This window comes from Streptomyces coffeae (assembly GCF_016741875.1).
GTDB classification, from domain to species: Bacteria; Actinomycetota; Actinomycetes; order Streptomycetales; family Streptomycetaceae; genus Streptomyces; species Streptomyces coffeae.
The window spans coordinates 56,538-493,083 of record NZ_JAERRF010000004.1 but is presented as its reverse complement, the minus strand read 5'-3'; the positions used below and the strand labels follow the sequence as shown (position 1 = coordinate 493,083).

Here is a 436,546-nt window from a genome sequence, read left to right as displayed (position 1 = left end):
ACTGTCCGGCGAATGAGCCGGAGGGCTGTGCAACCCGGGTGTCACCAGGGTCCGTTCCCCGCCGCGGCGATCGCGGCGGAGAACGGGCCCGGTGTTGTGATCACCCCTCCTCGAGCCGGGTGTCCTCGGGCCGGGTGAGCGGGATGCCCGCCCGGTACTCGACACCGTGCTCCGGTGGGATCGGCTCGCCGGTCTCCGCGTCGGTGCAGTACGCGGTGAACACCTCCGCCTCGCTCAGCGGCCGGAGCCAGCCGTCGTGCAGCGCCCAGCCGCGCACCCGGTCCCGCGCCCCGGGCAGTGAGCTGCGCAGCACGATGCCCCCCGGGCTCCGGGTGGCGATGCCGCAGGCCAGCACGGTGCGGAAGACCTGAGCGCCGGGCTCGGCCGCGCGCGCCGGGCGCTCTCCCCGCGCCTCGGCGTGCACCACCGCGACCAGCGAGGTGCCGCCCGCCGGGACGCTGCACACCAGATGGTGCACACCGAGCCCCGCCGCCTCCAGCACCGCGCGCAGCGCGGCGGCGGCCCGCTCGGCCGCCGCGCCGGCGATGCCGTCACCGGCGCCCGCCCGGGAGAGCAGGGCCGTGGCGTACTCCAGGGTGGCTCGCTCCTCGGCCGCGCCGATCAGGCGCGGCACCAGACGGTCCATCGGCTGTCCGTCGTAGGTCACGGTGCCGCCCGCGGCCGCCGTCTCCGCCGTGTAACGGGTGCGGGCGGCCGGGGTGTCGGGGTCGAGCCGGGCATCCGCGCAGAACTCCGCGTAGCCATCCGGATCGAAGAGGGCGACCGCCGTGTGTACGCCCTGCGCGGCGAGCGCGCGCAGCAGCCCCTCCATCTGCCGCACATAGTGGGGGTGGTCGTCGAACGTGAACGACGCATAGCGCCGCATGGCCGTGAAGTCCCGCTCGTCCGCCAACAGCGCCACGGTGCTGGGCACTTCTCTCCGCAGCGCCCGCCGCGCGGTGAGCCGCTTCGTCCTCCCCCGGCCGCCGCCGGGCCCGGCCCGGTGCCTGCCCCGTCCGCTCCGCTTCCTGCCGCCGTGCCTGGTGTGCGCCATGACTCCCCCTCAGCGCCCGTGGGTCAATGCTCACTCACCGTAACCGGGGCCACTGACAACGCTCCGTCGCCGCGGTCGCGGACCAGGTGCCGCTGGGCGCCGCACATCGCGGCCAGCCCGGCGCCGAAGCCGAGCCAGCCGAGGGGGCCCGCGGCGATCGCGGCGGTCACCGCGAAGGGGCCCACGCTGCGCTGCACGGCCTGGGCCAGACCGTGCACTCCGAGGTAGGCGCCCTGTGCGCTGGGCGGGGCGAGGGCGACGGACAGCTCCCAGGAGATGGTGGCGTGCAGCATCTCCGCGACGGTGAAGGCGGTCGCGGCGAGCACCAGCGCGGCGACCGCGAGCCAGGTCGCGCCGACGGTCGAGGCGGCCAGCGCGGCGCCGCCGAGGAGGAAGGCGCCCGCCAGCGGCCCCAGTGTGGCGCGGGCGGTGTGCGGGGTGGCCCCGAACCGCGCCAGCGGGACCTGGAAGAGCACCACGAGCACGTTGTTGAGGACGAGCAGCAGGGGCACCAGCTCATGCGGTGCATGGGTGGCGGTCGCGGCCCACAGCGGCAGGCCGATCTTGAAGACGGAGTCGTCGAGGAAGAGGACGGCCTCGGTGGCGGTGAAGGTGAGATACCCGCGGTCGCGCCAGGGGTTGGGGGGCGCGGCGGCGGGTGCGGTCCGCCGCGGCGTCTGGTGCTTGGTCCCTTCACCCCGGGGATGGGACGAGGCCACGACGCGTGTGGCCGAGGGCGGTTCGGCGCAGCCGAGGGTGATCAGGGCGGAGGCGACGAAGGAGAGGGCGTCGCCGATGAGGAGCCAGCGGTAGACGGCGAGGGAGCCGCCGGTGAGCGCCGCGGCCGCGATGAGTCCGCCGACGGCCCAGCCGGTGTTGGAGGCGGTGCGGTTGATGGCCTGGTAGCGGGCGCGGTCGGGGCCCGCGACACGGGTCGCGTAGAGCTTGGTGAGGACGGCGGAGGCGCGGTCACCGACGCTGCCCAGGGAGGCGATGGCGAGCAGCAGGCGCAGATCGGTGGTGGTGAGGAGGGCCAGCGAGGCGACGGCGCGCACCAGTTGGACGGCGATCAGCAGCGGGCGCAGCGGGACGCGGTCGGCGAGCGCGCCGCCGAGGGGCGGTCCCGCGATACCGACGGCGCCGGACACGCCGAGCAGCAGGCCGATTTCGGCGGTGGTGAGCCCGGCGGCGTAGGTGAAGTAGAGGGCGGCGGTGGCACCCCACAGTCCCGAGCCGACCCGGTCGACGAAGCTGACGACCAGCATCCGGCGGCCGTCCCGGCCGCCGGGGATGCGCTTGCCGAGCGGGATGCGCTCGGCGGGTGTGGTGCGCCTCCATGGCTTGCTCACCTGGTTTCCCCCTGAAGCGAGTTGACCCGTGGTCACGCGGTGACACGAGTTGACACGAGTTTTTGTATCGGTACAGAATGTTTTCTGTGGCGACACAATATGAGATCACTGGCACCACGGCCAAGGGAATCGCCTCATCGATCGAACAGGGCGTCGTGGACGGGGCGTTGGTTCCCGGCACCGCGCTGCCCCCGGTGCGCCGCCTGGCCGAGCGGCTCGGCGTCAGTCCCGGCACGGTCGCGACGACCTACAAGGAGCTGCGCCGCCGCGGGATCGTGATGACGCACGGGCGGGGCGGCACGGTGATCGCCGAGGCCCCCGCGGTCGCCTCACGCCGTCCGCCGCCGGTGCCCGACGGGGTGCGCGATCTGGCGGGCGGTCATCCCGATCCCGCGTTCCTGCCCTCGGCGCTGCCGTCCGCGCGGCTCTCCCCCGGCATCCGGTCGCACCGCGCCCGGCCCCGGCTGGCCGGACTGGAAGAGCTGGCCGGCGGCTGGTACGAGCGCGACGGCGTCCCGAGCGAGCACATCACCTTCGCCCAGGGCGCGCTGGACTGCATCGCGCGGCTGCTGTCGGTCGAGCTCACCCCCGGTGACGCGGTGGCCATGGAGGACCCCGGCTATCACCATCTGCTCGATCTGGTCCCGGCCTTGGGACTGCGCACCGTGCCGGTGGCGGTGGACGACGAGGGGATCCGGCCCGACGCGCTGCGGGCGGCGCTGCGGTCGGGGGTGCGCGCCGTCGTGTGCAGTCCGCGCTCGCAGAATCCGTACGGCGGCTGGTTCACGGAGGAGCGGCGGGCGGCGCTGCTGGAGGTGCTGGACGGCACGCCCGAGGTGCTGGTCATCGAGGACGACCACGCCGCGGACATCGCCGGGGTGCCGCTGCACAGCCTCACGACCGGGGGGCTGGCGCGATGGGCCCAGGTGCGTACGGTCTCCAAGCACCTGGGGACCGATCTGCGCTGGGGCGCGCTCGCCTGCGACCGGACGACGCTGGCACGCCACGACGGACGGCTGCTGCTGACCTCGGGCTGGGTCAGCCATGTCCTCCAGGAGACGGTGACCCGGCTGATGACCGACCCGGAGACCCGGGCCCTGGTCGACGGCGCGCGCACCGCCTGCGCGCTGCGGCGCGAGGCCCTGCTCACCGAGCTGTCGGCCCGTGGGATCGCCGCGCACGGGGCGAGCGGGATGAATGTGTGGGTGCCGGTCCGGGACGAGGCGGCCGTGGTCAACGGACTGCGGACACACGGCTGGTGGGTGGCCGCGGGGGCCCGGTTCCGGCTGGCGTCCGCGCCGGGCGTACGGATCACGACCGCGGGTCTGGCGGCCGCCGACGCGGGGCCGCTGGCGGCGGATCTGGCGGCGGTGCTGGGTGAGTCACAGGCGACGTACGGCGGATAGGTCCGCCGTACGTCGCCCCTGACCGCCGTACGTCACCCCTGTCCCGTCGGGCCGACCGCCGGGATCGCGGCTGTCAGCCGGTCTGTGTCCGCTTCTCCCGGGCCAACCGCTCGTAGAAGTACAGCAGTTCCGCGTTGTCCACCGAGCCGGGGTTGACGGCCTTGTCCATCGAGGTGCCCTGGAGGAGGCGCTTGACCGGGACCTCGATGCGCTTGCCGGTGAGGGTGTGCGGTACGCCCGGCACCTCGATGATCTCGTCGGGGACATGGCGCGGGGAGAGGTTCGCACGGATCGTCCGCTTGATGCGGTCGCGCAGCCCCTCGTCCAGCGTCGCGCCCGGCGCGAGATGGACGAACAGCGGCATCCAGTAGCCGCCGTCGGGCTGCTCGACACCGATCACCAAAGACTCGCGGATCTCGGGCAGCCGCTCCACCGCCTCGTAGATGTCGGCCGAACCCATCCGCACGCCCTGCCGGTTGAGCGTGGAGTCCGAGCGGCCGTGGATGACCACGGTGCCGCGGTCGGTGAGGGTGATCCAGTCGCCGTGGCGCCAGGCGCCGGGGAACATCTCGAAGTAACTGTCGCGGTAGCGGCTGCCGTCGGGGTCGTTCCAGAAGCGCACCGGCATCGACGGCATGGGCTGGGCAACGATCAGCTCGCCGACCTCGTCGACCACCGGCTTGCCCTGCGCGTCCCACGCCTGGAGGTCGGTGCCCAGGCCCGGGGCCTGGAGTTCACCGATGTACACCGGGAGGGTGGGTACGGCCCCGGCGAAGCAGCTGCACACATCGGTGCCACCGCTGACCGAGGCGATCCACATGTCCTCCGCCACCTCGTCGTGGATCCAGCGGAAACCGTCGGGCGGCAGCGGGGATCCGGTGGTGGCGACGCACTGCACACGGGAGAGGTCGAAGTCGCGGCCCGGGTGGACCCCGGCCTTGCGGCAGGCCATGACGTACGCGGCGGAGGTGCCGTAGAGCGTGGTGCCGGTGCGCTCGGCCACCCGCCACTGGGCGGCGGTGTCCGGGTAGCCGGGGCTGCCGTCGTAGAGGACCACCGTGGCGCCCACCAGCAGGCCGGACACCAGGAAGTTCCACATCATCCAGCCGGTGGAGGTGTACCAGAAGAAGCGGTCGGCGGGCCCGAGATCGCAGTGCAGGCCCACTTGCTTGAGGTGCTCCAGCAGGATGCCGCCCTGGGACTGCACGATCGCCTTGGGCAGTCCGGTGGTGCCGGAGGAGTAGAGCACCCACAGCGGATGGTCGAAGGGCAGCGGTGCGAAGACCGGCTCGACCGCTTCGCTCACCACCGCCTCCCAGTCGAGCGCGCCCTCCGGGGCCGGGGTGCCCAGCAGCGGGATGTGCACGACGGCGCGCAGGGTGGGCAGCTCGCGGCGCAACTCGGCGACGGTCTCGGCGCGGTCGTGCGTCTTGCCGCCGTAGCGGTAGCCGTCGACCGTGAACAGGACCACCGGCTCGACCTGCTGGAAGCGGTCCAGGACGCTGCGAGCGCCGAAGTCGGGGGCGCAGGAGGTCCATACGGCTCCGACGGCGGCGGTGGCGAGGAGGGCGATCGTGGCCTGGGGGATGTTGGGGACATAGCCGCTGACCCGGTCACCGGGGCGAACGCCCAGGCGGCGCAGCTCGGCGGCGACCGCGCCGACCTGGCCGCGGAGCTCCGCCCAGGTGACGGGGGTGACCTCCTGCGTCTCGTCGACGTGGAGGAGAGCGGGGGCGTCGGCGCGGGCCGGGTCCTCCCCCGCGCGCAGCGCGTGCTCGGCGTAGTTGAGGGTGGCGCCGGGGAACCAGCGGGCGCCGGGCATGGCGGGGTCCGCGAGCACTGTCTCGTACGGGGTGGTGAAGCGCACCTCGAACCACTCGGCGACGGCCGCCCAGAAGGTCTCCAGCTCCGCCACGGACCAGCGGTGCAGCGTGGCGTAGCTCGGGGCCGGGTCGTCCGGGGTCGCGGCGGGCGCGCCGTGCCGCTCGGCGGCCCAGGTGTGGAAGCGGGTCAGCTGGGACCGGGCGACCCGGTCCGCTCCGGGCTGCCACAGGGGCCTGGGCAGGGGGTCGGAGTGCGCTGAGGTGTTCATGTGTGTCGGCTCCCGGGCTGTCGGCGTGGGCCACGCTGCCCACGTCGTCCACGTCAACTGTGCGACGGCGTCGTGGCGGTCTGGTCTGGTCTCGTCCGGACTGATGCGTGCAGGCGGTGTGTACGGTGTGTGCGCTCTGTGCGGTCTGGGTCGGCTCGTCGGTGTCCGTGCAGGACGATGCCATGTGATCGATCCCCGCACCAGGGGCGCCACTCCACATCCGGCCGGGAAGGAGTGTGGCCGGACCACGGTGAACGGCAGCTGAACTGTGGTCTGCACCGGCTCCGTCAGTGGCAGGGTGAGCAGTATGGATGCGCGTGACCTGGTGCGGTCGGGGAAGCTGGTGCGGTCGGTGAAGGCGGTCGGTACGGCGCGGGGGCTGCGGTCGCTGCGGGCGGCGTGGCAGCGGCGGCGTTCGGACGCGGTGGGGCTGCCGCGGCGGGGCCCGGAGCTGGCCCGGGTGCCGGGTGTGGTGACCGGGGCGGATCCGCAGCCCGGCGGCGGCGTGGTGCGGTTCGCGCGGTCGTCGCTGCGGGTGCGGGTGACGACGGGCGGCGCGGTGTTCTGCGGCTGGGACGGGGCGGCGCCGGAGCCGTCGTACGCGCTGGTCCGGGGCTGCCCGGAGGTGGATGACCGGGCGGTGCTCGAGCCGGACACGGTCGGCGGCTGGCGGGTGGTGTCCGAGCGGGTCACGGTGGCGGTCTCCCGGCTGGGCGCGGTGGAGGTGCGGACGCCGGGCGGCGTGATGCTCCGCCGCGATCTTCCGCCGCGCTGGTGGGAACCGGCCGCCGCGGTGGCCGGATCGGCACCGGAGGAGCGGGACGGGCACGGGCCGGACGGGGAGCGGCCGGCCGGCGTGGGCGCCCGCTGGCAGCAGCGGTCCGAGGTGGCGGCGGACGCCCGGTTCTTCGGGCTCGGCGGGCGGTCGTCGGGGCCACGGCTGCGGGACGGCCGGTACCGGCTGTGGAACACCGACCCGGGGGGCGCCTTCCGGCCGGGTGACGATCCGCTCTCGCTCACCGTGCCGGTGCAGCTGGTGGTGGCGGACGCGGGCACCCATCTGGTGTTCCACGACAACTCGTGGGACGGCTCGGTCACCCTGCGGGAGGGCGAGGAGGGCGAGGGTTCCGGCCATGACCGTCCGGGCGGCTGCTGGACGCGGATGGAGGGCGGCCCGCTGCGCTACTGGGTGATCGTGGGCACCCCGGCGCGGGTGATGCACAGCTGGGCGTCGCTGACCGGCACCCCGGCGGTCCCGCCCGCCTGGGCGCTCGGCCATCACCACGCCCGGTGGGGCTTCGGCAACGCGGACGAGGTGCGCCGGGTGGTGGCCGGCTACCGGGAGCGCGGGCTGCCGCTGTCCGCGCTGCATCTGGACATCGACCACTACGCGGGGAACCGGGTGTTCACGGTGGACACCGAGCGCTTCCCCGATCTGCCCGGTCTCGCCACCGAGCTGCGGGGCGAGGGCGTACGGCTGGTGTCGATCGTCGATCCGGCGGTGAAGGCGGAGCCGGGTGACGCGGTGTACGACAGCGGCTCGGCGGCCGATGTGTTCGTACGCGACGCCCTGGGCCTGGAGGTGCGCGGCGAGGTGTGGCCGGGTGAGTCGGTGTTCCCGGACTTCACCGATCCGCGGGTGCGCAAGTGGTGGGGCGCGCTGTACGCGGAACGGCTGGCGCAGGGCTTCTCCGGGGTGTGGCACGACATGAACGAGCCGGTGTCGTTCGGCGCCTTCGGCGGGACGACACTGCCGCGCTCGGCCCGGCACACGCTGGAGGGCCGCGGTGGCGACCACCGGGAGGCGCACAACGTCTACGGTCTGACGATGGCGCGGGCCGGTTATGAGGGTCTGCGCGAACTGCGGCCGGAGGAGCGGCCGTTCCTCTTCTCGCGCTCCGGCTGGGCGGGATTGCAGCGCTACGGGGGCAGCTGGTCGGGGGACGTGGCCACCGGCTGGCCGGGGCTGCGTGCCTCGCTGGCCCTGGTGCTGGGGCTCGGTCTGTCGGGTGTGCCGTACTCGGGGCCGGACATCGGCGGGTTCACCGGCTCCCCGTCGCCCGAGCTGTATCTGCGCTGGTTCCAGCTGGGCGCGTATCTGCCGCTGTTCCGCACGCATTCGGCCCTTTCGGCGGGGCGCCGGGAGCCATGGGAGTTCGGGCCGCGGGTCCTTCGGTTCGCGGCGGCGGCGCTGCGTGAACGGCAGCGGCTGCACCCGTACTTCCTGACCCTCGCCCAGCTGGCGGGACGTACCGGTGCGCCCTATGTGCGGCCGGTGTGGTGGCGCACGCCCAAGGACCGTGCGCTGCGCGACTGTGAGGACGCCTTTCTGCTGGGCGACGCACTGCTGGTGGCGCCGGTGCTGGAGGAGGGTGCGGAGCAGCGTACGGTGCGGCTGCCGCGCGGCCGCTGGTACGACACGGTGACCGGGGTGGCGTACGAGGGGCCGGGCCGGGCGGTGCTGGACGCCCCGCTGTCGCGGATCCCGGTGCTGGCGCGGGCGGGCTCCGTGGTGCCGGTGGCGGGTGCCGACGGCGGGGTGGAGCTGGAGGTGTGGACACCGTGTCCGGGGCGCAAGGGCGGTGGCGGGGTGCTGGTCGAGGACCGGGGCGATGGCTGGGAGAAGACCGAGGTGGTGCGGTTCTCCACCCGGCTGCGCGCGGGCGAGGTGCGCGTGGAGCGGGAGGACGGGGCCGAGGTGGGCCATCCGGTGCGGGTACGCGGCCACGCACCGCGGAACGGGAGCCGGGGGCGCCGCTGAGCGCTCCGCGGGAACTGCCGCGAGGTGCCGTCGTTCGTCCGCGGCTGCGTCGTGGCCGGCCGCGCCCACGCGGCGGAGCCGCACATCGACACAGCCCCGCGCCCCTTCGGGGCAACCGAACCGCACCGGACGTCGGCGAGGCCGCTCAGGCCCTGTCCGGCGGATCGTGTCGGGCCCCTCGAAGATCCACCAGGCAGGGTCCAGGGGCAACGGGGCGCGCGGCGGCCGGGGTTGCCCGGGGCGCAGGCGGGCTGGTAGAGCATGGCCATGCCGAAATGTGCTGCCGCGCTGCGCGCCCTCGCCCTGCCCCTCGCCGCCCTGATGGCCCTGGCCTCCTCCGGTCCGGCGCAAGCGAAACCCGATCCGAAGGCCCCCGAGGAGTTCGTGGCGCTGAGTGATGTGGATCCGACGATCCTCCAGGAGATCCGGTACCTCACACCGCACAACTTCACCGGTGATCCGGTCGACGGCTATCGCCGCCCGATGTGCATCCTGACCCGTCCGGCGGCCGAGGCGCTCCACCGGGCGCAGACACGGCTGCTGAAGCGCGGTGACACGCTGAAGGTGTACGACTGCTACCGCCCGCAGCGCGCCGTGGACAACTTCGTGGAGTGGGCGAAGGACCTCGACGACCAGCGGATGAAGGATGAGTTCTATCCGCGGGTCGACAAGACCCGGCTGTTCGAGGACGGCTATATCGCCGAGAAGTCCGGACACAGCCGGGGCAGCACGCTGGATCTGACGATCGTGAAGCTGCCCGCGAAGCCCACCCGGCCGTATGAGCCCGGCGAGCAGCTCACGCCCTGCTACGGGCCGCGGAAGGAGCGGTTCCCGGACAACTCGGTGGACATGGGCACCGGATACGACTGCTTCGACACCCTCTCGCACACCATGGATCCGCGGATCACGGGAGCTCAACGGGCGAACCGGATGCTGCTGAAGACCACCATGGAGAAGCTGGGCTTTGTCAATCTGGCCGAGGAGTGGTGGCACTACACCTACAAGCCGGAGCTGTTCCCGGACACCTACTTCGACTTCCCGGTGGCACGCCGGTCGCTGACCGGCCACTGATGGTCCCGGTCTCTTCCGGCGCGTGACGCGTCCGAGGTTCCCCGTGGCACACTTCTGACGTACCGTCAGTTCAGTTGCGCCACTGTCCGCTGGACCGTCTGCCGGGAGGGGCCGTGTCCCATACCCGAACACCGGTGGTCACGGGGTGGTTCACCCCGGACGACACCACCGCATTCCGGCTGCTGGGCACCCGCTGCCGCCGGTGCCGCACCGTGTACTTCCCGCGCGAGGACGCCTTCTGCCGCGCCCCCGGCTGCCCGGGCACCGCACTGGACGAGGTACCGCTGTCCCCGCGGGGCCGGATCTGGTCGTACACCGACGGCCGCTACCGGCCGCCCGCCCCGTATCCCTCGGACCCCGACCGTCCCTGGCGGCCGTACACCCTGATCGCCGTGGAACTGGCGGCCGAGGGGATGGTGGTGCTGGGGCAGGGCGCGCCCGGGGTGACCGTGGCAGATCTGGCCGTGGGCATGGAGGTCGAGGTGGTGCCCGGGGTGCTGGCCGAGGAGGACGGGCGGACCCTGACCACCTGGCACTGGCGGCCGCTTCCCGAGGAGGCTTCATGACGGGCGATGTGGCGGTGCTGGGCGCCGGAATGCACCCGTGGGGCAAATGGGGCCGTGACTTCACCGAGTACGGGACGGCGGCCGCCCGCGCCGCGCTCGAGGACGCCGGTCTCGAGTGGTCCGCGGTCCAGTCCGTGGTCGGGGCGAACACCCTGCGCTGCGGCTATCCCGGACAGGTGGCGGGCGCGACCTTCGCCCGGGCGCTGGGCTGGCAGGGCGCCAAGGTCACCAGTGTGTACGCGGCGTGTGCGTCCGGTGCGCGGGCGATCGACACCGCCCGTGCCCAGATCCTGTCCGGGATGGCGGACACCGTTCTGGTGGTGGGCGCGGACGCGGCACCCAAGGGCTTCTTCGCACCCGCGGGCGGTGAGCGCCCCGATGACCCGGACTGGCTGCGCTTCCGGGTGCTGGGCGCCACCAACCCCGCCTATTTCGGGCTGTGGGCACGCCGCCGGATGGCGGTGTACGGCGATACGCCCGAGGACTTCGCACGGGTCAAGGTGAAGAACGCGGCCGCCGGGGCCCTCAACCGTTACGCCCGCTACCGCTCCCCCGTGACCGCCGAGGACGTGGCCGCGTCCGCGGTGGTCGCCGATCCGCTGCGGCTGCTGGACATCTGTGCCACCTCCGACGGGGCGGCGGCGCTGGTGCTCGGCAGCATGGAGACGGCGCGGCGGCGCGGGGCGCGGCGGCCGGTGCGGATCCGCGCGGTGTCGTCGGTCTCCCCGCGCTATCCGCGGACCGCGCTCGATCTGCCGGACATCGCCACCGACTCCGCCCCGACGGCCGGCCCGGGACCCGATCCGTTCCGTCCGTCCATCGCGCGGGCGGCCTACGAGGAGGCCGGGCTCGGACCGGAGGACCTGTCGCTGGCCGAGGTGTACGACCTGTCCACGGCACTGGAGTTGGAGTGGTACGAGGACCTGGGGCTGTGCGGCGCCGGGGAGGGGGCGAAGCTGCTGCGCGAGGGCGTTACGGCGCTGGGCGGGCGGATCCCGGTCAATCCCAGCGGCGGTCTTGCGTCCTTCGGGGAGGCGGTCCCGGCCCAGGCCATCGCCCAGGTGTGTGAGCTCACCTGGCAGTTGCGCGGCACCGCGGGAGACCGCCAGGTGGCGGAGGCACGGGCCGGAATCACCGCGAACCAGGGGCTGTTCGGGCACGGCTCATCGGTGATCGCGGTGTGCTGAGGGACCGTGGGCCGCGGCTGTCCGGCGTCCGGCCGTGACGGACACCGTTGCCGTTCATCACCTTGACGCCGCATAACCTCGGAGCAACACTTCTGCGGTGTCCGTCGGCGTCGCCGCGCGCAGGCTCCACCACGCTCACCCCCCATGGGCGATTCCGATGCATCCGCACGCTCGAAACGACCCAGCACGGAGGACCGGGGCACCGCGTCCCGGGCGAGGTCCTAGGAGCCGCCATGAGCAATGGGGACATCTTCACCGGTGAGGTCATCGGCACCGCGATACTGATTCTCTTCGGAGCGGGCGTCTGTGCCGCCGTCACCCTGAACCACTCCAAGGCCAAGGCCGCCGGGTGGATCGTCATCGCCTTCGGCTGGGGCTTCGGCGTCCTGGCCGGGGCCTACACCGCGGCGCCGCTCTCCGGCGCCCATCTCAACCCGGCCGTGACCGTGGGCGTCGCCGTCGACACCGGCGACTGGGACAAGGTGCCGCTCTACATCATCAGCCAGTTGATCGGCGCCGCCATCGGCGCGGTGCTCGCCTGGCTGCTGTACTACGCCCAGTTCGCCGCCAACGCCGAGGAGAAGAACGCGCAGCCGACGCTGGGTGTCTTCTCCACCATCCCCGAGATCCGCAATCCGGTGGCCAACCTGGTCACCGAGATCATCGCCACCGCGGCCCTGGTGCTTCCGCTGCTCGCCTTCGGCAAGGTCGACGGGATCGGCATCGGCCCGGTGCCCGGCAGAGGCGGCGACGGCACGGTGATCTACGGATCCGGTATTTCCATCCTGCTCGTCTCCTTCCTGGTGGTCGGGATCGGCCTGTCCCTGGGCGGGCCGACCGGCTACGCCATCAACCCGGCGCGCGACCTCGGCCCGCGCCTGGCCCACGCCCTGCTGCCCATCCCCAACAAGGGGACCTCGGACTGGGGTTACGCCTGGATCCCGGTGGTGGGTCCGCTGATCGGGGCCGTGCTCGCGGGTCTTGTCTTCAACGCAGCCTTCTGACCGAAGGAGACGCCATGCCGAACCGCTCGGACACCTATGTCGCCGCGATCGACCAGGGCACCACCTCCAGCCGCTGCATCATCTTCGACCAAGGCGGCCGGATCGTCGCCGTCGACCAGCGCGAACACCGCCAGATCTTCCCCAAACCGGGCTGGGTGGAGCATGACGCCACCGAGATCTGGGCCAAGGTGCAGGCCGTGGTGGCGGGCGCGCTCGCCAAGGCCGGGCTGCGCGCCGACCAGCTGACCGCGCTGGGCATCACCAACCAGCGCGAGACGACCGTGTTGTGGGATCGCGCCACCGGCAAACCAGTGCACAACGCGATCGTCTGGCAGGACACCCGCACCTCCGCCCTGTGCACCGAACTCGGCGGCGAACACGGCCAGGACCGCTTCCGGGACACCACCGGACTTCCGCTGGCCAGCTACTTCTCCGGGCCCAAGGCCGCCTGGCTGCTGGAACACGTACCCGGGCTGCGCCGCCGCGCCGAGCTCGGCGAGATCGCCTTCGGCACCATCGACTCCTGGCTGATCTGGAACCTCACCGGCGGCACCGATGGCGGGGTGCATGTCACCGATGTCACCAACGCCGGGCGCACCCTGCTGATGGACCTGGAAACCCTCCAGTGGGACAGCGCGATCCTGTCGGCGATGAGCATCCCCGAGGCGATGCTCCCGGAGATCAGGTCCTCGGCCGAGGTGTACGGCACGGCGGTGGGCCAGCTCGCCGGGGTGCCGGTGGCCTCCGCCCTCGGTGACCAGCAGGCCGCGGTGTTCGGCCAGACCTGCTACGGCGTCGGCGAGGCCAAGAACACCTACGGCACCGGGAGTTTCCTGCTGCTGAACACCGGAGACCGCCCGGTGCCGTCCAAGAGCGGACTGCTGACCACGATGGGCTACCGGCTCGGGGGTGAGCGGCCCGTCTACTGTCTGGAAGGTTCGATCGCCATCACCGGGGCGCTGGTGCAGTGGTTCCGCGACCAGTTGGGCATCATCCGCTCGGCCGACGAGATCGAGCCGCTGGCCGCGAGCGTGTCCGACAACGGCGGGGCGTATATCGTCCCGGCGTTCTCCGGGCTGTTCGCCCCGTACTGGCGCTCCGACGCGCGCGGGGTGGTCACCGGTCTCACCCGGTACGTCACCAAGGCGCATCTGGCACGTGCCGTACTGGAGGCCACCAGCTGGCAGACGCGCGAAGTGGTCGACGCGATGTACCAGGACTCCGGGGTGCGGATCACCACCCTCAAGGTCGACGGCGGGATGACCGCGAACGGGCTGCTGATGCAGCACCAGGCCGATGTGCTCGGTGTCCCGGTGATCCGTCCGGTGGTCTCCGAAACCACCTGTCTGGGCGCGGCGTACGCGGCCGGGCTGGCCACCGGGGTGTGGCAGGACCTCGACGAACTGCGCTCCCACTGGCAGCGGGACGCCGAGTGGTCCCCGCGGATGGGCGCGGAGGAGCGGGAGCGCGAGTACGGCAACTGGCGCATGGCGGTGGAGCGCAGCTTCGGGTGGCACAAGGAGGACCGGGACGCCGAAGCGTAGGCCCTTCCCCACCGCGCCACATGGCGACGGCCCGTACCCCGCACGGCGGGGTACGGGCCGTATCGCTCCTGCGCCGCGCGGACGTCCGGCTAGCGCTGTGTGGCCGAGGCCAGCATCGCGTGCTCGACGACCGAGATGAGCACCTCTTTGGCGGACTCCCGCTCGCGGGCGTCGCACAGGATGACCGGGGTCCCGGGGTCGAGATCGAGCGCATCGCGCACCGCCTCCTCGGGGTAGCGCTCGGCGCCCTCGAAGCAGTTGACGGCCATCGTGAAGGCGATACCGCGCCGTTCGAAGTAGTCGACGGCGGCGAAGCAGTCCTCCAGCCGCCGGGTGTCGGCCAGCACCACCGCGCCCAGCGCGCCGGTGGCCAGTTCGTCCCACAGGAACCAGAAGCGGTCCTGTCCGGGGGTGCCGAAGAGGTAGAGGACGAGGTCCTCGCGGAGGGTGATACGCCCGAAGTCCATGGCGACGGTGGTGGTTGTCTTGCCCTCCACCCCCGCGATGTCGTCGACCGGGCGGCCGGCCTCGGTGAGGAGTTCCTCGGTGCGCAGCGGTTTGATCTCGCTGACCGCGCCCACCAGGGTCGTCTTGCCCGCGCCGAATCCGCCTGCCACAAGTATCTTCAGCGTGACCGGTTCGACGATGGGAGAGCGGCCTAGGTCAGAGTGCCCGTAGACCATTGATCACCTCGCGCAGAATCCTCTCGTCCGGCAGTTCCGCCGGAGGTACGGGCCGGGACACTCGGACGAGTGCCGCGTGGAGCAGGTCACCGATGAGTACACGGACCACCCCGACCGGAAGGTCGAGTTCGGCCGCCAGCTCGGCGACGGACTGTGGGGTGTCGCGGCTCATTTCGACGATGTCGATGTGCTCCGGGGACAGCGTCTGGTCAGTGACGGTCCGGTGGCTCACAGCGTCGGCGACGACGACCGCGATCAGATCGAGCTTTCCCTCCGCGGCGCTGCGGGTGCGTCCCCGTGTCATCGCATAGGGCCGGACCACCGGCCCCGCCGCGTCGTCGAACCAGCGGCCGGTCTGTTCCCCGCCTCGGGTCATGTCCCCCGGCCTCCGTCACCCGCCGGATCGCGGAGCGGAGCCCAGATGGGCCCCCACCCGCTTCACCAGCAGCGTCATCTCGTAGGCCACTTGACCGACATCGGAGTCGGCGTCGGCGAGCACCGCCAGGCAGCTGCCGTCGCCCGCGGCGGTGACGAACAGGAAGGCGTCGTCGAGCTCGACGATGGTCTGCCGCACCCGGCCGGCGTCGAAGTGGCGGCCGACGCCCTTGGCGAGGCTGTGGAATCCGGAGGCCACGGCGGCCAGATGCTCGCCGTCCTCCCGGGACAGATCGCGCGAGCCGCCGGTGGGCAGGCCGTCCCCGGAGAGCACCAGCGCCTTGCGGATGCTGCCCACCCGTCCGACCAGTTCGTCAAGCAGCCAGTTGAGTTCGCCCGACGTCCCTGCCGAGGCGTTCCCTGCTGCGGCGTTCGATGCGGTCATCGACCGTCCCCCTCATATGTCGTTCCTGGTGCTGTGTCCTGCGCGCCGGGACCGCTGCCCGTCTGACGCCGACCGCGCTGCCACCCCCGCTGGAGGGAGGCCATGGTGGCCCGGGCCTGTTCGGCCTCCCGTTGGGGATCGGTGTCCGCAGGGTACCTTTCCGCCTCGTCACGCGGCGTGGGGTCGTTCCTCAGCTGCGGAGCCAGGTTGGCCTGCCGGACGCGCTTGGGCAGTCCGGATGCCGAACGCTGCGGCGGTGCCGGGCGTTCGGGCGTCCGCTCCCCCGCCCAGGACGGGGCGCGGTCCTGACCCTGCCCCGGGATGTGCCCCGATCCGTACCCCTGTCCCGGCCCCTGTCCCGGCCCCGGTGCCTGTCCCCGTGTGACCGGGGCCGTTCCGCTGTCCGGGCCAGGTCCGGTGTCCGGGCCCGGCCGTTCGGCCCGGGAGGGCTGATCGACGCTCTGCGGGCGGGCATGCCGGCCGCCCGGGGTGCCTTCGACCGGGCGGCCGTGGTCGGAGACCAGCACCGGCGGGACACGGCGGGGCAGCGGGGCGGGACCACCGCCGTGGACCGGCGGCGGTCCGGCAGCGGGCTGGTGCCGCTCGGCGTCGGGGGCGGGTCGCTGGCTGGGCAGTCCGCGGGCCCGGAAGATCCCGCCCAGCTCGTCGTCCTCCTCGGTCTCTGCGGTCGCCCCGGTCTTCTCGGTCTGCCCGGTCTTCTCGGTCTGCCCGGCCGGGAAAGGCGAGACCGGCGCCTCGAGTTGGGCGGGTCCGCCCCGCGGCGGCCCGGTCGGTGCCGTGAGCTGCCGGAAGGCCGCGGAGGAGTCCTCCAACGGGGCGGTCCGCTGCTGGACTGCCTGGAGCCTGGTCTGGGGACCCGGCCGGTCGTAACCCTGGCCGCGGCCGCGGTCGTCGGCATCCTCACCGGGGTCGTTCTCGCTGAGCAGCCTGCCGGGGATGAGGACGACGGCGGTGGTGCCGCCGTACGGCGAGGGCTGGAGCGAGACGCGGACGCCCTGGCGCTGGGCGAGCCGGCTGACCACGAACAGACCGAGCCGGTCGGTGTCGGACAGCTCGAACTCGGCGGTCTCGGCGAGCCGGAGGTTGGCCTCCATGAGCGCCTCGGACGTCATCCCCAGACCGCGGTCGTGGATCTCCAGGGTGAAGCCCTTGGCGACCCGCTCGCCGTGCACCTGGACGGCGGTGTGCGGCGGGGAGAACACGGCGGCGTTCTCCAGCAGTTCGGCGATCAGGTGGGTGAGGTCGCCGACGGCCGGGCCGTTGACCGCGAGCCGCGGCATCCGGCGGACCTCGATCCGCTCGTAGTCCTCGACCTCGGCGACGGCGGCGCGCACCACGTCCATCAGCTGGATCGGCTTGCGCCACTGCCGGGAGGGTGCGGCGCCGGACAGGATGACCAGGCCCTCGGCGTGCCGCCGCATACGGGTGGTCATATGGTCCAGGCGGAACAGATCGGCGAGTTCGTCGGTGTCCTCGGTGCGCCGTTCCATGGCGTCGAGCAGGGTGAGCTGGCGGTGCAGCAGTACCTGGCTGCGGCGCGCGAGGTTGACGAAGACCTCGGAGACGCCCTGGCGGAGCTCGGCCTGTTTGACGGCAGCCTCGACGGCGGCCCGCTGGAGGGTGTTGACAGCCTGACCGACCTGGCCGATCTCATCGGGGCCGTAGTCGAGCCGGGGCGCCTCGGTCTCGATATCGACCTTGTCCCCGGCGCCGAGGCGGCGCATCACACCGGGCAGCCGGACGCTGGCGACCTCCTGGGCGTCCTTGCGGAGCCCGGACAGGTCACGGACCAGGGTGCGGCCGATGCGGAACGAGACGAAGACCGAGACGACCAGGGCCAGCAGACCGAGGATGCCGGCCGCGCCGGCCTTGAGCAGCACGCTGTTGGCGACCGGGTCGATACGGTCCTGGAGCCGGTCGGTGGCCTCGTCGCCGAGTCGGTCGTAGTCGTTGAGGACCGGCCCCGCGGCGGCCTCCCAGTGCTCCTGGTCCAGGGCCTTGATGGCCGCCTTGGGGTCCATCGAGGAGAGGATCTTGCCCTCGGCGACCCGCAGCGCGGCGGGGGCGGATTTGGTGCGCCGGTAGTCGGCGAAGACCTTCTGCTCCGAGGCGGGCAGGACCGGGAGGTTGGTGTCGTAGAGCAAGGTGCGCTCGGCGATGAGGTCGGAGATGGCCTTGAGGTCGGCCAGGGTCATCTTGCGCGCCGTCAGGGAGGAGACATACAGGGCGTCCTCCCGGGAGAGGGCCTCCCGGGCGCGGATCATCGCGACCAGTGCCCGGCCCTGCTTGTCCAGGTCGGTGTCGGGCACGGCATGCAGCGAACTGCGGAAGTTGTAGCAGAGGTCGACGAGTTGGTTGTAGTACTCATATGCTGCGATCCGGGTGATCTCGTTGTCCTCGACCTTCCGGCGCAGACTGTCGAGGCCGTCGGCCGCCTTGAGGATCGCGCCGAGCTGGTCCCGGGAGTCGTCGTTCATCAGGTCGCGCACATCGCCGTCAGAGGCGGCGTCCCGCAGGGTGTTGAGGACCTGGTCGGTCTTGCGCTGCTGGGTGTGGAGCACGGGGAGCGCGTCCGACCGGCGGGGATCCGCGAGCAGGATGAGCGTCTGCCGCCGCTCCTTCTGGACGGCGTGCACCGCGTCCTCCGCCGGCTGGCCCGCCTCGTCGATGATGTCGGACGCGTCCAGCAGCTGCATCGCCTCACGACCCGTGATCACTGTAGCGAAGGCCCAGATTGCCGTCAGTGAGACAAGCGGCACCAGCAACAGCGCCACGATCTTCCGGCGGATGGACTTCCCGCGAAAGCGCATGGCCTCCCCAACGTCAACCCCCTTGCGCGGGGGCGGTGTTCGATGTTCCGACAACGAGCGGGCGCGAGCCTACTACTGCAATATGGCCGTCTCGAAGAGCTGTCCGGTAGATGCAGTGATCCCCCCACCCCTGTTGATCAGGAGTTGTCGGGCCATTGTCCGACTTACCCCCCGGGGCTTGGCACCGACCTGCCGATCATCGGGTGCCCCTGGCACATGAGGCTTGGCCGGTTTTCCTCTCCCCACGGTCCGCGGAGGGGAACTTCCGGTGTCCGCCGTTCGTGACGTTACGGGGGACATCAACGGGGCATACGTCCCAAGTACCGCTATCTGGGACGGCGGGGCGGGGCGGCCGCAGGAAAGGGGTGAGCGCGTCATGGACGTCATGCACGACGCGATGGACAAGGATCGCGACATCCCGGCGCGGGCGGTCCGGCCGCTGTGGACCGAGGAACCGGCCCGCCGGAGGCGGCTGCCCGACCCCGTCCGTACGGCGGCGGTGCGGGCGGTGATCATCGTGGCGGTGACGCTGGTGCAGGCGATGGTGGCGGTGCTGTGCACGTTCGCGGGGTCGTGGTTCGCCTTCCCCGCCGTGCTCGCCACGGTGGCGAGCACGGTGGTGGCCACCTGGGGTGTGCTGGATGTGTGGGTGACCCGCCAGGTCTGGAACCAGCGCTACGGGGTGGTCTCCCGGCCCAGCAGCACGGCGCGGGAGCTGCGCCGTCAGCGCCGGGAGGCCCGCAGGGCGGGGCGGGTCACCTCCCGGCCGGCCGCGGAGCGCGGGCGAGCTCGCGGCGCAGCCGCATAAAGGGCCGGGGCCGGTTGACGCCGAGGACGGCGGTGGTGCTGCCGTCCCGTTCGTAGACGGCCAGGAGTCCGGCGCCGGGGTCGGCGGGGTCGCCCTCATCGATGCGGACGGTGTCACCGGGTTCGCGCCGTCCCGCGTACTGGATCCGGGCGCCGTACTGGTCCGACCAGAAGTAGGGCAGCGCGGTGTACGGCTCGACGGTGGATCCGGCGAGCAGATTGCGGGCGGCCACCGCGCCCTGTTCCATTCCGCTGGTCCAGTGCTCGGCGCGGACGGTGCGTCCGGTGCCGGGCCGGGCGAGACGGGCCACGTCCCCGACGGCCACCACATTGGGCAGCGCGGTGACACAGCCCTCGTCGCACAGCACCCCGTCGTCGAGTTTCAGGCCCGAGCCCTCCAGCCAGCCGGTGACGGGTCGCACTCCGATACCGACGATCACCACATCGGCGGGGAGCACCCGGCCGTCGGCGAGCTCCACACCGGTGACCCGGTCGGTCCCGCGCAGGGTGGCCACCTGGGTGCCGCACAGCAGGGTCACCCCACTGTTCCGGTGGAGCGCGGCGCAGGCCCCGGCCAGTTCCTCGCCGAGCTGTGGGACCAGCGGCAGCGGAGCGGCCTCGACCACGGTGACGTCCAGTCCGAGGGCGGCACAGGAGGAGGCGACCTCGGCGCCGATGAACCCGGCGCCGATCACCACCGCGCGGGCGGCGCCCGCGCGCAGCTCGGCGCGGAGCCGGGCGGCGTCGTCGAGGGTGCGCAGGGTGTGCACCCCGGGGAGCGCGGTGGCGCGCAGGGTGCGGGGCGCGGCACCGGTGGCGATCACCACCCCGTCGGTGCCGAGGGTGCGGCCGTCCGCGAGGCGCACCTCGCCCGCGGCGGGGTCCAGCACCTCGGCCCGGACACCGAGCAGCCACTCGGCGTCCAGCTCGGCCTCGTCCTCGGGGTCGGTCAGGGCGAGCGGACCGGGATCGCCGTCCGGGCCGCCGGGGCGGGTGAGGAATTCCTTGGACAGGGGCGGGCGGTCGTAGGGGCGGTGGCGCTCCTCACCGACGATGACCAGCCGCCCGTCGAAGCCGTGGGAGCGCAGGCCCCGCGCCGCGTGCAGTCCGGCGAGCGAGGCGCCGACGACGGTGACCGTCCTCATGCGACCGCTTCTTCCTGGACCGCGCGGACGGGCTCGCCGGGAACGGTGTGCACCGTGGGGTGGACATAGAGCATTCCGTCGACGACCGTGACAGCGTGGGTCCGTACGGGCTTGCGGGCGGGCAGGCAGGTGGGCTCGCCGGAACGCAGATCGAACAGCGCGGCGTGCAGCGGGCATTCGACATAGCAGCCCTCCAGCCAGCCTTCCGAGAGGGAGGCGTCCTGGTGGCTACAGGTGTCGTCGATGGCGTAGAACGCGCCCTCGGAGTGGAACACGGCGATCGGCCCGCCGATCTCACCGGCCTCGACACGCACCGACTCGCCCTCCGGCAGGTCCTCGATACGGCAGACGGGAATCATTGGCCCCCCTCACGTTGATCGGTATCATGCGTTCTGAATGGCGCATCGAATAGCGCGATGCGCAACAGAATCCAGATCAGGAAGGCAGCCGTCAAGAGTTCCCCGTCAAGGGGCCCCACGCGAAGCCGCCGGATGGTGAGATCAGACCCATGACGAACACGACCGAGGACCGGGCCGAGGAGAAGCGGGGGGCCTCCGGGGCAGTGCAATCGGTGGACAGGGCGGTCAGCGTCCTGGAGATCCTCGCCAAGCTGGGCGAGGCCGGAGTGACCGAGATCGCCGAGGAGCTGGGGGTGCACAAGTCGACCGCCTTCCGGCTGCTCGGCGTGCTGGAGAACCGCGGGCTGGTCGGCCAGGAACGAGAACGGGGGAAGTACTACCTGGGCGCGGGGGTGCTCAGACTCGCGGGCGCCGCCGCCATCCGCCTGGACATCTCGCAGGAGGGCGCCCCGGTGTGCCGGGCGCTGGCCGACGAGACCGGGGAGACCGCCAATATCGCCGTGCTGGACGGGGACGCGGCGGTCAACATCATGCAGGCGCGCGGCGCCGCGGCGGTCACCGCCTTCAACTGGCTGGGCCGCCGGACCGCGCTGCACGCGACCGCGAGCGGCAAGGTGCTGCTCGCCCATCTGACCGGCGAGCGGCGGGAGCGGCTGGTGACGCGGAAGCTGCCGCGGTTCACCGAGCACACCATCACCACCTCCGCCGAGCTGCGGCAGCAGCTGGAGACGGCCGCCGAGCGCGGCTTCGCCTACTCCTGCGAGGAGCTGGAGATCGGGCTGAACGCGGTGGCCGCCCCGGTGCGCGGCCACGACGGTGTGGTCATCGGGGCGATCGGCGTCTCGGGCCCGGCCTACCGGATGGCTCAGAGCCGGCTGCCCGACCTGGCCGAGTACGCCGTGAAGACGGCCGAGGAACTGTCCCGGAGGATGGGCTTCCCCGGCTGAGCACGGGAAGAAAAACCACCACCCGCACGAGGGGGCCGGATTCGTCCGGCCCCCTCATCGTCTTCGCGGAACGCCCCGCCGGGAGCGCCCGTCCGCAGCCATGCCCTCCCGGGTCAACGCTTCGCTCCAGGTGGTTTGCGCGTACCTCTTGACCGCGCGGGGGAACCACTTTCAGGATGTCCCCCATCGCGCAACACGCCGCGCTATACGCAACTCGAGGGTAACCAAGAGCGGTTGAACCGGTCGGTTTCCCCCCATATCGAGTCCGCCATGCCAGCTCCCCACGCCCGGTCCCTGCGAGCGCAGGAGAACAGAGGAGTGAGCCATGCCGCAAGAAGCCCGCGCCGTCGTCGCGGTCAAAAAGGGCGCCCCCGTGGAGGTGGTGCCGATCATCGTGCCCGATCCCGGCCCCGGTGAGGTGCTCGTGGCCGTCCAGGCGTGCGGGGTGTGCCACACCGATCTGCACTACCGGGAAGGCGCGATCGGTGACGAGTTCCCGTATCTGCTCGGGCACGAGGCGGCGGGGACCATCGAGGCCGTGGGCCCGGGCGTCGCCGGGCTCGCCCCCGGCGACTACGTCGTCCTGGCCTGGCGCGCCCCCTGCGGCGGCTGCCGCTCCTGCCGCCGGGGCCGTCCCTGGTACTGCTTCGACAGCCGCAACGCCGCCCAGCCGATGACGCTCGCCGACGGCACCCCGCTCAGCCCGGCCCTGGGCATCGGGGCGTTCGCCGAGAAGACGCTGGTCGCGGCGGGCCAGGCGGTCAAGATCGACCCGTCCGCGCGCCCCGAGGCGGCGGGCCTGATCGGCTGCGGGGTGATGGCCGGGTACGGCGCGGCCGTGCACACCGGCCAGGTCGGCAACGGGGACACGGTGGCCGTCATCGGCTGCGGCGGGGTCGGCAACGCGGCCATCACCGGGGCTTCGCTGGCCGGGGCGCGCCGGGTGATCGCGGTGGACATCGACGACAAGAAGCTGGACGCGGCCACCCGCTTCGGCGCCACCGACACCGTCAACTCCCGCGGCACCGACCCGGTCGAGGCGGTGCGCGAGCTGACCGGCGGCTTCGGCGCCGATGTGGTCATCGACGCGGTGGGCCGCCCCGAGACCTACCGGCAGGGCTTCTATATGCGCGACCACGCCGGGGTGCTGGTGCAGGTCGGTGTGCCGGACCCGGAGATGCGGATCGATCTGCCGCTGATCGACCTGTTCTCCCGCGGCGGCGCCCTCAAGTCGTCCTGGTACGGCGACTGTCTGCCCAGCCGGGACTTCCCCGTCCTGGTCGACCTCCACCTCAGCCGCAAGCTGGACCTGGAGGCATTCATCAGCGAGATGATCGCGCTGGACGAGGTGGAGCCGGCGTTCGCCAAGATGCAGCGCGGCGAGGTGCTGCGGTCGGTGGTGGTCCTGTGAACGGGGAGGCCCGCAACAGCCAGCGGCGCGTGGTCATCGTGGGCGCCGGTATCGTCGGCTGCTCACTGGCCGACGAGTTGACCGCCCGCGGCTGGAGCGAGGTCACCGTCCTGGAGCAGGGGCCGCTGCTGGCCCCCGGCGGTTCGACCTCGCACGCGCCCGGACTGGTCTTCCAGACCAGCCCCTCCAAGACCCTCACCGACTTCGCCGCCTACACGGTGGAGAAGTTCTCCGCCCTCGAGGTGGACGGGCTGTCCTGTTTCAACCCGGTGGGCGGACTGGAGATCGCCACCAGCGAGGAGCGCTGGGCCGATCTGCACCGCAAGGCCGGGCTCGCCGCCTCCTGGGGGGTGCGGGCCGAACTGATCGGCCCCGCGCGCTGCGTGGAGCTGTGGCCCCTGCTGGACCAGGACAGGATCCTCGGCGGTCTGCACACCCCGGACGACGGACTCGCCCGCGCCCTGCTCGCCTCCCGCGCCCAGATGGAGCGGGCCACCGAGCGCGGCGCCCGCTTCCTGGACCGGCACACCGTGACCGGGATCGAGCAGGAGGACGGCCGGGTCACCGGCGTGGTCACCGACCGGGGCCGCTTCGACGCCGACCTCGTGGTGTCCGCGGCCGGATTCTGGGGCCCGCTGATCGGCGCGATGGCCGGGGTGCCGGTTCCGCTGCTGCCGCTGGCCCACCAGTACGCCAAGACCGCGCCGCTGCCGGAGCTGGCCGGCCTCAACGACCCGCGCACCGAGGCGAACCGGCCGATCCTGCGCTTCCAGGACCGCGATCTGTACTACCGCGAGCACACCGACCGCCTCGGCATCGGCTCCTACGCCCACCGGCCGATGCCGGTCGACGCCGCCGAGGTGCCCGCCTACGACGACGCCCCGGTGATGCCGTCCTCGCTGCCGTTCACCGAGGAGGACTTCGCGTCCAGCTGGGAGGACAGCGTCGGACTGCTCCCCGCGCTCGGCGCGAGCCGGGTCGAGGAGGGCTTCAACGGCGTCTTCTCGTTCACCCCCGACGGGATGCCGGTGCTCGGCGAATCCCGTGAGGTGCGCGGCTTCTGGCTGGCCGAGGCGGTGTGGGTCACCCACTCCGCGGGCGTCGCCAAGGCCGTCGCCGAGTGGATGACCGACGGGCGGCCGTCCACCGATGTCCACGGCTGCGATCTGTACCGCTTCGAGGACGCCCAGCGCTCCCCCGCCTATGTGGCCGAGCGCGGTGCCCAGAACTTCGTCGAGGTCTACGACGTCATCCACCCGCTGCAACCCATGGAGTGGCCCCGCCCGCTGCGGGTCAGCCCCTTCCATGTGCGCCAGCGGGAGCTGGGCGCCTCCTTCCTGGAGGGCGGCGGCTGGGAGCGGCCGCACTGGTACACGGCCAACGCCCCGCTCGCCGAGGGCATCGAACTGCCCCCGCGCGACGCCTGGTCGGCCCGCTACTGGTCGCCGATCGCCGCCGCCGAGGCCAGGGCCACCCGGGAGCGGGTCGCGCTGTACGACATGACCCCGCTCAAGCGGCTGGAGGTCAGCGGACGCGGCGCGCTCGCCTTCCTCCAGCGGATGACCACCAACCAGCTGGCGAAGAAGCCCGGTTCGGTCACCTACACCCTGCTGCTGGACGAGGCCGGGGGGGTGCGCAGCGATCTGACCGTCGCTCGGCTGGCGGCGAACCGCTTCCAGGTGGGTGCCAACGGCGGTCTTGACCTGGACTGGCTGCTGCGCCACGCGCCGGACGACGTGCATATCGCCGACATCACCCCCGGCACCTGCTGCGTCGGGGTGTGGGGCCCGCTCGCCCGGGACCTGGTCCAACCGCTCACCCGCGATGACTTCTCGCACGGCGCGTTCGGCTACTTCAAGGCCCGGCAGACCTACCTCGGCCATGTCCCGGTCACCGCGATGCGGCTGAGCTATGTCGGTGAACTGGGCTGGGAGCTGTACACCACCGCCGATATGGGCCTGCGGCTGTGGGACACGCTCTGGGAGGCGGGACAGGAGCACGGGGTGATCGCCGCCGGGCGCTCCGCCTTCAACAGCCTGCGGCTGGAGAAGGGGTACCGCGCCTGGGGCCATGACATGACCACCGAGCACGACCCGTACGAGGCCGGGGTCGGCTTCGCCGTCCGGATGGACAAGGGCGACTTCATCGGGCGGGCCGCGCTCGAGGGCCGCTCCGAGGAGACCGCGCGGCGCAGGCTGGCCTGTCTCACCCTGGACGATCCGGCCGCCCTGGTCATGGGCAGCGAGCCGGTGTTCGTCGACGGCGCGCCCGCCGGCTATGTGACCAGCGCCGCCTACGGCTACACCGTCGGCCGCACGGTCGCCTACGCCTGGCTGCCGGCCGCGGCCGCCGTGCCCGGCACCGCCGTGCACATCGAGTACTTCGGCGAGAAGGTCCCCGCGACCGTCGCCGTCGAGCCCCTCTTCGACCCGCGGATGGCGCGGATCCGCCGCTGACCTCCCGGCGTCCGTGTCCCATCGACCTCTTCGACCCCGCGGCCGACCGCCGCGCACGCCTGAGGAGAACCCCATGACTGTGGCTCCCGAATCCCCCGCCGCCACATCCCCCAGTCTGATCACCACTCTCCCCGGCCACTGGTACACCTCTCCCGGCATCTTCCGCCAGGAGCAGGAGCACCTGTTCGAGGCCCTGTGGTACTGCGCCGTGCGCAGCGCCGATCTGGACCGGCCCGGAGCGTTCCGCACCGTGCAGGTCGGCCGGGAGAGCGTGCTGATCACCCGGAACCGCCGTGGTGAGCTGCGTGCGTTCCTCAACGTCTGCCGCCATCGCGGCGCCCGGCTGTGCACCGAGGAGTCCGGCACCGTGCGGCGCTCGCTCCAGTGCCCGTACCACGCCTGGACCTACGACCTGGACGGCAAACTCACCGCCGCCCCCAACCTCCAGAAGATGCCCGACATCGACCGGGTCGAGCGCGGGCTGATCCCGGTGGCCCTGCGCGAATGGCTCGGCTACGCCTGGGTGTGCCTGGCCGACGAACCACCCTCCTTCGAGGAGACGGTGATCGGGTCGGTGGCCGAACGCCTGGGCGAGGCCGAGGCGGTGGAGCGCTACGACGTGGCGGCGCTGGCCCTGGGCCGTCGGATCAGCTACGACATCCGGGCCAACTGGAAGCTGATCGTCGAGAACTTCATGGAGTGCTACCACTGCGCGACGATCCACCCGGAACTGACCGAGGTGCTCCCGGAGTTCGCGGACGGTCTGGCCGCGCAGTACTTCGTCGGCCACGGCGCGGAGTTCGCCGCGGAGGCCGAGGGCTTCACGGTGGACGGCAGCGCGGGCTTCGACCGGTTCGCCGGAATCGCCGAGGAGCAGGACCGCCGCTACTACGCGATCACGGTGCGCCCTCAGGTGTTCATCAACCTGGTGCCCGACCATGTGATCGTCCACCGGATGTTCCCGCTCGCCGCCGATCGCACCCTGGTGGAGTGCGACTGGCTCTACGCACCGGACGTCGTGGCCGCCGCCTCCGACCGAGATCTGTCGAAGTCGGTCGAGCTGTTTCACCGCGTCAACACCCAGGACTTCGACGCCTGTGAGCGCACCCAGCCCGCCATGGACTCGCGGGCGTACCGGCGCGGCGGAGTGCTCGTCCCCAGCGAGCACCACATCGGCGCGTTCCACCAGTGGGTGACCGACCATGTCCCGACCCCGACAGCGGAGGAATGCCCGTGACTGATCTCTTCATCGGTGGCCAGTGGACCGAAGCGATCGACCAGCGGACCAGGGAGATCCGGTGCCCCGCCGACGGCTCGCTGGTGGCGGTCGTCGACGAGGGCGGTGCCAAGGACGCGGCCGAGGCGGTGGCCGCCGCCCGGCAGGCGTTCGACCAGGGGCCGTGGCCCCACACCCCGGCGGCCGCCCGCGGCGATCTGCTGCTGCGTGTGGCGGATCTGCTGGAGCGGGACAAGGCCGGACTCGCCCGCGCCGAGTCCCTGGACACCGGCAAACGGCTGGCGGAGAGCGAGATCGACATCGACGATGTCGCGGCCTGTTTCCGCTACTTCGGCACGCTGGTGCGCACCGAGGTGGACCGGGAGGTGGACACGGGTCTGGAGCACGCCGTCAGCCGGGTGGTCCATGAGCCGGTCGGGGTCTGCGCCCTGATCACCCCGTGGAACTATCCGCTGCTGCAGACCTCGTGGAAGGTGGCGCCCGCGCTCGCCGCGGGCAACACCTTCGTCCTCAAGCCCAGTGAGCTGACGCCGAGTACGGCCATCGCCCTGATACGGCTGCTTCAGGAGGCGGGACTGCCGGGCGGAGTGGCCAATCTGGTGCTGGGCCCGGGGCCCGAGGCCGGGGCGCCGCTGACCGACAACCCCGATGTGGACATGGTGTCCTTCACCGGGGGGCTGCGGACCGGGCGGCGGATCATGGCCGCCGCGTCCGGCACGGTGAAGCGGACCTCGCTGGAGCTGGGCGGCAAGAACCCCAATGTGGTCTTCGCCGACGCGGACTTCGAGACGGCCGTGGACTACGCGCTCACCGCGGTCTTCCTGCACTCCGGACAGGTCTGCTCGGCCGGTGCCCGGCTGCTGGTGGAGGACTCGCTGCACGACGCCTTCGTCGACGAGGTGGTGCGCCGCGCGAAGGCGATCCGGCTGGGCGGTCCGTTCGACGCAGGGGCCCGGACGGGTCCGCTGATCTCGGCCGCGCACCGGGCCAAGGTCGAGGCGTATGTGGCGGCCGGGATCGCGGAGGGGGCGCGGCTGCGCTGCGGTGGGGCCCGGCCGGAGGACCCGGCTCTGGCGGACGGCTTCTACTATCTGCCGACCGTGTTGGACGACTGCCACAGCGGTATGTCGGTACTGGCCGACGAGTCCTTCGGGCCGGTGCTCACGGTGGAACGTTTCGCCTCCGAGGACGAGGCGGTACGGCTGGCCAACGACACCATCTACGGACTCGCGGGTGCGGTGTGGTCCGGCGACGAGGGGCGGGCCCAGCGGGTCGCGTCCCGGCTGCGGCTGGGCACCGTATGGATCAACGACTACCACCCCTATCTGCCGCAGGCGGAGTGGGGCGGGTTCAAACAGTCGGGGGCCGGACGGGAGTTGGGGCCCAGTGGTCTCGCGGAGTACCGCGAGACCAAGCACATCTGGCGCAACACCCGTCCCCGTCCCCAGGGCTGGTTCGCCTGACATTGGAGTCCGTTCATGTCCCCTTCCCAGGACGACGCCGAACTCGCGGAGTTCGGCTACCGTCCCGAACTGAAGAGAACGCTCGGCAACTTCCACACCTTCGCCGCCGGGATCAGCTACATCTCCATCCTCACCGGCACCTTCCAGCTCTTCTACTTCGGCTACGGCCAGGGCGGGCCCGCCTACTGGTGGTCCTGGCCGATGGTCTTCGCCGGACAGCTCATGGTGGCGCTCTGCTTCGCCGAGCTGGCCGCCCGCTATCCGGTCGCGGGCTCGGTCTACAACTGGTCCAAACGGCTGGGCAACGCCCATGTGGGCTGGCTGGCCGGGTGGATGATGCTGGTCGCCTCGATCGTCTCGCTGGCCGCGGTGGCCCTGGCCTACCAGCTGACGCTGCCGCAGATCTCCTCGTCGTTCCAGTTCATCGGGGACGGCAGCGGGCAGTACGACACCGCGACCAACGCGGTGCTGCTGGCCGCGGTGCTCATCCTCTTCACCACCCTGGTCAACGCCTTCGGGGTCAAGCTGATGGCCCGGATCAACACCGCGGGTGTCTTCCTCGAACTCATCGCCACCGTGGTGCTGATCGTGCTGTTCGCCGTCCATGTGGTGCGCGGCCCGGAGGTGGTCACCGAAACCGCGCACACCGGCTCCGGCCAGAGCCTGGGCTATCTGGGCGCCTTCCTCACCGCTTCACTGGCCTCCGCGTATGTGATGTACGGCTTCGACACCGCCGCCTCGCTCGGTGAAGAGTCCCTGGACCCCTCGCGCAACGCGCCCCGCGCGATCCTGCGCGCGCTCATCGCCTCGTTCGTGCTCGGCGGGCTGATCCTGCTGCTGGCGCTGATGAGCGTGGGCAGTCTGACCGGTGAGGGGCTGTCCACCGACGGACTCCAGTACATCGTGCTCGACGTCCTGGGCTCGACGGTCGGCAAGGCGATGCTGTGGTGTGTGCTGATCGCGGTGACCGTGTGCGCCCTGGCCGTGCACACCGCCGCCGTCCGGCTGGCGTTCGCGATGGCGCGGGACAACAACCTGCCCGCCGCCTCGCTGATGGCCCGGGTCAGCCCGCGGTTCAAGACCCCGGTGCTGCCCGCGGTGATCGTGGGGGTGCTCTCCCTTTGCGTCCTGGCCGTCAACATCCGCCAGCCGCAGATCTTCTCGGTGGTGACCAGCATCGGCATCATCATGATCTACCTGGCCTATCTGCTGGTGACCCTGCCGATGCTGGTGGCGCGGTTGCGCGGGCGGTGGACCCCGGCGGGCGAGGGGCGGTTCTCCCTCGGCCGGTTCGGACTGCCGGTCAATCTGCTCGCGGTGATCTGGGGCGCGGGGATGATGCTCAACCTCGCCTGGCCGCGGGACGCGGTCTACAACGCGGCTCCCCCGCACCACTGGTATCTGCGCTGGGGCGCGTTCCTCTTCGTGGGCACCGTCGCGCTCGGCGGCTTCGCCTACTACTGGTTCGTCCAGCGCCACCGCACGGGCGTACTGGCCGAGCACGCGGCCGTGGACGACTCCGAGCCGTCCGCCACCCCGGTCCCCGCCATCAGCGACTGAACGGAACGGTAAGGAGGAGAAGGCATGGAAGGCATGGAAGGCATGAAAGGCATGGACGAGTTCGACTATGTGGTCGTCGGCGGCGGTACGGCAGGCAATGTGGTCGCCGCGCGGCTGAGCGAGGACCCTTCGGTCACGGTGTGCCTCCTGGAGGCGGGCCCCTCCGACGTCGGCGACGACAACGTACTGCGGCTGGACCGCTGGATGGGGCTGATGGAGTCCGGCTACGACTGGGACTATCCAGTGGAGCCGCAGGAGTCCGGCAACAGCTTTATGCGGCACGCCCGCGCCAAGGTGCTCGGCGGCTGTTCCTCGCACAACTCCTGTATCGCCTTCTGGGCACCGGCCGAGGACCTGGACGAGTGGGCGGCGGGCGGCTGTACGGGGTGGAGCTCGCCGGAAACGTTCCCGCTCTATCGCCGTCTGGAGACCAACGACGCGCCCGGCGACCACCACGGCCGCGGCGGTCCGGTCACCATCCGCACCGTACCGCCCAAGGACCCCTGCGGGGCGGCGTTGCTGGAGGCATGCGCGGAGGCGGGCATCCCCACCGCCCCGTTCAACACCGGCACCACGGTGGTCCGCGGCGCCCACTGGTTCCAGATCAACTCCGATGAGAACAACACCCGTCAGTCCTCCTCCGTCGCCTATCTCCATCCGATCATGGGGAAGCGGCCCAATCTGGAGATCCGCACCGGGGTGCAGGCGAAGCGGCTGGTGCTGGAGGAGAACCGGCGCTGCACGGGCGTCGACTGCCTCTCCCCCGATCTGATCCACACCCTCCGGGTGCGGGCACGGCGGGAGGTGATCGTCTCCTGCGGCGCCATCGACTCCCCGAAGCTGCTGATGCTCTCCGGGATCGGACCGGCGGACCATCTGCGCGCGTTCGGCATCGAGGTGGCCGTGGACGCGCCGGGCGTGGGAGAGAACCTCCAGGACCACCCGGAGGGCGTGATCATGTGGGAAGCGAAGCAGCCCATGGTCACCAGCTCCACCCAGTGGTGGGAGATCGGCATCTTCGCGGACACCGAACCGGGCCTGAACCGGCCGGACCTGATGTTCCACTACGGCTCGGTGCCGTTCGACCTGAACACCTACCGGCGGGGCTATCCGACCTCGGAGAACGCCTTCTGCCTCACCCCCAATGTGACGCGCGCCCGGTCCACCGGCACGGTCCGGCTGCGCACCCGCGACTTCCGCGACAAACCCCGGGTGGACCCGCGTTACTTCACCGATGAGCACGACATCCGCGTCATGACGTACGGGCTGCGGCTGGCCCGGAAGATCGCGGCCCGGCCCGCGCTGGCCGAGTGGGCGGGCGCCGAACTCGCCCCGGGTCCGGAGGTGACCACCGACGAGGAGCTGTTCGGCTATATCCGCGACACCCACAACACCGTCTACCACCCGGCGTGCACGGTGAAGATGGGAGCCCCGGGCGACCCCTCGGCACCGCTCGACCCCCAGCTGCGGGTGAAGGGGGTGACCGGACTACGGGTCTGTGACGGCTCGGTGATGCCGCATCTGGTCGCGGTCAACCCGTGCATCACCACGATGATGATCGGCGAGAAGTGCGCCGAGATGATCAAGCAGGGGGTCTAGGTTCCGTCGTCAAAGGGGGCGTCCGGCCGCGAGCGGCGTCTGGTGCGGTGACTCGCAAGGCGGAGGGTCGCGTGATGCGTACTTGCGTACCGAGCATCGTAGCTGGTCAGCGGGCAGAAGACAGCCCCGCCCATACGCAACGGGGGCGTACGCACAGACGGGGCAGCCGACGCACTGAGCCTTGCTTGAGCCGTCCTCAGCGGGTCGGGGGCACTCGTTCGGGACCGCAGCGGCTATGCCGAACGCCAGGACTGCTAGTTGCGCTTCCTGGTGAGCCGCGCGATCAATCCGGCGTTTTCCGCAAAGACCCTGCGGCTGAAGGCTTCCAGCTCAGGGTCACGCACCTTCCACGAGTGTTCGCGGGCATGGTCCAGGTAGAGCGTGCACGCGTCGTCCCCGTCCGGGCTGCCGGGGATCCCGCACCATGTCAGGGACTCGAACCGCATCGTTCCGTCCGGTGTCCAGCGCGCCCACAGTCCTTCTCGCGGCTTGTGCTTTTCCCAGTCCCATACGAAGGCGGCGTGTCCGTCTTCGTGCCAGACGCCAAGCTCACACCGGACCGTGTCGGGGGCATAGGCAAGGTCGCTGTCGGTGACCCGCTTCTGTCCGGCGAGTATGGCTATCAACAGTTCGGTGAGCGGCACTTCGGCCGTGGCCGTGCACTGACGCATAGGGGTACTTCCGTTTGTCGTAGGGAAGCCCCGTCCGCGCGCCACGGGGGCAGCACACGGACGGGGCGGCCGACTCGCTGAGCCGTCTTGCTCGCCGTCACTCAGCGGGCCGGGGGTTTCACGCGTGGGCCAGGCACGCAGGGCAGGTGACGGCGCGCTGCCACTCGTAATTTCCCGTTCAAGCGTCTTCCGGTCCTTCATTGCCACGCTCCCGCCTCGAAATGGTACGGGCGTGTGATGTGCTCCCGGTACTCCAGATGGTCAGGGTTGGCCTTGAGGTGCTTTGCAGCCCACGCCGTACCCTCTTCGGACTCTTCTGTCGTCGGCCCGCTCTCGTCGCACGTCTTGCATTGCATGGTGGACATGATCGGTTCCGATTCCGGCCGGAGATCGGGCCGGATCGTAAATTCGCGGAAACGGTAGGTGGCTCGAGTCATGCCCGACCCCTTCCGGCGCGAACGCTCCTCTTGTTGTGGTCGGGGTGCCGCTTCAGCAACACGTCGCAGTCGGTGACCTTGCTCATGTACCGCGCTTTACGCGCCGCTTGCTTCTCGCGCTCAAGGCGGGCGCACTCCGCACAGTTGGTCGTCATGACGCGCCCACCGCGCGCCGTGCTTCTTCCAGCCGTCGCGCTATCGGGCATGACTGCTCGGGCGTGCAGGTCTCGCACTCTGCCCTGTGCATGAGATACGCCGACTGAAGCTGTTCACGGTCAGCGGTACGAGGGTGTTCGGAGACTTCGCGCTCAGGCACGGCAGACCACCGCCGGGCGAAGATCTTCGGGGCGTGCCTGCCATTCCTTGCCCCCGTGCCGGGGCCTGAGCATGGCGTACGGTCCGCCCCGGCCCATGTAGACCCCCAGGCGGTCGGTGGCCGTATCTCTCACCAGCGTCCCCACGTTCGGGTGACCGTGGCTAATCTTGCTCACGGCTGCCTGTCCTTTCTCTCTGGTGTGCAGGTGGCCCGCGCCCCCGGACGTTCGCCCGTCGCGGGGGCACCCTGCTGGGCGCGTTGCACGTGTCCCATGAGCTTCGAGGCAGCCGATCCCCGACAGAACCGTGAACGGGGAACCCCGCAAGCGACTTTGGGGAACCCCGTTACAGAGAACTTACGCGCCTGTTCCGCCCACATTTTGAAACCTAGTGTCGCGAGCCATATCGATATCGATTTTTCGCGTTGGGCTGCTGCCCACATGAGCAGGTAGCGCAGGTACACGCTGTCCGCATCAGCTGGGAATGGCTCGCTTCCTTCCCACGCCCGGAAATCCGTGGTGAAAATCCGCGCTGCCTCAGGATGCTCCGAGAGCACCGCCAACACGTCTGAACGGTCCGGAGCATCGACCGTCAGCAGTGCGGCAATACGACTCTCTACGGTCCCCGTGACGCGTCGGCGTCCTCTCCTCTGCGCCATGGTTCAGCGCACCCCCCCCAACGGGCTCGTGCCATAGCGCGGGCAGCCGTTGAACGGTCGGTGCCGCTCATGCTTGCTCCCGCCGTTTCCGCATCGGGTAGTACCGTCTTGATGACTGCCCCGGCACCCCGACCGTCACCGTGGCCACCGTGGGCGGTCTGGCGACGGTCACCCAGCCGTACGCCACCACCTCCGGCAGCCCGTACACCATCACCGCCAACTACAACGGCGACGTCAACTACGCGGCCTCCGCGGGCAGCACCACGCAGCAGGTGACCAACTAGCCGGCAGGAGGGCCGAAGCGGCGCGCGGGGCCCTGTCCGCCGCATCGGCTCATTCCTTCGGATCGGCGGTGTCCGCGGGCCCGGCGGTCTCCGGCCGCTTGTACATCCGGGTGGCCGTGATCTGGCCATGCACCTGCTCGCCCTCGGGGTCACGCTCGGGCAGACCCGGCCGCAGATGCTCCTCGACGCTGATGTACTTCAGCCCGGCCCGCAGATCCGCGTCATTGCGCAACCGGATCACCAGCGGGAATTCGGCCAGCGCCGTGGTGTCGAACAGGCCCGTGGTGTACAGCAGCTGTACACCCAGGGCGTCCGCGACCGCCCGCTGGAGCTCCAGCAGATAGGTGGCGTTGGCCCGGCCGATGGGGTTGTCGAGAAAGAGCGTGCCCGCGTGGCGGTGCTTGTCCCGGCCGCGGTCATTGCTGCGCAGCGCGGCCATGGTGCAGTACAGGGCGATCGCGGCGGTCAGCAGCTGACCGCCGGAGAACACATCGCCCATCTGCCCGACCGGCACCCGCTCGGCCCGCAGCACCGCGTCCGGCTTGAGGATCTCGACCGCCACACCGCGCGGCTGGAGCGCCGCCTGAACTCCGCGCAGGAGGAGGGACATTCCGTCCCGGCGCAGATCGGAGTTCTTCTTCACGGCGGAGCGGGTGGCCTCGTCGATGACCTCGCCCAGCCGCTCCGTCAGCGTCGCCTGGTCCGGGTCGTCGAAGCGGATCCGCAGGAACTCCTGGCCCGACCACTCGCCGAGGCCCTCCGGGAGCCGGGAGAGCCGCTGGGCCGAACGCAGCGTGGCCAGACAGGATTCGACCAGGCCGCGCAGCCGGTCGACGATGCTGTCGCGGTTGCGCTCCAGCTGCTCCAGCTCGTCGGTCAGCACCCGCAACCGGGGGGCGAACGCCTCGGCCCAGGCCGCGGCGTGCTCGGGCAGGGCCGCCGCGGGCAGTTCCCGGATCTGCTGGCGGGCCGGGGTGCGCACCTGCTCGTAGCGGGTGGAGTTGGCGTGCCGGACGAGGACGTCGCTCGCCTCCCGGACGGCCGACTCGGCCTGCGAGAGATCGGCCGCGCAGCCGCGCAGCGAGCGGCGCGTCTCGGTCGCCGCCTGGCGGGCCTCGGTGAGGTCCCCGGTGTACGGCTCGGGGCGCTCCCCCTCGTCCTCGCCCGAGCCCGGTCCGTCGCGCAGCAGGTCCCGCAGCAGCGCGGCGGTCTCGTCGAAGCCACCCGCGGCGTCCTCGGCGGCGCGGTGGGAGCGCAGCAGCTCGGCGTGGACGGTGCGGGCGGTGTCCAGCGCGTCGGTACGGGCGGCCAGTTCGGTGGTGGCGGTGCGCAGCAGCTCCTTGGCCCGCTCGGCGTCGGCCGGGACCATCTCCTCGGGCAGCTCGGTGTGCGCGTCGCCGTCGTCGGCGGGCGCGAGCCGCTCGGCATCGCCACGCAGCCGTCCCAGCTGCTCGCTCGCCGCCGACGCGCGCGTCTCCAGCATCTGGACCAGCGATTCGGCGCGGGCCGCGGCGGCCTGGCGGGAGGGGCCGTCGGCGCCGTCGGTGCCCTCCAGAAGCTGCGCGGCGCGGGTGCGGACCTTGTTGGTGAGCCGGTCGAGGGCGGCGAGAGCCGCGCTCTCGTCGCTTTCGGCGCGGGCCTGTTCGGCGCGGAGGTCGGCGCCCACGCCGACCTTCTCGTACACCTGGGAGGCGGCGCGGTACGCCTCGCGGAGCGCGGGCAGCGAGGCGGTGGGCGGTTCGGTGTCCTCGCCGAGGTCGTCGGGCGCGCCCGCGATCTCGGCCCGCTCGGCGCGCAGGGCGCGGGCGGTACGGCGCGCGTCGTCGGCCGCGCGCTGGGCCGCGCGCCGGTCCTCGTCGGCCGCGCGGGCCCGGTCCACACAGGCGTCGGCCCGCTCCTCCGACTCGGCGGCCTCGTCGGCCAGTTCGCGCAGCCGGGTCTGCCAGGCGGCGCGTCGGCGCAGCCGGTGCGCCAGACCGGCCAGCGCGTCGGCCACGCGGCGGGCGCGCTGGGCCGCCTCCTGCCGCTCGTCGCGGACCCGGGCCGCCTCGGTGGCGGCCTCGTCGGCCTCGGCACGGGTCGTCCGTAGCTCCACCAGCTCCCGCTGTGCGGTGTCGGCGGACTCCCGCGCCTCCTCGGCCGCGGCCGCCAGCTCGGCGAGCCGCCCCTGCGGGCAGCCGGTGCGCCAGGACGCGAGCCGCGCCGACAGCGCACGGTCCCCCGCCAGCCGGGCGGCGAGCGCTCGAATCTCCTCGTCCCGCGCGGTGGCGCGGGCGCGCAGCTCCCGCCGCTCGTCGTCGGCGGCGCGCTCATCGTGCATCGCCGGGTTCGGCGGCACCAGGAACACTCCGCTGTCCTGTGCCCCCGGCGCGGGCGTCGGCGCGAGCAGCGCGGCGGCGGTGCCGACGGCCACGGCGGACCGCGGCAGCAGCGACGCCTGTCCCAGCACCTCGCGGGCGCGGGCGTGGGTGTCCGGGTCGGTGATCACCACACCGTCCACCAGCTCGGGGCGGGCCGCGAGTACGGCGGCGTGGTCGACGGGGTCGACGGCCTGGGCGAGATAACGCCACCCGGGGAGCGCCGGAATGCCGTGCTCACCGAGGAACTCGACGGCCGCCAGCACATCCGGGCTGGGCGGCAGCAGCCCGCCGTCGCCGAGCGCGCCGAGGATCCGTGAGTCATCGGCGGCGGCGGTGCGCAGCTCGAACAGCTGCCGCTCGGCGGACGCGACGCCCTCGTCGAGCAGCTCGCGCAACGCCTCGGCGTTCCGGTCCAGCTCCTCGGCGGTCAGCGGCCCTTCGGGGCGCGGCAGTGCGGGCGCGGGCCGCTCCTGCCGCGGGCGCGGAGCGTCCGCGGCGTCCTCCCCCAGCTCGGGATCCCAGCAGTCGGCGTCGTCGGCGGAGGTGTCGGGCGTATCGGGGTTCTCGTCGTCTGCGGACTCCTGACCGTCGGCTCGGGGTGCGGGCGGCGGTACGGAACCGGAGCCGGAGTCGGACGTCTGCCGCTCGGTCCCGCCCTCGACATCGGCCGAAACCCGCCCGGTCGGCCGCGACTCGGCGGCCACCGCACGACGGCGACGGCGCTGCTCGCCCTCGCCCCCGTCCCGCTCCTCGGCCTCGTTCCCGTTCTCGACCCGGACGGTCACCCGCGCGGGCGGAACGGACTCCGCCGCCAGGGTGCGGCTGCCGCCCTCCCTCTGAGCGGGAGGGCGGCCCTCGTGGCCCCATGAGTCGGCCTCCGGGGCGGACGTCCCGGCCGGGTGGGCGGCAGCATGGGCACGGGGGCCGCCCGGATCCGTGCGGTCCGCGCCGTCCGTGCCCGACGGGCCGCTGTCCTGGCCGGTTCCGGCCGCACGGGCGTGCTGGTCATCGACGTCCCGTCCCCCGGCCGGGGTCAGGTCCGGAGCCATCGGATCCACCGTCGCGGTGGGGACGTCACCGTCCGGATGCACGCCACGGTCGGTCGGCCCACCCGTCCCCGGCGCCTTCACGCCGCCCTCGTCCTCGGCGTAGGTGGGGGACTCGGCGCGGAAGGCGTCCGGGAGTTGGGCAAGCCCCAGCATGTCGTCCGCGTCGGGATCGTCGACCGGGACCGTGATCCACCCGGCCCGGCCGGAGTCGGCGGCCAGCGGGCGGTGGGTGCCGCGGGGTGCGGGGACGGGGGCCGACGGCTGGGGCAGGCCGAGCAGATCGACCAGGCGCTGTTCGGCGCCGAGCGCCTCCGCCGTACGCCGCTCCCCCTCGTACGCCGACTCCGCGGCCCGCGCCGCGTCCGCCGCGCGCGCGGCGGCCAGTTCGGCGCGGGCCTGTTCGGCGGCGGCCGACCTGGCCTGGTCGGCGGTGCGGCGAGCCGTCTCACGGGCGGCGTCCCAGGCCGCGGCCGCGGTCTTCTCCGCGTCGCTCGCGGCGAGCGCGGCGCGGGCCGGGTCGGCGTCCGGGGCGGAGTCGTCGAGCCATCCGGCCCGCACGGCCTCGGCGGTCTCCTGCTCGACCTCGGCGAGCCGCTGCCGCAGATGCTCCGCGTCGCTGCGGGCGCGCTGGGCCGCGGTGGCGGCGGAGGTGGCGTCGCGGTGGGCGGACTCGCCGGTCTCCTGGAGGGCGGCGGAGCGCTCCTCCTCCTCGTTGGCCACCCGTTCGCCGTCCTCGGCCGCCGCGTGCAGGGCGCGTACGAGGTCGGCCGCGGCCTTCGCGCGGGCGGCGAGGGCGGGGGCGGCGTCCCGCTCGGCCTCGCGGATGGCGGCGGCCACGCGCGCGGAGCGGTCGGCGGCGGCGCGATGGCGCAGCACCGTCTCGGCGGCCTGCCAGGCGGAGTGCAGAGTGCGGGCGTCGTTCAGCTCCCGGCGCTGCGCGGCGGCGCCCTTCTCGGCGGCGGCCAGCGCCAACGAGGCGTGGCGGTAAGCGAGTTCGGCCGCGACGAGGTCGCTGCGGCCGCGCGCCGTCTCGGCCTCGGTGACGGCGTGTGCGGCGGAGGCCACCTGCTGGGCCAGCTCGGCGGCGCGGCCACGCTCCTCCGCGCCCCGCGCGGAGAGGCGCCGGGCGAGCGTACGGGTGCGGCGCTCGGCGCCCGCATGCACACCGCGCGCCTGCTCACGGCGGTCTGCGGCCTCCGCGATCCGCGAGAGCAGATCCAGCGAACCAGCGGTGAAGTCCCGTTCGGCCATCAGCTCAGCGCGGCGGCCCAGCTTGTGCGCGAAGCCGTGGACAAGATCGGCGAGCCCGTCGGTGTCGCGGGTGTCGGTGACGGCGCGCAGCAGCAGATCGGTGAAGTCGGAGTCGTTCTTGACAGCGAAGAGCCCGGCCGCCTCGCCCTCGTCGGCGTTCATCTCCCGCTGGTAGCGGAAGAGTTCGGGGTCCAGACCGAGGTCGCCGAGGTGTTCGTTCCAGCGCTCGTGGATCTCCACCCAGACCGCGTCCAGATGCGGATACGCCTTGCCCGCCTCGGTGAGCGCGTCGCGGAACCCCTTCATGGTGCGGCGGCGGCCGCGGGCGGTGGAGGCGCCCTCGGCGACGGGCCGCACCGCGGCGGACTCGGCGACGGGCAGCGAGTCCAGGCTGAGTCCGGGGCCGGGCCGGAAGGAGTACCACGCCTCGGCGAACTTGCGCGGATCGTTGGAGACCTGACGGCCGCGCCACTCGCTGACCTTGCCGACCACGACGGTCTCACCGGTGACGGTGTGCTGCCACTCCAGGGCGACATGGCCGCAGTCGTCGGCGAGCAGGAACTTGCGCAGCACACCGGAGCTGGCGCCGCCGAGGGTGTTGCGGTGGCCCGGCAGCATCACCGAGAAGATCAGCTTGAGCAGGACGGACTTACCGCCGCCGTTCTCCAGGAAAAGCACGCCCGCGGGGGCCGGGCGCCGGGGCGGGCCGACCGGCTCCTCCTCGAAGAACTCCGCCTGGGTGGGCGCGGGGCTGGGCACCGGCTCGCCGACTCCGCGCAGGTCCAGCACGGTGTCGGCATAACGCGCACCGGCCGGCCCGATGGAGTAGAGGCGGACCCGGGACAGCTCGTACATGGCGGCAGGACTCTCGTTGTCGTCAGGGTGGCGGGTGGATCGTCAGTCGTCAGTCGTCAGTCGTCAGTCGTCAGTCGTCAGTCGTCAGGAATGGAACGGCAGACCGGCGTCCGCGACGAGGTCGAGGTCGTCGGTGTCATCGGGCGGCAGCAGGGTCGCGCTCCCGTCGCCGACGGGCACGACGCCCAGCTCCAGCAACTCGGTCATGGCGGCACCGGCCGCCATGTCGCGCACCTGGAGCTGGTAGCGGGCGGTGGTGCGGTACGCGCCCCCGGCGTCGTCCCCGGTGCGCTGGAGGAAACCGGAGTCGACGAGGAAGGCCACGGCCTTGCCGACGATGCCGGTGGTCGAACCGGCCAGTCTGCGCGCGTCCTTGGTGGCGCCGGTGGCGCTGCGCCGCGCGTACACCCGCCAGGCGGCCTCCAGGCCGGGCGCGTCGGTGGCGGGATCGGTGTTGTCGCCCTGCTCCTCGGCCCGCTCCTCCAGACGGCGGCACGCCTGGCGGACGAAGGCATCGACCCCGTTGACGGTGATCCGGCCGATGTAGCCGTCGTCGGCGAGGTCCTCGGGGCGGGGGAAGGCCAGGGCGGCGACGGCGAGATGGGCGAGGCCGTGCAGAAAGCGGTCGGCGGAGTCGGTGTTGGCGCGGCGGGCGTAGTCGCCCATGCGGACGGCGAAGACGGAGTCCTCGGCGGCGGTGACGGCCATCCCGGCGCGGGCGGACACCTCCAGCACGATCAGGCCGAGTCCGGCGGCGACGGCGTCGGTGAGCCGGGCGAAGGCCGGTTCGTCGCGGTGGCGGCGGAGCAGCTCGGCGTACTCGACGTCGCGCGCGGGCAGCAGCTTGGGCTGGAGCCCGAAGGCCACCAGCCGCGCGGCGTCGGCCGCGTCGGCGGGGGTGACCCCGCCCGGCGCGCCGCCGGGCGCCGGTGCGGGGTCCGGCTGCGCCGCCTCGTCGAGGGCGTCGTACTCGGTCACGGGTGAAGCTCCTTGCGCGGGGCGTACTCACGGTTGACGAAGGACACGGCGGCCCGTCGGGCGTCGCGCGGCATCAGGCCACCTCCGCCCGGTCCGCGGCCATACCGGCGGCGTCCAGCAGAGCCGTGCCGACGATGAGGTCGGCGCCGCCGAACTCCGGGTCGTCCAGCTCGGTGCCGTCGTCGACGGCGAAGAGCAGGCGCTGCTCGCCCTGGCGGTACGCGGTGCCGACCGGAGGACTCGCGGCGTGCACGGCCAGGAGGGCGATGAGGTACGGGAGGTCGGCGTCGCGGCGGCGGGCGTCGGCGAGGAGGCCCGAGAGGCGGCGGGGGGCGTCGGCCGGGAGGTCGAGCAGCTCCATGGCCGTCGCGAGCTGTTCCTCGCTGAAGCGGCTGTCGTCGGGGGTGGCGATCAGATCGGGCTCGGGCATCTCCGCGCCGAGGTGCTCCCGCTCCACCGGCGGGGTGAGCAGCATCTCGACCAGGTCGCCCATCCGCACCGAGGTCGGGGTGCGCAGGCCCGCGCCGCGGGCGAAGAAGGCGTCGGTGACCCGGCCCGCGCGCTCCACGGGGAGCGGGAGCAGCGGGGCCAGCAACTGTCCGTAGAGGTCGAGTCCGGCGCGGGCGGCGGGCGTGGCGAACGCCTGGCGGTCCTGCTCGGCGCGGAACAGCGGCCCGGCCTCCAGCAGCCGGGACTGGAGCTGGGTGTGACGGCGGATGCAGTCCTTGACGATGTCGACCAGCTCGGCGGCGCGCCGCTTGTGCTCGGAGTCCCGTCCAGAAGCAGCCTCGTCGCGCGCCTTGCGGATGTTGGTGAGGATCGCGTTCTCGTGGCGGTAGCGGTCGGCGACGTGGTCGAGCGCCTCGTTGATCATCTCGGGGACGGTGCTCAGCCAGTCGACCGCGCGGACGTTGCGCCGGGTGGCGTCGAGGGTGCGGCGCAGGGTCTCCGAGTACTGGACGGTGCGGTAGCGGGCCTGCTCGGCGGCGAGTTGGGCGTCGGCGAGACGGCCGCGGCTGATCAGCACCTCCAACTTGACCTCGGCGGCGATCTGGGCGCTGGTGACATCCGTGTCGAGGGCGCCGACCAGAACGTTGACCGCCTCGTCGGTGGTGCGCAGATAGACGGTGCCGCCGGGTCCCGGCACCTCCTCGATCAGCTTGAAGTCGTAGTCACGCCGGACATATGCGCCGTCGGGGCCGAAAGTGCCGTAGACCGCCCGGAAGCCGCGGTCCACACTGCCGACGTTGATCAGGTTCTCCAGCACCCAGCGGGCGACGCGCTCGTGCTCGGCGGCGGGGCGCGGGGGAGCCTGGGCGGCGATCCGGGGCAGCAGCTTGGCCACTATCTGGTCGTGGTCGGCTCCGGTGTCGAAGTCCATGTGGAGCGTGACAAGGTCGATGGCGGCGAGGGCGACCTCGGCCATCGCGTACACCCCGTACTCCCCCGCCAGATTGGCCTTGCGCGCGTCGAGGTCATGCAGCGGCGCGGTGCACGCGAGCGCGCGCAGCCGCCGGGCCAGGCCCTCGTCGGCGGCCGGGCCCGGTGCCGGGCGAGCAGGCCCGGCATGGCCGTTGAGCTGGGGCGCAGCGACCCCGGGGGGTGGAGATGTCACGTCGCACAGAGTAGGCCGTCGCACCGACAACGGACGAAACGGCACGGAGATCCCGCTATGACGCGGAGATCCCCCGCCGGTTGCGTACGCGGGTGCACGCATGCATGCGCGTCCACGCGCGCGATACCGGCGCGTCTCCCGCGACTCACCGGCCCGTCAGTCTACGGCCCCGTGACCGGGTGGTCCGTCCTTGGACAGCCTGCGCAGCGCGGCGGGATCAATGGGTGGCTCCTTCGGAGATGCGCAGATCCGTCCCGGTGTGCGCCCCCGTGGTGACGAGGACGCGGAGCGCCTCGGCGGCCGTGGCGACGGGCAGCGACGGCTGGTCCCGGTCCACGACCTGTCCGGGGGCGTACGGGAGGTGGACGAAACCGCCGCGCATCGCCGGCCGCCGGGTGGCGATCAGATGCGCGAGTCCGTAGAAGACGTGATTGCACACGAAGGTGCCCGCGGTCTGCGACAGGGCGGCCGGGATCCCGGCCGCCCGCACCGCGGCAACACACGCCTTGACCGGCAGTGGCGCGAAGTAGGCGGCGGGGCCGCCCGCCACGACGGGTTCGTCGATCGGCTGCTGTCCGGCGTTGTCGGGTATGCGGGCGTCGTCGACGTTGATCGCGACCCGTTCGACGGTGATCCGGGAGCGGCCGCCCGCCTGCCCGACGCACAGCACCAGATCGGGGTCGGCCGCCTCCACCGCGGCGGCCAACTCCTCGAGAGCGGTGCCGAAGACACAGCTCAGCCGCGCGGTGATGAGATCCAGGCCGGGCGGCGGAGCGGCCGCGACCAGGGAGACGGCCTCCCACGACGGATTGACCTCCTCGCCCCCGAAGGGTTCAAAACCGGTGAGCAGCACCCGGGTCATCAGAACTCTCCCTGATCAGAAGGCGAACCGGTCAGAAGACGAACCGGTCAGAAGGCGAAGAGCGAGATGATGGCGATGTTGCAGACCAGCAGCGCACCGGCGGTGGGGATCTGTGCCTTGATGGGCCCGTACTGGTCCTTGAGTTCCAGCAGCGCGGCGGGCACCAGGTTGTAGTTGGCGGCCATGGGGGTCACCAGCGTTCCGCAGAAGCCCGCGAGCATGCCGACGGCGAGCACCACGGGCGCGTCCCCGTGCATCTGCTCGATGAGTACGGGCCAGCCGATGGCGGCGGTCATCACCGGGAAGGCCGCGAAGGCGTTGCCCATGATGGTGGTGAACAGGGCCATGCCGATGCAGTAGACGGCCACGGCGATGTACTTCTGGCCGTCCGGCAGCAGCTGTTCGGTGATCTTGCCGACCTGGTCGCCGACCCCGGCCACCTGGAAGATGGAGCCGAGTACGGCGAGCAGTTGGGGCAGCAGCAGCGCCCAGCCCATGGACTCCAGCAGCGACCGCCCGGCGTGCAGCGGCACGGCGGGCCTGCGCTCGCGGACCACGACCATGGCGACCAGCAGCCCCGCGACCGCGCCGAAGCCGAGGCCGAGGATGGTCTCGCTGCCTTCTTCGAGCACCGGGGTGCCGCCGATGTGCCAGTGCTTGACGGCCGAGGCGCAGATGACGGCGACCAGCGGGATGGTGAGCGCGGGGATGAACAGCCGGTTGCCGAGCCGGGCGGCGGAGGCGACACGCTGTTCGGTGGTGGTGGTCCGCGGGACCCCGCGTCCGGTGAGGTTCAAGCCGCCGAGGCAGACCATGGCGAGGACGGCGACGCCCAGCGGCTCGGCGGGGGCCTTCTTCTCGGTCACCCAGGAGCTGTAGAAGAAGCAGGCGCCCAGCAGTCCCCAGAAGGCGGCGGAGCCATGGCGCTTGGGATTGCTGCGGTCGAAGGCCATCTGTGCGGCCATCGCGAGGAAGACGGCTCCGACGAGCCAGAAGAACCACTCGGCCTTGATCACTTGGCCTCCTCCACGGCGCGGCTGCCCACGGCAGCGGACGGTCCGCCCGAGGCGGCGATCTGGCTCTCCAGCGAGCGGTCCAGGCGCAGCAGCCGGGAGCCGTGGATCAGGAAGGCGCAGACGGCGGTGGGGATGGCCCACAGCGCGAGCTGCAACGGTTCCAGGTGGGTGTGGTAGGTGGAGTTGACGAAGCCGGTGATCAGCAGGATCGAGCCGATGGCCAGGAAGCAGTCCTCGCCGAAGAACAGCCCGACGGTGTCGGAGCTGGCGGAGTAGGAGCGGATCCGCTCGCGCACCTTCTCCGGCAGCGGACCGTGGCGCCGCTCGGCGGCGCCTTCGGCCATCGGCGCGACCATGGGGCGCACGCTCTGGGCCGGGCCGCCGATGCTGATGAGGCCGAAGGCCGCGGTCAGCTGGCGCAGCGCCAGGTAGAGCGCGAGGAACCGGCCGGTGGTGAGCTTGCCCAGTTTGCCGATGAGGGTCCGGGCCTGCTCCTGGAGCCCGTGGCGCTCCAGGAGGCCGATGACCGGGAGGGTGATGACGAAGATCGTCACCGAGCGGCTGGAGGCGAAGCCGTTGCCGAAGGCCGCGAGGACCTCCTGGGGCGACAGCTTGCCCAGCAGCCCGGTGGCGATACCGGCGACCCCGACCACCAGCAGGGGATTGCGTCGAGTGGCGAATCCGAGGATCACCACCAGAACGCCAAGGAGAACGATCATGCGCCCCGCCTTCCGCGTGCAGGACCCCACGACGGCGTACGGAGCACGACGGCGTGAGGAGAACGCACCGGAGGCTAGATGTTCGTTCAACGATCCGACAAGAGTCTGAAGCCGACTTGTTCTCGTTCCGTCGGATCGTCCATGGCGGCGCAGGCCCTAGGCGCGGGCCACCTTCTGCGCGTAGGCCTCGACCAACTGCCGCTGGGAGTCGTCCAGATAGGAGGCGAGCAGCCGCTCGGCCTCCACCGCGTCCCCGGCCTGGAGCACCTCCAGGATCTGCCGGTTGCGGACCAGGTACGGCGCGTGGAAGCGGCGGGGGTCGGCCATCACATGGAAGACCAGCCGCAGCTCGGCCAGGACGGCGCGCATCAGCTCGTCGGCGCGCGGGCTGCCCGCGAGGCCGACGATCGCCTGGTGGAAGCGGATGTTGGCGGTGGACAGGTCCTGCCAGGACCGGTCCTGCACGGCGCGCTCACCGGCCGCCACCGCCGCCTCGACCGCCTCCAGCGGGTACGGCGGCTCCCCCAGACCGCGCAGCGTGGCGCATTCGACCAGCCTGCGCAGCCGGTAGAGGTCGTTGAGGTCGTCGACGGTCACCACCCGGACGAAGACCCCGCGGTTGAGCTCGTGCACCAGCAGCCGTTCATGGGTGAGCAGCCGGAACGCCTCGCGCAGGGTGTTGCGGGAGACGCCCAGGGCGCCCTTGACGCTGTCCTCGGACAGCCGGGTGCCGGGCGGGAAGAAGCCCTCGGCGATGCGGTCGCGGAGGATGTCCGCGACCCGCTCCGCGGTGCTGGTGCGGCCCAGCAGCGCCCGGTCGGCTTCCAGTCCCGGGACCCCGGAGCCCTCCGAGACGTCCGACGCCTGCGCAAGCCGACGTTCCGCGCCTTGCGTCCCGTTGGCCCCGTTGTCCCCATTCGCCACTTTTGCTCCTCTTTGCGGCTTCGCGCATTCCGTATCGCGAGAAGTCAAGCCCAGAAACAAGAACGGGACAACAACACTCTTGTCGGATCGTTCAACGATCGCCTACCTTGACGCTCAACCACATCGCCCGCGTACTCTCCCCCACCCGTACGCGATCCGCACGCCCGAACGGACGGATATGACCGCACCCTTGGCGAACTCGTCGATCGATCTCAACGCCGACCTCGGCGAGGGCTTCGGCCGCTGGCAGCTCACCGACGACGAGGCCCTGCTGTCCATCGTCACCAGCGCCAATGTCGCCTGCGGCTTCCACGCGGGAGACCCGTCGACCATGCGCCGGGTGTGCGAGCTGGCGGCCGAGCGCGGTGTCCGCGTCGGGGCCCAGGTCTCCTACCGGGACCTGGCGGGCTTCGGGCGGCGTGCCATGGACGTCCCGCCGCGCGAACTGGCCGATGAGATCGCCTACCAGATCGGCGCGTTGGAGATCTTCGCCCGCGCCGCCGGATCGCGGGTGTCCTACGTCAAACCCCATGGCGCGCTGTACAACCGCTGTGTGCACGACGAGGCGCAGGCCGCCGCCGTCGTCGAGGGCGTACGGCTCGCGGCGGGCGGACCGCTGCCGGTGCTGGGCCTGCCCGGCTCCCGGCTCCACGAGGCGGCCCGCGCGGCCGGACTGCCGGTGGTCGCCGAGGCCTTCGCCGACCGCGCGTACACCGCGGCGGGCACCCTGGTACCGCGGACCGAGCCCGGCGCCGTGGTCTCCGACCCCGGCACGGTGGTCAAACGCGCCCTGGGCTTCGCCCGCGACAACGCCGTCACCTCCGTCGACGGCCGGCGGATCGAGGTGGCGGTGGGCTCCTTGTGCCTCCACGGCGACACCCCCGGCGCCGCCGACCTCGCCCGCCGGGTGCGGAGCGAGCTGACGGCCGCCGGCGTACGCGTGGCGGCGTTCACGTGACCCTCCGGAGCCTGCCCGTCGGCGACCACGGGCTCCTCGTCGAACTCGGCAGCGGCGACGCGGCCGAGGCGCTCCACGCCGAGCTGCTGCGCCGGGTGGCCGACGGACGGCTGCCCGCGGTGCGCGAGATCGTGCCCGCCGCCCGCACCGTGTTCCTCGACGGCCTCGAGAACCCCGGCCACCTCGCCGCCGAGCTGCCCGGCTGGGACATACCGCCCCTCACCCGCGGCGACGGCGCCACCCTCGAGATCCCGGTGGGCTACGACGGCCCGGACCTCGCCGAGGTCGCCGGGCTCTGGGGAGTCACCCCCGAAGAGGCCGTACGCGTCCACAGCGGTACCGAGTTCCGCGTCGCCTTCTGCGGATTCGCGCCGGGCTTCGGCTATCTCACCGGGCTGCCGGAGCGGTTCGCGGTACCGCGCCGCGCCACCCCGCGGACCAAGGTGCCGGTGGGCTCGGTCGCGCTCGCGGGCCCGTACACCGGCGTCTATCCGCGCTCCTCCCCCGGAGGCTGGCAGCTCATCGGCACCACGGACACCGTGCTGTGGGACGCCGCGCGCGAACCGGCGGCACTGCTGACGCCCGGCACCCGCGTCCGCTTCGTCCCGCGGGAGCCCACGGCGGTCCCGCGGGAGCCCACGGCGGGGGAAGGGGGCGGGGCATGACCGACAGCGCCTTCGCGGTGGAACGGGCAGGCGCCCTGACCACCGTCCAGGACCTGGGCCGGACCGGCCACGCCCATCTCGGTGTACCGCGCTCCGGCGCCCTCGACCAGCCCGCCCACCGGCTGGCCAACCGCCTGGTGGGGAACGCCGACGGAGCCGCCACCCTGGAGACCACGCTGACCGGCTGTGCGGTACGGCTGCGCCGCACGGCGACCGTGGCCGTCACCGGCGCGCCGTGCCCGGTCACGGTCGACGGCCGCCCCGCCGCATGGGGCGCGCCCGTGCGGGTACCGGACGGTGCGCTGCTGGAGCTCGGGGCCGCCACCCATGGCGTACGCAGCTATCTGGCGTTCGACGGCGGGGTCGGGGCCGAACCGGTGCTCGGCAGCCGCGCCACCGATGTGCTCTCCGGGCTCGGTCCGGCTCCGCTCGCGGACGGTGCGGTGCTCAGCCTCGGGCCCGCGGGGGAAGCGCCGCCCGGGGTGGACGGGGTGCCCCACCGGGGCGTACCGCGGGAGCTGGTGCTCCCGATGGTGCTCGGCCCGCGCGACGACTGGTTCACCCGCGCGGGGCTGCACACGCTGACCACCGGTGACTTCCGGGTCTCGGCCGCCAGCAACCGGATCGGGCTGCGGACCGAGGGCCCCGCCCTGGAGCGGGCGCGGGACGGTGAACTGCCCAGTGAGGGAATGGCGCTCGGCGCCATCCAGGTGCCGCCCGACGGCCGTCCGGTGCTCTTCCTCGCCGACCATCCGACCACCGGTGGCTACCCGGTCGTGGGGGTCGTCCCGGAGCGGTGCCTCGCCGCCGCGGCGCAGGCCGCGCCGGGCACCCCGGTGCGGTTCACCCCGCTGGGCCGGGTCTCGTGGGGGCGGCCGAACCCGGCGTAACGCACATAGTACACATAACCCCCATGGCCGTCGCGACCGTTCAGCGGGCGGCGCGACGGCCTCCGGCGTGTGCCACGGCCCGCTCCCGGGTCCGCTCGGCGTTCCTGGCCCGGCGCTGTCCCCGGCGGCGCAGTGCCCGGCGCTCCTCCTCACCGGTGCCGCCCCACACCCCGTGGGTCATCCCGGTCTCGAGCGCGTACTCCAGGCACGCCCGGGTCACCGGGCAGTGTCCGCAGACCTGCTTGGCCCGTGCCTCCTGCTGCTGGGCGGCAGGACCGGCGACCCCCACCGGGAAGAACAGCTCGGGATCCTCGTCCGTGCACGCGGCGTTCCGCCACCACTCCATGGCTGCCCCTTTCCGTGATTTCGGTCGTGTGCTGTGCATTCGGTTCCGGCTGCCCGTCCTCGGCCTCGCCGCACACGGTCCGCGGGGCGGGCGCCCGTGGTCACGCGGGCGCATCCGGACGGGTTCGATACGTCTCGGGTTACCGATGCCCGCCACCGCAAACGGTCTTGAACGCGCCATACGTCACAACGGGGGAATCAACCTACTCACGGCTCCCGCTGCCGCAACCCCTCGGTCACGCAGTTCTTCGGGCAATTCTTCGAGCACTACCTCAGTCGCGCAGTTCCGCCGGCAGCCGGACGGCCGGCAGCAGGACCTCCTCGCACGGCCCGAGCACCCCGTCGCGGGCCACCGAGGGGCAGCTGAACGCGTTCGGGTGGTCGACGGTCGCCCCAGGCCGCGTCACTCCGCCGGGGGCCCGTATCCGCCGCCGCCCGGGGTGCGGACGACGAGGATGTCGCCGGTGCCGACGTCCGCGGTATCACGGCCGTCGAGGTGCTCGGCGGAGCCGTCCGCGCGCTCGATCAGATTGGCGCCGAGCCCGCCCGGCTCACCGCCCGCCATCCCGTACGGGGCCACCCTGCGGTGGCCGGTGAGCAGGGCGACGGTCATGGGCTCCAGGAAGCGGATGCGGCGGGTGACGCCGTGGCCGCCGCGCCACCGGCCGCGGCCGCCGCTGCCGGTGCGGATCCCAAAGCTCTCCACCCGCACCGGATAGCGCCACTCCAGCACTTCGGGGTCGGTCAGCCGGGAGTTGGTCATATGGGTCTGCACCGCGTCCGCGCCGTCGAAGCCGTCGCCCGCGCCGGAGCCGCTGGCCACGGTCTCGTAGTACTGGACGCGGTCGTTGCCGAAGGTCACGTTGTTCATCGTGCCCGAGCCCTCCGCCTGCACGCCGAGGGCCGCGTAAAGCGCCCCGGTGACGGCCTGTGAGGTCTCCACATTGCCCGCGACGGTGGCGGCCGGATGGACCGGCGCCAGCATGCAGCCCTCCGGGATCCGGACGTCGAGGGGTTTGAGACAGCCGCTGTTGAGCGGGATGTCCTCGGCCACCAGGGTGCGGAACACATAGAGCACCGCGGCCATCACCACCGAGCTGGGCGCGTTGTCGTTGCCCTGCCGCTGCGGTGAGGTGCCGGTGAAGTCCAGGACGGCGCCCCGGGCCGCGCGGTCCACGGTCACGGTGACCTGGATGACGGCGCCGCCGTCCGTCTCGTAGCGGTACGCACCGTCGCCGAGGGCGGAGACGACCCGGCGTACGGACTCCTCCGCGTTGTCCTGGACGTGGCCCATGTAGGCGTGCACCACGTCCAGACCGAACTGGCCGATCATCCGGCGCAGTTCCTGGATGCCCTTCTCGTTGGCGGCGATCTGGGCGCGCAGATCGGCGAGGTTGGCGTCCGGGGCGCGCGATGGATACGGCCCCCCGGTCAGCAGCTCACGGGTCTCCCGCTCGCGCAGCACACCGTCGCGCACCAGCAGCCAGTTGTCGAAGAGCACCCCCTCCTCCTCGATGGTGCGGCTGAAGGCGGGCATGGAGCCGGGGGTGATCCCACCGATCTCGGCGTGGTGTCCGCGCGAGGCGACGAGGAAGAGCAGACCGGTGCCCGCCTCGTCGAAGACCGGGGTGACCACGGTGACGTCCGGCAGATGGGTGCCGCCGTGGTACGGGTCGTTGATGGCGTACACATCACCCGGCCGCATCGTGTCCCCGTTGCGGCGCAGCACCTCCTTGATGGACTCGCCCATGGAGCCCAGGTGCACCGGGATATGGGGGGCGTTGGCGATGAGATTGCCCTCGGCGTCGAACAGGGCGCAGGAGAAGTCGAGCCGCTCCTTGATGTTGACGGAGTGGGCGGTGTTCTCCAGGCGCAGACCCATCTGTTCGGCGATGGCCATGAAGAGGCTGTTGAACACCTCCAGCATCACCGGATCCACCTCGGTGCCCACGGCCACCGTGCGCGGACGGGGCCGGACCCGGGTGAGCAGCAGATGGCCGCGTTCGCCCACGGCCGCCTGCCAGCCGGGGTCGACCACGGTGGTGGCGTCGTCCTCGGCGATGACCGCGGGTCCGGTGACCCGGTCCGACGGGCGCATCCGGGCGCGTTCGTACAGCGCCGTCCGCTGCCAGGTGCCTCCGGTGAACATCCGCACGGTGGCGACGGGCGCCACCTCGCCCTCCCGGGGCGGCTGTTCCACCGCGTGGCCGCCGGTGGGCCCGGCCGCGCCGGTCGCCTCCACCGACACCGCCTCGGCCACCAGCGGCTTGTCCATGGTGAAGGCGTAGCGGGTGCGGTGGGCGTGGACGAACTCCCCGGCCATCGCGGGGACGGTGTCCAGGGGGACGGGGAGGGTGGAGTCGGTGCCCGCGTAGCGCAGATGGACCCGGGCCTCGGTGGTCACGGTCTCCTCCGGGACCCCGTCGGCGAGCAGTTCGGCGCGGGTCCGCTCGGCGAGCCGGGTACACAGCTCGCGCACCCGGGGCAGCGACTCCTCGGACAGCTCGGCCTCGACGGCGTGTTCCCGCATGGCGGTGGCATCCGCGACCCCGATGCCGTACGCGGAGAGCACACCCGCCAGCGGCGGCACGATCACCGTGCCGATGCCCAGCGCGTCGGCCACCGCGCAGGCGTGCTGACCGCCCGCGCCACCGAAGCTGGTGAGTGCGTAGCGGGTGACGTCGTGGCCGCGCTGTACGGAGATCTTCTTGACCGCGTTGGCCATGTTGAGGACCGCGATGTCCAGGAAGCCCGCGGCCACTTCCTCCGGGCCGCGCCGGTCGCCGGTGGCCTCGGCGATCTCCTCGGCCAGCCGGGCGAACCCCTCGCGGACGGTGTCCGCGTCCAGCGGCTGGTCGGCGTGCGGGCCGAACACCGCCGGGAAGTGGTCCGGCTGCACCCGGCCCAGCATCACATTGGCGTCGGTCACGGTCAGCGGGCCGCCGCGGCGGTAGCAGGCGGGACCGGGGACGGCACCGGCCGAGTCCGGCCCCACCCGGTAGCGCCGTCCGTCGAAGTGCAGCACCGAACCGCCGCCCGCGGCCACGGTGTGGATGTTCATCATGGGCGCCCGCATCCGTACCCCGGCCACCTCGGTGCCGAAGACCCGCTCGAACTCGCCCGCGTAGTGCGACACATCGGTCGAGGTGCCGCCCATGTCGAAGCCGATGACCCGGTCGTGACCGGCCTCCTCGGACGACCGCGCCATCCCCACCACACCGCCCGCTGGCCCGGACAGCACCGCGTCCTTGCCGCGGAAGTGGGCGGCCTCCCGCAGCCCGCCGTTGGACTGCATGAACATCAGCCGGATACCGCGCAGTTCGGTGGCCACGTCCTCGACATAGCGGCGCAGGATCGGCGAGAGATACGCGTCGACCACGGTGGTGTCGCCGCGCGACACCAGCTTCATCAGCGGGCTGACCTCGTGGGAACAGCTGATCTGGGTGAAGCCCAGCTCCCGGGCGGCGGTGGCCAGCGCCTGTTCGTGCGCGGTGTGGCGGTAGCCGTGCAGCAGCACGACGGCGGCGCTGCGGAAGCCGTCGCGGTGCGCGGTGCGCAAGCCCTCGGTGGCGGCGGCGAGGTCGAGCGGCCGTACGACGCCGCCGTGGGCGTCCACCCGCTCGGGGATCTCGATCACCCGGTCGTAGAGCGCCTCGGGCAGGACGATCCGGCGGTCGAACAGCCGCGGCCGGTTCTGGTACGCGATCCGCAGCGCGTCCCGGAACCCCTCGGTGACCACGAGGACCGTCGGCTCGCCCGTGCGCTCCAGCAGGGCGTTGGTGGCGACCGTGGTGCCCATCTTGACGACGGCGATCCGGTCGGCCGGGACCGGCTCCCCGGCCGTGAGCCCGAGGGTCTGCCGGATTCCGACGACGGCGGCGTCCTGGTGGCGCTCGGGGTGGTGGGACAGGAGTTTGCGGGTGACCAGACGGCCGTCGGGGCGTTTGCCGACGACGTCCGTGAAGGTCCCGCCACGGTCGATCCAGAACTCCCAGCGACCCGTCATCCTGCCATTGTCGCAGCGTGGGGTGGGGTGGGGCGGGGTTTGCCGGGCGGCGGTGCGGTGCCGGGTGCGGTGCTGGACGCGGTGCCGGGCGCGGAGACGGGTGCGGTGCTGGACGCGGTGCCGGGTGCGGAGACGGGTGCGGTGCTGGACGCGGTGCTTTCGGCGTTGTGGCGCGGTTCGCCGCCCAGGGCGGCGAGCGCGGCGAGGGCCGCCTGTTCGTCCCGGCTTTCGAGGAGGTGTTCGGTGCCCATCAGCCGATGCCGCCACTCCAGCGCCGCGAGGGCGAGCAGTCCGGGCAGCAGATCGGTGCAGCGGTCCGCGACCCAGCGGGTGCCGCGGGTCGCCAACCACCACGCGGCCGCGGCGGCCGAGGGGGTGGGGCCGTCGAGGACGAGCGACGGCCGCTCGCCCATGGCGATGCCGCGGGTGGTGAGCGCGGTGTGGAACTCCCGGGCCAGCAGCCGGTGGCCGAGTTCGCTGGGGTGCAGCCGGTCCACGCTCCACGCCCGCCGGTCCGCCACCCAGGAGTGCTCGCCCAGCTCCACATGGATCGTCTCGTACCGCGCGGACAGGGCACGGACCACCGTGTTCACGGCGCCCATCCGGCGCCCCAGCGGACGGGCGAGCGCGGACGGCAGCCCGAGCATCCGCCCCGGGTCGGGCAGACAGGCGGTGAGCACCACGGCGCCGTCCGCGCGGAGGGCGCCGATCGTGTGGTCGAGGGCCTGGGCGACGCGGTGGATGTCGAAGGAGTCGCGCAGTGTGTCATTGCCGCCGACCACGACGGACGCCAGATGCGGACGGGCCCGGCGGGCGGCGGGCAGCTGCTCCTCGGCGACATCGGCGGCCAGCGCGCCACTGCGGGACACATTGACCAGCTCCACCTCCGCCCCGCCCCGCGGCCCGGCCGCCTCCGCCAGCAACGCGGCCCACCCGCGCCACCCGCCCCCGGCCGCCGGATCCCCGAGCCCCTCGCTCAGCGAATCTCCGAGCGCGGCGAACCGCACGGGCCCGCGGGCGGTGTCCCCCGCGGCGACGGCCGAGGATCCGGCACCCGGCGCGCACGCGGCACCCGCAAGGCGCCCGGACCTCGCGGTGTGCGGCGTCGCGGCGGGCTCGGCGGCCGGGGAGAATCCGGCGCCGGGGCTGAGGGCCGGAGATGGGGCGAGGGGCGGCAGGGGGCACAGGGCAGGGGCGGTCCCGGGCTCGGCGGCCCAGGAGGATGTGGCACCCGGAACGAGAGCCGCGGACGGGGCGGCGGGCGGCAGGGTGCGCAGGGCTGTGCCCGTTTCGGGTTCACCGTCCGGGAGGGGCTCGGGCCCCGGAGCCGGTGTTCGCGTGGGGGCGGATGCGGGCTCCGGCGGATCCGCGACGGTCACGGGCGCGGGCTCCGTCGGCTCCGTCGACCGTCCGGCGTCCGGCCGCCGCCCCTCCCCCGCCATGGCGCGGGACGCGCTCACCGCACACCGCCCATGGCCTCGTGGGCGGGCCGGTTGGCCGTGGGGCAGTGCGCCACCGGGCCGTACCCGGGCCGGGGCGCGGCCGGGTCCGGGGCGCCGTCGCACGCGACACCGTCGGATACCTCGTGGTGCGCCGGAACGCCGACCGCCGGCTCGCCCTCCCCCACCGGGGCGGCGTCGAGCGGCGCGTCGTGGGCGGCCAGGAAGGAGGCGACCGCGGCGGGCCAGCCGTAACGCTCCGCCCGGGCCCGCGCCGTGGCGCGGCGCAGCGGCTCCGAGCGGTCCAGGATCCGTTCCACCGCGTCCGCGAAGGCCGGTCCGCTGTCGGCCGCCGTCACACCCGCCGCTCCGACGATGGCTGGGAGCGCGGAGAGCTCACTGACCACCACGGGCGAACCGCATGCCAGCGCCTCCAGCGCGGCCAGTCCGAAGGTCTCCGCCGGGCCCGGCGCCAGGACGACGTCCGCGCTGGCCTGGAGCGCGGCGAGGTCGGCACGGTCCGCGACATGGCCGAGGAAGGACGCCGGAAGCCCTTCGGTACGGGCACGGGCCTCCAGCCGTCCACGGAGCGGGCCGTCGCCCGCGACCACAAGCGCCGCCGGGATCCCGCGCCGCCGGAGTTCGGCGAGTGCGTCGAGGGCGCGGCCCGGGCGCTTCTCCGGTGACAGGCGTGAGGCCAGCAGAAGCAGCACCGCGGCATCGCCCCGGTGGCGGTCGCGCAGCCGTGCGTCATGGTGGGCGGGGTGGAAGTGCTCCAGGTCAACGCCCAAGGGGGCGCGTACGACATTCCGCGCGCCGATCCGTACAAACTCGCGCGCCGCCCACTCCGTCGTACACACGATCCGCGCATACGCCCGTGCGGTCCGCCGGTTGAGCCGGTCGGCGGCGCCCTGGGCGAACGCCTCCGGCACACCCCAGGTGCGCAGCACGGCGTCCGCGCTCTCGTGGGAGACCATCACGGCGGGAACGCGGGCGCGCCGCGCCCACTCCCCCGTCCAGCGCAGCGTGGTGCGGTCGGAGACCTCCAGCCGGTCGGGAGCGAGCGACTCCAGCAGGGCGCTCAGCCGACGCCGGTCGGTGAGGACGCGATAGCCGCCGGTGCCGGGGACGCACGGCCCGGGGAGGGTGATCACCCGTCCCTGGCGGGTGTCTTCGTCGGAGGCGCGCTCGCCCGGCACCACCAGCACCGGTTCATGACCGGCTGCCCGGTAGCCCGCGCCCAGCTCGCGCAGCGCGGTGCGGAGGCCGCCGGAGGCGGGGGTGACGAAGTTGGCGAGCCGGACGATACGCAGCGGGTGCTGGGTCCGGGGCTGGATCTGGTCGCCGGTCATGCCGCCACCGCCGTACGGGTCATCAGCACGTCGGCGTAGTGGTCGACCAGCTGGTCGACGACGGCTCCCCAGGTGCGGCCCTCGACCGCGTCCCGGGCGGCACGTCCGAGCGACGCGCGCAGCCGGGCGTCGGCCGCCAGCAGCGAGACGGCGTCCCGCACCTCGGTGGAGTCGCCGGGCGGCACCAGCAGTCCGGTCCGTCCGTGGTCGACGAGGTCGAGCGGGCCGCCCGCGGCGGGCGCGACCACCGCGACACCGCTGGCCTGCGCCTCCTGCACGGTCTGGCAGAAGGTCTCCTGCGGTCCGGTGTGGGCGAAGACGTCCAGCGACGCGAAGATGCGGGCCAGTTCCTCGCCGGTGCGGCGGCCGAGGAAGCGGGCCTGGGGCATCGCCGCCCGCAGCGCGGGCTCGCTCGGCCCGTCCCCGACCACGACCACCCGCACACCGGGGAGGGAGCAGAGCGGGGCGAGCAGTTCGACGTTCTTCTCCGGGGCGAGACGGCCGATGTAGCCGACGATCAGCTCGCCGCCGGGCGCGAGGGCACGGCGCAGCTCGGGGTCGCGGCGGGACGGGTGGAACCGCTCGGTGTCCACCCCGCGCGGCCACAGCCGGATCCGCGGCACCCCGTGCTCCTCGAGGTCGCGGGCGGCGGCGGTGGAGGGAGCGAGGGTCCGGTCGGCCGCGGTGTGCACGGCCCGGATCCGCCGCCAGGCCGCGTTCTCCCCCGCGCCGAGGTAGGTACGGGCGTAGCCGCCCAGATCGGTCTGGTAGACGGCGACGGCAGGTATCCGCAGCCGCAGCGCGGCCGTCATCCCCCGCGCCCCGAGCACGAAGGGGCTGGCGAGGTGGACGAGGTCACTGCCGTGGGAGGTGATCGCGGTGGCGAGGCGGCGGCTGGGGAGCGCGACGCGCACCTGCGGATAGCCGGGCAGCGGGAGGGACGGAATACGGACGACGGGGTACGGATGCGACCGGTCGAGCTCCCCCTGGCTCTCCGGTGGCTCGTCACCGGAGACGGCGGGTTGCCCTCCGGGCGGACCGGCGGGGGCGATGACCATCGGCTCGTGACCGAGCCGGTGGAGGTGGTCGGCGGTCTGGAGCGTGCAATGAGCGACGCCGTTGATGTCGGGCGGGAAGGATTCAGTGACGATGGCGACTCGCATACCGGTGTTGTCGGCGTACGAAGGGTGGCCCCGGCATCGAGCACGTTTCGTGCCGTGGAACGTCCCATGAGCGTTGGCCCTCACGGCCCGCGGAAGGGGTGGGTGGCCCCGGTCATGGCCCGCCATCACCGGACGAACCCACCCGAAGCCGAGCCGCGCGGTGCGCGGTTTTCCTCGGCGGGGCAGGTGACATGTGCGACTCGCGAGGGCACGCATGGTGACGACGCGAGGAAAGACGCACGGCCCGCCGACGAGGTTGCCTGCCCCGGCCCGACACACGTCCGGGCCGGAGGGCCCACCGGGATCGCGCCGGGTGGCGTCGGCGCCATGCGCCGGAAGGCGGCGTCCGGATTGCCGTGGGCGGCCACCGGCGCCCCGTCGCCGCGCCGCGGCGCGGGCGACCGAGCGGACCGGGCCCGGCGCGGACTGCGGCCAACCCGCCGGAACTCCGCGCAGACGCCGACCCCGCCCACCGGGTTGCCTGCCCCGGCCGGGCTCACGTCCCGCCGGAGGGCAACGCTGGGGTCGCGGCGGGTGACTACAGGCACCCCGCCCGCCCCGACGCACCAGCACGCTAACCCTCCCGCCAGGGCCACCGGACACGTCAGAGCCCGGGACGGCAGCGGCACGGTGGCTCCGAGACCACCCAGGCGACTCCGCCCGGCGGGGCCTGTCGGGGTCGGGCCGCGGCGCAACGGGCGAATGCCGCCTGGGGCGAGGTGGCCTTGGGCCATGCCAGACCCCCCGACTCACACGACGAGCTCGGTCGCGGACAGCGGCGCCGACGACAGCGAGGTGACTCGCCCGTGCCGCACACGGATCGCGACCCCACGCGACCCCAACGGATGACGGGCACCGCGGCGAGGCCCGTGCCGGACGGTGTCGGACCCGACCGCCGGACGGACAGGCCGCAAGCGTCGCGGGCGCCGACGACGGCGGGCGAGGTGGACCCGGGGCAGGCGGACGCCGGGCGTCGGTCAGACGCCGGCCGCGTCGGGGCCGATGCGGCTGCGGACGGCGGTTTGCACGTCCGCCTCCTCCGCGGGGTCGGTGGCCAGGCGGCGGAGCTGCTCCACGACGCGGGCGTCGGCGGTGGCGGCGTGGTGGGCGGCTACTTCGCGGGTGCTCTCCTCGCAGTCCCAGAGGCACTCGACGGCGAATCCCGCGGCGAATGACGGATCGGTGGCGGCGAGGGCTCGGGCGGCGCGGCCGCGGAGGTGGGACGAGGCGGTTTCGCGGTAGATATGGCGCAGGACGGGCGCGGCACAGGTGATCGCCAGGCGTCCGGCGCCGTCGACGAGGGTCCACAGGGCCTGGGCGTCGGGGCCGTCGCCACGGACCGTGCGGCGGAGGGCGGAGAGGACGAGGGGGGCGTCGTACTGGCCGCCGCGGCAGGCGAGCATCGCGGCGGCGGCGTCGCCGAGGGCGTCGGGGCGGTGGGCCCAGACGCGGGCGTGGTCGAGGGCGGTGATGCTGCGCATCCGCTCGAAGGCGGAGAGGGCCGCCTGGGAGACCAGTTCGGTGGCGTCCGGCTCGGTCACGGCGAGTTCGATCAGGTCCAGCACCTCGGGATCGCCGGTCTCCGCGAGGTGCCGCAGGGCCGCCGCGCGGGCCGCGTCCGGGGCGGAGGCGGCGGCGGCGAGCAGCTCGGGCCGGTCCTCGGGGCCGGCGACGGCGATGAGGATACGGGCCGCCGCGTCCGGGGTACGGGCGCTCGGCCGCAGGTCGTGCTCCTGCTGGGCCCAGCGGAGGACGTCGTGGACGCTCCAGCCGGGGCGCGGGCCCGTGGGCCGCAGCTGGCGCTGCCAGCGGTCGAAGGAGCCCCGCTCCTGCGCGGCGCGCACCCGCTGTCCGTACCGCGGGTCGTCGGCCCACAGCCGCCAGGGCCGGGGTTCATAGGCGCCGCGCATGGCGGCGGCCAGTTCGGCGTCGCCGTCGGGGCCCTCGGGGAAGCGGGCGAGGATCGCGGGGGCGAGGGCGCGCAGCCCGGTGTCGTCGTCGCGCAGGGCCAGCTCGTCCAGGGCCCATTCCCAGTTGGACCCGGCCGCGGCGTAGCGGCGCAGCAGCCGCAGGGCGTCGAGCCGGTCGTAGGAGGCGAGGTGGCCGAGGACGGCCAGGGCCAGCCCGGTGCGCTGCTCGTCGGTGTCGAGCAGGTCATCGGGGTGGAAGAGATGCTGTTCGATCGCGTCGAGGCCGGCGTCGAGGTCGAGACAGAGCCGGGCGTAGTAGAGGGAGCGGTTCTCGACCTGCCAGTCACGGCGGGGGTCGCGCAGCACGCAGTGGTGCAGTGCCGCGAGCGCCTCGGCCCGCGGCGCCGCGAGGGCGTGCAGGGTCCCGTCGCCGCGGCCTCTCTGGAGGAGGCCGAGCAGGGTGCCGCTGGGCGCTATGTCTGGATCGAACATGAGGTCAGCATCCGGTGCGGGAGGTTCGCTGGCAACGGGATTTCCGTCGTCCGGCATTCTTGCCGGAGTCCGGGTGCGGTATGCCTGCTGGACGCCCGGACTGTAGGGATTCCCTGAGCGTCGCAGCCTACCGGAACCAATTCTTCCGGCGGATGCGGGCGAAATGTCCCAGGACAGCCGCTGGCATATGCCAGAAGCACCACCGGATCGGGTATTGCCAAACCGGTTACGGGATGTCGCAGCCTGTGCAACAGTCGTAACCGGTCCAGCCCCATGAATCCGGCCGCGCCGCGCCCGTATCGGAGAACGTCATGCCGCCCCCCCGCTCCGCGGACCAGCCCGCAGTCCAGCCGCCCCGGCGCGGCACGGTCGACGCCCTCATCTCGCAGACCGAGCGGCTCCGTGGCCGGGTCGACGCCGTCCGCAGAGACACCTCGGTCGATCTGGACGGGGACCACGACCCGCAGCTGCGCTGGCAGCGCGCGCTGTGCGATCTCGCCGTCCACCATCTGGACGACCTCGGCCAGCATCTGGGCCAGCTGCGCGAGGGGCTGCCCGCGGACCAGCCGGAGCGGCCCGGGGCGCGGACCGTACCCGGGCCCCGCACCGAGGAAAGCGGCACCGGGGCCGCGGGCGAGGCCGCCGCGGAGCCGGGCGGCACCTCCGCCGCGCGCGGTTCGCTGCTCAGCCGGGTCGGCAGCGCGGAGTGGAATCTGCTCACCGACGAGGTGATCTGGTCCGAGGAGCTGTGCCGGATCTTCGGCCGCACCCCCGAGGACGGCGGACTCACCCTTGACGAGCTGCCCTCCTGGGTCTTCTCCGAGGACCAGCAGGCACTGACCGCGATGGTCACGGACTGTCTGGTGGACGGAAAGCCGATCGACGGGGAGTTCCGCGTGGTGCGCGCGGACGGCGCGGTCCGCACCATCCATATGGCGGGCGAGCCCGTCTTCGACGCCGACGGCAGCACCGCGTCCATGTGGGCCGTGCTCCGGGACGTCAGCGAGCTGCGCCGCAGCCAGCGGGCGGTGCGCGAGACCCAGGACTCGCTCCAGCGCCAGCGGTACGCGGCCCGCACCGAGCACCGGCTGGCGGTCGAGCTCCAGGAGGCCGTGCTGCCGCCCTGGCGCGGTTCGCTGCGCCTCCCGGACAGCACCGCCCCGGGGGCACCGGCCCAGGATCCCGGCCTCGACGGCCTCGACCTGGCCGCGCACTACCTCCCCTCCGAGACCAGCGCGCGGATCGGCGGCGACTGGTACGACGCGCTCGAGCTGCCGGACGGCCGGACCCTGCTGAGCGTCGGCGACCTCACCGGCCATGGGGTCGCCGCGACCTCGGGGATGGCGATGCTGCTCGGCGCCGTCCGCGGCATGGCGGTCGCCGGGATCGAGCCGGGACCGCTCATGGGGCGGCTCAACCAGCTGCTCGGGGTCTCCTCGCAGCCCGCGCTGGGCAGTGCCGTCTGCGGCCGGTACGACCCGCGCACCCGCACCCTGGTGTGGGCGCAGGCCGCGCACCCCGCCCCGCTGCTCTTCCGCGGCGGGAGGGGGCGCGCGCTGACGCCGCCGGGCGGAGTGCTGCTCGGCGCCACCACCGGAGCCGCGTACACCCAGGCCGAAGAACGGCTGGAGCCCGGCGACCTCCTGCTGCTGCACACCGGCGGCCTCGCCCAGGACGCCGAGGACGCCACCGAGCGGCTGCTCACCCTCGCGCCACGGTTCGCCGCCGCCCGTGGCGCACAGGACTGCGTACGGACGGTCGTTGAGGCGTTCGGTGACGAGCGCCGTGAGGGCGACGCCTGTGTACTGATCGCCAAAGTCGGCTCCTAACGATCAGACACTCCACCGGCACTCCACCAGCACTCCACCTCTGCTCAACTCCGCGCGACGGGAACGGCGTTGATCCTCAGAGCCAGTGGGGCGGCGGTTGCTAGACCGCCGCGCTCCTGGCCGTGTCGCCCGCCCCTTTCACTCCAGGACCCGCCCCCTTCGCTCCCTTGGTGGCGGTGCTCTTGGGCAGCGCCTGCTGGATCTCCTCCCGCAGCTCCCGGATCGGCCGGGAGGACGCGTACCGGGCGGTGAGCCCGTACATCTCGCGCAGCCGGTCCCAGGTGCGGTGGGAGGAGTTCTGCTCGATGGTGTCCAGCGCCTGTCGTGCGTGGCGGTCGCCCTGTGCCGGGTCGTCACCGATGAAGCAGGCCGAGGCGATGGAGATGTGATCGAAGATCTGCGACCGCTGACGGCCGCCCTCCCGCATCCGCAGCGCCTCCTTGGCGTGGCGTTGGGAGAGCGAGGCGACCGAGGGGTCGTGCTCGGCGAGGGTGCGGTAGATCAGCCCCTGCATCCCGTGCATATCCGCCTCGTTGAACAGCTGCATCCAGCTCGGCGACGGTCCGCGGTCCCGGTCCGAGACAAACAGCTCCTCCGCCTCGCCCAGGGTGCGGCGCACCGCCTGGCCGTGCCCCATCGACGCCTGTGCCCACGCCTCGATGGTGCAGAACATGGCGCGGGTACGGGGCAACGCCTCGTCGCCCGCACCGGACTTGGCCAGCTGCATCAGCTCCAGGGCGTCCTGCGGGCGGCCGATGTGCACCATCTGGCGGGCGGCCCGGGACAGCGCCTCACTGGCGCGCGGGCGGTCGCCGCCCTCCCGGGCCGCGTGCGCCGCCATCACGAAGTACTTCTGGGCGGTGGGTTCGAGGCCCACATCATGGGACATCCAGCCGGCCAGCACGGCCAGATTGGCCGCCACCCCCCACAGCCTGCGCTGGAGGTGCTCGGGGTGGTGGTGATAGGCGAGCATGCCGCCCACCTCGTTGAGCTGGCCCACCACGGCCTTGCGCTGGAGTCCGCCGCCACGCGCCGCGTCCCAGGCGCGGAAGACCTCCACCGAGGTCTCCAGCGCGTCGATCTCCTGGGAGCCCACGGGGGCGGCTTCATAACGGTCGAAGCCCGCCGGCTCGGCGGACAGGGGCTGGTCGGTACGGGGGGCGTCGGAGGCGAGGGTGGGGTCGGAGAGCAGCCAGTCGCTCATGGCACCTGTGATGGCGGATCCCGCGGCGAGCGCGGCGCCCGCACCCACCAAGCCGCGTCGGTTGAACATAAGGTCCATTCCCGTGAATTCGGTGAGGACCGCGGCCGTGGACTCGGGGGGCCAGAACAGCCCATCGGCGGACTGCCCCTTTCCCGCGCGCCCCCCTCGTCCGAACCCGAGGTCCTCGATGGTCACGACACGACCGAGACGCTCGGTGAACAGGGCCGCCAGCACCTTGGGCACGGGATCGCGCGGCGTCTCGCCGGTGTCGATCCAACGCCGCACCCGCGAAGTGTCGGTCGCCAGCTGCGGATGGCCCATGGCCGCCGCCCGCCGGTTCACGAGCCTCGCGAGCTCGCCCTTGGACCAGCCGGCGAGGCCGAACAGGTCCGCAAGACGGGTGTTGGGTTCCCTCGTCACGTCAAGCCCCCAGGTTCCTCGGCTGGCTCGACAGTAACGGTCCCGTCACGGGCCGTGCGACTATTCGCCAGGGTTCGCCAGGGTCCGCCAGATGGTGTGCCACCTGCGCGCGGGTGTGGTGTAGAAGCGCGTTACCCGGCCCGGTGGCGGCTCGAGCGAAATCGACCGCATTCCCCAGGGTGCGGCCCCGTCACGGGGCCGGGAGCGTACGCATTCGTCGGCACACGAAGGGATCTGTCTCGCCCATGTACGCAGCATCGTCCTCCGTGTCCGTCCCACCCCGGCCGTACCGGCGGCAGCTGCCCGGCACTGGGCCGTACCTCGATCCCTCCCACAGCGGCCGCGCCCGGCGGACCGCCGCCCTCGGCCACGTGCCGCCCCGCGGGAGACTCGACGTGTCCGGTCCTCAGGGTGCGCAGCTGCGCACCGCGATCGCATCGGTCCATCGCATCTGTCCGGAGTTCAATCCGGTGCAGGTGCTGCGGCGCAGCGGACGGAGCGTGCTCCTGGTGGGCACCACCGGCCGCACCACCGCGGTCGCCAAGTGCCTGCTGGACCACTCCCCGGCGTGGGCCGAGCGGTTCCGCCGGGAGATAGCGATGTACCGGGCGTTCGTGCGCCAGCGGCCGCCCGTACGGGTGCCCCGGCTGATCGCCGCCGACCCGGACAACTGCGCACTGGTCATCGAGCGGATGCCCGGCCGCGTCGCCGCCTCGCAGCGCCACCCCATGGAGCCGCCGCAGCGCACCGACATCCGGGCCGCGCTGAGCGCCATCTGCCGGATCAACCAATGGCGGCCGCCCGCGGACCTGTTCGACGCCCCGCTCGACTACGCGGCCCGACTGTCGCGCTACCACGAGCTGGGGCTGCTGACCGACCGGGACATGGGCGACCTCCAGAAGCTGCTGCTGGGTCTTTCGCACGCCCCCGGGCGGCAGGCGCAGGGACAGTTCTGCCACGGTGACGCCCTGTTGAACAACGTCCTGCTGTCCCCCTCGGGCGCGGTGCTGCTCGACTGGGACCACGCGGGCTGGTATCTGCCCGGATATGACCTGGCCACACTGTGGACGGTGCTGGGCGACGCCCCGGTGGCCCGACGGCAGATCAGCCAGCTGGCGCAGGCGGCGGGCCCGGCCGCGCGGGACTCCTTCCTGGTGAATCTGATGCTGGTGCTGACCCGGGAGATCCGCCAGTACGAGACCGCCGTGCAGCGCACCATGCACGACCCCACCCCCGTGGCGCCGGGCGCGATCCCGGCGGGCGAGGAGCAGCGGTTGCTGCTGCGCCGGCTGCACGACGACTGTGCGCTGGCCCGGCGAGCGGTACGAGCCGCGGTCGGTACGCGGTGAGCCAACGGCGCGTCACCGGTCTGGACCGGTGACGCGCCGCAGGCGGCTGACGTGCGAACACCCGTCTGGGCGCATCTGATTGACGGATGGCCTGGCAGCGGATACCTCTGAGTGGCCCGGCTCGTGCTCGGCCCGCCTTGAGGAGGCTGCCATGCCAGGATCCGCACAGGACAGCGCCCACGACTCGAACAGACCGGCATCCGGCCCCAGCCGGCGAACCACCGTGCGGGCCGCGGGTGCCGCGGCGTCCGCCACCTTTCTGCTTCCCCTCGTCTCCGCGACCCCGGCCGCCCATGCCGATCAGCCGCGGCCGAGTGGCGGCGACAGCCTTCAGCGGGCCTTCGCGGCGGCAGCCGATGAGCACGGCGTTCCGCTGAGTGTGCTGCTGGGTGTGGCGTATCTCCAGTCGCGTTGGGACGGCCACGGCGGGGCGCCCAGTGTCACCGGTGGCTACGGCCCGATGCATCTCACCGACGCGCACACCGCGCTGGCCCGTACCCCGCACCACAGTGAGGGCACCGAGGACGCGCGCGGTGATCTCGCCCGTCCGTTGGGGGTCCCCCGCATCACGGTGCCCGAGCCGCGCCAACTCCCGGCGCGGCTGCGTACGGTGAGCCGGGCGGCGAAGCTGACCGGCTTGTCCGCGGAGGCCCTGCGCAGCGACATCACGGCCAATGTGCGAGGTGGGGCCGCCCTGTTGGCCGCCGAGCAGAGACGGCTGGGACTGCCGCTGAGCGAGGACCCGGCCGACTGGTACGCGGCGGTGGCGGCGTACCCGGGCGCGGACCACACCGCGGCGGCGGCCGCCTTCGCCGACGAGGTGTACGAGGTGATCCGCGGCGGTGCGGCGCGGACGACCGGCGACGGCGAGCGGATGGCACTCGACGCGCACCCCGAAGTCGCCCCCGCCAGACGGCAGTTGCGCACGCTCGGGCTTCCGTCGCCCGCGCGCGATCCGCAGGTCGAGGCGCCCAAGAACGTGTCCTGCGAGTGGATCCCGGCGCCGTACGAGCAGTTCGGGGACAACGACTACGGCAACCACGACCTGGGCAACCGCCCCGAGTCCCAGCGCATCGACTACATCGTCATCCATGACACCGAGGGCCCCTGGGACACCACCATCAAGCTGGTCCAGGACCCCACCTATGTCTCCTGGCAGTACACCCTGCGCTCCTCCGACGGCCATATCGCCCAGCATGTGCCGCTCAAGGACGTCGCCTGGCACGCGGGCAACTGGTACGTCAACGCCAAGTCGATCGGGCTGGAGCACGAGGGCTTCCTGACCGCGCCCGACGCCTGGTACACGGAGGCGATGTACCGCGCGTCGGCCCGTCTGGTGCGCTATCTGGCGCGACGGTTCGACATCCCGCTGGACCGCCAGCACATCCTGGGCCATGACAACGTCCCGGGGACCACCACCGCCACCATCAGGGGCATGCACACCGACCCGGGCCCCTACTGGGACTGGGCCCACTACTTCACCCTGCTCGGCGCGCCCTTCCGGCGCACCGCGGGTGCCTGGGGCGGACTGGTGACCATCCGCCCGGACTACGACACCCACCAACCGGTGTACACCGGCTGCGACAAGCCGGGGCAGCCCTGTGCCCCGCACGGTTCCTCCGCGGTGCGGCTGCACACCGCGCCCAGCGATGACGCACCGCTGGTCAAGGACATCGGGCTGCGTCCGGACGGCTCCGACTCCACAACGGGGGTCAATGACACCGGCGCCCGCGCCACCACCGGCCAGCAGTTCGCGGTCGCCGGGCGGGAGGGCGACTGGACGGCGATCTGGTACCTGGGCGGGCAAGCGTGGTTCCACAACCCCAAGCGACAGCCCACCGCGGTGCACGCCAAGGGTCTGGTGGTCACGCCCAGGGCGGGGGCCACGGAGGTTCCGGTGTACGGCCGGGCCTATCCGGAGCAGGAGGCGTATCCGGAGGGGGTGCCGGTGCAGGCGGTTTCCCCGCTGCCGTACAAGCTGCTCGCCGGGCAGTCGTATCCGCTGGGGCTCAGGACACCGGGCGAGTATCTGTGGGCGACCACCTTCGATCCGGCGAGCCACCAGGTGGTGCGCGGCCAGGACGTCTACTACCAGATCCAGTTCGGGCACCGGGTGGCGTTCGTCCGCGCCGCCGATGTCACGGTCCGCCGATCCGGGAAGTGAGACCGACGGGGCGTCAGACGCGGTCGGCGCCCCGTGCCGGGCCTGCCGGGTCTGCCCTCGGCGCCGGTCGTCAGCGCTGCTGGAACATCTCCGCGGGCAGCGGCTTGAGCAGCCGGTAGAGGTCGTCGGTGATGGGGCGGTCCCAGCTGGCGATGGTGACCAGCACACCGTCGTCGCGGTCGAACTGGGCACAGGAGATCCGGCCCTCGGAGACCTTGATCCGGCGCACGATGAGCAGGTTGTCCTCGTGCATCACCGGGCTGTCCTCGATGTCGACCACATGCACCGGCTCCTCGTTCCCGAGGGCGGCGAGCAGCTGGGTCACCTCGAAGGGGACCTGGCCCTCTTCGACCTCGCGGGCCGGGGAGCCCTCGGGCAGATTGCCGATGATCATCGCCGGGCCACGGCCGCCGAACAGGTCGTAGCGGAGGAAGACACCCTGGCAGCTGCCGTCCGGCGCGGGCAGCAGCCCCGCCCCGAGATCGCCGGGCCAGTCCCCCGGATCCATGGCGAGGACATCGAAGTCCGGCCCGGTGGGCGTGGCGGCGCTGCGGCGGCGGAGGAAGGACATGCGGATATGGTACGTGCCCGCTCGGCGTTCCCCCTGCCGGGGAACGTACGCATCGGATGCGCGGCCCGTCGCCTACGGGGGGCTCCTCGGGGCCGCTGAGCGGCCCCTGAGCCCCGCGGCGACGCCCCCCAAGCCCGGCTGCGGCCGACGCGACGCGGGCGGCCGGGTCGGCCCGCGGGCCAGTGCGGCTCGGCTGCCGGAACCTGGGCGGAGCTGTCAGGGGCCCGGATCAAGGCCCCGTGGCCGCCGGTGGTCCGGCCCGGCCGGGCCGTCAGTGGTCGGATCGCTGCGCCGGGGGCCGGGTGGCGGCGAGGCCCAGGAGTTTTGCCAGCCCGGTGCGGTCGGTGCCGACCTTGCGGTAGACGCCGGAGAGTAACCGGGCCACATCGCGGTCGTTCAGCCCCGTCTCCTCACAGATCCGCTCGTCCGTCCAGCCCTGGGCGGCCCGCTCGGCGACGGCCTGCTCCTGGGAGGTGAGCGGGCTGGTGTGGTCGACGCGGAGCTGCATGGGGCGCAGCCCCGCCGCGGACAGCTCGTCGCGGGCGCGGGTGGCCAGCGCCTCCGCTCCGCATTGGACCGCGCCCTCGAGACCGCGGTAGAGCCGGTCGCCCGCTTCCTGGGGCAGGCCGATGCGGCGCAGCGCGGCGCCGTGGTCGACCAGTGCCACGGCCAGGTCGTAGGCGGACGGTGAACGCTCGAGATGGCCGACGGCCTCGGCCAGCAGCTTGATCCGCTCCGATCCGTGGGCCACGGCCGCCGCGGTGTGCAGGGCGCGTCCGATGGCGGAGTGGGTGCCGAACTGGCGGGCGCGGCGCACCGCGTCGTCGGCGACCTCGGCCGCCTCCCGCGGTTCGGTGAGCGCCAGGGCCTGGGAGAGGTGCAGCTGCCAGGGGCACCAGGCGGGGTTGCGCATCCCGCGCCCGTCCATCCGGCGGCCGACCTCGGTGAGCTGGTGGCGGGCCTCGCGGTGCATATTGGCGGCGAGCAGCAGTTCACCGCGGACGGCGGGCACATCGGGGCAGAGCACGGCCTGCGGCAGGATCTCCCCGCCGTGTCCGGCCGCGAACTCCTGCGCCTCCTGGACCCGGCCGCGGCAGATCAGGGTTTCGATGAGGGTGCCGACGGCGGTCCAGTGGGCGGGTGTCGAGGAGCCGACCAGATCGGCGATCCTCATCCCCTCGCGGGCCAGTTCCTCCGCCTCGTTCAGCGCGCCGCGGCGATAGCGGGCGTAGCCGAGGAGGGTGATGCCGAACGCCAGGTGGGACCCGCGCCAGCCCTTGCGCTCGCATTCCGCGATGCCTTTGTTGAACAGGTCCTCCGCGCGTCCCGGCTGGTCGCAGTGGAGGAAGATCAGCGCGACCAGGATGGGGACCTCGAAGCCCCAGTCGTCATCGGTCCAGCTGAGGCCGTCGCCGAGGGCCTCCTCTGCGTAGTACAGGGCGGTGGCGGCGGGTTCGCCGCGGGTCATCGCGTCCCAGGCGCGCAGTCCCAGCAGATAGCGCTCGGCCATGCCGCGGCCGGTGAGGTGGTCGGCCAGCCGGGCGAGTCTGCGGGAGCGGGCGGGCGACTCCTTCTCGTCCGCGCGGAACATGTTCCACATGAACTGTTCGGTCTGCATCCGCAGCCGGGTGCGGGCGCTGGTGGCCCGCCCGGCCTCCGCGGCGACGATCTGCGCGGCCTCCTCCATACGGCCGCTGTGGCCGTACGCCTGGGCCAGCCGGTAGGTGATGGCCTCGCGCAGATCCGTGTCGAGCGCGGGTTCCTCCAGCGCGGCCCGCAGATGGTTGACGGTGACGGAGGGCTCGGTGAGCTGGGCGGAGCAGCCCAGTTCGTAGAGGACGGCGGCGCGCTCCTCGAGGGCGGGCGGCTCCCGCAGCGCCCTGGCCAGGCAGCGCCGCCCGGCGTCGGGTGCTCCGGCGCGCAGATACTCGCGGGCCGCGGCCCGCAGATGGCGCACCACCCACGGGTCGCTCTCGGGGTGCATCTCCAGCAGATGGCGGCCGGCGGCGGTGGATCCCAGTCCGGCGCCGAGGACGACGGATGCGGCCTGTCCGTGCATGGCCACCCGCAGCGCGCCGGGGATCGCCTGGTAGATGGCGGTGGCGATGCGCGGGTGGAGGTATTCCAGGGGCTGCTTCCCCGGACCGCCACGCGGCGGGGCGAGGATACGGGCGTCGACGAGCCGCCCCACCACATCGGCGGCCTCGGTCTCGCTGAGCCCGGCGACACTGGCGCTCAGGCCGGGGGTGGCCTCGATCCCGAGGACGGCGACGGCCCAGGCGAGGCGTACGGCGGCGGTGCCGAGCCGGGTCAGCCGGTCGTTGAGCCCGCTGTCCTTGGCCGAGGAGACCAGTTCGCGCAGCGCGGGCAGATTCTCCGACTGCGGTTTCAGCTCACGGTCGCGGATCTTGGCGGTGAGCTCGATGACTTCGAACGGGTTGCCACCGGTCATCGCCCAGCATTCGCGGCAGAAGGAGTCGTCGGCCTCCTCGCCGAGGACATCGCGGACGATCCTGCCGACTCCGCTCGGGGTGAGCGGCACCAGCACATGCGGCCGTGAGCCCTGGCGCTCGGTGAGCCCGCGGACCCCGGCGGCTTCGGCGGACAGGTCCTCCGGGCGGTAGCCGACGGCGAGCAGCAGGGGCAGGTCCACGGTGCGCGGCGCGAACCGGGTGAGCCAGTCCAGGGATTCGGTGTCGGCCCAGTGGACGTCGTCCAGGATCATCACGACCGGGGCGTATTCCACCGCGAAGCGGGTGACCAGCCAGTCGAGGCCGTCGCGGACGCCCTGCGGATCGGGTGCGCCACTGCCCTCGGAGACCACCAGACCGACCGCGGGTGCCACGATGTCGTACCAGCCGCCCAGGATCCGGCGGTGCTCCTCCTCGCCGGTGGCCGCCAGCACGGGCTGGAAGAGCTGGCGCACCACATGGAAGGCCGCGCCCTGTTCGTGTTCGCCGCCGCGCGCGGACAGTACGGTGCAACCACGGGCGACGGCTCGGCGCCGCATCTCCGCGAGCACCGCGGTCTTGCCCACGCCGCCCGGCCCCGCGAAGGCGATCACGCCTCCGGCGCGCGTCCCGCAGTGCTCCCCGGCACGCGTACCGCACAGGTCCGTCAACGCCTCGTCCACCGCGCCGAGTTCGCTCTCCCTTTCCAGCAGTGTCAGGCGCGCCTGGTTCTGTCGGCTCATGTCCTCCGCCACGTTCTTCCCCTCCGGCAGGTAACGCCGAGCGTAGCGCGTCTGGCACGCTCCGTAGCCCCCGCTCCGGCGTTTTCCCCATGGCATTGCCACGGGCACGCACCATTTCAACTCGTCCTCTATCGATGGCACGTTTCGCAGGCGAGGATGGCCGGATTCATCGGGTTGCCCCGGTGCCGTGATGCCCTGTGGTATATGCGGCGCGGGTGATCCACTTCATGGAGGGGGGCGGTTTCGCATCATGACCACACGCGCTTCGCGGTCTCACGCCCGGCAGTCGGCACTGCTGCGACGGGCGGCCCTTTTCGACTTCCCGGCCTCCGCCGGCCTCAGCCCGGATGCGGAGGCCGCCAGACTGCACACCGTCCAGTGGCTGGCGCGGTTCGGTGTCTTCGAGGGGGCCGAGGACGCCGCGGAGTACGACGCGCTGCGCTTCGACGTGCTGACGGGGCTGTTCTACCCCGGGGCCAGGGGCGCGGATCTCAATCTGGGCAATGACCTGGTCGGCTGGTACTTCGTCTTCGACGACCAGTTCGACGGTGAACTGGGCCACCGCCCGGAGGCGGTGGCACGGCTGGTGGGCGATGTCGTCCGGATCACCGAGGAGCCCCTGGACACCCCGGACGCGCGGGAGGCGCCCGGGGACGGGTACGAGCGGCCGGGCGGGCCGCTGCTGGCCGGCTTCCGCGACCTGTGGCGCCGGATCAACTCCGGCCGCTCACCGGTGTGGCGGGCACGTTTCCGCCATCACTGGCTGGAGTATCTGCACTCGTACCACCGCGAGGCCCTGGAGCGCACCGGTTCCGGTGGCGGTATGCCGCGCTCGGTGGACGCCGTGCTCGCGTTACGCCGCCACTCCATAGGAGTGCAGCCGTGTCTGGACCTCAATGAGCCCTTCGGCGGCTACACCCTCCCCGACGCGCTCCACGGCGGCCATCCACTCGCCAAGATGCGGGAGGCCACCGATGACGTGGTGGTGTTCACCAACGACATCGCCTCCCTGGACAAGGAGTTGGCGGCCGGGGACGTACACAACAGCGTGATCGTCCGGCGGGAGCGGACCGGTGGCGATCTGGAGGACGCGGTGCGCCATATCGCCAACCTCGCCAACGCCCGCTACCGCTGGTTCGAGAAGACCGCGGCCCGGCTGCCCAGGATGCTCTCCCGGGCCGGGGTGGGTCCGGACGTACGCCGGAATGTGCAGTCCTACGTGGACGGCATGCGGAACGTGATGAACGGCAATCTGGGGTGGTCGCTGCGGACGGCCCGCTACGACGAGCGGGGCATCGAGGCGGTGAGCCGGGGACGGCAACGTCCGTGGGCGGGCCTGGCCGAGTCGGACGCGCTGGTGCACGCGGGGCGCACACCGGGCTGACGCTCACCACCGGACTCACGGACGGACGGGTCGGTGCGCACGGCGGCAGGCCGTGCGCACCAGACTTTCTCCAGGGAGAAACACCTACTCGGCGGCGCGGTGGCGGCGGTGATGGCGGGCCACCCGGGCGCGGTTGCCACAGGAGGGTTTGCACCACTCCTGCCGGGCGTGCTCCTTGACGAAATAGCGCACACAGCGCGGTGCGGGGCAGGCCCGCAGCCGCTTTCGCTCCTCCCCGCCCAGCAGTGCGATCGCGTCCCCCGCGAGCGCCGCGAGCAGCCGGTCGCGCTCCGGCGCCGCGTCCGCCCGGACCGTACGCACCGCGGGCGCGCCCCCCTCGGGCCACTCCAGCCGCGGCGCCCCCGGGGCCGCGCGGGCCGCCGCGTTGAGCCGGCCGAGCGCGCCGGTGTCGACGGGCCCGGTCGTCCCGGTGCGTACGGCGTGGGCGAACAGGGTGCGCACCGCGGCGCGCAACTCCGTGACGGCGGTGAGGGTTTCGGGGTCGGCGCTGAAGGCGCGGGCGTCCAGGGCGTCGCCCAGCGGTCCGGTGTGCTCCCGCACCCATGCGGTGAGTCCGTCGGTGGTCTCGAGGTCATCGGCGACGCCTCCCTTGCCGTCGTGGTGGATGGTGACGACGAGGGCGACGGAGAGCCGTGGTGCGGACATGTGTTAATGCTAACCTCTCGCTTTATCCATTAGCTGAGGTCTGGGGGAATCGTATGGACCACAACGAGGTGCGCACCGAAGTCCTGGCAGGACATGGGCGGTTGCGCGGTCTGCTGACCGGTCTGACGGAGGTTTCGGTACGCGAACCGAGCGAGTTGCCCGGCTGGAGCCGGGCGCATGTGCTCTCCCATGTCGAGGGCGTGGGGCGGGCGTTCGCCCGGCAGGTGCGCTACGCCCTGAAGGGCGAGCTGGTCGAGGTGTACGACGGGGGCCGCCCGGCCCGGGACGCCGCGATCGAGGCGGGTGCCCCGCGTTCCGTCGACGCGCTGCGCACCGCGGTGGCCGACGCGCTCGCGGAGGCGGAGGACGCGTGGGCGGCGGTGGGACCGCGGGACTGGGCGCGGCCCGTGCGCCACCGCGACAGCGATGTGGCGGCCGTGCTGCGGGCGTGGTGGCGGGAGTTGGAGATTCACACCGTGGACCTCCGGCTCGGCCGGGTCCCTGGGGACTGGCCGCGTGCGTTCTGTGCCCATGCGCTGGACTTCCTGGCCCCGCGCGCGCCCGAGGGCGTCCGGCTCACCCTGGAGGCCACCGACGGGCCGGAGCGGCGGGAGCTGGGGGCGGGAGCGCCGCTGACCGTCCGGGGCCGTCTCGGCGATCTGACGGCGTGGATGGCGGGGCGTGAGGTCCCCGGACCGCTGGACAGCGGCTCCACGCCGCTGCCGGAGCTGGCGCCCTGGCCGTAACGCCGGACACCACCGGCCGGGCCGCCCGGCGGCCCGGCCACGGTCCGTTGCTCGAAGCGCGAGGCTCAGGCCGTGTCCGACGGACCCCATCGGACCCGCGCCGCCAGGCACCTCTCCTGCGGCTTGCGTTCCTCCCCCAGCCACCGCTGGGGGACTCCGCACCGGAATCCGCGGGCCGCTCCGCAACGGTCCGCCGACGGGGCCTACGTGAGGTCGAACTCGCCGTCCCGCGCGCCCAGGACGAAGGCCCGCCACTCGGCCGGGGTGAAGATCAGCGCCGGGTCCTCGGGGCGCCGGCCGTGGCGCATCGCGATGAACCCCTCCACAAAGGCGATCTCCACATCGCCCACGCCCTGGCTGCTGGAGCGCCACTGGGCGCCCGTGAGGTCGAGGTCGGGCTTCTCCCAGCCGGAGGTGAGGGGGTGTTCGGTGGTGGTGATCTCGGCCACGCCTGGCTCCTCCCGGATCGTCGTCCGCGCCCCACCCTAGCGACCGTGGGCCGGTGCCGGACAGGCCACGAAAGAAGTACGCTCAACCGGGGGGCGGCGCGTCCCCCACCACCCACATGGAGAAGAACTGGGAGCCCCCGCCGTAGGCGTGGCCGAGCGCCGTGCGCGCCCCCTCGACCTGGTGCTCCCCCGCCTCGCCGCGCACCTGGAGCGCGGCCTCGGCGAAGCGGATCATGCCGGAGGCCCCGATGGGGTTGGTGGACAGCACCCCGCCCGAGGGATTGACCGGCAGCTCGCCGTCCAGCTCGGTCACCCCGGACTCCACCAGCTTCCAGCCCTCGCCCTCGGCGGCGAAGCCCAGGTTCTCCAGCCACATCGGCTCGTACCAGCTGAACGGCACATACATCTCCACGGCGTCGATCTGACGGCGCGGATCGGTGATCCCCGCCTGCCGGTAGACATCGGCCGCGCAGTCCCGCCCCGCGCGCGGGGAGACGCAGTCCTTGCCCGCGAACAGGGTGGGCTCGCTGCGCATGGCACCGCCGTGCATCCAGGCGGGCGGACGCGGCGCGCGGGCGGCACCGGCGCGGTCGGTGAGCACCATGGCGCAGGCGCCGTCGGAGGAGGGGCAGGTCTCGGAGTAGCGGATGGGGTCCCACAGCATCGGGGAGGACCGCACCTTCTCCAGGGTGAGCCCGTGCTCGTGCAGATGGGCGTAGGGGTTGCGCAGGGCGTTGCGGCGGTCCTTGTAGGCGACGAGCGAGCCGGTCCCGGCGGGCGCCCCGGAGCGCCGCATATACGCCCGCACATGGGGCGCGAAGAAGCCGCCCGCCCCGGCCAGCAGCGGCTGCTGGAACGGCACCGGCAGGGACAGCCCCCACATGGCGTTGGACTCGGACTGCTTCTCGAAGGCGAGGGTGAGCACGGTCCGGTGGATCCGGGCGGCCACCTGGGCGGCGGCGACCAGTGCGGTGGAGCCGCCGACCGAGCCCGCGGTGTGGACGCGCAGCAGGGGTTTGCCGACCGCGCCGAGCGCGTCGGCGAGGTACAGCTCGGGCATCATGACGCCCTCGAAGAAGTCCGGGGCCTTGCCGATGACCACGGCGTCGATGTCCGCCCAGGTCAACTCGGCGTCCTCCAGGGCCCGCAGGGCTGCCTCGCGGACCAGTCCGGCGAGGGAGACGTCCCGGCGGGCGGCGGTGTGCTGGGTCTGGCCGATTCCGACGACGGCCACCGGCTCCTTGCTCACTGCGGGTCTCCTTCCAGGACCGCCACCAGGTTCTGCTGGAGGCAGGGGCCCGAGGTGGCGTGGGCCACGGCCCGGTCGGAGCCGCCGCGGTGGATGGCGGCGGCGGCCTCTCCGAGCCGGATCAGCCCGGCGGCCATCATGGGGTTGGCGGCCAGCGCACCGCCGGACGGATTGACACTGACGTCCTCGCCGAGCCGCAGCTCACGGCGGAGGATCACCTCCTGCGAGGTGAACGGGGCGTGCAGCTCGGCGGTGTCCACGGGCGCGTCGAAGGCGCCCGCGCGCTCGGCGGCCAGCCGCGCGGAGGGGGAGCGGGTGAGATCGCGTACGCCCAAGGCGTGCGGTTCGACGCGGTGGTCGATGCCGCGGATCCAGGCGGGGCGGCGGCACAGCCGGCGGGCGGTGTCCCCGGCGGCGAGCACGACGGCGGCCGCGCCGTCGCCGATCGGCGGGCAGTCGTGGCGGCGCAGCGGCCGCACCAGATACGGGGTGTCGAGCAGCCGCTCGGGCCCGGCCGAACCGGCGAGCTGGGCATGGGGGTTGTCCTCGGCGGCGCTGCGGGTGCGGGCAGCGACCCCGGCCAGCGCACGTTCGTCGGTCTCCCCCGCGTCGATGAGCGCCTGCGCCTGGAGGGCGGCCAGCGAGACCGAGTCCGGCCACAGGGGCGCCAGGTAGTACGGGTCGAGCTGACGGGTGAGCACCTCGCGCAGATCGCCGGGCGAGGACTTGCCGTAGGAGTAGACGAGCGCGGTGTCGGCCTCTTCGGTGAGCAGCTTGGTCCATGCCTCGTACAGCGCCCAGGCGCCGTCCATCTCGACATGGGACTCGGAGATCGGCGGCCAGGCGCCGACGCCGTCCAGGGCCATGGTGAACGAGAAGGCGCGGCCCGCCAGATAGTCGGAGGAGCCGGAGCAGGTGAAGCCGATCTCCCCGGCGGTGAGCCCGACGTCGTCCAGCACCCGGCGCAGGACGGGCAGCAGCATCTCGACCTCGGACACGTCCGCGGTGTCGGGGCGGTGGTCGCTCTGCGCGAAGGCGACGATGGCAACCTCTCGCATCTACAACAGCTCCTTGTAGGTGTCGTAGTCGGCGTCGGGTTCGCCGGTGGGCCGGTAGTGGTCGGGGTAGCGGCCGTCCTCGGTCCATACGGGCGCCACCCGCAGCCCCATCCGCACCTGGTCGTAGGGGATGCCCGCGATACGGCCGTGGAGGGCGAGTCCGGCGCCGTCCAGGGCGATGTGCGCGTAGACGTACGGCACCTCGATGTCCAGGTTCTTGGCCTTGATGTTCACGATGCAGAAGGTGGTGACGGTGCCGTGCGGGCCGACCTCCACCTGTTCGGCGGTGGCGACCCCGCAGGTGGGGCAGGCGCCCCGGGGCGGAACATAGACCTTGTGGCAGGACGGGCAGCGCTCCCCGACGGTCCTGCGGTCGGCGAGGGCGGCCAGGAAACGGGACTGGGCGCGGCCGGGCGCGTAGGTGTAGTCCAGCCGCGCGGGCGCCACGATCCCGCGCACGGGGTCGGTGAACGCACCACGGTGCGAGGCGGGTTCACTCGCCTCGGCCGCACCCGTTTCCGGTGTGAAACAGGCGATGTCGGTGATGGCGCCGGTGCGTTCCGGGGCCCAGCGGATCCGTACCCGCATCCCGGTGTGCACGGCCTCGGGCCCGGGTGCGTCGAGGGCGTGCAGCAGGGCGGTGTCGGCGCCGTCGAGCCGTACCAGCGCCCAGGCGAAGGGGGTGTCCAGAGGCTGGCCGCGGCTCGGCGACGGGTTCCAGGCCCAGGTGGTGACGGTGCCGGTGGGGGCGACCTCGACCAGGTCGCGCAGCTCGTCGGCGGTGACCGGATCGTATTCGACGGGCGGTACGAGCACCCGGCCGTCGGTGGTGCGGACCCCGAGCACGGTGCGCTCGCGCAGCCCGGTGAGGAAGGCGCTCTGGACCGGTCCGAGGGAGCGGGTGAAGGGGAACTCGACGACCAGGGGGGCCTGGAGGGCCTCGGAGGACGGAGCCGGGGTCATGGGTGGGTCTCCTTCTGTCCGGCGGTCCGGACCGGTCGGATGCGCATCGGCCGCGCACGGGAGCGCGTAGCCGCTGGTCAGGCCCGCCGGTAGACCGGTGGCCGCTTCTCTGCGAAGGCCTTCGAGCCCTCCTTGGCGTCGGCGGTGTCGAACACCGGCCAGCCGCGCTCGAGTTCGGACCGCAGCCCCTCGGTCTCGGTCATCCCGGCGGTCTCGTAGACGGACTCCTTGACCGCCTCGACGGCCAGCGGACCGTTGGCGTTGATCAGCGCGGCGATCTCCAGTGCCTTGTCCAGCGCCGCGCCGTCCTCGACGACATGGCCGATCAGCCCGATCCGCGCGGCTTCCTCGGCGGCGTAGGGGCGCCCGGTGAGCAGCATCTCCAGGGCGTGGGTGCGCGGCACCTGCCGGGCCAGCCGCACCGTGGAGCCGCCGATGGGGAAGAGTCCGCGGCGCACCTCGTAGAGGCCGAAGGTGGCACCGTGCCCGGCGATCCGGATGTCGGTGCCCTGGAGGATCTCGGTGCCGCCCGCGACACAGTGGCCCTCGACGGCGGCGATCACCGGTTTGCGCGGCCGGTGGTGGCGCAGCATGGCCTTCCAGTGGAGGTCCGGGTCCTCCTTCAGGCGGGCGCGGTAGTGGTCTCCGGCCATCCGGCCGCCGCCCGCGAGTGCCTTGAGGTCCATTCCGGCGCAGAACACACCGCCCGCGCCGGTGAGCACCACAGAGCGCACGGAGTCGTCCGCATCGGCCTCGAGCCAGCCGTCGTACAGCCCGACCAGCATCGGCAGCGAGAGGGCGTTCTTCGCCTCGGGGCGGTTGAGGGCGAGTACGAGGGTGGCGCCGACGCGCTCCACCACGAGGTGTTCGGTCCCGCTTGTCACGGCAGTCCTCCCGTCTCGACGCCAACAGGTTGCAGGAGCCGGGGTGCGACTTCAAGAGTTAGCTGACGTCTCGTCAGATTTCTTGGCCGCGGCTCTTCCCACCTCTCCCCCGCGGGTCTGTAATGAGCGCCGAGCCCGCCCGGTACCAGGTCAGGAGGAGCCGTGGAGTACAACCTTGCCGACCTGTTCGAGTCGATCGCCGACACGGTGCCCGGCCGGGAGGCCCTGGTGTACCTGGACCACCCCGGCACCGGACGGGAGCGGAGGCTCGGCTATGCGGGGCTCGACGAGGCGGCCAACCGGATCGGCCACCATCTCCTGGACAGCGGGATCGGACCCGGTGAGCATGTCGGGCTCCATCTGTACAACGGTGTGGAATACCTTCAGACCGTCCTGGCCTGTCTGAAGATCCGCGCGGTGCCGGTGAATGTGAACTACCGCTATACCGAGGAGGAGTTGGTCCACCTCTACCGCGACGCCGACCTGGCCGCACTGGTCTTCGATGCCGAGTTCGACGAGCGGGTGGCGGCCGCGGTGCCGAGGACCGACACCCTGCGCCACCTGCTGCGGGTCGGCGGGGGCGACGGCCCGGGTCCGGCGTCGGCCGTGCCGTTCGCCGAGGCCGAGGCGGCGGGTTCGGCCGCACGCGGTTTTGCGCCGCGCTCCGCGGACGACCGCTTCATCATCTACACCGGCGGCACCACCGGGCTGCCGAAGGGGGTGATGTGGCGTCAGGAGGATCTGTTCTTCTCCGGACTCGGCGGCGGCGCTCCCAGCGGTGAACCCATCGGCCGCCCGGAGGAATTGGCCGAGCGGGTGGCGGCGGGCGGCGAGGGCCTGGTCTTCTTCCCCGCCCCGCCGCTGATGCACGGCACCTCCACCCTCACCACGTTCGTCGCCCTCCACTACGGGCAGAAGGTGGTCCTCCACCGCAAGTTCACGCCCGAGGAGGTGCTGAGGACGGTCGAGAAGGAGCGGGTCACCAGTCTCTCGCTGGTCGGTGACGCGATGCTGCGCCCGCTGATCGACGCGCTGAGCGGGCCGCTGAAGGACATCGACCGCTCCTCGCTGATCACCGTCAGCAGTTCGGGCGCGATCCTGTCGGACACCGTCCGCACCCGGTTCGCCGAACTGGTGCCGCACGCGATGCTGCTCAACAACTTCGGCTCCTCGGAGTCCGGTTTCAACGGTACGGCCACCGAGGACTCCGGCCCCGAGAAGGGCTTCCGGCTGCGGGTCAACACCCGTACCACCGTGGTCGACCCGGTGACGCTGGAGCCCGCCGCGCCGGGTGTGCCCGGCCGTCTCGCCCAGCACGGCCATGTGCCGCTCGGCTACTACAACGACCCGAAGAAGACCGCCGAGACCTTCTTCGCGGCGCGCGGTGAACGCTGGGTGCTGCTCGGGGACATGGCGACGGTCGACGAGGACGGTGTGGTCACGGTCCTGGGACGGGGCTCCCAGTGCATCAACACCGGTGGTGAGAAGGTCTATCCGGAAGAGGTGGAACAGGCCCTCAAGGCCCATCCGGACGTGTACGACGCGCTGGTCGCGGGGGTCCCGGACGAGCGCTGGGGCAACCGGGTCGCGGCCGTCGTCCAGCCCCGGGACGGGGTGACGTCGCTGACCGCCGACGCGGTCAGGGAGCACTGCCGCACCCGGCTCGCGGGCTACAAGATCCCCCGTACCGTCGTCTTCACCGACCGGATCCAGCGCTCCCCCAGCGGCAAGGCCGACTACCGCTGGGCGCGGGCCACGGCCGCCGCCACGACGACGACCGACGCCTGAACGTCCCTCTTCTCAGCGGGTGGTGGCCGTCGAACGCTCGCACACCGACGGCAGCGAACGCCCCAGAGCGGCCGTGTGCAGGGCGTCCAGCCGCTTCTCATGGACCGTGACCACCGCCCCGGCCGTCAGCCGTCCCGCGCAGGAGGGGGCGGTGCGCGCGGGGGCCGAGTCGGCGATGGCCCGCACCAGTTCGCCGTTGATCCGGTTGATCTTCAGCCGGACCTGGGAGAGATCCGGGCGCTCGGTGGGCGCCTGCGACGGATCGGCGTCCCAGCGGCGGTAGAGGCCACGCTGCACCAGCTTGCTCGCCTCGATCTGGTCGCGGAAGATCCGTACGGTCCCGGCCGGGTCGGCACCCAGCTCCGTGGCCTGCCGGGCGACCGCGTCCAGCACCTGCTTCTCCCGCGCGGGGTCGTCGATCGGGCTGTCCGTACCCCACTTGGCGGCGGCGACCTCGTCCGCGATCAGCAGCCGCTCGGCGGACAGTCCGGCCAGCGGCAGCAGCCGGGAGGGGGCCGCGGCGGGACGGTCCGGCGCGGTGGCGGCCGGGGCCGCGACGGCTCCGGCCGCCCCGGTGGCCAGCACGGCTGTGGTGAGGGCCGCGATCAGCGCACGGCGGGGGGCACGGGGGGAGGGTCGCACGGGTGAACCTCTCTCGGCGGACGTTCGGTCTGCGGGGCTCTACTGTTCCAGGAACGCGCCGACGGCGGCCAGGAACTCCTCGGGGCACTGCTGGTGGACCAGATGGCCCGCGTCGATGGTGACCAGACGGCAGTCGGGTATTCGCTCGGCCATGTCGGCCAGCAGCTGTTGCGGGATATGGCTGGCCGGTCCGCCGCCGATCACCAGCGTCGGGGCGGTGATGGCGGCGAGCCCCTCGGTCCAGCCGGGGTCGGGGGCGTTGCGCGCTTGGGTGAACTGGGTCTTGACGGCCCAGTCGAAGACCAGCCGCCCCGCGGGCCGCGGCGGCACCGGGAGCGGCGGGTCCTGGGGCAGCAGCGGCGGGGCGTCCTCCAGCACCAGCCGCTCCACCAGGTGCGGATGGCTCTGGGCGAGGAGATAGGCGACCACCCCGCCGTAGGAGTGGCCGATCACGGTGACGGAGTCCAGGCCGAGCGCCGCCAGGAATCCGGCGACGTCGTCCCGCACCGGCTCCAGGGCGTAGTCCCCCGGCCAGTCGCTCGTACCGTGTCCGCGCAGATCGAGCGCGTACACCCGGCGGCCTGCGGCGAGCCGCGGCGCGACGGTGAGCCAGTCGACGCCGCCCTCGCCGAGGCCGTGCAGCAGCAGGACGGCCGGGTCGCCCGTGGCGCCCCACACCCGGTACGCCAGCTCGATCCCGTCCACCTCGACCGTGTCAAGTGTGTGCATACGGCAGAGGATACGGCCGGATTACCCGTGGTCACATGGGGCGCACATGTCCTTCCCAGTACGGTTCACGCAGCCGCCGCTTGTAGAGCTTGCCGTTGGGGTCGCGCGGCATCTCGGCGATGAACTCCACGGACCTGGGGCGTTTGAAGCCCGCGAGCCGCTGGGCGCAGTGGGTGAGGAGCTCTTCGGCCAGCGCGGGTCCGGGCGCGTGTCCCTCGGCGGGTTCCACGATCGCCTTGACCTGCTCGCCCCAGTCGTCGTGCGGTACGCCGAAGACGGCCGCGTCTGCGACGGCGGGGTGGGTGAGCAGCGCGGCCTCGATCTCGGCGGGGTAGATGTTGACTCCGCCGGAGATGATCATGTCGATCTTGCGGTCTCGGAGGAAGAGATAGCCGTCCTCGTCGAGGAGTCCGAGGTCGCCCACGGTGAAGTAGTCGCCGATGCGGTTCTTGCGGGTCTTGTTCTCGTCCTGGTGGTAGGAGAAGCCTCCGGTGCTCATCTTCATGTACACGGTGCCGACTTCGCCGGCCGGGAGCCGCTCGCCGCTGTCGTCGAAGACGGCCAGTTCGCTGATGGGCCACGGTCTGCCCACCGTGCCGGGCTTCTTGAGCCAGTCCTCGGCGGTGGCGAAGGCGCCGCCGCCCTCGCTCGCCGCGTAGTACTCCTCGACACAGCGGCCCCACCAGTCGATCATCGCGCGCTTGATGTGGTCGGGGCAGGGCGCGGCCCCGTGAATCGCGTGGCGCATCGAGGACACGTCGTAGGAGCGCTGGACCCCTTCGGGGAGGGCCAGCAGCCGGTGGAACTGGGTGGGAACCATATGGGTGTGGGTGCAGCGGTGGGTGTCGATGAGCCGCAGCATCTCCTCGGGCGTCCAGCGGTCCATGACCACCAGGGGATGGCCGATGTGCAGGGAGGAGGCCGCGAATTGGAGCACGGCGGTGTGGTAGAGCGGTGAGCACACCAGATGGACGTGGTCGGGCACCTCGGCCCGGGGGGCGATGCCGAAGAAGCGGAGGAAGCCACCGAGATGGCTCTCCTCCGGGAGTTTTCCGGTCAGCGGACGCCGGATTCCGCGCGGGCGGCCGGTGGTGCCGGAGGTGTAGTTCATCACCCAGCCCAGTTCGCGGTCGGCGGGCGGCCGGCCCGACTGGCCGTTGAGCAGGGCGGGGTACGGGCGGAACCCCTCGATGACGCCCACGGCGTAGCGGCGGTCGGCGGGCATCCCGGCCTGGTCCGCGGCGGCGGTGGCGCGCTCGGCGTACCGCTCATGGGCGATCAGCACCTTGGCGCCGGAGTCGGCCACGATCCAGGCGATCTCGGGGCCGACCAAGTGGTGGTTGACGGGGACGAGATACAGCCCGGCCTGGGTGGCGGCGAGGGCGGCGGTGAGGAACTCGGGCCCGTTGGGCAGCACAACGGCGAACGCGTCGCCGCGCCGCAGCCCGGTGGCGCGCAGTCCGCCGACGAGGCGGTTGCACGCGGTGTGCAGCCGCCCCGCGGTCCACTCCTCGCCGTCGGGGGCCACCAGGACGGTACGGTCCGGCTCCTGTGCGGCCTGGGCCCAGAAGCCGTGCGGGATCTCGCTCATCGGTCCTTCGCCCTCCTCACGGCCGTCCGGTCAGGCCCGTCCGGCGATGCGGTTGATGCGGTCGATGGCACGCTCGAATCCTCGGGTCAGGTCGTCGACGACGGCCTGGACACTGCGCGTGGTGGTCATCCGCCCGACGATCTGACCGACCGGGGTGCCGAGCAGCGGTTCCACCTCGTACTTCTGGATGCGCGAGACGGCCTCGGCGACCAGCAGCCCCTGAAGCGGCATGGGCAGCGGATCCGGCCCGTCCGGGTCCTCCCAGGCGTCCGTCCACGCGGTGCGCAACTGGCGGGCGGGTTTGCCGGTGAGGGCGCGGGAGCGCACGGTGTCACCGGATCCGGCCGCGAGCAGTTTGCGGGTGAGGGCGGCGGAGTGCAGTTCGGCCTCCTCGGTGGTGAGCCAGACCGAGCCGAGCCAGACGCCCTGGGCGCCGAGCGCGAGCCCGGCGGCGATCTGTTCACCGCTGCCGATCCCTCCGGCGGCGAGCACGGGCAGCGGATCCACGGCGTCCACCACCTCGGGGGTGAGCACCATGGTGGCGATCTCGCCGGTGTGGCCGCCCGCCTCGTAGCCCTGGGCGACCACAACATCGAGCCCCGCCTCCTGGTGACGGCGGGCATGCCGGGCGCTGCCCGCGAGCGCGGCCACCAGGGTGCCGTGATGATGGGCGCGGTCGACCACATCGGCGGGCGGTGAACCGAGCGCGTTCGCCAGCAGTTTGACCGGATAGTCGAAGGCCACGTCGAGCTGGCTGCGGGCCACCTTCTCCAGCCAGCCGGTGATCCGCCAGCCGGACGCCTCGCCCTCGGCCAGCTCCGGCACCCCGTGCGCGGACAGGGTGTCCGCCACGAACCGGCGGTGGCCCTCGGGGATCATTCCCTCGATATCGGCCTCGGTCACCCCCTCCACCTGGCGGGCGGGCATCACCACGTCCAGGCCGTAGGGCAGTCCGCCGGTGTGCCGCTCCATCCAGTCCAGATCGCGCGCCAGGTCCTCGGCCGCGCCGTAGCGCACCGCGCCGAGCACCCCGAACCCACCGGCCCGGGTGATCGCCGCGGCGACGGCGGGGAACGGTGTGAAGCCGAAGATGGCGTGTTCCACGCCCAGCCGTGTGCTCAGCTCCGTTCTCATGGGCGGCAGGATGCCGCAGGGCGCCGGACGAGGGAAGAGTTTTTCTGACGGAACGTCAGATCAGATGGAATCAGGCCGGGGTGGGCTCGCCGTCAGGGACGCCCGGTCAGACCTCGGCGCGCTCCAGCACGGCCATGGCCGCGTTGTGCCCGGGGATTCCGCTCACCCCGCCGCCGCGTACCGCGCCCGCCCCGCACAGCAGCACATTGGGGTGCCGGGTCTCCACGCCCCAGCGGCCCGCCCCCTCCTGCGCATAGGGGAAGGCCAGGTCCCGGTGGAAGATATTGCCGCCGGGCAGCCGCAGTTCACGCTCCAGGTCCAGTGGACTCTTCGCCTCGATACACGGCCTGCCGTCGGCATCGGTGGCCAGACACTCCGTCAGCGGCTCGGCGAGATGGGCGTCGAGCTGCGCGAGGGTGGCCTCCAGCAACGCGGCACGGGTCGCGTCGTGGTCCGCCGTGAACAGCCGCGCCGGGGTGTGCAGTCCGAACAGGGTCAGCGTCTGGTAGCCCTGCGCGGCGAGTTCGGGGCCGAGGATCGACGGGTCGGTGAGCGAGTGGCAATAGATCTCCGACGGCGGGCGGTGCGGCAGTTCCCCCGCGGCGGCCTGCCGGTAGGCGTCCTCCAGCGCGCCGTACCCCTCGGCGATGTGGAACGTCCCGGAGAACGCCTCGCGCGGATCGGTCCGCGGATCGCGCAGCCGGGGCAGCCGCCGCAGCAGCATGTTCACCTTCAGCTGCGCCCCCTCGGCGGGTGGGGTGGGCGGCTGCTCGCCCAGCAGCCGGGCCAGCTCCCGCGGGGCGGCCCCCACCAGTACGTACCGGGCGGCGGCCACGCCCTCGCCCGCATCGCCCGCGTAACTCACCTCCGCCGCTGTGCCGTCGGTGGCGATCGCGGTCACCTCACGTCCGGTCTCGATCCGCGCGCCCGCCGCGCGGGCCGCGTCCGCGAGCGCGTCGGTGAGCGCCCCCATCCCACCGACCGGTACGTCCCAGTCACCGGTGCCGCCGCCGATCACGTGGTAGAGGAGGCAGCGGTTCTGACGCAGCGACGGATCATGGGCATGGGCGAACGTGCCGATCAGCGCATCGGTGAGGACCACACCACGGACGAGGTCGTCCTCGAACGCGGCCTCGATCGCCTCGCCCACGGGCCGCTCGAACAGCGCCTCCCACGCCCGGTCGTCCCCGATCCGGGCCCTGAGCGCCTCCCGGGTGGGCAGCGGTTCGGTCAGCGTCGGGAAGACCCGTTCGGCGACCCGCTGGGTCATCCCGTAGAAACGCTGCCAGGCGGCGAACTCGCGCTCGGAACCGGTCAGCCGCGCGAACGCCTCCCGGGTGCGCCCGCCGCCCGCGGTGTCCACCAGCAGCCCGGTCGGCCGCCCGTCCCGCACCGCCGGGGTGTACGACGACACCGCGCGTTTGCGCACCGCGAACCGCAGGCCCAGGTCGTCCACGATCCGCCGCGGCAACAGGCTGACGAGGTAGGAGTAGCGCGAGAGCCGTGCGTCCACCCCGGCAAACGGCCGCGTGGACACGGCCGCTCCCCCCGTCCGCCCAAGCCGCTCCAGCACCAGCACACTGCGCCCGGCGCGAGCAAGATAGGCGGCGGCGACCAGCCCGTTGTGACCGCCGCCGACGATGACGACGTCATACGCATCGTGGTGAGGCATGCCCTCTGCCTAACACGCAACGATCTCCAGGGCCAGACCGCCGGTGCGGCGGGGACGGCCGGTGGGGGTGGGTACCGCCGGTGCGGCGGGTGCGGCAGGCACGCCCCTGTACGCCGGGTACGGCGGTGCCCGGCCGTCACACCCCCGCCCCACGGCGGGGCCCGAACGGGGCCGGGTGCGGCGGCGGGTCAGCAGCCGCGTGGGGTCAGCCGTAGGCGCGGGGCTCCGCGCATGCGGGGTGGTGCGGCTCGGCGACCGCGGGGTGGCGGTCGAGCTGTTCCAGGCAGTGGGCCTCGTCCATACGGCTGGCCACCGTGTCGGGGTGGCTCGGGCCCAGCACGCGGGTCCGGGCGCGGGCGACCCGCCGGTATCCGGCCAGCGCGTCCGACCATAGGCCCAGCCAGCCGAGCGCCACGGCCACCTCCCGCTCGCTGACCAGGGTGTCCGGATGGTCCGGGCCGAGGGCGCGCTCGCGCAGGGCACAGACCTCGCGCGCCTCGGCGAGCGCCTCCGACCAGCGGCCGAGTCGGCCGAGGTTGACGCCGAGGCCGTGCCGGGCGCGCAGGGTCTCCGGATGTGACGGGCCCTGGGCGCGGGTGCGGTCGGCGACGAGGGCGCGGTAGACCATCAGCGCCTCCGGGGCACGGTGCAGACGCCCCAGGCTGATCCCGACCTCGTAGCGGGCGGCGAAGGTGTCGGGGTGGTCCGGGCCGAGCGTCCGGGTGCGGGCCGCGGCCACCTCGCGGTAGCCGCTCAGCGCCTCCTCCCAGCGGTCGAGCCGACCGAGGGCGTACGCCACCTCGGAGCGGGTGACCAGGGTGTCGGGGTGTTCGGCGCCCAGCACCCGGGTCCGGGCGGCGGCCACCTCGCATGCCATCCGGTGGGCCTCCTGATGGCGGCCCAGACGGCCCAGGTTGAAGGCGAGGTTGTGGCGGCAGCGCAGGGTGTCGGGGTGCTCGGCGCCCATCGTTCGCTCACGGGTGGCGAGGACGGCGGTGTAGATCCCGTGAGCCTCGGTGTGATGGCCGAGGCGGCCGAGGGTGAACGCGGTCTCCTGCCGGGCGGCGAGCGTATCGGGATGGCCGGGGCCCAGCACCCGTTCGCGGGCCGCCGCGACCTCGGCGTACGCGCGCAGCGCCTCGCCGGGGCGGTCCAGACCGCCCAGGGCGAACGCCATCTCGTAGCGGCTGGCGAGGGTGTCGCGGTGGTCGGGGCCGAGCAGCCGCTCGCGCTCGGCGGCGACCGCGCGGTGCAGCTCGGCCGCCTCCTGCCAACGGCCGAGCCACCCCAGCCGCAGTCCGGCCTGGTGCCGCTCACCGAGCCGGTCGGCCTCGGGCCCGTGCCCGTACGCGTCACCGGGCGGACCCGGGGGCGCGGCGTACACCACCGCGGGCGGGCCCGCCCAACGGCCGTCGGCGGGAACGGCGTGTCTCGCGGCGGGCCATGACATAGGCGGGGCCTGTGCCCAGGCGGCCGAGCTCGCGCCACAGCCGTCGGGCGATACGGGCAGCCCCGGTGAAACGGCACCCGGCGGGGCGGGCGGACCCGGCGGCACGGCGGGCACCGCGTGGGGGCCGGTCCAGGCGCCGGTGAGGGCCGCGGGCGGGTCCGCCGGGGTCGGCAGCGCCGCGTCCGGGCCACCCGCCCGCGAACCGATGGTCATCCTCAGGGCCCAGGCCGGAAGCCGTGGCCCCGGCCCCCGGACGACGTCCCCACCGGGCGCCGGGAACCGAGCGGTCCGCGCCACGGCGATCCGCTCGGCGAGGTCGGAGGCGTCGCGCGGGCGGCGCTCCGGGGTCTTGGCGAGCAGATCGAGCACCACCCGCTCGAACCGCTCCGGCAGTTCGGGGCGGTGGCGTCTCGGCGGGGCGGGCGGGGTGTCCCGGTGGCCGACCAGGATCGCCCAGGCGTCGCCGAGGTCGAACGGCGGTGCCCCGGTGGCCAGTTCGTAGAGCACACAGCCCAGCGAGTACAGATCGCTACGGTGGTCGACGGCACCGCCCACGATCTGCTCGGGCGACATGTAGTGCGGTGTGCCCATGGCCACGCCGGTGCCGGTGAGCCGGGAGGTGAGGCCGATGTCCTGGCCGGGGCGGGCGATACCGAAGTCGCAGAGCTTCACACTGCCGTCGGCGAGCCGCATGATGTTGGCCGGTTTCAAATCCCGGTGCACGATGCCCTGTTGATGGGTGTAGGCGAGGGCCGCGGCGACCTGACCGGCGATGTCCAGCACATCCGGCACCGGCAGCGGATGGTGCTTGTTGTCGTCCAGCAGCTGGCCGAGGTTGCGGCCCTCCAGTAACTCCATGACGAGGAAGAGCACGCCCTCGTCCTCGCCGAAGTCATGGACCACGGTCACCCCGCGGTGCTGGAGCGCCGCGGCGACCCGCGCCTCGCGCCGGAAGCGCTCGCGCAGCACACCGGTGACCGCCTGGTCGTACTGTGGCCCCAGCGGTTTGAGGCATTTGACGGCGACACGACGGCCGAGCGCCTCGTCCCGCGCCCGCCACACCTCGCCCATTCCCCCGCGCCCGATCAGGTCCAGCAATCGGTACCGGCCCTGGATCAGCCTGGTGTCCGCCATTCTCCCCCTGCCTTCGGCGGAAGGTGCCCCCTTCCACCGCCCCCGTGGAAGCCGGCCGCGCGTCTCGCCGCGCCCGGCCCGTCCCCGCCGTCCAGTATGGCCGCGTTTCTGCGGAGTTTGTAGGGCGAGGGCCGGGTGCCGGGGCCGAGCCGCTCCATGGCGCGCAGGATGTGTTGGGGCGGAAGCTGCCAGCGCGCCTGGGGCGGAATGCAGCGCAGCGCCCTGCCCGTCACCTTCAGCCGCCGGGTGACAACGGCGGGAGCGGGCGCGGGACGGCCGTACAGGGCGTGGGCGTACGAGGGCAGGGAGGCATAGGCCAGCGCGGCGAAGCGCCCCCAGATCGCCTCGCGCGCCGGGACCAGCAGGGCATGGACCGGAGGTCTGCGCAGAAAGGCGTCCACCTCGCGGGCCTCGGGGGAGGCGGTGAGCCGGGGGCGCACCATGGTGAAGTACGCGGCCAGTTCCGCGGTGTCGGCGGGAACGGCGGCGGGGTCGAGGCCGACCAGCCGGGCGGCTTCGGTGTTCTCCGCCACATAGTCGTCCGCCTGGGCGCCGGTGAGCGGATAGCCGGAGCGCCGCACCACATGGAGGTAGGAGTCGATGGCGGCGCAGTGCACCCACAGCAGCAGATCGGGCTCGTCGACACCGTGCCGGGCGCCGGTGGCGGGATCGGTCAGGGAGAGCCTGCGGTGGATGCCGCGGACCCGGGCCCCGGCGCGCTCGGCGGCCTCGGTGGTCCCATAGGTGATGGTGGCGACGAAGCGGGCGGTGCGGATCAGCCGCCCCCAGGCGTCCTCGCGGAAGTCGGAGTTCTGGGTGACACCGCGGACCGCGAGCGGGTGCAGCGCCTGGAGGTACAGGGCGCGCACCCCCGCGATCCACATCATCGGGTCACCGTGCATCTGCCATGTCACGGAGCGCGGGCCGTACAGCCCCGCGTCGGTGCCGTGGACGCCGTGGGAGCCGGACAACGGGGCCGCCATGACCACCACCTCCTGCGGGCCAGGCTATCCCCGGCCCGGCGGGCCGGACCTCGGCGCCTGGTGGGACCACACCATCGGTCACGACGCGTTGCGGAGCACCGAATGACGCCCCCGTCTGAGTTCATTGCCGCGATGGCGACTTCCTGGTGGCCGCGGCCCAGTCGTATGCGAGCAGATACCGAAACCGGCGGTTGCTCGGCTCCGCGTCCTTCTCCCCGACCGCTGCCGTCCAGTGCCGACAGGTGGCCATCACGAACGCCCGAACCGCTTGCTCGTCTGCCTCGCGCCAGCTCGTGAAGTTGCCCAACCACGCCAGGGCCTCGGTCGGAGACTGCTCGCACTCCATGAGCCGTACCGCGGTGTAGGCCGGGTCCACCCAGGCCGGGCCGATCGCGGGCATGGCCCAGTCCACCACGTACGCCTTGCCCGCATCGCTGTTGATCAGAATGTTGTGCGGGTTCGTATCGGTGTGCAGCAGACAGGTGCCCGCCAGGCGCTCGGCCTCGCCGGGCTCGAGAAAATCCTCGAGCCGGTCCGCCAACTGCGGAATGGGGAAGCCGGGGGTCGGCAGGTTCTGCATGCGCTGGAGCGTGAAGGTGACGGCGTCCATATCCGCGGATCCGGGGCCAAGGTCGGCGTGCTGGCCGGGAACATGCGTGAATGCCAGTGCCAGCCAGCCTCCCGCGTCAAACCGGTGGCGGATGGTGGGACTGATACCGCCGACGGTGGGGTTGATCTGCTCCTCGCAGCGGAGTGCCGCCATCCCGTCCACGTCGCTGTGGCGGACACCCCTGAGGAAGAGGGTGCCGTTTGCAGTGGTGAGAATCAGGGCGACGGCGCAGTTCAGGCCCTCCGCGACGGTCTCCGCTGCGGCCACCGCTCCCGTGCGATCCTCCACCGCGGTGCGGAACTCGCCCGGAAGGTCGTCCCACTCAATGCGCTCGATCACGCCTTCTCCCTCGGGTGCGGGATCGGGGTGCCGATTGCCCGACACCCCTTCCGGCTTCTTTTCTACTGGGTGGCGCCGCACTTGCGACAGCGGTTCTTGCCGCTCCAGCCCACCCATTCGTGGTTGCAGTTGCTCAGGGTCATTCGTCCTCCTCAGGTCGGTTCCTGCATTGACATCCCGTCCGGCTCCGTCAGTGGCCAGGCGGGGGTCTGGAGGGTGGACCGCTGGGACCGTCTGTCCAGTACGGGGCCCAGGCCACCCAGCGGCCCACCCCGGTCTACGGGGTGGCCTCCCGGGCCTGCCGAGTGGCCGCGTTGTACGCGGCGAGTAGGCCCCCGCCGGTCTCGCACACAGCCCCGGGCGTCCGGCACGCCAGGCAGCACGCGGCGTGCTCGATCGCCGCACGCCACTCCTCCTCGGCCGCGGGCAGGGCCGCGCTCTGCCGCCCGTCCATCAGACGCCCGGGCCGCGGCGCAGCGCGTCGAGAAGTACCAGCGGGTCGTGCCGCCGGTACTCGGGGGCGTGGCGGGCGCAGGCGTACACGGCGCCACCGATACTGCCGCCTTCCGCACCGACGAGCACCGGTTCGTCGGTCGGCAGCTGACAGCGGACGCAGAGCTGGCGCCCTTCGACGCGGGGGCCGTGTTCGATGTGGTCGGCGGCGGCAAGGGCTTCCCGGAGCAGCCGGGTGTCGGTCAGGTACCGGCCGGGGCCGAGCGGTACGCGCCAGTGGGTGTTGCCCTTGTGGGAGGGCTCGGTCCAGTCGACCGGTGGCACGCCGAGGTAGGTCACTTCGTCGGCCAGTTCGCAGAGGACGCGAGTTCCGCGGAGGTGCCAGCCGGCGGCAGAGCCAATGGCGATGAGCCAGTAGAGGGTGCCGTAGCTGTCTTGGATGACGGCCCCGGTATCGTCGCTGAGGAGTTCGAGGCCGCGTTCCCCCACGGGCGGCGAGACGCGGACCGCGTCCCACCACTTCCCTACGGGTAACGCCTCGACGCCCCCGGAGGGCGGGGGTGTCCACAGCAGGTCTGCGGCCTTCATAGGGGTGCCTCCGACAGTGCGTCTCGCCTCTTGCGTCCAGACAAACGCGCACACCACGCCGCCGTCCCCACCGCATGCATCACACGCTGCGCCTATGCAGAACCTGCATACGCATGCGAATGGGCCGCTACTGTGGGTATCTCCTTATTGAGCCACGCCACCGCAGACCGGGACCGTGTATGGGGCAGTTAGCGCAGCATTCCAGCGCAGGTGAAGCCATCTCTGCCGCTCGCCGCGCACGTGGGTGGACCCAGCAGCAGCTGGCCGATATGTGCGGGTACAGCCAAAGCACCATCAGCCGCCTGGAACGCGGCCGGCAATCAGCACGCGACGTCGATGTTCTCGCGCTCGTCGCCGACCGGCTCGGTATGGCCCCCTCCCAAGTCGGGCTGGCCGGGAACACACCACACAATGCTGACGTGAATCGACGCGACTTCCTGGGCACAACCACCGCAGCAGCAGCCGGTCTTGCCATCCTTCCCGCGGCCAGTTCCACGACCCGTCGCCCGGTCAATCCAGCCGTTGTTGGCCACCTCCAGCAGCTCCGCGCCACGCTGGTCCAATCAGACGGGCTTTACGGACCACACGCCGCGATCAGCGCCGTTCACGACCACCTCGCGGTCATCGAGCAGCAACTGCTTCCCGCGGCGCGGAGGCCCCTCCGACGGGAGATCCTCCAAACTGGCGCTGAGTGGGCCGAGTTCGCTGGCTGGCTCTACGAGGATCTCGGCCGCCCCGAGGAAGCCTTATGGTGGTCCGACCGGGCGATGGAATGGGTGCAGGAAGCCGACGACCCCGTACGGCAAGCCTTCATTCTGATGCGCAAGGCACAGCAGTCCGTCGGGCTCGGGCAGCAGCAGCGGGCCGTCGGCCTGGCGTCGGCCGCCCTGCGAGTACGCGGCGATGTACCCGCACGTATCCGTGCTTCTGCCCACCTCCAGGCAGCACATGGTCATGCCCTCATTGGAGGCGAACTGCCAGCCCTCCGAGCGCTCGACGCTGCCCAGACCCTTGTCGAGGGAGACGAGACGGTAAGCGATCAGCTTGGCGGCTACTGCAACCACGCATACGTCCATGCTCAGCGGGCAACGTGCTACCTCAAGCTCGGCAAGCCGACGGACGCTGTGACCACCTACCAGCAAGCCATCGACCACTGGCCAGCCATTTACCAGCGCGAGCGGGGCCTACATCTGGCCCGGCTCGCTACCGCGCACGCCGCCGACCGGGCCCCGGACGCAGCCTGTGCCACTGCCATGGCAGCGCTGGAGATCAGCCGAGAGACGGAGTCCCGCCGCACCACTGCAGAGCTCCGCCGAGTCGTCACCGGCCTGGCGCCGTGGCGCCGTAACGCAATGGTGCGAGAGCTGTCCGAGGCAGTCGCAGCAGTGTGACTAGGCTGCCCGGAATCAGGATCTGTCTGGAGGACCCCATGCACATCAGCGAGCTGGTCGGCGCGGACGAGTGGCACAAAGTCGATGGACGGCCGTTCGTCGTCTACAAATACGCGGCCACGCTGGACGGCCGGATCGCCGCGGCGGACAGCACCAGCCAGTGGATCACTAGCGCCGAGTCCCGTGCAGAAGTCCACGCGCTACGCGCAGCCTGCCAGGCAACTGTCGTCGGGTCCGGCACCCAGCAGGCCGATAACCCCCACCTCGCGGTGCGTTCGATGAAGGATGACCCCAAGCTGAAGGTGGCCGTACCGGTTAATGAGCAGCCGTGGCGCGTGATCGTCGACACCAACGCCCGGACCCCGGCTGATGCCCGGGTCCTCGATGATGCCGCACCCACGATGATCGCCGTCGCAGAGGACGCTGACGCATCCCACCTGGACGACGTGGCCACCGTCGTAAGGCTGCCCCGAGCACAGGTCGGCGTGGACGTGGAGGCGCTGCTCCGTGAACTGCACCAGCGCGGCGTGCGTGGGATGTTCCTTGAGGGCGGCCCTACTCTCGCCGCGTCGTTCGTGTCGGCTGGCCTGGTCGACCGCATCGTTGCCTACGTCGCCCCAGCGCTCCTTGGCCGCGGTAAGAGCGGACTTGAAGGCGGCACCATCGAGACGATGGACGACATCCTTCGATGTGAGTTGGTGGACGTAGCGCGGTCTGGCCCAGATGTCAGGTTGATCGCGCGCCCGCGCACCTGATCGGCACCTACCGAGAACATGACGAGCGCCCCCTCCGGCCAGGCCAGAGGGGGCAATCGATCATCCAGAGCCGACGCCGGTCCGGCGCAAGTGCGGCCGGTGGGCGTCAACGTCGGGCCGGACTCCGGCGCCGGGACGCCGGCCGGGACCGGGTGCGTCACCGGTCACGGGTCTCCCTGCCCGCCAGGAGTCCGGCCACGCGACGTCGTCGATCGCCAGCCATGGCGCGGCGGCGACTGCAGTCGGCGTAAGCCCCGTGAACGCCTTGACGTCGCGGTGCAGATGGGGCTGGTCGACGTAACCGCTCTCGGCCGCGACACCGGCGGGAGGAAGACCCGCCGCGAGCAGATGGGCCGCATGGTCGAACCGCACCAGCTGGGCGGCCCGTTTGGGGGTGATGCCGAGCTGCCCGCGGAAACGCGCCCACAGGCGCTTGCGGCTCCAGCCGACCTCCTCCGCCAGGCCGTCGATACGCACCCGGCCACGGCCGGCAACCGTCCGCCTCCAGATGTGGGCGACCTCCGGATCGACCCGCAGACCGTCCCCGGTCCGCCGGCGGACGACGTCCGCCACCATCGCGAACCGCTCGCCCCACGACCCGGCGGTACGCAGCCGCTCCTCGATGCGCACGGCGTCGCGGCCCCAGACGTCCGCCAAGGACTCCACGCTCCCGCCGGCCCCGGCCGACGAGCCGAGCACCGCGGCCGCCACACCCGGCTGCAGCCGGATCTGCAGGCACTCGCCCACCAGGCCGGACGCCCGCAGCTCCCCGGGAGCCAGGCCGATCACGACACTGCCGCGTCCGTGCCGGCCCTGGGTGTCGCAGACCAGGCCGCGATCGTCGCTCAGATCGATGAGCAGGGTGACGGACGGATGCGCGACCATCGCGATATCGACGGGTGCGGCGACACGCTGGCGGAATCCGGCCATGCTGATGCCGGGCAGCCGGTCCGAGGGCACCGGTACCGCGATCTCCACGCCCGACCACACGGGTGGTACGTACCGCGACGACACGGCACCACTCTAGGCCGGGCCTGCCGACGCGGTTCCGGAGCAAGGGGTCACGAAGTCCAGCAGCAGCCGGCCCACTGCCTCGGGCGCTTCCAGCATGGGCATGTGACCAACGCCCGGCAGCATCTCGACCCGCACGTCCGGCACGATGTCGTACTGGCGCGCCGACGCCGGATCCCACCGGGGATCGGCAGCGCCGAAGACCACGAGCACCGGGAGCCCGAGGGCGGTGAGCCGCTCGGGCACGGACTGCTCGGCGAGGTACGCGGAGTTCTCGCGCAACACGTCGCGGAACGCGCGGTAGGTGGTGCTCCGCAGGTCGGCGACCATGCCGGGCGGAATGGCCGCAGGGCCGGCGAGCGTGGCACCGATGCTCTTGCGGAGCATCGCGTCCGAACGCCGCCGCCACAGCAGCGGCCCGAAGGGCGGTGCCAGCAGGGCGCGGAGGATGGCCGGCTGTGGCAGGAGCGCATCGAGGCGCGGGCCGGTGCTGATCATCGCCAGCGAACCCACCAGGTCGTGGCGCTGCTCCGCGAGCGCGGTGGCGACGTATCCACCGCTGGAGTGGCCGACCACGGTGACGGCGCGCAGCCCGAGTTCGTCGAGCAGCGCCGCCACGCGGCCCGCCTGGGCCGCAACGTCGTAGGACCTGGCGGGCGGGGACTGGCCGCAGCCGGGGAGGTCTATCCGGACGACATGATGACGGGCGGCGAGGGCGGGGACCACCGGTCCCCAGGAGGCGCCCGAGGCTCCGGACCCATGGATGAACAGCAGTGGCGGCGCGTCCCGCGGTCCGTCGCGGTCCACATGCATCGGCTGCGCGGGCTGTGCGTCGTGGTCGGTCATAGGGCGATGGTGCGGGGGCGGCGGCTGCCGGTCTTGTACGAATGTCGCGAACGGCCGGCGGCGGGCGCGGCCCCGCATCCGCCCCACCCCGGCGGCACGCCGCACCAGGCCGGCTGTCCCTTCTCACCGGGTGACGACCGCTGTGCACATCACCAGGGCACTACGCCGGCGTCATCGAAGAACTGGCCGGTCGGGCCGTCGTCGGGCAGGATCGCGAGTTTGATGGCGATCGCCGCGCCCTGTTCGGGGGTGCGTACACCGTGGAAGCCGTTGAGGTCGGTCGCGACGTAGCCGGGGCAGCCGGCGTTGATCAGGATGTTCGTGCCGCTCAGGTCCCGGGCGTACTGGAGGGTGACGGCGTTCAGGAACGTCTTCGACGGCGCGTACGCGACGGCCACCGGACCCGTCCTCTGCTCAGCAGTGGTTCCTGACTGCAGGGTGAGGGAGCCGACACTGCTGGACATGTTCACGATCCGAGGTGAAGGAGAGCGGCGCAGCAGCGGCATCATCGCGTTGGTGACACGGATGACGCCGATCACGTTGGTCTCCACGACCGTCCGGATGGTGGCGGGATCGATCCGGGTGGGCTCCTGCGGCATGTGGCCGGCGATGCCGGCGTTGTTGACGAGCACGTCGAGGCGCCCGGCCTGTTCCTCGATCAGCCGTGCGGCGGCGATGACGCTCGCGTCGTCGGTCACGTCCAGTGGTACGCCGAACGCGTCGACGCCGGCCGTACGCAGTCGCTCCACTGCGGCCTTACGGCGCTGATCGTCGCGGGCACCGACTCCGACGCTCCAGCCGAGGGCGCCAAGGCCCGCGGCGATCTCGTAGCCGATTCCCTTGTTCGCGCCGGTGACCAGCGCAATTGTTCGTTCACTCATGGGGACCATGCTGCCCTCGGACTCCGGCGGGGGGCCAAGACCGATCGGGTGGGCAACGATACCGTCCAGGTATTGATCCGGGGTAGCGTGGCCGGGTGGAGACCCGGGAACTGCGATATTTCATCGCTGTCGCTGAAGAGCTGCACTTCGGGCGCGCCGCGCAGCGGCTCGGGATCGCGCAGCCGCCCCTGTCACGGGCGATCCAGCAGCTCGAACGCCGGCTCGGGGTAACGCTGCTGGATCGGACCAGCCGCACCGTCACGCTGACCGAGGCCGGTTCGGTGCTGATGACCGAGGGCCGGGCGGCCCTCGGCACGGTCGACGCCGCTGAGCGCCGGACCCGCCACGCCGCCCTTTCCGCGACCGGGCGTCCCGGCCTGGTCCTGGTGACGAAAGCCAGCGCGTCCCGCGAACTGCTGGCGGAACTGCTCGACGCGTACGCCGCCGAACCCGGCGCGGTCGCCGTCGACGTCATCCTGTGCGGCCCGGCCGAGCAGGAACGACTTCTGCGTGAGGGCCGGGCCGATGTGGCGCTACTGCACCGGCCGTTCGACTCGACGGCCGGGTTCGACACCGAAGAGCTCAGCACGGAGGGCCAGGTCGTGGTCCTGCCGGCCGGGCATCCGCTCACTGTCCGGGCCCATGTGCACATGGCCGACATCACCGGGCTGCCGGGCCTTCCGCTGCCACGTTGGCCTGGCCCGGACGGCGCCTACCTGCCCGGCCCCGGCCCGCGGGTCCGTGACTTCGCGCAGTTGTTGCAGCTCGTCGCGCTCGGCCGGGCTTGCGCGGTCTCACCGGAGTCGTGCCGAGCCCAACTGCCCGGTGACCTCGCCGCCGTGCCCGTGCTGGACGCGCCGAAAGTCACCACCGTGATCGCCTGGCCACCGCACAGTCGGTCCAGAGCCGTCGCCGACCTTGTCCGCACCGCGACACGTCTCCAGTAGTTCTCAGACCTGTGGTCACATCGGCTCAGCGCCGCACCCTCGGCATCCCCAGTCCGATCCAGGAGATGATCTCCCGCTGGACCTCGTTGTTGCCGCCTCCGAAGGTGAAGACGACGCTGCTGCGGTAGCCGCGTTCCAGTTCGCCGTGGAGCACGGCGCCCGCCGAGCCCTCCTTGAGTGGCCCCGCCGAGCCGACGATCTCCATCAGCCAGGCGTAGGCGTCGCGGCGCGCCTCGGAGCCGTAGACCTTGACGGCGGAGGCGTCCTGCGGGGTCAGGGTCTCGCGCTGGAGGGCGTCCACCATCTGCCAGTTGAGCAGCTTCATGGCGTCCAGCCGGGTGTGGGTACGGGCCAGCCGGGCGCGGACCCAGCCGAGGTCGATCACCCGGCGGCCGTCGGCGAGCTTGGTGTCGGCCGCCCACTGCTGGACGCCGCGCAGGGCGCGGATGGCCATGGTGCCGTGGGCGGCGAGGGTGACGCGTTCATAGTTGAGCTGGGTGGTGATCATCCGCCAGCCCTCGTTCTCCTCTCCGACCCGGCGGCCGACCGGCACCCGGATGTTCTCGTAGTAGCTGGCGGCGGTGTCGTGGGAGGCGAGGGTGGTGATGGGGGTGCAGGAGTAGCCGGGGTCGTCGGTCGGCACCAGCAGGATGCTGATGCCCTTGTGGGGTTTGGCCTCGGGGTCGGTGCGGACCGCGAGCCACACCCAGTCGGCGGTGTCGCCGTTGGTGGTCCAGGTCTTCTGCCCGTTGACGACGTAGGTGTCGCCCTCGCGCACCGCGCGGGTTTTCAGCGAGGCCAGGTCGGTCCCGGAGTCGGGCTCGCTGTAGCCGATCGCGAAGTCGATCTCGCCGGAGAGGATCTTCGGCAGGAAATACGCCTTCTGCTCCTCGGTGCCGTAGCGCATCAGCGTGGGCCCGACGGTGTTGAGCGCCATGAGCGGCAGCGGTACGCCCGCCTGGGCCGCCTCGTCGAAGAAGATGAACTGTTCGACCGGGCCGAGGCCGCGTCCGCCGTACTCCTGGGGCCAGCCGACGCCCAGCCAGCGGTCGTCGCCCAGGCGCCGGATGGTCTCGCGGTAGAACCGCTTCTGCCCGGCGGGATCGGCGTAGCGGGCGTAGGCATTGTCGGGGACCAGCTCGGTGAAGTAGGTCCGCAGTTCGGCGCGCAACCGCCGCTGCTCAGGGGTGAATTCGAGGTCCACGGCCCCTCCTCGAGTCTCACGTGCGCCGCGACGGCGGCCTGGGAGTGTCCTGGGATCGAGGGGCACGGTAGAACGTGTTCCACCAATACGGAAGGGGCCGGACCGACAGGATCCGACGGTCCGTCAGTTCGCTGCCGGCCATCGCGACGCCGGTTCTGTCCCACCTCCTCCGCGAGGTCCCCGGTGGTCGACGTTCAGTCCTGGTCCGCACGGGGCGGCACGGGAGCGTTCTCGGACGGCACGGGAGCGCTCTCGGGCGGCTCGGCGGCATCGCGGGGCGACTCGGCGGCATCGCCGGGTGGCACGGCAGCCTCGCCGGGCGGGGTCTCGGTCCGCGACGGGTCGGCGTCATTGCCCGGCCGTACGATCCGCACCGGCTGCCCCGGGCGCCAGGTGCGCAGCACCAGTCCGGAGTCGTCCACGGAGGTGTACACCACCTCGGCCACCTCGGCACGGAAGAGGTGGAAGGGCTCCGGGGGGTGGACCGCCTCGGCGTAGCGGGCGATGACCTCGGGGTCGGTCACCTCGACCGCCCGCCCGCTGATCCGTGCGTCGCCGTCGAGCATTCCGTCGTCCGGACCAGGGTTGGCCTGGAGCGAGAACCGCGGGTCGCGGCGCAGATCCAGCGCCTTGCGCGACTCCGGCAGCATGCCGAGCCACATCTCGCCGTCGCCGAAGGCCACTTCGAGCGGGGTCAGCCGCGGAGCGCCATCCTTGCGCAGGGTGGCCAGCACATGGTGGCGGTACTGCCCGAAACGGTCCTGCACGGTGGCGGCGAATCCAGGCTCCGCCGACCGGAATCCGGACCAGCTGATGGTGAGGTCGGGTGTCATGGTGCCCATGCTGCCGGGCTTACCCGACGTCTCCTGTCCGAATTTCCGGGCCTTCATCTCCCGCGCCTGCTCGACCGGCACACGGACGTTCCACTCGGTACCGGGCAGCGGAAAGGCGACCCAGTCGCGGGCGTAGGACGGGGGGCGGCCGCCCTTGCGCTTGGTGAGCAGCGCGGTGGGTTCATGGGCGGCCCGGCGCAGCAGCGCGGGGGTGCTGGTGGACTTGTTGTTGCCGCGGGTCTGCGCGGAGGAGCAGCCGGCGTGGTACGCGACGGGCAGGGCGCGGTCGCCGATCAGCAGACAGGGCGGCCGCAGCCCCAGCCGGGCCAGTGCGTCGGCCGCCGTGCGGTAGCGCCCGGTGACGGTGTCGGACTGACCTGCGGCATGGCTGAGTACGAGGCATTGGCTGACCAGTTGGAGGGTGATGACCACCCCGAGCGCGATGGCCATGTGCCGGGGCGACTTCGCGATGCGCACCACGCGGAACACCAGCCCGGCGATGGGCAGCGCGAGCAGCGCATAGGAGGGCATCAGGAAGCGCGGGGCGGAGTAGTCGATGAGCAGCAGATAGGGCACGGCGAGCGCGCCCGCGCAGATCACGGGCAGCAGCGTCGTCGGCAGCCCCGGGACGCGGCGGGGATCGGGCCGCCCCAGCCCGACGCGGACGCGGGTGCGCTGCCGCTGATGCTCCCGTAGCGCGGCGATCACGGCGGCGGTGGTGAGCAGCGGCAGCGCGAGCCACCACACGGTCAGCTCCGGGTGGCGCAGTGGCATTTCGCAGGGGCGGCACAGCTGGGGCCCGTTCAGGCTGCGCAGCGCGGCGCCGACGGCGAAGTGGAGGCCCATCCCGCCCTCGACATCGCTGGATTCCGCCAGCCGCTGGGCGATGCCCCCGAAGCGCTCGTACGCCTCGCCGATCCACTGGGCGGCGCCGAGCAGCAGTCCGCCGGCCACGGCCGGCAGGGCGGGCCGCCAGGCGCGTACGGCGATGGCCCAGACGAGCAGGGGCAGTCCGAGCCAGCCGCCGTCGGGGGTGCGGACGAGGGTGGCGCCCGCGAGGACGGCGGCCAGCCACCAGCGGGCGTTGCGGTCGGCGGGGACACGCAGGAACCACCCGACGGCGGCCACGGCGCCCAGCGCCACCCACAGGTTCGGCATCACCGCCGGCCCGCTGATCATCGTGATCCACAGTCCGGAGAAGAGCAGGGCGGCCAGCGCGACCGTGGTCCGGGGCAGCAGCCGGGTCCAGACCCGGAAGGAGGCGTAGAGCGCGAGCGCGGAAAGCACCGTCAGGAGTGCCCGGAGCACCGGAATGGAGGAGGTCGCGGCCACGATGGGGGAGACGAGCAGGCTGATGCCGCGCGAGCGGGGGGCACTGAAGAAGGCGGGCGGATTGCGCGGGTCCACCTGGGAGACGTAGACGGACTCGTCCCAGCCCAGCGCATGGCCGGTGTGCGGGATGACCACGGCGAGCTGGGCCACGGCATAGCCGAGGGCCACGAGGCCGAGCCAGGGCACAGGGCGCCGGTACCGCGGCGGCTCAGGCGTATGCGGGCGTGGGCGCGCGGCATTGGCCGCCGGTGCGGCAGTATTCTCCATGCGCGCACCATATGATGTCTATGTACCATTTCCGGCCTATTAGGCCGTTCGGCTCCATGTCCAAGGGGTGCCATGTCAGCGCCGGATCCGTAGGCTGTTTGAGCGGTGAACAGCCCCCACCCGGCGGAGGACGGACACACCCATGAAGATGCTCATCAACGTCGCCGAATCGGTGGTTTCCGACGCACTGCGCGGCATGGCCGCCTGCCATCCCGAGCTGACGGTGGACGTCGAGAACCGCGTGATCGTCCGGCGGGACGCGCCGGTCGCCGACAAGGTGGCCCTGGTCTCCGGGGGCGGATCGGGACACGAGCCGCTGCACGGCGGATTTGTGGGGCGCGGCATGCTCGACGCGGCCTGCCCCGGCGAGGTTTTCACCTCCCCCGTGCCCGATCAGATGGTGCGCGCCGCGGCCGCCGTGGACAGCGGCAAGGGCGTGTTGTTCGTCGTGAAGAACTACACCGGCGACGTCCTCAACTTCGACATGGCGGCCGAGCTCGCCGAGGACGAGGGCATCCAGGTGGCCAAGGTCCTGGTCAACGATGACGCGGCGGTGACCGACAGCCTGTACACCGCGGGCCGCCGCGGCACCGGCGCCACCCTGTTCGTGGAGAAGATCGCGGGCGCCGCCGCCGAGGAGGGCATGCCGCTGGAGCGGGTGGAGGCCATCGCCCGCCGGGTCAACGAGCTGTCCCGCAGCTTCGGGGTGGCGCTGAGTGCCTGCTCCACCCCCGCCAAGGGCGGTCCCACCTTCGATCTCCCGCCCGGTGAGCTGGAGTTGGGCGTGGGTATCCACGGTGAGCCGGGCCGTGAGCGCAGGGCCATGATGACCTCCCGCGAGATCGCCGACTACGCGGTGCACGTGGTACTGGAGGACCTGCCCCCGGACAACCCGGTGCTGGTACTGGTCAACGGCATGGGGGCGACCCCCCAGCTGGAGCTGTACGGCTTCGCCGCCGAGGTGCACCGGGTGCTCGGCGAGCGCCGGATCGCGGTGGCACGTACGCTCGTCGGCAACTACGTCACATCACTCGACATGGCGGGCGCCTCGGTCACGCTCTGCCAGGTCGACGAGGAACTGCTGCGGCTGTGGGACGCGCCCGTACGGACCGCCGGGCTGCGGTGGGGCTGCTGACGGGCCGACCGACCCCCGTACGTACGCTGTCGCCGTTCGCTATCGACCGAGGAGGCGTCTGTGTCCAGCAGTGAACCCGCCGTCGAACACGTGCTCGACACCCCTTTCTTCCACCGCTGGCTCACCGCCGCGGCGGCGTCCGTGACCCGTGACGCGGCCCGGCTCACCGAGTTGGACTCCGCGATCGGCGACGCCGACCACGGCACCAATATGCAGCGCGGCTTTGCCGCCGTGGCGGAGGCGCTGGACAAGGAGCGGCCGGGCTCCCCCGGGGCCGCCCTCATCCTGGCCGGACGCCAGCTGATCTCCAAGGTCGGCGGCGCCTCGGGGCCGCTGTACGGCACGCTGCTTCGCCGTGCGGGCAAAGCCCTGGGCGACGCCGAGGAGATCACCCCCCAGCAGCTGACGGACGCGCTGCGGGCCGGGGTGGACGCGGTGGCGCAGCTCGGCGGTGCCGCGCCCGGCGACAAGACGATGCTGGACGCGCTCTTTCCCGCCGTCGAGGCGCTGGCCGGCGGGGGGTCGTTCGCGGCGGCGGCCGAGGCCGCCGAGAAGGGCGCCCTGGCCACCACACCGATGCTCGCCCGCAAGGGCAGGGCCAGCTATCTGGGCGAGCGCAGCATCGGCCACCAGGACCCGGGTGCCGCCTCGTCGGCGCTGATCGTCGCGGCTCTCACGGAGGCCGCCCGATGAGCGGGGAATCCCAGGAGAAGCGAGTCGGCATCGTGCTGGTCTCGCACAGCGCCGCGGTCGCGGAGTCCATAGCGGAGATGGCGGCCGGGCTGGCCGGCGGCACCGACGCCCCGGTGCGCGCCGCCGGAGGCAACCCGGACGGCGGACTGGGCACCAGCCCGGAGCTGATCACCGAGGCGGCCCACGCGGTGGACCAGGGCGCGGGTGTGGCGGTGCTGGTCGACCTCGGCAGCGCGGTGCTGGCCGTGAAATCGCTGCTGGCCGAAGGCGACGAACTGCCCGAGGGCGCGCGGCTGGTGGACGCGCCCCTGGTGGAGGGGGCGGTCGCGGCGGTGGTCACCGCGTCCACCGGGGCGGATGTGGACGCGGTCGCCCAGGCGGCCTCGGAGGCGTACGACTACCGCAAGGTCTGATACCGCGAGATATCGGGGCGGTGGCCTCCGGGTGGGTACGCGGGCCCCGGGGGCGCCGCCCGGCGCACCAGCGGATACCCCATGCCTCCTTCAACAAAAAGCAGCGTATTAGTGCGCCGGCTCCTTTTCTTCACGCCCGCACATCCGGGGGCGTCTCCCCGTTCTACCGCCGACGGTTCGTCAAGGGGAACACTCTTCCGGTTCTGTCGAAGATGTGACTAGAATGCGCACGTCCGCGGGGGACAGGTTGGCGGCACTCAAGGGGAATTCATGGGCGCATATCAGTGGGCCCTCTCACCATGCGCGGAAATGTTTCGACCACGGCGGCCGATCTGTTTAGTCATGCGTCTGACCTGCGGCCACGAACAGCGCGCGGTATCTCGGCCGATGGTCGTCCGCCCTGTGGAACGCATCCCGTAACAGGGCCCGAAGCCGACCGTCCGGCGATCCGCCATTCAGCACGATTCCGCGGCTTCCGCATGTGTGTTTTCCCTCTCTCACTCAACCGATTTCATATTCAGGCGTGGAGGAGCCTCATGACCACACCCACGCTCACCCCCGACTTCTTGGATACCGACACCATCCGCGGTGCGGTGGAGCGCGTTCTCGACGAGTTTCTGGCCACCAAGTCCCGTAGCCCCGCACCTCCCCGACTACCCTCGCTCGCCGGGCTGCTGGGGGATTTCCTGTCGGGCGGAAAACGGATTCGGCCGCTACTGTGCGTCACCGGCTGGCGGGCCGTCGGCGGCGGCGGTGACCCGGGCCCGGTGTTACGCGTGGCGGCCGCTCTGGAGATGTTCCACGCCTTCGCGCTCCTCCACGACGACGTCATGGACGACAGCCCGGTCCGCCGCGGCCGTCCGACGATGCACCGCACGCTGGCCGGGCTGGGCGCCACCCATCCGGGCCCGGAGCGGATCGAGCGCTCCGGCGTCAGCGGCGCGGTGCTGCTCGGCGATCTCGCGCTGCTGTGGTCGGACGAGATCCTGCACACCGCGGGGCTCACCCCGGTGCAGCTGGCCGCGGTGCTGACGCCGCTCACCACCATGCGCACCGAGGTGATGTTCGGTCAGTTCCTCGACCTGTGCGCCACCGGCACGCTCACCGACGACGTCGAGTCCACCCTCACCGTCAACCGCTACAAGACCGCCGGCTACACCGTGGAGCGCCCGCTGCACATCGGCGCCGCCGTGGCGGGCGCCGGGCCCGAGGCCATGGACGCCCTCACCCGCTACGCCCTGCCGCTCGGCGAGGCGTTCCAGCTCCGGGACGACCTGATAGGGGTCTTCGGCACCCCGGAGTCGACCGGCAAGTCCCCGCTGGACGATCTGCGCGCGGGGAAGAACACCACCCTCACCGCTCTGGCCCTGCGCGCCTCCGACCCCGTCCAGGACGCCCAACTGCGCGAACTGCTCGGCGATCCGCTGCTGGACGAGAAGCAGGCCGCCATCGTCCGGGAGATCTTCGAGGCCACCGGCGCCCGGGAGACCGTGGAGCGGATGATCGAGGACCGCAGACAGCGGGCCCTGCATGCGCTGGACGCCGCCCCGTTCACCCCGGACGCGGTCACCGCGCTGCGCCGGCTGGCCCGGATGACCACCGTGAGGACCTCATGACCACCGACCTCTTCACGGCCGGGCCCGCCGACCTCGGCACGTCCAGCCTGCGCCCGTACCGGCAGGAGTGCACCCGCCGGTTCGCCGAGCTCTTCGACCGCCGTATCGGTCACCGGCCGGTCCCCCGGATCCTGACCCCCGAGGAGCTGCGCGAGGTCATCGCCGCGTGCAACGCGGCCGTGGCGCCCCTGGGCAAGACGGTCTCCGACGAGCGCTGGATCTCCTATATGGAGGTGGTGTGCTGGTCCCAGAGCGACCGTCACCTACGGGACACGGAGGCGTTCAAGGCCGTCTGCGTCCTCAACTGCGTGACGTTCGTCTGGGACGACATGGATCCCGCCCTGCACGACTTCGAGCTGTTCCTGCCCCGGCTGCGCGCGATCTGCGAGCGCTACTACGACGAGGAGGACGCCTGGTTCGCGTACGAGGCCGCCCGCGCCTTCGTCACCAGCGACCACATGTTCCGTGACTCGCCGCTCAAGGCGGCGCTCTGCGGGACCTCCCCGGAGCAGTACTTCCGCTTCCGGATCACCGACGTGGGCGTCGACTTCTGGATGAAGATGTCCTATCCCGTCTACCGGCACCGGGAGTTCACCGAGCACGCCAAGACGGGCCTGGCCGCCCGGATGACCACCCGGGGTCTCGCCGTCGTCAACGACTTCTACTCCTACGACCGCGAGGTCTCGCTGGGGCAGATCACCAACTGCTTCCGGCTGTGCGACGTCTCCGACGAGGGCGCGTTCAAGGAGTTCTTCCAGGACCGGCTGGACGACATCGCCGAGGACATCCGGTGCATCCACGCGTTCGACGAGGTCAGCCGGGACATCCTGCTGGACCTGGTGTACGGCAACTTCATCTGGACCACCGGCAGCGAGCGCTACCGGGCGGCCGTGAACCACGTCAACTCGCGCATCCAGTAGGGCGCCGCACAGGAAGGACTCTTCACATGAGGACCGCGCAGCGCACGGTCACCCGCGACTGGCAGGTCGCCACCGCCCCCGGCGGGCTCCCGCTGATCGGTCACGCCCTGCAACTGGCCCGGCGCCCCCTGGGCTTCCTGTCCTCCCTGCCCGCCCACGGCGATCTCGTCGAACTCCGGCTGGGCCCCCAGCGGGTCCAACTGCCCTGCCATCCCGAGCTGGTCCAGCAGGTGCTCCTCAACGGACGCGTCTTCGACACCGGCGGTCCGGTGAAGGACAAGGCCCGGCAGATCCTCGGCAACGGCCTGATCACCGCCGGACGGGCGGACCACCGACGGCAGCGGCGGCTGGTGCAACCCGCCTTCCACACCGCCCGGGTCGAGGGCTACGCCGAGGTGATGCGGCATGAGTGCGAGGCGGTGGCCGGATCGTGGACCACGGACCGGGTGGTCGACGTCAGCCGGGAGATGCAGGCGCTCACCACCAGGGTCACCGCCCGCGCACTGTTCACCACCGATATGGCGCCGCACGCCGTGGCCGAGGTCCAGCGCTGTCTGCGGACCGTCGTCCAGGGCGCGTACCACCGGGCGATCGACCCCACCGGACTGGTCTCCCGGCTTCCGCTCCACGCCAACCGCGCCTTCGCAACGGCCCTGACCCAGCTCCACCGGCGCATCGACCAACTGATCGCCGACTACCGGGCCACCGGCGGCGACCGCGGCGATCTGCTCTCCGCGCTGTTCGCCGCCCGGGACGAGGAGACCGGCGAACGGCTGTCGGAACGCGAGGTCCACGACCAGGTGCTGACCCTGCTACTGGCCGGGATCGAGACCACCGCCGCCGCCCTGACCTGGACCTGGTTTCTGCTGGGCCGGAACCCGGCGGCCGAGGCCCGGCTGCACGCCGAGGTCGATCAGGTGGTGGGCGACCGGCCCCCTGGCCACCCCGATGTGCCCCGACTCGGCTACACCCAGCGGGTGTTCACCGAGGCGCTCCGGCTGTTCCCGCCCGCCTGGATCATCACCCGCACCACCACCGAGAGCACGGAGCTGGCCGGGCGCCGGCTGCCCCCGGGGTCCGATGTGCTGATCAGCCCCTACATGCTGCACCGCGACGGCAGGCTGTTCCCCCGGCCGGAGTCCTTCGACCCCGACCGCTGGCTTCCGGAGCGGGCCAAGGACGTGACGCGCGGGTCCTATCTGCCGTTCGGCGCCGGAAGCCGGAAGTGTGTCGGCGATGTCTTCGGCATGACCGAGGCGACCCTCGCGCTGGCCACCGTCGCCCGGCGCTGGCGGCTGCGCCCCGTGCCCGGCACCAGACTCCGTCCCCGGCCGCAGATGAGCCTCACCTCCGGCCCGCTGGCGATGATGCCGATGCCGCGCTGAGGACCCGGCTGACGCCTCCTCACGGGCCGCGGCGGCACCCTGCCGTGGCCCGGTCTCTGTCCATTATCCCTCTCCGACCACGGGAAATGGGGGTCTTTCCCCAGTCCCGCGATTTCAAACATGAACCGGAGAGAGTTCCCCGTTTAGTGTTAGGGTTTCCGCTCATGGGCGACCGTGTGAACAAGGTGACTCCGTTGCGCCGCGATGCGCAGCGCAACCGCGAGATGCTGATCGCAGCGGCCCGGGAAATCTACGCCGACCAGGGCGTGGACGCACCGCTCGATGACATAGCCCGGCGTGCCGGAGTCGGCAGCGCCACCCTCTACCGCCGGTTCGCCGGCCGGGCCGAGCTCATCGAAGCCGTCTTCGGCGAGTCTCTCAAGGACATTCTGCGGGCCGCGCTGGAGGCCCGGCAGAGCATCGACGCCTGGGGCGGACTCGTCTCCTACCTCGAGCGGATCTTCACCCTGCTCGCCACCGACCGGGGCACCAACGACCTGATGACCACCAACATCCAGGGTGTGCCCTCGCTCGACAGCCTCCGGGCGGAACACCGCAAGACCATCGATGTCCTCCTCCGGCGTGCCCAGAAGGACGGGGCGGTCCGGACCGACATCACCGCCGAGGACTTCCTCTTCCTCACTCTCATGCTGGGCCGCACGGTCCCCGGCGCGGCGGCCGCGTCCCCCTCGGCCTGGCGTCGCTATCTGGCCCTGCTCCTCGACGCCCTCCGCCCCGAGGCGGCCGGTCCCCTCCCGGCCCCGGCGCTCACCCAGGAGCAGTTCGCCACCGCCGTAAGCCACCTGGGCAGAACCCGCCGCGCCCGCCAGGCGCGCACCGAACACTGAGCGCTCCGCGGGAAGTGCCGCGAGGTGCGGTCGTTCGTCCGCGGCTGCGTCGTGGCCGGCCGCGCCCACGCGGCGGAGCCGCACATCGACACAGCCCCGCCCCTTCGGGGCACAACCGAACCGCACCGGACGTCAGCGAGGCCGCTCAGGCTCTGTCCGGCGGAACTTCGCGAGCCCGGCGGGCCGGTGTCATGGCCGCCAGGCGCACACCGCGGCAGCGAACTGTGGCGTCCCACCACATACGCCGCTGACCTGCGCCTTCCTACGGTGTGGCGGTCGGCTCGGCCGCGCCGGTGCTGGTGACCGCGCTGCGGCTGGTCCAGGGGTTCGCGTCCGCGTTCGAGTCCTGGGGCTGGCGGGTGCCGTTCCTGCTGTCCGGGGTACTCGTACTGGTCGGCTTGTGGATTCGTCTCTCTGTCGATGAATCACCGGTCTTCCAGGCGGCGTTGGCCCGGGCCGAGGCCCGGAAGGCGGAAGCCCGGAAGAACGCCGAGGCCGGACGGCAGCCGGACGCGGCCGAGAAGACGCCGCTGGTCGGCGTCCTGCGCCAGCACTGGCGGGATGTGCTGATCACCATGGGCGCCCGGATGGCCGTCGGACCGGATCGGGCGGCGCCCGGTGTATCTGCTGGGGGCGGCGGGCGTGGGCGGCTGGGCCTTCCCGTTCCTCCTCCTCATCGACACCCGGAACTTCGGGGCGCCGCGGGGGCGGTGGACGCGGCGGAGCGCGCGCGCCCCGTTCGGCCTCGGCCCCGTAACGCGCGCGTCTGGTCACGCACGTGTACGGACGCGGGTCCCGGACGGTCCGGGGCCCGCGTCGTGACGTCCGTACTCCATATCGGCGTTCAGCGGGCCGAGGCCAGCCGGTGCAGCCGCAGCGCGAGCTGGATCTCCAGGGAGCGGGACGGCGACTGCCAGTCGGGGCCGAGCAGTCGCCCGACCCGCTCCAGCCGCTGGGCGACCGTGTTGACGTGGACGTGGAGTTCGTCCTTGGTACGGGCCGGGCTCATCCCGCTCGCGAAGTACGCGTCCAGGGTGCGCACCAGGTCGGTGCCGCGGCGGGCGTCGTAGTCCAGGACCGCGCCGATGGTGCGGTGGACGAAGTCCTGGACCCGGGCGCCGTCCCGCGCGCCGTCGCGGGTGGCGCCCAGCAGCAGTCCCAGGAAGCCGAAGTCCTCGGCGGCCGCGCCCTGTCCGGCCCGGCCGAGCACCCGCAGCGCGGCCAGACAGCGCCGCGCCTCGGCGTAGCCGGAGGCGACCTCGCCGGGCCGGGCGGCGGGCTCGGGCACCGGAGCGGAGGCGCCGACGGTGACCGGCGCGCGCAGCGCCGTGCCCAGCTGGCGGGCGGTCCGCCGGGCCAGGGCGTCGGCGGTGTCGCCCTCGGCCAGCGGCAGCAGCAGCACGGTGCCGCCGTCGCGGGCGGCGGCCAGGCCGTGCCCGGTGGCGGCCAGATGGGAAGCGGCGGACCACAGGCGCTGCCGGTCGGCGGCCTCCTCGGCGGGCGCGCCACCGCCCGGACCCACGACGCACGCACCGGCCGTACCTGCCGTGGCGGGCGCGTCGAGGCCCGCGGCGAGGACCACATGGGGCGCGTCCAGGTCCGCCCGCAGCCGGGCGGCGCGCTCGCGCAGCAGCCGTGGCTCGCGGTCGGGGGTGTCGAGGAGGTCGTCCAGCAACTCGCCGCGCACCCGCTGTTCGGCCTCGCCCGCGGAGCGCCGGGCGAGCTGGAGCAGCGAGGTGACCATCGCGGCCCGCTCCAGGGTGCGCTGGTCCACCGGGTCGAGGCCGGGGTGGCCGTGCAGCACCAGCGCGCCGAGCAGTTCGCCGCCCGCGGAGACGGCGGCGATCCAGTCCTCACCGTGCCGGACCGCGTGGCCGTCGGACCGCGAGCGGTCCACGGCCGCCGCGGGCGCCCGGTCGGCGTCGACGAACTCCACCGAGCCGCTGAGCACTTCGGCCACCGCGTCGGCGACATCGTGCACCCCGCCGCCGCGCAGCACCAGTTCGGTCAGCCGGTCATGGACGTCGGAGGCGCGCTCGATCACCCCGCTGCGGTCCCGGATGATCTCGTTGGCGGCCTCCAGTTCGGCCAGCGCCGTACGGGTCTCGGCGAGCAGGTTGGCCGTGTCGAGCGCCACGGCCGCGTGGGCGGCGAACGAGGCGAGCAGCGCGATCTGCTCCCGTTCGAAGACCCGGGCCCGGCGGTCGGCCGCGAACAGCACCCCGATGACACCGCTGCCGAGCAGCAGCGGCACCCCGAGGATGGCGACCAGACCCTCGTCCCGGACGCCCGCGTCGATGGAGTGGGTGTGCTGGAAGCGGGGGTCGTCGAAGTAGCTGTCGGTCACATAGGAGCGGGCGGTCTGAGCCACCAGCCCGCCGAGCCCCTCCCCCATGCCGACCCGCAGCTGCTGGAAGCGGGCCGAGACCGAGCCGTCGGTGACCCGCATATAGGTGTCACCGGCCGTCGGGTCGTGGAGCGTCAGATAGGCCACCTCGGTGCCCAGCAGCGAACGGGCGCGCTGGACGATGGCCTGGAGCACCGCGTCCAGATCGCGCAGCCCGGCGAGGTCATGCGCGGTCTCGAAGAGCGCGGACAGCTCGGCCTCGCGGCGCCGCCGTCCCTCCAGCTCACCGCGGACGCGGAGGGCGAGCAGCTTGGCGCGGTCCAGCGCCGCGAGCCGCCCGGCCGGGGCCTTTTCGGCGCGGGCGCGCAGCCCCGGGCGTTCGTACGCCTCGGGGGGCGCGCCGCGCGCCAGCAGTTCCAGGTACGGGGTCTCCGGCTGATCCTCGGCCATGGTCCCAGGGATACTCCCGCCGGGTGCGGCGGCGCCAGCCGTCGGACGTGCGGAAAGGCGGTCCAGCGCCCTGGTGGGGAGCTCTCCGGGCGGGCTTCCGCTCGGTGCGCGTCCACTCCGTGGGCTTCCGCTCCGTGGGCTTCCGTTCAGTGGGCGGTCCATCCGCCGTCCATGGTGAGCGAGGCGCCGGTGATGAAGGAGGTGTGCGGACCGCACAGATAGGCGACGGCCTCGGCGACCTCCTCCGGTTCCACGAGCCGCTTGACCGCCGCGTCGGCGAGCATCACCTCGCTGATGACGCGCTCCGGGGAGATCCCGTGGGCCTCGGCCTGGTCGGCGATCTGCCGTTCGACGAGTGGGGTGCGCACATAGCCGGGGTTGACGCAGTTGGAGGTCACCCCGTGGGCGGCGCCCTCCAGGGCGGCCACCTTGGACAGCCCTTCGAGCCCGTGTTTGGCGGCCACATACGCCGCCTTGTAGGGGGAGGCGCGCAGACCGTGCACGGAGGAGATGTTGACGATCCGGCCCCAGCCCTGGCCGTACATATCCGGCAACGCGCCCCGCACCAGCCGGAAGGGGGCCTCCAGCATCACCGTGAGGACCCGGGAGAAGACCTCGGGCGGGAAGTCCTCGATGGGGCGGACGAGTTGGAGCCCGGCGTTGTTGACGAGGATGTCGGTGCCCGCGGCGGCCCGTTCGGCGGCGTCGAGGTCGGTCAGGTCCAGGGCCCATGCCTCGACGGTGCCCGGCCCGGCGGGGCCGGCGGCCACCAGCCGGGCCAGCCCCTCGGCGTCCAGGTCGACGGCGCGTACGGTGGCGCCCGCGGCGGCCAGCCGCAGGGTGCACGCCCGGCCGATGCCCCCGGCGGCGCCGGTGACCAGTGCGGTGCGGCCGGTCAGATCGAGGGCGGCGGAGCCGGAGGGGATGGGAGCTGAGGGGGTGGCGGCGCTCATGAGCGGCAGACTAGACAGCGACCGCGCCCGCACCGATGTGGCCGGGGCACATACTTCGGTCCCCGGTGATGGGCGGTCACTCCGCGCCGACGGGCTCGAACCAGGTCGGTCCGTCGCCCAGCGCCTCCTTGATCCGGATCAGCGAGAAGTCCTCCATCGCGGGCAGCGCGTCGAGCGCGAACCAGCCGACCTCCAGCGACTCGTCGTCGTTCACCCGCGCCTCGCCGCCCACGGCCCGGCAGCGGAAGCAGACATCCACGAACTGGCACTGGTCGCCGTTGGGGTACGTCATCGGGTCCAGGGTGCGGACGAGGACGATCCGCTCGGGCACACAGCGGACCGCGGTCTCCTCCTCCACCTCGCGCACCACGGCCTCGGCGGGCTGTTCGCCCGGCTCGGGGATGCCGCAGATGATCACCCAGCGGCCGTTGTCGGCGCGGCGGCCCAGCAGCACCCGGCCCTCATCGTCGAAGACGACCGCGCTCACGCCCGGCAGATACAGCAGCTGGTGGCCCGCGGTGGCCCTGAGGTCACGGATGAAGTCGGGGATCGCCATGCGGTGAGGGTATCGGGCGGGCCAAGGCCCCGCCCCGGCGGTCACGCCCGCGCACCGAGTGTCCGTTTCACTACTGACACATCGTTTCTGCGCACCATATACACATACCTCAGTACAAGCGCTACCGTTCCCGGTGTCATGGCCCGCATCCGGTCTCCGGCCGTGGTCGCGGTGCCGTCACGACGGGGGGTTCGACGGATGACGTCATCAGTGGTGGGACCGGTCGTGCAGGGAGAGCAGGGACAGCACAGACCGGCCCGCGGCAGCACACCCGACATCGCGGGCGCGGCGGTTCTGGGCGGCTGCGCGGTATGGGCACTCATCGCGTCCGTGGGACGGACGGCCCGCCCCGAGGGGGTGCTGCTCGCCGTACTGGCGGTGGCCGCCGGATACGCCTGCGGCCGGATCGCCGGATCGCTGCTGCCGGTCGCCGCCACGACGGCCGCGGCGCTCGCGGGGTTCGGCCTGGCCTGCGCCACGACGGCGGGACTGCCCGGTCATGAGGGCGTGGACGCCGCGCAGTGGACCCTGGCCACCGGTGCGGCCTGCTGTGCGGCATGGGCGGCGCGGCCGGTCCTCCTGCGCTCCGCCCTGTGGCTGCTGGCCCTGGCGATCGCGGTCACCGCCACGGTGGGTGGCGGGACGGCGGGCGGGCTGGCGAGCACCGCCGTACTGCTGTGTTCGTTCACCGCCGCCCGGCTGCGGCAGCGGCTGCTGGGCCTGGCGGGTCTTGCGTTCATCGCCGCGGTGACCGTCGGGGGCTGCTGGGCGGTGGCGGCGAACGCCGTCCCGGGCGGACTGCCACCCGCGCTGCGGCAGCAGCTGACCGAGCACCGGGTACGGCTGTGGCAGGACGCCGCCCGGATCGCCGGGGAGAACCCGGTGCGCGGGGCGGGCCCGGACCGCTTCACCGAGCTGAGCCCCACCGCCATGGAGGCGCCGGACCCGCGGACCACACCGCACTCGGCCCCGTTGCAGCAGGCGGCGGGCGAGGGGGTACCGGGGGTGGCCCTGCTGGGCGCGGCCTTCGGCTGGATGCTCTACGCGCTGTGGCGCTCCCCCCGGTCCACCCCGGTGGTGCTGACGGCCGCGGCGGCGCTCACGGCTCTGGCCGTCGAGGCGTCCTTGGGCAACGCGCTGAGCTTTTCGCAGGTGACGGCGGGTGCGGGACTGCTCGCCGGACTGGCCACGGCCAGCCGCCCGGACCATGCGCCGACGCCGCCTCCGTAGGCCCTGTCCTGCCGATCTTCGCGGGCCCGCGACGCCTGGCACCGCGCCTCGCCGCGTTGTCGGGATCTTCCGAGTACGCCCAGTACGAGGACGACCCTCCGCCTTGCGATCCACGGCACCAGACGCCGCGGGCTGATCCACGAAGATCGACAGGACAGGACCTAGCCGGCCGAAGCGCCGGTCAGACCTGTGAGGCGGGCTTCGCGATCATCCGCAGCCGCTGGCGGATCACCCACACCGCGGCCTCCGCGTCGTCCACCGTGACCGTGAAGACGCGTCCGTCCCCGAGGCGGACCACCAGGCCCTCACCGCGCCGCACCACCACCGCCGTGCCCTTCTCGGGCCGCCAGCGATAGCCCCAGCCGCCCCACTGGCAGGGGGTGACCCGGGAGGCGACATCGACGTCGACCACTTCCCTCAGCGGAATGCGGCGGCGCGGCAGCCCCATATGACCGCAGCGGATCTCCAGGGTCTCCGCGTCGATCCGGACCGCCACATGGACGAAGGCGATGGTGCCGAAGAGCATCAGCAGTCCGGCGGCGACACAGCCGATGACCGACATCAGGAGCGGAGCGATACCGGAACCCCACGGGGACGCGACGGCAAGGTCGATACCGAGCGCCAGACACGCGGCGCCCGCGGCGGCCAGCACCCACTGCCCACGGTTGTGTGCATGCCCGGTCCAGACCGCGGGCGGCTCCCCGGCCGGGGTCCGCTTCCCGTGCTGGTGGTGGTGCCTCATAGTTGGCAGGGTACTCACGTTCCGCTACCGCGGCACCAGATCACACCGTTTCCGCCGGTGGAAGCGGGTTTTGATCAGCCGCGCACGGTGCTGACGGGTGCCAGCAGAGTGCCCTCGGCGTACGCCAGCGCGGCCCGCGGCAGCTCCTCCTCGCGCCCGCTGTGGATGACCGTGAGCCCGCCGCGCGCCGAAACGTCCTGGTCGGTCGGCAGCGGATCGGCACCGATCCGGCGCAGCGCCTGGGCGGCGACGGGCCCGGCGGATCCGAGCAGAACCAGCGCGGGGGCGTCCGGCTGCTGCACGGCGGTCCGGATGCGGTCGGCGACCAGCTCGTAGTGGGTGCAGCCGAGGACGACGGTGGTCACATCGCGCGGGGTGCGCTCGGCGGCGACGGCCACCGCCTGGTCGATGGCGTCGAAGTCGGCGTACTGGACGGCGTCCGCGAGACCCGGGCAGGCCACCGGGGTCACCTCGACCCCGGCCGCGAACTCGCGGATCAGGTTCTCCTGGTACGGGCTGCCGGTGGTGGCGGGCGTGGCCCAGATGGCGATCGGGCCGCCCCCGGCGGCAGCGGGCTTGATCGCGGGCACCGTGCCGATGACCGGCAGCGCGGGCTCCAGCTCGGCGCGCAGCGCGGGGAGCGCGTGGACGGTGGCGGTGTTGCACGCGACGATCAGCACATCGGGGTCATGTGCGGCGGCGGCGCGGGCGCAGGCCAGCGCATGCTCGGTGACGTCCTCGGGAGTGCGCGGCCCCCACGGCATGCCGTCGGGGTCGGAGGAGAGGACGAGATCGGCGTCGGGCCGCAGACGGTGCACCGCGGCGGCAGTGGCCAACAGGCCGAGTCCGGAGTCCATGAGCGCGATCTTCACCCGGTCACTTTAATGGATCGGCCCCGTTGGCCCGTCGCCCGGGCACCGCTTCGGGCAGACTGCGGCGGGTGAGCGAGCTGACGTGGATCGCCGCCGCGGCCCTGGCCGCTTGGCTGTGGCTGCTGCTGGGCCAGGGGTTCTTCTGGCGTACGGACGTCCGGCTGCCCCGCACCGGCCCGCCGGAGTCCGGCACCGACGACGAGCCCGGCTGCTGGCCCTCGGTGGCCGTGGTGGTGCCCGCGCGGGACGAGTCCGCCGTGCTTCCGGTGAGCCTGCCCTCGCTGCTCGCCCAGGACTACCCGGGGCGGGCCGAGATCTTCCTGATCGACGACGGCAGTTCGGACGGCACCGGCAAGGTGGCCCGCGAACTGGCCGACGCCTGCGGCGGACTGGCGCTCACCGTCGACTCCCCCGGCGAACCGGAGCCGGGCTGGACCGGCAAGCTGTGGGCGGTCCGGCACGGGATGGCCCTCGCCGCGCGGCGCGAGGAGGCCGGGACCGGTGCCGCCGAGTATCTGCTGCTGACGGACGCCGACATCGCCCATGAGCCGGATTCCCTGCGGAAGCTGGTGCGGGCGGCCACGGCGGCCCGGCTCGACCTGGTCTCGCAGATGGCCCGGCTGCGGGTGGCGACCGGATGGGAGCGGCTGATCGTGCCCGCGTTCGTCTACTTCTTCTGCCAGCTGTACCCCTTCCGGTGGGTCAACCGGCCCCGGGCGCGCACCGCGGCGGCCGCGGGCGGCTGTGTACTGCTGCGCCGGGAGGCGGCCAAGCGGGCGGGGATCCCGGAGACCATCCGGCAGGCGGTCATCGACGACGTGGCGCTGGCCCGCGCGGTCAAGCGGTCCGGCGGTGCGATCTGGCTGGGCCTTGCCGAACGGGTCGACAGCGTCCGGCCGTACCCCGGTCTCGGCGACCTGTGGCGGATGGTCGCGCGCAGCGCGTACGCCCAGCTGCGCCACAATCCGCTGCTGCTGGCGGCGACGGTCGCGGGGCTCGCGGTGGTGTACCTCGCGCCGCCCGCCGCCGTGTGCGCCGGGCTGCTGACCGGAAGCGCCGTTCCGCTGGCGCTGGGCGCGGCGGCCTGGGCGCTGATGGCCGGGACGTACATCCCGATGCTGCGCTACTACCGGCAGACGCTCTGGCTGGCGCCGCTGCTGCCCCTGACGGCCTTTCTCTATCTGCTGATGACCGTGGACTCGGCGCTGCGGCACTACCGCGGGCGGGGCGCGGCCTGGAAGGGGCGCACCTACGCCCGCCCCAGCGCCGCGCCCTGAGCGCCGCACCCGCCCTGACGGCCCCACTGCCCGCGCGGGGAGCTCATTTGCGGCCGGGTGTCCAGTTCATCCCCCACCCGTAGGCGTAGTCCAGGGTGCGCTGCGGGCTGACACCGCGCTCCGGCACCAGATAGCGGGCCTCGCGCTGGACGACGAGGTCGCCGCCGTTGTTGGTGATGAGCGCCAGGGCGCAGACCGGGGACGGGACGGTGCACTCGTCGAGCGAGAAGTCCACCGCCGCGCCGAACTGCGGCTGGAGGGTGACCGTGGCGTTGAGGTTGGCGAAGCTGCGCGCGCCCTCGTAGATGGTCACGAACACCAGGATGCGGCGGAACGCGTCCTTGTGGTCAAGGTTGATGGTGAGGTTCTCGCCCTGCGCCCGGGCGCCGGTCCGGTCGTCCGCGTCGAGCTGGATGAACGGCGGCTGGTGCAGGGAGCCGAAGGAGTTGCCGAGCGCCTGCACCACGCCCTTGCTTCCGTCGGACAGCTCGAAGAGGCAGCCGAGGTCCAGGTCGAGGTCGCTGTGCATGGCCATGGCCTTGCCCAGCTTGGCGCCCCACCCCTTGAACTGCTTGTGGATCTGCCAGTTGAGGTTGACCCGCATCGCACCGGAGGTGCCGCCCTGCTTGGTGAGCGAGACGGACGGGGCCTGCTTGGTCAGCGTGACCTTGCTGAGGTTCACCGGCGCTCCGGGAGCCGCGGGGGCCGGGGCGGGCGGCGCCGGGGGCGCGGGCGGCGGGAAAGCCGCGGAACCGCCGCCCATCGGCGGCGGCGGAGGGGGCGGGTAGGCGCCGACGGGCGGAGCGGGAGTCGTGGGCGGAACCGGCGGCGCGGCGTACGGGGACGCGGTGGGAGCCGGAGGCGCGGCGGGAGCCGGGGCGGCCGTCTGCTGGGGTTCGTCGACGCTGATCCCGTAATCGGTGGCGAGCCCGGCGAGCCCGCTGCCGTAACCCTGGCCCACGGCGCGGAACTTCCAGGTGCCCTGCCTCCGGTAGAGCTCACCGAGGACGAAGGCCGTCTCGACGGTGGCGTCCTGGCTGTCGAAGCGGGCGATCTCCGCGCCGCCCGAGGCATCCACGACCCGGATGTTGAGGCCCGGCACCTGGCCGAAGCTCCCGCCGTCGGCGGAGCCCGCGAGCACCACGGTCTCGATCTCGGGCTCGACCGTGGACAGATCGACCGCGAGGGTGTCGGTCACCGTGTCCCCGGCGGTGCGTTTGCCCTCGTGGCGGACGGCGCCCGAGGAGTGGGTCGCCTGGTTGTAGAACACGAAGTCCGCGTCGGAGCGGACCTTTCCGGAGACCAGCAGCAGCGCCGAGGCGTCCACATCCGGTACGCCCGGGCCGGTGCGCCAGCCGAGCTCGATCCGCACCGACGCCGCCGGCACCGGTGTATTGCCGCCCTTGGACATCGACATGTCGTCCCCCTGCCTTTCTGTTCACGCAGCTGCGGGCCAGTCTGCCCTGCGCCACTCTTCCGTGTGACACCGGAGTCCGACCGCGGGTAACCCGCTGAAAACGCGCTCTTTACGCGATCTCAACGCACCACGGCGACCGATTTTCCCGGGTTAGCAATGATTGATGCGCCGCGACGCCTCCCAACACTGAAAACAACCCTCCTACCGGACTCCCCAATGAGCACATCGTGGGCTTAACTTATGGGCTATGACCTCCCCCCGCAGTACCTACGGCGGCGGCTACTACTCCTCGCCGTCCTTCCCGGACACCCCCATCTACGACAGCCTCGTCGCCGAGCGGGGGACACCGCAGATCGCGCCCATCAGGGTGCCGTCCGCGTACGACACCGGAAGTCACCTTCCGGCCCTGCCCCCGGCGCTGCCCGCGCTGCCGGCCGGTCCTTCGCACCACACCCCGCCGCCCGGCTACCAGCAGCCCGCGCCGCAGCCCATGGGGTTGCAGCAGGCGCAGACGCCGTACATCCCGCCGCAGGCGGGTCCGCGCGGCTACCCGGGTGCGCAGCCCCAGCGCCCGGCGGCGCCCTCGCCGATGGGATACGACGCGATGCGTCCGGCGATGCAGCGCCCCGCGCCGCGTCCGGCCCCCGCGCCGTCCCCGTATGACGACCCGTACGGACGTCAGCAGCAGTATCCGGGCGGCCGGCCGCCGCAGCCGGGAGGCGGCTACTGAACATCTTCGGGAGGTGAGCGGCCGGGCCATGGTGCCCGGCCGAGGGAAGGATCGGGCCGGACGGGCATTCCCCGTCCGGCCCCTGTTCTGGGGGCCGTTCGGCCCCTCCCGGATCGGTTCGGTCCCGGCGATCCTGGACAGGCTGTTCCACGAGCCACCCCATATGCGGGGACGGACCGGGCTCTCACCCCACTGCGGTGATGAGCGACATCGACCGGCCGCCCCCGTTCCGCGTGGGGCGCGAGGCAGGAGGGGAGCCTGCCTCACGCCCCACGCGAGGGTCGGCGGCCGGCGCGGCGGCGGCTCCGGTGTGCGCCCGGGGCTCACTGCCCGGTGCCGCGCTCCTTCATCCGCTCGGCGATGACCGCGGCCTGGATCCGCCGTCCCACACCCAGCTTCGACAGGATCGAGGAGATCCGGTTCTTCACCGTCTTTTCGGCCAGGAACAGCCGTTCGGCAATCTGCCGGTTGGTCAGTCCGTCGCCGATGAGCTCGAGGATCTCCCGCTCTCGCGGTGAGAGCCGTTCCAGCTCGGGGGGTCCGCTGGGCTCCGGTCCGCGCAGCCGGGCCATCACCCGCGCGGTGGCTCCCGGGTCGAGCATGGACCGCCCGGCGGCCACCGTACGGACGGCCGAGACCAGGTCGGAGCCGTTGATCTGCTTGAGCACATAGCCCGCGGCCCCGGCCATGATGGCGTCGAAGAGCGCCTCGTCGTCGTCGAAGGACGTGAGCATCAGACAGGCGAGTCCGGGCAGCCGGGTCCGCAACTCCCGGCAGACCTCGATCCCTTCGTGGTCACCGCCGTCGCCCGACGAACCGAGCCGTACGTCGAGCACGGCGACCCGGGGCCGTACGGCGGGGGCACGGGCGATGGCCTCACGGGCGTTCGCCGCCTCGCCGACCACCCGCAGATCGGGCTCGGCGTCGAAGAGGTCGCGCAGTCCGCGCCGCACCACCTCATGGTCGTCGAGCAGAAAGACCCCGATGGGCTCGGCGGCTGTGGCGGCGGGGCCGTCGGGGCCGGTGGGATCGGCTGTCTCGGGCACTGCACTCCTCACATGGCACGCGGGGCGCCGGTCGTGATCCAGCTGCCCAGCTTTACGGCCTGACGCGCGGAAGCGTAAGGGCCGTTCGGCCCTCAGGACCGCTTCTCGGCCGCCAACGGGGTGATGACCTTCCGCAGATCGGCCTCGCTCAGCGGCCGCAGCGCCCGAGCCGCGATCCGCCCCTTCCGGTCGAGGAACACCGTCGAGGGGATGGCCTGCGGGTTGACGCTGCCCCGGGGGAAGGCGAGCACCAGCTTGCCCATCCGGTCGTAGAGGCTGGGATACGGCACGTCGTACTTCTTCTCGAAGGCACGGGCCGCCTCCCGGCTGGGGTCGCGGGTGTTGATCCCCACGAAGCGGACCCCCTTGGCCCTGGTCTCCTCGGCCACCGTGGTCAGGCCCGACGCCTCGGCCCGGCACGGCCCGCACTGGGAGGCCCATATGTTGACCACCACGACCTCGCCCCGGTAGGCGGCGGTGTCGAGCGGTGTGTCCTCCAGGGTCCTGCCCGACAGCCGGAGGGGCTTGCGCTCGTCCGGGGAGATCCGGCTGAGCCCGCCGCTGTCCGCGGAGCCGGACGGTGTGGAGCCGGAGCCCTCGCCACCGCAGGCGGACAGGGTCAGGGCCGCGGCCAGCAGGGGAACCCCGTGGCGCAGAAGGTGACGGATGCTCATGTGATCAGCTTGGCACGCCCCGGCCCAGGGGCCCGGCGGGGGTTCCGGCTGCCGTGGCCCCGTCGTCAAAGGGGACCCTAGGGCGTCATCCCCCCGGCGTACGGTCCGTACAGGTCCAGCAGCCGGGTCCGGGCGCTCTGCAACCGGCGTCCGATCACCTGGGCGCAGGCCAGCGCGAGGGCGTAGCCGAGCTCGGGGTCCTCGTCGCACAGCCGGCGCACCGCCTCCGCGTCGAACTCATGCGCCCGCACCGGGCTCAGCGCCTCCGCCCCCAGATGCCAGGTGTCCGGGGGGAACAGCCATGACCAGCCGATGAGCTCCCCGGGGCCGAGGGTCTCGATCACCGCGGCGCGACGTCCGGGGACATGCAGATCGAGGGTGACCGCGCCGGTGCGGATGATCCAGAAGCGGTCGGCCTTGCGGCCCTCCTCGAAGATGCGGCCGCCCGAGGGGAAGGACACATCGCGGGCGAGCGCCATCACGCGCTCGCGGTGCTCGGCCTTCAGCGCGCTGAGAAGTCCCATCATGACCTCACCCTGCCGTCTCCGCTTCCGCCTCGCGCCTCGGCGGTGACCGTGCGTATACGAGGTGTCTGATCCAGATCGGTATGCCGGTGAACGGCTTTCGACTCACCTATACCCATTTCCGGTCAGGTTTCCGATAGGACACGTCATTTTTGATCGGCGACGGTGTTGGCGGCCCATCGGCCCTACCCTCGGCTGCTTCACCGACCCTGTGATGTCGCTCGTCCTCGTCAAAACGGGAGGCACTGGTGCTAGCCGACCCTCGTCGTCGGTCCGCCAACCGAGCCGGAGACCACCTGCTGAAGCGCCGTTTCACCGCCGGCGAGCTGCCCCGGCTGCGGGTGCAGGTCGAGGAGTGCGCGGCCTGGGCCGGGCTGTGCGAGGCCCGGCGCGGAGACTTCGTCCTGGCCGTCGACGAGATCGCCAGCAACGCCATCGAGCACGCGGGCGGCACCGGATCGCTGCTGCTGCGGCGGGTGGGCGATGAGCTGGAGTGCCGGATCTCCGACTCCGGCCCCGGCTTCTCCGAGGACCTCATCCCGCAGATCCTCCCGGGGCTGGACGGCGCGACCAGCGGCCGCGGGCTGTGGCTGACCCGGCTGGTCACCGACCGGTTCGCGGTCAGCGCGGGGGCCGTGGGCGCCGTGGTGACTCTCGCGATGAGGCTGCGATAGCCCGGCCGGGGCGGACCCGGCCGCTCCTCCGCAGCGCCGCGGCCGGGCTCGCGCGCTTTTCGCGGCTACCCGCGTTTTCCAGGGACACGAGGGAAAGAACTCATCCATGCGCTGACATGAGAGGCGGTGGGCACGGGTGGAACTTCCCGTGGTCGTCGGGGTCGACGGTTCGGACAGCGCCTCCGGCGCGCTGGACTGGGCGGCCGGGATGGCCGCGCTGCGGGGGACCCCGCTGCGTATCGTCCACGCTTCACTGTGGGAGCGGTACGAGGGCTGTCTGCCCGCGTCGTCCGCCGGTCGGCCCACCGAGCGGCTCCGCGGTGAGACGGTGCTGGCCACGGCGGCCGAACGGGCCGGGCGCCGGGCACCGGAGCTGAAGGTGATGACCGACCTGGTGACCGACGACCCGGTCACCGCGCTGCTGCGGGCCGGGCAGAGCGCGGAGGCGGTGGTCGTCGGATGGCACGGACGCGGTGAGTTGGCGTCGCTGCTGCTGGGCTCGGTGGGGCTGGGCATCGCGGCGCGCGCGCACTGCCCGGTGGTCGTGGTGCGCGGCCGGGCGGAGAGCGTACGGGGCGGGGTGCACCGGGTGGCCGTGGGGATCGCCGAGCGTGAGCCCCCGGGCGCGCCCGGACGCGTACCGCCGCACTCCCCCGCCGTCGCCTTCGCGCTGCGCGAGGCGCGGCTGCGCGGCGGAGCGCTTGAGGCGGTGCACGCCTGGCGCTGCGCGGGCCCCGACGACCACGGCCCGCGCGCGGCGCGCAGCGCGGAACACCGCGCGGGGCGCGGTGAAGAGCGTGAGGGCCAGGGCGTGCGCCGGGGGCGCGATACGGCGCGGGACGGCCACGACGGGCGCGCGGACCATGCCCGGCACGCCACCGGTCTGCTGGCCGAGGCGCTGGGCGGCGCGGCCGGGCGGCCCCCGGTGCCGGTGACACACCGCGCGGTGGAGGCCCCGGCGCGCAAGGCGCTGCTGGACGCCTCGGCCCGGGCCGATCTGCTGGTCATGGGTGCCCGGCGGCGGCAGGGGCACTTCGGAATGCAGCTCGGTCCGGTCAACCACGCCGTACTGCATCATGCGCACTGCCCGGTGGCGGTGGTTCCGCAGAACTGACCACCCGATCCGTGGAGCTGACCAGCCGTCAGCGGGTCTCCGCCGCGACCGCCGTACGGGCCCGCTCGCCCGATGGTGACCGCGCGTCGATGCCGCGGATGCCGGAAGCCCGGCCGACCCGAGCCGGGCGCGGAGAGGGACCGGGTCCCCCGCGCGGTGCGCGCGGGGCCCCGGTGCCAGGCGTTCGTGCCCCGCGCGGTGCGCGGGCCGCGCGGACACCCGGCGCCCCGAGGTGTCCGGGGCCCGGCATCCGGCCCCGTGGCCGAGTTCCGCCGATCGCCGCCCGGGGCCGCACCGGGCCCCGATATCCTGCTGGTGAGCGGCTCATGGGGGGTATGGAGGCCAAGTGTCGGGCACTGCGGATCACGGACGCCATCCGGCACTCCCCCAACTCCGTCTCGATCAGCTCCTCGACGAGCTCCAGGCGCGGCTGGACGCCGCCCGGGCCACCCAGGGGCGGATGCACAGCCTGCTGGAGGCGGTGCTCAGCGTCGGCCGCGAACTGGACCTGGAGCAGGTGCTGCGGCGGATCGTGGAGTCCGCCGTGGTGCTGGCCGACGCCGAGTACGGCGCGCTGGGCGTGGTCGACCGGCACCGGCTCTCCCAGTTCCTGCCGGTGGGCATATCCGAGGAACTGGTCCACCGGATCGGCCCGTTACCCAGCGGCCACGGTCTGCTCGGCGAGCTGATCCGCCATCCGCAGCCGCTGCGGCTGACCGATCTGTCGGAGCATCCGGCGAGCCACGGCTTCCCCGAGCACCATCCGCCGATGCGCTCGTTCCTGGGGGTGCCGATCCGCGTCCGCGACGAGGTGTTCGGCAATCTGTATCTGACCGAGAAGCGCGGCGGCGCCCAGTTCGACCCCGATGACGAGGCGGTGCTGACCACCCTGTCGGTGGCCGCCGGGATCGCCATCGACAACGCCCGGCTGTACCACGAGAGCAGACGGCGCGAACAGTGGCTCGAGGCACTGGGGGTGATAACCCGTACGCTGCTGGCGGGCACCCCGGCCAACCAGGTGCTGAGCCTGATCGCCCGGCTCGCCCTCCAGGTGGCCCTGGCCGACTCGGCGGCCGTCCTGCTCCCCGTCGCGGGCACCGACAGCCTGATGGTGGAGGTGGCCGAGGGTCATGACGCGGAGCGGGTCGGGGGTCTTGTGGTCCCGGCCGACGGTTCGCTGGCCGGGCTCGCGGCGCGCACCGGCCGTCCGGCGGTCGCCACCGACGTCCGGGTGGACGCGCGGGCCCGGGCCTGGCCGCTGCCCGACCAGGAGAGCGAGTTCGGCCCGCTGGTGGCCGTCCCGCTGGTGGCGAACGAGCGCTCCTCCGGCGCGCTGCGGCTGTGCCGGCTGGCCGGGCGCCCGCCCTTCGACGACAACGAGGTCGAGCTGCTGTCCGGGTTCGCCGCGCAGGCGGCCCTCGCCCTCGAACTGGCCCGGCACCGCGCCGAGTCCGAGCACATGGCGCTGCTCCAGGACCGCGACCGGATCGCCCGTGACCTCCATGACCTGGCCATTCAGCGGCTGTTCGCGACCGGGCTCACACTCCAGAGCACGGGTCGGCTCATCGAGCGTCCGGAGGCGGCGGAGCGGGTGGGCCGGGCGGTGGACGACCTGGACGAGACCATCAAGATCATCCGCTCCACCATCTTCGCCCTGCGTACCGTCGGGGACGAGAACGGTGAACCGGCCACCCTGCGGCGGCGGCTGGTCAAGGCCGTCCGATCGGCCTCGGACGCGCTGGGGTTCGCGCCGTCGCTGCTGATGGACGGCCCGGTCGACACCGATGTGCCGGACGACCACGGCGACCAGTTACTCGCGGTCCTGGCCGAGGCACTGAGCAACACCGTCCGGCACTCCCACGCCCAGCGGGTGGACGTACGGCTCACCGTAGACACTGGCACCAACACCGGGATCACCCTGATGATCACCGACAACGGAGTGGGTCTGGGCGGTGCCACCCCCCGCGGCGGACTGGTCAATATGCGCTCCCGGGCCGAACTGCTCGGCGGCACCCTGCGGATCGAGGCCCCCGAGGCGGGTGGCACCCGGCTGATCTGGCAGGTTCCGCTGCCCCTCGACGGCCCGCCGGTGGAGCGGAAGCCATGAGCCCGTGATATTGCTCTCTCTTCACTGAATGCGCGCATATCCCGCCCGGCATACGGTATTTACGGACGGGGAAGGGGGGTGTGACCTATGAGGATGATCCGGGGACTCTGGCGCTGGCGCCACAATCCGCTGCGCCGCAGCACCGACCTCGTGGAGGCCACCGCCACGCTGATCGCCGTCCTGCTGATGCTGACCGTCGCCCCCACCGTCGGTGTCGTGGCGGGCTCCATCGCCCATGACGCCCTGGTGAAGGCCGCGCGGGAGCAGCGCGCCCAGCGGTATCTGATACTGGCCACCGTCGTCAAGGTGCTCCCCCATCCCCCCGTGGACTCCGACCCCGAGACCTCCTCCGCGCGGGACGCCCACCGCCGCGTCTTCGCCCGGTGGACCGGCCCGGACGGCAGCAAGCACCGGGGCCCGCTGGGCACCCACCCCGGTGCCGACCCCGGTGAGCGGTTCCATCTGTGGACCGATGAGCACGGCCGTCCGCGCGGCCGCCCGCTGGACACGGCCACCGCCGCCACCCATGCGGTGCTGGCCGGAATCGGCGCCACCGCGGTCACCGTCGGCCTGGTGGACGGCACCCGGCGGCTGGTCGTATGGCGGCTGATGCGGCGGCGTTACGCGGAGTGGGACACCGCCTGGGCCCGAGCCGGACAGGACTGGGGCCGGGCCGACGCGGGCAGCTGAGCGCGCCGCATCGACGTGCGCCCGATGCCGCCGTGTGCCGCGCGTAGACGATTTGTCATCACGACACCAAGTCCACGCGGGCCTCATGGGGAGGTCAACTCATCGCGCCCCACGCACGCTACGGTGGGGCATTCACATGCGCAGCGCCACAGTCGCGAGTCGCGCACATCCGGCTTGACCACGAGGTGGGGGCACAACAGCACCATGGCACAGGGCTCGGTCGTCCAGGTGACACACAGCGGAACGTCGCGGTGGCGGCGCCGCACCGGAGAGTACGCCTCCCTCACCGCGGCCCTGGAGGCCGCGGGCGACGGCGATGTCCTCTCCATCTCGCCCGGCACCTACCGCGAGAATCTGGTGGTGGGCCGGGCCGTCACCCTGCGCGGGCCCGAAGGCTCCTCGCGCGGATCGGTGCGGATCGCCCCGGCCGACGGCGTCGCGCTGACGATCGGAGCCTCCGCGGTGGTCCAGGACCTGTGTGTGGAGGGCCAGGACGCCGCCGCCCCCGCGCTGCTGGTCGAGGACGGCACCCCTGAGCTGATGGATCTGCGGGTGGCGACCCGCTCGGCGGTCGGCATCGAGGTACGCGGCGGCGCCCGGCCCACGGTGCGCCGCTGCACCGTCGACAACCCCGCGGGCATCGGAGTCAGTGTGCTGGACGGCTCGGGCGGGGTGTTCGAGGAGTGCGAGGTGGTGGCGGCCGGGCAGTCCGGGGTGGCGGTGCGCGGCGGCGGCCGTCCCCGGCTGGACCGCTGCCGGATCCACCACGCCTCGGGCGCCGGGCTCACCCTGACCGGTGAGGGCAGTTCGCTGGAGGCCGTCGGCTGCGAGGTGTACGAGATCCGGGGCGCGGGGGTGCAGGTCTCCGCGCGCGCGACCGGTCATCTCACCGACTGCCGGGTGCACCGCACCACCTCCGACGGGGTGAATCTGGACACCGACGCGGTGCTGACCCTCGCCGACTGCGAGATCCATGACATCCCGGAGAACGCGGTCGACCTGCGGTCGCGTTCGGTGCTCACCCTCACCCGCTCCACGGTGCGCCGGTTCGGGCGCAACGGCCTCTCGGTGTGGGACCCGGGCACCCGGGTGGACGCCAACCAGTGCGAGCTGCACGAGAGCACCGGTGACTATCCGGCGGTGTGGGTGAGCGACGGTGCCACCGCCGTACTCGACTCGTGCCGGCTGCGCGACGTTCCCGACGCGCTGTTCGTCCTGGACCGCGGCTCCCGGGTGGACGTCGTGGACAGCGATCTGTCCCAGGTGCGGAACACGGCGGTGTCGGTGAGCGACGGCGCCATCGCCCAGCTCGACGACTGCCGGATCCGGGAGGCGGCCACGGGCGCGTGGTTCCGTGACCACGGCAGCGGCGGCACCCTCGCCAACTGCACCATCGACGGCGCCTCGACCGGGGTGATCGTCACCAAGGGCGCCGATCCGACCGTGGAGCGCACCACGGTCTCGGGGCCGACCGAGGCCGGTTTCTACGTCTCCGCCCAGGGCCGGGGCACCTTCCACGGCTGCCGGGTGACGGGCAGCGGCGGCTACGGCTTCCACATCATCGACGGCTGCCGCACCACCCTGACCCGGTGCCGCACCGAGCGGTGTGCCCGCGGCGGTTTCGAGTTCTCCGAGGAGGGCCCGGTCGTCGAGGACTGCACCAGCGACGAGAGCGCGACCAAGGCCCTCCCCTCCGCCCCGGCCGCCCTGGCGCTGCCCCCGGCCACCTCGCCCGCGCGGGAGACCGTCACCTCCACGGCCGGGCTGCTGGGCGGCGTTCCCGCGCCGCGCCCCACCCAGACCGCCGTACCCGCCGCCGAACCGCCGGTCGAGGTCCGTCCGTCCACGGCCGTGCTGGGCGAACTCGACGCCCTGGTGGGGCTGGAGAGCGTCAAGCGCGAGGTGCGGGCGCTCACCGACATGATCGAGGTCGGACGGCGCCGTCAGCAGGCCGGGCTCAAGGCCGCCTCCGTCCGCCGCCATCTGGTCTTCACCGGCTCCCCCGGCACCGGCAAGACCACGGTCGCCCGGCTCTACGGCGAGATCCTGGCCTCGCTCGGGGTCCTGGAGCGCGGCCATCTGGTGGAGGTCTCCCGGGTGGATCTGGTCGGTGAGCACATCGGCTCGACGGCGATCCGCACCCAGGAGGCGTTCGACCGGGCGCGCGGCGGGGTGCTGTTCATCGACGAGGCGTACGCCCTCTCCCCCGAGGACTCCGGGCGGGACTTCGGCCGGGAGGCCATAGACACCCTGGTGAAACTGATGGAGGACCACCGTGAGGCGGTGGTGGTGATCGTCGCCGGGTACACCGTGGAGATGGAGCGCTTCCTGTCCGTCAACCCCGGTGTGGCGTCCCGGTTCTCCCGCACCATCACCTTCGGCGACTACGCCCCCGAGGAGCTGCTGCGGATCGTGGAGCAGCAGGCCGAGGAGCATGAGTACCGGATCGGCGACGGCGCGGCCGAGGCGCTGCTGAAGTACTTCACGGCGATCCCCAAGGGCCCGGCGTTCGGCAATGGCCGCACCGCCCGGCAGACCTTCGAGGCGATGGTGGAGCGGCATGCGGGCCGGGTCGCCCAGCTCGCGGACCCGACCACCGACGATCTCACCCTGCTCTATCCGGAGGATCTGCCGGAGCTGATCTGACCGGCGTCGTCGTCTGACCGGCGTTCTCCGGGGAGGAGCAGCTCTGTTCCGGGAGCCGGGCCAGCAGTCCGGCCCGCTCCCGGTCGAAGAGGGGGTCGGCCTGGTACTCCGAATGCCCCAGGATCGGTGCGGGCAGCGGGTGTTCAGGGGTACGGCCGTAGGCGAGCGGATCCTTCAGGGCACCGCGGTCGACCTGCGGGCCGGGGCCGTCGGGCAGCCGGATGGGCCCGCCGATGGGGTCGGTGTAACGCCACAGATTGCGCCAGCACCGCACCTCGCCGTGGAGCGAGAGCAGTGGGGCGGGCCCGAAGTAGGCGGGGAACCAGCGGCCGTACAGCCGCTCCAGCGGTGAGCCGTAGGTGAGCAGCGCGACCTGACCGCGGGTGCGGGGGTCCAGCTGCCAGACCGCGGCGGCGGCCAGCACACTGCCCTGGGAGTGGCCGGAGATGACCAGCCGCCCGCCGTAGGTGCCGGTCCAGGTCTGCATCCGCCAGGTCAGATCGGGGACGGCCCGCTCGGCGTAGCAGGGGGGCGCGAAGGGGTGGGCGGCGCGCGGCCAGAAGGTGCCGACGTCCCACAGGATGCCGATGGTGCGGCGGGCCGAAGGGCTGCGGTAGGCGCGGCGGGCCCAGGTGACCATCATCAGGAAGGCCAGCCCCATCATCCAGGAGCCGATCGCCTGACAGGTCTGGGCGGCGGCGTCCACCGGGCCGGGGGTGCCGTCGGCCGCCCGGCCGGGGACCTCGCCGGTGGCCCAGGCCCCGGTGACGGCCAGGCCGCCGGCCAGCAGGGTGCACAGGGCGATCGGGCCGACGATCCAGGGCGCGGAGTCGGTGACCCCGGCACGGGCGATGGTTCCGGCGATCCGGCGGGTGCGCACCCCGTCGGGCCGCTCCCCCGGATAACCGTCCATGATCGTCGGGAGCAGCCCCTTGCGTACCCGCCAGACCCGGACGGTGAAGACCAGGACCAGGACCAGCAGCGCGAGCAGCAGGACCGGTATGGCGGTGGCCAGCCAGGACAGCAGCACGGGCGGGGCGACTTCGGGCCGCCCGCCCATGCCCGGGGTGGCGCCGCCGTCCAGCCAGTCGGCGATCCGCTGGGCGACGCCTCCGGCCAGGACGGCGCCGAGTCCGCAGGCGAGGGTGGCCACGGCGGGTCCGGCGAGCCCGTACAGCGGGGTGCGCCCGGCGGGGGCGGCCCGGTAGAGGGCGAGGGCGCAGCCCGCGATGGCGAGGATGAGCAGGCCCTGCCCGATCGCGATGACGCAGAAGGTCTGGTTGCCCGGCAGCTTTCCGTGGGAGACCCAGCCGGGGCGGGACCATCCGGCGTACAACGAGGAGAGCACGAGCACCCCGAGTGCGGTGCCGGGCAGCGCGGTGATGGTGATCCGGTCCAGTGTGTTGTCGACCTTGCTCTCACTGCGGCCGCGGTGGCACACCACGAACACCACGGCGACCGCGACCGCCGTCAGCAGGGCCAGCAGCGCCCAGCCCGCGGCGTCCAGCAGCCCGCTGCCGCCGGGCCTGCGGTCCTGGGTGGCGGCGGCGGTGGTCAGGGCGGCGGCGATGGTGAGGAAGCCCGCGGCGGTGTGCGCGGCGCGCAGCCGGGCGACGATCCTGCGGCCGTACCAGAAGCCGGGCAGGCACAGCCCGGGGCGGTTGCCCGCCTCGGGGGCGGACTCGTCGACCGAGTGCTCCAGCGGGGCTTGCGACTCGTAGGCGCTCCAGGTGCGGTTGGACAGGTACCACAGCAGCCCGGTGAGGGCGGTGGGGAGCACGGCGGCGAGGGCGAGCCTGCGGCCGGGCCTGCTCCACCAGCCGTGGTTCCCGGGCGCCATGAAGCCGAGCCAGGACTTGGCGTCGGCGCAGGCGTCGGCGCCCCCGCACTGCCAGGCGACCAGGTCGAGGGCCACCTCGCAGACCCCGGCGATCAGCGTCACGGTGAGGCTGAGCGCGACCAGCCGCACCAGGAGACCGTAGCCGCGCACGGTCCGCTCGCTCCGGTCGGCGGCGGGGCGCATCCAGTGGACGAGGTTGGCGACCATGAACGGCAGTAACAGCAGCCACAGGGCGCGGGAGCTGTTGCCGGAGGTCAGATTGGACCAGACGTACGCCTCACGGACCGGGCTCTCGCGGTCCTCCCGGGGGCGTGTCTCGGCGTCGGCGTCGTCGGTCCTGCGGTGGACTCCGGCGGTCTCGTCGCCGGTGACCCGGACGGTGCGCGGGTCGCCCAGCATCTCCTGGGGAGTGGTGCCGCCGACGCCGTGGACCAGCAGCTCCAGATCGGGTGGCGGTCCCGCGCCGCGGATCTCCCGGGCGCTCTCCAGCCGCTCGGCCGCGGCCGCCGTCCGAGCCGTGTCCGCCGCTGCCGTGTCCGTCGCGCCGTCCGGTGTGCTGCCGCCCACGGTCGATGTCACCGCGCCCCCCGATTCCGGTGATGCCACCGTGTCCCCCGATCCCGGTGTGGTCGATCCCGGTGTGATGCCGTTCGTTCCCGTTCAGGATTCTTCCCAGCGGTCCGGGGACCGGACCCCGACAGGCCGGGCGTGGCGAAATCGTAATGCTCGTGCGCTCCGGTGATCGGGTGTCCCGGGCTCGTGCGAAGATGAGCCCGCGGGCCGTGCGCGCCGACGGGAAGGAGACGAGGCAGGGTGAGCGACAACCAGAACCTCCTCGCGGAGCAGCGGCGTGCCCTGATCCTGGACGAGGTCAGACGGCGCGGTGGGGTGCGGGTCAACGAGCTGACGCGCAAGCTCAATGTCTCGGACATGACGGTCCGTCGCGATCTGGACGCGCTCGCCCGGCTGGGCGTGGTGGAGAAGGTGCACGGCGGCGCGGTGCCGGTCGCCGAGGCGAGCACCTACGAGCCGGGGTTCGAGGCCAAGTCGGGCCTGGAGCTGAGCGCCAAGGAGGACATCGCGAAGGCGGCGGCCGCGATGGCCACGCCGGGCACCGCGATCGGTCTCGCCGGTGGTACCACGGCCTTCGCGCTGGCGCAGCAGCTGCTGGACGTCCCGGATCTGACCGTGGTGACCAACTCGGTGCGGGTCGCCGATGTCTTCTACAACGCGCAGCGGGCCGCGACGGCCGGTGGGCCCGGCCCGCGTCCGGGCGCGGCCACGGTGGTGCTCACCGGCGGGGTACGGACCCCGTCGGACATCCTGGCGGGGCCGGTGGCCGACGCCGCGGTGCGCTCGCTCCACTTCGATGTGCTGTTCCTGGGCGTGCACGGCATATCGGTGGAGGCCGGGCTGTCCACGCCGAACCTGGCCGAGGCGGAGACCAACCGGCACTTCGTACGGGCCGCGCGGCGGGTGGTGGTGATCGCCGACCACACCAAGTGGGGCATGGTGGGCCTGAGTTCGTTCGCCACGCTGGACCAGGTGGACGCCCTGGTGACGGACTCGGGGCTGCCGGAGGACGCGCGGGCGGAGATCGCGGAGTATCTGCCGGAGTTGGTGGTGGCGGGCGAGGCCAACGGAGCCGCAGACATCTGACGGGTCGACAGTTATCGTGTGTCCATGACACACCGGCTGCGTTCCGTCGGGCTGGAGTACGCCGAGACCGCCCCGCTGCGGCTGGTCTTCGTCGCCGAGGCCCAGGCCCCGCCCGGGGCAGTGTTCACGGCCCTGGCCGACACCGAGGGCTGGCCCCGGTGGTTCCGTCAGGTGAGCGCGGCGCGGGCCACGGACGGCGGCGAGGGCCGCGAGATCCGGCTGCGGGGCGGTGTCCGCTTCCGCGAGACGGTGATGGCCGCGGAACCCGCGAAGCGCTACGCCTACCGCATCGACGAGACCAACGCCCCGGGGCTGCGGGCGCTGTTGGAGGAGTGGACCCTGGCCCCGTCCGGCGGCGGCACCATGGTGCGGTACGTCTTCGCGCTGGACGGCCCGCCGCCGCTGCGCTTCGCCGCGCGGCTGGCGCGCCCGGGGGTGGGGCGGACGTTCCGCGAGGCGGTCCGGACCCTGGACCGCCTCCTGGCCGACGGGTAGCGGCTGGCGGCTAGCGACTAAGCGGCCTCGCTGAAGTCGGGTGCGGTTCGGGTTGCGCCCCGAAGGGGCGCGGGGCTGTGTCGATGTGCGGCTCCGCCGCGTGGGCGCGACCAGCCACGACGTAGCCGCGGACGACTGACGGCACCTCGCGGCACTTCCCGCGGAGCGCTCAGCCGGACCAGCGGCCGGTGGTCAGGAAGACATCGATCGTCTTCGCATAGGGCTCGATGTCGAGCCCCTGCTCCGCCAGCCAGCCATCCGAGTAGTACTTGTCCAGATAGCGGTCGCCCGGATCGCACAGCAAGGTCACCACACTGCCGGTGCGCCCGGCCTCGACCATCTCCGCGACGATCCGCAGCGCGCTCCACAGCCCGGTCCCGGTGGAGCCGCCCGCCTTGCGCCCGATGGCCTGCTCCAGGGCGCGCACCGCGGCGACGCTCGCCGCGTCCGGGACCTTCATCATCCGGTCGATCGCGCCGGGGACGAAGCTGGGCTCCATCCGGGGGCGGCCGATGCCCTCGATCCGTGAGCCGCGGTCACTGGACGCCTGGTCGTCCTGGTGCACCCAGCCGTCGAAGAAGCAGGAGTTCTCCGGGTCGGCGACGCACACCCGGGTGTCGTAGCTCATGTAGTGGACGTAGCGCGCGATGGTCGCCGAGGTGCCGCCGGTGCCCGCGGTGGCCACCACCCAGGTCGGTTCGGGGTAACGCTCCAGCCGCAGCTGCTGGTAGATCGACTCGGCGATGTTGTTGTTGCCGCGCCAGTCCGTGGCACGCTCGGCGTAGGTGAACTGGTCCATGTAGTGGCCGCCGGTCTCCACCGCGAGGGCGGCGGACGCCTCGTACATCGTCCGCGGGTCGTCCACGAAATGGCATCGGCCGCCATGGAATTCGATCAGTCGGCACTTCTCCCGGCTGGTCGTGCGCGGCATCACCGCGATGAAGGGCACCCCGATCAGCTTCGCGAAGTACGCCTCGGACACGGCGGTGGAGCCGCTGGACGCCTCGATGACCGGCTTGCCCGGCCGGATCCAGCCATTGCACAGCCCGTACAGGAACAGCGAACGGGCCAGCCGGTGCTTGAGGCTGCCGGTGGGGTGGGTGGACTCGTCCTTCAGATAGAGGTCGATCCCCCACCGCTCGGGCAGCGGAAAACTCAGCAGATGGGTGTCGGCGGAGCGCTGGGCGTCGGCCTGCACCTTGCGGACGGCCTCCTTGAGCCACTCCCGGTAGCCGTGGTCGCTGCGGTCCACGTCAACCGTGTCGATGACCCCCCGTGTTGTGCTGTCCACGCTGCTCCTCGTACTGGTGCCCGGCCCGGGTCGCGCGATCGGGCCACTTCGATCCTAAGTGGACCCTGGTGCGCCCTGGTGCGCCGGGCCGGTCACGTGCACACTGCGCAACAGGGAGAATGAGAGGCAGCGGCACGCGTGCCAGTCGGAGCCACCGGGGAGGCGGTCGTCATGGCCGATACCGAGTTCAATGCCAGAGGGGTGCGGATCGAGCGGTTCCTACGCTCGGTGACGCGCGCCGGGCAGGTCCTGATCAAGGACGGCCGGCTCCAGCTGCTGACCAGTTACGGCCGCGAGATCGACAGCGCCCCGGTCCAGTCGGTCCGCGCGAGCAAGCCGTGGTTCGTGGACGGCGACCAGGCCATGGCCACCGTGAACGGCACCCGTTACCGCCTCACCCTCGGCGAGCAGGACACCGCCGCCAAGTCCACCGGGCCCGCCGCCGCCAGCCGCTTCCTGGACGCGGTGCGGTCCGCCCGGGGGCACGGCCGGAAGAAGTGAACCGGCCGAGTTGCGCATGCGCGCGCAGGGGCCGACCCTGGACGAGTATCAGTATCACTGAGAGTCAACAAGCGGTGACGCTGAGAACCGGCCCACCGGTCGCGCGCAGCAGCCACCACTGCTGAACGTGTTCGTCGCCCGCACCTGAATCAGGCTAGCCCCAACTTCTTCAGGGAGTCGCAGCCGTGATCAGTCGTCCTAGCAGGCATTGCACGGTGGAGCTGCAAGCCCTGCCGTCGCGGATCGGTCAGGTCCGCAGAATCGTGTCGGCGCAATTGCGCTACTGGCATCTGGATCCGCTCATCGACCCGGCCGCGCTCGGTGTCACCGAGCTGCTGACCAACGTGCACCGGCATGCCGAGCCGGAGAAACAATGCACGGTGGAGATCGTCCTGATGCTGGACCGGCTCACCGTCTCGGTCCGCGACCAGGATCCCCGGCTGCCCCGCCTCCGCACCATCGACCCCGTCTCCACGCACGGCAGGGGGCTGGCCCTGGTCGCGGCGGTGAGCCAGAGCTGGGGCATGCACGCCCGTGACGACGGCAGCGGCAAGGTCGTGTGGTTCACCCTCGCCGTGCCGCAGCCCACCACCGCCGCTACGTCGCCGTTCGCGGTGTACGGAGCGGGCCGTACCGCGCCGCCGCGCGGTGTGGACCTCACCCGGCCGGTCCAAGCCCCGGTCGGCGCCCCGGCACCGGCCTCGGATCCCGTCCAGGCTCCCCCGGCCCAAGCCCCGGCACCCGCGTCCGCGGTGCGGGAGCGTACGCCCGCCGCCCGATCGGCCGTATCCCACTGAAGAAGCGATCCGTCCCGCCGCCCGGGAAGCGGGACGGACCCGAGAGCGACTGCCGGACGGGACCGGCGCCCCGCCGGGCCGCGGTCAGCCCGCCCCAAGGCCCGTCTGCAAAGAGGCCGCCCTGCTCCCCACACCTGGCACGGCGCCCCCAGCCACCGCTGGGAGGTGCCCCGCGTTGTCGAAAGGCGCCCGAGCACGCCCAGCACGAGGGCGATCCGCCCCGTGCGGGCCTCCCCCAGCCACCGCTGGGAGGTGCCCCCGCACCAGAGCCGCTCACGGCCGGGCGCCCCCCTGTGACGACGGACCCTAGGCCCGCGGTCCGAACCGCTCGTCCAGGACCGACAGCCGCCGCCAGTACTCCTCGCGGGTGTCATCACCCGGAGTGTAGGCGCTGGAGTTCTGTACCTACTAGTGTGTACAGTGCGTTTATGACCACTCCGGAACGCCTGATCGAGAGCACTCGGGAGCTCCTCTGGGAGCGCGGCTATGTGGGCACCAGCCCCAAGGCCATCCAGCAGCGCGCGGGCGCCGGCCAGGGCAGCATGTACCACCACTTCAGCGGTAAGCCGGATCTGGCGCTCACCGCCATCCGCCGCACCGCCGAGGAGCTGCGCGCCGTCGCCGGGTCCTGTCTCGACAGCCCTGGGGGCGCGTACGACCGCGTCCGCGCGTATCTGCTGCGGGAGCGCGAGGTGCTGCGCGGCTGTCCGATCGGACGGCTGACGATGGACCCGGACGTGATGGCCGACCCCGAGCTGCGGAAGCCGGTCGACGAAACCCTCGACTGGCTGCGCGGGCGGCTGGCGGAGGTGCTCGCCGAGGGGCGCGAGCGCGGGGAGTTCACGGCCGGTCTCGCCCCGGAGCCGATCGCCGCGACGGTCGTCGCGACGGTCCAGGGCGGCTATGTGCTGGCCCGCGCGGCGGGATCGGCGGCGCCCTTCGACAGCGCGGTGGAGGGGCTGCTCACCTTGCTGGCGGCGTTCAAGGCGCCTGTGTGACCCGCCTGCTCACGGCGCTTGGGTGAGGTGCCCGCCGACGGCGTCCCGGTGAGGTCTGCTCACGGCTCCCGTGCGAAGCCTGCTCACGGCGCGCGTCATGGTGCCCGCTCATGGCGCCCTCAAGGCGTCCGTTTTCCCATCCCGGTAAAGGAATTCCTCATCGTGGAGATCACCCGAAATCCCCGCCACAGCGAGCGCGGCCCCGCGGACCGCTTCACCGGTTCCGTCTGGCTGGACGAGATCGCGGCACCGGCCGAGCCCTCACGACTGCGGCTGTACAGCGTCCACTTCGCCCCCGGCTCCCGCACCGCCTGGCACCGCCATCCGCACGGCCAGGTCCTCCATGTCACCGAGGGACGCGGGCTCGTGCAGTGCGAGGGCGGCCCGGTCGAGGAGATCCGAGCCGGGGACACCGTATGGATCGAGGCGGACGAGAAGCACTGGCACGGCGCCGGGCCCCGGACCTTCATGACCCATCTCGCGCTGGTGGAGGCCGCGGAGGACGGGACGACGGCCGTATGGGAGGAACTCGTCGGCGACGCCGCGTACCCGGCCGTCTGAGCCGGACCGGCCGATCCGCTCCCCGCCGTCCACCCTCCGACAGGAGTTCACCCATGTACGCCATGCAGTACCGGATCACCCTGCCCGCCGACTACGACATGAAGATCATCCGCCGCCGGGTGGAGACCAAGGGCCCGCTGCTGGACGACTTCCCCGGGCTCGGCCTGAAGGCGTACGCCATCAGCGAGCGCGGGGTGGACGGCGCGGCGGTGAACGCGTACGCGCCGTTCTATCTGTGGGCCGCCCCCGACGCCATGCACCGCTTTCTGTGGGGCCCCGGATTCCAGGGCCTGGTCCAGGACTTCGGGCGGCCGGTGGTCGAGCACTGGGCGGGGCTCGCCTTCGCGCGGGGCCCGGCCGCGACCGCCGTACCGCGGGCGGCCACCCGGCGCACCGAGCCGGTCCCCGCCGGTGCCGACCCGGCCGCGGCCGTCGAGGGCGCGCTCACGGAGCTGCGGCGGCGGGCGGGCGCGGACGGCGTCCACACGACGGCCCTCGCGATCGACCCACGCGGATGGGAGCTGGTCCACTTCACGCTCTGGGAGGACTCCGCGCCGCCCTCGGAACCCGGTGACCGCTACCAGGTGCTCCACCTTTCGGCGCCCGGCCTGGACACGCTGCCCGAAGGGCGGCAGTGGTGACCGCCGTCCGTACGGTGCTCGGCGATGTCTCCGCCACCGAGCTGGGGATCTGTGATGCCCACGACCATCTCTTCATCCGCAGCACGCGTTGCCCGGCCAGGAGCTGGACGACGCGGACGCGGCCGAGGCCGAGCTGCGCGCCTTCCGCGCGGTGGGCGGCGGCACGGTGGTGCAGTGGACGCCCTACGGGCTGGGGCGGAGGGCCGGGCGCCTGCCCGCGCTCTCCCGGGCCACCGGCGTGCGGCTGGTGGCCGCCACCGGGATGCACCAGGCCGCGCACTACCGGCCGGGCACGGTCGAGGACGTCCGCGAACGGCTCGCCGAGCTGTTCGTCGAGGAGCTGACGCGGGGCATCGGCGGCAGCGGCCCCAGGGCCGGTCTGATCAAGGTCGCCGGGGGCTTCCACGGCCTCGACGCCCACGCCCGCCACACCATGACCGCCGCGGCCGACGCCCACCACCGCACGGACGCACCGATCGCCGTCCACCTGGAGCTGGGGACGGCGGCGCTGGACGTCCTGGACCTGCTGTGCGGGGAGTTGGACGTACCGCCGCACCGGGTGCTGCTCGGCCATCTCAACCGCTCGCCCGATCTTGTGGTCCACCGGCAGGCGGCGGCCGCGGGCGCCTTCCTCGTCTACGACGGGCCGTCCCGCGCCCACCACGCCACCGACTGGCGCCTTCCCGACGCGCTCACCGCCCTCGTGGAGGCGGGCCACGCCGGGCAGTTGCTGCTGGGCGGAGACACCACGACGGCCGGGGCGCGTTCGGTGAACGGCGGCCCCGGTATGCCGTATCTGCTGCGCCGCCTGCGCCCCCGGCTCGAACTGGCCCTCGGCGCACAGGTGATGGCCCGGATCCTCACCGAGAACCCGGGCCGCGCACTGGCGGTGAACTGGCCCGCCTGATGCGCGGCCGGCACCGCACCTCGCCCCGGGCCCCGGAACCCGCTACGCCGCGCCCAAGGCCGCCAGCGGGTCGTCGAGCACCTGCTGCCAGGCCAGTTCCGCCGCGCCCACCAGGCTGTTGTGGTCCAGGGTGCACGGCAGGATCGGGACGCCCCCACTACGTCCCCACAGGCTGCGCTCGGCCACCATGGACCGCAGCCGCTCCGGATCGGCCTCCAGGAGTTCGCAGTGCAGCCCGCCCAGGATGATGCGGTCGGGGTTCAGGATGTTGACGAGCCCGGCCAGGCCCAGGCCGAGGCGGTCGATGAGCAGCTCGGTCGCGGCGCGTACGGACGGGTCGGCGTACCCGTCCCGGAGCAGGTCGCGGGCCTGCTGGAGCAGGGAGACCTCGGGGCCCGGTGCGCGCCCGGCCGCGGTGAGGAAGGCGAGCGGGTCGGCCTCGATGTCCAGACAGCCGCGGCTTCCGCAGTGGCAGGGCTGCCCCTCGGGGTTGACGGTCAGATGGCCGACCTCGAGGGCCAGCCCCGCACTGCCCGTGTGCAGCCGTCCGTCGAGGACCAGCGCACCGCCGACGCCCCGGTGACCGGTGCCGACGCACAGCAGATGAGCGGCGCCGCGGCCCGCGCCGTGGCGGTGTTCGGCGAGGGCGGCGAGGTTGACATCGTTGCCTGCCAGGCCCTCGACCGGCTCCCCGGCGGGGTTGGTGACACCCACCGCGGCCAGGCTGCGGGTGAACAGCTCGCGCACCGGCGCGCCCGCGGGCCAGGCGACGTGCAGCGGGTTGAGGGCGGTGCCCTCCGGCTCGGCGACAGCGGACGGGACAGCCAGCCCCGCACCCACACATCGGCGGCCGGATTCCCGCAGCAGCTCGACCCCGGCCTCGACCACCGCGTCGATGACATGCGCCGGGTCGGCGGGGACGGTCATGCACCCCGGGGCGGTGGCCACGATCGTGCCGCCGAGTCCGACGAGCGCCGCGCGGAAGCCGTCGGCGTGCACCTGGGCGGCGAGCGCGACGGGGCCGCGCGGGGCAATCTCGAGGCGGTGCGAGGGCCGTCCCTGCGCCCCGGCGGATCCGAGCGGGCGGGAGTCGACCTGGATCAGTCCGAGCGCCTCCAGTTCGGCCGCGACGGCTCCCGCCGTCGCGCGCGTCACCCCGAGCTCGGCCGTGAGCACCGCGCGGGTGGGGGCGCGGCCGGTGTGGACGAGCTCCAACGCCGGTCCAAGAGCGCTTCGGCCGCGCTCAAGCCTTGTCCGTGTCTGGGTCACGGTCCTATTCTCACTTTGTGCCGACACTAAACAAAACATGGACGGCCGCTTCGGGGATGCCGCCTTCCGTCACCACGGATCGTGACCTCGCCCGACTCCGGGCCGCCCTCACCGTGTTCTTCGCCCTCGACGGCTTCGTGTTCGCCGGATGGGTGGCGCGGATTCCCGAGATCAAGGAACAGACCGGCGCGTCGGAGGGCGCGCTCGGACTGGCCCTGCTGTGCGTATCGGCGGGCGCCGCGGCCACCATGATGGCCACCGGTCGGCTCTGCCGCCGCTTCGGCAGCCATACCACGACGGTCGCCGCGGCCGCCCTGTTCGCGCTGAGCGTCGCGCTGCCGCCGCTGACGCACTCCGTACTCGCCCTGGGGCTGGTGCTGCTCGTCTTCGGCACCGGGTTCGGCGGGCTCAACGTCGCCATGAACAGCGCGGCGGTCGACCTCATCGCCGCTCTGCGCCGTCCGATCATGCCCAGCTTCCACGCCGCCTTCAGCCTCGGCGGTGTGATCGGGGCGGGACTGGGCGGGCTGATCGCCGACCACCTCTCCCCCGTCCGTCACTTGGCGCTGCTGGCGGCCGTCGGGCTGGTGCTCACGGTGGTCGCCGGACGGGCGCTGATATCCCTCCCGGCGCCCGCGCCGAAGCAGAAGACGCCGAAGCAGAAGACGACGGAGCAGAAGGCGCCGAAGCAGAAGACGACGGAAACCCCATCGACCTCGCCCGAGCGGCCGAAGGCGGCGCGCCGCCTCGTCGCCGTCTTCGGCCTGATCGCCCTGTGCACGGCGTACGGCGAGGGCGCGATGGCCGACTGGGCGGCGCTCCATCTGCACCAGGACCTCGACGCCTCCGCGGGACTCGCCGCGGCGGGCTACTCGGTGTTCGCCCTGGCGATGACCGTCGGACGGCTGTCCGGCACGGCACTGGTCGAACGGCTCGGCCGCACACGGACGTTGGTCCTGGGCGGGTCCACGGCGTCGGCCGGAATGCTGCTGGGCTCGCTCGCCCCGACGATCTGGGCGGCCCTGCTCGGCTTCGCGGTCACCGGGCTCGGCCTGGCCAACATCTTCCCGGTCGCCATCGCGCGGGCGGGCGCGCTGACCGGGCCGGGCGGCGTTGCCGCCGCCTCCACCCTCGGCTATGTGGGCATGCTGCTCGGCCCGCCGACGATCGGCTTCCTCGCGGACTGGCTCTCGCTGTCCGCCGCGCTCACCACGGTCGCGGCGCTGGCGGCGGTGTCGGCCGTCATCGCCTACGGAACGCGCAACGCCGCCCGTGCGACGGGGAGCTGAGCCTCCGTTACCCAGCCCGCCCCCTCCGGTCCACCGCCCGGCACACATCTGCCGGGCGGCCCGGTTGTCGGTGGCCCCTGGCAGAATCCCGACATGGACATCAGTGAGCTGATCGACAGCCTGAACCGCGAGGGACACCTGCTGGCCGACGCCGCGGCCGCGGCCGGGGCCGACGCCCCGGTACCCACCTGCCCCGAGTGGCGCGTCCGCGACCTGCTGAGCCATCTGGGGCGGGTGCACCGCTGGGCGACCCGGATCGTCACCGAGGGCGTGACGGAGCCGTCGCAGGCGACCTTTCCCCCCGAACCCCAGCTGGACGGCGACGCGTTGCTGGAGTGGTTCCGCGAAGGCCATCGCACCCTGGTCGAGGCGCTGCGCACCGCCGATCCACAGCTGAAGTGCTTCACCTTTCTGCCCGCACCCTCCCCGCTGGCATTCTGGGCCCGGCGACAGGCCCATGAGACGGCGATCCACCGGGCCGACGCCGAATCGGCGCGGGGCCTGGAGCCCTCGTCCGTCACCTCGGCCTTCGCCGCCGACGGACTCGATGAGCTGCTGGCCGGATTCCATGCCCGGGAGCGGAGCGGGATGCGTACGGACTCCCCGCGCACCCTCCGGCTGCGGGCCACCGACCATGACGCGGTGTGGACGGTGTGGCTGTCCGACGGGGTTCCCCGCACCGAGCGCCATGACGACGGGATGGCGGACTGCGAGCTCTCCGGGCCGGTCGCCACGCTCTATTTCGCCCTGTGGAACCGGCTGCCACTCAGCGCGCTGAGCACCACCGGCGATCCGGAGCCGGCCCGGCTGTGGCAGGAGCGCGGGGCCATCTGAGAGTGAGCGACGACATCGGAAATGGAGTTACCGGTGAGTAACAAAACATGTTAGCTTCCCGCCATGTCTCGTCGATCGCTGTCCGCACGGACCCTGCGCCACGGAATGAACATGTGGCCGCCCTACCTCTTCGCCGGTGTGCGGGTGCTGCACCTCGCCGACGACTGGAGCAACGCACGGGTCCGGCTGCGGCTGCACCGCCACAACCGCAACTATGTGGGCACCCACTTCGGCGGCTCGCTGTTCGCGATGGGCGACCCCTTCTGGATGCTGCTGACGATGAACCGCCTCGGGCGGGACTACATCGTCTGGGACAAGGCCGGGGAGATCGAGTTCGTCTCGCCGGGCCGCGGAGACGTCTTCGCCGAGTTCAAGCTCACCGAGGACCGGCTCGACGAGATCCGCGCCGCCACGGCGGACGGCGGCAAGGCGTTGCCCTGGTTCGAGAACGATGTGGTCGCCGCCGACGGTACGGTCGTGGCACGCGTACGCAAGCAGCTCTATGTGCGCCGTAAGCGTCATGAGGAGCACCCGACCGGCACCGCGTGATGCCACCCGACCGACCTCAGTGAGGACTGGATGACCGGACCCCGTCGTCAGAGCGACCGCGACGCGCTCACCGTGGAGCTCGTCTTCGCCCTGGTCACCGGCGGTCTGCTGGCCGTCGTCCTGTTCTTCGCCCTCGCGGGCCCCGTGCTCTTCGGCGGACTGGGCGACGGCCATGAAGCGGTCTGGGTACGGACCGCCGGGGTGGTGGCCGCCGCCGGATTTGCCCTCCGCGTCGTCCAGGTCCTGTGGTGGCAGCCCCACAAGAGGCGTGGATGACCGAGGAGGACCGGGACCGGTGGTGCTGTGCCGGACCGCGCTGGGACCGTTCCGGGGCCGCGCTGGTGTGGCGCCATCCGGTCCGCGGTGAGCGGATCTCCCCGCTGGGCCCGGACCGTCCGCTCGCCTTCACCACCGGTGCGCGGCGCCGCTGCGTCGGGGTGCGCCGGGGCGACCGGCACACCCCCTGCCCGGCCGGTGCCGAGGTGGCCGCGTCGGCCGTCTCGGCACAGTGCCCGGAGTGCGCACGACTGGACCGCTCGTACTCGGTGGCCGCCGACACCCGTACCGATGATCCCCGCCCGTACGACGTCTACCTCGCCTGGTTCGGCCCGGAGCTGATCAAGGTCGGGATCACCGCGGCCGAGCGCGGGGGCGTACGGCTGCTGGAGCAGGCGGCGCTCTCCTACGCCCTGCTCGGCCGCGGTCCGCTCATGGCCGCGCGCCGCGCCGAAGCCGTGCTGGGTGCCGCGCTCGGGGTCCCGGACCGCTTCCCCTACGCCGCCAAGCGGGCCGCGCGCGAAACACCGCCGGCTCCGGAGCGGCGCGCCGCCGGGCTGGCTGCCCTGCACGGCCGGGCCCGCGCGCTGCCCGGTCTGCCGGAGTCGCTCACCGTCGCGGACTTCGCCCCCGTCCACCACGACGCCGTCTTCCACCTGGACCGGGTACGGCGGCTGGACGGCGTGCTGCGGATCACCGCCGACAGCACAGTGGCCGGCCGTATCGACGCCGTCGCGGGCCCCGATATCCACCTGACCGCGACGGACGGCCGCGCCCTGCTGCTGGACGCCCGCCACCTGGCGGGTCGCCAACTCGCCTCCGCCCCGCCACACTCCGCGACCTCGGCACCGGTGATCGCGCCGGAGCGGGAGTCCGAGGGCCCCGACGCCCTGTTCTGACGCGGTCCGGCTCAGCTCAGCCGGCCCGGTTCAGCCGAGTGGGCGGGCTCAGCCCAGCCAGCCCGGCCGGACCAGGCCGGACTCATAGGCGAGGACGACCAGTTGGGCGCGGTCGCGGGCGCCCAGCTTCACCATCGTGCGGCTCACATGGGTCTTGGCAGTCAGTGGGCTGACGACCAGACGGCGGGCGATCTCCTCGTTGGACAGTCCGATACCGACCAGGGCCATCACCTCGCGCTCCCGCTCGGTCAGCTCCGCGAGCACCGAGGCGGGCGCGGGCGCCTTGGAACGGGCCGCGAACTCGGCGATCAGCCGGCGGGTGACCCCGGGCGACAGCAGGGCGTCGCCCTCGACGACGGCCCGTACGGCGCGGAGCAGTTCATCCGGTTCGGTGTCCTTGACGAGGAAGCCGGAGGCACCCGCGCGGATCGCCTCGAAGACGTACTCGTCGAGTTCGAAGGTGGTCAGCATGACCACCTTCACCTCCCCCAGCGCGGGGTCCTCGGTGATCCCGCGGGTCGCGGCCAGCCCGTCGAGCAGCGGCATCCGGATGTCCATCAGGACGACGTCCGGGCGCTGCTCGCGCACCAGGGCCAGCGCCTGTTGACCGTCGGCGGCCTCGCCGACCACCTCGATGTCCGGCTGCGCGGACAGCAGGGCGCGGAAGCCCGCGCGGACCAGCACCTGGTCGTCGGCGAGAATGACGCGGATCACCCGGCTCACCCCGTTCACGGTCCCTCCTCCTCCGGCGTGGCCGCCACCGTACCGGCCGGACGGCCCAGCGGGATGCGGGCGAGGACGCGGAAGCCGCCGTCCGGGCGCGGGCCCGCCTCGACGGTGCCGCCGAAGGCCGCGGCCCGCTCGCGCATGCCGACCAGGCCGTTGCCACCGCCCGCCGTACCGCGCGTCGTTCCCTCCCCGGCACCGTCCGTGGTGGCCGGGCCGTCGTCGTCCACCCGCAACTCCAGCTCATCCGGGGACCAGCGGAGCCGGACCCGGGCCGTCCGCGAGCCGGAGTGGCGGACGATATTCGTCAGCGCCTCCTGGACGATCCGGAACGCGGCGAGATCGGTGCCCGGTGGCAGCGCGGCGCGTCGGCCCTCCTCCGCCAGCTCCACCGTCAGCCCCGCGCTCGCCGCCTGCTCGGTCAGCTCGCCGAGTCGGTCCAGACCGGGCGCGGGCGAACGCGGCGCGGCGCCGGAGGTCCGCAGGGTGTCCAGCACCTGCCGGACCTCGCCCAGCGCCTCCTTGCTGGCCGCCTTGATGGTGGTCAGCGCGGTACGGGCCTGCTCGGGGTCCTGGTCGAGGAGGGCGAGGCCCACCCCCGCCTGGACGTTGATGACCGAGATGCTGTGGGCGAGGACGTCGTGCAGCTCACGGGCGATCCGCAGCCGCTCCTCATCGGCCCGGCGGCGCGCCGCCGCCGCCCGCTCGGCCCGCTCCCGGGCCCACTGCTCACGCCGTACGCGGACGAGTTCGGACGCGGCGACGATCGCCGTCGCCCAGGCCGCGACCCCCAGCTCCAGCCCCCAGGAGGCCGGACCGTCGCCGGACGGTGGCAGCCAGCGGTAGAGCCAGTGCCCGATCAGCAGATGCCCCGCCCACAGCAGCCCCAGCGCACTCCAGGCCGCGATCCGCCGCCCCGCGGCGACCGCGGCCAGACAGGCGATGGCCACGCTGAGGAACACCGGGCCGTACGGATATCCGGCGCCGAGGTAGACCAGGGCCACCACCGCCGTGCCGAACACCGCCAGGCGCGGGTGCCGATGACGTACGAGCAGCAGCGCGGGCCCGGCGAGCAGCAGCGCGATGGCGAACGGACCGAGGTCCGGCCGGGCGGGCTGATCGTGCGCGGCGAACCGGGTGCCGACGAGTTGGACGACCGCGACGGCGACCGAGGAGCGCCACGGCAGCCGCCCGCCACCCGATGGCTCCTCCCCCTCCCCGGCCCACCACGGCGCCCGGCCGCGCAGCCAAGGCGGCCCGAAGGGGCGATGGCCATACGGCGGCCACCGCCGCCCCGATCCGGCCGTGCCGGACCCGGTGGCGCCATCTGCGGGCCCGCAGCCCGTACCCCCGCTTGTGTGCGCGGCCCCGTCCGCCGGGTCCGCCGCGGCGAGCCCGGCGGCGGCGTCGCGGTCCCGCCCTCCGGCCGGCCCGCGGCGCGGGTCGCGTTCCCCCGGTGAATCGTGCATACCGCCACGCTAGACGGCTCCGACCTGCCGCGTCGTCCACCGAACGCGGTGGCCCGGCGTACTCCCCCGGGAGTAGCCCCCGGCGGGGCGCGCGGCCCGCGGCACAGGAGCAGGGCGTCCCGGCTGCCCGGCGCCACCCGGCGCCACCCGGCGCGGAAGTAAACCCCCGCTAGCCGCGGTCCATCGCCATCAGGGCGCGGCGCGCTGTCGGGTGGGTGCGGACGAGCTCGGCGAGGGTCGTGGTGCCGCGGGTGATCTTGGTGAACGCGCGCCAGGCCGGGCGGAATCCGGTGAGCGCCGCGTGGAAGACCCCGGGGCGGCGGGCGAAGGCCGCGTACATCCGGCGCCCGACACCCATCTCCACCCCCAGCCCCGCCTTGATCGCGAAGGCGTAGTTCAGGGCCTGGCGGCGGGCGTCGACCGCGTCGTGGGCCTCGGCGATCCGGACCGCCCACTCACCCGCGAGGCGCCCCGAGCGCAAGGCGAAGGAGATGCCCTCGCGGGTCCACGGCTCCAGCAGACCGGCCGCGTCCCCGCACACCAGCACCCGGCCGCGGGAGAGCGGGGAGTCTTCGGATCGGCAGCGGGTGAGATGGCCGGAGGAGATGCTCGGTTCGAATCCGGCCAGGCCGAGCCGGGCGATGAAGTCCTCGAGATAGCGCTTGGTCCCGGCGCCTTCGCCGCGCGCGGAGATGACGCCGACGGTCAGGGTGTCGCCCTTGGGGAAAACCCACCCATAACTCCCGGGCATGGGGCCCCAGTCGATGAGCACCCGCCCGGCCCAGTCCTCCGCGACGGGCGGCGGGACCGGGATCTCGACCTCGAGACCGAGGTCCACCTGGTCCAGCTTCACCCCGACATGGGCTCCTATGCGGCTGGCGCTGCCGTCCGCGCCCACCACGGCACGCGCGAGCAGCGTCTCGCCGTCGGCGAGCACCACGGCGACGGTGCGGCGGTCCGGCACCGAGGGGCCGTGCTGTTCGACGCGGGTGACGGCGGCACCGGTGCGCACCCGGGCGCCCGCGTCCTTGGCCGCCTCGACCAGACCGGCGTCGAACTCCGGCCGGTTGATGAGGCCGAAGAGGGCCTGCTTGGAGCGGCGGGTACGGGAAAGCTTGCCGTTCATCGAGAACGTCACCGCGTGCACCCGCTCGCGCAGCGGCAGTTCGAAGCCCGGCGGAAGGGCTTCGCGGGACGGACCGATGATGCCGCCGCCGCAGGTCTTGTAGCGGGGTAGTTCGGCCTTCTCCAGCAGCAGCACCCGGCGTCCCGCGCAGGCGGCGGCGTAGGCGGCCGAGGCACCCGCGGGGCCCGCGCCGACCACCACCACGTCCCACACCGACTCGTCGCCTGGCGCTGCCGAAGGCTCTGCCGGGGACTCCCCGTTCCGGTCCGTGTTGTCGCTGCTCACGTGTGCTTCCGCTCCCACTCGGCCGACCTGATCACCCTGCGTTCCCCCACCGTTCGCATCCTACGGCGCGGTGGTGCGTGACCTCGCTGTGGGATGATCGCGGCACCGGATCAAGCCGTACACACGTGCCCATCACAGCACAGGAGTGTCCCCCATGGAGCAGGCACCACACCTTCCGGCCGCGGACCAAGCGGACCACACAGCGCTCGCCGCGACCGTCGCCGCCCTCCAGCCGCGCGCCAAGCGGGAACTGGCCGAATTGGTGGCGTTCAAGTCGGTCGCGGACCCGGCGCAGTTTCCGCGCAGTGAGTGCGAGGCCGCCGCGAGATGGGTGGTGGAGGCCCTGGAGGCAGAGGGTTTCCGGGACGTGGCGCTGCTGGACACCCCCGACGGCACCCAGTCCGTCTACGGCCTGCTGCCCGGCCCGGCGGGCGCGCCGACCGTGCTGCTCTACGCGCATTACGACGTGCAGCCACCGCTGGACGAGGACGCCTGGCTCACCCCGCCGTTCGAACTGACCGACCGCGACGGCCGCTGGTACGGACGCGGCGCGGCGGACTGTAAAGGTGGCTTGATCATGCACCTCACCGCCCTGCGCGCACTCAAGGAGCACGGCGGTGTCCCGGTCAACGTCAAGGTGATCGTGGAGGGTTCGGAGGAGCAGGGCACCGGCGGTCTGGAACGCTACGCGGAGGCGCATCCGGAACTGCTGGCCGCCGACACGATCGTGATCGGCGACGCGGGGAACTTCCGGGTCGGGCTGCCCACGGTCACGGCCACACTGCGCGGGATGACGCTGCTGCGGGTATCGGTGGACACCCTCGAAGGCAATCTGCACTCCGGCCAGTTCGGCGGGGCGGCCCCGGACGCGCTCGCCGCGCTGATCCGGATGCTGGACTCGCTGCGCGCCGAGGACGGTTCGACGGCGGTCGAGGGCCTGGCGTCGGACGCGGTGTGGGAGGGACTGACGTATGAGGAGGAGGACTTCCGCAAGGACGCCAAGGTGCTGGACGGGGTCGAGCTGATCGGCGCGGGCACGGTCGCGGACCGCATCTGGATGCGCCCGGCCGTCACGGTGCTGGGCATCGACTGCCCGCCCGTGATCGGCGCGACCCCCTCGGTGCAGGCGAGCGCGCGGGCGCTGGTGAGCCTGCGGGTACCGCCGGGGGTGGCAGCGAGCGAGGCGAACCGGCTGCTGTCCGAGCACCTCCGGGCCGCGGCGCCGTGGGGGGCCAGGGTCGCGGTGGAGCAGATCGGCGAGGGCCAGCCGTTCCGCGCGGACACCAGCAGCCCGGCGTACGAGGCGATGCGGGTGGCGATGCGCGTGGCGTACGACGGCCAGGAGATGGCGACGGCGGGTCAGGGTGGCTCGATTCCGCTGTGCAACACGCTCTCCTCGCTCTATCCGGAGGCGGAGATTCTGCTGATCGGGCTGAGCGAGCCCGAGGCGCAGATCCACGCGGTCAACGAGAGCGTCTCGCCGGAGGAGTTGGAGAAACTCTCGCTCACGGAAGCGCTGTTCCTGACGGCGTACGCGGCGGGCAAGCGCTAGGCCCACGCGCGGCCGGCCCGCCCTCAGGCGGTTCCGGCCGCCCGGCCGCCCGGCCGGACGGCGTGAGCCGCCCGCCGTGGCGGCCGGAACCAGCGCCCAAGGCCGGGCCGACCGTCGGCCCGATTCGGTCACCACGGCCCAACCCGGCTCGGCGCCAGGCCACTTGGGGGCGCGAGCCTTCGGCGAACTGCTCGGCTGCGGTCTGGTCACCAGCGCCGGATCGCCACTCCACTGGCCGCCGGAGTGGCGGTCCAGCTCACCGGCGAGGGTGCACCGGATACGCCGTCGAGTCCGCCGGGCGGGCGCAGACGTGCGGCGCGCCGGTCCGACACTCCGGCCGGGTCAGCCGGGGCCCGGTCGCCTCAGCCGGTCGCGCTCGGCCCGCCCCGGCCGGGCCGACCGTCGGCCCGATTCGGCCACCACGACTCAACCCCGCCCAGCGCCAGATGACTTGCGGCGCTCCGGTCACCCACACGGCCCCCGCCACCTCACACCCGCCCCCAGGGACCCAGCCAGCCGCGGTCAGCCCGCCCCTCAGCCCGCCGGGCGCGGCACTCCGGCCGGGTCGGCCGGCGGGCCAGCAGGCGGGTGGACCGGCGGATGGGCCGACGAGTCGGCCAACGTGGCTTCCAGAGTCGCCGCGTCCAGGGGGCGGCCCGCGGGGACGCCCGCCTCGAGGTAGAGGGGGCAGCCCTGTTCGCGGGCGCGCAGCGCCCAGCGCAGGCGGTGCAGGCGTACCGGGGGCAGCAGCCCGGCGGCCTCGCTCTCGGTGACGAAGCGCCAGCCGCGCAGTTCGGAGCCGGGCAGTTGCAGTTCGCGCGCGGCCTCCGTGGTGAGGCGGTCGCCGTCGAACAGCAGCCGCAGACCGCCGAATCCGGGCGGCTGGGGCCGCTCCCAGTCGGCGACCAGCAGCCGCAGCGGGGCGTCGAGCCGGACCCCGAGTTCCTCGGTGACCTCGCGCACCCCGGCGCACATCGGGGGCTCGCCCGGCTCGACCACTCCGCCGGGGAACTCCCATCCGGGCTTGTAGGTGGGGTCGACGAGCAGCACCCGGTCGTCCTCGTCGAAGAGCAGTACCCCGGCCGCCAGGGTGGCGGCCGTCGGCTCGGGGGTCTGCACGATGTCGCAGTTCCCGGCGCCGTCGCGCACGGCGTCCGCGATATGCGCGGCCGTCTGACGCGGGGTGAGCCCGGTGGTGTCCACGACATGGGCGTCGGTGGTCAGCCAGCCCAGGGCGGCGCGGTAGGGCGCGAGGTGATCCAGACACCAGCGGCGGACGGACTCGCTGGCGTCCGTGTCGCCCGGGATCTCCTCGCGCTTGGCTATTCGCTCGCGAAGGATCGTTTCATCGGTGTGCAGCAGGACATGCCGGACCGGTATCCGACGGGCGGCGAAGCCACCGAAGATCTCATCCCGGTACTCCTGTCTGAGGACCGTCATCGGGACCACCAGCGGACCCCCGACCTCCGCGATCAGAGCCGCTCCGGTGTCCACGACCAGCCGCCGCCAGGAGGGCAGGTCCTGGTAGTCGGACACCTCCTCCCAGCGCTTGCGGGGCAGCAGCATCCGCAGACCGTTGCCGACCAGCTCCGGGTCGTAGAACGTGCTGCCGGGCATGAAGTCCACCAACTCGCGGGCCGTGGCGGTCTTGCCCGCGCCGAACGCACCGTTCAGCCAGACGATCACATTTCCCCCTATTCCATCGCCTCCTGACAGTTGCCCGCATCACCCTGTCACGGAAACGCACGATCGCACCGGAGTGCGGGATCCCGCCGGATCGCGCCGCCGCGGAAACCGCGGCGGCGCGAACGGGCAAGGAGGGGAAGGAGGTAAGGGGGATCCGCTCAGCCCTTGCTGGCCCCGAGGGTGAGTCCGGCGATGAAATGGCGCTGGAGCAGCAGGAAGACCAGCACCGTCGGCAGCGCCACGATCACCGAACCCGCCGCCAGCAGGTTGTAATCGGTGAAGAACTGCCCGCGGAGGTTGTTCAGGGCGGAGGTGACCGGGAGTTTGTCCCCGTTGGAGATGAAGACCAGCGCCCACAGGAAGTCGTTGTACATCCAGGTGAACTGCAAGGTCCCCAGGGCCGCCAGGGCCGGGCGGCACAGCGGGAGGGTGATCCGCCAGTACTGCGTCCACACCCCCGCGCCGTCCACCCGCGCCGCCTCGACGAGCTCGATCGGCAGCGTCCGCATGAAGTTGGCGAGGACAAAGACGCAGAAGCCGACCTGGAAGGCCACCTGGACGGCGAGCACGGCCCAGTAGGAGTCGTACATCGTCATCGAGTCCGACATCCAGTACGGCAGGTTGATCTTGTTGAAGAGCACATAGAGCGGGGTGACGATCACCTGCTGCGGCAGCAGATTGCCCGCCGTGAACACCATCAGCAGCACCAGTCCGCCGCGCATCTGGAGCCGGGTGACCGCGAAGGCCACGAACGAGGCCAGGAACAGCGTCAACAGCACCCCGGGCACCGCGATGATGAGCGAGTTGACGAAGTACTTGCCCATACCGGAATCGCTGAACGCCTGCTTGTAGTAGTCGAACGACAAATGGCGCGGCAGCGAGAAGTAGCCGTGTTCGGCGGTCTCCTCGTACGGGCGCAGCGACGCGTAGACGGCGAGCAGCAGCGGGGCGAGGAAGGCCAGCGAGACGGTCATCAGGAAGGCGTGTACGCCGAGCCTGCCGGGACGCACCCGGGGACGCTTGCGCCTGGCCGGTTCCGCGGGGGCAGTGGGCCGTACGGGGGCCGTGGGCGTGGTGACGGTCATCCCTTCTTCTCCCCTCGCAGCTCCTGGACCAGATAGGTCACGATGAATCCCAGGGACACGGTGAGCAGGACGACGGCGACGGCGGATCCGAATCCGATTCTGCTGGCCTCACCGATGATGTTGTCGGTGACCAGGACGGAGAGGAGTTCGAGTCCATTGCGGCCGTGATTGATGGCGTAAACGATGTCGAAGGCGCGCAGCGCCTCGATGACGGTGATGACCAGGACGATCACATTGACCGGCCGCAGGGTGGGCAGCACGATCCGGAAGAACGTCTGCACCTCGCCGGCCCCGTCGATCGCCGCGGCTTCCTTGAGCGAGGCATCCACGGATTTCAGCCCGGCCAGATAGAGGATCATCACATACCCGGTGTGCCGCCAGGCCGCGGCGATGAGCACCATCCAGATATTGAGGTCGGGGTCGCCGAGCCAGTCCACCGGATTGTCCTTGTTGCCGAGGACGGCGTTGAGCGCACCCTGGTCCCGGGAGAAGACCAGTTGCGCGATAAAGCCCACGATGGCGAGTGAGAGCACCACCGGCATATAGATGGTGGACTGGTAGAACCGGCTGAAGCGGACGCCCCGGTCGATGAGCACCGCGAGCAGCAGTCCGAAGGGCGTGGCGACGAGACCGAGGAAGGCCAGCCAGAGGAGATTGTTGCGAACGGCGGGCCAGAACGGCGGATAGTCGTTGAAGAGGGCCTGGTAATTGTCCGTGCCCACCCACTTGATGTCGCCGATTCCGTCCCAACTGGTGAAGGACAGGCCGATGGAGGCCAGGGTCGGGCCCCAGATGAGGACCAGATCGATCAGGATGGGTATGCCCAGCAGCACACCGATGACGGCGAGGTCGCGGCCTGTGAACTTCCGCGGCCCCGTCCGTCCTCCGGCACGCCGCGCGGTCTTGAGCGGCACTGCGCGATTCTCCTAGCTGGCGGCGAAGATGGTCTTCTTCTGGGACTCGATGTCCTTGGTGAGACCGTCGATGTCGTCGGGCTTGTTGATGAACTGCTGGATGGCCCGGATCATGACCTGTGAGGCGAAGTCGGGGCGGGTGTCACGGTCCATGAACTGGGATATCTGCTTGGCGCCGGAGACCAGTTCGGCAGCCTTCTTCTGGAGCGTGTTGTAGGAGGAGGTGGACGCCTCCTTGTGGACCGCGACATTGTTGGGGTCCCGCATCAGGTACTTCTCCTCGGCGGCCGGAGTCGCGAGATACTTCAGCAGCTCCTTGGCCTCCTTCTGCCGCTTGGACTTCTTCGACAGCAGGAAGCCGTCGATGGGGGCCTCGACCGCGTCCTGGCCGTAGGCGGAGTCGATCTCCGGGAAGGGGAAGAAGTCGAGGTCGGACCGGTCGGCGTCGGAGAACTGCTGGCCCGGGTGGGGCAGTCCGAAGACCGCCATCCCGGACTTCTTCTGCGCCAGGCTCTGCGCCGCCTCCTGCCAGGTCCGCCCGTTGGCGCCCTTCTGGTGGTACGGCATGAGACCGCGCCACAGGTCGAAGACGTTTTTGACCTTGGGATCGGTCCACGACTCCTTTCCGCTCATCAGCGAGATATGGAAGTCGTAGCCATTGGCGCGCATGTTGAGGTAGTCGAAGGTACCCATGGCCGGCCAGCCGTCCTTGTCGCCGAAGGCGAAGGCGTCGAGGCCGTCCTTGTCCATGCGCTTGGCGAGGGCCCGGTACTCGTCGAAGGTCTTGGGTATCTCGTAGCCGTGCTGCTCGAAGACGCTCTTCCGGTAGAAGACCGCCCACGGGTAGTAGTAGTACGGCACGAAGTACTGCTTGCCGTCCTTGCCCGTGGACTGCGCCTTGAGCGCTCCGGAGAATCCGTCGAAGTCCTCCCAGAGGTCGCTGATGTCGGCGAGCAGCCCCTGCTGGGCGAAGAACTGCATGCGGTATCCGGCGAACCACATGAAGACGTCGTCCGGTGTGCCCTTGAGATAGCGGTTGATGTTCTCCTGGAACGACTCGTGGTCAACGGTGTTGACCTTGACGCCCTTGTCGGACTTCTTCTCGTAGGCCTTGAACACCTCGGCGAACGCCTTGCGCGGAACGGCGTCCGAGGCGTTGGAACCGATCTTGACTTCCTTGCTCGGACCGCCGCAGGCGGTGAGCAGCGTCGGGAGGGCGACCGCCCCGGCTCCAGCCGCGGTACCCCGAAGCAGCGCACGGCGGGAGATCCGATGTTCTGACGATGACTGTGCCATGTCCCCCTCCACGGAGGTTAAATCCAACACAAACGAACGTGAGTGAAGGGATCACACCCCTCAGCAGCTCCCTCGTCAAGGGTTTTGCCGAGTTATCGGGCAACTGTTATCAGTTCGCTTCCAACAGACTCCAACATGCTCTACCGTAAACGCTCGTAGCTGTTGCGACCATGACAGGCCGCAACGGGCACCGAGAGCAGAGGAGCCGTACGGTGCGCCATTCGCCTCGTTCTACGATCTGGTCAAGATTCATAGGATGTCTCGGAGCAGCCATCCTTACCGCGGTGGGCCTGTCCGTCCCCGCCGCCGCCCATCCATCCCCTGCCACCAAGGCCACGGCGGCAACGTCCGCCTCGGAAACCTCATCGTCCGCGGCAGCCGAGGACGGACTCGCCCTCACCCCTCCGATGGGTTTCAACAACTGGAACTCCACCCACTGCCGCGATGAGTTCAACGAGGAGATGATCAAGGGCATCGCCGACCTCTTCGTCTCCAAGGGGCTGAAGAAGGCCGGCTATGAGTACGTCAACCTCGACGACTGCTGGGCACTGCCCGACCGCGACGCCAACGGCAAGCTGGTGCCGGACCCCAAGCGCTTCCCGGGCGGCATCAAGGGCGTGGCCGACTACGTCCACTCGAAGGGGCTGAAGCTCGGCATCTACACCAGCGCGGGCACGCAAACCTGCGACCGGCTCGGCTTCCCCGGAGCCCTCGGCCATGAGGAGTCCGACGCCCGGCAGTTCGCCGACTGGGGCGTCGACTACCTCAAGTACGACAACTGCAACAACTGGGGCATCGACGCCAAGCAGCGCTACCGCGCCATGCGCGAAGCGCTGAAGAAAGCATCCGAGGCCACCGGCCGCAAGATCGTCTACAGCATCTGCGAATGGGGCGAGAACAAGCCCTGGGAGTGGGCCAAGGACGTCGGCCAACTCTGGCGCACCACCGGCGACATCAGTGACAACTGGGGCAGCATGCTGAGCATCGCCAAGCAGAACCTGCCCCTCGCGGAATACGCGGGCCCCGGCCACTGGAACGACCCGGACATGCTCGAGGTCGGCAACGGCGGAATGACGGACACCGAGTACCGCAGCCACTTCTCCCTCTGGTCGATCATGGCCGCGCCGCTGCTGATCGGCACCGATCTGCGCAAGGCCACCCCCGAGACCTACGAGATCCTCGGCAACAGCGAGGTCATCGCCGTCGACCAGGACCAGCTGGGCAAGCAGGGGAAGGTGCTCTCCTCCCAGAACGGGCGCTGGGTGATCGCCAAGGAGATGAAGGACGGCAGCCGCGCCATCGCCCTGTTCAACGAGACCGACCGGCCGCAGCACATCGCCACCACGGCGGCCGAGGCCGGACTGCCCCAGGCTCCCGCGTACAAGCTGCGCGATCTGTGGCAGCACCGGACCTACCAGACCGCCGGTACCGTGTCGGCCACCGTCCCGGCCCATGGCACCGTGCTCTACCGCGTCTCCGCCGACAAGAACTGGGCCGCGTACCCGCCCGCCGCCGACCTCGGCCTCAAGGGCACCGCGCTGGCCGAGGCGGGGACCCCGGCCAAGCTGGACACCACCTTCACCAACCTCGGCCGGGGCGCTGCCCGTTCGGTCGCGGTCAAGGTCACCGGTCCGGAAGGCTGGAGCGCCAAGGCCACCTCACCGTCCGGCGCCACCTCGCTGGGTTCCGGCAAGACGCTGACCACGCACTGGCGGCTCGCCCCGCCCGCCGGCGCCAAGCCCGGGGCGTACGACCTGAAGCTGCGGGCCGACTACCGCTCTCCGAGCGGCGCGCAGGGCCGTACGGAGCTGTCCTCGACGGCCCACGTCGTGGTGGCACCGCCCTCCGGGAGCTCCTCCGCGGGCGATCTGCCGTGGGTGAGCGCCACCAATGGCTGGGGCCCGGTGGAGCGGAACACCAGCGTCGGTGAGAGCGAGGCGGGCGACGGCCATCAGCTGACCATCGGCGGCACCACGTACGCCAAGGGCCTGGGCGCCCATGCGCCGAGCGAGATCACGTATTACACCGGCGGCCGGTGCTCGACGTTCTCCGCGCAGGTGGGCGTGGACGACGAGAAGAACCAGAATGGCACCGTCACCTTCGAGGTGTGGGCCGACGGCAAGAAGGCGGCCTCGACCGGCACCCTGACCACCGCCGACTCCGCCAAGGCGATCTCCGCCGCCGTCGACGGCGCCGAGACCGTACGGCTTGTGGCGACCGACGCCGGTGACGGCAACGACAGCGACCACGCCGACTGGGCCGACGCGACCTTCAGCTGCTGACGTCGCCCCCCACCGAGACGGGCTCCTTCCCGCCCCTGCCCCGCCTCAGCACACGGGCAGCCCGGGAAGGGGCCCGTCGTTCTCACCGCCCTTGGCGAAGGAGCAGTTCGCCCCCTGGCGCAAGGTGCCCGCCCTCACCGGGATTCCCGGAGGAGGCCCCGGCCTTCGGGCCGGGGAGCGCGGAACCGGTCCAGCCCCCGTTCCTGCGCCGCCACGGCGGCCGCGCCGACCAGTCCCGCGTCGGTGCCCATCTGCGCCGGGACCACCTCGAGCCGCTGGACGTACGACAGGGTCGCGTAGGAGCGCAGGGCGCGCCGCAGGGGCGCGAACAGCACCTCGCCCGCGCCCGCCACCCCGCCGCCGACCACCGCGATCTCGATCTCGACCAGTGCGGCGGTCGCGGCGATCCCGGCGGCCAGCGCCTGTGCCGCACGGGCGAACGAGCCCTGCGCGACCGGGTCCCCGGCCCGCGCGGCGACGGCGACGGCCTCGGCGGTGGTGTCCCCGTCCGGGCCCGGGCGCCAGCCGCCGTCCAGGGCCCGGCGGGCGATATTGGGGCCGCTGGCGATGCGCTCGACACAGCCGCGCGACCCGCAGGGGCACGGGTCCCCGTCGAGGTCCACGCTGATGTGGCCGATGTGTCCGGCGTTGCCGGTGGGGCCGGGGTGCACCCGGCCGCCCAGCACCAGTCCGCCCCCGACACCGGTGGACACCACCATGCACAGCGCGCCGGTCCGGCCGCGGGCCGCGCCCTGCCAGTGTTCGGCGGCGGTCATCGCCACCCCGTCGCCGACGAGGGTGACCGGCAGTTCGCCGGTGATCTCCCGGACCCCGGCGACCAGCGGGAAGTCACGCCAGCCGGGGATGTTGACCGGGCTGACGGTGCCCACGGAGGCGTCCACCGGGCCCGCGCTGCCGATCCCGACGGCGGCCACCCGTGCCCAGTCCTCGGTGGCCGTCATCTCCCGCAGGACCGCGGCGACCTCCCGCATCACCGTGGCGCCGTCCTCCCGCGCGGGGGTGGCGCGGCGGGCCCGTACGACCGGGGTGCCGTTTCCGTCCACCAGAGCGCCCGCGATCTTGGTCCCGCCGATGTCCAGTGCGGCGATGAGGTCACATGGCATGGATGTCGACTCTCCTGGTGGGCCCGGTGCAAGGGTGTGCGGGACCAGTCTTCCCTGCCGCTGACAACGTTGTCCAGAGGCTATGCTCGACACCCCTCCGCCACCACGACCAGCGACGGGACGAGCGCACCGTGACCGACACCGCCCCGGGCCCCGCCGGCCGCACCACTCCCCACCGCTACGGCACCCGGCCCACGATGAAGGACGTCGCCGCCCGCGCCGGCGTCGGGCTGAAAACCGTATCGCGCGTGGTCAACGGCGAACCGGGGGTCACCCCGGACACCGAGCGGCGGGTCCAGGAGGCCATCACCGCGCTCGGCTTCCGCCGCAACGACAGCGCCCGCATCCTGCGCAAGGGCCGTACCGCCAGCATCGGCCTGGTCCTGGAGGATCTGGCCGACCCCTTCTACGGTCCGCTCAGCCGCGCCGTGGAGGAGGTCGCCCGTGCCCATGGCGCGCTGCTGATCAACGGCTCCAGCGCCGAGGACCCGGAGCGGGAGCAGGAGTTGGTGCTCGCCCTGTGCGCCCGGCGGGTGGACGGTCTGGTGGTCATCCCGGCCGGGCACGACCACCGTTATCTGGCCCCGGAGATAGCGGCGGGGGTGGCCACGGTCTTCGTCGACCGCCCGGCGGGCCGCATCGACGCCGACGCCGTGGTCTCCGACAGCTTCGGCGGGGCGCGGGAGGCCGTCGCCCATCTGATCGCCCACGGCCACCGCAGGATCGGTTTCCTCGGCGACCAGCCGGGCATCCACACCGCCGCCGAGCGGCTGCGCGGCTATCGCGCCGCGATGGCCGAGGCCGGGCTGCCGGTCCATGACGCCTGGGTCTCGCTCGGCCCGACCGATCCGGCGCGGGTACGGGCGGCGGCCACCGCGGCGCTGGAGGGCGCGGAGCGGGTCACCGCGCTCTTCGCGGGCAACAACCGGGTGACGGTCACCGTCGTCCGGGTGCTCGCCGAACGGCCCGCGCCCGCGCCCCCGGTGGCTCTCGTCGGCTTCGACGACTTCGAGCTGGCCGATCTGCTCTCCCCCGCCGTCACCGTGGTCGCCCAGGACGCCGCCCAGCTCGGCCGTACCGCCGCCGATCTGCTCTTCCGCCGCCTGGACGGCGCGGGTGGCGAACCCCGCCGGGTCGTGCTGCCGACCCGGCTGATCCCCCGCGGCTCCGGCGAACTGCCCCCGTCCGTCTCCTGAACGGACCCGCCCCGGTTGCTCCGTGCGCCGACCGCCCGCAGGGTGGGGGCGGAGGACCGGGACCCCCGGCCGCCGGGACGAGGGAGACGTGATGAGCGGGCGCCCAACGCGGACGATCTGCGCGGTGAGCCTCATGGCCGTGCTGGCGCCGGCCGCCGTCGGCTGCTCGGACGAGGGTGGCACCCCGTCGTCCGCGGTGTCCCGGGCCTCCGCCGCCGTGGCGTCGGCGACCGCGTCGGCCAAGGCCGAACTGGACAAGATCAAGGGCGGGCACGAGGCCACCCGCGATGTGCGGGCGGGCCCGGTGTCGTTCAACGGCCAGGGGCGGGCCATGACCCGGCTGACCGTCACCAACTCGGGGAAGCAGACGGCCTCCTACGCGATCCTGGTCAACTTCCGCAACGCGGACAAGGACCTGGTCGACGCCGTGGTGGTGACCGTCCCCTCGGCCGCGCCGCGCACCCCCGTGAAGGCCGCCGCGCGCAGCCACCGCAAGCTCTCCGGAAAGATCACCGCACAGGTCGGCACCGCGGTGCGCTACTGAGCGCCGCGGCGCCGGTACCGATGTTCGGGGCGGCACCTTTCGAACCGCCCCTCGCTCCGGTGCTCCTCGTCGTCTCGTCCCCCGGCTCCTCGTCCGTTGCCCGGCTCAGGCGGCGAGCACCTTGGCCTTCGCCCGCTCGTACTCCTCGGCGGTGATGTCACCGTGGTCCTTCAGCTCCACCAGCCGTGACAACTCCTCCGCGCGGCCGGTTCCGGCGGTCGTGCGCACGAACTCCCGGAAGTCCTCCTCGGCCTTCTCCGCCCGCGCCATCTGGCGCTGTCCCATGCCCTTGCCACGGGCCATGAGATACACGAAGACACCGAGGAAGGGCAGGATGACCACGAAGACCGTCCAGCCGGCCTTGGCCCAGCCACTCAGCGAGTCATCACGGAAGACGTCGCCGAAGACGTGGAACAGCAGTATCAGCCACAGGACCCATAGGAAGATCCACATCGTGGTCCAGAACACATTCAGCAGTGGGTAGTCCATCGTCTGCCTCCCGTCGGACACGCCCGCCCGGGGGGACCCGAGGGCCCCACCCGGGCCCACATCTCCAGACTACGTCCGCGGACCGGACCGCCCCGGTCGGCGCAAGCCCGGATGCCGGACGGGCGCGGGTGCGTGGGAATGGGGAGTGGAGAGACGAAGGGCGGCCGATGGAGCTCCAGATCCTTCCGCTCGCCATCACCATGATGGCGGGTCCGCAGATCGTGGCCGATGTGATCCTCGTGACCACGCGGCGGCCGGTGCGTGTCTCGCTGGCGTTCCTGCTGGGCGTGGCGATCGCGACGACGGCCGGAGTCGCCCTCACCCGGGGGATCTTCGCGCTGCTGGGCAACGCGGTGTCCCCGGGCAGCCCCGAGCAGCCCGGGTCGGCCGCCACCGTGCTCCAACTGGTGCTGGTCGGGCTGCTGATGGCGGCCGCGGTGAAGAACTATGTGAAACGCGAGACCGTGGAGCCGCCGAAGTGGCTGGGCACGCTGATGGAGGCCGGTCCCGGCAAGGCGTTTGTCACCGGGCTCCTGATCATCCTCTGTATGCCGTCCGACATCGCGGTCATGCTGACCGTGGGCGCCTCGCTGGAGCAGCATGACGCGGGTCTGGTGGAGGCGCTGCCGTTCATCGGGCTCACCGTGCTGATCGCCGCGCTGCCGCTGCTGGTCTATCTGCTCTTCGGCAACCGGGCGCGGGAGGCCATGCCCCGGCTGCGGGAGTGGCTGAACAGTCACAGCTGGGTGGTCAATATCGCGGCCTGCCTGATCTTCATCGTGCTGATCCTCACCTGAGGCCCGGCCGGGACCTCATGGGGCCTCGGCGCCTCAGCCCTTGAGACGGCCGCGGCCGGCGCCGCCGGTGCGGCCGGTCGCGGCCAGCAGGGCGATCACCGCGAGCGCGGCCAGCAGGATCAGCACCAGGAACACCACGGTGAGCACGGTGGGGTGGTTCCCCAGGGCGAACACCCCGACCGGCACCAGCAGGGCCCCGATGGTCAGCCCCCGCCGGTGGTCCGCCGTCCAGGTCCCGGCCCGTCCGGTGCGCATCCCGTGGGCGGCGCCCCAGCGCGCGGCGGTGTCGGCGGCGTGCTCGGCGGTGCCCCGCACCGCGCGCGGCAGCCGTCCGGGCCCGGCGAGATACGCGCCGAGGGCGACCACGAGGCAGAGCACCAGGACGGTGACCACGGTGACCCGCAGGAAGTGCACCACGGTGTCGAAGATGGCCGAGGCGGCGGCCCGGGAGAGCACGCTCGGCGGTACATGGTCCAGGTAGTAGCGGCGGCCCACGACCAGGGCGAGCACCAGCAGGAGCGAGGCGGCCGCGGCGCCCAGGGCGGCGCGGGCCAGGGCGCGGCGGCGCCGGTGGGCGAGCAGTACGCCGGTGCCGCCGAGGGTGAAGGTCAGCAGCGGGAGCCAGTTCCCGGCCAGGTCGAGCAGCCGGGCCGAGCGTCTGATGGTGTCCAGCTGGTCGGAGTGGAAGAGGATCAGCTTCTGGTTGATGTCGGGGATGCCCGCGGCGGACGGGAACCCGGCGGACATCAGCTGGTGTCTGACCCGGTCCACGGCGGGGCCCACGTTGAGCACGACGGTGTCGCCCTCGACGCCGACCGGTCCGTGGCGCTTGCCGGTCAGGGCGTCCACGACGGCGGTATGGGCGGCCCGGTTGGCACCGGTCCACACCGCGGCGAACTGCTCGCTGTGCACGATGTGCGCGGCGACCTTCCGCACCGCCCGGTCGAGGGCGGAGTCCAGTTGCGGGGCCAGCCCCTCGACGGTGTCGGCGGCCTTCGGCGGAAGGCCCTGGGCGCGCATCCAGTCGGCGACGTCCTCGGTGAACTCCTGGCTGTTGCGGCGCATGTCGACGGCCTCGCCGACCCGCTGCACGGCGGTGTCCTGGATGGCCGGGTCGGTGGCGAGCGGGGCGACGGTCGCCACGAAGCGGTTGGTGTCCAGGACGTTGTCGTGGACCCATACGGTCAGCACCGACGCCGGGACGAGCAGACAGGCCAGCAGGATCAGCAGGGTCGAGAGGGTGCTTCTGACGAGCTGTCCGGGCCCCCGCGGCCACGCCCCGGCGCCGTCCCGCCCGGCCGGGGCGGACGGCTCCGGCGGGGGCGTACCCGGCGGGTCGTCATGGGCGCTCGCCATGCCACCATCTCCGGCCCTCCCCGGCGGTGCCGCATCCCGGGTGACACGTCCGGGTGAGCAGATGTGGCCGGGCGGGTCAGGCGTCCGGATGACGGGCGAACGGGGGTACGGGCGAGGGGTGGCCGGAGGTGTTCCGGGAGCCGCGCCGGGGTAGGGCCCGTCTTCACAGGGGCCGCCCTGCTCCCGACGCCTGGCACGGCGCCCCCAGCTACCGCTGGGAGGTGCCCCCGGCCGCGTTGTCGGAGTCGCCCGAGTACGCCCAGCACGAGGGCGATCCTCCGCCTTGCGATCTTCCCCCAGCTACCGCTGGGAGGTGCCCCCTGCACCAGACGCCGCTCGCGGCCGGACGCCCCTGTGAAGACGGACCCTAGCCCGCGGACGTCCCCGGGGCGCGACCGGCGAGCGCGTCGAGCTCGGCGCGGGCCAGTCCGGTCAGCCGCTCGACCTCGGCGGCGTCCAGCGCCCCGCAGTCCAGGCCGCGCAGCAGATGGCCGCTGAGCGCGCGGGCGGTGGCGGGTTCGTCCATCACGGCGCCGCCCGCGCGCCGTACATAGGCGGACAGCCGCTCCGCGGCGGCCTCCAGGCCCTCGCGGTAGAAGCCGTAGACGGCGGCGTAGCGGGTGGGGAGATGGCCGGGGTGCATGTCCCAGCCCTGGTAGTACGCACGGGCCAAGGAGCGCCGGACGAGGCGGTGGTGGAGCCGCCAGGCGTCGTGGACGCGCTCGGCAGGGCCGATGGGCAGGACGTTGGTCGAGCCGTCGGAGAGCCGGACGCCGGTGCCCGCGGCGGCCACCTGCATCACGGCCTTGGCGTGGTCGGCGACGGGGTGGTCCAGGGACTGGTGGGCGGGGCTGACCCCGCAGGCGGCGCTGTAGTCGAAGGTGCCGTAGTGCAGTCCGGTGGCGCGCCCCTGGGCGGCGTCGATCATCCGGGCGAGGGTGGCGCGGCCGTCGGGGCCGAGGACGGCCTGGGTGGTCTCGATCTGGATCTCGAAGCCGATCCGGCCCGGGGCCAGTCCGCGGGCCCGCTCGAACTCCTCGCACAGCCGCGCCATCGCGGTGACCTGCTCGGGATAGGTGACTTTGGGGAGGGTGAGCAGCAGGCCGTCGGGGAGTCCGGCGGAGTTCATCAGCCCGGTGAGGAAGATGTCCAGGGTGCGGATGCCTCGGTCGCGGACGGCGGCCTCCATGCACTTCATCCGGATACCGAGGTACGGCGGCGCGGTGCCGTCGGCGTGGGCGGCGGCGACCAGGGAGGCGGCGCGGGCGGCCGCCGCGTCCTCCTCGGCGTCGGGACGTGGGCCGTAGCCGTCCTCGAAGTCGATGCGCAGATCCTCGACCGGTTCGCGCTCCAGCTTGGCGCGCACCCGGCGGTGCACGGGCTCGGCGAGTTCACCGGGGAGACCGAGGACGGCGGCGAAGGAGGCGGCGTCGGGGGCGTGTTCGTCGAGGGCGGCCAGCGCCTGGTCGCCCCAGGAGCGGACGGTGTCGGCCGCGAAGGCGTCGGCGGGGACGTAAACGGTGTGGACGGGCTGGCGGGTGCCGGGGTCGCCGGGGTAGCGGCGGGCGAGTTCGGCGTCGACGGCGGCGAGCGAGGCCGCGATGCCCTCGCGTACCGCACCCGGAAGGCTGGTCTCCACCGTCTCGCGCCGGACCATTCCCGCACCTCCACGCCTCGACCGCACGGATCCACGCTTTCAACAATTCGTTGAATGAACGTATCCGGGCGGCAGGGGCGGGTCAACACCCGCGCCCGGCGGGCGGGAACGCGCGACGACAGCCGTGGGGCCCCGTACGCGGTGTGCGTACGGGGCCCCACGGGCGGGCTCGGCGGAGATCAGCCCTTGCGGGACTTGACCTCTTCGGTGAGCTGCGGGACGACCTCGAAGAGGTCGCCGACCACGCCGTAGTCGACCAGGTCGAAGATCGGGGCCTCGGCGTCCTTGTTGATGGCCACGATGGTCTTCGAGGTCTGCATACCGGCGCGGTGCTGGATCGCGCCGGAGATGCCCGCCGCGATGTACAGCTGCGGCGAGACCGACTTGCCGGTCTGGCCCACCTGGCTGGTGTGCGGGTACCAGCCCGCGTCCACCGCGGCGCGCGAGGCGCCCACGGCGGCGCCCAGCGAGTCGGCGAGCGCCTCGACGACGGGGAAGTTCTCCGCGCCGCCCACACCACGGCCGCCGGAGACCACGATCGCGGCCTCGGTCAGCTCCGGACGGCCGGTCGACTCGCGCGGGGTGCGAGAGACGACCTTGGTGCCGGTGGCCTGGTCACCGAAGGAAACGCTCAGCGGCTCCACGGTGCCCGCGGCCGGAGCGGCCTCCGGGGCGGCCGAGTTGGGCTTGACGGTGATGACCGGCGTGCCCTTGGAGACCCGGGACTTGGTGGTGAACGCGGCGGCGAAGACCGACTGGCTCGCCACCGGGCCCTCGTCACCCGCCTCCAGGTCGACGGCGTCGGTGATGATGCCGGAGCCGATGCGGAGCGCGAGCCGGGCGGCGATCTCCTTGCCCTCCGCGGAGGACGGCACCAGCACGGCGGCCGGGGAGACGGCCTGGTACGCCGCCTCCAGCGCATCCACCTTCGGGACCACCAGGTAGTCGGCGAACTCGGGCGCATCGGCGGTGAGGACCTTGACCGCGCCGTACTCGGCGGCGGTGGCGGCGGTGGCCTCGGCACCGGCGCCGAGGGCCACGGCCACCGGCTCGCCGATACGGCGGGCCAGGGTCAGCAGCTCCAGGGTGGGCTTGCGGACGGCACCGTCCACATGGTCGACATAGACGAGGACTTCAGCCATGGGAATCGCTCTCCTGCGAAATGCGAGATGTCGGGGGCGGTAGGACGGCGCGGCTCAGATGAACTTCTGGCCGGCCAGGAACTCGGCGAGCTGCTTACCGCCCTCGCCCTCGTCCTTGACGATCGTGCCCGCGGTGCGGGCCGGGCGCTCCGTGGCGGAGTCGACCGCGGTCCAGGCACCGTCCAGACCGACCTCGTCCCCGTCGATCTCCAGGTCGTCCAGGTCCCAGGAGGTCACCGGCTTCTTCTTGGCGGCCATGATGCCCTTGAAGGACGGGTAACGGGCCTCGCCCGACTGGTCGGTCACCGACACCACGGCCGGGAGCGACGCCTCGAGCTGCTCGGTGGCCGTGTCGCCGTCGCGGCGGCCCTTGACGGTGCCGTCCTCGACCGAGACCTCCGACAGCAGGGTGACCTGGGGAACGCCCAGGCGTTCGGCCAGCAGCGCCGGAAGGACACCCATGGAGCCGTCGGTGGACGCCATACCGCAGATCACCAGGTCGTAACCGGTCTTCTCGACGGCCTTGGCCAGCACCAGCGAGGTGCCCAGCACATCGGTGCCGTGCAGATCGTCGTCCTCGACGTGCACGGCCTTGTCCGCCCCCATGGACAGCGCCTTGCGCAGCGCGTCCTTGGCGTCCTCCGGACCCACGGTCAGCACCGTGATCTCCGCGTCGTCCGCCTCGTCGGCGATCTGGAGCGCCTGCTCGACCGCGTACTCATCCAGCTCCGAGAGCAGGCCGTCCACATCGTCGCGGTCGACAGTCAGGTCTTCGGCGAAGTGCCGGTCGCCGGTGGCGTCGGGCACGTACTTCACACAGACAACGATCCTCAAGCTCACGCCGGCTCTCCTACTGCATCGTCTCTTCCGGGCTGCCTTGTGCTGGCAGCATAGGCGCCTTCGGGGGCGGTATCCGTTCGGTTCCCGGTCGGGGCGGCCCCCTGCACCGAACGAAATATTACTCGCCAGTACACCCAGCTCGTTCCCGGTTCGCAAGCCGTATGAACTGTGACGTTGCCAACGGACGATCAGCGGGGACTTCTCAGTCCCGAAGTGCGTTGAAGCGACCCTGGTGGTACAGCAGCGGACGGCCCGCCCCCGCCGGATCCCCAGCGGTCACCTCGCCGATCACCACATGGTGGTCACCGGCGGGTATCCGGGCCGCCACCCGGCACACCAGCCACCCCAGCACCCCGTCCAGCAGCGGCACCCCCTCAGGCCCCGGGCGCCAGCCGGTGCCCGGCCCGAAACGGTCCGCACCGCTGCGGGCGAAGGTCTCGGCCAGCTCCCGCTGGTGCTCCCCCAGGATGTGCACCCCGACATGCCCGGCCTCGGCGATCACCGGCCAGCTCGAGGAGGCGGTGCCCACACCGAAGGAGAGCAGCGGGGGCTCGGCGGCCACGGAGGCGAGCGAGGTCGCGGTGAACCCCACGGGCTTCTCGCCGCACGCGGTGATCACGGCCACCCCGGCCGCATGCCGCCGGAAGACCGAGCGGAGCAGCGCGGAGGGGTCGGCGGCAGCGGAGAAGTCGGAGAAGGCGGAGGGGGGTTCGGACGCGGCGAGCCGGGGCGTGCCCAGTGCGGGCGTTGCCGTCATGGAGGTGCCCTTCTGCGGGAGAGTACGAGCGGGGGGAGCCGTTGATTCGTCGTCGCTCACCCGCCCGGACAGCGTGCGCCCGCGGTCCGCAGCAGATCCACGTGCACGGGTCCGTAGAGAAGGAGTCCAGGCCGCATGACGTTCACCCTGACGATGCCCGGAGCACACCGTCAAGTGCGGGCCGGGATGGGGGTCGTCACACCGCATCACCCAGCGCCGCGATGACATCGGCCCGGCGAGGCTGTCCGGAGGCGCGGCGGACGATCCGGCCGGAGGCGTCCAGCACCAGCACGGTGGGGGTCCGGACCACGTCCAGTGCCCGCACCAGCTCCAGATGCGCCTCGGCGTCGATCTCGAGGTGGACCACGCCGTCCACCATCGCGGCGACCTCGTCCAGCGTCCGCCGGGTGGCCCGGCAGGGCTGGCAGAAGGCGCTGGAGAACTGGACGAGCGTCGCCCGCCGCCCCAGCTCCCCGCCCAGCTCGGCGGCGCTCAGCCGCCCGCTCCGGTCCGCGTCGCGCACCCTGGCCGTCCTTCCTTCACCCGTTCTTCGGCCGCCCGTGGGCCGTCCCTCATACAGCGTTCCCGCAGCCACGAAGATTCCGGACGTGATGAGGATCTCCCGGCAGGGCCGTGCCGCGCGGTAGCCCCAGAACCCGACATCGGGCAGCATCTGGCAGAAGCCGCAAACCTACGGCCGCGTAACTCCGCCGGGAGAGCCCTCCCCGGAACATCGACGAAGGGTCCCTCTATGGCAGAGCTCGTCTACCCGCCGGTCGTCGGCGTCGCCCGCACGATGTTCAAGGCGCTGGATCTGCGCTTCGACATCAAGGGCACCGAGAATGTCCCGCAGCGGGGCGGCGCGGTTCTGGTCAGCAACCACATCGGCTATCTCGACTTCGTCTTCTGCGGGCTGACCGCCCTTCCGTCGAAGCGGCTGGTGCGGTTCATGGCGAAGGAGTCGGTCTTCCGGCACAAGGTGTCCGGACCGCTGATGCGCGCCATGAAGCACATCCCGGTGGACCGGGCGGCGGGTCTGGACGCGTACAAGCACGCCCTGAAGGCACTGCGCTCGGGCGAGATCATCGGGGTCTTCCCGGAGGCGACCATCTCGCGCTCGTTCACCCTGAAGAACTTCAAGTCCGGCGCGGCACGGCTGGCCCAGGAGGCGGGCGTTCCGCTGCTGCCGATGGCGCTGTGGGGCACCCAGCGGCTGTGGACCAAGGGCCACAAGCGGGCGCTGGGCCGCAACCACTTCCCGATCACCATGCGGGTCGGTGAGCCGATGGAGGCCGATCCCAGCGAGCCGTCGGACACCCTGACCGAGCGGCTGCGGGGCCGGGTCCAGGAGCTGCTGGAGGCGGCGCAGCGGGCGTATCCGGTGCGGCCGAAGGGCCCGGACGACACCTGGTGGGTCCCGGCCCACCTCGGCGGTACGGCGCCCACCCCGGCCGAGGCGCTGACCCTGGACCGCGGACGCTAGGCCCTCACCACGACGTATGAGGGGCGGGCCGCTTTCAGCGGCCCGCCCCTCATACGTCGATCGCCCGGCGCTATGCCTTGCCCATCTCTTCCTTCAGCGCCGCGACAAAGCCGTCGACGTCCTCCTCCGTGGTGTCGTAGGAGCACATCCAGCGCACATCGCCGACCGCCTCGTCCCAGAAGTAGAAGCGGTACCGCTTCTGGAGGCGCTCGCTCACATCGTGCGGCAGCCGGGCGAAGACCGCGTTGGCCTGGACCGGATAGAGGATCTTCACCCCGTCCACCTCGCGGACGCCGTCGGCCAGCCGTCGGGCCATGGCATTGGCCTGGCGGGCGTTGCGCAGCCACAGATCGCGTGCGAGCAGCGCCTCGAGCTGGACGGAGACGAACCGCATCTTGGAGGCGAGCTGCATGGACAGCTTGCGCAGATGCTTCATGGCGCGCCCGGCGTCCGGGTTGACCACCACGACGGCCTCGCCGAACAGCATGCCGTTCTTGGTGCCGCCGAACGACACGATGTCCACGCCCGCCACATTGGTGAACGACCGCATCGGCACATCCAGGGACGCGGCCGCGTTGGCTATCCGGGCCCCGTCCAGATGGACCTTCATCCCCCGCTCATGGGCGTGGTCGCAGATGGCCCGGATCTCGTCCACCGTGTAGACGGTGCCCAGCTCGGTGTTCTGGGCGATCGAAACGACCTGTGGCATCGCCCGGTGCTCGTCGTCCCAGCCCCACGCCTGGCGGTCGATGAGGTCGGGGGTGAGCTTGCCGTCCTCGGTGGGCACGGTGAGCAGCTTGAGCCCGCCGACGCGCTCGGGGGCGCCGCATTCGTCGACGTTGATATGCGCGGTCTCGGCGCAGATGACGGCGCCCCAGCGGTCGGTGAGGGCCTGGAGGGCGACGACATTGGAGCCGGTGCCGTTGAAGACCGGGAACGCCTGGGCGTCGGGGCCGAAGTGGCTGCGCATGACGAACTGGAGGTGCGCGGTGTAGTCGTCCTCGCCGTAGGCGACCTGGTGGCCTCCGTTGGCGAGGGCGAGCGCGGCGAGGATCTCCGGATGCGCCCCCGCGTAGTTGTCGCTGGCGAATCCGCGTATCTCGGGGTCGTGATGGCGACGGGCGTCGGTCCTCACGGCTTGGGGGTCAGCCACAGGCGGGTTCCGTTCACTTCCTGGGCGGGCCGGTCCCAGACCCCGGTGATGGCCTCGGCCAGCTCCTTGGCGTCCGTGAAGCCCGCGAACTTCGCGTTGGGGCGTTCCGCGCGCATGGCGTCGTGCACCAGCGCCTTGATCACCAGGATGACAGCGGCGGCCGACGGTCCGCCCTCGCCCCCCAGTTTGCGGAAGGAGTCGCCGAGCGCGAGCGTCCATGCCTCGGCGGCGGCCTTGGCTGCGGCGTACGCGGCGTTGCCCGCGGTGGGCTGGGACGCGCCCGCCGCGCTGATCAGCACATAGCGGCCCTTGCCGCTGCGCTGGAGGGCGTCGTGGAAGGCGAGCGAGGTGTGCTGGGCGGTGCGGATCAGCAGATTGTGCAGGGTGTCCCAGTCGGCGAGCGGGGCGTCGGCGAAGGTCTTGCTGCCGCGCCAGCCGCCGACCAGGTGCACCAGGCCGTCGACCCGGCCGAACTCCTTCTCGGTGCGGTCGGCCCACTCCCGGGTCGCCCCCAGGTCCAGCAGGTCCACGGTGTCGCCGGTGACGGTGGCGCCACCATGGGCGTAACGCGCGGCGTCCACCGCCTCGGCCAGCCGGGCCGGGTCGGCGTCGGAGGCCACGACGGTGGCTCCGGCCTCGGCGAGCCGGAGCAGGGTGGCGCGGCCCGCGGGGCCGGCCGCCCCCGCCACCGCCACGACCGCGCCCTCGAGCGGGCCCTTGCCGCCCGGCTCGTTGGGGGTCGGGCTCGACGTCGGTGTGGTCATGGTCGTTGCCTCCTCGGTCTTTCCTGCCGCGTGTCCGTCCGTCTGTCCGCCGACGGGGCTCACGCGGCCACCCGCACATCGGCGTCGGCCGTGATCCCCTTGGTGGAGGCAACCACGTCACGCAGCTTCTTGGCGAGGGCCTCGTAGAACATGCTCAGCGGAAACTCGTCGGGAAGCACGTCGTCGACGAGCTTGCGCGGCGGCTGGGTCAGGTCCAGGGCGTCGGGGCCCTTGGCCCATACCGAGCCGGGGTGCGGTGCCAGATAGGTGGACACCAGCTCGTACGCCTTGAACCAGTGGACCAGCTTGGGGCGGTCGATACCGTCGCGGTAGAGCTTCTCGATCTCGCCGCACAGCTGATTGGTGACCTGCGAGGCGCGGGACCAGTCGATGTGCAGGGTGTTGTCCGTCCAGCGTACGACGTCGTGCTGGTGGAGGTAGGCGAAGAGCAACTGGCCGCCGAGGCCGTCGTAGTTGCGGACGCGGTCGCCGGTGACCGGGAAGCGGAACATCCGGTCGAAGATCACGGCGTACTGGACGTCGCGGGCCTGGGCGACACCCTCGGCCTCCAGCTTCACGGCCTCCTTGAAGGCGGTGAGGTCACAGCGCAGCTCCTCCAGGCCGTACATCCAGAACGGCTGCCGCTGCTTGATCATGAAGGGGTCGAAGGGCAGGTCACCGTGGCTGTGGGTGCGGTCGTGGACCATGTCCCACAGGGCGAACGCCTCCTGGCAGCGGTGCTGGTCGGCCAGCATCTCCGCGATGTCCTCGGGGAGTTCGATGCCCAGGGCGCGGACGGCGGCCTCGCTGACCCGGCGGAAGCGGGCGGCCTCGCGGTCGCAGAAGATCCCGCCCCAGCTGAAGCGCTCGGGGGCCTCACGGACGGCGATGGTCTCCGGGAAGAGCACCGCGGAGTTGGTGTCGTACCCGGCGGTGAAGTCCTCGAAGGCGAGGCCGAGGTAGAGCGGGTTGTCATAGCGGGTGCGCTCCAGCTCGGCCAGCCAGTCCGGCCAGACCATGCGCAGTACGACGGCTTCCAGATTGCGGTTCGGATTGCCGTTCTGCGTGTACATGGGGAAGACGACCAGGTGCTGGCGGCCGTCGGTCCGCCCCTGGGCGGGCTGGAAGGCCAGCAGCGAGTCCAGGAAGTCGGGCACCTCGAAACCGCCGTCGGCCCAGCGGCGCAGATCGGCGACCAGCGCACGGTGGTACTCGGCGTTGTGCGGGAGCAGCGGGGCCAGCTCCTCGATCGCTTTGATCACCCGATCGGCGGCGGCCGCCGCGGTGGCCCGGGAGGGCGCGCCCTCGGCGTCGAAGTCGATCGAACCGTCCTTGGACTGCCACGGGCGAATCGTTTCGACAGCATCCTTCAGAGCCGGCCACGCCGGGTGCTCGACAACACGCTCCGCAGGCAGAACGCCACCGTCCGCTATGGCGGACGAAAGGATTTCCGTCATGACCTCTCCTTCGCCGAAGAAACTATCGTGATCCCACGGTATCCAGGGACGCTTGCTTCACTCAAGAGGTGTTACCGGAAATTGTCCTGCCTCACACCCGTGGTACCGCTGTTTTTCCTGCCCCATACGGGCCGGCCCATGCCCCGGCCGTGCTTCAGCCTTCCTGTCACGGTCGGCCGTTAGGCTGTGCGCCCGTCCGGGCAGCCCGCCGCCACCACCCCCGTCAGCGGCCGACAGAACAGCGAGACAGCCTTGTCTTTTCTCACCATCGGACACCGTGGAGTGATGGGCGTCGAGCCGGAGAACACCCTGCGCTCGTTCGTTCGCGCCGAGCACGAGGGTCTGGACGTCATCGAGCTGGACCTGCACCTCAGCAAGGACGGCGCGCTGGTGGTGATGCACGACGCCGAGGTGGACCGGACGACCGACGGCACCGGGCCGATCAGCGACCGCACCCTCGCCGAGCTGCGCGAGCTGGACGCCGGGGAGGGCGAGCGGATCCCGGTCTTCGAGGAGGTCGTGGACGCGGTGCGGGCCCCCCTCCAGGCCGAGATCAAGGACGTGGCGGCCGCGCGGGCGCTGGCGGAGGTCATGACCCGGCGCAATCTGCTGGACCGGGTGGACGTCATCTCCTTCCACGACGAGGCCCTCGCCGAGATCCGCACCCTGCTGCCGGAGGTGCGCACCGCGCTGGTCGCCAGCCGCTACGGCCTGGACGTGATCGACCGGGCGCGGACGGTGAGCGCCGGGATGCTGGTGCTCAACATCCGCAGGCTGACCCTGGAGCTGGTGGAGCGGGCCCATGCCGCCGACCTCAAGGTCATCGGCTGGACGGTGAACACCCCCGACCATCTGAAGCTGGCCCGCGGCCTCGGCCTGGACGGCGGCACCACCGACTTCCCGGAGATCCGGCGGGCGGCGCGCTACACGGCGTGAAACGCGCCGCGGGCCCGCGGAACCGCCGCATCGGATGCGTAGGGTCGCGGACATGGTGCACGTACTGAGCAGCCGCACACTGCTGCGGCCGACGGACCCCGAGCGCTCCCGGGCGTTCTACGGCGAGGCGCTCGGGCTCGCGGTCTACCGCGAGTTCGGGACCGGCCCCGAGCGCGGCACGGTCTACTTCCTGGGCGGCGGCTTCCTCGAGCTCTCCGGCCGCTCCGACACCCCGCCCGCGCCGGGCCTTCAGCTGTGGCTCCAGGTCGCGGACGCGGCGGCGGCGTACGAGGAGCTGGCCGCGCGGGACGTGGAGGTGCTGCGCCCGCCGGTCCAGGAGCCGTGGGGGCTGGTCGAGATGTGGATCGCGGACCCGGACGGACTCAAAATCGTTATCGTCGAGGTGCCAGAGGATCATCCGATTCGCTACCGGCCAGGGGTCTAGCAGCGGACACAGCAAAGCCCCGCCCGGCGCCACGGGGGGGACAGCGCACGGACGGGGCCGTTGTTGGGTTGCTCACTGATCTACGGGACGATGCCCTTGCCTCCGCAGCTGTTGCACGGCACGGCGTACGCAACGCCCCCGTGGACAACGACTGTCGCCACCATCCGCGGGCCGCGCTTCCGGGTGCAGCCGCAGGCGCTCTTGCGCTGCGGATCCGACGCCCGCTGTAGCTTGTCGACGAGCGCCACCAGCCCCGCTCGCTTTGGGTCTACCCACTGTATCGACATGACCACCTCCCGTGATGATGGTAGCTACGGCCGGAACTGCCCGTCAGGTCTTCCTCAGTTCGGCCCGCTCGGACCGTCCCCGTCCGGATCCCCGGTGCAGGTGCCTTCCGGGTCTGCGGGACGGTGCTGACAGCTCGCAGCAACGGGGACGGACGTGTCGGACGGCGCAAGCCATAGAGCGTCGTCGATGGTGTACCCCGCCGCGATGATCCGTTGCTGCGTCTTCGTCAGTGACTCGGGGTCGCGGTTGTCGGGGTCCGGGCGCTCCGGCGTGTGATGGACGAATCGGCCGACCTTCTTACACAGACGCTGGTAGACGCGGGTGTTCAGGATCAGCGCGTGCCACCCCTCGTCGACGACCCTGGAGGGCGCGAGCGGTTCCGGAGCGTTCGCGACGGCCGCCACGAACTTCGTAGCCTCGTCGACGATGCGGCCGGCCAGATCGGCCCCCATGTCGGGGTTGTTGGTCATGACCGTGTCTGCGACGACTGCGCGATCCTCGGCGGACAGCAACAGAGCTGTACCGTTACTCATGCGCGTACCTCTTCTCAGTTGGTGGTGCGCCGCCCTCGTCCCGGTTGCTGGCCTCCAAGCGTGCGACCGGGATGAGGTCATTGGACTTGCCGGACGGAGCCCCGGCGGAGTGTGACGTCCGTGCCGGGGCCCCGCCGTCCGCACGCCGGACGGGGATTCAGGCGTCCAGCGAGCGGAGCTTTGGGGAGGTGGTGGCCCGCAGGCAGGGCGGGAGAGCGGACCACCACCTACGGCCCGGGTGGGAGTACGCGTGACGCGACCGGGCCGGTCCTGTCTGCCGTGACGCCCCCATGACGCCGACAGACAGGGGCTTCTACTCGGGGTGCTGCGCGGGGCCGTCCGTGAGGCGGTCGAGCTGCCGCTGACGGCTCTCGGCGACCATTACAAGATCGTCTAGAGCGCGCTGCATGGTGACGGTGGCCGCCTTGATGTCACCGAACGAGCTGAAGGGGTCGGCTAGCAGCATGGATACCGTCCGGCTGGTCAGCCGCGCTTCGTCCTCGTACGTCAGATCGTCAGACATGACGCACCGCCGACGAAAAGTCGTCCTCCGACATCCCGTCGACCACCGAGACGCATACTCCGTCGATCTTGCTCACCATCTGGCGCAGCTCCGCGCGTACCATGTCGTCCCTGGCGATCCGGTCCCAGCTCGCGACCAGGCATACAGGCTGCGCACCCTGCGCCTCGTGCTCCATCGCGGCCAGCATGCCGACCCACGCGCGGCGACGAGGACTCACGGCGTTTTCTCCGCGGTCCACCCACTGACCGGCCACCTGCCAGCCCAATTCCGCGGCGTACGCGCGACAGATGGTGATGCGCGGGTCCGCATTGTCCGCGCTGGTGATCTCTCGGTCGTAGATGTATGCGATTGCGCGCTTACCGTCGTCCACCGTCCCGCTCCTCGGTCATCCTGGTTGCCGTCTGTGTTCAGGTAACTACGCGAGGACTGTGATCAGTTCACACAAAAGTTGCACAACGGGCCGCCAGATCTCCCTGGAGGGGCGGACGAACGGGAGTTCACGTGGGAGCCTGGAGGCATGCACAGCACACCGTCAGCGGGTGAGAACATCGGGGTTCTGCGCAAGGTGCGCGGGATCAATCAGGCAGCTCTGGCACGGAGAATGGGTATCTCACTCTCCTACTTGAGCAAGATCGAGACAGGTCTTAGGCCAGCCACTCCCCCGCTCGTGGCGTCGGCGGCTGCGGCACTGAGCGTGACGACGGCGAGAATCTATGGAGACCCCTTCGCCGAACCATCCACACAGCACGAGCTGTTGAACGGACTACGCACAGTCGTCCGACGACACACCCTTCCGCGGGAAGATGTACCGCCCCCTGACGAGCTCACGGCGTCGCTCCGGAAGGCCGCTCAACTGCGCGCGGACACGGATTATCTCGGGCTGCTCCGACTCCTCCCCCCGCTTCTCGGTCAGTCGACAGCAGCCGCCATGGAGTCAGACGGGGACGCCACTGCATGGAGCCACGTCGCTGACGTCTATAGCTGCGCGTACGCCGTAGCACACCGATTCCGCCAGCCCGACTTGGCCGACATGATCGTCAGTCGTCAGACGTGGGCGGCTCAGCAGACGTGGAACCCGTCGGCCGAAGCTGCCGCAGCGTGGAATGAAGCCGGGACTTACCAGTCAGCCGGTGAATACGCCGACGGCATGGCGATCATTGAACGTGCGATCACGCGCTATGAGTCGGCGCCCGGAGACGGGCTGGAGCACGTCGTCCACCTCGGCTCTCTCCACCTGCGCGGCGTTGTCCTTGCCTCCCGACACAAGGATGAGAACGCAACTGCGGATCATGTGCGGAGGGCGCGAGCACTCGCCGAGCACATCAACGGGCCCGACATACTTCAGCACAACCTCACATTCGGGCCGGGCAACACGGAGCTGTATGCCCTTGCGGCTCAGATCGAGCTCAACGCGCCGGACAAGGCGGCCGAAGTGGCGGCTCCGCTACTGAAGAACCCTCCCGCTGGTCTCAAACCGTCGCGCGTCGGACGGCTGGCCATTGACACCGCCCGTGCCCGACTGGCGACGAAGGACCTTGTTGGAGCGGAAGAGGCGCTGAAGTATGCGTACCAGGTGGCTCCGCAGATGGCGGAGATCCACCCGATGGCGCGGGAGGTGCTGCGGGTGCTATGGACCATGCACCAGCGCAGCCGACCGGATCTGCTGGCCATGGCGAAGCGGTCCGGACTGACGGATTGATACGAAACGCAACAGCCCCCGCCGGAATCCCGACGGGGGCTGCGGTGTTGCGGTCATGAGGTCTGGCGGTCGCCAACGGGCCGGCGCTGGTCCATCAGTTCTCCTCACGCGCCGACGAGTCGACGGCTTTGATAAGTCTTGCACTCGGCCAAGTCCACGCGGACCGTGGTCGATGTCGGCCCCGGATGCCTTCGGACGTGCCCGTTGAACGCCCACCCGCGGACGGTCCCCTCCGCGACGCCCAGCGCCTCAGCAGCGTCCGCGTATGACACCAGAACGGTCCCGTGAGGCTTTTCCGCGCGCTCCTCCGCTCTTCCTCCACCGGAGGCGCGGGAGGCTCTGAGGCAGCCGCCTGTGGCATCTCCGCGGGTGCTTCACACTCCTCCCCCGACGTCGGCCGCGAGTGGACGAGCAGCGTGCCCCCGAGGAACGCCACCGCCGGCCATCCCGCGACGATGACACGGAGGGAGTTCGGCGGTTCGGTCAGGTCCATCACGCCCGACGTCATGATGTTGGCGCTGAGGCTCGCAGCCATCGCGACGAGGAACCACAGCCAGGCGTTGCCGTCGCGCCGCACCGTCCGCATCCCTCGCCATGCCGCGACGAGCAGCAAGTCCACCGACACCGGGTACGCCCACGCCTTCCATCCGGTCTGGCCCGCGGCTTCTGCGATGTCGTGAATGTGGGCGTAGGACTGTCATAGCCTGAGTGTGCGCTAATAACAGAGTCATTGTGGTCTGGAGACCCGGACGGCGTGCGGATCACGGTCGTGGAGGTCCCGGAGGACCATCCGCTGCGCTACCGGCCCTGACACCGGCAGGGGTGGGCCCGTGCCCGCGACAGGGCGTACGGGTACGGGTCAGCCGGGCTGGCCGCTGTCCTTCATCTCACCCCAGCCGTGCCAGCGGTCGATCCCGATCCAGGCGCTGACCCGGGCCCGGTCCCGCTGCGGGTAGTCCTGGCCGATGTAGTGCCGGGCCAGCCGGTCGATATCGGCCAGGTCCGTGTCCTCACGCAGTTCGACAACGCGCCCGATGACGCTGATGTGGGTGTACCAGTTGTGCTCGTCCAGCACGGTGAGGGTCACCCGTGGGTCGTCGCGGATGTGCTGGAGCCGCTTGCGCCCCTCGTCCATGTTGACCAGGATCCGGCCGTCGTCCCATAGGTACCAGGTAGCCGTGGACACCGGCTGGCCGTCGGGCCGCAGCGTGGCGATGACGGCGCTGTTGGCCTTCTTCAGCATGGCGACGGCGGCCTCGGGAAGCGGGGGGTTCGACACGGGCTCTCCTTCGGTGATCCATGGGCAGCGTGTTCACCGTGCCACACCCCGGCGCCGCCGGAACTCCGCGAGCCAGCCCCGGATCTGCGCGTCGTCATGGAGCGGGCAGCCGTCCGGCCCGGGAAGGTCGACCCCGTACAGCAGCTCCAGCGCCCAGCGGCTCGGCTCGTCCAGGGCGAGCGTGTCATCGGTGAGCCACTGGGCGGCTCACCGGTCGGCGGCGTCCCGGCTCAGCCGCCCCTCGACCAGGGCGATGAGACGGGCCTCGATCTCGTCGTGGATGTCGTGGATGTCGTGGTTGTCGTGGTTGTCGGGGACGGGGTGGACGTCGTGGTCGGGGTGGACGGGGTGGCTCACCCGGCGGTTCCTCTCCATCCGCCGCACCGTAGCGCGTGGCCCGGATGCCCTCGGTGCGCTCCCCCACTGCGCCTGTGCGCTCCCGTAGTCCGGAGCGGGCCGGGGAATCCTGCCGGTACACATCCGTCCCGGGAGGTGTGCTGTGCACGGACCGCCGCTCGCCGGCTGGCTGTTGGTGGTGCTGTGCGCGGCCAGCGGTGCGTACTGCCTGGTGCGGATGCGGGGCGAGCCACCGGGCGCGGGGCGGCGGGGTGCGGGGGCCGAGGCGCTGATGGGCTGGGGGATGGCGGTGATGGCGGTGCCGTCCGCCGTGCTGGATCCGCGGCCCTGGGGGCCGCCCGCCTTCGCGGTGGTCTTCGGTGTCGCGGCGGCGCGGGCGCTGCTGGCGGTGCGCGGGGGCGCGGGGTGGTCCGGACACCATCTGCACCACGCCATAGGGGCGTTGGCGATGGTCTATACGGCGCTCGTCATGGCACCGGGCACCACCGGCGGCCATGACCACGCCGGTGCCATGGCGCAGGGGCGGATGGCCGCGGGCGTACCACTGCTCACCGGGGCGCTGCTCGCCTACTTCGCCGTCTATGTGGTGCGCTGCGGGCTGCGGCTGGTGCCACTCACGGACAGCGGCGCGGACGGCGGCGCACACCGCGGCACCCGCCCCGTCGCCTGGTCGCGGCGGCCCGAGCTGGGCCATGCGTGCAGGCTCTCGATGGCGATCGGGATGTTCGCCATGCTCCTCACGCTCTGAACCATGCGCGGACGCGCCGTGGTGTGCGTCACTTCGCCCGCGGGACCGTACCCCGGCCCGACTCCGCGCCCATAGGGTGACGGCCATGATGGTCCCGCTCGTACTGATGGGCCTGGGCGCACTGGCGGCGGCAATGGCGCCACGCCTGTTGTCCCGCTCCGACTGGGTCGACCGCGAACCTGTACTCGCCCTCTGGGTGTGGCAGTGCGTCGTCGTCGCCGTGCTGCTGTGCTGTGCGCTCACCATGGCGCTCACCGCCGCGGCCGCCTCGGGGGCCGTACGCGGGAATGTCTTCGCGGCCGCGCCCCACGGCGTGGTGGAGGCGTACGCGCTCAGCGGCTACGGGCCGTGGGCCGCGCCGGTGGCCCTCGCGCTCGCCTCCGGGGCGGTGTGGAGCGCGGTGATGCTCACCCGCGAGATCGGCCGCGGCCGTGCCTCGCGCAAGCGGCACCGGGCCGAACTCCTCGTCCGCTCCCCGGCGTTGCCCGGCGAGGAGCCCTCCGGGGACCGTCTTGTCGTACTCGAGAGCGACCGGCCCGACGCCTGGCTGCTGCCGGGCGCCACTCCCCGACTCGTCATCACCACCGCCGCGCTGCGCCGCCTCAAAGGCCGTCGGCTCGATGCCGTCATCGCCCATGAGCAGGGCCACGCGCGCGCCCGGCACCACTGGCTCCAGCACTGCTCGGGAGCGCTGGCCGGCGGCTTCCCGCAGGTGCCGGTCTTCGCGGCGTTCCGTGACGAGGTGCACCGGCTGGTGGAGCTGGCCGCCGACGACTCCGCCTCGCGCCGCTTCGGGCGGACCACCACCGCGCTGGCGCTGGTCGAACTCAACGAGGACCGCGGGGTGTTCGGCCCCTGCCCCAGCGGTCTCGCCCAGGTGCCGCAGCGGGTGGACCGGCTGCTGGCGCCCGCCTCGCGCATGGCGGTGGGGCGCCGCTGGCGGCTGACGGCCGCGGCGGTGCTCGTCCCGGTCGTACCGCTGCTGGTGACGCTGGTGCCGGCGCTGCGGGTGCTGGGCTGAGGCTGCGGGTGCTGGGCTGAGGCTGCGGGTGCTGGGCTGAGGCTGCGGGTGCTGGGCTGAGGGAGCCCGCCCGCCCCGTCGTGCTCCCCCGTCGCGGCCCGCCTGCCACCACCCTCCTGGCACCCGGCCCGGCCCGTCGGCGATCATCGGGGGCATGCAGCCGCCGTTCCGCCACCCCGGTCGCACCTCGGCCGTGCTCCTCGCGCTCTTCCTGCTCCTGCTCGCGCCGGTGGCCGCCTCCTGGGGGCCGCTGGACCGCGCCGACCGGGACATCGTGGTGTCCCTGCACCACTCCGCCGTGACGCACCACGGCTGGACCGAGACCGCCCGGGTGCTGTCGGACTGGGTCTGGGACCCCTGGACGATGCGTGCGCTGCTGGCGCTGGTGGTGGGGTGGTTACTGTGGCGCCGGGAGTGGCGGCTCGCCGTATGGGTCGCGGCCACGGCGGCGCTGGGCACCCTGCTCCAGCAGGGGATCAAGGCGGCGGTCGGCCGGGAGCGTCCGCACTGGCCCGATCCGGTGGACTCCGCGCACTACGCCGCCTTCCCGTCCGGCCACGCGCTCACCGCTGCCGTCGCCTGCGGTCTGGTGCTGTGGGTGATGACGCTGCACGGAGCGCGGGACCAGTGGCTGCGGCTCATGGCCGTGGCCGGTGCGGTGTCGGTGTCCGGCGTGGGCTTCACGCGGCTGTATCTCGGGGTGCATTGGCCCAGCGATGTGCTGGGCGGCTGGCTGCTGGGGGCCGCGCTGGTGTACGCCGCGGCCGCCGCGTATCCGTACACGGTGCGCGGCGGCAAGCCTGGAGAAGACGGACGGTGACCGGGGAGGCCGGAGGCCGGTCCCTCGTCCGCCCGTATTCTTGACGGGCCCCGCGTCGGCCACTGCTCCACCACCTGCTGCGCACCGCCGGTCCCCAGCAGGTGGTGCTGGACTCGGCGCCCAGCGATGTGGCGCACGTTGTACGAGCAAGTTGTACGAGCAGGGCAGGAGGCACGATGCTGACGCTGCGATCCGACGAGGCGTCCCTTGCCGATGCCCGGGATCTCGTCGGCGCGTTCCTCGCCGAACACTGCCCGGCCGTGGACGCGTCGGCGGTGAAGACCGTCATCAGTGAGCTGATCACCAACGCGATCCGGCACACCTCCGGCTCCTGGTCGCTGACCGCGACGCTGGCCGACGGCGTCTTCGTCGTCGGCGTCCACGACAGCAGCAGCAGTCCGCCCGTTCCGCGTCCCGGTGTGCCGGACGGCAGCGGCGGCTGGGGGATGCACATCATCAGCCGTCTGGCCCGGCGGATGGAGGTCACGCTCACCGCGCAGGGCAAGACCGTCACCGTCCAGTGGCCGGTCACCGGCGACCGCATCTGAACCGGGGTCCGCCGCACTGGCCGTTCACACCGACGCGCAACTCCGTTTCCCCATGGCATAGTTGATCAAGGAGTGGCTGTACCAGATACCACTCGCGGTCTCCCGCTGGGCGATAACGGTGAAGGGTGAGACATGTGGTGGAACCGCTGAGCGCCGACGGGCGGGGTGGGCCGCTCGGAGGTGTGCTGTTCGACTTCTCCGGGACGCTGTTCCGGATCGAGTCCGCCGAGTCCTGGCTGCGGGCGGCGCTGGAGGAGACCGGGACGGCCCTGCCCGAGGAGGAGTTGGCGCGGCACGCGCGCGATCTGGAGGAGGCCGGTGCGCTCCCGGGCGGTGCGCCGCCGGTCGCGGTCCCGCCGGAGCTGGCGGAGGCATGGAGCGCCCGGGACCGTACCGCCGAGTCGCACCGGGCCGCCTTCACGGGGCTGGCCCGCCACGTGCCGCTCCCCCACCCCGAGTTGTACGACGCCCTGTACGCGCGCCACAGGCAGCCCGCCGCCTGGCGGCCGTACCCCGATGCCGCCGAGGTCCTCGGTGAGCTGCGGCGGCGCGGGATACGGATCGCGGTGGTCAGCAACATCGGCTGGGATCTGCGCCCGGTCTTCCGGGCCCACGGTCTGGATCCGCTGGTGGACGCGTATGTGCTCTCGTACGAGCACGGGACGCAGAAGCCCGACCCCCGCCTGTTCCGGGCGGCCTGCGACGCGCTGTCGCTGGCCCCGCACGAGGCCCTGATGGTGGGCGACGACCGGCGCGCCGACGGCGGTGCGGCGACCGTGGGGTGCCGGGTGCATCTGGTCGACCATCTGCCGGTGGACCGGCGGCCGGACGCTCTGCGCGCGGTCCTGGAGCTCTTCCCGGACCGCACCACACCCCCCTGAGCAGCGCATCGTGCCGTGGTGCGAAGCCGTCGGTTCGGACGATCCCCCGCGTCGCCCGAACCGACGGAGGCAACAAGCCATCCTCCGGTGATCGCCGGACAGCCGGATGCCGCTCTGAGTATATTGGCTCCGAGCCAGCCAACGCAGGAGTAAGCATGTCCCCCCGCAGCGCATCGGTCAATGAGGAGTTGCGCCGCCGTTCCCAGGCCCGTCTGCTGGAGGCGACGGTCGAGCTGGTCGGCGAGCGCGGGTACGAGGCGACGACGCTCGGCGACATCGCCGACCGGGCCGGGGCGGCCCGGGGGCTGGTGTCGTACTACTTCCCGGGCAAGCGGCAGCTGTTCCAGACCGCCGTCCACCGGCTGATGCACACCGAACTGGCCAGGGCGCTGGAGCGCGAGCCGGTCCCGGAGGGCGAGGGGTCCGGCCGGGAGCTGCTGGCACGGGCGATCGACGCGATCCTGGGGCTGGCCCGGGACCGGCCACGGCTGATGCGGACGCATATGGCGGGAATCCTCGCGGCCGAAGGGTTCATTCAGTGCGCCGAACAGCAGCGGCTGGCGGGGCTGTTGCGGGAGGTGGTGGTCCGCTACGGCTCCGAGGACCCCGACGAGGACTACCGGCTGCTGCGGGCGCTGCTGATGGGCGCGGTGGTGGCGGTGCTGCTGCCGGGGGCGCCGATGGCTCCGGGGCGGCTGCGGGCGGAGCTGTTCCACCGCTACGGACTGGACTGGGAGCTCGGTGACCCGCCGGGCGAGGAGCCGCCCGGCGGGCAGATCTGACCTCCGGGGCGGACCGTCAGCGGTAGTCGGGCTGGGTCTGCACATTGAGCTGAGGCAGCCGGACACCCCGGGCGCTGTCGGTGCGCTTGTCGTCGATCTTCAGGACATCGAGGCCCTTGGCGATGTCATTCGAGTAGATATGGCCGTTGTAGTAGTACGCGGACCAGGCACCGCCGCCGATGAGGGTGTCGGTGGAGAGCGGGCCGCGCTCGAAGTAGCCGATCTCCTCGGGGTGGCTGGAGTCGGTGAAGTCCCAGATGGACACGCCGCCCTGATACCACGCCTGGACCATGATGTCGCGGCCCTTGGCCGGGATCAGCGAGCCGTTGTGGGCGACGCAGTTCTCGGTGTCGGCCTGGTGGCGCGGGATCTTGTAGTAGCCGCGGAAGACCAGCTTGCGCCTGTCGCCCTTGCCGGTGATGTCGTAGATGCCGTCGGCGCCGCGGTTCGGACCGATCCGGTCGTTGCAGGTGGCGCCACCGCCGCCGCCCAGCTCATCGGTGAACACGACCTTGGTGCCGCGTTCGTTGAAGGTCGCCGAGTGCCAGAAGGCGAAGTTGACGTTGTCCTCGACGCGGTCGATCACCCGGGGCTTCGCGGGGTCGGCGATGTCGAGGAGGATGCCGTCGCCCATGCACGCGCCCGCGGCCAGCTCCAGGTCGGGGAAGGTGGTGAGGTCATGGCAGCCGGTGGTCTGGGAGACACCGGGGTTGGTGGGGCCGCCGGGGTTGCCGCCGTCCGGGAAGAGCACGGGGAAGTCCACCACCGCGGCCTTCTCGGGGGCCTGGCGCGGCACCTTGATCACGGAGATGCCGTCATGCGGCGGCCGGCAGTCCGGGAAGGTCTCGCTGGGCGAGTAGGAGGAGACGTAGATGTAGACGTTCCTGCGCTCGGGCACCAGGGTGTGGGTGTGTGAACCGCAGGAGGTCTCGACCGCGGCGACGTACTTGGGGTTCCGTATGTCGCTGATGTCGAAGACCTTCATGCCCTCCCAGGAGGACTTCTCGGTCGCGGGCTGGGTGGTGCTGGCGCAGGAGTTGTCGTTGCGCGAGGAGTCGGTCGACAGGAAGAGCAGATCGCCGGAGACCGAGACGTCGTTCTGCGCACCGGGGCAGAGCACCTGGCTGACGACCTTCGGGCTCTTCGGCCGGCTGATGTCGTAGATGACAAAGCCGTCGTAGTTCCCCGCGAAGGCATAGCGGCCCTGGAAGGCCAGGTCGGAGTTGGTTCCCTTGAGGTCCTGTTTGGGGATGTTGGCGAGGTGGCTGACGTTGTCGCTGTGGACGATCTCGTCCACCCCGGGGATCTCGCCGTTCTCGATGGCGGACCGGGTGTCGTTCGCCTGACCCTTCGTCACCCGCTCGCTGCGCGGGGCGTCACCGGGGTCGGGGGTCGCGGCCGCCGGTCCGGCCGCCAGCAACGAGGCCACCAGGCCGATGGCTGCGAAGGCCGCTCCGAGGTATCTGCGCCGGTGCGGGGATCTGTCCCACGGCTTCACTGCGTCCTCCCATGTCCTCTGGTTCCGTTCGGGGTTGAACGGTTCGGGGACGAGGGCAGTATCGCGCCTTCCATGTACATAACAACAGTGAGCACCATAATCGTCAGAAGAATTTCCCACCGCCCCGGGAGGCAACGTGTCGCACCGCCGTACGTCGCTCCGCACCGCGTCCCTCACCATCGCCGCGGCCACCGCCGCCCTGGCACTCGCCCTCGCGGGGTGCGACGGACGGGGCGGGGAGAGGGCCGATACGGGCAAAGGGAAGGACGGCGGCCCGGCAGTCATCGCACCGGGCGCGCCCGGTGAGCCGGCCCGGACCCTGTCGGCCGACGAGGCGGCGAAGGCGGGCGACGACGACTCCCCCAACTCGGCGGACCGGGCCTACGTCCGCATGATGATCGAGCACCACCGGCAGGCCCTGGTGATGACCGCTCTGGCGCCCGACCGGGCCGGATCGGGAAAGCTCAGACGGCTCGCGGAACGTATCGCCTCCGGCCAGCAGCCGGAGATCGACGCGATGGAGGGCTGGCTGAAAACCAACGGGGGCGGCCGGACGGGCGGACACGAAGAGCATGGCGCGATGCCCGGGATGGCCACGCCGGAGCAGCTGGACGCGCTGCGCGCCGCCAAGGGCGCCGACTTCGACCGGCTCTTCCTCAAGCTGATGATCGCCCACCACCGGGGCGCGGTCACCATGGCCACCGATGTGCTCGGCAAGGGCAACAACGTCCGGGTGGAGGAGATGGCGGGCGACGTCATCGCGCAGCAGAGCAGCGAGATCCTGCGGATGCGGGGGCTGGCGTAGCGGGGGCCGGAGCCGTCTCACCGGCCGTCAGCCGAGGGCGCCCGCCCGGCGGTGCCCCGTCACCCGTGCCGGTCACAACGGCGCACCGGCAACTCCCACCGGCCCCCTCCAGGTGGGATGCTGGAGACATCCTCCGGAAGGAGCTCCTCCGTGCTGCGTGTCGCGGTCGTCGGATCCGGGCCGAGCGGGGTGTACACGGCCCAGGCGCTGGTCCAGCGGGAATCCGTCCCCGAGGTGATGGTGGATGTGCTGGACCGGCTGCCCTGCCCCTACGGACTGGTGCGCTACGGCGTCGCCCCGGACCACGAGAAGATCAAGTCGCTCCAGAACACCCTGCGCGCCGTGCTGGAACACCCCCGGGTGCGCTTCCTGGGCCATGTGCCGGTGGGGCCGCCGCCGCTGACGCCCGAGCGGCTGCTGGGGCTCTACCACGCGGTGGTCTACTGCGTCGGGGCGGCGACCGACCGTCGGCTCGGCGTCCCCGGTGAGGATCTGGCGGGCAGCGCCTCGGCCACCGAGTTCGTCTCCTGGTACAGCGCCCACCCCGACGCGCCCGGCGAGGCCTTCGGACCGGGCGACGCCTTCGCGCTCGGCGCCCGCTCCGCCGTGGTGATCGGGGTCGGCAATGTGGCGGTGGACGTCGCGCGGATCCTGGCCCGCGGAGCGGAGGAGCTGCGCCCCACCGATGTACCGCACGCCGCGCTCGGGGCACTCGCCGACAGCCGGGTGACCGATGTCCACATGGTCGGCAGACGCGGTCCCTCGCAGGCGAAGTTCACCACCAAGGAGCTGCGTGAGCTGGGCGCACTGACTGGTGCGGAGGTGCTGGTGCGCCCCGAGGAGCTGGCGCTCGATCCAGCGTACGGCGATCCGTCGGGGCTCCCGGGGCACAGTCGGCGCAATGTCGAGGTGCTGCGCGCTTGGGCACAGCGGGAGCCGCTGGGCCGTCCGCGCCGGATCCATCTGCGCTTCTTCCTGCGCCCGGTGGAGTTGGTGGGCGAACACGCGGTGCATGCCGTGCGCTTCGAGCGGACCGCCCCGGACGCCGGGGGCGGGGTGGCGGGCACCGGGGTGTTCGAGGAGATCGAGGCCCAACTGGTGCTGCGGTCGGTGGGCTACCGGGGTGTGGCGCTGCCGGGGCTGCCGTTCGACGCCGACCGCGGCACGGTGCCCAACGCGGCGGGGCGGGTGCTGCGCAACGGGGCGCCCTCGCCCGGTGAGTACGTGGCGGGGTGGATCAAGCGCGGACCGACCGGCGTGATCGGCACCAACCGCCCCTGCGCCAAGGAGACCGTGGCCTCGCTGCTGGCCGACGCGGAGACGCTGGCGGCCCGCCCGGTGGCCGAGGACCCGCTGCGGGAGCTGCGCGCGGCCGGGCTGGAACCGGTGCAGTGGCCGGGGTGGCTGCGGATCGAGGCGGCGGAGGCGGCGCTCGGGGAGACGCTGGGGCGCCCGACGGTGAAGATCCCGGATTGGACGGGACTTCTCGGCGCGGCGCACGGACGGGACTGACCGCCACCACGATCGGGGGCGCCCGCGGCCATGGGCCGGGCGGCGCCCACTGCCATGGATCGGGCGCGCACGGTGCTCCGCAACCCTGGCTCCGGCTGCCACGGACCGGACCCACTCGCCGCCGCGGACCCGGAGCGCCAGTTGCTCCCCAACCCGGCTTCCGCCTGCCACGGATCCGGCGCACCCGCCGCCATGGGCCCGGCGCGCAGGGTGCTCCGAAACCTGGTTCCTGGCTCCCACGGATCGGGCGCCCCCGCTGCTCCGAAACCCGGCTCCTGGCTGCCACGGAGCCGGCGCGCCCGCCGCTCAACCGGCTTCCGGCTGCCACGAATCGGACCCAACCACCGCCACGGACCCGGTGCGCCCGCCGCTCCCAAATCCCGCTTCCCGACTGCCGCGAATCGGACCCAACCGCCGCTCCCAGACCCCACCTCCGGCCGCCGCGGATCGGGCGTTCACTGCCACGGATCCGGTCCCAGGGGTTGACACCGGTCACCAGCGGCCCTGAAATCAACAGATTGTTGAATCCTTTTGCGTCGAGTCCGCCACCCCCCACCCCAGGGACCGGGATTTCCGGCCCTCCCCTCTTCCCCGCCGTACCGCGCAAGGAGCAGCCATGACAGCCGAACGCCCCGCACGCCATCCCGTGGACGAGATACCGCCGGCCGGCCGGCTCGCGGCCCTGGGCCTCCAGCATGTGCTGGCCATGTACGCGGGGGCGGTGGCCGTGCCCCTGATCGTCGGCGGAGCGATGAAGCTCTCCCCCACCGATCTGGCCTATCTCATCAACGCCGATCTGCTGCTGTGCGGCATCGCGACCGTGCTCCAGTGCGTGGGGCTGTGGCGGTTCGGTGTCCGGCTGCCGATCATGCAGGGCTGCACCTTCGCCGCGGTCACCCCGATGGTGCTCATCGGTACCGAGGGCGGCGGGCTGCCCGCGATCTACGGTTCGGTGATCGTGTCCGGACTGGCGATGATGCTGCTGGCACCGGTCTTCGGACGGTTGCTGAGGTTCTTCCCACCGCTGGTGACCAGCACGGTGATCCTGGTCATCGGTCTGTCGCTGCTGCCGGTCGCGGGCAACTGGGCGGCGGGCGGCCAGGGCGCGCCGGACTTCGGGGCGCCGAAGAACATCGGGCTGGCCGCCGCGGTACTGGTGCTCGTGATCGCCATCCAGCGCTTCGGGCCCGGCTTCCTCAGCCGGGTCGCGGTCCTCATCGGCATCGTGGCCGGGACCGCGGCGGCCGTACCGCTGGGGTTCACCGACTTCTCCGGGGCGGGCGACGCCGGGTGGGTGGGCGTCTCCACCCCGTTCCACTTCGGTACGCCGACCTTCGAGGCGGCGGCCGTGGTGTCGATGCTGATCGTCGCCGTGGTGACCATGACCGAGACCACGGGTGACTTCATCGCGGTGGGCGAGATGACGGACCGCGCCGTAGACGGGCGGCGGCTGGCGGACGGACTGCGCGCGGACGGTGTGGCGACGATGCTCGGCGGTGTCTTCAACACCTTCCCGTACACCGCCTTCGCGCAGAACGTGGGCCTGGTGGGGATGACCCGGGTGCGCAGCCGGTGGGTCGTGGCGGCCGCGGGCGGGATTCTGGTGGTGCTCGGGCTCGCGCCGAAGCTGGGCGCGATCGTGGCGGCGATCCCCGCGCCGGTGCTGGGCGGGGCGGGGCTGGTGATGTTCGGTACGGTCGCCGCGAGCGGGCTGCGGACGCTGGCGGGGGTCGACTTCCGGGACAACCACAACCTCACGGTGGTGGCGGTGTCGGTCGGGATCGGGCTGCTGCCGGTCGGAGTGCCGGGGATCTACCGGGAGTTCCCCGACTGGTTCCAGACGGTGATGGACAGCGGGATCAGCGCGGGCTGTGTGACGGCCATCGTGCTCAATATGCTCTTCAACCACCTGCCGGGCGGACGGACCGCGGCCACGGGCCCGGCTCCGGCCTCCGCCTCAGCCCCGGCCTCCGGCTCAGCCCCGGTCACCGCCGACGCGCCCGTCCTGAAGGACGGCGGCGCCCAGCACACTGTCGAGCAGACCGGGAAACAGCGCGTCTAGGTCCTCGCGGCGCAGGGCGTTCATCTTGGCGGTGCCGCGGTAGATCTGGTGGATCACCCCGGCCTCGCGCAGCACCCGGCAGTGGTGGGTGGTGGTGGATTTGCTGACGGGCAGGTCGAGGACCGAGCAGGAGACCTCGCCCGGTTCCTCCGCCAGCGTCCGCACCACCCGCATCCGCGTCGGGTCGGCCAGCGCGTGCAGCACGTCCTCGAGACGGATCTCCTCACGCCGCGGATGCTCCAGCGAGCGGCCGGTCGCCGGGGCCTGGGGCGTGATCTGCGTCTGCACGGCTGCTCCTCGTCACCTGGGCTGTTCACCCCTATCGTACGAGACCTATCGTAGTTTGACGCTCTTCGTAAGATGCTGGGTTCGCAGGGTGACGGAGGACCGCCGGCGGCCTCGCCGGGCGGGTGGCACCGGCTTCCGTGCGATGCTCACCTCGGCTGGGCCGCGGCGGCGCGGTCGGCCACCCGGTCCCGCCACGCGGGGAGGAGGGCGATGAGCATCAGCGCGGCGGTCAGGGCGAAGGCCCGCGGATAGCCGACCGGACCGGCCAATGCCCCGAAGCCCACGGCACCCACCCCCATCCCCGCGTCGTAGGCGACGTTCCACAGGGCGCTGACCGCGCCGTACCCGGAGGCCGTGACCCGGGCGTACATCAGGGTGAGAGTGGCGTTCTGGGCCACCCCGAAGCCGGTGCCGAACAGCGCCACGCCGGCCACCAACGCCACCGGATTGCCGGTCAGCGCGGTGATGAGAATTCCGGCGGCCGACGCGAGCAGACCGGGCACCACCAGTCCGGCGGGCCCGTGCCGGTCGCCGTGCCGCCCCGCCGCCCAGCGGGCGGCGGTCGACGCCGCGGGCTGGACGAACAGCGCCACCGCGACCAGCCCGGTGTAGGTCGACGGCACGGCCGACGGCAGGAAGGTGACCACGATCCCGGCACCCAGCGCGGTGGTCGCGAACACCAGCGTGGGCCGCAGCAGTCCGGGCGTACGGAACCCGGCGACCATGCCCAGCGGACGGTCCGGTGTCGGCTCCCGGTCCGGCAGCCCCGGCACCACGACGATCGCGGCCAGCGCCGCCACACCCCCCGCCACGGCCACCGGGGTGTAGCCGAAGTGGGTGGCCAGCCATACCCCCGCGGGCAGACCCACCAGCGAGGGCACCCCGGCCACGATGCCGGTCAGCGCCAGCCCCTCGCCGCGCCGCTCGGGCGGGATCAGCGACACCGTGAGCGCGCCGCCCGCCACCACCGTCAGGGCAAAACCGAGTCCGCGCAGCAAACAGACCGCCACGATCCACCCGATGTTGTCGAACGCGGTCAGCACCAGCGCGGGCGCGCCGAGCAGCACCAGACCCACCGCCAGGGAGACGCGATAGCCGTAACGGTTGACGAAGCGCGGGGTGATCAGCTCCCCGGCCACCGTGGCCAGCATCAGCGCCCCGGTGGCCAGCCCCGCGGCGTTGCTGCCACCACCGGAGGACTCCTGTGCGTAGAGCGGAACGACCGACAGCAACAGGAAGAAGCTCGTCGAGGCGCCGATCACGGTCACAAAGCGCAGCAGCAGCGCCCGGGTCACCAGCCGCGGCCGGACGACGGCGGCGGGGCCGGTACCCGTGCCCGTGCCGGAGGTCTGCGGATCCGCCGATGAGGTCATACGAGGAACGCTAGGGAGCCGGGCGGATCACCGGTAAGGTCCAGTTCCATGCCGCTGGAGTGGTCCGGTCTGTCACCGGATCTGTTGCTGGTTCTCGACCGGGAGTGCGGGGAACCGCTGCGATCGCAGGTGGAGCGTCAGATCCGGGACGCCATCCGGTCCGGGCGGCTCCAGGTCGGCGAGCGGCTGCCGTCCTCCCGTGAACTGGCCCGCCGTCTCGGGCTGTCCCGGGGGCTGGTGCAGGACGCTTACGCCCAACTCCAGGCCGAGGGCTATCTCGTCGCCCGGGTCGGCTCGGCCACCCGGGTCGCGGCGGGCACCTGCGCCCCGCCCACCCCGGCCCGCCCTTCCCAGGAATGTTCCCGGCTGGTGGCGGACTTCCGTTGGGGTGTCCCCGATCTGAGCGGCTTTCCGCTGGCGGACTGGCTGTGGGCGATGCGGGACGCGGGGCGAACCATGCCGGTGTCGGCGCTCGACTACGGCGATCCGCGGGGCAACGCGGTGCTGCGCGAGGTGCTGGCCGGATATCTGCGCCGGGTGCGGGCGGCCTCGGCGGATCCGCAGCGGATGGTGATCTGTTCCGGCTATGCCCAGGGGCTCGGGCTCGCCCTGCGTGCGCTCGCCCAGTGCGGGGTGCGCACGGTGGCGTACGAGAATCCGGGCTCACCGGCGACGATCTCCTCGGCGGTGGCCTGGGCGGGGCTGTCGTCGATTCCGGTACCGGTGGACGAGCACGGTATCGACGTCACGGCGCTGGAGGCCACCGACGCCCGCGCGGTGGTCGTCTCCCCGGCGCACCAGTGGCCGACCGGAGTGGTGCTGGCGCCGGAGCGGCGGCGGGCGCTGATCGCCTGGGCGCGGCGTCGGGACGCGGTCATCATCGAGGACGACTATGACGCGGAGTTCCGCTACGACCGGGAGCCGGTCGGAGCGCTCCAGGGCCTGGCCGCCGACCGGGTGATCGCCATCGGCACCGCCAGCAAGTCGCTCGCCCCGGGGCTGCGGATCGGCTGGCTGCTGTGTCCGTCGGCCGTCGTGGAGCGGATCGCCGAGCACAAGCAGCTGACCGACCGCGGCTCTCCGGTGCTCGAGCAGCTCGCCCTGGCGCGGATGATCGAGTCAGGCCGCTTCGACCGCCATCTGCGCCGGATGCGCACTCTCTATGAGACCCGACGCTCGGCGCTGGTCAGGGCGCTGGGCAGCTATGCGCCCGAGGTGAAGGTGACCGGTCTCGCGGCCGGTTTCCACGCGGTGGCGCACCTGGGCGGCCACGCGGATGAGCGCGCCGTGGTCACCGCCGCGCGCGCCCGGTCCGTGGGCCTGTACGGGATGAGCGCATGCCGTGCGGGCGGGGCGGCGGAACCGGTGCAACTCGTTCTCGGCTTCGGCAATGTGGGCGAACGCGCCATCGCCGAGGGCATTGCCGCAGTGGGCGGTCTGCTCTCCGGCACCGGGGCCGGCCGTACCCGGTCGGGGCGCGTCACATAGGCTCCTCGCCGAACAGGTGCGGAAAGTAGTTGATGTCGCGGGTGAGGTCGGCAAGCGGCGAACCAGCGGGCGTCCCGGAGCCGTCGCGACCGTACAGCAGCTCGTGGTGGCGGCGCAGGGTGGCGCGGGACAGTGGCAGGGCACCGGCGGAGAGATAGCGGATGGCGCCCTCGGCGTCGCGCTTGGGCACGATCGCGGAGCGGGCGAAGCGGCTGGCGCTGAAGGGGATGTCCAGGGTGCCGCGGGCGAACGCCTCGACGATCGCCGCAGCCGGATCGCGGTCCCGCGCCAGCACCGGTTCGACGATCTCGGCCACCTCGGCCAGGATCCAGCCGCGCTCCTCGCGCACCCGGTCCCGGTCCACCGAGAGCAGACCCCCCAGCAGCGGGGAGTTGGCACGGCCGGCCAGCCGCAGCCCGTCGATATTGGCCCGGGTGCCGGGAATCCCCGCCGCCTCCTCGTAGGTCTTGGTGATGAGCTTGGAGGCGCCGCCCAGCCGGGCGACCAGCGCCCCGTAGAGGATCAGGTCCTCCGCGTGGCCACGCTGCCGGGGGAAGACGCCCATGAACTCGTGCAGCACCGGGTGCACCTGGACCTCGGCCGGGAGATGGTTCCGCGCCAGGACCGGAATCGCCTCGAGCGCGGCCACGTCCTGGATCAGATGGCCGCCCTGCGGATAGGCGATGGACACACACTTCACCCCCGCGCGGGTGGCGAGGACCGCTTCCAGGACGCTCACCGCCAGACTGATCGAGGGCGGCACCAGAACGGCGGTGAGCGTGCCGAACAGTTCGCGGTCGACCACCACACCGAGGTCGGCCAGGGCGCCGCAGCTTCGGTCGACGGCCTCCCACGCGGCGAGCGACGACATGAGCGAAACGTCCTTGGAGTAGGGCAGGTTGTACGAGATCCCGCCCCCTTCGAACGAGGTGATCCCGCCGGCCACCGCCACGTCGAACAGCGCCCGCGGGTCCGGTGAGCCGTGCCGGACCTCCAGCGGCGCCCCGACTGCCTCGTTCAGCTCCCGGCCGCGCCGCCAGCCGTGGTTGACCAGGGGGTAGCCGTTGAGGTCCCGCGGCCGGGCGGCCAGGGTGCGGGCCGCCCGGTCGAAGCGACGCAGCCGGGTGTGGGAGTCGATGGTCAGGGTGAGGACGTCCGGTGCGGCCGCCGCCTCCAGGGCCAGCAGCAGCGCCTTCATCTCCGCGTGGCCGCCGACCCCGCAGCGGGGCTGGAGGGCCACCCGGCCGCGGTCGCGAGCTCCGGCCAGCACCGCGGCCACGGTGGGCTTGCCCAAACCGGTGATGTACGCGGCCGACTCCCGTAGTCCGGGAAGGACTCCGGGAGCCGCGGACGACGGACTCACGACACCGGGGAGCGTGCCAATCGCGCCTCCTCCGCGCGGGTTTCGCGCAGCCGGTCCAGCACGGCCGGCAGATCGTCGGGGTCCTCGACGATCAGGTCCACGCCCAGGTCGTACAGGCGTGAGGCGGACGAGGGATCCTTGACGCTGCCCACCGACAGATTGCCGCCGACGACGACGGGACAGCCGATGCGCCCGGACCTCCTGGCCTCCGGGAGGTCCCTGAGGTCCTCGTGCACATGGCCGTTGAGGCTGCCGATGAGGACCGCCTCCGCCTCCGGGTGTGTCCGGTACGCCCTGGCGAACTCCTCCACCGGGGTGCACGCGCCGAGATTGACCACCTCGAAGCCCTGTCCGCGCAGCGCGTAGGCGATGAGCTGATTGGCCACCACATGGCAGTCGCTCGCGGCCACCCCGAGGATGACCAGGCGGCGCCCGGCGGTCCCGTCGAGCCCGGTGGGCTGCGCAACGGTCTGCGTCATCTGGTCCATGCCTCTCGTGGATCTCGGGAGGTGCGATGGGCGGCGGCGGCCGGATACCAACGGACGTATCGAGCATTCCCCCGGTGATACCTCTTGCTCCGGGCCGCCCGCGCCCCGGCCCGGAGCGTCGCCTCACAGGGCCGCGAGGCGTCCGCGCAGGGTGTCCAGACCCATCGGACCCAGCTTCAGCGCGGCGGTGTGGAACGCCATCGCGTCGAACGTGGCGCCCTGACGGGCACGTGCGTCATCGCGGGCGGCCAGCCACTGCCGCTCCCCCAGCTTGTACGAGGGCGCCTGGCCCGGCCAGCCCAGATAGCGGTCGATCTCATCACGGACCTGGTCCTGCTGGGTGATGGTCCTGGTGAGCATGAACTCCAGCCCCAGTTCGGGGGTCCAGCGCTCGCCCTCGTGGAATCCGGTGCCGACCGGGATGGGCAGCTCCAGATGCATCCCGATGTCCACGATCACCCGTGCGGCCCGGAACAGTTGCCCGGCCAGCATGCCCAGCAGATCGCCGTTGTCGTCCAGCCGTCCCAGCTCGCGCATCAGCCGCTCCGCGTACAGCGCCCAGCCCTCGCCGTAGCCGGAGACATGGCACATCAGCCGCTGGAACCGGTTGAGCCGCCCCGACTGGTGGACGGCGGTGGCCACTTGGAGATGGTGGCCGGGAACGCCCTCGTGGTAGACGGTGGTGACCTCGCGCCAGGTCGGGAAGTCGGTCCGGCCCGGCGGGATCGACCACCACATCCGGCCCGGCCGGGAGAAGTCGTCCGTCGGCCCGGTGTAGTACGCGCCGACGATCCCGCCGGGGGGCGCGATCAGACACTCCAGCGCCATCAGCTCATCGGGGATCTCGAAGTGGCTGCCGCGCAGATCGGACAGCGCCGCGTCGGACAGCCGCTGCATCCAGTCCCGCAGGGCGTCCGCGCCCCGCAGCCGGTAGTGCGGGTCGGCGTCGAGGGCGGCGGCCGCCTCGGCGGGGGTGGCGCCCGGCCGGATCCGGTCGGCGATCTGCTTCAGCTCGGTCTCGATCCGGCAGAACTCCTCCCAGCCCCAGGCGTAGGACTCCTTGGGGTCCAGCTCCGCGCCGGTGAAGTAGCGCAGCCACAGCGCGTAGGCATCGGGGCCGACGGCGTCCCGGGCCGGGGCCACGGGAGCCAGCCCCTCACGGAGGAAGCGGGCCAGCCCGGCGAAGGCGGAGGACGCGGCGGCGGCGCCCGCGTCCAGGTCGGCACGGAGGGCGGACGGCACCTGCGCGGGGGCGACCAGGGTGGCGAAGTGGCCGTCGGCCCACGTGTCGCACTGGGCTGCGGTCTTGGTGACCTGGCGCAGCGCGGAGACCCGGCCACCGGCCGCGGCGTGGCGGAGTCCGGCCTCCAGGCCCGCTATGGCCTCCGGCATCCGGGCCAGTCGGCTGGCGATCACCGACCAGTCGTCGGAGGTGCGGGTGGGCATCACGTCGAAGAGCATGCACAGGGCCTGTACGGGGCTCTCGATGACGTTGAGCGCGGCGCTGTCGAGCCCGGCCTCATGGATCTCCAGATCGAGGCCGACGCGCTCGGTGAAGGTGTCGCGGGCGGCGGCTTCGGAGTCGTCCTGAGGAGTGGCGGCGCGGATCGCGCGGAGAGCTGCGGCATGGAGTTCGGCGCGCGCCCGGTGGCCTTCGGACGAGTAGTCGGTGAGGCGGTCGTCATGACCGGGGACACCCAGGTAGGTCGCGGCGTTGGGGTCGAGAGCGGCGTAGTCGTCGACGTAGCGGTCACAGAGCGCATGGATGGTGCCGGAGACCGAGTCAGCCATGGGGGCGACGGTACCCGTTCGGCACCTGACGCGGCGAAAGGGATGCTGAGCGCTTCACAGGTATGGCTCATTGTGGTGGGTGGCGGGACGCCGATCCGCCGGCACACCCCTGCCCGGTCCGGGGGGAGGTCCCCCGGACCGGGCACGGCGGGCCGAAGGTACGGTCGCGACCCGCGGATCAGCCGATCGCGTACCCGTACGGCTCGGGCGCGTGCACCCGGCCGCCGAGCTCCTGTGCGGCGTGCCGGGCGAAGGAGGGGTTGCGCAGCAGTTCGCGGCCGAGCAGGACGGCGTCCGCCTCACCGTTGGCGACGATCTTCTCGGCCTGTCCGGCCTCGGTGATCAGTCCGACGGCGGCGACCGGCAGCCCGGTCTCCCGGCGCACCCGGGCGGCGAACGGCACCTGGTAGCCGGGCTCGACGGGGATGCGCACCCCGGCCGCGTTGCCGCCGGTGGAAACGTCGAGCAGATCCACGCCGTGGTCCTTGAGCAGCGCGGCGAGCGCCACGGTGTCGTCCGGCGTCCAGCCGTCCCGCTCCAGCCAGTCGGTGGCCGAGACGCGGAAGAACAGCGGAAGCTCCTCCGGCCACACCGCGCGGACGGCGTCGACGACCTCGAGGGCGAAGCGGACGCGGTTCTCCAGGGAGCCGCCGTAGCGGTCGGTGCGGTGGTTGCTGTGCGGGGAGAGGAACTCGCCGATCAGATAGCCGTGGGCGCCGTGGATCTCGGCGACCTCGAACCCGGCGGCGAGGGCGCGCCGGGCGGCGGCCGCGAACTGCTCGACGACCTCGCCGATCTGCTCCTCGGTGAGTTCGCCGGGCACCGGGTGGCGCTCGTCGTAGGCGATCGGGCTCGGGCCGAGCGGCTGCCAGCCCTGCTCCTCCCGGCCGAGCGGGGCGCCGCCCCGCCAGGGGGCGTCGGTGCCGGCTTTGCGCCCGGCGTGGGCGAGCTGGATGCCCGGAACGGTGCCGTGCCGCTTGAGGAATCCGGTGATCCGGCGGAAGGCCTCGACCTGCTGGTCGTTCCACAGCCCGAGGTCGCCGGGGCTGATCCGGCCCTCGGGCGAGACCGCGGTGGCCTCGACCAGGATCAGTCCGGTGCCGCCGGTGGCGCGGGCGGCGTAGTGCGCGAAGTGCCAGTCGTCCGGGATTCCCGCGCACTCGCCGCCGGCCGCGCTGTACTGGCACATCGGTGCCATCCAGACGCGGTTGGGGATGGTCAGCGACCGCAGGGTGACGGGCTCGAAGAGGGCACTCATGCAACGTCTCCAATCGACCTCGCACGGCCGGACCGACCGCGCTAGTACGATACTCATCGTATTACGACGTCTGTCAAATTACGAAGCCCCTCGTACAACGACACCTCTCGTACAACGCTTCCCTTCGCCCGACACCGTCGATTCCTGGCTCCCTCCGGGGCGCCGATGTCGGTGGCGGGGTGCAGACTCTGTGGTGACGGACACACCCACCTCGTTCCATCACCCGCACCTCTCCGCACCTCAAGGAGTGAGCCGTCATGGACGACGTCCTGCTCGCCCTCGGCACCCGCAAGGGCCTCTTTCTCGCCCGCCGGACCGGATCCTCCGGCGGGGACTGGGAGTTCACCGGCCCGCACTTCCCGATGCAGGCGGTGTACTCCGTCGGTATCGACACCCGCCGCGACCGCCCACGGCTGCTGGCCGGCGCCGACAGCTCCCACTGGGGCCCCTCGGTCTTCCGCTCCGACGACCTCGGGCAGAGCTGGCACGAGCCCGCCCGGCCCGCGGTGCGGTTCCCCGAGGGCACCGACACCTCGCTGGAGCGGGTGTGGCAGCTGCATCCGGCGGGCCCCGCGGCGCCGGAGGTGGTGTGGGCGGGCACCGAGCCGGGCGCGCTGTTCCGCTCCGCGGACGGTGGGGAGAGCTTCGACTTCGTCCGCGCGCTGTGGGACCACCCGCAGCGGCCGCAGTGGGGTGCGGGGTTCGGCGGCCAGGCGGTGCACACGGTGGTCACCGATCCGCGCGACGCGGACGCGGTGGTGGTCGCCGTCTCCTCGGGCGGGGTGTACCGCACCACGGACGGCGGGGCGAGCTGGGCGCCGTCCAACAACGGGCTCAAGGCGGAGTTCCTGCCCGACCCCTATCCGGATTTCGGTCAGTGTGTGCACAAGATCGCCCAGGACGCGGTCGACCCGGACCGGCTCTATCTCCAGAACCACGGCGGGGTGTACCGCAGCGACGACGGCGGGGCGCACTGGACCGAGATCGGCAAAGGGCTGCCGGCCGACTTCGGCTTCGCGATCGCCACCCATCCGCGGCGCGGCGGGGTCGCCTACGTCTTCCCGGTGATCGACGGCGGGGACCGCTATCCGCCCGACTACCGCTGCCGGGTGTACCGCACCGACGACGCGGGCGCGTCCTGGGCCGAGCGGTCCACCGGGCTGCCCGGCGAGCACCACTACGGGGTGGTGCTGCGGGACGCGCTGCGCACCGATGACGCCGACCCGGCCGGGGTCTACTTCGGCAATCGCAACGGCGAGGTGTACGCCAGCGCCGACGAGGGCGAGAGCTGGCGGCAGATCGCCCGGCATCTGCCGGATGTGCTGTGCGTCCGGGCCGCCGTCATCGGCTGAGCGGGACCGGCTTCGCGCCCGGCCGGAAGTGATCCACAGAGCGGCACACGACCACACGCTGAGCCACTAGAGTGACGCGGTGTGGCAGCGCGACCCTTGAATGAAATTGTCGAAGCGGGCTGGGCCAAGGCACTTGAGCCCGTCGAAGAGCGCATCGCGGCGATGGGCGACTTCCTGCGGGCCGAGATCGGGGCGGGCCGCACCTATCTCCCCGCCGGAGCCAACGTCCTGCGCGCGTTCCAGCAGCCCTTCGACGAGGTGAAGGTGCTGATCGTCGGTCAGGACCCGTATCCGACCCCGGGTCATGCGGTGGGGCTCAGCTTCTCCGTGGCACCGGAGGTCCGGCCGTTGCCCGGCAGTCTGGAGAACATCTTCCGGGAGCTGCACACCGACCTCGGGATGCCCCGTCCGTCCAACGGCGATCTGACGCCCTGGACCCAGCAGGGCGTACTGCTGCTCAACAAGGCGCTCACCACGGCGCCGCGCCGTCCCGCCGCCCACCGCGGCAAGGGCTGGGAAGAGGTCACCGAGCAGGCCATCCGGGCGCTCGCCACGCGAGGCCGCCCCCTGGTGTCCATCCTGTGGGGCCGGGACGCCCGCGCGGTGCGCCCGCTGCTGGGCAGCCTTCCGGCGGTCGAGTCCGCCCACCCCTCCCCCATGTCGGCCGACCGGGGCTTCTTCGGCTCGCGGCCGTTCAGCCGCGCCAATGACCTCCTGGTACAGCAGGGAGCGCAACCCGTGGACTGGCGCCTTCCCTGATGACTTCGGCCATGGTGGCCGAAAGGTAGTCTGCCCGCCATGACGACACATCCGAACACCCCTGCGGGCTGGTACGCCGACCCGCAGGGCACGCCCAGCCAGCTGCGCTGGTGGGACGGCGCCCAGTGGACCGAGCACACCCACCCCGGGCAGCCCGGCCAGGTCCCGACGCAGCAGGCGGCGCAGCCCCACCCCAATCCGGCCAAGGTCCAGCACCAGGTGCAGCACCAGGCGCATGTCGCCCCGGCCGTGGGCGGCGGCGGCACACTGTTCACCGAGCCGGTGCTCGTGGTCAACCAGAAGGCCAAGCTGATCGAGCTCACCAATGAGTACAGCGTCTTCGACCAGCACGGCCGCACCATCGGCTCGGTGGTGCAGGTCGGCCAGAGCACGCTGAAGAAGGTCGCGCGGTTCGTCTCCAGCCTCGACCAGTTCATGACCCACACGCTGGAGATCCGGGACGCGAACGGACAGCCGCACCTGGTGCTCACCCGCCCCGCGAAGTTCATCAAGTCCAAGGTGCTGGTGACACGCCCGGACGGTCAGCCGGTGGGCGAGATCGTCCAGCAGAACGCCATCGGCAAGATCAACTTTGGCATCCATGTCAACGGCCAGCAGATCGGCGCCATCAAGGCGGAGAACTGGCGGGCCTGGAACTTCGCCATCGTCGACCACACGGACACCGAGATCGCCAGGATCACCAAGACCTGGGAGGGCCTGGCGAAGACCATGTTCACCACGGCGGACAACTACGTCCTCCAGATCCACCGCCAGCTCCCCGATCCGCTGCTGAGCCTGGTGGTGGCCACCGCGCTGACCGTGGACACCGCGCTCAAGCAGGACGCCCGAGGGTTCGGCTGAGCCGGTGGCCGACACGTATGTGCTCGGCATCGACTCCGGAGGGTCCGGCGTACGCGTGGGGGCGGCGTGCGTCGCCCCGGTGTCCGGTGGCTCCACGGAGAAGCCGCTGACCTGGTCCTCACCCACTCCGGCCGCCGTGGGCGAGCACGGGATCGACGCGGCCGGACTGCTGTCCCGCGTGCTGCCCGCCGCCCGGGAGCTGCTGCGCGGGGCCGGGGTGCCGCGGGTGGACGCGGTATGTGTCGGCGCGGCGGGCATGGCCTCGCTGGGTGACGATCTGCGCGCCACGTTGCCGGACGCGCTCGCCGACGCGTTCGGCGCCCGCCAACTGGCCCTGGCGGCCGACGCGGTGACCGCGTACGCCGGGGCTCTCGGCCAGCGGCCCGGCGCGGTGGTCGCCGCGGGCACCGGCATGATCGCACTCGGCGCGCTGCCGGAGGGCCGGGGTACGGACGGGCACCCCGGCGGCTGGCGACGGGCCGACGGCTGGGGCCATCTGCTGGGCGACTGCGGCGGCGGGGCGTGGATCGGCCGCGCGGGCCTGGAGGCGGCGATGCGCGCGTACGACGGCCGCGAGGGCGGATCGCGGCCGCTGCTGGAGCGGGTGGAGGCGGTGCTCGGGCCCGCGGCACAGCTGCCGGGGCAGCTGTATCCGCGACCGGATCGCCCGGCCGTCCTGGCCTCGTTCGCCCCCGAGGTCGGCCGACTGGCCGACGCGGACCCGGTCGCGAACGGAATTCTGCGGGACGCGGCCCGCCATATCGCGCAGGCGGCGGAGGCGGTGTGCCCGCGGGTGGAAGCAGCCGAAGTGGCCCTCACCGGCGGCCTGTTCCGCATGGGCGCCCCCCTGCTGACCCCCCTGCACAGGGAGTTGACGACCCGGCTGCCGGAGGCCCGGGTGTCGGAAGCGGCCGGAGACCCGCTGGACGGCGCCCTGTGCGTGGCGTCGGCGCTGGCGAGGAACGACCTGCGGCTGCCGAGGGACGCGGCACTGCTGCACATCGTCGACCTCGGCTAGGCCATGGCATTCCGCGCGGCGGCCGGAAGGCCGTGCCGAACGGGCTGCCGCGCATCACCATCCGTCCGGAATGCGAAGCTACCGCTCCGCATTCCGGACATCAGGGCCGTTCTCCGAACATCTCCGACCGCTCAGCGCACATCAATGAACAGAGCTGCTCGGCAAAAGGGGACAGATAACGCCCTGTCGCACCCCTCCCGAACAGCCGAGCCCATGAAGCGACTAACATGCGGCGCCATGAGCTCCCCCACTGGGCCCGCGTCCGGCCTGCCAGTACGAATGCCGCGTCCCCGCCAGCCCGGACGGCACCGCCGGCCGGAGCCCGCCGCCGCACCCCTCGGCGCGCCTCCGCTGGTGCTGGCCGTCCCGGGCACCCCGGAGGCGGCCACCCGGAGCCTGGCCGAGGAGGTCGTGAGCATAGCGCGCTCCGAACTGCCCGGCCTCGACGTCCACATCGGTTACGTGGACGGTGACGGCGAGGAGTTCCCTCAGCTCGAGAGCGTGCTGACGCTGGCCGCTCAGGACCGCGCCGAGCGCGTCCGCCAGGCGACCGAGGCCGCCAAGGCCGCCGCTGCCGCCACCGCGGAGGCCATTGCCGCCGCCGAAGCCGCGGGCGAGGAGATCCCGCCGCAGCCGCCGGAGCCCGCCATCCCCACCGACGGCCCCGCCGCCGTGGTCGTGCCGCTGCTCGCGGGCCCGGACAACGCGCTGCTGCGCCGGATACGCCAGGCCGTCATGGGCAGCGGCTCCGCCGCCGAACTCACCGACGTCCTCGGCCCGCACCCGCTGCTCGCCGAGGGTCTGCACGTACGGCTGTCGGAAGCGGGTCTGGCCCGCGCCGACCGCGCCCGGCTCTTCACGGTCGCGACCGCGGCGGACGGCATCATCCTGGCCACGGTCGGCGGCGAGGAGGCGGCCCAGGCCGGCGGCATCACCGGCATGCTGCTCTCCGCGCGCCTCGCCGTACCGGTGATGGCCGCGGCCCTGGACGAGGACGGCGCGGTCGTCCGCGTCGCCGAGCAACTGCGCTCGGCCGGTTCCGCCCGGCTCGCGCTCGCGCCGTACCTCGTCGGCCCGGAGGTCTCCGCCGGGCTGATCGACGCGGCGGCCGAGGAGGCGGGCTGCGCCGCGGCCGAGGCGCTCGGCGCCTACCCGGCCGTCGGCAAGCTGGTGCTGGCGAAGTACGCGGCGTCGCTGGGCATCACGCTCCCGGGCGCCTCGGCGCGCTGACGCGACCCGATCACCACGCTGGGCGGCGGTCCGGAGGAAACCGGCCGCCGCCCCACCGCTCCATGACCACCGGCGTCAGCCGAACACCACACAGGAGGCCGCGGGCACCTCGATGGACCCGGCCCGGCTCGGCACGCCCGTCGTAGGGTCGACGGTGAACCAGGTGACGTCGCCCGAGCGTTCGTTGGCCGCGTACAGATGCCGTCCCGAGGGACCCAGTACGAGGTCCCGGGGCCAACTGCCGCCGCAGGGGATCGTGGTGACCGGCTCCGGACGGTCACCTGAGGCGTCGAGCGCGAAGGTGGTGACCGTGTCGGCGCCACGGGCCGCGGCCCAGATGAACCGGCCGTCCTCCGAGACCACCGCCTCGGAGGGGAAGCTCTCCCCCGCACCGCCCGCTCCGCCCTCCGGGAGCACCGGCGTCTCACCGAGCGGTTCGAGCGTGCCGTTCGCCGCGTCCCAGCGGCAGGTGGTGATCGTCGGCTCCAACTCGTTGATCACATACGCGCGTTCACCGCGCGGATGGAAGGTGAGATGGCGCGGGCCGCTGCCGGGCCGCATCCGGACCGCACCGTGCGGCCGGAGCCCGGGCAGACGGTGGATCCGTACGCTGTCGGTGCCCAGGTCGACGCTGAGCAGCCAGCGGCCCGAGGGGTCGGGCCGTACGGCGTGCGCATGCGGGCCGCGCTGCCGTTCGGGGTGGGGCCCGCTGCCCTCGCCCTGGAACATGGCCGTGGGTTCCCCGAGCACACCGCCGTCGAGCACCGGGAGCGCGGTGACGCTGCCGGACACATAGTTGGCGGTGAACAGCTGCCCGGCGGCGAGCGCGAGATGGGTGGGCCCGGCACCGCGTACGGACACCGGCCCGGCCAGCAGTGCGGGCGGTCTGCCGGGGTCGGCGACCGTGAGGGCCGCGGCGACGCCGTCGTCGGTCTCGCGCACCGCGTAGAGGAGGTCCCCGCCGGGCGCGAGGGCGAGATACGAGGGGTTGGCGACCGCGTCCGTGGTGTGCCGTGGGCGCAGCGCACCCGACTCCGCGTCGAGCGAGGCCACGGTGATCCCGGCACCGCCCTCCGAGGTGAACGACCCGATGTACGCCCGCTGCCCCATGTCCGTTCCGGCCATCGCGCCGCCCTTCCGCCGACTCCACTGCCGGGCCGACGGTAGCAACCAGGTCTGGACCAAGCGGGTCCGGTGGGTCGTGTCCGGACACTTGGCCGCACCGGACCCTGGCGGGGCGCAGTGTCAGACCCGCGCGGGCGCCCGGGGGTGACCGCGCAGCGGCGCCGCGAGCGTGGCCAGCGACCGCTCCAGGTCGTGCAGATGGGCCAGGGCCCGGTCCACGCTCGGATGCGGGGCGGGGTGGGCCGTGACGGCGGCGGGCTCGGCGACCTGCTCGGCGCCGGGGCCGGTGCTCATCAGCCGCCCCACCGCGGTCTCCACCCGGCGGCAGGCGGTGATCAGCCGCGCGTCGTGGGACGCGTCCGGGTCGGCGGCCAGCTCGGCGAGGCCGCGGACCTGTCGTGCGCAGTCGTCGAGCCCGACCATGATCTGCCGGGCGCGGGCCCGGCGGGCGCGCAGCGGGCTGAGGGGATGCAGCAGCGGGGCGACCGACATCCGCAGCCGCCCGAGCACCACCTCCAGCTCGGCCACATGCGGTGCGGGGTCGGCGGCCGGGTCCCCCGCGAGCCGCCGCGCGGACGCGGCGGCGCACTGCCGTACGCACTCCAGGGCACCGCGCACCCAGGTGTCGCTGGCGGCGTGCGTGGTGACCGGGAGGACAACGGCGACGGCGAGCGCCGCGCCCATCGCGCCCACGGCGGTCTGCTCCAGCCGCAGGGTGAGCAGCCCGGGATGGAGCACCCCGAGCAGCCCGTACAGCAGCCCGGCCATGAGGGTCACGCACACCATCATCCAGCTGTAGGACAGCGGGGCGGTGTAGAAGATGCCGAAGACACAGACGGCGACGAGGGCGGCGGTGGGCGCGGGCGCGCCGTGCAGCGGTACGGCCACCACCAGTCCGGCCGCGATCCCGCAGCCGGTGCCCAGCACCCGGCGGAAGCCACGGACCAGCGTCTCGCCGCGCGAGGCGGTGTTGACAAAGATCCACCAGGCGGTGCCGACGGCCCAGTACCAGCGCTCGCCGGAGACGGCCTGACCGACGGCGAGCGCGAAGGCGCAGGCGACGACCGCCTGGAACGCCTGCCGGGTGGCGGGCCTGGCCAGGCCGCGTCCGCCCGGCGGCGTGGGGGCCGCGGGCGGCGGATCGCGCCGCTCCAGCGGCCATACGGCGAACCGTACGAGGGCCGCCGCCAGCACACCGGTCAGCACCGCCGCGGTCAGCACCGGCAGCTCACCGGGCAGCGCGTGCAGGAACTGCGCCGCGAAGAACATCATGAACGCGAAGATCCCCAGGGCGTTGCCCCGCGCTCCCCAGCGCCGGGCGGCCACCCCGCAGAAGACGACGGCGAGGAAGGCCGCGTCCCGTGGCCCCGCCCGCCCGTGCAGCTCGGCGGCGAGGGCGAGCACCGGCAGACCGACGGCCGGGAGCGCGGCAGTGGTGACGGCCTGCCGCCGCACGGTCGGATCGGCCACGGTGAAGAGCGCGAGCAGCGCGGCGAGCCCGGCCGCGATCACGGCGGGCAGCGGAAGCCCGGCCACCGCGGTGACCGCGACGGCGAGCCCGACGCCGAGGACGGCCCGCGTCGAGACACGCAGCCGCGCGAGCCCCGGATCCGGCGCCATGAACATCCTCTTCAGCACTGCGTCCCGTTCCCTTGCCCTCGCTCCGCGGCGCACTGTCACCGCGTGAAAACCGCATGAAAAAGGCGCCGCGGGGGTCCGCAGCGCCATCGACGGACCCATCACAGCACCCGGAGGGCCTCTGGCTCAACAGAGCCCGGATTCACTGGGCCATTGGCCCAGTCCCCGGCGGATCGGGAGGACCGGGGCGGGCCATTGGACTATGTCCGCCGACACACGTGTCCAGGGACCGTCTGCCGACAGCGGCTCAAGCGTGCAGCACACCGCCGCCCAGCAGCCCGAACAGCAGCACCCCCACGACGATCCGGTAGATCACGAAGGCGTTGAAGGAGTGCTGGGCGACATACTTCAGCAGCCAGGCGATCGAGGCGTAGGCGACCGCGAACGACACGGCGGTGCCGACGGCGAGGGGAGCCACGGCCGCCCCGGCGCCCACCGCGTCCTTCAGCTCGTACAGACCCGCGCCGGTCAGGGCCGGGATCCCCAGGAAGAACGACAGCCGGGTGGCCGCCACCCGGTCCAGGTCCAGCAGCAGCGCGGTGGACATGGTCGCGCCGGAGCGGGAGAAGCCGGGGAAGAGCAGCGCCAGGATCTGTGAGCTGCCGACGAGCAGGGCGTCCCGGAATCCGGTGTCGTCCTCGCCCCGCTTGTGGCGGCCCCGGCGGTCCGCGGCCCACATCACGCCGCTGCCCGCGATCAGCGACCCGGCCACCACCCACAGCGAGGCGAGCGGCCCCTCGATCAGCGGCTTCGCCGCCAACCCGACGGCCACGACGGGGAGGGTGGCGAAGATGGCCCACCAGCCGAACCGGTAGTCGTGGCGGTAGCGCTCCTCCGGGCGGACCAGACCGCGGGCCCAGGCCCCGGCGATGCGCATGATGTCCTGGGAGAAGTAGACCAGGGCAGCCGCGATGGCCCCGCCCTGGATCACCGCGGTGAAGGCGACGACGGACCGGTGGTCCACCGGGATGCCCATCAGTCCTTCGGTGATCTTCAGATGTCCGGTGGAGGAGACCGGGAGGAATTCGGTCACGCCTTCCACCACGCCGAGAACCGTGGCCTGTCCGATGCTGATCGCGCCGCTCACAGCCGTGAGTATCGTGGAACGACAGGGCCGCGCCGCAGACCGACACAGGCGCCCCGGGTACGAGACAGCACATGAGGAGCCGGCAGCCGATGGCAACAGCGGTGGACGCGCTCGACGCGAAGATCCTGCGACTGCTGCTGGAGCAGCCGCGCACCAGTGTCCGGGAGTACGCGCGGATGCTGGGCGTCGCCCGGGGCACGGTGCAGGCGCGGCTGGACCGGCTGGAGCGGGACGGGGTCATCACGGCCTACGGTCCTTCGCTGTCGCCCGCCGCGCTCGGCCACCCCGTCCTGGCGTTCGTCCACATCGAGGTCACCCAGGGCCATCTGGACGAGGTCGGCGACGCGCTGGCCGCGCTGCCGGAGATCATCGAGGCGTTCTCCATCACCGGTGGCGGGGATCTGTTCACCCGGGTGGTGGCGCGGGACAACGCGCATCTGGAGGACGTCGTCCAGCAGCTGATCCGGATGCCCGGCGTGGTCCGGACGCGTACCGAGATGGCCCTCCGCGAGCGGGTGCGCTACCGGACGCTGCCGCTGGTGGAGGCGGTGGGCCGGTCGGCACCGGCGGCCCGTGCCCAGGAGCCGCCCCGGCGACAGCCCTGAACGCCTGCTGGGCAGGCTTGTCTTCCTCGGCGGCCAGGGCGAGTTCGACGCCAAGACCGCCTACGCGTGGACCGTCGGCCGCGGCTGACACCCCGACATGTCCCCACCTGACCGCTGGTGAGAGGATACGCGCGCCCGAACAGTCAGCTGAGGAGATGGAGGGCGTATGGGACGACTTGGGGGCAAGGCGGTGCGCCGCTGGGGAGCGGCGGTCATCGCGTCCACGGCGGCGTTGTCGGTCGCGGTACCGACGGCCACCGCACAGGCCACCGCGCGGACGGCCGCGGCCGGGCCGTCGGGGATCCAGGCCAAGAGCGCGTATCTGCTGGACAATGGGCCCAACAAGCAGCTGTGGGCCAAGGGCGCCGACACCAAGCGCCAGATGGCCAGCATCACCAAGATGATGACGGCCGTGGTGGTGCTGGACACCCGCGGGGTGAACCTCGACAAGAAGGTCACCGTCCGGCAGGCGTACCTGGACTACATCGAGCGCAGCGGCGGCAGCGCGGCCGATCTGAAGAAGGGCGACAAGCTCACGGTCCGTCAGCTCCTCTACGGGATGCTGCTGCCGTCGGGGTGCGACGCGGCGATGGCCCTGGCCGACACCTTCGGCACCGGCAACACCACCGCCAAGCGCACCGCGTCGTTCATCTCCAAGATGAACAAGAAGGCCGACGCGCTGGGGATGTCCAGGACCCACTACGACTCGTTCGACGGCATCTCGGACCACAACGCCAACTACACCACCGCCCGGGACCTGGCGAAGCTGGCACATCACGCGCTCGGTAACGCCACCTTCCGCACGGTGGTGAAGTCGAAGGACACCGAGCAGAAGGCACCGGCGGCCAACGGCCGTACCCGCACCTACTACTGGTCCAGCACCAACAAGCTGCTGGGCTCGTACAACGGCGCGATCGGCATCAAGACCGGCACCGGCAGCCAGGCGGGCAAGTGCATCGTCTTCGCGGCGAAGCGCGGCGGCCGCACGGTCATCGGTGTGGTGCTGAACGACGCCAAGCGGTACCCGGACGCCACGAAGATGCTCGACTGGGCGTACCACACCCGAACCCAGGTGACCTGGCGCAAGCTGCCCGCGGGCACACCGCAGGACTGACCGGCCACTGATACGATGGCCACTATGCAGCGTGCCGCGATCGCGATGACCGCGATGACGACGACGCCGGACCAAGTCCCGGCGCGCTGATCGATGTCCTGATCCGAAGCCCCGGGGCGAGTGCCCCGGGGCTTCGCGCTGTGGTCACTCGCCCGCCGTCCGCGAACCGCGAACCGCGATCCGCGATCCGCGAGGAGACCACCATGAACGACCGCCCTCGGAACGACCACGGCGCACCCGACCACCGCAGACTCGGCCGTGAACTCGACCTGTTCGACACCGATCCGCTGATCGGCGCGGGGCTGCCGTACTGGCTGCCCGACGGCGCCGCGGTGCGGCACTCCCTGGAGGAGTACATCCGCGCCGTCGAACGGCGGGCGGGCTACCGCCATGTGTACTCCCCGGTGCTCGGCAAACGGGAGTTGTACGAGATCTCGGGACACTGGGCGCACTACAGCGACGACATGTACCCCCCGATGGACGTGAGCGGTGAGCAGGTGGTGCTGCGGCCGAGTCTGTGTCCGCACCATGCGCTGATCTACCGCTCCCGCTCCCACAGCTACCGCGAACTCCCCCTGCGCATAGCCGAGTTGGGCGGTATGCACCGCTCCGAACTCTCGGGCGTGCTCGGCGGGCTGACCCGGGTCCGGGCCATCCAGCTCAACGACGCACATGTCTTCTGCACCCTGGACCAGGTGGCCGACGAGGCGCGGGCCGCGCTGGAGCTGATCCAGGAGGCGTATGCGGCACTCGGTATCAGCCCGGCCCGCTACCGGCTCTCCCTCCCCGGTCCCGGCGGGAAGTACGTGGCCCGCCCCGGAGATGTGGCAGCGCGCGACCGCGCTGCTGACCGAGGTCCTTCAGCGATGCGGGCTGCCGTACGAGGCGGCCGAGGGCGAGGCCGCGTTCTACGGGCCCAAGATCGATGTCCAGCTGGCCGACGGCGCCGGACGGGAGTTCACCCTGTCCACCGTGCAGATCGACTTCCACCAGCCCGAGCGGTTCGATCTGCACTACATCGGCGCGGACGGGGCGAAGCACCGGCCGGTCATGGTCCACCGCAGCATCATCGGCAGTGTGGAACGCGCGGTGGCCCTTCTCATCGAGACCTACGGCGGTGCGTTCCCCGCCTGGCTGGCCCCCACCCAGCTGGCCGTTCTGCCGGTGCACGAGGACCAGCTGCCGTACGCCGAGGAGTTCGCCCTGCGGTGCGCCGAACTCGGGCTCCGCGCCGAGGTGGCGGGGCCGGAACGCGGCAGTCTCGGCGCCCGGATCCGGGCCGGCCGCCTCGTCCCCTACCAGGCCGTCATCGGTGCCGAGGAAGCCGCCGACGAGCACATCAGCCTGCGTCTGCGGGACGGCCGCCGCCTCGGCCCGCACCCCGCCGATGAGGTCCTGGCCCGGATCGGCGCCCTTGTCGGCTCCCACAGCCCCGCTCTGTGGGAGGACAGCGGCCTGTCCGTCAGCGCAGTCGCCGGTGGCCGTCGTCGGTGACCTTCTCGGTGATGCCCTGGCGGTCGAGGTGTTCCAGCAGGGGAACCACGACGCGTCTCGGCGCGGACAGGGCGGTGCGTGCGTGGCTGACGGGGAAGGGCGCGCGCAGGCTCTCGAGTACGGCGGCGGCTTCCACGACGGCCGAGGGGGTGAGGTAGACGTCCGGCGCAAGGCGTACGAGCACACCGTGCCGGGTGAGCGCCTGGAGTTGGGCCGGGCCGACCCCGAGTTCGCGCCAGCGCTGGGCGGTCGGTGCTCGCCAGCGCGCCGAGGCCAGTTCCCGCTGGGCGACGTCGGCTGCCGGGCGCAGTGCGTCCGGCAGCGCGGTGTCGGCCATGCCGATACGTCCCTGCCGTTCCCTCAGCTCGGGCGGGATGATGAGGTCGATCAGCCGGGTGTCGGGCAGCCCGAGTGCGTCGCGTATCCGGTCCCTGGTGAGTTCCGGTGCGGTGGGGGACCGTTCCTGGTGGGTCCGCACCAGGTGCAGCAAGCGTTCCGTGAGATGCCGGTGGTGTTCGGGGTCGATCAGCCATGCGTGCTCGGCACGGGTGGCGGGCACGGGCACGCCGAGACGGCGCAGATCCGCCGTGCGGACAAGCCCGCGGCGGGCGAGCTCGGCGGCCAGGTGCGGCCTCCCGGTCGCGGACGCCAAGGCGGCCCTGCGCCGCCCTGCGGCGCCCCGGCCGGTGATGCGCTCGGCCATCGGGTCCAGCACGGTCGCGCCGAGCAGCCTGCGGGTTCCGGGGTCGCGCAGCACGAGCCGGTCGCCCACGTGCAGCGGCAATGGTGCGGACAGCCGGAGCTGGGCGAGGTCGTCGGAGAGCCTTCGCAGCCGGGCCGGGCGACGGGCGGTGCCGAGGTGGCACATGACCTCGCCGGGCAGTGGCGCCGGATCCGCGTCGTGTGTGTGCAGCCGGAGATCGACCAGCGTGCTGCTGACCCATGCGTCCGGAGTGAGCAGGGCGGTGCCGCGGGGCACCGCGTCGACCGGTACACGCCGCAGGTTGACCGCAAGGCGGGTGGGCCCCGAAGCCGAGGACACGTCGCGCTCGCACACCTGAAGCCCGCGGACGGTGGCGGCAGTTCCCGGTACGCCGGAGGCGCACAACTCGACCCGGTCTCCGACGCGCAGCGTTCCGCCGAGCAGGGTGCCGGTCACCACGGTGCCCGTGCCGGAGACGGTGAAGGCCCGGTCGGCCCACAGCCGGACCGGCCCCGGACGTGGTGAGCGGTCCGGCGTGAGCTGGTCGAGCGCGGTACGCAGGGCGTCGAGGCCCTGACCGGTGTGCGCGCTCACCGCTACCGGAGCAGCGGTCCGCAGACCGCGCGCGAGCAGTTCGCGCCGGGCGGTGGCCGCCGCGGGTTCGGGATCGGCCAGGTCGCAGCGGGTGATCACGAGGAGGATCTCCGGCACGGCGAAGGCCGCCAGTGCGTCGGCGTGTTCGGCGCTCTGTGCGGACCAGCCCTGATCCGCCGCCACCACCAGGAGCGCCGTACGGACGGGGCCGAGACCGGCCAGCATGGTGTGCAGGTAGCGCTCATGTCCGGGTACGTCGACGAAGGCGGCCCGCCGCCCGCTCGGCAGATCGCACCAGGCGAACCCGAGGTCCAGAGTGAGCCCACGGCGGCGCTCCTCGGCGAGCCGGTCCGGGTCGCGGCCGGTCAGCGCGTGGATCAGGGATGTCTTGCCGTGGTCGACATGGCCCGCGGTGGCTGCGACGATCATGACGCACCGCGCACGGCGAGGACGACCTGGTGGTCCCGGAGCGGGTCGATCGTACGGAGGTCGAGCAGGCAACGGCGGTCGCTCACCCGGCCCACGATCGGCGGTGTCCCCAGGCGCAGCGCCGGGCCGTACCGTTCGGGCAGGCTGAGCGCCACGCTGGGCAGCACCTCCTCCGGCGCACCGCCGCCCCCCACCATGGCCGTCGAGTCCACCACACCGACGTTCGGCTCCGCTTCCCGCAGTTGAGCCGCCATGTCGTCGGCGCGCGCCCGGAGATCGGCCAACTGGGCGTGCAGCGCCTGCGATACGGGTGGGCGGGGGCCGCATACGGTCGCTTCGAGCGCGGCCAGCGTCAGCTTGTCGGTGCGGAGCGCGCGCGCCAGGGGGTGCCGGGCCAACCGCTGGACCAGTGCGGCGTCGCCGAAGATCAGGCCGGCCTGTGGGCCGCCCAGGAGCTTGTCCCCGCTGGCGGTCACGAGTGCCGCACCGGCTCGCAGGGTGCTGCGTACGTCGGGTTCCCTCGGCAGTGCGGAGTCGCGTCGCAGCAGCCCGGAGCCGACGTCGACGACGAGCGGAACGTCCAGCGCGGAAAGGGCGGCGGCGTCGACCGACTGCACAAAACCGGTCACCGCGAAATTGGACGGGTGCACCTTCAGCACAAACGCGGTGTTCTCACCGACCGCCGAGGCGTAGTCATCCAGCGTTGTCCGGTTTGTTGTGCCGACCTCGCGGAGCCGGGCGCCGGTGCTCTCCATCAGCTCGGGCAGCCGGAAGCCGTCGCCGATGGCCACCAACTCGCCCCTGCTGATCACGATCTCCCGCCCCTGGGCCAGCGCGAGCGCCGCCAGCGCCAGTGCCGCGGCGTTGTTGTTGACCACATGCGCGTCGCCGGCCTCGGGCACGGCCGCCAGAAGCGCCTCTCGTGCCCCGCGGCCACGGCGTGCCCGGGTACCGGAGGAGAGGTCGAACTCGACGTCGGTGTTTCCGGCGGCCGTGACGACGGCGTCGACGGCCGCGGCCGACAGTGGGGCACGGCCGAGGTTGGTGTGCACGATGATGCCGGTTGCGTTGATCACTGGCTGGAGGCTGCTCGCGGTTCCCGGCAGGGTCCGCCTGACCTCGGCGAGCACCTCGCCCGGGGCGATCTCGCCACGTCGGGCCCGCTCTTGTGCGTCCCGGATGATGCCCTTGACCACCGCGCGTCCCAAGTGGGCGATTCCGGAACGGAGTTCGGGCGCCGCGAGCAGTACATCGGTGCGCGGAACCTGGCGCCTCGGATCAGCCATGGTGCACACCCCGGGTGGAAGTCTGGCGGAGGCGGACGGGAATCGAACCCGCCTGGCCGGGAGTCCCGGCCACGTCGGTTTTGAAGACCGCGGGCGCCACCAGGCGCCGGACGCCTCCAGGCCGAGGTGTGCCCTCGGTGCGGAGAACGTGTGGTTGGCTGAAGCCATGGATCACGTGGACAGCGCCAACTACCGCCTCACACAGTACACGCGCGGCGGTGGCTGCGCCTGCAAGATCCCGCCGGGCGAACTGGAGGAGGTGCTCGCCGGTCTCGACCAGCCTTCGGAGCAGTTGGTGGTCGGCGCGGAGCACGGGGACGACGCGGCCGTGGTGGCCATCGACTCCGCGCGCGGCGTGGTGGCAACCACCGACTTCTTCACGCCCGTTGTGGACGATGCCTATACCTGGGGCCGGATCGCGGCGGCCAACGCCCTTTCCGATGTGTACGCCATGGGCGGCCGACCGGTGGTGGCGGTCAACCTGCTGTGCTGGCCCCGGGAAACACTTCCCATGGAGCTGGCCGCCGAAGTGCTGCGCGGCGGGACCGACACCGCTCGCGCCGCGGGCTGCCCGGTCGGCGGCGGGCACAGCGTGGACGACCCGGAACCCAAGTACGGCATGGCCGTGACCGGCGTGGTGGACCTCGACCGCTTGCTGCGCAACGACACCGGCCGCCCCGGTCTGCCGCTCTCGCTGACCAAACCGCTCGGCATCGGGGTGCTCAACTCCCGGCACAAGGCCACCGGAGAGGTCTTTCCCCAGGCGATAGCGGCGATGACGGAACTCAACGACCGGGCGAGCGCGGCCGCCGTTGCGGCAGAGGTGCGATGTGCCACCGATGTCACGGGATTTGGTCTGCTGGGTCATCTCTACAAACTGGTCCGGGCGAGTGGGGTCTCGGCGGTGCTGCACGCCGACGCGGTCGACTATCTGGAGGGGGCGCGGGAGGCGGCGAAGGACGGCTTCGTCAGCGGCGGCACCCGGCGCAACCTCGCCTGGGTGGAGCCGCATGTCGACTTCGGGGCCGTGGGCGAGATCGACCGGCTGCTGCTGGCCGACGCGCAGACGTCAGGGGGGCTGCTGGTCGCCGGGGAGGTGCCGGGTGCGCCGGTGATCGGCGAGTTGGTGCCCGCCGGGCCGGTTTCGATCAGCGTTCGCTGATCCTCCGGGGTCGGCGAGCAGAGGCAGTCCGACCAGGAGGACTACGGCCACCATCAGCCCGCCCGCGACAACGGCCGCCATCCACAAGGGCGGTGGCAGCGGGTCGGTGCCGGTGGCAGCGGTGCACCAGCCGCCGACCCCGCCGAGGCCGGTCGCCAGCGCGCGCACCACGGTGTGCGCGCCGAACCGGTCGTGACTGTTCAGGCAGCCGCAGCGCGGATGGCTGCCGCGGGCGAGTTGCACACCCGCGTAGCAGGTGAAGATCCCGCCCAGCAGGGCCATACCGAGCATCGGCAGCCACATCGGTGGCAACGCCAGTCCGGCGCGGGTCGACGGTGGCAGCACAAACGCCATCGCGCCCAGGGCCACGGCGAGTTCGGCCACCGGCAACGCCCACGCCAGCCAGGCGGCATGGGCGGCCACCGGGCGCCCCTGCTCGCTCAGCACCAGCGTGAACGCCGGGCGGTGGCGCAGTTTCCACCACCCGGCGTTCAGCAGGACGAACCCGCTGCCGAGGGCGCCGACGGCGCCGAGCAGCGTCCAGTTCATCGTCGGTAATCTCCTTGACAGTCAAATGTGACGGTCGATGTGACGGTCAATCCAGCAGTGGCAGCACCAGCACCGCCTGTCCTGCGGCGAAGGCCAGCACCAGGGTGCCCTTCAGCCACTTCTCCCAGGTGGCCCAGGCCAGATCCCAGTCACCGCTGGCGCCGTAGTACTGCGAGCCGATGGTCATCGCGGCCCGGCCGAGACCGAACGTGGCACCGGCCGCGAGCGCCGTGAGAGGCCCGGCGAGACCCGCCACAAGCACCAGAGCCGCGTAGGGAAGGCCGGACGGTACGTAGGTACGCATGCCGGTGCCCATCTCGATCCCGAACTGAAGCGGACCGAAGAAGCGGCCGTGCCGGAACACGGTCTCCGGAACCAGCCGTGCGTTCTGCGGCAGGGAGAACCGCGGCCACCCGAATTCCCGGGCGGCCAGCACCAGCAGCACCACGACGGTGGCCACGGCCACGGCGGTCACCGGCAGCACCGCGCGCAGCACGGAACCGATCAGCATCACACCAAGGCCACTGATCACTCCGCCCAGCACCAAGCCGAGCGAAAACGCGTAAGGGGGCAGACCTCGCCAGACCGACGAGCCCAGCACGGAGGCTGAGTTGCGGCTTCAAGTGGAGCCGCTGGTCGCGAACCCGGCCGCGGCGCCGATCAGCGCCCAGGGCCACACCGCGTCCGATCCGCCGGTGGGCAGCGGCAGCGACATGGCCACACCGGCGACCGCGGCGATCACGATCACGGCCGCGGCGGTCGCCGGGTGCCACGTCAGGCGACGAGCCAGTCTCATGACACCTGAGCCCGGCACATGCTGAGGACGCCCGCGCCCTGACCTTCGGCGGTCACCCACCGGTACCCGTCGGAGCACCGGTAGACCTTGCCGTCCGGAGTGGTCCACCGCCACGCGTTCTTGGGCTGGCCCTCACCGCACGCCGAGGAGGTCGGCTCGTAGGTGTAATCCACGCCGTTCTCCTTCCCGGTGCCGGAGCGGAACCAGCCGTCGGCGTCGCAGTAGTCGCTGGAGATGGGCCCGCCGTAGCACGCTCCGGCGGCGTTCTTGAACTGACCGCCGACGTCCTTCTCCTCCTCATAACCGCTCGGGTAGGCGTCCTTGCAGTCGTTGCGGTCCCACCCCGCGAGCCCGCTCGGACTCTCCTCGGCGAAGGCCCGTCCACTGTTGCCCCAGGTGAGGGAGAGCGCCCCCACGGTGAGCGCGGACGCGGCCACGCCACGCAGCACACTCCGGCGAGAGGCGGGCTTCTTCAGGGCGCGCAGCGCCGTGGTGGGCCGCAGCTCACCGTCGTGGCTCTGGTTGACCAAGGGTATGTCGGCCAGTTGTGACGTCATCACGACGTCCTTTCCATCAGAGGGGCGGAGTTGGTGGCAGCGAGCGCGCCGGCGACATCGCGTTCGCTGCTCGGAAGGTGCAGTGAACCGACGGTGCCGTCGGCGCCGACGGTCAGGATGACGGGCGGCGTCAGATGGGCCAGTGACGACCATGCGTCGCTGTCCTGGACGAGTTCCACCTCGTCGGGCAGCGACGACCACCGCTCCGGCGGCTCATAGGTGAGCAGCACCGGCCGGAAGTCCGGTGTGGCCCGCTCCGCGAGGACCGCGGCGGCGTGCCGGCACAGGGGGCAGGTCGCGTCGGCGACCAGCACGGTTCGCTCCCGGCCCGGCTCCGCGACGCGTTCCACGAACGCCGGGGGAAGCACCAGCTCGGCGGGGGGTGCCGCGGTGGCGGCCCGCTCGTCGAGCCGTCTGCGCAGCATCCGCACTTCCCGCAGCACCGCGGCCAGGGCGAGATAGAGAATGACGATGGCGATCCAGCTGAGGATCACCAGGGCGAGGGTGGCAGACATGGATCGCGCGCTCGCCTCAGGCCTCGTTCCAGGCGGCGTCGATCCCGTCCACCCAGTCCAGCAGGGCCCCGGTGTCGAGCCCGCCGCCCTGGGCGATCCGCACCTCGGCGGCGCCCTTCGCTCCGGCGACGACGTACAGATAGTCGTGCTCGCTGGTGGAGCCGGCGCGCCCGGGAAGCGGCACCCGCCACATCTCTCCCCCGCGCCGGGTGGACTTGCCGCGGTGCTTGGGCACGAGGTTCCGGGCCTGCTTCTGCCCGGGAACGACGATCGTGCCCCGGTCGGCCACCATGACCGCCACCTGCTCCGTCGCGGTGTCCCCCTGGGTGAAGCGTTCCGGGCGCACCCGCATGCCGCGCGGGTGGTCCTGGATCTCCAGGGTGTCGAACAGGCCGATCAGCTTCTTCCGGCTCGGCGGAGGGCCGGTGAAGAACGTCATCAGCTCGTGGTACCGCTCCTTCAGGGTGACGATCGTCATGCTCCCGTCCGCGGTGGCGGCGACCACGGTCTCCCGCCCCTTGACGACGAACCGGTCCGTCGGGGCCGCTTTGATCATGTGCGTGCGCACGAACTCGTGATAGCCGCGAGAACCGATCTGGAACGCGCGGCTGTAGGCGCCGCCGACGAACCGCACGTTGGTCGTGACCGCCTGCACACGCGCGTCGTCGGCGAGACGCAGTGCCAGTCTGTCGCCACTGGGGGCCATGAGTTTCAACGCCGAGCCTGCCACCTGATCACCTCGATGAGATAAGCAACGGATAAGCGACGACAGGAGATTCGCCGCTCGGAAAGGCGGAATACCGCCGCACCATCAGCGTTGCCGCCGCGGACCTTCGGCGCCTCTCGGCGGGTACCGAAGTATTTGTCCATCACGAGTCGTTCAGGCCGAAAGGCCACGAGGGTTCCAGAACGCCCCCGTGAGATAGGTCACAATAGCTACTGCCGAGTTGGATCAACTCGCCATTCTCCCGGCGCATCCTTCCCGAATAGGAACCTCCGGAAATTGCTTTCAGGGCAGGGCCAGTTAGTTGAGTAGCCACATAGGGGAAACCGGGTACCTCGCGGGTCGCGAGGGCCAATTGGGCGCCATCGACGCGTTACGCGGTGCGACTCTGCGCGGACGGGGCACGGGAGTGCTCGTTCAGGGCGCGGCGGGGGTGGGCAAAACGGCGCTGCTGCGCGCGGCGTGCGAGCGGGCCCGGCGCGCGGGAGCGCTCGTCGTCGAAGCCCAGGCAGACCGTTGGGAGGCCGACTGTCCGCTGGGCGTCGTCCGGCAGTTGTTCGCGGGTCTGACGGAAACCTGTTCCGCGTCCGGCCCGGAGGAGCTGTACGACCGGACGATGGCTCTCGCGGCGGGCCGACCGCTGGTCATCGCGGTGGACGATCTGCGGTGGATCGACGACGCCTCGGCACGGTGGCTCGCGTATCTGCTGCGCAGGCTCCGTGACCGTCGTGTTCTCGTCCTCGCGACCACAAGCCTGCCCGCGGACCTCATCGACGTCGGTCTGCTGAGCCGTTTCGAGCACCACATCATGCTGGACGGGCTGTGCGCCGAGGTCATCGTCGACCTGGCGGGAGACATGCTGGACACCCCGGTCGAGAAGGAATTCGGCAGAGCGTGCCAACAGGCCACCGATGGCACCCCGGTGCTGGTGCGCGCGATGCTGCGCGCGGTGCGGGACTCGGGGCGGCCGGTGAGTTGTGCGGTCCTGGGCGAGGTGCTGGCGAGCCCTCCACCGGAGGTGCTGACCTGGCTGCGGGGAACGCTGGCGACGTGTGGTTCCGGTGCCCGCGCGTTGGTCGAGGTGCTCACGGCGCTCGGCGAACCGGTCGAACTGGAACTGGCGGTCGCCACCGCCGAACTGGCCACCGTACGGGTGGCACCACTGACCGACGCGCTGGTGGCCGCGCGGCTGCTGGGCCGGTGCCGCGACCGGGTGTCCCTGCGGCCGCCGCTGGTCCAAGCGGCCGCGCTGGCCGGCCTCGCACCGGGCGCAGGCCAGGCGCTGCGCGCCAGGGCGGCACGGCTGCTGCACTCCCGAGGGGCGCCCGCCGCCGATATCGCGGCGCATCTGCTGCGGTCCGGTCCGCTCGGCGAGCCATGGGCGGCCGATGTGCTGTGCGCGGTGGCCGCGCAAGCCACGGCGGAGGGCGACACCGACCGTGCCCTGGACCATCTGCGGTCGGCGCTGCGGGAGCCGATGAGCGCTCAGCAACGTTCGGAGCTGATGGTGCACATGGGGTCCGTGCAGTCACCGGCCGATATCGCCTCGGCCGTCGGCTATCTGCGCCGGGCCCTGGACATCGCCCCGGACGTCTCGGTCCGGGCCGGCGCCGCGCGGCGGCTGGCCGGTCTGCTGTGTGTGAGCGAGCGCCACCGGGAGGGTATGCGGGTGCTGCGGAACGCGGCCGAGCCGGCGCATGGCCTCTCTCCCGAGGTGGCGGTGAGCCTGGAGGTCGAGGAGGCGCTGCTGGGCATGCTCCATCTTCCCTCCTCCGACCCGGCGTTGACCCGGCTCTGCGACCGCGCGGATCGCACCGGCTTCGCCGACGTCGACGACCGCGCCGACCTCGACGGCCTCGACAGGGCGCCGGAGAACGACGCGCTGGGCATCTTCTGGTCGGTCCGCGCGATGGCATCGGGCCGAGAGCGGCGGCACGTGGTCCAGTTGGCCTCACGCGCCCTTGACCACGGCCTCGCGCAGATGGATGAGGCGTCCCTCCAGCACCCGGTGAGCGTACTGACGCTCGCGGTGGCCGGGGAACTCCACCTCGCCCTGCACCACGCCGACCAGGCCGTCGGGCATGCGCGCCGTACCCGTTCCGCACTCGGTGGCGCCCGTGCGCTCGCCGTACGCAGCGAGGTCAACTACCGGCTGGGCCGGCTGCACGACTGCCAGAACGACGCTCGCGCCTGCCTGGACACGCTCGCCCGGTTCGGCTCACGACGGGCGGACGGATTGGCCATGGCCGCGGCCGCGCGGCTGGCGGAGACCCTGGCCGACAGCGGGGACATGGACGGGGCCGGGCAGGTGATCGGCGATGTGCTGGAAGGAGCAGCCGTGCCCGCGAGCCTGCTGGGCATGTGGCTGCTCACCAGCCGGGGGCGGTTGCACCTGGCCAAGGGCGAGACCCGGGCGGGGATGAACGACCTGCTGGAGACGGGGCGGCGGCTGGAGTCCCTGCACGTGGCCAATCCCGCGATCCTTCCGTGGCGGTCCCTGGCCGGGATGGGGTACGCGGCCGTGGGGAAGAACGCGGCGGCCCGTGAACTCGTCGAGGAGGAACTGACGCTGGCGCGTCGGTGGGGGAGCGAGCCGGCCATCGGCACGGCGTTGCGGGCGGCGGGCAGAGCGGCGAAGGGAAGTGCCGGGGTTGCCTTGCTGCGCGAGGCCGTCGACACGCTGGCACGCTCCGGTGCGTCCCTGGAACATGCGCGTGCCCTCGCCGACCTCGGCACCGCGCTGCGCACGACCAACCAGCTCGCGGACGCTCGTCACCATCTCCGCCAGGCCGCGACGCTGGCGGAGCAGTGCGGTGGGTTGACGTTGATGCGCCTGGCCCGCGCCGAGCTCGTCGCGGCCGGCGCCCGGTCCCGGAGCGGGGCCCACTGCGGGGTCGCCTCCCTCACCCCGACCGAACGCCGGGTGGCGTCCCTGGCGGCCGGGGGGCTGAGCAACCGGGAGATCTCCGAGCGCCTCTTCGTCGTACGGCGCACAGTGGAGCTGCACTTGAGCAGCACCTACCGCAAGCTCGGCATCCGCGGACGGGTGGAATTGCCCGGGGCGCTCATCGATCACGCGTAGGCCGTCCGTCCGGGCGAGTTCGGGCCGATGCTTTAGCTTTCACCGGGCGACTGGATTTCGCACCCTCGTGGCCGGCTTTCGCTGGAACGAACCCTCCCGCCGGACGGCAATGCCCCCGAACGCTTCGCGGGCCGGCCGCCGCTTCCGGCGCCGACGGAAATTCCCTGCGGTCCGGACATTCCCCTGCGCGGAAGACCCCGCAATTCCCTGAAGCGTGGCCGAAAGCAGATCATCGAAGTGGAGCCCCAACCGAGAAAGCTCAGCCGCACCTGGCGGCGGGGGTTGTCGACGTTGGTGTCCGCCAATCTCCGCAAAGACAACCCCAGGCAGCCGAGAGATCGCCGAAAGCGCCTGCGTCGCCACGGTGCCCGGCGCCGGGGCAAGACCACCGTCGAGGAGGTGGAGGCCGTCGCGTCACGGCTGATCGCGGACGGCCCGGTCATGCTCACGGTGGACGACGGATACGGGGGCCTCGGCAACGCCGTCGACGGAGCCATGCCGACCGGGCGGCGGGGCTACGACCGGCGGCGCGGCTTGCCGCGCTTGCCGCCCTTGGGGCCGCCGGAACCACTCCGCGAACTGGTGCGGGCCGCCCTGCCCGCTGTGGGCTTCCCCCGTGCGCCACCAGTGTCCGGGCGCTTGCGCCCCGGCTGCGCCGGGGTGGCCGGGGCCGGCTTGCGGCCCCGTGAGCTGTTGACGGTCCGCCCGCGGACGATCCCGATGAGGTCCTCCACCAGATCGGTGGTCGCGTCCTCCGGCCACGACAGCGCGATCCGTGACTCCGGGGCGTCGGTGACCGGACGGTAGGTGAGGTCCCTGCGGTGGTGCAGGCGGGCGAGGGACTGCGGCACCACCAGCAGTCCCACTCCGGCCGCCACCAGCGCGATGGCGTCCGCCGTCGTGGCGGGGCGCTCGATCGCGGGCCGTCCCGGCAGACGCTCCCAGTCGAGCACGTCATCGAGAGGGTGCAGCACGATGTCATCGGCCAGATCCCCGGCGGACACCTCGTCGACGGCGGCGATGAGGTGGTCCTTGGGCACCACCACGACCGTCGTCTCGGTGTAGAGGGGGATGGCGCTGAACACCGTCCGGTCGACCGGCAAGCGCACGAAACCCGCGTCGGCGGCGCCGTCCCGCAACACACCGGACGCTTCGGCGGTGGACACCGGGACGAGGGTCAGTGGCACGTCGGGCAGCCGCTCGTTCCAGATCCGCACCCACTTGGAAGGCGTCACCCCGGGGACGTAGGCGAGCCGGAACGACGGGGATACATCCGAGCTGGTCACCCCGCCAGGCTACCGGCCGTGGTCGGAGGCACGCACACACGCTCGATACGCTGGAGTCCATGAAGTCGCACCAGACCTCCCAGACGATGAAGCCCGCGACGGCGGCGAAGAAGCTGGGTGTGTACCTCCAGGCCACCCCCTCCGAGTTCCAGGAGGGTGTCGTCTCGCGCGCCGAGCTGAACGCGCTCCAGGCCGATCCGCCCGAGTGGCTGCGGGAACTGCGCCGCAACGGCCCGCACCCCCGCCCCGTGGTCGCGGTGAAGCTGGGCATCTCCATCGCGGGTCTCGCGCGCGGCGGAGTCACCGAACCCCTCACCACCGAGCAGATCGACGCCCTGAAGCAGGACCGGCCCGAGTGGCTGGAGAAGGAGCGCGCCACCCAGGCCGAGGTGCGCAAGGAAGCGGCGCGGATCAAGGAGAAGAACGCGGCGCGGCAGGACGGCTGATCACGTCATACGCATCACATCACGCGCATCAGCCGAGGAAGCTCAGCCGCACCTGACGGTGGGGGTGCGGTGACCTACCGTAGTCTTGGACGAGCAGGGTGACCAGGTCGATGCGCTTCATGGTGGGCTCCTGTTCCGTGCGGGACGGCCCCGGGTGTACCCCGAAAGAGGCCCCCGCACATGCCGACGGAATGCTGCGGGAACACCGAGGGGGCTCCCACGCCTGGCCGGTGTGGGAGCCCCCTCCCGTCATCTGCGGTGGGACGTCAGCCGATGTGGCTGTGTATCCACTTCCGGTGCTCCGCTTCTGGTGCTCCGCGACACTCGGGTAGATGTCGGGCGTCGAGGCGCAGTCACCGACGGCACGGCTGGTCACGCCGGCGAGCCGCCAGCGGCCGTCCGCCTTGGCCAGCGCGGGCGCGCCCGAGTCGCCGCCGCACGTCCCGGCCTTGCCGCCCGGGTTGTCGGTGCGGAAGTCGCCCTCGCGAATGCCCCAGGCGTCCCCGTCCGTTTGGTTGGAGATGCACTTGGCGGTGTCCGGTCGTCACGCGGATTCCCTCACGCAAAGCCTGACGTTCGACGCCTCCGGCCAGCGGCCGACCGACAAAAGTTGCTCCTCGGGAGGCAGGAAATCACCCCAGGAAGCTCAACCGGACCCGACGGTCCGTGTTACTGATGTTCGTATCCACGAGGCACACCGACTGCCAGGTGCCGAGGGCGAGCTGTCCGTCGATGACCGGCAGCGTGGCATGCGGCGGGACGATGGCGGGCAGCACATGGTCGCGGCCGTGGCCGGGGCTCCCGTGGCGGTGCCGCCACCGGTCGTCGGCGGGCAGCAGATCGTGGAGCGCGGCGAGCAGATCGGTGTCACTGCCCGCGCCGGTCTCCAGGATCGCCACACCGGCGGTGGCATGCGGCACAAACACATTGAGCAGTCCGTCGCGCCCGTCCGCCACCTCCCGCAGATAGGCCGCGCAGTCGGCGGTGAGGTCGGCGACGGTCTCGCGGGAGCCGGTGGTGATCTCGAGGACATGGGTACGGAAGGTCATGCCCCCATCCTCGTACCCAGCACCGACCGTGCGTTGGACCGCATCGCCTTCAGATCGCGCCGTACCGCCTCGTACGTGGCCCGGTGGCGGGTGGCTCTGTTCACGAGATCCGACAGCAGATGTTCAGCAGGACGGGGTTGCGTCGCGCAGGCTGCGGAAGAAGGCTCGGATGTCGCCGATGAGCAGGTCGGGCTCTTCCATCGCGGCGAAGTGGCCTCCCCGGTCGAACTCCGTCCAGCGGACGATGTTGTTGGTGCGTTCGGCGATGTGGCGCAGGGCGATGAAGTTCTCTTGCGGGAAGGAGGCGAACGCGGTAGGGGCCGTCGAGGGCTCCGGCGGCTTTCCCCAATAGGCGGCGTGAGCGCGCTCATAGTAGATGCGCCCGGAGGAGCCGGCGGTCCCGGTCAGCCAATACAGCATCACGTTGGTCAGGAGATGGTCGCGATCGACGGCGTCCTCCGGCCGGTCGACGGAGTCCGTCCACTCCTTGAACTTCTCGGCGATCCAAGCGAGCTGGCCGATCGCGGAGTCGGTGAGTGCGTAAGCGAGGGTCTGCGGACGCGTGGACTGGATGTCGGCATAGCCCTGCTTGTCGCGGCTCCACGCCTGCATACGCTCCCAGGAGGCCCAGGTGCGCTCACGTTCCGCAGGGCTGAGGGCGGCGAGTTCCTCCTCGGTCGGCTCGGCTGTCGCCCCGGCACCGGGGATCAGGTTCAGATGGACGCCGATGACGTGGTCGGGGCAGATGCGGCCCAGTTCGCGGGAAATGGCCGCTCCCCAGTCGCCGCCCTGCGTCCCATAACGGTGGTAGCCCAGACGGCGCATCAACTCGGCGAAATCAGCCCCAACACGGTGGTACTCCCAGCCCCTCTCGCGGGTGGGGCCGGAGAACCCGAAACCAGGGATGCTCGGCAGGACCAGATGGAAGGCGTCCGCAGGATCGCCGCCGTACGCCCGAGGATCGGTGAGCGGTCCGGTGATCCGCTCGAACTCGACGATGGATCCGGGCCAGCCGTGCGTGATGATCAGCGGCGTGGCATCCGGTTCCGGGGAGCGGATGTGTGCGAAGTGGATGTGTGCGCCGTCGATCGTGGTCATGAACTGCGGCCACTGGTTCAGGCGAGCCTCCGCCGCCCGCCAGTCGTACGTGTGCCGCCAGTAGTGCGCGAGTTCCCGCAGGTAGTCACGCGGAACGCCGTAGGCCCAGCCGGCATCGGGCAGTTCGTCCGGCCAGCGGGTGCGGTCGAGGCGGTTCTTCAGGTCGTCCAAATCGCTGTCGGGGATCGAGACTCGGAACGGTCGGATGCTGTCGTCCGGTGATGTCGTCATGGTGGTGCAGCTTAGGTGGGTCTGCCGCTTTCAAGATCGGCAATTTGTGTCAGCGCGACGCCGCCTTCTCTGCACCGGCAGAGACCGGCAAAAGATACCCCTGCGAGTCGGGTTACCTGACTCGAACAGTGATCAGCCAGGACGCCGTCCGAAGCGATGAACATCTGCTGTCGACGGTCCGCCTCACCGTTGCGGCCGCCCTCGGGGACCTTGTGGGGCGCTTCGCCCTGCACCGCGGCGTACTCCCGCTCCGTCATGGGGCGGCCGTCCGGTTGCAGACGGTACTTCTTCCTGGGGTCCCAGCCCGTGAGCCGGCGAGCGACACCGCCACCCCTCCGCCCCCGCAGCCCGCCACCGCCGCGATCAGCAGTGCCACCGCCATCGCGCGTACACACGTCACCACTGTCGGCGCCCTCCCCGGGTGCGTCCCCCGCCCCTGGCCACTGGGCCCTATCGCCCGGCCGGGAAGATCCCGCGGCCGATCCGGGTTGGTGGAAGCATGAACAACGTGGATGTGGTGGTCGTGGGTGCCGGGCAGGCGGGGCTGTCCGCCGCGTACCACCTGCGGCGGGCGGGGTACGAGCCGGGCAGCGGATTTGTGGTGCTCGACCACTCCCCCGGGCCGGGCGGCGCGTGGCAGTTCCGTTGGCCGTCACTGACGTACGGCAAGGTGCACGGGATGTACGACCTGCCGGGTATGCGGCTGACCAGCGACGATGCCGACGCCGAGCGGCCGTCGTCCGAGGTGGTGTCCGCGTACTTCGACCGCTACGAGCACACCTTCGGCCTCCGGATCGTACGGCCCGTCCATGTCACCGCCGTCCGTGAGGGCGACGGCGGACGGCTGGTGGTGGAGACCTCGGCCGGGAGCTGGTCCGCGCGGGCGCTGATCAATGCCACCGGCACCTGGGACCGGCCGTTCTGGCCGCGCTACCCCGGGCAGGAGACCTTCCGGGGACGTCAGCTGCACACCGCGCAGTACCCCGGCCCCGAGGCGTTCACGGGGCAGCGGGTGATCGTCGTGGGCGGTGGCACCTCCGGGGTACAGCATCTGCTGGAGATCGCCGAGGTGGCGGCGGAGACGACCTGGGTGACCCGGCGGCCGCCGGTCTTCCGTGAAGGGCGGTTCGACGAGATCCGGGGACGTGCGGCCGTCGCCATGGTCGAGGAGCGGGTACGGCGCGGGCTGCCGCCGCAGAGTGTGGTGTCGGTGACCGGTCTGCCCATGACGGAGGCGATGCTGCGGGCCCGGGAGAAGGGTGTCCTCGACCGGCTGCCGATGTTCGACCGGATCACCCCGACCGGGGTGAGCTGGGACGACGGCCGGACCGTGGACGCGGACACCATCCTCTGGGCCACCGGCTTCCGCGCCGCGATCGACCATCTGGCACCGCTGAGGCTGCGCGAGCCGGGCGGTGGTATCGCCCTGGAGGGCACCCGTGCCGTCCGGGACCCCCGGATCCATCTGGTCGGCTACGGGCCCTCGGCGAGCACGGTCGGCGCCAACCGCGCGGGGCGGGCCGCGGTACGGGAGATCCAGGCGCTGCTGGACACCGTCCCGGCCGTCGTCTGAGGGCGCCCTCGCCGTTCGCCTGGCCGTTCGCCTTCGCCGGGGTCCGGTACCGGCCCGGCAGCGGGACATGGCGGGCGCCCCACCCGAGCCACGTGTCCGAGCCGCGCACGCTCCTTCACAGCACCCAGCCGCTGCGGCAGTATGAGCCCCCAGGTGATCATTCGGCCTGGGACCGGGCCGCTGCCCGGCCGGAGGAGGAAACATGCGCGTAGGGCTCTTCATCACATGCGTGAACGACACCCTCTACCCGCGCACCGGCCAGGCTGTGGTCACGCTCCTCGAACGGCTCGGTGTCGAGGTCGGCTTTCCCACCGAGCAGAGCTGCTGCGGCCAGCCCCAGTTCAACACGGGCTACCGCCATGAGACCGAGCCGCTGGTACGCCGCTATGCCACCGCCTTCCGGGACTACGACTACATCGTGGCCCCGTCCGGCTCCTGTGCCGCGATGGTGCGGGACAACTACCCCCGCATCGGTGCGAAGGCCGCCGCGGAGGGCCGTGGCCAGGAGCTCTCGGAGGCCGCGGCGGCCGTTGTCCCCAGGACGTACGAGCTGACGGAGTTCCTGACGGATGTGCTGAAGGTGACCGACGTCGGCGCGTACTACCCACACACCGTGACGTACCACCCCACCTGCCACGGGCTGCGGATGCTCCACCTCGGCGACCGCCCGCGGGCGCTGCTCGACGCCGTCCGGGGCCTGGACCTGGTGGAGTTGCCGGGCGCGGAGGAGTGCTGTGGCTTCGGCGGTACGTTCGCCGTGAAGAACGCGGCCGTGTCGGCGGCGATGGGCGCGGACAAGGCGCGCAACATCACGGCGACGGGCGCGGAGGCGGTGTGCACGGTGGACAACTCGTGCCAGATGCACATCGGCGGCACGCTCGCCCGGCAGGGCTCGACGGTGCGCCCGGTGCATATCGCGGAGATCCTGGCCAGCACGGAAGGACACGTGTGGTGAGCGAACACCACACACGAACACCCGAGACGAGAGAACACCCCACACGAGAAGCCACTCGGCGAGAAACCCGCGGGGAAAGGCCACCCCGGTGAAAGGAGACCCCCGGTGAGCGGACCCGGCCACGCCACCTACCTGGGGATGCCCGCCTTCCCGAAGGCGGCCGACACCTCCACCCGTGACACCCAGCTGCGTGCCAACCTCCGCCACGCCACCCACACCATCCGCGCCAAGCGCGCCACCGCGGTGGCCGAACTGGACGACTGGGGGAAGCTGCGCGCGGCGGGCGCGGCCATCAAGGACCGTACGCTGCGCCATCTCGACCACTACCTGGAGCAGTTGGAGCGCTCCGTCACCGCGGCCGGTGGCCAGGTGCACTGGGCGGCGGACGCGGACGAGGCGAACCGGATCGTCACCGAGCTGGTGCGGGCGACGGGCGAACGGGAGGTCGTCAAGGTCAAGTCGATGGCCACGCAGGAGATCGGGCTGAACCACGCGCTCGCCGCGGCGGGCATCACGGCGTACGAGACGGACCTCGCCGAGCTGATCGTGCAGCTCGGCGACGATCTGCCGTCCCACATCCTGGTGCCGGCGATCCACCGCAACCGCGCCGAGATCCGGGACATCTTCGCGGCGAAGATGGCGCGGTGGGGCCGACCCGCCCCGGACAACCTCACCGACGCGCCCGCCGACCTGGCGGAGGCGGCCCGTCTCCACCTCCGCGAGAAGTTCCTGAACGCCAAGGTGGGCGTCTCGGGCGCGAACTTCATGGTGGCGGAGACGGGCACGCTGGTGGTGGTCGAGTCCGAGGGCAACGGACGGATGTGCCTGACCCTCCCCGAGACGCTGATCTCGGTGGTCGGCATCGAGAAGGTGGTGCCCACGTTCCAGGACCTGGAGGTGTTCCTCCAGCTCCTCCCCCGCTCCTCGACCGCCGAGCGGATGAACCCGTACACCTCGACCTGGACCGGCACCACGGACGACGACGGCCCGCGCACCTTCCACCTCGTCCTGCTCGACAACGGCCGTACCGACACCCTCGCCGACACCGTGGGCCGCCAGGCGCTGCGCTGTATTCGCTGTTCGGCGTGTCTCAATGTGTGCCCGGTGTACGAGCGCGCGGGCGGCCATGCGTACGGCTCGGCCTACCCGGGCCCGATCGGCGCGATCCTCACCCCGCAACTACGTGGCACCCAGAGCGAGCTGGACGCCTCACTGCCGTATGCGTCGTCGCTGTGCGGGGCGTGCTACGAGGTGTGTCCGGTCGCCATCGACATCCCCGAGGTCCTGGTCCATCTGCGCGAACGCGTCGTCGAGGGCGGCCCGGTCTCGGTACGCGGCACCCGTACGGTCATCAAACCCGCCAAGGGCCACGCCGCCGAGCGCGCCGCGATGCGGGCGGCGCGCTGGGCGCTCGACCACCCCGGGGTGCTGCGCACCGGGCAGCGCCTCGCTTCCCGCACCCGCCGTTTCCACCCGCGCCGGCTGCCCGGCCCGGGGCGCGCCTGGAGCGACACCCGTGAACTGCCCACGGTGCCCGCGGAGTCGTTCCGCGACTGGTGGCAGCGGACCCGCGCCACGAACGACAGGAGCACCCCATGAGCTCACGCGACCTCGTCATGGCGAGGGTCCGCCGCGCGCTGGCCGATGTCCCGCGCGCCGAGACCCCGTCGGAGGTGGCGGTCGAGCGTACGTATCTGCGCCGCCACGGCGACCGCACCCCGGCCGAGACCGCCGACCTCCTGGCCGAGAACCTCGCCGACTACCGCGCCGTGGTCCACCGCACGCACACCGCCGCCCTCCCGGCCCTGATCGCCCGCCTGCTGACGGCCCGCAACGCCACCACGGTGGTCGTCCCGCCGGGCCTCCCCGCGGACTGGCTCTCCGCCACCGACATCCGCCGGATCCCGGACACCGCCGATCTGACACCACACGACCTGGACGCGGTGTCCAGCGTGGTCACCGGCTGCGCGGTGGCCATCGCCGAAACCGGCACGGTCGTCCTGGACGCCTCCCCCGACCAGGGCCGCCGCCGCATCACCCTGGTCCCTGACCACCACATCTGCGTCATCCGCGTCCCCGCCCAGGTCGTGGACTCCGTCCCCGAGGCCCTCGAACGCCTCGACCCCGCCCGCCCCCAAACCTGGATCTCCGGCCCCTCCGCCACGAGCGACATCGAACTCGACCGAGTCGAGGGCGTCCACGGCCCCCGCACCCTGGAGGTCGTCCTCGTCACGGAGGACTGACGCTCCGGTCCGAAGCGCGGATTCACCACCGGCCACGGCCAATTCCCCACCCCCAACCCGAACACGTGACCATCGCCACAGCGACACTCCCTCTCCCAGAGTCACCTCACGTCGCGCAGCGTCATACCGTACTGTAGTGCCCATTTATCGGGCACCACCACGAGCTGCGGCCGAGCACACAAGGGGGGCGGTGCGCCGACATGGGACTGGCGGACGAGATCAAGCGAATACGGGCAGCGGAGGGGGATCCCCTCGCGCTGGTGGGCGAGTTCCGGCGCACGGCGGTGCTGGTGCCCGTTGTCGACGATGTGTTGATGTCGGCCCATTACCAAGGGATCCGCTGGATCTACGCGTTTACCGATGAAGCCGCGCTGGCGCGCTTCGCGCTGGTTCGGGGCTCGGCTCCCGACGAGCCGTGGGACTACGAGCGCGTATGGGGGGCGCGGTTGCTGGACGCGGTGATCCCGGCGCTGGACGGCCCGGCCGGGGTCGCGGTGGACGTGGCCGACGCGGCGGCGTCGATGCTCTTTCCCCCGGCGCGGGGGATCGTGCCGGACGCGGTGGCGGTGGACGTCGGGCACGGGACCGCGATGACTCCGGTCGGGGAGGGTGTCCGATGAGCGGAGGCGGCAAGGAACCCGATCTGGCGCTGAGCAAGCAAGGGTTGGAGGCCATCACCAAGGGCCTGCGCGGGGCGATCGACGAGCTGCGGGAGATCGCGTGGGCGTCGGACGCGGCGATGGGCGCGGGGTTCGAGGAGTTGTCGCTGACCGGGATGGAGATGGGTCACGGCGGCCTGTCGAAGGACTTCGAGGACTTCTGCGAGCGCTGGGAATGGGGCGTACGAGCGCTGATCCAGAACGCGAGTCAGCTGGCGCAGAAGGCCGGGCTGGCCGCCGGGACGCAGTGGGAGGAGGAGCAGTACATCGCGGGGACCTTCAAGGTGGCGGCGAACTCGGTGGCGGGCAATCCGCATCTGACCGAGGACGAGGTGGTCAAGAAGGACTGGGACGAACTGTTCTCGGAGGAGACCTACACCCCTGACTACAGCGCGGAGTCGTTCAAGGAGGGGTGGAACGAGAGCAAGCAGACCTGGGACTCCACCGCTGACGCCATCCGGGAGAAATCCTCAGTGAGCGAGGTGGTGCAGCAGTCGGCCAAGCACAAGGAGGGCCGGGACTGATGGGGCTGGGCGACTTCATACCGGACAAGGTGGAAGGGGCCTTCGAGAAGGGCACGGAAGCCGTCGGCGACGGTATCGAGTGGGCGGGTGACAAGACCGCCGACGGGATGGACAAGATCGGCTGGGAGGAGGGGGCCGACTGGGTTCGGGACAAGTCGAAGTCCGCGGCGAACGCTCTGGGGGCCGATGTCGATGAGCTGGAGTTGGGGCAGACCGATGAGCCCAAGAAGCTGATCTACGGAAGCCCCAGCAAGATCCGTTCCACGGCCGACCATCTCACCGACTTCCAGAAGGCGTTCGACAAGGTCGGGGACGGCCTGCGGAAGCTGGAATCGGGGCACTGGAAGGGCCAGGCGGCCGAGGCGTTCCGGAAGAAGGCCGCCGTCGAGCCGAAGAAGTGGTACAAGGCCGCGCTCGCATGCGAGAAGGCGGCCAAGGCCCTGGACTCCTTCGCCGGGACGGTGGAGTGGGCCCAGCGCAAGGCACGTGAGGCGATCACCGAGTACGAAGCGGCCGAGAAGGCGTCGACGGCGGCACGGGCGGCCCACAACAAGTCGGTGGACACCTACAACTCCGCGGTCGACACCTACAACGCGGCGGTGGAGGACGGTAAGGACCCGGGCGCGAAGCCGAAAAAGCCGGGAGACTTCCACGACCCGGGCCCGGCCAAGGCCAAGCTGGCGCAGGAGAAACTGGACGGGGCCCGCAAGCAGCGCGACAAGGCGGCCGGTATCGCGCGCAAGGCGGTCCAGCTGGCACGGAACGCGGCTCCGCCCAAGCCCGCCTACAGCGAACAGGTCAAGGACGGGCTGACCGGGCTGAAGCTGGACGCCACCCATATCACCGCCGGGGCGATCAAGGGCGCCGCGGGAGTGGTCAACACCGTCCGGGGCCTCAATCCCATCGACCCGTACAACCTCACCCATCCCGCGGAGTACTTCACCAACCTCAACAACACGGCCGCCGGGCTGGTCCAGGTTGCCAATGACCCGGTCGGCGCCGGGAAGGAGATGCTGAAGGGGTTCGCGAAGGACCCCAGCGAAGGTTTCGGCCGATTGCTGCCCGAGGTGCTGGGCACCAAGGGTCTGGGTGCCACCAGAAAAGGAGTCGGCGCCGCCAAGACCGCCACGAAGGTCCGGCGTGGCAAGAAGGCCGCAGCCCGGGACGCGACGCGGGACCGGGGACCCGGTGAGGGCACCACCAAGCCGAAGGACAAGGAGGACGGCAACACCGACCCCATCGACCTGGCCACGGGGAAGATGTATCTGCCGCAGACGGACATCCGCCTGCCGGGCACCCTCCCACTGGTCTTCCGCCGCTACGTGGAATCCGGCTACCGGATGGGGCGTTGCTTCGGCACGTCCTGGTCGAGCACGGCCGACCAGCGCCTGGAGATCGACGCCGAGGGCGTGATCTTCGTCAGCGAGGACGGTCTGCTGCTGGAGTATCCGCATCCGGCGCCCGGACTGCCCACGCTTCCCAGTGCCGGGCCGCGGTGGCCACTGGAGCGGGACGCCCAGGGCGACTACACCCTCACCGATCCCGCCACCGGGCACGTACGCCACTTCGGCTGCCCGCGGAACGAGAGCGGGGACGGCGAGGAGGGCGACGGGATCGCACGGTTGGAGCAGATATCCGACCGCGGCGGCCAGTTCATCACGTTCGACTACAACGCCGAGGGCGTCGCGACGGCCATCACCCACAGCGCGGGATACGAGCTGAAGCTCACCACCGCCGAGGGCCGCGTCACCGCTCTCCATCTGGCGGGTGCCGCCGAGGACGGCGGCGACCAGGAGCTGATCCGCTACGCCTACACCGACGGCAACCTCACCGAGGTCATCAACTCCAGCGGTCTGCCACTGCGCTTCGCGTACGACGATGAGCGACGTGTCATCTCCTGGACCGACACCAACGACCGCCGCTACGACTACGTCTACGACAACCGGGACCGCTGTATCGCCGAGGGCGGCGAGGCGGGTCATATATCGATCCACCTCACCTACGACGAGGTCGATGAGGCCACCGGCCATCGTGTGACCACGGTGACCACGCCGGAGGGCCACACCACGCGGTACCTCGTCAACGACGCGGGGAAGGTGGCCGCCGAGATCGATCCGCTCGGCCACACCAGCCGTTCCACGTACGATCGCCACGACCGGCTGCTGTCCCGTACCGATCCGCTGGACCGGACCACGCGCTTCGAGTACGACGAGGCGGGCCGCCTCACGCGGTTCACCGCCCCGGACGGCACCGAGTCGACGGCCACGTACGACGACTTAGGGCTGCCAACCTCGCTCACCGGCCCGGACGGCGCCACCTGGACCCAGACCTGGGAAGAAGGGGGCCGTCGCACCTCGGCCACCGACCCGGCGGGGCACACCACGCACTACGCCTACGACAACGATGGCCATCTGTCGGCCATCACCGACGCGCTGGGCGAGACCACCCGGGTGCGTTGCGACAGGGCGGGCCTGCCGGTGGAGATCACCGACCCACTGGGTGGTGTGATCCGTTACGAGCGCGATGCCTTCGGCCGCCCCGTCAAGATCACCGACGCTGTCGGGGCCACCACCGAGCTGGTGTGGACGGTGGAGGGCAAACTCACTCGCCGCACCAACCCCGATGGTTCCACGGAGAGATGGACGTATGACGGGGAAGGGAACTGCACCACCCACACCGATGCCATCGGTGGCACCACGCGGTTCGAATACACCCACTTCGACCTGCTCACGGCCCGCACCGGGCCGGACGGTGTCCGCTACGAGTTCGAGCACGACGCATCGCTGCGGCTGACAAAGGTCACCAACCCGCAGGGGCTGACCTGGGCTTACGAGTACGACCCGGCAGGCCGACTGGCCGCCGAAACGGACTTCGACGACCGCACGCTGAGGTACGCGCACGACGCGGCCGGTCAGCTGGTGGCGCGTACCAACCCGCTGGGTCAGACCGTCACTTTCGAGCACGATGTCATGGGCCAGGTGGTCTGCAAGACGGCCGAGGACCGCACCACCAGCTTCACCTATGACCCAGCAGGCCGCCTGACGTCGGCTCTCGGCCCTGGCACGGAGGTGGCCTACCAACGCGACCGCCTGGGCCGGATCAAGTCCGAAATGGTGAACGGCCACGTCCTGGCCCACACCTACGACGCCCTGGGCCGCCGCACCCGTCGTGTCACCCCGACCGGTGCGATCACGACGTACGCCTACGACGCGGCGGGCAACCGCACCGAGCTCACCACCGGCGGTCGCACACTCGCCTCCGAACACGACGCGGCAGGCCGCGAGACCACACGCCGTATCGGTGACTCCCTCACCGTCGCCAACACCTGGGACCCGCTGGGCCGCCTGACGACTCAATCCTGGACCGGCGCGTCCGCTGAGACCCCTCTCCAACACCGCGCGTACACCTACCGGGCCGACGGCCACCTCACCGCGGTGGACGACCAGTTGTCCGGCCGCCGCACCTTCGACCTCGACGCGGCCGGTCGGGTGACGACCGTCCGGGCCACCGGCTGGACGGAGACCTACGCCTACGACGAGGCGGGCAATCAGACAAAGGCGACGTGGCCGACCGAACAACCCGCCCACGAGGCGACGGGGTCCCGCGCGTACACCGGCACCCGCATCACCCATGCCGGCAAACTCCGCTACGAGCACGACGCGGCGGGCCGCCTCACCCTCCGCCAGAAGACCCGCCTCTCGAAGAAGCCCGACACGTGGCGCTACACCTGGGACACCGAGGACCGACTCACCTCGGTCACCACCCCCGACGGCACGGTCTGGCGCTACCTCTACGACCCCTTCGGCCGCCGCACCGCCAAACAACGCCTGGCGGCGGACGGTGAAACCGTCCTGGAGCAGACGGACTTCACCTGGGACGGCCCCACCCTCGCCGAACAGACCACCACAACCCCGGACCTCCCCCACCCGGTCACCCTCACCTGGGACCACGACGGTCTGCGCCCGATAACCCAAACGGAACGCATCACCGACGCCACCACCCAGCAGGAATACGACGCCCGCTTCTTCGCCATCGTCACCGACCTGGTGGGCACGCCCACCGAACTGGTCGACGATTCAGGCGACATCGCCTGGCACACCCGCTCCACGCTCTGGGGCACGACCACTTGGGCGACGGACAGCACTGCCTACACGCCACTCCGCTTCCCGGGCCAGTACTTCGATCCGGAATCCGGCCTCCACTACAATTTCCACCGCTACTACGACCCAACTTCCGCCCGCTACCTCAGCCCCGACCCCCTGGGCCTGACCCCAGCCCCGAACCCGGCGACGTACGTCCACAACCCTCACACCTGGACCGACCTCCTAGGCTTGGCTCCGTACCCCAGCGATGTGGCCCTCGGGACTCGCAAGGAGGGGAATTTGAAAGAGTGGGCGGAGTCGAGAAACTACACACACTTCTTGGATGAGACACGGGATGGCGCACTATCTTCTGTGCGCGACGTAGCCCACGAACATCCAAATACCCACATCCACGTGGTAATGGATGGGTGGCGCGGCCACAAGGACCAACTCACCGACAACGTAGACGAACTATTCGAGGCAGCCTACCGCCGAGGCAAGGGCGACAATTGGTACACCACCGAACGCGAAATGGCCATCCTCGGAGATTCGATAAAATGGGAGAACCGAGAATGGGAAACCATAACCTTCTACCATAAAGGCGCACGCGCTGACGTAAAGTATCCATCATTCCTTTGGGAGACGAAATAGATATGCAGAGACTTGCGAGCTGGGAACGTAGTTTTCGGGTCTGGCACTACACAGTGAGTTACTCACAATTGCTGCTACGCAGCGTCAACATTGAGGGCGAGGAGTCTCGCATCGACATCCTTTTCTCGAACGTGGAAAGGATGGACATCATCTGCGATTTCGAGACTCTCGCCATCGAAAAAATCAGCGCCTCGGAGGCCCGCAGCGATTTTGGACTCGACATCCCGCGCTCGGCAACAAGCCACGTTTTCCTGTTGAATCATGGAGATGCGTATGTCCAAGGCACTCACTGCGAGTGGCATGAAGATCTAGGCGGACCTCGCAGTCCGTCCAAATTTGGTCCACTGCGCGGCGTTGAATGAGTGTTGCCAGCGAAGCGTCTCGTACACGGTGACCTCCGTCTCGTTGCGAGCCAAGGCCCTCATCCCTCCTGACGTCCCAGCCCTTGCATGGCAGCGACAGCAGGGCATATGCCACCCCGCCCCAGATCTGAACCCCCGTGCCGAGGGTGCGGTGTTGCTCACATCACCGGCTCATCAGGCCAGTTGAGAGGTGCGGAGAGGTTTAGACCCAGTGCGCGGTGTCAGTGGCTGCCACTATTGTGGGGGTCATGTGTCCGACTCCTACTCCTCCTCAGCCCGCCTTACCGTCCACGCCCCTCTCCACTGACCAGGCCAACGAGGCCATCCGCGTGTTTCTGCGGGCGCGTGCCGGGCGGGCGTTGTGCCCGGCGGAGCGGGCTGAGTACGGGCGGTTGTTGCGTGTGTATACGCGGGCGTTGCGTGGGGAGATGGAGAAGGCTGCCTGAGTGAGGGGCGCCGGAGGGGCCGGCGCCCATCAGATCTGGGGGCGGGGGCGGCGCGGTGCGCGCAGTGGGGAAGGCCGTTGTGGGGGCGGCCGTGGTCGCGTTGGTGGGCGGAGCCGGGTTCGGGGCGTACAACCTCTACAACGGGGTGACCGGCGGCAACACCGCGACGACGCATGACGGACCGGTGACCGCGTCCGAGGTCCGGGATACGGCGGACCACTTTCTCGACGCGTGGGCGGACGGCAACGACATGCTGGCGTCCGACTTCACGAACGACGCGGAGTCGGCCCTCGGCGCACTGGGCGGGTTCCGGGACGACGCCCGGGTGAAGAGGGTGACGCTGACGCCGGGCGAGGCGACGGGCACCACGGTGCCGTTCCGGGTCAAGGCCGAGATTCATTACGGAAAGACCCGTTCGACCTGGAGCTACGACTCGCGGCTGACCGTGGTGCGCGGCCGGACGACCAACAAGCCGCTGGTCGACTGGGCGCCTTCGGTCATCCATCCCAAGCTGGCGGAGGGCCAGACGATCCGGACGGACCTGGCGGAGAATCCGCCGATCCGGCTGCTGGACCGGCAGGGCAAGGAGCTGCGGCAGAAGCGCTATCCCTCGCTCGATCCGCTGCTGACCTCGCTCCGGGCGCGGTACGGGGACGATGTGGGCGGTACGGCGCAGGCCGAGGTGTGGGTGGTGCGGTCCGACGGGACGGCCGGGGACACGCTGCATGTGGTGACGGAGGGCAAGCGGGGCACCCTGCGGACCACGCTCGACGCGACCGTGCAGAAGCGCGCCGAACAGGCCGTGGCCAAACGTTCCGGCGCCTCCGTGGTGGCGCTCCAGCCCAGCACCGGGGAGATCCTGGCGGTGGCCAACTCCGACCGGGGCGAGTTCAACGCGGCGTTGCAGGGGCAGACGGCGCCCGGTTCCACGTTCAAGATCATCAGCGCCGCCACCCTGCTGGAGACCGGCGCGGTGACTCCCGGCCGCCGGGTGCCCTGTCCGAAAACGGCGGCGTATCAGCAGGGCATGACGTTCCACAACGTCGAGCACAGCGAGAATCCCAGCGCCACCTTCGCGCAGGACTTCGCGGCTTCCTGCAACACGGCGTTCATCTCGCTCGCCGGGATGATCCCCGACGACGCGGTGGCCCGGGAGGCACAGTCGGTGTTCGGGATCGGGCTCGACTGGCAGGTGGGTGTGCCGACGTTCGACGGTTCGGTGCCCGACGGCAGCGGGGACGACAAGGCCGCGGCTCTGATCGGCCAGGGCACGGTACAGATGAATCCGCTCACCATGGCCTCCGTGGCCGCCACCGCCCGGACGGGCGCGTTCCAACAGCCCGTTCTGGTGTCGCGTTCGGTGGGCCACCGGCAGCTCGCCACCAGCGACCGCGCGCTGAGCCCTGCTGTCGTCCAGCAGCTGAAGGGCATGATGCGGCTGACGGCGACCAGTGGCACCGCCGCGCGGGCGATGTCCGGGCTGACCGGGGACATCGGCGCCAAGACCGGCTCGGCCGAGGTCGACGGCCAGCCGAAGACCAACGCCTGGTTCACCGCCTACCGCGACGACATGGCCGCGGCCGCCGTGGTCACCCAGGGCGGCCACGGCGGCGACGCCGCGGGCTCCGTCGTCCGTGAGGTCCTCACCGCTCACTGAGCCGCGACAGGCCGCGACAGGCCGTCACCGCGAGGTTCCTCTTACTTCCTACAAGGGTTGTGCAAAGGGGTTGTTCAAGCCGGATCCGCGCCCCTACGCTGACGCCTCACCGGCCGACGCCCACCCGGCCAACCACTCTCGGCCAACTCCCGTCCTCGGAGACGATCAAGACGTGAAGCGCACCTCCCGCGACATCCGCACCGCGAACCGCTATGAAGTGCTGCGCCATGTCATCGCCGAGTCCCCCGCCGTGTCCCGGCAGCATCTGGCCTCGGCGACCGGACTCAGCCTGGCCACCGTCGCCACGCTCGTCGGTGAACTGCTGCACCTCGGGGCGATCACCGAGGTCGGCTACGAGGACTCCGACGGCGGACGGCCGCGCGGGCTGGTGGCCGTCAACGCCCAGGGCGGCGCGCTGATCGGGGTGGATGTCGCGGAAACGTACATCCATGTCGAGGTGTTCGACCTCTCCCTCACCGTGCTGGCCCGCGCCGACGAGGAGTTGCGTCCCGAGCGCCCCGGGGAACGCGAACCGCGCCAGGTGATCGCGCGGATCGCCGCCGCCGTACGGGCGGTCGTCGAGGCGGCGGCGATCCCCGACGACCGGGTGCTGGGGGTCGGCGTCAGCATGCCGGGGCAGGTGGACCGCGAGGGCGGGGTGTCGGTCTTCGCGCCCAACTGGGACTGGCACGACGTCCCCGTGCTCGACCTGCTGGCCGAACATCTCCCCTACCCCCTCCACCTGGACAATCCGCTGCGCGCCTGCACCGTGGCCGAGCTGTGGTTCGGGGCGGCCCGCGGGCGGGAGCACGCGGTGGTGGTCAACCTCGGTACGGGCGTGGGGGCCGGGCTCGCCCTCGGCGGCACCCTGCACCGCGGGGCGAGCAACAGCGCGGGCGAATGGGGGCACACCACCCTGGTGCTGGACGGACGGGTGTGCCACTGCGGCGCCCACGGCTGTGTGGAGTCCTACGTCGGCGCCCCCGGCATCATGCAGAATCTGCGCGAGCTGAGCCCCGGCAGCCCGCTGCTGCACCCCGACGACCAGACGGCCACCGTCGAGGCGCTCGGCCGCGCGCTCGCCGACGGCGACCCGGTGGCCGTGAAGACCGTGCGGGACACCGCCCGCTATCTCGGCGCGGGCCTGGCCGACCTGGTCAATCTGCTCAACCCCGAAGTGATCGTGCTCAGCAGCTGGGTGGCGGCGGGGCTCGGTGAACCGCTGCTCACCGAGGTGCGCGCCGCCGTCGCGGGGCGTGCGCTGCGCCGTCCGCTCGCGAGCACCGAGATTGTTCTGTCCCCGATACCGACCAACCCCGTGAGCCTCGGCGCCGCCACCTTCGCCCTGGAGGGCTGGCTCGCGTCGACCGGGCGCAAGAGCCGTACGAACACCAGCACCACTGCCGCAGCAATGATCCGCAGCACACCCTCGTGACGACGGAAGGGTTGCCATGCCACCGACCCGCACGCCGCAGACCCGCACCCGGAAACGCGCACTCCTCTCGGGCGGAGCCACCGCCCTCGTCCTCATCGCCTCCCTCTCCCCCGCCGACCCCGCCAACGCGGACACTGCGGAGAACGGAGAGAACACAGCCACCGCCCACGTCTCCTCCGCCCCCGCCCAGACCATCGACAACATCGGCGCCTCCGGCGCCTGGTGGGTCAACGACCTGGCCGCCTTCTCCCCCTCCGGCCAGGCCGAGGCCGCCCGGATGCTGTTCGGCCGCGACGGGCTCGCCCTGTCCGCCTACCGCTACAACATCGGCGGTGGTGGCACCGGTGTGACCACGCGCGAGCGCGCCCCCGACGACTTCCTGAAGGCAGGCGACGGCAAGGCAGGCGGCGGCTACGACTGGTCCAGGGACCCCGGCGGCCGTGCCTTCCTCCGCTACGCCGCCCGATATGGCGTCAAGGATCTGATCGGCTTTGTCAACAGCGCCCCGGCCCGGTGGAAGACGAATGGGAAGAGCTGCGGCGGGTATCTCGAATCCGCCGACGAGAAGAGATTCGCCCGCTACCTCGCCGATGTGACGGACCACTTCGCGAAGAAGGGCATGGCTCTGGACTACATCAGCCCCTTCAACGAGCCGACGAACAGCTTCGCCGAATGCGGACAGGAAGGCATGCTGGTCGGGGTCGATCAGCGCGACGACATCGTCCGGGCACTCGGCGCCGAGCTGGACGCGCGCCGTTCCCGCGTCGGCATCACCTCCGACGAGTCCAGCAGTACCGAGGACTTCGTCACCCAGGTCCCGCAGTGGCTGAACACCCCGGGCACCGCCCGCTACGTCGACAAGCTGGCCCATCACACGTACAACAACCCGAGCGACACCGCCCGCGCCGAGGTGGCCAGGACGGCCAAGGCACTGGGAAAGACGTCCTGGTCCACCGAGATCTGCTGCTTCGGCAAGGGCGGTACGGACTGGGCCCAGGAGTACGACCCCACCATCGACAACGCCCTGTCGATGTCGCGGATCATCCACAAGGACTTCACCGTGGCCCATGACGCGGCGTTCCAGTGGTGGACGGCGCTGTCCAACAAGATGGGCGCCGATCCGGAGACCGGTGCCGGTGCCAAGAACGACCAGGGCTGGAACGACGGACTGATCTACTACGACCCGGAGTACGCCGCCAACGGCAATCAGAAGCTCTACCCCACCAAGCGCTATTACGCGCTCGGGCAGTACAGCAAGTTCGTACGCCCCGGGGCCGTCCTGCACGAGGTGACCGGCGCGCCGAGCGATGTCGAGGTCACCGCCTTCCGGCAGCGGAGCCGCTGGATCCTGGTGGTCAACAACCACCGCGACGGTACCGCCGGGCTGACGCTGGACCTCGGGGCCGGACAGCGTCTGTCCGCCGTCTCCGCGGTGCGGACCTCGGCCACCGAGAACTGGGCCGGGGCTCGGAAGCCCACCGTGTCCGGCGGCACGGTCTCGGCCTCGCTGCCGAGCCGTTCCATCACCACCTACGTGCTCGACCAGCGCGGCCACGACTGACCCGACCGAAGGCTGACCGAGGAGAACGATGAGCTCCACGCAGCACACGCCGCATACGCCACACACGCAGCACCCACCGCACCCGCCGCTTCCGTACTACGAGGACGTCTCGCCCGGCAGCGGAGGGCTGCCGCCCCGCGCCTGGTCCGCCGAGACCGACGCGGCGCGGCTGAGCCTGAACGGCACCTGGGCCTTCCGGCTGTCGCCGACCGCCACCGCCGAGGACGGCTCCTTCGCCCGCCCCGGCTACGACGCCTCGGGGTGGGACGAGATCCCGGTGCCCGCACACTGGGTGCTGCACGGCCACGGCGCGCCGATCTACACCAACCACCTCTATCCGTTCCCGGTGGACCCGCCGAGGGTGCCCACCGAGAACCCCACCGGTGACCATCTGCGCGGCTTCGACCTGCCCCCGGGGTGGCCGGAGGGCGGCGACGCGGTGCTGCGTTTCGAGGGCGTCGAGTCCTGTGCCCGAGTCTGGCTCAACGGGGAGGAGCTGGGCACGTTCAAGGGCAGTCGGCTGCCGCACGAGTTCGCCGTCGGGGGGCTGTTGCGCCCGCGCGGCAATGTGCTGGCGGTGCGGGTGCACCAGTGGTCCTCCGGCAGCTATCTGGAGGACCAGGACCAGTGGTGGCTGCCGGGGATCTTCCGCGAGGTCACACTGGAGCACCGCCCCGAGGGCTGTCTCGAGGACTACTTCGTCCACGCCTCGTACGACCACGTACGCGGTGCGGGCACCCTCCGGATCGACGCCGACCCCGGTGGCCGGGTGACCGTGCCCGAACTGGGCCTGGACCTGGCCACCGGGGAGAGCGTCAGCGTGCCCGTGGAGCCGTGGACGGCGGAGACCCCGCGGCTGTACGAGGCATGGCTGACCACGGTGGGCGAGAGTGTTCCGCTGCGGATCGGCTTCCGCACCGTCGTGGTCGAGGACGGGGTGCTGAAGGTCAACGGCAGGCGGGTGCTCTTCCGCGGGGTCAACCGGCATGAGTTCCACCCGGAGTCCGGCCGCGCGGTGGACCTGGAGACCATGCGCGCCGATCTGGTGCTGATGAAGCAGCACAACATCAACGCCGTGCGCACCAGCCACTATCCGCCCCATCCGGCCTTCTTCGGGCTCTGTGACGAGCTGGGGCTGTGGGTGATCGACGAATGCGATCTGGAGACTCACGGCTTCGTCGAGATGGACTGGCGGGGCAATCCGGTGGACGACACCCGCTGGACCCCGGCACTGGTCGACCGCGCCGCTCGCATGGTCGAACGCGACAAGAACCATCCGTCCATCGTGATGTGGTCGCTGGGCAACGAGTGCGGCACCGGCCGCGGGCTGTCCGCCATGGCCGACTGGATCCGCGAGCGCGACCCGTCCCGGGTGATCCACTACGAGGGCGATCTGTCCTGCGCGGACACCGACATCTACTCACGGATGTACGCGCCGCACGACGAGGTCGAGCAGATCGGGCGGCGCGTCGAACCGCCGTGGGGCGATCCGGAGCTGGACGCCAAGCGCCGTCGGCTGCCGTTCATCCAGTGCGAGTACGCGCACGCCATGGGCAACGGACCGGGCGGACTCAGCGAGTACCAGCGGTCGTTCGAAGCCCATGAACGCTGCCAGGGCGGCTTTGTCTGGGAGTGGATCGACCACGGTCTGGCCAAGCGCACCGCCGACGGCACACCGTACTTCGCGTACGGCGGGGACTTCGGCGAGGAGCTGCACGACGGCAACTTCGTCTGCGACGGTCTGGTCTTCCCCGACCGCACCCCCTCACCGGGACTGACCGAGTACAAGAAGGTCATCGAGCCGGTCCGGATCGACGGCGACGGCGCCGCGGGCTCGGTGCGGATCGCCAATCACCATGACTTCGCCGATCTGTCCCATCTGGTCTTCTCCTGGGCGTACGAGGCCGAGGGCGATGTGCTGGCCTCCGGCGAGCTGGCGGTGCCCCCGCTCGGCCCGGGGCTCGCCGCCGAGCTCAAGCTGCCCACGCCGCCGGAGACCGAGCCCGGCCAGGAGACCCGGTGGACCGTGGAGGCGCGGCTCGCCGCCACCACGGCGTGGGCGGGCACGGGCCATCCGGTGGCCTGGGGCCAACTCCCCGCCCGGGTACGGACCGAGCAGCCGCACCCCACCGCCCCGCAGGAGGCGCCGCGCCGCGACACCGGGCGGATCGGACTCGGTCCGGGCACCTTCGACGCCGCCACCGGTGAGCTCATGGCGCTCGGCGCGCTCGCGGTGAGCGGGCCGCGGCTGGATGTCTGGCGGGCGCCCACCGACAACGACAACGGCGCGTCCTGGCAGCCCGACGAGCGCTACGGGCTGATCTGGCGGGAGCTGGGGCTGCACCGGATGAAGCACCGGGTGGACGCGGTGGAGCCGGACGCCACCGGGCTGACGGTGCGGGTGCGGGTGGCCGCCGCGGCAACCGACCTCGCCCTGGACACGGTCTACCGCTGGACCGCCGCCGGGGACCGGCTGCGGCTGGCGGTCTCGGTCACCCCGCGCGGTGAGTGGAGCTGTCCGCTGCCGCGGCTGGGGCTGCGGATGGGGGTCCCGGCCTCGTTGGGTCAGGCCGAGTGGTTCGGCGGCGGCCCCGGCGAGGGATACCCGGACACCAGGGCGGCGTGCCGGCTGGGGCGCTGGGCCCTGTCGGTCGACGCGATGCAGACGCCGTACGTCCGGCCGCAGGAGAACGGGGCGCGGCCGGATGTCCGCTGGGCGCGGCTGTCCGCGCCCGACGGGCGGGGGGTGCGGATCGAGGGCGCCCCGCCGTTCTGGTTCACCGCGCGCCGCTGGACCGGTGAGCAACTCGCCGCCGCCGCGCACACCCCGGATCTGGTGGCGTCGGAGGACACGGTGTGGGTCAACCTCGACCACGGTCAGCAGGGCATCGGAAGTCTGTCGTGCGGGCCCGGGGTGCTCGAGCCGTACCGCCATAGGGCCGCACCGGCGGAATTCACCTTTGCCTTCTCCCCGTTGGAGTGAGCGCCGGCCGCCCCTCGGCGGGCCGCGCCACGCGGCCCGCCGAGGGGTCCGTACAGCGGGCTCGCCGAAGTCCGGTGCGGTTCGGGTGCGCCCCGCAGGGGCGCGGGGCTGTGTCGTTGTGCGGCTCCGCCGCGGCTGTGTCGATGTGCGGCTCCGCCGCGTGGGCGATCAGCCACGAGGCAGCCGCAGACGAACGACGGCACCTCGCAGCACTTCCCGCGGAGCGCTCAGCGCTCCGCGCTCCGCAGCGCATCGAGCGCCTTGTCCGCGTGCACCGTCATCCGGAACTCACTCTTGACGATCTCCAGCACCCGGCGATCGGTGCCGATCACAAAGGTGACGCGTTTGGTCGGTACGGCCGCGAGTCCGCGCTTGACGCCGAACCGCTCCCGTACGGTGCCCTCCGGGTCGGAGAGCAGCGGATAGCCGAAGGAGTGGCGGTCGGCGAACTCCGCCTGCCGCTCCACCGAGTCGGCGCTGATGCCCACCGGCTGTGCGCCCAGCGCCCTGAACTCCGCCGCGATATCGCGGAAGTGGCACGCCTCCTTGGTGCAGCCGGGGGTCATCGCCGCAGGGTAGAAGAAGAGCACCACCGGCCCGTCCGCGAGCAGTCCGCTCAGCGTACGGGCCGTGCCGGTCTCGTCGGGAAGTTCGAAGTCCTCGACCACATCTCCGATGTCCATGGGAGCACGCTACTCGGCGGCAGGACGGCCCGTTCATCGCGGTCGGGATCGTGATCCCGGCCGCGGCCCCGCGCGGGTGCGGGGCCGCGGCCGGTGTGGGGGGTGAGGGTGCGGTACGGGGTGGGTCAGTTGCCGCCGGTCACCTTGACGTAGTCGACGACGAGCGCCTGCGGGAAGGTGGTGCTGCCGTCCGGGTCACCGGGCCAGTAGCCGCCGACGGCGAGGTTGAGGATGAGGTAGAAGGGGTGGTCGAAGACCCATCGTTTGCCGCCCAGATCGGCGGGGGTGCGGGTCTGGTAGACCTGTCCGTCGACCGACCAGGTGATCTTGTTGGGGGACCAGTCGACGGCGAAGGTGTGGAAGTCGTCGGCGAACGCGGCTCCGCCCGGGAGGGTGTAACCGGCGCCGATACCGCCCGAACCGGAGTAGCCGGGGCCGTGGATGGTGCCATGGACGGTGCCCGGCTCGAAGCCGACGTTCTCCATCACGTCGATCTCACCGCAGTCGGGCCAGCCCGCGCTGCCGATGTCCGTGCCCAGCATCCAGAACGCGGGCCACATCCCCTGGCCGCGCGGCACCTTCAGCCGGGTCTCCACATGGCCGTAGGCGGTGGTGAAGGTGCGGGCGGTGGAGAGCCGGGCGGAGGTGTACTCGCACCGGCCGTACCAGCAGTTGTAGTCGGCCGGGTTTTCCTTGCGTGCGGTGATGACCAGGTTGCCCTGGCCGTCGAGCGCGGCGTTCTTGGTGCCGTCGGTGTAGTACTGCCGCTCGTGGTTGTTGACGTTGTCGCCGGTCTCGTAGCCCCAGCGGGAGCTGTCGACGGCGCTGCCCGCAGGGCCGTCGAAGTTCTCGGTGAAGGTGGCGGCGGAGGCGGTGGTGGTCTTCTCGGTGTGCGGCCCGGTGGCGGTGGCCGGGGCGGTGAACCAGGGGGTGGCGGCCAGCGCGGTGGCCGAGAGCAGGCCGATCACGGTGGTGCGCAGGGTCGTTCGCATGGAACCGTGGTGCCTTCCTGTGGGGGGTGGGCCGGTGGTCGCCGGTCCGGGGAAGGTGCTGCGGCCGGTGCCATCACGGCCGGTGGTACATCGGTCCGGTGGGACATCCAGGGAGAGTGTTGTCGTCCCGAACGGCCCGAACGGCCCGAACGGGCCGCTGGGGCACGGGAGTCCGGGGCGGATGCGCGCCGTCGGCGAGGAAGCGGCGCACCGGGAGGGTCGCGGCGCCGAGTGCGACACCGTCCGGTCCCAGCCGTCCCAGCGCGATGGTGGTGTGGGCGTACGGCCTGCGCAGCGCCTGCGCGGCCACCGACTCCCGGATCCTGGGCAGCATCCGGGCGCCGAACAGCAGTCCGGCCCAGCCGCCGAGGATGACGCGCTGCGGGTTGAAGAGGTTCACCAGATTGGCGACCCCGGCACCGAGGTACACCGCGGCCTCCTCCAGGACACGTTGTGCGGCGGGTGAGGTGCCGGCCGCGGCCAGCAGCGCGGTGAACGCGGACTCCTCGTCCTCCCCGGGGACCGGACGGCCGCGCCGGGCCCGGCGGAAGCGTTCCAGGACCGCTTCCGCGCCCACGTACGCCTCCAGACAGCCGCGGGCGCCGCACCGGCAACGGCGGCCCCCGGCCTGGACGGTGGTGTGGCCCCACTCCCCCGCGCTGCTGGTGGCACCGCGGTAGGTGGTTCCGTGGGTGATGACACCGGCCCCGACGCCGGAGCCGATCAGCGCGACCACCACATGCTGGGCGCCGCGCGCGGCACCGAACCACAGCTCGGCCTGGCCCATCGCGGTGGCGCCGTTGTCGATGAACAGCGGCAGCGCGGTGCCCGCGCGCAGCAGCCGCTCCAGCGGCACCGCCTCCCAACCGAAGGACTGGCCGTGGACGAGGGGGTCGGGTCCGTGCTCCACCACGCCGGAGACGCCGATGCCGACGCCGAGGATCGCGGACGGTGGCACACCGGCGCTGTCGATGACGGTGTCGAGGCCGGTCAGGATGTGGCCGACAACGATGTCGGCGTCGTGCCGTCCGGCGCGCAGCGGAGAGTCGGCGGCGGCCCGCTGGTTCAGGGCCAGGTCGAACAGCGCGATACGCACCCGGGTTTCACCGATGTCGACGCCGATCACGTAGCGGTGCGCGCGGACCAGCCGGAGCCGGGGCGGGTCCGTGTCCGGCTCGATGAGGACGCCCTCGGTGAGCAGTTCACCGACAGCCGTGGCCATCGTGCCGGCGTCAAGGCCCGTACGCAGGGCGAGTTGATCTCTGCTGAGCGGAGAGTTGAAGTACAGCGCCCACAGGACCGAGGAGCGGGCGTCACGCCGCGCGTCACGCGCGGCGGTGCGCGGGTGGAGCTGGGCCGTCTGGACCGTCATACATCACCTCCCGGGGAGTCATAATGTCCAGCCGGGTTCCGGACATGTCAACAGGTCTGGACCTTCTCGTTTCAAAGAACTTGAGACGACGCGGGCCTCAACTCCCTTGAAACGGACAGAAGTCGAACCCACCGACCATCGGAAGCTCAAACGTCCCCACCGGTGGCGAGGAAGCGGGCCAGCGGAAGGGTGGCCGCGCCCAGGGCCACGCCGTCCGGTCCGAGCGCGGCCGGCTCGATCTCGGTCCGGGCCAGCGGGCGGCGCAGGGCGTAGGAGGCGGTGGCCTCCCGGATCAGGGGGAGGGCGTGGGCGCCCAGCAGCAGTCCGGCCCAGCCGCCGAGGATGATCCGCTCGGGATTGAAGAGGTTGATCAGGTCGGCGATGCCCGCGCCGAGGTAGGCGACGGTCTCCTCCAGTGCCTCGCGCGCCCGGGGGTCGGTTCCGTCGGCGGCCCGGAGCAGCGCGGCGAACGCCTCCTGCTGCCCGGCGGCGGGCACCGGGGCGGCGCTGGACGCGCGGTCGCCGCCGGATCTCCCGGCCGGCGCGATACCACCGCCGCCCCGGCCTCTGTCCCGGTACCGGTCCAGCACCGCCTGTGCGCCGATGTACGCCTCCAGGCAGCCGACCGCCCCGCATCGGCAGGTGCGCCCGCCGACCTGGACAACGGTGTGGCCCCACTCCCCCGCGCTGCTGGTCGCGCCGCGGTACGGCGCCCCGCCGGTCACGATGCTCGCGCCGACGCCCGAGCCGATCAGCGCGATCACCGCGGTGTCCGCGCCGCGCCCGGCGCCGAACCACATCTCGGCCTGGCCCTGCGCCGTGGCGCCGTTGTCGACGAACAGCGGCAGCGCGGTGCCCGCGCGCAGCAGCCGCTCCAGCGGCACCGCCTCCCAGCCGAAGGTCTGGCCGTGGACAACGGCCTCGGGCCCCCGCTCGACGATGCCGGGCACCCCGACCCCCACACCGATGACCGCTTCCGGCGCCACCTCGGCCTTGGCCAGGACCATCTCGAGTCCGGTCAGGATGTGATCGACGATCGGTCCGATCTCATAGCGATGAGGAAGTAGCGGATGCTCCCATCGGGCGAGTTCGGTCAACACGAGGTCGAACAGCTCCACCCGGACGTGAGTTTCACCGACGTCGACCCCGATGAGGTGGCCGCTGCCGGGGGCGACCCGCAGCAGCGTCCGGGGGCGCCCGCCGTCGGAGTCCACCGAACCGGCGTCCTCCACCAGCCCGTCGGCGCACAGATCGGCGACGACATTGCTGACGGAGCCCGCACTGAGCCCGGTGAGCGCCCCCAGTTCCCGACGGCTCACCGGCCCCCGGAAGTACAGCGCGCGCAGCAGCGTCGAGCGGTTTCCGCGCCTCAGGTCATGTACGGTCCACCGGTTCTCGGCCATCGGGCTCCTTCCCCCGCCCCGAATCTACCGGCCCCTACTCGACCCCCGGCGCCCCGAACAGGGTGAGCAGATCCTGCCGCCCGAACATCCGCGCCGTCTCGACCGCCGAGGGCGACCCGGCCCGTGGATCGGCGCCGCCGGCCAGCAGCACCCGCAGCACCTCCTCCTCACCCTTGAAGGCGGCCCCGGCGATGGGCGTCTGCCCCCGTTCATTGACCCGGTTGGGGTCGGCACCGCGCTCCAGCAGGGCCGATACGGTCGCGGGGTGGCCGTAGTAGGACGCCAGCATGAGCAGTGAATCGCCCTTGTCGTTGGTGAGGTTGGCCGGGACGCCCGCGTCCACGTAGGCAGCGAGGGTGTCCGTGTCGCCGTGCCGGGCCAGGTCGAAGACCTTGGCGGCCAGTTGCAGCACCTCAGGGTCGTGGGCGGGCTCGGTCTCGGGGTTCGGTTCGCTCATGGCGTCTCGCCTCCGGCTCTGCTTCCGGCTTGTCCGTGTACGTGCTTGTCCGTGTACGTGATCACTTCTACGCGATCACGTACACCCTACGGAGGGCAGGGCTCCGGAGAGGACCCCGCGCCGGAGCCGCACCGGCCCGCCATGGAGCCCCACCGCACACCCATTGTGATGATTACACCGATAATCAACCCATTTGCACCTTTCCCTAGATGGATACATGCTGTGAGCCTGGAACAACTCATGGTGACCGTCCCCCACCAGCCAGGAGACCGTGATGATCCTCTCCATTTCCGGTGTCGTACTACTCGGCATCGTCGTCTTCGTGTTCTTCCGCAAGGACGGCCTCAAGGGGTCCCACGCCGTCGTCTGCGCCCTCTTCGGCTTCTATCTGGCGAGCACCGCGATCGCGCCGAGCATCAAGGCGGGCGGCGCGAGCCTGGCCAGCCTGCTGGGCGGAATCAAGATCTGACGTGACCCGGCGACCGCTCCCCCGACTCCGTCTCGGCAGTGCCCCGGCCCCGCTGCTGCGCGGCCGCGACTTCGCCCGCACGGCGGCCGACAGCGCCGCCGATGTGCTCCACCCCCTGATCGCGCTCACCCGGGGGCTGCGAGTGATGGCCTCCGCCGTGCGGCGGACGTGGGTGGAGCTGCCGGGTGAGCGCCGCGGCCCCGCGCTGTTCCTCGCGGCCGCAGCCGTGTTCGGTGTCTTCCTGCTGCCGTACGGGCCGCTGGTGGCGGTGGTCTGCGTGTTGGGAGCGGCGTGCTGGGCAGGCCGGGAGCGCGCCACCGCCGCACCGGGCGGTGGCCCCGGCCCGGACGGCACCGAGCGGCTGCGCACCCTCTACGAGGCGCTGGTGCCGTACTTCTCGGCGCCGGAGGACCCCAGTCCGCTGTACGCCCACGGCGGGGACTGGTCGAGCGCCTTTGAGGCCTACGCATTCGACGAGGGCGGGCGGCTGTCCCGGCTCCAGCTCCGCTACCCCGCGTACTTCACCGATGCCGAGCCCGGCTCCCGGGCCCGGATCGAGCAGTTGCTGCACGCCAAGTCCGGACGCGGCCGGGAGTACCTCTTCGCATGGGACGAGGAGGCCAACCGGCTCACCCTGACGGTGCTGCCCCCGCTGTCCACCACCATCTGCGCCCAGCACTTCGTCACCACCCCCGGCGAGACCGTGCTCGGCTTCACCGACGCCTCGTCCGTGCAGCGCACCCTTCCGGTGCTCGAAGGCGAAGGTGCCGCCACCGGTGAGGGCGGTGCGAGCCGGGCCGTGGACGGCGGCAGCGGCTCCGGGGGCGGCCGGGGCGGCACGCCCGCCGCGGCCGCGACACGCGACGTCCCGCCGGTGGTCTGGCGCACCGGACCGCGCTCCACCGAACCGCACCTGCTGGCGCTGGGCCAGCCCGGCAGCGGCACCACGACCCTGCTGCGCTCCATCGCGCTCCAGGCGCTGCACCACGGGGACGTCCTGGTGGTGGACGGCAGCGGCACCAGCGAGTACGCGTGTCTGGGCGGACGGGCCGGGGTGCTGGCCGTGGAGTGCGGTCTTGCCGGGACGCTGGCGACGCTGGAGTGGGCGGGGCACGAGACCGAGCGGCGGCTCATCGCCGCCAACCGCGCACGGCAGCTGGGCCATCCATTGCCGGACGACATCCAGCGTCCGCTGTGGATCCTGCTGGACTGCCCGTCGGTGCTCAGCCATCTGGCCGCCGCCGACAGCCGCCCCGATCCGCAGGAGCTGCTGGCCGTACCGCTGCGGCACGGCCGGGCGGCGAACGTACGGGTCGTGGTGGCCGACCAGCTCGACGCGGCCGACGGGCTCTCCGAGGCCGTACGGACCCACACCCGGGCCCGAGTGCTGCTGGGCCCGGCCTCGTTCGACCAGGCCGCGGCGGTCCTCGGCATGCCCCCGCACACCACGCCGACCCCGGAGATGCCCGCGGGCCGCGGTTACGCCCGGCTCGGCACCGGCCCGGTGCACCGGCTCCAGGTACCGGCCACCCCGGATCCGTACGACGACGCGACGAGCGAGGCACAACGGCAGGCGGTGCTCAGGCTGCTGCCGCGGCCGGAGACCCCTCCGGCGGAACAGCCCCGGACCTCGGCTCCGTCCGGCGCCTGAGCCGTCGCCGTGGCGTCACAGCGGCCGACGCCCCGGGCTCAGGCGACGTACGTCCGCGGGGCCTCGGCCTCGGTGACGGCGCCGGTGGCGACCCGTTCGGCCGCGGCGGCCAGCCGGGTGGCGGCCTGCTCGGCGACCGCACCGCCGACGGTGAACGGCAGCCGCACATAGCCCTCGAAGGCCCCGTCCACCCCGAATCGCGGCCCGGACGGCACCCGCACCCCCAGCCGTTCGCCCGCCTCCGCGATCCGCGACCCGGAGAGGCCGCCGGTGCGGACCCACAGCGCGAGCCCGCCGTGCGGCACGGTGAACTCCCAGTCGGGAAGGTGCCGGCGCAGGGCGCCGACCAGCGCGTCGCGGTGGCCGCGCGCGAGCTCGCGGCGGATCGCGACGGCCTCTTCCCAGCCGCCGGTGTTCAGCAGCCAGGTGACGGCGAGCTGTTCGATGACGGGGGTGCTCAGATCGGCGTAGGCGCGGGCGGCGACGAGGCTGCGGATCACCTCGGGAGTGGCGCGCACCCATCCGATGCGCAGCCCGGCCCAGAAGCTCTTGCTCGCCGAGCCGACGGTGATCACGGTGCTGCCCGCCGGGTCGAAGGCACAGAGCGGAGGCGGCAGTTCCACGTCCTCGTCGAGGCACAGTTCGGCCATGGACTCGTCGGCGACCAGCACGGTCCCCGCCGACCGGGCGGCGTCCACCAGCCTTCGGCGCTGCTCCTCGGTCGCGAGCGCGCCGGTGGGGTTGTGGAAGTCGGCGACCACATAGGCCATACGGGGCGCGGCGGCGCTCAGCACCTGGCGCCAGGACGGGATGTCCCAGCCGCCGAGCCGGTCGGCCATCGCGACGGGGACGAGCCGGGTGCCCGCCTCCCGCATCAGCTGGAGGATGTTGGCGTACGACGGGGATTCGACGGCGACCCGCTCACCGGGGCGTACCAGCAGCCGGGAGGCGGCGGCCACCGCGCCCATGGCACCGGTGGTGACCATGATCTGCTCGGGCATGGTCGGGATGCCGCGCGCGGCGTAGCGGTCGGCGAGCGCCTGGCGCAGGGCGGGCAGCCCGGCGGGGTAGTCGCCGTGGGTGCGGGCATGGGGCGGGAGCTCGTCCAGGGCGCCGCGCATGGCGCGGGTGAGCCAGGGCTCGGGGGCGGGCAGCGCGGCACAGCCGAGGTCGATCACGGAGGCGGCGTCCTCCGGCGGCAGCGGGTCGAGCCCCCGGGTGGGCAGCGGGCTCCCGGCGGGCATCGCGGTCCAACTCCCGGCACCGCGCCGCGACTCCAGGAACCCTTCGCCACGCAGTGCCTCGTAGGCGGTGGCCACGGTGGTGCGGCTGACCGCGAGCGCGGCGGCCAGTTCACGCTCGGCGGGGAGCCGGGCGGCGACCGGAACCCGGCCTTCCAGGATGAGCAGGCGCACCCCGCCGGCCAGGGCGCGGTAGGCGGGCACCCGGCGGCCGCCGTTGAGGGAGGCGCCCGCGCGCGCGGGCACATGCTCGCGGGTGTGCTGTGATCCGAGCAGCCGCGCCAGTTGCGGTGCCCCCACCGCGGAGGTCCACGGACTCATCGCAAGCGGTCCACCTTTCCCGGATTGGCCATGGAACCGGCCTGGCTCCGGACCACAGAGTGTCATGCCACCGCCCACCGCAACCAGGGCGGGACGACCCATGAGGGAAGACGCATGAGAAAGAAGAACGAGGGCGCGTTGCACGCGGACCCACCGGGGGGATCTCGCCGCCTCGTCCGCCGTCTCACCCAGCTCTACATCGGGCTCGTGCTGTACGGCGCGTCAATGGGGCTCCAAGTGCGGGCCACGCTCGGTCTCGACCCGTGGGACGTCTTCCACCAGGGCATCGCCAAGCGGGTCCCGCTCTCGTTCGGCACGGTGATGATCGTCGTGGGCGCCGCCGTCCTGCTGCTGTGGATACCGCTGCGACAGCGGCCCGGGCTGGGGACGGTGTCCAATGTGCTGGTGGTGGGACCGGCGGTGGACGCCACGCTGTGGCTGGTGCCCACCCCCGAGACGCCGGCGGTGCGCATTCCGCTGCTGGTGTTCTCGATCGTGCTGTGCGGCGCGGCCACCGGACTGTACATCTCGGCGCGCTTCGGCCCGGGGCCGCGGGACGGGCTGATGACCGGGCTGCACGAGCGCACCGGCCGTTCGGTCCGGCTGGTGCGGACCGGGATCGAGGTGGCGGTGCTGGTGACGGGGTTCGTACTGGGCGGGTCCGTGGGCGCGGGCACGGTACTCTTCGCGCTGACGATCGGACCGCTGTCGCAGTTCTTCCTGCGGCTCTTCGCGATCCCCACCCCGGGCACGGAGTGCTGCGAGGTGGTCGCACGGGGCAGCGCCGAGGGCCGGATCCCGGACAGAACGGGGACCTGATTTCGAGCTCGAGGCAGGGGAGCGGTAGTGTACGCCCTTGGCCCACCAGGCGGACCGTTACTGCGCGCTAAAGTACCAGAAACGCTGGGTGACATCTGCTGCCAGATGTGACAAACCGGGCGCCTGTGGGTAGAACAACGGGGCGGCACGACGGGCGACGCATGTCCCAACACGGGAATCTTCACCGCCGACCGGACGTTGACCGGATGACGACGACAGCGACACCTGTCCTGTGGGCGACAAGCCCGGGAGGCACGATTCATGAGTGAGCGAGCTCTCCGCGGCACGCGACTCGTGGTGACCAGCTACGAGACCGACCGCGGCATCGATCTGGCCCCGCGCCAGGCGGTGGAGTACGCATGCCAGAACGGACATCGATTCGAGATGCCGTTCTCGGTAGAGGCGGAGATCCCGCCGGAGTGGGAGTGCAAGGCGTGCGGCGCCATGGCACTCCTGGTGGACGGCGACGGTCCTGAGGAGAAGAAGGGCAAGCCCGCGCGCACGCACTGGGACATGCTCATGGAGCGGCGCACCCGCGAAGAGCTGGAGGAGGTGCTGGCCGAGCGGCTGGCGGTCCTGCGCTCCGGCGCCATGAACATCGCCGTGCATCCGCGGGATACCCGCAAGTCTGCCTGACCCGCGGACCTGCGGAAGCACTGACGCACGAGGGCCGGGGCCACCGCCGAGCGGTGGCCCCGGCCCTCGTGCGTCCACAGCCCCCGGTGCGTCTCAGTCGCGCCGCGCGGAGTGCGGACCCTCCTCGTCCCCCCGGATCTCACCCCGGATGGTGTCGTGGCTGCCGTCACGAGCGGCGTCACGGCTGTCGGCACGCTCCTCGTCGCGGATCACTTCGCCCTGGATGACCGTGCCGCCCTGGCCCTGCCGCTCCCGGCCCTGACGGAACGGATCGCCGGGCGCGCCCGGGACGTATCCCATCCGGCGCGACAGTGCCCCCTCCGCACGGCGCCGCAGCAGCGCACGGGTCGGCGGGAACAGACACACCAGCGCGGCCACGTCGGAGAGCAGCCCCGGCATCATCAGCAGCAGCCCGCCCAGCATGGTGAACGAGGACCCGGGCCGTGCCGCGGGCTTCGACGGGTCGGCGCCGGACTGCATGGACTGGGTCAGGCTCTGCCAGGCCCGGCGCCCGCCGGCCTTGACCACGGCCGCGCCCACCACCACTCCCGCCACCAGCAGCAGGAAGACGGTCAGCCCGCCGGCGGCGCGCGCCACCACGGTCAGCAGCCAGATCTCCAGCACCAGCCAGGCGGCGATCCCCAGCGGGACGAAGGTGCGGGCGCGCGAGCGCTTCGGGCGGGTCGGGTCGCTCTGCTGCGATGCGCCGGTCGTCATGCCCTCCAGTGTGCCCGGCCCGCCGGGGAACGCGGGCCGCGGGGGCCGAAGATCCCACCGGGATCCCGGTGGACGACACAGCGGTCGAAGCCACGACATGGCTGGTCCCCTGCCCCCCGCCCCTCCCACGGGCGGAGGGCAGGGGCAGGGGAACCGCCCGCGGCCGGGTCAGCGGTGCCGCAGTGCCGAGATGAGCTCGCTCTTCGACATCTGCGACCTGCCCTCGATACCGGCCTTCTTGGCCTTGCGGTAGAGCTCTTCCTTGGTCTGCGACTCCATCGTGCCGGACTTGGCACCCCGGCGGGGCATCGACCGGCGCGATGTGCTCTTGCTGCTCTTCATGGTCGTTCTAGGCATGTTCCGCCTCCTTCCGCCTCAAGTGTCGGGGACGGGGCGGCCGGATGCCCGTGGGACTACTCCGAGCGGTAGGGGCAGGCGGTGACTAGGCGTTCTTGCGGCCCAGCAGCTTGTTGACCCGGGTGGTCACACCCCAGGTCATCACCCGCCACGCCGCCTCGGTGACGATGTCCTTGCTCATCTTGCTCTCGCCGCGCTCGCGTTCGATGAAGGTGACCGGGACCTCGATGACATGGAAGCCCGCCTTGACCGCTCGCCAGGCCAGGTCGATCTGGAAGCAGTAGCCCTGGGAGGCGACCTCCTCCATGCCGAGGCCCTCCAGGGTCTCCTTGCGGAAGGCGCGGAAACCGGCGGTCATGTCGCGGATGGGTACGTCGAGCAGCAGACGGGAGTAGGTGCTGCCGCCGCGGGAGATGAACTCGCGGGACTTGGGCCAGTTGACGATCCGTCCGCCCGGCACCCAGCGCGAGCCGATGACCAGGTCGGCGCCCTTGAGCGCGGTGAGCAGCCGGGGCAGCTCCTCGGGCTGGTGGGAGCCGTCGGCGTCCATCTCCACCAGGACGCCGTAACCGTGCTCGATGCCCCAGCGGAACCCGGCCAGATAGGCGGCGCCCAGGCCCTCCTTGCCCTTGCGGTGCAGCACCCGCACATGGTCGTCCTCGGCCGCGAGTTCATCGGCGACCTTGCCGGTGCCGTCCGGGCTGTTGTCGTCGGCGACGAGGATGTGCGCGTCGGGCACGGACTCACGGACCCGGGCGACGATGGGCTTGATGTTCTCCGCCTCGTTGTAGGTCGGAATGATCACCAAGGTGCTGCCGAGCGGACCGTACTTCCGGCGGCCGCCGTCGTCCTGGGGGGTGCGACGCGGCTCCACGGCCGCGTCCCCGGTACCCGGCCGCTCCTCGGTACCCGGCTGCTCCTCGGCCCTGGTGACCTGTTCATCCGCCTCGGTGCGCGGCTCGTCGGCCTCGGTACGCGGCTCATCCGCCCCGGTGCGTGGCTCGTCGGCCTTGTTTCGCGGCTCGTCGGCCTCGCGTGCGTCGCTCACGGCTACTGCCCCTTCTCGTCCGTACGTCCCCGACGGCCAATCATGATCGCGGCCGCGCAGGACAGAAGGCCCACCATAGCGAGCACCCACTCCGGGGTCGCACCGACGCGGTCGGCGAGGGTCTTGCCGTCACGCAACGGGATGCGCGCGGTGAGCACATCTTGCGTGAATTCTTTCGTCCGCTGCTCGATCGTGCCATCCGGGGAGACCACGGCACTGATCCCGCTCGTGGCCGCCGTGATCACCGGACGGCCGTGCTCGATGGCCCGCAGCCGGGACATGACCAGCTGCTGATCGGGCTGGCCGCTGCGGCCGTAGGTGGCGTTGTTGGTCTGTACGACGATCGCGCGGGCCCCCGCGTTGACCGTGTCGCGGACGATCTCGTCGTACGCCACCTCGAAGCAGATCACATCGCCGAGCCGGGCCGGGCCGACCTGGAGCACACCGGTGTGGTCACCGGGGTAGAAGTCGCGGGGCACCCGCTGGAGCCGGGTGATGACCTTGCTGAGCTGCTGGCGGAAGGGCACGTACTCACCGAAGGGCACCGGGTGCTGCTTGGTGTACGAGGCGCCGGGGCCCTTCTTCGGGTCCCAGACGATGCCCTGGTTCTCCACATAGCCCTCCTTGGTGGGGTGGTCCACCAAGGCGCCGACCAGCACCGGGACATCGATCGCCTTCACGGCCTTGTCGATCCGGGCGTATGCCTCCCTGTACTGGAAGGGATCGAGGTCGGAGGCGTTTTCCGGCCAGATCACCAGATCCGGCTTCTGCATCCGGCCGGCCTTGACGTCCTCGGCCAGTGCGAGGGTGGCCTCGACATGGTTGTTGAGGATCTTCATCGGGCGGCCCAGGAAGTCCATTCCGGGCTGCTGCACATTGCCCTGGACGACCGCGATGTCGACCGACTTCGCGGCGGCGGTCGGGATGGGCACCGCGGACCCGGCCGCGGTCACCGCCCCGGCGACCACCAGGGAGGCAGCGGCGGGCAGCACGGCACGCGGGGAGAAGGCGCCGCGCAGCCGCCAGAGGACGAGCGCCGCGGAGGCCAGCAGTCCACCGGCCAGCGCCACCCCGAAGGTGACCAGCGGGGCGCCGCCCAGCGCGGCGAGCGGGGTGAAGGGCGAGCCGGTGTTGGCGAAGGCCAGCCGCCCCCAGGGGAAGCCTCCGAACGGCGTCCGGTCGCGGGCCCACTCCTCGGCCACCCACAGACAGGACGTCCACAGCGGCCACAGAGCCGGCACCGGAAGCCGGGAGACCAGGGCGAGCCCGGCGCCCAGCAGCGCCATGAAGGCCGCCTCGATGACCGACAGGCCCACCGTCGCGTCCCAGCCGACCACGCTGAGCCACTTCAGCAGCAGCACGAAGAACGGCAGCCCGAAGGCGAAGCCCGTCCAGGCGCCCTGGCGGGCGGTGCGGCCATGGGTGAGCAGCGCCAGGGCGGCCACCGCGAGCAGGGACAGCGGCCACACGCCGAACGGCGGGAAGGCGAAGCCGAGCGCGAGGCCGCTCACGGCCGCGAGCAGGCTGCGGCCCGCCTCACGGCGGGCCAGCCGCCCCAGACGGCGGAACCGGCCCGGCCGGTCCCCGGCGGCTGGCACGGGCGCTCCGGCCTCGCCGTCGCCGGGGGGCGGCGCGGCGGCGGGCTCGGGCGTCTCGCCCGGTCGGTCTGCGGCCGGGCCGGACGAGGCGGCTTCGGCGGTGGTGTCGGAACCCGAGGGCACGGTGCGGCCTTCCTGCAATGCGTGCTGTGGTGAGGTGACCGTATAACGCGGGCGCGCGGAAGTGGTCCCGAGGTACGGAATGTGCTCCTGGGGTACGGAACGCTTCGGCCACGGCCGGGGTTCCCGGGGCTCGGCGGCGCCGCCCCCGCGGCCGGGGGCGGTCCGCCGTGTGCGTGCGGATGGGGGCCCGACGCCCTTCGGGCCGACCTGGGACCCGCTGGCTGCGGGTCGACCGAGAGCCGTTGTCTACTGAGCGTCCGGGCCCCTCCCGGGTCGCACCTGCCGACCCGGCGATCCCTCCCTCGCCCCCGTGCGCTGGACCTGGCTCCCAGTGGTGGCGCACCGGTGCGGTGCGTCTCCCTCTGGCCCAGCGGCGTTCGACGACTGCGTGAAGATTCCCCGGTCGGGCGTCCAGTGGTGGACTCGGCCGAACCTACCGGCCACCGACCGCACCCTGTCAACAGCCGCATGACCTGCGCCGTTTCCTCAAATGACCAGGTCAGTACGGACGGTGTTCAGATGCCGCGACAGGCCGGGGGGACATCGTTCGGCGGTACGGGGCGCCCGTGCGTCACTCGTCCGGCCGGAGGTGCACGGTGCGTCCGCCGACCACCGTGCGCACACACACGGGCAGTTGACCGCCCGGGGTGAGGTCGGGGAGGCCGGGCGTGCCCGAGCGCGGATCGGTCGACCAATCGGCGACACGCGTGTCGGGAACCTGCACGACCAACTCACCGGCGCGCCAGACCGCGTAGTCCGCGGGCGCGCCGGGCACCAGGACGCCCGCGTCGTCGCGGCCGATCGCCCGCCAGCCGCCGCGCGTATGGGCGGTGAAGGCGGCGCGGACCGACACGCGGTGCTCGGGGGTGCGGTGGAAGGCGGCGGCGCGCACGGTGCCCCACGGGTCGAGCGGGGTGACCGGGCTGTCGGAACCGAGCGCGAGGGGCACTCCGGCGCGCAGCATGGCCGCGAAGGGGTTGAGGGTCCGGGCCCGTTCGGCACCCAGGCGCTGGGCGTACATACCGTCCTCGCCGCCCCAGGCGGCGTCGAAGGCGGGCTGGACGGAGGCGGTGAGGCCGAGTTCGGCGAAGGCCGCGATGGTCTCGGGGGTCATCATCTCGGCGTGTTCCACGCGGTGGCGGGCGGCGCGCACCCTGGCCAGTCCGACCCGCTCGGCGGCGGCCCGTACGCCCTCGACGACGTCGGTGACGGCGGCGTCGCCGATGGCGTGGAATCCGGCCTGCATCCCGGCCTCGGTGCAGGCGGCGACATGGGCGGCGACGGCGGCCCGGTCCAGATAGGCGGTGCCGGTGTGCGATGTGTCGGCGTACGTCCGGTGGAGACACGCGGTGTGGGAGCCGAGCGAGCCGTCCACGAAGAGGTCACCGGCGGCACCGAGGGCGCCCAGCGCACGTACCTTCTCCAGGTCGGCGGCGCGCTCCGCGGCCTCGGCCCAGTAGCCGAACACCCGCGGCCCCGGCTCCTCCGCGGCCAGCTTCAGCAGTCCGGTGAAGTCCTCCTCGCCGGAGATCTCGGGTCCCGCGCACTCGTGGAGGGAGCCGATGCCCAGGGAGGCGGCGCGGGCGAGGGCGGCGCGCTGGGCGTCGGCGCGCTGCCGCGCGGTCACGCTCGCCTGGGCGGTGGCGCGTACGGCGTGGTGGGCGGCGCCGGTCAGCGGCGCGTCGGGGTGGTAGCCCGCCAGGCCGGACACGCCCGGCACCAGATCGAGCAGGGCGGTGGTGACGACCGCGGAGTGCACATCGACGCGGGTCAGATACAAGGGGCGGCCGCCGCCGGCCTCGTCGAGTTCGGCCCGGGTCGGCGGGCGGCCCTCGGGCCAGCCGCTGGCGTCCCAGCCGTGGCCGAGCAGCACTCGGTCCTCGGGCCGGGCGGCGGCGTGGGCACGGACCCGGGCCAGGGCGTCGGCAAGCGAACGGGCGCCCGCGAGGTCCAGTCCGGTGAGGGCGAGTCCGGTGGCGGTGGTGTGCACATGCGCATCGGTGAACGCTGGCGTCACCAGCGCCCCGTCCAGCTGGATCACCTCGTCGACCCCGTCGGCGAAGCTGTCGGCCGCACCCTCGGAGCCCACCCAGGCGATGGCGCCCCGCTCGACGACCATCGCGGTCGCGAACGGATCGGCGGGGCTGTGGACCTCGCCGCCGCGCAACAGCACGGTGCGGCCCTCGGCGGTCCGGTCAGGGGTGGGCTCGTTCACGGCGGGCTGCCTCGTGGGGTCGATTCTCGGAAACGCGCGCCGGGCGCGTCCTGTCGGGTCGGGCGCGCGACGGGCGCGCCCGGGGGGGTCAGACGCGCGGCGGGCGCGCTTCGTAGGGGGTGGAGAGGACCACGGTGGTGCGGGTGGAGACGCCGGCCAGCGAGCGGATCCGGCTGAGCAGGTGCTCCAGCTCCAGGGGCGTGGCGACCCGCACCTTGAGGATGTAGTTCTCGTCCCCCGCGACGCTGTGGCACGCCTCGATCTCGGGCACCTCGGCCAGCCGCTCGGAGATGTCGTCCGGCGCGCTGGGGTCGAAGGGTTTGACCGAGATGAAGGCGGTCAGCGGCAGGCCCACGGCCTCCGGGTCCACCACCGCGGCATAGCCGCGGATCACTCCCCGCTGCTCGAGGCGGCGGACCCGCTGATGCACGGCCGATGTGGACAGGCCGGTGGCCTTGCCCAGGTCCGTGTAGCTCATCCGCCCGTCCTTGACGAGCAGCTCCACGATTTGTCTGTCCAACTCCTCCACAGCCGATCACCTTATGTGGTCGCGGGCGTTCCGGCACAGCGGGTGCACCGGTCCGGAGCAAGGGACCGGACGGCCCTTGCCCACCGCGGCCGCGCGGGGTGTGTGACGAACGCCACATGCCGTCGGGAGCCTCCGCGAAAGTGCGGAGATTACCTCCCGGGCGGTGCGGGAAATGCTTGCTGTGGTCGAGGCCGGAGCGCCTGGCCAGCCCACCCGAGGGGGAAACTCATGCCCTACGTTGAGCGCCTCGCCGAAGGCGACATCGAATCTCACGAGACCGAGACCTACGAGATGTTCCGGGTCGTCTGCCCGGACTGCGCGCGGCCCATCGCCCTGCTCGCGGACGAGGACGTCCTCCCGGAGCACGCGCTGTGCCCGTCCCCGTGGGACCCGTTCGGGCTCACGGTGTGCGCCGGTACGGGGCGCGGGGTGGCCGACACCTCCCCCGCCGACGCGTCGCTCGACGCCCAGGAGCAGGACGCGGCGCTGCTGCTGACGCTGCCGGAGGGCCTGGACTGGCGTATGCAGCCGTTCTCGCACATCGGCGGCCCCGGGTCGCGTCCGATCAGCATGCCGGTCCTGCGGCGGGGCGCGGCGCCCCGCGTATAGCGGGCCGGGCGCACGGCCCGCGCAGCGCCTCGCACCCACGGCGCACCGGCGTTTCGCGCCCGCGGACCGGGGCCTTGAGCCGACCGGTCGTGGCCCGGCGCCCGTCGGCCGGGCGGCGGGGGCCCGGCGCCGCCGCGCCCCCGGACCGCGACCCGCTCAGCGGCTCTCCGGGCCCGCCAGAGCACGGGCGATGACGACCCGTTGGATCTGGTTGGTGCCTTCCACGATCTGAAGGACCTTGGCCTCGCGCATGTACCGCTCCACGGGGAAGTCCGCCGTGTAGCCATATCCGCCGAACAGCTGGACCGCGTCGGTGGTGACGCGCATCGCGGTGTCGGTGCAGAACAGCTTGGCCATGGCCGCCTGCTTGGAGAACGGACGGCCCGCGTCCCGCAGCCGGGCGGCGGTCAGATAGAGCGCGCGTCCTGCCTCGATCTGGGTCGCCATGTCGGCCAGCATGAAGCGCAGCCCCTGGAAGTCGGCTATCGGCCGGTCGAACTGGCGGCGCTGCGCGGTGTACGCGAGCGCCTCGTCCAGGGCCGCCTGGGCGACGCCGGTCGCACAGGCCGCGATGCCCAGCCGTCCCGCGTCGAGGGCGGACAGTGCGATGGCGAAGCCCTGGCCCTCGTCGCCGATACGGCGTGCGTCGGGGATCCGTACGCCGTCGAGGTGGATCTGCGCGGTGGGGGAACCGTTCATGCCCATCTTGTGCTCGGGCGCGGCGGCGCTGAGCCCGGGGGCGTCACCGGGCACGAGGAAGGCGCTGATCCCGCGGGTGCGCTCGGGGCCGGTGCGGGCGAGCACCGTGTAGAAGTCGGCGATGCCTCCGTGGGTGGTCCACGCCTTGGTGCCCTCCAGCGTCCAGGTGTCGCCGTCGCGGGTGGCGCGGGTGGTGAGGGCGGCGGCGTCGGAGCCGGAGGAGGGCTCGGACAGGCAGTACGCGCCGAGCAGCCCGCCGCCCAGCATCGCGGGCAGATGCTCGGCCAGCTGCTGCTTGCTGCCGAACGCGGCGAGGGCGTGGCAGGCGAGGGTGTGCACGCTGACGCCGAGACCGACGGTGAGCCGGGCCGCGGCCAGCTCCTCGAGCACCTGGAGGTAGACCTCGTACGGCTGGTCGCCGCCACCGAACTCCTCGGGGTGGACCAGCCCCAGCAGCCCGGACTCGGACAGCAGGGTGAACAGCTCGCGGGGGAAGCGGCCGGCCGCTTCCTCCTCGGCGGCATGGGGCCTGATCTCGCGGTCGATCAGCTCACGTACGAGCGCGATCAGATCGCGGGCCTCCTCGGTGGGCAGTTCGCGTTCCACCGGCTGCGGGCCGTGGTCGGTCATGGCGGCGCTCTCCTCTCCCTGTCGGGCGCGGCGGCGGCGGGCTGCCAGGGGTGGGGCGGCCCCGCCGTTGTCACCGCTGGCCGGTCGGTTCCCGTCGGGTCTCGAACGGGTGATGACCTGCACCGCGGCGGTTGGAGTATGCCCGATCGGCAGCGGTCCGTCACCGGTCGATCGATCTTCAGCCACCTTCTCGGACAGCTTCCCGGACGGGGCGAGGTACGGCACGCCCGGCGAGGTGCCGGGCTGGGCGCGGAGACGGGGCCGTCGGTGGCACCGAAAGAGCATTGGCCCAGACCATTGACCCTACTGGTCTAGTCCTTCTACCGTTTCAGCACCGCGCCCTGCGCGTGCATGTCAAGATTTGGGCAGGTCGTCGGGCACGTCACTCTCCCCTCACCCCCCACCGAGGAGATTCCATGCTCAGACCACGCGGACTGCTCGCCGCTCTCGCGGCGCTCTGTACGGCGGTGTTGGCCGCCACCCTGCTCGCGGGTTCGGCCGTGGCCGACGCGGGCTCCACCACCAAGCGTGACACGGGCGGGACCTCCTCCGCCCCGGCCGCCCGGGCCGCCGGAAAGACCGCAGGAAAGGCCGCCGGAAACAAGGTCGTCGGCTACTTCACCGAATGGGGCATATACCAGCGCAACTACCACGTGAAGAACATCGAGACCTCGGGCTCGGCCGCCAAGCTGACCCACATCAACTACGCCTTCGGCAACGTCACGGGCGGCAAATGCGCCATCGGCGATGCCTACGCCGACTACGACAAGGCATACGACGCGGGGACCAGCGTCGACGGCAAGGCCGACACCTGGGACGCGGGTGCGCTGCGCGGCAACTTCAACCAGCTCCGCAAGCTCAAGAAGCTGCACCCGGACCTCAAGGTGCTGTGGTCCTTCGGCGGCTGGACCTGGTCGGCCGGGTTCGGCGAGGCCGCGAAGAACCCCGCCGCCTTCGCCCAGTCCTGCTACGACCTGGTCGAGGACCCGCGCTGGGCCGATGTCTTCGACGGCATCGACATCGACTGGGAGTACCCCAATGCCTGCGGCAACACCTGTGACACCAGCGGCAAGGACGCCTTCCCCAAGCTGATGTCCGCGCTGCGCGCCAAGTTCGGGCAGAACAACCTGGTGACCGCGGCCATCACCGCCGACGCCTCGTCCGGCGGCAAGATCGACGCCGCCGACTACGCGGGCGCCGCCCAGTACGTCGACTGGTACAACCCGATGACCTACGACTTCTTCGGCGCCTGGGCGGCCCAGGGCCCGACCGCCCCGCACTCCCCGCTCACCTCCTACAGCGGTATCCCGCAGCAGGGCTTCAACACCGACGCCGCCATCAAGAAGCTCAAGGGGCTCGGCGTCCCGGCCTCCAAACTGCTGCTGGGCATCGGCTTCTACGGCCGCGGCTGGACGGGCGTCACCCAGAGCTCCCCCGGCGGCACCGCGACCGGCGCCGCCCCCGGCACCTACGAGGCGGGCATCGAGGACTACAAGGTGCTCAAGAGCTCCTGCCCGGCCACCGGCACCGTCGCGGGTACGGCCTACGCCCGCTGCGGCAACCAGTGGTGGAGCTATGACACCCCCGCCACCATCGCCGGAAAGATGACCTACAAGCAGCAGCAGGGGCTGGGCGGCACCTTCTTCTGGGAGCTCAGCGGAGACACCACCAACGGTGAGCTGATCAAGTCCATCAGCTGACCGTCCGCACCACCCTGAAGGCGGGGGGCCGGTCCGCGGCTCCCCGCCCGCGCGGTACCCCGCGTCATCCGCGTCGTCCGCGGGAGGGCCCCGGTTCCCCGGAACGCACAGGAGGAATCTCACCCCTCGGCGGGGGCCCGGAGGGCGGCCGGGGCAGCTCCGGCCGTGCCACGATGCGGCGATGACCCCACGTCAGCACAGTCCCTTCGTGCTCCTGACCGCCTTCGTCCTGCTGCTCGCCGCGATGTTCGGCGCGGCGTACGCCGTCGGGGCGGCGGTGGGCCCCGTCGCCCCCGGAATGCACGACGGCGGCGGCGGTTCCGGAACCGATCCGGGCGACGGCGGTACGGGGCACGACGGCGGTGGCGCGGACAGCGGTGGCATGGGCGGGATGCACGGCATGGGGGCGGCCCGATGAGCGCTCCCGCAGCCACCGGAGCCGCCGCCGTCACCACCGAGCTGGTGGTGGGCGGGATGACCTGTGCGGCGTGTGTGCGCCGGGTCGAGAAGCGGCTCGGCCGGGTCGAGGGTGTCGAGGCAAGCGTCAACCTGGCCACGGGGCGGGCCCGGGTGATCCACCCGGCCGCCGTGCCGACCACCGAACTGGTGGCCGCCGTGGAGGGCGCGGGGTTCACCGCCCATCCGGTGCCGCCCCCGGACAAGCCCACGGAGAAGCCCACGGAACGAGGCCGGGACGGGACGGCCGCGGAGACAGCCGTGGAGACGGCCCCGGCTGCGGACGACGCGGCCGACCGGCACCGCGTACGGGTCACCGCGCTGCTCTCGGTGCCGGTCCTGGTGCTGTCCATGGTCCCGGCCCTCCAGTTCCGCAACTGGCAGTGGCTGTGCTTCGTACTCGCCGCCCCGGTGGTGGTGTGGAGCTCCTGGCCGTTCCACACCCGTGCGGCGCGCGGGCTGCGGCACGGCGCGGCCACGATGGACACGCTGGTCTCGCTGGGCGTCCTCGCCTCGTTCTCGTGGTCCGCGTACGCCCTGTTCCTCGGCGGCGCCGGGGAACCGTCGATGCGGATGCCGTTCTCACTGCTCCCGAGCGCCCCGGGCGGCACACCGCATGTGTATCTGGAGGCGGCCGTCGGTGTCCCGCTGTTCGTCCTCGCCGGACGGCTGCTGGAGGCACGCGCCCGGCGCGGCACCGGCTCCGCGCTGCGCGCGCTGGCCTCGATGACCGTCAAGGACGTCGTCCTCGCGGCGGACGGGGACACACCCGAACGCCGGGTGCCCATCGGCGAGTTGCGCGTCGGCGACCGGTTCGTGGTGCGTCCCGGGGAGCGTGTGGCCACCGACGGTGTGGTGACGGCGGGCGGTTCGGCCCTCGATCTGTCGCTGGTGACGGGCGAGAGCGCACCGGTCGAGGTGGCTCCGGGGTCGCCGGTCGTGGGTGGCGCGGTCAACTCCGGCGGACTGCTCGAGGTACGGGCCGGGGCGGTCGGGGCCGACACCCAACTCGCCCGTATCGCCCGGCTGGTGGCCGAGGCCCAGTCGGGCAAGGCCCGCGCGCAGCGGCTCGCGGACGCCATCGCCGCCGTCTTCGTACCGGCCGTACTCGCGGTCGCCGTCAGCGTGCTCGGTTTCTGGCTGGGCGCGGGCGCGGCCCCCGAGGCGGCCGTCACGGCGGCCGTGGCCGTCCTGGTCGTGGCCTGCCCCTGTGCGCTGGGTCTTGCCACCCCCACCGCACTGCTGGCCGCCACTGGCCGCGGCGCCCAACTGGGCATCCTGGTCAGCGGTCCGCGCGCGCTGGAGCGGCTGCGGCGGGTGGACACCGTGGTCCTCGACAAGACGGGCACGCTGACCCACGGTGTGATGGAGGTGGCCGAGGTGACGACCCGCCCGGACGGCCTCGGTCAGGAAGAGGTGATCCGTCTGGCGGGCGCCGTGGAACACGGCTCCGAACATCCGGTGGGCCGCGCACTCGCCGCGTACGCACGGGCCGCGCTCGCGCCGGGCACCGGAGCGCCGGGCACCGGTCTGCCCGCCGTGACGGACTTCGCGGGCACGGCGGGGCTGGGCGTCGTGGGAGTGGTGGAAGGACACCGGGTGGAGGTGACCCGGGCGGATGCCATGAAGAACGTGCCCCACCCCACGGGAGAGACGCACACCACGAATCCGGTAGACCCGCTCTCGGCGGACGGGACGTCGGCGGATTCCACCCCGTCAGACGGCGCACAGCCGTTGCCGCACCCGCTCGGCGAAGCCGTCCGGGCCGCCGAACGGGACGGCCGTACCGCCGTGCTGGTGCGCGTGGACGGCCGGGACACGGCCGTGGTCGCGCTCGGGGACGGTCTGCGCTCCGGGGGCTACCGCGCCGTCGACCACCTCAAGCGACTCGGTGTGCGGCCCGTCCTCGCCACAGGCGACAGCGAGGCCGCCGCCCGCTCCGCCGCCGGCCAACTCGGCATCGACGAGGTGCACACCCGGATGACGCCCGAGGGCAAGGCCGAACTGGTACGGGAGTTGCGGGCGCGCGGACACCGCGTCGCGGTCGTCGGGGACGGTGTGAACGACACCGCCGCCCTCGCCCACGCCGACCTCGGCATCGCCATGGGCGGCGGTACCGACGCGGCGATCGGTGCGGCCGATGTGACGCTGGTGCGCGAGGACATCCACGCACTCGCCGACGCGGTACGGCTGGCCCGCCGCACCCTCGGCACCGTACGAGCCAATCTCCTCTGGGCGTTCGGCTACAACCTCGTCACCCTGCCACTGGCGGCCGTCGGACGACTCGGTCCGATGGTGGCGGCCGCCGCGATGTCCGTGAGTTCGGTCGTGGTGGTCGGCAACAGCCTGCGGTTGCGCGGCTGGGAGCCGTCCGGTGCACGCGGCGCGCTGGGGAGGTCAGGTCGGTGATGACTTCCCTGCTGCGCGCCGCGCTGGCGCCCGTCGTCGCGTGTGTGCTCACCCTCGCCGGGCTCGTCGCCTGGACCGCGGCCGGTGCCGCGGGCTCCCCCGCCGAAGTCGAGGTCACCCGCGCCCGTGTGCTGCTGCCCTCGAACCCCGAAGCCACCGCGGCGTTCTTCGACCTCCGCAACACCGGCGGCGCGGCGGACGAACTCCTGCGGGTCACCACCCCGTCGGCCGACCGCGCCATGCTCAGCCGCCGGGTCGTACGGCGTGGCGCGGGCTCGATGCGGATGGTGTCCTCGGCGCGTATCGCCGCTCACGGCACGCTGCGGATGTCGGCGGAGGAGCTGGATGTCATGCTCCGGCCCGCGCCGAGGCGGCTGCGGGCCGGTGACCGGGTGCCGTTCGTCCTGCACTTCCGCGGGAGCGGGCGGGTGCGGGTGGAGGCGGTTGCCGTCCGGCCGGGCGCTGTGACGGACTGAGTGCGTCTTCGCCCGCTCAGTCCGCTCGATGCGGGAGGCGGTGATCAAGGGCCCTCAACGGCGGTGGGCAGGGCCCGTGGTCACTCTTCCCGGTGCGGCCACCCGGGCGGTCCGCACCGGCCTCTCCCCCTTGCCGGCACCGGCCTTGCCGAGACCGGCACGACGCCCGCCCCGGGGACCGGACCGCCCCGCCGCGCGGACGATGCCACCGTCTCCCGCAACAACGCGCCGTCAGCACTGGGCGCCAGAACCCTGTTGCCCCAGCCCCGGCCGGTCACGCGAGCTGCGCGTGACCGGCCGGGCATGTTCTACCCGGTGCCCGCCAACGCGGGTTCGGGCAGGGGCGACGGGATCCCGTCGGGCTGGTCCGGCGCCGTCAGTTCGCCGATCAGGGCCTCGCGGGCCCGGGCCACCCGGGAGCGGACCGTGCCCACCGGGCAGCCCGCGACGACGGCCGCCTCGGCGTACGGCAGGCCCAGCATCTGGGTCAGCACAAACGCCTCCCGGCGCTCGTACGGCAGCAGCGCCAGCAGTTGCGTCAGCGCCACGCCCTCGTCGAAGCCGACCACCGGCAGCCCCCGGCTCTGGGTGCGTTCGGCCGCCGCCTGCCAGTCGTCGGTGTCCGACAGCCGCGGGCGGGCCGCGTTGCGGCGCAGCCGGTCGACGACCGCGCGGCGGGCGATCGACAGCAGCCAGGTGCGCGCGGAGGACCTCGCCTCGAAGCGCGGCAGACCGCGCAGCGCGCGCAGATAGGTCTCCTGGACGAGGTCGTCGGCCGACTGCGGGTCGCTCAGCCGTGACACATAGCGCCACACATCGCGCTGGGTGGCACGGATGAAGCGGTCGACGGCATCGGGGTCGCCACCGCGCGCGGCGAGCGCCCAGGCCGTCACGGTCTCGTCATCACGCTCCGGCACGGCCACCTCCGGTCATGCGGCGGACACCATCGGAGACGATGAGGGAGTGAGCTGCGCAGCGTTCCGTATCGCCCTTTCCGCTCGTGTCGACGGCGAGGAGCTCCCGCCGGAGGTGTCGGAGGGGGCGCTCGACGCCCATCTTCGGGTGTGTCCGGAGTGCCGTAGCTGGGGTCAACAGGCCCGGGAACTGCGGACGTTGGCGGCACATCTCGATGACGCGCGACTCAATGACGCGCGCCTCGACGGGAAGTGAGCGCCCCGGGGCCGGTGGCACGGCCTGAGCCGGTGGCACGGGTGGAGTGGCCGGGGCCGGGTGCCGTCGTGGCACGGCCGGACGGCTGCGAGCAGGGGTCATCGCCTGCGGTCCTTCCTGGAGTCCGGACACCGCCGCTGGGCGGTCGGTCCGGTGACATGGTTCGGTGCGCGTGCCGTCGTGGGGCGCCCGTCAGCGGGCGGGGACGGCGGACCGCACCGGCGGACCACGGGTGGCGATGACATGGACGAGCAGCAGTCGGCGCAGCCGCTGTGCGGTGCCCTCGCGCGCGGCGCGCGGGCGCGCTGGGCCGGGTGGCGGCGAGGTGCCGAGGAGCAGGGCCAGCAGCGGGGCGAAGAGCCGGGTGGCCAGGGTGCGGACCAGACGGAAGAGCCGGAACGCGGCCTGTTCGCCACCCGAGAGCCACATACCGCACACCAGAGCGACGAGGACGTGGGCGGACCACATGCCGAGCGCGCCGTGGCCCATGGCGCCGTGCGGGGGCACACCGTCCATGGGCATGCCCTGCATGGGCATGATGTCCATGGCGTCAACGGCGTGGGCATGGGCCATCTGCACCGCGCGGTGGTCATGTCCGGCCCCGGACATCCACGACGGGGACATCGACGACCCGGATACCGACGCCCCGGACACCGACGCCCGGGACACCGCACCGGCCGCCCCCGCCGTCAGCTCCTGCGCCAGCGTGAAACCCACGTGCAGCGCCGACTGCGCCCCCACTGTCGCGGCCGTGACCAGCAGCGGGCCGCGCTCCCGCCCCGCCACCGCCCATGCGGCGGCGCCCGTGACCAGCACGGCCACCGCGATGGCCCACCACGGGACCCCGGTACCGGACATCACCGCGTGGCCGAGCGCGGCGAGCAGCACACAGACCGCCGCGAACACCGTTGCCCGCAGCGCCCGTAGCCCGTGCCCCGCTTTCATGACGCCCTCATCGTCGCATTCGTGGCGTCCGCGCCCACGCCGGGGGCGCACTGACGCACCGCACCGCCGCATGAACGCGGAGAGGCGCCACGCCGTACCTGAACGCGACTTGTTCTGACTATTGCGGGGCATCCGCCTCACAAGGAAATCTGAACGCGGGCGGCCCCCACCGCCCCGTGTGTGAACCAAAGGATCGATCATGAGCTCCGACCAGTGCCCGAACTGCGGCGGCCACCTCGCGGTCAACCAGGACGGGTGGAAGATCTGTCACTCCTGCGGCTATGCCTCACCGCCCGGCGTCGCCCCCGCCCCATCCCTCCCCACCTGAACCACCCACCCCGACCCACCCGTCCGTACTGCTGAGTGAGGCCCCCGTGGTCAACCCCTGGCTGGCGATGGCACCCGGTACGAACCCGGCGGAGCGCACCCGCGCCGTGCGCCGCGCCCATGAGGAGTTCCTGACGGAGGGGGCCGTGGACCCGGCCGTCCGCCCGGTGGTGGCGGATTCGTGGCGGCGCTCGGCCGACGCCCGGGTGGTCCAGGAGTGCGTGGCGCCGATCGAGCTGACGGACGACACGCTGGAGGCGTACCGGGCCGACCATCCGCTGGCGCGGGTGATGCCGCTGTTCCGGGAACTGCTGGGCACGATCGCCTACGACGGCGCCCATCTGATGGCGGTCTGCGACGCGCAGGGGCGGCTGCTGTGGGTGGAGGGACACACGGGCGTACGGGACCGGGCCGAGCGGATGAACTTCGTGGCCGGGGCGCGCTGGGACGAGCGCCACGCGGGCACCAACGCACCCGGCACGGCGCTCAGCATCGACCACCCGGTGCAGATCTTCGCCACCGAGCACTTCAACCGCACCGTGCAGCCGTGGACCTGTGCCGCGGCCCCGGTCCACGATCCGCACACCGGCCGGCTGCTGGGCGCGGTGGACATCACCGGCGGGGACCATCTGGCCGCACCGCACAGCCTGGCCCTGGTGCAGGCGACCGCCCGCGCCGCCGAGGCACAGCTCGCCGCCACCGCGCCACGGCCGCGCGGGCCACGGATCAGCCTGTCGGCGCTGGGCCGGGACGAGGCACTGCTGGTGACCGACGGCCGACGGCTGCGGCTGGGGCGGCGGCACAGCGAGATCATGGTGCTGCTGGCGGGCCACCCCGAGGGGCTGAGCGGCGACCGGCTGGCGCTGGAGCTGTACGGGCAGCGGGCCGACCGGCAGTCCCCGGTGACGCTGCGCGCGGAGCTGTGCCGGCTGCGCCGGCTGGTGGGGCCGTTGCTGGGGTCACGTCCGTACCGGCTGTGCGCGCCGGTGCGCACCGATATGGCGGTGGCGGCCGACGCATTGGCGGCGGGCGATACAACGGCGGCGCTCGGGGCCTATCCGGGGCCGCTGCTGCCGCTCTCGGACGCTCCGGGGGTGTGCCGGATGCGGCATGTGCTGGAGGACGGGCTGCGGCGCACCCTGCTGAGCCACGGCGATCCGGAACTGCTGCGGCGGTGGGCGCAGACGCCGTGGGGCGAGGACGACCTGGAGGTGGCGGAGGCGCTGGTGGCGGCGGTGCCGGAGGGTGCTCCGGGCCGGGCGGTTCCGGCGGCGCGGGTGCGCCGGCTGCGCGAGGTGTACGGACTGACGTGAGCCGACGGCCCGGCTCGAATCCCCCGCTGTCACCGCTGGCTTGAATCGGCCGTCGGGGCGCAACGTCCGCGCAACGTCCCGGTGCCTAGCGTCGTTCCGTCTTCGACGAGGAGTGCCGCCGCCGCGAGGAGCGCCGCCGAGGGGCGGAGGTTCCCGGGGTGAGCGGCCGAGAAGAGGAACCACCACGGGAGGGCCGCCCCATGACGCGCTACGCAACCCCGGGCTCCGAGGGTTCGGTCGTCAGCTACCAGCCGCGCTATGACCACTGGATCGGCGGGGAGTACGTACCGCCCGCCCAGGGGCAGTACTTCGAGAACCCGAGCCCGGTGAACGGGAAGACGTTCACCGAGATCGCCCGGGGCACCGCCGAGGACGTGGAACGCGCCCTGGACGCCGCGCACGCCGCCGCGCCCGCCTGGGGCCGTACCGCGCCCGGGGACCGGTCCTCCGTCCTGCTGAAGATCGCCGACCGGATGGAACAGCACCTCGAGGAGCTGGCGGTCGCCGAGAGCTGGGAGAACGGAAAGCCGGTGCGCGAGACGCTGGCCGCCGACATCCCGCTGGCCATCGACCACTTCCGCTATTTCGCGGGGGCGATCCGAGCCCAGGAGGGCAGTCTCTCCGAGATCGACGACGACACGGTGGCGTACCACTTCCACGAACCGCTGGGAGTGGTCGCACAGATCATCCCCTGGAACTTCCCCATCCTGATGGCCGCCTGGAAGCTGGCCCCGGCGCTGGCCGCGGGCAACGCGGTGGTTCTCAAGCCCGCCGAGCAGACGCCCGCCTCGATCCATGTGTGGATGAGCCTGATCGCCGATCTGCTGCCGCCGGGTGTGGTCAACATCGTCAACGGCTTCGGTGTGGAGGCCGGGAAGCCGCTGGCATCCAGCCCGCGGGTGGCGAAGGTGGCCTTCACCGGTGAGACCACCACCGGCCGCCTGATCATGCAGTACGCGAGCGAGAACCTGAAGCCGGTCACGCTGGAACTGGGCGGCAAGAGCCCGAACATCTTCTTCGACGACGTCTGGGCGGCCGACGACGACTTCCGGGACAAGGCGCTGGAGGGGTTCACCATGTTCGCCCTCAACCAGGGCGAGGTGTGCACCTGTCCGTCCCGGGCGCTGGTCCAGAGCGGCCACTACCAGGACTTCATGGACGCGGCCGTGGCCCGCACCGAGAAGATCGTGCAGGGGCACCCCCTCGACACCGAGACCATGATCGGTGCCCAGGCGTCCAACGACCAGCTCGAGAAGATCCTTTCGTACCTGGACATCGGCAAGCAGGAGGGCGCCCGCATCCTCACCGGCGGCACCCGCGCGGAGCTCGGCGGTGAGCTGGAGGGCGGCTACTACGTCCGGCCCACGATCTTCGAGGGCGCCAACCACATGCGGGTCTTCCAGGAGGAGATCTTCGGCCCGGTGGTGGCGGTCGCCACGTTCGCCGACTTCAGCGACGCGATCGAGATCGCCAACGACACGCTCTACGGCCTGGGCGCGGGCGTCTGGACCCGCGACGGCTCCACGGCCTACCGCGCCGGACGCGCCATCCAGGCGGGCCGCGTCTGGACGAACTGCTACCACGCCTACCCGGCCCACGCCGCCTTCGGCGGCTACAAGCAGTCCGGAATCGGCCGCGAGACCCACAAGATGATGCTGGACCACTACCAGCAGACCAAGAACCTGCTGGTGTCGTACTCGCCGAAGAAGCTGGGCTTCTTCTAGCCGCAGCAAAGGGCGCCTGACCTGGGCTGATGCCCAGGTCAGGCGCCCTTTTCGGCATGCACGTACGCGGGTATCCGCCGGTGTGCGGCGCCTATCCGGCGGGCGGGTCGGCGTACACCCCTCGGAGCATGCCCGTGGCCTGGCCGACCTCGATGAGATATCCATCGGGGTCGCGCAGATAGCAGCGCAGTTCGGCCTTCCGGTCGAGTGGCTCCGTGAGGAACTCCGCTCCTCTGGCCACCGCGTCGGCATAGAAGGCGCCGATGTCGGCGACACGGACGTTCAGGAAAGCGGACACGGTGTCGCCGTTCTCCGGCGGCACAAGGGTCACACCAGGCTTGTCCGGTGTGGGCCCGCCCCCGGGGTTCATGATGATCCAGCTGTTGGCCACCTTCACGATGGCCGGGTTCTCCTCCAGCACGACCTCGCCGCCGAAGATGTCGGCGTAGAAGCGCCTCGATCTCGCGACGTCGCGCACGGTCAGGAAATGAGTCAGCAGGAGCCCCTGCTCAGGTGCAGGCAGATCGCCAGGTGTCGTCATCGCCATGGCCCTTTCTGGCAGGCGGAGAGCCAGCCGATCACACCGGGCCGCACTCTGCGCTCTACCCGGACGGGCTCCCCCGGGTAACCCGGTAGGAGCGGGATATGCGGGCGGCCTGCCAGGGCGTGAGCTCTGCGGTCTTCACTGCGACCACTCAGCTGTCAGGGCACAGGGAAAGGAGCGTCTTTACCCTTTGCGATGGCATCAGAGCAACGTCAACACGAGCACCTCGGGCACACCTCAGCACGCCGCTCGAGCCCGGCATATGACGAAGGCACCCGCAGCGAAATCCCAGGTCGAACGCACACTCCTACCCTGCTGAACGCTGTTCATGCTCACACGGCTTGAACCGCCGCCCACCGACGAAGAGCTGTCGTGCTCATGCGATGCTTGCAAACGAGGAGTGACAGATCGCAACGGGGGAATCACAGCCGTACCGCTCGGGCGGAGAGCGAACCTGACGGTACAGAGAGACGAAACGGAACGGGGAGAGCTTGAGATGACATGGGACGAGTGGGAGCAACTGAAAGCCGAGGCGTTGCAGAACCAGCGGACCGATATGCGACTGAACAGCGCTGCCGACCCTGGCGGTGGCCGCTCCGGTGACGCTCCCGACCTGAGGACGAACGCCCCGGGCAAGAAGGCGGCCGTCAAGGCATTACGTGAGCGAATCCGCCCCGGAGCCACCACGGCCGGCAACCACGCAGACGAGACATCGAGCGCGGCTGTACGGGAGTTCAAGGACTGGGACACAGGTGCGGGCCTCAAGGATGCGCACAAGGAATGGGAGTTACAGGTCAAGCAGCTGAAGGCACGCCTTGAGGCGGACCAGGCGGCGCTTGCGAAGACCAAATCGGACTTCCAGTACGTCGACTTCACCACCGGGAACAGGATCGCCCAAGCACAGGACCAACGGCGCGACGCCTGAAGAACCGGGGGAAAGCGTGCTCACTTACCAGGATGTAACCACCATCAAGATCGGGTTCCTAACAAAGGCGGCCACCAGTTGGGATGACATGGCCGACGGCTTCAAGGAACTGGAAACGCTCTACAAGACGCAGGTGGAGTCCGTCGCGAACGACGGCGTTTGGGTCGGTGTCGCCGCCGGGGCGGCTTCTTCCCAGTTCTCGGCCACACGTAAGCAACTCGCCGACGCGCAGGTTGAAGCTCGTGCCATAGCTTCGATTCTCCGGGATGCCCACCATCAGTTCTCAACACGGATCGCTGATGTGAAGGAGGCAGCCGCGCAGGCGCGCAAGGCCAAGCTTTCCGTCAACAGCAAGGGCGAAGCTGTTTACGATTACAGCAAGCTGACGCCGATGCGGCACGACGAGAACTACCCCGACTATGTGGCGAAGGCGAAGAAGGCGGAAGCCAGTTGGACGAAGAAGATCAAGGATGCCGTCCAGGCCGTCGATGACGCGGACCAAGGTGTCAAGCTTGCGCTCCATGAGGCGGCAGGCATCAAGGGTTTCTTCGAGGACATTTTCGACCGCGCCCTGGGGCAGTCTCACAACTTCAATGGTCACGCGGTCGGCGACATCGAGCGGTACGAAGCCGCCGAGGCCAGGCAATACGCGAAGCAGGTCCTCGACGGCGAGAAGCCCGACGACCTGAAAGAATTTCGGCGCTTGATGCGCGACAACTCCGGCGACGTCGCGTTCAGTCGGACCCTGTTGGACGGACTCGGCGCTCGTAAGACACTGGAGCTCGCCAACAAGATCGATGAGTTTGCCTACTTCGACGACAAGAAGCACGGCAAGCAGTACCTGGAGATTCAGACGGGACTCGCCGATTCACTGGCGACCGCGACGCGGGACCCGAAGTCCGAGTTCTACAAGCACTTCCGCTCGGAAATGCGGAAGGCAGGGATCGAGAAATACAACATGGATGGCCTGAGTAAGATTCCGGACGAGAAGATCCGCGGCTATCAGAGCCTGGCCACCCTGATACAGCGTGGGCACGGCTATTCAGGGCAGTTCCTCAAGGACACAGCGGACGACATCCGACACGCAGAAGAGACCTACGTACCGCCCAAGGGGCACTACGAATCCATCTGGGCGCTTCGGGACGGCTACAGCGGAAAGGACCGGGGCTGGTTCGCGAACGATCCGCTCGACAGTGTCCTCGGCGTCATGTCCCGCGACCCCGCGACCAGCACCGAGTATCTGGACCCGGCGAAGACCGACAATCTGAAGTACCTGCTGCACAATCGGGACTGGGAGACCGCCATCGACCACTACGCCACCCCGCCCGGTGGCACCACGACCGGCCCACCGGTCATGGCGGAGGACGGTGACGTCCGCAAGGGCTTCGGCGCGGCGCTGGAAGCCGCCACGACCGGGGAGAAGCCGGGGACGTACCATCAGGTCGGGCAGCACACCCTGTCCGAGGCCCGGATCATGCAGCACACCGTCAACACCCTGTACTCGGACGGCCATGCTGAGGCACTGCCCAAGAACCTGATCAAGCCGTTGGCCCACGCTCTCACGTCATACACGCCCGACACCCACGAAATCTACGCCAAGTCGGATTCGAGTTACGACATCGACTGGAAGAGTCCGGGTTCTGTGTGGAAGGACGAGGACGGGGCGCATATGGCGGTGGGGTACCAACGCATCGCCGCCATCATGCGAGGCGTCGCCGACGACCCGGAGGCTTTCGGTCACCTCTACGGGGCGGAACAGCAGCACTCACATGACGTACTGGCAGCCATTCCGAGGGACGCCGGAGACAAGACGATCACTGATCGCATCAGGGAGTCCTCACGCGCCATAGGCGCCTACGACGGCGTACGGTCGGACATCATCTTCGACGAACGGTTCAACAAGACGCAGTGGGCCGCCGACTTCAACCAAGGGCTGAGCACGTCCCTCAACACGGCGCTGATGTTCAAACCCGACTCTCTCGCCGGCGCCGGAGATCTCACCTCGAAGGTTATTGACGTATGGGTGTACGAATCCAATAAGGATCATGTGGCCGAGGCGAACGTCACCGCCACCAATAAGAACGCCGAGACCTACGATGCCGGCCTGAACGACGTGGAGCACATGGTCAGAGCATGGGGGAACAGCCGAGGCCATGACATCGACAGCGACTACACGAAGTTCTTCCTGCACGACAGCCAGGAGGCATACGACTTCGGCCGTAACCGCGCGCTCGACACCTTTCGGTCCGATCGCTGACGCAGCGCGGAGTTTCCTTCAACAGAATGAGCACAGTGCAGTTCCTATCAAGGCTTCGACGAATTCACCCAGGCTGGTATGCGGGGGCACTCGCCCTCCTTCTGTGCATCCTGACCCCGGTGGTGTACTACACCGGGGTGTACGACTCCTGGCGGAACAACCGCTCACTCGACCAGGCCTGCGGCGGCACCCTGGCGCAGGGCGGGCTCAGCACGGCCCTGAACTCCTCGAACCTGAGGGCCAAATCGCTTGACGACGGAGAAGAATCCCTGGCCAAGTGCTTTGTGGAGAGGGCCGACAAGGGCGCGGACGGCAAGCTGCGGATCACCCTGCAATGGAGCAGCAGCGAGAAGTCCGCCCGCCTCTCCTACTCTTCGTACGACATCCACAACGGAGCCAGAGCGCAGGCGGCACCGGTCGGCAGCGGCTGGCCGGGCGTGATCAGAAAGTACGGTTACCTGGGCTCGACGGTCATCGTCGCAGTCGACTGCCAGAACCAGAGGAACAAGGCCCTCGTCGCTTCCGGGGAGGTCTTCAAGACGCCGGACGGAATTTCGCAAGACGACACCGTCCTCACGGGGCTGGCCCGGGTGACCGCGGAGACCGCCCTCAAGGCAGCCACGAAGCACGGGTGCAAGGCGAGCGGGGGCAAGAAGCTCACGCATGTGCCTGGCCTCTCTGCCGGCCGCCCCGGTACGGGCAAGCCACTGAAGCAGGCACGGGGATCCTGCGCACCGCTTCGGGGGCTTCGTGAAGAGGCAGCGGAGAACGGGACACCCGAGGTCATTGAGTATCCCGCCGACGCGCTGGCTCCGCAGACGAACTGCTACCTCCTCACACCGTCCAAGAAGCCCGGATACGGCCTGTACGCCTTCTACGGCGCCGCGGCCAAGGCATTCAACGCGAGCGAGGACGGTGCTTCCCTCGAGACGGGTGGGGGGCCGACACATGACGACAAGGATTACGCCTGGGCCACCGCGGAGTGCCCCCAGTCCACGGAACGCGCCCTGTTCGTGCTGTACCGCCTCTATGACAGCGACACCGACACCTACCCGGTCCGGCATTTCTCGTCCCGGTTCGCGGCGTCCGCGGTGAAGGCGTTCGCGGACCACGAGGCACGGCAACGAGGGTGTACGGGGGTGAAGCTGGCGCCCCGGCCCTGATCTGCCGGTCGCACGTGCCGCAGTGGCTGGACACCGGCCGACCATCGCACCATGGCGCCTGACCCGGAAGCATGTCCTGGTCAGGCGCCTTTGCGGGCGTGAGTCGGCATCGTCCGCGCCACGTACGCCCGCCGACCGCCGTCGGCCGTGGCGGCCCCGGACGCGTCACCGCCGGGGCAGCTGGTAGCGGAAGCGCAGCTCGAAGACGCCCTCCAGACCCCCCGTCGCCGGGTCGAAGCGCCTGAGATCGGCGATCTCGACACCGCTGCCGCGGATGCCCGCGAACTCTCCGGTGCCGCCGAGGATGACCCCGCGGCCGTCCTTGCGGGGGCCCGCCGTGGTGGTGGCGTTCAGCTTGCCCACCCAGGGCTTCTTGCCGGCGAAGGCGGGCTTGAAGACCTTGGTGGCAACCTTGGTCGAGTTCTCGATCTGATCGAGGACGAGGGAGCCGCGGCCCGGGAAGAACAGCGTCCACACGGTGTGGGTGAGCATCTTTCCGGACGCGAAGTCGGTCTTCGGCAGCACCTCCTCGATCTCGGTGGAGAAACCGACGACCTTGCCGTTCTTGTCGCGGATCTTTCCGCCCAGGGCGAATGCCTTCCGCAGCTTGGGTTCGGTGAATTTCGCGATCCCTGAGGGGAACACCGCCAGCGGCAGATTTCCCCGGTGCGTCTCAAACACACCGTCCTTGGGCACCCGGGCGAAGAAGGACTCCTCGATCCAGCCGGATTCCTTGCCGGAGCTGCCGGACCGGTCGCGACGGTCGTTGTCGTCGGAGTCGAGTGCGTACACCCCGACCGGAATGGCGATCGCCGCCACCGCGACGCTCGCGATTCCAATCATCATGCGGCGGCGCCTGGCGTCCTTGTCCGGTATTTCGCTGGGGGCGGTCATGGAATCTCCTCACCAGTCATTTCCGCACTGCGGATCCGCAGTGCGGAGGAAATCGTGACTCCGGCGACGCGCGTTTCCGGGAGTATTCGCTACTCCCCGCCACCCGGGAGCGGGTCGTGTAGCAGCGGTTCGGCCGCCCGTTGGGTACGACTTGCTCATGTCCGGGCCCCGCGGCCGGGGGATCCTCTGTGAGGAAGGACCGGCTCGGCCCACCACGCCGAGCCGGTCCTCGGGGACGGAGCGAGGACGGCCCGGGGATGTACCGGGACGACCAGTGATGTCACGGATTCGGACGACGGGCCCCGGGCTCAAGCTGGCGGTGCCGCATGCCGACGGCTGCGTACGGCGGACCGCTGCCCGTTCCGAACGCTGAAGGACATCTCGATGGCTACCGCAGTGCCCGCGGCACCGTCCCCGCCGCCTCCGTACTCCGGAGGGCCGCCGCCCTCGTCCCGCGACGAGGCGGACGCGCTCCACACGGTCGGTCTGACCAGCGAGACTCCCCTCGTGGGCAGGGAACGCGAGCTGACCGCGGGCCTCACCGTGCTGGGCCGCCGCCACGGGCCCGGCGGAGTGCTGCTGACCGGACCCGCCGGGATCGGCAAGACCCGTCTCGGAGAGGAACTCACCACCGCGCTCCTGCCGCCGCATCCCGGTGCCGCCACTGGTCCCGCCACTGGCGTCGTCACCGGCATCGACCACCTCGCGCCCGGCGACGCCCTGCCCACGGTCCGGCGGCTGCTGTGCGCCGGGGCCCGGCGGCCACGGCTGCTGTGGATCGACGACGCCCATCTGCTGCCGCCCGAGGCGATCGAACCGCTACTGCTCCTGCTCCGGCGGCGCGGCGACAAGATGCTCCTGGGCGTCAACCCCGACGAGGCCCCGCCGCATCTGCACGCGCTGTGGAAGGACCAGCACCTCGCCCGGGTGGATCTGCCACCGCTGGACGTCCCGGCCTCCCGACGGCTTGCCGGTGCCCTGCTGGACGACCGGCTGGCCCAGACCGGTGTCGCCCGGCTGGCGCGGATGTCGGCGGGCAACCCCCTGCTGCTGCGTGAGCTGGTACGCGCCGCGCTCGCCCAGGGCGTACTGCGTCAGGACGGGGGCTGGTGGCACCTCGACGACGCGCTGCCCACCTCCGACGCGCTGCGCGACCTGGCCGACCGGCGGCTCCGGCCGCTCGGTACCGAGTCCCGGCGCGCCCTGGAGCTGATCGCGCTGGCCGAGCCCGCCCGGCTGGACGTCCTGGAGGACCTCGTCGGGCTGCCCACCCTGCTGGACCTGGAGGACCAGGGGCTGATCCGGGCCCCCGACCCGCGCCGCGGAACCGATGGGTCCAGCGAGGCGACGGTCCGTATCGCCCATCCGTATCTGGGGCAGGTGCTGCGCCAGGGAGTGGCGCCGCTGCGCCGCAAGCACTATCTGCGGACCTGGAGCGGGGCGCTCCCCGGCCCCGAGGTCCGGCCCCCGGCCGAGCGGATCCTGCTGGCCGAGTGGCATCTCGACACGGGGGGCGTCCCCGGCCAGGACGCGCTGCTGGAGGCGGCGCAGGACGCCCTGAGGGCCCATGAGCTGCCGACCGCGGCCCGGCTGGCCGCCGCTGCCTGGAACCATTACCGCACGGCGGAGGCGGCCGAGACGAAGGCGCGTACGCTTCTGGCCCGTGCCGAGTTCGGGGAACTCCACGCCTTCGTCACGGCGGTGTGCGCCGAACACCCGCAGTACGGCGCGGTGCTGGATCCCGTCCGGGCGCGCGCCTTCGTCTTCCAGGGCCGTCCGCGCGAGGCCGAGGAGATGGCACACGGGCTGCCCGCGGCCGACGCGGCGCTGGTCAGCGGCATGGTGTGCTTCTTCAGGGGGCACTTCGGCGAGGCGCTGGAGCACTGTGCGCCACTGCTGCGCGCCCCACTGCCCTCGCACCGGCTGGAGTCCGGTCTCTTCGCCATGGCGACCCTGTGCTACCAGGGACGGCCGTCGGAGGCCCTGGAGCACTACCGGCGGCTTCGGGAGGACACCGAGTTGCCCTCCTCACTCGCCTGGCCGCTGATCCAGGACTCCCTGGAGGAACTGCACGCGGTGGCACTGCTGTTCACCGGGAGGCTCGAGGAGGCGGAGATCCTGTTGACCCGCGAGTACCACGCCGCCACCCGCGAGTACGCGACACGGGTCGACGCTCAGCGCGGACTCTCCCTGGGCGCGGTGATGTACGAGCGCGGCCGGCCGCGCCAGGCCCTGGCGTACCTCACCTTCACCCCCGCCTACCAGGTCGGCTGGCAGCCCTGGGAGGCCATGTCCCGCGTCTACTCCGCGCTGGCCATGAGCTGTCTGCCGTCCGGGGCCGGTCCCGCCGCCGACGTCGACGCGGCCGATGGCCATGACGGCGAAGACGGCACGCTCGACGGGCTGTTCGGCGGCCACTGCCGCGGCGCTCTGCGGCTCGCCCGCGCGCGCCGGGCCCACCGCGCCGGGGACGTCAAGGGCGCCACCCGGGTGCTGCACGACGCCGTCGAGGACGCGCTGTCCCACCGCGGCTACGCGGATGTGGTGGCGGTGCTGCACGAGTGCGCGCGCCTGGGCCTGGAGCAGCACCCCGCGGTGCACCGCGAACACCCCGTCCAGGGGCAGATGCTGCGCGCCCGGCTGCTCTACGCGCGCGCGGTGGCCGACGGGGACGCCAAGCTCCTGGGGCAGGCGGCCAGGGCGCTGGCCGAGACCGGGGCCCATCTGTACGCGGCCGAGGGCTACGCCGAACTCGCGCGGCTGCACCGCCGGGCGGGCCGCGACCGGGCCGCGACCGCGGCGACGGCGCAGGCCCGTACGCTGCTCAAGCGCTGCGACGACGTGGTGACCCCGCCCCTGGACTTCCTCGGGGAGAGTGTGCCGCTGTCGGCGCGCGAGCGCACGGTGGCGCGGCTGGCCGCGCAGGGGCTGACGGACAAGGAGATCGCGGGCCAACTGGTCATCTCACCGCGGACCGTGAGCAACACCCTGTACCGGATCTACCAGAAGATCGGTGCCACCGACCGAAGACATCTGCGGCAGTTGCTGTCCGGATGACCGGGCAGCCGGATGACCGGGCAGCCGGGTGGCCGGGTGGCCGAGCAGCCGGATAGCCGGATTGCCGGGCATCAGGCGCCTTCCGTGCGCACCGCGCGCCCGGGCACGCGCCCGTGCAACCATCTCGCAACGTGGGAGCGGGTTGGCTGGCTCGGTAGCGTGGGATCACGGCCAGGAGAGGAGTCGCAGGATGTCCGAGGTGTCGCGGATCGCGCTGACCCCGGCCGCCGCCGAACTGATCCGCCGGCTGAGCGCGGCCCACGGGCCGCTGATGTTCCACCAGTCGGGCGGCTGCTGCGACGGCAGTGCGCCGATGTGCTATCCGCTGGGTGAGTTCCGTACCGGTGCGTCCGATGTGCTGCTCGGGGAGCTGGCGGTGGACGGGGTCGAGCTGCCGGTGGGCTTCTGGATGTCGGCGTCGCAGTTCGAGCGGTGGCGGCACACCCATCTGACGGTGGATGTGGTGCCGGGGCGGGGCAGCGGTTTCTCCCTGGAGGCGCCGGAGGGCGTGCGCTTCCTGATCCGCTCACGGCTCCTGGACACCCGGGAATAGCGCACCGGCTTCCGGACCACACGCCGGGACGGTCCGAGGGGCCCGCCCGGCGCGGACGGTGTCTCAGCTGGCGTCGGCCAGCGCCAGGGTGTGCAGCCGCTCCGGCGGGCCGGGGCGGGCGTAGTACCAGCCCTGCGCGGTGTCGCAGCCCAGCATCCGCAGATGGTCGGCCTGCACCGCGGTCTCCACGCCCTCCACGGTCACCGCGAGATCGAGGGTATGGGCGAGCGAGACGATCCCCTCGACGATCTTGACGTCGACGGGGTCGGCCGGGGCGCGCTGCATACCGCGAGTGAAGGAGCGGTCCAGTTTGAGCTGGCTGACCGGCAGCCGCCGCAGGTAGGAGAGGTTGGAGTAGCCGGTGCCGAAGTCGTCCAGGGCGATGTCCACGCCCAGGTCGGCGAGTTGGCGCAGCGGCCGCAGGGCGTCCTCGTCGGCGCCGATGAGGTCGTTCTCGGTGACCTCCAGGCACAGGGTGCTGGGGCAGAGCCCGGCGTTCTCCAGCACCGCCACGGTGTCGGAGACCAGGGTGGCGTGGCTGAGCTGGCAGGGCGAGAGGTTGACGTTGACGCGCAGCGGCTCGCTGTTGTCCTCGGCCCCGTCCCGCCACTTCCGGGCCTGCCGGGCGGCCTGCTCCAGCACCCAGCGGCCGAGCGGCACGATCAGTCCGGTGTCCTCGGCCAGCGGGATGAACTGGTCGGGGCCGAGCACTCCGTGCACCGGGTGCAGCCAGCGGACGAGCGCCTCGGCGCCGCGTACGGTGCCGTCGGCGAGCCGCACCAGGGGCTGGTACTCGATGAAGAACTCGCCCTTCTCCAGGGCGGCGGGAAGCCCGTTGGTGAGGCTGTGGCGGGCGATCACCCGGGCGTTGGAGTCGGCGTCGGCGAGTTCGTAGCGGTTGCCGCCCGCGGCCTTGGCCCGGTACATGGTGATGTCGGCGCTGCGCAGCACCTCGGCCCGGCCGATCTCACCGGCCCGTCCGTCGACGACGCCGATGCTGACCCGCACCTGGAGTTCGCGGCCCTCGACGCGGACGGGCTCGGCGAGCGCGGCGAGCATCCGGCGGGCCAGCTCGGTGCCGTCGGTCTGCGCCGAGGGGCCGGTGACCAGGGCCATGAACTCGTCGCCGCCGACGCGGGCGATGAGTTCGTCGGGGGAGGCGAGACAGGCGTGCAGCCGCTCGGCGACGGCCATGAGCATCCGGTCCCCGGCGGAGTGGCCGAGGCTGTCGTTGACGGCCTTGAAGCCGTCGAGGTCCAGATAGCAGACGCCGAACCGCTCGGCGTCCGCGCCGGCGGCGAGCACCTGGTCGAGACGTTCCAGGAACTGGGCGCGGTTGGGCAGTCCGGTCAGCTCGTCGTGGGTGGCCTCGTAGCGCAGCCGCTCCTGGAGTTCGCGGTGCTCGGTGATGTCCTCGGCCAGGGTGAGCTGGTACTGCGGGGCGCCGGTGGAGTCGCGGAGCAGGGTGACCGTCAGATTGGTCCACAGCACGCTGCCGTCGTGGCGGTGGTGCGGCTTCTCGATGCGGAAGTGGTCGCGCTCGCCGTTCACCAGCTGGCGGTAGAGCTCATGGGAGCCCGGCGGGGTGTCCTTCGGGTGGACGAACTCGCTGACGTTGCGGCCGGGCCGGAAGACGTCGCGGCCGCCGAACATGGCGGCCATGGGGTCGTTGACAACGAGGATCTCGCCGTCGAGCGCGGCGATGCCGACGCCGATGACGGCGCCCTCGAACACCGCGCGGAACTTGGCCTCGCTGGCGTGCAGCGCCTTCTCGGCCTCGGTGCGGGCGGCCAGCGCGGCCCGGGAGATGGCCCGCTGGGCGTCGCGCTCGCGGGCGCGCAGCTCGCGGACGAACCCGGCGGCCAGCGCATGCTGCAACCGGGCGCAGCGGGCGCGCGCCTCGGCCTGGTCGAGCAGGCCCCGCTCATGGTGCTCACCGCTCGCCGGGTCCGGCGGGCAGTGATCCACCAGGTGGGTGTCGACGGTGCCCAGGACGGCGGGCAGTGCCTCGGGTTCGGTGCACTGGGCGTCCACCAGGGCGGCCCCGACCTCGTAGGCCGCCGTGGTGTCGAAGGGATGGGTGTGCAGCGCGGTGGCCAACTCGCGGGCCAGCGGCAGCAGATGGCCCTCGAACTCCTCGAAGGTCATGGTCGTCGCCGCGACCGGGTGGACTGCGCGGCTCCACAGGGCCGCGAACCGTTTCAGCCCGGGGTCCTCCGCGCGGGCGGTGTCGCGGGCAGTGTCTTGGGTACGGTCCTCGACAGTGTCGTTGGCGGCCTGTCCAGCACCGCCGGCACGTCTCGGCCCGCCCGGTTCCGACGTCATTTCGCATGCTCCGCGGAATGGCCCTCCTGGACCGTTCCGTCCTTGCCTGCGGCGTACGTTCCCTCCGGCCGCCAGTCCACGTCCTGCACTTCCTTCGCCCTCTTCCGGCTTCCGGGGCCGCCCTCGGGTCGTCCGCGTCCTCGGGGAAGTGGAGCACGACGAAGAGCGGCAGGGCAACCCGCTGCTGAGGCGAGATTACTGATCAACCATTCGATGGGGAAAGGAAAAACGGAAATCGACAGTCCACATCCAGCCCGGGGAGAAGGGAGAAGCCGGGAGAAGCCGGGCACCTGTCAGCGGCACCTGCCACCGTCCGGATCGCGCCATCGCGCGGCCTCCGGAGCGGGTCCCGCCGCAGGACGGCGCGGGAATGGGGCGGTTCCGCGGGGGCGGTTGCCGGGGCACTCACGAGGCATACGCCCGGGCGTCCGGGTCCGCGGCGGCCGATGAGGCCCGCGGGGGCGAGATGGCGGAGTTCGGCTGCCCGGAACGAGGACGGTGATGCTGAGCACACTGTCCGCCAATCCGCCCCGGCCCAGGGGGAAGTGTGCTCATCGCCTCCCATCTCCGGGGGCGTGCAGGGACGTTGGGCGACTCTCATCGGCGCACTCTTTCACAACGGCGCGCCGCCTCACGCCCCTGCGCGGTCTCACACCCCTGTGCGACCCGATGTCACCGCGCGGCTCGACGTCACCGCACGCCCTCATGTCACCGCGCGGTCTCCCCCGGCTCAGACCGGCGCCTCGTGCACATAGCACCACCGCCAGTCCTCCCCCGGCTCCAAAGGCGCCACGACCGGATGCTTCTGATCGGCGGCGTGGACACGCGCGTGCTTCAGCGGCGAGGAGTCGCAACAGCCCACATGCCCGCAGGTCAGACAGAGCCGCAGATGGACCCAGAGGGAACCCATGCGCAGACACTCCTCGCATCCCTCGAGGGTGCGCGGGGTGACATCCCGCACCATCGTCAGATGCGGATCCGCTTCGATGGCCATCGTCTTCGCCCTTCGCCGCCGGAATCGCGCCCGTCGCCACCGGTGGAACCAGTGGCGGTACCACAGTGACCAGAGTGACAAAACAGAGGCCGGTGGTCCTGCTCCTGGCGGGTCGAGAGTGCACCGCGGGAGTCACCCTGCGGATACAGAGGAATCGCCAATATATGGGATGGTTCCTCAGGAAATGGGTACTCCGCCCGCTATGGCTCCCTCAGGCGTCATACACGATCTGTTGTCGCGCTGTCTGACGATGTTCGACAGCCGGGATGAGGCCGAGATACTCCACCGGGCGATGGCGCAGGTCAGCGCGGTCGGGCCGGGCCGTGCCGAGGCGGGCTATCTGCTGCTCGGCGATGCCCTGGTCCGCTGTCCGCACGACGGGCCGCGGGCCACCGCCGCCCTCGACGCCCAGGTGCGGGAGCTGGCGGGACGGGACGGACCGGTGCGGTTCCCCCGGCGCGCCTGGGGCTGGGCGTTCGGACTGCGTGAGCCGGGCGGGCTGCGTGGTGCGCTGGTGGTCAGCTCACGCGACCGGCCCGGTGACGACGAACGGTTTCTGCTCGCGGTGCTGGTGCGGCAGACGGCCGCGGCGCTGTCCATCGCCGCCGCACACCGCCGGGAGCGGGCCCATGCCGCGGAGGCGCGCCGGGCCCGGGACGAACGGGAGGCGATCCGGCGGCGGCTCCACTCCTCCCTGTCCGACCTGGGGCATCTGCGCACCGTCCACGACACCCTGGCCCGCGCGGTCGCCCGGGGCGACGGTGAGGAGGGCATCGTCCGGGCGCTGCACCGGGTCACCGGTCTGCCCGCGGTGATCGAGGACCGGTTCGGCAATCTCCGGGCCTGGGCGGGCCCGGGACGCCCGGATCCGTATCCCAAGCCCGACCCGGTCCACCGCGAGGAGCTGCTGCGTGACGCCGCCCGGCGGCCGCGTCCGGTGCGGGCCAGGGACCGGCTGGTGGCGGTGGCCGCCCCGCGCGGTGAGGTACTGGGCGTCCTGTCGCTGGTCGACCCCGGGGGCAGAGCGGGCGAGCGGACGGTACGGGCCCTGGACCACGCCGCGGCATCGCTCGCCCTGGAGCTGGCGCACCTGCGCGAACTGGCCGAGGTGGAGCTGCGGCTGCGGCATGAACTGGTCGACGATCTGCTCGCGGGCACGGATGTCCACGGCGCCCATGCTCGTGCCGAGGCGGTGGGCCACGATCTGCACGGTCCGCACCATGTGATCGCGGTGCGCTGGTCCGGCCGGACGGCGGACGACGCGCTCCTGGAGGCGTTGGGCCGGGCGGCCGCGAGCCTGGGTCTGCCGGTGCTGTCCACCCGGCGCGACGGTACGGCGGTGCTGGTGGCCCGGGGCGCGCCGGGCGAGCGATCGCTGTACCGGGCGCTGAGCCGGGAGGTCGGCAGCGAGGCCGGGGCGATCGGTGTGGGCGGGCGCTGCGAGGGCCCGCACGAGGTGCCGCGCTCCTACCAGGAGGCGCTGCGGGCACTGGAGGTGCGCAGCCGTTCGCACCCCGCGCACGGGATGACGTTCTTCGACGACCTGGGGTTGTACCGGATCCTGCCGCCCGGCGGTGACCACCGGGAGGTGGACCGCTTCGTCCGGGAGTGGCTGGGTCCGCTGCTGGACTACGACGCCCGGCACCACAGCGCCCTGGTGGAGACGCTGTCCCGGTACTTCGACTGCGGGGGCCACTACAGCGAGGCCGCTGCGGCTCTGGTCATCCACCGCTCCACCCTGCGCTACCGGCTGCGGCGCATCCGCGAGATCACCGGGATGGATCTCACGGATGCGGAGAGCAGGCTCAACCTCCAGGTGGCCACCCGGATATGGAAGATCACCCGAACCGGTCCCGAGTGAGGGGAACGCCGCGGGGTACCCGTGACGCTCGCCCGGCAGACACAAGGAGAGGGGTCCGCTGTGAGCGAGAAGAACGCGAGCGTGGTGCGCAGTCTGCTCGACCGGCAGGGCACCACCTTCGCCGCCGACGCCGGGATCAAGCTCCGTAATACCCCCCAACCGCTCTACCAGCTGCTGGTCCTCTCCCATCTGCTGTCCGCGCGGATCAGATCCGATATCGCCGTCGCCTCCGCGCGAGCCCTGTTCCAGGCGGGGATGCGCACCCCGCGGCGGATGGCGGAGGCCGACTGGCAACAGCGGGTCGACGCGCTGGGCGAGGGAGGGTACCGGCGCTACGACGAACGGACCGCCACCCAGCTCGGGGAGGCGGCGGAGCTGGTGAACCGGGACTACCGGGGGGATCTGCGCCGGATGCGCGAGGCCGGGGACCCCGGGGAGCTGCTCCAGGAGATCACCGGCATCGGCCCGTCCGGGGTGCACATCTTCCTGCGCGAGGCACAGGGCGTCTGGCCCGAGTTCGCCCCGTACTTCGACCGCAAGGCACAGCAGGGCGCCGAGCGCCTCGGGCTGCCCACGAGCCCCGAGTCGTTGGGACGGCTGGTGAACGAGGCGGACCTCCCCCGGCTGGCCGCGGCTCTGGTGCGGGTCGCGCTCCACGCGGACGCCGCGCGGGAGGTGCGCGCCGCCGCCTGACGGCCGCCGCGGCCCGCCGGGAGGGGCCGGCGCTCAGCCGATGCCGAGCTCCTTGAGCACCGTGCGCTGAGCGGCGGTGGGCTGGGCGGGGAAGTAGAGGTAGCACACTCCTCCCGAACCGCCCTTGACTTGGCCGTTCGCGTCATAGCGCTTGGTCCGGAGCCAGATGTTCTCCCACTGGCGCCGCTGGTAGATGTGGCGGACGGCGTCGTTGCCGGGCGAGGCCGGGTCGTTGGCGATGACATCGCCGTCGGCGGTGAAGCCGACGACGGTCATCAGATGGCCCGCGGTGCCGTATCCCGCCCCGTCCAGCTCGGTCTTGAGGAAGGACTGCGAGGTGATCAGCGGAATGCCGACACTGATCAGCTTCTCGGCGTCGGTGAGCGAGCCGAGCCGGGTGACCACACCCTGGAGGTCGCGGTAGGTGGCGGCGTAGGCGGCGTTGAAGGGCCAGTTGCCGCAGCCGTCGTACTGGTAGTCGAAGGTGGCGCGGGCGGCGTGGCAGACCTGGGGGTCGGCGTAGTCGGGGTTGACCCAGGCCAGATCGTCGGCGGTGGGCTTGCGGCCCCAGTACTCGATGATCATCTGCGAGGAGGTGGGGCTGCACCACGCCTCGCCGCCGTTGTCGTACTCGGGGTACTGGCCCTTGTGGATCTCCTGCGAATAGCGCGGGACGGTCAGCTCACGGCCTTTGCCCAGGCTGGGCTCGGAGGCGGGCACCTCGAAGCGGTCGGGTACGTCCGAGCCCATCGCGCCGACCCGCCACACCGTGGGGGTGAGCGTGGTGCCGGGCCTGCGGTGGAGGGTGAGCCGGATCCGGTAGGAGACCAGCCGCAGCCCGCTCGCCGGGGCGTCGACGGAGAGGGTGTCGGTCCACACCGAGCTCTTGTTGTCGCTCTGGTCGTCCACCGAGGTGCGCCGGATGGAGGTGGTGCCGTCGTCGGAGGCCCAGCGGCCCATCACATACCAGGGTGTGCTGGTGGCGTCGGAGTAGGTGCCCTTCAGCTCGACCTGGATCCAGGTGCCGGCCGGGGTGCGGGCGTTCCAGGAGACGATGGCCTCGGTCGCGGGGACCGAGAGCTTGCGCACCGGGGAGGTCCAGGTCGCGTACTCCCAGGTGGCCTTGGTGCCGGTGTGCGGATCGGTGTAGTCCGTGCTGCCCGCGGGGGTGGCGATCACGATGCCGGGGCGGGCGCCGGCCTGGGCGCGGACGCCCTTGGCGGTCCCGGCCTTCCAGTCGGCGCTGCTGCTCCAGCCGTAGTACTCCGCGACCGCCGCGGCCTTGCGGCCCTTCGGCTCGCCGGCCGCGGCCGCCTCCGCCCGCGGCGCCCCGGCCGGGCGGGTCGCGCCGGCGGCGGAGGCCGCGGCGGTGGAGACGGCGGCCGCGCCCGCGACACCGAGCGCGGCGGCGAGCACGGAACGGCGGGGTGTGGATCCGGATCTGCTCATACGAGGGTTCCCCCAGTCGTCGTCCAGTCGTCCGATCGTCCAAGTCGTGCAGTCGTCCAAGGGGGCGGTGGGTGTGTGACGGTCGCCCAACTATGGCCGCTGCGGGTGGTCTCGGACCAGTGATTCCCACCCGCTCCGCTTATCAATATTGGTGTGGACCAGTGGAGTGAACGGAGGGGCGGGAGCCGTAGGCTGGGCGGCGATGTACTCACCCGAACCGACCGCCCCGGACGGCGCTCCCGGCACTCTCGACGCGCTCGCGCGGCGGCTGCGCGCCCTGCCGCCCTCCTGCGGCGCGGTCCGCGTCGTCGCCGTGGACGGTCACGCCGGTTCGGGGAAGACCACCCTCGCGGGGCGGCTGGCGGCGGCGCTCGGCGGCGCCCCGGTGCTGCACACCGACGACCTCGCCACCCATGACGAGCTGTTCGGCTGGGCGGGGCGGCTGCGCCGGGATGTCCTGGGGCCCCTCGCCCGTGGCACCGCCGCCCGGTACGCCCCGTACGACTGGGTGGAGCGCCGCTTCGCGGCGCAGCGGCGGCGGCTGGACCCCGCTCCGGTCGTCCTGCTGGAGGGGGTGGGCAGCGGCCGTCGCGCCGTACGCCCGTATCTGGCCCATCTGTTGTGGATGGATCTGCCCGACCATCTCGCCTGGCGGCGGGGCGAGCTCCGCGATGGACCGGAACTGTCCGCATTCTGGGACGGCTGGCGACACGCCGAACGTCTGCACTTCGCCGCCGACCCCTCGCGTCCGCATGCCGACACGCTGGTGGGCCAGGGAAAGCAGGGGTACACGTTGCTGCCGGGACCGGCGGCGGTCGACCGAAACGGTCCCCCGTCTCACACAGCGTGAGCTAGCGTGGCCGACCAGTCCGCACCCCGGTGCCCGAGGTGCGACGCGTGCCCCAACTCGGCTTGACCTGGGGGCCATACAGGTCTTACGTTCTCAATGTGCGACTCGTACGAGTCGCCCCACAACGCGAAGCCCCCGGTTGTTCCCCCGTGATCGGGGGCTTCGTCCTGTCCGGAGCCGATTTTCCGATGCGTTGCGCAGCGTACGCATCACCCTCGGTTACCATGGGCTCCCCGGCGGACAGCGCAGCTCGCGCCCCCTATACGCCTCCCGCGCACACCCGCTGCGCATTGTGCGATTGCGACGAACAACAGTGCGGCACCCTCGGCCGGTGCCGCCTGCGCAGGTACGATGCCCAAGAGGCAGTCGCCCCTGCGGCATCCACGGGGGCAGGGGTTGTGGGGGACGTGATGGATTTCGGCACGCAAGGATCGCACGCCCCGGCCGACCTTGCCTGGCTGCGGGCCGTCGACGCCTACACGATGGGCGCCTACGCACAGGCCGAGGAGGAGTTCCGGGCCGCCGTGCGGCACGACCCCGGTATGGCCGACGCCTGGCTCGGTCTGCACGCCCTGCGCGCCGACACCGCCACCGCGCTGCTGCGGATGTACCGCCATCGCGACCGCTTCGGCGAGCAGCGCGCCCGGCACCGCCGCACCCTCAACTCCTGGTACTGGCTGGGCTGGTGGGTCCAGCCAGTGCTGGAGACCAGCCGCGATCTGCTGCTCGCCCACGCCTCCCACTGGCTCGACGGCCGCCATGTCCCCGAGCTGGACCGGGCGCTGGCCGGATGCCCGCCGGTGGAGGCGGACCCCCAGGCCCGTTTTCTGCACGCCTGCCGCGCGTATCTGGTCAAGGACTGGGAGCAGTTGGTGCGGCACACCGAGCCACTGCTGGACGATCCGCTCCTCGGTATCGAGGCGGGGCTCTTCGGCGGGATGGCACGGGTCCGGCTGGAGATGTTCAGCCAGGCCGAACCGCTGCTCGCCGCCGCCCTGATGCGCTGCCGCAGCGAACAGCCCCAGCGCAAGGAGCTGCGCTACTGGCTCGCCCGCGCCCACGAGGGCACCGGGCGCAGTGCCGCCGCGCTCCCCCTGTACCGCGCGGTGCACCGGATCGACCCCACCTTCATGGACACCTCGGCGCGGCTGGCGGCGATAGCCCAGTCCGACGGACTCGACGAGCCGGCGGACCTGGCGGCCGTCTCGCTGGCCGGTGTCGGCGGCCAGGACGCGGGCGATGTCCGCGACAGCACGGCCGCCGACCCCGACCCGCTGCCCGCCACCGACCCGGGCGACGGCCGTGAGCTGCGGCCGGGCGGTGAGGCCGGTCCCGGTGGCGCGGCCCTGCTCGGCTCCGCCGTGGTGGGCTCCGGCGGCACCCGTGAGCGGTCCGGGGCGCCCGCCCAGCCCGGCCCCTCCGATCCGGTGCTGCTGGAGAGCGCGTTGCAGGAGCTGGAGCGCATGGTCGGCCTGGAGCCGGTCAAGCGACAGGTGCGGGCGCTGTCCGCACAGCTCCATATGGCGCGGCTGCGCGCCGGTCAGGGCCTGCCGGTCCAGCCCCCCAAGCGGCACTTCGTCTTCTCCGGCCCCTCGGGCACCGGCAAGACGACCGTGGCCCGTATCCTCGGCCGGGTCTTCTACGCGCTCGGGCTGCTGGCCGGGGACCATCTGGTGGAGGCCGGGCGCGCCGATCTGGTCGGCGAGTACCTGGGCCAGACGGCGGTGAAGGCCAATGACCTGATCGACTCGGCGCTGGGCGGAGTGCTCTTCGTGGACGAGGCGTACAGCCTGTCCAACTCCGGCTACAGCAAGGGCGACGCGTACGGCGACGAGGCGCTCCAGGTGCTGCTCAAGCGCGCCGAGGACAACCGCGACCGGCTGGTGGTGATCCTGGCGGGCTATCCCGAAGGCATGGACCGGCTGCTGGCCGCCAACCCCGGCCTCGGCTCACGCTTCACCACCCGGGTGGACTTCCCCAGCTACCGCCCGCTCGAACTGACCCGCATCGGCGAGGTGCTGGCCGCCGAGAACGGCGATGTGTGGGACGAGGAGGCCGTGGAGGAACTGCGCAGCATCAGCGGCCATGTGGTGGACCAGGGCTGGATCGACGAGCTGGGCAACGGCCGCTTTCTGCGCACTCTGTACGAGAAGAGCTGTGCCTACCGGGATCTGCGACTGTCCGGGTGGACGGGCACCCCGACCCGTGACGATCTGGCCACGCTGCGGCTGCCGGATCTGATGCAGGCGTACGGGGAGGTCCTGTCGGGCCGCGGTCCGATGTACCGCGACCCGCAGGACCCGCTGTCCTGACCACCCCCGTACGGCCCCCTGCCCCCTGGAGCGGCGACCCCCGCCGCGGCGGACCGGCTGGGGCGCGGGGCTGTGTCGATGTGCGGCTCCGCCGCGGCTGTGTCGATGTGCGGCTTCCGCCGCGTGGGCGACCAGCCACGACGCAGCCGCAGCCGAACGACGGCACGTCGCGGCACTTCCCGCGGAGCGCCTAGCGTGCCACCATCGCGGGCTGCTCCGCCGGTTCCGTTCCGTTCGGCTGCGCGGGCTCCCGCCCGCCCGGCTCCGCCACGGCACCGCGCGGCTCGGCCACCCGGCGGCGCTTCCCGGCCCGGTGGGCGGGGTCCCTGACCTCGCCGACCAGGATCTCCAGGACGTCCTCCAGGGCCACCAGGCCCAGCACCTTCCCCGAGGCGTCGGCGACCGCCGCCAGATGCGAGGCGGCACGGCGCATCACGGTGAGCGCGTCGTCCAGCGGCAGCTCCGCGCGCAGGGTCTCGATCGGCCGCCATACGGCTTGCGGTACGGCGCGCTCCGGGTACTCCAGATCCAGGACGTCCTTCACATGCAGATAGCCCATGAAGGCGCCGCCGGGGCCGCGCACCGGGAAGCGTGAGTAGCCGGTCCGTACGGTCAGTTCCTCGATCTGCCGCGGGGTGACCGAGGGGTCGACGGTGACCAGGCCCGCCGGGTCGAGCAGCACATCGGTGACCGGGCGGCTGCCCAGCTCCAGGGCGTCGGCGAGCCGCTCGTGCTCACCGGGCTCCAGCAGTCCGGCCTGCCGGGAGTCCTCCACCAGATGGGTCAGCTGCTCGCTGGTGAAGACCGCCTCGACCTCGTCCTTGGGCTCGACGCGGAACAGCCGCAGCACCACCCGGGCACTGGCCCCGAGCGCCGCGGTGACCGGGCGGCACAGCCGGGCGAAGCCGACCAGTCCGGGGCCGAGCCACAGTGCGGTCTTCTCCGGCGCCGCCATGGCCAGGTTCTTCGGCACCATCTCGCCGATGACCAGGTGCAGGAAGACCACGACGGCGAGCGCGATGGCGTAGCCGACGGGGTGGACCAACCCGGCGGGGAGATGGACGGCGTGGAAGACCGGCTCCAGCAGATGGGCCACGGTCGGCTCGGCGACCGCACCGAGGGTCAGCGAGCAGACGGTGATGCCGAACTGGGCGGCCGCCATCATCTGCGGCAGGTTCTCCAGACCGGTGAGCACCGTACGGGCGCGGCCGGAGCCCTCGGCCGCGCGCGGCTCGATCTGGCTGCGGCGCACCGAGACGAGGGCGAACTCGGCGCCCACGAAGAAGCCGTTGGCGAGCACCAGCAGGGCGGCGAAGAGCAGTTGGACGAGACTCATCGCTCGGTTCCCTTCCCGACGGCCGCACCGGCGGCCGTACTGGCAGCCGGGCAGGTGGCGGTGGACGCCTGCCCCACCGGCGTACCCGTCTTGGCGCGGACGATGCGTACCAGCTCCGCCCGGTGGTGGCCGACCTGCCGGACGGCCAGTTTCCAGCCGGGCAGCTCGGCGGTGTCGCCGGGTGCGGGGATCCGCGCCAGCAGGTCGGCGACGAGTCCGGCGACGGTGTCGTACGGCCCGTCGGGTGCCTCGAGGCCGATCCGGCGCAGGGTGTCGACGCGGCAGCCGCCGTCGACATCCCAGGCGTGGCGACCATCCTCGGTGACAATCTGGGTCAGATCAGGCATTTCGGCGGCTTCGTCGTCGTGTTCGTCGCGGACCTCGCCGACCAGTTCCTCGACGATGTCCTCCAGGGTGACCACGCCCGCCGTGCCGCCGTACTCGTCGACGACCACGGCTATCGGCTGCTCGCTGCGGAGCTGCTCCAGCAGCGGCTGGACCGGCAGGGTCTCGGGGACGAGCACCGGGGGCTGGGCGATCCGGCCGACGGGGGTGCGCAGCCGGTCGGGCGCGGAGACCGCGAGGGCGTCCTTGAGGTGCACCATCCCGATGACCTCGTCCAGGCGGTCGCGGTAGACCGGGAAGCGGGAGAGCCCGGTGGCCCGGGTGAGGTTGAGGACGTCCTCGGCAGTGGCCGTGGACTGGAGGGCGCTGACCCTCACCCGCGGGGTCATCACATGCTGGGCGGTGAGGTCGCCCAGGGAGAGGGTCCGTACGAACAGATCGGCGGTGTCCTGCTCGATGGCACCCGCGCGTGCCGAGTGGCGGGCGAGCGAGACCAGCTCGCCGGGGGTACGGGCGGAGGCCAGCTCCTCGGTGGGCTCCACGCCCAGCATCCGCACCAGCCGGTTGGCGACCGTGTTGAGCAGGGCGATGACCGGCCGGAAGAAGCGGGCGAAGGCGTACTGCGGGCCCGCGACGAACCGGGCGACCTGGAGGGGCCGGGAGACGGCCCAGTTCTTGGGCACCAGTTCGCCGATGACCATCTGCACGGCGGACGCCACCAGCATGCCGATCACCACGGCGACGCCGGACACGGCTCCGTGCGGCAGTCCGGTGGCCTCCAGCGGCCTGGTCAGCAGATGGCCGAGCGCGGGCTCGGCGAGCATGCCGACCACCAGCGAGGTGATGGTGATGCCCAACTGGGTGCCGGAGAGCTGGAAGGACAGTTCGCGCAGCGCCTCGACCACGGTGCGGGCGCGTCGGTCGCCCTCGTCGGCGGCGCGCTCGGCGTCCGGCCGCTCGACGGTGACAAGGCCGAATTCCGCCGCTACGAAGAAGCCGTTGGCGAGGATGAGAACAAGTGCCGCGGAGAGCAGCAGAAGGGACAGGGTGGTGCTCATGCCGCCGCCTTGGGGCCGGCGGCGGCGCAGGTACTACAGGACGATCCGTCCATCTGCGGAGGGAGTCACTCCTCGGGTCGCAGGGGAGCCCGCCGGCCGCGCGGGGGCACGCGAACAGAAGAAGGCGGGGCGGGGCACCGTTCGGCCCCGGCAACAGGGTAATCAAGGATGGGGCGTCACGGGCAGGCCCCTCGGGCCGATGGAGTGCCGCCCGGCCTCCGCGGACCGGCCGCGAAGGCCCGGTTCATGCCGATTCACCGCCCGTGCCGTGCTTCTCGGCCAGGGCCCGCAGCGCCCGCGCGTCGTTGATGGCCCGCTCCTTGGCGATGCCCGGCTGGATGCCCATGGCGGGCAGGCTGGTGCCGTCGGCGAGGTCCAGGAAGACCCAGGGATCACCGGGCCGCAGATTGACCCGGAGCACCTCGGCCCACTCCAGGCGGCGCTTGGTGGTGAGGTTCACCACGGTCACCCCGTCCGCGTCGGCCACCACCTTGGGGCGGCTCAGCAGCACCAGCACCCCGAAGAAGATCAGGCCGGTGATGATGAAGCTGGCCTTCTCCCCCGGGCTCAGGCGATCCAGGAGCAGCCCGACCGCGGTGAGCACGATGACAACGGCGGTGCCGACGGTCATCAGGACCGCCCGGGTCCTGGTCGGCCGGAAGGTGACGGGCAGGGCGGGCAGCGGCGCGGCGGCGGACACGTGGTCGGTCTCTCGTGGGAGGCGGGTGGGCGGGATGGCCGTGGTGGCCGTGGGTCAGAGCCGGCAGGCGTGGATCCCGGTGGTCAGGATCGCCCGGGCCCCCAGGTCGTACAGCTCGTCCATGATCCGCTGGGCGTCCTTGGACGGGACCATGGAACGGACCGCGACCCAGCCTTCGTGGTGCAGCGGGGAGACGGTGGGCGACTCCAGGCCGGGGGTGAGCGCCACGGCGCGCTCGACGTGCTCGACGCGGATGTCGTAGTCCATCATCACGTAGCGCCGGGCCACCAGGACGCCCTGCATCCGGCGGAGGAACTGCTGCACCTTGGGGTCGTCGGTGGGGGCGCCGGTGCGGCGGATCACCACGGCCTCGGAGTGCAGGATCGGCTCGCCGATGATCTCCAGTCCGGCGTTGCGCAGGGTGGTGCCGGTCTCCACGACATCCGCGATGATCTCGGCGACCCCGAGCTGGATGGCGGTCTCGACGGCCCCGTCGAGGTGGACCACATCGGCGTCCACCCCGTGGTCGGCCAGGTGCTTGGTGACCAGTCCGGCGAAGGAGGTGGCCACGGTCTTCCCGCCGAACTCGCTGACGTCCTTGGCGGTGCCGGGGAGGGTGGCGTATCGGAAGGTGGACCCGGCGAAGCCGAGCTGCATGATCTCCTCGGCCTTCGAGCCGGAGTCCAGCAGCAGATCGCGGCCGGTGATGCCGATGTCCAGCCGGCCGGAGCCGACGTAGACGGCGATGTCGCGGGGGCGCAGGAAGAAGAACTCCACGTCGTTGTCGGAGTCGACGAGGACGAGCTCCTTGCGGTCCTTGCGCTGCCGGTAGCCCGCCTCATGGAGCATCGCCGACGCAGGCTCGGACAGTGAACCCTTGTTGGGGACGGCGATGCGCAGCATGAGCGTTCTTTCCTTCGGTTGCGATTCGGTTGCGAGGGGGTGGCGTGGGGCTCGGTGAGCCGGCAGACGCGGCGGGTCGGCGACCGACGGCTCAGAGATGAGCGTAGACGTCGTCGAGGGAGAGGCCCTTGGCGACCATCATCACCTGAAGGTGGTAGAGGAGCTGTGAGATCTCCTCGGCGGTCGCCGCGTCGCTCTCGTACTCGGCGGCCATCCACACCTCGGCGGCCTCCTCCACCACCTTCTTGCCGATGGCGTGCACACCGGACTGGAGCAGCTCGGCGGTGCGGGAGGTGGCGGGATCGGCCGTGGCGGCCTTCTGCTGGAGCTCGGCGAAGAGCTCCTCGAACGTCTTGTTGGCCATGATGCCCGTCATCCTACTGGTGCGGGCCGACCCGGCTCAGCGCCAGGGTTCGGCGACCGAGCGCAGGGTGGTGGCGGTGGCGACGGCGGCGGTGACCGCCTCGTGGCCCTTGTCCTCGCTGGATCCGGCGATCCCGGCCCGGTCGAGTGCCTGCTCCTCGGTGTCACAGGTCAGCACGCCGAAGCCGATGGGAACCCCGGTGTCCACGCTGACCTGGGTGAGGCCCTGGGTGACGCCCTGGCACACATAGTCGAAGTGGGGGGTGCCACCGCGGATGACCACGCCGAGGGCCACGACCGCGTCGTAGCCGCGGCCCGCCAGGACCTTGGCGACCACCGGCAGCTCGAAGCTGCCGGGCACCCGCAGCACGGTGGGCTCGGAGATGCCGAGCTCGCCGAGGGCGCGCAGCGCGCCGTCGACCAGCCCGTCCATCACCTGCTCGTGCCACTGGGCGGCGATGACGGCCACGCGCAGGTCGCCGCAGTTCTTCACGGACAGTTCGGGGGCGCCCTTACCGCTCACGTCTCTCCTTGGTGCGTCTGTGCCCTCGTACGGGTTCCGTACGGGTCGTTCGGATCGTTCTGGTGGTTGGTCGTTCGGATGTACTCGGTGCCGGTGACCGGCGCGGCTACTGGTTGCCGCAGGCGGACACGGGTTCGGCCTGGTCGCCGTCCAGCCAGGGCAGCTCATGCCCCATCCGGTCCCGCTTGGTGCGCAGGTACCGCAGATTGTGCTCCCCGGCCTGGACCGGCATCGGCTCCCGGCCGAGGACCCGCAGTCCGTGGCGGACCAGGGCCGTGGTCTTCTCGGGGTTGTTGGTCATCAGCCGCAGCGAGCCCACACCGAGGTCGGTGAGGATGTCCGCGCCCGCGGCGTAGTCCCGGGCGTCGGCGGGCAGCCCCAGCTCCAGATTGGCGTCCAGGGTGTCCCGGCCCAGCTCCTGGAGCTGGTACGCGCGCAGCTTGGACAGCAACCCGATACCGCGCCCCTCGTGGCCGCGCAGATAGAGCACCACCCCGCGGCCCTCGGCGGCGACCCGCTCCAGAGAGGCGTGCAGCTGGGGGCCGCAGTCGCAGCGCAGCGAGTGGAACACATCGCCGGTGAGGCATTCGGAGTGGACGCGCACCAGCACGTCCTCGCCGTCGCCGATCTCGCCGTGGACGAGCGCGATGTGCTCGACGCCGTCGGCGGTGGAGCGGTAGCCGTACGCCTGGAAGTCCCCGAAGGCGGTGGGCAGCCGGGTCTGGGCCTCGCGCCGCACGATGGGCTCCAGCGCCTTGCGGTGGGCGATCAGGTCCTCGATGGAGATGATCGCCAGATCGTGCTTACGGGCGAAGGCGACCAGGTCCGGCAGGCGCAGCATGGCGCCGTCCTCGCCCGCGATCTCGACGATCGCGGCGGCCGGGCGCAGCCCCGCGAGCCGGGCCAGATCGACCCCGGCCTCGGTGTGGCCGTCCCGGGCGAGCACTCCGCCGTGGCGGGCGCGCAGCGGGAAGATATGGCCGGGGCGCGCGAAGTCACCGGGGGCGCTGTGCGGATCGGCCAGCAGCCGCAGGGTGGTGGCCCGGTCGGCGGCGGAGATACCGGTGCTGACACCGTGCTCGGCGGTGGCGTCGACCGAGACGGTGAAGGCGGTGCGCATGGACTCGGAGTTCTGCTCCACCATCTGGGGCAGCTCCAGCCGGTCGAGGTCGGAGCCTTCCAGCGTGGCGCAGATCAGCCCGCGGCACTCGGACATCATGAACGCGACGATCTCGGGGGTGACCTTCTCGGCGGCGACGATGAGATCGCCCTCGTTCTCCCGGTCCTCGTCGTCCACGACCACGACGGGGCGGCCCGCGGCGATCTCGGCGATGGCCCGTTCGACGGAGTCCAGCGCCAGTTCGTCGGGCCACTCCCCGCCCGTGAGCAGGGGTGCGGGGGTCGTCGGCTGCGGCTCGGCGGTCTGCGACGCGGTCTCCGCGTATGCCTCGCTCATGACACTCCTTCCAAGGACGGGCGCGCTCGCGGCCTCGCGGTGGATCTGTCCGGGGACGGTGCCCAGACGGTCGCGGGCGGTCATGAGACGGCCTCCCCATGGGTGGTTCCGGAAGCGGGGGTCGCGGCGGGGCCGTGGGCGCGGTCCCCGAGCATCCGCTCGACGTACTTGGCGACCACGTCCACCTCGAGGTTGACCGGGTCCCCGGTCTGCTTGACGCCGAGGGTGGTGAGGGCGAGCGTGGTCGGGATCAGGCTCACGGTGAAGTAGTCGGGGCCCGCGTCCACGACGGTCAGGCTGATGCCGTCGACGGTGATGGAGCCCTTCTCCACGACATAGCGGCTGAGGTCGGCGGGGAGCGAGATCTTGACGATCTCCCAGTGCTCGGAGGGCTTGCGCTCGACGATGGTGCCGGTGCCGTCGACATGGCCCTGGACGAGATGGCCGCCGAGCCGCCCGCCGAGCGCCATCGGGCGCTCCAGGTTGACGCGGGAGCCCACGGCGAGCGCGCCGAGGCTGGAGCGGTTCAGGGTCTCGGCCATCACATCGGCGCTGAACTCGCCACCCGCGGGGCCCTCTTCGCGGTCCACGACGGTGAGACAGACACCGTTGACCGCGATGGAGTCGCCATGCTTCGCACCGTCGGTGACGACGGGGCCGCGCACCTGGAAGCGGGAGGCGTCGCCCAGGTTCTCGATGGCGACGATCTCACCCAGTTCTTCGACAATTCCGGTGAACACTTCAGTTCTCCTCGGCGAGGGTGGCTGCGGGAACAGCGGTGACGCGCAGATCGGGCCCGAGCCGGGTGACATCGGCCGCCTCGAGGCGCAACGCCTGCGCGATGGTGGTGATTCCGGCGTCGGCGAGGGCCGCGGGGCCCGCGCCGAGCAGAACGGGGGCCAGATAGCCGACGACCTTGTCGACGGCTCCGGCGGCGAGGAACGCCCCGGCGAGCGTGGGCCCGCCCTCCAGCAGTACGGAGCGCACCCCGCGGTGGTGCAACGCGGTCAGCAGCGCGCCGATGTCGAGCCCCTCGGCGTCGGCGGAGCGGGGCAGCCGTACGGTCTCCACGCCCGGCAGATGGCCGGTGTCGGCGTCCTCGGCGACGGCGATCAGCGTGGGCGCCGCGTCGTCCAGGACCCGGGCGCCGGGGGTGATGGTCGCGCGGGTGTCGACGACGACGCGCAGCGGCTGGGTCGCCCCGTCCCGGTCGCGGACGGCCAGATGGGGGTCGTCGGCGCGCAGCGTGCCGGAGCCGACGACCACGGCGTCCGCCTCGGCGCGCAGCCGGTGCACATCGGCGCGGGAGGCGGCGGAGGTGATCCAGCGGCTGGTGCCGTCGGCCGCGGCGCTGCGCCCGTCGAGGGTGGCGGCGTACTTCCACAGCACGAAGGGGCGGCCGCGCCGCATCGAGGTCAGCCAGGCTTCGTTGACCGCTTCGGCCTCGTCGGTCAGCGGTCCGGCCGCGACATCGATCCCGGCGGCCGCGAGCGTGGCGGCGCCGCCCCGGGCCTCGGCGGTGGGGTCGGCGACTGCGTAGCGGACGCGGGCCACCCCGGCGTCGATGAGCGCCTGCGCACAGGGTCCGGTGCGGCCGGTGTGGTTGCAGGGTTCGAGGGTGACCAGCGCGGTCCCGCCACGGGCCCGTTCACCCGCGGCGCGCAGCGCGTGGACCTCGGCGTGCGGGCCACCGGCCCGCTGGTGCCAGCCCTCACCGACGGTGCGGCCGTGGGCGTCGAGGATGACGCAGCCGACGACGGGGTTGGGGCTGGTGTGGCCGAGACCGTGGGCTGCGAGCGCGACGGCATGGCGCATCGCTTCGGCTTCGGCTGCGGTGGCCACCGGGTCCTCCTGCCTCTTCGGGCACGGACTCCGGGGCTGTCGGAAACGACACGAACGAACGACGGCGCCGCCGACACGCCGGGATCGGCAGACGGGCCCGCACGAGAAGAGCGCGGACCGCCGATGGCGGCGCACCGGTGATGTCGCATTCGCCGCGCACTGCCTCCCATCCGGACTTTCACCGTCGGTCCAGGAATTTCACCTGGTCAACCGGCCGCTGGCGGCGGACGGGTCGCGGACTGTAACCGCCGGTTCGGATTTTCACCGACCCCGGAGTGCGCTGACGTCACTGGTACGGGCCCAGTGTGCCATGACGATCAGCGGACTTGGAGACCCACCCCCTGTGGCTTCCCTCACCCACGGAGCGGGAATCAGGCCCGGGGGCCTGCGGGACTGGGGCCCCGCATGGGTCGGCCGGACTGGACCAGCCCGCGCCGAACGGGTCGTTCTGGGCCGCGTCCGTGGCCGTGAGGACCGCGCCGCGGAGGACCGCGCCCCCGCCGACGGCTCCGGGGCGGATCTCGGTGCGCGGCGGGGACATCCGGGTGATGTGCGCCGCGACGCGGTGGGCGAGGGCCGTACCCCCGGCACGGCCGACTCGCCGCCGAGGACCACACAGCCCGGGTCGAGCACCGCGCTCACCGCGGCGGCGCCCACTGCGACGCGGGCCGCCGGAGCGTCCAGGAAGGGCGCCGCCCGCTCCCCCGCCGCGACGGCCGCCCGCAGCACCGCCTCCGCGGCCCCCGCGTCGTCCGTACGGTCCGCGTCGTCCGTACCGTGCGCCGGAGCCGCGTCCAGACCGTGGTCACGGGCGAGTTCACAAATGGCGCGGCTGCCCGCGAGGGCGTGGAAGCCGCCGTCGCAGCCGGTCGCCGAGGGCAGCCCCGCGGTCCCCGGCACCGGCACCGGCAGGAAGCCGATCTCGCCGGTGCCGCCCGAGGCGCCGCGGCGCAGCACCCCGTCCAGCACCACGGCCGCGCCCACCCCGTGGCCGAGCCACAGCAGGACGAAGGTGTCCCGGTCGCGCACCACGCCGAGCCGCTGTTCCGCGACCGCGGCGAGGTTGACCTCGTTCTCCAGCAGCACCGGCGCCGTCAGCCCGGCGTGCAGCGCGGCGGCCAGTTCGCGGTGCCAGGAGGGCAGCCCGGCAGGGGAGTTGAGCTCACCGGTGGCGGGGTCCACCAGACCGGGCGCGCCGAGCCCGATGTGGTGCAGACGCCGACGCCGAACGCCGGCCGGCGCCGGCCGGAGAAATCGCCTATCCATCAGGCAGGCTCCCTGATAGCTTCCCACCGGCATCAGACGGGGACGGGCCGTGCTGCCGTGCGTCGGGGAGGGAGCGACCGCGATGAGCAGTGGTACGGAATCCGGGGCGCTCCGGATGATCCCGGTACGGCGGGCGCGGATGGCCGTCGCGGCGGTGTTCACGGTCCACGGCGCGGTCACCGGGAACTTCGCCACCCGCATCCCCTGGGTCCAGGAGCGGTTGGACATCAGCGCGGGCCAACTCGGCCTGGCCCTCGCCTTCCCCGCGATCGGAGCCTCCTTCGCGATGCCGCTCGCGGGGCGGATCAGCCACCGCTTCGGCGCCCGCGCGGCACTGCGCGGACTGCTGGCCCTGTGGTGCCTGTGGCTCGCGGTCCCCCCGCTCGTCCCCGGCCTGGTCTGGCTGTGCGGCGCGCTGTTCGTGTTCGGCGCGACCGCCGGGATGTCCGACGTCGCCATGAACGCCCTCGGCGTGGAGATCGAGACCCGGCTGGGCCGCCCCATCATGTCCGGGCTGCACGGGATGTGGAGCGCGGGCGCGCTCATCGGCTCGGCGGCGGGCACGGTCGCGGCCCACGCCGAGGCGGACGCCCGGCTGCATCTGGCCATCGCGGCCGGGGCCCTGACGGTGCTGGGCGCGATCGCCTGTCACTGGGTCCTGGATCTGCGCAGCGCGGCCGAGGAGCATCCGCCGCCGCGTTTCGCGCTTCCGCCGCGCTCCGCGCTGATCATCGGCGCGGTGGGGTTCTGCGCGGTGTTCGCCGAGGGGGCGAGCCTCGACTGGTCGGCGGTCTATCTGCGGGACGTCATGGACTCCTCCCCCGCGGTCGCCGCCGCCTGCACCACGGTCTTCTCCTGCACCATGGCCGCGGCCCGGCTGGCGGGCGACGCGGTCGTGGGCCGGTTCGGCGCGGTACGGACGGTACGGGCGGGCGGGGCGCTCGCCACGCTCGGCGGCCTCGGGGTGGTCACGGCGCCGAACGCGGCCCTCGCCATCGCGGGCTTCGGCCTCATCGGGCTGGGCATCGCGGTCGTGGTGCCGCTGGCGTTCGCCGCCGCGGGCCGCAGCGGCCCGGCCCCCAGCCAGGCCATCGCGGGCGTGGCCACGATCACCTACACCTCGGGGCTGATCGCCCCCGCGGCGATGGGCTCGATCGCGGACATGACCTCGCTGACGGTGTCGTTCTGCCTGGTCACGGTGGGCGCACTGGGCCTGGTCGCAGGCGCGGGCGTCCTCCACGGCGCGGCCCACGAAACCACCCACGCACCGGGCGCCGCGCCCCACGACCGCAACGCCGCACAGCGCACCACCTCCGGCTGACCCGGCGCGCGCCGGGGCGCCCGCTCACCCCCGATCCCCCGACCCTTCGGGGACCGCCGAAGGGTCGCGGGCGCACCATGGAGGCATGACGCAGTCCCCGCACAGCGGTCCGCAACTCGCGCGGCTGGCCGCGCTGCTCGCCGACGAGACGCGCGCCGCCATATGTCTGGCGCTGCTCGACGGGCGGGCGTGGACCGCTGGGGAGCTGGCGCGGTATGCCGGGGTGGCCGCCTCGACCGCCACCGAGCATCTGAACAAGCTGATCGACGGCGGTCTGCTGGCCCAGGAGCGCCAGGGCCGCCATCGCTATGTGCGGCTGGCCGGTCCGCAGGTGGCGCAGCTGATCGAGGATCTGTCCGCATATGCCGCGCCACCGGCCCCGCCGCGTACGCTGCGTGCCTCCAGCGCGAGCGCCGCGCTGGCGCGGGCGCGGACCTGCTACGACCATCTGGCCGGGCGGCTGGGCACCACGATCACCGACGCGATGCTGGAGCGCGGGCTGCTCCAGGGGTCGACGGGGTTCGCGTTGACCGACAGCGGTATGGACTGGTTCCGGGAGTTGGGCATCGATCTGCCGGATGCCGCCTCGCGCGGGCGGCGGCCGATGGCCCGCAGCTGTCTCGACTGGACCGAGCGACGGCCGCATCTGGCCGGGGTGGCCGGGGCCGCGCTGTGCCGGCACGCGCTGGACACCGGCTGGTGCGTACGTATCGGCAGCGGACGCGCGCTGCGCGTCAGCCCCGACGGCGAACGGGCCCTGCGCGACCTGCTCGGCGTCACCGCCGTGGCCTGAACCCGCCCCCGCAACGGTTCGGCGGGAACCGAAGCGATACGGACCTACCGTCGGAACCATGAGCGATCACCAGAACCCCGCACCGGCACCGCGGGCCGACGGTCCCACCGGCCACGCCGCCTTTCACCGGCTCCATCACACCGAACGCCCGCTGCTGCTCCCCAACGCCTGGGACCACGCCTCCGCCGCCGCCCTCGTCCGCCGCGGCTTCCCCGCCATCGGCACCACCAGCCTGGGGGTCGCCGTCGCGGCCGGGCTGCCGGACGCGGCGGGCGCCACCCGCGCGGAGACGCTCACCCTCGCACGCGGGCTGGCCCGCCTTCCCGCACTGGTGAGCGTGGACATCGAGGGCGGGTTCAGCGAGCGGCCCGAGGAAATCGCCGCGCTCGCGGCCGAGCTGGACGCGGCCGGGGTCGTCGGGGTGAACATCGAGGACGGACGCCCCGACGGCACCCTCGCCCCGCTCGCGCACCAGTGCGCGGTGATCGCGGCGATCAAGGAGCGAGTCCCCCGGCTGTTCGTCAACGCGCGCACCGACACCCACTGGCTCGCCGCCATCGGCGCCGCGGACGCGCCCCGGCTGTCGATGACCGCCGAGCGCCTCGCGGCGTATGTCGAGGCGGGCGCCGATGGTGTCTTCATCCCCGCGCTCACCGACGAGCACCACATCGCCGCACTCGCGGACGACCTCGGCGACACCCCGCTCAACGTCCTCTTCTCCCCCGGCCATCACACCTATGAGCGCCTGGCCGAACTGGGCGTACGGCGGATCAGCTGCGGTTCGCTGCTCTTCCGTGCCGCGCTGCACAGCGCCGTCGGCCTGGCCTGGTCCATCGCCCACCCCGAGGCCCGCCCGGACAACTCCCCCACCGCGCTTCCCAGCTATGCGGAGGCAGAGTCGCTCTCCGACTTCTTCGCAGAAGCGCGCACCTGACAAGCGGCACAGCCGGGACCTCATTCGCTCGGGGCGAGGTCCTGGAGGCCCACGACCCGGAGCAGTTCCAGCCGTTCGGCGGAGTCACTGCCGGGGCGGGCGGTGTACACGATCAGCCGCTGGCCGTGGTCCGCGCTCAGCAGCACCTCACACTCCAGCTCCAGTTCCCCCACCGCCGGATGCCGGAACCGCCGCACCGGGGAACGCCCTTCGGCACGCTCCTCGCGTTCGCCCGGCGGCCTCGCCGTCAGGTCACCGAGCAGGGCCGCCGCCATGGTGTTCCGGGCCAGCACCTCGCCCCCGTCGGTGACCACCTGCGCCGGGGTGTCGTGCAGCCGGTCCAGGACGCGCAGCAGCCCGGGGCGGATATGCCCGGCGGTGGCCGGATCGTGCGGTGGCTCCTCCCCCGCCAGCCGGAAGAGATGGTCACGCTCGGCGTCGGTGAGCCGGAGCGCACGGGCCAGCGCGGTGAGCATCCGGCGGGAGGGGCGCGGGACGCGGGCCTGTTCCAGCCGGGTGTAGTAGTCCGGCGACATCCCGGTGAGCCGAGCCACCTCCTCCCGGCGCAGTCCGGGCGTACGGCGCCGCGGGCCGGGGGTCAGCCCCACGTCGGCGGGGGCGAGCCGGGCACGGCGGCAGCGCAGGAAGTCCGCGAGTTCCGATCGGTGCACGCCTCCATCGTCACCGCGCCCGGGACACGTATCCAGGTTGTGCCGGTCCCATGATGGGAGGCCGGGTGCGTTGTTGACGGGCGTTGGGCCGATACGGGGAAGCGACGGCGCTCGGCCGGACGGCACGGGGCCGGGCTGCCACGCTTGCGTCCATGACGATGCCGACCGGTGCGCCGCCCGCACCGCCGCGGAGTGTGAGGAGCGTCGTGGCGCGGATGCGCGCGCTCGGCGCGGCGCTGCCGCCCGGGGACGGGGTGGCGGTCTTCAACCAGGTGTATCTGTCGGTCACCGAGGAGGTCGGCCGGGGGCTCGCGGCGGGGTACTTCCAGGACCCGGCCGCCACCGAGGAGCTGGATGCGCGCTTCGCCGGGCGCTATCTGGCGGCCGTGGACGCGGTGGCGGCGGGGCGCCGGCCGCCCGCCTGCTGGCGGCCGCTGTTCGAGCTGCGGTGCCACCCGGAGGTGCGTCCGGTGCAGTTCGCGCTGGCCGGGATCAACGCCCATATCGGCCATGACCTGGCGCTCGCGCTGGTGGACACCTGCCGGGCCCGGGACGTGGAACCGGCCGCCCTGGAGGGCGACTTCGACCGGGTCGGCATCCTGCTCACCGGTCTTGAGGAGCGGATCCGGGAGGAGCTGATGCCCGGCCCCGATCTGCTCGACGTGGCCGATCCGCTGACGCATCTGGTGGGTTCATGGAGCCTGGACCGGGCGCGGGACGCCGCGTGGGCGGCGTTCCGCGCCCTGTGGGGGCTGCGCCGACTCCCCGAGCTGGCCGAGGAGTTCACCGAGCGGATCGACGCGGGCGTGGGCCTGGTCGGGCGCTTTCTGCTCACTCCCCTGCCGTCCTGATCGACGCGCGATGCGGACGGCCGGAGCCCGGCCCGGCTCAGTCCTCCGGCAGTTCCACCGGCGCGATCTCGTCGTAACGGTCGCCCGGCCCCGGGTTCGTGGGGTCGGTGGCGCCGCCGAACTGGTGCATGACGCCCCACACCGCGTTGAGCGCGGTCTGTACGGCGCCCTCGGCCCACCCGGCGGTCCAGGAGATGTCGTCGCCCGCGAGGAAGATGCCGCGCTGGTCCGCGGGCAGCCGGTCCTGCATGAAGTGGGTGAACAGCCGCCGCTGGTAGCGGTAGTGGCCGGGCAGGTTGGCCTTGAACGCGCCCATGAAGTAGGGCTCGTTCTCCCAGGAGACGGTGACCGGGCTGCCGATGATGTGCTTGCGGATGTCCACCTTCGGATAAATCTCCGCAAGCGACTTGAGCATGACCTCCATCCGCTCGTTCGCCGACAGCGGCAGCCACTTGAGGCTGTCGTCGCACCAGGTGTACGAGAGGCAGATGACGGCCGGGCGGTCCGGGCCGTCGTCCAGCAGATAGGTGCCGCGGGTCATCCGGTCGGTGAGCGTCATGCTCATGGTGTCGCGCCCGGTGGTCTCGTCCTTGTCCAGCCAGAACGGGCGGTCGACGGGGACGAAGAGCTTGCTGGACTCCATGTAGTGGGTGCGCTCGATCGCCGTCCAGTGGTCGATCGGGAAGAGCGAGTCATCGCAGTCGATCTTGGAGAGCAGCATCCAGGACTGCGCGGTGAAGACGACCGACCGGTACGAGCGGATGTCCCCGTCCGCGTCGGTGACCACGATGCGGTCGCCCGCGGCGCGGTGCAGCCGGGTCACGGCCGGGCGCGGATCGCCGTCGTGCAGGGACGACAGCGAGGTGCCGTGCGGCCAGTGGACGATCTTCTCGGGCTCGCGCTCCCACAGCCGCAGCGGAAGCTGCTGGCTGCCGCCGACGATGCCGCGGTGGTGGTCGTCGGCCTCGGTGTAGACGACGCGCAGGATCTCCAGGATGGAGTTGGGGAAGTCGGTGTCCCAGCCGCCGGTGCCGAAGCCGACCTGGCCGAAGATCTCCCGGTGCCGGAAGGAGGTGAAGGCCGAGGAGTCGCAGAGGAAGCCGTAGAACGTCTGGTTGTCCAGCTTCTCCACCAGCCGCGACCAGATCTCGCGGATGCGCGGCACATCCCGCTCGCGGATGGCGCGGTTCATGTCGGAGAAGTCCGCGCCCTCCTCCAGACAGGCGTTCCAGGCGTCCATGACCTCGCGGTAGACCTGCGGGAGGTCGTCGATGGTGCGGGCGTAGTGGGACTCGCCCTTGAGGTCGACAACGGTGGAGGGGGTCTCGGGCGCCAGCGGGTTGGGGAACGGCCGGGTCGTGAGCCCCACCAGGTCGATGTAGTGCTGGAGCGCGGTGGAGGACGGCGGGAAGCGCATCGCGCCCATCTCGGCGGTCAGCGACTCGTCGCAGCCCTCGAAGCCGACGGTGCGCAGCCGTCCGCCGATCCGGCCGGCCTCGTAGACGACGGGCTTCAGGCCCATCTTCATCAGCTCGTACGCGGTGATGATGCCGGACAGACCGCCGCCGACGACCGCGACCTCGGCGCCGTGCTCGGTGGCCGGGATCTGGCCCAGGCCCGCCGGGTGGGCCAGGAAGTCGTCGTAGGCGTAGGGGAAGTCCGGCCCGAACATGGTGATGGGCGGGAGGGCGTCGGCCTGCTGCGGCTCGTGCTCGCCGGGCACGGCGGTGGGCATGGACGTCATCGGTACGGACTCCTTGCGGTCGTGCGGGGGTGTGCGCGTGGGGGGAAGGGGAAACGGGCGCCGCGGCGGACGCCGGGGCTCAGGTCAGCGACCCGTACAGCCCGGGGCGGCGGTCGCGCAGATAGGGGTTGGTGGTGCGCGAGGCGGCGAGCAGCTCGGGGTCGGCGTCGCCGATGACCAGCTCCTCACCCCGGCCCGCCCGGGTGCGGGTGGTGCCGTCGGGGCTCGCCAGACAGCTCAGCCCCACGAAGTCGAACTCGCCCTCCGGGCCGGTGCGGTTGACGTACGCGATGTACATCTGGCTCTCGAAGGCCCGCACCGGGACGAGGGATTCGGCCACGAACTGGAAGGGGTGCATCTGTGCGGTGGGCACCACCAGCAGATCGGTTCCGGCCAGCGCGTGGGCCCGGACGTTCTCCGGGAACTCCACGTCGTAGCAGATCAGGATGCCGACGGTGAGCCCGCCCAGGTCGGCCTGGACGACGGGGGTGTCACCGGGGGTGAACGCGTCGCGCTCGAAGCAGCCGAAGAGATGGGTCTTGCGGTAGTTGGCGAGCTCGGTGCCGTCCGGGCCGACCAGCCGCGCGGAGTTGTAGACGACCTCCGCGCGCGTCCGGTCGCGCTCGGGGTAGCCGTAGAGGACGGCGAGGCCGTGCGCGGCGGCGATGGCGGCCACCGCCTGCCCGCCGGGCCCGTCGGCGGGCTCGGCCAGCTCCTGGACGCCGTCGCCGATGGCGTAGCCCGTGAGGAACATCTCCGGGGCGATCAGCAGCCCGGCCCCGTCGGCCGCGGCACGCTCGGCGGCCGCGTCGAGGGCCGTGAGGTTACGGGCGGGGTCGCCGGGGTGACCGGAGCTCTGGAGCAGGGCGGTGCGCAGCGGCGGCATGGGCAGACCTTGGGGAATCCAGGAGGGGGAGGAAGCGACACCCAAAAGGTACGTGTGGCCGAGAACGACCGACAAGGCGCGACCGTTGCGCATCCGCCGTCGCTTCGTTACGCGTTTCCGGCCCGTGGCAGCGATTCGTTGCGCACGGGCCGGAGGGGGCTGGACTCCCGTCCGGATCAGGCCGGAGCGCCGGAGGTGAAGCGCCGCAGCAGCGGTGAGAGCACCAGCACGGACTTGGTGCGCTCGACGAACGGCTCGCCCGCGATGCGCTCCAGGACCCGTTCGAAGTGGCGCATATCGGAGGCGAAGACCTGGACGACGGCGTCCGCGTCGCCGGTGACGGTCGACGCGGACACCACCTCGGGATAGCGCGACAGACCCCGGCGGATGTCGTCGGGGGAGGTGTTGTGGCGGCAGAAGAGCTCGATGAAGCCCTCGGTCTCCCACCCCAGCGCCGCCGGGTCGACCCGCACCGTGAACCCCCTGATGGCCCCCTCGGACCGGAGACGGTCCACCCGCCGCTTGACGGCGGGGGCGGACAGGCCGATCAGATCGCCGATATCGGCGTAGCTGCGGCGGGCGTCTTCGGCGAGGGCGTGGACGATGCGTTCGTCAAGGTCGTTCAGTCGCACTGCGGGGGAGTCACTTTTCTGCTGTGGCCAGTCGGGATCGGCGCATACCGTATCCGAAGTACAGCACAAGCCCGACGGCCATCCAGACACCGAAGACCACCCAGGTCACGACTTCCAGACTGCTCATCATCCACAGGCAGAGCCCGAAGCCGATCAGCGGGAAGAGCGGCGCGAGGGGCACCCGGAAGGTGCGCTCCATGGTGGGCCGGGTCCGGCGCAGCACGATCACCGCGATGTTGACCAGCGCGAAGGCGAAGAGGGTGCCGATGCTGGTGGCGTCGGCGAGCTGGCCCAGCGGAATCGCGGCGGCCAGGACACCGCAGAACAGCGAGACGATCACGGTGTTGGCGCGCGGCACACCGGACGTGGGGTGGACGGTGGAGAACACCTTGGGCACCAGGCCGTCGCGGGACATCGCGAAGAGGATGCGGGTCTGTCCGTAGAGCACGGTCAGCACCACGGAGGCGATGGCGACGACCGCGCCGGCCGCCAGCAGGACGGCCCAGAAGCTCTGACCGGTGACGTCTTCCATGATCCCGGAGAGCGCGGCCTCCGTGCCGGAGAACTTCTTCCACGGCAGAGCGCCCACGGCCACCGCCGCGACCAGGCAGTACAGCGCGGTGACGATGACCAGCGAGAGCATGATCGCGCGGGGCAGGTCACGCTGCGGGTTCTTGGCCTCCTCACCGGCGGTGGAGGCGGCGTCGAAGCCGATGTAGGAGAAGAACAGGGTGGCACCGGCGGCGCTGACGCCCGCCATGCCCAGCGGCATGAACGGGGTGTAGTTGCCCGCCCGGATGCCGGTGAAGGCGACGGCGCAGAACAGCACCAGGGCCGCGATCTTCACCCCGACCATGATGGTGTTGGCCCGGGCACTCTCCTTGGCGCCGCCCAGCAGGAACGCCATGGACAGCAACACCACCAGCAGCGCGGGCAGGTTGAAGATTCCGCCGTCGCCGGGCGGGGCGGACAGCGCGTCCGGGATGGTGATGCCGAGCGTGCCGTCGAGCAGTTCGTTGAGGTAGTCGCCCCAGCCGACGGCGACCGCCGCCACCGAGACGCCGTACTCCAGGATCAGACACCAGCCGCACACCCAGGCGATCAGCTCGCCCATGGTGGCGTAGGCGTACGAGTACGAGGACCCGGAGACCGGGATGGTGCCCGCGAGTTCCGCGTAGGACAGCGCCGAGAACAGGGCGGTGAGCCCGGCTATGACAAACGACACGATGACCGCGGGTCCCGCGTCCGGGACGGCCTCGCCGAGCACCACGAAGATGCCGGTGCCCAGGGTGGCACCGATGCTGATCATGGTGAGCTGCCACATTCCGAGCGAACGCCGCAGGGTTCCGCCCGCGCCCTGACCGCCCTCGGCGACCAGTTGCTCCACGGGCTTGCGCCGCATCAGCCGGGCGCCGAACCCGGTCGCCGGAGGCTCTTGCTCCGGGCGCGGGGTCGTGGGCGGGGCTGCGCCGTGCTCCAACACTTAGGTGGCTCCTTTTTCACTGCCAGTCAGGGTGACGACGACCGATGGCGGACATGCGGCTGCCCGTAGACAAACCCGCAGGTGGGAATCGCCGAGCAGTCGGTCCCCGCCACTCCACGTCAGCGCAAGACCCTATGAGCCGTCCGCCCACGGCCGTAATGCACCACTCTTGCGCATGGGTGGATGAACGTTGCGCGCGGGGGCGTGCGGCGGGGAATTGTTGCGGGCCACTGCAAGAGTGAGCGCGCGATTCACCCGAATGCCGCGATACTGCACCATTTTAGCGGTCGTTGGTGGGGACGTGACCACTGACAGCCTGCAACCACCCGAACACTCAGCGCTCCGTACCGAACCCGTGTTCCGGGCCCGGGACCACGGGGGTGAGGACGAACGCTACCCGCTCGAATACTGTTCGCGGGTGTGGGAGGACTTCCTCCGGGCGCTCAACCGGATCGAAGCCGACTTCCTCCAGCGCTCCGGCACCACGGAACCGGGCGTCAAAGCATGACGTACACCGAGCCGAGGCCGGGCGGCTACGGGCCCCCACCCACCGGCCACCGACCCGCCCACGCTCCCGGCCCCGGAGAGCGGTTCGACGCGGGCGTCGACTACGAAGTGAATCCTTTCCCTCTCCCCGACCCCGAGAGCATCGAGGGCCGTTGGGACCTGGAAGGGGATCTGGCACGGCTGCTCCAGACGACCTCCCCCGAGGAACCGCCGCAGCACCCCACCGACTCCCTCCGCTCGCCCTCCCACGCCCAGGTCCGCGGTAGCCGCGGCAAGCGGCGCCGGGTGCGCTTCCGGCTGCCGACGATGCCCTGGGTCCAGCTGACCAGCCTGCTGTTCGCGGCGGTCACCACGGTCATCGTCGCCATGCTGAGCGTGCTGGGCGGGATGATCTCCTATCCCCCGCTGCGCTATCTGGCCTCTCCCAGCACCTCGGAGTCCATGGCCGCGTGGTGGCCGCTGCTGGTCTACGGGCCGTGGCTGGTCGCCTCGCTGTCGGTGCTGCGGGCCGCGCTGCACCGGCGGGGCGCCGCGCACTCCTGGGCCGTGGTGGTGCTCTTCTCCACCATCGCGGTCTTCCTGTGTGTCGCCCACGCCCCCAAGGACGCGCCGAGCATGGCGGTCGCCGGTCTGCCGCCGGTCGCCGCGCTGGTCTCGTTCCACCAGTTGGTACGGCAGATCACGCTCAACAGCCCGCCGCGGCACGCCCTGCCCCGCACGCGCGGTGAGCAGCGCGGAATGCAGCGGTGACACAGGGCAGTTGAAGGGCAGCACCAGGGCACACTGCTATGGCCCCCACTCACCCGAGCCGAGTGGGGGCCATAGCCCCTTTTTTTGAGGCTCGGTTCGCCTCCGGGGCGCCTCAGCCCCTGTCGACAGTCGACCGTGCTCGACCCCTCGTTCCTCGGGGTCTCCGCGCGCTCTCCCTTTCGACAGCGGCGCGCCCCTTCGGCTCACTCGCCGAACGCCCCCGGAGGCGAACCGAGCCCTCAAAAAATGGGGTCAGTCCCAACTGGCGTGCAGGGGCTTGCCCTCCGCGTAGCCCGCGGCGCTCTGCACCCCCACCACGGCGCGCTCGTGGAACTCCTCCAGGGAGCCCGCGCCCGCGTAGGTGCAGGAGCTGCGGACGCCCGCGATGATCGAGTCGATCAGGTCCTCGACACCCGGGCGGACCGGGTCCAGGAACATCCGCGAGGTGGAGATGCCCTCCTCGAACAGCCCCTTGCGGGCGCGGTCGTAGGCCGACTCCTCGCTGGTGCGGTTGCGCACGGCGCGCGCGGAGGCCATGCCGAAGCTCTCCTTGTACGGCCGTCCGTCGGCGGTGTGCTGGAGGTCCCCCGGCGACTCGTAGGTGCCCGCGAACCAGGAGCCGACCATCACGTTGGACGCCCCGGCGGCCAGCGCCATGGCGACATCGCGCGGGTGGCGGATGCCGCCGTCGGCCCAGACGTGCTTGCCGAACTTCCGCGCCTCGGCGGCGCATTCGAGCACCGCGGAGAACTGCGGGCGGCCCACACCGGTCATCATCCGGGTGGTGCACATCGCGCCCGGTCCGACGCCGACCTTGACGATGTCGGCACCGGCCTCGATGAGGTCGCGCACCCCCTCGGCGGCGACCACGTTGCCCGCCACCACCGGCACCCGCGGGGCGAGGCCGCGAACGGCCCTGAGCGTGCCGATCATCGACTCCTGGTGGCCATGGGCGGTGTCCACCACGAGGGTGTCCACCCCGGCGTCCAGCAGGGCCTTGGCACGGCCCTCCGCATCGCCGTTGACCCCCACGGCGGCGGCGATCCGCAGCCTGCCCTCCGCGTCCACGGCGGGCTGGTAGAGGGTCGCGCGCAGCGCGCCCTTGCGGGTCAGGATGCCGGCCAGACGGCCGTCGGCGTCGACGGCGGGGGCCAGCTTGCGGTGGGCGGCGTCGAGGCGGGTGAACGCGTCGCGCGGGTCGATGTCCGCGTCGAGGACCAGCAGCTCCCGGGACATGACCTCGGAGAGCTGGGCGAAGCGGTCGACACCGGTGAGGTCGGACTCGGTGACCACGCCCACCGGACGCCCGTCCTCGACCACCACACCCGCGCCATGGGCCCGCTTGGGCAGCAGGGACAGCGCGTCGGCGACGGTCCCGGTGGGCGCGAGCACGATCGGGGTGTCCAGCACCAGATGACGCGCCTTGACCCAGCGCACCACATCGATGACCACGTCGATCGGGATGTCCTGCGGGATGACGACGAGCCCGCCGCGGCGCGCGACCGTCTCCGCCATCCGGCGGCCCGCGATCGCGGTCATGTTGGCGACGACGAGGGGGATGGTGGTGCCGCTGCCGTCGGGCGAGCTCAGATCCACCCCCTGACGGGAGCCGACCGCGGAGCGGCTCGGCACCATGAACACATCGTCGTAGGTCAGGTCGTACGGGGGCTTCTGATCATTCAGGAAACGCACGTGCTCAACTTCCCAGTCGTTCGGAATCAGCCCTCGACGCAGGAAGCCGAGGAAAACGCACGTACTTCATTCTCCCATGCCGCCCCCGGCGCGGGGGCCCGGACGATCATCCAGTCCGTACCGGGCCCGGTGGTCGGATCGTCCAAATCCACGCCGGGACGGGACGCCGGGGTGAGGGCGGGGCTACGGACCGTCGGGATCGGCGCGGTCCAGCGCCGGACGCGGTCCGGGGCCGGTCTCCAGCAGCAGATGGTCGGCCGCGGCCGTGTCCGTCACCAGGCTGGTGACCAGGCCCGACCGCAGCACCGCGCCGATCGCCGCGGCCTTGCGGCCACCGCCGGCGATGGCCACCACCTCGGGGATCCGGCGCAGCCGGTCGGCCTCGACGGTGATGCAGCGCTCGCCGAGGTCGCGGCCGATCCGGCGGCCCTCGCTGTCGAAGAGGTGGGCGGACATTTCGGCGGCGGCGCCGAGCCCGGCGTAGTGGGCCCGCTCCTCCTCGCTGAGCATGTCGTAGACGGTCGAGATACCGGCCTCCCACGAGCCGATGGAGACGGCCGCGACGGTGACCTTGTCGAAGTACTCGAAGGCCCGGGCGATCCCGGTCTGGCCGCGCAGCGCGTCCGCGGTGGCCGTGTCGGGCAGCAGCATCGGCGCGTAGATGGGGTGCGCCTCACCGCCGGAGACGGCGGCGGCGCGGCGGACCGCCTCCACCGAGCCGCGCTCGGCGGTGCCCGCGTCGTACACACCGGTGAGCTGGACGACGGTGCAGGGCGGGAGCTGATGCAGCGCGGCCGCCATGTGGATCGTGGACCGCCCCCAGGCCAGCCCCAGCACATCCCCCTCGTTGACCAGCTCGCCCAGCAGATCGGCGGCGACCTCGCCCAGGTTCTCCGGGTCGGGGGTGTCGGCCTCGGCATCGGCCGGTGACTCGACGACCACCGCGTGCCGCAGGCCGTAGCGGGCGCGCAGCGCGTCGGAACGCTCCGCGTCGAGCTCGGCGGGAACCCGGATCTCGATACGCACCAGGTCGCGTTCGAGCGCGGTCTCCAGTACGCGCGCGACCTTGAAGCGGCTGACCCCGAACTCCTCGGCGATCTGGATCTTGGACTTGCCCTCGAGGTAGAAGCGGCGCGCCATGGCTGCCGCCTGCACCAGTTCGGCGGGTCCCATCCGCGTGGCTGAACGGCCCGTCGACACCGCGGTCTCCTCACTTGTCACTGTTCTGGACTCACCGTCATCCTGTCAGAAACGGTGGAGTTGGTCCGGCCTTTACCCTTCAGTTCACCGCCCCGTAGCGGAGTGGCCGCACAGTCCGGTGGTGCCCGTCGCCTTCTCGGCCAGCGCGCGCAGCTCCTGGACGGCCTTGGCCGGGTCCTCGGCACCGTAGACCGCGGAACCGGCCACGAACACATCGGCGCCCGCCTCGGCGCAGCGCTCGATGGTGGCGGCGGAGACCCCGCCGTCCACCTGGAGCCACAGCTCAAGGCCGTGCTTGGCGATCAGCTCGCGGGTGCGGCGGATCTTGGGAAGCATGATGTCGAGGAACGCCTGACCGCCGAAACCGGGCTCCACGGTCATCACCAGCAGCATGTCCAGCTCGGGCAGCAGGTCCTCGTAGGGCTCGATCGGGGTCGCGGGCTTGAGCGCCATCGACGCCCGCGCGCCCTTGGCCCGGATCTCGCGCGCCAGCCGTACCGGCGCGGCCGCGGCCTCCACGTGGAAGGTGACCGAACCGGCTCCGGCCTCGACGTACTGCGGGGCCCAGCGGTCCGGGTCCTCGATCATCAGATGGCAGTCCAGCGGGGTGTCCGTGGCCTTCCCCAGGGCTTCGACCACCGGCACGCCGAGGGTCAGATTGGGGACGAAGTGGTTGTCCATCACGTCGACATGGAGCCAGTCGGCACCTTCGACGGCCTTCGCCTCGTCCGCCAGGCGGGCGAAGTCGGCGGACAGGATGCTGGGATTGATCTGCGCGGCCATGCCCCCAGCCTCCCATGACCGGCGCCGGTCCAGGGAGCCGGGATGATCGCGGCCGCTCACGACATGCGAAATCCTGTCCTGGGGAAATCATGGACACAGACAGACAACCCTTGACTGTCGCATGGGGGTCCTGTGGGTCGAGCGCACCTGGTGTGCGCTCGGGACAGAGACGACACACCCCATGACGCACCCGCGACATGACAAGGGAAATGGGCATACGACGATGACGCGACACCGAACACCCCGGCGCCCCCGCGCCGCACTGTCCGTGGCACTGGCCGCGGCCGTGCTCGCGCCTCCGGTGGCCGGGGCGGGGTCGGCGGCGGCCGCCGCGCCGCAGGCGGTCTGCGCCTCCGACCGGGCCGGACTGGCCGACAAGCTCTCCAGGGACATCACCGCGGCGCTGCGCGGGAAGTCCGGCACCACCGCGGTCAGCCTCCGCGACCACACCACGGGGACCGTCTGCTCCCTGCGCGCGGACCAGAAGTTCGACTCCGCGAGCGTGGTCAAGGTGACGGTGCTGGCCGCCCTGCTCCGGGACGCCGGCAAGCACCACCGGCACCTGACCGACCGCGAGTCCCAGCTCGCCACCAAGATGATCACCAAGTCGGACAACGACGCCACCACCAAGCTGTGGCGGCAGCTGGGCCGGGAGAAGGTCTCCGCGTTCGTCCGGGCCGCCGGGATGCGCCACACCGTCCCCGGCCGTGACGGCTACTGGGGGCTCACCCAGATCACCGCCAACGACGAGGAGAAGCTGCTGGAGCTGGTGACCCGTCGCAACCGGGTGCTCAGCGACAACTCCCGTGCCTACATCCTCGAGCTGATGGGCAAGGTCATTCCCTCGCAGCGCTGGGGCACCCCGGCCGGAGCGCCGAACGGGGTGCGGATCCAGGTGAAGAACGGCTGGCTGGAGCGGGACACCCACGGCTGGCGGGTGCACAGCGTCGGGGCGTTCACCGGCGGCGGCCACAACTACACGATGACGGTGCTCACCCAGGACAACTCCGCGATGGAGACCGGGGTGTCCACCGTCGAGGCGGTCTCCCGCGCGGTGCACCGGGATCTCAACCCGGGCGCCCACGACGCCAAGCTCTACCTGCCGACCGACAGCCCGCAGGAGACCCTTCCGGCGGTACCGGGCAAGTAAGGTCAGCCGGTACGGCGCAGCAGGGCCAGATACATCGCGTCCGTACCGTGCAGATGCGGCCACAGCTGGACGTCGGGGCCGTCGCCGAGCGCGGGTACACCGGGCATCAGCGGGCGGGCGTCGATCCACTCCGCTGTGGCCGCGGGACCGCCCCGGCCCTTGAGGACGTCCTCGACCACGGCCCGGGTCTCGGCCGGGTGCGGTGAGCAGGTGGCATAGCCGACCACACCGCCGATCCGTACCGCCGCGAGCGCCTCGCGCAGCAGCCCGCGCTGGAGCGGGGCGAATCCGGCCAGGTCCTCGGGGCGGCGCCGCCAGCGCGCCTCGGGGCGGCGGCGCAGCGCGCCGAGCCCGGTGCACGGGACGTCGACCAGCACCCGGTCGAAGGCACCCGGCCGCCACGGCGGCCGGGTGCCGTCCGCGGCGATCACCTGGTACGGGCCGGGGTTGCCCGCGAGGGCCCGGCCGACCAGCCGGGCGCGGTGCGGCTGCTTCTCCGCGGCGAGCAGCGAGGCGCCGCGTTGGGCGGCGAGCGCGGCGAGCAGCGCGGCCTTGCCGCCGGGTCCGGCGCAGCCGTCCAGCCAGCGCCGGTCCGGGCCGTCCAGCGGGGCGGCCGCGAGGGCGAGGGCCACCAGCTGGCTGCCCTCGTCCTGGACCCCGGCGTGCCCCTCCCGCACGGCCTCCAGCGCCGCGGGCTCCCCGCCCTCGGTGAGCCGCACCGCGTACGGCGACCAGCGGCCCGGCGCCGCGGCCTGGTCTCCGACCGCGGCCAGCAGCTCGTCCGGGGTGGTGCGGCCGGGGCGCGCGACGAGGGTGACCTCGGGCCGTTCGTTGTCGGCCGCGAGCAGGTCCTCGATCCCGGTGCTGCCGCCGCCGAGCGCGTCCCACAGCGCGGAGACGATCCAGCGCGGATGGGAGTGGACGACGGCGAGGTGGTCCTCGGGGTCCTCGTCGTACGGCGGGGCGACCCGCTCCAGCCAGCCGTCGAGGTCGTGGGAGGCGATCCGGCGCAGCACCGCGTTGACGAACTTGGCGCGCCCGTCGCCGAGCACCACCCGGGCCAGTTCGACACTGGCGGAGACCGCGGCGTGGGTGGGGATACGGGTGCCCAGCAGCTGGTGGGCACCGAGGCTGAGGACGTCCAGCACGGGCGGGTCGACCTCGCGCAGCGGACGGTCCACACAGGCGGCGATGATCGCGTCGTAGGTGCCCTGGTGGCGCAGGGTGCCGTAGACCAGCTCGGTGGTGAGCGCCGCGTCCCGGGCGTCGAAGCCCTCGTCCTCCCGGGCCTTGCGGAGCAGCGGCGGGAGGACGAGGTTGGCGTACGCGTCCCGTTCGTCGACGGCCCGCAGCGCCTCGAAGGCGAGGATCCGCACGGGGTCCTTCTTCGGCCGGCGGTAGGGCCGACCGGGTTTGCCGCCCCTGCCGGGGTTTCCGGGCGCGGTGGAACTGCGGGGGCGACGAGGGGGCTGGTCGGTCACGGGGAATGTGCTCCGGTGCGGGATCGGGCTGAAAAGGCCAGCCTACGCGGCCGGGGTGGGCACGGTCCGCGCGCCGTCGGCGGCCGGTCCGGCCGCCTCGGTGCCCGGCCGCTCGAACTGGGTCCGGTACAGCTGTGCGTAACGCCCCTCGGCGGCGAGCAGTTCGGGGTGCGTACCGCGCTCCACGACCCGTCCGTCCTCGACGACGAGGATGAGGTCCGCGGCCCGCACGGTGGACAGCCGGTGGGCGATGACCACCGCGGTGCGTCCGTCCAGGGCCTCGGCGAGCGCCTCCTGCACGGCCGCCTCGGAGGTGGAGTCCAGATGTGCGGTGGCCTCGTCGAGGATCACCACCCGGGGGCGGGCCAGCAGCAGCCGGGCGATGGTCAGCCGCTGGCGCTCGCCGCCGGAGAGCCGGTAGCCGCGCTCCCCGACGACGGTGTCCAGACTGTCCGGCAGAGCCGCGATCAGCCCCTCAAGACGGGCCCGGCGCAGCACCTCCCACAGCTCCTCGTCGGTGGCCCCGGGGCGGGCAAGCAGCAGGTTGGCGCGGATGGTGTCGTGGAAGAGATGGCCGTCCTGGGTGACCATGCCGAGCGTGGTGCGCAGGGATTCGGCGGTGAGGTCGCGGACGTCCACACCGGACAGCCGCACCGCGCCGCTGTCGGTGTCGTAGAGCCGGGGCAGCAGTTGGGCCATGGTCGACTTGCCGGCGCCGGAGGAACCGACGAGGGCGACCATCTGGCCCGGTTCGGCGCGGAAGGACACCTCGTGCAGCACCTGGACGCCGCCGCGGGTGTCGAGGTTCGCGACCTCCTCCAGGGAGGCGAGGGACACCTTGTCGGCGGCCGGGTAGCCGAAGCCGACGTGGTCGAACTCGACGGAGACCGGGCCGTCCGGGACCTCCTGGGCGTCCGGCTTCTCACTGATCAGCGGCTTGAGATCGAGCACTTCGAAGACCCGCTCGAAGCTGACGAGCGCGCTCATGACCTCCACCCGCGCCCCGGCGAGCGAGGTCAGCGGGGCGTAGAGCCGGGTGAGCAGCAGCGCGAGCGCGACGACGGCGCCGGGGTCCAGCCGGCCGTTCAGCGCGAACCAGCCGCCGAGGCCGTAGACCAGGGCGAGGGCCAGCGCGGAGACCAGGGTCAGGGCGGTGACGAAGGAGACCTGCACCATGGCGGTGCGCACCCCGATGTCCCGCACCCGCCGGGCCCGTGCGGCGAACTCCCGGGACTCCTCGGCGGGCCGTCCGAAGAGCTTGACGAGGGTCGCGCCGGGGGCGGAGAACCGCTCGGTCATCTGGGTGCTCATCGCGGCGTTGTGGGCCGCCGCCTCGCGCCGCAGTCCGGCGAGCCTGCCGCCGACCCGGCGGGCGGGCAGCAGGAACAGCGGCAGGAGCAGCAGCGCCACCAGGGTGACCTGCCAGGAGATGCCGATCATCACCACCAGGGTGAGCAGCAGGGTCACCAGGTTGCTCACCACACCGGAGAGGGTGTCGCTGAACGCCCGCTGCGCGCCGATGACATCGTTGTTGAGCCGACTGACCAGCGCACCGGTGCGGGTGCGGGTGAAGAAGGCCACCGGCATCCGCTGGACGTGATCGAAGACCGCGGTGCGCAGATCGAGGATCAGCCCCTCGCCGATGGTCGCGGACAGCCGGCGCGTCAGCAGTCCGAGGGCCGCCTCGGCCACCGCGATCACGGCGATGAGCGCGGCCAGCCCGAGGACGGTGCCCTGTCCCGAACGGTGGATGATCGCGTCCACCACCCGGCCCGCCAGCAGCGGCGTCGCCACCGCGAGCGCCGCCATGACCGTGCTCAGCAGCAGGAACAGCAGCAGCGGACGGCGGTGGGGCCGGGCGAACGCGCCGATGCGGCGCAGCGTCGCGCGGGAGAAGGGACGGCGGTCATCGCTGGCGTTCGAGGCGTGGTGCAGGGAATGCCAGGCGGTGACTTCCATGTCCATCGCGCACCTCCGAGGTCTGGGGTGCCGCTCCCATGAGACCGGCCGATCCGGACCGGCGGCACACCAGGAACGCTAAAACTTCAAGCATGGTTGAAGTCAAGGGGCCCGCGGGCGGCACGGGTGCGTCGTGGCGTGCCCGGGGCGTGTCGTTCACCTCGGCACGCCCCCGGCGGCGCCCGGCGCGTTCGCCGGATGCGACGCGTCCTACGACGCTCCCAGCCGCTCCCCCTCGGCGATCCGCACTCCGCGGGCCCAGTCGGCGGCGAGCATCGGCTTCTTGCCCTGCGGACGGACCCAGCTCAGCTCGACCGCATGGCTGCCGGTGCCCACGTAGACCGCCTTCTTGGTCACCGCCATCGCACCCGGCTCCAGGTCCGTGCGGTCCGGCACCTGCGCCGCGGACACCACCTTCAGCCGCTCACCGCGGAAGGTCGTCCACGCGCCGGGCGCCGGGGCGCACGCCCGCACCACCCGGTCCACGCGCAGCGCGGGCGACGCCCAGTCGATCTCCGCGTCCTCCACATTGATCTTCGGGGCGAGCGAGATGCCCTCGGCGGGCTGCGGTACGGGGCGCAGCGTGCCGTCCTCGATGCCGTCCATCGTCGCCGCCAGCAGCCCGGCCCCGGCGAAGGCCAGCCGGGTCAGCAGATCGCCGCTGGTGTCGGTGGCCCGGACGTCCTCGGTGACCACCCCGTACACCGGGCCGGAGTCAAGACCCTCCTCGATCTGGAAGGTGGACGCCCCGGTCACCTCGTCGCCCGCGAGCACCGCGTGCTGCACCGGCGCCGCACCGCGCCAGGCGGGGAGCAGCGAGAAGTGCAGATTGACCCAGCCGTGCGCCGGGATCTCCAGCGCCGCCTTGGGCAGCAGCGCCCCGTACGCCACCACCGGACAGCAGTCCGGCGCGATCTCGCTCAGCCGCGCCAGGAACTCCGGGTCCCGCGGCTTGGCGGGCTTGAGCACCTCGATCCCCGCCTCCTCGGCCCGCTCCGCGACCGGGCCGGCCACCAGCCGGCGGCCGCGCCCCGCGGGTGCGTCGGGACGGGTCACCACGGCCACCACCTCGTGCCGGTCCGACGCGATCAGCGCGTCCAGAGCGGGCAGTGCGACCTCGGGGGTACCGGCGAAGACGAGCCTCATGGGTGGTGAACTACCTCTCACACACAGCGGAAACGGCGCCTCAGTCTATGGTCCGCCATCCAGGGGGCGTACGGCCCGACCCCCGCACGCCCCGGACCGTGACCGACGGGCGGGTGCCGCGTTGGTCAAGAGAGATTGACCCCATCGGGCCGCGCCAAGCGGCCCGATCTGTCTCCCCGACCCATCGTCATCTCCGGACTCCCCCGACCCTTCCAGCTCCCCAGCCCCCAGCCCCCAGCCCCCATCTCCGTTTCCCTTCCACGCCGGTTCGAGAGGCTTGTTCATGGCCGACCACGCAACCCACGACGCCCAGGCACGGGCCAGCCTGCACCTCCTGGTCCGGGACATCGAGCGGGTCCGCCGTCAGGTGGACGCGCTGCGTACGCTCACCGCCCAGCTCGGCAATGTCTACCGTCCGCGACGCACCGGCCCGTCCGCCGGTTTCGTGGTCTACGGACGCGCCCCGGCCCCCACCGTGCGGCTGGCCCAGGAGCTGCGGGACAGCGTCGAGACGCTGGTCACGGCGGCGGTGGACTTCGACCGCTCACTCGGCTTCTCCTGGGACGCGGTGGGTTCCGCACTGGGCGTCACCAAGCAGGCGGTGCACCGCCGTTACGGCGCCCGGCGGGCCCCGGCGCAGACCGCTGGCGAGGGCGGCGAGGCCCCGGCGGCCCGTCCGGAGGTGCCGACCGCGCTGCCCTCCCCCACACTGCCGTCGGTCCCCGCCGCCCGGTCCGGCCCTCCGCAGCCCGCTCCCTTGCGTGAAGAAGCCCGCCCCAGCGCCTTCCCCAGCCCGCGCAACGGCTGACGCGACCGGTTGCCTTCCCGGCGTGGCCGGACTCCGCGGATCGCCGACAACCGCGGACGGGCCATCAGCCTCAACCGATCTCGAGCGGATCCACCCGGACCGCCGGGTCCTTCTCGCCCCGGGCCAGACGGCGCGCCTTCGCCTCCTTCAGGGCCGCGGCCAGCGCGCTGCCCTGGCCGGGGCGGACGCGGACCAGCGCACGCTCCCACCGCTCACCCGGCGGTGGATCGCCGGGGCGGCGGGGGCGGCCCGGCTCGGTGACCGGCAGCGGTACCGGGCCGAGGGTTTCCGCGCCCTCCGGCAGCCCCGCCGATGCGATCAGCTCGGCCACCGCCTCCGCGGGACCGGACACCGCCGCCATCCGCGAGACCGGCGGAAAGCCCAACTGAGCCCGCTCGGCCAGCTCCCGAGCCGCGTAACCGGCCGGGTCCCAGCGCACCAGCGCCTGAACGGGGCGCAGCGTGGGCTCCGCGATCACCACCACCGTGCCGCCCCCGTCCGCACCGCCGCCCTCGCCGTGGCCGCGGACCAGGGACGCCGCCTCCAGCCAGTGGCGCAGCGCGTCCTCACCCGCCCGTAGATCGGGGCGGCCCAACAGGGCCCAGCCGTCCAGCAGCAGAGCCGCCGCATAGCCGCCCTCGGCGACCGGCTCGGCACCCGGGGTGCTGACCACCAGCGCCGGGCGGTCGGGCACCGTGCTCAGCACATGGTCCCGGCCGGAGGTGCGGATGGGCACGGCCGGGAAAGCCCGGCCCAGCTCCTCGGCGGTGCGCCGGGCACCCACCACGCTCGCCCGCAGCCGCGCTCCCCCGCAGGCCGCGCAGTGCCAGCCCGTCTCGGGCCGTCCACACCAGCCGCAGCCCAGACGGTCGGCGTCCCGCGCCTCCAGCGGACCCGAGCAGTGGGCGCAGCGCGCGGGCTCCCGGCAGCGCTCGCAGGCCAGCCGGGGTACATAGCCCCGGCGCGGCACCTGCACCAGCACCGGGCCGCGGGTCAGCGCCTCGCGCACCGTCTGCCAGGCGAGCGTGGGCAGCCGGGCGGCACGGGCCTCGGCGTCCCGGGCCACCTCGCCCTCGTCGACCGTACGGATCAGCGGCGCGGCGGCGCGGACCTGGTCACGACCGGCCTCCAGGGGCCGCGCCCAGCCGTTCTCCACCAGTTGGGCGGCCTCCACGGTGCGGCCGAGGTCGCCCAGCAGAAAGCCGGTCCGCTCCTGGACCGCGCGCAGCAGCAGCACATCGCGGGCGTGCGGACGCGGCAGATGGTCATCGCTGTGGCTCTGGTCCCCGTCGTCCCAGATCCCCATCAGACCCGGATCCCGGACGGGGGCGAACATCGCCGCCCGGGTGCCCACCACGGCCCGTACCGCGCCCCGGCTGACCGCCAGCCACCGGCGGTAGCGCTCCTCGGGCCCGAGCTCGGCGGTGAGCAGCACATGCCGCCCCGAGCCGCCGAGCGCGCTGGTGAGCGCCTCGTCCACCCGGGCGGCCTTCTTCCCGTCGGGCACCACGACCAGGGCGCCGCGCCCGGAGGCGAGCGTGGCGGCCACGGCGGCGGCCCATTCGCCGGGCCAGTGCGGTCCGGGCAGGGCGGTCCATACGGCGCGTGGCCGGTCGCCGCGCGCGAGCGCCTCCAGAAACCCGGGCCCGGCCGGATAGCGCGCCCAGGTGCCGGGCGCGGGCGGCGGAGGGGGCGGCAGCGGCGGCGCGGACGGTTCGGCCTCGGCGCGCGCGCTGCGCCGGGGCATGGCGAGCTGGAGCACATCGGCGAGTGATCCGGCATAGCGGTCCGCGACCGCCCGGCACAGCGCCAGCAGCCCGGGGCCGAGCACCGGCTCCGGGGAGACCACCTGGGCCACGGCGGCCAGCGGGCCACGGAAGTCGGACTCGGCGACCCGCTCGATGATGTAGCCGTCGAGCAGTCCGCCGCCCTCCCGGCGGCCCTCGCGCACCTTGCCCGTACCGGCCCCGAACCGCACCCGCACCCGCACCCCGGGCCGGGCCTCGGCGTCCATCTCGGCCGGAACGGCGTAGTCCCACAGCTTGTCCAGGTGCACCGGCCCCTTGTCGACGAGGACCTTGGCCACCGGCAGCTCCTCGGCCAGCGCCGCTCCCCGCCAGGTGCGCGGCTTGGCCCGCGGCACGTTGGCCTTGCGCACGGTCTCCCGGATGAGCGCGAGCTGCTCCCCGGCGGGCGGCCGGGCCTCGGCGTCCCGCTTCGACCGCTCGTTCTCGCTGCTCACAGCTCAAGTCTTAGCAGACGGCGCGGACACGGGAGCGCGCCACCGGCCGCCGGACGTCCGAAGGCCCGGCCACCCCCGCCGGGGTGCCGGGCCTTCCGATGGACCGAGCGGGCTTACAGACCCGCGGCCGCGCGGAGCGCGTCCACGCGGTCGGTGCGCTCCCAGGTGAAGTCCGACAGCTCACGGCCGAAGTGACCGTAGGCCGCGGTCTGGGCGTAGATCGGGCGCAGCAGGTCGAGATCGCGGATGATCGCGGCCGGGCGCAGGTCGAAGACCTCGGAAATGGCCTTCTCGATCTTCTCGTGGTCGATGGTGGCGGTGCCGAAGGTCTCGACGAAGAGACCGACCGGCTCGGCCTTGCCGATGGCGTACGCGACCTGGACCTCGCAGCGCTGGGCGAGCCCGGCGGCGACGACGTTCTTGGCGACCCAGCGCATCGCGTAGGCGGCGGAGCGGTCGACCTTGGACGGGTCCTTGCCGGAGAAGGCGCCGCCACCGTGGCGGGACATCCCGCCGTAGGTGTCGATGATGATCTTGCGGCCGGTGAGACCGGCGTCACCCATCGGGCCGCCGATCTCGAAGCGGCCGGTGGGGTTGACCAGCAGGCGGTAGCCCTCGGTGTCCAGCTTGATGCCGTCCTCGACCAGCTCGTTCAACACATGCTCGACGACGAATTCCCGGATGTCGGGAGCGAGCAGCGAGTCCAGGTCGATGTCGGAGGCGTGCTGCGAGGAGACGACGACGGTGTCCAGCCGGACCGCCTTGTTGCCGTCGTACTCGATGGTGACCTGGGTCTTGCCGTCCGGGCGCAGGTAGGGGATGGTCCCGTTCTTGCGGACGTCGGACAGACGGCGGGAGAGCCGGTGCGCCAGGTTGATCGGCAGCGGCATCAGCTCGGGGGTCTCGTCGCATGCGTAGCCGAACATCAGGCCCTGGTCACCGGCGCCCTGCTTGTCCAGCTCGTCCTCGTCGCCCTCGACCCGGAGCTCATAGGCGGAGTCGACGCCCTGGGCGATGTCCGGGGACTGTGAGCCGATCGACACCGAGACACCGCAGGAGGCGCCGTCGAAGCCCTTCTTCGACGAGTCGTAGCCGATCTCGAGGATCTTGTTGCGGACGAGCGTCGCGATCGGAGCGTACGCCTTGGTCGTCACCTCGCCGGCCACATGCACCAGGCCGGTGGTGATCAGGGTCTCGACCGCGACCCGGGAGGTCGGGTCCTCCTTGAGGAGGGCGTCGAGGATGGTGTCGCTGATCTGGTCAGCGATCTTGTCAGGGTGACCCTCGGTCACGGATTCCGAGGTGAACAGGCGGCGGGACACATCGCTCCCTGGGGTTGCAGCGGCTGCTGGCTGATCATGGGCGGGACCGCTCGGGGGCTGCGCCCGGTGCGGTTCCTCGGCCAGTTTATCCGGCGGGTGGGCCGGTCGAGCATCCCCGTCCCACAGAACGGGCAGGCCGTGACCTGGAACATACCTCGCCGGGAGCGGAAAAACAGCCAGGGCGGCCCTGCAGGAAGGTGTCATGGCCCGATCGGAGGCGCTCCGGCCACGGGCCGGGCCGGTCAGCCCAGCCGGGCCGCCACAAGATCCCAGACGGTGTCGGCCAGGGCGTCCTTGGGGCCGTACGGAACGGGCGTCTCGGTGCCGTCGGCCGCAAGCACAACGGCCTCATTGGCATCGGAGCCAAACGTCTTGTGCTCCCCCACCTCGTTCACCACGAGCAGATCGCAGCCCTTGCGGGCCAGCTTGGCGCGGCCGTTGGCCAGCACGTCGTCGGTTTCGGCGGCGAAGCCCACGACGATCTGGCCGGGGCGGGCGCGATCCGCGGAGATCTCCGCGAGAATGTCTGGATTTCGCACTAGGGCGAGCGGCTCGGGCTCGGCGCCCTCCTGCTTCTTGATCTTGCCCTGGGCGTAGTGGGCGGGCCGGAAGTCGGCGACGGCGGCGGCCATCACCACGGCGTCGGCGTCCGCGGCGGCCTTCAGGACCGCCTCCCGCAGCTGGGCGGCGGTGCCCGCGCGCACCACATCGGCACCGGCCGGGTCGGCCAGCTCGCTGTTGACCGAGACCAGGGTCACCCGGGCGCCCCGGGCGACGGCGGCGCGGGCGAGGGCGTAGCCCTGGCGGCCGGTGGAGCGGTTGCCGAGGAAGCGCACCGGGTCCAGCGGCTCACGGGTGCCGCCCGCGCTGATCACCACATGGCGCCCGGCGAGATCCTGCTCACCGGCGCGCTCGCCGCGGGCCAGCACCCGGCGGCAGACCTCGAAGATCTGCTCGGGGTCGGGCAGCCGGCCCTTGCCGGTGTCCACCCCGGTCAGCCGTCCGACGGCGGGCTCGATGACCAGCGCGCCCCGGCGGCGCAGGGTGGCCACGTTCTCCCGGGTGGCGGGGTGCTCCCACATCTCGGTGTGCATGGCGGGGGCGAAGACGACCGGACACCGCGCGGTGAGCAGCGTATTGGTCAACAGGTCGTCGGCGAGGCCGTGGGCGGCCTTGGCGAGGAGGTCGGCGGTGGCGGGGGCGACCACGACAAGATCGGCGGACTGGCCGATGCGGACGTGCGGGACTTCGTGGACCGACTCCCACACCTCGGTCCCCGCGGGCTGTCCGGACAGCGCCGACCAGGTGGCCTCGCCGACGAAGTGCAGCGCCGAGGCGGTGGGCACCACGCGGACGTCATGCCCCGACTCGGTGAGGCGCCGCAGCAGCTCACACGCCTTGTACGCGGCGATCCCGCCGCTGACGCCCAGCACGACCCTGGGCCTGTCCGCCGTGGTCATCGCTTGCCTCTCCCCGCCGTGTACGCCGTCGTACCCACCCATGACACACCACGAGCCCGGCATTCGGGACCTTCAGCCTCCGCTGGAAGGTGCCCCGTGCCGGGCCGGTGATGAGCGATCTGAGACTACTGCGCCGGGCCCTCGATGGCCTCGGAGGTCAGCAGACCCGCGTTGATCTCGCGGAGCGCGATCGAGAGCGGCTTCTCGTGGACGTGGGTGTCCACCAGGGGGCCGACGTACTCGAGCAGGCCCTCGCCGAGCTGGGAGTAGTACGCGTTGATCTGACGCGCACGCTTGGCCGCGTAGATCACGAGGCTGTACTTCGAGTCAGTGGCCTCGAGCAGCTCGTCGATCGGCGGGTTGATGATGCCCTCGGGCGCGGTGATGGAAGAGGACACGCTCTACCTTCCGAAAGGGGGAAAAAGATCTATAGAACCTTCATCAAGGCTAGCAGCTCGCGCGACACGTCCTCGACGGAGGTGTTGACCAGGGTCCGGTCGAACTCGGACTCCGCGGCCAGCTCGGTTCTGGCGGCCTCCAGCCGTCGCTCGATGACCTCCGGCGCCTCGGTGCCCCGGCCGGTGAGCCGGCGTACCAGCTCCTCCCAGCTGGGCGGGGCGAGGAAGACGAGCTGCGCCTCGGCCATGGACTCGCGGACCTGACGGGCGCCCTGGAGGTCGATCTCCAGGAGCACCGGCTCGCCCGCTTCGAGGCGGTCGAGGACGGCCTGCCGTGGGGTGCCGTAGCGGTTGCCCGCGAACTCGGCCCACTCCAGCAGCTCACCGTTGGCGATGAGCTTGTCGAACTCCCCGTCGTCCACGAAGAAGTACTGGACGCCGTGCTGCTCGCCGGGGCGGGGCTTACGGGTCGTGGCGGAGACCGAGAGCCAGACCGCGGGGTGTTCTGTGCGCAGATGGGCGACGACCGTGCTCTTGCCGACCCCGGAGGGGCCGGAGAGCACGGTCAGTCGCGGACGTGCGGAGTGTGCTGCCATGCAGCGATTATCCAGGTTCCCGGGGGTGCCTGGAAACGTCAGCCGGCGGCACCGCCGAACTCACGCTCGAGAGATGCGATCTGGTTGGAGCCGAGACCCCGCACACGGCGGCTCTCGGAGATGCCGAGGCGCTCCATGATCTGCTTGGCGCGGACCTTGCCGACGCCGGGCAGGGATTCGAGGAGAGCCGAGACCTTCATCTTGCCGATGACATCGTTCTCCTGGCCCTGCTTGATGACCTCGTGCAGGGAGGCGCCGGAGTGCTTGAGCCGATTCTTGACCTCGGCGCGCTCCCGGCGAGCCGCGGCGGCCTTTTCGAGCGCGGCTGCGCGCTGTTCAGGGGTAAGGGGCGGAAGAGCCACGCCTTCGTCACCTCGGATGTCGAACTGTCGGATATGGACCGGTGAGGAACCTAGTCGGCCCTCACCTGGGGAGCAACGTGCAACGCGCTTGCACGTTCGCTCTCGTCGGAGACTAGCGGCCCATCCCGCTCCAGTCAGCGAGAACAGACGAAAAGTCCTGGTCAGACTCGCTCGACCGGTACATTTCTGGACAAAATAACCTGGTTATTCGGCCACAGCGCGTACCTCGTCGGCCATTCGGGCCGCCGCCTCGACCAGCGAAGCCGCGTCCGGACCGTACCGGAGCACCCCTCGGCTCACACTCGGGACGACGTTCCGGACCGCCGCGCCGAAGACCCCGGGGAGGTCGGCCGGGGTCGCCCCCTGGGCGCCGATGCCGGGGGCGAGCAGCGGACCGTCGACCGTCAGCTCGGCGCCCGCCCGGGACGCCGCGGTGCCGAGGGTCGCGCCGACGACCGCGCCGAAGGAGCCGAGCCGCCCCTCGGCCGCCTCCGCGGCGTTCTCGGCCTTCAGGGACGCCAGCACCGAGGCGGCGACGGAGGTGCCGTCCGCCCGCACCGCGTGCTGCACCTCGGCGCCCTCCGGGTTGGAGGTCAGCGCCAGCACGAACACCCCCGCCCCGCTCGCCCGCGCCGCGTCCAGCGCCGGGCGCAGCGAGCCGAAGCCGAGGTAGGGGCTGACGGTGACCGCGTCGGAGAACAGCGGGCTGCCGGGGTCCAGATAGGCCGCGGCGTACGCGCCCATGGTGGAGCCGATGTCCCCGCGCTTGGCGTCCATGAGGACCAGCGCCCCGGCGGCGCGGGCGTCGGCCACGGCCCGCTCCAGGACGGCGATACCGCGCGAGCCGAAGCGCTCGAAGAAGGCCGACTGCGGCTTGAGGACGGCGACCCGCTCGGCGAGGGCGTCCACCACGGTGCGGGTGAACCGCTCCAGGCCCGCCACATCGTCCCCGAGCCCCCATTCGGTGAGCAGGGAGGCGTGCGGGTCGATGCCGACGCACAGCGGGCCGCGGGTGTCCATGGCGGCGCGCAGCCGGGCGCCGAACGGGGCGGTGGTCATGCGGTCTCCTTACGGGCCTCGGCGCCGACGGCGTCGGCGAGGGTGGCGTAGGGGGAGGCGGCCAGCCGGTCGGCGAGGCCGCGGTGGATCTCCCGGCACCAGAAGGGGCCCCGGTAGATGAACGCGCTGTAGCCCTGGACCAGCGTGGCGCCGGCGAGGATGCGCTCCCAGGCGTCGTCCGCGGTCTCGATCCCGCCGACGCCGACGAGGGTGATCCGGTCCCCCACGCGCGCGTACAGCCGCCGCAGCACCTGAAGGGAGCGGGCCTTCAGCGGCGCGCCGGACAGTCCGCCGGTCTCGCCGGTGAGCTCCGCGCCGGAGCGCAGGCCCAACCCGTCGCGGGCGATGGTGGTGTTGGTGGCGATGATGCCGTCCAGGCCCAGCTCGACGGCGAGGTCGGCGACCGCGTCCACGTCCTCGTCGGCGAGATCCGGCGCGATCTTGACCAGCAGCGGCACCCGGCGGCCGGTGACGGTGCGGTCGGCGGCCTCGCGGACGGCGGTCAGCAGCGGCCGCAGATGGTCCACGGCCTGGAGGTTCCTCAGTCCGGGGGTATTGGGCGAGGAGACGTTGACGACGAGGTAGTCGGCGTGGGCGGCCAGCCGCTCGGTGGATGTCACATAGTCGCCGACGGCTTCCGCCTCCGGGACGACCTTGGTCTTGCCGATGTTGACGCCCACCGTCGTACGGAAGACGGCGCGGCGGCCGGCCAGCCGGGCGGCGACCGCGGCCGAGCCGTCGTTGTTGAAGCCCATGCGGTTGATCAGGGCGCGGTCGGCGATCAGCCGGAAGAGCCGCTGCTTGGGGTTGCCGGGCTGCGGCTGGGCGGTGACGGTGCCGATCTCGACGTGGTCGAAGCCGAGCATGGCCATGCCGTCGATGGCGGCGGCGTTCTTGTCGAACCCGGCGGCGAGCCCGAACGGGCCGTGCATCCGCAGCCCCAGCGCCTCGGTGCGCAAGCCCTTGTGGCGGGGGGCGAGGACGGCGGCGGCGACGGTACGCAGGACGGGGATGCGGGCGGCGAGCCGGATCCAGCCGAAGGCCAGGTGGTGGGCCTTCTCCGGGTCCATGCGCCGGAAGACCAGACGGAACAGGAGCTGGTACATGGTCTCTTTCTGGGAGGGGGAACGGCGGGGGGATCATGAAGAGGGGGACACCGGCCGGTGTCCCCCTCCCTCGCCTCAGTCCTCGCGGGCGGCGGTCAGATGTTCCGCGTGTTCCTGGAGCGACCGGACGCCGACCGTGCCCCGGCCCAGCGCCTCGATGCCCTGTACGGCGGCGGCCAGCGCCTGGACCGTGGTCAGGCAGGGGACGCCACGGGCGACGGCGGCCGTACGGATGTCGTAGCCGTCGAGGCGGCCGCCGGTGCCGTACGGGGTGTTGACGATCAGGTCGACCTGGCCGTCGTGGATCAGCTGGACGATGGTCTTCTCGCCGTCCGGGCCCTCGCCCTCGCTCTGCTTGCGCACCACGGTGGCGTTGATGCCGTTGCGCTTGAGGACCTCCGCGGTGCCCGAGGTGGCCATGAGCTCGAAGCCGAGGCCGACCAGTTCACGGGCCGGGAAGATCATCGAGCGCTTGTCGCGGTTGGCCACCGAGACGAACGCGCGCCCCTTGGTCGGCAGCGCGCCGTACGCCCCGGCCTGCGACTTGGCGTACGCCGAGCCGAAGACCGAGTCGATGCCCATGACCTCGCCGGTGGAGCGCATCTCCGGGCCGAGAATGGTGTCCACACCGCGCCCGGAGGAGTCGCGGAACCGGCTCCACGGCATCACGGCCTCCTTGACGGAGATCGGCGCGTCCATGGGCAGGGTGCCGCCGTCACCGGCCGCCGGGAGCAGCCCCTCGGCGCGCAGTTCGGCGATGGTCGCGCCCAGCGAGATCCGGGCGGCGGCCTTGGCCAGCGGTACCGCGGTGGCCTTGGAGGTGAAGGGCACCGTACGGGAGGCGCGGGGGTTCGCCTCCAATACGTACAGAATGTCCCCGGCCATCGCGAACTGGATGTTGATCAGGCCGCGCACCCCGACGCCGCGCGCGATGGCCTCGGTGGAGGCCCGCAGCCGCTTGATGTCGAAGCCGCCGAGGGTGATCGGGGGCAGGGCGCACGCCGAGTCGCCGGAGTGGATACCGGCCTCCTCGATGTGCTCCATGACGCCGCCGAGGTAGAGCTCGTGGCCGTCGTAGAGCGCGTCCACGTCGATCTCTATGGCGTCGTCGAGGAAGCGGTCGATGAGCACCGGGTGCTCGGAGATCAGACCCGCGTGCCGCTCCAGGTACGCGGCGAGCGAGGGCTCGTCGTAGACGATCTCCATGCCACGGCCGCCCAGCACATAGGACGGGCGGACCATGACCGGGTAACCGATCTCGGCGGCGATGCCCTTGGCCTGCTCGAAGGAGAAGGCGGTGCCGTACTTGGGCGCGGGCAGCCCGGCCTCGGTGAGCACTCGGCCGAAGGCGCCGCGCTCCTCGGCGAGGTTGATCGCCTCGGGCGAGGTGCCGACGATCGGCACACCGTTGTCCTTGAGCGCCTGGGCCAGGCCCAGCGGGGTCTGGCCGCCGAGTTGGACGATCACTCCGGCGACCGGGCCCGCCTGCTGTTCGGCGTGGACGATCTCCAGCACGTCCTCCAGGGTGAGCGGCTCGAAGTAGAGCCGGTCGGAGGTGTCGTAGTCGGTGGAGACGGTCTCCGGGTTGCAGTTGACCATGACGGTCTCGTAGCCCGCGTCGTGCAGCGCGAAGGAGGCGTGGACGCAGGAGTAGTCGAACTCGATGCCCTGGCCGATGCGGTTGGGGCCCGAGCCGAGGATGATCACCGCGGGGGTCTCGCGCGGGGCGACCTCGGACTCCTCGTCGTAGGAGGAGTAGAAGTACGGGGTCCTCGCGGCGAATTCGGCGGCGCAGGTGTCGACCGTCTTGTAGACGGGCCGGACGCCGAGGGCGTGCCGCACCTCACGCACCACGTCCTCGCGCAGCGAGCGGATCCCGGCGATCTGGGCGTCGGAGAAGCCGTGCCGCTTGGCCTCGGTGAGCAGCTCCGGGCCCAGCTTGTCGGCGGCGGCCAGCTCGTCCGCGATCTCCTTGATCAGGAACAGCTGGTCCACGAACCACGGGTCGATCTTCGTGGCGTCGAAGACCTCCTGCGGGGTGGCCCCGGCGCGGATGGCCTCCATGACGGTGTTGATCCGGCCGTCGGTGGGGATCACGGCCCGCTGGAGGAGCTCGGCCTTGTTGCCGGGCTCACCGGCGAAGTCGAACTGGCTGCCCTTCTTCTCCAGCGAGCGCAGCGCCTTCTGGAGCGCCTCGGTGAAGTTGCGGCCGATGGCCATGGCCTCGCCGACCGACTTCATGGTGGTGGTCAGCCGGGCGTCGGCGGCCGGGAACTTCTCGAAGGCGAACCGCGGCACCTTGACCACGACGTAGTCGAGCGTGGGCTCGAAGGACGCCGGGGTCTGCTCGGTGATGTCGTTGGGGATCTCGTCGAGGGTGTAGCCCACGGCCAGCCGGGCGGCGATCTTGGCGATCGGGAAGCCGGTCGCCTTGGAGGCCAGCGCCGAGGAGCGGGAGACGCGCGGGTTCATCTCGATGACGATGACCCGGCCGTCCTCGGGGTTGACCGCGAACTGGATGTTGCAGCCGCCGGTGTCCACCCCGACCTCGCGGATCACGGCGATGCCGATATCGCGCAGGATCTGGTACTCGCGGTCGGTGAGCGTCATCGCCGGGGCGACGGTGATGGAGTCACCGGTGTGCACGCCCATGGGGTCGAAGTTCTCGATGGAGCAGACGACCACGACGTTGTCGTGCTTGTCGCGCATCAGCTCCAGCTCGTACTCCTTCCAGCCGAGGATGGACTCCTCCAGGAGCACCTCGGTGGTCGGCGAGAGGGTCAGGCCCTGGCCCGCGATCCGGCGCAGCTCGTCCTCGTCGTGGGCGAAGCCGGAACCGGCGCCGCCCATGGTGAAGGAGGGGCGGACGACGACCGGGTAGCCGCCGAGCTCCTCGACACCGGCGAGGACGTCGTCCATGGAGTGGCAGATGACCGAACGGGCGGACTCACCGTGGCCGATCTTGGTGTTGACCGCCTCGACGACCTCCTTGAACCGGTCGCGGTCCTCACCCTTGTGGATGGCCTCGACATTGGCGCCGATCAGCTCGACGCCGTACTCGACGAGGGTGCCCGCCTCATGCAGGGAGATCGCCGTGTTGAGGGCGGTCTGCCCGCCCAGGGTGGGCAGCAGCGCGTCGGGGCGCTCCTTGGCGATGATCTTCTCGACGAACTCGGGGGTGATCGGCTCGACGTAGGTGGCGTCGGCGATCTCCGGGTCGGTCATGATCGTGGCCGGGTTGGAGTTGACCAGGATGACCCGCAGCCCCTCGGCCTTGAGGACACGGCACGCCTGGGTGCCGGAGTAGTCGAACTCGGCGGCCTGGCCGATGACGATCGGGCCGGAGCCGATGACCAGAACGGACTGGATGTCGGTGCGCTTAGGCACGCTGGCCCTCCATCAGGGTGACGAAGCGGTCGAACAGGTACGCGGCGTCGTGCGGACCTGCGGCGGCTTCGGGGTGGTACTGGACGCTGAAGGCGGGGCGGTCGAGGAGCCGCAGCCCCTCGACCACGTTGTCGTTCAGGCAGACATGGGAGACCTCGGCCCGCCCGTAGGGGGTGTCGGAGGGCGCGTCGAGCGGGGCGTCGACGGCGAAGCCGTGGTTGTGCGCGGTGACCTCGACCTTGCCGGTGGAACGGTCCTGCACCGGCTGGTTGATCCCGCGGTGACCGTACTTCAGCTTGTAGGTGCCGAAGCCCAGGGCCCGGCCGAGGATCTGGTTGCCGAAGCAGATGCCGAACAGCGGGGTGGAGCGCTCCAGCACTCCGCGCATCAGGGAGACCGGGTGGTCGGCGGTGGCCGGGTCGCCCGGTCCGTTGGAGAAGAACACCCCGTCCGGACCGACGGCGTAGATGTCCTCCAGGGTGGCGGTGGCGGGCAGCACGTGCACCTCGATACCGCGCTCGGCCATCCGGTGCGGGGTCATGCCCTTGATGCCGAGGTCGATCGCGGCCACGGTGAACCGCTTGGTGCCGATCGCCGGGACGACATAGGTCTCGTCGGTGGCGACCTCGCCGCTGAGGTCCGCGCCCTTCATCTGCGGGGCGGCCTGCACCTTGGCCAGCAGCGCGGCCTCGTCGGCGATCGCCTCGCCGGAGAAGATGCCCACCCGCATGGCGCCGCGCTCGCGCAGATGGCGGGTGAGGGCGCGGGTGTCGATACCGCTGATGCCGACGACACCCTGGGCGGTCAGCTCCTCGTCGAGGGAACGGCGGGAGCGCCAGTTGGAGGGCGTACGGGCGGGGTCGCGCACCACATAGCCGGAGACCCAGATGCGCTTCGACTCGGGGTCCTCGTCGTTGACGCCGGTGTTCCCGATGTGCGGGGCGGTCATGACGACGACCTGGCGGTGGTAGGACGGGTCGGTCAGGGTCTCCTGGTAGCCGGTCATCCCGGTGGAGAACACCGCCTCGCCGAAGGTCTCCCCCACGGCCCCGTAGGCACGGCCACGGAAGGTGCGGCCGTCCTCCAGGACGAGTACGGCGGGGGTCTTGGCCCCCCGGGTGGAGGTCGTCATCGTGCGCCTTCCTGGTTGTGCTCGGTGTTCTTGACGGCCAGGGCGTCGACCCAGGCCGCGTGTTCGGCGGCGTGGTCGGAGCGGAAACCGGAGTCGATCTCCCGGTCGCCGAGCCGCCAGGTGATGATCAGCAGCCCGCCCTCGGCGAGGACCTTGCCCGCGATGCCCTTGTCGAGCCGGGCGCCGCGCACGCTGTCCGCAGGGATGAAGAAGTCCTGGGCCCCGGGCCGTACGACGTTCACGCCCTCGTCGGTGAGGGTCAGTTCGACGCGGCTGCGGGTGCCGAGGCCACGGGCCACGATCCGGTCGAGCCACTGCCCCGCGGTGGTGGAGCCGTGGTAGCGGCCGGTCATCGTCAAAATGGGCTCGCCGGGCTCGGCGGGGGCCTGGGGCAGCTCGGGCAGATCGCCCTGGAGGGTGCCGCGCCACTTCCAGCCCTCGCGCATCAGCCAGTAGACGAGCCCGATGACCAGCAGCAGTCCGACGACCCAGCCGATCCGCGCGGCCCAGTCCGTCACGTCCTGCGACTTCTGGTCGGCGGCCAGGACCGCGAGGCCCGCCGCCGGATTGCTCAGAGGTGTCACGCCAGCTTCCCGTCCATGACCGTCGCCCGGCCCCGCAGGAAGGTGTGCGTCACGCGGCCCGGCAGTTCGCGGCCCTCGTAGGGGGTGTTGCGGCTGCGGGAGGCGAAGCCCGCGGGGTTCACCACACCACGGTAAGCGGAGTCGAGCAGGGTGAGGTTGGCGGGCTCCCCGGCGGCGATGGGACGGCCCTGGCCGGTGAGGCGGCCGATCACCGAGGGGCGGTGGGACATCCGGTCGGCGACGCCCGCCCAGTCCAGCAGCCCGGTGTCCACCATCGTGTGCTGGACCACCGACAGCGCGGTCTCCAGGCCCACCATGCCCATGGCCGCCGCGCCCCACTCGCAGTCCTTGTCCTCGTGCGGATGCGGGGCGTGGTCGGTGGCGACGCAGTCGATGGTGCCGTCGGCCAGCGCCTCGCGCAGCGCCATGACGTCGGCCTCGGTGCGCAGCGGCGGGTTCACCTTGTAGACGGGGTTGTAGGACCGGACGAGCTCGTCGGTGAGGAGCAGGTGGTGCGGGGTGACCTCGGCGGTGACGTGCCAGCCCTTGGACTTGGCCCAGCGGACGATCTCGACCGAGCCCGCGGTGGACAGATGGCAGATGTGCACCCGGGAGCCGACGTGCGCGGCGAGCAGCACATCGCGGGCGATGATCGACTCCTCGGCGACGGCGGGCCAGCCGCCGAGGCCGAGCTCGGCGGAGACGATGCCCTCGTTCATCTGGGCGCCCTCGGTGAGCCGGGGCTCCTGGGCGTGCTGGGCGATCACACCGTCGAACGCCTTCACATACTCCAGGGCGCGGCGCATGATCACGGCGTCGTCGACGCACTTGCCGTCGTCGGAGAAGACGCGCACCCCGGCGGCGGAGTCGTGCATCGCGCCCAGTTCGGCGAGCTTCTTGCCCTCCAGGCCGACGGTGACGGCGCCCACGGGCTGGACGTCGCAGTAGCCGGACTCCTTGCCGAGCCGCCAGACCTGCTCGACGACGCCCGCGGTGTCGGCGACCGGGAAGGTGTTGGCCATGGCGTGGACGGCGGTGAACCCGCCGACGGCGGCGGCCTTGGTGCCGGTGAGGACGGTCTCGGAGTCCTCGCGGCCGGGCTCGCGCAGATGGGTGTGCAGATCGACCAGGCCGGGCAGCAGGATCTGTCCGGCGGCCTCGATCACGGTGGCGCCGACAGGGGCGTCCAGGCCGGTGCCGACGGCGACGATGCGCTCGCCCTCGATCAGCACGTCCTGCGGCTCGCCGCCGAGCACCTTCGCGCCGCGCAGCAGCGTCGTGTTCGTGTCGCTCATGGTTACTTGCTCTCCTCGGTGCGGGCGGCGGCGACGGCGGACTCGTTCCCGCCGAGCAGCAGATACAGGACGGCCATGCGGATGGAGACGCCGTTGGTGACCTGCTCCACGGCGGTGCAGCGGTCGGAGTCGGCGACCTCGGCGGTGATCTCCATCCCGCGGTTCATCGGGCCGGGGTGCATGACGATGGCGTGCTCGGGCATCCGGGCCATCCGGTCGCCGTCCAGGCCGTAGCGGCGCGCGTACTCACGCTCGGTGGGGAAGAAGGCGGCGTTCATCCGCTCGCGCTGGACGCGCAGCATCATCACGGCGTCGGACTTGCCCACCACCGCGTCCAGGTCGTAGGCGACCTCGCAGGGCCAGCTCTCGACGCCGAAGGGCACCAGGGTCGGCGGGGCGACCAGGGTGACCTCGGCGCCCAGAGTGGACAGCAGATGGACGTTGGAGCGGGCCACCCGGCTGTGCAGGATGTCGCCGACGATGGTGATCCGGCGGCCGCTGAGGTCCTGGCCGGTGCCGGAGGTCAGATGGCGGCGCATGGTGAAGGCGTCGAGCAGCGCCTGGGTGGGGTGCTCATGGGTGCCGTCACCGGCGTTGACGACGGAGCCGCCGATCCAGCCGGAGGTGGCGAGCCGGTGCGGGGCGCCGGAGGCGTGGTGGCGGATGACCACCGCGTCGGCGCCCATCGCCTCCAGGGTGAGCGCGGTGTCCTTCAGGGACTCGCCCTTGGAGACCGAGGAGCCCTTGGCGGAGAAGTTGATGACGTCGGCGGACAGCCGCTTGGCGGCCGCCTCGAAGGAGATGCGGGTGCGGGTGGAGTCCTCGAAGAAGAGGTTGACGACGGTACGGCCGCGCAGGGTCGGCAGCTTCTTGATCGGCCGGTCGGCGAGCCGGGCCAGCTCCTCGGCGGTGTCGAGGATCAGGACGGCGTCATCGCGCGAGAGGTCGGCGGCCGAGATGAGGTGGCGCTTCATCCGGATGCTCCGTGGGTGAAGGAGGTGTGCGGGCGTACGGGCGGGCAGGCGCGGCCCGGTGGCGGCAGGGCGGCACCGGGGCGTCCGGCGGCCGGTCCCCGGGATCGCCGGGTGCCGTGCCGTCGGGCAGGCGCTACTGCCCGTCCGCGGGGGTGGTCTCGCGCAGGCCGAGGAGGACGCTGTCGCGGCCGTCCTCCTCGGTGAGCTGGACCTTGACCGTCTCCCGCAGCGACGTCGGGAGGTTCTTGCCGACGTAGTCGGCGCGGATCGGCAGTTCCCGGTGGCCGCGGTCGACGAGGACCGCCAGCTGGACCGCGCGGGGGCGCCCGATGTCACCCAGGGCGTCGAGCGCGGCGCGGATGGTGCGGCCCGAGAAGAGCACATCGTCGACCAGGACCACCAGGCGGCCGTCGATGCCGTCGCCGGGAATCTCGGTGCGGGCGAGCGCGCGGGCCGGGCGCAGCCGCAGGTCGTCGCGGTACATGGTGATGTCGAGCGAGCCGACGGGGACCTCACCGGGCGCCCGGTCGGTGATCTCCTCCAGCCGGGCGGCCAGCCGCCGGGCGAGATGGACACCGCGGGTGGGGATACCGAGCAGCACCACGTCGTCGGCGCCCTTGGCGCGCTCGACGATCTCGTGGGCGATGCGGGTGAGGACGCGCGCGATATCGGGTGCTTCCAGCACCGAGCGCGCGGCGTTCGAGGTGTGTGCGTCCATACGAAACGGACCTCCTTCTCCGCCTCACTGGACGGACCTTAAAGGACGTCGGAATTGCGCCATTCACAGTAGCAGGGGCGTGCGGGCCGTCCGCCAACACCCCTGGCGGGAGCCCCTCCGCCCCATTCGGCTTGACGAACCGAGATTACGCTGCGTAACCTCACAGTGAGTTACCAGTCTTCGTCCGGGGAGCTTTATGTCCAGCGAATACGCCAAACAGCTCGGGGCCAAGCTCCGCGCCATCCGCACCCAGCAGGGCCTCTCCCTCCACGGTGTCGAGGAGAAGTCGCAGGGCCGTTGGAAGGCCGTCGTGGTGGGATCGTACGAGCGCGGCGACCGCGCCGTGACCGTGCAGCGTCTCGCCGAGCTGGCCGACTTCTACGGCGTCCCGGTGCAGGAGCTGCTTCCGGGCACAAGCCCGGCCGGCGCCGCCGAGCCGCCGCCGAAGCTGGTACTGGACCTGGAGCGGCTGGCCCATGTGCCGGTCGAGAAGGCGGGCCCGCTCCAGCGGTATGCCGCAACGATCCAGAGCCAGCGTGGTGACTACAACGGCAAGGTGCTCTCGATCCGCCAGGACGATCTGCGCACCCTCGCCGTTATCTACGACCAGTCGCCCTCCGTGCTGACCGAGCAGCTGATCAGCTGGGGTGTGCTGGGCGCCGACGCCCGTCGCGCCGTCCAGCACGAGGACGTCTGAGCGGCCTGAGCCGCCTCAGACGCTTTCGGACGCCTTCGGTCGTCTTTCTGTCCTCAACCAGCAGAAACGTGCCGCCGGGGGCGGTGGAGACCCCAGTGAGGTCCTCCACCGCCCCCGGCGGTTTCCGTATGAGGTCCGGCCTCAGCCGCAGCGCATCACGCCGGATGCTCGAGATCCCGGCGCAGACTCGGCTTCAGCTCCTTGAAGCGGCCCAGCAGGCCGTTGACAAAGGCCGGCGAGTCATCGGTGGAGAACTCCTTGGCGAGCTGCACCGCCTCGTCGATCACCACCGCGTCCGGGGTCGCGTCCTCCCACACCAGCTCGTACGCGCCGAGCCGCAGGATGTTCCGGTCGACGACCGGCATCCGGTCCAGCGTCCAGCCCACCGCATAGGTGGCGATCAGCTCGTCGATCCGGGCGGTGTGCTGCGCGTACCCCTCGACCAGCTGCATCGTGTACTCGCTGACCGGAGGCTGCCGGTCGTCGGTCCGGGCGTGCCGTATCCAGTCCGCGAGGACGGTCTGCACGGAGCTGCCACGCTGATCGGCCTCGAAGAGAATCTGAAAGGCACGCTTGCGGGCCTTGTTGCGGGCAGCCACGGTTAGTTGTTCACCCGACCGAGGTACTCACCGGAACGGGTGTCAACCTTGATCTTTTCACCGGTGGTGATGAAGAGCGGCACACCGATCTCATAGCCGGTCTCCAGCTTGGCCGGCTTGGTGCCACCGGTGGAGCGGTCACCCTGGACGCCCGGCTCGGTGTACTCGATCACGAGCTCGACGGCCGCGGGCAGCTCGACGTAGAGCGGGTTGCCCTCGTACATCGCGACGACCGCCTCGAATCCCTCGAGGAGGTAGCGGGCGTTGTCGCCGACGACCTCGGGGGTGATGTAGATCTGGTCGAACGTGTCCATGTCCATGAACACAAAGCTCTCGCCGTCCTTGTACGAGAACTGCATGCCGCGCTTGTCGACATTGGCCGTCTCGACCTTCACGCCGGCATTGAAGGTCTTGTCGACCACCTTGCCGGACAGCACGTTCTTGAGCTTGGTGCGCACGAAAGCAGGGCCCTTGCCGGGCTTGACGTGCTGGAACTCGACGACGGACCAGAGCTGGCCGCCTTCGAGCTTGAGCACCATGCCGTTCTTGAGGTCGTTCGTGGATGCCACGGTTGCGGGATCTCCTGGACTGGCAGCTGATGGAGACCAGAAAGATGCGGCGCGCCGTTTGTCAGCCGAAGCCGAAGCTAGAGCGCGAGCAGCTCTTTGGTCGTGATGGTGAGTAGCTCGGGTCCGCCGTCCGCCTCGGGGCGGACGACGAGCGTGTCGTCGATCCGGACACCGCCCCGGCCCGGGAGGTGGACCCCCGGCTCGACGGTGACCGGCACACAAGCGTCCAGTTTACCCATGGCCGACGGTGCGAGCCGAGGGTCCTCGTCGATTTCCAGGCCCACACCGTGTCCGGTACGGGGTTCCAGCCCGTCTCCGTAGCCCGCCGCGTCCAGCACCTGACGGGTCACCCGGTCCACGTCCCGGTACCCGGTTCCGGGCACCAGGGCCTCCCGACCGGCCCGCTGAGCGGCGAAGACCAGGTCGTACAGCTCGACCTGCCAGTCCGCGGGCGAGGGGCCGATGACAAACGTCCGTCCCACCTGGCAGCGGTAGCCGCGGTACTCCGCGCCCAGGCAGATGGTGAGGAAATCCCCCTCCTCGACCCGGCGGTCGGTGGGCAGATGCCCGGCCCGTCCGGCGTTCGGCCCGGCGGCCACCACGGTGGGGAAGGCCGGTCCGTCCGCGCCGTGATCCACCAGCCGGCGCTCCAGCTCCAGCGCCAGATGGCGTTCGGTCCGGCCCACCAGGATCGATTCCAGCAGCTCACCGAGGGCCTGATCGGCCAGCTCCCCGGCGATCCGCAATCGGGAGATCTCCTCGTCGTCCTTGATCAGCCGCAGCTGTTCCACCGCCCGGCCGAGGTCGGCCAGCAGCAGCTTGGGAGCGGCACAGCCGAGCGCCCGGTGCCGGGCGACGGTCAGATCGTGCTCCTCGACCGCCAGTGACTCGGCGCCGTCGGCCGCGGCCAGATCGGCGGCGGCCACGGCCGGATCGCCGTCGGGGCCGGGCAGCATCAGCAGCCGCAGATCCTCGGGGTGCGACGGGGACCCCACCCCCCAGCTCGGTGCCGTCGGAGTCTCGGACGCCACCAGCACATCCTGTGCCGGACCGAGGAGCAGTACGGCGCCGGGCGGCGCGACACCGCACAGATAGCGCACATTGGCCGGCCGGGAGACCAGCGCGGCGCCGTTCCCGGCCGTGGCGCACTGGTCGCGCAGGCGGGCACGGCGAACGGCGTACACCTCGGACATGACCCCGAGCGTACGCAGGGTCACGCCCGGCGGCCGGTCGAGCGGGTCCGTATGGGCGGGTCCGTGCGACGGGCCCTGGGCTACCAGGTGGGCGGGCTCGCGATGGAGCGGGCGACGACCTCGTCCAGCATCCGCGCGGTGGTCTCCACATCCTGCGTGGAGTTGTCGATGATCGGCAGCCCGGAGCCGTACCACCCGGCCATCCGGCCGTGGATACGGGCCACTTCCTCATCGCTGAGGCGGCGGTTGCCGCTGCGCTCCGCGTTCCGCTCCAGCACGATCTCCAGACCGGGCAGCACCACCACGGGCAGCAGCCCGGGGCCGACATGGCGCTTCCAGCCGCCGAGCCCGACCACCGGGCGGTCCGGGAAGACCGCGTCGTCAAGGATGCAGGAAATGCCGTTGGCCAGGAAGTTACGGGCGGCGAAGCCGCAGGTGCGGCGGGCCAGCCGGTACTGCGCCTCGGAGTTCTCGTTCCACCCCGACTGGGGGTTGGCGAATCCGGATCTGACCCATTCGCGGACGTCGTCCAGGCTGATGTGGGCGGTGGGCACCCGCCGGCGGTCGGCCCAGTGGCGGGCGACCGTGGTCTTGCCCGCCCCCGCCGGGCCGATCAGCAGCACCGCCACCGCGGTCTGCGAGGCGTCGGGCACCGCCTGGTCCGGCGAGGGGTGCGGCAGCGGCACCGGGCCGCCGGGCGGCAGCTGGACATGGCCGGTGACACCCACCGTCTCGGCGGGCGGCGGCGCCACGGAGGGAACCGATGCCTGGGGTACGGGCGGAGGCACGTGCGGAGGCGGGGCCTGATGCGGAGGCGGGACCGGATGGGCGGGCGCCGGGGGCACGGGCGGAACGGGAGGGTTCGGGTGAGGGCCCGGGTGGTGGCTTGCGCCTTGGGCCCAGCCTGCGCCCTGCGGCCCGGGCCCCTGCCCCGGCCCATGGGGCGGTGGCAGCGGAGCTCCCACTGCGTGCTGCATCCGGTGGCACTCCGTCTCGTACAGGCAAGTTACGGCAACTGTCGCATAGCGAGGCGGCGGTGAGGCCGCTCGTACCGAACGGTACCTGCCCGAACGTCCGCTGTGTGAACGGCAGACAAACCTGTTGCGTGCCCGGTACACCGCGTCAGCCAGGCAATTCCTCGCCGGACGGCGGCGGCTGCGAGCTCCCGGAGCGGTTTTGCCGGAGCCCGCGGCGGTACCGCGGGCTCCGGCGGCGATGACGGAGTTGTGACGGAATCCGGCCATAAGGCCGGTGGTCCGCACCGGACAACGGCCTCGCTCAGGCCGAGATCTCGCCATACGCCGCGAGCAGCACGGCCGGGTCCGGCCCCTCCAGGACCGACGGCTTGGCAAGACCGTCGAGGACGATGAAGCGCAGCAGGTCACCGCGGGACTTCTTGTCGACCTTCATGGTCTCCAGCAGCCGGGGCCACTGGTCGCCGCGGTAGGTCAGCGGCAGGCCCACGGCCTCCAGTACGGTGCGGTGCCGGTCGGCGGTGGCGTCGTCCAAACGGCCCGCGAGACGGCCGAGTTCGGCCGCGAAGACCATGCCGACGGACACCGCGGCGCCGTGCCGCCAGTTGTAGCGCTCGTTCTTCTCGATGGCGTGCGCGAGGGTGTGCCCGTAGTTGAGGATCTCGCGCAGACCGGACTCCTTGAGGTCGCTGGAGACGACCTCGGCCTTGACCCTGATCGAGCGCTCGATCAGCTCGGCGGTGTGCGGACCCGTGGGGGTGCGGGCCGCGGCCGGATCCCGCTCGATGAGCTCCAGGATCTCCGGGTCGGCGATGAAGCCCGCCTTGATGATCTCGGCCAGCCCGCTGACGTAGTCGTTGACCGGCAGCGAGTCCAGCGCGGCCAAGTCGCACAGCACCCCGGCCGGCGGGTGGAAGGCGCCGACGAGGTTCTTGCCCTCGGCCGTGTTGATCCCGGTCTTGCCGCCGACCGCCGCGTCCACCATGCCCAGCACGGTGGTCGGCACGGCGATCCAGCGCACTCCGCGCAGCCAGGTGGCGGCCACGAAGCCCGCGATATCGGTGGTGGCGCCGCCGCCGACGCCGACGATCACATCGGTGCGGGTGAAGCCGGTCTGGCCGAGCGCCTTCCAGCAGTACGCGGCGACCTCGGCGGTCTTGGCCTCCTCCGCGTTCGGCAGCTGGATGGCGATGGCCTCGTAGCCCTGGTCGGCGAGATCCTGGCGGATGGCTTCACCGGTCTCGGCCAGCGCCTCCGGGTGCAGCACAGCCACGCGCTGGGCCGCCGCCCCGATCAGCCCGGGCAGCTCGCCGAGCAGCTGCCGCCCGACCAGGACCTCGTACGGCGCGGTCCCGGCCGTACCGGCGATCTGGATGCGCGTGGGGGTATCGGTGGTCATGCCTTCTTCAGCTCCAGTGCGTCCAGGACGGCGTCGGCGACATCTTCGGGGGTACGGCCCTCGGTCGCCACCACGGCACGGGCGACCTCGGTGTACAGGGGGCGGCGCTGTTCCATCAGCTCACGCCAGCGCTGCCGCGGATTGACGGCGAGCAGCGGACGCGGGGCGTCCAGACCGGTGCGCCGGACGGCCTCGGCGACGCCCATCTCGAGGAAGACGACCGGCCGCCCGGCCAGCAGGGCGCGGGTGCCCTCGTCCATGACCGCGCCGCCGCCCAGGGCGAGCACGCCGGTGTGCTCGGCGACCGCGGTCCGCACCGCCTGCCGCTCCAGCTCACGGAAGTGCGGCTCGCCCAGGTCGATGAAGATCTCCGAGATCTCCTTGCCCGAGGTGGCGACGATATCGGTGTCGGTGTCGCGGAAGGTGGTGCCCAGCCGGTCCGCGAGCACCCGCCCGACGGTCGACTTGCCTACGCCCATGGGCCCGACCAGGACCACCGCGGGCCCGTCCGGCCCGCTCACGGCGCTCACCGGATGGCCAGGTTCTCGAGGAAGCTCCGCACATTGCGGCGGGTCTCGGTGATCGAGTCACCGCCGAACTTCTCCGCGACCGCGTCCGCCAGCACCAGCGCGACCATCGCCTCGGCGACGATCCCGGCCGCCGGGACCGCGCAGACATCGGAGCGCTGGTGGTGGGCCTTGGTCGGCTCGCCGGTGGTGACATCGACCGTGGCCAGGGCGCGCGGCACGGTCGCGATCGGCTTCATCGCGGCCCGGACGCGCAGCAGCTCGCCGGTGGTCAGCCCGCCCTCTGTGCCGCCGGAGCGGCCGGAGGCGCGCTTGAGGCCGTCGTCGGTCGGCAGGATCTCGTCATGCGCCTTGGAGCCGGGCACCCGGGCGAGGTCGAAGCCGTCGCCGACCTCGACGCCCTTGATGGCCTGGATGCCCATGAGCGCGGCCGCCAGCCGGGCGTCGAGCCGCCGGTCCCAGTGCACATGCGAGCCGAGGCCCACCGGCACGCCGTAGGCCAGCACCTCGACCACGCCGCCGAGGGTGTCGCCGTCCTTGTGGGCCTGGTCGATCTCGGCCACCATCGCCTTGCTCGCGTCGGCGTCCAGGCAGCGCACCGGGTCGGCGTCCAGCTTCTCGACGTCGGAGGGCTTGGGGTAGACGCCGTAGGGGGCCTTGGCGGCGGCAAGCTCCACCACATGGGAGACGATCTCGATCCCGGCGGTCTCCTTCAGGTAGGAGCGGGCGACGGTGCCGAGCGCGACCCGGGCAGCGGTCTCCCGGGCGCTGGCGCGCTCCAGGATCGGCCGGGCCTCGTCGAAGCCGTACTTCTGCATCCCGGCCAGGTCGGCGTGACCGGGGCGGGGGCGGGTGAGCGGCGCGTTACGGGCCAGCCCCGCCAGGATCTCCTCGTCCACCGGGTCGGCCGCCATGACCTGCTCCCACTTCGGCCATTCCGTGTTGCCGACCATGATGGCGACCGGGGAGCCGATGGTCAGACCGTGGCGTACACCGCCGAGGAAGGTGACCTCGTCACGCTCGAACTTCATCCGGGCACCGCGGCCATAGCCGAGCCGCCGCCGCGCCAGGGCGTCCGCCACCATGTCGGTGGTGATCGGCACACCGGCGGGCAGCCCCTCCAGCGTCGCCACGAGTGCGGGGCCGTGCGACTCCCCCGCGGTCAGCCAACGCAACCTGCTCAACGGTGCTCCCTCATGCTTCGCGCCTCGACGTCGTGCGGCGCGGCCTGGGGACACCTCCCAGCGGTGGCTGGGGGTACGCGGCCCCGGCCCGCCACCTCCGATCCTCCCACGTCTACGGGGGCGCCCGGGGCTCCGGTCCAGCTGGCGGACCGTAGCGTCGGATGGCAGCGGGTCAGCGGGAGCGCGCCGCCAGCGCGGCCTCGCCCGCCGCGCGCATCGCGGCCAGCGGCGCCGGGGTCCGTCGGGTCATCTGCTCGACCTGGAGAACCGCTTGGTGCACCAGCAGGTCGAGACCCCCGACGACCGCGCCGCCGCGCGCCGACCAGGCGGCGGCGAGCGGGGTCGGCCAGGGGTCGTAGAGCACGTCGAAGAGCGCGCCGGGGCGGTCCGGGACGGACCCGGCGAGCGCGTCGGTGGTGCCCGCCGGGGTGGTGGCGATCACCAGGGGTGCGTCGAAGGCCGTGGCCGCGTCGGCCCAGTCCGCCGTACGCACCGCCACCCCGAGCCGCTCGCCCCACTGCCGCATCTCGGCCGCACGGGCCTCGCTGCGGACGTACGCGGTGACCTCGCCGTCGCAGATCCGGGCGAGCGCGGCCAGCGCCGAGGAGGCGGTGGCTCCGGCGCCCAGCACCGCGGCGCGCTCCACTCGCTCCACACCGCGTTCACGCAGGGCGGCCAGCATGCCCGGGATGTCTGTGTTGTCCCCGACCCGTTCGCCGTCGGCGGTGAAGACCACCGTGTTGACGGCCTCCACCGACGCCGCGGTGTCGCTGATCCGGTCCAGCAGCGGAATGACGGCACGCTTGAGCGGCATGGTCAGGGAGAGCCCGGCCCACGCGGGCCCCTCCTCCGCGCCGAGCCGCGCGAAGAAGCCCGGCAGCGCGGCCTCGTCCACCTCGAAGCGGTCGTAGACCCAGCCGTCCAGGCCCAGTTCGCGGTAGGCGGCCCGATGCAGCACCGGTGACAGGGAGTGGGCGATGGGCGAACCGAGTACCGCGGCTCTGCGGTTTTCCGACATCTTTCCTCAGCCGTTGTTCGTGCGCTGCCTGTTGAACTTGTCGACCCACCGCTGGTGTTCGGCGTAGGTCTTGGAGAACTGGCTGGTCTTGCCGTCGAGCGAGATGAAGTAGTACCAGCCGTCGTCGGTCGGGTTCATGGCCGCCTTGAGCGCGTCCTCGCCCGGGTTGCCGATCGGGCCGGGCGTCAGACCGGCGTAGAAGTACGTGTTGTACGGGTTGTTGTACTTCTTGATCTCGTTGATCGGGATGTCGATCTTGCTCTGGTTCTTGATGTAGTTGTACGTGGAGTCGAACTCCAGCTTGCCGTTGGTCTCGGTGTTGCCTGGTTTCAGCCGGTTGTAGACCACTTCGGACATCTTGCGGAAGTCGCTGTGGGTGATGCCCTCCGCCTGCACCAGGCTGGCCACGGTGATCAGTTGGAGCGGCGACTTCAGACCCAGCTCCTTCGCCTTGCCCTCCAGGTCCTGCTTGGCGTAGTTCTGCCTGGCCAGGGTGACCATCTTGCGCAGGACGTCCTCAGGCTCGGCACCCTTGCCCACGCTGTAGCGGGACGGGTAGAGGAATCCTTCCAGCGGATCCTTGATCTTGGCGTTGTCGTTGGCCCAGGAGGGCAGGCCGAGGTTCTTGGCTTCCTTCTTGGCGATACGCGCGGTGGTACCGGACTTGAGGCCGATCTTCTTGTCCATGGCCGCGTAGACCATGGCGTTGCGCATGCCCTCGGTGACCATCAGCGCGTTGCTGGCCGACCCGTCGGTCATCATCTTGACCACGGACGCGCCGGACATCTCCTTGCGCAGGGTGTACGTACCGGGCTGGATGACCTTGCCACTGTCATCCACCGCCTTCACAAAGGCCCGGCTGCTCTTGACCACACCCTTGGTGGTGAGGATGTCGCCGATCGCGGCGCCGCCCGAGCCCTCGGGGATCTCGACGGTGACCGAGCCGGTGCCCGCGCCGGAGTAGTCCGGCGCCGGGCCGAAGCGGGTCTGCCAGTAGTCGTAGGCGAAGTAGCCGCCTCCGCCGACCACACCCACCAGGGCGACGCTGACGAACAGACAGGCCACACCGCTGCGGCGTTTGGCGGGTTTGCCCGATCCGCCCTTCTTGCCGCGCCGCTCGTCGCCCTCGGTCTCCTCATCCTCCACGTCGTCGGAGGGGATCCGGCCACGGCTGCCCTTGCCGTCCTGGAAGAACGGGTGGTCATCCGCGCGCCCGGCGGGCTCTTCGGCGGCGAACTCGTCCGCGGCGGGCTCCTGTGGCACCCGCGGCATCTGCTGCGTCTGCGGGGCCTGCTGCCGCATCCGCGGCATCGCCTGCGTCTGCGGCGCTGCCTGCGGGACCTGCTGCTGATAGCCGTCCTGGGCGTAGTGGTCGCCCGGTGCCGGAGCGCCCTGGCCCCTGCCGTACGGATCGGCGGGCCGGGCGTACGGGTCATGCGGGTCCTGGCCGCCGCCGTAGCCGCCGTCCCAGCCGCCGCCCTGGTACGGCTGCCCCTGACCCTGCGTGTGCGGATAGCCGTTGCCCTGGCCGTTCCACTGCGGCTGCTGCTGGAACTGCTGCGGGTCCCGCGCGTATCCCTGGGGATCGTGCTGGTGCCCGTAAGGATCCTGCCCGTAGGGGTCGTGGCCGTAGGGGTCGTGACCGTAGCCGCCGTACGGATCCTGGGCGTAAGGGTCCTGGGAGTGGGGATCCTGACCCGTAACCGCCTGGTGTCCCCATCCCTGGTCCCCGTAGAGCGGGTCCTCGGGATGCCACGGTTGGGAGCCGGATCCCCGGCCGTACTCAGTCATCGAACCCCTAGCGACGGTGGTGGCGGCCACGGTGGGTGCTCGTGGCACTGCTTGCGGCTGCCATGTCGCGCGGAACGTTACCGTATCGCGATCAGATGACCACTTCGACGACCTCACCCGGAGGCCGTCCCGAGGTACGCTCCGCCTCCAGCGCGCTTTGCAGGATGACCACGGCCGCTGCCTGGTCAACCACCGAACGGCCCTTCTTGGCCGTCACACCGGACGCGCGCAGCCCCTGGGACGCTGTGACCGTGGTCATACGCTCGTCGATCAGCCGCACCGAAACGGGTTGCACCCGCCGTGCCAATTCCCGCGCGAAGGTGCGTACCTTGGCCGCGGCCGGCCCCTCGCGTCCGCTGAGCGAACGCGGCAGGCCGACCACCACCTCGATGGGTTCGTACTCCTCGACGATCGCCACCAGCCGCTTGTGGGCAGCCGGGATGTCCCGCCCCGGCACGGTCTCCACGGGTGTGGCGAGGATCCCGTCGGGGTCGCACGAGGCGACCCCGATCCGGGCGTCCCCGACGTCGATGGCGATCCGTCTGCCGCGTCGCACCGCGGTCAGGCCGCTTCCGCGACAAGCCGCTCGACGGCCTCGATGGCCTCGGCGACGGCGTCCGGGTTCTGGCCACCGCCCTGGGCGACGTCCGGCTTGCCGCCGCCTCCGCCGCCGAGCGTCTTGGCCGCGGCGCGGACCAGGTCACCGGCCTTGAGACCGCGCTCACGGGCGGCCTCGTTGGTGGCGATGACGGTCAGCGGACGGCCACCCGCCACCGTGAACAGGGCGGTGACGGCCGGGCGGTCGCCTGGGATACGTCCACGGACGTCCAGCACCAGCTTGCGCAGATCGTCGGCGGAGGTGCCGTCCGGCACCTGGGCGGCGACCAGGGCCACGCCCCGGACGTCCTTGGCGCCCGCGGCGAGACCGGCGGCGGCCTGGAGCACCTTCTCGGCGCGGAACCGCTCGATCTCCTTCTCGGCCTCCTTGAGCTTGCTGAGCATGCCGGAGATCTTCTCCGGGAGCTCCTCCGGGCGGCCCTTGACCAGCTCGGTCAGCCGGGAGACGACCGTGTGCTCACGGGCGAGGAAGTTGTAGGCGTCCACGCCCACCAGGGCCTCGACCCGGCGCACCCCGGAGCCGATGGAGGACTCGCCGAGCAGCTTCACCAGACCCAGCTGGGCGGTGTTGTGCACATGCGTGCCACCGCACAGCTCCTTGGAGAAGTCTCCGATGGTCACCACGCGCACCCGGTCGCCGTACTTCTCGCCGAACTCGGCGATGGCGCCCTGCTTCTTGGCCTCGTCCATGCTCATCACCTCGGCGGTGACGTCCAGTTCGCGGGAGAGGACCTCGTTGATCTTCTGCTCGACATCGGTGAGCACCGTGCCGGGCACGGCGGCCGGCGAGCCGAAGTCGAAGCGGAAGCGGCCCGGCGAGTTCTCCGAACCGGCCTGGGCGGCGGTCGGGCCGAGGGCGTCGCGCAGCGCCTGGTGGGTGAGGTGGGTGGCGCTGTGGGCGCGGGCGATGGCGCGCCGGCGGGTGACGTCGATCTGGGCGTAGGCGCCGGAGCCGACCGTCACCTCACCAACCTGGACGACGCCCTTGTGCACGCTGACACCGGGCACCGGCTGCTGGACGTCCCGCACCTCGACCACGGCGCCGGAGTCCAGCTTGATCCGGCCCATGTCGGCGAGCTGGCCGCCGCCCTCGGCGTAGAAGGGGGTGCGGTCCAGGACGACCTCGACCTCGTCGCCCTCGGAGGCGGCGGGCGAGGACACCCCGTCGACCAGCAGTCCGACGACGGTGGACTCGCCCTCGGTGTCGCCGTAGCCGGTGAAGACGGTGGAACCGGAGGTGTCGGCCACCTCGCGGTAGGCGGACATATCGGCGTGGCCGGTCTTCTTGGCCTTGGCGTCGGCCTTGGCGCGCTCCCGCTGCTCCTTCATCAGGCGGCGGAAACCGTCCTCATCCACGCTCAGGCCCTGTTCGGCGGCCATCTCGAGGGTGAGGTCGATCGGGAAGCCCCAGGTGTCGTGGAGCAGGAACGCCTTGTCGCCGGGGAGGACGCTGCCACCGGCGGCCTTGGTGTCGCTGACGGCGGTGTCCAGGATGTTGGTACCGGCCTTCAGCGTCTTGAGGAAGGCCGCCTCCTCGGCGAGGGCGACGGTCTCGATGCGCTTGCGGTCGGTGAGCAGCTCCGGGTACTGCTGGCCCATCGTCTTCAGGACAACATCGACCAGCTCGCCGACGACCGGTCCGGTGGCGCCGAGGATGCGCATATTGCGGATGGCGCGGCGCATGATGCGGCGCAGCACATAGCCGCGACCCTCGTTACCGGGGGTGACGCCGTCGCCGATGAGCATGACGGAGGTGCGCATGTGGTCGGCGACCACGCGCAGCGAGACATCGCTGTCGTGGGCGGCGCCGTAGGCGACTCCGGTCAGCTCGGTGGCCTTGTCCATGACCACGCGCAGGGTGTCGGTCTCGTACATGTTGTGCACGCCCTGGAGGATCATGGCGAGCCGCTCGAGGCCGAGACCGGTGTCGATGTTCTTGGAGGGGAGCTCACCGAGGATCGGGAAGTTCTCCTTGCCCTCGCCCGGACCACGCTCGTACTGCATGAAGACCAGGTTCCAGATCTCCACGTAGCGCTCGTCGTTGACGGCCGGGCCGCCCTCCTCGCCGAACTCCGGACCGCGGTCGTAGTTGATCTCGGAGCAGGGGCCGCAGGGGCCGGGAACGCCCATGGACCAGTAGTTGGGGCCCATGCCCAGGCGCTGGATGCGCTCGGCGGGGATGCCGATGACATCGCGCCAGATGCGCTCGGCCTCGTCGTCCTGCTCGTAGACGGTGATCCACAGCCGCTCGGGGTCCAGACCGTAGCCGCCGTCCTCGACGGAGGCGGTCAGCAGCTCCCAGGCGTAGCGGATGGCACCTTCTTTGAAGTAGTCGCCGAAGGAGAAGTTGCCGCACATCTGGAAGAAGGTGCCGTGCCGGGTGGTCTTGCCGACCTCTTCGATGTCCGGGGTGCGGACGCACTTCTGCACGCTGACGGCCCGGTCGAAGGGCGGCTTGACCTCGCCGAGGAAGTACGGCTTGAAAGGGACCATGCCCGCGGGAACCAGGAGCAGCGTCGGGTCGTCCGCGATGAGCGACGCCGACGGCACGACGGTGTGCCCGCGCTCTTCGAAGAAGCGCAGCCAGCGGCGGCGGATTTCAGCCGACTCCATCAGTGGTCCTCATTTCCGGCGGGTGTGTGGTGGTGGGGGTGGGTGAGCTGGGCGCGGCTGCGCTGGGCGGGCAGCTGCCGGATGTCGTCGGCGGGTGCCGCGGTCAGGCCGAGCGCATCCTTGAGTGCCGCCTCGCGGTCGGCCATGCCCTCCCGCACGTCGAGCGCGAAGACCTTGATCCGCCGGCCCGCGAGCACCGCCCGGTCGGCGGCCTGCGCCGCCAGGCTCTCCGGGGTGAGCTGGTTGAGCTTGCGGTTGACCTTGGTGGTGGCCCATACGCCGGCGGCGACGCCGGTGGTGAACCAGAACGTGCGGCGGAACATCCGGTCTGTCAGCCCTTCGATCCACGGTTGCGGCGGCCGCCCCAGCGGGCGGACGGCAGGGTCTTGCCGACGACGACGGTGCGCGCGGGCCGCTCGTCCGGGCGCCCCTTGCGGCCGATCGCGCGGCGTACGCCGTAGCCGAACGCGGCCACCTTGACCAGCGGTCCGCCGAAGGCGGTGGAGACGGTCGAGGAGAGCGCGGAGGCGTTGGAGGTGACCTCCTGGACATCGGCCGCGATCGAGTCCACCCGCGCGAGCTGGGTATGGGCCGAACGGACGGTCGCGGACGCCTCACTGAGCAGCGGTACGGCCTGCTCGGTGACCTCGTCCACCAGCCTGGTGGTCGCCTTGAGCGTCTGCGCGAGCCTCACCAGCGCGAAGGCGAGGAAGGACACGAGGATCGCCCAGAAGACGGCCACGAGGATCCCGGCCACCTCTCCACCGGACACGTTGCACCGCTCCCCTGCTGCCACTCGTCGTCGGTCGTCGTCGTATCGGTTGTCCGTCGCCCGCCGCTCTCGGGCGGTCATCCGGGCGCGGGCGGCAGGTATCGACCTTATCGCGCCGCGCGGGCCCGGCTGAAACGCATTACGGTCCCGCGCTCGCGGCCGGACGGGACCGGACCGGGCAGGCGGGACCAAACAGCCCGCGGGCCCCCGTCGACCGGTGTCGAGGGAACCCGCGGGCCGGGTGAGTACGTGGTGTCCGCTTGATCAGCGGGCGTAGTACTCGACGACGAGCTGCTCGTCGCAGATCACCGGGATCTCCTTGCGGTTGGGGTCCCGGTCCAGACGGAAGGCGAGCGCCTTCAGGTTGACCTGGAGGTAGCGCGGGGTCTCGCCGTCGGGGGCGTAGCCGCCCTCACGGGCCACCTGGAAGGGGTGCTTCTCGCGGCTGCGCTCGCGGACCATCACCACGTCGTCCGGGCGGACGCGGAAGGACGGCTTGTCGACCTTGCGGCCGTTGACGTCGATGTGACCGTGGACCACCATCTGGCGGGCCTGGTAGATCGTGCGGGCGATACCGCTCCGCAGGACGAGCGCGTCCAGACGGCGCTCAAGCTCGACGATCAGGGCTTCGCCCGTCTTGCCTTCGACCTTCCGAGCGCGGTCGTAGGCACGGGCCATCTGGCGCTCACTGATGTCGTACTGAGCGCGCAGACGCTGCTTCTCCAGCAGACGGACCTTGTAGTCACTGGTCTGCTTGCGGCCACGGCCGTGCTCGCCCGGCGGGTACGGGCGGGCCTCGAAGTACTTGACGGCCTTCGGGGTCAGCGCGATGCCGAGCGCTCGCGACTTCTTGACCTTGGGACGCGACTGGTTCACGTGGAACGAACCTCCATGTACGTTAGGTTAGCCTTACCTTAGCCGAGGAGGACGCATGTTTCGACCTGGGATCCCCCTGCCCAGCACTGCTCAGAGCGCCGAGAAGGGTCAGCCGCGTCCCATGGACGGCGCTCTGCGGCCGACGGCGGCCGAGCGCATACGTACTCTCGTGGATGCCAAGGCTACGGCGTCTTTGACAATTCCTGGAATCGAGGCCCCGGACGATCTTGGAGCGCATGAACCGGCGGCCCGTACAGTGGCCCCCGATGGGGACGTGCTGCTGCTGGTCCCCGGCGGCTCCCCCGCGGCCCGCGCCGCCGCCTACGCCCAGCACGACGACCTGGCCTGCGTGATGGAGATCACGGACGTCGCCCCCGTCGCGATGCCCCACCGGATCCGCGGCCGCGCCTGGATCTCCGGCTGGCTCACCCCGGTACGCAACGGCGAGCGGGCGGCCGGGGCGGCACTGATGGCCGAACGTCACCCGGTCGGGGAACTGCTCGGGCTGCGGGAGGCACTGCTGCCCGACTCCGGCAACGGCCCCTCCCCGCGGACGTCCTGGGCGCTGCTGCGGCTGGAGGTCGCCGAGGCGTGTGTGGACGACTTGTGGGGCGCCGACGACGTCGAGCCGGAGGAGTTCGCGGTCGCCGACCCCGATCCGCTGGCCCCTCACGAGGCCGATCTGCTCCAGCATCTGCACGCGGCTCACAGCGACCAGGTGCGCGGGCTGTGCACACTGCTCGGCGACCGCTCGTCGCCGGCCTGCACCCACGGGGCGGCGATCCCGGTGGCCCTGGACCGCTTCGGGCTGCGGGTCCGCTTCACCGACGGCTCGGGCCGGCCCTTCGACGCGCGATTCGACTTCCCCGAGCCGGTGGGCACTGTGTCCGAGCTGCGGCGGGCGATGCACCTGCTGTTCGACGCCGCGGCCGAAGCAACCTGAGCCGAATGAACCTGACGGGAGGAGCGCCCGGGGCCTACGACCCGTCCGGTGCGGGGGGCGCGTCGCCGCGCAGCCGGGCGCGCACGCGCTCGACCACATCGGCATAACGCGCCTCCGCCCCGTAACGCGTCGGCTCGTAGTACCGCTTGCCGTGGATCTTGTCGGGGGCGTACTGCTGCGCGGCGATCCCGCCCGGGAGGTCGTGCGGATAGAGATAGCCCTGGGCGTGCCCCAGCTTCTCGGCGCCCTTGTAGTGACCGTCGCGCAGATGCGGCGGCACCGGCCCGGCCAGCCCCGCCCGCACATCCGCCAGCGCCGCGCCGATCGCCGTGGTGGCCGCGTTGGACTTGGGCGCGAGGGCCAGCGCGATGGTGGCGTGGCTGAGGGTGAGCGCGGCCTCGGGGAACCCGATCAGCGCGACCGCCTGCGCCGCGGCCACCGCGGTGGGCAGTGCGGTGGGATCGGCGAGACCGATGTCCTCGCTCGCCGAGATCATCAGCCGCCGGGCGATGAACCGCGGGTCCTCCCCCGCCTCGATCATCCGCGCCAGATAGTGCAGCGCCGCGTCCACGTCCGAGCCGCGGATGGACTTGATGAGCGCGCTCGCCACGTCGTAATGCTGATCGCCCGCGCGGTCGTACTTCACCGCGGCGCGGTCGACCGCCTCCTCCAGCGTGGTCAGCGTGATCTCGGCCTCGCCCTTGGCTATCGCCGAGCCCGCCCCCGCCTCCAGCGCGGTCAGCGCGCGCCGGGCGTCACCGCCCGCGATCCGCAGCAGATGCGCCTCGGCCTCCTCGGGCAGGGTGACCGCGCCGCCGAGCCCGCGCTCGTCGGCCAGCGCCCGGCTCACCAGCCCGCGCAGATCGTCGTCGGTCAGCGGCTCGAGAGTGAGCAGCAGCGAACGGGACAGCAGCGGGGAGATCACCGAGAAGTACGGATTCTCGGTGGTGGCCGCGATCAGCGTCACCCAGCGGTTCTCTACGGCGGGCAGCAGTGAGTCCTGCTGGGCCTTGCTGAAGCGGTGGATCTCGTCGAGGAAGAGCACCGTCTCCCGGCCGTACGCCCCGGAGGAACGGCGCGCCCCGTCGATGACGGCCCGCACCTCCTTGACCCCCGCGGTGATCGCCGACAGCTCCACAAAGCGCTTCTGGGTGGCCTGGCTGACCACATACGCCAGCGTCGTCTTGCCGATGCCCGGCGGCCCCCACAGCAGCACCGACGACGGTCCGGCCGGTCCCCCATTGCCCTCGCCGACCAGCCTCCGCAGCGGAGAGCCGGGCCGCAGCAGATGCTGCTGCCCCACGACCTCGTCCAGCGTGCGCGGGCGCATGCGCACCGCCAGCGGACTGCCGGCGGGGTCCTTCTCCTGGCGTTCCTCAGCGGCGGCGGTGAACAGGTCTGGCTCCACGCGGGAAGCCTATGACACCCCACTGACAGGGCTTGCCCTTTCTGGGGGCTCGGTTCGCCTCCGGGGCGCCAAAGCCCCTTCGGCTCACTCGCCGCTGGACCCCGGTACCGCTCAACGAGCGGCACCCTCAGCCCTGGGCGCCGGTCCAGAAGTCCCACCAGCGGGTGAGGACCATCATGCCGATGATCCCAACCCACAGCACCGGCACCACCCAGTGGAACTCCAGCAGTCCGCGCTTGAGCCCCTCGGGCGCCGGAAGGTAGCCATGCTTGATGTTGTAGCCGGTGACGTAGCAGAACATCACGATGGTGACGACCCAGGCCAGGCAGCACCACAGGCACAGCGAGCCGATGACGTACAGCGACTGGTACTGGAGCCAGGTGCAGAACGCGACGCCGAACAGCGTGCCCGCGTTGAAGGTGAGCCAGTACCAGCGCGGGAAGCGGGCCCCGGCCAGCAGGGACATGCCCACGCAGATGACGATCCCGTAGGCGACGAGCCCCAGCATCGGGTTCGGGAAGCCGAAGGCCTGGGCCTGGTCGCTCTCCATGATGTTGCCGCAGGAGACGATGGGATTGAGGCTGCAACCGGGGGTGAAGGTCTTCCCCTCGGCCTTGGCCTCGAGGATCTTGTTCTTGTCGATCGTGATGACCCAGGCGGCGAGCAGCCCCAGCGCTCCGGTGATCACGAGCAGCAGGGAGAAGGCGCGACCGCCTCCCGTCCCGGTCCGCACGCTCTTCCGTGCCTCGCCGGACTCCACGTCGTCCATCACTGTCGTCGCCATATCCCCGTCCGTCGCTCTCCACAGAGTCCAGAGTGTCCAGCCCCGTCGGGCACGGCCATTGTGCCGCACCGGGCATCGCCGTACGGCCCGGTTACCACAGCTCGGCCATCATCGCGTGTCCCCCGTTCGACGGACATAAGGTCGGCCGCCCGGTCGTCCCGGGAAGCCGCCCGGGGCACCAGTCTCGTGACCATGACACATCAAGCGGTACGGGTCCGCGGACTCCGCAAGAGATACGGCGCGATCACCGCGCTGGACGGCGTTGACCTGGACATCCAGCAGGGCGAGGTGTTCGGGATCCTGGGTCCCAACGGGGCGGGCAAGAGCACGACGGTGGAGATCCTCCAGGGCCATCGGGACCGGGATACGGGAGACGTCAACGTGCTGGGCCAGGACCCCGGCTCTGCGGGACGGGACTGGCGTTCCCGGATCGGCATTGTTTGGCAGGATGAATCGGCCCCCGCCGAGTTGACGGTGGAGGAGACGGTGCACCATTTCGCCCGTTACTACCCCCGGCCACGCGACCCCGACGAGGTCATCGCGCTGGTCGGGCTGGAGGCCAAGGTACGCAGCCGGGTCAAGGCGCTGTCGGGCGGCCAGCGGCGGCGGCTGGATGTGGCCCTCGGGGTGATCGGCGATCCGGAGCTGCTGCTCCTGGACGAGCCGACGACCGGTTTCGACCCGGTGGCGCGGCGTCAGTTCTGGGAGCTCATCCGGAAGTTGGCCGCAGAGGGCACCACGATCGTGCTGACCACGCACTATCTGGAGGAGGCGGAGGAGCTGGCGGACCGCCTCGCGGTCATCGCCGCGGGCCGGGTGGCCGCCGAGGGCACCCCCGCCGAACTCCGCGACCGGTACGGATCGTTGGCGACGGTCCACTGGACCGATCCCGGGACCGGGCCATGCAGCGAGGAGACCGCCACCCCGACCCGTACCGTCGCCGCGCTGATGCGCCGCTTCGACGGCGAGATACCGGGGCTGCGGATCGCCCGCCCCACCCTGGAGGACGTCTATCTGCGGCTCAGCGGCCAGTTCGGCGGCACGGCGGCGGACGAGGAGAACGCGCGATGACCACGCTCCGTACCCGCGGCACCGCCGCGTCCCGCCCGCTGCCCGGCGCCTGGAGCGTCGGACTGCACCGCGGCGCCATCGAGCTGCGGCAGTTCTTCCGCCAGCGCGAACAGGTGGTCTTCACCTTCGCCTTTCCCGTCGTCATCCTGGCCCTGTTCGCCTCGATCTTCAGCGACGATGTGAAGGGCGCGGGCGTCACCGCCTCACAGCTCTATGTGGCGGCCATGATCGCCGCGGGCGTGATGTCGACGAGCTTCCAGTCGCTGGGCGTCTCCATCGCGGTCGAACGCGACGAGAAGGTGCTGCGGCGCTTGCGCGGCACCCCGATGCCCCCGGCCGCGTACTTCCTCGGCAAGCTGTGGCTGGTGCTGGTCACCGGGATCGTGGAGACCGGCCTGCTGCTGCTCGTCGGGGCGACCCTGTTCGATCTGGATCTGCCCACGAGCGCGGAGAAATGGCTGACGTTCGGCTGGGTCTTCGCCCTCGGGCTGACCGGCTGTGCGCTGCTGGGCATCGCCGTCAGCAGTGTGCCGCGCTCGGGCAAGAGCGCCACCTCGGTGGTCGTCCTGCCGTTCCTGGTACTCCAGTTCATCTCCGGTGTCTACATCTCCTTCGACACCCTGCCGGACTGGATGCTCAATGTGGGCGCCCTCTTCCCGCTGAAGTGGATGTGCCAGGGGTTCCGCGGGGTCTTCCTGCCCGAATCGGCCGCGGTGCTGGAGCAGACGGGCTCCTGGGAGTACGGGCGGATCGCGCTGGTGCTGGGCGCCTGGTGCGTCGGAGGATTGGTGCTGTGCCTGCTCACGTTCCGCTGGAAGAGCCGCCGCGACGGATGACCGGTCCCCGCGCCCCCGATGTGTACTCCCGCGTCCAGCATCGCTGGGACGCCTATTACGCGATCGTGTACGTGGCGACCCTGCTGTTCATCGTGTTCGGGTCCGATCCGGGTCCCGGCGCCCGCGCGGCCGCGGCGGCGCTCTTCGCCGCGGGCGCGCCCTGGTACGTGCTGGTCGGCCGGCGGGTTCTGCTGGACGCGGAGGAGGACCAGCGCCGCGGGATCCTCTATCTCGTGGGGCTCGCCGTGTTCTTCCTGCTGCCCTCGGCGTTCGTCGGAGAGACCCGGATCGCCCTGTTCGCGCTGGCGCCGCAGTGCTTCATCCTGCTGCGGCTGCGCTGGGCGCTGACCGCCGTGGCCTCCCTCAACGTCCTGCCGGTGGCGGCCTGGGCGCTGGTGCGCCGACCCGATGCGCACGAGCTGTTCCTCAACTCGCTGTTCGCCGTGGTCACCCTGGCGTTCTCGGCGGTCCTCGGCAGCTGGATCATCATGGTCCTCGACCAGAGCAGGGAACGTGCCGCGCTCATCGCCGAGCTGGAGGCGAGCCGGGAGGAGGTGGCGCGGCTGTCCGCGGCGCACGGCGCCCTCGCGGAGCGGGAGCGGCTGTCCCGGGAGATCCACGACACCCTCGCCCAGGGCTTCACCAGTCTGCTGATGCTGGTTCAGGCCGTGGAGTCGGAGGTCGAGCGCGATGTGCCACTGGCCCGCCGTCATCTGGATCTGATGGCCCGTACCGCGCGCGAGAACCTGGCCGAGGCGCGCGCCCTGGTCGCCGGGGCGGGCCCGGCCGGACTGGACGGCAGCTCGCTGCCCGACGCGGTGCGGCGGCTGGCCGCGCGGCACGAGGAGGAGACGGGCGCCCCCGCCCGCGTCGAGGTGTCGGGGTCGGTCCGTCCGCTGTCCGCCGGGGTGGAGGTGGTGGCGCTGCGCTCCTGCCAGGAGGCGCTGGCCAACGTCCGTCGGCACGCCGGTCCCCGCGCCACGGTCGCGCTGGAGCTGGACTACGGCGAGGAGGTGCTGCGGGTGCGGATCCGGGACACCGGGCGCGGCTTCGACCCGGCGGTCCCGCACGGCGGATACGGCCTCGCGGGACTGCGCGCCCGCGCCCGGGAGGCGGGCGGCACGGCCGAGGTGCGGGGCGTGCCGGGCGAGGGCACGACGGTGGCGGTCGAACTGCCGGTGCGGGCGCCCGCACCGGCGCCGGTACGGAAGGGAAGCAGACGGTGATCCGGATACTGATCGCGGACGACCACCCGGTGGTGCGGGAGGGGCTGCGCGGGATGCTCAGCGCCGAACCCGGTCTGGAGGTCGTGGGCGAGGCGGCCAGCGGGCCGCGCGCGGAGGCGCTCAGCGCCTCGCTGCTGCCCGATGTGGTGCTGATGGACCTGCGGATGCCGGACGGCGACGGGGTGGACTCGATCGCCCGGATGACCGCGGCCGGACTGCCCTGCCGGGTGATCGTCCTGACCACGTACGAGACGGACGGCGACATCCTGCGCGCGGTGGAGGCCGGGGCGGCGGGCTATCTGCTCAAGGACATGCCCCGTGCCGAACTGGCCGAGGCGATCCGCTCGGCCGCCCGTGGGGAGACGGTGCTGGCCCCGTCCGTCGCCGCCCGGCTGGTGGACCGGCTCCGGGACCGGCCCGAGCGGCCCCGGCTGTCGGAGCGCGAGACGGCCGTGCTGCGGCTGGTCGCCGAGGGCTGTACCAACGCGGAGATCGGCCGTCGGCTGTACATCGGCGAGTCCACGGTGAAGACGCATCTTCTGCGGTCCTTCACCAAGCTCGGCGTGGACGACCGTACGGCCGCGGTCACCAGCGCGATGCGGCTGGGGCTGCTGTGAGCACCATGCCCCGTCACACGCACCATGGGTGACGGGGCACGGTCAGCGGTCACGCGAGTTTGGTGCGGAGGGTGGGGACGACCTTGTCGAGGGGGACCGGGGTCTGCTCGCCGGACTCCATGTCCTTGAGCTGGACCACGCCCTCGGCGAAGTCGCGCTCACCGGCGACGATCGCGTAGCGGGCGCCGCTGCGGTTGGCGGCCTTCATGGCGGCCTTGAGACCCTTGCCGCCATAGGCGAAGTCCGTGGCGATGCCCGCCGCGCGGAGCTCGGCCACCACACCGAAGAGGATCTTCCGGGCCTCCTCGCCGAGCGGCACCGCGAAGACGCTGGTGGCCTCGGGCAGATCCAGTGCGATGCCCTCGGCCTCCAGGGCCAGCACCGTGCGGTCCACGCCGAGCGCCCAGCCGACCGAGGGCAGCGCGGGGCCGCCGATCATCTCGGAGAGGCCGTCGTAGCGGCCGCCGCCGCCGACCGCGGACTGCGAGCCGAGGCCGTCGTGGACGAACTCGAAGGTGGTGCGGGTGTAGTAGTCCAGACCACGGACCAGCTTGGGGTCGTCCTCGAAGGTCACGCCCTGCGCACTGATCAGCTCGCGCACCTCGGCGTGGTAGGCGCGGCACGCGTCGCACAGGTGGTCGCGCAGCAGGGGGACGCCGGTCAGCTGCTTCTGGACGGCGTCGCGCTTGTCGTCCAGCACCCGCAGCGGGTTGATCTCGATCCGGCTGCGGGTGTCCTCGTCGAGGTCCAGGCCACGCAGAAACTCCTGGAGGGCGGCCCGGTAGACGGGGCGGCACTCGGAGTCGCCCAGCGAGTTCAGCAGGATGCGGAAGTTGCGCAGTCCCAGCGAGCGGTAGGCGTCGTGGGCCAGCAGGATCAGCTCGGCGTCGAGCGCCGGGTCCTCGGCGCCGATCGCCTCGGCGCCGACCTGGGAGAAGTGGCGGTAACGGCCCTTCTGCGGGCGCTCGTAGCGGTAGTACGAGCCCGAGTACCAGAGCTTGACCGGCAGGGATCCGGCCTTGTGCAGATTGGCCTCCAGGGCGGCGCGCAGTACCGAGGCGGTGCCCTCGGGGCGCAGCGCGAGCTGGTCGCCGCCCTTGGTGGTGAGGGTGTACATCTCCTTGGTCACGATGTCGGTGGACTCTCCGACACCGCGCGCGAAGAGCTCCACGTTCTCGAAACCGGGGGTCTCGACATAGCCGTAGCCGGACCGCCGCAGCGGAGCCGCGATGGCCTCGCGAACCGCGAGATAGGTCGCGGAGACCGGCGGAATCAGGTCATACGTGCCCCGAGGGGCCTTGAAGGTGCTCACGGTACGTCTCTCGTCACATTCCTCGTCGCGGAGCCGGCTCCTGGGTGCCGCCTCCGAGGCCGGCGGCCACCTCCCGCAGAAAGGGGTTGGTGGCGCGCTCGCGGCCGATGCTGGTCTGGGGGCCGTGGCCGGACAGCACCACGGTCGAGTCGTCGAGCGGCAGGACCACACGGGCCAGCGACTCGAGGATCTCGGCGTGGTCGCCGCCGGGCAGATCGGTGCGTCCGATGGAGCCGGCGAACAGCAGGTCGCCCGAGAAGAAGACGGACGGGATGTCCGCCTGCTCGGGCATCCGGAAGGTCACCGACCCCTTGGTATGGCCCGGCGCATGCGCGACGGTCAGCTCCAGTCCGGCCAGCTTCAGCTCGGCGCCGTCGGCCAGTTCCTTGACGTCGTCCGGTTCGCCCACGGTCAGCTCGCCCAGCAGCGGCAGTCCGATGGAGCGGCCGAGGGCCTTCTCGGGGTCGCTCATCATGAAGCGGTCCGCCGGGTGGATCCAGGCCGGTACGTCATGGGCGCCGCAGACCGGGACCACCGAGGCGACGTGGTCGAGGTGGCCGTGGGTGAGGACGACGGCGACGGGCTTGAGCCGATGCTTGGCGACCGCCTCCTCGACTCCTTGGGCCGCCTGATGGCCCGGGTCGATGATCACGCACTCCTCGCCGGCGGCGGGGGCGACCAGGTAGCAGTTGGTCCCCCAGGCCCCGGCGGGGAACCCGGCAATGAGCACGATCGTCCTTAAGAGTCGTCCGGCAGAAGAATGTCGGCAGCTCCAGAGCCTACCGGCGGCGGCCCCGGCACAGCTAACCCGTATACGGTACGGCCGAGCGATCAGTCATGAGACCGACGGCATACGCCATGAGGAGACGACCCGGTGGTCAGTAACGAGCAGCGGCGGCGGCAACTCGCCCGGGAGAAGTACCTTCGGCAGCAGGCCCGGCGCCAGCAGGCCCGGGACAAGGCGCGCCGCCGCAACACGGTGATCGCCTCGACGCTGGCCGTGGTGCTGGCGGCGGGCGGTGCGGTGGCGACCGTGGGCGCGCTGTCCGGGGGCGGCGACGACAAGAAGGACGACTCCGCCGCGACGCCGCCCACGCCAGGGCCGACGAAGAAGGCGCCGGACCCCTGCGCCGCGGAGGCGAAGAAGGTCAAGGGCGAGAAGCCGAAGAAGATGACCTGGAAGAAGGAGCCCGAGGTCACCATCGACAAGGCGGCCTCGTACACCATGAAGCTGGAGACGACCTGTGGGGACATCCCCATCGACCTGAAGGCGGACAAGGCGCCGCACACGGTCAACTCCTTCAACTTCCTGGCGAAGAAGGGCTACTTCGACCACACGAAGTGTCACCGGCTGACCAACCAGAACATCTATGTGCTCCAGTGCGGCGATCCGCAGGGCACCGGCGGCGGCGACCCGGGCTACACCATCCCGGACGAGAACCTGAAGGACCCCTCGCTCAAGGGGAGCGTCTACCCGGCGGGCACGGTCGCGATGGCCAACCAGTACAACGCCCAGACCAAGCAGGGCCGGGACAGCGGCGGCAGCCAGTTCTTCCTCGTCTACCAGGACAGCCAGCTGCCGCCGGACTACACCCCCTTCGGCACGGTCAGCAAGGACGGGATGAAGGTCCTGAAGAAGATCAGCAAGGCGGGTGCCGCCCCGCCGGACCAGATGGGGAACACCGCCCCGAACGCCACCGTGAAGATCAACAAGGCGACGGTCACCTCGTCCTGAGGCCCCTGACGTGCGTACTGCGAAATTTCGGTCGCGCAGGATACGGACAGCCGGGGCACCGTTCGCCTATGTTGGCGTTGTGTAGGGTGCCCGTCCCGATGGCTGCCACCCTGCTGTGAGACCGGCCAGGGCGTTTCCCTGCCGGAAGAAACTGTGGACGATGCCGGCGGGCTGCGCGCCCGCCCCGGCATCATGTGGAGGAGGCGCTGTGAGCAGCGAGCCTTGGGGCCGCGTCGACGAGGCGGGGACCGTGTACGTGCGTACGGCCGACGGCGAGCAGGTCGTCGGGTCGTGGCAGGCGGGATCTCCGGACGAGGCCCTCGCCTACTTCGAGCGCAAGTACGACGGCCTGGTCGTCGAGATCGGCCTCCTCGAGCGCCGGGTGAAGACCACCGATCTGTCCGCCAAGGACGCGACGACCGCCCTGGAGCACATCCGGCAGCAGGTCGACGAGCACCATGTGGTCGGGGATCTGGAGGCGCTCAAGAAGCGGCTCGACAAGCTCGCCGAGGACGTCGAGAAGCGCCGTGAGCAGCGCAAGGCGGCCAAGGCCCACCAGACCGAGGAGGCCCGCAGGTCCAAGGAGACCCTGGTCGCCGAGGCCGAGGAGCTGGCCGCCAGCGAGCAGTGGCGGGCCGCCGGGGAGCGGCTGCGCGCCCTGGTCGACACCTGGAAGGGCCTGCCGCGGCTCGACCGCAAGACCGACGACGAGCTGTGGCACCGCTTCTCGCACGCCCGCTCGGCCTTCTCCAAGCGGCGCAAGGCGCACTTCGCGGCGCTGGACGCGCAGCGCGAGGAGGCCCGGCAGACCAAGGAGAAGCTGGTCGCCGAGGCCGAGGCGCTGTCCGGCTCCACCGACTGGGGGCCCACGGCCGCCCGGTACCGCGAGCTGATGACGGACTGGAAGGCCGCGGGCCGTGCGCAGCGCGAGGCCGAGGACGACCTGTGGAACCGCTTCCGCGGCGCGCAGGACATCTTCTTCCAGGCCCGTGGCGAGGTCTTCGCCGAGCGCGACGCCGAGCAGCGGGAGAATCTGACCCGCAAGGAGGAGCTGGTCGTCGAGGCGGAGAAGCTGCTGCCGATCTCCGATCTGAAGGCGGCCCGCGCGGCCTTCCGGTCGGTCAACGAGCGGTGGGAGTCCATCGGCCATGTGCCGCGGGACTCCCGGGCGCGGATCGAGGGACGGCTGCACGCGGTCGAGCGCGCCATCCAGGACGCCGAGGACGTGGAGTGGCGGCGGACCAACCCCGAGGCGCGGGCGCGTGCCGAGGGGCTGACCGGCCAGCTCCAGGACGCGGTGGACAAGCTGCGCCGGCAGATCGACGCGGCCCGCGCGGCGGGGAACAACGCCAAGGCCGACAAGCTGGCCAAGGAGCTGGAGGGGCGGCAGGCCCTGCTGGACCAGGCGTTGAAGGGCCTGGAGGAGTTCGGCGGCTGACGAGCCCCCTATCCGCGACTACGGCGGCCCCGGTGATCCGGGGCCGCCGTTGTCGGTGCTGTACGCCGTCTGTGGGCCCGGACTCAGCGCTGGCGGGCCGAGGTGACCCGGTACACGTCGTAGACGCCCTCGACGCCGCGCACGGCCTTCAGGACGTGCCCCAGATGCTTGGGGTCGCCCATCTCGAAGGTGAAGCGCGAGGTGGCCACCCGGTCACGGGAGGTCTGCACGGCCGCGGACAGGATGTTGACGTGCTGGTCGGACAGGACGCGGGTGACGTCCGACAGCAGCCGGGACCGGTCCAGCGCCTCGACCTGGATGGCGACCAGGAAGACCGACGACTGGGTGGGTGCCCATTCGACGTCGAGGATGCGCTCGGGCTGCTGGGAGAGCGAGTCCACGTTGACGCAGTCGGCGCGGTGCACCGAGACGCCGCTGCCGCGGGTGACGAAGCCGATGATGGGGTCGCCCGGCACCGGCGTACAGCAGCGGGCCAGCTTGACCCAGACGTCCTCGACACCCTTGACCACCACACCGGGGTCGGCGCTGGAGCGGCGCTTGGAGCGGCGGATGGGCGGGGCGGTCTCGGCGATGTCCTCGTTGGCGGCCTCCTCGCCGCCGAGGGCCTGGACCAGCTTGTTGACCACGTTCTGCGCGGAGACATGGCTCTCGCCGATGGCCGCGTAGAGCGAGGAGATGTCGGGGTAGCGCATCTCATGGGCCAGGGTGACCAGGGAGTCACCGGTGAGGATGCGCTGGATGGGCAGGTTCTGCTTGCGCATGGCCCGGACGATCGCGTCCTTGCCCTGCTCGATCGCCTCGTCGCGGCGCTCCTTGGAGAACCAGGCGCGGATCTTGTTACGGGCGCGTGGGGACTTCACAAAGCCCAGCCAGTCGCGGGAGGGCCCGGCGCCGGCCGCCTTGGAGGTGAAGACCTCGACGAGATCGCCGTTGTCGAGGGTGGACTCCAGCGGCACCAGACGGCCGTTGACCCGGGCTCCGATGGTGCGGTGGCCGACCTCGGTGTGCACGGCGTAGGCGAAGTCCACCGGGGTGGCTCCGGCCGGAAGCGCTATGACATCGCCCTTGGGCGTGAAGACGAAGACCTCGTTGCGGGAGAGGTCGAAGCGCAGGGACTCCAGGAACTCGCCGGGGTCCTCGGTCTCCTTCTGCCAGTCCAGGAGCTGCCGCAGCCACGCCATGTCGTTGATGGCGTCGTCCTTGCCGTGCTTGCGGGGCACGTCGGTGCGCACCTTGGAGGCGCCCGCGACGGCCTCCTGCTTGTACTTCCAGTGCGCGGCGATGCCGTATTCGGCGCGGCGGTGCATGTCGAAGGTGCGGATCTGGAGCTCGACCGGCTTGCCGCTGGGCCCGATGACCGTCGTATGCAGCGACTGGTACATGTTGAACTTGGGCATCGCGATGTAGTCCTTGAACCGCCCGGGCACCGGGTTCCACCGTGCGTGGATGGTCCCGAGCGCCGCGTAGCAGTCGCGGACGGTGTCGACGAGGACACGAATGCCCACCAGGTCGTAGATCTCGGCGAAGTCGCGGCCGCGCACGATCATCTTCTGGTAGACGGAGTAGTAGTGCTTGGGCCGCCCGGTGACGGTGGCCTTGATGCGCGCGGCCCGCAGATCGCCCTGGACCTGGTCGGTGACGACGGCCAGATACTCGTCGCGCTTGGGCGCCCGCTCCGCGACCAGCCGCACGATCTCGTCGTACATCTTGGGGTAGAGGATCGCGAAGGCGAGGTCCTCCAGCTCCCACTTGATGGTGTTCATGCCCAGGCGGTGGGCGAGCGGGGCGTAGATCTCCAGCGTCTCGCGGGCCTTCTTCTCCTGCTTCTCCCGCTTGAGGTAGCGCATGGTGCGCATGTTGTGCAGCCGGTCGGCCAGCTTGATGACCAGGACCCGGGGGTCCTTGGCCATGGCGACGACCATCTTGCGCACCGTCTCGGCCTGGGCCGCCTCGCCGAACTTGACCTTGTCCAGCTTGGTGACGCCGTCGACGAGCAGGGCGACCTGGTCGCCGAAGTCCCGGCGCAGGGTGTCCAAGCCGTACTCGGTGTCCTCGACGGTGTCGTGCAGCAGCCCGGCCATCAACGTGGCCGGATCCATACCCAGCTCGGCGAGGATCGTGGTGACCGCGAGCGGGTGGGTGATGTACGGATCGCCGCTCTTGCGCTTCTGGCCGCGGTGCCAGCGCTCGGCCACCTGGTACGCGCGCTCGATCTGGCGCAGCGTCCCGGCGTCGGCCTTGGGGTCGTTGCCGCGGACGATGCGCAGCAGGGGCTCCAGCACCGGGTTGTACGGACTGGAGCGCTGGACGCCGAGGCGGGCCAGCCGGGCCCGGACGCGGTTGGAGGAGCCCGAGCGGGGCGCGGGGCCGGGCGCCGGACGGGCTGCGGTGGACGGCAGACCGTTCCCACGGCTCGCGGCGGGCCGCGGGCTCTTCTGCTCGGTGCCGCTCACGGCCGGGCTGTCACCGCTGTTCCGGGGCGTGCCGGAGGCCGCCGTCGGCTCGGCGGCGGTGGGTGCGTCCGGCTTCGCGGAGCGGGATTCTCCCGGACGGACGGTGGGCGAGAGCGGCTGGGCCTCGTCTGGCAAGAGCACTCCTCAAGCGGTCCGGACCTCAAGAGGTCGGGTTGCCATGGTATCGATCCCGCCACTCCGCTTGCCTGTCGGTCGGGTGGACCAGGCGGTGCCGGGCATGACGGAGGGCGAGGACCCGGAATGATCGCAGGTCCCCGCCCTCCGGCGGCGGTATCGGGCCGATACCGCTCAGATGGTGATGAGAGCCTCCAGCGGGGCGCTGTCGAGCGAGCCCAGCAGTCGGCTGCGGCCCTGGAGGAAGCCGAGCTCCAGCAGGACGGCGACCCCGGCGACCTGGGCGCCGGCCCGCCGGATCAGCTGGAGGGACGCCTCGGCGGTGCCGCCGGTGGCCAGCACGTCGTCGATGACCAGGACCCGGTCGCCCGGGGCGAGTGCGTCGGCGTGTATCTCGATCTCCGCGGTGCCGTACTCCAGGTCGTACGCCTGGCCCAGGGTCGCTCCGGGGAGCTTCCCGGCCTTGCGCACGGGGACGAAGCCGATTCCCGCGCGGACGGCGGCCGGGGCGCCGAGGATGAAGCCCCGCGCCTCCAGGCCCACGACCTTGTCCGCCCGGTGCCGGGCGGCCAGCGTGGCCAGCGCGTCGGTCAGCGCGGTGAACGCGGCGGGGTCCGCCAGCAGCGGGGTGATGTCCTTGAACATCACGCCCGGCTTCGGATAGTCCGGCACGTCCTGGATCCGGCTGAGCAGCAGTCCGCGCAGCTCCTCGGCGGCGTGGCCGCCGAATCCGTCCGCGCCGCCCGGCTCACCGGTCGCGGCGCTCGTCGTCCCGGCGCTCATCGGCGCTTGCCCGACGGTCGGCCGCGGCCCCGGTTGCGCGAGGCGGGCTGGCGGCGCTGGCCGACGAGCCCGGCGGGAGCCGCCGCGGCGTCCTCGAGGTCCGGACCATCATCGCCCTCTTCTGCCGACCGGTCGCCGGTGGCCTCGGCCTTGGCGGCCGCGGCGCGCTTGGCGCGCACCCGCTTGGCCAGTGCCTTCATCCGCGGGTCGCGCTCCTTCAGATCGGCGACGAGCGGAGTGGCGATGAAGATCGAGGAGTAGGCACCGGCGGCCAGGCCGACGAACAGCGACAGCGAGATGTCGTTGAGCATGCCCGCACCGAGCAGACCGCCACCGATGAACAGCAGCGCGCCGACCGGCAGCAGCGCCACGACCGTGGTGTTGATGGACCGCACCAGGGTCGAGTTGAGGCTGCGGTTGGCGACCTCGCTGTAGGTGAAGCGGTTCTGTTTGGTGAGGTCCTTCGACGCTTCCTTGAGGCCGTCGAAGACCACGACGGTGTCGTAGAGCGAATAACCGAGGATCGTGAGCAGACCGATCACGGTACCGGGGGTGACTTCGAAGCCGACCAGCGCGTAGATCCCGACGGTGATGGTGATGTCGTGGATCAGCGCGATCAGGGCGGCCACGGCCATCCGCCATTCGAAGGCGATGGCGAGATAGATCACCACCAGCACCATGAAGATCGCCAGACCCTGCCATGCCTTGCTGGCGATCTGCTCGCCCCAGCTCGGGCCGACCAGCTGGGTGTCGATCTTGTTGCTCGAGACGTCGAGCTTCTTGGCCAGCGCCTCCTGGACCGGCAGCGCCTCCTTGGTGCCCATCTCGCTGATCTGGATCCGCAGGCCCCCGCGGCCGAGCTCCTGGACGACCACGGTGTGGTCGTCGGCCGCCTGCTCGGCGGTGTGGCGGATCTCGGAGGTCGAGACGCTGGTGTTGGGCGTCGTGAAGACGGCGCCGCCGGAGAACTCGATGCCCATGTTGAGGCCGCGCACCGCCAGGCCGACGATGGCCGTGATGGTGATCAGTATCGAGACGGCGTACCAGATCTTGCGCTTGCCGACGAAGTCGTAACCGACGTCGCCTCGGTAGAGCCTGGCGCCGAGAGTGCCGAGTCGCGACATCTCACGCCTCCTTCGTGTCGGCGGGGGCGGCGGAACGGCGCCGGCGCAGGGGCGGTTTGGCTCCCAGGCGCTCGGGGTCCAGACCGGACCACCGGTGGCCGTTACCGAAGAACGGGCGGCGGGCGAGGATCGACATCAGCGGCTTGGTGAACAGGAACACCACCGCGACGTCGAGCAGCGTGGTCAGACCCAGGGTGAAGGCGAAGCCCTGCACCTTGCCGACGGTGACGATGTAGAGCACCGCGGCGGCCAGGAACGACACGAAGTCGGAGACCAGGATGGTGCGCCGGGCCCGCGGCCAGCCGCGCTCGACGGCGGGACGCAGCGAGCGGCCCTCCCGGATCTCGTCACGGATGCGTTCGAAGTAAACGATGAACGAGTCCGCGGTGATACCGATGGCCACGATCGCGCCGCAGACGGCCGGGAGGTTCAGCGCGAAGCCGATACCGGGGCCGAGCAGCACCATGATCGTGTACGTGAGGATCGCGGAGACCCCGAGGCTGGCCATGGCCACCAGGGCCAGACCGCGGTAGTAGATGACCAGGTAGAGCACGACCAGGGCCATACCGATGGCACCGGCGATCAGGCCCGCCTGGAGCTGCTCACCGCCGAGGGCGGCGGAGACGGTGGTCTCGTCCGCGATGTCGAAGGACAGCGGCAGCGCACCGTAGGACAGGACGTTGGCCAGGTCCTCGGAGCTCTGCTGGGTGAAGCCGCCGGAGATGGTGGCGCGGCCACCGGTGATCGCCGTGTCGACCGAGGGGGCGGAGACGACCTCGCCGTCGAGGGTGATCGCGAAGCGGTTCTGCGGGTCCTGCTTGGCCGCCAGCTCGCCGGTCACATCGGCGAACTTCTTGGCGCCCTTGTTGTTGAAGTCGAGCTGCACGATCCAGCCCGAGGCGTTCTGGCTCTCGAAGACGGACGAGGCGTCGTCGACATCGGTGCCCTCCACCTTGGAGGGGCCCAGCACGTACTTGGCGTCGCCCTTCTGGCCACAGGCGATGATGGAGTCGCTGGGCTTGGCGTTGGCCGCCTTCTCGGCCGCCGCGGCACGGCCCTTCTTGGTGGTGCAGTCCAGCGCGGCGAAGTCCTTGGCCAGGTCGTTCTGGTTGTCCGGGGCCGAGGGCTTCTTGGTCTGGCCACCCTTGGGGGTCTCCGACGAGCCGGGCGTCGGCGTCTTGTCCGCCTTCAGCGCGCCCGGGACGGCACGACCCTGGGTGCTGGCGCTCGCGGACGGAGAGCCCGAGGGCTGACCGCTCTTCTCGCCCTGCTTGCCCTTGTCACCCTTGCCGCTGGCGGTGGGGGTCGGGGTCGGGGTGGGCTCGGGGGTCTTCCCGCCGGAGGCGGTGGTGGTGGTCACCGGCCGGAAGTAGAGCTGGGCGGTGGTGCCGACCTGCTGCCGGGCCTGCTTCGCGTTCATCCCCTTGGGGATGTTCACGATGATGTGCTTGTCACCCTGCGTCTGGACCTCGGACTCGGTCACGCCCAGACCGTTGACACGCCGCTCGATGATGCTGACGGCGGTGTTCATGTTGTCCGTGTTGATCGCGTTGGGCTTGCCCGGCTGGTTCTTGGCCTCCAGCGTGAAGCTGGTGCCGCCCGCGAGGTCGATGCCCAGCCGCGGCGTGGTGTGACCGGAGATGAACATCCCCCCGGTGAGCGCCACGATGGCGATCAGGATCACGGCCAGGGCACGTCCGGGCCTGCCCTGTGACCCGGGTGACCTGCGGCCCTTCTTCGGTGCTGCCACCTTGTCGTATCTCCCTGTCCAACCGCCCCGCACCCGGGGTGCGCCAAGCGGCCACGAAGTCTTGTGGGGGACGGCCCCTGCGAGGCCCTAACCGTCCGGGAACCGCGGCACGCCGAGCGGTGGGCGCCGCGGTTCCCGGTACGTGTCTACTTCGCGTCGGTGCTGCCGTCCCGCTTGTCGCCGTCGGCCGTGTCGGCCGTGTCCGCGTCGGCCTTGCCGAGGTCGATCTTCTTGACGTCGTCCTCGACGGCCTCGTCGGCCGGGTTGTCGTCGGAGTCATCGGCGGGGGCCGCACCGGTCAGGGAGGAGGCGTCGTCGGGAACGACAGGGCTGTGGCCGTCGGCCTCGGGGTCGACGCCGTGGACGATGCGGTTGTACTCCTCGTCCGGCAGGACCGCGCCCACGGCGTTCTTCGCGAAGATCGCGTGCACGCCAGGGGCCACCTCGAGGAGGACCGTGTCGTCGTTGATCTCCTTGACCGTGGCATACATGCCACCGATGGTCCGCACGCCGGTGCCCGGCTGGATCTCATCGCGCATCTGCGCGGCCTGGCGCTGCTTGTTCTTGGCCGATCGGGTCACCAGGAACATAGCCCCGATGAGCACGATGAACGGCAGGAGAGACACGATATTCACGGGACGGAAATTCCTTCACACGACCGCGGGGGAGCGGCCTGGTTTTCGGGGATGGATACGCCGCACGGTTCCCGGACGGCATACGGACGGCATCGGCGGAGTCTAAGCGAGCCCGCGCCAATGGAACAACGCCCGGCATGGCGTCGGGGTTCCTGACGCCGCCATTATTCGCTTCTCACGCCATGATGCAGGAGAACCGCGCCTTTATGCCTCGAACAGACCCGTCTGGCCGCCCGCGCCGGTCTGCTGGGGCGGGGTGAGGCCCAGATGGGCCCAGGCCGCGGGCGTGCCGACGCGTCCCCGGGGCGTACGGGCCAGCAGCCCCTCCCGCACCAGGAAGGGCTCGGCGACCTCCTCGACCGTCTCGCGCTCCTCCCCCACGGCGACCGCCAGGGTGGACAGCCCGACCGGGCCGCCGCCGAACAGCTTGAGCAGGGCGCTGAGCACCGCGCGGTCCAGCCGGTCCAGCCCGCGTCCGTCCACGTCGTAGACGGCCAGGGCACGGGCGGCGATCTCGCGGGTGATCAGACCGTCGGCCTTGACCTGGGCGTAGTCGCGCACCCGGCGCAGCAGGCGGTTGGCGATCCGGGGGGTGCCGCGGGACCGCCCGGCGATCTCGGCGGCGCCCTCGGGCTCGATGGTGACATCGAGCAGCCCGGCGGAGCGGTGGATGACGCGCTCCAGCTCGGCCGGGGCGTAGAACTCCATATGGCCGGTGAAGCCGAAGCGGTCGCGCAGCGGGGGCGGCAGCAGCCCGGCCCGGGTGGTCGCCCCGACCAGGGTGAACGGCGGAAGCTCCAGGGGGATGGCGGTGGCGCCGGGCCCCTTGCCGACGATCACGTCGACCCGGAAGTCCTCCATCGCCATGTAGAGCATCTCCTCGGCGGGCCGGGACATGCGGTGGATCTCGTCCAGGAACAGCACCTCGCCCTCGGTGAGCGAGGACAGGATCGCGGCGAGATCGCCCGCGTGCTGGATGGCGGGGCCGGAGGTGATGCGGATCGGGGCGCTCATCTCGGCGGCGATGATCATCGAGAGGGTGGTCTTGCCGAGCCCGGGGGCGCCGGAGAGCAGGACGTGGTCGGCGGTGGCGCCGCGCTGCCGGGCCGCCTTGAGCACCAGGTCCAACTGCTCGCGCACCCGCTCCTGGCCGACGAACTCACCGAGGTCCTTGGGCCGCAGCGCGGCCTCCACCGCCTGGTCATCGCCGTCGGCATCGGCGCCCACCAGCCGTCCGCCCGCTCCGGCGGACAGCTCCTCGACGGTGTCCGGTGCGGTCTCGTCCCAGTTCACTGCGTTTCGCCTCGCGATGTCGTGTCAAGCGGTGCCACCGGTCGCGCCCCGGCGCGACGACGGCCGGTCACCGTGTGCGGTTCAGGGTCTGGAGGGCGGCCCGCAGCAGCTGGGCCACCTGAGGCGCGCCGCCTCCGGCGAGGGCCGCCTCGGCCTGCGGGGTGACGGCGACGACCGCCTCGTCCGCCTCGCGCGGGGCATAGCCGAGGCCCACCAGGGCGGTGTGCAGCTGATCGCTCCAGCCCGTGGCGGGGGCGGGGCGGGCGCCGGGCACGGCGGAGCCGACCGGCTCGCCGAGCCGGTCCCTGAGCTCCAGCAGCAGCTTCTGGGCGCCCTTCTTGCCGATGCCGGGGACGGCCGTGAGCGCCTTCTCGTCCCCGGTGGAGACGGCGATCCGCAGCGCGTCCGGGGTGTGGACGGCCAGCATGGCCTGGGCGAGCCGGGGGCCCACCCCGCTGGCGGTCTGGAGCAGCTCGAAGACCTGGCGCTCGTCGTCGTCCGCGAAGCCGTAGAGGGTGAGGGAGTCCTCGCGGACGACCAGGGAGGTGGCGAGCCGGGTCTGCTCGCCGAGCCGCAGCCCGGACAGGGTGCCCGGGGTGCACTGGAGCGCCAGGCCGACGCCGCCGACCTCGACGACGGCGGAGTCCGGGGCGAGGGACGCGACCGGGCCGGAGACGAACGCGATCATGGGAGACGGCCTTTCGTGGTGCGGTGGGCGGCGACGGCCCGCTGGAGGCGGTTGACCGCGGGCGCCCGCCAGATGTGGCAGATGGCGAGCGCCAGGGCGTCGGCGGCGTCGGCCGGCTTGGGGGGTGCGTCGAGCCGCAGCAGGCGGGTGACCATGGCGCCGACTTGGGCCTTGTCCGCCCGTCCCGATCCGGTGATGGCCGCCTTGACCTCGCTGGGAGTGTGCAGCGCGACCGGCAGCCCGCGGCGGGCCGCGCAGAGCATCGCGACGGCGCTCGCCTGTGCGGTGCCCATGACGGTGCGCACATTGTGCTGGCTGAACACCCGCTCCACGGCGACGCATTCGGGCCGGTGGGCGTCGAGCCACTCCTCGATGCCGCGCTCGATCAGGACGAGGCGGTCGGCGATCTCGCTGTCCGCGGGGCTGCGCACGACGCCGACGCCCAGCATCCGCAGCGGACGGCCCGCGACCCCCTCGACCACGCCGATGCCGCACCGGGTCAGCCCCGGGTCCACGCCCAGCACCCGCACGACGCTCCTCCCCTCACCGCCGCTTCGATCAGCTGCTGACGCAGGCTAGCGGCTGCCACCGACAACGCCGACGGGCCGGTGGGGTGTGTCCCCGCCGACCCGCCCAATTCGCGTGTACTGATGGGCCCTCAGGCGTCCACGCTGGCCATGACCTCGTCGGAGACATCGAAGTTGGCGAAGACGTTCTGCACGTCGTCGCTGTCCTCGAGCGCGTCGATCAGCTTGAAGATCTTGCGCGCGCCGTCCTCTTCGAGCTGCACCTGCATGGTGGGCACGAAGTTGGCCTCGGCCGAGTCGTAGTCGATGTCCTGCTCCTGGAGCGCGCTGCGGACCGCGACCAGGTCGGTGGCCTCGCTGATGACCTCGAAGGACTCACCGAGGTCGTTGACCTCCTCGGCGCCCGCGTCCAGGACCGCGCCGAGCACGTCGTCCTCGCTCAGCTCGCCCTTGGGGACGATCACCACGCCCTTGCGGTTGAACAGGTAGGAGACCGAACCCGGGTCGGCCATCGAACCGCCGTTGCGGGTCATCGCGACGCGGACGTCGGAGGCGGCGCGGTTGCGGTTGTCGGTGAGGCACTCGATGAGCACCGCGACACCGTTCGGACCGTAGCCCTCGTACATGATCGTCTCGTAGTCGGCGCCGCCCGCTTCCAGTCCGGCACCGCGCTTGACCGCGCTGTCGATGTTCTTGTTCGGAACGGAACTCTTCTTGGCCTTCTGGATGGCGTCGAAGAGCGTCGGGTTTCCGTCCGGGTCAGCACCGCCGGTCCGGGCCGCAACCTCGATGTTCTTGATCAGCTTCGCGAAGAGCTTGCCGCGCTTGGCATCGATCACGGCCTTCTTGTGCTTCGTCGTAGCCCATTTAGAGTGGCCGGACATCCGCCTGTCTCCTTCGCGTAACCCAGTGCTGTACGAACGCCTGCGATCCTACCGGGCTCAGGTCTGCGCAGACTGCCGCACCATCTCCACGAAGAGCGCGTGGACGCGGTGGTCACCGGTCAGCTCGGGGTGGAAGGACGTCGCCAGCACATGGTCCTGGCGGACCGCGACGGTATGGCCGTCGAACGTCGCCAGCACCTCGGCGGCGGCACCCACGGACTCCACCCACGGCGCGCGGATGAAGACACCCTCGACCGGGCCGCCGTCGATGCCCTTGACCTCGATCCCGGCCTCGAAGGACTCGTTCTGACGGCCGAAGGCATTACGGCGGACGATCATGTCGATACCGCCGATGGTCTCCTGGTCGTCACGACCGTCGAGGATCTTGTCCGCGACCATGATCATGCCCGCGCAGGTGCCGTACACCGGCATTCCCGCGCGCACCCGCTCGCGCAGCGGCTCCAGCAGCCCGAAGATCACCGCCAGCTTGGACATGGTGGTCGACTCGCCGCCGGGGATCACCAGTCCGGCGACCTCGGCGAGCTCCTCGGGACGGCGGACGGGCCGGGCCGGGGCCCCGGCCGCGGCGAGCGCGGCGAGATGTTCACGGACGTCGCCCTGGAGGGCGAGCACGCCGATCACGGGGGCGTCATCGGCCGTGGACGGCGCCGACGGCGCGGACGCGGGAGTCGAGGAAGACACGGAGCGAAGACCTCTCGGGACGTCAGGGGCACCACGCGTCCGCCGGGACGCGTGGTGCCGGGTGGTGCCGGTGCGGTGATGACCAGCCGGGTTACCAGCCGCGCTGGGCGTAACGCTCGCTCTCGGGGAGGGTGTCGCAGTTGATGCCGACCATGGCCTCACCGAGGTTGCGGGACACATCCGCGACGACCTTCGGGTCGTCGTAGAAGGTGGTGGCCTTCACGATCGCGGCGGCGCGCTTGGCCGGGTCGCCGGACTTGAAGATGCCGGAGCCGACGAACACGCCCTCCGCGCCGAGCTGGCGCATCAGCGCGGCGTCGGCCGGGGTGGCCACACCGCCCGCGGAGAACAGCACGACCGGCAGCTTGCCGACCGCGGCGACCTCCTGGACCAGCTCGTACGGGGCGCGCAGCTCCTTGGCCGCCGCGTAGAGCTCATGGTTGTCCAGGCCGCGCAGCCGGGCGATCTCGCCCTTGATCTGACGCAGGTGGCGCACGGCCTCGACCACGTTGCCGGTGCCGGCCTCGCCCTTGGAGCGGATCATGGCCGCTCCCTCGGCGATCCGGCGCAGGGCCTCGCCCAGGTTGGTGGCACCGCAGACGAACGGCGTGGTGAAGGACCACTTGTCGCTGTGGTTGACCTCGTCGGCCGGGGTGAGGACCTCGGACTCGTCGATGTAGTCGACGCCGAGGGCCTGGAGCACCTGGGCCTCGACGAAGTGGCCGATCCGGGACTTGGCCATGACCGGGATGGAGACCGCGTTGATGATCCCGTCGATCATGTCCGGGTCGGACATCCGGGCCACTCCGCCGTCCTTGCGGATATCGGCCGGAACCCGCTCGAGGGCCATGACCGCGACGGCACCGGCGTCCTCGGCGATCTTGGCTTCCTCCGGGGTGACGACGTCCATGATCACGCCACCCTTGAGCTGCTCGGCCATACCGCGCTTGACGCGGGCGGTGCCGGTCGCGGGAGTCTCGGAAGTGGACGTGCTGGCGGGCGTGCTGGACACGGTTTGACCTCACTCGATGATGAAAAGTGCGATGAGCCCATCGTAGGGCCGTTCGATACCCGTTCATGACCCGGCCATTCGGTCCAGGTCGACGGCGCCTGTGCTACAGGGATGACAAAACCGGCTGGGCACCGCGCCCGGCAAGGGCCAATCGACGGCCGGTGGCTCGAAGGCGGCCACATCCGGAGTCAGCGCATCGACGGCACCGGCGGCCGGGACGGCGGGCCGGGTCAGTGTCCGGAGCGGGCGGCGAGGGCGGACGGCGGCTCGTCGTCCATCTCGAAGGCCAGCGGGAACGGGGCGTGACCGGCCAGCCGGAACCAGCGCACCGTGCGATGGCGGCGCAGCGCCCTGGCCGCGCGCACCGCGTCGTTGTGGAACCGCCGGGCCATCGGCACCCGCCGCACCGCCTCGGTCAGCTCCCCCAGCGCCTCCTCGCCGCCCGGCGCCCCCCGTACCGCGTCGACCGTCGCGCTCTCCTCGAAGACGGCCCGCAGCGCCTGGCTCAACTCGCTCTCGGCGACCTCCCGGTGCTCCTCTTCCGACTGCCGGGCAGCGTGGGCGGCCTGGTACAGCACCATCGAGGCGGCGGGGTCGAGCACTCCGGCGGTGGCCAGCTCCTGGGCGACCGAGGCGCGGCGCAGCAACTGCGCGTCCAGGGCCGCCCGTGCCGCGTCCAGCCGACTGTGCAGCCGGTCGAGACGTCCCGCGGTCCAGCTCAGGTAGACGGCGATGACGACCATGGCGACCGCGATCCAGATCAATGTGCTCACGGCGCGCCACGCTACCGTCTGTCCCCCGCCGCCCGACGTCCCAGCCGCCGCGGGCCACGGACCCTAGGCCGGCCTAGTCGCGGGCGAAGCCCAGTCGCGCGCGGAGGCCCGCGCGGTCGTCGGCGCCTACGGAGGCCGCTCCGTCGGTGACCGTCTCGTACACCGCGAGGATGTCCGCGCCGACGGTGGACCAGTCGAAGCGGCGGACATGGCGGCGGCCCCGTTCCCGCAGCTCGGCCACCCGCTCCGGGTTCTCCAGCAGCCGTACGGCGGCCGTGGCGAGTGCGTCGGCGTCCCCGCCCGCGAACAGCTCTCCCGCCGCTCCCCCGTCCAGGACCTGCGCGAACGCGTCCAGGTCGCTGGCCAGGACCGCGGCCCCGGCCGACATCGCCTCGACCAGGATGATCCCGAAGCTCTCACCGCCGGTGTTGGGCGCGATGTAGACATCGACGCTGCGCAGCAGCCGCGCCTTGTCCTCGTCGCTGACCATGCCCAGGAACTCCACGCGCTCCCGCATCTCCGCCGGAAGCCCCGCGACCGCCTCCTTCTCGTCGCCGCGCCCGGCGACGAGCAGCCGGGCCCCCGGCCGCGCTTCGAAGATCTTCGGCAGTGCGCGCATCAGCACCGGAAGGCCCTTGCGGGGCTCGTCGATCCGGCCGATGAACCCGATCGTGTCCCCCCGCCATTCCTCCTTGGGCTCGGCGTCGGCGAAGAAGTCCACGTCGACACCGTTGGGGATGACCACCGCGTCGCCGCCCAGATGCTCGACCAGCGTGCGCCGGGCGTACTCGCTCACCGCGATCCGCGCCCTGATCTTCTCCAGCGCGGGCTGGAGAATCGGATACGCGGCGATCATGGCGCGGGAGCGGGGGTTGGAGGTGTGGAAGGTGGCGACGATGGGTCCCTGCGCCGCCCAGCAGGCGAGCAGGCCGAGCGAGGGCGAGGTCGGCTCGTGGATGTGGATGACGTCGAAGGCCCCGTCGTGCAGCCAGCGACGCACCCGCGCGGCGGACAGGAAGCCGAAGTTGAGCCGGGCCACCGAGCCGTTGTACGGCACCGGCACGGCGCGTCCGGCGGAGACGACATAGGGCGGCAGCGGGGTCTCGTCGTCCGCGGGGGCCAGCACCGAGACCTGGTGGCCGCGCCGGATCAGGTGATCGGCCAGATCGCGGATGTGGAACTGCACGCCTCCCGGAACGTCCCAGGAGTACGGGCAGACGATGCCGATCCTCACGGTTTCTCCGTTCCGGAGCCGTCGGAGGCCCCCGTCACCGGGCGGGCGGCCGCACCGGCCGCCGGTCGCGGCTCCAGGTCCGCGAGCCACAGGCGCTGGAGCATATGCCAGTCCTCGGGGTGCTCGGCGATCCCCGCCGCGAAGGCGTCGGCGACCTCCTGGGTCATCGCGGCGACCTGTTCGTCGCGGGTGCCGGACGCGGGCACCTCGACCGGCGGGTGCACTCTCCCCCGCATGACCGGGGTCGTGTCGTACCACAGGGTGACCGGCAGCAGCAGGGCGCCGGTCTGGGCCGCCAGCCGGGCGGGCCCGGCCGGCATCTTGGCCCGCTCGCCGAAGAACTCGACCTCCACGCCCGAGGCGGACAGGTCGCGGTCGGCGACCAGGCACACCAGACCGCCCGCGCGCAGTCGCCGCGCCAGCGTTCCGAAGGCGCTGCCGCCCTGGTGGGGCAGCACCTCCATGCCCAGGCCCTCGCGGTAGGCCACGAAGCGGTCGTACAGCGCCTCCGGCTTCAGCCGCTCGGCGACGGTGGTGAAGGGCACGCCGAGCCGGGTGGTGACCCAGGCCCCGGCGAGGTCGTAGTTGGCCATATGAGGCAGGGCGAGGACCACGCCCCGGCCGCCGGCCAGCCCATCCGTCAGATGGTGCACGTCCTCGATGTCGAAGCCGGTGCGGATCCGCTCCGGGCTCCAGGCCGGAAGCCGGAAGGACTCCATCCAGTAGCGCATGTAGGAGCGCATCCCGGCGCGGGACAGCTCCGCGAGCCGCCGCGCGGAGGCCTCGGGTACGACCCGGGCCAGATTGGCCTCCAGCCGCAGTACGCCCTTGCCGCGCCGCTTCCACGCCTGATCGGCTATGCGCTGTCCGAGCCCCTTGGCGACCGGTTCGGGCAGCTTCTTGACCGTGCTCCAGCCCAGCCCGTAGAGCGCGTCGGTCAGCCGGTCCTTCACCGGGCCTCGCCCCCCTGGGGTACCGTCGGCTCCTCCGCGTCCGCCTCGGCGGCCTCGCGGCGCACCGTCACCACCCGCTGCACCAGGGTCACCGCGCTGCCCACGGCGACGATCCACAGCGCGATCGGCAGCAGGATGTCGATATGCGGCACCCCGAACTTGTGCAGTCCGGAGAAGCCGCAGGCGACCAGCGAGATCACCAGCCGCTCGGCACGCTCCACCAGCCCGTTGACGTTCACGGGCAGGCCAATGCTCTCGCCGCGCGCCTTGGTGTACGAGACCACCTGGCCGCTGGCGAGACAGAAGATCGTCACCGCACACAGCACATTGTCGTCGCCCTTCCCGGCGTACCACAACGCCAGGCCGCCGAAGATCGCGCCGTCGGCGACCCGGTCGAGGGTGGAGTCCAGGAACGCGCCCCAGCGGCTGGAGCGGCCCAACTGCCGGGCCATATTGCCGTCGATCAGATCCGAGAAGACGAAGAGGGTGATGACCACCGTCCCCCAGAAGAACTCCCCCCGGGGGTAGAAGACCAGTGCGCCCGTGATCACACCACCCGTTCCGACGAGGGTCACCGCGTCTGGGCTGACCCCGAGACGGATGAGCAGGGCGGCGAACGGTGTGAGAACACGCGTGAAGAATGCACGCGCGTACTTGTTCAGCATGGCCTTCCCGGTGGGTCGTAATGGGCCGGATGGTCAAGCGGCCCCCGGCGCGCCCATCGTAGCCACGCCCTGACGGGCCGCCGCGCACCCGTCGGACGGCTCCCGCACCGGGCCCGGGGTACGCCCGGATGTGTGACGTATGGACGCACCGTTACCTCGGTGGAAAGCTCGAAGTATCGCGAGGTGTCGACCGGGAGGCGAGACACATGGGCGACAAAACGAATACGCACCCAGGGGCCGCCGGAAGGGCAATGGCGGCCGACCGGCCCAGCTCCCTGAGGAACGTGGTGCTGGTCGGCCACAGTGGGACGGGCAAGACGACCTTGGTGGAAGCCCTCGCACTGGCGACGGGCGCGGTCAACCGGGCGGGCAGAGTCGAGGACGGCGGCTGTCTTTCCGACTATGACGAGATCGAGCACCGGCAGCAGCGCTCGGTGCAGCTGTCCCTGGTCCCCGTCGAATGGGGCGGGATGAAGATCAATCTCCTGGACACCCCGGGGTACGCCGATTTCGTCGGGGAGCTCAGGGCCGGTCTGCGGGCAGCGGACGCGGCCCTTTTTGTTGTCTCCGCGGCCCAGGACGCGCTGGGCATCACCGGGGCGACCCGGATGGTCTGGGACGAGTGCGCGGCCGTCGGTATGCCGCGCGCGATCGTGATCACACACCTGGAGGCCGCCCGCGCCAGCTTCGAGGAGATGACCGAGCTGTGCCGGGAGTCCTTCGGCGGCGACGACCCGGACGCGGTGCTCCCGCTGTACCTGCCGCTGCGCGGCGAGCCGGCGCCGGACGGCCACGCCCCGGTCACCGGGCTGACAGGGCTGCTCTCCCAGCGGGTCTACGACTACTCCTCGGGGGTCAGGACCGAGGTGCCGCCCGGCCCGGACCAGCTCCCGCTGATCGAGGAGGCCCGCAACCGGCTCATCGAGGGGATCATCGCCGAGAGCGAGGACGAGACCCTGATGGACCGCTATCTCGGCGGTGAGGAGATCGACGTCAAGACGCTCATCCAGGACCTGGAGAAGGCCGTCGCGCGCGGCAGCTTCCACCCGGTGCTGGCCGCGGCCCCGGCCGCCGAGGGCTCCAAGCAGGGCCTGGGCACCACCGAGCTGCTGGAGCTGATCACCGGCGGCTTCCCCACTCCGCTGGAGCGCGAGGCGCCCGAGGTCACCACCCCCGAGGGCGTTCCGCGTCCGGCCCTCGCCTGCGATCCGGACGGACCGCTGGCCGCCGAGGTCGTCAAGACCTCCTCCGATCCGTACGTCGGCAGGATCTCCCTGGTACGGGTCTTCTCCGGGACACTGCGCCCGGACGAGACGGTGCATGTGTCCGGGCACGGCCTGGAGGACCGCGGCCATGAGGACCACGACGTGGACGAGCGGGTGGGCGCCCTCTCCTCGCCGTTCGGCAAGCAGCAGCGGATGCTCCCCCAGGCCATCGCGGGCGATCTGGCCTGTGTGGCCAAGCTGACCCGCGCCGAGACCGGCGACACCCTGTCCGCCAAGGACGACCCGCTGCTCATGGCGCCGTGGGAGATGCCCGATCCGCTGCTGCCCGTCGCCATCCAGGCGCACAGCAAACCGGACGAGGACAAGCTGTCGCTGGGGCTGTCCCGGCTGGTCGCCGAGGATCCGACGATGCGTCTCGAGCAGAATCCGGACACCCACCAGGTGGTGCTGTGGTGTCTGGGCGAGGCCCATACGGACGTCGCGCTGGAGCGGCTGCGCAGCCGGTACGGCGTACAGGTGGACGCGGTGCCGTACAAGGTCTCGCTGCGGGAGACCTTCCGCGGCAAGGCCGGCGGGCGCGGACGGCATGTCAAACAGTCCGGCGGACACGGCCAGTACGCGATCTGCGAGATCGAGGTGGAGCCGCTGCCGGGCGGCTCGGGCATCGAGTTCGTGGACAAGGTCGTCGGCGGGGCCGTACCGCGGCAGTTCATCCCGTCCGTCGAGAAGGGGGTGCGCAGCCAGGCGTCGCGCGGCGTCGCCGCGGGCTACCCCCTGGTCGATGTGCGGATCACGCTGCTGGACGGCAAGGCGCACTCGGTGGACTCCTCGGACGCCGCGTTCCAGACGGCGGGCGCGCTCGCGCTGCGCGAGGCGGCCGCCGACGCCCGGATCGATCTGCTGGAACCGGTGGTCGAGGTGTCGGTCCTGGTCTCCGACGACTATGTGGGCGCGGTGATGAGCGATCTGTCCGGCCGCCGCGGCCGGGTGGTGGGCACCGAGCAGTCGGGCGGCGGCCAGACCTTGATCAAGGCGGATGTGCCGGAGATCGAGATCGGGCGGTACGCCGTCGATCTGCGCTCGCTGTCGCACGGCACCGGGCGGTTCAGCCGCTCCTACGCCCGGCACGAGGCGATGCCGCAGCAGCTGGCCGAACGGATCCGCGAAGGGGCATACGCGGACGCGTAGGTCCTGTCCGGTGGGTCTTTGAGGAGCAGCCCGCGGCGTCTGGTGCCGTGCGGCGCAAGGCGGAGGATCGCCCTCGTACTGGGCGTACTCGGGCGACTCCGACAACGCGGCCGGGGGCACCTCCCAGCGTTGGCTGGGGGCGCGGTGCCAGGCGTCGCGGGCTCGATAAGATCCGCCGGACAGGGCCTGGTTGCCGCACCGCCCGCCCCGACTCCACCGGGGCGGGCGGCTGTTCGCGGGAGCGGTTGTCCACAGGCCACCACGCCCTGGCGACAGGTGGTGCACACCCCCGATACGCTGAGGTCGCAGCGCAAGCGGCGTGCGGTATTGGGGGCGTTGGTGACGGACGGATTCGATTTCAGTCCCGGGGCACAGGTGCCTCTGTCGGGGGCTGCGGGGCAGACGGCGGCGACGCAGGCACTCGCCTCGGCCGCCTACCGTGACGGCCCCGTGGCCAAGCTGCTGGACGCCAACTCGGAGTGGACGGTCTCGGAGGTCAAGGCGCCGAAGCTGTCGCTGTTCGAACCGAATCTGGGCGAGGCGTTCTCCCGCGCCGTCCAGCTGCGGATGCTCGGCGGCGGCCGCGGCCAGGTGATCCAGTCCTTCGGGACCGAGCCGCAGACGGTCGTCGAGCACTGCCTCTCGGCCAATCGCATCCGCAAGACCCGGGACGCCCGGCTCACCGCCGTCATGGTCGTCTTCGGGCTGCTCTTCCTCCCCGGGGTGCTGCTGTGGCTCGGCGCCTTCCAGCTGCGGCGCTCGGTCGCCGGTTCCCAGGACAAGCGGATGGGAGCGCTCGGCACGGCGCTGCTGGTCGCGCTCACCGTGATCACCCTCATCTTCCTGATCAAGCTGCCGTTCGGCGGCTTCTGGGGCATCTATCTGCGCGGAGTGGTGCTGGCCCCGGTGATCGGCTGGTACATCGCCAAGCAGATCTGCGAGCGCACCGCCAAGGACCTCAGGGACTGCTGGGGCGGGCTGCTCGCGGGCGGCGGAGTGGGCGCCAAGGTGCCCGAGACGGTGCCCAACCACCCCGGCCAGACCTCCGCCGAGGTGCTGCGCAAGGCGCTGCACAAGCTCACCGCCGAGCAGTACAGCAATGTGGTCTTCTACGCCGGGCCCAAGGGCATATTGGGCATGGGCACCCGCTGGGGAAGCTGGCAGCTGGCCGAGGACCTGGTCTCCGCCGACCCGGACAAGGAGATCGACCCGTTCCGCAGCTGGGACGTGATACGGGCGGTCCACGACCAGCTGCGGATGCTGGAGCGCACCCCGCTGCACACCGGCGGCTTCCCCACCCCCTCGGTGCGCCACTGGGTGGTCTCACCCATCGGCGAAGGGGCCAAGGCGGTCGAGCGCGGCGGCACCTCCGAGGAGGAGGGCTTCCAGATAAAGGGCGTCGAGCTCCAGCGGATCTGCGACCAGCAGCAGTTCGGCGCCGGTGACCGGCACTACCTGGGTGTGCAGTTCGTGCTGTGGGACGGCCAGTTGGTGATCACGCTGCTGATCACGGTGACCCTGCTCCACAAGACGCTGCGGATCGAGGTCACCGGACACGCCCTGGGGCCGGTGCACCCGCTGTTCACCAGCAAGCCGTCGGCGCCGTCCAAAACCGTGAGCAAGACCTTCCGGTTCTGGGAGACCAAGTCGGTTCCGCTGCCGCTGGTGGATGCGAAGGAGGTGGTGCGCCTGGCCGCGCGCGCCCCCTTCACCTGGTATCCGCCGATACTGGACCACCTGGGCGGCAAGCTGGTGCTGCCCGAGCCGTTCGGCCTGCGCCACGCCTGGGCGGACAAGCCCTGGCGCCACCGCTTCATGGCGGACGACGCGCTGCGGGCGGCCACCCCGGTGCTGCGGGTGGTCCACGAGGCGGCGATCGGTGTGCTCAAGCACCACGGCGTGGACACCGAGCGCTTCGGCAACCGCTCGCTCGCTCTCAGTGGCCAGGTCCAGGAGGCGTCCCCCAAGAAGGCCGATCTGTACGACGCCTGAGCGCGTCGGGTCAGCCATGCCCCGGCCGGGCGGGACCCGGGCCGGGGCCGCGACCCACGACCGGGGCCCACAGCCCGGAGCCCACGACCGCGATCTACGCCTTGGGCCAGGCGGCGGCGAGCATCCGGCGGGTGTCGGCGAGCAGTTGGGGCAGCACCTTGGTGTTGCCGATCACCGGCATGAAGTTGGTGTCGCCGCCCCAGCGCGGCACCACATGCTGATGCAGATGGGCGGCGATCCCGGCGCCCGCCACGGAGCCCTGGTTGAGCCCGATGTTGAAACCGTGCGCGCCGGAGGCGGTACGCAGCGTGGTCATGGCCGCCTTGGTGAACTCGGCCAGCTCCACCGTCTCCCCGGCGTCCAGTTCGGTGTAGTCGGCGATGTGCCGGAACGGGACGACCATGAGGTGGCCGCCGTTGTACGGGTACAGATTGAGCACGGCGTAGACGTGCTCCCCCCGCGCGATGATCAGGCCGTCCTCGTCGGACTTCTCCGGGATGGTGCAGAACGGGCAGCCATCACCGGCCCCCGGGCCGGTGGGCTTGTTCTCCCCCTGGATGTACGCCATCCGATGGGGTGTCCACAGGCGCTGGAACGCATCGGGCGTCCCCACTCCGAACTGCTGCTCCGGCTCACTCGTCATGCGGGCCAGCATATTCGCCCGGGAAGGCTGAAGAAGCGGTGAGGGGCGGCCCCGGCTGGGACCGCCCCTCGTACCTCCCGCTCACGCGGGGACCAGATCACACCTGGATGCGACGCTCCACCGCGTCCACGATCTCGGCCAGCGCCTCGTCGACCGGGATGCCGTTCTTCTGCGAACCGTCGCGGTAGCGGAAGCTGACCGCTCCGGCCGTCACATCGTCGTCACCGGCGATGATCATGAACGGGATCTTGGACTTCTGGGCGTTGCGGATCTTCTTCTGCATCCGGTCCGAGGAGGAGTCCACCTCCATCCGCAGCCCCTTGGCCTTGGCCTTGGCCGCGAACCCCTCCAGGTACGGCACATGGGTGTCACCGATCGGGATACCGACCGCCTGCACCGGGGCCAGCCACACCGGGAAGGCGCCCGCGTAGTGCTCCAGCAGCACCGCGAAGAAGCGCTCGATCGACCCGAACAGCGCCCGGTGGATCATGACCGGCTGCTGGCGCGAGCCGTCCGCCGCCGTGTACTCCAGCTCGAACCGGGCGGGCTGGTTGAAGTCGACCTGGATCGTCGACATCTGCCAGGTACGGCCGATGGCGTCCTTGGCCTGGACGGAGATCTTCGGACCGTAGAAGGCGGCGCCGCCCGGGTCCATGACCAGGTCCAGACCCTGCTTCTCGGCGGCCTTGCGCAGCTCCTCGGTGGCCTCTTCCCACTGCTCCGGCCCACCGATGAACTTGTCCGAGTCGTCCCGCGTGGACAGCTCCAGGTAGAAGTCGCTCAGACCGTAGTCCCGGAGCAGATTCAGCACGAAGGTCAGCAGATTGTCGAGCTCATCGGCCATCTGCTCCTTGGTGCAGTAGATGTGCGAGTCATCCTGGGTGAAGCCTCGGGCCCGGGTCAGACCGTGGACGACACCGGACTTCTCGTAGCGGTAGACCGTGCCGAACTCGAAGAGCCGCAGCGGCAGCTCGCGGTAGGACCGCCCGCGCGCCCGGAACACCAGGTTGTGCATCGGGCAGTTCATGGCCTTGAGGTAGTAGTCCTGGCCCTCGAACTCCATGGGCGGGAACATGCCGTCCATGTAGTGCGGGAGGTGGCCGGAGGTCTCGAAGAGCCGCGCCTTGGTGATGTGCGGGGTGTTGACGAACTCGTAGTCCGCCTCTTCATGACGCTTGCGCGAGTACTCCTCCATCTCCTTGCGGATCACCCCGCCCTTGGGGTGGAACACCGCGAGGCCGGAGCCCAGCTCATCGGGGAAGGAGAACAGGTCCAGCTCGGAGCCCAGCTTGCGGTGGTCGCGCTTCTCGGCCTCGGCGAGGAAGTCCAGATGGGCCTTCAGCTCGTCCTTGGTCGGCCAGGCGGTGCCGTAGATCCGCTGGAGCTGAGGGTTCTTCTCACTGCCCCGCCAGTACGCGGCGGCGCTGCGCATCAGCTTGAAGGCCGGGATGTTCCGGGTGCTGGGCAGGTGCGGACCGCGGCAGAGGTCCTTCCAGCACAGCTCGCCGGTCTTGGCGTCGAGGTTGTCGTAGATGGTCAGCTCGCCCGCGCCGACCTCGGCCGACGCGCCCTCGGCGGCGTCCGCGGCGGAGCCCTTGAGGCCGATCAGCTCCAGCTTGTACGGCTCGCCCGCCAGCTCCTCGCGTGCGGCCTCGTCGGTCACCGCACGGCGCGAGAACTTCTGTCCCCGCTTCTGGATCTCCTGCATCTTCTTCTCGATGCGCTTGAGATCGTCCGGGTGGAACGGGGTCTCGACGTCGAAGTCGTAGTAGAAGCCGTCCTTGATCGGCGGGCCGATACCCAGCTTGGCTTCCGGGAACAGCTCCTGCACGGCCTGCGCCATGACATGCGCGGTGGAGTGGCGCAGGATGTCCAGACCGTCCTGGCTGGTGATCTCGACCGGCTCGATCTCCTCGCCGTCGGCCGGTGCGTAGGCCAGGTCCTTCAGCTCGCCGCCGACGCGCGCGGCAACGATCGAGCGGTCGCCGGCGAAGAGGTCCGCGGCCGTAGTGCCCGTGGCCACCACGCGTTCTTCCCGCTCGGAATCGCGCTGGATGATCACACGGACGTCTGACACCGGTCTCTCCTGACTGATGGGTGGCTCACCGCGGCGAATGCCGCGCAGCGTGAATCGTACCGAGCCGACCGGTCCGACCGCGAAACGGCGGGAAGCCCGCTCACCGGCCGCCGATGAACCGGCCCGCGTGCGGCGGTCAGGGCCCGCCGCACGCCTCCTCGAAGAAGTCCAGGTGCTCCTGGAGCGATTTGAGCAGCCGGTCCCGCTCCGCCTCGTCGACCTGTACCGGGGTGACGCCGGTGGCCCCGGTCAGCCGCCGGAAGCCGCCCCGGCTCTCCAGCCGCCCGCTGACCCGGATCGGCAGCCCCACCAGATGGGCATGACCGGCCACGCGGTAGTCGTCCTCCTCCAGCACGATGCGCACCTGCGCCACATCGGCCCCGGCCAGCACCCGCAGCCGGACCGTCCCGGGGCCGCCGGGGCCGGTACGGCGCAGCCGGACCACCGCTCCGGTGAGCCGCACGGCCACCGACGGCTCGTCCCGTACATAGCGCGCCCCCGCCTCGCGGAGCCCCGGGAGGTCGCCCGGCGAGAACTCCACCGGCTCGGGGCGGAGCGCGAAGCCCGGTGGCGCACCGGCGGCCGGAGACCACTCCAGCGCCACCCGCGCCCCCTCGGTGCCGTGGACCAGCGCCACGACGGCCTCGGTCAGCTCCCGGCTCACACCCGCCTCGACGGCCGCGTCGAAGGCTTCCATCCCGCCGGTGGCGCGCTGGTAGTCGATGGCGTCCCGGAGGGCGTGCAGCGCGCGGAGCAGGGTGGCGGTGCCGGCGCGGCCGTCCTCGACGGGGACGAAGACGGTCAGCGCCCGGCCGCCGGAGGCCGGTCCGGCCGGACCGGTGAGCACCCGCTCCATGAACTCCTCGGCCGCGCGGCGGTGCCGCGCGCCGTAGTAGCCCGCGCGGCCGCGGGCGGCGAGCGCACCGGCCAGCAGCATGCCGCGGGCGGCGGCGCGCAGCCGCTCCTGGGCGGTCCAGGCGGCGGTGCCGCCGCGGGATTCGGGGACCTCGCGCCGCCAGCGGATCTCATCGCTGGGTACGGCGAGGCCGGTGAGCACCTCGCGGGCGGACGGGGCGGCGCTGCGGGCCAGCGCCATCAGCGCCTCGGCGAGCAGATCGCCGCTGTCGGGGAAGGCCCGGGTCTCGGGCACCAGCAGGCTGGTGCCGCCCGGGGACCGGCCCGGCGGGGTCCAGCGGGCGTACCGCCCGGGGGCGCCGCCGCGCCGGCGCCAGCCGTGCCGGGTGAGCAGGGCGCCGAGGACGGCCGGATCGACCTCGTCCGGGTGCGGGGTGGCGGGGTCCGGGGCGGGCTCGCCCCCGGGCCGGTACCGGTCCATCACGGTCTCCCTCCCGCCCCGACCCGGGTCATGATCTCGCAGAGCGCGCGGTCGTCGAAGACCCGCGAGGTCGGGATCCGCACGGTGGTCCGGCGGCGGCCCGTGACCGGGTGACCCGCCAGATTGGTCCAGTAACAGCAGTGCCGCAGGGCGAGTCGGTCGTGTCCGGCGCGCAGCCAGTCGCCCTGGCTGCGCGGGACGATCATCACGACGAGGATCTTGTGCACGGAGGCCGGTGTGCGGGCCAGTTTCACCAGATGGTCGTTGTCCAGGGTGAAGGCGAAGGTCGGTCCGCGCGGGCGCGGCGGCAGTTGGTACGTGGCCTTCAACTGCACCTTGATGGTGACCTCGTCGTCCACCGCGTGGCCGGGCGCGCTATGGCTGACGTGCCAGTCGATGCCGTGGTCGGGGAAGGGCTGCGCCAGCGAGCAGCCGGCGGCCGCCGCGACGGCGTGCAGATAGCCCACCTGAAGGGTCTCCATACAGGCGGTGGTGGCGATATGGCCACGCAGGGGTGCGATCCGCTCGGACAGCAGACCGCTCACCGCCGGGGCCGGGTCGGGCTGAGCGAGCGCCATGGCTGTTGACGCCTTCCGGTCGTCGCCGGGGTCCGTACACCTGTGTTGTCTCCCCGTCAGGTCCGTGGCAAACAGCGGCGGTTCGGCCACCTCCCTCCGGGTATCACCTGGTCGGGGCGGGTTGAAGGTGTCATCGCACGATCATGCACGAGGAGTTGAGGCCATGCCGTCCTGGTTCGAGGGGCCGCTCGCCGCGTTCGACACGGAGACCACCGGTGTCGATGTCGAGGATGACCGGATCGTGTCGGCCGCTCTTGTCGTCCAGCGCGGGGCCGGAGTTCTGCCGGAAGTCCGCCGCTGGCTGGTGAGTCCGGGGATACCGGTGCCTGCCGCCGCCACCGAGATACACGGGCTGACGGATGCTCATCTTCAGCACCACGGCCGCTGGCCCGCGCCGGTGATGGAGGAGGTGGCGCGGGGTATCGCGGAGCAGAGCGCACGGGGCACCCCGCTGGTGGTGATGAACGCGCCGTTCGATCTCACGCTGCTGGACCGCGAGTTGAAGCGGCACCGCAATTCCAGCCTGTCGGGCTATCTGTCGCTGCGTTCGTTGTGTGTGCTCGATCCCCGGGTGCTGGACAAGCATCTGGACCGCTATCGCAAGGGGCGTCGTACGCTCACCGATCTGTGCGCGCATTACGGCGTCGAGCTGACCGGGGCGCATGACGCGGCGGCGGACGCGATGGCCGCGCTGGATGTGGTGCGGGCGGTCGGCCGCCGGTTCGCCTCCCGGCTGGAGACGCTGAGCCCCGCCGAGGTGCACGCCCGGCAGACCGTCTGGTACGCGGCGCAGGCGCGCGGCCTCCAGGCGTGGTTCGCGCTCAACGGCTCGGACGAGGTGTGCGATCCGGCCTGGCCGCTGCGGCCCGATCTGCCGGCCGCGGCCTGACGGAGCTCCCCCGCCGCGGGTGTGGGTTCGCTCGGCCCCGGACCGGGGCGGTGCGGGCGCTCAGCCGAGGCGGAGCGCGAAGGGGTGTCCGGCCGGGTCGGCATAGATCCGGACATCGTGCGGGCCGCCGTTGAACCGGGTCTCCAGCGGCCGTGCGCCCAGGTCCACCACCTGGCGTTCGACCGCGTCGATGTCGTCCACCAGCAGTTCCAGATGGGCCTGCTGGGAGTCGTCCGGACGCGGCCAGCTCGGCGGGGCGTAGCCGTGGTCGCGGAGGAAGGCCATGCGCGCGCCTCCGGGTGCCGCGAGTTCGATGCGGTCGGCGTTGGTCACGGCGAGGATCTCGGCGCCGAGCACCTCCGCGTAGAACTCGGCGAGCTCCTCGGGTTCGGCACAGTCCAGGGACAGGACGGCTGCGGTCGCGACGGCCATGGGTTCCCCTCCAATGGTCAACCGTGGACGTTTTATGCGGATACCCGTGCATCGGTCGTACAAGCGCACACAGTTGAGGCCGGACCGCCTGTGGCGGCCCGGCCTCACGGGGTGGGCGATACTGGGTTCGAACCAGTGACCTCTTCGGTGTGAACGAAGCGCTCTCCCACTGAGCTAATCGCCCGGGGTGTCCGGTTGGGGTCTCCCCCGGTGGAACGACCTGAACAATACAGGTCGCGACGGGTTTGGTTCAAACCGGATTCCCGCCGGCGGCCGGTGGCGCCCCGGACCGCCCGGCCCGTACGGCGTCCAGGTGGGCGCGCAGCCCCCGGCGCCCGGCGCGCATCATCAGCGCGTGGTTGAGACGGAAGACGGGCCGCCCGAGGAGGGCGAGCCGGCGCAGCAGGGGTTTGCGGGCCACCACCTCCTGCTCGTACAGAGCGCGGGTACCGGTGTCACAGGCCGTGACCGTCCAGCGCACCCAGCCCTCCAAGTCGCCGGAGAGCATGATCTCCAGGACTCCGGCAGCCGGGTCCTGGCGCGCCTCACTGACGGTGACCTCGAGGTCGTACGGGACGAGGGAACGGAAGCGGGCGGCACCGGTCCGCGCGTCGATCCGCCGCACCTCCCGGACCTGCGGCCACCACCGCGGATAGGTGTCGCCGTCGGCCAGCACCGCGTAGACGGCGGCGGGCGGAGCGTCGAGATCCCATCGGCTGCGGAAGCGGTAACGGCACCAGTCCATGAGGCAAGTCTGCGCCGGACGTGGCCGGCGCACACCCCCGCCCGCCGGTGCGCGTCCGCCCCAAGGGACCACCGCGGACCGCCGGTTGGGGACCCGGGGCGCACAACGCCGAGGGCCCGCACGGCGGTCTGCCGTACGGGCCCTCGGTCCAGGGTGGGCGATACTGGGTTCGAACCAGTGACCTCTTCGGTGTGAACGAAGCGCTCTCCCACTGAGCTAATCGCCCTGGCGCACGGCCAACATTAGCGCATGCCGGACCGTGCTCATGACCAGTCCCCGGGAACGGCCGGCCGGTGACCGGCCCGGGAGTCACTCCTTGATCTTCCAGGGCATGACGACGCCGAACTTCCACACGTACACCGTGATCGCCGCGGCGCAGATGATCACGGCGATGGTGGTGAGGATGAGATTGCGCTTGCGCACCTTCGGATCCAGGGCGCGCTGGGCGGCCTCGGTGACCTTGCGCTTGGTCCAGCGCAGCACCAGCTGCGCCCAGACGAACTCGGTCGCCCAGATCGCCATACCGCCGAAGATCACCAGCCAGCCGGGGCCGGGCAGCGGCAGCATGATGATCCCCGCGACCACGACCGCGAGGCCCACGATGAAGACGCCGACCTGCCAGCTGACGTGCAGCGTGCGGGACCGCTGAATGAACCGCGGCGCCCGGGAGCCGAAACCCGGCCCTTTGTCCTGCACATTGTCCCCCGTCGCGACATCGGCCGTCGCAGGTGCGACGCCCCCCTGCCGCTCGTCACTCTCCGCATTCATGTGGACCAACTTACCTGATCGTTTTCAGTCACCGGAATGGCGGCACCGACCGCCTGGTAGCTGGGCCGCCCGAGCTACCAGAAGAGCCGCAAAACGGTCAGAGGGGTTTACAACGGCACCGTAGGTGGCATGTCGATTTCGCCGACGTGCGAATCCCCGAGCGCACACTGAGCGAAAGGCCCTGGCGCTTATGAACACCACGGTCAGCTGCGAGCTGCACCTGCGCCTCGTTGTGTCGAGCGAGTCCTCACTGCCTGTACCCGCGGGACTGCGGTATGACACGGCCGACCCTTACGCCGTGCACGCCACCTTCCACACCGGAGCCGAAGAGACGGTCGAATGGGTGTTCGCCCGCGACCTTCTCGCCGAGGGCCTTCACCGGCCCACCGGCACCGGCGACGTCCGGGTGTGGCCGTCCCGCAGCCACGGTCAGGGCGTCGTCTGCATCGCCCTGAGCTCACCGGAGGGAGAGGCCCTGCTCGAGGCCCCGGCGCGGGCCCTGGAGTCGTTCCTGAAGCGGACCGACGCCGCGGTGCCACCCGGCACCGAACACCGCCATTTCGATCTCGACACAGAGCTCTCCCACATCCTGGCGGAGAGCTGAGACCCGGCGAGAGCTGAGCGCGCGGCCGTCCGACTCGGGGAGACGGCGCGAGCCGGGAGACGACATTTCCGGTAGTGACATCCCGACCATGGCATTCCGACACGACACAGCGCAGGCGACGGTGCCGTCGCCGCGGGACCGCCCGCGGCGACGGCACCACCGTGTGTGACCCTGTGGCGGCACGCGGTGTCACACCGCGCGCCGCACGCCGCTAGAGTCGGTCAGGTCCGAGGGGCGGTCCAGAAGCAGCCTCCGACCCGGCCGGTCAGGGAGCCAATGGTGCTGATCAATCACGACACCCGGTGCGCGCTCGACGTGGTCGTCGCTCTGGTGAACACCGCGTCCGAGGGCACAGACGGCCTCGCCGATGTCGAGGCCCTGCGCGGATTTGTCGAGCGCCACGCGATCAGCGACATCGGCACACTCGGTGACCGTGATCTGACCGCCGTACGGACCGTGCGGTCCCGGTTCGCCGAGGTGTTCGCCGCGGCCGAGGACGCCGGTGGCACCCAGCGCGCGGCCGCACTGCTCAACGCGATGATCGCCGCGGCCGGCACCACACCCCGGCTCACCGATCACGACGGCTACGACTGGCATGTGCACTACTTCGCGCCGGGCGCGTCGGTCGCCGACCATCTCGCGGCCGACGGCGGGATGGCGCTGGCGTTCCTGGTGGTGGCGGGCGAGCGCGAGCGGCTGCGGCGCTGTGAGGCCCCGGACTGCGGCCATGCGTTCGTGGACCTGTCGCGCAATCGCTCCCGCCGCTACTGCGACAGCCGCACCTGCGGCAACCGGCTGCATGTCGCCGCCTACCGGGCGCGTCGGCGGGAGGCCGCGGGCTGAGCGCCTGAGCGGCGCTCTCACCACCGGTAGAGGTCGTGCAGGGCGGTGCCGAACAGCAGGGTGCCTATGACCGCCAGGAAGAGCATCAGCGGCGGCTGGGAGAGGGCGAAGAGACAGCCACGCGGCTCCTCGCTCGGGGGCACAGGGGGGCCTTCGATGGGGGACTGCTCCCCGGGTGTTTGCAGCATCTCGCGGCAGATCATGGCGCAGCGCCAACCCCGGCTGCGACCATCGTGCCGATTTTGACCGGTAGTTCGTCAGATCCCGTGCTTTTTGAGAATCGCTTCGATGTCTGAGAAGTCTTCTGTGTCCGAGCTGCTTCCGGCCTTGCTCTTCGACCGTCCGGACGCCTTGGGCGCCTTGGATGACGTGGCTGCTGCCTTGGTGTCCGACGCGCCGAGGGCGGGCCGGGAGGTCGCGGGGGCCACCGCGCCGCCCCGCTCGCCAGTGCCGTCCCGGCGGCGCTCGACGGCCCGGGTGACCATGAACAGCGCCCAGGAGAGCCCCAGCACGGCGAAGCCCGCCCAGACGGTCGGCTTGAAGACCAGATCGGCGATCCAGTCCAGGATGCCGGTCATCGCAAGGCCCAGCGGCAGCAGCGCATAGGCGGCGATCCGGGCCGCGGCCAGGAAACGCTTGCGGTACGCGGTCACACCGGCGATTCCCAGACCGGCCGCGGAGAGCGCTGCGCAGACGGTGTCGGTCAGCATCGCATCCTCCTGCCGGTGGTACCGGGACGGATGCCCGGTACCACCATCGTGCACCCCCGGGAGCGGAAGGGGCCACGGCCGGGGCACAGGATCAGGGACATCTCCGGGAGAGCCCTCCTCCCCGGGGCCGAGCGCCCTCCGGGTGCCGTACCGCGGCGGTGGGCTGGAAGACTGGCCCCATGAGCGACACCGACCCCGCACGCCCCGTACTCGATGTGTGGTGCGAATTGCAGTGCCCCGACTGCCGTACCGCGCTGACGGACCTGCGCGCGCTGCGCGACCGCTTCGGGGACGCCCTGGAGATCCGGCTGCGGCACTTTCCGCTGGAGCGGCACCGCCACGCCCACGCCGCCGCCCAGGCCGCCGAGGAGGCCCTCGCCCAGGGGCAGGGCTGGCCGTACGCCGAAGCCGTGCTGGCGCGCACCGGGGAACTGGCCGAGCGGGGTGAGCTGCTGCTCGTCGAGATCGCCCGCGAACTGGGCCTGGACGCCGAGGAGATGGACACCGCGCTGATCGACGGGCGGCACATCCTGATCGTGGACGCGGACCAGGCCGAGGGCAAGGCGATCGGGGTGACCGGCACCCCCACGTATGTGATCGGCGGCGAGCGGCTCGACGGCGGCAAGAGCCAGGAGGGGCTGCGGGCACGGATCGAGGAGATCGCCGCCCGGCTGCTGGAGGGGCGTTCCTGACGGGGCACGGGCCGCCCCGGCGGCCGTCCTACAGCAGCGGTTTGAACAGCTGGTACTCGATCACCTGATAGCCGAGCGACTCGTAGAGCCGCAGCGCCGGGGTGTTGCCGCCGAAGACATGCAGTCCCAGGCTGTGCACCCCTGCCGCCAGTGCCTCGCGCTCGGCGGCCAGCATCAGCGTGCGGCCGTGACCGCGCCCGCGGTGTTCCTCGGCCACGTCGACCGCGTAGACGTACGCCTCCCCCGTCTCCGCGGCATCCGGCTGCCCTTCGCGCAGCGCGACCCACAGGGTGCCCACCTCGGCGCCGTCGTGGACGAGGAGGCGCAGCCAGGTGCCCGGGGTGTCCTGGCCGCGCGGCAGCAGCGTCGCGCAGTCGTGGTCCGCCTTGGCCTCGGCCTGTCGCTCGCTCACTCCGCGCTCGAGCAGATCCTTGACGTAGTCGGCCCGCTGATGGGCGTACCAGCCCGGGTACTCGGCCTCGGTCAGGGGTCGGATCGTGCTGCCCGTGGGGAGCGCGGGCGGCTCGGTGAGCCGCTTGATCATGTTGCGTCCGCGCTCCCGGTAGCCGAGGGCGGTGGCGAGCCCCAGGGCGGTGGTGGCCGACGCGGGCACGCTCGCCACCAGCTGGGCGCAGCCCCAGGCGCGCAGCACCTCCTCGGCGGCGAGGGCGGCGACCGTACCGCGGCCGCGGTGGCGGTCCGCCTCGTCGACGCGGAGGTGCTCGATACGCCCGGCCGCCGGGCCCAGCCGGGCGTCCGTGGCGAGGCGGATGGTGCCGACGGGGCGGCTGTTGACGCACACCTCGTAGGAGCGCGCACGCCCGCCGCCCTCGGTGCGCTGTTCGGGCCCGGTGGGCCGCAGGGTGGTGGTCACGTTGGTGTTCTACCGGCCCGGTGCGCGCCCGTCATCAGGATTTCGGCATTTCGGCGGATCTCACGGGTCGATGTCCGCCGCCGCCCGCTCGGTGAAGATGCGCATGGCCTTGGCGGTGACCGGGCCGGGCGCGCCGGGCAGGGCCCGGTCGTCCACCCGGCGTATCGCCTGCGCATCGCGCGTGGTGGAGGTCAGGAAGACCTCCTCGGCCCGTTCCAGCACGTCCAGCGGCAGATCGGCCTCCTTCGCGCCCACCCACTCCAGGACCAAGGCGCGGGTGATGCCCGCGAGGCAGCCGGAGGCGAGCGGCGGGGTGTACAACTCGCCGTCGAGAACCACGAAGACGTTGGAGCCGGTGCCCTCGCACAGGGCGCCGACCGTGTTGCCGAACAGCGCCTCGTCGGCGCCGTGTTCCCGGGCGCGGGCGAGGGCGACCACGTTCTCGCCGTAGGAGGTGGTCTTCAGGCCGGTGAGTGCCCCGCGCTCGTTGCGCGGCCAGGGCACGGTGACCACGGCGGTGGTGTCGGGGCGCCGCCGGGCCTCGACGACCGCGACCACCAGTGTGGGGCCCTCGGTGCCGCGGTCCGAGCCGAGCGGGGAGAAGCCGCCGGTGTAGGTGATCCGCAGCCGCCCGAGCGCCATGGGGTTGGCCTTCAGGACGGCCTCGCAGGCGTGCCGTACCTCGTCCTCGTCCGGCTCCGGCAGGCCCAGGCCGTGCGCGGAGCGGGCCAGCCGCCGCAGATGGCGGGTGAGCGCGAAGGGACGTCCGTCGACGGCCTTGATCGTCTCGAAGACACCGTCGCCGACTGTCAGTCCGTGGTCGAACACCGACACCCGGGCGGTGTCGGCTTCGTGCAGGGTTCCGTCGAGCCAGAGCGTGAGCGTCGTCATCGTGTCGCCCTTCCCATCGGCTGCTGTACATCCGACGCTACCGCGAGCAGCCGGGCCGCCTTGAGTTCCGTTTCCTCCCATTCGTCCTCCGGGTCGGAGCCCCAGGTGATCCCGGCTCCGGTCCCGAACCGCAGCAGGGCGCCGCCACCGGCCGAACCGGGCAGCGCCCGGTCTATCCAGAACGTCCGGATCCCGACGGCCAGCTCGGCGGTGCCCCGGTCGGCGTCCACCCAGCCCACCGCACCGCAGTACGGACCGCGGGGCGCGGTTTCCAGCTGCTCTATGATCCGCAGCGCACTGGACTTGGGCGCGCCGGTCACCGAGCCGGGCGGGAAGGCCGCGGCGAACAGCTCCGGCCAGCCCGCCCCGGGAACCAGCTCACCGCGGACCGTGGAGACGAGGTGGACCAGACCGGGGTGCGGTTCGATCGCGCAGAGCGCGGGGACCGTCACCGAGCCGGTGCCGCAGACCCGCCCCAGGTCATTGCGGACCAGGTCCACGATCATCACGTTCTCGGCGTGATCCTTCTCCAGCAGGTCCTCCGGGCTCCGGCCGGTGCCCTTGATCGGGCCGGACTCCACGGTGCGGCCGGAGCGGCGCAGGAACAGCTCGGGCGAGGCGGTGGCCACCTCCACCCCGTGGGCGGGCAGCCGGACCGTGCCCGCGTACGGAGCGGGGTTCCCCAGGGCCAGCTGGGCGGTCAGCGCGTCCACATCGGCCGCGGCCGGGTCGGGCAGCGGCGCGGACATCACCCGGCACAGATTGACCTGATAGACCTCACCGGCGGCGATATGGCGCCGTATCCGCCGTACGCCCTCGGTGTAGGCGGCCCGGTCCAGCGAAGAGGTCCAGTCCCCCGGCTCGGGTCCACGCCAGGCGCCCGGCACCGGGGCGGGCACGGGCGCGGACCGTACGTCGCCGAAGCGGGCACAGACCGTACGCCCCTCGAAATCCGCGACAACAGCCCAGAAACCCCGGGAGTCCAGGGCCGAGGGATCACTGGTCACATCACGAAGATCAGTGGCGAGAAGGCCGCCGAAGCGGGCGAGAGGGGGCAGGTTGTGCACGGCTGCGAGTCTATGACGCCCTGGTCACAGGAACTTCAAAGGGAACGATGGCGGGGCCCGGGGCGGGACCGCGCCGCGCGAGCAGGGCAGCACGCTGCGGAAACGGAATTTGAGCTGGCCGGGGAATCCGCTAGAGTTCAACACGTCGCCGGGACGCGGAAGCGCCCCGGGGAAACGACACCTGCGGACGTGGCTCAGTTGGTAGAGCATCACCTTGCCAAGGTGAGGGTCGCGAGTTCGAATCTCGTCGTCCGCTCGGAGTGGGGGCTTCACGCCCCCGCGCTTGGTGGAGTGGCCGAGAGGCGAGGCAACGGCCTGCAAAGCCGTCTACACGGGTTCAAATCCCGTCTCCACCTCGGACGATTAGCTCAGCGGGAGAGCGCTTCCCTGACACGGAAGAGGTCACTGGTTCAATCCCAGTATCGCGCACGCAGCCCCGAGGACGATTAGCTCAGCGGGAGAGCGCTTCCCTGACACGGAAGAGGTCACTGGTTCAATCCCAGTATCGTCCACACCGATCGGCAGAGGGCCGGAGCGATCAGCTCCGGCCCTCTGCCGTTTGTCGTTTCAGGAGGAGAAGAGCATGTGCCCGAAGCCCCGGTGATGCTTGTGGTGGCCGTGATGACCGTGGTGACCGCCGTGCTGAGCGCCCCACGCGGGCGCGGCCGGATACGCCTGCGGGGCGCCGGGGGCGGGCGGGGCCGGGGGCGCGGGCGGCACCTGCTGGTTCCACTGCGATTCCAGGCGGGTCAGCGACTCAAGCTCCCCGTAGTCCAGAAAGATCCCCCGGCAGCCACTGCACTGCTCTATCTGCACGCCGTTGCGGTTGTACGTATGCATCGGCGCATGACACTTGGGACACTGCATGGTGCGTTCAACTCCTCAACTCCGGTCAATTCCGGATAGAACGCCGCCGGAACATCCGCCCGGCCGCGGTGGGTTCACCCTACGGCCTCGCTGAGCCGCGCGATGCGAACGCAGGCGTCGACCATGGCCTCCTCCGCCTCGTCCAACGCCCGCCGCGCGGCAGCCGCCTTGGCGAGGGCCAGCGCGGCGGTCTGCACGGTGAGCGCGCGGGCCGGTACGTCGAGCCGGGGCCACGGGTCGTCCGACCCCGCCGCCGGGCCGCCCTCGGCGCGGTACGCCCCGAGGAATCGCGCCCAGTCCTCGGGCGCGAGCAGCCCGGCGGCGTACCAGGCCGCGGGGCGCGCCAGATCCCAGGCCGGGTCGCCCAGTCCGAGGTCGTCGACGTCGATCAACAGCCAGCGGCCGTGGTGCCGGACGAGCTGGCCGAGGTGGAAATCGCCGTGGCAGAGCGCGCCGGGACCGGCTCCGGCCCGGCCCTCCCCGCGCGCCCACCCGGGCAGCCCGGCCCAGGCCCGCCCCACCTCCCGCGCGGCGGCGGCCAGCTGGGAGCGGGCGGCGGAAGTGGTGAGGGCGGGCGGGCCGGTGGTGGCCGCTATACCCGTGCGTACCGGGGTGCCGGTACGTACCGGGGTGGCGCCCGCCTCGGTACCGGCGCCCGCTTCGGCGGCGGCCGGGCCGGCGTCCGCCGCGGCGGTGACCGTCGCCCGGAGCCGGGCGACGGCGCGGGCCGCCTTGGCGGGCCCACGCATCGACGGCAGCGGGCCGGGCAGTGCGGTGGGCGGGACGGTGTGCAGCCGTGCGAGCAGCGCCCCGGCCTCCGCCCAGGGCGCGGCCTCGGGCTCGTCGGGCGCCACGGGCTCCCCGTACGTCCACAGGGTGATCTGCCGTCCGTCGGCCAGGGTGTCGGCCTCCGCCAGCGGTGCGAGCAGGATCCCGGCACAGCGGGGATGTGCGGCGACCCGCAACCGGGCGGCCAGCGCGACCTGATCGGCGTCCGGCGCATGGGCCTTGGCGACGACCGCGCCACAGCGGACGACGGTTCCATCGGCCCGGTCCGCCAGGACGGCCGCCTCGTCCCCGGCCCCGGGGCGGATTCTGCTGACGGCGTCGGCCAACTGCGCCCGCGTTGTGCTCACGGCTCCCCCTGTCGGACGACGTCGTCCGGATCCTAACCACCGCCGCCCTCGGCCGGCGGCCGGGCCCGACGCACGCACCGGGGCGGGCGGGCCTGTCCCGGGGGCGACGCCCGATCCCGAAAGACCGGGGGCCGGGGGGGGCGATCGTCCAGGGCTTCCCCCTCCGCGACATGGACGGTCACCCCGAGCCGACGGCCGAGGCCGGAGCACGCACCGGGGCGGGCGCCCCGGGCCCGATCAGGCTCCCCGGCCCAACGGGCGCCCCCGCGGCGCACAACGGCCCCGGACGGCGCGATGCCCGGACAGCTCCCCAGCTGTCCGGGCATTCGTGCCGTCCGCCGCACCCCCGTCCCCACGGGGCTGATGGCAGGATGTCCCCGGCCCAGGCCGCTCTCCTGGACCTGGGGCGCTCAGCGCCCCAGCATTCCCACCACGGACGACGCTTGTGTGACGACGGCTTCCCAGCCGCCGAAGGCGATGCTCAGCAGGACGGCCATCGGGAGCACCATGGCAACCGCGACCAAGGGATGACGGGTGCCCGACCGCGAGCCGCCGAACGCTTCGGCGACCTGGCGCCGCCGCGCCCCAATGACCGAACGTCCAACCGTGTCAGCCATCGTCCCTCCTTGCTGCGCATCTGGGGGCGGCGAGCGTCTGACCTCGGGGGACGAGTGCTGCGCCCGCCGCTTGACGACAAGATTAGGCGCGCACCCAGGGGCTCGGCGTCATGCCTTCGTACCGCTTGCCGGGCCTCCCCGAGGATGACCCCGGACGGCCATGAGTACTCCCCTGGGTGGAGATGCGCCCCCCGGTATTGGGGTCATCCCGGAAGGGGCCGGGGAGCGGGCGCTCCCCGGCCCCCTTACCCCGGCCCCTCCCCGGGCGGCCTTGCGCCCGCTACGCCTCCTCGGCCTCCCCCTCTTCTCCACCACTCCGCGGCACCGGCTGCTCCACGAGAGCCAGCACCCGGGTGGACATGAAGCGCGCGGTGCGCACAACGGACCCATTACGGGTGACTTCGCTCACTTCCACCACCCCGCGCCGGACCGCTGTCTCCACCCGGCGGCCCGCCCTGCTGGCCGTGACGTCATACGTCCGGGTCGTGTCCCCTGCGTCCACGACTATCTCCACACGGTCACCCTTCACGGTCTCAATCCCCCTTCTGAGACGGCTGCTTGAGATCACGCACGCGTGAGCGCGGGCACGGATTGGCACGTTTCCGGCCCACTTCTCCAGGATCTCAGGGGGCACTGACAATCCGTCGGCCGACGCATGCGCCGCCTCTCAGCGCGCGGGGCCGTCAATCCGTAAGCTGTGCACGTCAGACGGACAGCAGTGGACGGCAGCGGATGGGGCTCCCCTCCAGGGCTCACACCAGGGCCCGGAAGGGCCCGCCCCACCGGAGGCAGGGGACGGACATGGCGATGATGCGGCTCCGGCGCGAGGACCCGCGTGTCGTCGGTTCCTTCCGCCTTCACCGGCGGCTCGGCGCGGGCGGTATGGGGGTGGTCTACCTCGGATCCGACCGGCGCGGGCAGCGCGTGGCGCTGAAGGTGATCCGGCCGGATCTGGCGGAGGACCGGGAGTTCCGGTCCCGGTTCGCCCGCGAGGTGTCGGCCGCCCGGCGGATCCGCGGCGGTTGTACGGCGCGGCTGGTGGCCGCCGACCTCGAGGCCGACCGCCCGTGGTTCGCCACCCAGTACGTACCGGGCCCGTCCTTGCACGACAAGGTGAACGAGGAGGGCCCGCTGCCCGCGGCACAGGTCGCCTCGATCGGGTCGGCGCTGGCCGAGGGGCTGTTGGCGGTCCATGAGGCCGGGGTGGTCCACCGCGACCTCAAACCGTCGAACATCCTGCTCTCCCCCAAGGGTCCGCGGATCATCGACTTCGGTATCGCCTGGGCGACCGGAGCCAGCACCCTGACCCATGTCGGCACGGCGGTCGGCTCGCCCGGCTTTCTCGCGCCCGAGCAGGTGCGGGGCGCGACGGTGACCCCGGCGACCGACGTCTTCGCGCTGGGCGCGACGCTTGCGTACGCCTCGACGGCCGACTCCCCCTTCGGGCACGGGAGTTCCGAGGTGATGCTGTACCGGGTGGTGCACGAGGAGCCCCAGCTGATCGGGGTCCCGGACGCGCTGGCGCCGCTGCTCCACGCCTGTCTGGCGAAGGATCCGGAGGACCGGCCCAGCACCCTGCAACTGTCGCTGCGGCTGAAGGAGATCGCGGCGCGCGAGGCACACGGCCATGGCGACGGCCCTGGGCAGGCGTACGGCGGCGGGTCCGGGCACGGCGGATCGTACGGCGCGGCCGAGACGCGGCCCGCCGGGCGGCGCGCCGACCAGTACGCGGAGCAGCACACCGAGCGGCGGCCGGGGAGCACTCCGGCGCCCCGCGGGGCGCAGTCGTCCCGCGGCCCCGCGCCGCGGAACTCCTCGGCTCGGCCGGGGGCCGGGACCGGCGCGGGCCGTTCGACGGGGCGCAACACCCCGGCGCGTCCGGGTGCACCGCGCCGCCGTCCGGGTCCACCCGCCCGTACCGTGCGGACGACGCCGAACGGGCGGCGTCCCGGCGGCCCCAACCCGCGGCTGATGCGGCAGCGGCTGACCGTGTTCGTGGTGGTGACGCTGCTGGTGGCGCTGGGGATCGCCGCGGCGCAGGGCTGTGAGGGCCCGGCGAACGGCCTCGGCATCCCACCGTCGTCGCCCGCCGGCGTCTCGTCCACGGTCCCGGCCGGGCACGACGGCTGACGACGGACCCTGGGCCCGGTCGCGTCGCGCCCGGCCGCCTGGGGTCCGGTGGATCAGGCCTGGGGGCGGCCCGCGGTCACCGCGTAGAAGGCCACCGCCGCCGCGGCGCCCACATTGAGGGAGTCGACGCCGTGCGCCATCGGGATGCGGACCCACTCGTCCGCGGCCATCAGCGCCTGCGCGGAGAGGCCGTCGCCCTCGGCGCCCAGCATCAGGGCGACGCGGTCCATGCGGTGCGGGGCCGCGTCGTCGATGCTGGTGGCCTTCTGGTCGGGGGTCAGGGCGAGGATGCCGAAGCCCGCGTCACGGACCGTCTCCAGTCCGCGCGGCCAGCTCTCCAGCCGGGCGTACGGAACGGAGAAGACGGCGCCCATCGAGACCTTGACCGAGCGCCGATAGAGCGGATCGGCGCAGTCCGGGGAGAGCAGTACCGCGTCCATGCCGAGGGCGGCCGCGCTGCGGAAGATCGCGCCTATGTTGGTGTGGTCGTTGACGGACTCCATGATGGCGACGCGGCGGGCTCCGGCGAGCAGTTCCCCGGCCTCCGGCAGCGGTTTGCGCTGCATGGAGGCGAGGGCGCCGCGGTGGACGTGATAGCCCGTCACCCGCTCGGCCAGCTCGGGGCTGACCGCGTAGACCGGCGCCGGGACGTCCTCGATGACATCGCGCATGACGTCGACCCACTTCGACGACAGCAGCATCGAGCGCATCTCGTAACCGGCCTGCCGGGCGCGCCGGATCACCTTCTCGCCCTCGGCGATGAACAGGCCCTCGGCGGGCTCACGCTTACGCCGTAGCTCCACATCGGTCAGACCCGTGTAGTCGCGCAGCCGCGGGTCGTCGGGATCATCGACGGTGATGAGATCAGCCACAGGGTGATACTGCCTTGTCCTGGTTGCGGTGCCAATGCGGCAGACGCGATTTACGTTACCCGCGGTTACGCGGCGGGGTGGCCGGGTCAGCGGTGGTCGGGGGAGGCGACCGCGACGACGTCGCCGATCACCACGATCGCGGGAGGCCGCACCCCCTCGGCCGCCACCGCCTCCGCCACCGTGGCGAGGGTGGCGTCCACCCGGCGCTGGGCGGCGGTGGTGCCCTCCTGGATCACGGCGACCGGGGTGTCCGCGGCCCTGCCGTGCCCGATGAGCGCGGTGGCGATGGCGCCTATCTTCTCGACAGCCATCAGCAGCACCAGCGTGCCGCGCAGCCGGGCGAGCGCGGACCAGTCCACCAGGGAGCTGGGGTCATCGGGTGCCACATGTCCGCTGACCACGGTGAACTCATGGGCCACCCCGCGGTGGGTCACCGGGATCCCGGCCACGCCCGGCACACTGATGGCGCTGGTCACCCCGGGCACCACGGTGCAGGGGATCCCGGCCTCGGCCAGGGCCTGCGCCTCCTCCATCCCGCGGCCGAAGACGAACGGATCGCCGCCCTTGAGCCGGACCACCGCCTTGCCCGCCTTGGCGTGCTCGATCAGCGCGTTGTTGATCGCCTCCTGGGCCATGAAGCGGCCGTACGGGATCTTCGCGGCGTCGATCACCTCGACATGCGGCGGAAGTTCATCGAGCAGATCGCGGGGGCCCAGCCGGTCGGCCACCACCACGTCCGCCTCGGCGAGCAGCCGACGGCCCCGCACGGTGATCAGGTCCGGATCGCCGGGACCGCCGCCCACCAGGGACACCCGCGGGCCGCGGGCCCGGTGGCGGGGCGCGGCGAGGGTGCCGTCGCGCAGGCCCTCGACCACCGCGTCGCGCACCGCCGCCGAACGGCGCGGGTCCTGCCCGGTGAGCACGGCGACGGTGACGCCCTCGCTGCGTCCGGTGGCCGGGGTCCAGGCCGAGGCGGCCTCGGCGTCGTCGCTGCGCACACACCACACCCGGCGCTCCTCGGCCTCCGCGGACGCGGCGGCGTTGGCCTCCGGGTCGTCCGTGGTGATCAGGGCGTACCAGGCGCCCTCGAAGTCACCCGCGCGGTAGCGGCGGCGTTCCCAGCGCACCTCGCCCGCCTCGGCCATCGCCTCGACCGAGGCGGTGGCGGACGGGGAGATCAGCAGGATGTCCGCACCCGCCGCGATCAGCGCGGGCAGCCGGCGCTGGGCGACCTGGCCCGCTCCGAGCACAACGACGCGCCGCCCGGCAAGGCGCAGTCCGACGGGGTAGGCAAAGTTCTCGGACATGGCGGTGCGGCTCTCCTCGTGCGAATGCCTGCCGCTGCGGCACTGGAGCGGCTGATCAACAGTGGGACGTGGCCCCCGCGGACACCCTACGTCGCGGGGGCGCGCCTCAGTTCTTCTCCGTGACCCCGGCGGAGTCGAACGTGGCCACCTCGTGCATCGCGCGCGCCGCGCTCTGCACCACCGGGAGGGCGAGCAGCGCGCCCGTACCCTCACCGAGCCGCAGATCCAGATCGACCAGCGGCCGCAGCCCCAGCTTGTTGAGGGCGGCGACATGGCCGGGCTCCGCGCTGCGGTGTCCGGCGATGCAGGCGGCCAGCACCTCGGGCGCGATGGCCCGCGCCACCAGGGCTGCCGCCCCCGCGCTCACCCCGTCCAGGATCACGGGCGTACGCAGCGAGGCGCCGCCCAGCAGCAGCCCCGCCATCGCGGCGTGCTCCAGCCCGCCGAACGCGGACAGCACTCCGACCGGGTCCGCCGGGTCGGGCTGGTGCAGCTCCAGACCGCGCCGTACGACATCGATCTTGCGGGCGTGCATCTCGTCGTTGATACCGGTGCCGCGCCCGGTCACCTCGGCCGGGCCCACACCCGTGTACACCGCGATCAGGGCGGCCGAGACGGTGGTGTTGGCGATGCCCATCTCACCGGTGAGCAGCGCCTTGTTTCCGGCAGCCACCAGGTCGCGGGCGGTCTCGATGCCCACCTCCAGGGCGCGCAGCACCTCTTCGCGGCTCAGCGCGGGGCCGGTGGTGAAGTCGCCGGTGCCCGCGCGCACCTTGCGCGGCAGCAGACCGGGGGTGCTCGGCAGCTCGCTCGCCACACCCACGTCCACCACGCACACCTCGGCGCCGACCTGGCTGGCGAAGGCGTTGCACACCGCGCCGCCACCCAGGAAGTTGGCCACCATCTGGCCGGTGACCTCCTGCGGCCAGGCGGTGACGCCCTGGGCGTGCACTCCGTGGTCGCCCGCGAAGATCGCCACGGCCGCGGGCTCCGGGATCGGCGGCGGGCACTGCCGCGAGAGCCCGCTCAGCTGTGCGGAGATGATCTCCAGCATGCCGAGTGCGCCGGACGGCTTGGTCATCCGCTTCTGCCGCTCCCACGCCTCGCCGAGCGCCTTGGCGTCCAGCGGGCGGATGCCCTGGAGGGTCTCCTGGAGCAGATTGTGCGGATCCTCGCCGGGGAGCGCACGGCGTCCGTACGTCTCCTCGTGGACGACCCAGGACAGCGGGCGGCGCTTGGACCACCCGGACCGCATCAGCTCCGGCTCGTCCGGGAACTCGTCGACGTATCCGACGCACAGATACGCCACGATCTCCAGATGCTCCGGCAGCCCGAGCGCCCGCACCATCTCGCGCTCGTCGAAGAAGCTGACCCAGCCGACGCCCAGGCCCTCGGCGCGCGCCGCGAGCCAGAGGTTCTCCACGGCGAGCGCGGAGGAGTACGGCGCCATCTGGGGCTGGGTGTGACGGCCCAGAGTGTGACGGCCGCCGCGGGTCGGGTCGGCGGTGACGACGATGTTGACCGGGGTCTCGAGGATCGCCTCGATCTTCAGTTCCTTGAACTGCTTGGCCCGGCCCTTGGGGAGGGATTTGGCGTACGCCTCGCGCTGACGCATGGCCAGCTCGTGCATGGTGCGCCGGGTCTCCTCGGAGCGGATGACCACGAAGTCCCACGGCTGGGAGTGGCCGACGCTGGGGGCGGTGTGCGCGGCTTCGAGCACCCGCAGCAGCACCTCGTGCGGGATGGGGTCGGACCGGAAGCCGTTGCGGATGTCGCGGCGTTCGCGCATCACGCGGTGGACGGCGGCGCGCTCGGCCTCGGCGTATCCCTCGGCGGGAGGGCCGAGGGGCTCGAGTGGCGCTTCCGGCTCGTCGTCCGCGGTCTCGCCTTCCGCGGTCTCGCCTTCCGCGGTTGCGGTGTCCGCGGTGTCCTCGGCGTCGTCGACGGCCGTGTTGTTGTCGGTGCCGGGAGCGGGCTCCTCGGCTCGGGCCGCCGCTTCGGGCTCCGCGCCGGGTCCGGCTTCGGCCGTCCCGTCGGCCTCGGCCGGTGTGCTCTCGGCGGGCTGCGGGGTCTCCTCGGGCCCGGCTTCGGGAACCTCGGCTTCGGGAGCCGCTGCCTCCAGGGTCACGGCCTCCTCCGCCGCGGGCTCGGGTGCCTCGGCCGCGTCGGCGGGAGTCACGGCGGCCTCCTCAGCGGTGGCTTCGGGGGCCTCCTCCACCACGGGCTCGGGCTCGGGCTCCGGCGACGGCTCGACCGCGGCTGTCTCCACGTCCACGGACTCCTCCGGTGCGGACTCCTCCGGGGACTCCTGCTGCGGGTCCTCCTCCGGGGCGGCCTCCGCCTGCGGGAGTTCGGCCGGTGGGAGTTCGGCCTGCTCCTGGGCGGGGGCCTCCTCCACGACGTCCGCCTCGGACGCCGGGGTACCGGCCTCCGGCTCCGCGACCGCTTCCCCGGCGACCGCTTCCCCGGCGACCTCGGTCGCCTCGGCGGGCTGGGGCTGATCGTCAGTGACTATCGAGTGACCGGGGTCGACCGCGACCGGCTCCGCGGTGTCCGCGGGCTGCTCCTCGACGGGCCGCGGCGTCTCCTCCGCCGACGTCGTGGCCTCATCGGCGACCGGGGCCTGCTCCACCGGCACGGCCTGCTCCACCGGGACGTGCTCCGCCGCCGGGGCCAGTTCGGCCGCTGTGGTCAGGGCCTCATGCGCCATCTGCGCCGGGATCCCCGGTACGGCGTCCGGGACCGGGTCGGGCTGCGCGTCGAGCTGTTCGGGGGCCAGACCGGGCTGGACCTGGGCCGGGATTCCGACGACCGGCTCCTCGGCCATGGCCGCGTCCGCACCCTGCGCCGCGGTGTGGGGCGCGGGCACATGTGCGGGCTCCATCATGGGAGCGCCGCCCTGGGCCGGGATGGCCACGCCCGCCGGAGGTGTGTCCGCGGACTCCGGCTCGACGCCCTGCGGTGGCCCGGTGTGCTCCGGGGGAATCGGAGGCATCGGGGCCGGGGGCAGCTCCGCGCCCTGCGCCGCCTCGGGTGCCTCGGCGCTCTCCGGCGCCGGGGCCTCCTCCTCAAGACCGACCGTTTCTGCGTGCACGGGCTCCGGCGCGGGAACGGGCATCGGCTCCGGCTGGGCCTCGGGCTGAGGCTGGGGCTGCTGCGGCGCGGGCGGCGGAGCGGAGTTCCACGCCTCCCCCGGCTGCGGAATGTCCGCGAGCTGCGGCCCGGGAAGCGGGGGGTCCTCGGGCTGGACCGCGAAGTACTGCGGCCCCGCCGCGTACTCGGGCGCGGTGGTGTAGTCCGCCCCCGCCGCACCCATCACGAACTCGCCGCTCGCCGACTGCTCCGGCGCCACGGGGTACTCGGGCTGGAGCTGGGGCACAGGCTGCGGCCCGGACTCGAGGACCGGCTCGGGCTCGGGCTCCGTCATGGGCGGCTCGACGTGCGGAGCGGACCCGCCGCCGTGCCGGGCGGCCGCCGGGCCGCGGTCGGCGAGCGAACGCACCACGCCATTGGACGAGTCGGGCAGCGGCGGGCCCATGTGCAGCGGTCGCCGCACGGCGGCGGGCTGCGGCTGGGACTGCTGGACCGGCTGGGGCTGGGCCAACGGCTGCTCAACGGGCTGGGGCTGAAGCCCCGGCTGCGGTTCGGCGGCCTGCGGCGCCACGCCCGGGTGTTCGGGCAGCTGCGCACCGGCGTACTCGGCCGCCGCCGGAACCGCCACGCCGCCCTCGTACGTCCCGTGCGGCGGCATACCGGCCGACGGCTGCTGGTACTGGGCCTGCTGCTCGCTCCAGGCGCCCTGCGCACCGGGCATCAGCAGCAGATCGTCCTCCTCGCCGCCGGTCTCGTGCGGGTCGAGGTAGGGGTAGGGAGGGGCGCCGGGTGGCGGCTGCTCGATGAAACCGGCGTCGGCGGGCGGGGCATGGACATCCGCCGGGTGCGGGTGTCCGAGTCGTCCGCCTGCGTTCTCCGGCTGTCCCTCACCCGGGACCTGGCCGGTGTCGGTCATGCGTACCCCTCGCCCATCGCTAGTGCTCCTTCCAACCGCCTACCGCCGAGAGCAAGCCCCGTGAGCAAGAACGAGCGTGCGCCGTGCGCGGCACGTAGCACGCCCGTGGCTTGCCTACCGCGGCCCCGCCAAGGGAGGCGCACATTCCGGTCATTGACCGATAAAGCACCGAACGCCGGGCAGCGGCACAGGCAGTACAACGGTCCGCCAGCCTACCCCGCGCGATGCCCGCGGAAGGTCACCAGGGCGAAGCTCGGGGCGAACGTCACAAGGTCAAAATCACTGGTGCGGGCGGTGGCCGCAGAGCAGGAAGGCGACGGCGCGCTCGCGCTCGGTCCACCCTCGCGTGTCCAACTCGACCGACTGGAGCAGGACGCACTCCACCGCATAGCCGCCGTCCTCCAGCGCCCGTCCGACAGCTTCCGCCTCGTCCCGGGTCGCGGCGTGGGTGACGATGCGTTCGGGGCGGCGCGCGGCGCACGCGGCGACCACGGACGCGCCCCCGCCGCCCACCCGCACCACATCCGGCTCCGGCAGATCCTCGAGGACCTCGGGGGCGGTGCCGTGGACGACCTGGAGTTGGACGCCGAACCGGCGGGCGAGGGTGGCGGTGCGCTCACAGGCGTCCGCGTCCCGGTCGACGGCGATGACGGCGGCGCCGAACCCCGCGGTCTCCACCGCCGCCGCGCCGCTGCCCGCGCCGATGTCCCAGACCAGGTCGCCCACCCGGGGTCCGATCCTGGCGAGTTGGAGGGCACGCAGCTGCGGGGACTCGTTCTCGCCCAGCACGGTCGCGTAGGCGGGGCCGGGCAACGCCCAGCCACGGACGGCGCCGGGGAAGCCGGGGTCGCGTCCGGCGATCCAGCCGCCGCCGTGGAGGGAGCCGCGCGCGGCACCGGTGGTCTGGCGAGCGGGCGGGGCGGTGACACCGGAGCCGCCGATGACGATGACGACATTGGGGTCGCGCCAGGCGTGGTCGGCGACCTTGTCGGAGGTCAGGACGGTCACCTGCTCGCGCTCGGTGCCCAATGCCTCGCAGATGACGAAGGTGCGGTGCACCGGGCCGAGGAGCAGCGCCAGTTCGGCGGGCCCGGCGCCGGGCGAGGTGAGGACGGCGACCTTGGTGTGGGCGCGGCAGACGTTGACGGCGCGGCGCAGATCGCGACTGTGGGCGACCACGACGACCTGGGCGTCGTCCCAGGGCATCCCGGCGCGGGCGAAGGCGGTGGCGACGGAGGAGACGGCGGGCACGACCTCGACCTCGAGGCCGTGCTCGGGAGCGCGCAGGGCCCGTACAACACCGAAGAACCCGGGGTCGCCGTCGGCGAGCACCACGGGCGAGCCGCGGTGCTGGGCGATACGGCGGGCGGCGAGGTCCACGCTGCCCAGCCGGATCCGTTCGGCGCCCGGTGGTACTTCGGGCAGCGCCAGGTGGTGAGCGGCACCGGCCACGAGGGTGGCCGCGCCGAGGGCGGAGCGGGCCACGTCCGTGAGCGGTGAGCCGTCCCAGCCGATCACCGTGACGCGGTCGGCCATCGTCGTCTGTCTCCCCGGGGTGTGGTGTGGGTGGGTCGGGTCGCCGTGCGGGGTGCCGCAGGTGTGGCGGGTGCGGCGGGTGCCGCGGGGTGTGCTCGCGTGTTCGCGGCCGACCGCGGACGCGGACGCCGGGGTGGCGTGGTGTGCGGCTCGGCGGGCCGGTACGTGGGTACACGGGCCTGGGCAGGTTACCCCGCCTGGTCCGGACCGCCGGAGCGGGGGGATGGGCCGGGGTGGTGCGCCGGGGGCGCCGCGCGAGGGTCAGCCCCAGTCGGAGTACGTGGGATAGCCGCCGAACCCGTCGGATCCGGCCAGGGATTCAGGGACCCCGTCGAGGTCCTCGGCGAGCAGGCTCCAGACGATGAGGTCGGTCCGCAGATCGGTCCAGCCGCCGTCCTCCGTCTGGGTGCGGGCTATCCCGGCGTTGCGCAGCACGCCCTCGCTGATACAGCCGATCTTCTGGGCCACCTGCTGGGCGGCGGTGTTGTCGGCGGCGGTCCGCAGTTCCAGCCGCTCGAACTTCTGGTCCTGGAAGAGCCAGCGGGCGACGGCCAGCACCGACTCCGAGGCATAGCCCTCACCGCGCGCCCAGGGGGCGGTGATATAGCTGACCTCGGTACCCAGAACCCGCCAGTCCGTATTGCGCAGATGCACGATTCCCACCAGTCGCTGGGTGAGGAATTCGGCGACGGCGAAGACTATTCCGCGGCCGGTGGTGCGTTCGGCCGGGGCGAGCCGCAGCGCCTGGTCGCGGGCGTCGCGCTGGGTGTACGGATAGGGCGCTCTGGTCCAGGCGACCACGAGCTCGTCGGTCATCATGTCCGCGAGCGCGGGTACGTCCGCTTCCTCGAACGGGCGCAGCACCAGGCGTTCGGTGCTGATGGAGATGTCCGGGAAGGTGGAGGTCATGCGCCGCTCCGTAATCGGGGGTCATTTTCCGTAGCCGTCAAGAGAGCCCAGCATGCAGCATCGCCGATGCGATTTGCAGCACGGGGTGGCCAAGCGGAAGGCTCCGCATCCGGTTGTGTGGCCGGAATGCGGAGCCGAGCCGCTTCCCTCGACGCGGATATCGCGCGGACGGAGTCGATACGCGGGCTGGGTCAGAACGAGGGGAGGACGGAGCCGGCGTACTTGTCCTTGATGAACTTCTTCACCTCGGGCGAGGTGAGCAGCTTGGCCAGCTTCTTGACCCGCGGGTCGTTCTCGTTGCCCTTCTTCACGGCGAGGAAGTTGCCGTAGGGGTTGTTCTTGGGCGATTCCAGGACCAGGGCGTCCTTGGCGGGCTTGAGGTGGCCCTCGATGGCGTAGTTGCCGTTGATGACCGCGGCGTCCACGTCGTCGAGGGTGCGCGGCAGTTGCGCGGCCTCCAGTTCCTTGAACTTCAGGCCCTTGGGGTTGGCGGCGATGTCCTTCGGGGTGGCCTCGTTGCCGACGCCGTCCTTGAGCTTGATGATCTTGTGGTCGGCCAGCAGCTTCAGCGCGCGGGCCTCGTTGACCGTGTCGTTCGGGAGGCCGACGGTGGCACCCTTCTTCAGGTCGCCCGCCTTCTTCACCTTGTGCGAGTACAGGCCGAGCGGCTCCAGGTGCACCGTGACGACGGGCACGATGTCGGTGCCCTTCTTCTTGTTGAAGTCGTCCAGGAATGGCTGGTTCTGGAAGTAGTTGGCGCCGACCGAGCCGTCCTGGGTGGACAGGTTCGGTGTGTTGTAGTCGGTGAACTCCCGGACCTCCAGCTCAAGGCCGAACTTCTGGGCCAGGTGGTCCTTGACGTAGGTGAGTATCTCGGCGTGCGGGACGGGGCTCGCGGCGACGACGAGCGGGCCGTCCTTGCTCTTCTCGGAGTCCGGGCCGCAGGCGGCCAGGCCGAGAGCGAGGGTTCCGGCGGCGAGGACGGTGGTGACGGTCTTGGTGGTGTTACGCACGAAAAGCGCCTTTCTTCTGGGGCGCACGGAACCGCCGCGGGTGCGGAGGCACGGTGCGAGGGGTGGGGCTGTGGGGGGTGCGGGGGTGGAGGTGGCTCAGGGGGCCTTGGCGGGTTCGGTGTCCGCGGCCTCGGCGTCGGCCGGTCCACCAGTCGTTCCGGCAGTCGCGGCGGCGGCAGGGGCGGACCGGGCGCTCCGGGCGGGGCGCGGCAGCACCAGCTGGGGGACGGCCGAGGAGCGGCCGCGGTGCGACAGGGAGCGCGCGGCGAGGTCACCCGCGAACTGGACGGCGGAGATCACCACGGCGAGGATGCCGACCGTGATCCACATCAGCTCGGTCTCGAACCGCTGGTAGCCGTAGCGGATGGCGAGGTCGCCCAGGCCGCCGGCGCCGACCGTACCGGCCATCGCCGAGTAGCCGAGCAGTGCCACGACGGTGGTGGTCGCGCTGGAGATCAGCGACGGCAGCGCCTCGGGCAGCAGCACCTTGCGGACGACGGTCCAGGTGGAGCCGCCCATCGACTGCACGGCCTCGACCAGACCGCCGTCCACCTCGCGCACCGAGGTCTCCACCAGCCGGGCGAAGAAGGGGACGGCGCCGATCGCCAGGGGCACGATCGCGGCCTCGGGCCCGATGGTGGTGCCCACGATCCAGCGGGTGAAGGAGATCAGGGCCACCATCAGGATGATGAACGGCATCGAGCGGGCGATGTTCACGATCTGGCCGAGAACCTTGTTGACGACCACGTTCTGAAGAACACCGCCCCGGTCGGTGAGGACCAGCAGCACACCGATCGGCAGTCCGCCGACGACCGCGATCAGCGCCGACCAGCCGACCATGTAGAGGGTGTCCCAACATGCCTGCTCCAGCAGGGGCTCCATCTCGGACCAGGTCACTTGGCGCCCTCCTTGAGCAACTGGCGGGTGGCTGCGGCCGTCTTCGGGCCGTCGGCGATCGCCGCCACGTCGACCTGGAGCCCCTGCTCGCGCAGAAAGCCGATCGGGACGACGTTCTCCTCGAACCGGCCGGGCAGTTCGATACGCATCCGGCCGACCTGGTTGCCGCCGACGGTGTCCATCGCGGCGCCGAGGATCGAGATGTCGATGTTGTAGGTACGGGACAGCTGGGAGATGACCGGCTTGGTGGCGGCCTCGCCCTGGAAGGTGACGTCCACGACCGTGCGGTCCTCGGCCGAGGGCACCCCGCCGACCGGGAACAGCTCATGGGCCAGCTCGGAGCCCGGGGTGGCCAGCAGATCGCTGACCCGGCCGGACTCCACGATCCGCCCGCCGCGCATCAGCGCGGCCGAGTCGCAGATCGTCTTGACCACGTCCATCTCATGGGTGATCAGCAGCACGGTCAGGCCCAGCTGACAGTTGAGATCGCGCAGCAGCTGGAGGATCGAGCGGGTGGTCTCGGGGTCGAGCGCGGAGGTCGCCTCGTCCGACAGCAGCACCTTGGGGTCGCCCGCGAGCGCGCGGGCGATACCGACCCGCTGCTTCTGGCCACCGGAGAGCTGGGCGGGGTATGCCTTCGCCTTGTCGCCGAGGCCGACCAGTTCGAGCAGTTCCAGGGCCTTGCGGGTGCGCTCCCTGCCGGAGACACCGAGGATCTCCAGCGGCAGTTCGACGTTGTCCCGCACGGTGCGCGAGGAGAGCAGGTTGAAGTGCTGGAAGACCATGCCGATGCGGCTGCGCGCCTGGCGCAGCGCGGATCCGGCCCTCCCCCAGCTACCGCTGGGAGGTGCCCCCCGGCCGCGCCCGGCGAGCGCGGTGAGGTCCTGACCGGCGACGGTGATGGTGCCGGAGGTGGGGCGCTCCAGGAGGTTGACGCAGCGGATGAGGGTGGACTTCCCGGCGCCGCTCTGGCCGACGACGCCGTACACCTCACCCTCGCTGACATGCAGATCGACGCCGTCGAGGGCGGTGACCTCGCGGCCTCGTGAGCGGTAGACCTTGGTCAGGTCCGTGGTGGTGATCACAGGGTTTCCGTCACTGTTGAGTGCACGGCGAGGTGACGCCGGGCACGGTTCGTTCATTGCGGAACGCGGCAGGGGGAAGCCGAGCGGACGCGACGGCAGGAGGTCGCGCGATGCGGCTACGGGTTCCGGTGACGCGGGGCGGCTCGGTCCGGCGCGCTACTGGCGCGCGGAATCGGGCTCAGCGGTCTCGCTTCGGGGCGCGAGGCTCGTACAGGGGCCCTCAGCAGTCACACATTCGACACCGACAACGAGCACCGGGCGCGGTGCACGCCTCGGTCGCGGGGATGCGGATGCTCGTCGTGGTCATGGCCGCAAGTAAAACAGAAAGCGGAACGAGCCGATCAACCTGGTCCGTATTGCGGACACAATTGTCCAGTCCGCGGACAAACGGAAGGAGTCATTCAGGCCCGTACGGTGCGCTCCGCTCCCCTCGCCGGCCTGTGCCGACACGGCCGAGAGGTCCGTCGGCACCCAGTGGGCGGTCAGCTCCTCACGGGACACCGTTGTGGTCAACGCCACGGCCCAGCGGCCGTCCCGGGCCCGGGGCCGATGACAACGCGGTCATCAGGGGCGATTACAGTCGTCCCATGCTTGTCACCCCCTGTGTGCGCCATCGCACCGCACGGAGGTCCCGTTGATCGCAGCGCTGACGGTCACGCTCGGTGTGACCGCGCTCTTGCTCGCCGCCTGGTGCGGGTTCGCCACCTATCGCGACCAGCCCACCAAGGACTGGCACTTCATCGGCATGGCCGTGGTGGCCCTGCTGGCGCTCGTCCAGCTGGTCGTCGGGATCGTCCGGCTGGCGGGCGGGGACAAGCCCGATCAGGGTGTGGCGATCTTCGTGGCGTATCTGATCGGTTCCGCGCTCGCCGTGCCGATCGCGGCGTTCATGTCGCTGGCCGAGCGGACCCGCTGGGGTTCGGCGACGGTCGCGGCGGCGGCCGTGGTGCTGGCCGTGCTCGAGGTGCGGCTGTACGACATCTGGGGAGGCATCGGTGGCTGAGTCCACGGAATCGTCGCGGACGGCGGGATCCACGGCCCGGCGGACCGGTCTCGGCCAGGGGCCGGGACGGCTGCTGGTGATGCTCTACGGAGTGTTCACCGTCGCGGCGGCGTCCCGCTCGATCTACCAGCTGATCGCCCAGTACCACGAGGCCCCGCTCGCCTACATCCTCTCGGCGGTCTCCGCCGCGGTCTACGCGTTCATCACCGTCTCGCTGGTGCGCGGCGGCGAGGGGGCGCGCCGGGCGGCGATGGTGTGCTGTGCGGCGGAGCTGGTGGGGGTGCTGACCATCGGCACCTGGACACTCGCCGACCCCTCCGCCTTCCCCGACCAGACGGTGTGGTCGGACTACGGGATGGGCTATCTCTTCATCCCGATCTTTCTGCCGGTCACCGGTCTGCTCTGGCTGCGCCGGACGGACTGAGCGGAATCCCGCCCGGCCCGTCCGGCAGTGCCTCGTCTCATCCGGCCTGTGACAGCCCGGGGGCTGAGCGGCCTCGCTCACGTCCGGTGCGGTTCGGTTGCGTCCCGAAGGGGCGCGGGGCTGTGTCGATGTGCGGCTCCGCCGCGGCTGTGTCGATGTGCGGCTCCGCCGCGTGGGCGACCAGCCACGACGCGGCCGCAGACGAACGACGGCACCTCGCGGCACTTCCCGCGGAGCGCTATGCGCTGGCCGCGAAGGTGGATGCCGCGGCGTCCTTCTCCAGCGTGACCACGCTCAGCCGGCGGTTGACCTCCTCGGTGCCCACCTGGGCATAGCCGTAACGGCGGTACAGCCGCAGATTGCCGTCGCTGCGGTGGCCGGTGAAGAGGCGGTAGCGCTTGGCGGCCCGCTCCTCGCTCAGCCGCGCCTCGATCGCCGCGAGCAGCCGCCCGCCCAGGCCGTGGCGCTGCATCCGGGGGTGGACGATGAGCTTGCCGATGGCGGCGATGCCCTTGTCGTCGACCACACCGCGCACCGAGCCGACGACCTCCGCGCCGAGCCGCGCCACGAGCACGCATCCCTCGCCGAGTTCGGCGCGCAGATCGTCCAGCGACTGCGTCAGCGGCTCGATGGAGTAGTCCCCGTACAGCTCGGCCTCGCCCTGGTAGCACAGATACTGGAGCTTGAGGATCTGCTCGGCGTCGTCCGCGGTCGCCGCGGAGATGGTCACGCTCATGCCCATGTGCGCATGCCTCCCCTATTCTCGGTCCTCCGGCCGCGGTGAGGGTGAGGGTGCGACCGGGGTTGATGGCCCTGGGATCGGAAGCGCCGCGTGGTTCGCGGTCGCCTCCGGGGCGCCGATTGTCTAACGCTCCTTTCCCCAAGGTTCAGGAGCCGCAATCTCCGCCTGGAGCATTCTGCGCAGGCAACCCAGACATCGGGAACGTACCGGCCCCAGACTGCCCTGTGACATTTCCAACGCGCCCGCGATCTCCCGGTATGTCGGGTCCGAACGGGACAGCATCGCGCCCAGCAGCCGGGGGCAGCGGCCGGGCAGCCGGCGCACCGCCGCGCGCAGTACCCGGCGGGTCTCGGCGGTCAGGACGGCCTGTTCGGCGGGACGGGGCTCGGGACCCTCCGGCGGTCCGTCGTCCACCGGGTCGTACGACACCTCGCGGCGGGCCCGGCGGCGGGCGCCGCGCACCTCGGCGCGGACGGCGCCGCGCAGCCAGCGGGCGGGTTCCGGTGGCGGGCCGGTGTTCTGGGTACGCTCGAGCAGCCGCAGCCAGACGGCCTGTTCCAGTTCGGCGGGCTCGACACCGGCGGCGTACGCCTCGGCCGCCGCCTCGGCGGCCAGCAGCGGGCGCAGTTCCTCCACGAGGTCCATACGGTCCATGCCGGGCGGGACGTGGGCCGGTCGCGGCGTGGTTGCCGGTGCGCCGCCGTCTCACCCGACCGGGTGGCCGCCGGGACAGGGCTTGACGCCCGTGTCCCGGCGGCCGTGGTACGGGACCCGCTCAGTGCTTCTCGAGGAAGTCCGCCCGCGCGAGGAGGGCGGTGTCGGCGTTGTCGGAGAAGATGCCGTCGATTCCGGTGTCGAAGTACACCTTGAACGCGCCGAAGGCGTCACCGTAGGCGTTGGGGTCGGTGCCCCGGCGGAAGTCGGCGGGCAGGAAGCTGTTCTCGTTGCGCATGGTGTACGGGTGCAGGAACAGCCCTGCCGCATGCGCGTCCTTGACCACACTGGTGGGTGTGCCCAGCTTGCCGTCGGCGGTACGCGGGATGATCACCGACAGATCGGGGCCGATACCCTGGGCGAAGCCCGCGATCCACTTCAGCCCCTCGGGCTTGACCAGGTCGGCCACCGTGCGCGGGTCGCCCGCCTCGACGAAGTCCCAGGGGCGGCTGGTGACCGTGGACAGCAGCACCACCGAGGGGGCGTCGACCAGCTTGCGCAGCCGCTGGATGCTGCTGGGCTCGAAGGACTGGAGGAACTGCGGGGAGTCCTTCTTGTGGCGGCCGTACCGGCGCAGCAGCTTGGCGACCTGCTCCTCCAGGCCGAGACCCAGCTTGCGGAAGTAGGTGGGGTGCTTGGTCTCGACGTGCAGCCAGACCCGGCGGCCGCGCTTGCGGCCCTCCCGCTCGGCCCACTGGAGCACCTCTTCGAAGGTGGGCACCTCCCAGCGGCCGTCGTAGAGCGTGTTGCGCTGGCGGGTGCCCGGGATGCGCTCCTTGGCGCGCAGGGTCTTCAGCTCGGCGAGGGTGAAGTCCTCGGTGAACCAGCCGGTGAGCTTGGTCCCGTCCACGGTCTTGGTGGTCTTGCGGTCGGCGAACTCGGGGTGGTCCGAGACGTCCGTGGTGGCCGTGATGTCGTTTTCATGACGGCAGACCAGATGGCCGTCCTTGGTGGGGACGAGGTCCTGCTCGATGACGTCCGCGCCCATGTCGAGAGCGAGCTGGTACGAGCCGAGGGTGTGTTCCGGCCGGTAGCCGCTGGCACCGCGGTGGCCGATGACGGCGGGCACCGGCAGCCCGTGCACCCCGCCGGAGTCCGCCGCGCCCGCCGTGGCCGTACCCGCCTCGCCGGAGGTTCCGGCCGCCACGGCCGTGCCCGCGCCACTGAGCGCCATCGCTCCCGCGCCGAGGGCCGCGGCCCCCAGGAGGGCGCGCCGTCCGGGCTGTTGCTCCCGCTCCATGAGCACTCCTCGCTCTGGTGTCCGTAACACCTGTCAACGACCGTCAGAGAACGGGCCGATGGTAGGCGGGAGCGCCTTATGTACGGGAGACGTCGGCGGAAACGCAGCGGAAACGCGTGTCAACACTGCGTATCAGGTGGGTGAACCCGGTGTGCGCCAGGGCACGACCGGCGAGTATCGTCCTGAAGCGGCGCAGGTGTGCGGTGCGGGTTGACGGACCGTACACCTCACGCACCAGACCATGACCCCGACCGGAGGACCTGTTGTCCCGATTTGCGTTTCTGAAGGCAGTACTCGGTCCGCTGATGCGCCTGATGTTCCGCCCACGGGTCGAGGGGGCACAGCGCATTCCCGGCTCGGGCCCGGTGATCCTCGCCGGGAACCATCTCACCTTCATCGACTCGATGATCCTGCCGCTGGTCTGTGACCGTCAGGTCTTCTTCATCGGCAAGGACGAGTATGTGACGGGCAAGGGGCTCAAGGGCCGTCTGATGGCCTGGTTCTTCACCGGTGTCGGCATGATCCCGGTGGACCGGGACGGCGGTCGCGGCGGAGTGGCGGCACTGATGACCGGCCGCCGGGTGCTGGACGAGGGCAGGGTCTTCGGTATCTACCCCGAGGGCACCCGCTCCCCCGACGGCCGTCTCTACCGGGGCCGGACCGGTATCGCCCGGCTCGCGCTGATGACCGGCGCCCCCGTGGTGCCGTTCGCGATGATCGGCACCGACCGGATCCAGCCGGGCGGCAAGGGGCTGCCGCGGCCGGGCCGGGTGGAGGTGCGCTTCGGTGAGCCGCTGGAGTTCACCCGCTACGAGGGCATGGACCGCGACCGGTATGTGCTGCGGGCGGTGACCGACGAGGTGATGAGCGAGGTCATGCGGCTCTCCGGCCAGGAGTATGTGGACATGTACGCCACCAAGGCGAAGGCCGCCGCCTGACGGCTGCGGATCCCTGTGTCACGCCAGGGCAAATCCCCTGGCCACCGGCCGGGTCCGGGCACTAGGGTGCGCCGATGACCACCTCCACCGTGCCCTCCCCCGCCTTTGTCCGGCTGCGGGGGCGACGCTTCGCCGTCACCGATTTCGGCGGGCCGGGCACCCCGGTCCTCGCGCTCCATGGCCACTTCGGCCGCGGCCGGATGTACGCACCGCTGGCCGCCGCGCTCGCCCCCGCCCGGCGGGTGATCGCACTCGACCAGCGGGGGCACGGGCTCACCGGGGGCGGTGGTCCGTTCACCCTGGACGAGTACGTGGCCGACGCCGCGGCGCTGCTGGCCGAGCTGGACCTCGGACCGGTCCCGGTGATCGCCCACTCCACCGGTGCGGTCGGGGCGTACGCGCTGGCCGCCCGCCATCCGGAGCTGGTGACCGCGCTGGTCGTGGAGGACATCGGCGCGGTGACGGACCGCCCGGTGGTCGCCCATCCGGTGCTCGATGTGTCCGCCTGGCCGACCTGGGCGGTGGACCGGGACGCGCTGCGGGCCGCGATCGAGGCCCGGGGCATCCCCGACGCCACGTACTTCGTCGACAGCGCGGAGCCGGACCGCGCGGCGGGCGGCTGGCGACTGCTGTTCCAGCCCGCCCACATGATGGAGTCCCAGCGGGCCCTGTGCGGTGACTTCTGGGACGAATGGCTGGGTTCGACGTGTCCCGCGCTGTTGATGCGCGGTGAGCACAGCCCGCTGCTGCCGCCCGGTCACGCCCGGGAGATGGCGGACCGCCGTCCGCACACCAGGCTGCGGGAGTTCGCGGGGTGCGGCCACTGGATCCACGACGACGCGCCGCAGGCGTACGCCCGCGCGGTGGACGCGTTCCTCAACACCCTGTAGCCGCCCCGCCGTCCGTGCCGGGCGGCGGTCAGGCCCAGGGCAGCTCCGCGCGGTGGCGCCAGTACGCCTCGGGTTCCTCCACGAGCCCGTCCAGCAGGGCGAGCTGGCGTTCGTTCAGCCGCAACGTGGCCGCGGCGAGGTTGGAGCGCAGCTGGGGAATGGTGGCCGCGCCGGACAGGACCACATTCGCCCACGGCCGGTGCAGCACCGCGGCGAGCGCGACGGCGTCCGGGGTGACCCCGGTCTCCTCGGCGACCTGCCGCACCGCGGCCGGCGCCGCCTCGGGCGCGGCGAGCCGGCCGTTGGCCACGGCCTCCTTGACGATGACCGACCGTCCCGCGTCCCGTGCCTCGACGAGCGCGGCCCCGGCCGAGGGCTCCAGCAGGTTGTAGGTGGTCTGGAAAGTGCGGAACAGCGGCGCGCCATCGGTCTCGACGGCGAGCGCGGCACGGATGGCGTCGGCCTGGTGCGGTCCGCTGGTGGACACCCCGATCGTCACCCCCTCGGCCGCGAGCGCGGCCAGCCGCTCGTGGAGCGCGCGGTCGGTGAGGGCGGGGCTGTCGGGGGTGAGCGAGTGGATCTGGTAGAGGTCGAGCCGGTCGCCGAGCAGGGCGTCGGTCAGCCCGCGCTGCCGCTCGTAGGCGGCGGCGCTGTGGTCCTTGACCTCGTGGGTGGTGGCGTCGGTGCGCCAGTCCGCGACATAGGTGTAGCCCCATTTGCTGCCGACCACCACGTCCCGGACCTCCGGGTGGTCCGCCAGCCAGTCGGCGAGGAACTCCTCCGCCCGGCCGTAGGAGCGCGCGGCGTCCAGATAGCGCACTCCGTGGACGTAGGCGGTGTCCAGCAGTTCCTGGCTGCGCCGCCGCATCGCCTCGACGGTGCGGTCGGCCGGGAGGTCCCGGTCCCGGCCGAGGGTGATGTAGGCGGGACGGCCGACCGCGGCCAGGCCGAGTCCGATCCTGGCCGCGGGGGCGGTGGTCTCCGCGAGACGCGAGAAGCCCATGGGGCCCATTGTGCGCTTAACGCTTGGCGTTGGCCCACTCGTACTGGGCGGCCAGGTCGGTCTTGACCTCCGTCAGCTGTACGGCCACGGCCAAGGGGGCGGTGCCGCCGCGGCCGCTGCGCGAGGCGAGCGCGCCCGGCACATTGAGCACCGAGCGGACCTCGGGCGTGAGATGCGGGGAGATCTTGGCGAACTGCTCGTCGGTCAGCTGGTCCAGCTCGATACCGGTCAGCTCGCACTCCTTGACGCAGGCGCCCGCGACCTCGTGCGCCACCCGGAACGGCACACCCTGCCGGACCAGCCATTCGGCGATGTCGGTGGCGAGCGAGAACCCGGCCGGGGCCAGCTCCTCCATCCGCTCCCGGTTGACGGTGAGCGTGGCCATCATGCCGGTGAAGGCCGGGAGCAGCACCTCCAGCTGGTCGCAGGAGTCGAAGACCGGCTCCTTGTCCTCCTGGAGGTCGCGGTTGTACGCCAGCGGCAGCGCCTTGAGGGTGGCCAGCAGCCCGGTGAGGTTGCCGATCAGCCGCCCGGACTTGCCGCGCGCCAGCTCGGCGATGTCCGGGTTCTTCTTCTGCGGCATGATCGACGAGCCGGTGGAGAAGGCGTCGTGGAGGGTGACGAAGGAGAACTCCTTCGTGTTCCAGATGATGATCTCCTCCGCGATCCGCGACAGATCGACGCCGATCATCGCGGTGATGAACGCGAACTCGGCGACGAAGTCACGGGAGGCGGTGCCGTCCAGCGAGTTGGCGGACGAGCCGTGCTCGAAGCCGAGGTCGGCGGCGACGGCCTGCGGGTCCAGCCCGAGCGAGGACCCGGCCAGCGCGCCCGAGCCGTAGGGCGAGACGGCGGTCCGCTCGTCCCACTGGCGCAGCCGCTCGGCGTTCCGCGACAGCGCCTGGACATGCGCGAGAACGTGGTGGGCGAAGAGCACCGGCTGGGCGTGCTGGAGGTGGGTACGGCCGGGCATCGCCACATCCGGGTGTGCCTCGGCCAGCCCGACCAGGGCGCTCTGGAGATCGGCGATCAGCCCGCCGATGATCCGGGCGTGATCGCGCAGATACATCCGGAAGAGGGTGGCGATCTGGTCGTTGCGGGACCGACCGGCACGCAGCTTGCCGCCGAGGTCGGGGCCCAGCCGCTCCAGAAGTCCGCGCTCCAGGGCGGTGTGCACATCCTCGTCGGCGATGGTGCCGGTGAAGTCGCCGGAGGCGACGTCGGCCTCCAGCCGGTCGAGCCCCTCGAGCATCCGCGCCAGCTCGTCCGCGGTGAGCAGCCCGGCGGTGTGCAGCACCCGGGCGTGGGCGCGAGACCCGGCGATGTCGTACGGCGCCAGGCGCCAGTCGAAGTGCACGGAGGCGCTGAGCTTCTCCAGTGCCTCGGACGGCCCGTCGGCGAAGCGGCCGCCCCAGAGCCGGACGTCGCCGCTGTTGCCGTTGCTCACGCTGTTGCTCCTCAAGGCTGTGGGTGTGCGACCGCCTCCCCGCGGACGGGGCGGGGAGGCGGCTCATGCGGTCTGTCTCGGGTCCGACTGTCGCTGTGGTCCGACCGTCTCGGGTCCGAGGCTACTGCTGGAGGTCCCGCTTGGCGGCGATCTTGCTGGACATGCCGAAGATCTCGATGAAGCCCTTGGAGAGCGACTGGTCGAAGGTGTCGCCGGTGTCGTAGGTCGCCAGGTTGAAGTCGTACAGCGACTGCTCGGACCGCCGGCCGGTGACCACGGCCCGCCCGCCGTGCAGGGTCATCCGGATGTCACCGGAGACCTGCTGGTTGGCCTCGTTGATGAAGCCCTCCAGGGCCCGCTTCAGCGGCGAGAACCACAGGCCGTCGTAGACCAGCTCGCCCCAGCGCTGCTCGACCTGCCGCTTGTACCGGGCGAGCTCCCGCTCGACGGTGACGTTCTCCAGCTCCTGGTGGGCGGTGATCAGCGCGATGGCGCCCGGGGCCTCGTAGACCTCCCGGGACTTGATGCCCACGAGCCGGTCCTCGACCATGTCGATCCGGCCGACTCCCTGGAGCCCCGCCCGCTCATTGAGCTGCTGGATCGCCTGGAGGACAGTCACCGGCTTGCCGTCGATGGCGACCGGCACGCCCTCCTTGAAGGTGATGACGACCTCGTCGGCCTCCCGCGGGTCGGCCGGGTTCGAGGTGTACTCGTAGACGTCCTCGATCGGCGCGTTCCAGATGTCCTCCAGGAAGCCGGTCTCCACGGCCCGCCCGAAGACGTTCTGGTCGATCGAGTAGGGGGACTTCTTGGTGGTGGCGATCGGCAGGTCCTTCGCCTCGCAGAAGGCGATGCACTTGTCCCGCGTCATGGCGTAGTCCCGGACCGGCGCGATGCACTTCAGCTCCGGGGCGAGGGAGGAGATGCCCGCCTCGAACCGCACCTGGTCGTTGCCCTTGCCGGTGCAGCCGTGGGCCACGGTGCTGGCGCCGTGCTTCTTGGCCGCAGCGACCAGGTGCTTCACGATCGTCGGCCGGGAGAGCGCCGACACCAGCGGGTAGCGGTCCATGTACAGTGCGTTGGCCTTGATCGCCGGGAGGCAGTACTCATCGGCGAACTCGTCCTTGGCATCCGCGACCTCGGCCTCGACGGCCCCGCAGGCGAGCGCGCGCTTACGGATGACATCCAGGTCCTCGCCTCCCTGGCCGACATCCACGGCGACGGCGATGACCTCGGCGTTCGTCTCCTCGGCGATCCAGCCGATGGCGACGGAGGTGTCCAGGCCGCCCGAGTAGGCGAGTACGACGCGCTCGGTCACGGGTTTCTCCTTACGTCCATGCACTGACTGGCATAAGTATGCACTGGACCGTATGGTTCGTCAACGCGGCCCGGAGGGGCCTGTCGGCGGGCGGCGCTACGATGCGGCTATCAGGTGCCCTGAAGGGGAGGTAGCCAGCATGAGCGTGCAAGACGACATCCTCTGGCAGGCAGCCGAGCACGCTGCGGCGGAGTTCGAAGGCTTCAAGATCGAGGTAGTGGGGGGCCGGATCGTCATGACGCCGCAGAGCAGCATCCAGAGCTGGACCATCCTCGACGTTCAGATGGCCGCAATGGCGGCGGGCATCGACAAGTCCCGCCTGCTGTCCGACGTACTGATCCAGTTCCCGGGGGAATCCCCCCGAGTACCAGATGTGACGATCCTCGAGGAAGGCGCGACCGAGCCCTACTCGTACGAGGACATCCTGGCCGCCGTCGAAATCGTCTCAGCGAAGAACGACGGCAACGATTACGCGGTCAAGGTGCGGCAGTACGCACGGTTCGGCGTTCCGATCTACCTGATCATCGACCCGTTCCTCGGCCAGTGCATCCTGCTGACCCGCCCCAAGGACGACAGCTACGCGTCACGTGATGAATACGCCTACGGCGAGATCGTCACCCTCCATCTGACGGATGGCAGCACGGTCGAGATCCCCACGGCCGAGTTCAAGCGCCGGGGCTGACGTTCGCGGTCAGCAGTCGATCTCGGCCCAGACCGTCTTCCCCGGCCCGCGCCGCTCGGCGACGCCCCAGCGGGTGGCGAGGGCCGACACCAGGAGGAGTCCACGGCCGGTCTCGGAGTCCGGGCCGGGGGCGGCGACGGCCGGGCGTCGTTCGGCCCGGGTGTCCGCGACCTCGATCCGTAACATCGAGCCGGTGAGGACGAGCCCCACCTCGAAGCCCCGGCCGGGCACCCGGCCGTGCGTAACGGCGTTCGCCGCCAGTTCGGCGACGATCGCTGCGGCGGCCGTCCGGGACGGCTCGTCGTCGCCGTATCCCCATGCGTTCAGCTGCCGGACGACCAGCAGCCGGGCGAGCCTGGCGCCCCTGGGGCTGGGGCTGAGCCGGCGGGTGAAGCTGCGTACGGTGGCGGGGGCTTGGGCTTCCGGCCGTGCTTGGGCTGACATGCGGCCCACCGTTCCGGTTGCCCGACGGGTCGAACCAGGTCAGCGGCTCGTATGGGAAGGGGCCGTACGGGTACGGCTGATCCGACTGTACGCGTAACCCACCCTGCCCCTGGGCGCGTTGAGCAGATAGTCAGGCTCAGGACAGCGCGCACCGGAGGTGGCCGAGATGGCGGAGAGCGCGAACAACAACGAACCGGAGCCTTCGGACGGCCTGCGGGCATTCGGGGCCGTGGTCAAGGTCTTCCGAGAACGGGCGGGCCTCACCCAGGAGGAACTGGCCCCGCTGGTGCGGTACTCACCGCAGACCGTCGCCTCGATCGAGCAGGGACGACGGTTTCCGCAGCAGGACTTCGTCGAGCGTGCGGAGGATGTCCTGGACGCGTTCGGGGTGCTGAGGGCGGCGGCGAAGTACTTGGCGCGGCGGAAGGGCTTGGCGTCGTGGTTCCGCCAGTGGGCGGGGCTGGAGGAGCAGGCGATCAGCCTCTGTACGTATGAGTGCCGGGTCGTGCCGGGCCTGTTGCAGACGGAGGCCTACGCGCGGGCCGTCACGGTGAGCGTCCCCCCGCCGCCCGAGGAGGAACAGGTCGAGCAGCGGGTCGACGCTCGTCTCGCGCGGCAGCAACTGCTGCACCGGAAGCCGCCGATCGCGTTCAGCTTCATCGTCGAACAGGCGCTGCTGGAACGGCACACGGGTGGTGTCGACGTGACCAAAGAGCTCATCGACCGCCTGCTGGAGGTGGCCGAGCTGTGGAACATCGAGTTGCAGATCATGCCGTTGCGGCAGCCGTTTCATGCGGGCCTGGACGGTCCTTTGCAACTACTTGAGACCGCTGACAACGGGTGGCTCGGCTACATCGAAGGCCAGCGTCACAGTCAACTCGTGTCTGACCGGAAAGACGTCAGTGCGCTGCTCCAACGATATGCCAAGATGCGCTCACAGGCCCTGACACCCGAAGACTCCGCGGGCCTGCTGAAGAGGATCCGAGGAGCGCTATGAGCACCGTCGAGCTGGCCTGGTTCAAAAGCAGCTACAGCGGTTCCGAGGGCGACAGCTGCGTCGAAGTCGCGCTCTCCTGGCACAAGTCCACGCACAGCGGAGGCGACGGCGACGAATGCGTCGAGGTCGCCACCTGCCCCCACACCGTCCACGTACGCGACTCCAAGGACACGCAGGGACCCCAGCTCGCCTTCTCCCCCACCGCCTGGACGGCGTTCGTCTCCTCCTGCGTTGCGTAAGTCCCGCAAGGTCCAACCGAGCGGGATTTGAGGCCGGGCCCGGCATGGTGCCGGGCCGGTGGCCCCGTGTGGCTGGATGCTGACGGTCTCCCAGCCACACAGGAGAGACCGTGCACAACCCCAGCCCCCAAGGAGCCGGGAAATCGGCGGCCCCTGGCGCGAGCCATGACACCCCCGGTCCGGGGGTCATCGGCATTGCGCTTGCCGCTGTGCTGACCTTCGCGCTCGCCCAGGGTTCCTGGCAATGGTTCTCCACCTATATCGGGGCGACCCTCCTTGCGCTGATCTTCACCTTTTACCGACTGCCGCCCTGGACCCCTGGCCTCAACTCCGCCTACATGAGGAATCTGTTGGCGTACTCGATGGTCGTCGGCCTGTGCGTGGCGATCACACTGGCCCCGGCCCTCCAGCGCTGGGCGTGGCTGTTTCCGATGCCCGGCACCCGTAGCGCATGTCCTGAGCTGGGCAGGTACGAGGGCATCCGCGCGGAGGCCGCGGTGTCTCAACTGGCCGGCCGTGACCGTACGGCCATGGCGCACGCGGCGGAGGCCCAGGGCCATGACGCCGTGGCCGACTGCCTGGCTGCCACGACGACCCGGTGGCTGCCGGTGTACGCGGTCGGGGTCGCCGTGCTGACGGGCCTGATCGCGTGGTTCCTCGGCCGGGCTCGGGCCAGGAAAGCAGCGGGCCCGAACCTGTGAATCTCGGCGGTCATTGAGACAGTCCGCTCCCCCAGCCGTATCCCCGTTCGCCGGAGCTCTTATGCGAAGGGGACAGGCCGTGACGACGCTACTCAACAGCCGGGCCGGGCGGCGGCAGGCGATGCGCCGGATCCAGCCGCGCCGCTCGCCCGCCGTGCCGCTGCTCGTGCTCAGCTGGGCGGGGGCCGCGGCGGTGCTGTCGTTGTGGTGGCAGAACACCCCCAATGTCGAGGGCACCACCCAGTGGCTCACCGGGGCCGGGCGGCTCAGCGGGCTGCTCGCGGGGTACGTACTGGCGCTGGTGGTGCTGCTGATGGCACGCGTGCCCGCACTGGAGCGGCGGGTGGGGTCGGACCGGGTGGCGCGGTGGCACGCGATGAGCGGGCGGTACGCGCTGTGTCTGATCCTGGCCCATGTGGGGCTGATCGTCGCCGGGTACGCCGAGCAGGCGGGCACCGGTCTGGTCGAGCAGGCCGTGACCGTGGTGACGGACTTCCCCGACATGATCGAGGCCACCATCGGCACCGTGACGCTGGTGGTGATCGGGCTGGTCTCGGCGGGGATGGTGCGCCGCCGGGTCTCCTACGAGTTCTGGTACTACCTGCATCTGCTCACCTACGCCGCGGTGTTCCTGACGTTCTGGCACCAGCTCTCCACCGGTGCGGAGTTCGTCGGCGACGAGATGGCACGGACCGCGTGGTGCGCGCTGTACGGAACGGTCACCGCGCTGGTCGCCTGGTACCGGCTGCTGATGCCGCTGAAGCTGAACCTGATGCACCGGATGCGGGTGGAGGCCGTGGTGCCGGAGGCACCCGGGATGGTGTCGGTGCTGATCAAGGGGCATCGCCTGCACCGGCTCGGCGCCGAGGCGGGCCAGTTCTTCCGGTGGCGCTTCCTGGCGCCCGGGCTGCGCTGGGGCTCGCATCCGTACTCGCTGTCCGCGCCGCCCCGGCCCGAGCTGCTGCGGATCACTGTGAAGGCGGTGGGCGGGCACAGCTCCGGGCTGGCCTCGCTGGAGCCCGGTACGCGGGTGTGGGCGGAGGGGCCGTACGGGGCGATGACCGCGGCGCGGCGCAGCCGCGGCAAGGTGCTGATGATCGCCGGTGGGGCCGGGATCACCCCGATCCGGGCGCTGTTCGAGACACTGCCGGGCCGGGGCAGCGATCTCACCCTGCTCTACCGCGCCCGGAGCGTGGACGAGCTGGCGCTGTGGGACGAGTTGAAGCAGATCGCGAACGAACGCGGGGCCCGGCTGCTGTACGCGGTGAACGGCCCGGACGGTGCCCGCCCGGAGATCACCGCGGAGCGGCTGCGGTCGCTGCTGCCCGATGTCGAGGACCACGACGTCTATCTGTGCGGACCGCCGGGTCTTGCCGAGCACGCGTATGAGGCGTTGCACGAGGCCGGGGTGCCGGACCGCCGTATCCACCACGAATCCTTCGAGTTCTGACGATCCGAACGCTGTGACCGAGGTGAAGCCATGAAGAGGAAGCATCCGCTGCGCCGCATCATCCTGGGCACGGCCGCGACCGTCGCCGGTGTGGTGGCGCTGCTCGCCCTGAAGCAGCCCGGTTCGGGCGGGGAGACCGTCGCCCAGCCCGGAGCGGGGCAGGCGCCACCGGCCGCCGCCACCGCACCGGCGGACGGCGGTGGCGCGGGCGGCGGGAGGGCGGGCGGCGGTGGCGCGGGCACCCGGACCGTCACCGGGGAAGAGGCCCGGACCCAGTACGGGCCCGTGCAGGTGAGCCTCACCCTCAGCGGGACGAAGATCACCGCCGCGCAGGCGGTCAAGACCCCCGACTCCGAGCCGCAGAGCGTACAGATCGCCAAGAACGCCGTACCCAAACTGAATCAGCAGGCGGTGACCGCCGCGAAGGTGGACACCGTCTCCGGTGCCACCTACACCAGTCAGGGGTACGCCACCTCGCTCCAGAGCGCACTCGACAAGGCAGGTGTCAAATGAGCCGTGAACACGAACCGCTGCGCCATGTCGAACATGTCATGGGCACCGTCTTCTCCTTCGATGTGCGCGAGGTCCCCGACGCGGCCCGGCCGCGGGTGCAGGCCGCGCTGGACGGCGCCGTGGTCGGACTGCACCGGGTGGACGAGCTGTTCTCCCCGTACCGGCCGGAGAGCCAGATCAGCCGGCTGGCCCGGGGTGAAATGACACTCGCGCAGTGCGATCCGGACGTCCGGGATGTGCTGCGGATGTGCGAGGACGCCGAGTACCGCAGCGGCGGCTGGTTCAGCGCCCGCTTTGCCGGAGGGCAGCCGGATCCGACCGGCCTGGTCAAGGGGTGGGCGGTGGAGCGCGCGGCCCGGATGCTGGTCTCGGCGGGCGCCGGGTCGGTGTGTGTCAACGGCGGCGGGGACGTCCAGGTGCACGGCGGGCCGTGGCGGGTGGGGGTGGCCGATCCGCACCGGCACGGTGAGCTGATCACCGTCGTGGAGGCGCAGGGCGAGCTGGGGGTGGCGACCTCGGGCCCGGCCGAGCGGGGCTGTCACATCCTGGACCCGCGCACCGGCCTTCCCCCGGCGCAGGGCCTCGCCTCGGTCACCGTGATCGCCACCAGCCTGGCCGACGCGGACGCCTGGGCGACCGCGGCCTGCGCGATGGGCGCGGAGCGGGCCCGCCCGTGGCTGCAACGGCTCGCGGGCGCCGAGGCGTTCGTGGTGACGGCGGACGGCGCCACCTGGCACACCTCGGGCTTCGCCCGGTATGTGGCGGACTTGTGCGGGGTGTAGAGCGGGGACCGCCCGCGGTCAGCGGTGGCCGCGGACGGCGTCCGCGAGCAGCGGGGCGTGGGAGTGGTCGAGGTCCTTGGTGGCGGTGAGGAGGGTGAGCGGCCCGGCCTCGGCACGTTCCCGCAGCCGGTCCACGGCCTCGGCCCGCTCGGGTTCGGCCAGTTCGGCGCGGTAACGCCGGGCGAACTCGGCATAGCGCTCGGGCTGGTGGCCGTACCAGCGGCGCAGCTCGGTCGAGGGGGCCGCGGCCTTGGCCCAGTCGTCCAGCTGGACGTCGTCCTTGGCCAGGCCCCGTGGCCAGATGCGGTCCACCAGGACGCGGGTGCCGTCGTCCGGCTCCGGCGCCTCGTACACCCGGCGGACACGGACGCCGGGCCGTGTTCTGTCGGCCATATCACCTATGGAACCATCTCCGCGGCCGGGACCCCGACGGATAATGCGCCACATGGGAAAGGTGTACGAACGGATCGACGGCAGGCTGCGGACTTTCATCGAACAGCAGAAGATCTTTTTCACCGCCACCGCCCCGCTGGCCGGCGACGGCACGGTGAATCTCTCCCCGAAGGGGCTGGCCGGTTCCTTCGCCGTGCTCGACGAACGGACCGTGGCGTACCTGGACTTCGCCGGGAGCAACGCCGAGACCATCGCCCATCTGCGGGAGAACGGGCGGATCACGCTGATGTGGTGCGCCTTCGACGGGCCGCCGAACATCGTGCGGGTGCACGGCCGCGGGGAGCCGGTGTTCCGTGACGATCCGCGGTTCACCGGGCTGCTGGAGCACTTCCCCGGGGTGGACCTCGACGCGCACGGTCTGCGGGCGGTCATCGTGGTGACGGCCGAGCTGATCCGGGACACCTGTGGCTACGCGGTGCCGTATCTGGACTACCGCGAGGAGCGCACCCTGCACGGCGACCGCTTCCGGCGGGAGGACGACGCCTCGCTCGGCCGCTACTTCGAGAAGAAGGAGCACATCGCGCACAGCATCGACGGCCTGCCGGGACTGCCGCTGCCCCTGCCGCCGAGCCCGGCCTGAGCGACCGCGCCCCGAAGGGGCGCGGGGCTGTGTCGATGTGCGGCTCCGCCGCGTGGGCGCGGCCGGCCACGACGCAGCCGCAGCCGCGTGACGGCACCCCGTGGCACTTCCCGCGGAGCGCTCGCTCAGCGCGCCTTCTGAGCCAGCCGCAGCAGATGGTCGGCGAGCGCCTGGCCGCCCGCCGGGTCACGGCTGATCAGCAGCACCGTGTCGTCGCCCGCGATGGTGCCGAGGATGGCGTGCAGCTCCGCCGAGTCGATGGCCGAGGCCAGGAACTGGGCGGCACCGGGCGGGGTGCGCAGCACCACGAGGTTGGCCGACGCCTCGGCGGAGATGAGGAGTTCACCCGCCAGCCGCGCCATCCGCGCCTCGCTCGCCGATTCGCCGAGCGGGGCGCGCGGGGTGCGGTCGCCGCCCTCGCTGGGCACCGCGTAGATCAGTTCGCCGCCGGTGTTGCGGATCTTCACCGCGCCCAGTTCGTCCAGGTCGCGGGAGAGCGTCGCCTGCGTGACGGAGAGTCCGTCGTCGGCGAGCAGCTTCGCGAGCTGGCTCTGGGAGCGGACCGGCTGCCGGTTCAGGATGTCCACGATCCGGCGGTGGCGCGCGGTGCGGGTCTGCGGCACGGACGGTCCGTTGTGGTTCGTCCCGGCGTGCTGGGCCTCGGTGTGCTGCGCCTCGGTCATCGTCTCGTCATTCTCCGGATCGTCGTTCCCCGTGGCCCCCGTGTGCGGCGTCCAGGACGGCGGGCAGCTCCCGGAGGAGGGTGTCCACCTCGCCGTCGGCGACGACGAGCGGCGGGGCCAGCCGGACCACGTCCGGGGCGACCGCGTTCACCAGGAGTCCCGCGTCCTGAGCCGCCTGCTGCACCTGTGGCGCGAGGGACTCTGTGAGCACGATACCCAGCAGCAGCCCGGCGCCACGGACCTGGCCGATCAGCGGGTGGCCGAGTGACTCGATTCCGTCACGCAGCCGCTCCCCCGCGCGCTTGACGCGGTCGAGGATCCCCTCGGCCTCCAGGGTGTCCAGCACGGCGACGGCGGCGGCGCACGCCACGGGGTTCCCACCGAAGGTGGAACCGTGCTGACCTGGGGTCAGCAGCTCGGCGGCGGGCCCGAAGGCGACGGTCGCGCCGATCGGCAGACCGCCGCCGAGCCCCTTGGCGAGGGTGACCACATCGGGCTCCACGCCCTGCGCCTGGTGCTCGAACCAGTGGCCGGTGCGGCCGATACCGGTCTGGATCTCGTCGATCACCAGCAGGGTGCCGGTGGCCCGGGTGATCTCGCGGGCCGCGGCCAGATAGCCCGCGGGGGGCACCACGACGCCGTTCTCGCCCTGGACCGGTTCGACGATGACGAGGGCGGTGTCGGTGGTGACGGCCGCGCGCAGCGCCTCGATGTCGCCGTAGGGGACGTGGGTGACGTCACCGGGCAGCGGAAGGAACGGTTCCTGCTTCGTGGGCTGGCCGGTCAACGCGAGGGCGCCCATGGTGCGGCCGTGGAAGCCGCCGGTGGTGGCCACCATATGGGTACGGCCGGTACGCCGCCCGATCTTGAACGCGGCCTCGACCGCCTCCGCGCCGGAGTTGGAGAAGTAGACCCGCCCGGCGCGGCCGAAGCGCTGGAGCAGCCGCTCGGCGAGCGCCACCGGCGGTTCGGCGATGAACAGGTTGGAGACATGGCCGAGGGTGGCGATCTGGTCGGACACCGCCCGGACGACGGCGGGGTGGGCGTGGCCGAGGGCGTTGACGGCGATACCGCCGACGAAGTCCAGGTACTCCTTGCCGTCGGCGTCCCACAGCCGGGCACCCTCGCCGTGGGTGAGGGCGAGGCGGGGGGTGCCGTAGTTCTCCATCAGCGCCCCCTGCCAGCGCTGTGCGAGTGCGGTGTTGCTCACTGGTCCTCCCCCTCGTCGTCGGCCGTGCCCTCCGGGTCCGGCAGGATCATGGTGCCGATGCCCTCGTCGGTGAAGATCTCCAGCAGGATGGAGTGCTGGACCCGGCCGTCGAGCACCCGTGCGGTGTGGACGCCGTTGCGTACGGCGTGCAGACAGCCCTCCATCTTGGGCACCATGCCGCTGGCCAGCTCCGGCAGCAGCTTCTCCAGCTCGCGCGCGGTGAGCTGGCTGATCACCTCGTCGCTGTTGGGCCAGTCCGCGTAGAGCCCCTCGACATCGGTGAGCACCATCAGCGTCTCGGCGCCCAGGGCGGCGGCGAGCGCGGCGGCCGCGGTGTCGGCGTTGATGTTGTAGACATGGCCGTCGTCGGCGCTGCGGGCGATGGAGGAGACCACCGGGATCCGGCCGTCGTCCAGCAGCGCCCGGACCGCGCCCGGGTCGATCTCGGTGATCTCGCCGACCCGGCCGATGTCCACGCGTTCGCCGTCGATGTCGGCCCAGCGCTTGGTGGCGGTCATGGTGTGGGCGTCCTCGCCGGTCAGGCCGACGGCCAGCGGGCCGTGCTGGTTGAGCAGACCGACCAGCTCACGCTGGACCTGTCCGGCCAGCACCATCCGGACGACATCCATGGCCTCGGGCGAGGTGACCCGCAGACCGGCCTTGAACTCCGAGACCAGGCCCAGCTTGTCGAGCTGGGCGCTGATCTGCGGGCCGCCGCCGTGGACCACGACGGGGCGCAGTCCGGCGTGCCGGAGGAAGACCACGTCCTGGGCGAAGGCGGCCTTCAGCTCCTCGTCGACCATCGCGTTGCCGCCGAACTTGATCACCACGGTCTTGCCGTGGTGACGGGTCAGCCAGGGCAGCGCCTCGATGAGGGTGCGGGCCTTGGGCAGCGCGGTGTGCTTACGGGTGGGTTGTTTTCCCTCATGCGAGTGATTGACCGTCATATCCGACTTCCGGAAGACTTTCGTTTCAGCCGCCGGGCGGGCGGTGCTGGCCTGTGGAGGCGACGTAAGACCTGCCTCGGATGTGTCCGAGCGGGCGGTCGCCGGTGAAGCAGGAACCCTCGTCGGCGACGGCGGGGACCCGCGACAACCAAGCGGGAACGTCAAGAGGAGTAGGCGCTGTTCTCGTGGACGTAGTCGGCCGTCAGGTCGTTCGTCCATACCACCGCAGACTCACCGCCTGCCGCAAGGTCCGCAGTAATCCGGACCTCGCGGTAGCGCATGTCGACCAGCTCGCGGTCCTCGCCGACCGAACCGTTCTTGCAGACCCATACGTCGTTGATGGCGACGTTGAGCTGGTCGGGGTCGAAGGCGGCGGAGGTGGTGCCGATCGCGGAGAGCACCCGGCCCCAGTTGGGGTCCTCGCCGTGGATGGCGCACTTGAGGAGGTTGTTCCGGGCGATGGAGCGGCCCACCTCCACGGCGTCGTCCTCGGTGGCCGCGCCGATGACCTCGATCCGGATGTCCTTGGAGGCGCCTTCGGCGTCCCCGATCAGCTGGCGGGCCAAGTCGTCGCAGACCGCGCGGACGGCCTCGGCGAACTCGGCCTGGCCGGGGGCGACCCCGGAGGCGCCGGAGGCCAGCAGCAGCACGGTGTCGTTGGTGGACATACAGCCGTCGGAGTCCACCCGGTCGAAGGTGGTGCGGGTGGCGGCGCGCAGCGCGGTGTCCAGGCCGGGGGTGTCCACATCGGCGTCGGTGGTGAGGACGACGAGCATGGTGGCCAGGCCGGGGGCGAGCATGCCCGCGCCCTTGGCCATGCCGCCGACCGTCCAGGCGCCGTCCGGGCTCTGCGCGACAGCCGACTTGTGCACGGTGTCGGTGGTCTTGATGGCGATGGCGGCCTTCTCGCCACCGTGCGGGGAGAGGGCGGCGGCGGCCTTCTCCACACCGGGCAGCAGGGCGTCCATCGGCAGCCGGATGCCGATCAGCCCGGTGGAGGCGACGGCCACCTCGCCCGCGCTGTGGCCAAGGATGTCCGCGACCTTCTCGGCGGTCGCGTGGGTGTCCTGGAAGCCGAGCGGACCGGTGCAGGCGTTGGCGCCACCGGAGTTGAGGACCACCGCGGAGATCTGTCCGCCCTTGAGCACCTGCTCGGACCAGAGCACCGGGGCGGCCTTGACGCGGTTGGAGGTGAAGACGCCCGCGGCGGCGAGGCGCGGCCCGTTGTTGACGACGAGGGCGAGATCGGGGTTTCCGTTCTCCTTGATCCCTGCCGCGACGCCGGAGGCGGTGAAGCCCTTGGCGGCCGTAACGCTCATGGAGCGACTCCGATCGTGGAAAGTCCCAGCTCCTCGGGGAGGCCGAGGGCGATGTTCATGCTCTGCACCGCGCCACCCGCGGTGCCCTTGGTGAGGTTGTCGATGGCGCTGATCACGATGGCGCGGCCGGCCGCCTCGTCCAGGGCGACCTGGAGCAGTGCGGCGTTGGATCCGTGGACGGCGGCGGTGGAGGGCCACTGGCCCTCGGGCAGCAGCCGGACGAACGGCTCGTCCCGCAGCGCCTTGTCGTACGCGGCCCGCAGCGACTCCCCCGTCACCCCGGGCCTGACCTTGGCGCTGGAGGTGGCCAGGATGCCGCGGGGCATGGGCGCGAGGGTCGGGGTGAAGGAGACGGAGACACGCTCGCCCGCCGCGGCCGAGAGGTTCTGGATCATCTCGGGGGTGTGGCGGTGACCGCCGCCCACGCCGTACGGGCTCATGGCGCCCATGACCTCGCTGCCCAGCAGATGCGGCTTGGGCGCCTTGCCCGCGCCGGAGGTGCCGGAGGCGGCGACGATCACGGCCTCGGGCTCGAGGAGGCCCGCCGCGTAGGCGGGGAAGAGCGCGAGCGAGACGGCGGTCGGATAGCAGCCCGGAACCGCGATGCGCTTGGACCCCTCCAGCGCGGCGCGGGCCCCGGGCAGCTCGGGGAGGCCGTAGGGCCAGGTACCGGCGTGCGGTGAACCGTAGAACCTCTCCCAGTCCGCCGCGTCCGCCAGCCGGAAGTCGGCGCCGCAGTCGATGACCAGGACCTGGTCCCCGAGCTGCTCGGCGACGGCGGCGGACTGCCCGTGCGGCAGCGCCAGGAAGACCACGTCATGCCCGGCCAGGGCGTCCGCGCTGGTCGGCTCGAGCACTCGGTCGGCGAGCGGGAGCAGATGCGGCTGGAGGGCGGCGAGCGGCTGTCCGGCGTTGGAGTTGCCGGTCAGGGTGCCGATCTCCACCTCGGGGTGGGCCAGCAGCAGACGCAGCAGCTCGCCGCCCGCGTATCCGCTCGCCCCTGCCACCGCAGCACGTACCGCCATCGCTGTCCTCCTCAGGTATGGCATGACTATACGATCGAGGGCAGTTTTATGCAAAGCCGAATCGTCGTGACGATCATGGTTGGTAGCCTCCCGGGCAGCGGGTCGCGGTGATCGTGCGCCCGGTCAAGGTGCGGCACATCGTCGGGGTGGAGCGGTTCCGGCCCGGCGGCCCCGTCCCGGCCTGACCACGGGAGGGGAAGCGGCGAAGGAGACGGCGTATGCGGGAGGGGCTGGACGCGGTCGGCTGGGCGGGGCTGAGCCACGGCTACGGATCCGCCGAGGACGTACCGGACCTGCTGCGCCGATGTGCCGGGCCGGATCCGGTGGACGCCGACAGCGCGGCGGACGACCTGCTCGATCTCCTCTACCACCAGGGCGGTTGGATCTGCCCGACCGCCTCGGCCGCGCTCCCGTTTCTGCTGCGGCTTGCCGCGCGGCCGGAGGTGCCGAGCCGTCGCGCGGTGCTGGACCTGGTGGCGATGCTGGCGTACGAGGCCGGGCAGGTCGCCGAACGGTTCCTGGATCCCGGGTGGGCGCCCTCATGGGCACGTGTACTGCCGGACGTCCTGGCCCTGTTGGCCGACCCGGCGGCGGAGATCCGCCGCGCCGCGGCCGAGATCCTCGGTGTCTGCCAGAGCCCCGGAGAGGTTGTCCTGCCCGCGCTGCTGCGGTGCTGGGAGACCGAGGAGGAGCCGAAGTCCCGGCTGGACCTGGTCCTCGCACTCGGCCGGGCGGCCCTGCGTGAACCGGCCGGTCCGGAGGCCGCCCGGGTGCACGATCTGCTGCGCGGTCTGCTGCACGGCCCGGAGCCGCAGGTGCGGCTGGCGGCGGTGCACGCCCTGGCACCGGGCGAGCCCGGCCTTCCGGCGCGAGAGCTGGACCTCGTCCTGGCGGCGATCCGGCATCCGAGCGTGGCCGAGTGGCAGGGCACCAGCATGGTGGACAACGGCGGGGCGAGGGGCGCCCAGGCGATGACGGCCGCCCTGCTCACGGGCCCGTCCCCGGCCTTCGTCCTGGGCCTGCTGGCCGACCACCCCGACGAGGCGCAGCGGATCGGCGCGCTGGAACAGGCGGGCGGGCTGCTGGTGGAGTGGCGGTCACCCACCGCCGCGTTGCTGCCCGCCCTGGCGGCGCGGCTGGACGACCCGGCCGCCGAGGCGCGGTTTCTGGCGGCGGAGCTGCTGGCGTGCCTGGGACCGTCGGCCGCTGCCCACGCGGACGCGGTCGCCGGGTTGCTGGAGGACCCCGGGCTCCCGGCGGCTCACCGGGACGGCACGGTCGGCGACGCGGCGCTGTGGGCCCTGGCCCGGATGACCGACCCGCGCTGTGTACCGGCCGTGATCGAGCTGCTGATGGGCGCCCGCCCCGGTTTCACCTGGGTCTCCGCGTACAGCAGCGCACGCGGAGGCGTTCACTACCCCGCGCTGCCCGCGCTCCATGAGGTTCTCGCCCGCCTTCCGGACCACGCCGAACCGTTGCTGCCGGTGATCTGCGACCGGCTCGGCACCGCCACGGAGGACGATCTGCGCGCCGAACTCGGCACGGTGCTCGCCTCCTGGGGAACCGCTGCCGAGCCGGCCGTTCCGCGGCTGGTGCCGCTGCTGGCGGACGACCGGCGGTGGACGGCGGCGGCGACGGCCCTGGCGGGGATCGGGGCGGCGGACAGCGCCGCATGTGAACTGCTGCGGGCCCGGGTGCTCGACGGTGGCGCCGATGCGCAACTCGCCGCGTGGGCGTACTGGAAGACCGGTGGTGAGCCCGATGTGGCCCTGTCCGTGCTGGGTCCCGCCGCTGCCGACGGCGGCTCCCCCCTCACCGCCCTGCGCAGACTGGCGGACCTCGGCCCGTACGCCGCCCGCTACGCGGACCGGCTGCGGACGCTGACCACCGTCGGCGACTGGACCGGGGTCGAGGCCGCCCACGCCCTCTGGGCCGCGACAGGCGACACCGAGCACACCGTCCCCGCCCTGCTGACGGCCGTGCGGCCGCTGGCCGACGGCAGATACCTGCCGGTCATCCTCGCCGCGGTGCGGTACCTGACCCGTATGGGCCCCGCCGCCCGGCCCGCCGCGCGTCTGCTGTGCGAGGTGCCGGACGACGACCGCCGTCTTCACTACTTCGCCGGGTGGCGGGCCTTCACCGAGGACGAGTCCCTCCGCGCGGCCGTTGCCGCGTTGCTCGCGGCGGCCGCGTGAGCCGCTTCGCCCCGGGCGATCAGTTGGTCCATGGTGGCGCGGGGCAGGGCGGGGTTGGTGGCCGCCGCTTCGGCCACCTCGTCGTCGGAGTCGGTGAGCAGATCGGTGGCGATGTGGGACGGCAGGGCGGGGTGGGCGGCGGCCAGGGGGCGGGCGCGGGGGTCGGTGAGGCAGACGGCGAGCGCCCGGGGTGTGGCGTGGGGGTGCCGGGCGATCTCGCGGAGGGCCTTGCGCGCCGGCGGTTCACGGCGGGACAGCTCCTCCAGCAGGGCCGGTGAGGCGTCGGGGTTGGCCGCCACCTTCCCGGCCACCCGGACACCGTGGCGGTCGGCCATGGTGTGCAACAGGGCGTCCGGCAGGCCCGGGTGGGGCGCGATGGCGGCGAGGACCTTGGCGTCGGGGTCGGTGGCCAGCGCGTCGCGGATCGCGGGCGGCAGATCGCGGCGTACGGCCAGGAGCATCCGGACGGCGGGATGCGGTGACGCGGCCAGGGCGGTGACCTCCGCGGCCGACGCGGCGGCGATACGCGGCAGCAGGGTGGGGCCGATGCGGGTGGTGCGGGCCAGGTCCGCGAGGACGTCCAGCGGCACCCGCGGATGGTGTGCGAGGTCGCGCCGTACGGTGTCGACGCGGTCGGTGGCGAGCGTACGGATCAGGGCCTCGTCGATGGCGGGATTGGCGGCGAGGTCGCCGCGGACGCCTGGGAGGGGGTCGGTGGCGAGCCGGGCGCCGGTCCCGGGCGGCAGATCGGCGCGGGCGGCCAACTCCCAGCGCAGCACGGCGGACGGGTCGTCGGCGAAGGCGATGACGGCCTCGGTGGGGGTGGCCGGATTCCGCAGGGCGAGCTGACGGATGGTCTGCACGCCGGCCTCATGGTCCCCGCCGTGCGGGGCGTCCGGAGGCGCGGCGCCACCCGGTTCGGGGGCACAGTCCGGGCACCATCGCGCGGGCGGCAGCCCGTCGCCGGTGAGGAGGGCGGCCAGTACGGCCGGTGGTGTCGCCTCGTTCGCCGCCACCGCGCAGCGGACCGCGGTGTGCGGATGTTCCGCGAGCCGGGCGGCCACCTCCGGCGGGGCGAAGAGCGCGAGCTCCGCCACCACATCGAGGTCGGGGTCGGCGGCCAGTGTCTCCACCACATCGGGCGGCAGTCCGGGGCAGCCCGCCAGCGTCACCCGGTGCCCGGCGTCCGGGTCCACCGCGAACCGGCGGGCCCACTCGGACCGTCCGGCCCCCTGGTCGAGCAGCGCGAGCGCGGCCTGCGGCCGGGTCACGGGGTCCACGTCACCGGCGGTCAGCTTGCCCTCGTACGCGAGCGATACGGCGGCCCCCTCCGACCGCGCGGCCAGAGCCAGCGACTGCGGACGGCTGAGGTCCGCGCGGCCCGCCAGGCTGTCGGCGAGGTCGGTGAACGAGGCGTCCCCGGCCTCCGCCGCCATGTCCGCGATATCCGTGAGCGCGATCAGTCGGTCGATCAGCTCCGGCGGCAGGGCGGGGTTGGCCGCGAGGCCGCACAGCATGCGAATGGTCCGCTCTCCCTCATGCATCGCTCGCGAGTTCGACATGACGTCATACTGGCAGCTCGCTATCTCGGGGGAGGCGGACTATGGACACCGGACCGACGGCGAGAAACG

387 protein-coding genes, 6 tRNA genes, 7 pseudogenes and 1 riboswitch (1 of these 401 running past the window's edge) are annotated in these 436,546 nt (G+C 71.9%); of the genes and pseudogenes, 162 read left to right on the top strand and 238 right to left on the bottom strand.

Going from position 1 to position 436,546, the window contains the following annotated elements; genetic code table 11:
* Positions 1–100 precede the first annotated feature (100 nt).
* Complete coding sequence (locus tag JK363_RS09270; RefSeq protein ID WP_201873698.1) at positions 101–1,054, bottom strand: DUF8829 domain-containing protein; 954 nt, start codon at positions 1,052–1,054, stop codon at positions 101–103.
* A 23-nt stretch (positions 1,055–1,077) separates the two neighbouring features.
* A complete protein-coding gene (locus JK363_RS09265; RefSeq protein ID WP_307821659.1) occupies positions 1,078–2,403 on the bottom strand; it encodes an MFS transporter in 1,326 nt (441 codons plus the stop codon).
* Positions 2,404–2,489: 86 nt separating this feature from the next.
* On the opposite strand from JK363_RS09265, the gene JK363_RS09260 reads away from it, so the two are divergent.
* Entirely contained in the window at positions 2,490–3,809 is a 1,320-nt protein-coding gene (locus tag JK363_RS09260; RefSeq protein ID WP_307821658.1) for an aminotransferase class I/II-fold pyridoxal phosphate-dependent enzyme, read from the top strand.
* Positions 3,810–3,882: 73 nt separating this feature from the next.
* On the opposite strand, the gene JK363_RS09255 is transcribed toward JK363_RS09260, so the two are convergent.
* Positions 3,883–5,901: an acetoacetate--CoA ligase gene (locus tag JK363_RS09255; protein WP_201873693.1), complete on the bottom strand. Its 2,019-nt coding sequence runs from the start codon at positions 5,899–5,901 to the stop codon at positions 3,883–3,885.
* A 307-nt stretch (positions 5,902–6,208) separates the two neighbouring features.
* Here JK363_RS09255 and JK363_RS09250 point away from each other — a divergent pair, with 307 nt between their 5' ends.
* From JK363_RS09250 to glpK, 6 genes are all read left to right on the top strand, one after another.
* On the top strand, positions 6,209–8,662 hold the full coding sequence (locus tag JK363_RS09250) for a glycoside hydrolase family 31 protein (RefSeq protein ID WP_201873692.1): 2,454 nt from the start codon (positions 6,209–6,211) through the stop codon (positions 8,660–8,662).
* Positions 8,663–8,929: 267 nt separating this feature from the next.
* The gene (locus tag JK363_RS09245) at positions 8,930–9,733 is read left to right on the top strand and encodes a M15 family metallopeptidase (RefSeq protein ID WP_201873690.1); all 804 of its coding nucleotides are present in this window, start codon (positions 8,930–8,932) and stop codon (positions 9,731–9,733) included.
* Between the two features lie 113 nt (positions 9,734–9,846).
* Positions 9,847–10,299: a Zn-ribbon domain-containing OB-fold protein gene (locus JK363_RS09240; protein ID WP_201873688.1), complete on the top strand. Its 453-nt coding sequence runs from the start codon at positions 9,847–9,849 to the stop codon at positions 10,297–10,299.
* On the top strand, positions 10,296–11,486 hold the full coding sequence (locus tag JK363_RS09235) for a lipid-transfer protein (protein WP_201873685.1): 1,191 nt from the start codon (positions 10,296–10,298) through the stop codon (positions 11,484–11,486). Before JK363_RS09240 ends, JK363_RS09235 begins: the two co-directional genes overlap by 4 nt.
* A 233-nt stretch (positions 11,487–11,719) precedes the next feature.
* The gene (locus JK363_RS09230) at positions 11,720–12,490 is read left to right on the top strand and encodes an MIP/aquaporin family protein (protein WP_201873683.1); all 771 of its coding nucleotides are present in this window, start codon (positions 11,720–11,722) and stop codon (positions 12,488–12,490) included.
* Between the two features lie 14 nt (positions 12,491–12,504).
* Complete coding sequence (glpK, locus tag JK363_RS09225; protein ID WP_201873681.1) at positions 12,505–14,034, top strand: glycerol kinase GlpK; 1,530 nt, start codon at positions 12,505–12,507, stop codon at positions 14,032–14,034.
* Positions 14,035–14,123: 89 nt separating this feature from the next.
* Here the strand turns inward: glpK and JK363_RS09220 are convergent, their stop codons facing one another.
* Genes JK363_RS09220 through JK363_RS09205 form a run of 4 tightly spaced genes read right to left on the bottom strand, consistent with a single transcriptional unit; the run spans position 14,124 to position 18,368 of the window.
* Complete coding sequence (locus JK363_RS09220; RefSeq protein ID WP_201873672.1) at positions 14,124–14,717, bottom strand: GTP-binding protein; 594 nt, start codon at positions 14,715–14,717, stop codon at positions 14,124–14,126.
* Positions 14,698–15,093, bottom strand: coding sequence for a DUF742 domain-containing protein (locus tag JK363_RS09215; RefSeq protein WP_201873670.1), 396 nt, complete (start codon positions 15,091–15,093; stop codon positions 14,698–14,700). Before JK363_RS09215 ends, JK363_RS09220 begins: the two co-directional genes overlap by 20 nt.
* Before the next feature lie 15 nt (positions 15,094–15,108).
* Entirely contained in the window at positions 15,109–15,537 is a 429-nt protein-coding gene (locus tag JK363_RS09210) for a roadblock/LC7 domain-containing protein (protein WP_201873668.1), read from the bottom strand.
* The gene (locus tag JK363_RS09205) at positions 15,534–18,368 is read right to left on the bottom strand and encodes a nitrate- and nitrite sensing domain-containing protein (protein ID WP_201873666.1); all 2,835 of its coding nucleotides are present in this window, start codon (positions 18,366–18,368) and stop codon (positions 15,534–15,536) included. Before JK363_RS09205 ends, JK363_RS09210 begins: the two co-directional genes overlap by 4 nt.
* A 376-nt stretch (positions 18,369–18,744) precedes the next feature.
* Here JK363_RS09205 and JK363_RS09200 point away from each other — a divergent pair, with 376 nt between their 5' ends.
* On the top strand, positions 18,745–19,176 hold the full coding sequence (locus tag JK363_RS09200) for a hypothetical protein (RefSeq protein WP_236075629.1): 432 nt from the start codon (positions 18,745–18,747) through the stop codon (positions 19,174–19,176).
* On the opposite strand, the gene JK363_RS09195 is transcribed toward JK363_RS09200, so the two are convergent.
* Positions 19,124–20,320: an NAD(P)/FAD-dependent oxidoreductase gene (locus tag JK363_RS09195; RefSeq protein WP_201873661.1), complete on the bottom strand. Its 1,197-nt coding sequence runs from the start codon at positions 20,318–20,320 to the stop codon at positions 19,124–19,126. The genes JK363_RS09200 and JK363_RS09195 overlap by 53 nt on opposite strands.
* On the bottom strand, positions 20,317–20,679 hold the full coding sequence (locus JK363_RS09190; protein WP_201873660.1) for a bifunctional 3-phenylpropionate/cinnamic acid dioxygenase ferredoxin subunit: 363 nt from the start codon (positions 20,677–20,679) through the stop codon (positions 20,317–20,319). Before JK363_RS09190 ends, JK363_RS09195 begins: the two co-directional genes overlap by 4 nt.
* A 149-nt stretch (positions 20,680–20,828) precedes the next feature.
* On the opposite strand from JK363_RS09190, the gene JK363_RS09185 reads away from it, so the two are divergent.
* The 7 genes from JK363_RS09185 (at position 20,829) to JK363_RS09155 (ending at position 31,352) form a co-directional block, all read left to right on the top strand.
* Positions 20,829–21,626, top strand: coding sequence for an IclR family transcriptional regulator (locus tag JK363_RS09185; protein WP_201873659.1), 798 nt, complete (start codon positions 20,829–20,831; stop codon positions 21,624–21,626).
* A gap of 325 nt (positions 21,627–21,951) precedes the next feature.
* A complete protein-coding gene (locus tag JK363_RS09180; RefSeq protein WP_201873657.1) occupies positions 21,952–23,037 on the top strand; it encodes an S-(hydroxymethyl)mycothiol dehydrogenase in 1,086 nt (361 codons plus the stop codon).
* A complete protein-coding gene (locus JK363_RS09175; protein WP_201873655.1) occupies positions 23,034–25,493 on the top strand; it encodes a GcvT family protein in 2,460 nt (819 codons plus the stop codon). The genes JK363_RS09180 and JK363_RS09175 overlap by 4 nt, the downstream gene beginning before the upstream one ends.
* Positions 25,494–25,566: 73 nt before the next feature.
* A complete protein-coding gene (locus JK363_RS09170) occupies positions 25,567–26,730 on the top strand; it encodes an aromatic ring-hydroxylating oxygenase subunit alpha (RefSeq protein WP_201873653.1) in 1,164 nt (387 codons plus the stop codon).
* Positions 26,727–28,193, top strand: a complete 1,467-nt coding sequence (locus JK363_RS09165; protein ID WP_201873651.1) for an aldehyde dehydrogenase family protein — start codon at positions 26,727–26,729, stop codon at positions 28,191–28,193. The genes JK363_RS09170 and JK363_RS09165 overlap by 4 nt, the downstream gene beginning before the upstream one ends.
* A 15-nt stretch (positions 28,194–28,208) precedes the next feature.
* Complete coding sequence (locus tag JK363_RS09160) at positions 28,209–29,753, top strand: APC family permease (protein WP_201873642.1); 1,545 nt, start codon at positions 28,209–28,211, stop codon at positions 29,751–29,753.
* A 51-nt stretch (positions 29,754–29,804) separates the two neighbouring features.
* Entirely contained in the window at positions 29,805–31,352 is a 1,548-nt protein-coding gene (locus JK363_RS09155) for a GMC family oxidoreductase (RefSeq protein ID WP_201873770.1), read from the top strand.
* Positions 31,353–31,606: 254 nt separating this feature from the next.
* Here the strand turns inward: JK363_RS09155 and JK363_RS09150 are convergent, their stop codons facing one another.
* The 3 genes from JK363_RS09150 to JK363_RS09140 all read right to left on the bottom strand — a co-directional run bounded on the left by JK363_RS09150 (position 31,607) and on the right by JK363_RS09140 (position 32,951).
* Positions 31,607–32,023: a hypothetical protein gene (locus JK363_RS09150; RefSeq protein ID WP_201873639.1), complete on the bottom strand. Its 417-nt coding sequence runs from the start codon at positions 32,021–32,023 to the stop codon at positions 31,607–31,609.
* A gap of 197 nt (positions 32,024–32,220) precedes the next feature.
* A complete protein-coding gene (locus JK363_RS09145; RefSeq protein ID WP_201873637.1) occupies positions 32,221–32,460 on the bottom strand; it encodes a DUF7848 domain-containing protein in 240 nt (79 codons plus the stop codon).
* 308 nt (positions 32,461–32,768) lie between these two features.
* On the bottom strand, positions 32,769–32,951 hold the full coding sequence (locus JK363_RS09140; RefSeq protein WP_201873635.1) for a hypothetical protein: 183 nt from the start codon (positions 32,949–32,951) through the stop codon (positions 32,769–32,771).
* 631 nt (positions 32,952–33,582) lie between these two features.
* Here JK363_RS09140 and JK363_RS43725 point away from each other — a divergent pair.
* Positions 33,583–33,717, top strand: coding sequence for a hypothetical protein (locus JK363_RS43725; RefSeq protein WP_268981015.1), 135 nt, complete (start codon positions 33,583–33,585; stop codon positions 33,715–33,717).
* A 49-nt stretch (positions 33,718–33,766) separates the two neighbouring features.
* On the opposite strand, the gene JK363_RS09135 is transcribed toward JK363_RS43725, so the two are convergent.
* From JK363_RS09135 to JK363_RS09105, 7 genes are all read right to left on the bottom strand, one after another.
* Complete coding sequence (locus tag JK363_RS09135) at positions 33,767–39,232, bottom strand: hypothetical protein (RefSeq protein WP_201873633.1); 5,466 nt, start codon at positions 39,230–39,232, stop codon at positions 33,767–33,769.
* Between the two features lie 84 nt (positions 39,233–39,316).
* A complete protein-coding gene (locus JK363_RS09130; RefSeq protein ID WP_201873631.1) occupies positions 39,317–40,210 on the bottom strand; it encodes a hypothetical protein in 894 nt (297 codons plus the stop codon).
* Positions 40,211–40,283: 73 nt separating this feature from the next.
* Positions 40,284–41,825, bottom strand: a complete 1,542-nt coding sequence (locus JK363_RS09125) for a hypothetical protein (RefSeq protein WP_201873629.1) — start codon at positions 41,823–41,825, stop codon at positions 40,284–40,286.
* A 217-nt stretch (positions 41,826–42,042) separates the two neighbouring features.
* On the bottom strand, positions 42,043–42,687 hold the full coding sequence (gene pcp / locus JK363_RS09120; RefSeq protein WP_201873627.1) for a pyroglutamyl-peptidase I: 645 nt from the start codon (positions 42,685–42,687) through the stop codon (positions 42,043–42,045).
* Between the two features lie 47 nt (positions 42,688–42,734).
* A complete protein-coding gene (locus tag JK363_RS09115) occupies positions 42,735–43,703 on the bottom strand; it encodes a DUF979 domain-containing protein (RefSeq protein WP_201873619.1) in 969 nt (322 codons plus the stop codon).
* Positions 43,700–44,422, bottom strand: coding sequence for a DUF969 domain-containing protein (locus tag JK363_RS09110; protein ID WP_201873617.1), 723 nt, complete (start codon positions 44,420–44,422; stop codon positions 43,700–43,702). The genes JK363_RS09115 and JK363_RS09110 overlap by 4 nt, the downstream gene beginning before the upstream one ends.
* A 156-nt stretch (positions 44,423–44,578) precedes the next feature.
* Complete coding sequence (locus JK363_RS09105; protein WP_201873769.1) at positions 44,579–45,250, bottom strand: GntR family transcriptional regulator; 672 nt, start codon at positions 45,248–45,250, stop codon at positions 44,579–44,581.
* A gap of 274 nt (positions 45,251–45,524) precedes the next feature.
* On the opposite strand from JK363_RS09105, the gene JK363_RS09100 reads away from it, so the two are divergent.
* The 3 genes from JK363_RS09100 to JK363_RS09090 are packed head-to-tail and all read left to right on the top strand — an operon-like array spanning position 45,525 to position 47,859.
* Positions 45,525–46,304, top strand: a complete 780-nt coding sequence (locus tag JK363_RS09100) for a LamB/YcsF family protein (RefSeq protein ID WP_201873615.1) — start codon at positions 45,525–45,527, stop codon at positions 46,302–46,304.
* A complete protein-coding gene (gene pxpB / locus JK363_RS09095; protein ID WP_201873613.1) occupies positions 46,301–46,969 on the top strand; it encodes a 5-oxoprolinase subunit PxpB in 669 nt (222 codons plus the stop codon). The genes JK363_RS09100 and pxpB overlap by 4 nt, the downstream gene beginning before the upstream one ends.
* On the top strand, positions 46,966–47,859 hold the full coding sequence (locus JK363_RS09090) for a 5-oxoprolinase subunit C family protein (RefSeq protein WP_201873605.1): 894 nt from the start codon (positions 46,966–46,968) through the stop codon (positions 47,857–47,859). The genes pxpB and JK363_RS09090 overlap by 4 nt, the downstream gene beginning before the upstream one ends.
* Before the next feature lie 40 nt (positions 47,860–47,899).
* Here JK363_RS09090 and JK363_RS09085 read toward each other — a convergent pair whose 3' ends face one another.
* The 7 genes from JK363_RS09085 to JK363_RS09060 form a co-directional block, all read right to left on the bottom strand.
* Positions 47,900–48,205: a WhiB family transcriptional regulator gene (locus tag JK363_RS09085; RefSeq protein ID WP_201873604.1), complete on the bottom strand. Its 306-nt coding sequence runs from the start codon at positions 48,203–48,205 to the stop codon at positions 47,900–47,902.
* Positions 48,206–48,476: 271 nt separating this feature from the next.
* Positions 48,477–48,611 carry a hypothetical protein gene (locus tag JK363_RS43720; RefSeq protein WP_268981014.1) on the bottom strand — a complete coding sequence of 45 codons (135 nt, stop codon included), beginning with the start codon at positions 48,609–48,611 and terminating at the stop codon, positions 48,477–48,479.
* Entirely contained in the window at positions 48,608–52,210 is a 3,603-nt protein-coding gene (locus JK363_RS09080) for a hydantoinase B/oxoprolinase family protein (RefSeq protein ID WP_201873603.1), read from the bottom strand. The genes JK363_RS43720 and JK363_RS09080 overlap by 4 nt, the downstream gene beginning before the upstream one ends.
* Entirely contained in the window at positions 52,207–53,589 is a 1,383-nt protein-coding gene (locus JK363_RS09075; RefSeq protein WP_307821657.1) for a GDSL-type esterase/lipase family protein, read from the bottom strand. Before JK363_RS09075 ends, JK363_RS09080 begins: the two co-directional genes overlap by 4 nt.
* A 77-nt stretch (positions 53,590–53,666) precedes the next feature.
* Complete coding sequence (locus JK363_RS09070; RefSeq protein WP_201873602.1) at positions 53,667–55,001, bottom strand: glycosyltransferase; 1,335 nt, start codon at positions 54,999–55,001, stop codon at positions 53,667–53,669.
* Positions 54,998–56,164, bottom strand: coding sequence for a glycosyltransferase family 4 protein (locus tag JK363_RS09065; protein ID WP_201873600.1), 1,167 nt, complete (start codon positions 56,162–56,164; stop codon positions 54,998–55,000). Before JK363_RS09065 ends, JK363_RS09070 begins: the two co-directional genes overlap by 4 nt.
* A gap of 977 nt (positions 56,165–57,141) precedes the next feature.
* Positions 57,142–58,566, bottom strand: a complete 1,425-nt coding sequence (locus tag JK363_RS09060; protein ID WP_201873599.1) for a HEAT repeat domain-containing protein — start codon at positions 58,564–58,566, stop codon at positions 57,142–57,144.
* 311 nt (positions 58,567–58,877) lie between these two features.
* On the opposite strand from JK363_RS09060, the gene JK363_RS09055 reads away from it, so the two are divergent.
* Positions 58,878–60,395 carry a PP2C family protein-serine/threonine phosphatase gene (locus JK363_RS09055; RefSeq protein ID WP_201873598.1) on the top strand — a complete coding sequence of 506 codons (1,518 nt, stop codon included), beginning with the start codon at positions 58,878–58,880 and terminating at the stop codon, positions 60,393–60,395.
* Positions 60,396–60,495: 100 nt separating this feature from the next.
* Here the strand turns inward: JK363_RS09055 and JK363_RS09050 are convergent, their stop codons facing one another.
* Positions 60,496–62,019, bottom strand: a complete 1,524-nt coding sequence (locus tag JK363_RS09050) for a DNA-binding protein NsdB (protein WP_201873594.1) — start codon at positions 62,017–62,019, stop codon at positions 60,496–60,498.
* A gap of 245 nt (positions 62,020–62,264) precedes the next feature.
* On the opposite strand from JK363_RS09050, the gene JK363_RS09045 reads away from it, so the two are divergent.
* Together JK363_RS09045 and JK363_RS09040 are read left to right on the top strand one after the other, a co-directional pair.
* A complete protein-coding gene (locus tag JK363_RS09045; protein WP_201873592.1) occupies positions 62,265–63,368 on the top strand; it encodes an aminoglycoside phosphotransferase family protein in 1,104 nt (367 codons plus the stop codon).
* A gap of 151 nt (positions 63,369–63,519) precedes the next feature.
* Positions 63,520–65,532, top strand: coding sequence for an N-acetylmuramoyl-L-alanine amidase (locus tag JK363_RS09040; RefSeq protein ID WP_201873589.1), 2,013 nt, complete (start codon positions 63,520–63,522; stop codon positions 65,530–65,532).
* Positions 65,533–65,602: 70 nt separating this feature from the next.
* Here JK363_RS09040 and JK363_RS09035 read toward each other — a convergent pair whose 3' ends face one another.
* Complete coding sequence (locus JK363_RS09035; RefSeq protein ID WP_201873587.1) at positions 65,603–66,103, bottom strand: hypothetical protein; 501 nt, start codon at positions 66,101–66,103, stop codon at positions 65,603–65,605.
* 271 nt (positions 66,104–66,374) lie between these two features.
* The gene (locus JK363_RS09030) at positions 66,375–69,296 is read right to left on the bottom strand and encodes an ATP-binding protein (RefSeq protein WP_201873585.1); all 2,922 of its coding nucleotides are present in this window, start codon (positions 69,294–69,296) and stop codon (positions 66,375–66,377) included.
* A 250-nt stretch (positions 69,297–69,546) separates the two neighbouring features.
* Here JK363_RS09030 and JK363_RS09025 point away from each other — a divergent pair, with 250 nt between their 5' ends.
* Complete coding sequence (locus tag JK363_RS09025; RefSeq protein WP_201873583.1) at positions 69,547–70,680, top strand: isoafricanol synthase; 1,134 nt, start codon at positions 69,547–69,549, stop codon at positions 70,678–70,680.
* 84 nt (positions 70,681–70,764) lie between these two features.
* Here JK363_RS09025 and JK363_RS09020 read toward each other — a convergent pair whose 3' ends face one another.
* Complete coding sequence (locus tag JK363_RS09020; protein WP_201873581.1) at positions 70,765–71,346, bottom strand: CGNR zinc finger domain-containing protein; 582 nt, start codon at positions 71,344–71,346, stop codon at positions 70,765–70,767.
* 53 nt (positions 71,347–71,399) lie between these two features.
* Here JK363_RS09020 and JK363_RS09015 point away from each other — a divergent pair, with 53 nt between their 5' ends.
* Positions 71,400–72,092, top strand: a complete 693-nt coding sequence (locus JK363_RS09015; protein WP_201873576.1) for a maleylpyruvate isomerase family mycothiol-dependent enzyme — start codon at positions 71,400–71,402, stop codon at positions 72,090–72,092.
* Positions 72,093–72,295: 203 nt separating this feature from the next.
* Here JK363_RS09015 and JK363_RS09010 read toward each other — a convergent pair whose 3' ends face one another.
* The 5 genes from JK363_RS09010 to JK363_RS08990 form a co-directional block, all read right to left on the bottom strand.
* Complete coding sequence (locus JK363_RS09010; protein WP_201873574.1) at positions 72,296–72,541, bottom strand: DUF397 domain-containing protein; 246 nt, start codon at positions 72,539–72,541, stop codon at positions 72,296–72,298.
* Between the two features lie 82 nt (positions 72,542–72,623).
* Complete coding sequence (locus JK363_RS09005) at positions 72,624–73,790, bottom strand: thiolase family protein (protein WP_201873572.1); 1,167 nt, start codon at positions 73,788–73,790, stop codon at positions 72,624–72,626.
* Positions 73,787–74,848 carry a thiolase family protein gene (locus JK363_RS09000; RefSeq protein ID WP_201873570.1) on the bottom strand — a complete coding sequence of 354 codons (1,062 nt, stop codon included), beginning with the start codon at positions 74,846–74,848 and terminating at the stop codon, positions 73,787–73,789. The genes JK363_RS09005 and JK363_RS09000 overlap by 4 nt, the downstream gene beginning before the upstream one ends.
* Positions 74,849–75,811, bottom strand: a complete 963-nt coding sequence (locus JK363_RS08995) for a Zn-ribbon domain-containing OB-fold protein (RefSeq protein WP_201873568.1) — start codon at positions 75,809–75,811, stop codon at positions 74,849–74,851.
* A 77-nt stretch (positions 75,812–75,888) separates the two neighbouring features.
* Entirely contained in the window at positions 75,889–76,695 is an 807-nt protein-coding gene (locus JK363_RS08990) for a crotonase/enoyl-CoA hydratase family protein (protein WP_201873565.1), read from the bottom strand.
* Positions 76,696–76,857: 162 nt separating this feature from the next.
* Between JK363_RS08990 and JK363_RS08985 the strand changes: the two genes are divergently transcribed.
* Entirely contained in the window at positions 76,858–78,483 is a 1,626-nt protein-coding gene (locus JK363_RS08985) for an acyl-CoA synthetase (protein ID WP_201873564.1), read from the top strand.
* Between the two features lie 12 nt (positions 78,484–78,495).
* On the opposite strand, the gene JK363_RS08980 is transcribed toward JK363_RS08985, so the two are convergent.
* The 10 genes from JK363_RS08980 to JK363_RS08935 all read right to left on the bottom strand — a co-directional run bounded on the left by JK363_RS08980 (position 78,496) and on the right by JK363_RS08935 (position 89,808).
* Positions 78,496–79,125 (bottom strand): chorismate mutase, encoded by a 630-nt coding sequence (locus JK363_RS08980; protein WP_201873562.1) that lies wholly within the window; start codon positions 79,123–79,125, stop codon positions 78,496–78,498.
* Positions 79,126–79,164: 39 nt separating this feature from the next.
* Positions 79,165–79,854: an alpha/beta fold hydrolase gene (locus JK363_RS08975; protein ID WP_201873554.1), complete on the bottom strand. Its 690-nt coding sequence runs from the start codon at positions 79,852–79,854 to the stop codon at positions 79,165–79,167.
* Between the two features lie 31 nt (positions 79,855–79,885).
* Positions 79,886–81,445, bottom strand: a complete 1,560-nt coding sequence (locus JK363_RS08970) for an acyl-CoA synthetase (RefSeq protein WP_201873552.1) — start codon at positions 81,443–81,445, stop codon at positions 79,886–79,888.
* Positions 81,446–81,475: 30 nt separating this feature from the next.
* Positions 81,476–82,579: an NAD(P)H-dependent flavin oxidoreductase gene (locus JK363_RS08965; RefSeq protein WP_201873550.1), complete on the bottom strand. Its 1,104-nt coding sequence runs from the start codon at positions 82,577–82,579 to the stop codon at positions 81,476–81,478.
* Positions 82,580–82,685: 106 nt separating this feature from the next.
* Positions 82,686–84,251, bottom strand: coding sequence for a phytoene desaturase family protein (locus tag JK363_RS08960; protein WP_201873548.1), 1,566 nt, complete (start codon positions 84,249–84,251; stop codon positions 82,686–82,688).
* Positions 84,252–84,456: 205 nt separating this feature from the next.
* On the bottom strand, positions 84,457–86,835 hold the full coding sequence (locus JK363_RS08955; protein ID WP_201873546.1) for a serine/threonine-protein kinase: 2,379 nt from the start codon (positions 86,833–86,835) through the stop codon (positions 84,457–84,459).
* Positions 86,817–87,818, bottom strand: coding sequence for an oxygenase MpaB family protein (locus tag JK363_RS08950; RefSeq protein WP_201873545.1), 1,002 nt, complete (start codon positions 87,816–87,818; stop codon positions 86,817–86,819). Before JK363_RS08950 ends, JK363_RS08955 begins: the two co-directional genes overlap by 19 nt.
* 121 nt (positions 87,819–87,939) lie before the next feature.
* Positions 87,940–88,884: a phosphotransferase family protein gene (locus tag JK363_RS08945; protein ID WP_215910651.1), complete on the bottom strand. Its 945-nt coding sequence runs from the start codon at positions 88,882–88,884 to the stop codon at positions 87,940–87,942.
* Positions 88,885–89,044: 160 nt separating this feature from the next.
* A complete protein-coding gene (locus JK363_RS08940) occupies positions 89,045–89,221 on the bottom strand; it encodes a hypothetical protein (protein ID WP_201873544.1) in 177 nt (58 codons plus the stop codon).
* Positions 89,221–89,808 carry a hypothetical protein gene (locus tag JK363_RS08935; RefSeq protein ID WP_201873543.1) on the bottom strand — a complete coding sequence of 196 codons (588 nt, stop codon included), beginning with the start codon at positions 89,806–89,808 and terminating at the stop codon, positions 89,221–89,223. Before JK363_RS08935 ends, JK363_RS08940 begins: the two co-directional genes overlap by 1 nt.
* A 179-nt stretch (positions 89,809–89,987) precedes the next feature.
* On the opposite strand from JK363_RS08935, the gene JK363_RS08930 reads away from it, so the two are divergent.
* Together JK363_RS08930 and ribD (JK363_RS08925) are read left to right on the top strand one after the other, a co-directional pair.
* Positions 89,988–91,199, top strand: coding sequence for an NsdA family TPR-like regulatory protein (locus JK363_RS08930; protein ID WP_201873538.1), 1,212 nt, complete (start codon positions 89,988–89,990; stop codon positions 91,197–91,199).
* 38 nt (positions 91,200–91,237) lie between these two features.
* Positions 91,238–91,954 (top strand): bifunctional diaminohydroxyphosphoribosylaminopyrimidine deaminase/5-amino-6-(5-phosphoribosylamino)uracil reductase RibD, encoded by a 717-nt coding sequence (gene ribD / locus JK363_RS08925; protein ID WP_201873536.1) that lies wholly within the window; start codon positions 91,238–91,240, stop codon positions 91,952–91,954.
* Positions 91,955–92,014: 60 nt separating this feature from the next.
* Here the strand turns inward: ribD (JK363_RS08925) and JK363_RS08920 are convergent, their stop codons facing one another.
* From JK363_RS08920 to JK363_RS08910, 3 genes are all read right to left on the bottom strand, one after another.
* Positions 92,015–92,968, bottom strand: coding sequence for an AraC family transcriptional regulator (locus JK363_RS08920; protein WP_307821656.1), 954 nt, complete (start codon positions 92,966–92,968; stop codon positions 92,015–92,017).
* Positions 92,969–92,977: 9 nt separating this feature from the next.
* On the bottom strand, positions 92,978–93,811 hold the full coding sequence (locus JK363_RS08915) for an alpha/beta fold hydrolase (RefSeq protein ID WP_201873535.1): 834 nt from the start codon (positions 93,809–93,811) through the stop codon (positions 92,978–92,980).
* Positions 93,812–93,960: 149 nt separating this feature from the next.
* The gene (locus tag JK363_RS08910; protein ID WP_201873534.1) at positions 93,961–94,692 is read right to left on the bottom strand and encodes an SDR family oxidoreductase; all 732 of its coding nucleotides are present in this window, start codon (positions 94,690–94,692) and stop codon (positions 93,961–93,963) included.
* Between the two features lie 95 nt (positions 94,693–94,787).
* Between JK363_RS08910 and JK363_RS08905 the strand changes: the two genes are divergently transcribed.
* Entirely contained in the window at positions 94,788–95,639 is an 852-nt protein-coding gene (locus JK363_RS08905; RefSeq protein WP_201873533.1) for a LysR family transcriptional regulator, read from the top strand.
* A 25-nt stretch (positions 95,640–95,664) separates the two neighbouring features.
* Here JK363_RS08905 and JK363_RS08900 read toward each other — a convergent pair whose 3' ends face one another.
* Entirely contained in the window at positions 95,665–96,843 is a 1,179-nt protein-coding gene (locus tag JK363_RS08900) for an acyl-CoA dehydrogenase family protein (protein ID WP_201873532.1), read from the bottom strand.
* A 194-nt stretch (positions 96,844–97,037) separates the two neighbouring features.
* Entirely contained in the window at positions 97,038–99,275 is a 2,238-nt protein-coding gene (locus JK363_RS08895; RefSeq protein WP_201873527.1) for a pyridoxamine 5'-phosphate oxidase family protein, read from the bottom strand.
* Between the two features lie 142 nt (positions 99,276–99,417).
* Between JK363_RS08895 and dhaK the strand changes: the two genes are divergently transcribed.
* The 8 genes and pseudogenes from dhaK to JK363_RS42210 form a co-directional block, all read left to right on the top strand.
* Positions 99,418–100,410, top strand: a complete 993-nt coding sequence (gene dhaK, locus JK363_RS08890; RefSeq protein WP_201873525.1) for a dihydroxyacetone kinase subunit DhaK — start codon at positions 99,418–99,420, stop codon at positions 100,408–100,410.
* Between the two features lie 60 nt (positions 100,411–100,470).
* Positions 100,471–101,103 (top strand): dihydroxyacetone kinase subunit DhaL, encoded by a 633-nt coding sequence (gene dhaL / locus JK363_RS08885; RefSeq protein WP_307821655.1) that lies wholly within the window; start codon positions 100,471–100,473, stop codon positions 101,101–101,103.
* A complete protein-coding gene (gene dhaM / locus JK363_RS08880; protein WP_201873523.1) occupies positions 101,100–101,516 on the top strand; it encodes a dihydroxyacetone kinase phosphoryl donor subunit DhaM in 417 nt (138 codons plus the stop codon). Before dhaL ends, dhaM begins: the two co-directional genes overlap by 4 nt.
* A gap of 536 nt (positions 101,517–102,052) precedes the next feature.
* Complete coding sequence (locus tag JK363_RS08875; protein WP_201873522.1) at positions 102,053–103,132, top strand: polyprenyl synthetase family protein; 1,080 nt, start codon at positions 102,053–102,055, stop codon at positions 103,130–103,132.
* Positions 103,129–104,052, top strand: a complete 924-nt coding sequence (locus tag JK363_RS08870; RefSeq protein ID WP_201873521.1) for a hypothetical protein — start codon at positions 103,129–103,131, stop codon at positions 104,050–104,052. The genes JK363_RS08875 and JK363_RS08870 overlap by 4 nt, the downstream gene beginning before the upstream one ends.
* Positions 104,053–104,078: 26 nt before the next feature.
* Positions 104,079–105,437 (top strand): cytochrome P450, encoded by a 1,359-nt coding sequence (locus JK363_RS08865; protein WP_201873520.1) that lies wholly within the window; start codon positions 104,079–104,081, stop codon positions 105,435–105,437.
* Positions 105,438–105,601: 164 nt separating this feature from the next.
* Complete coding sequence (locus JK363_RS08860) at positions 105,602–106,285, top strand: TetR/AcrR family transcriptional regulator (protein ID WP_201873519.1); 684 nt, start codon at positions 105,602–105,604, stop codon at positions 106,283–106,285.
* Positions 106,286–106,560: 275 nt separating this feature from the next.
* A pseudogene (locus JK363_RS42210) lies at positions 106,561–106,984 on the top strand (MFS transporter); the annotation flags it as partial.
* Between the two features lie 145 nt (positions 106,985–107,129).
* Here JK363_RS42210 and JK363_RS08850 read toward each other — a convergent pair.
* The 3 genes from JK363_RS08850 to JK363_RS08840 form a co-directional block, all read right to left on the bottom strand.
* The gene (locus JK363_RS08850; RefSeq protein ID WP_201873512.1) at positions 107,130–109,082 is read right to left on the bottom strand and encodes a helix-turn-helix domain-containing protein; all 1,953 of its coding nucleotides are present in this window, start codon (positions 109,080–109,082) and stop codon (positions 107,130–107,132) included.
* 146 nt (positions 109,083–109,228) lie between these two features.
* Positions 109,229–110,035, bottom strand: a complete 807-nt coding sequence (locus JK363_RS08845) for a 3-hydroxybutyrate dehydrogenase (protein ID WP_201873511.1) — start codon at positions 110,033–110,035, stop codon at positions 109,229–109,231.
* Positions 110,036–110,111: 76 nt separating this feature from the next.
* Positions 110,112–110,591 (bottom strand): NUDIX hydrolase, encoded by a 480-nt coding sequence (locus JK363_RS08840; protein WP_201873510.1) that lies wholly within the window; start codon positions 110,589–110,591, stop codon positions 110,112–110,114.
* Positions 110,592–110,789: 198 nt separating this feature from the next.
* On the opposite strand from JK363_RS08840, the gene JK363_RS08835 reads away from it, so the two are divergent.
* Entirely contained in the window at positions 110,790–111,821 is a 1,032-nt protein-coding gene (locus tag JK363_RS08835) for an O-antigen ligase family protein (protein WP_201873509.1), read from the top strand.
* A 181-nt stretch (positions 111,822–112,002) separates the two neighbouring features.
* On the opposite strand, the gene JK363_RS08830 is transcribed toward JK363_RS08835, so the two are convergent.
* Together JK363_RS08830 and JK363_RS08825 are read right to left on the bottom strand one after the other, a co-directional pair.
* On the bottom strand, positions 112,003–112,563 hold the full coding sequence (locus tag JK363_RS08830; RefSeq protein WP_201873508.1) for a hypothetical protein: 561 nt from the start codon (positions 112,561–112,563) through the stop codon (positions 112,003–112,005).
* 74 nt (positions 112,564–112,637) lie between these two features.
* Positions 112,638–113,435 (bottom strand): glutamate racemase, encoded by a 798-nt coding sequence (locus tag JK363_RS08825; protein WP_201873507.1) that lies wholly within the window; start codon positions 113,433–113,435, stop codon positions 112,638–112,640.
* 68 nt (positions 113,436–113,503) lie between these two features.
* Between JK363_RS08825 and JK363_RS08820 the strand changes: the two genes are divergently transcribed.
* Positions 113,504–114,712 carry a glycosyltransferase gene (locus tag JK363_RS08820; RefSeq protein ID WP_201873501.1) on the top strand — a complete coding sequence of 403 codons (1,209 nt, stop codon included), beginning with the start codon at positions 113,504–113,506 and terminating at the stop codon, positions 114,710–114,712.
* 43 nt (positions 114,713–114,755) lie between these two features.
* Here JK363_RS08820 and JK363_RS08815 read toward each other — a convergent pair whose 3' ends face one another.
* On the bottom strand, positions 114,756–116,123 hold the full coding sequence (locus tag JK363_RS08815) for a TerD family protein (RefSeq protein ID WP_201873756.1): 1,368 nt from the start codon (positions 116,121–116,123) through the stop codon (positions 114,756–114,758).
* Between the two features lie 253 nt (positions 116,124–116,376).
* Between JK363_RS08815 and JK363_RS08810 the strand changes: the two genes are divergently transcribed.
* Complete coding sequence (locus JK363_RS08810; protein WP_201873498.1) at positions 116,377–116,859, top strand: DUF6643 family protein; 483 nt, start codon at positions 116,377–116,379, stop codon at positions 116,857–116,859.
* Between the two features lie 323 nt (positions 116,860–117,182).
* Here JK363_RS08810 and JK363_RS08805 read toward each other — a convergent pair whose 3' ends face one another.
* From JK363_RS08805 to JK363_RS08795, 3 genes are all read right to left on the bottom strand, one after another.
* Entirely contained in the window at positions 117,183–117,905 is a 723-nt protein-coding gene (locus tag JK363_RS08805) for a response regulator (RefSeq protein WP_307821654.1), read from the bottom strand.
* Between the two features lie 92 nt (positions 117,906–117,997).
* Positions 117,998–118,579, bottom strand: a complete 582-nt coding sequence (locus tag JK363_RS08800) for a TlpA family protein disulfide reductase (RefSeq protein WP_201873497.1) — start codon at positions 118,577–118,579, stop codon at positions 117,998–118,000.
* Between the two features lie 77 nt (positions 118,580–118,656).
* Positions 118,657–119,106 carry a cyclic nucleotide-binding domain-containing protein gene (locus JK363_RS08795; RefSeq protein WP_201873495.1) on the bottom strand — a complete coding sequence of 150 codons (450 nt, stop codon included), beginning with the start codon at positions 119,104–119,106 and terminating at the stop codon, positions 118,657–118,659.
* Positions 119,107–119,351: 245 nt separating this feature from the next.
* Here JK363_RS08795 and JK363_RS08790 point away from each other — a divergent pair, with 245 nt between their 5' ends.
* From JK363_RS08790 to JK363_RS08770, 5 genes are all read left to right on the top strand, one after another.
* Entirely contained in the window at positions 119,352–119,777 is a 426-nt protein-coding gene (locus tag JK363_RS08790; RefSeq protein WP_307821653.1) for an ATP-binding protein, read from the top strand.
* 136 nt (positions 119,778–119,913) lie between these two features.
* On the top strand, positions 119,914–120,891 hold the full coding sequence (locus JK363_RS08785; RefSeq protein WP_201873494.1) for a universal stress protein: 978 nt from the start codon (positions 119,914–119,916) through the stop codon (positions 120,889–120,891).
* 346 nt (positions 120,892–121,237) lie between these two features.
* Entirely contained in the window at positions 121,238–122,998 is a 1,761-nt protein-coding gene (locus tag JK363_RS08780; protein ID WP_201873492.1) for a GAF domain-containing sensor histidine kinase, read from the top strand.
* Between the two features lie 87 nt (positions 122,999–123,085).
* Complete coding sequence (locus JK363_RS08775) at positions 123,086–123,688, top strand: Rv1733c family protein (protein WP_201873491.1); 603 nt, start codon at positions 123,086–123,088, stop codon at positions 123,686–123,688.
* Between the two features lie 204 nt (positions 123,689–123,892).
* A complete protein-coding gene (locus tag JK363_RS08770) occupies positions 123,893–126,334 on the top strand; it encodes a right-handed parallel beta-helix repeat-containing protein (RefSeq protein ID WP_201873490.1) in 2,442 nt (813 codons plus the stop codon).
* Here JK363_RS08770 and JK363_RS08765 read toward each other — a convergent pair.
* Positions 126,294–128,663: a hypothetical protein gene (locus JK363_RS08765; RefSeq protein WP_201873753.1), complete on the bottom strand. Its 2,370-nt coding sequence runs from the start codon at positions 128,661–128,663 to the stop codon at positions 126,294–126,296. The genes JK363_RS08770 and JK363_RS08765 overlap by 41 nt on opposite strands.
* 324 nt (positions 128,664–128,987) lie before the next feature.
* Here JK363_RS08765 and JK363_RS08760 point away from each other — a divergent pair, with 324 nt between their 5' ends.
* Both JK363_RS08760 and JK363_RS08755 read left to right on the top strand, forming a co-directional pair.
* A complete protein-coding gene (locus JK363_RS08760) occupies positions 128,988–129,833 on the top strand; it encodes a DeoR/GlpR family DNA-binding transcription regulator (RefSeq protein WP_201873489.1) in 846 nt (281 codons plus the stop codon).
* A 24-nt stretch (positions 129,834–129,857) separates the two neighbouring features.
* Entirely contained in the window at positions 129,858–130,328 is a 471-nt protein-coding gene (locus tag JK363_RS08755) for an SRPBCC family protein (protein WP_201873488.1), read from the top strand.
* 169 nt (positions 130,329–130,497) lie between these two features.
* Here the strand turns inward: JK363_RS08755 and JK363_RS08750 are convergent, their stop codons facing one another.
* Positions 130,498–131,619, bottom strand: coding sequence for a PLP-dependent cysteine synthase family protein (locus tag JK363_RS08750; RefSeq protein WP_201873487.1), 1,122 nt, complete (start codon positions 131,617–131,619; stop codon positions 130,498–130,500).
* Between the two features lie 171 nt (positions 131,620–131,790).
* On the opposite strand from JK363_RS08750, the gene JK363_RS08745 reads away from it, so the two are divergent.
* The 6 genes and pseudogenes from JK363_RS08745 (at position 131,791) to JK363_RS08720 (ending at position 136,024) form a co-directional block, all read left to right on the top strand.
* Positions 131,791–132,120, top strand: coding sequence for a hypothetical protein (locus JK363_RS08745; RefSeq protein ID WP_201873486.1), 330 nt, complete (start codon positions 131,791–131,793; stop codon positions 132,118–132,120).
* Positions 132,121–132,305: 185 nt separating this feature from the next.
* Complete coding sequence (locus JK363_RS08740) at positions 132,306–132,917, top strand: ATP-binding protein (RefSeq protein WP_201873484.1); 612 nt, start codon at positions 132,306–132,308, stop codon at positions 132,915–132,917.
* A gap of 428 nt (positions 132,918–133,345) precedes the next feature.
* Entirely contained in the window at positions 133,346–133,915 is a 570-nt protein-coding gene (locus tag JK363_RS08735; protein ID WP_215910650.1) for a TetR/AcrR family transcriptional regulator, read from the top strand.
* A 162-nt stretch (positions 133,916–134,077) separates the two neighbouring features.
* The gene (locus JK363_RS08730) at positions 134,078–134,476 is read left to right on the top strand and encodes a (R)-mandelonitrile lyase (protein ID WP_201873480.1); all 399 of its coding nucleotides are present in this window, start codon (positions 134,078–134,080) and stop codon (positions 134,474–134,476) included.
* Positions 134,477–134,529: 53 nt separating this feature from the next.
* Entirely contained in the window at positions 134,530–135,117 is a 588-nt protein-coding gene (locus JK363_RS08725) for a DUF4865 family protein (protein WP_201873479.1), read from the top strand.
* A pseudogene (locus tag JK363_RS08720) lies at positions 135,114–136,024 on the top strand (phosphotriesterase family protein). Before JK363_RS08725 ends, JK363_RS08720 begins: the two are co-directional and overlap by 4 nt.
* 42 nt (positions 136,025–136,066) lie before the next feature.
* On the opposite strand, the gene JK363_RS08715 reads toward JK363_RS08720, so the two are convergent.
* Entirely contained in the window at positions 136,067–137,332 is a 1,266-nt protein-coding gene (locus tag JK363_RS08715; RefSeq protein WP_201873472.1) for an ROK family protein, read from the bottom strand.
* On the opposite strand from JK363_RS08715, the gene JK363_RS08710 reads away from it, so the two are divergent.
* From JK363_RS08710 to JK363_RS08690, 5 genes are all read left to right on the top strand, one after another.
* Positions 137,311–138,582 (top strand): MFS transporter, encoded by a 1,272-nt coding sequence (locus JK363_RS08710; RefSeq protein WP_201873470.1) that lies wholly within the window; start codon positions 137,311–137,313, stop codon positions 138,580–138,582. The genes JK363_RS08715 and JK363_RS08710 overlap by 22 nt on opposite strands.
* Positions 138,583–138,675: 93 nt before the next feature.
* Entirely contained in the window at positions 138,676–139,416 is a 741-nt protein-coding gene (locus JK363_RS08705; protein WP_201873468.1) for a maleylpyruvate isomerase family mycothiol-dependent enzyme, read from the top strand.
* Positions 139,417–139,479: 63 nt separating this feature from the next.
* Positions 139,480–139,965, top strand: a complete 486-nt coding sequence (locus JK363_RS08700; RefSeq protein ID WP_201873466.1) for a DUF4442 domain-containing protein — start codon at positions 139,480–139,482, stop codon at positions 139,963–139,965.
* Between the two features lie 30 nt (positions 139,966–139,995).
* The gene (locus JK363_RS08695) at positions 139,996–140,241 is read left to right on the top strand and encodes a DUF6332 family protein (RefSeq protein WP_201873464.1); all 246 of its coding nucleotides are present in this window, start codon (positions 139,996–139,998) and stop codon (positions 140,239–140,241) included.
* Positions 140,238–141,140, top strand: coding sequence for a DUF2797 domain-containing protein (locus tag JK363_RS08690; protein WP_201873462.1), 903 nt, complete (start codon positions 140,238–140,240; stop codon positions 141,138–141,140). The genes JK363_RS08695 and JK363_RS08690 overlap by 4 nt, the downstream gene beginning before the upstream one ends.
* A 48-nt stretch (positions 141,141–141,188) precedes the next feature.
* On the opposite strand, the gene JK363_RS08685 is transcribed toward JK363_RS08690, so the two are convergent.
* From JK363_RS08685 to JK363_RS08675, 3 genes are all read right to left on the bottom strand, one after another.
* Positions 141,189–141,854 carry a response regulator transcription factor gene (locus JK363_RS08685; RefSeq protein WP_201873752.1) on the bottom strand — a complete coding sequence of 222 codons (666 nt, stop codon included), beginning with the start codon at positions 141,852–141,854 and terminating at the stop codon, positions 141,189–141,191.
* 14 nt (positions 141,855–141,868) lie between these two features.
* Positions 141,869–143,335 (bottom strand): sensor histidine kinase, encoded by a 1,467-nt coding sequence (locus JK363_RS08680; protein WP_236075626.1) that lies wholly within the window; start codon positions 143,333–143,335, stop codon positions 141,869–141,871.
* A 169-nt stretch (positions 143,336–143,504) separates the two neighbouring features.
* Positions 143,505–144,674, bottom strand: coding sequence for a geranylgeranyl reductase family protein (locus JK363_RS08675; protein ID WP_201873749.1), 1,170 nt, complete (start codon positions 144,672–144,674; stop codon positions 143,505–143,507).
* 226 nt (positions 144,675–144,900) lie between these two features.
* Here JK363_RS08675 and JK363_RS08670 point away from each other — a divergent pair, with 226 nt between their 5' ends.
* Positions 144,901–146,298, top strand: coding sequence for a dipeptidase (locus JK363_RS08670; RefSeq protein ID WP_201873460.1), 1,398 nt, complete (start codon positions 144,901–144,903; stop codon positions 146,296–146,298).
* A gap of 534 nt (positions 146,299–146,832) precedes the next feature.
* Here the strand turns inward: JK363_RS08670 and JK363_RS08665 are convergent.
* The 4 genes from JK363_RS08665 to JK363_RS08650 all read right to left on the bottom strand — a co-directional run bounded on the left by JK363_RS08665 (position 146,833) and on the right by JK363_RS08650 (position 151,279).
* A complete protein-coding gene (locus JK363_RS08665) occupies positions 146,833–147,984 on the bottom strand; it encodes an NUDIX hydrolase (RefSeq protein WP_307821651.1) in 1,152 nt (383 codons plus the stop codon).
* A gap of 158 nt (positions 147,985–148,142) precedes the next feature.
* A complete protein-coding gene (locus JK363_RS08660; protein WP_201873458.1) occupies positions 148,143–149,069 on the bottom strand; it encodes a carbohydrate ABC transporter permease in 927 nt (308 codons plus the stop codon).
* Positions 149,066–149,983, bottom strand: a complete 918-nt coding sequence (locus JK363_RS08655) for a carbohydrate ABC transporter permease (protein ID WP_201873456.1) — start codon at positions 149,981–149,983, stop codon at positions 149,066–149,068. The genes JK363_RS08660 and JK363_RS08655 overlap by 4 nt, the downstream gene beginning before the upstream one ends.
* Positions 149,984–149,995: 12 nt before the next feature.
* Positions 149,996–151,279, bottom strand: coding sequence for an ABC transporter substrate-binding protein (locus JK363_RS08650; RefSeq protein ID WP_201873454.1), 1,284 nt, complete (start codon positions 151,277–151,279; stop codon positions 149,996–149,998).
* A 212-nt stretch (positions 151,280–151,491) separates the two neighbouring features.
* Between JK363_RS08650 and JK363_RS08645 the strand changes: the two genes are divergently transcribed.
* Entirely contained in the window at positions 151,492–153,561 is a 2,070-nt protein-coding gene (locus JK363_RS08645; RefSeq protein WP_372444729.1) for an NPCBM/NEW2 domain-containing protein, read from the top strand.
* A gap of 134 nt (positions 153,562–153,695) precedes the next feature.
* Here JK363_RS08645 and JK363_RS08640 read toward each other — a convergent pair whose 3' ends face one another.
* Positions 153,696–154,685, bottom strand: coding sequence for an ROK family protein (locus JK363_RS08640; RefSeq protein ID WP_201873450.1), 990 nt, complete (start codon positions 154,683–154,685; stop codon positions 153,696–153,698).
* Between the two features lie 131 nt (positions 154,686–154,816).
* On the opposite strand from JK363_RS08640, the gene JK363_RS08635 reads away from it, so the two are divergent.
* Both JK363_RS08635 and JK363_RS08630 read left to right on the top strand, forming a co-directional pair.
* The gene (locus tag JK363_RS08635; RefSeq protein ID WP_201873448.1) at positions 154,817–155,881 is read left to right on the top strand and encodes a LacI family DNA-binding transcriptional regulator; all 1,065 of its coding nucleotides are present in this window, start codon (positions 154,817–154,819) and stop codon (positions 155,879–155,881) included.
* Positions 155,882–155,972: 91 nt separating this feature from the next.
* Complete coding sequence (locus tag JK363_RS08630; RefSeq protein ID WP_201873446.1) at positions 155,973–156,425, top strand: hypothetical protein; 453 nt, start codon at positions 155,973–155,975, stop codon at positions 156,423–156,425.
* 105 nt (positions 156,426–156,530) lie between these two features.
* On the opposite strand, the gene JK363_RS08625 is transcribed toward JK363_RS08630, so the two are convergent.
* On the bottom strand, positions 156,531–156,914 hold the full coding sequence (locus tag JK363_RS08625) for an SHOCT domain-containing protein (RefSeq protein ID WP_201873444.1): 384 nt from the start codon (positions 156,912–156,914) through the stop codon (positions 156,531–156,533).
* Positions 156,915–157,081: 167 nt separating this feature from the next.
* Between JK363_RS08625 and JK363_RS08620 the strand changes: the two genes are divergently transcribed.
* A complete protein-coding gene (locus JK363_RS08620; protein WP_201873442.1) occupies positions 157,082–157,711 on the top strand; it encodes a GAP family protein in 630 nt (209 codons plus the stop codon).
* A gap of 33 nt (positions 157,712–157,744) precedes the next feature.
* Here JK363_RS08620 and JK363_RS08615 read toward each other — a convergent pair whose 3' ends face one another.
* The 6 genes from JK363_RS08615 to JK363_RS42205 form a co-directional block, all read right to left on the bottom strand.
* Positions 157,745–159,067: a hypothetical protein gene (locus JK363_RS08615; RefSeq protein WP_236075625.1), complete on the bottom strand. Its 1,323-nt coding sequence runs from the start codon at positions 159,065–159,067 to the stop codon at positions 157,745–157,747.
* Positions 159,068–159,434: 367 nt separating this feature from the next.
* On the bottom strand, positions 159,435–160,724 hold the full coding sequence (locus JK363_RS08610; RefSeq protein WP_201873409.1) for a DUF6986 family protein: 1,290 nt from the start codon (positions 160,722–160,724) through the stop codon (positions 159,435–159,437).
* A gap of 179 nt (positions 160,725–160,903) precedes the next feature.
* Positions 160,904–161,866, bottom strand: coding sequence for an electron transfer flavoprotein subunit alpha/FixB family protein (locus tag JK363_RS08605; protein WP_201873407.1), 963 nt, complete (start codon positions 161,864–161,866; stop codon positions 160,904–160,906).
* A 54-nt stretch (positions 161,867–161,920) separates the two neighbouring features.
* Positions 161,921–162,706 carry an electron transfer flavoprotein subunit beta/FixA family protein gene (locus JK363_RS08600; RefSeq protein WP_201873406.1) on the bottom strand — a complete coding sequence of 262 codons (786 nt, stop codon included), beginning with the start codon at positions 162,704–162,706 and terminating at the stop codon, positions 161,921–161,923.
* A gap of 202 nt (positions 162,707–162,908) precedes the next feature.
* The gene (locus JK363_RS08595) at positions 162,909–163,463 is read right to left on the bottom strand and encodes a flavin reductase family protein (protein WP_201873404.1); all 555 of its coding nucleotides are present in this window, start codon (positions 163,461–163,463) and stop codon (positions 162,909–162,911) included.
* 196 nt (positions 163,464–163,659) lie between these two features.
* The gene (locus JK363_RS42205) at positions 163,660–164,136 is read right to left on the bottom strand and encodes a TlpA family protein disulfide reductase (protein ID WP_201873402.1); all 477 of its coding nucleotides are present in this window, start codon (positions 164,134–164,136) and stop codon (positions 163,660–163,662) included.
* Positions 164,137–164,214: 78 nt separating this feature from the next.
* Here JK363_RS42205 and JK363_RS08585 point away from each other — a divergent pair, with 78 nt between their 5' ends.
* Positions 164,215–164,946: a lysophospholipid acyltransferase family protein gene (locus tag JK363_RS08585; protein ID WP_201873399.1), complete on the top strand. Its 732-nt coding sequence runs from the start codon at positions 164,215–164,217 to the stop codon at positions 164,944–164,946.
* Between the two features lie 70 nt (positions 164,947–165,016).
* On the opposite strand, the gene JK363_RS08580 is transcribed toward JK363_RS08585, so the two are convergent.
* From JK363_RS08580 to JK363_RS08570, 3 genes are read right to left on the bottom strand one after another with little or no spacing between them, the layout of a single operon-like run.
* The gene (locus JK363_RS08580) at positions 165,017–166,081 is read right to left on the bottom strand and encodes a threonine aldolase family protein (protein WP_201873746.1); all 1,065 of its coding nucleotides are present in this window, start codon (positions 166,079–166,081) and stop codon (positions 165,017–165,019) included.
* Positions 166,078–166,863 carry an SDR family NAD(P)-dependent oxidoreductase gene (locus JK363_RS08575; RefSeq protein ID WP_201873397.1) on the bottom strand — a complete coding sequence of 262 codons (786 nt, stop codon included), beginning with the start codon at positions 166,861–166,863 and terminating at the stop codon, positions 166,078–166,080. The genes JK363_RS08580 and JK363_RS08575 overlap by 4 nt, the downstream gene beginning before the upstream one ends.
* Before the next feature lie 59 nt (positions 166,864–166,922).
* Positions 166,923–168,320 carry a DUF6421 family protein gene (locus JK363_RS08570; protein WP_201873395.1) on the bottom strand — a complete coding sequence of 466 codons (1,398 nt, stop codon included), beginning with the start codon at positions 168,318–168,320 and terminating at the stop codon, positions 166,923–166,925.
* A 252-nt stretch (positions 168,321–168,572) separates the two neighbouring features.
* Between JK363_RS08570 and JK363_RS08565 the strand changes: the two genes are divergently transcribed.
* On the top strand, positions 168,573–169,256 hold the full coding sequence (locus JK363_RS08565; protein ID WP_201873393.1) for a glycerophosphodiester phosphodiesterase: 684 nt from the start codon (positions 168,573–168,575) through the stop codon (positions 169,254–169,256).
* Positions 169,257–169,308: 52 nt separating this feature from the next.
* Positions 169,309–169,701 carry a VOC family protein gene (locus JK363_RS08560; RefSeq protein ID WP_201873391.1) on the top strand — a complete coding sequence of 131 codons (393 nt, stop codon included), beginning with the start codon at positions 169,309–169,311 and terminating at the stop codon, positions 169,699–169,701.
* Positions 169,702–169,781: 80 nt separating this feature from the next.
* On the opposite strand, the gene JK363_RS08555 is transcribed toward JK363_RS08560, so the two are convergent.
* The 4 genes from JK363_RS08555 to JK363_RS08540 all read right to left on the bottom strand — a co-directional run bounded on the left by JK363_RS08555 (position 169,782) and on the right by JK363_RS08540 (position 171,415).
* Positions 169,782–169,988, bottom strand: coding sequence for a hypothetical protein (locus tag JK363_RS08555; RefSeq protein WP_201873388.1), 207 nt, complete (start codon positions 169,986–169,988; stop codon positions 169,782–169,784).
* A 54-nt stretch (positions 169,989–170,042) separates the two neighbouring features.
* Positions 170,043–170,501: a glycine-rich domain-containing protein gene (locus JK363_RS08550; RefSeq protein WP_236075624.1), complete on the bottom strand. Its 459-nt coding sequence runs from the start codon at positions 170,499–170,501 to the stop codon at positions 170,043–170,045.
* A 334-nt stretch (positions 170,502–170,835) separates the two neighbouring features.
* Entirely contained in the window at positions 170,836–171,045 is a 210-nt protein-coding gene (locus tag JK363_RS08545; RefSeq protein ID WP_201873386.1) for a hypothetical protein, read from the bottom strand.
* Entirely contained in the window at positions 171,038–171,415 is a 378-nt protein-coding gene (locus tag JK363_RS08540; protein WP_201873385.1) for a recombinase family protein, read from the bottom strand. Before JK363_RS08540 ends, JK363_RS08545 begins: the two co-directional genes overlap by 8 nt.
* 147 nt (positions 171,416–171,562) lie before the next feature.
* Here JK363_RS08540 and JK363_RS08535 point away from each other — a divergent pair, with 147 nt between their 5' ends.
* Positions 171,563–172,744: a helix-turn-helix domain-containing protein gene (locus JK363_RS08535; RefSeq protein WP_201873383.1), complete on the top strand. Its 1,182-nt coding sequence runs from the start codon at positions 171,563–171,565 to the stop codon at positions 172,742–172,744.
* 307 nt (positions 172,745–173,051) lie between these two features.
* Here JK363_RS08535 and JK363_RS42200 read toward each other — a convergent pair.
* Positions 173,052–173,438: pseudogene (locus tag JK363_RS42200) on the bottom strand (DUF2637 domain-containing protein); the annotation flags it as partial.
* A 36-nt stretch (positions 173,439–173,474) separates the two neighbouring features.
* Between JK363_RS42200 and JK363_RS42195 the strand changes: the two are divergent.
* Positions 173,475–173,555 (top strand): annotated as a pseudogene (locus tag JK363_RS42195) (VOC family protein); the annotation flags it as partial.
* Positions 173,556–173,603: 48 nt separating this feature from the next.
* Here the strand turns inward: JK363_RS42195 and JK363_RS08525 are convergent.
* Together JK363_RS08525 and JK363_RS08520 are read right to left on the bottom strand one after the other, a co-directional pair.
* Positions 173,604–174,023 carry a PPOX class F420-dependent oxidoreductase gene (locus JK363_RS08525; protein ID WP_201873381.1) on the bottom strand — a complete coding sequence of 140 codons (420 nt, stop codon included), beginning with the start codon at positions 174,021–174,023 and terminating at the stop codon, positions 173,604–173,606.
* Positions 174,024–174,230: 207 nt separating this feature from the next.
* A complete protein-coding gene (locus JK363_RS08520; RefSeq protein ID WP_201873379.1) occupies positions 174,231–174,398 on the bottom strand; it encodes a hypothetical protein in 168 nt (55 codons plus the stop codon).
* 124 nt (positions 174,399–174,522) lie between these two features.
* Here JK363_RS08520 and JK363_RS08515 point away from each other — a divergent pair, with 124 nt between their 5' ends.
* The 6 genes from JK363_RS08515 (at position 174,523) to JK363_RS08490 (ending at position 179,180) form a co-directional block, all read left to right on the top strand.
* Complete coding sequence (locus tag JK363_RS08515; protein ID WP_201873377.1) at positions 174,523–175,128, top strand: DUF5134 domain-containing protein; 606 nt, start codon at positions 174,523–174,525, stop codon at positions 175,126–175,128.
* An 85-nt stretch (positions 175,129–175,213) separates the two neighbouring features.
* Complete coding sequence (locus JK363_RS08510) at positions 175,214–176,149, top strand: M56 family metallopeptidase (RefSeq protein ID WP_201873375.1); 936 nt, start codon at positions 175,214–175,216, stop codon at positions 176,147–176,149.
* A 154-nt stretch (positions 176,150–176,303) separates the two neighbouring features.
* Positions 176,304–176,969, top strand: a complete 666-nt coding sequence (locus JK363_RS08505) for a phosphatase PAP2 family protein (RefSeq protein ID WP_201873373.1) — start codon at positions 176,304–176,306, stop codon at positions 176,967–176,969.
* Positions 176,970–177,145: 176 nt separating this feature from the next.
* On the top strand, positions 177,146–177,517 hold the full coding sequence (locus tag JK363_RS08500; RefSeq protein ID WP_201873370.1) for an ATP-binding protein: 372 nt from the start codon (positions 177,146–177,148) through the stop codon (positions 177,515–177,517).
* Between the two features lie 134 nt (positions 177,518–177,651).
* Positions 177,652–178,398 carry an HAD family hydrolase gene (locus JK363_RS08495; protein WP_307821648.1) on the top strand — a complete coding sequence of 249 codons (747 nt, stop codon included), beginning with the start codon at positions 177,652–177,654 and terminating at the stop codon, positions 178,396–178,398.
* Positions 178,399–178,553: 155 nt separating this feature from the next.
* Positions 178,554–179,180, top strand: coding sequence for a TetR/AcrR family transcriptional regulator (locus JK363_RS08490; protein ID WP_201873368.1), 627 nt, complete (start codon positions 178,554–178,556; stop codon positions 179,178–179,180).
* A gap of 16 nt (positions 179,181–179,196) precedes the next feature.
* Here JK363_RS08490 and JK363_RS08485 read toward each other — a convergent pair whose 3' ends face one another.
* On the bottom strand, positions 179,197–180,678 hold the full coding sequence (locus tag JK363_RS08485; protein ID WP_201873366.1) for an LVIVD repeat-containing protein: 1,482 nt from the start codon (positions 180,676–180,678) through the stop codon (positions 179,197–179,199).
* Positions 180,679–180,814: 136 nt separating this feature from the next.
* On the opposite strand from JK363_RS08485, the gene JK363_RS08480 reads away from it, so the two are divergent.
* From JK363_RS08480 to JK363_RS08470, 3 genes are all read left to right on the top strand, one after another.
* The gene (locus JK363_RS08480) at positions 180,815–181,483 is read left to right on the top strand and encodes a DUF305 domain-containing protein (protein ID WP_201873364.1); all 669 of its coding nucleotides are present in this window, start codon (positions 180,815–180,817) and stop codon (positions 181,481–181,483) included.
* A 150-nt stretch (positions 181,484–181,633) separates the two neighbouring features.
* Positions 181,634–182,995, top strand: coding sequence for an FAD-dependent oxidoreductase (locus JK363_RS08475; RefSeq protein ID WP_201873363.1), 1,362 nt, complete (start codon positions 181,634–181,636; stop codon positions 182,993–182,995).
* Between the two features lie 616 nt (positions 182,996–183,611).
* Positions 183,612–185,057 carry a nucleobase:cation symporter-2 family protein gene (locus tag JK363_RS08470; RefSeq protein ID WP_201873362.1) on the top strand — a complete coding sequence of 482 codons (1,446 nt, stop codon included), beginning with the start codon at positions 183,612–183,614 and terminating at the stop codon, positions 185,055–185,057.
* Here the strand turns inward: JK363_RS08470 and JK363_RS08465 are convergent.
* The gene (locus tag JK363_RS08465) at positions 184,971–185,345 is read right to left on the bottom strand and encodes an ArsR/SmtB family transcription factor (RefSeq protein WP_201873360.1); all 375 of its coding nucleotides are present in this window, start codon (positions 185,343–185,345) and stop codon (positions 184,971–184,973) included. The two genes, JK363_RS08470 and JK363_RS08465, sit on opposite strands and share 87 nt — an antisense overlap.
* Before the next feature lie 146 nt (positions 185,346–185,491).
* On the bottom strand, positions 185,492–186,718 hold the full coding sequence (locus JK363_RS08460) for an MFS transporter (RefSeq protein ID WP_201873359.1): 1,227 nt from the start codon (positions 186,716–186,718) through the stop codon (positions 185,492–185,494).
* 48 nt (positions 186,719–186,766) lie between these two features.
* Here JK363_RS08460 and pdxR point away from each other — a divergent pair, with 48 nt between their 5' ends.
* Positions 186,767–188,206: a MocR-like pyridoxine biosynthesis transcription factor PdxR gene (gene pdxR / locus JK363_RS08455; RefSeq protein ID WP_201873358.1), complete on the top strand. Its 1,440-nt coding sequence runs from the start codon at positions 186,767–186,769 to the stop codon at positions 188,204–188,206.
* Here pdxR and JK363_RS08450 read toward each other — a convergent pair.
* From JK363_RS08450 to JK363_RS08435, 4 genes are all read right to left on the bottom strand, one after another.
* Entirely contained in the window at positions 188,199–189,569 is a 1,371-nt protein-coding gene (locus JK363_RS08450) for a methylaspartate mutase (protein WP_201873357.1), read from the bottom strand. The two genes, pdxR and JK363_RS08450, sit on opposite strands and share 8 nt — an antisense overlap.
* Positions 189,566–190,048, bottom strand: a complete 483-nt coding sequence (locus JK363_RS08445) for a cobalamin-dependent protein (protein ID WP_201873356.1) — start codon at positions 190,046–190,048, stop codon at positions 189,566–189,568. The genes JK363_RS08450 and JK363_RS08445 overlap by 4 nt, the downstream gene beginning before the upstream one ends.
* Positions 190,049–190,180: 132 nt before the next feature.
* Complete coding sequence (locus tag JK363_RS08440) at positions 190,181–191,848, bottom strand: DUF885 domain-containing protein (RefSeq protein WP_201873352.1); 1,668 nt, start codon at positions 191,846–191,848, stop codon at positions 190,181–190,183.
* Positions 191,849–192,026: 178 nt separating this feature from the next.
* Positions 192,027–193,106, bottom strand: a complete 1,080-nt coding sequence (locus JK363_RS08435) for an NADH:flavin oxidoreductase/NADH oxidase (RefSeq protein ID WP_201873351.1) — start codon at positions 193,104–193,106, stop codon at positions 192,027–192,029.
* A 257-nt stretch (positions 193,107–193,363) separates the two neighbouring features.
* On the opposite strand from JK363_RS08435, the gene JK363_RS08430 reads away from it, so the two are divergent.
* From JK363_RS08430 to JK363_RS08410, 5 genes are all read left to right on the top strand, one after another.
* Complete coding sequence (locus JK363_RS08430; RefSeq protein ID WP_201873350.1) at positions 193,364–194,458, top strand: WD40/YVTN/BNR-like repeat-containing protein; 1,095 nt, start codon at positions 193,364–193,366, stop codon at positions 194,456–194,458.
* An 81-nt stretch (positions 194,459–194,539) separates the two neighbouring features.
* The gene (locus JK363_RS08425) at positions 194,540–195,217 is read left to right on the top strand and encodes a uracil-DNA glycosylase (RefSeq protein WP_201873349.1); all 678 of its coding nucleotides are present in this window, start codon (positions 194,540–194,542) and stop codon (positions 195,215–195,217) included.
* Between the two features lie 39 nt (positions 195,218–195,256).
* Entirely contained in the window at positions 195,257–196,078 is an 822-nt protein-coding gene (locus JK363_RS08420; protein WP_201873347.1) for an LURP-one-related family protein, read from the top strand.
* A 4-nt stretch (positions 196,079–196,082) separates the two neighbouring features.
* A complete protein-coding gene (locus JK363_RS08415; protein ID WP_307821647.1) occupies positions 196,083–197,096 on the top strand; it encodes an N-acetylglucosamine kinase in 1,014 nt (337 codons plus the stop codon).
* Positions 197,097–197,333: 237 nt separating this feature from the next.
* Complete coding sequence (locus tag JK363_RS08410) at positions 197,334–198,326, top strand: sirohydrochlorin chelatase family protein (RefSeq protein WP_201873345.1); 993 nt, start codon at positions 197,334–197,336, stop codon at positions 198,324–198,326.
* A 75-nt stretch (positions 198,327–198,401) separates the two neighbouring features.
* Here the strand turns inward: JK363_RS08410 and JK363_RS08405 are convergent, their stop codons facing one another.
* From JK363_RS08405 to JK363_RS08395, 3 genes are all read right to left on the bottom strand, one after another.
* Entirely contained in the window at positions 198,402–199,451 is a 1,050-nt protein-coding gene (locus tag JK363_RS08405) for a lactonase family protein (RefSeq protein ID WP_201873343.1), read from the bottom strand.
* Positions 199,452–199,571: 120 nt separating this feature from the next.
* Entirely contained in the window at positions 199,572–201,077 is a 1,506-nt protein-coding gene (locus JK363_RS08400; protein ID WP_201873738.1) for an FUSC family protein, read from the bottom strand.
* 259 nt (positions 201,078–201,336) lie between these two features.
* Positions 201,337–202,176 carry an undecaprenyl-diphosphate phosphatase gene (locus JK363_RS08395; RefSeq protein ID WP_201873341.1) on the bottom strand — a complete coding sequence of 280 codons (840 nt, stop codon included), beginning with the start codon at positions 202,174–202,176 and terminating at the stop codon, positions 201,337–201,339.
* Between the two features lie 89 nt (positions 202,177–202,265).
* Here JK363_RS08395 and JK363_RS08390 point away from each other — a divergent pair, with 89 nt between their 5' ends.
* From JK363_RS08390 to thrS (JK363_RS08380), 3 genes and pseudogenes are all read left to right on the top strand, one after another.
* Positions 202,266–202,781, top strand: a complete 516-nt coding sequence (locus tag JK363_RS08390) for an Lrp/AsnC family transcriptional regulator (RefSeq protein ID WP_201873339.1) — start codon at positions 202,266–202,268, stop codon at positions 202,779–202,781.
* A 166-nt stretch (positions 202,782–202,947) separates the two neighbouring features.
* Positions 202,948–203,895: a D-alanyl-D-alanine carboxypeptidase family protein gene (locus JK363_RS08385; protein WP_201873338.1), complete on the top strand. Its 948-nt coding sequence runs from the start codon at positions 202,948–202,950 to the stop codon at positions 203,893–203,895.
* Positions 203,896–204,098: 203 nt separating this feature from the next.
* Positions 204,099–205,389 (top strand): annotated as a pseudogene (gene thrS / locus JK363_RS08380) (threonine--tRNA ligase).
* On the opposite strand, the gene selB reads toward thrS (JK363_RS08380), so the two are convergent.
* The 3 genes from selB to JK363_RS08365 form a co-directional block, all read right to left on the bottom strand.
* Positions 205,358–207,115 carry a selenocysteine-specific translation elongation factor gene (gene selB, locus JK363_RS08375; RefSeq protein ID WP_201873337.1) on the bottom strand — a complete coding sequence of 586 codons (1,758 nt, stop codon included), beginning with the start codon at positions 207,113–207,115 and terminating at the stop codon, positions 205,358–205,360. The pseudogene thrS (JK363_RS08380) and the gene selB sit on opposite strands and share 32 nt — an antisense overlap.
* Positions 207,112–208,401 carry an L-seryl-tRNA(Sec) selenium transferase gene (gene selA / locus JK363_RS08370; protein WP_201873336.1) on the bottom strand — a complete coding sequence of 430 codons (1,290 nt, stop codon included), beginning with the start codon at positions 208,399–208,401 and terminating at the stop codon, positions 207,112–207,114. The genes selB and selA overlap by 4 nt, the downstream gene beginning before the upstream one ends.
* A 23-nt stretch (positions 208,402–208,424) precedes the next feature.
* Positions 208,425–208,519: transfer RNA gene (locus tag JK363_RS08365), tRNA-Sec, on the bottom strand.
* A gap of 48 nt (positions 208,520–208,567) precedes the next feature.
* Here JK363_RS08365 and selD point away from each other — a divergent pair.
* Positions 208,568–209,563 (top strand): selenide, water dikinase SelD, encoded by a 996-nt coding sequence (gene selD / locus JK363_RS08360; RefSeq protein WP_201873335.1) that lies wholly within the window; start codon positions 208,568–208,570, stop codon positions 209,561–209,563.
* On the opposite strand, the gene JK363_RS08355 is transcribed toward selD, so the two are convergent.
* The 6 genes from JK363_RS08355 to JK363_RS08330 all read right to left on the bottom strand — a co-directional run bounded on the left by JK363_RS08355 (position 209,471) and on the right by JK363_RS08330 (position 212,710).
* Positions 209,471–210,112: a MauE/DoxX family redox-associated membrane protein gene (locus JK363_RS08355; protein WP_201873334.1), complete on the bottom strand. Its 642-nt coding sequence runs from the start codon at positions 210,110–210,112 to the stop codon at positions 209,471–209,473. The genes selD and JK363_RS08355 overlap by 93 nt on opposite strands.
* 46 nt (positions 210,113–210,158) lie before the next feature.
* A complete protein-coding gene (locus JK363_RS08350) occupies positions 210,159–210,623 on the bottom strand; it encodes a hypothetical protein (protein WP_201873333.1) in 465 nt (154 codons plus the stop codon).
* A gap of 108 nt (positions 210,624–210,731) precedes the next feature.
* Entirely contained in the window at positions 210,732–210,908 is a 177-nt protein-coding gene (locus JK363_RS08345; RefSeq protein WP_201873331.1) for a hypothetical protein, read from the bottom strand.
* Positions 210,905–211,465, bottom strand: a complete 561-nt coding sequence (locus JK363_RS08340) for a hypothetical protein (protein WP_201873330.1) — start codon at positions 211,463–211,465, stop codon at positions 210,905–210,907. The genes JK363_RS08345 and JK363_RS08340 overlap by 4 nt, the downstream gene beginning before the upstream one ends.
* Complete coding sequence (locus JK363_RS08335; protein WP_201873329.1) at positions 211,465–211,980, bottom strand: hypothetical protein; 516 nt, start codon at positions 211,978–211,980, stop codon at positions 211,465–211,467. Before JK363_RS08335 ends, JK363_RS08340 begins: the two co-directional genes overlap by 1 nt.
* 16 nt (positions 211,981–211,996) lie before the next feature.
* Entirely contained in the window at positions 211,997–212,710 is a 714-nt protein-coding gene (locus tag JK363_RS08330; protein ID WP_201873326.1) for a hypothetical protein, read from the bottom strand.
* Positions 212,711–213,008: 298 nt separating this feature from the next.
* On the opposite strand from JK363_RS08330, the gene JK363_RS08325 reads away from it, so the two are divergent.
* A complete protein-coding gene (locus JK363_RS08325) occupies positions 213,009–215,786 on the top strand; it encodes a helix-turn-helix transcriptional regulator (RefSeq protein ID WP_201873325.1) in 2,778 nt (925 codons plus the stop codon).
* Positions 215,787–216,301: 515 nt separating this feature from the next.
* Here the strand turns inward: JK363_RS08325 and JK363_RS08320 are convergent.
* Positions 216,302–217,072 carry a LysR family substrate-binding domain-containing protein gene (locus JK363_RS08320; protein ID WP_201873323.1) on the bottom strand — a complete coding sequence of 257 codons (771 nt, stop codon included), beginning with the start codon at positions 217,070–217,072 and terminating at the stop codon, positions 216,302–216,304.
* A gap of 59 nt (positions 217,073–217,131) precedes the next feature.
* Here JK363_RS08320 and JK363_RS08315 point away from each other — a divergent pair, with 59 nt between their 5' ends.
* A complete protein-coding gene (locus tag JK363_RS08315) occupies positions 217,132–217,518 on the top strand; it encodes a DUF5997 family protein (protein WP_201873322.1) in 387 nt (128 codons plus the stop codon).
* A 325-nt stretch (positions 217,519–217,843) separates the two neighbouring features.
* On the opposite strand, the pseudogene JK363_RS44600 reads toward JK363_RS08315, so the two are convergent.
* The 3 genes and pseudogenes from JK363_RS44600 to JK363_RS08300 all read right to left on the bottom strand — a co-directional run.
* Positions 217,844–218,041, bottom strand: a pseudogene (locus JK363_RS44600) (trypsin-like serine protease); the annotation flags it as partial.
* 109 nt (positions 218,042–218,150) lie between these two features.
* On the bottom strand, positions 218,151–218,567 hold the full coding sequence (locus JK363_RS08305; RefSeq protein WP_201873321.1) for a secondary thiamine-phosphate synthase enzyme YjbQ: 417 nt from the start codon (positions 218,565–218,567) through the stop codon (positions 218,151–218,153).
* Between the two features lie 123 nt (positions 218,568–218,690).
* Positions 218,691–219,896, bottom strand: a complete 1,206-nt coding sequence (locus JK363_RS08300) for an epoxide hydrolase family protein (protein ID WP_201873320.1) — start codon at positions 219,894–219,896, stop codon at positions 218,691–218,693.
* A gap of 499 nt (positions 219,897–220,395) precedes the next feature.
* Here JK363_RS08300 and JK363_RS08295 point away from each other — a divergent pair, with 499 nt between their 5' ends.
* From JK363_RS08295 to JK363_RS08240, 12 genes are all read left to right on the top strand, one after another.
* Positions 220,396–221,469, top strand: a complete 1,074-nt coding sequence (locus JK363_RS08295) for an NAD(P)-binding domain-containing protein (protein WP_201873319.1) — start codon at positions 220,396–220,398, stop codon at positions 221,467–221,469.
* A gap of 202 nt (positions 221,470–221,671) precedes the next feature.
* The gene (locus tag JK363_RS08290) at positions 221,672–222,424 is read left to right on the top strand and encodes a (Fe-S)-binding protein (protein ID WP_201873318.1); all 753 of its coding nucleotides are present in this window, start codon (positions 221,672–221,674) and stop codon (positions 222,422–222,424) included.
* 138 nt (positions 222,425–222,562) lie between these two features.
* Positions 222,563–224,023, top strand: a complete 1,461-nt coding sequence (locus JK363_RS08285) for a lactate utilization protein B (protein WP_201873727.1) — start codon at positions 222,563–222,565, stop codon at positions 224,021–224,023.
* The gene (locus JK363_RS08280; protein WP_201873317.1) at positions 224,020–224,667 is read left to right on the top strand and encodes a LutC/YkgG family protein; all 648 of its coding nucleotides are present in this window, start codon (positions 224,020–224,022) and stop codon (positions 224,665–224,667) included. The genes JK363_RS08285 and JK363_RS08280 overlap by 4 nt, the downstream gene beginning before the upstream one ends.
* A 200-nt stretch (positions 224,668–224,867) precedes the next feature.
* Positions 224,868–225,287, top strand: coding sequence for a hypothetical protein (locus JK363_RS08275; RefSeq protein ID WP_201873313.1), 420 nt, complete (start codon positions 224,868–224,870; stop codon positions 225,285–225,287).
* Positions 225,284–225,850, top strand: coding sequence for a hypothetical protein (locus tag JK363_RS08270; protein WP_201873312.1), 567 nt, complete (start codon positions 225,284–225,286; stop codon positions 225,848–225,850). Before JK363_RS08275 ends, JK363_RS08270 begins: the two co-directional genes overlap by 4 nt.
* Positions 225,850–230,583 (top strand): putative T7SS-secreted protein, encoded by a 4,734-nt coding sequence (locus tag JK363_RS08265; RefSeq protein WP_201873308.1) that lies wholly within the window; start codon positions 225,850–225,852, stop codon positions 230,581–230,583. The genes JK363_RS08270 and JK363_RS08265 overlap by 1 nt, the downstream gene beginning before the upstream one ends.
* 2 nt (positions 230,584–230,585) lie before the next feature.
* Entirely contained in the window at positions 230,586–230,945 is a 360-nt protein-coding gene (locus tag JK363_RS08260; protein WP_201873307.1) for a hypothetical protein, read from the top strand.
* Between the two features lie 501 nt (positions 230,946–231,446).
* Positions 231,447–233,048, top strand: coding sequence for a penicillin-binding transpeptidase domain-containing protein (locus JK363_RS08255; RefSeq protein WP_201873306.1), 1,602 nt, complete (start codon positions 231,447–231,449; stop codon positions 233,046–233,048).
* Between the two features lie 172 nt (positions 233,049–233,220).
* Positions 233,221–234,483, top strand: a complete 1,263-nt coding sequence (locus JK363_RS08250; protein ID WP_201873305.1) for an ROK family protein — start codon at positions 233,221–233,223, stop codon at positions 234,481–234,483.
* A 16-nt stretch (positions 234,484–234,499) separates the two neighbouring features.
* Complete coding sequence (locus JK363_RS08245) at positions 234,500–236,044, top strand: glycoside hydrolase (protein WP_201873303.1); 1,545 nt, start codon at positions 234,500–234,502, stop codon at positions 236,042–236,044.
* Positions 236,045–236,072: 28 nt separating this feature from the next.
* The gene (locus tag JK363_RS08240; RefSeq protein ID WP_201873300.1) at positions 236,073–239,027 is read left to right on the top strand and encodes a glycoside hydrolase family 2 TIM barrel-domain containing protein; all 2,955 of its coding nucleotides are present in this window, start codon (positions 236,073–236,075) and stop codon (positions 239,025–239,027) included.
* A 227-nt stretch (positions 239,028–239,254) separates the two neighbouring features.
* Here the strand turns inward: JK363_RS08240 and JK363_RS08235 are convergent, their stop codons facing one another.
* The 5 genes from JK363_RS08235 to JK363_RS08215 form a co-directional block, all read right to left on the bottom strand.
* Positions 239,255–239,710 carry a peroxiredoxin gene (locus JK363_RS08235; protein ID WP_201873299.1) on the bottom strand — a complete coding sequence of 152 codons (456 nt, stop codon included), beginning with the start codon at positions 239,708–239,710 and terminating at the stop codon, positions 239,255–239,257.
* Between the two features lie 125 nt (positions 239,711–239,835).
* The gene (locus tag JK363_RS08230; protein ID WP_201873297.1) at positions 239,836–240,702 is read right to left on the bottom strand and encodes a glycoside hydrolase family 16 protein; all 867 of its coding nucleotides are present in this window, start codon (positions 240,700–240,702) and stop codon (positions 239,836–239,838) included.
* Positions 240,703–240,775: 73 nt separating this feature from the next.
* A complete protein-coding gene (locus JK363_RS08225) occupies positions 240,776–242,074 on the bottom strand; it encodes an ROK family protein (RefSeq protein ID WP_201873295.1) in 1,299 nt (432 codons plus the stop codon).
* A gap of 146 nt (positions 242,075–242,220) precedes the next feature.
* Positions 242,221–243,477: an ROK family transcriptional regulator gene (locus JK363_RS08220; protein ID WP_201873294.1), complete on the bottom strand. Its 1,257-nt coding sequence runs from the start codon at positions 243,475–243,477 to the stop codon at positions 242,221–242,223.
* A gap of 34 nt (positions 243,478–243,511) precedes the next feature.
* Positions 243,512–243,934 carry an ankyrin repeat domain-containing protein gene (locus tag JK363_RS08215; RefSeq protein WP_201873293.1) on the bottom strand — a complete coding sequence of 141 codons (423 nt, stop codon included), beginning with the start codon at positions 243,932–243,934 and terminating at the stop codon, positions 243,512–243,514.
* Between the two features lie 274 nt (positions 243,935–244,208).
* On the opposite strand from JK363_RS08215, the gene JK363_RS08210 reads away from it, so the two are divergent.
* Entirely contained in the window at positions 244,209–244,403 is a 195-nt protein-coding gene (locus JK363_RS08210) for a hypothetical protein (protein ID WP_176179613.1), read from the top strand.
* A gap of 1 nt (position 244,404) precedes the next feature.
* Positions 244,405–246,054 carry an RraA family protein gene (locus tag JK363_RS08205; RefSeq protein ID WP_201873292.1) on the top strand — a complete coding sequence of 550 codons (1,650 nt, stop codon included), beginning with the start codon at positions 244,405–244,407 and terminating at the stop codon, positions 246,052–246,054.
* Between the two features lie 38 nt (positions 246,055–246,092).
* On the opposite strand, the gene JK363_RS08200 is transcribed toward JK363_RS08205, so the two are convergent.
* Positions 246,093–247,616 (bottom strand): SCO1417 family PLP biosynthesis transcription factor, encoded by a 1,524-nt coding sequence (locus JK363_RS08200; protein WP_201873291.1) that lies wholly within the window; start codon positions 247,614–247,616, stop codon positions 246,093–246,095.
* Positions 247,617–247,730: 114 nt separating this feature from the next.
* Between JK363_RS08200 and yczE the strand changes: the two genes are divergently transcribed.
* Both yczE and JK363_RS08190 read left to right on the top strand, forming a co-directional pair.
* On the top strand, positions 247,731–248,435 hold the full coding sequence (yczE, locus tag JK363_RS08195; protein WP_201873290.1) for a membrane protein YczE: 705 nt from the start codon (positions 247,731–247,733) through the stop codon (positions 248,433–248,435).
* A 261-nt stretch (positions 248,436–248,696) separates the two neighbouring features.
* On the top strand, positions 248,697–249,071 hold the full coding sequence (locus JK363_RS08190) for an RNA polymerase-binding protein RbpA (RefSeq protein ID WP_014056358.1): 375 nt from the start codon (positions 248,697–248,699) through the stop codon (positions 249,069–249,071).
* Between the two features lie 93 nt (positions 249,072–249,164).
* On the opposite strand, the gene fxsA is transcribed toward JK363_RS08190, so the two are convergent.
* The 6 genes from fxsA to JK363_RS08160 form a co-directional block, all read right to left on the bottom strand.
* A complete protein-coding gene (fxsA, locus tag JK363_RS08185; protein ID WP_201873289.1) occupies positions 249,165–249,788 on the bottom strand; it encodes an FxsA family membrane protein in 624 nt (207 codons plus the stop codon).
* Between the two features lie 168 nt (positions 249,789–249,956).
* Positions 249,957–250,145, bottom strand: coding sequence for a Rho termination factor N-terminal domain-containing protein (locus JK363_RS08180; protein WP_201873287.1), 189 nt, complete (start codon positions 250,143–250,145; stop codon positions 249,957–249,959).
* Positions 250,146–250,230: 85 nt separating this feature from the next.
* Positions 250,231–251,019 carry a polyprenol monophosphomannose synthase gene (locus JK363_RS08175; RefSeq protein ID WP_201873725.1) on the bottom strand — a complete coding sequence of 263 codons (789 nt, stop codon included), beginning with the start codon at positions 251,017–251,019 and terminating at the stop codon, positions 250,231–250,233.
* A 176-nt stretch (positions 251,020–251,195) separates the two neighbouring features.
* Positions 251,196–252,914, bottom strand: a complete 1,719-nt coding sequence (gene lnt / locus JK363_RS08170; protein ID WP_201873285.1) for an apolipoprotein N-acyltransferase — start codon at positions 252,912–252,914, stop codon at positions 251,196–251,198.
* 571 nt (positions 252,915–253,485) lie between these two features.
* A complete protein-coding gene (locus tag JK363_RS08165) occupies positions 253,486–255,129 on the bottom strand; it encodes an amidohydrolase (RefSeq protein WP_201873283.1) in 1,644 nt (547 codons plus the stop codon).
* Positions 255,130–255,217: 88 nt separating this feature from the next.
* Complete coding sequence (locus tag JK363_RS08160) at positions 255,218–255,658, bottom strand: Lrp/AsnC family transcriptional regulator (protein WP_020866923.1); 441 nt, start codon at positions 255,656–255,658, stop codon at positions 255,218–255,220.
* 228 nt (positions 255,659–255,886) lie between these two features.
* On the opposite strand from JK363_RS08160, the gene JK363_RS08155 reads away from it, so the two are divergent.
* A complete protein-coding gene (locus JK363_RS08155; RefSeq protein WP_201873276.1) occupies positions 255,887–256,267 on the top strand; it encodes a hypothetical protein in 381 nt (126 codons plus the stop codon).
* Between the two features lie 156 nt (positions 256,268–256,423).
* Here the strand turns inward: JK363_RS08155 and JK363_RS08150 are convergent, their stop codons facing one another.
* Complete coding sequence (locus JK363_RS08150) at positions 256,424–257,596, bottom strand: acyl-CoA dehydrogenase family protein (protein ID WP_201873274.1); 1,173 nt, start codon at positions 257,594–257,596, stop codon at positions 256,424–256,426.
* Positions 257,597–258,012: 416 nt separating this feature from the next.
* Here JK363_RS08150 and JK363_RS08145 point away from each other — a divergent pair, with 416 nt between their 5' ends.
* The 4 genes from JK363_RS08145 (at position 258,013) to JK363_RS08130 (ending at position 262,637) form a co-directional block, all read left to right on the top strand.
* Positions 258,013–259,296: a glycoside hydrolase family 18 protein gene (locus JK363_RS08145; protein ID WP_201873272.1), complete on the top strand. Its 1,284-nt coding sequence runs from the start codon at positions 258,013–258,015 to the stop codon at positions 259,294–259,296.
* 181 nt (positions 259,297–259,477) lie between these two features.
* Positions 259,478–259,714 (top strand): hypothetical protein, encoded by a 237-nt coding sequence (locus JK363_RS08140; protein WP_201873270.1) that lies wholly within the window; start codon positions 259,478–259,480, stop codon positions 259,712–259,714.
* Positions 259,711–262,161 carry a heavy metal translocating P-type ATPase gene (locus JK363_RS08135; RefSeq protein WP_201873268.1) on the top strand — a complete coding sequence of 817 codons (2,451 nt, stop codon included), beginning with the start codon at positions 259,711–259,713 and terminating at the stop codon, positions 262,159–262,161. Before JK363_RS08140 ends, JK363_RS08135 begins: the two co-directional genes overlap by 4 nt.
* A complete protein-coding gene (locus tag JK363_RS08130) occupies positions 262,161–262,637 on the top strand; it encodes a copper chaperone PCu(A)C (RefSeq protein WP_201873723.1) in 477 nt (158 codons plus the stop codon). Before JK363_RS08135 ends, JK363_RS08130 begins: the two co-directional genes overlap by 1 nt.
* 308 nt (positions 262,638–262,945) lie before the next feature.
* Here the strand turns inward: JK363_RS08130 and JK363_RS08125 are convergent, their stop codons facing one another.
* The gene (locus JK363_RS08125) at positions 262,946–263,554 is read right to left on the bottom strand and encodes a sigma-70 family RNA polymerase sigma factor (RefSeq protein ID WP_307821646.1); all 609 of its coding nucleotides are present in this window, start codon (positions 263,552–263,554) and stop codon (positions 262,946–262,948) included.
* Between the two features lie 46 nt (positions 263,555–263,600).
* Between JK363_RS08125 and JK363_RS44135 the strand changes: the two genes are divergently transcribed.
* Complete coding sequence (locus JK363_RS44135; RefSeq protein WP_201873266.1) at positions 263,601–263,807, top strand: zf-HC2 domain-containing protein; 207 nt, start codon at positions 263,601–263,603, stop codon at positions 263,805–263,807.
* 192 nt (positions 263,808–263,999) lie between these two features.
* On the opposite strand, the gene JK363_RS08115 is transcribed toward JK363_RS44135, so the two are convergent.
* Complete coding sequence (locus JK363_RS08115) at positions 264,000–264,752, bottom strand: hypothetical protein (RefSeq protein WP_201873264.1); 753 nt, start codon at positions 264,750–264,752, stop codon at positions 264,000–264,002.
* 199 nt (positions 264,753–264,951) lie between these two features.
* On the opposite strand from JK363_RS08115, the gene JK363_RS43715 reads away from it, so the two are divergent.
* The 3 genes from JK363_RS43715 (at position 264,952) to adh (ending at position 268,116) form a co-directional block, all read left to right on the top strand.
* Positions 264,952–265,080 (top strand): hypothetical protein, encoded by a 129-nt coding sequence (locus JK363_RS43715; RefSeq protein ID WP_268981013.1) that lies wholly within the window; start codon positions 264,952–264,954, stop codon positions 265,078–265,080.
* A gap of 46 nt (positions 265,081–265,126) precedes the next feature.
* The gene (locus JK363_RS08110; RefSeq protein WP_201873263.1) at positions 265,127–266,392 is read left to right on the top strand and encodes a GAF domain-containing protein; all 1,266 of its coding nucleotides are present in this window, start codon (positions 265,127–265,129) and stop codon (positions 266,390–266,392) included.
* 200 nt (positions 266,393–266,592) lie between these two features.
* Positions 266,593–268,116, top strand: coding sequence for an aldehyde dehydrogenase (gene adh, locus JK363_RS08105; RefSeq protein WP_201873254.1), 1,524 nt, complete (start codon positions 266,593–266,595; stop codon positions 268,114–268,116).
* Positions 268,117–268,207: 91 nt separating this feature from the next.
* Here the strand turns inward: adh and JK363_RS08100 are convergent, their stop codons facing one another.
* On the bottom strand, positions 268,208–268,657 hold the full coding sequence (locus tag JK363_RS08100) for a VOC family protein (RefSeq protein ID WP_201873251.1): 450 nt from the start codon (positions 268,655–268,657) through the stop codon (positions 268,208–268,210).
* Between the two features lie 499 nt (positions 268,658–269,156).
* Between JK363_RS08100 and JK363_RS08095 the strand changes: the two genes are divergently transcribed.
* From JK363_RS08095 to JK363_RS08085, 3 genes are all read left to right on the top strand, one after another.
* The gene (locus JK363_RS08095) at positions 269,157–269,585 is read left to right on the top strand and encodes a hypothetical protein (protein WP_201873248.1); all 429 of its coding nucleotides are present in this window, start codon (positions 269,157–269,159) and stop codon (positions 269,583–269,585) included.
* A 16-nt stretch (positions 269,586–269,601) separates the two neighbouring features.
* Complete coding sequence (locus JK363_RS08090) at positions 269,602–271,842, top strand: hypothetical protein (RefSeq protein WP_201873246.1); 2,241 nt, start codon at positions 269,602–269,604, stop codon at positions 271,840–271,842.
* 119 nt (positions 271,843–271,961) lie between these two features.
* A complete protein-coding gene (locus JK363_RS08085; RefSeq protein WP_201873243.1) occupies positions 271,962–273,005 on the top strand; it encodes a hypothetical protein in 1,044 nt (347 codons plus the stop codon).
* 165 nt (positions 273,006–273,170) lie between these two features.
* Here JK363_RS08085 and JK363_RS08080 read toward each other — a convergent pair whose 3' ends face one another.
* On the bottom strand, positions 273,171–273,899 hold the full coding sequence (locus JK363_RS08080) for a hypothetical protein (protein WP_201873241.1): 729 nt from the start codon (positions 273,897–273,899) through the stop codon (positions 273,171–273,173).
* Positions 273,900–274,283: 384 nt separating this feature from the next.
* On the opposite strand from JK363_RS08080, the gene JK363_RS08075 reads away from it, so the two are divergent.
* Positions 274,284–276,956 carry a helix-turn-helix transcriptional regulator gene (locus JK363_RS08075; RefSeq protein WP_201873239.1) on the top strand — a complete coding sequence of 891 codons (2,673 nt, stop codon included), beginning with the start codon at positions 274,284–274,286 and terminating at the stop codon, positions 276,954–276,956.
* 190 nt (positions 276,957–277,146) lie between these two features.
* Positions 277,147–277,509: a DUF779 domain-containing protein gene (locus tag JK363_RS08070; protein ID WP_201873237.1), complete on the top strand. Its 363-nt coding sequence runs from the start codon at positions 277,147–277,149 to the stop codon at positions 277,507–277,509.
* Between the two features lie 63 nt (positions 277,510–277,572).
* Here JK363_RS08070 and JK363_RS08065 read toward each other — a convergent pair whose 3' ends face one another.
* Both JK363_RS08065 and JK363_RS08060 read right to left on the bottom strand, forming a co-directional pair.
* A complete protein-coding gene (locus tag JK363_RS08065; protein WP_201873235.1) occupies positions 277,573–279,834 on the bottom strand; it encodes a putative bifunctional diguanylate cyclase/phosphodiesterase in 2,262 nt (753 codons plus the stop codon).
* A gap of 730 nt (positions 279,835–280,564) precedes the next feature.
* Complete coding sequence (locus tag JK363_RS08060; protein WP_201873233.1) at positions 280,565–280,828, bottom strand: UBP-type zinc finger domain-containing protein; 264 nt, start codon at positions 280,826–280,828, stop codon at positions 280,565–280,567.
* 202 nt (positions 280,829–281,030) lie between these two features.
* On the opposite strand from JK363_RS08060, the gene JK363_RS08055 reads away from it, so the two are divergent.
* Together JK363_RS08055 and JK363_RS08050 are read left to right on the top strand one after the other, a co-directional pair.
* Positions 281,031–282,689 (top strand): PucR family transcriptional regulator, encoded by a 1,659-nt coding sequence (locus tag JK363_RS08055; protein WP_201873232.1) that lies wholly within the window; start codon positions 281,031–281,033, stop codon positions 282,687–282,689.
* Between the two features lie 60 nt (positions 282,690–282,749).
* On the top strand, positions 282,750–283,382 hold the full coding sequence (locus tag JK363_RS08050; protein WP_201873230.1) for an HhH-GDP family DNA glycosylase: 633 nt from the start codon (positions 282,750–282,752) through the stop codon (positions 283,380–283,382).
* Between the two features lie 33 nt (positions 283,383–283,415).
* Here JK363_RS08050 and JK363_RS08045 read toward each other — a convergent pair whose 3' ends face one another.
* Complete coding sequence (locus JK363_RS08045; protein WP_201873216.1) at positions 283,416–284,831, bottom strand: C39 family peptidase; 1,416 nt, start codon at positions 284,829–284,831, stop codon at positions 283,416–283,418.
* A 202-nt stretch (positions 284,832–285,033) separates the two neighbouring features.
* Between JK363_RS08045 and JK363_RS08040 the strand changes: the two genes are divergently transcribed.
* Entirely contained in the window at positions 285,034–285,681 is a 648-nt protein-coding gene (locus JK363_RS08040; protein ID WP_201873214.1) for a uridine kinase family protein, read from the top strand.
* Positions 285,682–286,091: 410 nt separating this feature from the next.
* Positions 286,092–287,993 carry an AAA family ATPase gene (locus tag JK363_RS08035; RefSeq protein ID WP_201873211.1) on the top strand — a complete coding sequence of 634 codons (1,902 nt, stop codon included), beginning with the start codon at positions 286,092–286,094 and terminating at the stop codon, positions 287,991–287,993.
* Positions 287,994–288,183: 190 nt separating this feature from the next.
* Here JK363_RS08035 and JK363_RS08030 read toward each other — a convergent pair whose 3' ends face one another.
* From JK363_RS08030 to JK363_RS07985, 10 genes and pseudogenes are all read right to left on the bottom strand, one after another.
* Positions 288,184–289,329 carry a hemolysin family protein gene (locus JK363_RS08030; protein ID WP_201873208.1) on the bottom strand — a complete coding sequence of 382 codons (1,146 nt, stop codon included), beginning with the start codon at positions 289,327–289,329 and terminating at the stop codon, positions 288,184–288,186.
* Complete coding sequence (locus JK363_RS08025; protein WP_201873205.1) at positions 289,326–290,732, bottom strand: hemolysin family protein; 1,407 nt, start codon at positions 290,730–290,732, stop codon at positions 289,326–289,328. Before JK363_RS08025 ends, JK363_RS08030 begins: the two co-directional genes overlap by 4 nt.
* Positions 290,733–290,976: 244 nt before the next feature.
* Positions 290,977–291,432 carry a PH domain-containing protein gene (locus JK363_RS08020; RefSeq protein ID WP_201873202.1) on the bottom strand — a complete coding sequence of 152 codons (456 nt, stop codon included), beginning with the start codon at positions 291,430–291,432 and terminating at the stop codon, positions 290,977–290,979.
* A 54-nt stretch (positions 291,433–291,486) separates the two neighbouring features.
* Positions 291,487–292,335: an ATP phosphoribosyltransferase gene (hisG, locus tag JK363_RS08015; RefSeq protein ID WP_201873199.1), complete on the bottom strand. Its 849-nt coding sequence runs from the start codon at positions 292,333–292,335 to the stop codon at positions 291,487–291,489.
* A gap of 91 nt (positions 292,336–292,426) precedes the next feature.
* On the bottom strand, positions 292,427–292,699 hold the full coding sequence (locus JK363_RS08010; protein WP_201873196.1) for a phosphoribosyl-ATP diphosphatase: 273 nt from the start codon (positions 292,697–292,699) through the stop codon (positions 292,427–292,429).
* Positions 292,700–292,735: 36 nt separating this feature from the next.
* Positions 292,736–293,221 carry a 6,7-dimethyl-8-ribityllumazine synthase gene (ribH, locus tag JK363_RS08005; protein WP_201873193.1) on the bottom strand — a complete coding sequence of 162 codons (486 nt, stop codon included), beginning with the start codon at positions 293,219–293,221 and terminating at the stop codon, positions 292,736–292,738.
* Between the two features lie 106 nt (positions 293,222–293,327).
* Positions 293,328–294,677, bottom strand: a complete 1,350-nt coding sequence (locus JK363_RS08000) for a bifunctional 3,4-dihydroxy-2-butanone-4-phosphate synthase/GTP cyclohydrolase II (protein ID WP_201873719.1) — start codon at positions 294,675–294,677, stop codon at positions 293,328–293,330.
* Positions 294,678–294,757: 80 nt separating this feature from the next.
* The gene (locus JK363_RS07995) at positions 294,758–295,417 is read right to left on the bottom strand and encodes a riboflavin synthase (protein ID WP_201873190.1); all 660 of its coding nucleotides are present in this window, start codon (positions 295,415–295,417) and stop codon (positions 294,758–294,760) included.
* 1 nt (position 295,418) lies between these two features.
* On the bottom strand, positions 295,419–296,519 hold the full coding sequence (ribD, locus tag JK363_RS07990) for a bifunctional diaminohydroxyphosphoribosylaminopyrimidine deaminase/5-amino-6-(5-phosphoribosylamino)uracil reductase RibD (protein ID WP_201873187.1): 1,101 nt from the start codon (positions 296,517–296,519) through the stop codon (positions 295,419–295,421).
* A gap of 152 nt (positions 296,520–296,671) precedes the next feature.
* A riboswitch (FMN riboswitch) is annotated at positions 296,672–296,802 on the bottom strand.
* A 153-nt stretch (positions 296,803–296,955) separates the two neighbouring features.
* Positions 296,956–297,737 (bottom strand): annotated as a pseudogene (locus JK363_RS07985) (ROK family protein); the annotation flags it as partial.
* 130 nt (positions 297,738–297,867) lie between these two features.
* Between JK363_RS07985 and JK363_RS07980 the strand changes: the two are divergent.
* The 3 genes from JK363_RS07980 (at position 297,868) to JK363_RS07970 (ending at position 300,833) form a co-directional block, all read left to right on the top strand.
* The gene (locus JK363_RS07980) at positions 297,868–299,106 is read left to right on the top strand and encodes an MFS transporter (protein ID WP_201873184.1); all 1,239 of its coding nucleotides are present in this window, start codon (positions 297,868–297,870) and stop codon (positions 299,104–299,106) included.
* Positions 299,107–299,191: 85 nt separating this feature from the next.
* Positions 299,192–299,899, top strand: coding sequence for an ArsR/SmtB family transcription factor (locus JK363_RS07975; RefSeq protein WP_201873180.1), 708 nt, complete (start codon positions 299,192–299,194; stop codon positions 299,897–299,899).
* Positions 299,900–299,957: 58 nt separating this feature from the next.
* Entirely contained in the window at positions 299,958–300,833 is an 876-nt protein-coding gene (locus JK363_RS07970; protein WP_201873178.1) for an isocitrate lyase/PEP mutase family protein, read from the top strand.
* Positions 300,834–300,853: 20 nt separating this feature from the next.
* Here the strand turns inward: JK363_RS07970 and JK363_RS07965 are convergent, their stop codons facing one another.
* On the bottom strand, positions 300,854–301,504 hold the full coding sequence (locus JK363_RS07965) for an MmyB family transcriptional regulator (protein ID WP_201873175.1): 651 nt from the start codon (positions 301,502–301,504) through the stop codon (positions 300,854–300,856).
* Between the two features lie 152 nt (positions 301,505–301,656).
* On the opposite strand from JK363_RS07965, the gene JK363_RS07960 reads away from it, so the two are divergent.
* Positions 301,657–302,355, top strand: coding sequence for a DUF5995 family protein (locus tag JK363_RS07960; protein WP_201873172.1), 699 nt, complete (start codon positions 301,657–301,659; stop codon positions 302,353–302,355).
* A 37-nt stretch (positions 302,356–302,392) separates the two neighbouring features.
* Here the strand turns inward: JK363_RS07960 and JK363_RS07955 are convergent, their stop codons facing one another.
* The 4 genes from JK363_RS07955 to JK363_RS07940 all read right to left on the bottom strand — a co-directional run bounded on the left by JK363_RS07955 (position 302,393) and on the right by JK363_RS07940 (position 307,100).
* Positions 302,393–304,099 (bottom strand): flavin monoamine oxidase family protein, encoded by a 1,707-nt coding sequence (locus JK363_RS07955; RefSeq protein ID WP_201873169.1) that lies wholly within the window; start codon positions 304,097–304,099, stop codon positions 302,393–302,395.
* 79 nt (positions 304,100–304,178) lie between these two features.
* Complete coding sequence (locus JK363_RS07950) at positions 304,179–304,985, bottom strand: carbon-nitrogen hydrolase family protein (protein WP_201873166.1); 807 nt, start codon at positions 304,983–304,985, stop codon at positions 304,179–304,181.
* Between the two features lie 176 nt (positions 304,986–305,161).
* A complete protein-coding gene (locus JK363_RS07945) occupies positions 305,162–305,617 on the bottom strand; it encodes an Lrp/AsnC family transcriptional regulator (protein ID WP_201873163.1) in 456 nt (151 codons plus the stop codon).
* 10 nt (positions 305,618–305,627) lie between these two features.
* A complete protein-coding gene (locus JK363_RS07940; RefSeq protein WP_201873160.1) occupies positions 305,628–307,100 on the bottom strand; it encodes an amino acid permease in 1,473 nt (490 codons plus the stop codon).
* Between the two features lie 301 nt (positions 307,101–307,401).
* On the opposite strand from JK363_RS07940, the gene JK363_RS07935 reads away from it, so the two are divergent.
* The gene (locus tag JK363_RS07935; protein ID WP_201873157.1) at positions 307,402–307,608 is read left to right on the top strand and encodes a hypothetical protein; all 207 of its coding nucleotides are present in this window, start codon (positions 307,402–307,404) and stop codon (positions 307,606–307,608) included.
* Complete coding sequence (locus JK363_RS07930; RefSeq protein ID WP_201873154.1) at positions 307,605–308,357, top strand: DUF2637 domain-containing protein; 753 nt, start codon at positions 307,605–307,607, stop codon at positions 308,355–308,357. The genes JK363_RS07935 and JK363_RS07930 overlap by 4 nt, the downstream gene beginning before the upstream one ends.
* 252 nt (positions 308,358–308,609) lie before the next feature.
* Here JK363_RS07930 and JK363_RS07925 read toward each other — a convergent pair whose 3' ends face one another.
* The 3 genes from JK363_RS07925 to rpe form a co-directional block, all read right to left on the bottom strand.
* On the bottom strand, positions 308,610–310,049 hold the full coding sequence (locus JK363_RS07925; RefSeq protein WP_201873151.1) for a GuaB1 family IMP dehydrogenase-related protein: 1,440 nt from the start codon (positions 310,047–310,049) through the stop codon (positions 308,610–308,612).
* 183 nt (positions 310,050–310,232) lie between these two features.
* Complete coding sequence (locus JK363_RS07920) at positions 310,233–311,222, bottom strand: sugar-binding transcriptional regulator (protein ID WP_201873717.1); 990 nt, start codon at positions 311,220–311,222, stop codon at positions 310,233–310,235.
* A 111-nt stretch (positions 311,223–311,333) separates the two neighbouring features.
* Positions 311,334–312,032 (bottom strand): ribulose-phosphate 3-epimerase, encoded by a 699-nt coding sequence (gene rpe / locus JK363_RS07915; protein WP_201873148.1) that lies wholly within the window; start codon positions 312,030–312,032, stop codon positions 311,334–311,336.
* 223 nt (positions 312,033–312,255) lie between these two features.
* Between rpe and JK363_RS07910 the strand changes: the two genes are divergently transcribed.
* Positions 312,256–313,182, top strand: coding sequence for a serine hydrolase (locus JK363_RS07910; RefSeq protein ID WP_201873145.1), 927 nt, complete (start codon positions 312,256–312,258; stop codon positions 313,180–313,182).
* A gap of 2 nt (positions 313,183–313,184) precedes the next feature.
* Here the strand turns inward: JK363_RS07910 and JK363_RS07905 are convergent, their stop codons facing one another.
* The 3 genes from JK363_RS07905 to fmt all read right to left on the bottom strand — a co-directional run bounded on the left by JK363_RS07905 (position 313,185) and on the right by fmt (position 317,768).
* Positions 313,185–314,663: an RsmB/NOP family class I SAM-dependent RNA methyltransferase gene (locus tag JK363_RS07905; RefSeq protein WP_372444727.1), complete on the bottom strand. Its 1,479-nt coding sequence runs from the start codon at positions 314,661–314,663 to the stop codon at positions 313,185–313,187.
* Between the two features lie 42 nt (positions 314,664–314,705).
* Positions 314,706–316,628, bottom strand: a complete 1,923-nt coding sequence (locus JK363_RS07900; protein ID WP_201873133.1) for an ABC transporter ATP-binding protein — start codon at positions 316,626–316,628, stop codon at positions 314,706–314,708.
* Positions 316,629–316,832: 204 nt separating this feature from the next.
* On the bottom strand, positions 316,833–317,768 hold the full coding sequence (gene fmt, locus JK363_RS07895) for a methionyl-tRNA formyltransferase (RefSeq protein WP_201873123.1): 936 nt from the start codon (positions 317,766–317,768) through the stop codon (positions 316,833–316,835).
* Between the two features lie 283 nt (positions 317,769–318,051).
* On the opposite strand from fmt, the gene JK363_RS07890 reads away from it, so the two are divergent.
* Positions 318,052–318,576 (top strand): hypothetical protein, encoded by a 525-nt coding sequence (locus tag JK363_RS07890; RefSeq protein ID WP_201873121.1) that lies wholly within the window; start codon positions 318,052–318,054, stop codon positions 318,574–318,576.
* Between the two features lie 70 nt (positions 318,577–318,646).
* On the opposite strand, the gene JK363_RS07885 is transcribed toward JK363_RS07890, so the two are convergent.
* From JK363_RS07885 to pyrR, 14 genes are all read right to left on the bottom strand, one after another.
* Positions 318,647–320,818, bottom strand: a complete 2,172-nt coding sequence (locus tag JK363_RS07885) for a primosomal protein N' (protein WP_201873119.1) — start codon at positions 320,816–320,818, stop codon at positions 318,647–318,649.
* A gap of 113 nt (positions 320,819–320,931) precedes the next feature.
* Positions 320,932–322,140, bottom strand: coding sequence for a methionine adenosyltransferase (metK, locus tag JK363_RS07880; protein WP_201873118.1), 1,209 nt, complete (start codon positions 322,138–322,140; stop codon positions 320,932–320,934).
* 242 nt (positions 322,141–322,382) lie between these two features.
* Entirely contained in the window at positions 322,383–323,600 is a 1,218-nt protein-coding gene (gene coaBC / locus JK363_RS07875) for a bifunctional phosphopantothenoylcysteine decarboxylase/phosphopantothenate--cysteine ligase CoaBC (RefSeq protein ID WP_201873117.1), read from the bottom strand.
* 125 nt (positions 323,601–323,725) lie between these two features.
* On the bottom strand, positions 323,726–323,998 hold the full coding sequence (gene rpoZ, locus JK363_RS07870; protein WP_005319902.1) for a DNA-directed RNA polymerase subunit omega: 273 nt from the start codon (positions 323,996–323,998) through the stop codon (positions 323,726–323,728).
* A 29-nt stretch (positions 323,999–324,027) separates the two neighbouring features.
* Entirely contained in the window at positions 324,028–324,594 is a 567-nt protein-coding gene (gene gmk, locus JK363_RS07865) for a guanylate kinase (protein ID WP_201873116.1), read from the bottom strand.
* 38 nt (positions 324,595–324,632) lie between these two features.
* Positions 324,633–324,956: an integration host factor gene (locus tag JK363_RS07860; protein ID WP_009713618.1), complete on the bottom strand. Its 324-nt coding sequence runs from the start codon at positions 324,954–324,956 to the stop codon at positions 324,633–324,635.
* A 204-nt stretch (positions 324,957–325,160) separates the two neighbouring features.
* The gene (pyrF, locus tag JK363_RS07855; RefSeq protein WP_201873114.1) at positions 325,161–326,015 is read right to left on the bottom strand and encodes an orotidine-5'-phosphate decarboxylase; all 855 of its coding nucleotides are present in this window, start codon (positions 326,013–326,015) and stop codon (positions 325,161–325,163) included.
* Positions 326,012–327,121: a quinone-dependent dihydroorotate dehydrogenase gene (locus JK363_RS07850; RefSeq protein WP_201873112.1), complete on the bottom strand. Its 1,110-nt coding sequence runs from the start codon at positions 327,119–327,121 to the stop codon at positions 326,012–326,014. Before JK363_RS07850 ends, pyrF begins: the two co-directional genes overlap by 4 nt.
* 75 nt (positions 327,122–327,196) lie before the next feature.
* Entirely contained in the window at positions 327,197–330,508 is a 3,312-nt protein-coding gene (carB, locus tag JK363_RS07845; protein WP_201873109.1) for a carbamoyl-phosphate synthase large subunit, read from the bottom strand.
* On the bottom strand, positions 330,501–331,640 hold the full coding sequence (gene carA / locus JK363_RS07840) for a glutamine-hydrolyzing carbamoyl-phosphate synthase small subunit (protein WP_201873096.1): 1,140 nt from the start codon (positions 331,638–331,640) through the stop codon (positions 330,501–330,503). Before carA ends, carB begins: the two co-directional genes overlap by 8 nt.
* Positions 331,637–332,224, bottom strand: a complete 588-nt coding sequence (locus JK363_RS07835) for a PH-like domain-containing protein (protein WP_201873086.1) — start codon at positions 332,222–332,224, stop codon at positions 331,637–331,639. Before JK363_RS07835 ends, carA begins: the two co-directional genes overlap by 4 nt.
* Complete coding sequence (locus tag JK363_RS07830) at positions 332,221–333,519, bottom strand: dihydroorotase (protein WP_201873084.1); 1,299 nt, start codon at positions 333,517–333,519, stop codon at positions 332,221–332,223. Before JK363_RS07830 ends, JK363_RS07835 begins: the two co-directional genes overlap by 4 nt.
* A gap of 2 nt (positions 333,520–333,521) precedes the next feature.
* Complete coding sequence (locus tag JK363_RS07825; protein WP_201873074.1) at positions 333,522–334,493, bottom strand: aspartate carbamoyltransferase catalytic subunit; 972 nt, start codon at positions 334,491–334,493, stop codon at positions 333,522–333,524.
* Positions 334,494–334,626: 133 nt separating this feature from the next.
* A complete protein-coding gene (gene pyrR, locus JK363_RS07820; protein ID WP_201873070.1) occupies positions 334,627–335,211 on the bottom strand; it encodes a bifunctional pyr operon transcriptional regulator/uracil phosphoribosyltransferase PyrR in 585 nt (194 codons plus the stop codon).
* Positions 335,212–335,407: 196 nt separating this feature from the next.
* Here pyrR and bldD point away from each other — a divergent pair, with 196 nt between their 5' ends.
* Entirely contained in the window at positions 335,408–335,908 is a 501-nt protein-coding gene (bldD, locus tag JK363_RS07815) for a transcriptional regulator BldD (protein ID WP_014056259.1), read from the top strand.
* Between the two features lie 155 nt (positions 335,909–336,063).
* Here the strand turns inward: bldD and nusB are convergent, their stop codons facing one another.
* The 14 genes from nusB to rpsD all read right to left on the bottom strand — a co-directional run bounded on the left by nusB (position 336,064) and on the right by rpsD (position 350,041).
* Positions 336,064–336,507, bottom strand: a complete 444-nt coding sequence (gene nusB, locus JK363_RS07810) for a transcription antitermination factor NusB (protein ID WP_201873067.1) — start codon at positions 336,505–336,507, stop codon at positions 336,064–336,066.
* A gap of 2 nt (positions 336,508–336,509) precedes the next feature.
* Positions 336,510–337,076 carry an elongation factor P gene (efp, locus tag JK363_RS07805; RefSeq protein ID WP_060950464.1) on the bottom strand — a complete coding sequence of 189 codons (567 nt, stop codon included), beginning with the start codon at positions 337,074–337,076 and terminating at the stop codon, positions 336,510–336,512.
* A 77-nt stretch (positions 337,077–337,153) separates the two neighbouring features.
* Positions 337,154–338,269, bottom strand: coding sequence for an aminopeptidase P family protein (locus JK363_RS07800; protein WP_201873065.1), 1,116 nt, complete (start codon positions 338,267–338,269; stop codon positions 337,154–337,156).
* 80 nt (positions 338,270–338,349) lie between these two features.
* Positions 338,350–339,246, bottom strand: a complete 897-nt coding sequence (locus tag JK363_RS07795; protein ID WP_201873063.1) for a Pro-rich N-terminal domain-containing protein — start codon at positions 339,244–339,246, stop codon at positions 338,350–338,352.
* Positions 339,247–339,547: 301 nt separating this feature from the next.
* Positions 339,548–340,642 (bottom strand): 3-dehydroquinate synthase, encoded by a 1,095-nt coding sequence (gene aroB / locus JK363_RS07790; protein WP_201873061.1) that lies wholly within the window; start codon positions 340,640–340,642, stop codon positions 339,548–339,550.
* Positions 340,639–341,121 (bottom strand): shikimate kinase, encoded by a 483-nt coding sequence (locus JK363_RS07785; RefSeq protein ID WP_215910685.1) that lies wholly within the window; start codon positions 341,119–341,121, stop codon positions 340,639–340,641. The genes aroB and JK363_RS07785 overlap by 4 nt, the downstream gene beginning before the upstream one ends.
* 47 nt (positions 341,122–341,168) lie before the next feature.
* Positions 341,169–342,353 carry a chorismate synthase gene (aroC, locus tag JK363_RS07780; protein WP_201873057.1) on the bottom strand — a complete coding sequence of 395 codons (1,185 nt, stop codon included), beginning with the start codon at positions 342,351–342,353 and terminating at the stop codon, positions 341,169–341,171.
* Between the two features lie 172 nt (positions 342,354–342,525).
* Positions 342,526–343,371, bottom strand: a complete 846-nt coding sequence (locus JK363_RS07775) for a shikimate dehydrogenase (protein ID WP_201873056.1) — start codon at positions 343,369–343,371, stop codon at positions 342,526–342,528.
* Positions 343,372–343,377: 6 nt separating this feature from the next.
* On the bottom strand, positions 343,378–345,162 hold the full coding sequence (gene mltG, locus JK363_RS07770) for an endolytic transglycosylase MltG (protein WP_201873053.1): 1,785 nt from the start codon (positions 345,160–345,162) through the stop codon (positions 343,378–343,380).
* Positions 345,163–345,253: 91 nt separating this feature from the next.
* A complete protein-coding gene (gene ruvX, locus JK363_RS07765; RefSeq protein WP_201873051.1) occupies positions 345,254–345,718 on the bottom strand; it encodes a Holliday junction resolvase RuvX in 465 nt (154 codons plus the stop codon).
* A 5-nt stretch (positions 345,719–345,723) separates the two neighbouring features.
* Positions 345,724–348,393 (bottom strand): alanine--tRNA ligase, encoded by a 2,670-nt coding sequence (gene alaS / locus JK363_RS07760; protein WP_201873048.1) that lies wholly within the window; start codon positions 348,391–348,393, stop codon positions 345,724–345,726.
* Positions 348,393–348,716 (bottom strand): DUF6167 family protein, encoded by a 324-nt coding sequence (locus tag JK363_RS07755; RefSeq protein WP_201873047.1) that lies wholly within the window; start codon positions 348,714–348,716, stop codon positions 348,393–348,395. Before JK363_RS07755 ends, alaS begins: the two co-directional genes overlap by 1 nt.
* 8 nt (positions 348,717–348,724) lie before the next feature.
* Complete coding sequence (locus JK363_RS07750; protein WP_201873711.1) at positions 348,725–349,150, bottom strand: DUF948 domain-containing protein; 426 nt, start codon at positions 349,148–349,150, stop codon at positions 348,725–348,727.
* Between the two features lie 279 nt (positions 349,151–349,429).
* Complete coding sequence (rpsD, locus tag JK363_RS07745; protein WP_201873045.1) at positions 349,430–350,041, bottom strand: 30S ribosomal protein S4; 612 nt, start codon at positions 350,039–350,041, stop codon at positions 349,430–349,432.
* Positions 350,042–350,234: 193 nt separating this feature from the next.
* On the opposite strand from rpsD, the gene JK363_RS07740 reads away from it, so the two are divergent.
* Positions 350,235–350,984, top strand: a complete 750-nt coding sequence (locus JK363_RS07740; RefSeq protein WP_236075623.1) for a DUF2470 domain-containing protein — start codon at positions 350,235–350,237, stop codon at positions 350,982–350,984.
* Between the two features lie 34 nt (positions 350,985–351,018).
* Here JK363_RS07740 and JK363_RS07735 read toward each other — a convergent pair whose 3' ends face one another.
* Together JK363_RS07735 and JK363_RS07730 are read right to left on the bottom strand one after the other, a co-directional pair.
* The gene (locus tag JK363_RS07735; protein WP_201873031.1) at positions 351,019–352,392 is read right to left on the bottom strand and encodes a replication-associated recombination protein A; all 1,374 of its coding nucleotides are present in this window, start codon (positions 352,390–352,392) and stop codon (positions 351,019–351,021) included.
* A gap of 127 nt (positions 352,393–352,519) precedes the next feature.
* Complete coding sequence (locus JK363_RS07730; protein ID WP_372444732.1) at positions 352,520–353,161, bottom strand: vitamin K epoxide reductase family protein; 642 nt, start codon at positions 353,159–353,161, stop codon at positions 352,520–352,522.
* 207 nt (positions 353,162–353,368) lie between these two features.
* Between JK363_RS07730 and JK363_RS07725 the strand changes: the two genes are divergently transcribed.
* From JK363_RS07725 to JK363_RS07710, 4 genes are read left to right on the top strand one after another with little or no spacing between them, the layout of a single operon-like run.
* The gene (locus JK363_RS07725; RefSeq protein WP_201873027.1) at positions 353,369–354,247 is read left to right on the top strand and encodes an ABC transporter ATP-binding protein; all 879 of its coding nucleotides are present in this window, start codon (positions 353,369–353,371) and stop codon (positions 354,245–354,247) included.
* A complete protein-coding gene (locus tag JK363_RS07720) occupies positions 354,244–355,083 on the top strand; it encodes an ABC transporter permease (RefSeq protein ID WP_201873025.1) in 840 nt (279 codons plus the stop codon). The genes JK363_RS07725 and JK363_RS07720 overlap by 4 nt, the downstream gene beginning before the upstream one ends.
* Positions 355,080–356,309, top strand: a complete 1,230-nt coding sequence (locus tag JK363_RS07715) for a sensor histidine kinase (RefSeq protein WP_201873023.1) — start codon at positions 355,080–355,082, stop codon at positions 356,307–356,309. Before JK363_RS07720 ends, JK363_RS07715 begins: the two co-directional genes overlap by 4 nt.
* Complete coding sequence (locus tag JK363_RS07710; protein WP_201873021.1) at positions 356,306–356,926, top strand: response regulator; 621 nt, start codon at positions 356,306–356,308, stop codon at positions 356,924–356,926. Before JK363_RS07715 ends, JK363_RS07710 begins: the two co-directional genes overlap by 4 nt.
* Positions 356,927–356,975: 49 nt before the next feature.
* Here JK363_RS07710 and hisS read toward each other — a convergent pair whose 3' ends face one another.
* On the bottom strand, positions 356,976–358,238 hold the full coding sequence (hisS, locus tag JK363_RS07705) for a histidine--tRNA ligase (RefSeq protein ID WP_201873018.1): 1,263 nt from the start codon (positions 358,236–358,238) through the stop codon (positions 356,976–356,978).
* 13 nt (positions 358,239–358,251) lie between these two features.
* Positions 358,252–358,968, bottom strand: coding sequence for an MBL fold metallo-hydrolase (locus JK363_RS07700; RefSeq protein ID WP_201873009.1), 717 nt, complete (start codon positions 358,966–358,968; stop codon positions 358,252–358,254).
* A gap of 144 nt (positions 358,969–359,112) precedes the next feature.
* On the opposite strand from JK363_RS07700, the gene JK363_RS07695 reads away from it, so the two are divergent.
* Positions 359,113–359,973, top strand: coding sequence for a peptidylprolyl isomerase (locus tag JK363_RS07695; RefSeq protein WP_201873007.1), 861 nt, complete (start codon positions 359,113–359,115; stop codon positions 359,971–359,973).
* 208 nt (positions 359,974–360,181) lie between these two features.
* Entirely contained in the window at positions 360,182–361,411 is a 1,230-nt protein-coding gene (locus JK363_RS07690) for a DUF349 domain-containing protein (RefSeq protein ID WP_201873005.1), read from the top strand.
* Positions 361,412–361,494: 83 nt separating this feature from the next.
* Here JK363_RS07690 and JK363_RS07685 read toward each other — a convergent pair whose 3' ends face one another.
* The 15 genes from JK363_RS07685 to pgsA form a co-directional block, all read right to left on the bottom strand.
* A complete protein-coding gene (locus JK363_RS07685) occupies positions 361,495–364,020 on the bottom strand; it encodes a RelA/SpoT family protein (protein WP_201873003.1) in 2,526 nt (841 codons plus the stop codon).
* Positions 364,021–364,194: 174 nt separating this feature from the next.
* On the bottom strand, positions 364,195–364,803 hold the full coding sequence (locus tag JK363_RS07680) for an adenine phosphoribosyltransferase (RefSeq protein ID WP_201873001.1): 609 nt from the start codon (positions 364,801–364,803) through the stop codon (positions 364,195–364,197).
* Positions 364,800–365,927, bottom strand: a complete 1,128-nt coding sequence (secF, locus tag JK363_RS07675; RefSeq protein WP_201872998.1) for a protein translocase subunit SecF — start codon at positions 365,925–365,927, stop codon at positions 364,800–364,802. The genes JK363_RS07680 and secF overlap by 4 nt, the downstream gene beginning before the upstream one ends.
* 1 nt (position 365,928) lies before the next feature.
* A complete protein-coding gene (secD, locus tag JK363_RS07670) occupies positions 365,929–367,677 on the bottom strand; it encodes a protein translocase subunit SecD (RefSeq protein ID WP_201872996.1) in 1,749 nt (582 codons plus the stop codon).
* A 146-nt stretch (positions 367,678–367,823) separates the two neighbouring features.
* Positions 367,824–368,312: a preprotein translocase subunit YajC gene (gene yajC / locus JK363_RS07665; RefSeq protein ID WP_201872994.1), complete on the bottom strand. Its 489-nt coding sequence runs from the start codon at positions 368,310–368,312 to the stop codon at positions 367,824–367,826.
* A gap of 204 nt (positions 368,313–368,516) precedes the next feature.
* Entirely contained in the window at positions 368,517–369,605 is a 1,089-nt protein-coding gene (gene ruvB, locus JK363_RS07660; protein ID WP_201872986.1) for a Holliday junction branch migration DNA helicase RuvB, read from the bottom strand.
* 67 nt (positions 369,606–369,672) lie between these two features.
* Entirely contained in the window at positions 369,673–370,293 is a 621-nt protein-coding gene (gene ruvA / locus JK363_RS07655) for a Holliday junction branch migration protein RuvA (protein ID WP_201872973.1), read from the bottom strand.
* Positions 370,290–370,823: a crossover junction endodeoxyribonuclease RuvC gene (gene ruvC / locus JK363_RS07650; RefSeq protein WP_201872972.1), complete on the bottom strand. Its 534-nt coding sequence runs from the start codon at positions 370,821–370,823 to the stop codon at positions 370,290–370,292. The genes ruvA and ruvC overlap by 4 nt, the downstream gene beginning before the upstream one ends.
* A 128-nt stretch (positions 370,824–370,951) precedes the next feature.
* Entirely contained in the window at positions 370,952–371,704 is a 753-nt protein-coding gene (locus JK363_RS07645) for a YebC/PmpR family DNA-binding transcriptional regulator (RefSeq protein WP_201872968.1), read from the bottom strand.
* Positions 371,705–371,761: 57 nt separating this feature from the next.
* Complete coding sequence (pdxT, locus tag JK363_RS07640; RefSeq protein WP_307821644.1) at positions 371,762–372,406, bottom strand: pyridoxal 5'-phosphate synthase glutaminase subunit PdxT; 645 nt, start codon at positions 372,404–372,406, stop codon at positions 371,762–371,764.
* 91 nt (positions 372,407–372,497) lie between these two features.
* Positions 372,498–373,418, bottom strand: coding sequence for a pyridoxal 5'-phosphate synthase lyase subunit PdxS (gene pdxS / locus JK363_RS07635; RefSeq protein ID WP_201872966.1), 921 nt, complete (start codon positions 373,416–373,418; stop codon positions 372,498–372,500).
* A gap of 230 nt (positions 373,419–373,648) precedes the next feature.
* Positions 373,649–374,161: a hypothetical protein gene (locus JK363_RS07630; RefSeq protein WP_201873707.1), complete on the bottom strand. Its 513-nt coding sequence runs from the start codon at positions 374,159–374,161 to the stop codon at positions 373,649–373,651.
* Between the two features lie 103 nt (positions 374,162–374,264).
* Positions 374,265–375,425 carry a glycosyltransferase family 4 protein gene (locus JK363_RS07625; RefSeq protein WP_201872964.1) on the bottom strand — a complete coding sequence of 387 codons (1,161 nt, stop codon included), beginning with the start codon at positions 375,423–375,425 and terminating at the stop codon, positions 374,265–374,267.
* A complete protein-coding gene (locus JK363_RS07620; protein ID WP_201872957.1) occupies positions 375,422–376,378 on the bottom strand; it encodes a phosphatidylinositol mannoside acyltransferase in 957 nt (318 codons plus the stop codon). The genes JK363_RS07625 and JK363_RS07620 overlap by 4 nt, the downstream gene beginning before the upstream one ends.
* On the bottom strand, positions 376,375–377,043 hold the full coding sequence (pgsA, locus tag JK363_RS07615) for a phosphatidylinositol phosphate synthase (RefSeq protein ID WP_201872954.1): 669 nt from the start codon (positions 377,041–377,043) through the stop codon (positions 376,375–376,377). The genes JK363_RS07620 and pgsA overlap by 4 nt, the downstream gene beginning before the upstream one ends.
* Before the next feature lie 206 nt (positions 377,044–377,249).
* On the opposite strand from pgsA, the gene JK363_RS07610 reads away from it, so the two are divergent.
* Positions 377,250–379,457, top strand: coding sequence for an elongation factor G-like protein EF-G2 (locus tag JK363_RS07610; protein WP_201872951.1), 2,208 nt, complete (start codon positions 377,250–377,252; stop codon positions 379,455–379,457).
* Positions 379,458–379,796: 339 nt separating this feature from the next.
* Positions 379,797–381,449: an AbeC-like domain-containing protein gene (locus tag JK363_RS07605; protein ID WP_201872936.1), complete on the top strand. Its 1,653-nt coding sequence runs from the start codon at positions 379,797–379,799 to the stop codon at positions 381,447–381,449.
* A gap of 94 nt (positions 381,450–381,543) precedes the next feature.
* Here the strand turns inward: JK363_RS07605 and JK363_RS07600 are convergent, their stop codons facing one another.
* The 4 genes from JK363_RS07600 to JK363_RS07585 all read right to left on the bottom strand — a co-directional run bounded on the left by JK363_RS07600 (position 381,544) and on the right by JK363_RS07585 (position 386,083).
* The gene (locus tag JK363_RS07600) at positions 381,544–382,104 is read right to left on the bottom strand and encodes an HIT family protein (protein ID WP_201872933.1); all 561 of its coding nucleotides are present in this window, start codon (positions 382,102–382,104) and stop codon (positions 381,544–381,546) included.
* A gap of 85 nt (positions 382,105–382,189) precedes the next feature.
* Entirely contained in the window at positions 382,190–384,169 is a 1,980-nt protein-coding gene (thrS, locus tag JK363_RS07595) for a threonine--tRNA ligase (protein WP_201872931.1), read from the bottom strand.
* A gap of 136 nt (positions 384,170–384,305) precedes the next feature.
* Positions 384,306–385,505, bottom strand: coding sequence for a hypothetical protein (locus JK363_RS07590; RefSeq protein ID WP_201872928.1), 1,200 nt, complete (start codon positions 385,503–385,505; stop codon positions 384,306–384,308).
* Positions 385,505–386,083 (bottom strand): DUF4365 domain-containing protein, encoded by a 579-nt coding sequence (locus JK363_RS07585; RefSeq protein WP_201872926.1) that lies wholly within the window; start codon positions 386,081–386,083, stop codon positions 385,505–385,507. The genes JK363_RS07590 and JK363_RS07585 overlap by 1 nt, the downstream gene beginning before the upstream one ends.
* A 163-nt stretch (positions 386,084–386,246) precedes the next feature.
* On the opposite strand from JK363_RS07585, the gene JK363_RS07580 reads away from it, so the two are divergent.
* On the top strand, positions 386,247–386,972 hold the full coding sequence (locus JK363_RS07580) for a 3'-5' exonuclease (RefSeq protein ID WP_201872923.1): 726 nt from the start codon (positions 386,247–386,249) through the stop codon (positions 386,970–386,972).
* A gap of 60 nt (positions 386,973–387,032) precedes the next feature.
* Here the strand turns inward: JK363_RS07580 and JK363_RS07575 are convergent, their stop codons facing one another.
* From JK363_RS07575 to JK363_RS07555, 5 genes are all read right to left on the bottom strand, one after another.
* Entirely contained in the window at positions 387,033–387,404 is a 372-nt protein-coding gene (locus JK363_RS07575; RefSeq protein WP_201872921.1) for a VOC family protein, read from the bottom strand.
* Between the two features lie 112 nt (positions 387,405–387,516).
* Positions 387,517–387,588, bottom strand: a tRNA-Val gene (locus JK363_RS07570).
* A 66-nt stretch (positions 387,589–387,654) separates the two neighbouring features.
* Entirely contained in the window at positions 387,655–388,149 is a 495-nt protein-coding gene (locus JK363_RS07565; RefSeq protein WP_201872911.1) for an SRPBCC family protein, read from the bottom strand.
* Positions 388,150–388,303: 154 nt separating this feature from the next.
* A tRNA-Val gene (locus JK363_RS07560) sits at positions 388,304–388,375 on the bottom strand.
* A gap of 83 nt (positions 388,376–388,458) precedes the next feature.
* Positions 388,459–388,917, bottom strand: coding sequence for a TIGR02611 family protein (locus JK363_RS07555; RefSeq protein WP_201872909.1), 459 nt, complete (start codon positions 388,915–388,917; stop codon positions 388,459–388,461).
* A gap of 190 nt (positions 388,918–389,107) precedes the next feature.
* Here JK363_RS07555 and JK363_RS07550 point away from each other — a divergent pair, with 190 nt between their 5' ends.
* Together JK363_RS07550 and JK363_RS07545 are read left to right on the top strand one after the other, a co-directional pair.
* Positions 389,108–389,521, top strand: coding sequence for an SsgA family sporulation/cell division regulator (locus JK363_RS07550; protein WP_003959770.1), 414 nt, complete (start codon positions 389,108–389,110; stop codon positions 389,519–389,521).
* A 279-nt stretch (positions 389,522–389,800) separates the two neighbouring features.
* Positions 389,801–390,364 (top strand): CGNR zinc finger domain-containing protein, encoded by a 564-nt coding sequence (locus JK363_RS07545; protein WP_201873706.1) that lies wholly within the window; start codon positions 389,801–389,803, stop codon positions 390,362–390,364.
* A 17-nt stretch (positions 390,365–390,381) separates the two neighbouring features.
* On the opposite strand, the gene JK363_RS07540 is transcribed toward JK363_RS07545, so the two are convergent.
* Together JK363_RS07540 and JK363_RS07535 are read right to left on the bottom strand one after the other, a co-directional pair.
* Positions 390,382–390,552, bottom strand: coding sequence for a hypothetical protein (locus tag JK363_RS07540; protein ID WP_201872907.1), 171 nt, complete (start codon positions 390,550–390,552; stop codon positions 390,382–390,384).
* 69 nt (positions 390,553–390,621) lie between these two features.
* Positions 390,622–391,074 carry a hypothetical protein gene (locus JK363_RS07535; RefSeq protein WP_201872905.1) on the bottom strand — a complete coding sequence of 151 codons (453 nt, stop codon included), beginning with the start codon at positions 391,072–391,074 and terminating at the stop codon, positions 390,622–390,624.
* A 179-nt stretch (positions 391,075–391,253) separates the two neighbouring features.
* Here JK363_RS07535 and JK363_RS07530 point away from each other — a divergent pair, with 179 nt between their 5' ends.
* Complete coding sequence (locus tag JK363_RS07530; RefSeq protein WP_201872902.1) at positions 391,254–391,766, top strand: DsbA family protein; 513 nt, start codon at positions 391,254–391,256, stop codon at positions 391,764–391,766.
* 28 nt (positions 391,767–391,794) lie between these two features.
* On the opposite strand, the gene JK363_RS07525 is transcribed toward JK363_RS07530, so the two are convergent.
* The 3 genes from JK363_RS07525 to JK363_RS07515 are packed head-to-tail and all read right to left on the bottom strand — an operon-like array spanning position 391,795 to position 394,598.
* Positions 391,795–392,640 carry a GNAT family N-acetyltransferase gene (locus JK363_RS07525; RefSeq protein WP_201872893.1) on the bottom strand — a complete coding sequence of 282 codons (846 nt, stop codon included), beginning with the start codon at positions 392,638–392,640 and terminating at the stop codon, positions 391,795–391,797.
* A 60-nt stretch (positions 392,641–392,700) separates the two neighbouring features.
* Positions 392,701–393,531: an aminotransferase class IV gene (locus tag JK363_RS07520; protein WP_201872884.1), complete on the bottom strand. Its 831-nt coding sequence runs from the start codon at positions 393,529–393,531 to the stop codon at positions 392,701–392,703.
* Positions 393,528–394,598: a chorismate-binding protein gene (locus JK363_RS07515; protein WP_201872881.1), complete on the bottom strand. Its 1,071-nt coding sequence runs from the start codon at positions 394,596–394,598 to the stop codon at positions 393,528–393,530. The genes JK363_RS07520 and JK363_RS07515 overlap by 4 nt, the downstream gene beginning before the upstream one ends.
* Before the next feature lie 183 nt (positions 394,599–394,781).
* On the opposite strand from JK363_RS07515, the gene JK363_RS07510 reads away from it, so the two are divergent.
* The 3 genes from JK363_RS07510 (at position 394,782) to JK363_RS07500 (ending at position 395,110) form a co-directional block, all read left to right on the top strand.
* Positions 394,782–394,854 (top strand) — tRNA-Gly (locus JK363_RS07510).
* A gap of 29 nt (positions 394,855–394,883) precedes the next feature.
* A tRNA-Cys gene (locus JK363_RS07505) sits at positions 394,884–394,954 on the top strand.
* Between the two features lie 84 nt (positions 394,955–395,038).
* Positions 395,039–395,110: transfer RNA gene (locus JK363_RS07500), tRNA-Val, on the top strand.
* Between the two features lie 55 nt (positions 395,111–395,165).
* Here JK363_RS07500 and JK363_RS07495 read toward each other — a convergent pair.
* The 4 genes from JK363_RS07495 to JK363_RS07480 all read right to left on the bottom strand — a co-directional run bounded on the left by JK363_RS07495 (position 395,166) and on the right by JK363_RS07480 (position 397,747).
* Positions 395,166–395,465: a TFIIB-type zinc ribbon-containing protein gene (locus JK363_RS07495; protein ID WP_201872872.1), complete on the bottom strand. Its 300-nt coding sequence runs from the start codon at positions 395,463–395,465 to the stop codon at positions 395,166–395,168.
* A gap of 74 nt (positions 395,466–395,539) precedes the next feature.
* On the bottom strand, positions 395,540–396,601 hold the full coding sequence (locus tag JK363_RS07490; RefSeq protein WP_201872865.1) for a phosphotransferase family protein: 1,062 nt from the start codon (positions 396,599–396,601) through the stop codon (positions 395,540–395,542).
* A 410-nt stretch (positions 396,602–397,011) separates the two neighbouring features.
* A complete protein-coding gene (locus JK363_RS07485) occupies positions 397,012–397,218 on the bottom strand; it encodes a hypothetical protein (protein ID WP_201872863.1) in 207 nt (68 codons plus the stop codon).
* A gap of 280 nt (positions 397,219–397,498) precedes the next feature.
* Positions 397,499–397,747: a DUF8836 family protein gene (locus JK363_RS07480; RefSeq protein ID WP_201872861.1), complete on the bottom strand. Its 249-nt coding sequence runs from the start codon at positions 397,745–397,747 to the stop codon at positions 397,499–397,501.
* Positions 397,748–398,019: 272 nt separating this feature from the next.
* Here JK363_RS07480 and JK363_RS07475 point away from each other — a divergent pair, with 272 nt between their 5' ends.
* Entirely contained in the window at positions 398,020–399,348 is a 1,329-nt protein-coding gene (locus tag JK363_RS07475; RefSeq protein WP_201872859.1) for a serine/threonine-protein kinase, read from the top strand.
* A 53-nt stretch (positions 399,349–399,401) separates the two neighbouring features.
* On the opposite strand, the gene JK363_RS07470 is transcribed toward JK363_RS07475, so the two are convergent.
* The 8 genes from JK363_RS07470 to JK363_RS07435 all read right to left on the bottom strand — a co-directional run bounded on the left by JK363_RS07470 (position 399,402) and on the right by JK363_RS07435 (position 410,976).
* Entirely contained in the window at positions 399,402–400,220 is an 819-nt protein-coding gene (locus tag JK363_RS07470) for a TrmH family RNA methyltransferase (protein ID WP_201872857.1), read from the bottom strand.
* An 86-nt stretch (positions 400,221–400,306) separates the two neighbouring features.
* The gene (gene cobA, locus JK363_RS07465) at positions 400,307–401,527 is read right to left on the bottom strand and encodes a uroporphyrinogen-III C-methyltransferase (RefSeq protein WP_201872855.1); all 1,221 of its coding nucleotides are present in this window, start codon (positions 401,525–401,527) and stop codon (positions 400,307–400,309) included.
* A gap of 106 nt (positions 401,528–401,633) precedes the next feature.
* Positions 401,634–405,536 carry a nicotinate-nucleotide--dimethylbenzimidazole phosphoribosyltransferase gene (gene cobT / locus JK363_RS07460; protein ID WP_201872853.1) on the bottom strand — a complete coding sequence of 1,301 codons (3,903 nt, stop codon included), beginning with the start codon at positions 405,534–405,536 and terminating at the stop codon, positions 401,634–401,636.
* A 279-nt stretch (positions 405,537–405,815) separates the two neighbouring features.
* Positions 405,816–407,072 (bottom strand): precorrin-6y C5,15-methyltransferase (decarboxylating) subunit CbiE, encoded by a 1,257-nt coding sequence (gene cbiE, locus JK363_RS07455; RefSeq protein WP_201872852.1) that lies wholly within the window; start codon positions 407,070–407,072, stop codon positions 405,816–405,818.
* 261 nt (positions 407,073–407,333) lie between these two features.
* Positions 407,334–407,981, bottom strand: coding sequence for a GNAT family N-acetyltransferase (locus JK363_RS07450; RefSeq protein ID WP_201872850.1), 648 nt, complete (start codon positions 407,979–407,981; stop codon positions 407,334–407,336).
* Between the two features lie 191 nt (positions 407,982–408,172).
* Positions 408,173–408,994 (bottom strand): MetQ/NlpA family ABC transporter substrate-binding protein, encoded by an 822-nt coding sequence (locus JK363_RS07445; RefSeq protein WP_201872849.1) that lies wholly within the window; start codon positions 408,992–408,994, stop codon positions 408,173–408,175.
* A gap of 96 nt (positions 408,995–409,090) precedes the next feature.
* Entirely contained in the window at positions 409,091–409,891 is an 801-nt protein-coding gene (locus tag JK363_RS07440; RefSeq protein WP_201872848.1) for a methionine ABC transporter permease, read from the bottom strand.
* Positions 409,888–410,976: a methionine ABC transporter ATP-binding protein gene (locus JK363_RS07435; RefSeq protein ID WP_201872847.1), complete on the bottom strand. Its 1,089-nt coding sequence runs from the start codon at positions 410,974–410,976 to the stop codon at positions 409,888–409,890. The genes JK363_RS07440 and JK363_RS07435 overlap by 4 nt, the downstream gene beginning before the upstream one ends.
* A 634-nt stretch (positions 410,977–411,610) precedes the next feature.
* Here JK363_RS07435 and JK363_RS07430 point away from each other — a divergent pair.
* A complete protein-coding gene (locus tag JK363_RS07430) occupies positions 411,611–411,979 on the top strand; it encodes a hypothetical protein (protein WP_201872842.1) in 369 nt (122 codons plus the stop codon).
* Entirely contained in the window at positions 411,972–412,403 is a 432-nt protein-coding gene (locus JK363_RS07425; RefSeq protein WP_201872840.1) for a hypothetical protein, read from the top strand. Before JK363_RS07430 ends, JK363_RS07425 begins: the two co-directional genes overlap by 8 nt.
* A 238-nt stretch (positions 412,404–412,641) precedes the next feature.
* Here the strand turns inward: JK363_RS07425 and JK363_RS07420 are convergent, their stop codons facing one another.
* The 3 genes from JK363_RS07420 to JK363_RS07410 all read right to left on the bottom strand — a co-directional run bounded on the left by JK363_RS07420 (position 412,642) and on the right by JK363_RS07410 (position 415,099).
* Complete coding sequence (locus tag JK363_RS07420; protein WP_201872838.1) at positions 412,642–413,145, bottom strand: GNAT family N-acetyltransferase; 504 nt, start codon at positions 413,143–413,145, stop codon at positions 412,642–412,644.
* Between the two features lie 123 nt (positions 413,146–413,268).
* Positions 413,269–413,790 carry a sigma-70 family RNA polymerase sigma factor gene (locus JK363_RS07415; RefSeq protein ID WP_201872836.1) on the bottom strand — a complete coding sequence of 174 codons (522 nt, stop codon included), beginning with the start codon at positions 413,788–413,790 and terminating at the stop codon, positions 413,269–413,271.
* 130 nt (positions 413,791–413,920) lie between these two features.
* On the bottom strand, positions 413,921–415,099 hold the full coding sequence (locus tag JK363_RS07410) for a glycerophosphodiester phosphodiesterase (protein WP_201872834.1): 1,179 nt from the start codon (positions 415,097–415,099) through the stop codon (positions 413,921–413,923).
* A gap of 263 nt (positions 415,100–415,362) precedes the next feature.
* Between JK363_RS07410 and JK363_RS07405 the strand changes: the two genes are divergently transcribed.
* A complete protein-coding gene (locus JK363_RS07405) occupies positions 415,363–416,037 on the top strand; it encodes a lysophospholipid acyltransferase family protein (RefSeq protein ID WP_201872832.1) in 675 nt (224 codons plus the stop codon).
* A gap of 74 nt (positions 416,038–416,111) precedes the next feature.
* A complete protein-coding gene (locus tag JK363_RS07400) occupies positions 416,112–416,927 on the top strand; it encodes an alpha/beta fold hydrolase (RefSeq protein WP_201872831.1) in 816 nt (271 codons plus the stop codon).
* Between the two features lie 28 nt (positions 416,928–416,955).
* On the opposite strand, the gene JK363_RS07395 is transcribed toward JK363_RS07400, so the two are convergent.
* The 3 genes from JK363_RS07395 to JK363_RS07385 form a co-directional block, all read right to left on the bottom strand.
* Positions 416,956–417,930, bottom strand: coding sequence for an aldo/keto reductase (locus JK363_RS07395; RefSeq protein WP_201872828.1), 975 nt, complete (start codon positions 417,928–417,930; stop codon positions 416,956–416,958).
* Between the two features lie 16 nt (positions 417,931–417,946).
* A complete protein-coding gene (gene argH, locus JK363_RS07390; RefSeq protein WP_201872818.1) occupies positions 417,947–419,377 on the bottom strand; it encodes an argininosuccinate lyase in 1,431 nt (476 codons plus the stop codon).
* A 121-nt stretch (positions 419,378–419,498) separates the two neighbouring features.
* Entirely contained in the window at positions 419,499–420,695 is a 1,197-nt protein-coding gene (locus JK363_RS07385) for an argininosuccinate synthase (RefSeq protein WP_201872816.1), read from the bottom strand.
* Between the two features lie 139 nt (positions 420,696–420,834).
* Here JK363_RS07385 and JK363_RS07380 point away from each other — a divergent pair, with 139 nt between their 5' ends.
* Positions 420,835–421,377, top strand: a complete 543-nt coding sequence (locus JK363_RS07380) for a Uma2 family endonuclease (RefSeq protein ID WP_201872814.1) — start codon at positions 420,835–420,837, stop codon at positions 421,375–421,377.
* A 9-nt stretch (positions 421,378–421,386) separates the two neighbouring features.
* Here the strand turns inward: JK363_RS07380 and JK363_RS07375 are convergent, their stop codons facing one another.
* A complete protein-coding gene (locus tag JK363_RS07375) occupies positions 421,387–421,821 on the bottom strand; it encodes an ATP-binding protein (RefSeq protein WP_201872812.1) in 435 nt (144 codons plus the stop codon).
* Positions 421,822–421,987: 166 nt separating this feature from the next.
* Between JK363_RS07375 and JK363_RS07370 the strand changes: the two genes are divergently transcribed.
* The 6 genes from JK363_RS07370 to JK363_RS07345 all read left to right on the top strand — a co-directional run bounded on the left by JK363_RS07370 (position 421,988) and on the right by JK363_RS07345 (position 426,503).
* Positions 421,988–422,818: a helix-turn-helix domain-containing protein gene (locus JK363_RS07370; RefSeq protein WP_201872810.1), complete on the top strand. Its 831-nt coding sequence runs from the start codon at positions 421,988–421,990 to the stop codon at positions 422,816–422,818.
* A complete protein-coding gene (locus JK363_RS07365; RefSeq protein ID WP_201872808.1) occupies positions 422,815–423,057 on the top strand; it encodes a DUF397 domain-containing protein in 243 nt (80 codons plus the stop codon). Before JK363_RS07370 ends, JK363_RS07365 begins: the two co-directional genes overlap by 4 nt.
* 110 nt (positions 423,058–423,167) lie before the next feature.
* Complete coding sequence (locus JK363_RS07360; protein WP_236075622.1) at positions 423,168–423,758, top strand: hypothetical protein; 591 nt, start codon at positions 423,168–423,170, stop codon at positions 423,756–423,758.
* Between the two features lie 121 nt (positions 423,759–423,879).
* Positions 423,880–425,208 (top strand): ferredoxin reductase family protein, encoded by a 1,329-nt coding sequence (locus JK363_RS07355; protein ID WP_201873704.1) that lies wholly within the window; start codon positions 423,880–423,882, stop codon positions 425,206–425,208.
* A 30-nt stretch (positions 425,209–425,238) separates the two neighbouring features.
* Positions 425,239–425,721 (top strand): FMN-binding protein, encoded by a 483-nt coding sequence (locus tag JK363_RS07350; protein ID WP_201872806.1) that lies wholly within the window; start codon positions 425,239–425,241, stop codon positions 425,719–425,721.
* Positions 425,718–426,503: an FAD:protein FMN transferase gene (locus JK363_RS07345; protein ID WP_236075621.1), complete on the top strand. Its 786-nt coding sequence runs from the start codon at positions 425,718–425,720 to the stop codon at positions 426,501–426,503. The genes JK363_RS07350 and JK363_RS07345 overlap by 4 nt, the downstream gene beginning before the upstream one ends.
* 18 nt (positions 426,504–426,521) lie before the next feature.
* Here JK363_RS07345 and JK363_RS07340 read toward each other — a convergent pair whose 3' ends face one another.
* Positions 426,522–426,896 carry a DUF488 domain-containing protein gene (locus JK363_RS07340; protein WP_201872804.1) on the bottom strand — a complete coding sequence of 125 codons (375 nt, stop codon included), beginning with the start codon at positions 426,894–426,896 and terminating at the stop codon, positions 426,522–426,524.
* Positions 426,897–426,948: 52 nt separating this feature from the next.
* Between JK363_RS07340 and JK363_RS07335 the strand changes: the two genes are divergently transcribed.
* Positions 426,949–427,536: a pyridoxamine 5'-phosphate oxidase family protein gene (locus JK363_RS07335; protein ID WP_201872802.1), complete on the top strand. Its 588-nt coding sequence runs from the start codon at positions 426,949–426,951 to the stop codon at positions 427,534–427,536.
* Positions 427,537–427,661: 125 nt separating this feature from the next.
* On the opposite strand, the gene JK363_RS07330 is transcribed toward JK363_RS07335, so the two are convergent.
* The 5 genes from JK363_RS07330 to argC form a co-directional block, all read right to left on the bottom strand.
* Entirely contained in the window at positions 427,662–428,219 is a 558-nt protein-coding gene (locus JK363_RS07330) for an arginine repressor (RefSeq protein WP_201872799.1), read from the bottom strand.
* Positions 428,220–428,226: 7 nt separating this feature from the next.
* Positions 428,227–429,429 (bottom strand): acetylornithine transaminase, encoded by a 1,203-nt coding sequence (locus JK363_RS07325; protein WP_201872791.1) that lies wholly within the window; start codon positions 429,427–429,429, stop codon positions 428,227–428,229.
* Positions 429,426–430,376: an acetylglutamate kinase gene (argB, locus tag JK363_RS07320; protein ID WP_201872789.1), complete on the bottom strand. Its 951-nt coding sequence runs from the start codon at positions 430,374–430,376 to the stop codon at positions 429,426–429,428. The genes JK363_RS07325 and argB overlap by 4 nt, the downstream gene beginning before the upstream one ends.
* A 161-nt stretch (positions 430,377–430,537) precedes the next feature.
* The gene (argJ, locus tag JK363_RS07315) at positions 430,538–431,695 is read right to left on the bottom strand and encodes a bifunctional glutamate N-acetyltransferase/amino-acid acetyltransferase ArgJ (protein ID WP_201872787.1); all 1,158 of its coding nucleotides are present in this window, start codon (positions 431,693–431,695) and stop codon (positions 430,538–430,540) included.
* Entirely contained in the window at positions 431,692–432,720 is a 1,029-nt protein-coding gene (argC, locus tag JK363_RS07310) for an N-acetyl-gamma-glutamyl-phosphate reductase (RefSeq protein WP_201872785.1), read from the bottom strand. The genes argJ and argC overlap by 4 nt, the downstream gene beginning before the upstream one ends.
* 218 nt (positions 432,721–432,938) lie before the next feature.
* Here argC and JK363_RS07305 point away from each other — a divergent pair, with 218 nt between their 5' ends.
* Complete coding sequence (locus JK363_RS07305) at positions 432,939–434,915, top strand: HEAT repeat domain-containing protein (RefSeq protein WP_201872784.1); 1,977 nt, start codon at positions 432,939–432,941, stop codon at positions 434,913–434,915.
* On the opposite strand, the gene JK363_RS07300 is transcribed toward JK363_RS07305, so the two are convergent.
* Positions 434,834–436,477, bottom strand: a complete 1,644-nt coding sequence (locus JK363_RS07300; protein ID WP_236075620.1) for a hypothetical protein — start codon at positions 436,475–436,477, stop codon at positions 434,834–434,836. The two genes, JK363_RS07305 and JK363_RS07300, sit on opposite strands and share 82 nt — an antisense overlap.
* A 41-nt stretch (positions 436,478–436,518) precedes the next feature.
* Between JK363_RS07300 and JK363_RS07295 the strand changes: the two genes are divergently transcribed.
* On the top strand, positions 436,519–436,546 hold the start of the coding sequence (locus tag JK363_RS07295) for an SUKH-4 family immunity protein (protein WP_201872782.1). 1,211 nt of this gene lie beyond the right edge of the window; only the first 28 of its 1,239 coding nucleotides appear in the window; its start codon is at positions 436,519–436,521; its stop codon lies off the right edge, out of view.

Bases quoted from the DNA above. Each gene is read 5' to 3' on its own strand.
- JK363_RS07850 (WP_201873112.1), bottom strand. From the start codon at position 327,121: ATGTACCAGCTCCTGTTCCGTCTGGTCTTCCGGCGCATGGACCCGGAG.
- JK363_RS07495 (WP_201872872.1), bottom strand. From the start codon at position 395,465: ATGCAGTGTCCCAAGTGTCATGCGCCGATGCATACGTACAACCGCAAC.
- JK363_RS07930 (WP_201873154.1), top strand. From the start codon at position 307,605: ATGACGTACACCGAGCCGAGGCCGGGCGGCTACGGGCCCCCACCCACC.
- JK363_RS07730 (WP_372444732.1), bottom strand. From the start codon at position 353,161: ATGGACGACGTGGAGTCCGGCGAGGCACGGAAGAGCGTGCGGACCGGG.
- JK363_RS07450 (WP_201872850.1), bottom strand. From the start codon at position 407,981: ATGACCTCCACCTTCCCGGACATCTCCATCAGCACCGAACGCCTGGTG.
- JK363_RS08200 (WP_201873291.1), bottom strand. From the start codon at position 247,616: ATGAGTCCGTGGACCTCCGCGGTGGGGGCACCGCAACTGGCGCGGCTG.
- JK363_RS08410 (WP_201873345.1), top strand. From the start codon at position 197,334: ATGAGCTCCCCCACTGGGCCCGCGTCCGGCCTGCCAGTACGAATGCCG.
- pyrF (WP_201873114.1), bottom strand. From the start codon at position 326,015: ATGACCACCGCCCCGTTCGGCGCCCGGCTGCGCGCCGCCATGGACACC.
- JK363_RS08735 (WP_215910650.1), top strand. From the start codon at position 133,346: ATGACCACTCCGGAACGCCTGATCGAGAGCACTCGGGAGCTCCTCTGG.
- argJ (WP_201872787.1), bottom strand. From the start codon at position 431,695: ATGAGCGTTACGGCCGCCAAGGGCTTCACCGCCTCCGGCGTCGCGGCA.
- JK363_RS09230 (WP_201873683.1), top strand. From the start codon at position 11,720: ATGAGCAATGGGGACATCTTCACCGGTGAGGTCATCGGCACCGCGATA.
- JK363_RS07335 (WP_201872802.1), top strand. From the start codon at position 426,949: ATGGGAAAGGTGTACGAACGGATCGACGGCAGGCTGCGGACTTTCATC.
- JK363_RS08440 (WP_201873352.1), bottom strand. From the start codon at position 191,848: ATGGCTGACTCGGTCTCCGGCACCATCCATGCGCTCTGTGACCGCTAC.
- JK363_RS07975 (WP_201873180.1), top strand. From the start codon at position 299,192: ATGACGCAGTCCCCGCACAGCGGTCCGCAACTCGCGCGGCTGGCCGCG.
- JK363_RS08755 (WP_201873488.1), top strand. From the start codon at position 129,858: ATGACACACCGGCTGCGTTCCGTCGGGCTGGAGTACGCCGAGACCGCC.
- JK363_RS07590 (WP_201872928.1), bottom strand. From the start codon at position 385,505: ATGGACCGGTACCGGCCCGGGGGCGAGCCCGCCCCGGACCCCGCCACC.
- JK363_RS08210 (WP_176179613.1), top strand. From the start codon at position 244,209: ATGATCCTCTCCATTTCCGGTGTCGTACTACTCGGCATCGTCGTCTTC.
- JK363_RS07415 (WP_201872836.1), bottom strand. From the start codon at position 413,790: ATGGACCTCGTGGAGGAACTGCGCCCGCTGCTGGCCGCCGAGGCGGCG.
- JK363_RS07830 (WP_201873084.1), bottom strand. From the start codon at position 333,519: ATGAGCGACACGAACACGACGCTGCTGCGCGGCGCGAAGGTGCTCGGC.
- JK363_RS08000 (WP_201873719.1), bottom strand. From the start codon at position 294,677: ATGAGCGAGGCATACGCGGAGACCGCGTCGCAGACCGCCGAGCCGCAG.
- JK363_RS07800 (WP_201873065.1), bottom strand. From the start codon at position 338,269: ATGTCCGAGGTGTACGCCGTTCGCCGTGCCCGCCTGCGCGACCAGTGC.
- JK363_RS07375 (WP_201872812.1), bottom strand. From the start codon at position 421,821: ATGTCAGCCCAAGCACGGCCGGAAGCCCAAGCCCCCGCCACCGTACGC.
- JK363_RS09090 (WP_201873605.1), top strand. From the start codon at position 46,966: ATGACCGACAGCGCCTTCGCGGTGGAACGGGCAGGCGCCCTGACCACC.
- JK363_RS08305 (WP_201873321.1), bottom strand. From the start codon at position 218,567: ATGACCTTCCGTACCCATGTCCTCGAGATCACCACCGGCTCCCGCGAG.
- JK363_RS07395 (WP_201872828.1), bottom strand. From the start codon at position 417,930: ATGGGCTTCTCGCGTCTCGCGGAGACCACCGCCCCCGCGGCCAGGATC.
- JK363_RS07970 (WP_201873178.1), top strand. From the start codon at position 299,958: ATGAGCGATCACCAGAACCCCGCACCGGCACCGCGGGCCGACGGTCCC.
- JK363_RS08220 (WP_201873294.1), bottom strand. From the start codon at position 243,477: ATGGCCGAGAACCGGTGGACCGTACATGACCTGAGGCGCGGAAACCGC.
- JK363_RS07600 (WP_201872933.1), bottom strand. From the start codon at position 382,104: ATGCTGGCCCGCATGACGAGTGAGCCGGAGCAGCAGTTCGGAGTGGGG.
- JK363_RS08810 (WP_201873498.1), top strand. From the start codon at position 116,377: ATGACCTCCCCCCGCAGTACCTACGGCGGCGGCTACTACTCCTCGCCG.
- JK363_RS08510 (WP_201873375.1), top strand. From the start codon at position 175,214: ATGATGGTCCCGCTCGTACTGATGGGCCTGGGCGCACTGGCGGCGGCA.
- JK363_RS07630 (WP_201873707.1), bottom strand. From the start codon at position 374,161: ATGGTCGTCATCGCCGTCTACCTGAGCTGGACCGCGGGACGTCTCGAC.
- JK363_RS09135 (WP_201873633.1), bottom strand. From the start codon at position 39,232: ATGTACGAGCTGTCCCGGGTCCGCCTCTACTCCATCGGGCCGGCCGGT.
- JK363_RS08340 (WP_201873330.1), bottom strand. From the start codon at position 211,465: ATGACGTCACAACTGGCCGACATACCCTTGGTCAACCAGAGCCACGAC.
- JK363_RS08490 (WP_201873368.1), top strand. From the start codon at position 178,554: ATGTCCCCCCGCAGCGCATCGGTCAATGAGGAGTTGCGCCGCCGTTCC.
- JK363_RS08065 (WP_201873235.1), bottom strand. From the start codon at position 279,834: ATGACGTCGGAACCGGGCGGGCCGAGACGTGCCGGCGGTGCTGGACAG.
- JK363_RS08700 (WP_201873466.1), top strand. From the start codon at position 139,480: ATGTCTCGTCGATCGCTGTCCGCACGGACCCTGCGCCACGGAATGAAC.
- JK363_RS08850 (WP_201873512.1), bottom strand. From the start codon at position 109,082: ATGGCCGAGGATCAGCCGGAGACCCCGTACCTGGAACTGCTGGCGCGC.
- JK363_RS09000 (WP_201873570.1), bottom strand. From the start codon at position 74,848: ATGCGAGAGGTTGCCATCGTCGCCTTCGCGCAGAGCGACCACCGCCCC.
- JK363_RS08070 (WP_201873237.1), top strand. From the start codon at position 277,147: ATGTCCGAGGTGTCGCGGATCGCGCTGACCCCGGCCGCCGCCGAACTG.
- JK363_RS07550 (WP_003959770.1), top strand. From the start codon at position 389,108: ATGAACACCACGGTCAGCTGCGAGCTGCACCTGCGCCTCGTTGTGTCG.
- JK363_RS08800 (WP_201873497.1), bottom strand. From the start codon at position 118,579: ATGAGCATCCGTCACCTTCTGCGCCACGGGGTTCCCCTGCTGGCCGCG.
- JK363_RS08030 (WP_201873208.1), bottom strand. From the start codon at position 289,329: ATGAGTCTCGTCCAACTGCTCTTCGCCGCCCTGCTGGTGCTCGCCAAC.
- JK363_RS07680 (WP_201873001.1), bottom strand. From the start codon at position 364,803: ATGAGCGCCGGGACGACGAGCGCCGCGACCGGTGAGCCGGGCGGCGCG.
- JK363_RS08355 (WP_201873334.1), bottom strand. From the start codon at position 210,112: ATGAACTGGACGCTGCTCGGCGCCGTCGGCGCCCTCGGCAGCGGGTTC.
- JK363_RS08585 (WP_201873399.1), top strand. From the start codon at position 164,215: ATGGCAGAGCTCGTCTACCCGCCGGTCGTCGGCGTCGCCCGCACGATG.
- JK363_RS08460 (WP_201873359.1), bottom strand. From the start codon at position 186,718: ATGACCTCATCGGCGGATCCGCAGACCTCCGGCACGGGCACGGGTACC.
- JK363_RS08270 (WP_201873312.1), top strand. From the start codon at position 225,284: ATGAGCGGAGGCGGCAAGGAACCCGATCTGGCGCTGAGCAAGCAAGGG.
- ruvA (WP_201872973.1), bottom strand. From the start codon at position 370,293: ATGATCGCGTTCGTCTCCGGCCCGGTCGCGTCCCTCGCCCCGGACTCC.
- JK363_RS09060 (WP_201873599.1), bottom strand. From the start codon at position 58,566: ATGTTCGATCCAGACATAGCGCCCAGCGGCACCCTGCTCGGCCTCCTC.
- JK363_RS07955 (WP_201873169.1), bottom strand. From the start codon at position 304,099: ATGACGTCCATGCCCACCGCCGTGCCCGGCGAGCACGAGCCGCAGCAG.
- JK363_RS08275 (WP_201873313.1), top strand. From the start codon at position 224,868: ATGGGACTGGCGGACGAGATCAAGCGAATACGGGCAGCGGAGGGGGAT.
- JK363_RS07910 (WP_201873145.1), top strand. From the start codon at position 312,256: ATGACGCGACACCGAACACCCCGGCGCCCCCGCGCCGCACTGTCCGTG.
- JK363_RS08180 (WP_201873287.1), bottom strand. From the start codon at position 250,145: ATGCCTAGAACGACCATGAAGAGCAGCAAGAGCACATCGCGCCGGTCG.
- selA (WP_201873336.1), bottom strand. From the start codon at position 208,401: ATGGCTGATCCGAGGCGCCAGGTTCCGCGCACCGATGTACTGCTCGCG.
- JK363_RS07775 (WP_201873056.1), bottom strand. From the start codon at position 343,371: ATGTCGGAAAACCGCAGAGCCGCGGTACTCGGTTCGCCCATCGCCCAC.
- JK363_RS07900 (WP_201873133.1), bottom strand. From the start codon at position 316,628: ATGGACATGGAAGTCACCGCCTGGCATTCCCTGCACCACGCCTCGAAC.
- JK363_RS09215 (WP_201873670.1), bottom strand. From the start codon at position 15,093: ATGACCCGAGGCGGGGAACAGACCGGCCGCTGGTTCGACGACGCGGCG.
- pdxR (WP_201873358.1), top strand. From the start codon at position 186,767: ATGCCGCTGGAGTGGTCCGGTCTGTCACCGGATCTGTTGCTGGTTCTC.
- JK363_RS08680 (WP_236075626.1), bottom strand. From the start codon at position 143,335: ATGCACGATTCACCGGGGGAACGCGACCCGCGCCGCGGGCCGGCCGGA.
- JK363_RS09030 (WP_201873585.1), bottom strand. From the start codon at position 69,296: ATGAGCCGACAGAACCAGGCGCGCCTGACACTGCTGGAAAGGGAGAGC.
- JK363_RS08815 (WP_201873756.1), bottom strand. From the start codon at position 116,123: ATGTCCAAGGGCGGCAATACACCGGTGCCGGCGGCGTCGGTGCGGATC.
- JK363_RS09045 (WP_201873592.1), top strand. From the start codon at position 62,265: ATGTACGCAGCATCGTCCTCCGTGTCCGTCCCACCCCGGCCGTACCGG.
- JK363_RS08845 (WP_201873511.1), bottom strand. From the start codon at position 110,035: ATGAGCGCCGCCACCCCCTCAGCTCCCATCCCCTCCGGCTCCGCCGCC.
- bldD (WP_014056259.1), top strand. From the start codon at position 335,408: ATGTCCAGCGAATACGCCAAACAGCTCGGGGCCAAGCTCCGCGCCATC.
- JK363_RS08055 (WP_201873232.1), top strand. From the start codon at position 281,031: ATGGCTCCCTCAGGCGTCATACACGATCTGTTGTCGCGCTGTCTGACG.
- JK363_RS09085 (WP_201873604.1), bottom strand. From the start codon at position 48,205: ATGGAGTGGTGGCGGAACGCCGCGTGCACGGACGAGGATCCCGAGCTG.
- JK363_RS08795 (WP_201873495.1), bottom strand. From the start codon at position 119,106: ATGATGGGACTTCTCAGCGCGCTGAAGGCCGAGCACCGCGAGCGCGTG.
- JK363_RS09245 (WP_201873690.1), top strand. From the start codon at position 8,930: ATGCCGAAATGTGCTGCCGCGCTGCGCGCCCTCGCCCTGCCCCTCGCC.
- JK363_RS07420 (WP_201872838.1), bottom strand. From the start codon at position 413,145: ATGGGCATGAGCGTGACCATCTCCGCGGCGACCGCGGACGACGCCGAG.
- JK363_RS07645 (WP_201872968.1), bottom strand. From the start codon at position 371,704: ATGTCCGGCCACTCTAAATGGGCTACGACGAAGCACAAGAAGGCCGTG.
- rpe (WP_201873148.1), bottom strand. From the start codon at position 312,032: ATGGCCGCGCAGATCAATCCCAGCATCCTGTCCGCCGACTTCGCCCGC.
- JK363_RS08690 (WP_201873462.1), top strand. From the start codon at position 140,238: ATGACCGAGGAGGACCGGGACCGGTGGTGCTGTGCCGGACCGCGCTGG.
- JK363_RS09220 (WP_201873672.1), bottom strand. From the start codon at position 14,717: ATGGTCTACGGGCACTCTGACCTAGGCCGCTCTCCCATCGTCGAACCG.
- JK363_RS08835 (WP_201873509.1), top strand. From the start codon at position 110,790: ATGACGTCATCAGTGGTGGGACCGGTCGTGCAGGGAGAGCAGGGACAG.
- JK363_RS08965 (WP_201873550.1), bottom strand. From the start codon at position 82,579: ATGAGAACGGAGCTGAGCACACGGCTGGGCGTGGAACACGCCATCTTC.
- JK363_RS08230 (WP_201873297.1), bottom strand. From the start codon at position 240,702: ATGCGAACGACCCTGCGCACCACCGTGATCGGCCTGCTCTCGGCCACC.
- JK363_RS08995 (WP_201873568.1), bottom strand. From the start codon at position 75,811: ATGACCCCGGCTCCGTCCTCCGAGGCCCTCCAGGCCCCCCTGGTCGTC.
- JK363_RS07575 (WP_201872921.1), bottom strand. From the start codon at position 387,404: ATGGCCGTCGCGACCGCAGCCGTCCTGTCCCTGGACTGTGCCGAACCC.
- JK363_RS09180 (WP_201873657.1), top strand. From the start codon at position 21,952: ATGCCGCAAGAAGCCCGCGCCGTCGTCGCGGTCAAAAAGGGCGCCCCC.
- JK363_RS07980 (WP_201873184.1), top strand. From the start codon at position 297,868: ATGAGCAGTGGTACGGAATCCGGGGCGCTCCGGATGATCCCGGTACGG.
- JK363_RS09205 (WP_201873666.1), bottom strand. From the start codon at position 18,368: ATGCGCTTTCGCGGGAAGTCCATCCGCCGGAAGATCGTGGCGCTGTTG.
- JK363_RS08570 (WP_201873395.1), bottom strand. From the start codon at position 168,320: ATGACGGAAATCCTTTCGTCCGCCATAGCGGACGGTGGCGTTCTGCCT.
- JK363_RS07355 (WP_201873704.1), top strand. From the start codon at position 423,880: ATGCGCCGGATCCAGCCGCGCCGCTCGCCCGCCGTGCCGCTGCTCGTG.
- JK363_RS09210 (WP_201873668.1), bottom strand. From the start codon at position 15,537: ATGACCGCATCGAACGCCGCAGCAGGGAACGCCTCGGCAGGGACGTCG.
- JK363_RS08060 (WP_201873233.1), bottom strand. From the start codon at position 280,828: ATGGCCATCGAAGCGGATCCGCATCTGACGATGGTGCGGGATGTCACC.
- JK363_RS08045 (WP_201873216.1), bottom strand. From the start codon at position 284,831: ATGAGCAGATCCGGATCCACACCCCGCCGTTCCGTGCTCGCCGCCGCG.
- JK363_RS08350 (WP_201873333.1), bottom strand. From the start codon at position 210,623: ATGCTGATCGGTTCCGTGCTGCGCGCGGTGCTGCCGGTGACCGCCGTG.
- JK363_RS08500 (WP_201873370.1), top strand. From the start codon at position 177,146: ATGCTGACGCTGCGATCCGACGAGGCGTCCCTTGCCGATGCCCGGGAT.
- JK363_RS08300 (WP_201873320.1), bottom strand. From the start codon at position 219,896: ATGACGACATCACCGGACGACAGCATCCGACCGTTCCGAGTCTCGATC.
- JK363_RS07540 (WP_201872907.1), bottom strand. From the start codon at position 390,552: ATGCTGCAAACACCCGGGGAGCAGTCCCCCATCGAAGGCCCCCCTGTG.
- fmt (WP_201873123.1), bottom strand. From the start codon at position 317,768: ATGAGGCTCGTCTTCGCCGGTACCCCCGAGGTCGCACTGCCCGCTCTG.
- JK363_RS08035 (WP_201873211.1), top strand. From the start codon at position 286,092: ATGGATTTCGGCACGCAAGGATCGCACGCCCCGGCCGACCTTGCCTGG.
- JK363_RS08190 (WP_014056358.1), top strand. From the start codon at position 248,697: ATGAGTGAGCGAGCTCTCCGCGGCACGCGACTCGTGGTGACCAGCTAC.
- yczE (WP_201873290.1), top strand. From the start codon at position 247,731: ATGAGAAAGAAGAACGAGGGCGCGTTGCACGCGGACCCACCGGGGGGA.
- JK363_RS08630 (WP_201873446.1), top strand. From the start codon at position 155,973: ATGAGCGGGCGCCCAACGCGGACGATCTGCGCGGTGAGCCTCATGGCC.
- JK363_RS07530 (WP_201872902.1), top strand. From the start codon at position 391,254: ATGAGCGACACCGACCCCGCACGCCCCGTACTCGATGTGTGGTGCGAA.
- JK363_RS09150 (WP_201873639.1), bottom strand. From the start codon at position 32,023: ATGCGTCAGTGCACGGCCACGGCCGAAGTGCCGCTCACCGAACTGTTG.
- JK363_RS09235 (WP_201873685.1), top strand. From the start codon at position 10,296: ATGACGGGCGATGTGGCGGTGCTGGGCGCCGGAATGCACCCGTGGGGC.
- JK363_RS08975 (WP_201873554.1), bottom strand. From the start codon at position 79,854: ATGCACACACTTGACACGGTCGAGGTGGACGGGATCGAGCTGGCGTAC.
- JK363_RS09055 (WP_201873598.1), top strand. From the start codon at position 58,878: ATGCCGCCCCCCCGCTCCGCGGACCAGCCCGCAGTCCAGCCGCCCCGG.
- JK363_RS08770 (WP_201873490.1), top strand. From the start codon at position 123,893: ATGGCACAGGGCTCGGTCGTCCAGGTGACACACAGCGGAACGTCGCGG.
- JK363_RS08940 (WP_201873544.1), bottom strand. From the start codon at position 89,221: ATGGACGGGCGGCAGAGCGCGGCCCTGCCCGCGGCCGAGGAGGAGTGG.
- JK363_RS08615 (WP_236075625.1), bottom strand. From the start codon at position 159,067: ATGGCGAGCGCCCATGACGACCCGCCGGGTACGCCCCCGCCGGAGCCG.
- JK363_RS09070 (WP_201873602.1), bottom strand. From the start codon at position 55,001: ATGACCGGCGACCAGATCCAGCCCCGGACCCAGCACCCGCTGCGTATC.
- JK363_RS08950 (WP_201873545.1), bottom strand. From the start codon at position 87,818: ATGGCGGCCCCGTTGTCCGGCTCCCACGGCGTCCACGGCACCGACGCG.
- JK363_RS08075 (WP_201873239.1), top strand. From the start codon at position 274,284: ATGGCTACCGCAGTGCCCGCGGCACCGTCCCCGCCGCCTCCGTACTCC.
- JK363_RS09255 (WP_201873693.1), bottom strand. From the start codon at position 5,901: ATGAACACCTCAGCGCACTCCGACCCCCTGCCCAGGCCCCTGTGGCAG.
- JK363_RS08620 (WP_201873442.1), top strand. From the start codon at position 157,082: ATGGAGCTCCAGATCCTTCCGCTCGCCATCACCATGATGGCGGGTCCG.
- JK363_RS07555 (WP_201872909.1), bottom strand. From the start codon at position 388,917: ATGAATGCGGAGAGTGACGAGCGGCAGGGGGGCGTCGCACCTGCGACG.
- JK363_RS07585 (WP_201872926.1), bottom strand. From the start codon at position 386,083: ATGGCGCTCGCTCAGCCCGACCCGGCCCCGGCGGTGAGCGGTCTGCTG.
- mltG (WP_201873053.1), bottom strand. From the start codon at position 345,162: ATGACTGAGTACGGCCGGGGATCCGGCTCCCAACCGTGGCATCCCGAG.
- JK363_RS08245 (WP_201873303.1), top strand. From the start codon at position 234,500: ATGCCACCGACCCGCACGCCGCAGACCCGCACCCGGAAACGCGCACTC.
- JK363_RS07720 (WP_201873025.1), top strand. From the start codon at position 354,244: ATGACCACGCTCCGTACCCGCGGCACCGCCGCGTCCCGCCCGCTGCCC.
- JK363_RS08445 (WP_201873356.1), bottom strand. From the start codon at position 190,048: ATGACGCAGACCGTTGCGCAGCCCACCGGGCTCGACGGGACCGCCGGG.
- JK363_RS08435 (WP_201873351.1), bottom strand. From the start codon at position 193,106: ATGAGTGCCCTCTTCGAGCCCGTCACCCTGCGGTCGCTGACCATCCCC.
- JK363_RS08010 (WP_201873196.1), bottom strand. From the start codon at position 292,699: ATGGCCAACAAGACGTTCGAGGAGCTCTTCGCCGAGCTCCAGCAGAAG.
- JK363_RS08025 (WP_201873205.1), bottom strand. From the start codon at position 290,732: ATGAGCACCACCCTGTCCCTTCTGCTGCTCTCCGCGGCACTTGTTCTC.
- JK363_RS09065 (WP_201873600.1), bottom strand. From the start codon at position 56,164: ATGCGAGTCGCCATCGTCACTGAATCCTTCCCGCCCGACATCAACGGC.
- JK363_RS42205 (WP_201873402.1), bottom strand. From the start codon at position 164,136: ATGCTGCCCGATGTCGGGTTCTGGGGCTACCGCGCGGCACGGCCCTGC.
- secF (WP_201872998.1), bottom strand. From the start codon at position 365,927: ATGTCGCGACTCGGCACTCTCGGCGCCAGGCTCTACCGAGGCGACGTC.
- JK363_RS08215 (WP_201873293.1), bottom strand. From the start codon at position 243,934: ATGAGCGAACCGAACCCCGAGACCGAGCCCGCCCACGACCCTGAGGTG.
- JK363_RS07370 (WP_201872810.1), top strand. From the start codon at position 421,988: ATGGCGGAGAGCGCGAACAACAACGAACCGGAGCCTTCGGACGGCCTG.
- JK363_RS08535 (WP_201873383.1), top strand. From the start codon at position 171,563: ATGCACAGCACACCGTCAGCGGGTGAGAACATCGGGGTTCTGCGCAAG.
- JK363_RS07715 (WP_201873023.1), top strand. From the start codon at position 355,080: ATGACCGGTCCCCGCGCCCCCGATGTGTACTCCCGCGTCCAGCATCGC.
- JK363_RS07610 (WP_201872951.1), top strand. From the start codon at position 377,250: ATGGGCGACAAAACGAATACGCACCCAGGGGCCGCCGGAAGGGCAATG.
- cobA (WP_201872855.1), bottom strand. From the start codon at position 401,527: ATGTCCGAGAACTTTGCCTACCCCGTCGGACTGCGCCTTGCCGGGCGG.
- JK363_RS08130 (WP_201873723.1), top strand. From the start codon at position 262,161: ATGACTTCCCTGCTGCGCGCCGCGCTGGCGCCCGTCGTCGCGTGTGTG.
- JK363_RS07565 (WP_201872911.1), bottom strand. From the start codon at position 388,149: ATGGACTGGTGCCGTTACCGCTTCCGCAGCCGATGGGATCTCGACGCT.
- aroB (WP_201873061.1), bottom strand. From the start codon at position 340,642: ATGACCACCGATACCCCCACGCGCATCCAGATCGCCGGTACGGCCGGG.
- pyrR (WP_201873070.1), bottom strand. From the start codon at position 335,211: ATGGACGCACACACCTCGAACGCCGCGCGCTCGGTGCTGGAAGCACCC.
- JK363_RS08955 (WP_201873546.1), bottom strand. From the start codon at position 86,835: ATGGCGGACACCAGGCTGATCCAGGGCCGGTACCGATTGCTGGACCTG.
- JK363_RS08240 (WP_201873300.1), top strand. From the start codon at position 236,073: ATGAGCTCCACGCAGCACACGCCGCATACGCCACACACGCAGCACCCA.
- JK363_RS07890 (WP_201873121.1), top strand. From the start codon at position 318,052: ATGGCCGACCACGCAACCCACGACGCCCAGGCACGGGCCAGCCTGCAC.
- carA (WP_201873096.1), bottom strand. From the start codon at position 331,640: ATGACGACCTCCACCCGGGGGGCCAAGACCCCCGCCGTACTCGTCCTG.
- JK363_RS07950 (WP_201873166.1), bottom strand. From the start codon at position 304,985: ATGCCGCCGCTGCGCACCGCCCTGCTCCAGAGCTCCGGTCACCCCGGC.
- alaS (WP_201873048.1), bottom strand. From the start codon at position 348,393: ATGGAGTCGGCTGAAATCCGCCGCCGCTGGCTGCGCTTCTTCGAAGAG.
- JK363_RS09110 (WP_201873617.1), bottom strand. From the start codon at position 44,422: ATGATCGTTCTCCTTGGCGTTCTGGTGGTGATCCTCGGATTCGCCACT.
- JK363_RS08595 (WP_201873404.1), bottom strand. From the start codon at position 163,463: ATGACGGCAACGCCCGCACTGGGCACGCCCCGGCTCGCCGCGTCCGAA.
- JK363_RS08715 (WP_201873472.1), bottom strand. From the start codon at position 137,332: ATGTTTTGTTTAGTGTCGGCACAAAGTGAGAATAGGACCGTGACCCAG.
- JK363_RS08430 (WP_201873350.1), top strand. From the start codon at position 193,364: ATGGACGACGTCCTGCTCGCCCTCGGCACCCGCAAGGGCCTCTTTCTC.
- JK363_RS08345 (WP_201873331.1), bottom strand. From the start codon at position 210,908: ATGAGACTGGCTCGTCGCCTGACGTGGCACCCGGCGACCGCCGCGGCC.
- JK363_RS08930 (WP_201873538.1), top strand. From the start codon at position 89,988: ATGGGGCAGTTAGCGCAGCATTCCAGCGCAGGTGAAGCCATCTCTGCC.
- JK363_RS08280 (WP_201873317.1), top strand. From the start codon at position 224,020: ATGAGCTCACGCGACCTCGTCATGGCGAGGGTCCGCCGCGCGCTGGCC.
- JK363_RS08610 (WP_201873409.1), bottom strand. From the start codon at position 160,724: ATGGTCCGGCGCGAGACGGTGGAGACCAGCCTTCCGGGTGCGGTACGC.
- JK363_RS09190 (WP_201873660.1), bottom strand. From the start codon at position 20,679: ATGATTCCCGTCTGCCGTATCGAGGACCTGCCGGAGGGCGAGTCGGTG.
- JK363_RS08650 (WP_201873454.1), bottom strand. From the start codon at position 151,279: ATGGCACAGTCATCGTCAGAACATCGGATCTCCCGCCGTGCGCTGCTT.
- JK363_RS08420 (WP_201873347.1), top strand. From the start codon at position 195,257: ATGACGACACATCCGAACACCCCTGCGGGCTGGTACGCCGACCCGCAG.
- JK363_RS08625 (WP_201873444.1), bottom strand. From the start codon at position 156,914: ATGGACTACCCACTGCTGAATGTGTTCTGGACCACGATGTGGATCTTC.
- gmk (WP_201873116.1), bottom strand. From the start codon at position 324,594: ATGGCAGCACACTCCGCACGTCCGCGACTGACCGTGCTCTCCGGCCCC.
- JK363_RS08285 (WP_201873727.1), top strand. From the start codon at position 222,563: ATGCCCGCCTTCCCGAAGGCGGCCGACACCTCCACCCGTGACACCCAG.
- JK363_RS08405 (WP_201873343.1), bottom strand. From the start codon at position 199,451: ATGGCCGGAACGGACATGGGGCAGCGGGCGTACATCGGGTCGTTCACC.
- selD (WP_201873335.1), top strand. From the start codon at position 208,568: ATGGATCACGTGGACAGCGCCAACTACCGCCTCACACAGTACACGCGC.
- fxsA (WP_201873289.1), bottom strand. From the start codon at position 249,788: ATGACGACCGGCGCATCGCAGCAGAGCGACCCGACCCGCCCGAAGCGC.
- JK363_RS07785 (WP_215910685.1), bottom strand. From the start codon at position 341,121: ATGGGCGTAGGCAAGTCGACCGTCGGGCGGGTGCTCGCGGACCGGCTG.
- ribD (WP_201873536.1), top strand. From the start codon at position 91,238: ATGCACATCAGCGAGCTGGTCGGCGCGGACGAGTGGCACAAAGTCGAT.
- JK363_RS07345 (WP_236075621.1), top strand. From the start codon at position 425,718: ATGAGCCGTGAACACGAACCGCTGCGCCATGTCGAACATGTCATGGGC.
- JK363_RS08745 (WP_201873486.1), top strand. From the start codon at position 131,791: ATGGCCGATACCGAGTTCAATGCCAGAGGGGTGCGGATCGAGCGGTTC.
- JK363_RS07520 (WP_201872884.1), bottom strand. From the start codon at position 393,531: ATGACGACGCTCACGCTCTGGCTCGACGGAACCCTGCACGAAGCCGAC.
- JK363_RS07825 (WP_201873074.1), bottom strand. From the start codon at position 334,493: ATGAAGCGCCACCTCATCTCGGCCGCCGACCTCTCGCGCGATGACGCC.
- hisG (WP_201873199.1), bottom strand. From the start codon at position 292,335: ATGCTGCGCATCGCCGTCCCCAACAAGGGTTCACTGTCCGAGCCTGCG.
- argC (WP_201872785.1), bottom strand. From the start codon at position 432,720: ATGGCGGTACGTGCTGCGGTGGCAGGGGCGAGCGGATACGCGGGCGGC.
- cbiE (WP_201872852.1), bottom strand. From the start codon at position 407,072: ATGGCCGACCGCGTCACGGTGATCGGCTGGGACGGCTCACCGCTCACG.
- JK363_RS08775 (WP_201873491.1), top strand. From the start codon at position 123,086: ATGAGGATGATCCGGGGACTCTGGCGCTGGCGCCACAATCCGCTGCGC.
- JK363_RS08895 (WP_201873527.1), bottom strand. From the start codon at position 99,275: ATGGAGAATACTGCCGCACCGGCGGCCAATGCCGCGCGCCCACGCCCG.
- JK363_RS09100 (WP_201873615.1), top strand. From the start codon at position 45,525: ATGACCGCACCCTTGGCGAACTCGTCGATCGATCTCAACGCCGACCTC.
- cobT (WP_201872853.1), bottom strand. From the start codon at position 405,536: ATGACCGACACCGGCCAGGTCCCGGGTGAGGGACAGCCGGAGAACGCA.
- JK363_RS08640 (WP_201873450.1), bottom strand. From the start codon at position 154,685: ATGCCATGTGACCTCATCGCCGCACTGGACATCGGCGGGACCAAGATC.
- adh (WP_201873254.1), top strand. From the start codon at position 266,593: ATGACGCGCTACGCAACCCCGGGCTCCGAGGGTTCGGTCGTCAGCTAC.
- JK363_RS09185 (WP_201873659.1), top strand. From the start codon at position 20,829: ATGACGAACACGACCGAGGACCGGGCCGAGGAGAAGCGGGGGGCCTCC.
- JK363_RS07725 (WP_201873027.1), top strand. From the start codon at position 353,369: ATGACACATCAAGCGGTACGGGTCCGCGGACTCCGCAAGAGATACGGC.
- glpK (WP_201873681.1), top strand. From the start codon at position 12,505: ATGCCGAACCGCTCGGACACCTATGTCGCCGCGATCGACCAGGGCACC.
- JK363_RS08575 (WP_201873397.1), bottom strand. From the start codon at position 166,863: ATGACCACACCGACGTCGAGCCCGACCCCCAACGAGCCGGGCGGCAAG.
- JK363_RS09025 (WP_201873583.1), top strand. From the start codon at position 69,547: ATGACCACACGCGCTTCGCGGTCTCACGCCCGGCAGTCGGCACTGCTG.
- JK363_RS08295 (WP_201873319.1), top strand. From the start codon at position 220,396: ATGAACAACGTGGATGTGGTGGTCGTGGGTGCCGGGCAGGCGGGGCTG.
- JK363_RS09155 (WP_201873770.1), top strand. From the start codon at position 29,805: ATGGACGAGTTCGACTATGTGGTCGTCGGCGGCGGTACGGCAGGCAAT.
- JK363_RS08400 (WP_201873738.1), bottom strand. From the start codon at position 201,077: ATGTTCATGGCGCCGGATCCGGGGCTCGCGCGGCTGCGTGTCTCGACG.
- JK363_RS08290 (WP_201873318.1), top strand. From the start codon at position 221,672: ATGCGCGTAGGGCTCTTCATCACATGCGTGAACGACACCCTCTACCCG.
- JK363_RS09250 (WP_201873692.1), top strand. From the start codon at position 6,209: ATGGATGCGCGTGACCTGGTGCGGTCGGGGAAGCTGGTGCGGTCGGTG.
- JK363_RS08560 (WP_201873391.1), top strand. From the start codon at position 169,309: ATGGTGCACGTACTGAGCAGCCGCACACTGCTGCGGCCGACGGACCCC.
- JK363_RS08545 (WP_201873386.1), bottom strand. From the start codon at position 171,045: ATGTCTGACGATCTGACGTACGAGGACGAAGCGCGGCTGACCAGCCGG.
- JK363_RS08390 (WP_201873339.1), top strand. From the start codon at position 202,266: ATGGCAACAGCGGTGGACGCGCTCGACGCGAAGATCCTGCGACTGCTG.
- JK363_RS08100 (WP_201873251.1), bottom strand. From the start codon at position 268,657: ATGACGACACCTGGCGATCTGCCTGCACCTGAGCAGGGGCTCCTGCTG.
- JK363_RS08865 (WP_201873520.1), top strand. From the start codon at position 104,079: ATGAGGACCGCGCAGCGCACGGTCACCCGCGACTGGCAGGTCGCCACC.
- JK363_RS07350 (WP_201872806.1), top strand. From the start codon at position 425,239: ATGAAGAGGAAGCATCCGCTGCGCCGCATCATCCTGGGCACGGCCGCG.
- JK363_RS07330 (WP_201872799.1), bottom strand. From the start codon at position 428,219: ATGACCGAGGCGCAGCACACCGAGGCCCAGCACGCCGGGACGAACCAC.
- JK363_RS08140 (WP_201873270.1), top strand. From the start codon at position 259,478: ATGACCCCACGTCAGCACAGTCCCTTCGTGCTCCTGACCGCCTTCGTC.
- JK363_RS07410 (WP_201872834.1), bottom strand. From the start codon at position 415,099: ATGGAGCGGGAGCAACAGCCCGGACGGCGCGCCCTCCTGGGGGCCGCG.
- JK363_RS08040 (WP_201873214.1), top strand. From the start codon at position 285,034: ATGTACTCACCCGAACCGACCGCCCCGGACGGCGCTCCCGGCACTCTC.
- JK363_RS08830 (WP_201873508.1), bottom strand. From the start codon at position 112,563: ATGAGGCACCACCACCAGCACGGGAAGCGGACCCCGGCCGGGGAGCCG.
- JK363_RS08660 (WP_201873458.1), bottom strand. From the start codon at position 149,069: ATGACCGTCACCACGCCCACGGCCCCCGTACGGCCCACTGCCCCCGCG.
- JK363_RS07960 (WP_201873172.1), top strand. From the start codon at position 301,657: ATGACGATGCCGACCGGTGCGCCGCCCGCACCGCCGCGGAGTGTGAGG.
- JK363_RS09270 (WP_201873698.1), bottom strand. From the start codon at position 1,054: ATGGCGCACACCAGGCACGGCGGCAGGAAGCGGAGCGGACGGGGCAGG.
- JK363_RS07795 (WP_201873063.1), bottom strand. From the start codon at position 339,246: ATGCAGCACGCAGTGGGAGCTCCGCTGCCACCGCCCCATGGGCCGGGG.
- JK363_RS08080 (WP_201873241.1), bottom strand. From the start codon at position 273,899: ATGACCGCCCCCAGCGAAATACCGGACAAGGACGCCAGGCGCCGCCGC.
- JK363_RS09080 (WP_201873603.1), bottom strand. From the start codon at position 52,210: ATGACGGGTCGCTGGGAGTTCTGGATCGACCGTGGCGGGACCTTCACG.
- argB (WP_201872789.1), bottom strand. From the start codon at position 430,376: ATGACGGTCAATCACTCGCATGAGGGAAAACAACCCACCCGTAAGCAC.
- JK363_RS08970 (WP_201873552.1), bottom strand. From the start codon at position 81,445: ATGAGCGAGATCCCGCACGGCTTCTGGGCCCAGGCCGCACAGGAGCCG.
- JK363_RS09160 (WP_201873642.1), top strand. From the start codon at position 28,209: ATGTCCCCTTCCCAGGACGACGCCGAACTCGCGGAGTTCGGCTACCGT.
- JK363_RS07400 (WP_201872831.1), top strand. From the start codon at position 416,112: ATGACCACCTCCACCGTGCCCTCCCCCGCCTTTGTCCGGCTGCGGGGG.
- JK363_RS09170 (WP_201873653.1), top strand. From the start codon at position 25,567: ATGACTGTGGCTCCCGAATCCCCCGCCGCCACATCCCCCAGTCTGATC.
- JK363_RS07755 (WP_201873047.1), bottom strand. From the start codon at position 348,716: ATGTTCCGCCGCACGTTCTGGTTCACCACCGGCGTCGCCGCCGGCGTA.
- JK363_RS08725 (WP_201873479.1), top strand. From the start codon at position 134,530: ATGTACGCCATGCAGTACCGGATCACCCTGCCCGCCGACTACGACATG.
- JK363_RS07380 (WP_201872814.1), top strand. From the start codon at position 420,835: ATGAGCGTGCAAGACGACATCCTCTGGCAGGCAGCCGAGCACGCTGCG.
- coaBC (WP_201873117.1), bottom strand. From the start codon at position 323,600: ATGACCACGGCGGACAGGCCCAGGGTCGTGCTGGGCGTCAGCGGCGGG.
- JK363_RS08605 (WP_201873407.1), bottom strand. From the start codon at position 161,866: ATGGCTGAAGTCCTCGTCTATGTCGACCATGTGGACGGTGCCGTCCGC.
- JK363_RS08135 (WP_201873268.1), top strand. From the start codon at position 259,711: ATGAGCGCTCCCGCAGCCACCGGAGCCGCCGCCGTCACCACCGAGCTG.
- JK363_RS08470 (WP_201873362.1), top strand. From the start codon at position 183,612: ATGACAGCCGAACGCCCCGCACGCCATCCCGTGGACGAGATACCGCCG.
- JK363_RS08910 (WP_201873534.1), bottom strand. From the start codon at position 94,692: ATGAGTGAACGAACAATTGCGCTGGTCACCGGCGCGAACAAGGGAATC.
- JK363_RS08860 (WP_201873519.1), top strand. From the start codon at position 105,602: ATGGGCGACCGTGTGAACAAGGTGACTCCGTTGCGCCGCGATGCGCAG.
- JK363_RS08870 (WP_201873521.1), top strand. From the start codon at position 103,129: ATGACCACCGACCTCTTCACGGCCGGGCCCGCCGACCTCGGCACGTCC.
- JK363_RS08155 (WP_201873276.1), top strand. From the start codon at position 255,887: ATGCCCTACGTTGAGCGCCTCGCCGAAGGCGACATCGAATCTCACGAG.
- JK363_RS09200 (WP_236075629.1), top strand. From the start codon at position 18,745: ATGGACGTCATGCACGACGCGATGGACAAGGATCGCGACATCCCGGCG.
- JK363_RS09015 (WP_201873576.1), top strand. From the start codon at position 71,400: ATGGACCACAACGAGGTGCGCACCGAAGTCCTGGCAGGACATGGGCGG.
- JK363_RS08695 (WP_201873464.1), top strand. From the start codon at position 139,996: ATGACCGGACCCCGTCGTCAGAGCGACCGCGACGCGCTCACCGTGGAG.
- JK363_RS08385 (WP_201873338.1), top strand. From the start codon at position 202,948: ATGGGACGACTTGGGGGCAAGGCGGTGCGCCGCTGGGGAGCGGCGGTC.
- JK363_RS08555 (WP_201873388.1), bottom strand. From the start codon at position 169,988: ATGTCGATACAGTGGGTAGACCCAAAGCGAGCGGGGCTGGTGGCGCTC.
- JK363_RS08150 (WP_201873274.1), bottom strand. From the start codon at position 257,596: ATGACCGACCACGGCCCGCAGCCGGTGGAACGCGAACTGCCCACCGAG.
- JK363_RS09145 (WP_201873637.1), bottom strand. From the start codon at position 32,460: ATGACTCGAGCCACCTACCGTTTCCGCGAATTTACGATCCGGCCCGAT.
- JK363_RS09195 (WP_201873661.1), bottom strand. From the start codon at position 20,320: ATGAGGACGGTCACCGTCGTCGGCGCCTCGCTCGCCGGACTGCACGCG.
- JK363_RS09020 (WP_201873581.1), bottom strand. From the start codon at position 71,346: ATGTCCGCACCACGGCTCTCCGTCGCCCTCGTCGTCACCATCCACCAC.
- JK363_RS08520 (WP_201873379.1), bottom strand. From the start codon at position 174,398: ATGGAGAGGAACCGCCGGGTGAGCCACCCCGTCCACCCCGACCACGAC.
- JK363_RS07485 (WP_201872863.1), bottom strand. From the start codon at position 397,218: ATGGCTGACACGGTTGGACGTTCGGTCATTGGGGCGCGGCGGCGCCAG.
- JK363_RS08705 (WP_201873468.1), top strand. From the start codon at position 138,676: ATGGACATCAGTGAGCTGATCGACAGCCTGAACCGCGAGGGACACCTG.
- JK363_RS08235 (WP_201873299.1), bottom strand. From the start codon at position 239,710: ATGGACATCGGAGATGTGGTCGAGGACTTCGAACTTCCCGACGAGACC.
- JK363_RS08265 (WP_201873308.1), top strand. From the start codon at position 225,850: ATGGGGCTGGGCGACTTCATACCGGACAAGGTGGAAGGGGCCTTCGAG.
- JK363_RS08115 (WP_201873264.1), bottom strand. From the start codon at position 264,752: ATGAAAGCGGGGCACGGGCTACGGGCGCTGCGGGCAACGGTGTTCGCG.
- selB (WP_201873337.1), bottom strand. From the start codon at position 207,115: ATGATCGTCGCAGCCACCGCGGGCCATGTCGACCACGGCAAGACATCC.
- JK363_RS08505 (WP_201873373.1), top strand. From the start codon at position 176,304: ATGCAGCCGCCGTTCCGCCACCCCGGTCGCACCTCGGCCGTGCTCCTC.
- JK363_RS08145 (WP_201873272.1), top strand. From the start codon at position 258,013: ATGCTCAGACCACGCGGACTGCTCGCCGCTCTCGCGGCGCTCTGTACG.
- dhaK (WP_201873525.1), top strand. From the start codon at position 99,418: ATGAAGATGCTCATCAACGTCGCCGAATCGGTGGTTTCCGACGCACTG.
- JK363_RS08225 (WP_201873295.1), bottom strand. From the start codon at position 242,074: ATGACGGTCCAGACGGCCCAGCTCCACCCGCGCACCGCCGCGCGTGAC.
- JK363_RS07365 (WP_201872808.1), top strand. From the start codon at position 422,815: ATGAGCACCGTCGAGCTGGCCTGGTTCAAAAGCAGCTACAGCGGTTCC.
- JK363_RS08945 (WP_215910651.1), bottom strand. From the start codon at position 88,884: ATGGGTGGGCTGGAGCGGCAAGAACCGCTGTCGCAAGTGCGGCGCCAC.
- JK363_RS07580 (WP_201872923.1), top strand. From the start codon at position 386,247: ATGCCGTCCTGGTTCGAGGGGCCGCTCGCCGCGTTCGACACGGAGACC.
- JK363_RS08935 (WP_201873543.1), bottom strand. From the start codon at position 89,808: ATGAAGGCCGCAGACCTGCTGTGGACACCCCCGCCCTCCGGGGGCGTC.
- JK363_RS07340 (WP_201872804.1), bottom strand. From the start codon at position 426,896: ATGGCCGACAGAACACGGCCCGGCGTCCGTGTCCGCCGGGTGTACGAG.
- JK363_RS08260 (WP_201873307.1), top strand. From the start codon at position 230,586: ATGCAGAGACTTGCGAGCTGGGAACGTAGTTTTCGGGTCTGGCACTAC.
- JK363_RS08095 (WP_201873248.1), top strand. From the start codon at position 269,157: ATGACATGGGACGAGTGGGAGCAACTGAAAGCCGAGGCGTTGCAGAAC.
- JK363_RS08915 (WP_201873535.1), bottom strand. From the start codon at position 93,811: ATGACCGACCACGACGCACAGCCCGCGCAGCCGATGCATGTGGACCGC.
- JK363_RS08875 (WP_201873522.1), top strand. From the start codon at position 102,053: ATGACCACACCCACGCTCACCCCCGACTTCTTGGATACCGACACCATC.
- JK363_RS07920 (WP_201873717.1), bottom strand. From the start codon at position 311,222: ATGGGACCCGCCGAACTGGTGCAGGCGGCAGCCATGGCGCGCCGCTTC.
- JK363_RS08315 (WP_201873322.1), top strand. From the start codon at position 217,132: ATGAAGTCGCACCAGACCTCCCAGACGATGAAGCCCGCGACGGCGGCG.
- JK363_RS07475 (WP_201872859.1), top strand. From the start codon at position 398,020: ATGGCGATGATGCGGCTCCGGCGCGAGGACCCGCGTGTCGTCGGTTCC.
- JK363_RS07300 (WP_236075620.1), bottom strand. From the start codon at position 436,477: ATGTCGAACTCGCGAGCGATGCATGAGGGAGAGCGGACCATTCGCATG.
- JK363_RS07305 (WP_201872784.1), top strand. From the start codon at position 432,939: ATGCGGGAGGGGCTGGACGCGGTCGGCTGGGCGGGGCTGAGCCACGGC.
- JK363_RS08670 (WP_201873460.1), top strand. From the start codon at position 144,901: ATGGAGCAGGCACCACACCTTCCGGCCGCGGACCAAGCGGACCACACA.
- JK363_RS08960 (WP_201873548.1), bottom strand. From the start codon at position 84,251: ATGCCTCACCACGATGCGTATGACGTCGTCATCGTCGGCGGCGGTCAC.
- JK363_RS08335 (WP_201873329.1), bottom strand. From the start codon at position 211,980: ATGTCTGCCACCCTCGCCCTGGTGATCCTCAGCTGGATCGCCATCGTC.
- JK363_RS43715 (WP_268981013.1), top strand. From the start codon at position 264,952: ATGAGCTCCGACCAGTGCCCGAACTGCGGCGGCCACCTCGCGGTCAAC.
- JK363_RS08840 (WP_201873510.1), bottom strand. From the start codon at position 110,591: ATGGCGATCCCCGACTTCATCCGTGACCTCAGGGCCACCGCGGGCCAC.
- JK363_RS09035 (WP_201873587.1), bottom strand. From the start codon at position 66,103: ATGTCCTTCCTCCGCCGCCGCAGCGCCGCCACGCCCACCGGGCCGGAC.
- pcp (WP_201873627.1), bottom strand. From the start codon at position 42,687: ATGACCCGGGTGCTGCTCACCGGTTTTGAACCCTTCGGGGGCGAGGAG.
- JK363_RS09040 (WP_201873589.1), top strand. From the start codon at position 63,520: ATGCCAGGATCCGCACAGGACAGCGCCCACGACTCGAACAGACCGGCA.
- dhaM (WP_201873523.1), top strand. From the start codon at position 101,100: ATGAGCGGGGAATCCCAGGAGAAGCGAGTCGGCATCGTGCTGGTCTCG.
- pgsA (WP_201872954.1), bottom strand. From the start codon at position 377,043: ATGCTGAACAAGTACGCGCGTGCATTCTTCACGCGTGTTCTCACACCG.
- JK363_RS07535 (WP_201872905.1), bottom strand. From the start codon at position 391,074: ATGCTGACCGACACCGTCTGCGCAGCGCTCTCCGCGGCCGGTCTGGGA.